Genomic DNA, 461,373 nt, shown 5'->3' with positions numbered 1-461,373 from the left:
ATCCGGTCCAGAGACCCGGAAACCGAATGGAAAAATGAACGACAACGCTGGCAACAATCTTTTGGGGAGAACCGGCGTCCGTCTTTTTGGGTTTCTTTGTGGCGCAGGTCTGTGTTTGCTACTGTGCTGTTTGGATTGGTGTGGGGATTATTTCGCTGGGATGTTCCCTATGCGGTCAATTTGAGAATGTTTATCGCGGATGCCTTAAATAAGGATATGAATTTTGCAGCCGCCGGACGATGGTATGAAACTTATTTTGATGGGACCCCATCCTTTTTACCGATCTTCGGAGAGGAGCCTGAAACACACAAGGTGAACGCAGTCCGCAAGGGCTCTCCGCCAATTCAAGGGAATATAACACAGCCATTTGCGCTTAGCCTCAAAGGAGTGGAAATTGCACCCAAAGCTACTGGTAATGGGGCAATCGCTGTCAAAAGTATAGATGCGGGACGTGTGCTGGACATATTCAATCACCCGGAAAGTGGAATTACAATTACGATTCGTCACACTGGCGGTATCACGGTAACGTACGGACGTCTATCCCGCTCTACCTTAAAGGTGAACGATTGGGTCCAGGAGGGGGACGAGGTCGGTGTGCTACCAGCAGGCCATAGTGGCAGTGAGACGGCGACTATGTTTTTTGCCGTGCAGAGAGGAAATCAGTATATTGATCCGGCGGAAGTGGTGGCCCTTGATTAATGTCGGGGGCGTGACTTTGTCTCTGCATCCACTGTTCGTACTGGTGATGCTAACCTCTGTGTTGACAGGACATTTTATCGAGATCATGACTTTGTTTACGCTGGTGTTCATTCATGAACTGGGGCATGCAACAGCAGCCACGTTGTTTGGGGCGCGGGTGCTGACCATACAGATGCTACCCTTTGGAGGAGTGGCCGTCATTGACGATCAGGGAAAGCTCAACGCGTGGAAGGAGATTGTCATTGCGCTGGCTGGCCCTCTGCAAAACGGAATTATGATTGTCATCCTTCTATTGCTCAGAAATGTGAGCGGGGGGGAGCATGAATATATAAATTATATGATTCAGGGAAATGCCGTCATTGCACTGTTCAATCTGCTCCCGATTTTACCACTGGACGGCGGAAAAATAATGCAGGCGCTGATGAGCTTATCCATCCCATATCACCGTACTCTAGTTTGGACTTTTCGAGCCAGCATCGTGACCAGCCTGCTATTTTGTATCTATGGTATTTCGCCGTTATTAAGGCAAAATGGACCTGTGCATTTAAATCTGCTGGCGGTAGGGATTTTTTTGCTTTATTCTAATATTGTGGATTATCGGAATATCCCTTATCGTTTTATACGTTTTTTGCTGGGTAGGGACGAGCTCTTTTACCGCGAGGCGGCTAAGGGAAGTATTGCCTTGCCAATTGTATCTTTTCCTATGAAACATTTGGAGCCTGTTTTGCGTCTTTTCAAAAGGGACCGATATCATATGGTTTATGTCATGAATGAGCAGGGACGGATTGTAGCGGTATTGCCAGAGCAACGCCTTATTCGCTCTTATTTTGCAGCGCGCCCGCCGGATGGAGGAAAATCCAAACCTAAATAGAGAAGTAGCTTTTTATGAGTTGAGGAAAGAGGCTGTATCCAGAGAGGTTGAAAAACCATGAAGCAAATGATTGTACAATGCCAGCAGCAGATGACCCAAATGGCACTGCTGGAAGAGGGACAATTGGTAGAATATGCAGCTGAATTGCCGCGAAAGCGGGGAATTCTTGGTTCCTTTTTCAAAGCCAGAGTCGTCAATGTACTGCCGGGAATGCAAGCCGCCTTTGTTGACATTGGACAGCGAAAGAATGCCTTTTTATATGTGGATGACGTACTCCACGCCCATTTGGACAAGCAACCTGAGGTGAAGCCCTCCATTTCCGAGCTGTTGAAGGTGGGACAGGAAATTGTAGTGCAGGTGTTGAAAGAGGCCGTGGGTAGCAAAGGGGCCAGAGTAACCACTCATTTTTCACTTCCAGGTCGCTGGATCGTATACATGCCTCGCGCCGATTATGTGGCTGTATCCAAAAAGATCGAGCGTGAGGGAGAACGGGCTCGTCTGAAAGTGATGGGAGAGCAGCTTCGAACAGGTGAAGAAGGAGTCATTATCCGTACAGTTTCGGAGGAAATGAGCAGAGAAGCGATTGAAAATGACCTGAACCAGTTGCGTCAGCAATGGGAAGTCATCCAGCGTAAAGCTGCTGAACACTCAGCTCCATGTGAGCTGCACCGGGATTTGAGCATCGTCCAGCGTCTGATTCGGGATGTGTTCACACCGGAACAGGATGAGCTGATTATTGACAGTGAGGAACAGGCAAAAGAAGCGGAAATATTACTACGTCAGATTAGTCCGGAGAAAGCTCATGTGAGCATATTTCGTGGTGCAGAAGAGACCATATTTAAAGCCTATGGCATTCATGAGCAACTGGAACGTGATTTTGCGCGAAAAGTATGGCTCCAGGGCGGCGGATATATCGTCATTGACCATACTGAGGCACTAACCGTCATTGATGTGAACACAGGGAAATTTACGGGGGGCAGCAATCTGGAAGAGACGGTGACCCGGACTAACATCGAAGCGGCTGAAGAGATTGCCCGACTGGTGCGTGTGCGTGATATCGGGGGCATTATCATCATTGATTTTATTGACATGGAACAAGAGAAGAACCGACGTGAAGTGTCCTCTGTGCTGGAGTCTAGGCTGAAAAAAGACCGAACCAAATCATATGTCGTTGGATGGACACGGCTAGGACTTCTGGAGATGACTCGAAAAAAGGTACGAGAGGAAAAGACGATTTTATAAGGCACTGCGTTTCCAAAATCATTTTAAACTAGAGGTTGAATGTGGACGAAGCTTATGATACAATCTTTTAGTATGTGTCATGCGTAAGTTTGGCTGCACATGCTGTAACCGCTCCAATCAGGTACTGAAGTACAGCATCCCCAGGGAAGTTGTCACCTGCGATTAGGCGAGTCTGAGACATAAGGAGGTGCAAGCAAATGTACGCAATTATTGAAACAGGTGGTAAGCAATACAAAGTTCAAGAGGGCGATGTATTGTTCATCGAGAAGTTGGAAGCTACCGATGGTGAAACTGTAACGTTCAACCGTGTTCTGGCAGTATCTAGCGACAATGGCTTGACTACAGGTACACCGCTTCTTTCCGGAGCTACTGTAACAGCTACAGTTGAGAAACATGGTCAAGGCCAAAAGGTCATTGTATACAAATACAAACCTAAAAAGAACTACCATGTGAAGCAAGGTCATCGTCAACCGTACACGAAAGTGACGATTGGAAAAATCCAAGCGTAAGAGGGTGCGATAAGTGATTATCGTGCGTATTACACGATTGGAGGATGGCAGCATACAGGGATTTTCCATTAAAGGTCATGCGAATTACGCCAAATCTGGCGAGGATATCGTATGTGCTGGCGTATCAGCGGTAACTGTAGGGACGGTCAATTCGATTGGAGCTCTTACAAACGTTGATATGGAATCGGAAATGGAAAACGGCTTTTTGAGCGCGTATCTTCCCCCTGAAATTCATCATGAGGCGAACGCACAGGTACAACTGTTGCTGGAATCCATGGTAATTATGCTGACAAGCATTGCTGAATCATACGGTAAGTATATTCAAATAGAAAATAAACAAAGAAGGAGGTAGACATCATGTTGAAATTGACATTGGATCTTCAATTATTCGCATCGAAAAAAGGTGTTGGTTCCACAAAAAACGGACGTGACAGTCAATCAAAACGTCTTGGCGTGAAACGTGCTGACGGTCAAGCAGTTACCGGCGGTAGCATCCTGGTTCGTCAACGCGGAACGAAAATTCACCCGGGCACGAACGTGGGCATCGGTAAGGACGACACTCTGTTCGCGAAAGTGGACGGCGTTGTGAAGTTCGAACGTTGGGGCCGTGATCGCAAAAAGGTGAGCATCTACCCGATTGACGTTGCTCCAGTAGCAGCTACTGTAGAAGCTTAATAGCGGCTTAGACACGCTGAAAAGCCTCCGGCAATTTTGTCGGGGGCTTTTTTGTATGATGGTAATGAACTGGAAAGTCAGTCTGTGCTATACTGGATTAAGGTTCTTTATTAATCCATTTTAATTATCGCAGAACGGAGAGAAGCTATGTTCCAGCGGATAAGAGCGCCTCATCTGGCGTTGGGTTCCATTCTGATTCCTTTGGTTTTTTCACTGCTCTATCCTGCAGCACTAACGATTATCATATTAGCCGTGTGGTTTGTTATTGCCGCCTGTTTTAGCATGTGGCATATACAGAGACAGGTTGAAGCTGAGCGGAAAGCTGCTTTGCGTTCTTTGGAGCGTACAGCTATCGCAGCTCTCAATCATCACCGGCATGACTGGATGAATGACTTGCAGGTGCTTTATGGCTATATTCGTATGAATAAGCATGATAAATCGGCTGCTTATGTGGAAACAATAAAAGGGCGCGTAGCAGAGGACAGTAAAATATCCAAGCTGGGTATTCCCTCGCTGGTGTTTTATTTGCAGTCTTTTCGCGTGAACGCCGGAAATTTACAGTTGTCGGTTCAGGTTGAGGAGCATTTAAAGTTGGACGCTGTCATGTCTCCCGAAGACGGCGAGTCGCTTGCCTCGGCCGTCATAGAAACGGTACGTGCGTATCAATATGGCGGGGGCCGGTCGTCCTGGGGAGAAGTGCGCAGATTGACACTTTATTTCGGTATGGATCAGAATGATGTTATCGTCCGGTTTGAAGGCAGTGACGTACCTGCTGATTTGAATTTGTTAAAGCAGGTCAGATCCGGACACGGAAGTGAACGCATTCGAACAGAGAAGCTTCCTACGGGTGAAATTCTTCAAATTCGGATGCAGTGTCAGACATAAGGAAGGTGTAACCATGTTTGTAGATAAAGCGAAAATTTTTGTTAAAGGCGGTGACGGTGGAGACGGATTAATTGCGTTTCGCCGTGAGAAATACGTTCCTGAAGGCGGTCCTGGTGGCGGTGACGGAGGTAACGGTGGAGACGTGATTTTCCGCGTCGATGAAGGCTTGCGTACCTTGATGGATTTTCGGTACCAGCGGCATTTTAAAGCTAAACGCGGAGAAAAAGGCCGCAACAAGAGCCAGCATGGAGCCAATGCGGATCATATGATCGTACGCATACCTCCGGGTACAGTCATCATGGATGATGATACCGGTGAAGTGGTAGCAGACATGACACGTCATGGTCAGCAGGTTATCGTGGCCAAAGGCGGACGCGGCGGACGCGGAAATATCCGTTTTGCCACACCAAACAATCCAGCACCTGAGCTGGCTGAGAATGGCGGAGAGGGCCAGGAACGTTATATTACCCTTGAGCTTAAAGTAATGGCCGACGTAGGCCTGGTTGGTTTTCCTAGCGTAGGGAAGTCCACATTGCTGTCGGTAGTATCTTCCGCAAAACCGAAGATTGGTGCCTACCATTTTACTACGATTACGCCTAATTTGGGCGTTGTGGATGTAGGCGACCATCGTAACTTTGTTATGGCCGATCTGCCTGGATTGATTGAAGGAGCTCATGAAGGCATAGGACTGGGACATGAATTCCTGCGGCACATTGAACGGACACGTATCATTATTCACGTCGTGGATATGGCGGGCTCCGAGGGTCGTGATCCGTTTGAAGATTGGACTAAAATCAACGACGAATTAAAGCAATATAACGCGGCATTAGCCGAGCGTCCACAAATTGTGGCGGCGAATAAAATGGATATGCCGGAATCGGAAGAAAATCTGGCTCAATTCAAGGAACAAATCGCTTCTGTTCGTCCAGATCTCGAAATTATGCCCATTTCCTCGTTGACACGCCAAGGCGTAAAGGAACTGCTTTATCGGGCTGCTGATCTGTTGGATCAAATACCGGACGAGCCAGTTGTTGAGGAAGTAGCGGAAGTGAATGAACGTAAGGTGTTTAAGCTGGATAAGGTAGAGGATGAAGGCTTCACCATTGTACGTGAAAACGATACATTCGTGGTGCATAGTGTCAAAATCGAGCGCATGATGAAGCGTATGCAGCTGAATTCGCACGATGCGATTTTAAAGTTAGCAAGAACATTGCGCCACATGGGTGTGGATGCTGAGCTGCGCAAGCGTGGTGCTGTTGATGGAACGCCTGTACGCATTGCCGATTTCGAGTTTGAATTCGTGGAAGGCAGCAGCTATTACTAAAAATGAAATACTTGTCTGAAGTATGGACGGTTACTACGCTATAGGAAACTCTATAGACGGCAGTAGCCGTTTTTTTGTACCGTAAGCTTGCCGATTGTCAGGAGTTTCGATATAATGTCCTCTATATAAAAACATAAGTCTTTGAGGAGAGGACGTTCGTGAAAGAGCGCTATTACTTGGTACGGGAAGATATTTTGCCTGAAGCTATCGTTAAGACGATCCGTGTTAAGCTGCTGCTTGCTTCGGGAGATGTTAAAACCGTGCACGACGCCGTGGAGCAAGTCGGGCTAAGTCGAAGCGCCTTTTATAAATATAAGGACGGCATTCATTTGGTCAACCAGTTGGAGCGTGAGCGAATTGTCAATATCTCTATTGATTTGGAGCATCAATCCGGCATGCTGTCCAGAGTACTTGGCAGGGTGGCAGATTACGGAGGCAATGTGCTAACGATCCAGCAGAGCATTCCGCTGCAAGGCAGAGCTAACGTAGTCATTTCGGTAGAAATGTCCAGACTTAGTGAAGAGCTTGGGGTTCTGCTGGAGGGTCTGGAAACCATCTCCGGTGTGAAGCGCGTTCGCCTGATCGGGCAAGGTTAAAAGCTATAAAGCTCATTAGATATAAGTTAGCAGGAGGGGAATGGATGAAACCGGTCAAAGTAGGATTGTTAGGATTAGGAACGGTAGGAACGGGAGTCGTTCGAATCGTGGAAGGAAATCAGGAAGATTTGAGCAGACAAGTCGGTTCGCCGATCATTATTGAAAAAATAGCTGTTAAAAATATAGAGAAATATCGTTTCATTGAAGTCGATCCCGCCAAGCTTACAGAGGACCCGTGGGAGGTCATCCGTGATCCAGAGATTGATGTTATTATCGAAGTCATGGGTGGCGTGGATCAGACGAAGAAGTACATTCTGGAAGCGCTGGAGCGCGGCAAGCATATCGTAACAGCGAACAAGGACTTAATGGCTCTGCACGGCTCTGAAGTACTGGCGAAGGCGCAGGAAAAGCAGTGTGATATTTTTTATGAAGCAAGTGTAGCGGGCGGTATTCCGATTATTCGTACTTTGATTGAAGGCTTCTCCTCCGATCGCATTACTCGCATTATGGGGATCGTGAACGGCACAACCAATTTCATTTTAACCAAAATGAGTCAGGAGGGGGCTTCTTACGAGGAAGTTCTCAAGGAAGCGCAGGAGCTTGGATACGCGGAATCCGATCCGACTTCAGACGTGGAGGGACTGGATGCTGCCCGTAAAATGGCTATCCTCGGTACGCTCGGCTTCCGTTCGGATGTAGAGCTTAAGGACGTAAGTGTTACTGGTATTACAAAGGTATCCAGTGAAGATATCGCTTTTGCCAAAACACTGGGCTATGAAATGAAGCTGCTTGGCATTGCGGAGCGTCAGGGTGATGAATTTACGATCAATGTTCAGCCGACGATGGTACGCAAGCAGCATCCTTTGGCCTCGGTGAGCGGGGTATTCAACGCAGTTTATGTACACGGTGAAGCCGTGGGTGAAACCATGTTCTACGGTGCGGGTGCAGGAGAAATGCCAACAGCTACATCGGTTGTGGCCGATCTGGTGACTGTAGTGAAGAACCTCAAGCTCGGCGTGAATGGGCTTAAGGCCATCGTACCTTATAATCCTAAAAAAATCAGCAGTGACGAGGACGTGTATTTCAAAAACTTCGTACTTCTGCATGTAGATGATAAGGCCGGAGTATTGGCGCAGATCACACAGGTATTTGCTGAATTCGACGTCAGTCTGGCATCTGTGGTGCAGCAGCCAAATGAGGTCAATCCAGATGCTGAAATTATTATCGTAACCCATTTGGCCAGTAAGGCAAGTATGAAAAAGGTTCTGGAGCATTTTGAATCTCTGGATGTCATTCGGCGCATCAAGAGTGTGTATCGGGTAGAGGGATAGTTCAAAAAAGCAGGGGGAATTGTCTGTATGACCGTTTTGAAAACTGCAAGAGTGCGTGTGCCTGCAAGTACCGCCAATTTAGGCCCCGGTTTTGATACACTGGGCATGGCGTTGTCCTTGTATGCATGGATTGAATTGAAAGAGTCCGGACAGACGGCTTTCCATTTATATGGGGATGAAATGAACGGTATTCCCCAGGATAAAACGAATCTGATTTATAAAGTAGCACAAATGGTTTTTCGGGAGGCTGGAGTATCAGTTCCTGAACTGGATGTTTCGATGTATTCGGATATTCCACTTACCCGCGGTTTAGGCAGTAGTGCTTCAGCCATTGTGGGTGCGCTTGTGGCTGCAAATACGCTGATCGGCTCACCTCTGCCAGACTCCAAGCTGTTTGACATGGCAAGTGCTATTGAAAAGCATCCTGACAATGTGGGGGCCTCCTTGTTTGGCGGCATTATTACAGCGATGTGGGATGGCGAACATGCCAAGCATTTACAGCTTGAACCAGATGCAAATCTGGAGGTTCTGGTAGTCATCCCGGATTTCCAATTGCCTACCTCCAAGGCCAGAGAGGTTCTACCCGCGCATGTATCCTTGAAAGATGCCGTATACAATGTGAGCCATGCTTCGATGCTAGTAGCGGCATTGGCATCAGGCCGAACCGATTTGATCGCCGAGGCGATGCAGGATCGGCTTCACCAGCCTTATCGGGCGGCTCTTGTGCCGGGTATGACAGAGATTTTGCAGGATGCACATCATTACGGTGCTTTGGGGGTGGCTCTCAGCGGAGCTGGACCGACATTGTTGGCATTGGTGGATCGCCGAGAAAACCGGAGAACGGAACTGGAACAGTATTTAACCGAAACGATGAGCAAGGAAGGAATCACTGCATCTGTTTTAAAATTGCGCCCAGAGAGCGAAGGCGTTAAAGTATATACGGATGAGAAAGAGATTCCTTTTATGGACATGATTAAAGGGGAAGTTACGATATGAAACGAATTGCACTTCTTCCGGAGGGGACCGTTTCCCATGAAGCGATTCGGTATTTGATAGGGGATACGCCCTATGAATTGCTGTTTTATAAGTATATAGCAGATGTATTTCAGGCTGTGGACAAGGGGAAGGCTGACTACAGTGTAATTCCGATTGAGAATACAATTGATGGCTCTGTAAGTCTGCATATGGATTGGCTTGTACATGAAGTGGACATTCAGATGCAGGCGGAATGGGTGTACCCTTCTATTCAAAACCTCATTGGATATCGCAGTGAATTTACCAATGACCGGGGCGAGCTGGATTTTAGCAAAGTGGTCAAAATTATGTCTCATCCCGTGGCGCTTCCCCAGTGTAAGGAGTTCATACAGACTACGGCTGCTCAGGCTGAGCTGGAGAGTGCAGGAAGTACGGCGGAAGCCGTCGAAATTGTTAAACATAACCCGGGCAAAGGCTGGACTGCTTTGGGAACCAAGCTTGCAGCTTCCAAGCACGGATTGGATATTTTGGCCAGCAAGGTGACGGATCACGATAATAACTTTACCCGTTTTGTCCTGATCGGCCATCACCCTATCAGTCTCCCGCGTGCACCTGAAGGTCAACGGACCAGTATTTTGGTGACACCACCGCAGGATTTTCCGGGGGCGTTGCATCAGGTATTATCTGCATTTGCGTGGCGCAGGCTGAATCTGTCACGGATTGAATCGCGCCCGACCAAAAAGCAACTGGGGAACTACTATTTTTACATTGAAATTTTGGAATCTCTGGATTCCGTTCTGCTTCCCGCAGCATTTGCAGAGATTGAGGCTTTGGGATGTCGTGTACGTATCCTTGGTTCCTATCCAAGCTACAAGTATGTTGAAGCAGCGATCGAACCTATTTTAGAAGAACAATAATGGGAGGTGCAGTTCTTAATGGCAGAGCAATGGATTTATCTAGATGGACAGCATGTAACTAAGGAAAATGCAAAGGTTTCGGTATATGATCATGGTTTTTTGTACGGGGACGGGATATTTGAAGGCATTCGCATTTACAACGGTAATATTTTTAAATGCAAAGAGCACTTGGACCGCCTGTACGATTCTGCAAAATCAATTCAGTTAAATATTCCGCTGTCTCCTGATGAAATGCTGGAAGCGATGGCGGAAACGATCCGTCTTAACGAGATGCGTAATGGATACATTCGTCTGGTTGTATCGCGTGGTGCTGGAAATCTTGGGCTTGATCCTCTTCGCTGTCCGAAAGCAAGTATTATCATTATCGTGGAGCAACTCGCCATCTACCCCGAGGAAGCTTATCTGACCGGGCTTAAGACGATTTCCGTCTCTCAGCGTCGCAACATTCCAGATGCCTTGAATCCGAAAATCAAATCGTTGAATTACCTCAACAACATCCTGGTGAAGATCCAGTCTAACTATGCTGGTGTGGGCGAGGCTATTATGCTAAATTCTCAAGGATATGTGACGGAAGGTTCCGCGGACAATATTTTTATCGTCAAAAACGGAGTGTTGTATACGCCGCCTTGCTATCTGGGAGCGCTTGAGGGTATCACGCGCAATGCTATTATCGACTTGTGCGCCGAGCTTGGTTATGCGCTCAAGGAACAGCCTTTTACGCTGCATGATGTGTATGTCGCTGATGAGGTGTTTTTTACGGGAACTGCAGCAGAAGTTATTGCTGCTTATGAAGTAGATGGTCGTACGATTGGTTCCGGCGTTGCGGGTCCGGTGACTTTGGAGCTATTGGCCGAGTTCCGCAAGATCGTGGATCAAGACGGCTATAAAGTGTGGCAGGACTAAAAATAGTGGATCCTTTTGACTGGATGCCCGTAAGGGAATTCAGTTGAGAGGATTTTTTTGTTTGTAGGGGGTCATTCGCCCGGGAAGTGCATAGGATGTAATAACAGAAGCCGGGCGTTTACCCATCCTGCCCGAACGAATGTCTAGGAGGTTTGTGACCTGTGAAAATACACATCGTCAAGAAAGGCGACACACTGTACTTGCTTGCCCAGAAATATAATGTGTCACTCGAAAAAGTTATTGCGGCCAATCCCCAATTGGCTGACCCGAATCAGTTAAGTATCGGCCAGAAAATAAAAATTCCGGCAGACCCTGTTGCGATGCAAGAACAGCCATCAACGGTTTATCAGCACAAAGTCAAGCAGGGTGATTCGTTGTGGAAGTTATCCAAGGCATGGGGAGTCCCGCTCAAGCTAATTATTGATGCCAATTCCCAACTTAAAAACCCGAACGCTCTACTGGTTGGAGAAACCGTCAATATTCCTCAATACAAAGGGGAATCATCCAGTCCTGCTACAGACAAAAAAAATACCGGAGTCAAACAAGAGATGACGCAACCAAAGCCCGAGTCACCAGCAGAGCCGTCAAACAAACAACTCACCCAGCCAAAAGAAGAACTCACTCAACCAAAAGAGCAACTAACTCAGCCGAATATGGAAAACGTGCCTAAGCCTAACGAGCAGTGGACGCAGCCTAATGAAACCGTGAATCCTCCCAAGCTTCCCGAATTAAAGCTACCCGAGGTACCTATGCCTGTGGCATCTGTAAATCCTGCTCCACCTCAACCTGCAGCTTACCAACCGGTTCAGCCCAAGCCCCAGTTGCCTGCAAATGTTGAGCTAAAGCCTGTAGCTGAAAAATTTTGCGGTTGCACGATCTCGGAATCAACGACCAATTCCCAATGGTCAGTACAACAGCCGACGCATGATTACAACTCACCAACAAGTATGGGACCAAACTCATGGTACCCGGGCATCGGAGCTGCCCAGCCATGGGAGAATGCTCCAGTAAATACTTCCTTTGTAGAGCAATGGTCTCCTTCCGTAGCCCCTAACCAGGAATATCAGCATGACTGTGAACACCCATGGTGTTGGGGACCTGCACAAACAGCGCCTATAAATGTCCAACCGACACCATATCCTGTTTATCCGGACTGTACGTCCCCGGAGTATCATCCAAGCTATGAAGCGGCTGAGAATGCATCCTATCCTGTCTATCCTCCATTTATCCATCAAGGTTACCCGCAGCATCCTGAGAGTGCAGTTCAAGGTAGTCAGTGGGGGTATGAATGGGGACCCACTCATCACGGTCTGCCTACAGGCGGGTATGTATCCGACTATAGCCAGTTACAAGGACAACAGTCGGCGAATCTACCGGATTATCCGTTCACCCATGAAAATGCACCTGTGTATCCTTTAGAGGGATATACCACCCCTTATATGTTTTTGCCTGACTGTGGCTGCCGGGAGGGGGATGTGGAGTCAGTATCAGCATTCTCGGGAACGCAGGGAGATGGGGAAAATCTGAATATCGGAACTCAAAACGAAGCTAATTCTGCTTCTGCCAAGCATAAAGATAGCAACGTGCGTAAAGGCAAGGGAAAAGACACCTCGGACAGTACGGCCAAAGAAGAGACATCCAAAGTCAAGGTTTCGGGTAAAAATGGTACTGCCAAAAATCAAAAGTCCCGCAAGGCGGCAGCGGCAGCTTCCCATTCTTCGGCCCGCAGTTCCCGCTCTCGCAGAAATCCCTGGATTAAGGACTGACAAAAGGGAATTTAAAAGTAGAGATAACCTTTATGAAGGTGAAATCAGCCTATGATTAACCTAAAAGAGTGAAATGATAAAATAGAGAGACTGTTATTCCTCAGAAACGGAATGACGGTCTTTTTTTCGATTAACAGCAAGCGAATTTGGGTACAGGAAACCAATTTAAAAAAGGTGTTGCAAAGCATAAGCATAATATGATATATTCTTATAGCTGTCTTTTCTGAGATGGTTAGCAACACAAAGCAGAATGAAAATGTTCAAAAAATTCTCTTGAAAAAAAGTGTTGCAAAGCTTTAGAAAACATGATATATTATTTAAGTCGCCGCTGAGATGCGGTGGTGAAACGAAGTAAGGCAAAAGCAAGACAATATGTAGGTTTGATCTTTGAAAACTGAACAACGAGTGAGTAAATGATTTTGTTCGCAAAATCAACCACGAAGATTTTGGTGCATACCGTAAGGTTGTATGAAATCGGAGTGTAAAAGAGATATTTTATCTCGTCAGTTTCAAAATGAGCATATCGCTCTTTCTATAAACCAGCTTCGGTTGGTCTTTAATGGAGAGTTTGATCCTGGCTCAGGACGAACGCTGGCGGCGTGCCTAATACATGCAAGTCGAGCGGGGTTGTTTTAGAAGCTTGCTTCTGAAACAACCTAGCGGCGGACGGGTGAGTAACACGTAGGCAACCTGCCCATGAGACTGGGATAACTACCGGAAACGGTAGCTAATACCGGATACATCCTTTCCCTGCATGGGGAGGGGAGGAAAGACGGAGCAATCTGTCACTGATGGATGGGCCTGCGGCGCATTAGCTAGTTGGTGGGGTAAAGGCCTACCAAGGCGACGATGCGTAGCCGACCTGAGAGGGTGATCGGCCACACTGGGACTGAGACACGGCCCAGACTCCTACGGGAGGCAGCAGTAGGGAATCTTCCGCAATGGGCGAAAGCCTGACGGAGCAACGCCGCGTGAGTGATGAAGGTTTTCGGATCGTAAAGCTCTGTTGCCAGGGAAGAACGTCTTGTAGAGTAACTGCTACAAGAGTGACGGTACCTGAGAAGAAAGCCCCGGCTAACTACGTGCCAGCAGCCGCGGTAATACGTAGGGGGCAAGCGTTGTCCGGAATTATTGGGCGTAAAGCGCGCGCAGGCGGCTCTTTAAGTCTGGTGTTTAATCCCGAGGCTCAACTTCGGGTCGCACTGGAAACTGGGGAGCTTGAGTGCAGAAGAGGAGAGTGGAATTCCACGTGTAGCGGTGAAATGCGTAGATATGTGGAGGAACACCAGTGGCGAAGGCGACTCTCTGGGCTGTAACTGACGCTGAGGCGCGAAAGCGTGGGGAGCAAACAGGATTAGATACCCTGGTAGTCCACGCCGTAAACGATGAATGCTAGGTGTTAGGGGTTTCGATACCCTTGGTGCCGAAGTTAACACATTAAGCATTCCGCCTGGGGAGTACGGTCGCAAGACTGAAACTCAAAGGAATTGACGGGGACCCGCACAAGCAGTGGAGTATGTGGTTTAATTCGAAGCAACGCGAAGAACCTTACCAGGTCTTGACATCCCCCTGATCGGTCTAGAGATAGACCTTTCCTTCGGGACAGGGGAGACAGGTGGTGCATGGTTGTCGTCAGCTCGTGTCGTGAGATGTTGGGTTAAGTCCCGCAACGAGCGCAACCCTTATGCTTAGTTGCCAGCAGGTCAAGCTGGGCACTCTAAGCAGACTGCCGGTGACAAACCGGAGGAAGGTGGGGATGACGTCAAATCATCATGCCCCTTATGACCTGGGCTACACACGTACTACAATGGCCGGTACAACGGGAAGCGAAAGAGCGATCTGGAGCGAATCCTAGAAAAGCCGGTCTCAGTTCGGATTGCAGGCTGCAACTCGCCTGCATGAAGTCGGAATTGCTAGTAATCGCGGATCAGCATGCCGCGGTGAATACGTTCCCGGGTCTTGTACACACCGCCCGTCACACCACGAGAGTTTACAACACCCGAAGTCGGTGGGGTAACCCGCAAGGGAGCCAGCCGCCGAAGGTGGGGTAGATGATTGGGGTGAAGTCGTAACAAGGTAGCCGTATCGGAAGGTGCGGCTGGATCACCTCCTTTCTATGGAGAATCGTTTCCTGCAACGGAAACATTCAAATATGAAGCGTAAGCTTCAAAAACGACTCACTCGTTGCTCAGTTTTGAGAGTTCAAACTCTCAAGTATCGTTTCCAGAATATACTTGTAGTCAAGTGATTCTGAATTTGATATGATCTTCTTCCGGGATTAAAACCGGATGAAATTGCACCTTGAAAACTGGATACCGAAACGAAATTGCGTTTTAGAATATTCCTTTACGCTGATCTTGTGTAAACAAGTGAAATAAAGGTAGCAGGTAAGGGAAGATATTTTGCCTTTGGCAAAAATCACTCTTTATCGAACATCGACATTTTCTTTCTATGAAAGAAAAGTCTAGGTTAAGCTACAAAGAGCACACGGAGGATGCCTAGGCGCCAGGAGCCGACGAAGGACGTGGCGAACAACGATAAAGCCTCGGGGAGCTGTAAGCAAGCTTTGATCCGGGGATGTCCGAATGGGGAAACCCGGCTGTCTTCATCGACAGTCACTTTCTGCTGAATACATAGGCAGAACAGAGGCATACCAGGGGAACTGAAACATCTAAGTACCCTGAGGAAGAGAAAACAATAGTGATTCCGTCAGTAGCGGCGAGCGAACGCGGATTAGCCCAAACCAAGGAGCTTGCTCCTTGGGGTTGTGGGACGTCTCACATGGAGTTACAAAGGAACCGGTTAGATGAAGAGGTCTGGAAAGGCCCGCCAGAGAAGGTAAAAGCCCTGTAATTCAAAACCTGTTCCCTCCGAGACGGATCCCGAGTAGTGCGGGGCACGTGAAACCCCGTATGAATCCGGCAGGACCATCTGCCAAGGCTAAATACTCCCTGGCGACCGATAGTGAAGCAGTACCGTGAGGGAAAGGTGAAAAGCACCCCGGAAGGGGAGTGAAATAGATCCTGAAACCGTGTGCTTACAAGAAGTCAGAGCCCGATCTATGGGTGATGGCGTGCCTTTTGTAGAATGAACCGGCGAGTTACGTTCCCGTGCAAGGTTAAGGTGAAGAGCTGAAGCCGCAGCGAAAGCGAGTCTGAATAGGGCGACTTAGTACGTGGACGTAGACCCGAAACCGGGTGATCTACCCCTGTCCAGGGTGAAGGTGCGGTAACACGCACTGGAGGCCCGAACCCACGCATGTTGAAAAATGCGGGGATGAGGTGGGGGTAGCGGAGAAATTCCAATCGAACCCGGAGATAGCTGGTTCTCCCCGAAATAGCTTTAGGGCTAGCCTCGGAATAAGAGTCGTGGAGGTAGAGCACTGATTGGGTGCGGGGCCCGCAAGGGTTACCAAGCTCAGTCAAACTCCGAATGCCATAGACTTAGTTCCGGGAGTCAGACAGTGAGTGCTAAGATCCATTGTCGAAAGGGAAACAGCCCAGACCATCAGCTAAGGTCCCCAAGTGTGTGTTAAGTGGGAAAGGATGTGGAGTTGCACAGACAACCAGGATGTTGGCTTAGAAGCAGCCACCATTGAAAGAGTGCGTAATAGCTCACTGGTCGAGTGACTCTGCGCCGAAAATGTAACGGGGCTAAACACGCCACCGAAGCTATGGCTTGATACTTAGGTATCAGGGGTAGGGGAGCGTTGAATGCGGGTTGAAGGTGTACCGTAAGGAGCGCTGGACTGCATTCAAGTGAGAATGCCGGTATGAGTAACGAAAAGATCTGTGAGAATCAGATCCGCCGAAAGCCTAAGGGTTCCTGAGGAAGGTTCGTCCGCTCAGGGTAAGTCGGGACCTAAGGCGAGGCCGATAGGCGTAGTCGAAGGACAACAGGTCGAAATTCCTGTACCACCGTAATCCGTTATGAGCAATGGGGTGACGCAGTAGGGTAGTGACGCGGACTGATGGATGTCCGTCTAAGCAGTGAGGCTGATGTGTAGGCAAATCCGCACATCGTAAGGCTGGGCTGTGATGGGGAGCGAAAATTGTAGTAGCGAAGGTCATGATCTCAGACTGCCAAGAAAAGCCTCTAGCCAGGAGAAGGTGCCCGTACCGCAAACCGACACAGGTAGGCGAGAAGAGAATTCTAAGGCGCGCGGAAGAACTCTCGTTAAGGAACTCGGCAAAATGACCCCGTAACTTCGGGAGAAGGGGTGCCTCGGTAGGGTGAATAGCCCGAGGGGGCCGCAGTGAAAAGGCCCAAGCGACTGTTTAGCAAAAACACAGGTCTGTGCGAAGCCGCAAGGCGAAGTATACGGGCTGACGCCTGCCCGGTGCTGGAAGGTTAAGGGGAGTGGTAAGTCCTTCGGGGCGAAGCTATGAACCGAAGCCCCAGTAAACGGCGGCCGTAACTATAACGGTCCTAAGGTAGCGAAATTCCTTGTCAGGTAAATTCTGACCCGCACGAATGGCGTAACGACTTGGGCGCTGTCTCAACGAGAGATCCGGTGAAATTTTAATACCTGTGAAGATGCAGGTTACCCGCGACAAGACGGAAAGACCCCATGGAGCTTTACTGCAGCTTGATATTGAATTTGGGTACGATCTGTACAGGATAGGTGGGAGCCTAAGAGACTTGAGCGCCAGCTTGAGAGGAGGCATCCTTGGGATACCACCCTGATCGTATCTAGGTTCTAACTTGGTACCGTGATCCGGTACGAGGACAGTGTCAGGTGGGCAGTTTGACTGGGGCGGTCGCCTCCTAAAGAGTAACGGAGGCGCCCCAAGGTTCCCTCAGAATGGTTGGAAATCATTCGAAGAGTGCAAAGGCAGAAGGGAGCTTGACTGCGAGACCTACAAGTCGAGCAGGGACGAAAGTCGGGCTTAGTGATCCGGTGGTACCGCATGGAAGGGCCATCGCTCAACGGATAAAAGCTACCCTGGGGATAACAGGCTTATCTCCCCCAAGAGTCCACATCGACGGGGAGGTTTGGCACCTCGATGTCGGCTCATCGCATCCTGGGGCTGAAGTAGGTCCCAAGGGTTGGGCTGTTCGCCCATTAAAGCGGTACGCGAGCTGGGTTCAGAACGTCGTGAGACAGTTCGGTCCCTATCTGTCGTGGGCGTAGGAAATTTGAGAGGAGCTGTCCTTAGTACGAGAGGACCGGGATGGACGTACCGCTGGTGTACCAGTTGTTCCGCCAGGAGCACCGCTGGGTAGCTATGTACGGAAGGGATAAGCGCTGAAAGCATCTAAGCGTGAAGCCCCCCTCAAGATGAGATTTCCCAGTATGTAAGACCCCTTGAAGACGACGAGGTAGATAGGTTGGGGGTGGAAGTGCAGTAATGCATGGAGCTGACCAATACTAATCGGTCGAGGGCTTATCCTAAGAATAGAACGCAATAGAGTTTCGGATCCAGTTTTCAGGGTGTAAGTTTGGTAAGGTATAAGCTCAAGTAGCTTATACTAAACAGAACTAACACACAGCATTTGGTGATGCTGATTCCTGAAAAAAAAGAGTATTTGCTAGTCAAATACATGTTTGGTGGCGATAGCGGAGGGGTTCCACACGTACCCATCCCGAACACGACCGTTAAGCCCTCCAGCGCCGATGGTACTTGGACCGCAGGGTCCTGGGAGAGTAGGACGTCGCCAAGCGAATCTTTATGATTGCTATTCCCTGATAGCTCAGTTGGTAGAGCACTCGACTGTTAATCGAGTTGTCACAGGTTCGAGTCCTGTTCGGGGAGCCATATGGAGAGGTGTCCGAGCTGGTCGAAGGAGCACGATTGGAAATCGTGTAGGCGCCAAAAGCGTCTCGAGGGTTCGAATCCCTCTCTCTCCGCCAGATATTATTTATTGTGTGGCCCGTTGGTCAAGCGGTTAAGACACCTCCCTTTCACGGAGGTAACAGGGGTTCGATTCCCCTACGGGTCATAATATGGAGGCTTAGCTCAGCTGGGAGAGCATCTGCCTTACAAGCAGAGGGTCGGGGGTTCGAGCCCCTCAGCCTCCACCATATTTTTTTATAAAGTATTCCCTAATATTATCGCGGGGTGGAGCAGTTCGGTAGCTCGTCGGGCTCATAACCCGAAGGTCACAGGTTCAAATCCTGTCCCCGCAATTGATTTTCCTTAGGATTATCTATGGAACTGTGGTGTAGAGGCCTAACATGCCTGCCTGTCACGCAGGAGATCGCGGGTTCGAATCCCGTCAGTTCCGCCATTTTTCCAAAGTTATACTACTCTGTTGGGAGCCATTAGCTCAGTTGGTAGAGCACCTGACTTTTAATCAGGGTGTCGAAGGTTCGAGTCCTTCATGGCTCACCATTCATGAACTTATATGTCATGGATATTATTGTATTGCGGACGTGGCTCAGCGGTAGAGCATCGCCTTGCCAAGGCGAGGGTCGCGGGTTCGATTCCCGTCGTCCGCTCCATATTTGCGCCCTTAGCTCAGCTGGATAGAGCGTTTGACTACGAATCAAAAGGCCGGGAGTTCGAATCTCTCAGGGCGCGCCATTTAACTTCATAAGCCGGTGTGGCGGAATTGGCAGACGCGCGCGACTCAAAATCGTGAGGGAAACCGTGGAGGTTCGAGTCCTCTCACCGGCATGTATTTCGGGATGTAGCTCAGCTTGGTAGAGCACCTGGTTTGGGACCAGGGGGTCGCATGTTCAAATCGTGTCATCCCGATTCAAAAGGAAAGTCGCTTGAAGAAGCGGCTTTTTTTGTTGTATTTGTTGTCTTTTTTTGTATAAATCAGTAATCGTCAGGCCACACTAACACAAAAAGTGGGACGGAAGGGATTACTGTGAAGCGATTAAGCTGGAAAAAACAAATTAAACGACGCTGGAAGCAGTGGAGAAGAACGGTGTGGGCCTGTACTATTTTTGGATCGGCTTGTTTGCTGGCAGGTTTCGGTATTCTGTTTTCACGTCATATGCAAACTATGCTGTCACAGCCCCTCGCTACTACCGTTATGGCGGACGTTGATACGAAGGAGCCTTCACACACGAGTTCGGCTGAAGTGCATTCCTCGCAGGTGCAGGTATTGCAAAGTATCCGTGCTTCGGGCATCGGTAGGAAGACTCATTTGTTAACCACCTATGTGTGTGGCACAGAGACGCTTTCCTTGGGAACGTTAAGTTCGCAGCAGTTAGAGAGCTTGCTGAAGCAGCATCCCGATTGGAAGGGACGGTTAAATACCAGAGGCGAGGTGTGGCTGGAGCGTAAGGTGGAGGATTTGTCTGAGTTATGCAAACAGCACGCCTACATGGGTATGAGTATGCATGGACAACTTACTTTGTTTGAAGGGCCGCCTAAAAAAGAAAAAGTAATTCGGACTTTCTTTCAGCTGGATGTGGGATCAATGGAGACGGCTCTGCCCGAGGGAGTGTATGAGCAGCTCCAGCAGGGAATCCGTGTGCAGGATATGAGCGAATACAACAGTGTGATCTCTACTTTTAGTGATTTTGCAGTGGAGCGAACACAGCGGGTATTGAAGCAGCAATATTGATTACATGCAAGAAAGAGGCGTGTAGGCTTTGCCCGGGGGGTGAGGCGTATAACGTCTCTTTTTTGTGCTGAACTTAGAGTTAAACTTTTTACTCTATTAGATGCAAAGTTTTGTTATAATGAAATGAACGACACATATGTTCGCTTTGTTTAGCATTTGGCAATGATTATGGTTTTGATATTAAATCTTTGATGGCTAGTTAACGCCGTATTTTGGCGATAGGGGAGAGATTTTTTTGCGTTTTCTAGGAATTGATCCGGGTATTGCAATTGTGGGCTTTGGATTTGTGGACAAGATCGGCAGTAAGGTGGTTCCTGTTCAATATGGCTGTATCCAGACGGAGGCCCATACACCGGAAGAAGAGCGATTGCTTCATGTATATGAAGGCATGCTGCAATTGATTGATAAATATAAACCTGATGCGGTAGCGCTGGAGAAGCTTTTTTTTAATCGTAATGTAACAACTGCAATGTCTGTGAGTCAGGCGCGTGGTGTGCTGGTGCTGGCTGCGAAACAACGTGGTTTGCCTATAGGGGAATATACGCCTATGCAGGTTAAACAGGCTATTGTAGGGTATGGAAAGGCTGAGAAGAAGCAGGTACAGGAAATGGTAAGAATGTTTCTGAAGCTTCAAGTCGTGCCCAAACCGGATGATGTGGCGGATGCTTTGGCAGTAGCTATTTGTCATGCGCATTCATATGGACTAAATTCAAAATTAAATGAGGTATTGCGAAAATGATAGATTTCTTGCGTGGTTCAGTGGCTCACTTGGAAAATGAATATGTCGTTTTGGATGTGCAAGGGGTCGGGTATCGGGTATTTTGTCCGAACCCTTATGCCTTTGCCAAAACGGAAGGGCCGATTGTCATCTATATTCATCATCATGTAAGGGACGATGCTACTTTACTGTTCGGGTTTGCGACTCGTGAGGAACAACAGTTGTTCCGTAAGCTGATTGATGTATCCGGAATTGGGCCGCGTGTGGCGCTTGGTATTTTGGGAGGCGGTACGCCTACCCATGTGATAACGGCAATCTATCAAGAGAACATCGCGTTTCTCACCAAACTGCCGGGCATCGGTAAAAAGACGGCGCAACGCATGATTCTGGATTTGAAGGACAAGCTGGACGGCATCGGCTCAGTTGGGATTGCGACCGGATTGTTTGCGGAGCCTGTCGTGGAGGAAGGTGAGGGTTCCTATTGGAGCGAGGCACGAGAAGCACTTAAGGCGCTGGGCTACACAGATGCGGAGCTGGATAAGGTATGGAGCAGAATGAAGAAAGACGCGAAACCTGATGAATCTGCCGATATTTTGATGAAAAGAGCTTTGCAACTGTTGTTTGCCGGATAGGACGACGATGTCCATTAAAAGAAGTCTGGTGAAAAGGAGGAGCGATGGAAAATGGATGACCGGATTATTTCCGCCAATTTGATGATGGAAGACGAGACGGCGGAGCTAAGCCTTCGCCCCCGTTATCTGAACGAATATATCGGGCAAAATCAAGTGAAAGAAAATTTGAAAATATATATTGAAGCGGCCAAGATGCGTAAAGAGGCGCTGGATCATGTGCTACTGTACGGTCCGCCCGGATTAGGAAAAACGACGCTCGCGAATATTATCGCCAACGAGCTGGGCGTTAATTTACGCACGACCTCAGGTCCGGCAATTGAAAGACCCGGAGACTTGGCAGCGTTGCTGACAAATCTTCAAGAGGGCGATGTTTTGTTCATTGACGAGATACATCGCCTGCACCGTACGGTGGAAGAAGTCATGTATCCGGCAATGGAGGATTTTGCGCTGGACATTATGATTGGCAAAGGCCCGAGTGCGCGTTCAGTCCGTCTGGATTTGCCGCCCTTTACGCTTATCGGGGCTACTACGCGCGCTGGGCTGCTTTCTGCGCCGTTGCGTGACCGATTTGGTGTCATTAGTCGGTTGGAGTTCTATACGACAGACGAGCTAGCCTACATCGTATCAAGGAACGCGGATATTATGGAGATTGAGATTGTCGGGGATGCAGCCGAAGAAATCGCATTGCGTTCACGGGGGACGCCACGGATTGCGAATCGGCTGTTAAAAAGGGTGCGTGATTTTGCCCAAGTTGCCGGAGACGGTATTATTCATTCAGAGTTGGCCGCAGAGGCGTTAAAGAGACTGCAAATTGATCCGCGCGGACTGGATGAAATTGATCATAAAATGCTTAAGGCGATGATTCATTCATTCCGTGGCGGGCCTGTGGGATTGGATACAATTGCAGCGACCATTGGTGAAGAAAGCCAGACGATCGAGGACGTGTATGAGCCATATTTGTTGCAAATCGGCCTTCTGCAAAGAACGCCACGGGGACGGATGGTGACTCCGGCGGCTTATGCTCACCTCGGAATTCCCATGCCAACGGATTCAAGGTGAGCAGGGAGTGTATATTTTTATCACATGAGAACAGGCAGTAGCGGCTCATACACAGAAAAATGTAGCTGAGATTAGTTCTTAACGTGATTACACGACTATGATAAATATGATATTACAGCACGGATGGTATGGAGAAAGAGAGTGCGTGAATTAAGATTTGAGCGGGTTCAAGTTTAGGCGTATTTCGCCGATGTATTAAAAGGGACAGGTTTGAGTCAAGTCCCCGCCAAATCATGCAGTATGCGTGCTATGACAGCCAGAAATGGGGGAGCCAGAAATGAGTGAAAAAGCGTTGAATCAAAGCACAATTTTCGGCACATGGGCGGGTCGGGCCAAACGGGCAACAGCGGCTATAGTATTAGCTGTAGTTTGCCTGCCTTGGTCTCCGACTGTTCACGCCGCTACTGCCCAAGAGGATATTCGTGTAGTGATCTTTGCGGATCTAGGCAGCAAATATAAAGCGACTGTACCCGCTGTAACCTTGAAATCATCAGGGGGCCTGAGTGTTGGACAAAACAGTGGGGGGAGCTTTCAGTCTTGGACAGGACTTCCAGACAGTACGGCCCGTTTTAGTGTAGACAGCTATCGGGTAAAGGTACTGGAAGGAAATGAAGCGGCTGCGATAAAAGCAGCTCAAGCATTGCAAAAGACGAATGATAAACCGATGGTTTTTATTGGCTCGAAAAACGGTAGCTCTGTCTATCAGGTGTATGCAGGAATATATGCGACTGAACAGGTAGCGCAGGCTGCTGTACAGCGTATTTCTACTGCAACCGGAGCACAGGCCGAAGTTACGGGGAACAAGCATTGGTCTACGGGAAACTACGGAAGCGAACAAGAGGCTAATCTCGTTCGGACGACGATTGCTGCCGCAGGTTTTGATGCTTTTACCGTCATTCAATCGAGAGGTCAATATGCTGTGTGGGTCGGAGAAGAGAGTAATGACAGCAAGTTGTCCGCTTTGAAAACAGAACTGGAAAGCAAGCAACCGCGACTTACGCTCTCTAAAGTCAACGCTACTCAAACCGGACTGATTGTGAGACAGGAAGCAGGAGTAACGACAGGCTCTCAGGTGATGACTCATTATGTGCTGAGTGGTTCTGATAATAGCAAGGTTATGGTCAACGGAGGCAGTGATGGAATTCAAGTGATCGAGAGATCACAGCGTACATATCGTGGCGACATGGAAATTGGCATGACGTCAGGACAACTGGCACTTGTTAACGAAGTGCCGTTGGAGCAGTATTTGTATTCTGTGGTAGGAGCTGAAGTCTATTCCTCGTGGTCGGCTGAAGCGCTCAAGGCTCAAGCGGTGGCGGCTCGCAGCTATGCGCTTGCCCAAGGCAATCGTTTTCAGATCGGGAACGTGGTGGATGGAACGTTAAGCCAGGCTTATAACGGCAAAGGCTCGGAGCATGCGAATGTTAGCGAGGCCGTAGATGCAACCGCTGGTGAAGTGATTAAAAGTGGTGGCAAGGTGGTCGAAGCTGTATTTTCGTCCAATGCGGGCGGTGTTACAGCGGATGCTTCCGAGGTGTGGAACAGTGGCGGTGAATCGTTTGCCAGCGTAGATAGCTCAGGAGATACTTCGGCGCAAAAAGGAGCACAGGAGTGGTATCACGTGCTTCTCTCCAGCGGAAAGACAGGCTATATCCGTGAGGATAACGTTAAGGAACTGGAGGGAGTCACAGAGGCGGGGCTAGACAAAGTTACCGTGACTGCTGAAAATACCAATGTGCGTTCCATTCCTCAAATTCAATCAACCGTGGCAGCAGTAGCCAAGGTACAGCCCGGTGAAGAGATGATTGTATTGGAAAAGGTACCTCAATCCGGAGACTACGCATGGGTACGGGGGCCCTTTACGGCCGCTCAGCTTGTAAAATCCCTGCAAGGGAAAGTAACGGGCACAATACCGTCCTCTATTGACCATCTCGATGTCACCAAACGTGGTCCGTCCGGGCGTGTGCTGGAGGTTGAAGCGAATGGATCGCCTTTAAAGGTGAAATATCCTGATATGTATCGTTCAGCAATGGGCGGATTGCCGAGCACGCTGTTTGATATTGCGAGTACTGGCAGTTATACTGTATTAGGCGCTGATGGGGCTACTACTCATGTAAATGGTGCACAGGGGACTACAATCCTGTCGGCATCAGGGAGCAGCACTTCCAGCGGTAACGGGGTGATCGTCATGAATGAAGATCGTCATGCGCGCGTCATCGACAAAACGCAGAGCTTTATTTTTACAGGCAAAGGGAATGGTCACGGTTTGGGATTGTCACAATGGGGAGCCAACGGTTTGGCTGATCAGGGGTATGATTACAAGAGAATTTTGCAACACTATTATAAAAATGTGGATATAGTTAAGGACTGACCAATATATGAACGTAAACGACTACGATTTTGAATTACCTGAAACATTAATTGCACAGACACCTTTGCTTGATCGAAGTGCTTCGAGATTACTAACACTGAGCAAGGATAGCGGTGAAGTGGGCCATCATACATTTTCAGATGTTGTGCAGTATCTTCAGCCCGGCGATACACTGGTGCTAAATGATACGCGAGTGATTCCTGCACGCTTGTTCGGTATCAAGGAAGACACGGGAGCTAAGGCCGAGGTGTTACTGCTCAAGCAACTGGAGGGTGACCGATGGGAAGCATTGGTAAAACCCGGCAAGAAGTTGAAAAAGGGCGCGGTTATCGTTTTTGGTGATGAGCTGAAGGCGGTCATTGAGGAAGAAGGAGATATGGGCGGAAGAGTGCTCTCATTCTCATATGAAGGTATTTTTCAGGAGATATTGGATCGTCTTGGACAAATGCCGCTTCCACCGTATATCAAGGAGCAACTGGATGACCGTGAGCGTTATCAGACGGTTTATGCCCGGCATGAAGGCTCAGCCGCAGCTCCAACCGCAGGGTTGCATTTTACAGAGGAATTGCTAGATCAAATTAGAGAAAAGGGTGTTTCCATCACCTTTGTCACACTTCATGTCGGTTTAGGAACGTTCAGACCCATGTCTGTGGATACGATTGAAGAGCATGTGATGCATGAAGAATATTACTCATTGTCACAGGAAACGGCAGATGTGCTAAATGAAACCAAAGCGCGTGGCGGAAGAGTCGTGGCGGTGGGGACAACCAGTTGCCGGACGCTGGAGACGGTGGGCAATACATTCGGTGACGGATTATTACAGGCCAGCAGTGGCTGGACGCAGATTTTTATTTATCCAGGTTATGAATTCCGTGTGGTGGATGCGATGATTACAAATTTTCATTTGCCTAAATCCACATTGGTTATGCTGGTCAGTGCACTGGCGGGCAGGGAGAATATTATGCATGCTTACCAGGAGGCGATTGACCGGGAATATCGGTTTTTCAGCTTTGGGGACGCAATGTTCATTTATTAATTAAGGATGGTAGAGAAAATATGGAACCAGCAATAAGATACGAACATATTAAAACCTGCAAGCAGTCGGGAGCCCGCCTTGGGCGTGTGCATACACCTCACGGGGTTATTGAAACACCAACCTTTATGCCTGTAGGGACACAAGCTACAGTTAAAACGATGAGTCCTGAGGAACTGAAGGAAATGGATGCTCAAATTATTTTGAGTAATACGTACCATCTGTTTCTTCGTCCCGGTCATGATATTATTCGTGAAGCGGGTGGGCTGCACAAGTTTATGAACTGGGATCGTCCTATTTTAACGGACAGCGGCGGATTTCAAGTGTTTTCATTGAGTGAAATGCGTAAAATTACGGAGGAGGGCGTTCATTTCCGCTCTCATTTGAATGGAGATAAGCTGTTTCTTTCGCCGGAAGTGGCCATGGAAATTCAAAACTCGCTCGGCTCGGATATTATGATGGCCTTCGATGAATGTCCTCCTTTTCCTGCTGAATATGAGTATGTGAAAAAGTCGTTGGAACGCACCAGCCGTTGGGCTGAGCGCTGTCTGGAGGCACACGCGCGTCCTCATGATCAAGGGTTGTTTGCCATTGTTCAGGGGGGCATGCATGAAGATCTGCGCAAGCAGAGCGCGGCGGATTTGACTTCCATGGATTTCCCGGGGTATGCTATTGGTGGACTGAGCGTAGGTGAACCGAAGCATTTGATGTATGAAGTGCTGGATTATACGCTTCCTCTGCTTCCTACTAACAAGCCACGCTATTTGATGGGCGTAGGTTCACCGGATGCCTTGATTGAAGGCTCTATCCGTGGTGTGGATATGTTTGATTGCGTACTTCCAACACGAATTGCTCGCAATGGGACAACGATGACCAGCCAAGGTCGTCTTGTCGTTCGCAACGCCAAATATGCAAGAGATTTTAGCCCGCTTGATCCGGCTTGTGATTGCTATACCTGTCGTAATTATTCACGTGCTTACTTACGACACTTGATTAAAGCGGATGAAACCTTCGGGCTCCGACTGGCAACGTATCATAATTTGCATTTCTTAATTCAATTGATGCGCAATGTCAGACAAGCGATTATGGATGACAGGCTGCTTGATTTCCGCGATGAATTTTTTGAGCAGTACGGTCTTCATGATAATGATAAAGGCTTTTAAGTTTTAGGGGAGAGTATACGAAGGGGGATTTAACATGTTTCATTTTGCTACAGCTGCTGCAACCGGTGGAACTGGAGGACTTTTTCAAATGATCTGGCCACTGGCGTTGATGTTTGTAATCTTCTATTTCTTGTTGATTCGTCCGAATCAGAAAAAACAGAAGCAGCGTCAAACGATGCTTCAAGCCTTGAAAAAGGGCGATAAAGTCATTACGATCGGAGGTCTTCACGGTACGATTTTGGAGATTACGGATGATGTGGTTGTTTTGCGTGTGAATGATGTTACGAAGCTGACCTTTGATCGCAGCGCGATCAGCAATGCGATTGCAAAAGATACAGCTTCCGAGGAAGTTGTTTCCAAGTCATAGAATATTAGCATAACCATGCAAAAACCGAGCCTTTGAGAAGGGCTCGGTTTTTTGTGTTGTTTTGCCACATGCATTTTGATTATTTGCTCAGGTTAATCCCAAACATCCCGCCCCCTGCTCCAATGATAAAGGCAATTCCCAGATGCAAAAGATCTTTGGCGTTCATGCCTGCATCCAGTGCCAGAAAACCGACCAGCAGCACGATTAGCCCATACAGGATGCCTGTAATACCGCCTTGATACCAGCCTTTGTTCGTGGATCTTTTACCGGCGACGAAGCCGCCGGATACCATGGCGAATGCATGAACGATGTACGTATACAACGATAAATCCTGTTCCTGCATCTGTGTCAGCCACAAGAGTAGCGAAAGGATAAATGCGCCAAGCAGCATCCATGCAAAAGCATAAAACAAGCCGGATAAAATGGGATGGGCCAGACGAAACGAACACCAGCGGCGAATGAGCTCCATTGATAATTCCTCCTGTACCAAGGTTTGAACTATTATAATTCTATGGCCAAGCCTCCCGGCTTAGTACCAAGTCGTAAGCAGTCTTTGTCTTTATTTCAATAATTTAACCTTTTGTTTTCTGTATGGTTGATATGAGGAACGGTCAGAATACGTGTACAATGAACGGCAAATGTCTTGTCGCAAGTACAGGAGAGGAGGCGGACATGTTGGGTCACGATATTTTTGCACTTATATTTCGAACGTTTCTCATGTACTTTATTGTATTTCTGGTTATGCGCTTAATGGGTAAACGGGAGATCGGAAAATTGTCTGTTTTTGACCTCGTGATATCCATTATGATTGCGGAAATCGCTGTATTCAGTTTGGAAGATATAGAGCGTCCGTTGTATGGAGGGCTGATTCCTTTGGGCGTGTTGCTGATTTTGCAGATCGGTATTTCGTATTTCAGTCTAAAAAGTCGACGACTGCGGCTGCTGTTTGATGGTAAGCCCAGTGTGTTGTTTTCCAACGGACAGGTAAATAAGGAAGAAATGCTGAAGCAACGCTACAATTTAGATGATCTGCTGTTACAACTTCGGGAACAAAATATCGAAGGCTTGGACGATGTAGAATATGTTATTTTGGAAACGACAGGCAAGCTCACGGTCATACGTAAAGATGATGACGTTGGAGATAGTGAATCTGAAAAGCAGAAACCAAATTTAGAACAAACGAATTTAATAAACAACGATCAACAGGAGGATAAAGTCCATCCTTCGCCTCAAATCGGCGGGAAGTTTAGATATGAAGGCCTTCCCATTCCGTTGATTATGGATGGCAAGGTGCTGGATCGAAATTTGGAGCGTATGGATATGAACCGTTTTTGGCTTAAAAATCAGATTCAAGCTCAAGGGCATAAAGATTTTAAGGATGTTTTCTTGTGCTCGGTTAACCATAAAGGCGATGTATATATTACGCCGCCTGCCTTTGGGGAATCCTCGGATTAAGCCTGTTATGCCTTAAACCATCTTCTCAGGATGGGGATACGGTTGAGATTGTCCCAGTCAATCATTTTGGTCAGAGTCATCAGAAAAAGGTACAGAATAATGCCCAAGCCTGCGGCAAAAAGAAATTGCAGCGACATTTGATCGAAAACCGTTAGATGTCTGTAAGCATATAAGACCGCAGCTGCCATGATAATCATGCCCACACCGGTTTTCCAGAAATCAAGCAGCCGCACGCGAAACCGAAGCAATCTGCTTACACTGAAGCCATGCAGAAGCGTGACTATGGCACTGTTGATACAAATAGCGATGACTGCTCCATAGATACCGTATTGAGGCTGGGAAGCAAGCCAGACAATAAGCGCGATTTTGATAACGGCTCCGACAAAGGTATTGAATAAGGCACTTCCGGGACGATCCAGTGCCTGAAGTGCTGCCTGAAGCGGGGCCTGAATGTACATAAAAAGAGCAAAGGGAGCCATGAGCTTAAGCATGCCCGCAATGTCGCCATTATTGTAGAGTAGCAGGCACAGAGGCTCTGCCAATACGTACATAATGACGGCAAATGGGGCTCCTGCAACCAAAGCAAGTCGAAGTGATTGATGCAATCGCTTATGAATCGCTGTGATTTGTCCCTTGGCAGCAGCTTCGGATAAGGAAGGGACGAGGGAAACAGCCAGTGAACTGGTGAGAACACCGGGCAGTAATAACACTGGAATGACCATACCCTGCATGGCCCCGTATTGAGCGGTTGCCACTCCGGTGGCAATACCTGCTACGGCCAGACTGCGCATACATAGAATGGATTCAAGCAAATAGGACAACGACCCCACAAGTCTTCCGGCTGTTACGGGAACCGATATAGACAGAAGTCGTGACAACATAGACGGTTGTTTGGAATGAGCTGCTGAAGGTGAAGATACCTCCGGTTGTAGGGGTACATGATCTTTTCGCTGGTTCCATTTGTATTGCCCTAGAAGCACAATCATGCCGATGAGTTCACCCGCCAGTGCACCGAGCATCGCCCCTGCAGCAGCGTAGGCCACGCCATGCGGAAGGAGCAGGTAAGCAAACCAGATGACGCAAAAAATGCGTATGACAGTCTCGGCAATGGAGGAGCTTGCGGACGGAATCATATTTTGTTTCCCCTGAAAATAGCCTCTGTACGCAGAGGAAACAGCAACAATGACAATCATTGGACTCATGCTGACAAATGTATAATATACACGGCTGTCTGTCAGCAGGTGGCTTGTAATCCAAGGGGCAAATAGAAGACAGAGCGCCATGGCAAGCAGGCTGAGTGTAACAGTGAAGCGCAGGCTGGTGTGCAAAATACGCCGTGACATTTCGGGTTGACCCGCAGTTTCAGACTCGGCTACCAGCTTGGCTACGGCAAGCGGTATGCCCCCGGTAATAAGGGTTACCAGCACGATAAAAAAGGGATACCCCTGTTGGTACAAGCCGACTCCTTCGGGACCGATAATACGCGGGAGCGCGATTCGCGGAATAAAACCCAGCAGCCGATTGATAATTCCAGCTGCTAATAAAATAATTGCTCCATGGATGAATGTCTGCTTTTTCAATCGCAACTCCCTCTTCCCCAAAAATGAATTCCGCGTCTATGTGTTACTGTAAAAGATATGCCGGACCTGTCCATGTTCATGACAAGCTTTTCCGACTGAAAGCAGAGGGATCAGGACAACAAGAGGGGGAGTGGTGAATTCTGCTATTGACGATCGAAATGAATGCATATATTGTTGGTTTACGGCTATTTTCGACGAAAAAGAAGGGTTTTCCAGGATCAGGGCAGAAATGTTCTATAAAGCAGTCAATAACCCCGCTAATTGCTGATCTGCGGAACCGGAGTCGCTGGGAGGAGGAACGGCCATCGTGGGTATGGAAGAGCTGGATGAGCAGGATTGGGATGACGCAATTGAGATGCTGTGTCAAAGCAAGGCGGACGAGTTGATTCTCGTAGGCTATGAGCATGTCACAAGCAAGGACGTGTGGAATTGCGTCAGTCATAAATATGAAAAGGAGGGTATTCCTCCGCTGCACAAGCTCGTTAACGATATACTTTCCCTTAAAGCGACGAGCTTTATGAACTATTTGACAATGTCCGCACTACGGGGCTCCACTTTCGAATAGAAGGGGGTCTTTTTTTGCGTTCAAATTGACTGCTTTTTGAGGGGTAGCTATAATAGGAATATTGAGAATGAAAGGGGAACATGGGACGGAATGAAGAGAATTCTAAGTTTCATCGTGGTCGTGCTCATAACCACTGGTGTTATGGTCGGGACAAGCCCGGGCCTGCTGAACAGTTTAAAACTAGGCCTCGATTTAAAGGGAGGCTTTGAAATCTTATATGAAGCCCAGCCTTTGGAAGCCGGGCAGAGTGTAACCAGCCAGTCTCTTATACAAACAGCTCAAAGTCTGGAGAGACGGATAAACGCGCTTGGTACAACTGAGCCGGAAGTAACAACGGAGGGTACCAACCGTATTCGTGTACGGCTTGCTGGTGTCTCCAATGAAGCAGAAGTCCGCTCCATGCTGAAAAAGCCTGCCGAGTTGACCTTCCGCAGTGCAACGGCAGCGGATGCCAAAAAGCCGGGCCAATACAGCAAAATTGAGCTTCGCGGTAATGATTTTGTGGAGAATGGTGCTGTTGTCGGCTTCGACCAGCTGAATCAGCCTGAAATTAGTATCAAAGTAAAAGACAAAGCCAAATTTGCAGAGATTACAAAGCGACTTCTTAATAAAGAATTAGCTATTTTCCTGGATCAGGAATTGCTGTCTGCACCTACTGTACGTGGAGAATTGACGGATGGTAGCGCATCAATCACAGGTAACTACACTCGTGATGAAGCGAACAAGCTGGCGGATACGATTAATCTGGGTGCTCTTCCGCTCAAACTGACGGAAAAATATTCTCAGAGTGTAGGTGCTACGCTGGGTCAACTGTCACTGGATCAAACGATCCGTGCCGGTTTGATTGGTTCGATCATTATTCTGGTATTCATGATTTTGATGTTCCGTGTACCGGGACTGGTTGCCAGCTTCTGTCTCATCGTTCATACCTGGATGGTGCTTGCCATCTTCTACTTAGGCGGGTTTGTACTCACGCTTCCGGGTATCGCAGCGTTCGTGCTGGGGATCGGGATGGCGGTCGATGCCAATATCATTACGTATGAGCGGATTAAAGAAGAGATCAAGACAGGTAAAACGATTCGTTCTTCTGTCATCGCAGGTGGTAAAGCTTCATTCCGTACCGTTATGGATGCCAATGTTACGACTATTATAGCGGCGGCTGTTATGTTCGGTCTGGGAACAGGCTCGGTTAGAGGTTTCGCTCTGGTGCTCATGGTTGATATTGTCACCAGTATTTTGACGAATATCTTCTTCTCCCGTTTCTTGCTCAATCTGCTGGTTAAAGCGGATGTTGTGAAGAAGCCCAAGTATTTTGGTGTGAAGGAGAGTGATATTAGTGCGCTTTAATTGGGACTATAAATATGTCAAAATGAGCAAGTGGTTTTACACGTTCTCGATTATTCTTACGCTGCTAGGCATTTTGAGCTTGTCCATATTCGGTTTGAATTACGGTGTTGACTTCCGTTCCGGTTCCAATGTGGACGTTAATTTGACCAAAGCAGTTACACAGGAACAGATTCAAACTTTGCTGGACAAGAAGGGTATCGGCAAAGAGGTGGATTATACGCCGGGTAAAGAGCGCTTCGGTATTCGTTTTTCGCAGGTGTTGACGGATCAGCAAGTAAATGATTTTAAAACATCTTTTAATAAAGAGCTTGATCCAAAGGCTTCCTTTGAGGTTAATACAGTAGATACGGAAATGGCGCAAGAACTGGAACGGAATGCGTTGTGGGCTATTTTGTTGGCTTCCGTGGCCATTGCTATTTATATCTCGATCCGGTTTGAATGGCGGTTCGCCATTGCAGCCATCGTTTCGCTGTTGCATGATGCGTTTCTCGTTATCAGTATCTTCTCCATTTTCCGTCTTGAGGTGGATTTGACTTTTATTACAGCAATTCTGACGATTGTCGGCTTCTCCATCAATGACACCGTCGTTATTTTTGACCGTATTCGGGAAAATTTACGATTTGCTAAGAAGAAGTCCAGGGACGACCTGGAGCATGTGGTCGATCACAGTATTGCACAGACAATGACTCGTTCACTTGCAACGGTGTTTACTGTGTTTATTGCCTCCTTGTGCTTGTTCATTTTTGGCGGCGAGTCGATTCGGATGTTCTCGCTTGCGATGGTTATCGGTTTGTTGTTTGGTGCTTATTCTTCCATCTTCATTGCCAGCCCGCTGTGGGTGGCCTTGAAAGGAAAACAAAAGTCTCCGGCAGCTGGCGGTGGTGCGGCCAAGACTGCAAAGTCTTAAAATTACGCTTGACATCAGCAGTATGAACTAAAGAGAAAGCCGCGTCTGTATGGGCGCGGTTTTCTAAGGTTTGGAGAATTTGAAATGGAGCATTACCGGGGAATTGTCAGTTCAGGATTGAGGGGGATACGTTGTGAATAGCGAACGCAGCCGATCATTGGAAACTGCGGCGTGGAGCGGGATTGTGGGTAATCTTGCACTGGCTGTTCTAAAGGGAACCGTCGGTTATGCGGCAAACAGCAAGGCGTTGATGGGGGATGCGCTGCACACGGCTGCGGATAGTGCTTCTCGTTTGCAGGAGCTTTTGTTCTCCAAAGGTGCAGCAGAGCATGGTATACTGGCACGATTGCGGAACGGTGAAAAAGTCCGGACGGTCATATCGGTGGTACTGGCTATATTAGTGCTGATGAGTGGTCTTCAGCTGGGCATATTGGCTGTTCGCTCTTTAAGCAGCCCAGAGCCGCAGGCTCCAGGTCTGTATGCGCTCATTACCGCCTTCGCTGCTTTGGTGCTGAGAGAGGCGCTATTTCAGTTTCAATACCGCTACTCCATTAAACACGGTCATAAGGCCGAAGCAGATTTGTACGCTAATCATGAACGGTACTCGCTTTATGCGTCACTGATTGCACTGATCGGTATGATTGGGGCAATGACAGGCGAAGCGATGGAGTGGCCTGCATTATTATATCTTGACCCGACCGCTGCGCTGCTGGTAGCCTGTCTGGTGTTGCGTAAAGGATATCTTATGGTACTGAATACCGCCTATCCGGCTCCTGCACAACCTCTGCGTGAGGAAGACTCACAACGCTTCATGGAGACGATTCAGCGGGTGCATGGTATCGTAACAGTTGAGCATCTGCATGCGCAGGAAGCAGGTCTTTTTATAACTGTGGATGTAACCATTAGCGTGAATCCCCGGATTACGGTGCAAGAAGCGCAGGAAATTGCTGATCGGGCAAAAAATCTGCTACTGGCGCGGTTTCCGCAGGTGACCCATGTACAGATGCAGTTCGTTTCTTATCAAGCCGGGTATCCTTACAAGTCTAATCATGAACTACCGGATAATGATGTGTCGTCCCTGCTGCAATAATGGCAGGACGACTATGAAAGAAAGGTGAATAGGATTGCTTCATTCGCAGTACCGATGGAAGACCTCGGAGGTTAACATGGAAGCGGCTCAGCCGTTGACGGAAGAGCTGGGGATTTCACCATTGTTGTCCCGGCTTTTAGTGAATCGGGGTGTCACTACGGCCGGGGAAGCAAACCGCTTTTTGTACGGAAGCGCAGACGACATACACGACCCTTTTCTGCTCCTGGGCATGAAAGAGGCAGTGCCGAGAATCCGTCAGGCGCTGGAGCGTGGCGAACACATATTAATTTATGGTGATTATGATGCGGACGGGGTATCCAGTACGTCATTGATGATTCAGCTTATGCGCTTCCTGAAAGCTTCGTATGATATTTATATTCCGCACCGATCCAATGAGGGATATGGACTGCACAATCATGCCCTTGATTGGGCTAATCAGCAAGGGGTTACGCTGGTCATTACGGTGGATACGGGAATTAGTGCAGTAGAGCAAATCGCTTATGCGGCAACCCTGGGCATAGATGTTATTGTAACTGACCATCACGAGCCTCCTGCTGTGCTGCCTGAAGCGTATACACTGATCAATCCGAAGCTGCCCGGCTGTCCCTATCCATTTAAGGGCCTTGCTGGTGTTGGTGTGGCTCTAAAGCTGGCACAGGCGCTACTGGGTGAAGTTCCCGAGGAATGGTTTGAAATTGCTGCTATTGGTACGGTAGCCGATCTGATGCCATTACATGGTGAGAACCGGACGATGGTACGTAGAGGGATTCAGTCTATGAGAAGCTCTGCGTTTCCGGGTATCCGGGCGTTGCTTGGTGTAGCGGGCGTGGATATGTCTTCAGTGACCTCTGTCAACATCGCATTTGCCTTGGCTCCGCGGATTAATGCCAGCGGACGCCTGGATCATGCGGGCCGGGCGGTCTCCCTTTTGACGACAGAGCAGGAGGAAGAAGCAGATCAGCTCGCGCATGCGCTGGATTTGCTCAATCGGGAGCGTCAGCAAGTAGTTGAACGTATTGTGGAACAAGCCGAGCAGCAGTTGGCAGCCAAGCTGAATGGAGGCACGCTGCCGTCTGTAATCGTATTGGCTGGTGAAGGCTGGAACGTGGGTGTCGTGGGGATTGTGGCATCCAAGCTGCTGGATCGCTATTATCGTCCAACCATTATTCTTGGCATAGATGCAGAAACAGGTATGTGCAAAGGGTCGGCCCGTTCTATTCCAGCCTTGGACATTTACAGTGCTCTGACAGACAGTCATGATCTCATGGAGCACTTTGGCGGTCATCCTTCGGCTGCGGGTATGACGCTGTCTCGCGACAATCTGGCATCGTTTGAGGAACGGTTAAATCGCTATGCTGCTTCCATTCTGACGCCAGACAATCTCGTTCCTGTAGCCGAGGCAGATATGGTTTGTCGTCTGGACGAGGTATCTGTACAGGTGGTTGAAGAACTGGAGTTACTTCAACCCTTTGGTATGGGGAACCCTTCTCCACGTTTCGTGTTACAGGGTCTTCAATTGCGTGAGGCCCGTAAAATGGGGCGTGAGAAGAATCATGTGAAGTTGCTATTGGAACAGAACGGATTATCGCTGGATGCGATTGCCTTCCGACGTGGCGATCTGGCTGATTTTTTGCAGCAGCAAACCGAGCTTGATCTGCTGGGGGAGCTGTCTATTAATGAATGGAACGGTAAACGCTCCCTCCAGCTGATGATGCAGGATATCCGTGTACAGGCTCCGCAAATTTTTGATTATCGGGGAGTATCGGACCCTTTTGCCGAGCTGGAGCGGGGGCTTAAGATCTTTCATCCTCGTATAGAAGAACGAAAAAATGACGTTGCGGTTGTGATGCATCCGTCGTCCAGGCTTCGTCCGTCTCGTCCAGTGAACGCCGGATCCATATGGGTATATGATAAGGAGGGCGGCGTTACTCCCGGTGATGGCCGAAGGGATGCGCAACACTCTGTAAAGTCACTGTTCGTGTTGGAGCCACCGGCTACACCGGAGCAGTTGCAGGCATTGTGGTCTACGTTTGAAGATGTAGAGAATGTGTTTCTCCTTCATTCGGTCAGTGAACGAGGCGGTCGGCTCGTCAGCCCGGACAGGGAGCTGTTCAAGCGAATTTACGTTGTGCTTTCCCAAATGGGGACGAAGCTTGTAGATGAAAAAGCGATGCTGCCCGCTCTTAGCCGCCAATGCTCCTGCTCAGTGCGGATGCTATCTAAAGTGCTGGATATTTTCGAGGAGCTTGAGTTTATAACGCGTACAGAAGAGCGATTCTGTTTTGTGTCCAATCCGCCCAAGCGGGATTTAACAGCTTCTCCACGTTATCAGGAATTGCATGATATGGCTGAAATGGAGCGTTATTTGCTGGATGCGGATACAACCCAGATGACAAGCTGGATTATGTCGCTTATGAAGGGCGCGTCTTGAGGCATAGCCTCAAAGCTGATGATGTAGGATGGATATACTAATTAGAAGTTACAGTAGGAGGAACTAAGTTGGACTACAAAGAATATATTCGGGTGATTCCCGATTTTCCACAACCAGGGATTAGTTTTAAGGACATTACGACCCTGATGAAAAATGGAGAACTGTACCGCAAGGCAATCAATGATATGAAGGAACTGGTATCGGATTTGAAAATTGATCTGATTGCAGGTCCCGAAGCACGTGGATTCGTTGTAGGTGCGCCTCTAGCTTATGCACTTGGTGTTGGTTTTATTCCCATCCGTAAAAGCGGCAAGCTGCCTGGTGAGACTATCGAGGAAGCATACGGTTTGGAATACGGCAAGGACATGCTGGCTATGCATAAAGATGCAATTGAGCCGGGACAAAAGGTTTTGATTGCGGATGATCTGCTTGCTACAGGCGGAACCATCGCTACATCAGTGAATTTGGTACGTCAGCTTGGTGGAAATGTGGTAGGGGCTGCTTTTCTTATAGAGCTGTCTGATCTAAATGGACGGGTGAAATTGCCTGACGTAGATGTGTTTACGCTGATTACGTACTAAGCGTCTAAAGCCGGGGGGTTTCCCGGGAAATATTTGAGCATGAATAACCTAAATAGCTCGATGGAACTTCTCTTTTCTTAAAGAGTTGCTCCATCGGGCTATTTTTTATTTAGGTATGTTTTTGGTTGGAGATGTAATTCACATGAACTTTCAATTCATTTACGGAAATCGTTATAAATAATTTGAACAAAATGTCGATAAACAGTTGAAAAGGGGCAGTGGTGGTTATATTGCGTACATTTCAATTTAAACCAAGGATGCGTATGAGCCTGATGCGACATATCGATCCAATTATGTGTATAGAGATGGGAACGGTCCGAGCGGCAACTGAAAGCGTTGGAAGGTCTGGATAGCTCAGCCAAGTCGCTTACAGGCGTTTCTGATACGTTCAAGCAGGTGGTATCCCGTTTTCGTGTGTGATATTGTTTGAAAATACAGGCAGTATGATAAAAAAATCGCCGCTCTCCATATGCTGTGGTCAACACGTTTTGCCGTTTGGCAGATTGTGTTCATTCGCAGCACATGGAGTCGGCGATTTTTAATAATGAGACAGGCATCAATCCGGTGTTTTTTCTGTCAAGGGTTCCTGAGTTTTATCATTGGACCAGCCAAGAACTTCAATCAGCTTGAAGAACAGGCTAAGGATAATGCCAATAATCGTAGCGAGTGCCATACCTTTCAGGGTGACAGCACCCCAAGTGAGTGTAGCACCGCTGATTCCAACAACAAGTACGACCGTAGCAAGCAGCATGTTAGTCGGCTTGGCAAAATCAACTTTTTGCTCCACAAAGATTCTTAGACCGGAGGCCGCAATGACACCGAACAGCAGCAAGGATACTCCACCCATGACCGGAGCCGGGATATTGGAAACAATCGCCGAGAAGGTGCCTGAGAAGGACAGCAGGATGGCAATGACAGCCGCTCCGCCAATGACCCATACAGAGTACACTTTCGTTAAAGCCATGACTCCGATATTTTCACCATAGGTTGTATTGGGCGTCGAGCCGACAAAGCCGGAAAAGATAGTGGAGATACCGTTACCCAGCAGCGAACGATGCAGGCCGGGATCTTTGGACAGCTCGCGTCCGACAATGTTGCTGGTCACAAGCAAATGCCCGATATGCTCCACGATAACCACCAGAGCGACTGGAAGAATCGTCAGCATAGCTGAGGTGTTAAATACTGGAGTAGTAATTGCAGGGTGTCCGAAAAAAGGAGCGTCCGCAATCGCTTGCGTATTTACCATGCCCATAAAATAAGCGAGCACATAACCCACCACGATACCGATCAGAATATGAATGATTTTGGCAAAACCGCGAAACAGTACGGCTCCCAGAACAGTGACACCGAGTGTAACAAGGGAAAGGGTAATGGTTTTGGGATCCGGGGTCCAGGCTTTGGTTGGATCGGCATTGATAATGCCTGCCATGCCTGCTGCAACGGGAACCAGCTCCAGACCAATCAGGGCCACGATGGAGCCCATGACAGCCGGTGGGAATACAACGTCCAGCCACCGGGTTCCGGCATATTTGATCACCAGCGCAACGAGGCAGAAAATAATACCTGTAACAATGAAAGCGCCGAGGGCCATGGCATAGCCATTGCCACCAGGGTTATTTTTAAGCACGAGACTAACTGGAGCGATAAAAGCGAAGCTGGAGCCGAGATAGGCGGGAATTTTGCCACGGCAGATCCAGATGTACAGCAATGTGCCAATTCCGTTCATTAGCAAAATCATGCCGGGATCGACACCGAAGATATTCGGTACCAGCACGGTACTGCCAAACATGGCAAACAAATGCTGTACGCTGAGCAGGAACCCGGGTCCTGCCGGAAGCTTTTCATTAACTTGAATTTCGCGTTGCAACGCAGTTCACTCCTTAGTTCTTTCAATTATTCTTATATACATTAATTACTTTTCGTATTTTTTTCAATATAATTCGTTTCATTTTGTCAACAATCCTGATTTCATTGACCTATATGTGTCGGAATGACACGACAATGCCAAACCTGTAATAGTTGACGTGTGACGTGGTAACCGTCATAATTGTAGGAAATCACTTTTAAAAGGGAACCTTTGCGCGACATTGATCGGCGGGTTCCATTTTGCATAGAAAGGACACGGAATAGAGCAGAATGGGGATAGAGCAATTACTTAAAAAGGCTGGGGCCTATACCAGAGAAGCAGATCTTATCCGCATCAGGGAAGCCTACGATTTTGCTGAGCAGGCCCATTCCGGCCAGACTCGCAAGTCCGGTGAACCTTATATTCTGCATCCGCTTGCGGTTGCTGATATCGTCGTTAATATGCAGATGGATACCATCTCCATTATCGCCGCTCTTTTACATGACGTTGTGGAGGATACAACGGTGTCTTTGGCGCAGATTCGTGAGCATTTTGGCGATACATGTGCGATGCTTGTCGATGGTCTGACGAAGCTGGAGCGTATCCAGTTCCGTTCCAAGGAAGAACAACAGAACGAAAATTATCGAAAAATGTTTATTGCCATGGCACAGGACATTCGCGTCATTGTCATCAAGTTGGCGGATCGTCTGCATAACATGCGCACCTTGAAATACCAGTCCGAGGAAAGCCAGCGCCGGATCGCTTATGAAACGCTGGAAATTTTCTGTCCGATCGCGAACAGACTAGGTATTTCCGCGATTAAATGGGAAATGGAAGATATTGCTCTGCGCTATCTGAATCCTCAGCAATATTATCGCATCGCCAATTTGATGCACAAGAAGCGGGCAGAGCGGGAGCAGTTTATTGATAACGTTATAGAACGCATCGCTGAGAAGCTGGTAGAGATGGGCATTCAGGCCGATCTATCCGGGCGTCCCAAGCATATTTACAGTGTGTTTAAAAAAATGACGACGAAAAACAAGCAATTCAATGAAATATATGATTTGCTGGCGATTCGGATCATTGTGGATAACATTAAGGACTGCTATGCCACACTGGGCATTATCCATACATTGTGGAAGCCGATGCCGGGACGGTTTAAAGACTATATCGCCATGCCTAAGGCCAACATGTACCAGTCTCTTCATACGACAGTAGTAGGTCCGAACGGCGAACCAACCGAGGTACAGATTCGCACGGTGGATATGCACCGTACTGCTGAATTCGGGATCGCGGCTCACTGGGCCTACAAAGAAGGCAACGGGTCGAATAATACCAATTTTGAGGATAAAATCACCTTTTTTCGCGAAATTCTGGAGCTGCAAAATGAGGCGAAGGACGCGTCGGAATTTGTGGAATCGCTCAAAATGGACTTTTTCTCTGACCTTGTTTTTGTATTTACGCCAAAAGGTGAGGTTATTGAGCTGCCAGCCGGATCGGTTCCGCTGGACTTTGCTTTCCGCATCCATACTGAAGTCGGGAACCGCACAATTGGCTCCAAGGTAAACGGAAGAATTGTGCCGCTGGACTATCGGCTTAAAACTGGCGATATCGTCGAAATTATGACGTCCAAGCATTCTTATGGACCTAGTCAGGACTGGCTCAAAATTGCTCAGTCCTCTCACGCACGCAGTAAAATCAAGCAATGGTTCAAGAAGGAAAAGCGTGAGGAAAATGTCGAAAAAGGCCGTGAGAATCTGGAACGCGAGCTGAGAAAACGCGATATAGAGCCTTCGGTATGGATGAGCGACGACAAGCTTCAGGAAGTTGCGCAGAAGTTTTCTTTTAACGATATTGAGGATATGCTGTCTGCGATCGGTTTTGGTGGGATTACAGCAGCGCAGATCTGCACACGTCTGACAGAAAAGCTGCGCCGGGAGCAAGAAGAGGCGCGACTGATTGAGTTGACGTCTGAGGTCAAGGAATATAAACCGCAGGGCGAACGGAAAAAAACACCGACCAATGGTGTCAGCGTCAGAGGCGTCGACAATTTGCTCGTACGTTTTGCACGATGTTGTAATCCCGTGCCGGGAGACGACATCATCGGTTATGTAACACGTGGACGCGGGGTATCCGTTCACCGCACGGATTGTCCTAATATCCCTTCGGGTACGGGCGAAGATCAGGCGCGTGTGATTGAGGTTGAGTGGGAAGAAGCCGCAGAAGTAAATTACAGCGTCGATATTGAGATTACGGGTCATGATCGTAACGGCTTGTTGAACGAGGTACTACAGGCTATTTCCGAAAATAAAACCAGCTTCTCAGCCGTTACAGGCCGTACGGACAAAAATAAAATGGCGATGATTCACATTACGATACTCATTCGCAATACGGATCATTTACATTCTGTTGTAGAGCGGATCAAACGGGTGAAAGATGTGTACACCGTTCACCGGATTATGCAATAACCCTTGTGGACGTGAAAATAGGTTTACAGCCTTTGTAACGCAGTTTGGGTATAAAGACCCGTTATGTCGCTAAAAGAGACGTGACCCGCCCGTAGGTGGCTTTTACAGGGCAAGGATAAAGGAGACAGCGGACAGGCGATGAAGATTATTATTCAACGCTGTAAAGACGCTCAGGTAACGGTTAATCAGAAGGTGGTCGGCAAGATCGGAGCCGGATTAATGCTGCTGGTCGGTATTGGTCAGGGAGATACGGCGGCTGATTCCGTTTATTTGGCGGACAAAACAGCGGGATTACGTATATTTGAGGATGCTGAAGGTAAAATGAACGACAGTGTGCTGGATGTCGGCGGGGCCATATTGTCCGTCTCTCAGTTTACGCTGTATGGTGACTGCCGCAAGGGTAGAAGACCGAATTTCATGGGCGCTGCCAAGCCTGAAGAAGCAGAGAAGCTGTACGATTTTTTCAACAGCCAGCTGCGAGCAAAGGGCCTGAAGGTCGAGACGGGGATTTTCGGGGCTATGATGGATGTGTCATTGACGAACTGGGGTCCGGTGACACTGATTCTGGATAGCGAACGGTCGTAGGTGGAGCTAAGTAGCATAAAATGACCGTTCAGGGGGACGATAAGGTCATCTCCGCTGGTGTTTAGCCAGGCGGGTAGCCTTAAGGGTGACAGGAGAGACGAAGCCATGCGTCAAACCCCAAAAGTGGACGGTTATCGAACCGCTGCACTTCTTTTTCCCGGTAGTATTCAGGAGTCAACCAGCCTCACTCGTGAGAGTGACACGTTATTACAGCATGTCGCAGTAGCTATGGACAAGCCGGGTCGTGGTGCTTTGCCGCGCAGGTAGGGAAGGAGCCGAGAGGCTCCTTTTTCTTTTTCACTGCTTCGAATTGTTATAAAACAGATCAAGCGGGTAATAACAAAGCGTGGTAGACAAATGAAAATTTGTCACAAACTTAAATTACAACTCATCTTGAGGATAACCGGAAAGGAGATCTGAACGATTATGAGTAAAATTGCGTTTTTGTTGGCTGATCAATTTGAGGATTCCGAAATGCAAGTGCCTTACGATGAATTAAAGAAAGCCGGGCATGAGGCGGATATTATCGGTCTGAAACAAGGCGAAAAAGTGAATGGCAAGCAAGGCAAGGCAAGCTACACCATTGAAAAGGCCATTGGGGATGTGGAATCAGTTGACTATGATGCTGTTGTTATTCCTGGCGGATCATCCCCGGAAAATCTGCGTCTGGATGCGTATGTTCTCAAATTTGTGACTGAAATTAACGAGGCCAAGAAAACGATTGGGGCGATCTGCCATGGTCCGCAAATTTTAGCGAGCGCTGATTTGTTACAGGGACGAACGATTACAGCTTATCCTCCTTTGAAGGATGACTTGATTAACGCGGGTGCCCATTTTGAGGATCGCGAGGCGGTTGTGGACGATAACTTTATTACGTCCCGTACACCTAAAGATGAGCCTGCTTTTGTGCGTGAGCTCTTGAAGGTGTTGTAATTTTACTGTGAATGCTTCTGTGAATGTATGCCAGTACAATTCCCATTTGAGGAGGATTTAATATGGCAAAGCAGATTCAGGCTTATTTTCGCACGGAGGATGAAGCTGAGGGTGCCAGAGCGTCGCTTCAAGCCTATAGAACGGAACATTTGGAAGTAGGTGCGCTGGATGATGCACTCGGCAGGGACACGCGGGTGTTGATCCCGCTGGTTCCCTATAACAACACTGGTGCTGTGGGCACGTTAGGGGCTGCAGGTGCAGCAATACCCGCCGCTGGCGCTTATGGTGAGAACATTATTCCAGAGGTGGAGAATGGCGAGGCTGACCGTGGCACTGCACGCAGGGATTTGAATGAAGACCGTAGCAGGACGACGGATCACGACACAGGCCTACTTCATGCGACAGACGCCTACATTAACGGTGATCAGGATGAATTGCGGTATGTATTGTCCGCGAAGGTGAACGATGCTGACTACGATGAGGTCGTTCATAAGCTCCGTTCCAATCGCGGTTATATAGCACAATTATTGGATTAAAGCTGAAAAAACCGTCACAAGTTTGTCGATAAATTGAGGAATTCAGAAGTTATAGAACGGCTGTAATACAATTGTAATATTCGAAACATCATTCCTTAATATTCGTTGTTTATAATAACAGCATGACCCCCTTTTAATATATCTTTTGAACCTGCGGACCGTTTCCGCAGGTTATTTTCTTTTTATAGGGACTTATTTGTCTTATTACGGGGGAAAGTCTTGACTTTGTCGAAGCAGTTCATTAAAATCATAAAATAATGAAATTGATTTGATGACGGGACCAAGTACTCCGAACCCACAAGCGCAGAGAGGAATTTCCAGGCTGTAAAAATTCCCTTGATGAGCGGACGAATGACCTCCCCGAGAACGGGCGGCGAACAATTGAGGAATACCTACTGAAAGTACATTGCAACTGTGCCGACAGCGGAGATCCTGCATAATAGCCGTACTGCGCGTTACGGGCGTTATACGTATGAGCGGAGTCAGTGTAATGCTGACGGGCAATGAGTGATTCTTACGCTGGTTGTCTGGGTAACTCCGGAATGTGGGTGGTACCACGGGTGATTCGTAAACGACAATCTCTCGTCCCTGTTAATTTAACAGGGCGGGGGATTTTTTGTTTTATATTGAAAAGTGGAGCAAGAAGAAAGCGCACAATAAGAAATACAACGACGGGGGGATACGTTAATGGCCTTTCAAAAACCGACGGGAACACAGGATTTGCTGCCGGGCAGTGTAGAAAAATGGCAAGTTGTCGAGGAAAAAGCTCGTGAGATTAGCCGCCGCTTTAATTATCGTGAAATCCGTACACCGATGTTTGAGCAAACGAATTTGTTCGTTCGAGGTGTGGGTGAAACGACGGATGTGGTGGAAAAGGAAATGTACACCTTTGAGGATAAAGGGAAGCGCAGTATGACTTTACGTCCGGAAGGGACAGCAGGCGTGGTTCGCTCCTATGTGGAGAACAAGCTATACGGGGAGCCGGATGTAACGAAGCTGTATTATATCGGTCCAATGTTCCGCTATGAGCGTCCACAGGCTGGACGTCAGCGACAGTTCCACCAATTCGGTATTGAGGCTTTTGGTGCGGTAGATCCTGCACTGGACGCAGAGGTTATCGCTTTCGGGTATCAGTTCTGCCGTGAGCTGGGTCTGAAAGGGGTAAAGGTGGAAATTAACTCAGTCGGCAATGCAGCCAGTCGTGCAGCCTACCGCCAGCATCTGGTGGACTTCCTGCTGCCGATCAAGGATACGTTGACCAAGGAGAGCCAAGCGCGTATTGAGCGTAATCCGTTGCGAGTGCTGGATAGCAAGGATGACCAGGACAAATTTGGCGGTGCGCCTTCCATTTTGGATAGCTTGGACGAGGAATCCCGCACACACTTTGAGAAGGTGAAGCAAAATTTAGACGCTATGGGTGTGGAATATACAGTCAACCCGCGCTTGGTACGGGGACTGGATTATTATACGTTGACCGCGTTCGAATTCAAAGCTGAAGGGATTGGAGCCATTGACACCATCGGTGGAGGCGGACGCTATAACGGACTGGTTGGCGATCTGGGCGGACCGGATCAGCCGGGTATTGGCTTCGGTATCGGACTGGAGCGGATTCAGCTAATCTTGGAGCATCAGGGTATCGAATTGAACGAAGCCAGGCCGCTGGATGTATATATGGTGGCATTGGGTGAAACGGCAGAAACGGAAGTGACCAGACAGCTGTTCAAGCTGCGTCAAGCCGGATTTTCCGCAGAGCGAGATTATCTGGGTCGCAAAATGAAGGCACAGATGAAATCAGCAGATCGTTTTAAAGCACGGTATACTGCGATTTTGGGCGAGGATGAGCTGGTACGCGGTGAAATTGCATTGAAAAACATGGAAACTGGCGAGCAGCGTACCGTCAAGCTGGATCAACTGGTGGAAGAGCTGGGATAAACCCAGACCATCTTTTATTATCATCTGTGATGCAGTAAGCACGAGAGACAACAAATATGTATTGAAGTAACCAAGTAACATTCAGTCGGGTGAAACTTCCCTCGGCTGGTCAGATAGCAACAACCACTAAAACATAAACAGGAGTGTGTATTATGAAAAGGAGTCATCAATGCGGCGCATTAACCCATGCGCATATCGGAGAAACAGTTACATTGAACGGTTGGGTACAAACCCGTCGTGACCTGGGGGGCGTACTTTTTATCGACCTGCGTGACCGCAGCGGGATTGTACAAATCGTGTTTAACCCGGCATATTCCGGTGACGCGCTGCAAATTGCGGACCGTGTTCGTAGTGAATACGTACTGGAGGTTACGGGTACAGTGGTCAAGCGTGATGCCGAAACCATTAACGCGAACCTGCCTACAGGTGAAATTGAAGTGCGTATTACGGAAATTGAAGTATTGAATGCAGCCAAAACACCTCCGTTCTTCATTGAAGATGGCGTAGAAGTAGACGAGTCGCTGCGTTTAAAATACCGTTATCTGGACCTGCGCCGTCCGGAAATGCACCAGACGTTGAAACTGCGTTCCAAAGCAGCAAAAGTATTCCGTGACTTCCTGGACGGTGAAGATTTCATCGAGGTAGAAACGCCAATTTTGACGAAAAGTTCTCCGGAGGGTGCACGTGACTATTTGGTGCCAAGCCGTGTGCATGAGGGTGAGTTTTTTGCATTGCCGCAATCGCCACAACTTTACAAGCAATTGTTGATGGTGGGTGGCGTAGAACGCTACTACCAAATTGCACGTTGCTTCCGCGATGAAGACTTGCGTGCCGACCGCCAGCCTGAATTTACACAGATCGACATTGAGACCTCCTTTATGCAACAGGATGACTTGCTGCCCATGATGGAGCAACTGATGGTGAAGCTGTTCAGAGAGACGGTTGGTGTAGAACTGGAAACTCCGTTCCAACGGATTACACATGCCGATGCAATGGACAAGTACGGCTCTGACAAACCGGATCTGCGATTTGGCCTTGAGTTGATTCATGTCAATGATATCGTGGCAAGCAGCGGTGTGAAGGTATTTGCTTCTGTAATTGAAAAAGGCGGCGAGGTTAAGGTCCTCAATGCTAAGGGCTGTGGCACATGGAGCCGCAAGGATATTGACGATCTCGGTCCTTATGCTGCACGTTACGGTGCCAAAGGTTTGGCTTGGATTCAAGTGAAAGAAGGCGAATTCAAGGGGCCTATCGTTAAATTCTTTACACCGGAAGAAATCGAAGCTCTGAGAGAGCGTACGGGAGCCGAAGAAGGCGACTTGCTGCTCTTCTCTGCGGATAATAAAAAAGTAGTCGCTGATGTATTGGGCGCGCTTCGTCTGAAAATTGGCCGTCAACTGGGTCTGATCGACGACAACGTATACAAATTTGCATGGGTTGTAGACTTCCCGCTGCTTGGCTATGATGAAGAACAAAAACGTTATGTAGCAGAACACCATCCGTTCACTCGTCCAAAGGACGAAGACCTTGCCGTCTTGGACACAGACCCAGGTCAAGTTCGCGCCCAGGCCTATGACATCGTACTGAACGGCTACGAAGTGGGCGGCGGCTCGATGCGGATTTACAAACGTGAAGTTCAGGAGAAAATGTTCAAAGCTCTTGGCCTGTCGCCGGAAGTAGCTAATGATAAATTTGGCTATCTGCTGGATGCGTTCGAATATGGTACGCCTCCACATGGTGGTATTGCCTTCGGCTTTGACCGTCTTGTGATGCTGCTTGCGGGTCGTACAAACCTGCGCGAAACCATTGCATTCCCGAAAACAGCCAATGCAACAGATTTGCTGATGGACGCACCGTCCGAAGTGGATCAAGGTCAATTGGAGCAGCTTCATATCCGTCTTGCTCCGAAGCCAGTTACTCCTAAAGCTTAAGACGAACGTTTGCTTTTACAGTTGCCCTACATGGGCTTGTGAATAGTTTATAAAATGCCATGAACCCGTTACCCTCTTATGGATAATGGGTTCGTGGTTTGTATGCATGAAATTCAAGCATAGTGTCTAAATCAGTGAGGGAGGATATATACCATATGCTGCATCAATTTTCACGAACAGAGCTGGCCATCGGCACTGAGGGTCTGGAGGTTATGAAAAATAGCACGGTAGCTGTGCTGGGTATCGGCGGTGTCGGTTCGATTGCAGTGGAAGCGCTGGCGCGGACGGGTGTTGGACGCATCATTTTGATTGATAAAGACGTCGTAGATATTACCAACATTAATCGCCAGATTCATGCGCTGACGACAACGGTAGGTCAAAAAAAGGCCGATCTAATGGTAGAGCGTGTGAAGCTGATTAACCCTGAATGTGAAGCGATTGCACTGAACATGTTTTATACGGAAGAAACGTATGAGGAGCTGTTCAAGTACGATCTGGATTATGTGCTGGATGCCTCGGATACGATTATTTATAAAATTCATTTGATCAAGGAATGTCTGAAACGGGGGATTCCGATGATCTCCAGTATGGGCGCTGCCAATAAAATGGACCCAAGCCGTTTTCAGGTGGCGGATATCTCCCAAACGAAAATGGACCCGATTGCCCGTGTGATCCGTACCAAGCTGCGTAAGGAAGGCATTACAAAAGGTGTCAAGGTCGTATACTCCGATGAGGAGCCGATGAAGCCGCGTGAAGAGATTACGAAAAAAATCGTACCTGCGAACGCACCTGAGATTCGGAAGGCGAAGCAGCCGCCTGCGAGCAATGCTTTTGTACCTCCCGTGGCAGGATTGATCATGGTTAGTGTAGCTGTTAAGGATTTGCTGGAGCGCGCTGGCGTGTAGCCGGGAAGATATAGCGTGACTGTGTACTTGTAGATTTTGTAGTATGAATTTACTTTAAGACCTGTAGTTCTGTGCATCACATTCACCTGTGTCACAGTCAACTGCAGCTCTTTTTGTTTTGGAAAGCGCAGCTTGCTGCAACCAGATTGACAACTTGCTGGAGGGTTTTGGTATGAAGGGTGGACTATGGTCCAGGAGTCTCGGTTTCAAACCCGAGCATCATTGGAAAAAGGAATTGGCCGCTGGTGCCATTTCCTATTTTTCCGTTGTATATATTGTGATGGTCAATGCGACTATTTTGGCAGATGCCGGGATTCCTCTGCAAGGGGCGATGCTGGGGACACTTCTCACGTCCATGATTGGCTGTCTGCTGATGGCTTTTGGAGGGAAATCCCCCATGGTCGTTGTGCCGGGGATGGGGATCAATGCCTTTTTTACGTATACGCTCGTACATTCGATGAAGCTGAGCTGGCAGGAAGCGTTGATGGTGGTCACCATCACAGGAATTTTATTTGCCATTGTAGCATTTACATCTTTGTACAAGCTGATTAGCCAGGCCATTCCTCATAATTTACAGCACGGAATCACGGTGGGAATCGGCTTGTTTTTAACCTTTATTGGATTACAGAAAAGCGGTATCGTGATTGCTCATCAAACGACCTTTGTGGCCATTGGTCATTTTAATGACCCTAAGGTAATCACGGCTTGTGCAACGTTGCTGCTCGCTATTGTGCTGTTTGTCCGTAACGTTCAGGGTGGGCTGCTGATCAGTATTTTGGCAGGAACCGGGCTTGCTTACGTATTGGGAGCTGTTGAGCCGGCAAGCACGGTGCGAACGTCTGAGACGGTGCGGCAGTATGGGCAATTGTTTGGAGAGCTTTCCTTTTCAGGCATTGTCTCGGTAGCCTTCTGGATCGCTGTTTTTCTCCTGCTGCTTATAGTGTTATTCGAAAATATTGGTATGATTACTGCACAGACCAACATGATTGGAAGACCCGATACGTTCAAGAATAGCTTGCGAGTGTTGGCGGTAACCAATATTTTTGCCGGTATTTTAGGGAGCAGTCCGGCGGTAGCGGCTGCGGAATCGACGGCTGGTATTGCAGCAGGAGGTCGCTCAGGGGCGACGCCGCTGGTCACTGCCATTTTGTTCGGGGCAACCTTCTTTTTCATTCCGTTACTAGCTTATATTCCGGATAGTGCCATTGCGCCCGTGCTCATCATCATTGGCGGTCTGATGGTACAAAATGTGCGTGAAATGGATTTTAGTGATTTTACCGAGGCGTTTCCTGCATTTCTGGTCATGGTGATGATGCCCTTTACTTATAGCATTGTAGACGGGATGGCCTTTGGTTTTATTGCATATCCCGTAGCCAAACTGGCAGCAGGGCGTGGCAAGGAAGTGCCTGTCGCATTGTATATCATTTCTGTACTGTTTGTGGCTAACTTTGTGCTTCATTCTCTGGTGTAGTAAACTCAAATTTAGGCTGCACTGTTCATAACCCGCGCACAGCGCGGGTGTTGTTGTTTGGACAAGAATGGTCAGACAGGAAGCGAGGTAAATGGTTTATGGAAAAGGAACATCATCTACAGCAAGATGAACAGCAGGACAGTATGAAGGAAAAGCCGGGTAAAAAACCCGATAGGGCTGGTATGGGCCGGTTTATCAAATTGATTGCAAGCGCACACCCTCCCAAGGCCATTCTCGTTATCGCCTTGATTCTGACCTTGATTCAGACAATTGCCGGTTTAATTGTACCGCTGATGACCAAGGGACTGATCGACGGTTTGACCTTTTCTTCACTGAACCGAATGGTCATTTTGGGTTTGCTTGGTGCTTTTGTGCTTCAAGCAGTGGCATCGGCGGTTTCTATTTATATGCTGAACTATGCCGGGCATAAAATTGTGGCTAATTTACGCAAACGCTTATGGCATAAAATCTTGTCTCTTCCCATTCCGTATTTTGACCGGAATCGTTCAGGGGATACAATGAGTCGTGTCACCAATGATACAAGTCTGATTATGAACCTGATTACGGAGTATCTTGTGAATCTGATTTCTAACGTAATTGCCATTATTGGTGGTATTGCCTTGCTTTTTTATCTAGATTGGGTCATGACATTCATTATTATGGCTATCGTTCCATTAACAGCGCTGATTTTATTTCCCGTGGGCAGGAAAATGTACCGTATATCCAAAAAGCAGCAGGATGAGATGGCTGATCTGACCTCGGTACTGAGTCAGGTTATCGGAGAGATCAGGCTGGTAAAGGCGTACGGGACGGAAAGCAGGGAAGCACAGGCCGGAGAGGATCGGATTTACCGGATGTTCCGTTTTGGCTTGCAGGAATCTCGTATTTTGGCACTGGTAGGTCCCATTTCTACTTTCTTGCTGACCGCTGTACTGGTTATTATTTTGGGTGTAGGTGGTGTTCGAGTCGCATCGGGTGTGCTGACCGCGGGGGATTTGGTAGCTTTTATTTTGCTGCTGTTTCAGGTGATTACACCGATGGCCCAGTTCACGACCTTATATTCACGTCTGCAAAAGGTGGTTGGAGCTACCGAGCGGATTCAGACGATTTTGGATCATGAAGAGGAGCCACTGGAATTAAAGCTGGAAGCAGCAAAAGAAAGCAGGGATATTGTGCTGCGTGATGTTGCTTTTTCCTATACCGAAGGTGAAGAGGTTCTTCATCATGCCAGTTTGGTCATTCCGGCTAACCGAACAACTGCATTTGTTGGACCGAGCGGAAGCGGCAAGTCCACGCTGTTTTCGTTGCTGGAGCGTTTTTATGTACCGGATACGGGAGAGATTCGTTATGGAGATGAACCGATATCGTTGTATACCTTATCCTCCTGGCGCTCCAAAATTGGCTATGTGTCGCAGGAAAGCTCGATGATGACCGGAACGGTCAGAGATAATATCACGTATGGCTTGGGACGGGAGGCTGATCTGGAGGAAGTGAGACAGGCAGCCACGATGGCGTACGCGGATGCGTTTATTATGGATTTACCGCAAGGCTATGAGACTGAGGTGGGTGAGCGGGGAATGAAGCTCTCCGGCGGGCAACGTCAGCGGATTGCCATTGCTCGTGCGCTTTTACGTAGCCCGGATATTCTTATGCTGGACGAGGCTACATCCAGTCTGGACAGTTCATCCGAGCATGAGGTGCAGAAAGCGCTGGCCAATCTGATGGAAGGTCGTACGACGATTGTTATCGCTCACCGTTTGTCTACTGTGGTTCATTCCGATCAAATTATTGTGTTGGACAAGGGTAAGGTAACCGGTGCAGGAACCCACGCGGAGCTGATTGAATCCCATGAGGTATACCGCGAGCTGGCTCAAAAGCAGTTTGTGGAAGTTTGAGGGGGTATGGAGCATTAGAGGCCGCTTCGCGTGTGATTTGATCCTCCGATCGCTGTTGCCTCTGAATTCCTCTGATTGTAATAAGACAGAAGGTTGGAATTCAGAAGCAAAGGCGAACGCTCCGCTTCTTTGGATTCAAATCACCCGCTTCGCTGGTGCCGCAAGGGTCCATACTTTATGTGAAGGGCAGGGGAAGTTCAAGAGCAAAGTTCAAGAGCATAAGAGCAAAATATAAGAGCAGAAACAAAGGAATATTTGTGAATGAAGCTGTATGACATACAACATATAGAGTTGGCTAAAATGATGCTAGACTAAAAAGTGGACACCGAGAAGCAAGAATAAAGTCAATTCATTTAGCAACTTGCTTCCATTAACGCACTAAGAAATAAATGGGATTGAATCCGTATTAATTCATTTATATACAGATATTTAAATATTTGTCATGAATAAAAAAGTGATGTGTTTTTTGTTTTTTTGTATTGTTAAAAAGGGTTTTCGTAAGAGGATTTTTAGAAAGGAATGGGGTCAAGAATGAGCAAACCGAGAGTATTGGTTGTTGATGATGAGAACGCTGTCAGAAAATTGATTAAAACGGTTCTTGAAGGCGATGGAATGGCTGTTCTTCAAGCTGAAAATGGCATGGAAGCCATGCGGATGATTAGCGAGGAGCCATTCGATCTCGTCCTCCTGGACATTATGATGGAAAATATTGATGGCTATGATGTGCTTGGTCAAACGCGCAATATGGGCATCCATACGCCAATCATTTTTCTGAGCGGGAAAAAAGAAGACACAGATCAGATCATTGGACTTGGGCTTGGGGCAGATGCCTATGTTACCAAGCCATTTAGTCCTCCTGTGCTTTGTGCTCAGGTAAAGAACCAGATTAAAAGATATCGCCAGCTTCAGGAATCAAAACAAGAAGCCTCACGCATTGCGTTGGGACCATTTCTATTCAATCATCATACCTATACGTTTCAAAAAAATAATCAGGAAATCGCGTTGTCATCAAAAGAGTTACAGCTCATGAAATTTTTTATGGAGCACCCCAATCAGGTCTTCTCGAAAGAACAGCTATATCAAAACATCTGGAAAGATACGGTTGTCGATAATAATACGATTATGGTCTATATCAGACACCTGCGGACCAAAATTGAGGAAAATCCCACTAATCCGAAATATATCAAAACCGTCTGGGGAATCGGGTATCGTTTTTCCGTTGAAAGATAGATTAACTATATACTTCTATCCAATTGTATACGTTCTCTTGAAAGCGCGCCGATGGACTCGGGGGGCTTTTTTTCTACGGCTGATTATTTCTCTAGTCACCCTTAATTTAGTACTAAAAGGGAATACATAACTTTGGAGGGCGGCATCACAATGCCTCTAATAAAATTGTAGCGACTCTGCCTCAAACATACCTCTATCTCAAAGATATTGCCAAGCCCGGCATCTAGACTGCAACTTAAAACCGGACACAAAATCCCTCGCACCAATAATGACCAGAACGTTTTTTAGTCAAACCAGGACGATGTACCGACGAACCACGGGACGCCGCAGTGGGAATGAACATATTCTCCGCTGCGGTGAGTTTGTCGTGCTCGTCGAGATTCTTTAGCCGGAAGCATATTATGCAAAATGCTGAACAAGTTGTGTTAGTAAATGAGTCAACCCGTAGTTTTTTTCTTTGAAAGCGCTGACATATTTTTGTCACATGATTCTTAAAAACATTTAAGGATTACTCAGAATACTTTAAGATTTTCTTTTTACAATTTAGTTATCTCGAATCATCCAATGAGTGAAATCGTTTTACAACAAAGTCTTGTGAAACCTGGGCTAGCGATTGGTTCGAGGATAAACGCAGATTGATCATCTAGGAGGCGATCAAGTGGTCACTAATAATCTACAAGAAGCCGCAGAGCTTAAGCTACAGCCACGAACAGAGTCCAAATGGCAAAAGGTGTTGAATTACAAGATTGGAGGGGTCATTCCTGTAGGTCTTTACATCCCGTTTATGGCTGTTGTCTACTTGCTGATGAACTCCGGAAAGCTCGGTAATGACATGCCTGGGGCTGTATCTGTCATGGTATTGTATGGCTTTATTCTGGCGGAAATTGGAAAGCGAATTCCTATTCTGAAGGATATCGGAGGAGCTGCCATTATGGCAACGTTTGTTCCTTCTTACATGGTGTATGCTCATCTTCTCCCGCAGTCAGCGACTGATTCCATTACTGACTTTATGGATAATACCAATTTCCTGTATGTGTACATCGCAATCGTTATCGCGGGTAGCATCCTTGGTATGAACCGGGAACTCATGATAAAAGCGGTCGTTAGATTGGCTGTCCCTTTGACGATTGGATCCATTCTCGGAACAGGCGTCGGTTTGCTTACAGGTGTGGCTTTGGGAATCCCTGCGTATGATACCTTGTTTTATATCCTTGCTCCTATCATGGCGGGAGGCGTTGGTGAAGGTGCGATTCCACTCTCTATCGGCTACAGCCAAATTTTAGGTTCGACCCAAGGTGAACAATTTGCCATGATTATTCCTGCGGTCATGTTGGGTAGCTTGTGTGCTATTATCCTGTCCGGCTTGTTGAAACAACTGGGAGATAGAAAACCAGAACTTACTGGTAACGGCACGCTACTCAAAACAGGGGATAGCGATGTTTTGGGACTTGCAGAGGATAAAAACAAAAAACCGCTTGATCTTTACCAAATGGCTGCCGGAGCAATTTTAGCTATCGGATTCTTCATGGTAGGTACCTTAGCCGCTGAGTTTGTTGGTCTGCCTGGTCCGATCGTAATGCTCTTTGCGGCATTCCTGGCAAAATATTTTGGTTGGTTGCCAAAATTCCTTGAAGACGGAGCGCAACAGATGCAACGTTTCTTTGTTATCGCTGTAACGTACCCGCTCCTGCTTGCGGTAGGTGTTGCTAAAACACCATGGGAGGCCCTGATTTCTGTAATTAGCCCTGCTTATTTCATCACCATTTTTGTAACTGTATTAACCGTGGTTGTGAGTGGATATTTTGCTGGTAAGTGGATGAAAATGTATCCGGTTGAAGCTGCGATTATTACTTCTACTCGATGCAGCCAAGGTGGAACAGGGGATGTTGCGATTCTTTCCGCAGCCGATAGAATGGGACTCATGCCATTTGCCCAGGTATCCACACGTCTCGGTGGTGCCGCAACGGTAACACTTGCTATTTTCCTGCTGCGATACCTTACACACTAAGGTAGTGAAATCTTAAAAAAAATTAATAATTTGACAGGATACTTTAAGATCTTGTCATTACAATGAAGTTGTCTTGAGACACCATTTCGTAGACGAACGTGAATAACTGGTATAATTCGGAAGCGAACCAGTCCTAGTACTAGGGCTAGGGACTGATGGGCTACTAGCTCGATGGAGATGGTAAAACAGGATGAGATTTCAACGAGAGATACTGTTTCATTATCGAAGTCATTTTTCATTCATCACTAAGCTAGCGCTTCCGATTTCTTTTCTAGTTCTGCTGTGGATGGCCTATGGCTCGTATATGGACGGAGAACGTACCGTAATTGAACAGCAGCAGCAGCAATTGCTAACGATTGCCAAGTTAAACAGCACGTCTATTGAATCCTTTTTCGACGAACAAATGCACACGCTGCAAATATTGACAGGAAACCGGGAGATGTCGCTCGCCATAGCAAATAAGAATGAAGCTGTGATTGACGAAAACCTATCTGCTTATTATGCCGCCAAAAAAGATAGCATCTATCGGATTAGCCAGGTGAACCTAGAGGGGAGAGTGGTACACACATTTCCCAAGCGCACACGTAGAAATGCGATTAAAGCCTATGAATTAATCAAGGATGATATACAAAGGGTGCTGCGAGAAAAAAAACCGTTCATCGCAAGTGCCAAGCTGGAGAGGCAAGGCAATTATATTGTGCATCTGTTTCAGCCTGTTTATCTCGATGGGAAATTTCAAGGTGCGCTTATCAGTGTGGTAAATCTAAACGCTGTGTATGAGAAGCTGTTGAAGCCGATTCGCGTGGGGACCAAGGGTTATATCCATGTCAAGGATCAGCAAGGCTACTATCTCATGCACCCGAGCGAAGAAAATATCGGGTTATCGCTATCAGCGATTAAGGCTAAATACCCGGGGCTTGATTACCGCGACCTAGAGAAACTTTTCAAAATGCAGCTTACCCAGGAACAAGGCTCGGCTTTCTACCATTCGTACTGGTGGGGTGACGAATTCTATACCAAGACGAAAAAGATCGAGGCATTTTCCCGTGTTCATCTCGGTGACTCATTTTGGGTGGTTGCCGCCGCCATGAACTACGATGATGTGAGAGAACCGATTGCACAAAATCGAATTAAAACCATTGAGATTTTTTCAATGATCGTCCTGACGTTGGCTTGTGCCGTTTATATCATCATGAGGACGAAGAAAAATAAAGAGGCTCTGGAATACGAGACGAGGTATTTGCGGGAACTGAATAACAAAAACGAGCTGTTGAGAAAAAAGGATCTACAATTGCAGCACTCGCAGAAGCTACAGTTGATCGGCACGATATCAGGGGAAATCGCCCACGATTTCAATAATTTGCTAACTCCCATCAGAGGCTATGCAGAAATCATGCTTAGCAGGATAGAACCTGCTGAAGAAATTTATGATTACGTCAGTGAGATTTATGATGCTTCCGAGAAAGCAAGATTGATAATCGAGGAAATCCTGCTATTGAGCCGGCTGGAGAGTGGAAAGGTCAAGAAAAACGCTCCGGTCAAGGTTGAAGAACAGGTCGAAGAGGCACTGGGACTCGTAAAATCCTTCCTCTCGCCCAAAGTGAATGCTGTGTTCAAAAAACGGGTAGATTCAGCCGTTATTTTTGCAAATAAAGTACAGATTCATCAAGTCATTATGAACCTGTGCAACAATGCCTATCAAGCAATGAAAACAATCGGTGGCGAACTAAAAATCATATTGGATACCATTCCCTTGCAAGAGGTAAAAAAAATCCGCGAGAACGTCTTGGAAGTCAGCGATTACGTTACTTTATCTGTCTCGGATACGGGTAAAGGGATGAGTGACGATACCTTGCAGAAAATCTTTGATCCTTTTTTCACAACCAAACCGACAGGAGAGGGTACGGGGCTTGGATTGTATATCGTCCAAAGCATTCTCGAAAAACATCAAGGATTTATTACCGTGGATTCGGAACTGGGCAAGGGTAGCACGTTTACGGTGTATCTGCCGAAAACGGAGTTTGTAGCAAAAGAGACAGAGATAAATAAGAACCCTGTGTTTACTGAACAAATGCGCATTCTTTTGGTCGATGATAAACAACGCGTATTGAAAGCGATGAGAAGAGGACTGGAATCGTATGGTTTCCACGTTGAGACAGAATCAGACAGTGTGGAAGCATTGCAGCGGTTTGAAAAGTCTCCAAACCATTACGATCTGGTCATTACGGATCAGGCAATGCCTTATCTGACGGGTACGGAATTGGCTGAACGTATCAAGGTAATCAACCCAAGTATGAAGATCATCTTGATTACCGGTTATGTCGAGGATCATGTGGTGGCATACAAGGAGAGATTGATCATTGATGAATACATGTGTAAGCCTGTAGCAGGTTCAGATATGGCACAAATGATTTACAAGGTTATGCAATCCTGAAGATGGAGAGTATCTACCATCCAATTGGCAAAAGAGGTGTAGACATTGATTATTCAGCAAGTAGGCATGGCCGGTACACTGGAATCAAGTGATATTACGATTTCCATTGAGCCGAACGGAACGAAAGGTATTGAAATCGAGTTGAAAAGTACCGTAGAGAATCAGTTTGGGAACCAGATTCGCAAAGTGATTCTCGAAACATTACAAGGAATGGGCATTGAGCATGCATATGTCCGCGCGAATGATAAAGGCGCACTGGATTGTGCTATTAAGGCTAGAGTAATGACAGCCGTAAGCAGAGTGGTCGAGGGTGACTGCCGACCATGGGAGGCGGAATAGATGCAGAAACTGAGAAGGACCATGTTGTATGTTCCAGGGAATAACCCAGGGATGATCCGGGACGCCCATATCTATGGGGCAGATTCGATTATGATCGACCTTGAGGATTCCGTTTCCCTATACGAAAAAGATGCGGCGCGTTTGCTGGTTTACCAAGCTTTGAAAACCTTTGATTTCGGGGGCATTGAGGTGCTGGTCAGGGTAAACCCACTCCATACGCCGTATGGCAGAGACGATTTTGAAGCGATTGTACGAGCGAAGCCAACTGCCATTCGATTGCCGAAAACGGAGACCGCCGATGACGTGATTGAGGCGGATGAATTGATTACCAAAATTGAACAAAAGATCGGCATGGAGCATGGGACAATCAAGCTTTTTGCAGCGGTTGAGAGTGGCATGGGCGCATTGAATGCGGCACAAATTGCGGTTGCCAGCAAGCGGCTTATCGGTATCGCCATCGGAGCGGAGGATTTTGTCACAGACCTGAAGACAACGCGCTCGCCAGAAGGCATTGAGCTATTGACAGCACGAAGCCTTATATTATTTGCGGCAAGAGCTGCTGGCATTGCTGCTGTCGATACAGTCTACTCGGATGTAAATAATGAGGAAGGCTTTGCGAACGAGGTGAAGCTGATCAAACAGCTAGGCTTTGATGGCAAATCTATTATTAACCCGCGTCAGATCGAGATTGTAAACCGCATCTATACGCCAACAGAAGCAGAGATCAAAAAATCAAAGCGGATCATTGAGGCCAGTCTCGAAGCGGAGGCAAAAGGCTCAGGTGTGATCAGTCTCGACGGTAAAATGATTGACCGTCCGATTGTAGAACGTGCGCGTAGAGTGCTTGACCTGGCGGAAGCGGCAAAAATAAACGTAGAGTTAGGTGAATGTTATGCTTAACGGTGCTGGGAGAGAAATTCCTTTAGCTATTGAGGGACTTGATGCGATAACTCCCTTTGATCGCAAATCGACTTACGGGCAATTTAAAAATACAGAACGGTTAAAAGAACGCCAGCAAAATCCTGCCAAAAACAAAATCATGGATTCGATGGAGAAAGCCATTGAGGCTACAGGCTTGCGTAATGGGATGACGATCTCGTTCCACCACCATTTCCGCAACGGGGACTTTATCGTGAATATGGTTATGGATAAAATCGCCAAAATGGGTATTCGTGATCTTGTCCTGGTAGCCAGCTCCTTGACGGATATTCATGCGCCGTTGGTAGAGCATGTGCGAAACGGTGTCATCCGCAGAATCGAGACCAGTGGCCTTAGAGGCGAGCTGGCTCAGGCATATTCCTACGGATGGTTTGATATTCCGGTGACGATTAACTCTCACGGTGGTCGCGCAAGAGCGATTGCATCAGGGGAATGCCCGATTGACGTAGCCTTTTTGGGCGCTCCTTCTTGCGATGCATACGGCAATGCAAACGGAACTTCCAGCGCAAACGAAGCTCCATCGGCATGCGGCTCCCTGGGTTATGCCATGGTAGATGCACAATATGCGCGCAATGTTGTGATGATCACTGACCAGTTGGTCTCCTATCCGAACACTCCATTCGCCATTCCTGAAACCCAGGTGGATTATGTGGTCGTCGTGGATCGCATCGGTGATCAGAAGGGGATTGTCTCAGGGGCTACCCGTTACACGAAGAATCCGAAGGAACTGTTAATTGCCAAAAACGCGGCAGATGTGATTGAAGCATCCGGATATTTCGTGGATGGATTCTCATTGCAAACCGGCTCCGGGGGTGCTGCGCTTGCAACTACCAGGTTTCTGCGGGAAAAAATGCTTGCCGCCAATATCAAAGCAAGCTTTGCACTGGGTGGTATTACCCAACAAATCGTTGACCTGCATGAAGAAGGATTGATTGAAAAGCTTTTGGACGTGCAGAGCTTCGACCTGCGTGCCGTAGAATCGCTGAGAAAGAACAAATTCCATCAACAAATTTGTGCGGAATATTACGCAAGTCCTGAAAATATAGGCTGCGCTGCTCACCAACTGGATGTTGTTGTGCTGAGTGCGCTGGAGATTGATCTGAATTTTAATGTGAACGTAATTACCGGGTCCGATGGGGTCATCCGTGGAGCTTCCGGCGGACACTGCGACACTGCCGCAGGTGCTGCAGTATCGATCATCGTCGCTCCGCTGATTCGCGGAAGAATGCCTGCCATTCTTGATCGTGTAAATACCATTATCACACCAGGTCATACGGTTGACGTACTGGTTACCGATCAGGGCATCGCTGTGAACCCTCTCCGCCAGGATCTGCTGGCTAGCTTCAAAGCCGCCAAGCTCTCTGTCTTCACGATCGAAGAGTTGCAAGAGAAGGCTACGCGGATTGTCGGCAAACCAGAGCCGATTCAATGGGAAGATAAAATTGTGGGTGTTATCAAATATCGTGATGGTTCTGTAATTGATGTAATTCGTCAAGTGAAACAAGGACGCTAAAATTATAAACCAGGAGGAGGAAGTATTGAGCAGCTGCTCAGTACAAACAAACTTATGAGTATAAAAGAAGCCGCCTTACAGGCACACCGCGTAAGAAACGGTAAGCTGGAGATTGCAGGGACAGTACCGGTCGTAAGTAAAGAGGATTTAGCGATAGCTTATACACCTGGCGTTGCCGAGCCATGTAAGGAAATCGCCAAAGATAAGAGCAAAGCCTATGAATACACGATTAAAGGGAGCACCGTGGCGATTCTGACGAATGGGACAGCAGTGCTAGGTCTGGGGGATATTGGCCCTGAGGCAGGGCTGCCTGTCATTGAGGGCAAGGCCTTGTTGCTCAAAGAATTTGGTGGGGTGAATGCGTTCCCTATCTGTATCGACAGCACGGATCCAGACGAGTTTGTGCGCACGGTTGAAGTGATAGCCCCAGGTTTTGGAGGCATTCATCTTGAAGACATCAAGGCGCCGGAATGCTTCTATATTGAAGACAAATTAAAAGAAAAACTGAACATTCCGGTTTATCATGATGATCAGCATGGAACGGCAGTTGCTGTGCTTGCAGGGTTATTTAATGCCTTGAAACTTGTGGGCAAAAAAATGGAGGATGTGCGCATCCTCATCAATGGAGCAGGAGCTTCGGGTATTGCCACCGCCAAGCTATTGCTTGTTGCAGGAGCGAAGCGTATCGTTCTCTGCGATATTAATGGTGCCTTGGTCGAAGGCGACACCTCTCTCAATGAACCTCAGCAGCAAATCGCCAAGCTGACGAATCGTGATAAAGAAACAGGCAGCCTTGCAGAAGTCATCAAAGGCAAGGACATCTTTATCGGCTTATCGATTGCAGATGTGATGACAAAAGAAATGGTGCAAACCATGAGCAATGAAAGCATCATTTTTGCCCTTGCCAATCCGATTCCAGAAATTTTGCCGGAGGAAGCACACAAAGGCGGAGCAAGAATTGTTGCGACCGGCAGATCGGATTTTCACAACCAAATCAACAACCTGCTGGCATTCCCCGGTATTTTCAGAGGCGCGTTTGATGCCAAGGCCACGGACATCACGATGGAAATGAAATTAGCGGCAGCCAGAAGCATCGCAGATCTGGTAACAGACGGGGAGCTTGATGATGCCTATATTGTTCCAGATGCGATTGACAAAAGTGTAAGTGCAGCAGTTAGCAAAGCAGTAAAAATCGTCGCAGAACAAAGCGGTGTTGTAAGAAAATAAAGACATTGTTTTTTCAGAATAAATAAACAGGATGCGCATCTTATCCTTTCGCTTGCAGAGTGTGGGATGCGTCATTCTACTTATTCTGACTTCCATGCAGAAAAACGGTGATCATTATGGCTATGTGGATGGAACATTTGCGTGAAGAGATTTTAAATCCAACCTCTGAAGACGCTCAAAGAAAGCTTCGCGATTTCCTCAAGCGCCAAGGTCTTAGAATAGACCATCAAATTGAATATACGATGGAAATTGTAGATGGCAGCGACATTGCCGCTACGGGTTCCTTTTCAGGCAGTGTACTGAAGTGCATTGCTGTGGATGAAGCTTATAAAGACCAGGGGCTATCGGCACAAATTGTTAGCCATTTAGTAAATGAAGAATACAGGCGGGGAAGGGCTCACCTGTTTATGTATACAAAACCAGCAAATAAACAAATTTTCAAGGATCTCGGCTTCTATCCAGTCGTGGAGGAACCCTCCAAGGCTGTCTTGTTGGAAAACCGATGGGATGGTGTCCGGCAGTATCAGCAAGAGCTTTTGCAGGAATCGGGCGATCTCGTGCCTTCGGCTGCGATTGTCATGAACTGTAATCCATTCACACTTGGACATCTGCACTTAATCGAGCATGCAGCGGCGGCTTGGGAAAAGGTGCATCTTTTTGTAGTTTGGGAGGACCGATCCATTTTTCCATCAGATGTCAGATATAGACTAGTGGAAGAAGGCGTGAGACATTTGGCCAATGTGATCGTGCACAAAGGCAAAGACTATATCATCTCGGGCGCAACGTTTCCTTCTTACTTCCTCAAAAATGATGAAGAGGCAGCAAGTACGCATATATCACTAGATTTAAAAATATTTAGCCAGTATATAGCTCCGTTGCTAAATATTCAAAAACGGTATATCGGTCAGGAGCCAAGCTGTGTCTTGACCCGCAGGTACAACACGATCATGAAAAAATTACTGCCTTCCGTTGGAATAGACGTAGAGGAAATACCGCGATTGCTATGGGAAAGGGATGCCATCAGCGCCTCTGCGGTCCGCAAATATATCCGTCTGGGCCAAATGGATAAAGTGAAGCAGCTTGTACCGGACACGACCTATCAGTTTTTATTGTCAGTGGAAGCTGGAGAAATCATCAGGCGGATCAGGGAGATGTCATAACATGTATTCGTATGAGGTTACCCTTGAAGAAATGCTACAGGCACGCGAAAACCGGGCAGATAGACAAAGACAACTGATCCGCAGGTACGCGGTACCTCTGATCAGCATGACGATCAATATCCCAGGACCACAGAAGTCCTCTCCAACAAGTAAATACGTTTTTCAAGAAGGCTATCGTATCTTGCTGAGTCAGCTGGCGGTGAACCCAATGACACCGCTGCACAGTGAAGCGTATGATCTGCTAACAGGCCCAGAAGCATATGTTGCCGTTCAGGCAGACGCGCGAATATTGAAAAAGTTGGTCATTGCGATTGAAGATGGGCATCCACTAGGAAGATTACTGGATCTGGATGTGATTGGACCCAATGGAAGGGCAATCTCCAGAGCTGAACTTGGCTTGGGCAAGCGAAAATGTCTCATGTGCGAGCAGGCTGCGCATGTATGCGGACGGAGTAGAGCACATGCACTTCCCGAATTGCTGGAAGCTATCAAAGCACTGGTGGACAGTTATACGTGAAAGCATCAAGTAGTCAAATGAGCATAATCGTTCATCTTCATTAAAAAATCAGGGAAGAAGGTTGTTGGTATGTATGATTGCAACAAGCTTATTATGTGAAAGCATTGGTCAACAAGCTGTCCTTGCGCTGCTAACAGAGGTCTCCGCCAGCCCAAAGCCGGGACTGGTAGATCGGTTTAATCGGGGTGCTCACAAGGATATGGACTTCTTTACGTTTATGTCTAGTGCGGTCGCACTTTCCGGCTATTTTGAAAGATGTACACAGGCGGGAGGTTCGTTTCATGGAGAGGATCTTCGTATACTATTTGCGAATCTGCGCCCCTTGGGACAGGAAGCCGAACAGGCTATGTTTGCCGCAACAGGCGGGGTGAACACACATAAAGGTCTTATTTTTTCGCTAGGAATTATTTGTGCCGCCGCCGCGTATTGTTGTACGACACGAGCAGCTGCTAGCAGACTGGATGAACAAGTCATTTGTGAGACCATTGCTCAGATGACCAAAGGTTTATGTGCGAGTGAGCTTGCATCCCTGAAAAAATCAACAGGCTTAACGGTCGGCGAACGGTTGTATAAAGAGTGGGGCATGACGGGCATACGTGGCGAGGTGGAAGCAGGCTTTCCTACCGTACGAGAATATGCTCTGCCCGTCTATCGTGAGTTGAAGTCATCGCAACGATACCATGTGAATGATATCTGTGTTCAAACCCTGTTACAACTGATGGTTGTCAACGAAGATACGAATGTCGTTGGTAGACACGATAGGGAGATGCTAACCTATGTCCAGCAATATGCCAAGCAGGTGCTAGAGGCGGGCGGTATCTTGTCAGAGAGAGGTGTCGCCATGATTCATCAAATGAACGATGATTTTGTGCAAAAAAATGTTAGTCCTGGTGGCTCTGCTGATTTACTGGCAGTCACAATCATGCTGGAATATTTATGTCTGGCGCCACCTGCAATATAACGGCAATGTGGTTCATAGCCGATCCATTTTAATGAAGAAGGGCTGTCCCTAAAGTGATATGTTCCCTTTACAACAGACAGGTTCATTCGTAAAACCTACTGCTGTAAGAGGGATTTTTTTTATGAAAAGAAATAATTGTGAATGAAGCTATGTTGATTTACGTGTTTAATAAGAAGTATTTCATATATGAAAACAGGCGTATTAGGAAATAAGATTGGATTTTTGTGGTTAAATATGTTACGCTTACTTTCCTTTTTTTGTGTCGGAGCAAGTGAATGGGATGCAGAAATCGAGACTTGATATTCTTAGGAGGTAACTGAAATGGAGAACGGGTTTCAAAGTGCCTATCAAGAAGAACAGCACAGGCTGTCGCTTGCTATGGAGGAAATTGATCGCAGATTGGAACGGCTTCGCAATACGCCGGTGTACACGGGGCATGATTTTACGGAGCAGGTGCTGGAATCCGGGCGGGAGGAAAAACGCCAGGCTTTGGCAAAAAGCGCACAGGAGCCTTATTTCGGACGTATGGATTTTGACGAACGTGGCAGGGGACAGCGTAAGCCGCTTTACATCGGCAAAATTGGAGTGGAGCGTGAGGAAGCGTCTGCGTATCCGCTTGTGATTGATTGGCGCGCGCCGATTGCCAGCTTGTTTTATTCTTTTACAGGCGGTGAAGAAACCGCGTCCTACGAAGCTCCTGAGGGAACGATTGAGGGCTTGGTGTATCTAAAGCGCAACGTTGTTATTCGTAAAAGAATACTAGAACGGGTAGCTGATACGTACAACCGTGAAAGCGACGAGCCTGCGGTTTCCGATGAATTTCTCGTCTATCGTCTGGGAGAAAATAAGGATAACCGATTGCGGGATATCGTATCTACGATTCAGGCGGAGCAGGATCAAATCATCCGTGCAGCTAAAAATACAGCCCTCGTTATTCAGGGGGTAGCGGGTAGTGGCAAGACGACGGTAGCGCTGCATCGTCTCGCATTTTTGCTGTATCAATACAAGGAGCAAGTAACGGCGGACAAGATGGTTATTTTTGCACCGAACCATATGTTTCTCGATTATATTTCAGATGTACTTCCAGAGCTGGGGGTCGGAAATATTCAGCAAAGTACATTTGCGGACTGGGCGCTTAACCTGTTGGGTCTGGATTTACCTATAGCTGATCCTGCTGAAACGTTAGCTTATTGGTTTGAGAGCGGCAGCCTCAGAACGGAATCCATGGATGAGGCGCCGGGGCGATTCAAGGGTTCGATTCACTTTATGAAGCTGCTTCAAGCTTTTGTGGAACGGCTGGAGCCTGTTTCGGTGCCGGAGGGAGATTTTTCACCATGGGATGGGACGGTGCTTCCGCGAGCCGAGATTTTGAACTGGTTTAATGAGGAATACAGGCCTTATCCGCTTGCAAAGCGAAAAGAACGCGTACTTGCAAGAGTCCATCGCTGGATTGAAATGGAGCTGAAAAAGTCCCCCTCAGCGGCTGCGCTCAAGGAACGTAAGAAAAAAGCGGGACCCCGGGAGAAGGCATATGCTAAAAAATGGCCACAATATGACGCACTGACGCTTTACAAGCAGCTTTTTCAGGCAGCAAAAGGATTACCCGCAGACACGGCTGCGGAGTTGAAGGCTTCTTTGCCTGCTGCTATTTTTAAGACCACACAGTCGGATCTGCGTAAACAGGTTATCCGCGAAGAGGATCTTACTGCGTTGGTATATCTTCATGTGCTGATTCATGAGGTAGAATCATCTCAGCGTTTTGACCATGTGGTCATTGATGAGGCACAGGATTTTTCACCTTTTCATATCGCATTGCTCGATTTGTTCGTAAAAGGGCATTCCTTTACCATACTTGGCGATTTGTCGCAGGGGATTCACGAATACCGTGGTGTACATGCGTGGGAGGAAATGAGTTCTCTTTTTGCGCCGGAACATACGGGGTATTTTGCACTTACGCGGAGCTATAGATCGACCTTGGAAATTATAGAATTTGCAAATACGATTTTGGAGCAGGGGGTTCGCGGCGGCATTACGGCAGTTCCGGTATTCCGTAGCGGCGATCCGGTGCGTACACTGCCATATGGTACATCAGGGCGTGAACAGAGTTTGCTGACCGCTCTGCAAGAGCTTTCTTCCAAGGAATATCGCACTGTATCTGTGCTGACACGTACCTTGAAGGAAGCTGTGGAGCTGCATGAGGCTTTTACGAATGCAGGGTTAGATGTGAATCTGATTGACGGCGGTAAAAAGCAATACGAAGGCGGCTTGTCCGTTCTGCCTGTGTACCTGTCCAAAGGGCTGGAGTTCGACGCAGTCATTGTGGCGGATGCCGACCATGAGCATTATGGAGAACGGGCATGGGATGCCAAGCTGCTGTATGTGGGCTGTACCCGTGCGCTGCATGAGCTGTGGCTGTTACATGAGGGTGCGCTTCCGAGTTATGTACAGGAACAGGTGAAGTAACTGCTTAAGCTACCATAATGGCGAACATCATGGGAGTCATATGTCATATCAGTAATAAGAACAGCCGCGAAATTTATCTTTCGTTCGGCTGTTCTTTCTTTTGCTTGCCAGGTTGCAGGTATGTAAATATATAGCGATGCCGTGACTGTGCTATCTGCAACTTGTCTGTGGGTATGGTAGAATAAAAGGCGGTTCATACCGTTTTTAGGAGGATAGATCGCTTGAATTTTCAGGGTTTTCACCGCATGGGCGAACACGATGTATATGGACCCCGCAGGGGTAGAGTGTTCTCTCATATCACCATAAGGAAGTGAATAAAATGGACTTATTTTCATATTCCCAGGATTCGACGCCAAGCAATCGGCTGCTTGCTGACCGACTGCGTCCGACTTCGCTGGACGAATATATTGGACAGGAGCATGTCGTTGGTCCGGGCAAGCTGCTGCGTAGAGCTATAGAGGCAGATCAGGTTTCTTCCATACTCCTGTATGGGCCGCCGGGATGTGGCAAGACGACGCTGGCGCATATCATTTCACAACACACGCAAGGCGAATTTGTCCGCCTGAATGCAGTGGAAGCGTCAGTGAAGGACGTGAGGGAGGTCATTGACCGCGCACAAACGAATAAATCTATGTACAGCAAAAAGACGATCCTGTTTCTCGATGAGGTACATCGTTTCAACAGCTCGCGTCAGGATGCATTGCTGCCTGCGGTGGAAAAGGGTACGATCGTGTTTATCGGCGCCACCACCGAAAACCCCTTTCACTATGTGAACGGCGCCTTACTGAGCCGTTCTACATTGTTTCAGCTCGAATCGCTGACGCAGGAGCATTCGCTGGCAGCCATGCGCCGCGCCTTGGGCGATGCGGACAAGGGGCTCGGCTATATGCAGCTTCAGGTGGACGAAGCTGCGCTGGATCACATCGCGTCCATGGCGAACGGCGATATCCGCCGCGCCTTGAACGCGCTGGAACTGGCGGCGCTCACGACGCCTCCGCTGGCAGACGGCACGATTCACGTGACGCTGGAAGTCGCGGAGGAATCCATTCGCCGCCCGATTGTCAAGGCAGACGAGTCTACGCAGTATGACGTGCTGTCCGCCTTTCATAAAAGCATTCGCGGCTCCAGCGACGCGGCGCTGTTCTGGTTTCTGTACGCCGTGGAGAAGCTGGGTATGGACCCGATGACCTTTCTTCGCCGCCTCATCGCGGCGAGCAGCGAGGATATTGGCCTGGCAAATCCGCAGGCGATGGTGCAGGCAGTGAGTGCGCTTGAAGCTTATCGCAATAACGGCTGGCCGGAGGCCAAGCTGAACATCGCGCAGGCTATTTTGTTCGCCGTGGAGAGCCCAAAATCGAATGCCGTATATACGGCGATTTCACGGGCAATGTCGGCTATGGACGACATTAAATCTGCTGAGGTGCCGCTGCATTTGCGCGATGCACATTACAAAGGCTCGGAGAAGCTCGGTCATGTCGGCTATCAATATCCGCACAATTATCCGAATCATTATGTGAAACAGCAATATTTGCCTGATTCGATAGCAAACCGGACCTTTTACCAGGCTACAGAGCAGGGGAATGAGTCGAAAATCAGACAAAACCAGCAGTGGCGGGATTCACAGTCGTAAAATATATGCAGCAGACGGATATACGTAGTGTGTAAGATAAGGTTTAGCCACTGTTATGGTTACACTATGAATACTGCAAGAGTGAAGAAGGGGACATAAAGATGAAAGACGTGCTATTCGTCGGGGCAGGAGGAGCGCTCGGAACCTCTGCCCGTTACGGTGTACAAACATTGCTGCCTGCGGCAGGGGCCGATTTTCCACTTGGCGTGCTGTTCATTAATTGGATCGGCTGTCTGTTTCTCGGCTGGTTCTTTACGGTAACTTTGCGGTCGTGGCGGATCAAGCCTCGCTGGCGACTTGCCATCGGAACAGGCTTTACTGGGGGCTTTACAACCTTTTCCACCTTTGCAGTGGATGCCGTGCGTCTGACGGTTCATGATCGTGCGCTTACGGCTGTGTTGTATCTGTTGCTCAGTGTATGTGGAGGTCTGTTTTTGACATGGACAGGTATTCGTCTGGGCACGAAAATGACGCAAGCTGCCCCCAAGGAGGGAAGCTTATGATCTGGTGGGCGGCGGCAGGTGGAATGGTCGGTACATTGGCGAGATACGGGCTTGGCATGTGGGCTGGAAAAAGGTTTGGCACCGCATTTCCTTGGGGAACATGGATCATTAACATCAGCGGTTCATTGCTGCTCGGCTGGCTGTACGGCGAATTTACGCAGCACAATCTGTCTCCTGCACTTTGGATACTGCTAGGGACAGGCTTTTGTGGTGGCTATACCACCTTTTCAACATTCGGGTATGAATCTCTCCAACTGATGGAGCGTAGAGAATATCGGCGTACGGCTGTGTATGTGCTGTCTTCGGTGGTGGTAGGAGTTGTAGCTGCGGCTGTAGGGTATGGGGTTAGTTGACGCAATAAAAGCCTCCAGAATCCCTACCCCCGGCATTTTCAGCCTTAAGTAAGGTTTCGGAAGCTTTTTTATTCGGTGTGTTAATTGAACATATGATGGAGTGCTGTGCCTGCGAAGCTATTTTTTATCCCGTTCTTTATACAGCTCAGGCAAAAGGGATTCCAGTTCCGGTCTTGGTTCAGGATCGGACAGCTTCATTTCCTCCAGCGTTTGGACGGCAATTCGCAGCACGGTATAATCCCTGTACCAACGGTTATCCGAAGGAACAACATACCACGGAGCCTGCTTGGTTGCACTTAATTCGAGTACGTCCTCATAATATTGGGTATATTGCTTCCAAAATTTACGTTCCTGCAAATCACTCGGATCAAGCTTCCAGTTTTTATGCGGCTTTTCAATCCGGTCGATCAGCTTCTCCAGCTGGAATTGCTTTGAAATATGTAAAAAGATTTTGACGACCTTTACACCGCTATCCAGCAACAGTTGTTCAAAATGTTTGATATGTTTAATATTTCGTTTGGCCTGCTTGTCGGATACCTGACCGTGAACACGTGTAATCAGCACATCCTCATAATAAGAACGGTTGAACGCCGCGATATATCCCCGCCCCGGGGTTACGCTGTGGGCACGCCACAGGAAGTCGTGACTTAATTCTTCGGCTGTAGGCGATTTAAAACTGTGGACTGTCACACCCGCCGGATTGAGGTTGGAAAATACCTGCTTGATGACTCCATCTTTTCCGCTGCAATCCATACCTTGGAATACAAACAAAACCGCCTGCTTCTTTTCCGTAAATAATTTGCTTTGTAATACCGCGAAACGTTCCTTCAATTGATCTGTTTCCTGCTGAATTTCTTCTTTATTTCTGATATCCTTCGTATCCTTGGGGTCCCACTCTTTCAAAGAAACCTTCTTACCCGGCGTCAGCATTCCCAATGAATCAGACATAGAGGCACGCTCCTTTTCAATTGAAGTATGATTTCTTGTCTACATCATATACCCAAATGGAGAAAAGAGCATCTTTTCATAAAAAAGACATCCCTCCACAAATAGGAGAGACGCCTTCTTTTTAAATACTTATGCCAACGCGAAACGGGCATTCATTTAAACCGTTTCAGGCTGGAGCTTTTCAACCTTGTCAATGGTTCCGCCGCCCAGACACCGTTCGCCATCGTAAAATACGACAGCTTGTCCGGGCGTAATAGCCTTTTGATGTACGTCGAATACGACGTGTACGGTTCCGTCCTCAAGCCATTGTAAAGTCACTTGTTGATCAGGCTGGCGATAACGGAACTTGGCTGTACAACGAAATTCACCGGAAGGACGCGTATCCATGCCCGCTATCCAGTTTACGTCGGTTGCGATCAGGCTGGTAGAATACAGGCTATGGTGACGGTCACCCTGTACCACATACAAAATATTCTTTTCCAGATCCTTGTCAGCTACGAACCACGGTTCGCCTGAACCGGAGCCGCCAATACCTAAGCCTTGCCGTTGGCCGAGTGTATAGTACATCAGACCATCATGGCGTCCTTTGACTTCACCTGTAGCGATATCCACCATGTCTCCGCCCTTAGCAGGCAGATATCCGCTCAGAAACTCCTTGAAATTACGCTCGCCGATGAAGCATACGCCTGTACTGTCCTTCTTCTTGGCTGTATACAGTCCCGCAGCTTCCGCGATTTTGCGGACTTCCGGCTTCGGCAAATGCCCGATAGGGAACATCGCCCGAGACAATTGCTTTTGGCTCAATGCATTCAGGAAATAGGTCTGATCCTTGTTGCTGTCTACACCGCGAAGCAAGGTAAAACGACCGTCTTCCTCCACAACCCGGGCGTAATGTCCTGTAGCAACATAATCCGCGCCCAAATCCAGCGCTTTATTGAGAAATTCGCCAAATTTAATTTCGCGGTTGCACATGACATCCGGGTTTGGAGTACGTCCAGCCTTATATTCATCAAGAAAATACGAGAATACTTTATCGAAGTATTCTTTTTCAAAATTGACGGTATAGTAAGGAATGTCGATCTGCTCGCAGACACGGCGTACATCCTCCGCATCCTCCTCAGCCGTACAGCGGCCGAATTCATCCGTGTCATCCCAGTTTTTCATGAAGATGCCGATTACGTCATAGCCCTGCTCCTTCAGCAGCAGCGCGGTAACGGATGAGTCGACGCCCCCGGACATGCCGACGACGACACGGGTTTCATGATTGGCTTTAGCCATGGTCATCACCCAATTCTTTCAATATTGTTGTAGAACCCTCCTATTATAGCATAAACGATAATAAGTTACGATGGCTGGATGATCCAACGACACGGAGGACGATGGGAGAAAGCTCCATAAAATGGGCCAAAGCCGTTCCAAATCGCCTGAAAACAACTTTTTTTAAGATTGTTACCGTAAAGTTTCCCTTTACCTGCCCTAATATGTTAACATAAGCTGAGGGTTAAGATCGGAATAGAGAGGTATATAACACCAGTTATTCCGCGTGTTTAACGGAATTGTTACTATAAGTGAGGTGGCACAATTGAAAATATCAACAAAAGGACGTTACGGCCTGACGATTATGATGGAACTTGCAGCCAGGTTTGGTGAAGGTCCGACGTCATTGAAAAGTATTGCCGAGAAAAATCAGCTCTCCGAGCATTATCTGGAGCAGCTTATTGCGCCTTTGCGCAATGCAGGTTTGGTAAAAAGTATCCGTGGTGCTTACGGCGGTTATATTCTGGCGGGTGAACCGGCAGGTGTAACGGCTGGAGACATTATTCGTGTATTGGAAGGTCCGATTTCTCCAGTGGATTTCACTGAAGAGGACGATCCGGCGAAGCGTCAGCTCTGGCTACGGATTCGTGACAGTATTGCAGAAGTGCTGGATTCCACTACGCTCAAGGACTTGATCACATACCAGGAACATGATGAATTGGACAACTACATGTTTTATATTTGAGGTGAATTGACATGAACAGAATTTATCTGGATCATGCCGCATCGACTCCTATGCATCCTGAGGTTGCGCAGACTATGATGGACATCATGACCGGCCAATTCGGCAACGCTTCAAGCGTTCATGCCTTTGGTCGGGATGCCAAGCGCACCGTCAGCGCTGCGCGGGATGCCGTTGCGGCCTCTTTGGGCTGCAAGCCCGAAGAAATCATATTTACAAGCGGAGGGACAGAAAGCAATAATCTGGCCCTGTTCGGGACGGCTACAGCAGATGGCCGCACTTCGGGCCATATCATTACGACTGCCATTGAGCATCATGCGGTACTTCATGCTTGCGCTGAACTCGAAAAAGCGGGTTACGAAGTGACCTATGTGCCAGTCAATAGCCTTGGGCGCGTCAATCCAGCGGATATAGAGGCTGCAATTCGACCGAATACTTTTTTGATCAGCATGATATATGCCAACAATGAGGTAGGCGTAATTCAACCGATCCATGAGGTGGGGCAGATTGCGGGAGAGCATGGCATTGTATTTCACGTGGATGCGGTTCAAGCTTACGGACATATACAGATAGATTGCCAGAGCCTTCCGGTTGACTTGCTTAGCGTATCCGGTCATAAGATTAACGGCCCGCAAGGCGTTGGAGCTTTGTATATCCGTCAGGGTACACGTATCCAGCCTTTGATGCACGGGGGACTACAGGAGAAAAAACGCCGTGCAGGGACGGAAAACATTGCCGGGATTGCAGGCTTGGCTAAAGCAGCTTCTCTTGCCAGCACCTCTATAGAGGAACGTTGGACGCACGATATGAATCTTCGCCAAACGCTACTCAAAGCACTGGAAGACACTTTGGGCCGAGACGCTTTTGTAATCAACGGCGACCCTGAGCATTTTTTACCGAATGTTCTGAATCTCAGCTTCCCGGCTATCGGTACGGAGACCATGCTGATGAATCTGGATATGGAAGGAATTGCAGCAGCCAGCGGTTCAGCTTGTACATCAGGGTCCTTGGAAGTGTCGCATGTATTGCAGGCGATGGTTCTTCCTGAAGATGTTTTGAAATCAGCGATTCGGTTTAGCTTCGGTTTGGGTAATACTACGGAAGAAATGGAATACACGGCCAAGAAAATTGAAACCATATGGAAGCGGCTGCGTACTGAGTACTAGGGATTTCTCCGCACTTTATATAGAAGGGAGGGGCGGTTTTCCATTTCATTGCATGAACGGAACCAAGGTCTGACACGCATGAAGGAAAAGGACCGCACCTCCGTTCGGATTGCAGAATGAGGAGGCACCCTATTATGAAGCTTCAGGATATGATCGGACTTGCCGTTTTTGATGTTGAGGACGGGAAGCAGGTCGGTAAAATACACGATTTTATGGTGACGGCTGATTGGGAAATTACAGGGATCGAGTTGGAGGGCAAGGGCCTTTTTTCTTCTCAAGTGAAAATGGTAGCTTGGGATGACATCGTCGCTTATGGCGAAGATGCGATTATGATTCGCAATCAGCAGGCTGTCCGTAAAACGGAGGCCAATGGTATACAACATACGTATTTGCTTGGACCCGGTAAACTGAAGGATTTATCCGTGCTTACAGAGGAAGGGCTTATGCTCGGACATATTTCGGATGTTTATTTTGACCAGGAAATGGGCAATAACATAATAGGCTTGGAAATCAGCGATGGTTTTGTATCGGATATTATAGAAGGGCGGAAATGGCTGCCCTGCACCGAAGAAATGTCCATCGGGGAGAATGCTGTTATGGTGCCCCCGTTAAGCGAGCAGCGTTTGGAAAAAGCCATATATTCTGTTAATGGATAGGGTGAGTTTATTGAGATGTCCGAATTGTAATTCCAAAGATATCGGCAAAATCGGTTCCCATCAATTTTATTGTTGGGGATGCTTCATCGAACTTCAAGTGAATGGTGAAAAAATGTCCGTCTACCAAGTGGAAGAGGATGGAACGCTCAGTTCGCTGGACGACCTGTTCTTTGGAGATGACATGGCACAGCAGGACCTGCCGCAAATCCATGCTTCTTCCTAAGTTCACTCTGGAGTAGGGACAGGCAGTCCATCTAATGTGGTGTGGACTATACCGTTCGGCAGATGAACGGATAACAGATAGGCCATGCTTGATGAATAACGAAGAGGGTGACTCCCGATGGCTGTAATAGCCTGGGAGTCACCCTCTTTTTCATGTAGATTCCTGTCTAGATGTATAGCATGCTGTTTATCTGTCTTTTAGGTAGAAGTGTTTTACAGCTTAAAGCGTTTAACCTCTTCCAGCAGCAGGTCTGCGTGCGAGTCAAGTTTGGCGGAAAGCTCGGCAATATTGTTCATGGAGTGCCCTTGCTCCTGCACGGAGGAAGCCACCTCCTCGGTGGAAGCTGCGCTTTGCTCAGATACGGCGACTACGCTGGAAATAACATCGGAAATATGTCCGGCGTTTGTACGGAGATGACCAGCCGCAGCGGATACGTCCTCAATCTGGGTAAGCATATGCTGAGAAGCTCCCCGTATGGACTCGAACGCCTGTCTCGTTGCGGTAGCCGCACGCTCCTGTTCTACTGTTACAGCGAGAGCCTTCTTCATTTCCTCTGCGCTCCGCAGTCCCGCAACCTTGATTTCCTCCAGCTTGTGCATGATGCTGTCACTGGAACTTCCTGCTTGTTCAGCCAGCTTGCGCACTTCCCCGGCAACGACGGCAAAGCCGCGTCCGTGTTCCCCGGCGCGGGCTGCTTCAATGGAAGCATTCAGCGCAAGCAGGTTTGTTTGTGTTGCGATATCATGGATGGCCCCCGCCAGCAGTCCAATATCCTGTGTTTTCAACGTGAGCGAGTCTACAGCTTCACCTACAGCGGTTGTGGTTTGTCTGGACTCGACTGCAAGCTTCGCTTGACGCTCCGCTGTTTCGTACCCGGCCAGCACGGCAGAGTCCGTTTCCAGCACGGCGGCTTGGGTTCGCTTGACGCTTTCACCGATCTGGTCGATGGAGCCTGTCATATGCGACAGCTTTTCAGAGCCGGAATATACAGCTTCAGCCTGATCACTTGCTCCTTGGGCAAGCTCCTGAACCGCACTGGATATTTGGGATGCAATGGTTCCGGTATCCTTGGCGTGCTGGTGCATATCATGAGAAGCTGAGCAGACCTCGTCAGCCGTATCTGCCACTTTGCGCAGCAAGTGAGAGAGATTATCCGACATGATATTAAAATCCGTACCCAAGCTGGCAATTTCATCTTTGCCCTTAATATCCACACGTGCTGTCATATCCCCTTCAGCCACCCGCTTGACGTTCGCTTGAAGCCTCCGAATCGGCTTGATAAAGTTGTTCGCCGCCCAGATCGCCAGTACCATAGCAACGACAAAGATAATAGCAACGATAATGAGCAAATAATTACGAGTGGAGTAATACTCCTGAAAAGCAATATCTTTTGAAATAGACAAACCTACAATCCAGCCTGTACTGGGCATTTTCTTAAAATAAAGCTGGCGATCACTGCCATTGTAGTTGTAGTCGGCTTTTCCCGAAGGGGCGCTTAGCAGGGCAGCAGTTGATGACCCCAACTCGGGCGTATCTCTGAGATTTTTACCAGCCAGCTTGTTGTCTGGATGCGCGACCACGACTCCATTTTGGTCAATCAGAAATGCGTAGCCCAATCCGTTCAGGTTTATACTTTTAACCATTTTTGTCATATCGTTGAGCAAAATATCCTCGCTGACTACACCAGTGATGGAGCCATTCGTATCCTTGAGAGGCTTCGCAATCGAGATGGTGAAATCCTTGCTACCTGCATCAATGTACGGTGAGGAATAATATATTTCTCCCTTGGTTTTGGCATCCTTGTACCACGGACGGACGCGAGGATCATAACCCTCTTCAAACCAATCAGAGCCGCCCCAGTATGTTCCATCCTCAAAGCCTACGTAAATGTTGGAAATAGCTTGATCTTTATAATTCTGAAAGGCTGCCTTCAGTGAAGCCACTTTGGCATCTGATGATATATTGCTGGATTGCAGCCCGGCAGCCAGTGTTTCGATAATTTTGGCGTTTCCGTGTATCCATCCGTCGAGCTGGTTGACGGTCTCGGAGGCTTTGCTATTCATAAGCTCTTGGATATCATGGTTAGCCTGATTTTTAATGCTTGTCAGGGCAATCACGGACAAAGGTCCTGCTGAAACGACAACAATGCAGGTAAAAAGGAGAATAAGCTTCATTTTCAAATTCATAAAAATACCCCCGATGATTCAGAAATGTGAAAATTTAAGATAGTTCTTTTTATGTATATCGTCAGACGTAATCACTTTGTTAATCATTTTCAGTCGTTTTCATAATTTTTTTACAATGGTTATTTTTGGGTGCCTTCAGATCTACAGGAAGGATTAAAGTAAAGGTACAGGCATATACTTAAAAGAGGCTAGTCCGGTAAGGGGGCATGGTATGGAGCAATTAACGAAAAGCAGGCTGTTCCGATACGGAATATGGACACTGCTGGGACTCGTCATTCTGTATTTTATCTGGCTGCTGCGGCCTTTGTTTTTGCATCTGTATGATTTTCTGAAAACGATTATTGCGCCATTTGCGGTGGCGATGATTATTTCCTATGTGCTTAATCCTGTAGTCAATATGCTGGGCGGACGCAAGGTACCTCGAAGTGTAGCTGTTCTGCTCATTTATGCCGTATTTTTGGGCAGCCTCGTCGTCATTCTGATGAACCTGATTCCGATGTTTATTGAACAACTGGATGAGCTGAATGAGCACCTGCCCGAGCTGACCATGCATGCACAGGGATTAATGACGAACATGGACGGAAGTATTTTACCCCAAGGGGTACGCTCGGGCATGAATCAGTGGTTTTTTCAACTCGAAAATCGGATGGCTACAGGCATTGCGGCTTTTATGGATAACATCGGCGGGATGATCAATATGTTGTTCAATGTGTTCATTGTGCCGTTTCTCATTTTTTATATTTTAAAGGATTTCGATGTGTTCGAACGGGCCATTGTGTCTTATCTCCCGCGATCCCGCCGCAAGGCCATTGTAACGGTGCTCAAGGAAATTGATCAGGCGCTTGGTAACTATGTGCGTGGACAACTGCTGGTGTGCGTCATTATCGGGGTGATGGCCTATATCGGATATATGCTGATTGGCATGCCTTATGCGCTGCTGCTGGCAGGAGTGGTGGCTGTGTTCAATATCGTGCCGTATTTAGGCCCCTTTTTGGGGGCTGCTCCGGCGGTTGTTATGGCTTCTACGGTTTCCTTTAAAATGGTGCTGCTGGTCGCAGTGGTCAACACCTGTATTCAAGTACTGGAAAGTAACGTCATTTCTCCCCAGGTGGTTGGACGAACCTTGCATTTGCATCCGATTGCCATCATTTTCGCACTGCTGGTGGGCGGGGAAATAGCAGGAATAACCGGGTTAATTTTAGCGGTTCCGGTGATGGCGGTCTTGAAGGTGGCGCTTCAGCATTTTTTTGCTTATTACGTGAAGCGCAAAACGATCTGATTTCGTCCATATACCGTATGTATCTTGTCTGAAATCGCGTTGACATGGCTAAATGACACGGATATACTGAATTGAGTATGTTTAAAAGGTTTAAAAGGTTTTAAATTTGTTTATCCAGTAGGGAAAGCTCATTTCGGAGTGCGGGCTGAACCCGCCGGGATGCTCCCGTTACCAGTGAAAACAAGGCGATCGCTCGTCCGTTAATCAGATGCCTGAGTGTGCAGCTTGCGCATGTAGCATTTCGTACAGAGGGGACGACGATAACCAGGGTGGTACCGCGATACAATCGTCCCTGATCCGTTCAGGGGCGTTTTTCTGTTTTTTATGGCCTGTGCCAAGTACAAGCGACACCATAATTAGGAGGCTACTTAAATGAAAGCTAGTGAAATCCGCTCCAAATGGCTGGAGTTTTTTGAAAGTAAGGGACATGTGATTGAACCAAGCGCACCGCTTGTTCCGCATAAAGATCCTTCCCTGCTGTGGATTAATGCGGGTATGGCGCCGCTTAAACCTTATTTTGACGGACGGGTGAAGCCCGAAAATCCGCGTATCGCCAATTCGCAAAAATGTATTCGCACGAATGACATTGAAAATGTCGGCAAAACGCGCCGTCACCACACCTTTTTCGAGATGCTCGGTAATTTTTCGATTGGCGACTATTTTAAGGAAGAAGCCATTGTGTGGGCGTGGGAGTTTCTGACGGATCCGAAGTGGATCGGCTTTGACCCGGAGCGTCTGGCTGTAACCGTGTATCCTGAGGATGAAGAGGCGTACAAGCTGTGGAACGAAAAGGTGGGGCTTCCTGCTGAACGTATCATCAAACTGGAAGAAAACTTCTGGGATATCGGCGAAGGCCCTTGTGGACCTTGTACGGAAATTTTTTATGATCGCGGCGAAGCTTACGGCAGCGACATGACGGACCCTGAAATGTACCCGGGCGGGGAAAACGAGCGTTATCTGGAAGTATGGAACCTCGTATTCTCACAATTCAACCATAACAAGGATGGCAGCTACACGCCGCTTCCGAACAAAAATATTGATACAGGCGCCGGATTGGAGCGTTTTGCATCCATTTTGCAAAATGTGGATTCCAACTTCGATACGGATATTTTCCAACCGATCATTCAGAAAACAGCCGCTATGGCAGGGGTTAAATATAACGAAAATGTGGACAGCGATGTGGCTCTCAAAGTGATTGCCGACCATATTCGTACCGTAGCTTTTGCGATTGGTGACGGTGTACTGCCTTCCAACGAAGGCCGTGGTTATGTTATCCGTCGTTTGCTACGCCGTGCTGTGCGTTACGGAAAAATGCTGGGCATGAACCGTCCATTTATGTTTGAACTGGTGGAAACGGTGGGGGATGTCATGGGTGTGTACTACCCTGAGGTGGTGGACAAGCGTGATTTCATCATCAAGGTGATCAAAACAGAAGAGGAACGCTTCCACGAAACGCTAACGGACGGATTAGCTATTTTGGCTGATATCAGTGCTCAGGCAAAAGCGGAAGGTCGCGAGGTCATCAGTGGAGCAGACGCTTTTAAACTGTATGATACGTATGGTTTCCCATTCGATCTCACGGAGGATTATGCGGACGAGCAAGGCTTAAAAGTAGACCGTGAAGGCTTTGATGAAGCGATGCAGGAGCAACGGCAACGTGCGCGTGACGCTCATCAGGACAATGCCAGCATGAAGATTCAGGGTGGAGCCTTGTCTGACCTGGCGGTTAAAAGCGATTTTGTTGGATATAATGACCTTGTAACCGAGTCTAAAATTGTGGCTATTGTATATGAAGATGTGCTGGTGGATAGTGTTAGTGAAGGACAGACTTGTCAGGTTGTGCTGGACGTGACTCCTTTTTATGCTGAAAGCGGCGGACAGGTTAGTGACCATGGCTTGCTGCGCGGGGGTACGGTAACGGCGAAGGTCGAAGGACTGTTCAAGGCACCTCAAGGCCAACATGTACATCAGGTCGTCGTCGAAGCCGGTGAGCTGAACGTTGGCGATACGGTGAAAGCGGAAGTAGACCAAGCATCTCGCGGTGAAATTGAAAAAAATCATACCGCTACGCATTTGCTTCACAAAGCGCTTAAGGAAGTACTGGGTGACCATGTCAATCAGGCGGGTTCTTTGGTAGAGCCTGGGCGTCTGCGTTTTGACTTCTCCCATTTTGGAAGCATTACACCAGAAGAGCTGGCGGATATTGAGCTGCGGGTAAACCGTGCCATCTGGAGCCAACTGGATGTTAATATTGAACTGAAACCGATTGATGAAGCCAAGGCTCTTGGAGCGATGGCGCTGTTCGGTGAAAAATATGGAGATATCGTTCGTGTCGTCAAGGTAGGCGATTACAGCATTGAGCTGTGCGGCGGCTGTCATGTGAGCAACACCTCACAAATCGGACTGTTCAAGCTTGTCAGCGAGAGCGGCATCGGATCGGGTGTTCGCCGGATTGAAGCGGTGACCGGACGCGTTGGCTTTGAATATATGGAAAGTCAGTTGGAGCTGCTAAAAGTATCAGCAGGTCTGATGAAGTCCAAGCTGTCCGAGGTGCCAAAACGCATCGAATCCTTGCAGCAGCAAATTAAAGACCTCAGTCGTGAAAATGAATCGCTGCAAAGCAAGCTGAGTGTTATTGAAGCGGGTCAGCTGACCGATCAGGTCGTGCAAGCTGGCGGAGTGCAGCTGTTGGCTGCACGCGTGCAGGCTTCCAGTATGGATGCGCTGCGTGCGATTGCCGATGAGCTGAAAGGCAAGCTTCCGGCTGCTGTGCTGGTGCTCGGGGCTGCGATGGACGACAAAGTCAATTTTGTCGTAGCTGTACCGGCAGAGCATACCAAGGCTGGGCTTCATGCAGGCAAGCTTGTGAAGGAAATCGCTGCGGTATGTGGCGGTGGTGGGGGTGGTCGTCCGGATATGGCGCAAGCCGGAGGCAAGGATGCCAGCAAGCTGGACGAAGCGCTCGTGCGCGCCCGTGAATTGGTAGTGGCGGCTTCTCAAGGATAAAGTTCGATGATTTTTGCGGAATTTTGGAAAAAACCGGACTTAGACATTTCCTTGAAGGGCTCTGCTTATGGTATGATGTATAAGAATAAGCTGGCATAAACATGTACACATGTTTTGTGGAAGCGAGGTGTCAACAGTGGATTCCATGGACAAAACGGTCAAATTTAATGTCAAGGCGGATGAGAAGGAAGCTTCTGCTCAGGAGATTTTGTTGACCGTATATGATGCTTTGGTGGAAAAAGAATACAATCCGATTAATCAGATTGTCGGGTATTTGTTGTCAGGAGATCCGGCTTATGTGCCACGGCATAATAATGCCAGAAGCCTGGTACGCAAAAAAGAACGCGATGAATTGATTGAAGAGCTGGTTCGTTTCTATCTGGCCAAGCACCGTTAGGAGACAGGCATGAAAGTAATGGGATTGGATTACGGGGACCGCCGAATTGGGGTCGCCGTAAGTGATGCCTTCGGCTGGACCGCCCAAGGATTGGAAGTCATAGAACGACGCGGTGACGACAGTGAGTTCGGTAAGATTGCAAATCTGGTCCGTGACAATGAGGTCGGCGAGGTTGTAGTAGGCTTGCCGAAAAACATGAACGGTACCGTGGGTCCACGCGGTGAGATTTGCATAGAGTTTGCTAACCGACTCAAGGAGTTACTGGGTTTACCCGTTCACCTTTGGGATGAACGGCTGACGACGCGTTCGGCAGAGCGCACGCTCCTGGAGGCCGACGTCAGCCGAAAAAAACGCAAGCAGGTGGTAGACAAACTGGCCGCAAGCCTGATCTTGCAAAACTATTTGGACGCACACAGTACAAGGTGAGGGGGATTTCGTAATGGCTGAAAATCAAGTGGGTATGGAAGAAGAGCCGGAAATTATTTACATTGCCGATGACGAGGGCAACGAGGAAGAGTTCGAGGTCATTATGAAGTTTGAGGTAGACGGTTCCGAAGCGAAGTACATGATGGTTGCGCCAGTGGACCCTGAAGCGGACGAGTCCGATGTGTACGCCTTCCGTTACGAGGAAGAAGGCGATGATATTAAATTGTTTGTGATCCAAGACGATGCCGAATGGGAAATCGTTGAAGAGACCTTTAATACATTTGTGGAAGAAGAGGACGAGGAAGACGGGAAATGACGAACTATTCACGTGAAGACCTGAGCTGGACCTCTGATTTGAAGGAAGCGTTCGGCGGCGATGTAGAGCTACAGGATGAACAGGGCCGTGCGGTACGCATGGAACTGGAAGCAGAGTTCAAGGTAGGAGAGCAACGGTACGCCGTATTGCGTAAACCTGGAGCTGCTGAAGGCGAGCATGAGCTGTATCATGTGAGCCCATCCCCGGAAGGTGAAATTTCCATCACCACGATTGAGGATGACGATGAGTGGGAAGATATTTCCGAGCTGTATGATGAATGCACACTGCCGGAAGAGCTGTAAGGTCTGGATAACGAGGAGATCAAACCTGAAAGGGCGGACCAGTCCGCCCTTTTTGGCTGTGAAGGAGTTGGGTGGAATTGAAGCGAAGGACGACGTTAGTTACGTTGCTTCTGTTGATTGTGATCATAGCAGGCGGAGCAACTCTCTATATTTGGAATGCCATGCAGCCTGTCCAGACGAAGACGCAGCCGGTTGCATTTACAGTAGTGAAGGGAACGGGTACATCCGCTATAGCAGATACACTGGAGCAAAAGGGACTCATACGTAATGCGCTCGTGTTTAAGGCTTATCTTAAATTCAAACAGCAAGGCAGCACATTTAAGGCCGGAAAATATGAGGCTCAGCCCGGTGTTACCTTCGATCAGCTGATTGCCAAGCTCTCGGCAGGAGATGTTGTGAAAGAGGAAATGATCCGTTTTACGATACCGGAAGGATTTACGATCAGACAGATGGCTGATAAGCTGCAAATGGAAGGACTGGCAGACCGGCAGCAATTTTTGCAGCTGGCCAACGATCCGTCCGCTTTTGACGTCGCGCTCGTGCGGGACATTCCAAAGCAGGCGGGGCTTCGCTATGCGCTGGAAGGCTATCTTTTCCCGGAAACCTATGAGCTGAAAAAGGGCAGTACGACCAAAGATATTATACAGGCGATGCTGGAACAGACGCAAAAACGTCTGGATACCGTTCCCGATTTGAATGCCAAGCTGAAACAGCGGGGCGAAACACTGCATCAACTGCTGACGGTTGCTTCTCTGGTGGAGCGCGAGGTCGTTGTGGATAATGAACGGCCTGTCGTGGCTGGCGTTATTTATAACCGGCTCAAGCAGGATAAGAAGCTGGAAATTGACGCTACCGTTCAATATATGCTGGACAAGCAAAAGGAACGGCTGTACTACAAGGATTTAGCTGTAGAAAGCCCATATAATACGTATTTGCATCAGGGACTTCCACCGGGGCCGATTGCAAGCCCCAGTCTGAAATCAGTGGTGGCGGCTTTGCAGCCGGATGCTACGGATTATTTATTTTATGTGACCAAAAAAGACGGAACACACGGACATTTGTTTGCCAAGACATATAAAGAACATTTGCATAATATTCAGGTAAGCAACCGTAAGACAAATTAGGAGGTGAGCCTATGGCTTACAAACCCGAACTATTGGTAACTGCCAGCTCTCTGGAGGATGCCCGTCAAATGCTGGAGGCTGGAGCGAGCGCATTACTTATTGGAGATGACCGCTTTGGGATGCGGTTACCGGGACATTTTACACCGAATCAAATCCGTGAGGTTGTGGAAGAGGCTCGGAAGCATGCGGCCCAGGTGTATGTGTCCATGACCAATTTGATGACGAACGAGCTGTTGCCGTTTCTTCCCGAATATGTGCAGACGCTTGCTGAATGCGGCGTAGATGCCATTGAGTTCAATGATCCGGCCGTATTAATGGCGGTGAAGGAATACGCGCCTCATCTGAAGCTGTTCTGGAACGGTGAAATGATTTCCACCAACTTCGCAACCGCCAACTATTGGGGGGAGAAGGGGGCTTCGCGTGTCATTTTGGCCCGTGAGCTCAGTATGGACGAAATTACGGAAATGGTGCCCAAGCTGAACATGGAGGCCCAGGTTCAGGTACATGGCATGACCAATATTTATCATTCCAAGCGCAAGCTTGTACAAAGCTATATGCTGCATCAGGGACGTCCGGTGGAAGGTGATCTGGGCAGAGAGCGCGGCTTGTTTTTGATCGAAGCAGAGCGGCAGGACGAGAAGTTTCCGATTTATGAGGATATCAACGGAACACATATTATGAGCTCGGATGATTTTTGTATTATGGAGGACCTGCATATTTTGATGGAGGCAGGCGTGCACAGCTTTAAGATCGAGGGCTTGTTGAAGCCTACGGCTTATAACGCGGCGGTCGTTCGTGCTTATCGCAAGGCGATGGATACCTTTACAGCCGATTCGGACGCTTACGCTTATGATGAAAGCTGGCTGGATGAGGTTCGCCGTCTTCAAGATCCTGAACGGGAACTGTCCTTCGGATTTTTCTATAAAGAACAGGTTTATTAATTTGAAAATGAGTACACAGAGGGGGGAACGTCATGGGAACGATGACCAAAACGAGAAAGTATATGGGCAAGCGGAATCGTCTGGATAAGCCGGAGCTGCTGGCTCCTGCCGGAAATCTGGAAAAGCTGAAGTTCGCTATTCACTATGGCGCGGATGCCGTGTACATTGGTGGACAAAAATACGGTCTGCGATCCAATGCCGATAATTTCAGCTTTGAGGAAATGCGGGAAGGCGTAGAGTTTGCAAAAAAATATGGTGCCAAAGTTATTGTTGCTACCAACATTTATGCGCACAATGAGGATATTGCGGGGATTGAAGAATACCTGCGTAATTTGCACAAGGCGGGGATTCATGCTGTCATCGTCGCTGATCCTGCGATTGTATCTGTGGCATTGCGTACAGTGCCGGAGCTGGAAGTGCATTTGAGCACCCAGCAATCGACGTTGAACTGGCAGGCGGTAAAGTTCTGGAAGAATGAAGGATTACCGCGTGTGGTATTGGGCCGTGAGACCAGCCTCGAGGAAATTGAAGAAATTAAAAAGCATGTGGACATCGAAATCGAAGCCTTTGTCCATGGTGCGATGTGCTCTTCATTTTCCGGTCGTTGCGTGCTGTCCAATCACTTTACAGACCGGGATTCCAATCGTGGGGGCTGCTGTCAGTCCTGCCGCTGGAAGTACGATCTGTTTGAGGATGTCCGTCAAGACGAGGTGTGGATATCTGAGGAAGAGGCGCAGGATAGTAATGTGCTGAAGCAATTCCAGCTTGGTGTAAATCAGCTTCCATTGTTTGAGGAAAATGATAATGCTTTTTCCATGGGCTCTAAGGACCTTTGCATGATTGAAAATGTCCCTGATCTGATTGATGTCGGTGTGGATAGCTTCAAAGTAGAGGGACGTATGAAGTCCATTCACTATGTGGCTACGGTTGTAAATGTCTATCGTCAAGCGATTGATTCCTATATGGCTGATCCTGAAAATTATGTGCTCAAGCCCGAATGGATTGATGAAATTAACAAGGCGGCCAATCGTCCGCTGAATACAGGATTTTTCTACGATACACCAGATCATGAGGATCATATTTATGAGCCAGAAGAAAAAGCAGTCCCTTATGATTTTGCCGGACTGGTCATGGACTACGATGCTGAGAGTGGTATAGCTACCATTCAACAGCGTAACCATTTTAAACCGGGACATGAAATTGAATTTTTTGGTCCGAACGGAACGTTTTTTAAACAAACAGTCGGAACGATCTGGGATGAAGAAGGCAACGAACTGGATGCTGCCCGTCACCCGCTTCAACGGATTAAAATGCAGGTAGACCAGCCTGTATCTTATTTTGACATGATGCGTAAAAAGAAGTAATTAAGTCTTAAGTCTTGGATAAAAAGATTCAAAAGCCTCTCCTATCGGTTGGAGGGGCTTTTTTTTGAATACTTTTCTAGGAAAAAAGTTTCACAAAATTTAGTGGGAGTTGAAAGGAAAGCTACATTCCTTGTCGAATAGTTCCGATAGATATGATATAGATAATAGATACATAACGGATACGTGGATCAGGAAACTAATTATAGGGTGGTAGGTGAGAGAGATGGGTTTTTTGAAAAAAGAGGGGAATACAACGAAGAAGCAAGCAAAAAAAACGGCTATCATTAAAGGTATCAAGGGCAGCAAGGCGACAACGGCTAAAGGAGACAAAGCAGTGGAGACGTCTTCGAAGGTTGTTCCCTGGTTGGCTAAGGCTACTCGTGTAGGCGCATACAATTTAAAGCGCTTACTCAAGCCGGAAAAGTACAGTAAGGATTTTATGCATTTGGTCAAAAACTATAATCCGGTTCGTTCGGTAGGTATGAAGCTGTTTTTGATCTTTTTTACAGCGATTATGTTGTTTGTGATCAGTCTGGGAATGATTTCATATTATAAAGCCAAAAACACAATTGAACAAAATGCAGCTACCGCATACCAGCAAACGGTTCAACAAACGGCAGAGAAGCTGGATATCATTTTGGAACGCTTTCAAGATACCTCGACACAGGTGTTTTTTGATACTGAATTAAGTGATCAGCTACAAAAGGCGGCAAAGCAGGAGAAAAATTCGTTTGATTCGTTTGTCGCTATGGGTGAAGTAAACAAAAAGTTAACGAATATTGCATTTACAAACAAGGAAATTGATTCGCTTTATCTGTATCCTGAACAGACGGATCTGCCTGCTATGGGCACAGGAACACAAAAGGACGTACGACAGGAGGCATGGTTCAAGGATATTTTAAAAAATAAAGGGATCGTCTGGTTGCCTACACAATTAAATGAAAATGGCAGCAAGACGTTTCGTCTAGCTCGTTCCATGAACAGCATGTCCGGCTTGGGCGGTACTTACGTTCTGGTCATGGATTTGAAGTCGAGTGCCGTGGATGATCAGTTGAAGAGTATTGATCTGGGTGCGGGCAGTATGATTAGCCTTATTACACAGGATGGCGTTTTTATAGGCTCCAACATTGAGGCTCTGGCTGGAGGGAAACAAAAGCTGGATTACGTTTCACAGCTCCAGGGGATTGAAGGAAATCAAATTTTGGAGCAGTCAGCAAATGGGAAAGTGCAAAATGTACTGGCCGTGCATAATACGCTGGGCACCTCCAAATGGATTCTCCTGGGTGTCGTACCTGTATCTGCGCTGGTTAAAGATGCCGAAGGGATTTTAACGACGACCTGGATTTTTGCTACAGTGGCGGCACTGATCGCGTTGTTCATCGGTTTGTTTATGGTGCGCCTTGTGGCTCTCCCTTTAACGCATTTAAAGGATCTGATGCTGGAAGGAGCCAAAGGCAATCTGCAAGTTCGTACCAACTACAACGCGCAGGATGAAATCGGGCAGTTGTCTGTAAGCTTTGATACGATGATGGAGCAGATTACTTTGCTGGTAGATCAGACGAATGTTTCAGCCCAAGAGGTGCTGGATACAGCGACGGAACTCAGTGATGCTTCGAAGAAGACAGCCATCTCAGCCAAGGAAATTGCAGCGGCTACTGAGGAAATTGCTCACGGCTCCGCCAGTTTGGCGACAGAGGCTGAACGTGGCAGCGGACTGACCGGAAACATATCACAGCAAATGGATACGGTTATAGCTTCGAACCATGAAATGAGCAAGGTCGCACAGGAGGTTGAGCAATCCAGTGAACAAGGAACGGTTCAGTTGAAAAACCTTCTGGGTAAGACCAAGGTTACGGAGGAAACAACGCATGCGCTTGTGAGTAAAGTAGACAAGCTGAAGGAGACGACCTCCGATGTCTTCAAGGTGCTGGATGTGCTACAGGATATTGCGAAGCAAACGAATATTTTATCGTTGAATGCTACGATTGAAGCGGCAAGGGCCGGAACGGCAGGTCGCGGATTTATGGTGGTGGCCAATGAGGTTCGTCAGTTGGCTGAACAATCACGTCAAGCCATTCGCACCGCGACGGGAATTATTAATAACATCGTCGGCGAGATGAATGAGACGGTTCAGGCGTTATCGGAGGTATACCCACTGTTCCGACAGCAGATGGGAGCCGTACAGGAGACGACGGACATTTTCCAATCGGTACAGCAGCAAATGGGAGAATTCGCGCTTCGATTGGGCACGGTTACCTCATCTATTCAGGAGCTGAGCGAATCGCAGGCGATCTTGTCGGAGGCGATGACCAGTGTGAGCGCGGTAGCGGAACAGTCCTCCGCCACTTCGCAGGAAGTCGCTTCTCTCAGCATCGAGCAGGCAAATATCGGGAATCAGCTGGTAGGATTGTCTGATAAGCTGGAAGGGGTATCGGTCAATTTGAAGGAGCAGCTTTCACGGTTTACAGTGTAAGGACGTGCGTATCCATAAATTGTAGAGCTTGCTGGCGTTTGAGGATTATCGTGTTATATGAATTTATTGTTTACCCAGAAGCCCTTTCCTTAGCCAAGACCTTGCATAGCCTATACAGTACGTTAAAACAAAGGAGGCGTTCTTGTGGGGGAAATGGAAAGAGGCTTCGGAGGAGTGTGGACATCAATAGCTGCTATCCTGACACTGTTTATTTTGTTAGTGATCGTCTTGAAAACATTTCTCTTATAACATTGTGGGCTCTACTGCGTTGTACTGGTAGAGCCTTATTTGTTTGCCTGAATGCCCTGTCCTTGAGTAATCTTCTACATATGCTGAAGTGTACTACACATCAAAGGAGGGATCGAGCCATGGGTGGATTTGAAGGTGGTTGCGGCATGTGGACTTCTACGGGTGCAATTTTGGTACTCTTTATTCTGTTGGTTATCATCACTAAAGCCTGTTGGGTTTAATTCGTAAAGAATCGTGAAGGCAAGGTCAATAAACAACCACTCGGCTTCTCAAGCTTGAGTGGTTTTTCCTTTTCAACAAAATGATATGCCATATAGTATACAGATTGGAAAAAACAATTACAGGACATACTACTGGAAAAAAGATGAAAGAAGGATGCGTGTGCCGAGGCGTGGCAGCAATTTCATTCGAAAACGTCGAATTGCATATACGGCATTGAGCATTACGGCATTGCTACTCCTTTTGCTATTGCGGCTGGTCTGGATACAGGGGACGGCAGGTATCCACAGGTCCGCTTACGGAGGGCATTCGCTCAAGGAAATGTCTGTACGACAGCGACAGGAGGGAATTGCAATCGACTCGGGGCGGGGGCAATTTACGGATCGGTACGGACGCCCATTAACTGGGAGCGTGGCATGGACACCTGTGCTTTTTCCTGATGTGGACGGTAAAACAGCCCTGCACGGAGAACAGCTTGCCAAGCTGTTGCGGACAAACAAGAAAGAGCTGCTGGCTCGATGGAGGGGGCTGCAATCCCCGTTCTTATGGCGAGACGGGCGTGGAGAACCCCTGCAAATCAAGCCGGATGAAGCGGATAAATTGCTTAGCCTCGCACCTTCTCTGGTAGAGCTTGTCCCGTATTCGACACGCTACAACAATGTACCCAATGGCAAGCAGTGGCTTGGCTTCCTGTATGAACGACCAGACCGACCGGGTCAACTGCCGACCGGGGCAGCCGGGCTGGAAAGAACACTGGAGCCGCTGCTGAGCGGTGTCGGTGAAACGTTCGTTTCCCGGTTTGTGGATGCGCAGCGCCGTCCGCTGGCTCATGTGCCGTTACGGGTCAGTGTGCCATCCAATGATCACTATCCTCTACAGGTCCAGACGACAATTGATCTTCCATTACAGCAGCAGCTTGAAAAGCTGACGGAAACCAATCATCTGGAAGAAGGGGCAGCGGTTGTGCTGGATGCAGGGAACGCTGATGTACTGGCGATGGTGTCTCGTCCCTTTTATAACCCTGGTCGCGTCGATCCGCAGCAGACTACAGGCTGGTCTAATCGCGCCCTCAAGGCGGTGACGCCAGGCTCCATTTTCAAGCTTGTTACGGCGGCTGCTGCGCTTGAATCGGGGGTAGTCCAACCGAAGGAGCAATTCCATTGTCATGGGACCTATGGGAAGTATGGTTTGGCATGCTGGAAAAAAGAAGGACACGGCGCTCTGAACCTGGAGGAAGGGCTCGCCGTATCCTGTAATATTGTGTTCGCTCATCTGGGTGAACGGCTTAGCCCTGCCCAAATTCAGGCCACAGCCTCTGCGCTCGGATTAAGCCGGACCGTCGGCTGGCAGGAGCGGAATCTTGCAGGCATGTCGCAGTTCAGTCCGTTGGATCACGAAGAAAAGGGAGCCGTATTCGGCTCCCTTACAAATGTGACTGATCCGGGTGTGCGCGTCCAGACAGCTATCGGTCAGCGAGACGTGCTGGTCACGCCCCTTCAAGCCGCCAATCTCATCGTGACATTGCTGCATAATGGTCAGGTGCATGCTCCACGGCTGGTGAAGCACATCAGCTATGCGGACGGTGGCACGTTGCTGGATCTGCCAGCTCACGCTTCTCCATCACCCGAAGGGAGCCATCCGATTCACGCTTCCACAGCTCTTACGCTTCGCGAAGCGATGGAAAAGGTTGTAGCCCACGGCACGGGTGCATCCTTGCGTGGCAAGTCGTGGCATCTGGCTGGAAAATCGGGCACAGCTCAGGCTCTAAAGGATGGTCAAGCCGTGAATCACCAATGGTTTATCGGGTATGGCCCGGTGGAGCACCCTCGTTATGCCGTTGCCGTCCTGGTACAAAATGCGCCACAGCATTCTGCGAATCAGGCAACAGCACTGTTCGGTCAAGTGATGGACCTTTTAGCTCAATTTTCCTCGGTCCCACGAGAAGCTACACGATCTTCCTCCTGAATTTTGATGATAAAAGGAGGCTCCTCGAATTCTTCTGTCGGAAATCGAATCCATTGCTGCAAATAGCCTTGCTGCCATAATTCCTTCAGTAAAATGATCAGGATTGGAGACAGGATCAACCCGGCCAATCCGAAGATCGACAACGAGATGATGGCAAAGGAAAGCATCAGATAAGCGGATGAAACGCCGATGGAATTACCGGTGATTTTAGGCTCTGCGAGCTGGCGGACGATTACCGCAACTGCCATGACAATGAGTAGCCCTACAGCCAGGCCGGTGTTGCCCGTGATGAACAAATAGACTGCCCACGGAATAAAAATAACAGGTACACCCAGCAGGGGCAAAATATCAAACAAAGCCGCCACAAGAGCCAACGACAGGGCATTATCCACCTGCAAAATGAGTAAACCTATAAATACGAGAATAAAGGTAATCCCTACCAGCATGGCTTGTGCCTTTAGAAAGGCTGAAATTGCTTTGAGTACATGATTTTTCAGAAAAAGATAAGCGGTTTTAAGCGTCTTGGGTGTTTTACTACGGGCAATGCCCTTCCAGAGATTGATCTCCATACTTAAAAAGAAAGCTAAAATAATGGCAACTGCAAAGTTACCCATAAAGACAGTGAAGGAGCTGAGAAACTGTATGAAAAAGGATAACCCCAATTGTGCCCATTTGGTGGCAATGGCGGTCGCAGTTTCAAAATATTCGTTAACACGTTCGGTAATCCCTGGTGGCAAAGCAGCAATTTTATCTTGGGAAAGATGAAGATACCGCGTGAATTCCGTTTGGATAATTTGGGTATATTGTGGGAGATTTTGCGCCACTTTCGTAAATTGCGTAACGAGAATCAGACCCAATCCAAAAAAAATAGCGAGTAAAAGGATGATAAACAGCAAAACGGAGAGCGCGGAAGCGAAGGGCTTCTTCATACCTTTGCGGTTGAAATAACGGGCCACAGGCTCAATGCACCAAAACACAACGAACGACAGGAACACAGGGGCTGCGAGTTGATACAGCTTACTGGATACGAGCATAATTAAATACACGGTTAATACAATCAGGCCGATATCAAAAACGGTCCGCCAATATTTTTTATACAATGGTAACATATGTATATAACGACTCCTTTAAGATTTTTATCTATTGTACACTAAATTGGATCTCAATGCGCTTGTATAGGTGTGCAAAGTACAGAATCAAGAGCAGCAGTATAACCGCCTAGAGCAGCATCGGGTTAGACCAGTAATTGATTGTTATGCTCAAGAAAGAATGCAGCAAAATCTCGGCACGCTTACGTCTTTGTGATAACATATAAGTAAGTGAGTTTTCCTCAGGAAGCCTGCTTGGTAGTCCAGAAATAGAAAAGTGGGGATAAAACGTGCAGACTTTGCTGTTATGGATGTTTTACATTTCAACTTTTTATGCTTTTATTCCGGCGCTGGTCAGTCGAATGTTTGGATTCCGGGTGTTCCGGCGGGGCAAAAGTGAGCAAGAGTATGCGCTCACCTTCGATGATGGTCCTGATCCGGTGTATACCCCGCAGTTGCTTGATTTGCTGAAACGTTTTGATGCCAAGGCTACTTTTTTTGTTGTAGGCATGCATGCGGAAAAACACCCGGAGCTTTTGAAACGCATGCATGACGAAGGTCACTTGATCGGTATTCATAATTATGTGCACAAATCGAATTGGCTTATGCGGCCCGTCACGGTCAGAAGACAGATTGCCCGGACAGAGGCAGTGATTCGCCGGGTAACCGGGGAGGGAACGACCTTTTACCGCCCACCATGGGGAATTGTGAATTTCTTTGATATTTCCAACTCGAATGGTCTCCGAATCGTATTATGGTCCTCCATGTTCGGGGACTGGAAGGCAAGCATCGAAGCAAAACAGTTGGCTGAGCGGATGCTCAAAAAACTGAGGGGTGGCGAGGTGATGCTGCTCCATGATTGTGGTACAACATTGGGGGCAGACGCAGGTGCTCCGCAAAATATGCTGATTGCGCTGGAGAAGCTGCTGGTGGTTGCCCAAGAACGGAAGCTGCGCAGCGTACGTGTCGATACTTTATTTTGTCGTCAGTCTGCCAGCAGACCTGCTACGACCGAAATATCCAGTACGGGCTGGTTTAAAAGAACGTTGGTATTCGGATGGTTGCTGTATGAGCGGCTATTTCACGCCTTGTTCCGTTTGCGTCCGGTGCGCAAGGAGGATACGATCTTTTACTACCGTCGAAGTATCTATCATGGGCCAAATGTGAATATGGAGAACGGCAGATGGCTGGAAAAAGGGGACGCCATCGTCGAGCTACATTTTGATAATAAAATGCTGTTTCAATTAGGCACAACCGCCAAGTCTATGGTGCATTTGGCTATTCAACTGATTCGGATTGTTAAACGACAGCTTCCTGATCTCGCTTGCCGAATTGCAGATGATCCCAAAATGAACGGTATTAAGGCCATCTATGCAGTGAGTATGATTAACCGGGGACCGGAGAAGCTGGGTTTCCAGATACGAGATCTTCCCAAGGGACTGTTCAGGATAGTGTCAACCCTATATTTAAAACTGTTATTTAGTGTTATGCATCCTTCCGGCCCAGAGCAGTTGAATGAAAAAAGGGACGTTATGGTGCCAAAGATGATTGTGATGCCGATTGATACTCTGTTTGACCGTTTTTGGACAGGAGATTCATACCATACGGGTCAAGGCCAAAGCACAACAGATTCACGGGACGCTGCTCATGTTCTCCACAGCGGAGTGACCGATGAAGCTAGCCCTATTCAGGATACGGTCAGTGCCTCATCAAGTAGCGGATACGAGATCAAATAGTTGAATTAACGCTAAAAAAGCCTCCCAACCCCTGTGATCAGGGTGTTCAGGAGGCTTTTGTTTATTCGTTTTTAAACCATATCATAATAAGGATTAGATTTTCATAATACCGCCGTTGCTTGCATTGGTCACCAGCTTGGAGTAGCGCGCCAGGTAGCCTGTTTTAACCTTCGGTTCGAAGCCTTTCCAGTTTGCGCGACGACGTTCAAATTCTTCATCACTAATTTGCAGTTCAATCGTACGATTGTTCAGATCCAGCTCGATAATATCCCCGTCCTCAACAAAAGCGATAGGGCCACCTTCTGCTGCTTCGGGGGAAATGTGACCGATGGAGATACCACGGGATGCGCCTGAGAAGCGTCCGTCTGTGATCAGACCGACCTTGGCACCAAGTCCCATACCGACGATTTGCGAAGTTGGAGCGAGCATTTCAGGCATACCCGGTCCACCTTTAGGACCTTCATAACGGATAACAACAACGTGACCTTCTGCGATTTTACCGTTTGCGATGCCAGCCAGCGCATCTTCCTGTGAATCAAAGCAGATGGCAGGGCCTTTGTGATAGCCACCAACAGACGGATCAACTGCACCGACTTTAATGATGGAGCCTTGCGGTGCCAGATTACCGAACAATACAGCCAAACCGCCGCGTTCGGAATGAGGGTTGTCCAGCTTGTGGATAACATTGGTATCCAGAATTTCCTGCCCCTCTACATTTTCACGAAGTGTTTTTCCGGTTACGGTAATACAGTCACCATGCAGCGCGCCCGGTTTCTTCAGAAGTTCATTCAACACTGCGCTTACGCCGCCTGCATTATGAACATCCTCGATATGATAGTCGGAAGCAGGTGCTAATTTGGACAAATGAGGTACGCGGTTCGCCACTTCATTAATCCGTTCGATAGGGTAGTCTACTTCAGCTTCATGAGCCAGTGCCAATGTGTGCAATACTGTATTGGTAGAGCCACCCATTGCCATGTCCAGCGCAAATGCGTTGTCAATAGCTTCTTTAGTCACGATATCACGCGGTTTCAGGTCCAGCTTGATCAATTCCATCAATTGACGTGCAGATTGTTTGACGAATTCTTTACGTTCTTCCGCTACTGCGAGAATGGTGCCGTTACCAGGCATAGCCAGACCCATCGCTTCTGCGAGACAGTTCATGGAGTTCGCTGTGAACATACCTGAGCAAGAGCCGCAAGTTGGACAGCCGTATTGTTCTAATTCCAGCAGGCTTTGATCGTCGATTTTACCAGCCTGATATGCACCTACGCCTTCGAAGACGGAGGTCAGGGAGATGGAGCGCCCGTTCTTGTCTTTACCAGCTTTCATGGGGCCGCCGCTGACGAAAATAGTCGGAATGTTCACGCGCAATGCGCCCATCATCATGCCAGGGGTAATTTTATCACAGTTAGGAATACAAACCATGCCGTCAAACCAGTGAGCGGAAACGACAGTTTCCAGAGAGTCGGCAATAATTTCACGGCTCGGCAGAGAATAACGCATACCGATGTGTCCCATGGCAATACCGTCATCTACACCGATGGTGTTAAACTCGAAAGGTACACCGCCTGCCTCACGAATGGCTTGCTTGACAATTTTGCCGAATTCCTGCAAATGGACGTGACCCGGTACGATATCAATATACGAGTTGCATACCGCAATAAACGGTTTGTCAAAATCTTCTTCCTTGACACCCGCTGCGCGCAGCAAGCTGCGGTGAGGAGCGCGGTCAAAGCCTTTTTTAATCATATCGGAACGCATTTTCGTCTTAGCTGTCATGATGCTGGTTTCCCCCCAAAGTATAAAAATAGTATGGCGTTCAATGGACGCCGTAATAGCGCAGATGTTTTCTAAAGAGTCTATCATAGATGTGAGCTTTTTTCTACATATATAGAAAGTAATCGATTGGATTTTTGTGATGTCGGCCAAATATGAAAAAGCCCACTCCGCAATAAGCGGGATGGGCGTGAGCTTGCTTTTAAAGTGATGAAGGGTGTTTTATGTGGTACTGCACATTAATTTCTGCCGCCTTTGCGTCCAATGCCCCTGTAAAAATCTTTGTCATGGGACTCTGCCGTAGCATCGCCGCCGCGTTTACCAATTTCCTGATAAAATTCTTTATCATGGGAGTTAGCAGTGGCTTGACCGCCTTTTTTACCAATCTCCTGGTAAAATTCCTTATTGTGCTTCTTGGATGTAGCTTCTCCACCCATACGACCTGCCTCTTCGCGACTCATTTTACCCTGATCCTGATTACGTGCCATGACAAATCACTCCTTTATGAAAAGTTGTTTTTTGTTGCGCGCATCCTTTACTTACCACATCACGCCTTGATGAAACAGGCCCTTTGCTAAGTAAAGAGGGTCAGGGTCCGCCTGATTTTTCGTCTAATAGTGGATTGTCGCGTGCAGATACTTGAATCAGAATGGACATAAAAAGTTATGCGGATCGTTTAAAAAGGTAAGGAGACGGTTTAAGCATCCAGTCGACCCGTGGCTCAATTAAAGGATGTGTTGCATTCCGCACCCAAGGCAGAGTCAGCAGACAGCACAGACCCGCAGCACACGCTACAATCAGCATCACTTCTATCGGAGTGTCTATATAATCGTAAATTCCCTTGGCAACAGTGGTGCGGACAATCAGACCGTGAAGTAAAAAGACGTATAATGTCCGCCGCCCCATTTCAGTTATACGTCCAGTGACGGCTGGAACAAAGCTCAGAAACGCAATGGCCGCTATGAATTGCACTCCGTAAAGGCCAATGCGGTAAATCCCCGCATACCATTCGGTATGGCCCAGTTCACTATAAGTCATGCTGCCATACAGCCAGCCTGCCGGAATGCCGTAGTATGACGTTCCCGCCAGTACCATAAGCAGAAGGGATACAACGCCTGCGATCACACGAACTGGAGTCGTGAAGAAGCGACGAACATCTGCATAATGCAGATGATACCCTGCTACGAAAAAGGGTAAATAAACAAAGGTTCTGCTTATGCTGAGCCAGATGCCATCCACTGGTAGATACCCGACAAGGATACCCAGCAGCACGGAGATACCTATTTGGACAACAGGCGGCATTCCCTGGAAAGCAAGCATCATCAGTCTCCAGCAAATATGACTGGCAAGGAACCAGAGCAACAAATAAGGTGCAAAAAAAGAATGATGAATATGAGGGACATGGAAGAGTACAGCATCCAATATTGAATAGAGGGTTTGGAAAATAAGATATTGCATACCGATCTGAAGCAAGACTTTCCGGCCTGCGGACCCAACTAACGATGTTTTGGCAAAGTATCCTGTAACGAGCACGAACAACGGCATATGAAACATGAATATCCAGCTAAACCATTGTTGGGCGATGTGAAGCGAGCCGACCAATGGCTCCAGAGCATTGCCTGCAAATACGCATATGATCAGCATAAAGCGCAAATTGAGAAAGAAGCTTTCTCCTTGTATGTCATGGCTTGTCGTCATGTAATTCCCTCCGAACGGCACTCAGCCGAGTAAACTCTGTATAAAATAATCCTTACAAGGAACAAGGTACGATACTCTGAGCCTTATCATTGTGATTTTATTCACAACAGTAAGCGCTATCATGTCCTTAATATGTGGCGGAAGCTTGAACAGGGGGAAAAGACAGGGCTAATGTCTGGAAATGTCTTCTTATTTGACCCTGTGTGCGCAACGATGGTACCCTAACAAGGCTATAGATAAGCTGATTTGCGCAGCAAAAAAATTTCATCCACAAGTCATGAATCACGAGGTAAGAAATACGAAAGGAACATTTAAAATGAGAAGAAGAACGAGAAGATCATACAGCTCATATGGGACACGCGGTCCCCGGAAAATATGGAAAATTCTTTTGGGTATCCTGATTGTCATTGTGCTAATCGCAGGCTGGGGAGCATGGAAGGTATTAACGCCCTATCAGCCTGACAACACGGCCACTGCGGCATTAGCAGAAGCAGCCGATGCTGTAAAGGTGAACGAACAGGAGCATTGGGTTGGTTTTGAGCCTGCAAAAAGAAATGGTGCTGGAGTTATTTTGTATCCGGGTGCGTTGGTGAAGCCCGAAAGTTATGCTCCTTTGGCCCGCCGTCTGGCGGAAAAGGGTCATCATGTGATCATTGCAAAAATGCCGCTGAATCTTGCATTGACTTCCCCGGATTTGGCGGGTGAGGTACTGAAGGCATATCCGAAAGAAGCTTTTGTGATTGGAGGCCATTCGTTAGGTGGTGTTATAGCAGCCCGTTATGCCGCTGCACATCCCGATCAGGTCAAGGGCGTATTTTTCCTTGCTTCCTACCCAGACAATAAGGGTAATTTGAAGGATAAAAATCTGCCGGTCATTTCCCTGCTTGGAAGTGATGATGGAGTTATTAAAATGGAAAGTGTTCAGAGTGGAAGAGCTTATCTACCAGCCAATACGCTGTATTTTACAGTTGAGGGCGGCAATCATGCCCAATTCGGCAGCTACGGAGCCCAAAAGGGGGATAACCCAGCGAAAATTAGCCCAGCCGAGCAATGGAATCAGACGGTTTCAGCCTTGCAGGACTGGATGAAAGAGAGTGTAGATTCAGCTCCAAAAAAACAGTAATGAGGAGGTGGGCTGCATGTCTGAGTTAGTCGTTCAGGGACAGCGGTTTCCATGCCGTGGCATTTTATTGGACAAGGATGGCACACTGCTGGATTTTATTCAGTTGTGGGGTCCCTGGGCCCGTTCTATACTGGAGATGCTGGAACAGTATCTTGCCGTGGCAGGTACAGATTTTACGGTGGAAAAAGGCAGCATTCTGGGTACGATCCACGACCCTGAGGGGCACGTGATCGGCTATGATCCTTCCGGCCCGCTGGCGATGGGGACAGTGGATGAAAGCACGGGCGTACTGGCTTGGCAGCTTTATACTGCCGGTGTACCATGGAATGAAGCAGTAAGGCTGGTTCGGGATTTTAACAAAACGGCGATGGCTGATGTGCGGCGACATCGGGCAGCGAAGGTGTTTCCGGGCTTACGGACGCTACTGGAGCAAAGCCGCCGTGCCGGATTGAAGCTGGCAGTTGTGACCTCTGACAGTACAGAGGCTGCGCAGGAGCACCTGGAGTGGATGGGGCTGACGTCATATTTTGACGAGGTCATCGGACACGACAGGGTTACATACGGTAAGCCGGACCCGGAGATGGCTGAAAAAGCTTGCTCCTTGCTGGGACTGTCACCAGCGGATGTAGTTGTCATCGGAGACAGCAACGGGGATATGCAGATGGGCAAGCGTGCCGGGGTGCGGCGGGCCATCGGATTTGCGCCAGAGCCGGAACGTTCCGGTCATTTGCTGGATGCGGACATCATCGTCCACGGATATGAAGAGCTGGAGGTGCGTGAAACATGGACAAAGTAAAAACGTTGGCTGATTGGATACAGCAATCACAAAACATTGTTTTTTTCGGTGGGGCGGGTACGTCGACGGAGAGCGGTATCCCGGATTTTCGTTCGGCGGCTGGTCTGTATCAGAGTGAGGAAAAATTGCCTTATCCCCCGGAGGTTATGCTTAGCCGTTCCTTTTTTGTGAAGCATCCTGAAGTATTCTTCGGCTTCTACCGGAGCAAAATGCTGCATCCGGATGCAGAGCCGAACGGCTGCCATCGTTTCCTTGCGTCACTGGAACAGCAAGGCCGCCTCAAAGCAGTCGTGACGCAAAACATTGACGGCTTGCATCAGGCCGCAGGCAGTGTAAATGTGCTGGAACTTCACGGCTCGGTGCATCGCAACCATTGTATGGAGTGCGGGCGCTTTTACAGTCTGAACGAAGTGATGGACAGCTCCGAGGTAGTGCCCAAATGTCCGGTAGATGGTGGGATTATCAAACCGGATGTCGTTTTATACGAGGAAGAGCTGGATCAGGATACGCTTGTCCGGTCCATTCAGGCTATCTCGCAGGCCGATCTGCTGTTAATTGGAGGAACCTCGCTGACGGTGCATCCTGCGGCGGGGCTGATTACTTATTTTCACGGTAAACATACGGTGCTGCTCAATACAGACCCCACCTCGTATGATCACAAGGCGGATCTCCTGATGACCGATCCCATCGGCAAGGTTATGGGAGAACTCGGAAATCAATTGGGTTTGTAATCGTTTTCTTGTCAACGACCGGATAAAAGCGCTATGATGATGTTGTAATGGACATAACATTGTTTCGAGAGAGGCTGGGATAGCATGGTTTATTTGGCTGGCGATGATCGTTATGAAAGCATGAAATATAACCGCACAGGGAGATTGGGCCTTAAGCTTCCTGCCATTTCACTGGGCTTGTGGCACAATTTTGGCGGGATTAACAATGCGGAGAACGGTCGTAACATGGTTACCCGCTCCTTTGATCTGGGGATTACGCATTTTGATCTGGCCAATAACTATGGTCCTCCTGCCGGTTCGGCAGAGGAATTTTTCGGACAAGTGATGGCTAGTGATTTGAAGCCGTATCGGGATGAGATGGTCATTTCGACCAAGGCGGGTTACTATATGTGGCCGGGACCTTATGGTGAATGGGGCTCACGCAAGTATGTGATATCCAGTCTGGATCAGAGCTTGAAGCGGCTGGGGCTGGATTATGTCGACATATTCTACTCCCACCGCTTTGATCCTGATACGCCGCTGGAAGAAACAATGCAGGCTCTGGATCATATCGTACGTTCCGGCAAGGCGTTGTATGTGGGCGTGTCTAATTATAGTGCGGAGCAAACGGCAGAAGCCGCTCGTATTTTGAAGGAACTGGGAACACCGATGCTGATTCATCAGCCAAAATATTCTCTGCTCGACCGCTGGATTGAAAACGGCTTGCAGGATGTGCTGGACGAAAATGGGATCGGCAGTATTGCCTTTTGCCCACTGGCTCAGGGATTGCTGACCAATAAATATTTGAACGGAATTCCCGAGGATTCACGGGCGGCGAGTACGTCTGTTTTCTTAAATGAGAACCATGTGACGCCAGAAATGCTCCGTAAGGTGCGCGCCTTGAATCAGATGGCGGCTGCACGCGGACAAAGCTTGGCCCAATTTTCACTTGCCTGGTCTCTGCGCGGCGGTCGCTTAACCTCTGCTCTGATTGGGGCAAGCCGTGTGAGCCAAATTGAGGAAAACGTTGCTGCCTTGTCCAATCTGGACTTTTCACAGGAAGAGCTGGATCGGATTGATTCGATTCTGAATGCCGGGAACGGACAGGACGGCGGCACAGCATAAAGCCCAAAAGCTATTCCATCATCATCGGTATAACGTGCAATTTCTCATACCCAATATACACGCGACAGCCCACATCGTTGAAGGATGCGGGCTGTTTGCCATGTTCCGAACCATACGGATTGGTCGTTGCCTATGCTGCAACTGAGGATTAATCATCAGACGGAGCAGGAAGCGGATATTGCTGAACCTTGCTTCGATACTGGGTTGGCGACTGACCGCAGAAGCGCTTGAATTGACGCGAGAAATACAAAGCGTCGGTCAATCCCACCGAAGCGGCCACCTGCTCCACCGAAAGCTCGGGACGCTCGCGTAGCAGTTGGCGAGACTTGTCAATTCGCAGCTTGAGCAGATAGGTAACAGGGGAGACGCCTGTTTCCTTCTTGAATATGCGTGACAAATACGCACGGTTATAGCCAAGTCCTTCGGACATTTGTTCGATAGAAACGGGATGCGCGTATTGAGTGGACATATATTGAACCATCTGCTTGACCGTCCGCCGAATTTGCGAATCCGCCCCGGTCGGGTCAGACCAGTCGCTTAAATGATTACCCGCTTCCCCCATGATCAGATACAGGTAGCCAAGGGCTGCAAGATGCGAGCTGAATTTTCGGCTGTAAAAGGCTAACTGCATCTGCTCCAAATAGCCGGGGATCAGGCTCTCACTGGAAGCGTGGAAGACAGGCTGATGCACGTGTAGCCCTGCTTCCTGCACCATCTGTTCGGTATGCTGTCCTGTAAACGCAGACCAGCGATACCGCCACGGTTCCTCTTCATCGGAGGTGTAGCTTACAAGCTGGCCGGGATGGATCAGGAAAAAATCGTTTTTTTCAAGCTGATATGCGTGCTGCTCTGTTCGGAAGATGCCTTTTCCCGATTCTACGAAATGGAGTAGATAGTAATCATAGAGCTTCGGCCCGACAGCATGACCGGATTTGGTTTGGCTCTCCCCGGCAAAAAGCACGTGCAGCAGGCTGTTTTCATAAAAGACCGGATTGGAGGCCACGGCATAACTATATGAATGCGTTTGCAAATCTGGTCATCCTTCCTAGATTTGTGAATGGTTTAATAGATGCGGTATACTTACATTGTACATATCCAAGTCACATTTATCCATATCTTTAACACATGGATGCATTACATTGTTTGACGCTTTCATTTATACTGAAATCATAAGAAGTGCCATCCTGATTAAGTTTGTTACAGGGAAGTCAGGGAGCCTTTACTAACGGTGATGAGGTGGATGCGGATATGAACACTACTGAAATAAAGAAACGCTTTATCGACAAATATGGTGAAAGCAGCCATGAGCTGCGGATATTTCATGCTCCCGGGCGTGTCAATTTGATTGGGGAGCATATCGACTACAACGGTGGTTATGTACTCCCGGCTGCACTGGAATTCGGTACAACGCTGATTCTTCGTGCACGAAATGATGATGAAATTCATTTTGCTTCGACAAACCTGTCATATGAAGTGTCCATACCGCGAGGAGAAATAGGTAACAACAAGACGGACGAATGGGTGGACTATCCGGTGGGTGTGCTGGTGGAGCTGGCTGAAAAGGGAGTTTATCCGTCTAGCGGATACGACCTGCTCTATCATGGAGAAATACCGAATGGTGCCGGATTGTCATCATCTGCTTCCATTGAGGTCGTAACAGGCTACGCGCTGCTCACTGCCGAAAAGCAGGCAACAGACACGGTTGAAATTGCGCTGTTGTCCCAGCGGGCAGAAAACAATTATGTAGGCGTCAATTGCGGCATTATGGATCAGTTCGCCGTAGCGAACGGTGCGGCTGATCATGCGATTCTGCTGATGTGCGATACGCTGGAGTACCGCACGGTGCCTTTCCGTACGGGTGTTTATAAGCTGATCATTGGCAATACGAACAAACGTCGTGGGCTGGTAGACTCAGCCTATAACGAGCGTCGCAGCCAATGCGCCGAGGCGTTGTCGATATTGCAGCAGCAGGAGCCGTCGCTGGAATATCTCGCTCAGCTGGATGAAGCCCGCTTCGGTGAGCTCCAGCATTATATTGCGGATGAAACGGTACGCCGCCGGGCACAGCATGTGGTGGAGGAAAACGCTCGTGTTCTGGCTTCTGTCGATGCCCTTGCGGCGAATGATCTTGCAGCCTTTGGACAGTTGATGAACGCTTCACATGATTCGCTACGCGATCTGTATGAGGTCAGCTGTACGGAGCTGGATGTAATGGTGGAAGAAGCAAGACGTATTCCCGGCACGCTGGGCTCGCGTATGACGGGAGCCGGATTTGGGGGCTGTACGGTTTCACTGGTTCATGAGGACGATGTGGAACGGTTTGTGAAGGAAGTCGGCGAAGCTTATCAGACCCGTACAGGGCTGGAAGCCAGCTTTTATGTATGCAAGGCAGGAGACGGAGTTAAAGAACTGAAGGAGGACGAATAACATGGCCATTTTAGTAACAGGCGGAGCCGGATATATCGGTTCACATACCGTAGCAGAACTGTTGGATCGGGGAGAAGAAGTTGTGGTGCTGGACAATTTGCAGACCGGGCACAAGGCAGCACTGCTCGGAGGCAAGCTGTATGAAGGTGATCTGAGAGATAAAGAACTGCTGTCCAGACTGTTCTCCGAAAACAGTATCGATGCAGTTATCCATTTTGCAGCCAACTCGCTGGTTGGGGAAAGTATGCAAAATCCGGGTAAATATTATGACAACAACGTATTCGGCGCGTTGAGCTTGCTGGAGGCCATGAAGGATGCTGGTGTGCGCAGGATCGTATTTTCCTCCACTGCGGCTACCTACGGCGAACCGGAGAAGGTGCCGATTGAAGAGGGAGACCGTACGGAGCCAACGAATGTTTATGGTGAAACGAAGCTGATGATGGAGCGCATGATGTCGTGGTTTGATAAAGTATTGGGCATCAAGTATGTGTCCTTGCGGTACTTTAATGCGGCTGGTGCGCATGAGAGCGGCAAAATCGGTGAGGATCATCGTCCGGAAAGTCATCTGATTCCGCTGGTACTTCAGACAGCACTGAAACAGCGCCCGCACATTGCGGTGTTTGGTGAGGACTATGCTACACCTGACGGAACATGCATCCGGGATTACATTCATGTGAGCGATCTGGCAGATGCCCATGTGCGTGCGGTGAATTATTTGCGCGAAGGCCATGACAGCAACGTGTTTAATCTGGGCAACGGACAGGGCTTCTCGGTGAAGGAAGTTATCGAGACGGCACGCAAGGTCACTGGACTCGACATTCCGGTCGTTACAGAGCCACGTCGCGCGGGTGATCCGGCAGTATTGGTTGCCTCTTCTGACAAGGCACGTTCGGTGCTGGGCTGGAGTCCGGCGCGTACCCAACTGGAGGACATTATCAGCGGAGCTTGGGGCTGGCATCAGTCGCACCCTCAGGGCTACGGCGACGAATAGACGGGAGACGATGACATAATGAGCGAGAGTCAATCCGCAGCTAGAGGCCAAGACCGGGACCATTCCCGGCCAGTGGCCCATGACATCGACGAAACTGTACAGCAATCCGCTCTGTATGCGATTGAGCAGCTGGTTGCATTCGCACAAAACCGGGGATTGATCGGTCCGCAAGACACAGATTACAGTCGTAATCTGCTGCTGGAGCAGTTCGGGTTCTCTGAGCCTTACTCCGGCGGGGAGGCAGGGGGCATCACAGCCCCCGAAGTTCTCCAGCCTGTGCTTAATGTATTGATTGATTATGGCTATACGATTGGACTCATATCGGAAAACACAGCTACGTACCGTGATTTGCTGGATTCCAAAATTATGGGTCTCCTGATGGCAAGACCGTCTGAAGTCATCCGTGACTTTCGCCAAACGGAGGCTGAACGCGGCATAGAGGCGGCGACAAATGCTTTTTATCAACTGTCCATCGACTCGAATTACATCCGAATGGACCGCGTTGCCAGCAATGTGTTCTGGAATCAGCAGACACCGTACGGAGATATGGAAATCACGATTAATCTGTCCAAGCCGGAGAAAAGTCCAAAGGAAATCGCAATGGCGAAGCTTCTTCCGCCGCCCGTTTATCCAAAATGTCAATTATGCCGTGAAAACGTTGGATATGCCGGAAGGGTGAATCATCCGTCCCGTCAAAATTTGCGTATCATTCCGCTGGAATTGAACGGGGAACCGTGGTTCTTCCAATATTCGCCCTATGTGTACTACAACGAGCATTGCATCGTATTCCATCACGATCATGTGCCGATGAAGCTTACGAAGGATACGCTGCGGCGGTTGCTGGCATTTACGAAAGCGTTCCCGCACTATTTTATCGGTTCCAATGCCGATCTGCCGATTGTCGGGGGCTCTATTTTGACTCACGATCATTTTCAAGGTGGACGTCATACGTTCCCCATTGAAAAAGCAGAGGTGGACGTTGTGTACCGCAATGGAGCCTTCCCGCAAGTCACAGCAGGTATTGTGAACTGGCCGATGTCAGTGATCCGCTTTACTTCAACGGATGTCGAAGCGTTGCTGGAGGCGGGGAATGCCGCTTTTGAAGCCTGGAAGGCATACAGCGATCCCGCAGCGGATGTCCTCTCTCATACAGAGCAGGACGGAGAAACGGTGCCTCATAATACGGTGACACCGATTGTACGCAGGGATGCCAAAGGAAAGTATCAGATGGATCTGGTGCTGCGCAACAATCGGACGAGTAGTGAGCACCCGGAAGGTATTTTTCACCCTCATCGGGAGATGCATCATATCAAGAAGGAAAATATCGGCCTGATCGAGGTTATGGGGCTTGCGATTTTGCCGGGGCGGCTTAAGGATGAACTGGATGAAATTGCAGATATTTTGTGTGGGAACGACGAGCTGGCTGTAGCTATGCAGCAGGAAGGGCATCCGCTATTCAAGCATGCGGACTGGATTTACCAGTTAAGCACCCGATTCGGTCGCCTGTCTGACAAGGAGACGGCTGTTCGTACCGTACAAAATGAGGTCGGACTGAAATTCAGTGAAATTTTGGAGCATGCAGGGGTGTACAAGCGCAATTCGGAAGGTCAACAAGCGTTTGGACGTTTTATACAGCAATTGGGTTATACAATAGGTGAATAAAATAAAAGCAGGCAGCACATAATACAGTGTGAGAATCCTCCCAAGATATGACATGGAACCATGCTCCTCAGGAGCGTGGTTTTTTTTTCTGAAAAAGAAGCAAATTTGTTTCCTGTAACTGAAAAGGTTATAATAGAGGAGTTTCTTAACATTAAACTTTAGAAAATATTGGAGGCGAACGTCTGCGATGAAAGCATTCGAATTTTATAATCCTACTCAATTGATCTTCGGTAAAGGCCAATTAGAGGCTCTTAAGCGTGAAGTTCCTAAATACGGTAAACGTGTACTGCTTGTATATGGAGGCGGCAGCATTAAGCGCAGCGGCTTGTATGATAATGTAATAAGTCTGCTTAAAGAGATCGGCGCAGAGGTAACGGAACTGGCTGGTGTAGAACCAAATCCTCGCTTGTCTACAGTACATAAAGGCGTGGAATTGTGTAAAACACATCAAATCGACCTCGTACTGGCTGTTGGCGGTGGTAGTGTGCTGGATTGCTCCAAAGCGATTGCTGTCGGGGCGAAATATGATGGCGACATGTGGGATTTTGCAGAGCGTAAAGCGGCTCCGCAGGCAGCATTGCCTTTAGGTACAGTTCTGACGATGGCCGCCACCGGTTCCGAAATGAACGCAGGTTCTGTCATTACGAACGAAGAAACACAGGAAAAACTGGGATGGGGCAGCGTATTTGCGTTCCCTGCGTTTTCCATTCTTGATCCGGTGAACACATATTCTCTGCCACAAAATCAAACGGTGTACGGAATCGTGGATATGATGTCACATACGCTGGAGCATTACTTCCATTTGGAATCTAACACTCCGGTTCAGCTTGGCTGGTGTGAAACGATTTTGCGTACAGTTATTGATGCGGCTCCGGGCCTGGTCAACAATCTGGAAAACTACGAGCTGCGTGAAACGATGATGTACTGTGGTACGATGGCGCTGAACGGCTTCCTGAACATGGGGCTGACAGGTGACTGGGCAACTCATAATATCGAGCATGCGGTGTCTGCTGTTTATGATATTCCACATGGCGGAGGACTGGCGATTTTGTTCCCGAACTGGATGAAGCACAATCTGCATGTGAAGCCTGAACGCTTCAAGCAACTGGCTGTGAATGTGTTTCATGTGAACCCGGAAGGCAAGAGTGACGAAGAAGTAGGACTGGAAGGTATTCAGGCGTTGCGTGATTTCTGGAACTCGATTGGTGCGCCAAGTCGTCTGGCTGATTACGATATTGATGATTCCAAAATCGACGTTATGGCTGATAAAGCTGTGAAATTCGGTTCTTTTGGTGGTTTTAACAAGCTGAATCGCGAAGATGTAGTGGAAATTTACAAAGCATCTCTGTAATCCAGTCATTTAGTCATTGGATAATTGCAAGCACGTTTGTACGTCTTTAGACGTATGGACGTGCTTTTTTGGGTTTGATTTGGAATTTTGGAGGAAAATTTTGAAACTTTTTAAGGTTGAATACGTAAACATAGTTATAGGCTGGAAACCAGACTGAAAAGGTACATGGAAGGAGGAGCCGCATGGAAACCATATTTTGGTGGTTATTGGCAGGGGGCGCTATCTTTACTGTGGTCAGTGTGTTGATCGGGGATGTACTCGGTGGTTGGCTGGATGGAGTGGAGCTGCCGGGCCTCGATTGGTTCAGACCCGTCATTTTACTTGGAGCGATGACCGCTTTTGGTGGGGCTGGCGTATTGCTGACAAAATATACCGGGCTGAGCACGGGCTGGGTCGTTGTGTTTGCTCTTGCGATTGCATTTGTGATCGGAGTGCTCGTATTTTTTGCGTTTATCAAGCCCATGGCGAACTCGGAGGTGTCCAGCGGCTTCTCGATGCGTGAGCTGACCGGAAGGATCGGTGAGGTCACCGTTCCGGTACCTGAGGTTGGTTACGGGGAGGTTATGATCCGCTTGGGTGCAGGCAACACCATACATACAGCATCGAGCTTTGATCACAAACCGCTAGCTGCGGGAACCCGTATCGTCGTGGTTGAGGTCGCAGAGGGTGTCGTCCGCGTAGCGTATCTGGACACGTAGACGGCGTATTCGCTTAACTTGAAGGGAGCGTGAACGGGAGTGTCAAGTTTGCAGGATATTGTGTTGGTCCCGGGGATTGTCGTCATCGTTATCGTCATATTAGGGATTGCTTTTTGGGCCCGTTACAAAACGGTAGGACCGGATGAAGCAATGATCGTTACGGGTTCATTTTTGGGAAATAAAAATATTTCCGACGATGATTCCGGTCGTAAAATCAAAATTGTGCGCGGCGGGGGTGCCTTTATATGGCCTATTTTTCAGCAGTCCGAATTTATTTCTTTATTGTCCCACAAACTGGATGTAACAACACCGGAAGTGTATACGGAGCAAGGAGTTCCCGTGATTGCGGACGGTGTGGCGATCATCAAGGTCGGTAGCTCCATTGAGGATGTAGCAACAGCAGCGGAGCAGTTCATCGGGAAGCCGCTGGAGGCCCTTAGGGGAGAAGCTCAGGAAGTGCTGGAGGGCCATTTGCGTGCGATCCTCGGCTCGATGACAGTGGAGGAAGTATATCGTAATCGAGATCGGTTTGCGCAGGAAGTACAGGGTGTGGCTGCTCGCGATCTGAAAAAGATGGGTCTGCAAATTGTCTCGTTCACGATTAAAGATGTGCGTGATAAGCACGGATATCTGGATGCGCTTGGTAAGCCGAGAATTGCCGCTGTGAAACGGGATGCGGAAATTGCCGAAGCTGAGGCGGTACGGGATGCCCGGATTCAAAAGGCGCGTGCGGAGCAGGAAGGGCAGAAGGCTGAACTGTTGCGTGATACAAACATTGCCGAGGCAGCCAAGGAGAAGGAACTGAAAGTGGCTTCGTTTAAGAAAGAGCAGGATACGGCCAAGGCGGAAGCCGATCAGGCTTATCACATTCAGGAGGCCCGTGCCAAACAGACTGCCGTCGAGGAGCAGATGAAGGTCGAGCTGGTGCGCAAGGAGCGCGAAATTGATCTTCAAACCAAGGAAATTCAGGTGCGTGAGAAACAATATGATGCGGAAGTGAAGAAGAAGGCAGAAGCGGATCGGTATGCGGTAGAGCAAGCCGCTGAGGCGGATAAATCGCGTAAAATGCGTGAGGCGGAATCGTTGCAATACTCGATTGAGACACAGGCTAAAGCGTCAGCTGAACAAAAAAGGCTGGATGGGCAAGCCGAAGCGGATGCGGAACGCGCCAAAGGTACGGCAGATGCTGATGTCATCCGTTTGCGTGGTCTGGCGGAAGCCGAGGCCAAGGAAAAGCTGGCGGAGGCGTTCCAGAAGTTTGGTGAGGCAGCCGTACTCGATATTATCGTGAAAATGCTGCCTGAACTGGCCGGCCGGATTGCTGAGCCAATTGCGTCCATTGATAAATTAACGGTTGTGGATACAGGCAAGGGAGAAGGAGCAGCGCGTGTCAGCAATTATGTCACAGAGCTAATGGCCACGGCTCCAGAGATGCTCAAGAGTGTGTCCGGTATTGATGTAGAGCAGTTAATTAAGGGGCTGACCACGGGGAAAAAGGGCCTTCATTCCGTATCGTCCTCCGGTGAAACGGATAAGCTGCACATTCATGCCCCGATTGAGGTTGCGCCGCGGGATAAAGAATAGCCGCAGGGCTTACAGGAGCAGATACCCCTTAACAGAAAGAAACGCTTTTCATCACAGCTTTTCCCGGTTATTGTGATGAAAAGCGTTTTCTTTTTATTGACCTTTAGCGGAATATTTGGTACTTTAACGTGGATTCCTCTGAGCTTCATGCTCTAATTCTTAGGATCAAGGTTCAGATAAAAAGAGGTGCGGATGTGAGCAGCCTACAAGTGGCGAAAGCGCTGAATAACAATGTGATTATCGGGATGCATCCCGAGCATGATGAGGTTGTTGTGATTGGAAAAGGAATCGGTTTCAATCGCAAAAACGGCGATCTTATACCGTTGGATTCAGTTGAAAAATTATTTATATTAAAAAGCCATGAGGAGCAGGAGCAATACAAACGATTGCTTCCCGAGCTGGATGAAAAGCTCATTGAAGTCATTGGTGAGGTGCTTCACCATGTTCAGCTTCAAGCGAAGAAGCCTCTGAATGAGCACATATTGATTGCTTTAACCGATCACATCGCCTTTTCCATTAATCGTCAGAAGCAGGGCATTACGATCCATAATCCGTTTTTGTATGAAACGAGAGAAATTTACCCTCAGGAATACAAGATGGCTGAACAGGCAGTCTCTTTGATCAAGGACAAGATGGGTGTGGATCTGGGAACAGATGAAATCGGATTCGTGGCCTTGCATATTTACAGTGCCGTGACGAACCAGCATATTTCCGAGGTCAGGAAGGATTCTCGATTGATTGCTGATATGGTACAGGTAGTAGAGACTACGCTGGATTATCGCATTCCTCTCCAATCCCTGGATTACTCACGTCTGCTGACTCATCTGAGGTTTGCGATTGAACGTGTACGTCGGGGAGAGGTTGTGCAGGAGATCTACCGATTGGACAAGCTTTTGAATGAAGAGTATCCGGAAATGTATATGTTAGCCTGGAAGCTCACGAAGATTATGGAGAAAAGGCTTCGCAAATCCGTATATCCGGCTGAGGTTAGCTATTTGACGATGCATTTACAGCGGTTGTCCCAACGCAAAGAGCAGGGAGACTAACGTTAGAACAGCTAGAATCGAAAAAAGTATTGCCTCACTTTTGGCATAATGCTATACTAAATTTCGTAATGAGCAAGACAACAATTGAATATCTAACGTGTTACTGATTCGATCAGGCATGAGTTGTTTTAAGTTATGATTGTTTACAGCCTACCGGGGTAAGCTATATCCCAAGGTTGTGTTCAAACATACTTAAATCGGCTCATGCCTTTTTTGTTGTTTTGCCTCTGTATTCTAATTTTTAGAGAAGGAAGTGGAACGTATGTTTAAAAAGCTTTTCGGTGTTTTACAGCGTGTCGGCAAAGCTTTAATGCTTCCTGTAGCTATTTTGCCGGCTGCGGGACTTTTATTGGGGATCGGCAACATGTTGGTCAATCCTGATTTTCTCCAGTACATTCCTGCATTAAATGCGGGCTGGGTACAATCGGTAGCGACGATCATGATGAATGCCGGACAAATTGTTTTTGATAATCTGGCACTGTTGTTTGCAGTCGGCGTAGCTGTCGGTCTGGCAGGCGGTGAAGGCGTAGCAGGTTTGGCTGCGATCATCGGTTACCTTGTCATGAACATTACATTGGGTACAGCTGTGGGTGTTACACCGGGGCTGATCGCTCAAAAAATACCGGGCTATGCGAACGTGTTGGGGATTCCAACGCTGCAAACCGGGGTGTTCGGCGGGATTATCATCGGTATACTGGCCGCGGCCATGTACAATCGCTTTTTCAAAATTGAGCTTCCTTCGTATCTGGGCTTTTTCGCGGGTAAGCGCTTCGTTCCGATTGCAACGGCAGTGTCTTCATTGCTAATCGGACTATTGCTGGTCATTGTGTGGCCTCCCGTACAATCTGGACTGAACGTTGTATCTCACTTCATGGTTGATTCCAACCCGACACTGGCCGCTTTCATTTTTGGGGTCATTGAACGCTCACTTATTCCTTTCGGATTGCATCACATTTGGTATTCACCGTTCTGGTTTGAGTTCGGCGAGTATGTGAACAAGGCAGGTCAAACGATTCATGGTGACCAGCAAATCTTCTTTAACCAGCTTCGTGATGGAGTTACATTGACAGCAAGTACGTTCCAAGTGGGTAAATTCCCGTTCATGATGTTCGGTTTGCCAGCCGCAGCGCTTGCAATGTATCATGAAGCAAGACCGGAACACAAAAAATATGTAGCAGGTATTATGGGTTCAGCAGCTTTGACCTCGTTCTTGACAGGGATTACGGAGCCACTGGAATTTTCCTTCCTGTTCGTAGCTCCACTGCTGTTCGCGGTGCATGCTGTGTTTGCAGGGCTGTCGTTTATGACCATGCAAATTTTGAATGTTAAAATCGGTATGACCTTCTCCGGCGGATTTATCGACTTCCTGATCTTCGGGATTATTCCGAATCGTACGTCTTGGTGGTACGTCATCATCGTCGGTCTGATTTTGGCGGTTATTTACTACTTCGGATTCCGATTCATCATACGGAAGTTTAACCTGAAAACACCAGGGCGTGAAGAAGCTACAGAAAATGTTGAAGGAGCCGCAGTCGGTACCACAGACGAGCTTCCAGGCAATATTTTGGCAGCTTTCGGTGGGGCGTCCAATATCAAGCATTTGGATGCTTGTATCACACGTCTTCGTATTGAAGTTAACGAGAAGTCCAACGTTGACAAGACTCGTCTCAAACAGCTTGGCGCAGCGGGTGTACTCGAAGTCGGCAACAACGTACAAGCCATTTTCGGTACACGTTCCGACACGATTAAAACGCAAATGGCTGATATTATGGCGGGACGCACACCTGCTCCTGCTCCGGCCTCGGCTCAACCTGCTCCGCAAGAAGAGAAGGAAGCTGGTGAAGAAAAACAGACCATCATCGTTGAAGATATCGTGATGCCTGTTAACGGAGAATTGGTTGATATTTCGACTGTTCCCGATCCGGTATTTGCAGAACGTATGACAGGAGACGGCTTTGCTGTCGTGCCAAATGATGGAACGATTGTGTCACCTGTATATGGTAAAGTATTCAATGTATTCCCAAGCAAGCATGCCATTGGTATCCAATCTGACGGCGGTAAGGAAGTGCTTGTTCATATCGGGGTGAACACAGTAAAGCTTAAAGGCCAAGGGTTTGACATTTTGGTGAACGAAGGCGATCTTGTGTCGGCCGGTCAACCGATTATGAAAGTAGACCTGGAATACGTGAAGGCAAACGCAAAATCCATCATCTCACCAGTCATTTTTACCAATCTTCCAGAAGGTTCTTCGGTAACTTTGAACAAAACTGGAGTATTGAAGGCTGGCGAAGATGGTATAATTACGATAAAATAAACTCTATGTGTTTCGGATTAGTGATTAGGCGGCTTAGGTCGCCTGACCATCGACCCGGGTTCACTACACGTATACTGCGTGTAAACAAATATTATCCATAGGAAAGTGGGAGGAACAATTATGCAAACAACTTTTAGAATTACTGATGAAGACGGTATCCATGCACGTCCTGCAACTGCTCTGGTAAATACAGCTAATAAATTCAGCGGTGCTGAATCTTTTGCCGAAGCTAACGGTAAAAAAGTAACTTTGAAATCCATTCTGGGTGTATTGTCTCTCGGTCTGGAACAAGGCGATATTATCAACATCATCTGTGAAGGCGCTGAAGCTGCTGACGCTCTGAAAGCTCTCGAAAATGTAATCGTTAACGAAGGGCTGGGCGAAGTTCATGCTTAAAATTTCCGGGATTGCCGCTTCGGCAGGCATCGCCATTGCCCGGGCGTTTATCTTGGAGCATCCGAATTACGCTGTAGAGAGACGCGCGGTTGGTGATGCTGAAGCTGAAATTGCAAGATTGGATGCGGCTTTAGTAAAATCTCAAACCGAATTGGAAGCAATTAAGGAGAAAACTTTACAGGAACTGGGCGAGAAAAAAGCAGAGATTTTTGCTTCTCACCTGTTAATCCTGAATGATCCTGAACTGATCGATCCGGTTAAAGCTAAGATCAGAGACGAGCAGCTTAATGCTGACTATGCACTGAACGAAGTAGCTACACAGTTTATTTCCATGTTCGAAAACATGAAAAGTGCTTATTTGCAAGAACGCGCATCGGACATGCGTGATGTAACCAAGCGGATCCTGAATCACCTGCTTGGTGTTCATTTTGTCAGTCCTGCAGAAATTGCCGAAGAAACGATTGTACTTGCAGAAGATTTGACACCTTCCGACACAGCTCAGCTGAATCGCGAATTTGTTAAAGGTTTTGCAACCAACATCGGCGGACGTACTTCGCACTCGGCTATTATGGCTCGTTCACTTGAAATTCCTGCGGTTGTAGGAACGAAAAATATATTGTCCCAAGCTAAAAGCGGCGATTTGATTATCGTCGATGGTCTGGATGGTCACGTATTTGTGAACCCTTCCGAAGAGATCGTTGCGGAATACCAAGCTAAACAGGTGGCATACGACAAGCAACGCGAAGAGTGGCGCAAGCTGCGCGGCGAAGCTACAGTTTCCGTCGATGGTGTGCATGTCGAGCTGGCAGCCAATATCGGTACGCCTAACGATGTAGCTGGCGTTCTGGATAACGGTGGCGAAGGCGTTGGCCTGTATCGTACTGAATTCTTGTACATGGGACGCGATAAGCTTCCATCCGAAGAAGTACAGTACACAGCATACAAAACCGTTCTGGAAAGAATGGAAGGCAAACCGGTTGTAGTTCGCACGTTGGACATCGGTGGCGACAAAGAGCTTCCTTATCTGGATCTGCCGAAGGAAATGAATCCATTCCTCGGATTCCGTGCTATTCGTCTGTGTCTGGATCGTCAGGATATTTTCCGTACTCAATTGCGCGCTTTGCTGCGGGCAAGTGTACACGGTAACCTGCGGATCATGTTCCCGATGATTGCTACACTGAACGAATTCCGTGAATCCAAAGCTGTGCTGCTGGAGGAAAAGGAAAAGTTGGTAGCCGAGGGTGTAGCCGTATCTGAAGAAATTCAGTTGGGCATCATGGTAGAAATTCCTTCTACAGCGGTATTGGCTGACCAATTCGCAAAAGAAGTTGATTTCTTCAGTATCGGTACGAACGATCTGATTCAATACACAATGGCAGCGGATCGCATGAATGAGCGGGTTTCTTACCTGTATCAACCATATAACCCATCCATTCTGCGTCTGGTGAAAATGGTTATTGATGCAGCTCACCGTGAAGGACGTTGGGCAGGTATGTGCGGCGAAATGGCAGGGGATACAACAGCAATTCCATTGCTGCTGGGTCTGGGACTCGATGAGTTCAGCATGAGTGCTACTTCCATTCTGCCAGCACGCAGTCAAATTTCGAAATTGTCCCGCGCAGACATGGAGAAACTGGCTGCAAAAGCTTTAGACATGCAAACAGCCGAGCAGGTTGTTGAATTGGTTCAAAGTATTGAAGGTTAAGAAAGGGTATTACATTTTCAAAGGTTATATCTTTTTCCAACAAAAATTGCTGTCTACATACAGCGGCCGGTACCTAACAGATACCGGCTTTTTTGTATGCCTAGAGTTGGAGTTTGCTTTTAGCTGCATGAGCAATTCAATATCGGCTTGCGAGCTGCGGTTGCTTCGTCCAGTCGCGTGACCGGAGTGGTATATGGAGCATTTAGCACCAATTCAGGCGTTTCCTCCGCTTCCCGCGAAATTTGAATCATGGTGTCGATGAAGGCATCAAGCGTCTCCTTGCTTTCCGTTTCTGTCGGCTCGATCATGATACATTCCTCTACATTCAGCGGGAAATAAATCGTAGGCGGATGGTAGCCGAAATCGAGCAATCGTTTGGCAACATCAAGCGTACGCACTCCGAATTTCTTCAAGCCGCGCCCGGACATCACAAATTCATGCTTGCAATACCCCGGATAAGGGATGTCAAAATGAGGAGCCAATCGATGCATCATATAATTGGCATTAAGTACGGCACATTCGGATGCTCTCTTCAAGCCGTCAGGGCCGTAGCTGCGGATATAGGCATAGGCACGGACGAGAATGCCGAAGTTGCCGTAAAAGGCTTTGACCCGTCCAATGGAATCTCCCTGCTCCCGGTCCCAGCGGTACATACCCTGCGGATCACGCACGACAAGCGGCTTTGGTAAATACGGAATGAGCCGCTGCTTTACCCCGACAGGTCCCGCGCCGGGACCGCCCCCGCCATGTGGGGTACTCATCGTTTTGTGCAAATTGAGATGCACCACGTCAAAGCCCATATCCCCGGGGCGGGTGATCCCCATAATGGCATTGGAGTTCGCGCCGTCATAGTAGAGCAGGCCACCCGCTTCATGCACAATTGCGGCAATGTCAGCGATTTGCTTCTCGAACAGCCCGAGCGTGTTCGGGTTGGTCAGCATAAGCGCAGCGGTGTCGTTGCCTACGGCTTGACGCAGCGCGTCCAGATCCACCAGCCCCTGCGGTGTGGAGGGGAGGGTGATCGTTTCGAAGCCTGCCACAGCGGCGCTGGCGGGGTTCGTTCCGTGCGAGGAATCCGGCACGAGCACCTTGGTTCGCCGCTCACCACGTGCTTCGTGGTAGGAGCGGATCATCATCAGCCCGGTCCATTCGCCATGGGCGCCCGCAGCGGGCTGAAGGGTGACGGCATCCATGCCGGTTAACGCGGCCAGATCGTTTTGAAGCGTATGGAGTAGCGCCATGGCTCCCTGGATGCTGTCCTCTGGCTGGTACGGATGGATTTTGGCGAAGCCTGCATAACGGGCGACATCCTCGTTTACCTTGGGGTTATATTTCATCGTACAGGAGCCGAGCGGATAAAATCCGTTGTCCACGCCAAAATTGCGCCGTGACAGGGCGGTATAATGTCGAATAACGTCTACTTCGTATACCTCGGGCAATGCCGCAGGCTCGCTGCGCTGCGCATAATCCGGCAAAAGCTCTGCCACCGGACGGCGGGGAACATCGCATTCGGGCAGAGAATAGGCGATACGGCCCGGTCTGCTCAATTCAAAAATGAGCGCCTGATCATGCTCTTTCATCTGGTTTCGACTGGATTCGACTTCTGGATTCGGTGTACCCTGATCTAGTCCGGTAGTGTATGTCATAGCAATCCCCCCAAGGTGTGCACGAATTGGTCGATCTCTTCCTTTGTTCGTTGCTCTGTCACGGCAATCAGCATGTGACCTGCATATTCCTCATAATCCCGCCCTAAATCGTAGCCGCCGATAAATCCGGCAGCAAGCAGTCCGGCTTGCAGTTTATTCATATCGGTACCCTCAGGTAACCGCAGGGCAAACTCGTTAAAGGTGGGTGCAGTAAAGGAGGCAGTCACGCCCTTCAAGCCGAGTAGTTTCTCCAATGCGTAACGGCTTTTGTGCAAGTTTAGCTCGGCTACCTCCGCGATGCCCTGTCGACCCATGACGGACAAATACACAGAGGCGGATAAGGCGAGCAACGCCTGATTGGAGCATATGTTAGAGGTGGCCTTTTCCCGGCGGATATGCTGCTCCCGTGCCTGCAAGGTCAGCACGAAGCCGCGTTTACCGTTGCGATCTGTGGTCTGGCCCACTATACGTCCGGGGATACGGCGCATATGCGCCTGAGAAACGGCAAAGTAACCACAGGTTGGGCCACCGAGGGAGGAGGAGATGCCGAGCGGCTGCGCGTCTCCTACGACAATATCCGCGCCCTGCTTACCGGGCGCTTCCAGCAGGCCCAGCGCCAGCGGATTGGCGCTGACAACCATAAGACCCTTGTGGGCATGGATCAGGTCAGCCATCGGCTTCAGATTTTCCACGGCCCCGAAAAAATTAGGGCTTTGGACCAAAACTGCCGCCGTCTGCTCTGATATGGCCGCCGTTAATGCCTTCACGTCAGTTACACCATCTGCACAGTCGATCTCCACGACATCCAAATCCAGCCCGCGTGCATAGGCCGCCAACACCTGACGTGCCTCCGGATGGACGGTCCGCGATACGATAAGCTGCTTGCGGCGGGTGGCAGCGGCAGCCAATGAGCCTGCTTCTGCCAGCGCAGTCGCTCCGTCGTACATGCTGGCATTGGCTACAGCCATGCCTGTTAATTCGCATATATACGATTGAAATTCGAAGATGGCTTGCAGCTCGCCCTGGCTTACCTCTGGCTGATAGGGGGTGTAGGCTGTATAAAATTCCGAGCGTGAAGTGATATGCTGGATGACGGATGGAATATGATGATCGTAAATCCCTGCGCCGAGAAAGCTGGCGTGCGTGTCTGTATTGGCATTTTGCCCGGCCAGTCCTGATAAGTGGCGGGTTAAGGCTCTTTCGTCTAACTGAGAAGACAGGGGCAGCTCCCCCTTATACCGGATCACCTCAGGAATATCGCTGAATAAATCGTCGATGGACGATGCGCCGACCACGCGCAGCATTTCAGCTTGATCCTGCTCGGTCATAGGAAGATAACGATGCTGTTTCATTGGGTCTGGCTCCTTTCAACCAACAAGATCGTAAAAACGTAAAACGATTAATAAATGATTGCCAACTGGGCAGCGGTTAGTAACGGATCACGATAGTTATAGTAAGACGAGCGTTTAAATCAGTGTGGACGTTTATAAAAGGGTGCTGCTACCACCTCGGCGCGCAGGCGCTTGCCACGAATCTCGACCTCCAGCGACGTGGATAGGGAACTGAAGCGGCTGTCCACCAGAGCCAAACCCAGATTACGTTTTAAGGTGGGCGATTGGGTTCCAGTTGTGACCTCGCCGATTTGCTGTCCTTCCGCGAACACGGGGTAATGAGCACGCGGGATGCCACGGTCAAGCATTTCCAGCCCGATCAGCTTGCGCGGAATGCCTTGTTCTTTCTGGCGTTGCAGAGCCTCTCTGCCGATAAAATCTCCCTTATTCAGCTTGACGAAGAAGCCTAAACCAGCTTCCAGCGGTGAAATCGTGGCGGACAGCTCCTGTCCGTACAGCGGCAGCCGCGCCTCGAAGCGCAGTGTATCCCGGGCTCCAAGTCCAGCGGGAACCAGACCATACGGCTCACCGATGCGAAGCAATCCGTCCCACACTGCCGGTGCATTCGCAGCAGGCACATAAAATTCAAAGCCGTCTTCCCCCGTGTATCCGGTGCGGGAGACGAGCGCTTTTGCTCCGAACAATTGCACATCCTCGCTGAATCGGAAGGAGGCCAGCTTTGTAATGTCCGTGTCTGTCACGGCTGCGGCAATACGCGCAGCCTCAGGTCCTTGCAACGCCAGCAGTGCCACCGCATCTGATACGTTTTCCAGATGAACGGATGCAGGCGCATGGCGAAGCAGCCAATCCCAATCCTTATCGATGTTGGAGGCATTCACAACAAGCATGTAACGCTCCGGCCCTTTGTAGTAGACAAGCAGGTCGTCTACTACACCTCCATCCGGGTAACACAGGAGTGAATATTGGGCCTTGCCCGGCTCCAATTGGCTGACATCGTTCGTCGTCACCTGTTGCAGAAATGCTTCGGCTTCCTGGCCCTCGATCAAGAATTCACCCATATGCGATACATCGAATAATCCCGCACGTTGCCGGACGGCCTCGTGTTCCTTTTGAATGCCACTGAACTGTACAGGCAGCTCCCAGCCGCCAAAATCAATGCAACGAACCCCCGACAGCGTGCTGTAGGATGAATGCAGTGGCGTTTTTCGCAAATTAGTCATTTTTCCACTCCTATCCGGTGTGATCGGCTAAACAAAAAAGACAGGCCGAAAAAAACGTATGAACGGCAGTCCACACACTTTTTTTCAGCTCTGTCCTTGATACCTGAGAGTTACCCCGGCGTGTACCGGGTTTCCCCTTGGGTGATCCGCCTGTATAGCGAATGCTCTCCAGAGATGCGTCCGGCAGAGGTCCTTTTGCCTGAGAGATTCACCTGCGGTGCAGGTTTACTCCTTCGGCGCTGCCTCTGATCAGCTATACGTCATCCGGTCCTGCCGGTAACAGCTTGATCCGACTCGCTTGCTGCCTTGTTTTACAGGTGGCAACAGCGATGCGAGTGTTGGCAGTCTCTCCCTCCACGTTCATCCGCGTTTCCAATTATCGGGTGTTGCCAAAAGCACTTGTTATAACCCATTAATACGCAAATTTATTTGAAATGTCAACAAAAATGTCATGAAAAATATTATTAAAAACATTTTATTCATAAATAAGGATATGTAAGCGTTTGTTATAATCTGTCGTATTTTTAGTTAGAAAGATATATGGAGTAATGAGAAATATTTTTGTTAGTATTATTGACATGATAGTTCTAGTTGTCATAATCTTAACCTGTCATAGACGGGTAGGGAAACGATGTAATCCATATGAAAGCGAGGCGGAGCAGGATGAGTGAAGTGAAGCAGCAATTGTGGTACACGGAAGAACATGAATGGGTTCAGCGTACAAAGGATGGAACGGTACGAATCGGTATTACGGACTTTGCACAGCATCAACTGGGCGATATCGTTTTTGTGGAGCTGCCTGGGGAGGGAGCAGCGATTGAGCAGGGGACGGAAATTGGTACTATTGAATCGGTAAAGACAGTATCCGACTTGTTCGCTCCAGTAACGGGAACGGTGTTGAAGGTGAATGAAGCGTTGGAAAGTACGCCTGAGCTGGTGAACGAATCTCCCTACGAAAAAGGCTGGATGATCGAAGTGAAGATTGGGGAAGATCTGGAGGAAGCACTAAGCAAGCTGCTGTCTGCGGATCAGTACGAGCAGTTGACTGCCAATGAGTAATAATGGGGCAAAGTAGATTAAATAACTGAATAAGGGCGGTGTTTGTCCGCTTGATTTTGTATAAAAATAGTCGCGATGAATTGGCATAGCGGCTATTTTTTGCTGTCTTTTTTGCGAGCGTAATTACGTGTTTTCCTTTTGTTTAGAGGATGGATTTCGTACATAAATTGTACCTATGATGCTCCGCTCCTGCTGCTCGATGAGCCTACCAGCAATTTGGGCTATCCTGATTTTTTGGCGGTTTTTAACATGCATGTGAAGGGATAAAGGGAATTATTTAGGGTGCTTGGAGGGCTGCTGCTGTAGCCTGTTCATAGTTTTGTCATAAAATGGAGTGTGCGTGTGAAATGAAAGCAGCATCCGTATTTGAAATCATCCGACTTTTCAAGCTTGTCTTATTTTGATAGCCTAGTAGGTAAGGATTTCTGTGAAATCCTGAGGTATATTGACAAGTCGTAAACATCATAAATGATGGATGAACAGAGGCTGAAAGCCGATGTACAGAAATGGGTGGTGAACAGGAATGTCTGATTTCAATCAACTCAAGGAGCTTGAGCACACAACATATCCCACATATGAAGGCGATGATTTGGGTCTTACTTATACGCCTGCGGGCAGCATGTTTAAAGTATGGGCACCGACTGCGAAGCAGGTTCATGTAGCGCTGTATGACAACGCTGGATTGTACGATCAGGAAGGTAACGTTCAGGACCATAGCGGTGGCCGGGAATTTCCGATGAGCCGTGATGAGCGTGGTGTATGGTCCGTAGAGCTGGAAGGCGACTGGAACAAGTATTATTACATGTACAGGCTGGAATGGGCAGACCGTACACTTCATTATGCCGCCGACCCTTATGCGACAGCGGTATCAGCTAATGGACAGCGCACGGCAATCGTTGATTTGGCTCAAACCCATCCGGACGGATGGAAAGAGGATACTGGACCCACACTTGCCCGGGCTACGGATGCCATTATATATGAGCTTCATGTGCGTGATTTTTCAATGGATACACATTTTAATACTGGAGAAAAAGGCTTATCTGCCGCACAAGGACAGTTTGCAGCCTTTACGTATACGGGACTAAAAGATTCGGGGGGCAACAGCATCGGACTGGATCATTTGCTGGAGCTGGGCATTACACATGTCCATCTGCTTCCGGTAGCTGATTTCCATACGGTAAATGATTTTGCGGGACAGGGTACGGAATATAACTGGGGCTATGATCCCCAGCACTATAATGTGCCGGAGGGATCTTATTCTTCCAATCCGGCTGACCCGGAGGCACGTATACGGGAGTTGAAGCTGCTGGTGCAATCCCTGCATACTGCTGGCATCGGTGTCATTATGGACGTCGTGTACAACCATACTTTCTCGGTGGAAAAAGGGCCGTTCGACCCTGTTGTACCGGGTTACTATTACCGTACGGATGAGCATGGGAAGCTTTCCAACGGCTCGGGTGTGGGCAATGAGGTGGCCAGCGAACGCCCCATGGTTCGCAAGTATATCAAGGATTCACTGCGCTATTGGGCAGAAGAATATCATATAGACGGCTTCCGTTTTGATCTGATGGCACTGATTGATACGCCGACTGTGGAGCAGCTTACACAGGAGCTTCGCTCTGAGGTTCGTCCCGATCTGCTTATCTATGGAGAGCCTTGGACGGGGGGAGAATCCCCGCAGCCTCTGCTTACGTTAAAAGGAACACAACGGGACAAAGGCTTTGCCGTCTTCAATGACAACTACCGTTCTGCTATTAAGGGTGACAGTGATGGTACCGCAAGTGGCTTTGCCACGGGGGCATGGGATCAGGAGGAACTGGTGCTTAAAGGTGCATTTGGAGCTATTCATGATTTTACGGCTCAACCTTCGGAGACCGTCAATTATGTCACGGCTCACGATAATCTCAATCTGTGGGATAAAATTTTGACAGTGCGGAATTTGCGGGAGCGCTGTGGTTTTCCACAATGGGAGCAGGGTCAGCCGCAGGATGGGAGAACGGCCGAACAAGCCGTGGCGGAAGCAGACCCGTACCGGGACGTGAATGAGCATGAATTGCTGGAGGATGAAACCGTACGCAAATCCTTGCTGGCAAACGGCATGGTGCTGACCTCCCAGGGTATTCCCTTTATCCATGCAGGTGATGAACTGTTGCGCTCCAAATATGGAGACCATAATAGCTACCGTAGTGTGGATGTGGTGAATGCTATTCGCTGGGAGAACAAGGCAAGATTTCGCCCCGTATTTAATTACTATCAGGGGTTAATCGCTTTACGGCGCAGTCATCCGGCATTCCGGATGGATCACCGAGAGCTGGTGGAGCAGCATATGGAAGTGCTGCACAGCAGCGGGCATGTGGTAGCTTTTGCATTGAGGCACCATGCTAACGGCGATGCATGGAATCAGATTGTGGTGATTTATAACGGCTCGGATACGGAGCAGACGATACTGCTGCCTGCGGAATCGGATCGATGGCATGTCGTTGTGGATGCTCACGGGGCTGGAAATGAGATACGGTATGAAGTAGCAGGCCATCGTGTGACCGTTTCGCGCTGGTCGATGATGGTACTGTATGATCAGGAGGAACCCGCTCAGCCATCCTTTTTGACCGGACAGGACCAGACTAGCGAGCTGGCGGAGAACGGATTGGAAGGTTCGGATGAGGGAACAGACCAAGAAATCGCAGGTCACTACGAAGAAGCGGCGTTGTATCGCACCATTGAGTTGATTTACGAGCGTACGGATCGACAATATTCCGGCTGGAATGTATGGGTATGGGGCACTGGATGGCGGGACGGACATGTAGAATTGAGTGAATTGGATGACGGTCGCGCAGTAGCGCGTATTCAAGTGGCTCCTCATGTGCGGCGTATCGGCTACATCGTCCGCCTCAATCAGTGGGATGCCAAGGATATTGAGGCTGATCGGTATATTGATGTAGACCTGAACCGATCTGTGATGCAGGTATTGATTCATAGTGGCAGAGAAGAATATTTGCTGCTGGTCAACGACAACCGAGCAGGATAGCTTTATTTTTCAGAGATAGCATTTTTCGATGATTTCGAGAAATGCTATTTTTTTATGCAAACGTGTGTCAGTTTCAGAAAAAAGGGGTAATATAAAATTATGGACTTGTTTGGTTTTGCCAGCTTGCTGGCTTATACCTTGTAGTACGACTGGTAAACAGGCAAGATTCTTGAGGAATAATCATTTGTAAGGTACCTGAAGGAGGTTGTATATCATGAGTTCTAATGGAGGAAGTATTCAACTGACCGCCCAGCCGAGAACAGAGAAGAAGGGTTCGGCACTTCGTGGATTGAGGTTAAAAGGACGGATTCCAGCTGTGATTTACGGCTCTGAGCTTGAAGGAACCCCTGTACATGTCGATGCCAAGGAATTTAATAAAGTAGTCAGAACCGGACGTTCAGAGGTGTTTAACCTCACCGTAGAGGGTGGAGAAACCATTCCGGTCATCATTAAAGACTATCAGCAGCGTGACAACCAGTGGTTGCATGCCGATTTTCTGAAAATTTCCAAAAACAAACCGCTTCGCGTGCGTGTTTCTATTGACTATCAAGGTACACCTGTAGGTACAAAAACGGGCGGTATTCTGCAAATTCAGGAAACCGAAGTCGAAGTCGAGGGTCTTCCTGCTGACCTGCCATCTACCATTGAGGTGGATGTATCCGCACTGGATGTCGGCGACAAGCTGAGCGCAAGCGACCTGAAACTCCCTAAAGGAGTAACCTTGCACGTTCCTGAGGAAGAGCTGCTTGCATCCATTATTGTTCCGCGTGCGGTTGAGGTGGAAAATGCTGCTGTGGCAGGCGATGCAGCTGCAACAGAAGGTACTGAAGCGGCTTCTGAAAACAAGGAATCCTGATGCTGAAGGTCATCGGATAGATGAGTGCCCGCCTATTGAAGACGGCTATTCAAAGATAAATCTAAAATCGCTCCCTGATTAGGGGGGGCGATTTTTTGCGTTTAAATAACATGCGATTACATCCATCTAGAGATGATTTTATTTTATGATTTGGTAATTAAAGGTGATTTGAATTTTTAGTACGACCATCATTCAATACGCGTTCTGATATGACGATATATAAAGTATGGCGTTTACGTTTTTATTTTATAAATACCTAATATATATCTAAGGAGTGCGTACACAATCATGGACAGAATGACTGAATTGTTGTGGCAAAGAAACAAATTGGTGATCTTTATTTTTTGGATTATGGCCTTGAGTGGCATCGTCCCGGCATTATCTAATCCCTCGATGTGGATATCTAATGGTGTGGGCTTCGCCGTCGCTGTAACTTTGACGATCCTGAATGTAAAAAAGAAAGGTATCCGTGTAATTCCGTGGATTACTACGTTTTTCAGCGTATTTTTTTGTATTTATTTGAACTTATCGAGTGTAGATGTGGTTACCACCATCTTAATCTGCTCCTTGGCTTTGCTTTACCCCTCTTACCGTTATTTTCTGGTAGCTATGTCCTTAAATCTATGTAATATCTTTGTGCAAATTACAATCGGTACGCCGCCAGATCCTCGTGTTACCGGATTATTGCGCTATGTTGATGAGTTTTTTGTTGTTTTATTAATTGGTATACTGCTGTTAGTGGTATCGGTATTGAATCAAAAGCAGTTTCAAAAAAGTGAAGAGCAAAATAAGGATATTAATGCGACAAGGCAACGTATTGAGTTTCTGTTCGAGCAGGTTAGACAAGCTGTGGCTGGATTGTATAGCTTTACCGAGCGTTTTAGAAATCAGGTGGATGCCACCGGCAGTGTGACGAATGAAGTCGCTATCGGTTTTCAGGAGGTCGCCAAAGGTGTAGAAATGCAAGCTTCGAATATCACCGAGGTTACGGATAACTTGTCCCAATCGGATCAGCATATTCGTGATGTCGCAGGTCATTCCAGAGAGCTGAAGCAGCTATCCGAAGATACTAAAAATGCGGGGGGGAAAGGAAGCAGCCAGCTACTCGCATTAACGTCCCAAATTTCCGATTTGGGTCAGGTTATGAGCCGTACCAAGGAAGAATTGGATGAATTTAAAGTACAAAGTGATAACATGTCTTCCATGCTTAACGATATTACTCAAATCTCAAAGCAAACGAATTTGCTCTCCCTAAATGCATCCATTGAGGCCGCCAGAGCAGGGGAGCATGGCAAAGGATTTGCCGTCGTGGCTGGAGAGGTGCGTCATTTGGCTGAAATGGTAGGCAGCACCTCAGTGGCGATGGAGGGCATTTTGACCCAACTGAGAACTCAAATGGATTCGGTTGTAAGTCAATTTGATATCGGCCAGCAAAGATTGCAGCAAAGTATGGAATCGGCACATTCAACCGAGATTGTACTGGAAGACATCCTGCAAAATGCCAATAAAGTGCTGCTTCAGGCCGTGGAAGTGGAGGCCAGTACGACCAGTATGCAGCAATTCTCATCCCAGGTCGTCCAGGAGATGACGGAATTTGCAAGTGTAACGGAACAAGCCAGTGCGGCGTCGGAACAAATCTTGGCTGGTGTGGAGGAGCAACGAAATATAACCTCCAACATGGTGGCTGGCTTCGGTGAGCTGGAGACGCTAATTATCCAATTGAAAGAGCTGGTGCAGGAAAAGAATGAGGACAATAGCCATACCGGAACCAGCAAAAGCAAATAATTGAATAGCTTCATCATCGGGCTAATGAGCCGGGGAATATCGCTATCAAGTGGTAATCCCCGGTTTTTTACTGCTGTATGAAGGAGAGTTGAGAGTGTATTTCTAAAAGCTATAATTTGATGGAAGTTGATGGTATAATTTGTGGCAGTTTAAATGCTTCGTATATAGGGGGAATGACCATGATCATGGGAAAGCAACCGCCCAAACTAAAGGCTGGAGACGAGATACGCATTCTTTCGCCATCCAGAAGTTTGTCTATCGTTTCTGAGGAAAATCGCCTGATCGCCCAGCAAAGGCTGGAGCAACTCGGATTTACGGTGAGCTTTTCACAACATGTGCTGGAAAGCGATGATTTTACATCTTCCTCCATAGAATCCAGAGTAACAGATTTGCACGAAGCTTTTGCCGATCCGAAGGTGAAGGGCATTCTGACTGCCATTGGAGGGTATAATGCTAATCAGCTCCTTGCCCACCTTGACTATGAACTGATTGGAGCTCATCCTAAACGGTTATGTGGTTATTCGGATATTACTGCTTTAAGTCATGCCATATATGCAAAAACAGGGCTTATCAGGAGAAGCACACGGTACGATTGTGGGTGGAAACCTATGTACCCTGAATTTGTTGCAGGGAACGCAGTATATGCCGAGTCTGGAAGGAACGATTTTATTTGTTGAGGATGATTATGAAAGCTCTCCTGCTACGTTTGATCGGGATTTGCAATCATTGCTGCACCAGCCGGGATTCGATCAGGTGAGAGGAATCATCATCGGACGTTTTCAGCAGGCATCTCATATGAGGGAAAAGTTGCTGCGGCAAATCATTAGCTCGAAAAAGGAACTGGCCTCTATTCCGGTGATCGCAGATGCGGATTTCGGACACACCACACCGCAATTTGCATATCCGATTGGCGGGAAGGCGAGTATTCGTGCCCGGAATAACAGGATTGATCTTGAAATATGTGAATAGTGAGAGTGGTACAAGGCTTGATGAATGGGTTTATATTTGGGAGGAACGCATGTGAACGGCTTTTTAGAAATGCTGATGCAGCTATTTGAACGCGCAGCGTTGTTGCTGATTTGTCTATTTTTTATTACCCGTATCCCCCGATTTAAGGAGACCTTGCAAAAGAACAGCCATTCCCCGGCAGAGCTGACGCTACTAACGATTATTTTTTGCATGTTTGCGCTGTTTGGCACGTATACGGGGATCGAAGTGGAAGGATCGCTCGTCAATGTCCGGATTATTGCGATTATGGCGGGTGGCATCTTGTTCGGACCGTGGGTCGGGATTATTACGGGTATTGTATCGGGTATTCACCGTTATCTGATTGATATCGGGGGAGTGACCTCGATTCCGTGTCTGATTACGAGTATTCTGGCAGGTGTGGTATCGGGATATATCGGGCGTCGGGTCGACCGCTCCAAGAGGTGGCTGGTCGGTATTGCCGCCGGGATGATCTGCGAAACATTGACGATGCTGCTCATTCTGGTGATGGCACAACCGTACGAGCTTGGTTTGGACATCGTTTCAAAGATCGGTCTGCCGATGATTATCGGGCAAGTCAGCGTCGGTCTGATCGTTCTGCTGATTCAGAGTGTCGAGGGGGAAAAGGAAAATATCGCGGCCAGACAGGCCAAGCTGGCACTAGATATTGCCAACAAGACGTTGCCTTATTTTCGCTGCATTAATGCCGAATCGCTGCATACCATTTGTTCGATCATTAAGGAGGATATCAAGGCGGATGCAGTGGCGATTACGGATATCAGAGATGTCTTGGCCTACGTTGGTTTTGGCGAGGAACGTTATCATATTGGCGACGAGATCATCAGTGATGTGACCAAATCGACAATACGCAGCGGTAAAATCACCATTCGCAACCATATTGCCGACGATAAAACACCTCAAATCCAGTCTCTGCTCATTATCCCGCTGGAGGAACGGGGAGAGGTGACCGGAACCCTGAAAATTTACTACCGCAAAGCTTATAAAATCACGTATCCGTTGCAAACAATGGCGATTGGCTTGTCCCAAATTATTTCTACATTAATGGAAGTATCGCGTGTGGAGCAAATTAAGGAAGCGGCAAATAAAGCCGAGTTGAAGGCGCTCCAGACTAAAATCAATCCGCATTTTCTGTTCAACGCGCTGAACGCCATTGCCTCTACAACGCGCACCAAGCCGGATAAAGCACGAGAGCTGATCATTAATTTGTCGGGATATCTGCGTTATAATTTGGAGCTGAATGATGATTTGATCGAAATTCATAAGGAGCTTCAGCAGGTGTCTGATTACGTGGAAATTGAAATAGCCCGCTTCGGCAACCGGCTTCAGGTGAAGTATGTGATGGACGAGGTGTCCGTGCGCATTCCAAGCCTTATCATCCAGCCGCTGGTTGAGAATGCGATTAATCATGGAATTCTCAAAAAAAAGGGACTAGGCACAGTTACCATTTCCGTAAAAGATCGAGGGGGAAAAGTACGGATTTCTGTGGCAGATACAGGAGTAGGCATACGGGATGATGTTGTGGATAACCTGTATCATGATCGGGTTCCAGCCAAACAAATTGGCTTGTATAATGTGCATAGACGGCTCAAGCTCATGTATGGAGAAGGGGTTATTATTCTCAAGCATGAGCCAGGCACCGAAGTTTATTTTGACATACCAAAGGAGCAGTCATGAAGGCCATCATTGTAGAAGATGAAATTCCGGCGCGTGAAGAGCTGGAGTATCTTATTCAGACCCACAGCCATATTGAAGTGACGGACAGCTTTGAGGACGGGCTGGACGTATTCCGTTTTTTGCAGGACCATGAGACGGACGCTATTTTTCTCGATATTAACATTCCTTCTCTGGACGGGATGCTGCTGGCGCAGAACATTAGCAAATTTGCCAAAAAGCCTTATATTATTTTTACAACCGCCTATAAAGAGCATGCTGCGCAGGCTTTCGAACTGGAGGCATTTGATTACATTCTCAAGCCGTATGATGAAAAGCGGATCGCCGCCATGCTGCGCAAGCTGGAAAATGCTTATGAGCAACGGAAGGTCCAAGTACAGGAGACTGCCCAGCCTGCGCAGCTCCGACCTGCTAAAACCAGTACGGCTAGCGCTTCGGGCCGTATTAATCTGCTGAAAAGCGACAAAATCATCGTAACGGATGCGAACGATATTTATTATGCGTGCGCACAGGAAAAGGTCACCCGTGTCTTTACAAGACATGAGGAATATACGATGCCGATGAGCATCTCGGAATTTCATGCCCGACTGCCGCAGCAGGACTTTTTCCGCTGTCACCGATCCTATACGGTTAATCTGTCGCAGATCCGTGAAATTGTACCTTGGTTCAATCATACGTATCTCCTGCGCTTGCGTGGTCTGGACGCGGAGATTCCGGTGAGCCGTAGCAAGGCCAAGGAATTTCGGCAAATTATGCGGCTATAAAGGCATTTCATTCCGTTTTAAGTGCATTTCATTCCTCAAACGATCTCTGGCTGACATGCAGGGTTATAATAATCCATGTAGAGAGAATCCTTACCGACTTGCTCCTCCACAGACGCAAAGTGTACTGGATTCCCGGTTATCATGATAACAAATTGACGCTGTAGAGCCGGAATGAAAAGAGGAGATTTATATGAAAACAAACAGCGGAAACCGTTGGCTGGTCGTACTTGGAACGATTATTGTCCAGATGGGATTAGGAACCATTTACACATGGAGTTTATTTAATCAACCGTTGGTGGACCGCTTTGGCTGGAACCTCAGTTCGGTCGCCATTACATTTTCAATTACCAGTTTTGCACTGGCGTTTGCTACGTTATTCGCAGGCAAGCTACAGGATAAATGGGGACTACGTCGTCTGATTTTGTGCGCGGGCATCGTGTTGGGCGCTGGACTCATGCTCAGCTCACAGGTAACGTCCCTGTCCCTGCTGTACATTTTGGCGGGTATTGTCGTAGGATTTGCGGATGGAACGGCTTATATTACATCACTGTCGAATCTGATCAAATGGTTCCCTGAGAAAAAAGGACTTATTTCCGGTATCTCGGTTGGCGCGTACGGAACGGGCAGTCTTATATTTAAGTATATCAATGGTTCGTTAATTCAGTCCGTTGGCGTATCGCAGGCGTTTCTATATTGGGGCATGATCGTGCTGGTCATGATTGTGGGCGGTTCTTTCCTGGTACGGGAAGCAGCAGTCGTGAACAAGCCTTCAGTACAAAATGGAGTTGTGCAGCGTGACTACACCGTTAAAGAAATGCTGCGCACCAAGCAGGTTTATCTGCTATTCGTCATGTTCTTCACAGCTTGTATGAGTGGCTTGTATCTGATTGGAGTTGTAAAAGATATCGGCGTACGGATGGCGGGTCTGGATGTAGCTACAGCTGCCAATGCGGTTGCTATGGTCGCTATTTTCAATACGGCAGGTCGGATCATATTAGGTGCGCTGTCGGATAAAGTCGGTCGTCTGAAAGTGGTAGCGGGTGCGTTGTTAACAACAGCGGTTGCAGTTACAGTGCTGAGTCTGGTACCGCTGAATTACGGTTTATTCTTTGCCTGTGTAGCAGGGATTGCCTTCTGCTTCGGCGGCAACATTACAGTCTTTCCTGCCATCGTGGCTGATTTCTTTGGCCTGAAAAATCAAAGCAAAAACTACGGTATTGTATATCAGGGCTTTGGCCTCGGTGCGCTGGCGGGTTCCTTTATCGCAGCCTTGCTCGGCGGATTCATCCCGACCTTTACGACGATTGCTGTGCTGTGTGTCGTATCGTTCCTGATTGCGCTCACTATCCGTACTCCGGATCAAGGCAATCTGGGCAGCCAACGGGAGAAAAATACCAACAGCATGCGTAGCATGAAGCCTGATACGAAGCTGGGTTAAAAGGAATTGAGAACAAAGTACCAGATGAATGCCAAAAGACCTGTCATCATTTCTCTGAGGGAGATTATGGCAGGTTATTTGTTTTTCCATTATTCGATTTTACGGTATAATGAAAAGATATGTAATAAGCCGATATATACAAAAGACATAAGCTAAGAACCTGACAGGAGGACGAGTCATGATCGTGGATACAAGCGGGAATCTGCTTGCCCGCAATACGAAGCTGCGAAATACATATCAAATTCGAAGCGCCTTGTCCCGCAGTGAGCTGGCCATCGTGTATACGGCAAGGCTGTTGGATAATCGAGAAAAGGTTATTGTTAAGGAGTTTTTTCCGAATGCGCTCGCTTTACGGGGATCGGATCGAAAAACCGTGACCTGTAGTGCATCAATGCAATTCAAATACGTGGAGTTTATGCATTATTTCTTGCGTGAAGGGCAGATGCTCAAGGAATTAAGCCATCCGGGTATTGTCGGTTATATAGATCACTTTGAGGAAAATGGAACTGCTTATCTGGTCATGGAATATTGTGCCGGCAAGACGCTCGACCGGGTGATGAAGGAGGAGGATGCTCCAACGTCCGATCCTGCTTTTTTGTACCATGCGCTGCTGCCTTTAATTGATGCCATGGAATACATTCATGATAAAGGCATTATTCATCGGGATATTAAGCCGGGCAACATTATGATCGGGGAGAATGGCAACATCAAGCTGCTTGATTTTGGATCGGCTGTGCATTTTGAAGGCAAAGAGCATCCGATCTTCACTACGGCGGGCTACTCTCCGCTGGAGTTCTACTCTAATCGCTCGCAGCAGGGACCCGTATCGGATATCTACAGTCTGGCCGCCACGCTGTATTATTGCCGAAAAGGATCACCTCCACCGGATGTGCCGGGCAGATTGTTTGCAGATCAGGCCGACCGGATTCAGATCGAAAATGCAGGTTTTTCCCTGCTGCCGTATGTGATTCGGCGAGGTCTGGAGGTGCAGGCCAATAAGCGTTGCCGCTCGCTCAGATGGTTTAAAGCCGCACTGCGTACGGAATATTGGATAAAAAAAGGGAAGCGCTCCACTCTTACGGTTCGTTAATCGTAAGAGACGGTGCTTCCCTTTTTTTGTTTCCGACGGACGTTATCCATTATCCTGTCGGAGCTTGAATATGATCGGTGTACACGGAGGTATTGGGCTTGATCGCCTTGTACCGCAGCTCGATTTCAGTTACACCGTCCTCGAACGTAATGTACAGCTTGTCGCTGTACTCCAGCACGGCCTTTTTATTGCGGCCAATTCTGACTTTCCCGTGCTGCAAGGCGCAGCGTGTATCATGCTTGACCACTAGAGTCCCTTTTTTACCCGCGGAAAAGATGATCCGCTCCGCTTCCGACAGCGGTTCGTGAACGTCAAGCGTACGGAACAACTCCTGCAAGCTGACCTTCCGTCCCGGAAAGGAGGTAAGCGGCCAGGATTTTACCGGAATCTCCTGTCCACTTGCTGTCGCGAGGAAATATCCTTCGATTCTTCCCGCAAACTGCGGTTTTGGTCGCAAGAACCAGTACAGAAGTGCCGCCACTACGACACTAACAGCTACCGTCCATTTGATAGCTGTATACCGGGACTGTACGGAAACGGTCAACGTAGCGCTGCTGGATGCTCCTTCCGAATCGGTAGCGGTGATTTTCAACTCAGAGTCGCCCGTGTGAAGCCCGGATAACAGCAGATTGGTGCCGTTAATCTCAGCATTAGCCGCATCCCCAGAGGCTCCTGAATCCAGCTTATAGGTGAGCTTGTCATGATTCGGATCAGCAAAAAATTCGCTTAAACTCCGGCGGACATCCCCGTCTTCCTTCACCAGACGAATGGTCAGGTCCTTTAAAGCCTGCGGTGCAGTATTCGCCGCATGGACGGTATGGACCGCTCCCTTGCGATACCATTGCGGGCTGTCCAAAGACAGCTGCCACGTATAATCTCCCGTTAGAGGGAACGCGTATTCGGTCTGAAAGAATCCCGACCTGTAGGTCATAGGTACCTTTTTGCTTGTACCGCCCTTTACGGGTGTAACCATGATATTGGCTTGAAGCGATTTATATACAGCTTCGTCTGTAAGCTTTTGACCATCCGGCAGCAACAACTGAGCTTTGAACGGTATGGCTTGTCCTTTAAGTAGCTGCACGGGCTTGTTTCCACTGGCTTGTGCTTCCTTGTTTCCCGTCATGATAGCCTCGGCTTCCAGTCGATAGCTGCCAAGCAAATTGATTTTGACCAAATCTCCGCGTATGCCCCTCAGTTTCAGCTTGACTTTGCCTGCCTGTGGATGCTCAATTTTTAAAATCGCATATCGACTCGATTTGTACCTGCGGACATTTTCTGAATTGGAATAGAGCTGTGTTTCCTGAAGAGGATGCTCCGACAAAAGCACCAAATTGGCTTCTTCCATACTGGAGTCCGGTATATCAACTGTTAATTCTTGCATTTCGCCGGTGGTCGTAATCGCCGCGATTGGAACGAGCTTGGAACGAATCTGGCTGGCAAAAATACGGTTCAAAATTTCCGGCAGATCCTCGGCGCTGCTCGTTATAAAAGAAGCTCCCCCCGTTTGCGAAGCAATTCGCTCCAGTTCTTGTCGGTTCACCGTGCCGTCATGATTCAGTCCAATCGTATACACAGGGTATCCTTTGGTCTGTGCAGACTTAATGACGGAGGACACGTCATTACTTGAGTCCCCTTTGGATCGGGAACCGGAAGAGGCTCCAAAATCAGTCTCTCCATCGGATAACAGGATTATAAAAGGCTGACGTCCTTTGGAAGTCCCTGCGGCAAGCAGCTCCGAGCCTTTACGCAATCCAAGTCCCAAATCTGTATAACCGGAACGGTTCAGCGTTCTGATTTCCTGCTGAATTTGTGATTTTTGCGCTGCTACCGCAATAGAAGTCAGCGACTTCGAGGCGACTACATGATGGTTGTAAGCGACGAATCCGACGCGTGTACGGTCTGCATCACTCAAATCCATAAACATATTGATAACTTCGGCCGCAATCCCCTCGGGATCGGTATCATTCATGGAATAGCTGGTATCCAATACAAAAACGGCATCATAACCCTCGACCGGAACAGTTCCCAAAGATGCGGCATTGGCCTGATTTACAGTCCAAATGACCCCGTTTGAGCCAATTTGAAAAAATAGTACAAAAGTCATAAAAGCAATGATTCCTAATTTCCTCATTCTGAACATAAGCCCCTCCATCGACGAGGCCAATGCGGGCGCGCCTACTCTCCTAATCCTTGGTATATAAGGGATAAAGGATAAAAACAGACTGTTAACCCTCACATTAGCCATGAATTTGATACTTTTACGCTTAACAGAAAGATCCAATGGATTTCTATCGGCAATTGAGTTCCATTTGTGAATAATTCCCTGAATAAACAGGTCTAACATATCATAAAAATTACGTATTTACGCATAAAATGAGTCAAATGACCCTGTTTCAATCTGGGGCTACAGAAATTGACAAAACTAACGAGTGCTTTGTATGATAGCTCTCGTATCAACGGCAAAAACTGGGATAACAGTAGGATCACGGAATAACAGAATCGAAAATTTCCTTGTTACCTGAACGATTTATTTCCGTTTGTTAAATTTGCCATTAAAAGTTAAACGAACGCTTCGGACTGATTTTCGAGGTTACATGCCTGTACTGCGTATTGCAGTATGAGCCGAATCCTTTGGCCAATTTGAATGTTATGTAGGGGGGAGGAGGCAAAAGAACTAAGCGTGGGAACCCGGCTGCTCTAGATTGGACATCCCGTGTCCGTATGTGGGGCTTTCGACGTATATCCATACTTTAATTCGTTTGCCGACAGCGATGGAAATCATTTATCAAACAAACCGGACAATGCTTTTTGAAGAAATCAACCCGGAAAAGCTGGACCTGATCACAATTGTAGGTGATGTGAAGGGCATTGACAGCTTGAGTGATGAGAAAATCAAGGAAATTAACCAGCACCTTCTGGTGCGCAGCTTCGATGAATTTTTGGATAAATTTTCGCCGACTGTGTATTCGTTTTTTAACGCGGCTAATCAAAAAGTGGTCTATACCCTCAAAAAGCCGGAAGGGATTGATGAGGACAGCATTTCTGAAATTCGAGTCAATCAAAGTAATGATTTTCTAAAAATGTTGTTTACGCTCATTGACACCAAGCGCAGTCAAGGAATCACAAATGTGGATTTCAAGTTTGAAAATCTGCTGGATATGATTTCTCCGAAAAAGGTTATGGACGATATTCGCCAAGTCCGCAAAGAAATTCACTATATGTATGGTGAATATGACAAGCTGGATGATGGCGATCCGAAGAAACTCGACATGGGCGACAAGCTGAATGGAATGTTCGAGGAAGCAAGCCAGAACTATAACAACGTTATGGCGATGCTGCCATTGGCGATTGAGGATATCAAAACTCGCCTTCTGCTTGGTGGCGCCCAGGAGGAAAACTCCGGTGAGCTGATCCAGGTGGGTATGCTTTCCATTGGGGAAAGCGGCGAGCTGAAAATTATTGAAGCACCGAAGAGCGACAGCACCGAGCTGATGCTGCTGGATGAGAACAGCACGGGCGATCTGTCACAGGTGTTCGAGGAAGATTACAACTCCATCACAGATACGCCTTCTGACTATGTGAAGGATTTGGTGGTTCGCACGTTTGTGCCGCTGCCGGCTGTTCAGACCAAGGTTGATACTGCGGTTGAAGTTCAGAACTACAACACGTATCTGGAGTTCTATAAAAATGCCAAGGATGATTTCGTAAAGGCGGTTAAGCCGCTTGTGGAAAAAATCCTCGGTGTCAAAATGTTCTTCGATCAATATGCAACGAAGAGCAAGGGTATGCTGCCAACAATGCTGGTGGCAAACAACAAGCTGGACATGCTGGTGAAAAGCAGCAATATCCCGCGCCTGGAAACATACCTGAACACCGTGAATGCCAAAAATGAATTCAGCGACACGATCTGGTTTGGTATCGTTCCATCCGTCGAGCTGGAAGCAGCCGGTAAGGTGAAGGTTTCACGTGAACGCTTCAAAGGGAACGAGAAGGTCGTTAAGCAGGGCGGAAATTCGATGGAATCGCTCTCGATGCTGCTGCAAGTCGTGAAGAATTACAAAATTCAAATGTTCTTTAATTTTGAATCCGGTGAAGAAACGACTTTCAACAGTATGGCGACAGCAGGCATCGACAAATATGTCGATAAATGCGCCAGTCTCGTTCGCAGAGAATACAGCGAATTTGCGATTCCTTGCGTACCGAACTTCACGATTATTCCGAAGGATAAATCGGGTGTCATTATCGACAGCAAAATGCTACAGACCGAAAGCGGTGTGCAGCTCTCCAAGGAGAAAGAAGATATTCTCAAGCTGTGGATCGAAGGCGTTTATGTGGGCGCAGCCTACGTTGCCGCTGGTTTGGTCGCTTCTTATCAGTGTCCTGAGTACCTGCGTGAGACGTTCAAAACGGTCAACAAAAACTTCCCTGGCGTACGCTTCGACATCGAAGCGGGAGACAACAGTCTGCGCACAGTGACGACGATGGCCAAGGAAATCACCGGGTTTACCAACACGATCAAGGATGCCATCAACCGTAAAAACTTCGGCTTTGTATTCTCATCCGAGAATGCTCAGATTCAGGATAAGGATATCCGCCGGATTACCGTCTACAAGGCGAGAAGCATGGCGATGTCCGAGGACGGCTTTGACTCCATCTACAAGACGCTGGTCAGCACGTACATTGAACGTATTTTGCGCTACCAGACAGGAGACTTCAAGCACGAAAATATCGTCCGCTTCTTCAGTAACAATCCGAGTAGCCAAAAGAGCAAGTGGCTGGGCAGCAGAGGATCTGTGAACTCGATCATTCAGGATGGAGACGATATGAGCTTCATTATTGATGAGAAAAGCAATATGTGCCATATCGATCTGGTCTTCAACGGCAATGTGAAGAACCTGGAAGTCATGATTACTAAAGGAACCAGCTCGGTCAAATCATGATCCGAGCGCTACGAAAGATGTTAGAGGCGTTTCTATCCAGAACCGCCTTTATACATAAATTGCGGAGAAGCCCTGCTTCTCCCGCCATCATATTACCTAATTTCAAGGAGGCAACACACATGGGATTCAGATTGAAAGTTGAAGGACAAGAAACAATTGAGCTGGGCTTGGATAACATCCAAACGGTTATTTATGACACCGATACACCGGACGACTCCAATGCACGCTCCACTGACGTAGGCTCCACGCTGCGCATCAGCGGTAAAATTATCACAGCCGTAGACGGCGACAGCGCGGATGACACGTTGAAACTGGCTTTGTGGTCCCTGGTTCCTGCTGAAAAAGCAGACAGCTACCGTAAAGTAACACTGGAAGTTATCGCAGCTGATCAAGTTGTGCGTAAAATCCACTTCCCGAATGCTTTCGTGGTGGACTACACTGAGCACTTCGGCGACACAGAAGGTGTAGGTGCATTTACACTCTACATCAAACAAAAGAAAGACAAAACCGAGCTGGCTACAATCGACGGCGGATATCCGGTTTAAGCTTAACGTCTTAACGTTAAGCGCAGCTTAAACACACACTCACCCGGCGCACAAGTGCAGGGTGGATAAATATTAAGAGGCCTACGGGTCTCTTAATATTTATTTTTTTCGGAGAGGGGAACATCACACAATGACCAACTACTATGAGCTGCTCGGTGTCAGCCGGGATGCTTCGGAGGCAGAGATTAAGCAGGCTTACCGTAAACTGGCCAAAAAGTATCATCCTGATACCAACCAGGGAAGCGAGGAAGCAACGCGCAAGTTCAAGCTGATTCATGAGGCTTACAATACCTTGCGTGACGAAGCATTGCGGCAGGCATACGATGCCGAGCTCATCCGAAAAACAGAGGGAGCTGGCGGACCGCAGCCAGAGAGAGGAAGAGGGTCAGCATCTTCCGGTGGTGCGCGCAACGCAGCCAAAGGATTTAATCCGGCTGATATAGGAACTGATTTTGAGCAATTTTTCGGTTTTCATCCGAAAACGAAGGAAGGCTCACCGGGGAAAAAAACGAAAAAATCCGGTGATCCGACGGATACCTCGGCGATGTTTAACCAATTTTTCGGTATTCGTAAAAAGTGATGATTTCAGGATAGAAACGGGGGAAGCAAGCAGTGAAAACGGCGCAGAACAGATGGGTTTTCATCATAGATGCTGCCATGTTCGGGCTGATGCTGGCGATCGCCTTTTATATGTTTAGTCGTACAGGCTACAGCGGTTTGAAAACCGTGGTCGTGATAGGTATCGGAATCGGCGTGCTTGTATACATATTGCGTAATCTGGTGTCAGTTGAACGTGTGGCGAAGCCTAAGACACAGCGCAATCGGATTGCCAAGCTGATACTGATGGATGAAGAGGGCGAGTCCATTAAAGAATGGTATATCGAAGGCGAAACCTCGCTCCTGATCGGCAAAACAACGGCTCGCTCCGAGGCGGATATTGATTTGGCAGGTACAGATTATGCATCTCTTATAAGCGTGGAGCATGCGGTGCTCAACCGGGTGAACAGCGACTGGTTTGTGGAGGATGTGGATTCCGGTAACGGTACCGGACTGCGGTCTGCGAACGAAAGTGTAACCAAGAAGCTGGAAAGCGGTGAGCCGTACCGGATTTACACAGGTGATTTATTATATATCGCCAATACGAGACTGCTCGTGAAATAGCTGAAAAGACAATCATGACAATTGGGGGAAGGAACCGATTATGAGTTTGACAAGATGCCCGAACGGACACATGTTCAGTACACGAAAGCACGGAAATACGTGTCCTTATTGTAATACGGTGGTAAATGTAGCCGCACCCAAAAGTGTTGAACCAACGGCAAAAACCAACGGTGCGGGAGACGATGACAGAACGATGCCGTATTTGGGCGAGACCGTGGGGATTCACCCGGTAACCGGATGGCTAGTATGCATCGAAGGAGCGCAGGTGGGTCAGGACTATCGCATTATGGCCGAGAAAAACTTTATTGGACGTGCCGAGGAAATGCATGTCCGTATTATTGGGGACAACACGATTTCCCGCAGAAATCATGCGGTCATTGTGTATGATCCGAAAAAGCGTAATTTCTACTTGCTGCCGGGGGATTCGTCAGGCTTGGCGTATCACAATAATGAGGCAGTATATTCACCAGCAGAGCTGGCTGCTTATGACGTGATTCAGCTGGGACACAGCAAATTTATCTTTATCCCGCTGTGCGGCGCCCATTTTGAGTGGGACAACGAAAACTAGGACGGAAGTGGGTATGGTGCAGGGAGGTAACGAAATGCAGCCTTATTTTGTTGTATGTGGAGCTGCGGTGCTATTCGCTGTTCTTCTCATGATCCGCATGCGGCTGACACGAAGTTCCGGCAGCCGTACCATGGGTGGAATTGAGATCGGAAATGGTCAAACGATCGGGAGCCGAAGCGAGCAGGACGATTATTTTGCAAGTATGACAACACCTGTCGGTACGTTGGCGGTTGTCGCAGACGGCATCAGCGGACTGGCTAATGGACGCATGTCCAGTACATTGGCGGTGACGACCTTTACGAAGGCATTCGCCAAGCTGGAGGATGCGTCGAACCTGAACGGATATTTTGCAGAAGCGGCAACTCAGAGCAATCGCGGTATTTTGCAAAATTTGAATGGGCAGGGCGGAGGGACGACGCTGGCGGCGGTCATCATTTGCGGCTATCAGTTGTATTACGGAGCGGTGGGAGATAGCCTGATTACAATTTACCGTAATGGTCATTTTCAGAGCGTCAATTCCAAGCATACGGCGGAAACCTTGCTGGAGGAACGGGTGCTGGCTGGGCAAATGACCTCGGAAGAGGCCAAAACGAGTCCGGTTCGCAATCAATTGGTCAATTATTTGGGCTATGAGGGCTTTGAGAGCATGGAGCTTGGTGCTGCGCCGATTCGCCTGTACGCAGGCGATCATGTTCTGTTGTGCAGCGATGGAATTCAGGAGGCACTGACGGAGATTGAGCTGGAAGAGATCATGCGCAAGGGTGGAGCACCGCAGGAAATGGCGGAAGCGATGATCGATACGATTAATGATAAAGGCTTTAAAAGTCAGGATAACGCGACAGTGGTTATGTTGGCGATAGGATGAAACAAGAAAGACGGGGATAGCGATGCGCAAGGACAACAGCGATTTTAGTACCGCCTTTGTGTCGGAAGCGGGCTCTTACATAGACAACCGGGACTATTTTGCATTCATGGAGACGGACGACATGGCCTGTTATGTCCTCGCAGACGGTCTGGATTCGGATCAGGAGCTGCGCAGCGCGGAAATGGTTGTCAAAACGGTGCTGGAAAACTTCATGGAGAAGCCTTCCATGTCCAAACGGCGCTTGATGAGAGATCTGCGTGAAGCGCAGGAATGGCTGCAATTTGAAAGCCGTCGTGTGCGGCTCAAAGCCAGTCTGCTGATGGTAGTGACCAACTACAACAAAATGGTGTATGTTTCGTGCGGTAATGTGCGGTTATATCATTTTCGCAATGGACGGCTTAATTTTCGCAGTAAGGATCATAGCCTGGCTCAGTCATTGGCAGATGATGGACGTATTCCCGACGAAGCGACCAGCACGCATGAGGAACGGGGCAATTTGCTGGAATATCTGGGAAATCCGAATGGAGTTCATGCCCATTATGCCAAAAAGACGCAGCTTGCAGATGGAGATGTAATGCTGCTCGCCACATCAGGGATGTGGGAGGACGTCGAGTTGGCGGAAATGCTGGGGGCGCTGGAGGAAGCAAAGGACCCGGTCATGCTGACAGATACGCTGGAAGAGGTTCTGCTGAGCAAGCAGCGCCGAACAGTGAACAACTATACGGCTGCCGCCATCTATGTGAACAAAATTTTTCAGGAAAAGCCTAAGAACCGTCGCAAGCTGATCAAACGGATTTTGATTGCGTTGCTTGCCTTTGTGATTGTAGGCGGGGGAGCGTGGATTACCCTGGCTCGTATGGCTGCGAACAAGGCGGCTGCGCTGGAAGCAATGGTCGAATCGGCTCAGGCCGCGGATGATTACGCCAGGGCAGGTGATTATGCGAAGGCGCTCAAGTCCTACAGTGAAGCGAAAAACGCGGCAGTTAAAATTAACGATAAGCTTCACAAGCGACTGTATACGGCAGAGCAGAAACTATCTCAACTCATGGTTGACGGGAACGGATATGTGGAAAAAGCAGACTTTACCAAAGCCGAAGCCAGCTACGATAAAGCGCGGAAAAGTGCCGGTCTGTACCCGCCGTTTAATGTGAAGGATATTGAGCATAAAATCGACCAACTGGACAGCTATGCCGAGACGGCGAGCTGGATGAAGGACGGAGATTTAAAATTTCAGGGCGGCGACTACACGAATGCGCTTAAGCTGTACAAGAAAGCAAACAAGGCTGCGATGGAATCCGGTTATACGTCCGCGCAAAAAGAGCTGGAGAAGAAGATTACCGAGACCAATGATAAAATGACGGCCATCCAGCAGCAGCTCAAGGAAATTCAGGCTGGCAAGCTACAGGCCAGAGGGGATCGGCTGATGAAGGATCTCGATTATGAAGGAGCCATTGATGCTTATAGCGGGGCACAGGAGATTTATCAGGAGATCGATAAGCTTGAAAGCGTACTGGCACTGGAGCGAAGTATTGCAAAGGCAGAGGAGAAACAGAGCGCGGAGCAGCAGAAAAATGGTCAACTTGCTGCTGGTTTGGGATTGCCTGACGGAGCGTTGAACGACACGGACGCAGGGGACGCAGCGAGCGAAGCTTCATCTTCCGCTGCGGCAACTCCTGCTACAGCATCGCAAACCAAGGCTGCGGCAGCTACGGGTAATGCTGCAACAATGAAATCAGCGGATACAGCAGCCGCGAAGAAGGAAGCTTCTTCAACTGCCAAGAGCGGCAGTACGAGCGATGGGAATGCCTCTTCGACGAAGGCACCCGCCAGCAAGGAGCAAGGAACTGCTGATTCCGCTTCCAAAGAAGCGGGTGTGTCTGATTCAGGCAGTCAGAATCAGGCGGCTGCGAACGGAAGTTAAGGTTTTCATGTTCAATGAATGCTGGAGCCGGAAAGGAGTGAGACGTCGTGAAAGAGCTGGTGCAGGACCGTTTGAGCAAGATGGACGATCTGGAGCAGAGACGTTTGCTGAAAAATATGATGGCGGGGGTGTTTATGAACCTCGTCGAATATCAGGAAGAAATGACCCGCCAGCTGGAACGGCGGGTATTTGAGGAAATTGAGAATACGGAAGAGAAGTTTGACGTGTACGTGTCATTGACATCACGTGAAGACTATGATCCGATTCATGAATTTTTATATCCGGTGTTGCCGTCAGATTCCAAGGACAAGGTCTTGGATATCAGCCGCGTGGCAGAGGTCGTTCGGGAAGGCGGAGCGTTGCCGCTATTTACTCTTTTTCTGGAGATGGAGACCGAGCAGATCACCGCGCTTGTACGCAGCAAACGGGTTTTCGGGGGAACGTTGGTAACGGAAACGGGAAGCTATCCGATTCGTTTTCGTCTGGAGCACAACCGTTCTTATATTTTGGAGATTGAGAAGCTATATCTTATGTTCATGCAAAATGGCATGCCGTGGAAAACGATTAATCACCCGTACGCTTATAAATTTGTCGATTGTGTACTGGTTGGAGGAGAAGGCGAGCCTGCCGTCGATGAAGAAATTCACGAAATTACGATCTCGTTGGAGGAATTCGACGTTTTTAAGAAGGTGGATGTTTTTCCACTTTGGAACATTGAACGACTGTCTCTGAAAAACAGTGGTTTCCCAATACCGGCTATAGATCATGTGAACTATGAGCATGTGCTTCCTTTACGTAAAACAGGATCTGAGCACGGCTACCTGATTGACGGAGTGGAAGGCGATATCCGGTATATCAAGCGCACGGAAGAGGAACTGACGATTGTCACGCCTCGTGATAAGTCCGGTGAATGGAATGTGTTGAAGGTTACGAAGCCCGTCCTGACGCGACTTAGTCGTCAGACCTATCCGGTGTTGTCCAATCGGCGGCAGGACAGCTTTTTGGGCCGCTATGCAGGCAAACAGGCTGTGATCGTCCGGGCCAAAGCGGAAATTACGCGTATTGTACATTCTTTTGAAGCTGCACAGGGATTGGAATTGGAGCGTGTGGACATTTGGGGAGGCACAGGCAGAAATGATGTGAGCAAGCTTTTATCCAAATCCCAGACGTATCCGTTAAATCCGTTTGTCAGTGACAACGTGCGGACGGAGGAAGGCAAGCAGATCATGCGATTGGGGTTCAGACACGGTTCTGCGGAAGCTTCGTCAACATTTCCTGCCTATATTTTATCCGACTTGATGAGCTTTCTGGTGTCGGAAGTGCAAATGTATTTCCCGGAGTACAAGTGTGAAGGAGAATGGCTGTGAATTACGTCTGGGATTTGCTTATGCGCGCAAAGGAACAGGAGTTAGATGTTAACAGCTTCCGGTTTGTACCCGCTGTTAGCTACTCTCCGTATATGGAGCTGAGTCTGACCGAGCTGAATACATCCGAGCTGGAGCAGGTGGTGGAAATTAATCCATACTACCGCTTTTATTCTATTTTTCGGGACCTGTTTCCGCCGGATGCTGAGGAGTACCTGGAGCTGAGAGAATCGCTGTTCGATATTATGATACATTTTCTGGCCGAAATGGATTTGTATCAAGGCATGAATCGGCGGGAGTACCATATCCGGTTTGTTCAGCGTGACATTGGGAACGGCATTTTTGGCCCGAAGGTGAGCGAAAGCTTTGCACAGTTAAACCGTGAGGAGCAGGATGCGATTGCCGAAGGATTGCTGCGGCTGTATGAGACGGGGGAAGCTGTACATCTGCTAAAAGAAACGATGCGCCGCGTATTTCACCGTTCGATCATTTATACCAATTGTGAGGAAAAGGACGAATTGCTCATCTATATCGGTCAGGAGGAAACGCAGTTATCACGGATCAAAGCTGATTTAATTCTGGACCTGTTTCTTCCGGCGCGTTTTACGATTGAGCTGTATTGGACACGTCATTTCGGTATTTTGGAGGCAGACCCGACGATGAAAATAGACGCTATTGCCCTCTATTAAGGCCAAATGGCAGAGAAAGGACATGTGAACGATGAACGGACCCTATACATACAAGCTGCTTGACCCGCTCACCGATCGAAAAGGCATTCGCTTCACGGCGAAATACACGCGGGCGGAGCTAGAGCAAATGACAACCTTTCAGCTACGCGGAATATGTGATAAGGAGCGTCTGGTCGAGGGCTTTGCTAATCGTCTGGCACGTGAGGAGCTGATCCGCGTGATTCTGCGGTTTCGGAGTGCAGAGGAGCATCTGCTCATCACACGGCCCAACCCCGGCGGCTTCGAGCGCATCGAATCGGCACTGCGGCGAAATTGGAATGATCGACGGCAGGAGAGCAACGGTATCCGGGTTCCCGCCAAAATCACGCTGTATCAGGGTGTGCGGACAGGTCGAATGGACAATTACCGGATTGAATCCGACTTGCCTTGGCTGAACGCGTCTAATGTGCTGCTGGTGAATGCGGTGGGGGAATTGTGCGGTGTTTTGAATTTGGTAAAGGACGAGGGACGGACAGGCGTATATTACCTTTCCCGCCATCTCGACGCTGAACTGCGGGAGACGGCCAACCATAATTACAGTCTGTTGTTTTTGCGAAGACAGGAATCGGAATATTTTTATAACCTCTACTATGGAGATAAGCCGATGCTGCCATTGAAGCTTCAAGGTCAACGTATTCCGGTGGCAGAGCTGATCATTCGCGGTACCGAAACGACAGATGCAGTATTGGCGGTTGATTTTGGCACCTCGAACACCACGGCAGGTGCATATCTGGATAGCTCCTACGTTACTGCCCCGGATGCAGGCATGAGCAGCACGGTACGGCTGAACGCGATCAATTATGTGTCCTTCCCCGGCCCGGATGGAGCGAAGGGGGATTGGATCGAAGTGTTGCCGACCGCCATTCGTGTCGCGGACTGCTCTAATCCGGAGCATATCGTATACGTATTCGGAGAGGAAGCACTGCGTGGAACGGATGTAGCGGGCAGCCGGGCGACGGTACTGCGGGGCATCAAGCGCTGGGTCAATGACTATAAGCGAACCGAGGAATTAATGGATTCCGAGGGGAATACGGCGACCGCTTCCCGCAGCGAAATTTTAGCGGCTTTTATCCGCTATGTGATTGCGACAGCCGAACAGCAATTCAAGTGCCGGTTTCGTAACCTGCATTTTTCGGCACCCGTCAAGCTACAGCCGCAGTTTATCGAGATGTTTAGCGATATTTTGCCGGATTACCGGATTGAAGCAGAGGACGCGCTGGATGAAGGGCTGGCTGTGCTGTACAACACGCTGGCAGACCAGATGGAACGAGGGACGTTTGCGGACGGTGAGGAATATCAGGCTCTTGTCATTGATTGCGGTGGAGGTACAACGGATTTGTCTTCCGCCCGATTTCGCATTGAGGATGGACGCATTGCCTATAAGCTTGATATTCACACCACATATGAAAATGGGGATACCAATTTTGGCGGAAACAATCTGACGTATCGGATTATGCAGTTCATGAAAATTGTGTTTGCAGGCTATTATGCTGCGGAAACGCGATTGCCTGACACCGATATTGATGCCTTGATCGGCATTCCTTCAGGGGATTTGTACCGCCATGTGGATGAGTTTGGCGTAGATGCTGTGTATGCGGGACTGGAGGAACGTTATCGAGAGGCAGAGGCCATCTTGCCTACGGCGTTCAAACAGTATGAGCATGCCACACGAGATGAATATCAGCGGGTGCTGAGCAATTTTCATCTGTTGTGGGGCGCGGCGGAAAATATGAAAAAGGAATTTTTCTTACGTACAGGTATCCTGCGCAGCCGCTTCGAGTCCGAGCAGGTATTTTCATCCGAAAGTGACCTGAACATAGCCGTGATGGATCGTTGGCTGGTTTCAGTCATAGAAAATGGACGTTTTCGTGATGAATACGGATTGCCTGATGTGGTGTTCAATATCCGTGAAATACAGCAGCTTCTCAAGGCGGATATCTATAATATTGTACGCAAGTTTCTGGATGATTTTTATCAGGAGGGACGCTTGCAGGACTATTCGATTATCAAGCTGACCGGGCAATCCTGCCGGATTGACGTTTTTCGCGAGGCGCTCAAGGAATTTGTGCCGGGGCGCAGCATTGAGTTCCGTCAGAAGGCGGAAGACCTAAGCCGGGTGCCTGAGCTGAAAATGGCCTGTCTGCGCGGCGCTATCCGTTATCTGAACGCCAAAAAAATGGGCACGATTGAGCCTGTCATTACCAATCATATTCCGGCCATTCCGTACACCGTCAGCGCATGGACGCATACTGGGCGCGAGAAGGAACTGATTGCGAGCTTGGAGAGCAACCGTGTGCGCGGCTCTATTTCCAGGCCATCCCATGCGGCCGAGGTGGAATTTTTCCTGACGGCGAACGGCGGCAAGCTACGTCAGCGCCATGTATACCGCAGTCGGCCAGAAGCCTTTGAGCCGATGCCGTATGAGGAAATCGCCGTGCTGTACGGGCGGGATATTCCGCAGGATGATACCGACTCTATTCGCAACGGCGAGACGAAATATTTTGTTTTTGCAGGCAACAGCCGTTGGGGCTTTTATGTGGTGCCGATTACCCGCCGGGATGAATTGCTGCATCTGGGACCCAAACGATTTTTTGCCTTCGAAAACGATCTCTCCGAGCTGGATTTCTTTGACGGCACGAAGTAAGACAGGCCAACAGAGACAGCACACAGCGCGATACGAAGCACTATGAAGTGCGAAATACCATGAAACGACGTGGAATAAAAATACAATATATGGAGGATGTAGTATGTTATACGCAGGTTTTTGGAAACGGGTTTTGGCGAGTATTATCGACAATCTGCTGTTATGGTTCGTATTTATGATTCTGGGTCTGATCTGGTTTGTGATTCAAGCCATTGGGGACAGGGGGTCTTCTTTGGTGGAAACCTCTTTACTCACAGACGGATCGTCCCCTATTTTTACCATGAAGATGGTCGGACAGACTCTGCTTAATTGGGGCGCGATGTGGCTGTATCACGCGATTATGGAATCTTCCAAATGCAGAGCTTCGGTGGGCAAGCTGGCTCTCGGGATCGTCGTGGTAGATGAGTTTAACCAGAGGCTCAGCTTTGGACGTGCCAGTGCCCGCCATTGGAGTAAGTTTATATCGGCCATCATTTTGTGCATCGGCTTTATCATGACAGCTTTTACGGCCAGAAAACAGGCTCTCCATGATCTGATCGCCCGTACCTACGTCGTGGACAAACGCGAACTGGATTATATACTTCGTGAGCAGGCCGAGCGGGGAGCCGGGATGTAGGGAAGGACAGAATTTCTCGCAGCAGGTCTAATCGGGGAGGACTACCAGAATGTATGCAGGTTTTTGGAAAAGGTTTTCAGCCTATTTGATAGATTTTATTATTTTATATGTCAGTACACGATTTATTTCTATGGTCATGTTGATTATGGTAGGATTCGCCTCGTTCTTTAAAGTGAGAACGATTTTAGATTGGGGATCGGACGGGGACTATAGAAGTGTGGGAATTTTTATGGTTACTTTCTGGATCGTTAGTTTTATAACGCTGGGTTGGCTGTACTCTGCCATCATGGAATCCTGCAAGTGCAAGGCAACGGTTGGCAAGCTATCCCTTGGAATCGTCGTGGTAAACGAGCATAATCAGAAACTCAGTTTTGGCCGTGCCAGCGCCCGCTACTTGAGCGGATATATTAATATCTTTACGGTATTTGTCGGCTTTATCATGACAGCCTTTACGGCCAGAAAACAAGCTCTCCATGATCTGATTGCCCGTACCTACGTTGTGGACAAACGCGAGCTGAATCATATCCTGCGTGAGCAGGCCGAGCGGGGAGCCGGGATGTAAAGGTAGATAAATAGATTCTAAGATTTTAATAAATCGTAGTTTTCAATCAGGGGGAACAGCAGGAATGTACGCAGGCTTTTGGAAAAGGTTTTTCGCCTATTGGCTAGATTATTTTATTTTGTATGTAGGTACGATGATCATTGTAGTGCTTACCACTTTGATAGGGACATTAACTTCTTTTATCCCTGCATGGGGAAGCACTTTGTATCCTTCGGTATATGCCTTCCATGGGGCACGGTTATTTTATGAATTGGAAACTATTTCGAACGTACTTGTTTATTTTTCAATAGGCTGGCTGTACTACGCTATCATGGAATCGTCTAAATGTAGAGGAACCTTAGGTAAGCTCGCTTTGGGGATTATTGTCGTAGATGAATACAATGAAAAAATAACTTTCGGACGTGCGAGTGCCCGCTACTGGAGTAGAATCATTACATTTTTCACTATATTTGTCGGCTACATCATGGCAGCCTTCACTGCAAAAAAGCAGACGCTACATGACAAAATCGCTCGTACCTATGTGGTGAACAAAAATTGGCTGGACTACTCGGAGTATATTAAGCAAAATCCACCGCTGACAGAGGTGCCTGTCCCGGCTCCTGCACCCGGCGTGAATCGGTTGTCTATATCTCTAAATAAAGAAGAGCAGACAAAACAGTAATGACGGTGCAGAGCGAACCGGCTGGCGCATTACGTTGCGGCCGCAATGTCGTTACTGAGGTGCTCGACGACACTTGTGCCGAAATCGGCATGGAGAGGAGGAAAACACATGTTAACCCATATCGTGCCGAAGTTTGAGAAAGGCCGTATTCTCAAAACCGAGATGCTGGAAAATCTGCGGGATTACCCCCGTAGTTTTCTGGATATCCGGTATCAGGATTACTCGGATGGCATCATCACCGGGATGAACGTGACGGTTGGAGAGCATTCGCTGATCATTGGCAGAGGCATCGTGAAGTACAGAGGCAGGCTGTACCTGCTGGAACAGGAGCAGGAAGTGCCGTATGCGGCCACGGGGCGGCTATCGGTGTTGAAGCTGCTCTTTTTGGAACAAACAGATCGCCCGGATTTCACCGCTCATCATGCAGATATTGTGCTGGAGGACGAGACCGAGATCGGATTGGATGAGCTGGAGTTGGGCAGGTTCAAGCTCAAAACCGGAGCTGTGCTTCGCTCGGATTATCAGGACTTTGCTGACATGGCTACCGAATTCAATACATGGAGCGATATCCATGTCCCGTTCGCGGGCTTGCATCAAAGTACATTGCGCCCGGAAACGATGCGTTACTTCGCATCGGAGTTGCTTAAAAGCGGCGCAACCGATCCGATGGATTGTATGTTTGCGCTCATGTGCCTGAACCTGGAGGCTGTGGACAGGGAGTCCATTCAGCATTACATTGCAAACCGCAGCGGTGCGGAATACAGGGAATATTCCCATGTGCAGCTTCACAGACAGCTGGTGCTGATCCTGGAAGGAGCCGGGAGGGGGAAGCGCACAGCAGGCCGCTGGCAGGGCGGCGGAGCCGGGCGGATGATTGTGGATTAGTCAATATGTGGAGGAGGAATAGACAGTGAAATATGAGGATGAAAAGATTTTGGATCGGCTCCATGAGATGGAGAAGCTGAAGATGCCTAAAAATATTTTGGCAGGTCCCGTGATCATTGACGGTCAATCCTATGTGTTTGAAGAACGATTTTTCTTTAAGGATCGGTTGAAAATGCATGTTCCCTCTGTTTTGACCCCTATGCCCAAGCATTTGCAAAAGATTAAGTATCCGCATGAGCAGCGTCCGGAAGTCATTTTAACGAATGAATTGGGCAGTGTGGATGTTACCCTGAACCGGGTGGATCAGGCATTACAAGACGAATGGGTGGAACAGCTCACTGCTGGTATGAAGGCAATGATGAAAAATATGAATCCGGCCCATGTATTTTATGAAGAAAAAGTAGAAGAGATCCATGGCAAGCAGATCGGCTATTTTGACTTTAAAAGCCCGGCGCTGGATCAGCCCATTTACCACAATATGTTCTACTTTGAGCTGGAAGGAAAGACGGTTATGGGAACATTTTGTTGTCCTTATAAGCAGTATGCCGAATGGCAGGATATCGCCCTGCAAATGATTCATACCATTCAAACGGTTGACGAGGCAGAAGAGGAGGGATATGAATGAGTAACCCCATTTACACCACGGCTGATGTTCAGGTTGTCCCTTATCAGTTTCAAAGTGTACTAAGTGTTCATCTCATTAAACAGTTAAACGAGCATGTGAGTTTCAGCATTCGTGGAATTGTTTCGGAGGACAAGCTGGATCAATACGTAGAAAAAGCGGATGAAGATGAGCACATCGAGGTCTTTTTAAAAAGTGAAGGGAAGCAGATCCGTCTCTTTCAGGGAATCGTCACGAATATTGCTGTAAAAGCTGTAAATGGAGTACGCGAGCTCACTATTGAGGCCGGTAGTCAAACTTTATTGATGGATATTCGCCCCAAACGCCGTTCCTTCCAAAAAACAGGGGAGTCTTATAACAACTTATTTTCACATATTACAGGTTCATATTCAGATGCAGAAGTGGTTGATGAGGCTTCTCATGGCGCAGCTATCGGTGAATTATTGGTGCAATACAATGAAACGGACTGGGCCTTTGTTAAAAGAATTGCTTCTCGGCTGCATGCTGCTCTAATTCCAATTACGATGCAACAAGGACTGAAATATGTGATCGGTGTCCCCCATTCCAGTGCCCCTCAACCGCTGAACGAACATAACTATTCCATTAAAAAAGACTTGAAGGAGCACAAGCTCATGTCCCGCAACGGACTGCCGGAATTTGGCGAGTCCAACAGCTTGAGCTATGAAGTGACCAGCAACAAAGTTCTAGAGCTTGGTAGTTCCGTCATTTTTCTTAAAAGAACTCTTTACGTAGCCAAGGCGGAAACGACTACCGAAGGAAATCTGATCGTGAATCGTTACATTTTACGGGATGCACATGGGTTAAAATGCCCAACTCACTACGCGTATGATCTGTCAGGTGCTTCTCTGTTTGGCAAGGTAATTGATATTTCCAAAGAAAAAGTGAAAATCAAGCTGGAAATTGATCAAGGCTCGACTGCATCCGGGGCTATGTGGTTTCCCTATTCTACTGTTTATTCTTCTCCCGATGGCAGCGGCTGGTATGTCATGCCGGAAGCAGGGGATCAAATTCGTCTGTACTTTCCGGATGAACGGGAGCAGCATGCTTTTGCCGCCAGTTCTGTCGATCTTGCCTCCTCTGATCCTGTGAAAAGAAGTGATCCTGCGGTCAAAAGCATCAGCACTAAATACGGCAAACAGGTGGTTTTCAAGCCGGGTGCGGTAGAAATTATCAATAGTGGACAAATGCTGATGCGCCTCACAGATGAAGGCGGTATTGAAATTAACAGTAACAAAAAAATAACCCTGTCTGCTCAGGAGGATATCCAAATTACAGGGGGCACCAAAATTATTATGGAGGGGAAAGAAGGCGTAAGTTTTATTCAATCCGGAGCCAAGCTCGACATTATGGACGATGTGAGATTAACCGGGGGTAAGGTGAACATTGAATGAAGCTCATGGAACGGGATGCAGCGTTGCAGGACTTGCTGGAAAAGCACGTATTTACGGAATGGCTTCATGATCTGGCGCTCATTGAAAACAACTTTCTGACACGGCAGCAAGCTATTGAAGAGGAACTTATAGCGGCTTTAGAATCGCTATGCCAGCTCGCTACCGTTCAGCACGAGCAAGGTCGCAAGGGGGATATTCGATATATTTATATCTCCTTGCTTAGAACCCGTGTGATGGAAAATAGAGCTGTTTACCGGATAGACGCCTATGATGAGAATTGGTTTCTGGATGAGGCTGAATGCGCGGTGGAGTGGTCGGCAGACTTTGTTTTCGAGCCTCTGTTCAATCGCATGGCTAAGCTGGAAAAGCTTAAATCCGACTATGCCCGTAAGATTACGACGATGGATATTGAGCAGATTCAACAAATTGAAGCGGTTAAATACCACCTGCTCACCGTTGAGTTTCTCAAAAGTCAGATGCCAGCCTTTGTCGCTTCCCCTTCGCTAGAAAGGATGCCGAAAGCTGACATATGCACGATATTTGCTGGAGAGTATCGAGATGATAGCGAGATATTGTGCCGTTTTACGCGTAAAGGGGAAGTCGGGGAGCGAGAGGGGGAAGCCTCATGGATTATTTTCTCTTAAAGCAGGATGTGCGGTATACCAACGTTCCTATGCTGCGAAAGGTGTTTGAAACGATTGATCCGTGGAAGCTGTATGATTTGCAGCCGGAGGATATTGTCAAGCCATTGATGTTCAACGTGAGGGCAGATGCAGAAAGTATTTTTATCGATTATCTGGAAGGCCCTATTCTTCTCATATCAGATGCTTTAAAAAGTCTTGTCCAGGCCTATGTGCCGGAGCTGCCTATGAAATTAACGATACTTACTCAGATCGAACAGAAGATGCAGAAGAATTACTATATTCCTTTTGTGAAGCGGCTTACTGCCGTACATCCGGAAAGTGAATGGAATTTGGATCAAAGTGTGCTTAAAAAGCTGGTATTACAGGCAGACGCTATTCGGGGCCACAAGATATTTAGAATTCAGGAGAGTGCCGCCCCGATGATCATCGTCCGTTTGGACGTGGCGGAAAGCATATTGCGGCGCGATTATTCCGGGATCGCTTTGGAACAGGTCCGGGTGAAATAGGGAGGTTGAGATAACATGCCAGACGATGAGTATTATGTCGTACGGGGAGCCTGTATGCGTTGTACTTGCGGGAGCCATCCTCGAAAGATCAATTTGCCGAACAGCCACGGCTCTTTTGTTAATGGTAAACCGATGATGAATGAAGGGGATTATTCTCCTGAAAATGTCCCTCATTTTGGAATTTGTAATAGTCCGGAACAGCCGAGTGCCGAAACCGTTTATCTGATCGCTGAAGATGGCTCTACGATTTCTGGAAAGCCATGCATGCCGATGCTGACGGACAAGTGGAAAAACACAAAAGAGCATACGAAGGTGGAAGGCCAGCCAGCCTTGACGACTTCTTCATTTCAGACTTGTTTATATCATGGATTTATCGAATTTCATACGAATGGCCAGCAGGAGGAATAGCTGGAAGGGAGGTTTGAAAACATGATAGGATATGATCAGATTCGAATAGATTCCCCCTACCCCATTCAGGTCTTAAAGGATGTTCAGATCGAGTGGAAGCCGGGTGAGCATGGGCGTATTACACTCACAGCCATTTGTAAGGAGTCGAGTCATGCCACGGCTGCGCTGGATGCGACTTCAGAGGATCAGCTACATGTGTATGCTCAAAAAGAACAAGAGAAAATCAGCTTGTTTAAGGGTGTCGTCCATACGGTGGAGGTTGAGAACCATAATGGAGTATATACACTTACACTGGAGGGAATCAGTGGCTCATTTGAGCTGGATATTGTCAAAAGAAAGCGGTCTTTTCCTGAGGAAAAACAAACATACAAGCAGTTAGTGAATAAGCTTGCTCAAGGCTATGCACGAAGTGATGTGCTGTATCAAACCGGGGAGCAGTCGGTAGGCGAAGCGATTTTACAATATGATGAAACCGACTGGGAGCTTATGAAACGGATGGCGAGTCGTTTACATACAGTGGTGGTAAGCGACATATGGGAGTCCGCAGCGCCGAAGCTGTATTTCGGCATGCCCACAGGTACCCAACGGACGATTCGGGAGAATACGCCTTATACGGCAAGCAAAGATTTAAAGGGCTATCAACAAGCAGGCGGGACGTCAGCCGGGTTACATGACACCGACTTTTTCAAATACGAGATCGAAAGCGGAGAACGGTATGCTCTCGGAGACGAGGTGCAATTTCGCCAGAAAACGATGATTGTAACTGAATTGCGAAGCCGCATGGAAAAGGGTCATTTGCTATTCAGTTATGTATTGGCCCGCGCGGAGGGGATACGCAGCGATTTCATCCCCAATTTCAAAACGATCGGGATTTCACTGGAAGGAGAGGTTCTCGCGGTTCGGGGAGAGGAAGTAAAGCTACGGTTGGCGATTGATAAGGATGACGGGGTATCCGAGCCGCATTGGTTCCCGTTTGCTCCCCCAACGGGAAGTGCGATGTACAGCATGCCGAAGGTGGGAACACATGCAAGCCTGTATTTTCCGGATGCATCTGGCTCCAGAGCGATGATTTTGGGTGCAGTTCGTACGAACGGAGATGGATGTGCGAAAACGAGTGATCCGAATGACCGATATTTTGGTACGGAGCATGGAAGTGAGCTGAAAATGGCCCCAGGTCGCATCCACATCATGGGTGATCCGGGTGGAACGTTGCAGATGAGTCTGGACGATGCTACGGGGATTGAAATTACAAGTCCGAAGAAGCTGACGCTAGAAGCAGAGCAGGAAATCATTCTGAATACGCCGAAGAAAATTATTATTGACGGGACGAGCCAGGTCATGGCGTACCAGACGGGAGGAAGTACGGGGCTTTCGGTAGAAAACGAATACCATGTGCTGGGAGGAAATGTCTGGGCGGACGGAAGCGACCGAACTGCATACCCGCCGTTTGATGATGAACCGAAGGAAGGCGAGCCACCTCCACCGCCGCCACCTCCTGAGCCGTTTAATTGGGGCAAGCTGGGGATGAATATTTTGGGAGGCTTGGCAGTCGTGGCAGCCGTAGCCGTGGTAGCAGCTATTACGGTAGCGACGCTTGGAGCGGGTACGGTGGTCATTGCGGCGGTAGCCGGAGGAGCGCTGCTGGCGGGTGGCTTGGGTGTAGCAAGCTTGGCCGCATCAGATATCGCCCGAGGGGAAGTGAGCGACTTCAGCGACTATGCCCTGACCGGCTTGAAAGAAGCGGGAATCGGGGCGGTATCTGGAGCGATCTTTGGCCCTCTCGGTGTAGGGGGAACCTTACTGAGGAAAGCAGCGATCGGCGGTGTGACAAATGCGGCAGAAAATCTGGCTAGCCAAGTGCTAAGCGGTGAAAAGATTAACTGGGGCTCGGTAGCAAAAGACGCAGGTTTGGGCTTTGTCACCGTGGGCGTACTGGATTCCAAAGTAGGCAAGGCCATCGGCGGATTCGCGGAAAAGGTAGGCAGCAAGGTCACACCTCAATGGATTGGTAAAGGTGTAGATGCAGTTGGAGCAGGCTTTGGCAAAGCTGTAAACAAGCTGGAACAGACCGGCAGCAAGCTGGGCCAGAAGTTCAATGAGCAACTGAGTAAAATGGCAGACGGCCTCAACACCGGGAAGTTGGCCACAGCCAACGGAGCGCCAGTTCCATCGGTTCCGCACGTTAATAAGATGGACAGCGGACCACTTCCGCAGACAGATGTGCAGAAGAATTACAACAAGGTCATGAAGGAAATGGAAGAGGGAGCAGCGAAGAAGATTGAGGGGACGGGTAATGGTGTAAACTCGACCAATCGAATACTTAGGGAAGCAACTGAAGAAGATAAAAACTTAATTGATGATGTCTATAAAAAATTTCAAGCAAGTTCAAAGAAGAAAAATGCAGCAGTTACCAAAGGCAAGCTAGGTAACGATATAATTGATTTACAATCAATTAGTGGTCAAATAGATCCCAAAAACCCATTCCATAAAGGTAACTTTAATAAGCCAGATGAGAATGCTTATGTTTCAAGAGATCCAGTTGAACAAAGAGTAAACGACTCCGAGCAAAAGATGATCGAATATCTTCGAGAGAAATATAAAGATACGCCTGATATTTCTGGTGAGATTGAAATTATTTCGGATAGAGAAATTTGTAGTAGTTGTAATGATATTATTGATCAATTTCAAGAAGAATTCAAAAATATTATAATTACTAGAGTGCAAATAAAAAAATAGGGATGAGGAGTTTTGTTTTATGAATAATGGAAACAAATATTTGGGAGAAAACAACATCGATTCATTTTTAATGTTTCTAAAGGAAAGCTACAGTAGCAATCTTAAGGCTTGTGATGCAAACGATATGATGCAAATAACACAAATCGCAGAGGGTAGAAAACTACCTGAAGCGTATTTGAAATTTATGGAGTGTGCAGGTAGGGGCTATATTATGTTCAAAGGGTCAGACTATACTATAAAAGATATAGAAATATATAAAGAATTAAAGGAGGGAGCAATAGAAGTATTAGAGGAATGTAACTTTAAAAATAGAATAGGTGACGACCAGTTTGTTTTTATGGGGCATCAAGGATACATGTACTGGTTTTTCGATCTAAACGATGGTAGTAACCCTCCAGTCTATTTTTTTGAAGAAAGCTATGATGAGTCAGTTACTCAAGGTGAGTTTATAAAATTGAGTGATAGTTTTTCAGAGTTTTTGATAAAAAAATATAATGGTGAACTTCCACGCTATTAGAGGTAATTAAACAAGAACTATCTGTCAATGAAAACATATTTCGAGTCTGTCTATAACTTTGTGTAAACATGCGCCACAATGCGAGCTAACCGCCCGTATTGTGGTCTTTTTTAGTTTGTAGACTGGTGCAGCGGCTTCTCAAAAGCTCCCCACCCAGTGCTGAATGAACCCATCATTCAACCAATAACACATCTAACCCATGTAATACCCGTATGAAAGTTTCAGCATTTCGTTTGTACGCACATCAACGCTTTAATTTTATAACCTAAATAACGCTTTTTCGTTACGCGAAGCAGGTCGATAGTGTAGGTGGAAATGGTGGAGGTAGGAGAGTGGAGGAGACAATAGATACTACGTCTCCCAATTCGAAACCAAAAGAGAATCTACCTGAGACTGAGGGGACGGGAAATGGTGGCCCGAAACCTAGTGGGGCTGAGCCGAATTTTAGCCCGAATTTCGATAAAAAATTAAAAAAACATGCTCAAGATATCTATGAAACTTCAAGGGATTTAGGTGTTCCAGTTAAAAAAGGGGATAAAGAAGGGATGAAAGAGTTTGTTTCCTCAATTGTAAATGACTCAAAAAATCTCGCTAATTCGAAACCTTTTGAATAGAATACAATCGAGTCTGTAGATGCTTTTGTTAAGGGGGATGCAGTTGTTTTAGTTAATCGACAAACAAACGAAATATTGACTTTCTTAAATAAAAAAGGAGATCGTTTATCAAGTAAGTTAAAATCCGAATTAGATTTGATTGGAGAGTGAGGACGACTATGAATAACTATATAATATCTTTTACAAAAAAGTTTGATTATTTTTTCGAGCAAAAAGAAATCTCAAATATTATTTATTTACATGATGAGGATGATAATGAGAGATTAGATCATGTCCTTTTCCTTGAGAAAGATGATGGTAATGTTATAGGCTTGTATATAAGAGGCATGAATCCGTTAATCTCAGTGAATAGAATTTACGATTTGGATGATTTTAATTTATTTGCAAGTTATGAAGGATTGGTTGAATCTAAGGAAAATATTAAACTCAGAATAGAGTATATATGTTTGTTTTTTAGCTCTGAATATAACGAACTATTAGGTTTTTATTTATCGAATAACGATGCATCCAGTTCTCTATTTGTATTATTTTTACAAGATGAGATTGATGTGAAAAAGAATTGTAGTAAGTCAGACGCTAGTAAGATACTTAAAAATAAGTATTCGACTGAAGGTTATATAACTTACGAAAAAAAGAGTGAGAGTGACTGGGAAGAAATAAAAATGGAATGTCAACAGTAAACTAAACAAAGTTTTCAAATGTACTAGTCTTGATTTTTTTGGTGGGGCTACCCAGTGCCGAATGAGCCCATCATTCAACCAATAACACATCTAACCCATCTAACCCATGTAATACCTGTATGAATATTTTTCCATTTCTGTTGTACGCACATCAAATGCTTTAATTTTATAACCTAAATATCACTATTCCGTTACATCAAACAGGTTGATTATGGTCAGATACCACCATGATTGACCTGTTTTTTGTTATGTTCGCTTTCTCACAGTTTTTTGAAATCAATCGCAAGGTGGATCAAACCGTTACTCGGATCTAGCTTTTATCGAAAATTTTATGTAATCCCTCGCTAATTCTGAAAAAATTCAAGGTTTGTTCATTGCAATTTCAAAACAATAGGTTTATAATTTCAAACGGATTCAAAGGGGCTTATCCCGGAATCCATGGGAATTTATCCTATCTGAGCTTGCGTGTGCATGCTCAAATAAGAATTAAGCGAGGGATTTACAATGAAAACCTGCTGCACTATCCAGGTAGACGAAGACAGTTTAGTTATTGATTTGCCGGAAGAAGGAACCAGGCTGGACTCCCTGCTCGGTGATATTGAGAGCTGTGGTGGAAGTGAAGAGCCTTGGCTACAACTGATCGACAAGGTAATGGGCAACTCATCTGAGACTATACTGACAGGTCAAGTGACGGATGGCGGCGATACGAAGGAAGATCAGACGATCAAAAAACCTCAGGCAGCCGCTCAGGGGTAATAGGCAGATCATACGTTAATACGATATTTTTAACACGATACGATTCACATACATGATCATGTATAAGACTGCTATACCGGGCCGAAGGGCATGGGGAGCAGTCTTTTTTCTAGGCTTTTTAGAAGTTTTAGCATCTTTTTTCATAGTGGCAAAATTCGTCAAATTTCGCAATTTTCAGGTGGGTCTTTTATCCCGAAACCGTGACTTCCTGTTCATTTTCCACCATAAAGTCGAAATGTAACATAGAACTAACTATAATAGTAGTAACATCCATATACAGGTAAGTGACACCTAATGTTGGACCTGATCCTCTTGCGTATAAAGGAGGGGAGCAAAAAGGCGGAGAACAACGTACTGATAAGCTTATCCACTTTATAAAAAGGAAGGAATGTGTAAATGATGAATGAGCAATGGGTCCTGCCAAGGATCGCAAAAAGAGTAGCAGTGATGTTAACTGCGGTGTTACTGTTGACGTTAACGAACGGATTTAACTGGAATGAGCAGACCGCAGAGGCTGCCGGTACAACTCCTGTGGAGCGTTACGGGCAACTTTCAGTGAAGAACGGCAAACTGGTGGATAAAAACGGGCAGCCTATACAGCTCAAAGGGATTAGCTCTCATGGTGTTCAATGGTTTGGAGATTTGGTGAATGAGGATTCCATGAAATGGCTGCGGGACGACTGGGGCATTTCCTTGTTCCGCGTTGCGTTGTACACCGAGGAAGACGGTTATATTGCCAATCCTTCATTAAAAAATAAAGTGAAGGAAGCAATTGAGGCAGCACAGAAGCTGGGATTGTACGTTATTATTGACTGGCACATTCTCTCGGATGGTGATCCGAACATTCATAAAAATGAAGCCAAGGCTTTCTTTAATGAATTTGCAACTCAGTACGGCAATTTGCCAAACGTGATCTACGAGCTTGCCAACGAACCGAACGGGAACGTGAACTGGAACAACCAAATTCGTCCTTATGCGTTGGAGGTATCCCAGGTTATTCGAGCCAAGGACCCAGACAATATTATTATTGCAGGTACAGGCATGTGGAGTCAGGATGTACACGATGCAGCAGATAACCCACTTCCAGACAAAAATACGCTGTACACCGTGCATTTCTATGCGGGTACGCACGGACAATACCTGCGGGATCGTGTCGATTACGCGCTGAACAAGGGCGTGGGCATATTTGCTACGGAATGGGGAACCAGTGATGCTTCGGGTAACGGGGGGCCGTTCCTGAATGAGTCTAAGGTATGGACAGATTTCCTGGCTAGTCGTGGAATCAGTTGGGCAAACTGGTCGTTGGCCGATAAAAATGAAACCTCTGCTGCGCTTTTACCTGGCGCTAACCGTAAAGGGGGATGGCCTGATTCACAATTGTCGGCTTCCGGTAAATTCGTAAAACAAGCCATTCTGGAAGGCTCCAACAACAATACTGGAGGCGACAATAACGGTGGTGACAGTGGCGAAGATGGTAACAATGGTGGAAACAACGGCGGCGATAACGGCAACGGAGGAAGCACACCAGGCGGGGACGATCAAGGGATTGTGCTTCAATATCGCACCGGAGACACGAATACCAAGGATAACGCAATCCGCCCTGAATTTAATATCAAAAACACAGGGAACACAGCTGTCAAGCTGAGTGATTTGAAAATTCGCTACTATTACACGGATGAAAGCAAACAAAGTCAGCAATTGTTTGTAGACTGGGCCAAGGTTGGAAATGAAAAGGTAAAAGCAACTTTTATAACGTTGCCAGAGCCGAAGGCCAAGGCTGACAAATATGTGGAAATTTCATTTACTGATGGAGCAGGTACTATTCAGCCCGGCGGGGAAAGCGGAGAAATCCAACCCCGCATCCATGCTGCGAATTGGAGCAATTTTGATGAAACCAACGATTATTCATATGGTGCTAATCAAACGGCCTTCGCAAACTGGGACCGTGCAACCGTTTATCAACAGGGCAAGCTGGTATGGGGTATAGAGCCTTAAGAAAGAGTGATTATACCCGGAATGAGTAAATAACACAGGACTTTTGGGTCAACTTTTCAAGATTTGGAGTAGAGAGTATGCGTCTTTGGTATATGGGTATTGGAACTTTAGGAGGCAATACGTGGCTCTTTAGATCCAATGTATATACTACTAAAGTACCATATAATATTCTACTTTCGCGCTGCTTGAACTACTTCCATAGCACAGAGGGTTTGGTCCTAATGGACCGTTCCTCAACAAAGAACCCCCGCTTTTTGCCATAACAGGCAGGCGGGGGTTTTGTGTTCCCAAAGCTTAGCAGCTCCAGGTGGAGCCATGTTTAAGCCAAATCAAATGCTTTGGCAAGCAGACGATAGGACTGAACACGCTTATCAAAGTCATGAATGGAGGAAACAACCAGTAGCTCATCGGTACGATACTGTTCAGCCAAGCGTAGCAATTGCTCCTTACACTGATCGGGTGTACCGACAACGCGCCATGATGCAGACTGACGCAGTCGTTCACGATCAAACTCCGTGTACGGATAGGACAGCGCTGTTTTCACCGATGGCAGTGAAGTCATTTCTTTGCCTTGCATGAGTAACAGGAAAAACAAGCTGGCGCTGGAAGCCAACTGTTCGGCTTCTTCTGTAGTTTCAGCGCATGATACAGTAACTGCCGCCATGGAGCGGGGTTTATCCCCAAGAATGGAAGGCTGGTACTGATCGTGGTAACGTGCGGTAGCTTCCACTCCGCCCGGTGTGCCGAAAAATTGGGCAAAAGCATAGGATGCACCCATCATCGCGGCTAATCTTGCGCTTTCTCCACTGGAACCAAGCAGCCACAGCTCAGGAATGGTCGAAATCGTCGGTGCCGCATGAAGCCCGGCAAACCGATGGTCGGCAGGCACGGAATCATGGAAATAATCAATTAAATCGAGAATCTGTTGTGGATATTGCTCGACGGATTGGTACTTACCTTCCTGCAAGGCACGTGTAGCCAGCGGCAAACCGCCGGGAGCACGTCCCAGCCCCAGATCAATTCGGGCTGGATGAAGCGCCTCCAGCAGCCGGAAATTCTCAGCGACTTTATATGCGCTGTAGTGGGGCAGCATAATACCGCCTGAGCCGACGCGAATACGTGATGTATTTGCAGCCAAATGTGCGATCAGCACCTCAGGACTGGAGTGTGCAAGCATTTTGGAAGCATGATGCTCAGACACCCAATAACGGCTATACCCCAGCTTGTCGGCTTCACGCGCCAAAGCAGTTGTATGGGATAATGCATCCTGAGCAGTACCGCCTTCAGGAATATGAGACTGGTCCAATATACCCAGTTTAAGCATTTTGCAATCACCTCTTACACAACTGTATCAAACACAACTCATTTGGTCAAAACCTGAAGTTGGATGGTTTGCAGTTGTAGTTGAATGGGTTGGAGTTTAGGAACCTTTTCGTTATAATGAAGGAAGTGTAGGGTGAGAGAACATCCTTGCTTTTGGAAAGGGGAACGAATTTGTGTTAAGAACACCTTTGGGGCGTGTCCGACTCATGCTCTGGATTCAAGGTATAGCGTATTTGGCGATATTATTCACCCATCAGCCGCTACAAGCTGCGGGCATGACCCAGACGGTCATGGTGATCGGTAACATATACCGGATCAGCTTTCTGCTGCTCCTTGTCGCTTTGATCTATGGCAAAACAGCGCTGAATTGGTCCCTCCGGCGGCCTTTATTCATTATATTTGCATCCTTCATTCCTTTTGGCCTGATCATTATGGATTGGGTGTGGGTGAAAAAATGGACAGGGGATTCGGCAGCAGAACAGCGAGCCGCATCGTAATTTTTAGTATAGGTCGAGTGAGATTCGAGGATTTGCTCCTTAAGCCTCGCAAGCGAGACTAGCCCCGGTGCAGCAGAGAAGAGAGAGCATTGCGCAGTTTGACGCGTGGTGTTTTTTTTGTGCACCGGAAGCTAATTTAATTGAATGCGTTCACTAAAAATTCAGCAGTTTTACGTCTTTGGAAGCCTTCCACCCAATGTCCCGTAAATGGATAAACTTCAATCGTCGTAGGTGATTCAATGCGATTATAAGCAGCAAAAATCGTCTCTGGCATGCAAACAGTATCCTGGAGTCCGACTGATACCATGACTGGAATACGAATGCGATGAGCAAGATTCATGACGTCAAAATAACTTAATGTATGTAGCACCTGCTCCAAATGCTCCGGGAATCGGTTTGCGAATTCGGCAGCTTCCGTCAGCGAGCTGGTAGAATTCATCATACCAAAATCCATATGGCACATATTAGGAATGTCAGCCACCGTAACAGCAGCTTTATCGCTGAGCGCAGCCACCATTAATGCAAGGCCGCCGCCCTGGCTGGCCCCAGAGATTGCAATTTTGCTCGCATCCACATCCGACTGCTCCGACACCCAATCCACGGCTCTAAGGGCATCTGTCGTTATCGTTTTGTAGTAGCAGGTATCTTTATCCAAAATCCCTTTCGTTACCCAGCCTTTAACCGTACCATGAGGATCGTCCAAACGGTCTCCTGTTTCACCACCCTGACCACGTACATCTACGGCAAATACAGCAAAACCAAGCATCAGCCAGGACGAGTAATCCTCAGGATAGCCCTTGCCACCTGTATAGCCATGGAAAAGGACAATACACGGCAACTTTTGATTTCCGGCAAATTGGGGGCGTATATACCATGCATGCAGCGGCGTATCATCCACACCTTCAAAAGTAACCCGTGAGGCATGAATATGAGGATACGGCGTTTCCACTGGTGTTTTGAACGCACGCACGGGCTTGGCTTGTACCTCTTCCAGCGTTTTGTTCCAAAACAGCTCGATATCCTTCGGGGCGGTCAGATCCGGTTGATACTGCTTCAATTCGGCAATTCTTTTTTCAATGATATTCATAGTAAAAAAATCCTCCTTCATAATAGAACGAATATCTACTCAAGCTTTCCCCGGTAAAGTAGACTCTTCCAGTCCTCTCAGCAGCTCAAATGCTTCTTCGTTTGTGCTTCCGCACGTATCTTCATCAGCATGAAATCCACTGCATACGGCTGGACGCTCAGGTTTGCCAAACAATCGGCAGCGGTAATCCGTAGTGAGCTGTGGGCAAGGGACACCAGCCGGTTTTCCATCGGGCATGCCGGGAATAGGGGATGAAATCGTAATAGCAATACAGCACGCGGCGCATCCGACACGACACTCCAGTTGGGGTCACTCCTTATCATCTGTTATTTTTGCAATGTATGCATGAAGCGACTTCAATGAAGCCATAATGTGAGGATGGCACAAAAAAAGCAGGAACACAAGGCTGACTGTAGTTTATACACACTTTGCACACAAGGGTTATAAATAGGGAGGTAGGCACGTAGGATGGTATCAAGCTCCTAAGTCATTGTTCTGTTCATTAGGTAACATTAACCATTTGTGCTCAACGTGTTCAAAAGGAGTTCGAGTGGTTAATAATAGAACACAACGATAAAAACTTAAACGAGGTGACGCAAAATGAGTTGGTTATGGGCATTGATTGTTGGAGGTATTATTGGTTGGTTAGCAGGAATTATCGCAGGTCGTGATGTTCCGGGTGGCGTGATAGGTAACATCATCGCTGGTTTTATCGGTGCATGGTTGGGTAGCTTGATTCTGGGAGACTGGGGTCCTGAAATCGGATCGTTCTACATCGTTCCTGCATTAATTGGTGCGATTGTGCTGGTCGTGATTGTAAGCTTGATCTTCCGCTCCGTTGGACGGAGCAGGGGCTAACACATAAAATATCGATTCCACTAGTCCTTATAGGGCATAAGGGTATCAAATGAAAAGAAGCAGCTTCAGCAAGGTTCACAAATGAGCCTTGCTGAAGCTGCTTTTTTTATTGAAACCGCCTGATATGAGGCACACATAAAACGCCCAACACGATGCACATGCCAATGGTTGAAAACAGGCCGATGGTGAAGATGCCGCCAAGCTTGTCCGCGATCGCACCCACAGCCAGATAACCTACAGGCAGCAGAGCAAAAGAAAACATCAGATCCAGACTGGCTACACGGCAAAGGATTCGGAGGGCACCATTAAGGCAAGGCCAACGAACAGATACGGCAGTTTCATAGGAAATATTACTAATCTCCATATTGAAATCTATTATACGAGACCTCTGACGTAAAAGGTACAGAAAAAAGTTACTGCGAGGATAGATAAAATGAATAGTCTAACTATGAATGAGCCAACCTAGGATGACTTGGATTCCAGAAGTCATATAGCTTACCTTTTGCATAGGAATTATTGGATAAAAGCATTGACATGTAAAAATGAATGATGTACTATTCAATGAGCCAGCTACGTGCTAGGTTATCAAGAAAAAGGAAAAGAGTGTGGTGGTTAACATGAAAAAATTTAGATTTTTACCAGTCGTACTGATCGTAATGGCTTTGCTGGTTTCGGCCTGCGGCAACAACGACAAAGGGGCTAATTCAAATAATGCTTCTACCGGGGATACCGGATCAAATAATGGAAAAGCAGATACAACCGCTATGGCTACTTTGGAATCTGTAAAAGCGAGCGGCAAGCTGCGAATTGGTACGGAAGGTACCTATGCTCCGTTTACCTACCATGATGCTGCTGGTAAGCTGACAGGCTTCGACGTCGATATTGCGACTGAAGTAAGCAAGCGTCTGGGCGTACAGCCTGAGTTTATCGAGACACAATGGGACGGCATATTCGCAGGATTGAACTCCAAGCGGTTTGACACGGTGTTTAATGAGGTGTCTATTACCGATGAACGTAAGCAAAAATACGATTTCTCCGATCCGTACATCGTGTCCAAAGCGGTTCTGATCGTAAGCGAAGATAATAATGACATCAAAAAGTTTGCTGATCTGAAAGGTAAAAAGGCCGGGCAATCCCTGACCAGTAACCTGACTCGAATCGCGAAGAGCAACGGCGCGGAAATTGTGGCAACGGATGGATTCGATCAGGCGATTGGTCTCCTGACATCCAAAAGGGTCGATGCGACCGTCAATGATGGTTTGTCCTACCTGGATTTGAAAAAGCAAAAGCCTGACGCTCCCATCAAAAAGGTAGATGAATCTTTAGATGCTTCACACAGCGCGGCTGTTTTTAACAAAGGTAGTGAAGACTTGATCAAGGAAGTTAACAAAGCGCTGGCTGACATGAAGGCTGACGGTACGTACCTGAAAATTTCCGAGAAATATTTTGGAGCCGACGTATCCAAATAACACACGAATAACCGGAGTCTCGCCATGTCGAACCGAATTTTCGCAAACTTATCTTTTTAAAGGATGTCTGCACAATGGATGATCGCCAGATACAAATTATTATCGATTCATTACTGCCTCTGCTGAAAGCAGGGGTTTCTTTCACGATTCCGCTCACACTTATCTCTTTTGCTCTGGGCTTGATACTGGCGCTGGTTACGGCGTTGGCTCGACTGTCCAAATGGAAAGTACTCAAGCTGATTTCCGGTTTCTATGTGTGGGTGATTCGGGGAACACCGTTGCTGGTACAATTGTATATTATTTTCTACGGTTTGCCTTCAGTTGGCATTACGCTGGACCCTTTCATTGCTTCAGTGATCGGCTTTACGCTCAGCGTGGGGGCTTATGGCTCCGAAATTATGCGTGCGGCTATCATATCCATTCAGGAAGGTCAATGGGAGGCTGGCTACTCCTTGGGGATGACGCGTTGGCAAGTACTGCGACGTATCGTGCTTCCGCAAGCAGCCCGTGTATCCGTACCGCCGTTAGCTAATTCTTTCATCAGTTTGGTCAAGGATACTTCGCTAGCTGCGACCATCACCTATGTGGAAATGTTCAGAACAGCTAACCAGATTGTAGCCACCACGTATGAGCCGTTATTGGTGTATACCGAGGCGGGGGTTATTTATCTGCTGTTTAGCACCGTATTGACCGTGCTGCAAAATTACTTGGAGAAGCGGCTGAGCCGTTTTTCCGTCAGATAAAGGAGATTGTACCGGTGATCCAAATTCGGAATATACACAAATCGTTCGGCTCGCTGGAAGTGCTGAAGGGTGTTAATGTGACGTTGGATAAAGGGAAGGTGCTGGTGATCATCGGCCCGTCCGGCTCTGGTAAAACAACGTTTTTGCGCTGTCTGAATTTGCTGGAGGTTCCCGATCAGGGTGAGATTCAGGTGGGGGATATTGCACTGAATTTTGCCAAAGGAACGAAGTTGCGGCAGGAAAGCATCTTGGCGCTGCGCAAGCGAACGGGTATGGTGTTTCAATCCTACAACCTGTTCCCGCATATGACAGTAGTTCAAAACGTAATGGAGGGACAAGTCACCGTTCAAAAGAAAAATAAGGACGAGGCACGCAAACGAGCATTGGAGCTGCTTAAAAAGGTGGGACTGGCGGACAAAGCGGAATCCTATCCCCATCAGTTGTCGGGCGGACAGCAGCAACGGGTCGGTATTGCCCGGGCAATGGCGGTGGAGCCTGAGGTGCTGTTATTCGATGAGCCGACCTCTGCGCTTGACCCCGAGCTGGTAGGTGAGGTGCTCAAGGTCATGAAGCAACTGGCTGCCGAAGGCATGACCATGGTCATTGTCACCCATGAAATGAAATTTGCCGCCGAGGTCGCTGACCATGTGATTTTGATGGATCAGGGCGTGATTGTGGAGCAAGGTTCACCTCATGAGGTACTTGAACGCCCCACCAGTCCACGGGCTATTCAGTTTTTGAATCGTCTGAGCGGGGAAACAGAATAAAAAGAAGATGGAAAAAGAAGAACCTCTACATGCGCCATTATGGGCATCAGAGGTTCTTCTTTTTATTACGATTTAGAAGAATCCAACTCGTCCTTCAGCTACATTTTTTAACCAGTCCTGCTTACGGCTCTTATCCAGCTCGCCTCGCATACCTTTAATAATCAGCTCAATATCTGTTTTTCCACTCTCATGCCATTCCAGAGCAGTGCTGACATACAACTCGCCGAGCTGGGCCAGAGAAAAGCCGTCAGTCATCGCCGCCGCCTTCTGCGTACCCGCTTCTCCTGCAAAAATAAGGAAGTTGCGCAGCTTGAGATACGCCAGTCGCAGCGCTTCGTCCGGCAGACTGATCTCATAGGCACGGTCAAAGCGACCCGCCCGGTTCATCAGACCCGGATCAATTTTTTCAGGATAATTGGTCGTTCCGATCAGGAAAATGCCCTCCTTGGAAGTAGCACCATCAAGCGTATTCAGGAAAAAGGAACGAACCTCCTGCGGCATGGAATCAATATCCTCAATGACCAGAACCATAGGCGCCAGACGGGTAGCCGCCTCGAACACCTCTTTGACCGATTCACTGGTCGTATACTCCGTAATTTGCCAGTAGGCGGCCGGACCCGGTACGCTGCTCGCAATTGATTTTACAAGTGTTGTTTTACCGTTGCCTGGATGGCCGTATAGCAGAATACCACGCTTGTAAGGAATGTTATAAGTCTGATAGAAAGAACGATCTGCTTCAAAAAACTGATCGAGTGATCGGAAAATATCCCGCTTGATTTCCGCTTTCAAAATCACGTCATCTCGCGTAATTGCGCGGGTTATCGGCTCCGCCTGCCGGGAAAGTCCACGACTTGTGTCGGTAAAGACGGTGACACGCTTCATATTTTGCTTGCGTTCACGACCGCGTACTCCCGCGAGGAAGCCTTGCAGCTCCTGATCGCCTATCGCAAATACGTAATCTTCATTATATACGCCATTATCACGGAAAAAGGGAACTCGCGCCAGCGCGATGCCCCACTTGGGATAGGCGAATACATTATTACGCATCGACAGGTGCACGCCGTATTCTGGGGTCGGCCCGTCATCATCATACTGGATGGTGCGTTCCTCCAAACGATCGAAGACCCGTGCCACATGCTCCAGATCAGGGCTGGCTGAACGAATATCCTCCTCCAGCAAATCCCAATACTCAATATTGGGATCGTCGCTGGCATACAGCTCATATTTTACACCATAGCGGTTATAGAGTGCTTCACTGATGCCGTCGATCAGACGGGCATAAGCGGCATAACCGGTAATGCGCCCATCTGTACGTTCATCAAATTCGTAAATAGCCGGGATGTCTATACTCAAATTATTTGGCTCCTTTCAGGGCGGCCAGCGGCTTACACTTGGCTACAACTGCTGCGAGTCCTGCCCCGGTAACACTTTCAATAATATCATCTACATTTTTGTAGGCTTGCGGAGATTCGTCGATAATGCTTTCCAGCGATGCCTGATTGACCACAATTTCGTCGTCTGTCCCTACACCCAGCGCCCCTGCAAAATCGTCCACACTGACGAGCCGTTTGGTCGCAGAACGCGAACGAATACGGCCCGCTCCATGGCAAATGGAGTGAAAGTTATCCTGACCGCCTGGTAAACCTACCATAATATAAGAGGCTGTCCCCATAGAGCCGGGGATCAGGGCCGGATGCCCTGTCGCCTGATAAGGCCGAGGATTGTCGGGGTGCCCTGCTGGGAGAGCGCGCGTAGCACCTTTACGATGCACAAACACGTTACCGTGATCCGGGTGAGATTCCTCCCAACCATAATTGTGCATCAGATCGTACAAGGTGCGCAACTCGCATTTTGTACCAAAGACATCACGGAAGGCTTCACGCACGGAATATGCGATCAAATGTCGGTTCACCACCGCATAGTTCAATGCCGAGTACATCATATTGATGTAATGTGCAGCCTCGGGATGATCCAGCGGTGCGAATACCAGTCTCGGGTCGGAGGTACCGAGTCCGAGACGGCTCATCGCCTTGGCAATGGCAGATGAACTGGTCTGGCTGACGGCTCCACCCCAAGCCCGTGATCCGGAATGAATCATCACGGCAACCTGACCGTCGAACATACCCCAAGCTTCAGCTGTTTCGCGGTTTTCTTCCGCGATTTCAATCGCCTGAATTTCGACGAAATGATTGCCTCCACCCAGCGTGCCGAGCTGGCGGTGAGCCCGGTGCCATGTGCGATCTTCGACAAGGTTGAGTACCTCCTCATCAAATGAGAACTTACTGTGTTCTACATGGGTGAGTGAGGTGGATTTTTTAGGCGTGTAGCTGTCCGGAATATATTTATTAGGTAATCCATGCAGGCCCTTGCGTACAATATGCTCCAGCCGGATATCTGAATAATGTCCGCGCTGGTGGGCTTCCATCGGCAAATATTTATCAATGGTCTTGACCAGCTTGCGGCGCAGCTTGGTTTCCTTCAAGGCATCCTTGTGTAAATTCGTCAGGTGTACGCGCATGCCGCAACCGATATCGCTGCCGACGATGGAGGGAGATACATAGCCGTCCTCCATTCCCCATACCGCTGTCGTGCCGATGCAGGTTCCAACGCCTACATGCACATCCGGAGTATAGCCCATATAGCGGATACCGGGAATTTGTAAATTGTTATTAGCCATCTCGAACACTTTGTAATCCAGCGAGGAGAAAAGCTGCTGAGAAGCATATACGGTCAAATCGCCAGCCGGAAGCTTCATAAGATGGCTGTAAGGTCCCTTTTCTAAGAACGAGTCTGTTGTGTGTTGTATATTCATATGGTTGGATAGTTCCCTTCTTCATGTAAGTCTAAAAATACATACAAATTAAGCTCTAAAAAGAAAATAAAAAAAGCCGCAGACTTGTCGTCTACGGCTTCCTGCACCGAAAGTGTCATTACACGTCATGATCTATACATCATTAATACGTAAAATAACCTGTTCTTCCAATAGCATTAGATACAAAAAAGCCTGGTTAATCACGCCGTCAGACAGCGCGATGTCACCCATCATGTCGCCCGAACGGGGCCGATGAGACGAAAATTCAAATATGTGGTTTTGTCATGCTGCCTGTCTGTCACCATCATGTAAAGCTCAGTCATGTCTGTCGGCCCCCTTTTCTTAAAGTTAATTGCAATGTTAATGGAAACCTGTGGAAGCTGTCAACCCCAAAAAGAGGAAGTATGGAAAGATGTGACTTTAATCATAGTGAAGTGTGAGTTAGTTCATAGTTCAAATGAACTAAACCTGTTATTGTCTAAATATTCAAATATTCAGATATTGTTGATGATTTACAGGACAATTTTTGTGAGGGGGACGGAGCAAGCATGGAAGGAGATCTCCAGAAGTTTAAGTCCGACTTTTTCAAAGCATTGGCTCACCCTCTGCGCATCCGCATTCTGGAGGTGTTGAGTGAAGGGGAGCGGAACGTAAATGAGCTACAGACTGCGCTTGGTTCCGAAGGCTCTGCCGTATCGCAGCAATTGGCCGTATTGCGCGCCAAAAATTTGGTGAGCAGCATCAAGGAAGGCACGACAGTTGTTTACTCGTTGCGGGACCCGCTCTTGACGGAACTGCTTGCGGTGGCGCGGCAAATCTTTGACAATCATCTGGTCGAAGCGATCTCGTTGCTGGAGGGTATACGGAACGAGAAGTAATGCTACTACAGAAAAGAAGGGTTACAGGGGATGAAGTGGATGGGAAGGTTCGAGGGATATAACGCAGGAGCTTTGCGAAAGGACCTGATTTCCGGAAGTATCGTGGCAATTGTGGCCATTCCGCTCGGTATGGCGTTTGCCATTGCATCGGGAGTAAAGCCGGAATACGGGCTGTACACGACCATAGTGGCAGGAGTTTTGGTTTCACTGTTAGGAGGGTCCAAATTTCAGATTGGCGGACCTACGGGCGCTTTTATTCCAATTTTGCTGGCTATTGTCATGCAGTACGGTTATGAGAACTTGCTCATAGCCGGTTTCATGGCAGGGATTATGCTCATCTTAATGGGCGTGCTGAGGCTGGGAGCGTTAATTAAGTTTATCCCTAAGCCGGTAACGATTGGCTTTACGGCGGGCATTGCCGTGACGATTTTCAGCGGTCAGATTGCTAACTTTCTTGGCTTGCGCGGAGTAGAGCGGCATGAAACGTTTCTGCCTTCTATGGCAGAGCTGATCCATCGCCTGCCTTCACTGAATGTATACAGTATTCTGACGGCGTGTATCTGTCTTGCCGCCCTCATTCTGGTGCCTAAAAAATGGCCCAAGGTACCCGGTTCACTCGTCGGCCTGCTCTTATCCACGCTGGTGGCAGCCTGGCTTTTTCCGGGTCAGGTGGCAACGATCGGCTCCGCATACGGCGCAATTCCGGCATCTCTGCCAGAGCTGCATGTTCCAGGCGTGACCTGGGACCTAATTGTGAAGCTGCTTCCGCCCGCACTTGTCATCGCAATGCTGGGAGCTATCGAATCCCTGCTTTCGGCGGTGGTTGCTGACGGCATGACGGGAGCCCGGCATGACAGCAATCGTGAGCTGGTCGGACAGGGTATTGCCAACTTGCTCACACCGCTATTTGGCGGCATTCCTGCGACGGGGGCGATTGCGCGCACAGCCACAAATATCCGCAGTGGTGCCGTGTCTCCCATGTCGGGGATTGTACACGGCTTGGTTGTGCTGCTTATTCTGGTGGTTTTTGCTCCGTATGCATCCAATATTCCGTTGGCGAGTATGGCTCCGGTGTTGATGGTGGTCGCCTGGAATATGAGCGAGCGCAAACATTTTGCACACATCCTCAAGACGCGGACAGCGGACTCTATCGTACTGGTTGTCACCTTTTTGCTGACGGTATTTACGACGCTGACCACGGCTGTTGAAGTAGGTCTGATTCTGGCGGTTGTGCTGTTCGTCAAGCGTATGAGCAGTACACTTTCAGTGGATAAGGTGTTACCCGATCCTTCTGTCAAGCATGAAAAAGTCGGCGCGCATATGGTTACAGAGCAGCATGATTGCCCACAGGTGGCGATTTATAGTGTGGAAGGACCTCTATTTTTTGGTGCCGCTTCGGCATTGGAAAATTCGGGGATGGGAGGTCAGGCTGACCTCCAGCAAGGGATTTTGCTGCTGCGTATGGGTAAGGTTCCCTTTATGGATATGACAGGAGAATCTAACTTTACCGCATTGATTCAGAAATATCGAAAATCCGGTGGAACGGTGCTTGTTTCCGGCCTTCAGCCGCAGCCTCTGGCATTACTTCACAAAACCGGATGCTACGACATGATCGGACATGATCATTTTTTCGAGCATACAGGAGAAGCCCTCACGGCAGCCATAACACTGGTGGATCGGGATACATGTCGCGGGTGCAGGCAGATGGCTTTTCGGGAATGTGCCGCCCTATGCGACAGATCGAAAGCACTATCAAAACCATCCATTTCGGATGGAGCTGTTCCGGTTCCCATACCTGTAAACAGCGGTAGATAGCCCTCTCTGAACTCTTCTATTGGAGTGCAGAACGAATGCCGAAAAATCTCTTTTATTTTTACGATTAGCAGTGCACCCTCAGATTAGCACCTGCTCGTAAAAACGGAAGAGGTTTTTTGCTTTTCTAAGAAAAAGGAAAAAAATTCAAAGAAATGCTTGTATATCTGTTTTTATGACATTATACTAGATTCAAAAGATACCATTTGTATCATTCTTTTGTTTTAATTTGGCTTTTAATGCACGGATATTAAACTCCTCGATAACTTCTAGCTTCCTACCCTACTTTTTTCTTCACGTTTTTCTCTTACTTTTTCCAAAGCGATATAAGCTAAATTTTAAAATTTACATGCTGTTTCTTTCGGTCCTGCCCTCTTGGCTGTTCACCACAGAATCATGACCTATGGATTCCATGCCAGAATCTATATTTTTTGAAGGAGGTGAGGGCCAAAGGTTATTTTGTGAGCTTTTCACGCAAATGTCGGCAGGTTGTTCTTGAGAACCACAAAACCAATTAAAAGGAGATGGAAAGTATTGATTAAGTCGAAAAATATCAAAAAGACGTTATCGGCTAGTTTTACTGCTATTCTTGCTTTTTCTCTGATTTCTCCGGTGTACGGAGATGCGAGCACAACCACCGCAGCAGGAGCTTCGACCATTTCCGCCAAGGTTTCAGCCAAGTTGAACCAGCAATTCAGTGACAGCGAGTACGTCACCTATCTGGTTAAATTAAAAGATCAGGTAGATATAGAGTTGGTTGCCAAGCATGCTTTCCAAAAGGCTTCCGCAGACCAGATAGCCCCCGCTGCCGCTAAGCTTTCTGTGCGTACAACGGTTGTGAACTCTCTCATTGATACTGCTGAAAAATCTCAACAGCCTGTGGAAGAATACTTAAAGAAGGAGGTCAATAACGGAGGCGTCAAAAAGTACAAGAGCTACTTTATCGTGAACGCGCTTGCGGTAACGAGTACCAAGGAGGTACTGGACAATCTGGCCACACTTCCTGAGGTAGACAAAATTTTACCAGATGAAACGCGGGAGCTACAAAAGGTTGAAATAGATAAGGATGTCCAGCCAGAAGTCGGGGAACCGGCAACTGAACAGGCGGTAGCCGATCAAGCGGCTGTAGATACGGCTGTAACAGAAGAAAGTGCACAAAAATCCGTGGAGGAATCCGTATATAAGGATGCTGTAACGCCGAGCCGGGTGGAGTGGAATATTTCTAAAATTAAAGCTCCACAGGTTTGGGCCAAAGGCATTAACGGTAAAGGAATAGTTATCGCGAATCTGGATACAGGCGTGGATTATACTCATCCAGCGCTGAAAAGAAAATGGCGTGGTCTGAACGCTTCCGGTAAAGTCGTTAATCCGGAACTGAGCTGGTATGATGCAGTTAACGGAGCATCCCTGCCGACAGATTCCCATGGACATGGTACGCATACGATGGGTACAAGTGTTGGCTCGGATAGCAACGGTACGAATGAAATCGGGGTTGCTCCTGGTGCCAAATGGATTGCCGTTCGAGTATTCAACCCGAACACAACAGATTCCATTCTTCTGGACGGAGGTCAATGGTTGCTGGCTCCAGTAGACAAAAATGGCAAGAAGCATCCTGAGCTTGCACCGGATGTGGTGAATAACTCATGGGGTGGCGGACCTGGGCTGGATGAATGGTATCGTCCTGTCACCAAAGCGTGGAGAGCGGCACAGATTTTCCCTGAGTTCTCTGCAGGTAACACCTCTCTTTCCAATCCGGGCGGACCTGGATCTGTGGCCAATCCGGCAAATCTGCCGGAAGCTTATGCCACTGGAGCGACTGATGTCAACAACAAGCTGGCCAGCTTCTCGTTGCGTGGTCCTTCTCCATATGGCGAAGTGAAGCCTGAAATATCGGCTCCTGGCGTAAACATCCGCTCCTCTGTTCCTGGCGGAGTATATGAGGGGGGCTGGAATGGTACATCTATGGCAGGCCCCCATACGGCCGGATTAGCGGCATTGCTGCTCCAGGCCAAGCCATCCTTGACAGTGGATCAACTGGAGGATGTTATTTCGAAAACAGCGACGCCGCTGACAGACAGCCAATATCCAACTTCACCGAATAACGGCTATGGGTATGGCCTGATCGACGCGTTGGCTGCGGTCAATTCGGTACTTAACTAAGAATGATCTGATCGTGCTTTAGAGAGAATTCGGAAATCCTTTTGAGCGGCTCGTCCAGAGATTGCATACACCTGCTAACCGTGTAATGCAACTATTTACGCAGCCGCTATAAAGGGGTTTTCGTACATAGAAAATACAAAAATTAAAAATTCCAAAGAAATTGCAAAAAAATGACTTGTATATCTGTTTTGATAACTTTATACTATCCATAATATATGTTTATATATCAATTTTTAATATAAAATGTAACGATATAACATGTTCTCTCTTCGAAGTGCTCCTGCTTATTCTCCTTGGTATCTGCTGAATTTCTCACTTGCTATTTTAGATTCGCAAACTCACCTATGAAATAAACTCACCTAAGAAAAATCCAAATCGTTTTATACCTCTATATTCTATGAAGGAGGTGGTTGCCCACCATATCATGTTGTGCAGCCCGTAGGTTTGATGTGCAAGGCATGAGGTCTTACTCTTGTACAGGTTATACCAGAAATATTAAACCTAGTAAAAGGAGTGGAGAAGTAATTGATTAAACCTAAACGATTCAAGAAACCGCTATCTATCGGACTCTCTTTGCTTATGGCCTTTTCATTTGTCCAACCCGCTTTGGCGAATAACACACCGGATGGCTCCAAGCTGGAGCTGAAATCAGCCTCGCACAAGGTCACGACCGCGAAGGTATCCCCGAAACTGACCAAACAGTTTGAGGAGAACAACTATGTAACCTATCTGGTCAAATTAAAAGAACAGGTAGACACAAACAAGGTTTCCAAAAATGCTCTCCAGAAGGCCTCACTTGAGAAAATAACGCCCTCCGCTGCCAAAATGGCTGCGCGCAGCCATGTGATCAGCTCTCTACGTGAAACCGCTTCAAGAACCCAATACGGGCTTGAAAATTATTTGGATAAGCAATCGGAGAGCGGTGGAGTGAAGGAATATAAAAGCTACTTTATTGTCAATGCCCTGGCGGTCACAAGCACCAAGGAGGTGCTGGACCATATTTCACAGTTGCCTGAGGTAGACAAAATTTTGCCGAATGAAACACGTTATCTGCAAAAGGTGACGGTTGACAAGCAGGCAGAGGGAACAGCCGCCAAAGCTGCTGAAACAGCGACAGCGGACACGGCAAAATCTGCAACGGCAGAGAAAGCTGTAGAGCTGGAGAAGGACGATAGTAAAACATCGGCGAAGCCCGGCAATACAGGTAAGAACGCTGTAGACCCGTCTACCGTGGAATGGAATATATCACATATTAATGCACCCCAAGTATGGGAACAAGGAATCGATGGAACTGGAATCGTCGTCGCCAATCTCGATACAGGCGTAGACTACACTCACCCAGCCCTGCATCGCAAATGGCGCGGTCTGGACGCGGCAGGCAATGTCGTGAATCCCGAGCTGAGCTGGTACGATCCGCATAGTCATGCGACGCTTCCAGTCGATCAGGAAGACAGTTCCCATGGTACGCATACGATGGGTACGATGGTTGGCTCCGAGGAAAATGGGACGAACCGAATAGGCGTTGCACCTGGTGCGAAGTGGATTGCGGTTCGGATTTTTAATCCGGAAACAACGGATGCGATTATACTCGATGGCGGTCAATGGTTGCTTGCGCCAAGGGATGCTCAAGGTAACCTTCATCCCGAGCTTGCACCGGACGTGGTGAACAATTCGTGGGGCGGCGGACCCGGCCTCGATGAATGGTTCCGACCTGTGGTTCAAGCATGGCGGGATGCACAGATATTCCCCGAGTTCTCCGCAGGTAACACCTCTCTTTCAAATCCGGGCGGACCTGGATCGGTAGCGAATCCGGCTAACTATCCAGAATCCTTCGCCACTGGAGCAACCGATCTCAATGACAAGCTGGCCAGCTTTTCACTGCTGGGACCGTCGCCATACGGCGAGGTGAAGCCCGAAGTTTCCGCACCGGGGGTAAATATTCGATCATCCGTTGCTGGAGGTGCCTATAAAGGCGGATATAACGGAACTTCCATGGCGGGCCCTCATGTAGCGGGACTTGCGGCTCTGTTGCTGCAAGCGAATCATTCGCTTACCGTGGATCAACTGGAAGAAATTCTGGAAAATACAGCTACACCACGCACGGATAGCACATATCCGACCTCTCCGAACAATGGCTACGGACATGGTGTCATTAATGCGCTGGATGCAGTCGGCTCTGTCGTCCAGGGCTTGGGCTCCGTATCCGGTAAAGTTGTAACAGGTGGAGATGATCTGGAAGCGCCTGTTCTGGAGCATACACCGTCTGCTGCGGCATTCGAGGGCATTGATATACCTCTGACTGCTCATGTAACGGATAATGTCGGCGTGACAGCGGTTGAGGCATTTGCCAGAACAGCGGGTACGTCAAACTATGTATATATTCCGCTGGAACGGACCTCCGGCGACAGCAAAGATGGTACATATCAAGCGTCCATCCCGACTTTCTTGGTGGATAGCGCCGGTCTGGAATACTATATTCGCGTGAATGATTACGGCAATAACGGTTTTGAAACCGAAGTGTACAAGGTTAATGTCTCCAAAGGCGTCAAACCTGGCCACACACAAGACTTTGAAAAAGACATTGCTGGTATTAATATCGGTGGACAGGGCAGTGTTTGGAAATGGGGAACTCCGACAAGCGGCCCTAAAAGCGCACATTCGGGTACAAAGGTCCTCGCGACCAATCTCGAAGGCCAATACCAGACCAATTCCAACAGTTATTTTATGGCTCCTCCAATTGATCTGACCGAAAGCCCGAAAGGGGCACTGGTTAGCTTCAAGCATTGGTACGATCTTGAAAACAATTCTGATTTCGGCAAAGTTTATGTGGCAACCCAAAATAGTCAGAATGCATTTGAGCAGGTATTATCGTTTACGGGCACCAGCAACGGCTGGAAAACACAATATCTCGATCTGCGAGCATTTGCAGGTCAGAAGGTATACCTGCTGTTCAACTTTACAAGTGATAATACGGTTGTAAAAGATGGCTGGTATATCGACGATCTGTCGATTCAGGAGCCGGATACCGTTGCACCTGCCGCGCCAAGCAATCTAACTGCCGATGCAGATACGGTCGGCAACGTCTCGCTGGCCTGGAATGCTCCATCCGATGAAGACGTGAAGCAGTACAAAGTGTATCGCTCCACCCAATCGGGCAAAAATTACACTTCGTTGGGTACAACCTCTGGATTGACATTCACTGATACGATTACGGTCGGCGACTCGACCTATCATTATGCAGTGGCGGCCGAGGATTACAGTGGTAACGAGGGTGCCAAGTCGAACGAGGTTTCTCTGAGAGTAGAAGTGCCGGATACGCTGTATAGCGATCAATTTGACGGCAGCTCGGATAACGGCTGGACTCATTCCGGGACCAAGGATGAATGGGAACGTGGCATCCCCAAAGAAGTGGGACCAGAGAGTGCGGTATCCAAACCAAACGTATGGGCAACCGATCTTGATGGAAGCTATGAGAACGGAGCCGACTTTTCGCTAGTTTCTCCAAAAATGAATTTGAATGGTGTAAGGAACGCAACACTGACCTTCAACCACTGGTTTGAAATTGAGGCAGGCTATGACTACGGTTATGTGGAAGTGTCCAAAAATAATGGCGACACGTGGACAGAGCTGGGTAAATTCTCTCACAACACGAGTGGTAAAAAATGGGCACCGGTTTATTACAATCTGGATAGCTATACCGGCAACGAGGTTCAATTCCGCTTCCGTTTGAAGTCGGATAATAGTGTGAACAAAAACGGTTGGTACATTGACGATTTCCGTGTGCTGGGCATTCCAGCTTCGACAGTGACCAAAGATGTATTACCTGAGTCGAATATCAAGCTGGAAAAAGCGGAAGAACAATTCCCGCTGTACAAGATTACAAGCACTGAAAAGAGCGAATTTCAGGAAAAAGTGAAGCCGACGGAAACAGCGGTGGACAGCGGACGTGTCGGTCTCGACAGTCTTCCAGCCAGCGCCACAGTTACCGTACTGGAAACCGGACGTTCGGTGAAAACAGACCCGACTACGGGCAAATACAGCTTCATTCACGTAGCTGGCGATTATACGCTGAAGGCTGAAGCCTATGGGTATGTGCCGCAAACGAAACAGGTCACTATTGAAAATAATAAAGTGGTGAGAGCGAACTTTAGTCTCCAAGCGGTACCTCATGGTACGATTCACGGAGTCATTACCGATAAGCAATCCGGTGAACCGATCCGAAAAGCGAAAGTGCTTGTACTGGAGGATGCACGCATTGCTCCGGTAGAGACGAATGAGGCTGGAGAATTTACGCTGGATGTGCTGGAAGGGACCTATACATTATCCATTGCAGCGGAAAATTATTACAGCGACAGTGTCACGGTCACAGCACCTCCGAACGGTAGTGTGGAAGCGAACGTAACATTGAAGCCATTTATCGGCTTTCAGGGAGGTATCGCTTATGATGACGGTACCGGGGAAAATGCAAGAGCCTTTAACGCCGCAGGCAACTCCTGGGCAGTCAGAATGACACCTGAGTCAGAGGTGGCTCAAGTGACAGGAGCGTCGCTTCTGTTCTGGAATTCAGCCTTCCCGAATCCGGGAGGAACGGCGTTCAAATACTCCGTATATGATGCCTCTGGTGCGGCAGGCGCACCGGGACGTCTGCTGGCTGGTCCATTCGACGGCACAGCCGTTCGGGATGAAACACAGTGGACGACCGTACAATTCCCTGAACCCGTAACGGTTCAAGGCGACTTCTATATCGTCTATACGCAGCCAAGCGCGGGCACGCAATCTCCGGGTCTTGCTACAGACGAAAGTGGACCCAATGCGCTTCGTAGCTGGCAAGGTGTAAGCGGCGCATGGAGCCAATCACCGGAGGCTGAGGGAAATTACATGATCCGGGCGATTGTCAGATATCCGGTTAATGCGCCAACGATTACAACACCAACGAAGGCAACGTATACGAAGGAAGAGACAATTACCGTTACAGGTACTTCCCCGGCAGACGGGGCGGACATCCAGCTTTTTAACGGTAAAGAACTCGCTGGCACAACCAAGGTGAAGGATCGCCAGTTCAGTCTGGCGGTCGATCTTCAGCCGGGTGCCAATCCGCTGAGTGTTCAGGCGGCGGTATACGGCAAGTTGACGGATCGTTCCGAGCCGGTGGTCGTCATACTTGACCAGACTAAACCGGGTCTGATCCTGACTTCGCCGGATGAAGGAGCTCGTACAAATGCGGGTGTCGTCAGTGTAACCGGTACGGTGTACGACGAGTTCCTCACCGACTTGACGATTAACGGTGAGCCAGCCGAATTTGGAAGTGACGGCAGCTTTAACAAGCGTCTGCTTATCAATGAAGGGGAAAATCAAATTACGGTAACGGCCAAGGATCTTGCCGAGAACGTAACGACGGTTACCCGTTCAGTGTATGTCGATACAGCTCTGCCGAAGCTGGAAAATATCAGTCCTGCTGAGGATGTGCGTATCACTCCAGGGCAACCGGTGCAGGTATCCTTCGACAGTGCGTCCGGATTGGAGGCATCCTTCCATGTGGAATTGCCTTTCAATCTGACCACCTTGGCCCGAAACGAAATTCCGCTAAACGAAACTTCGTCAGGTCATTATGTAGGAACTTACTTCACTTCCTCCTCTCTGAGCCTGGAAGGCGGAGTCATTGTGATCCGGGTAAGGGATGCAGCAGGAAATGAAGTGGAGACGGAAGCACCCGGAAGATTGTATGTAACGAAGGGTGGAGGGCAGGACCCTGATCCGAATCCTCCTACCTCTAACGAGAAACCAGTTGCGATCATTCAGGCGAATGATTCAGCCAAGAAGAATAAGAACGTTCAGTTTAACGGAAAAGCCTCACGGGATGTAGACGGTGAAATCGTCAGCTATAGCTGGAACTTTGGCGATGGCGATACAGCGTCAGGCTCCAAGGTAAAGCATAAATTTACCACAGCCGGAACGTATACCGTAGAGTTGACGGTGACAGATAATAATGGCGCAAGCGGTAAAGCTGCGCATACCATCACGATCCGTTAATCAGGTGCATGGAATGTTTCTTTTAAAATAACAACAGAAGACCCACAGCAAGCTACCATTTATGGAGGCTTGCTGTGGGTCATTTTTGAATTGTGGAACAGGTCTGGAAGCGATACAATGAATAGAAACATACAAAGTGAATGTATTCACAATATTATTTTTTTAGACAGGAGAGAATCATATGATTCATTTGGAAAAAGAAAGCGGACGTATCCGCCTTGTGCTGGATGCCTATTTTATGGGAGAGGACATAGTTGTACTTATTTCCGGCGGTGATCAGCCCCATCTGGGAACGATTACAGCAGGTGCTAGACTGGAGCCGATTCAAACCGTTCAATTGCAAGCCCACAAGGAATTTTATATTACCGAAGAAATTGCCGTTGGTTTGCGAAAAGAGTTTGCGGGCAACTTTGCAATTTGCTGCGGGGCGCATTTGGATCATGCAACCAAGGACGAGATCCGAGTGCTGACAGACATGGCTATACAACTGGGAAAAGAGCTCATTGGAGAACTCAAGCAAGCACGCTTGTAGCAACCTTTTTAAGTGAACTCCCGAATGAGTAGATTGCGATAGGGATACTTACTAAAGGGATACTTAAAAAGTAGTGCAAAGCCATCATCCTCAATTTGCACGGATTTTAACGCAGAGGATGGAATTAAACTACGGACCATTACATTAACTGCACGCTGGTCTTTCCTGTTGATTGCTTTGGCTAAGGCAGAGGCAAAGCATCGATTGCGTGCCAATTCGAGATACAGCGGAAAAACGGCTTTGGCGATGGCACGGTGAACCCTCGGCTCAAATGTAAACTGCACCGTAACGGGTGGAATCGTCGTTCCGTTCGTATAATAGAGCATCGGCGGCTGAGCTAAAAAGGAAATAAAGTAGCCGATGCCATTCGTGCCCAGTCCTTGCTTGGCGGCAAATGGAGCTACCGAGCAAAGGAGGGATTTCATCTGATCCAAATTGCCATGCACCACAGCTCGTGACCATTGGACGGCAAAAGCACGGCGGGTTGCAATGGCCTTGTAAAATGGCAGCATGGCGGCGGATATTTTCCTGAGTGTGTCAGCATTTAAGCGTTTGTGAGGCGAACCCCTTCTGCGGGATGTTGCACGATATACCATAGCTCCGACCTCCTTGGCAGGATGCTCTCATGGAGCGCATTTTTCAGTAATAGGTAAAATACTGTATGCTCGATCACCTCGAAAAGTGCTTATGTATTTGTATTATAGGTTGGCGATTCAGGTGTAGCTAAAAAATTTCGATGCTCGGAAGTAGGTAATTAAATCATTAAAAGAAATAAGTAATCAAGTAAAACGATGATTTTATTAGGATTTATAGGGAATAAATCTAGATAATAGAGGAAAAAGCATGGAAATTATAACTAAATATTTGCCTTTAGTCGGAGCTGGATCTGTAGTCGCACTAGCCATACCAATTTTCAAAGGTATTGCGCTAATTAACTCATCTCCTCTTGAAAAGTTATTGTACAAGAGCAACAAAAAATATATGGTAACGCCACTGTCAATTGCTCTAACTGTCGCTACTACTGCTACACTAATTGTCATCATGGGTTTTTTTACAGGTGATATCAAAAACTATAAAAGATTTGAAGGTGATAATATTAGAATCTTCAATTCTTAGCTTTTTATTAATGCTTAATTATTTATGTGACTTTATATTTTGTAGCAAAGAAGATAGGAAGAGTATATTATAAACGGCACAGATATTCAGCTTTACTTTTTAAAAACTACTGATGAGGGGTATATTTTATTGTCTGATAAACCAGACATTTATTCTAGGGATGGATTTAAGATATTAAAGAAACAAGAAGACATACTTAATAAGCAGATTTTTTCAAAAAGAACCAATTCATAATATTGGAGGGGATAGTTCGATCATGAATCTAAAAAAGCATCACACAATGACCTGCACGTTAAATAGCGGCATTAAGGGAACTGTAAACCTATCCAGCAAACAAATACAGAACTGGATAGAATCTTATCGTGTAGGAAGTAAATATTGTGACGACAGTAGGAAAAGAGCATTTTGGATTGAATCCTGAGCTTGTAGCAGACTTTAAAGTACATAATGAGTTTAGTGAGCAGAGGGAACATGTTGCAGCAATACAACCAACAGCAGAAAGCAAAGCCAGTGAACAGTTATCAGAAGCATACAGCCAGTTTAAAACATTAATTCAGGTAGAATGTAAATGTGGAGCTTCCTATATAGAGGAGTCAGCGTATAAAAGGAGTAAATGGGGCTGTAAAGAATGTAGGGAAATTGTGTTTATGGATAGCAAAAAGGGTATGGTGGATACAGTGAAGGGCAAAGCTTGGTATATGACTAATAGGTATTTTGTTGTGAGATGAGCAACTGACATGTGTCGGTTGCTTTTTTATGCTAACCCAAATAAAGAACTTAAATAAAGAAAAATTGACTAAAACACATTGTATATATGTCTGTTTTTTCTTAGAGATTAACATTTAATGTTTTAAATAGATTTTTATGTTGACAACTAGGGAAAAAGTGGTAGAATTATTTCGTGTAATATTTTCAAAAATTTTCTATTTAGGAGAAAACAAAAATGAAAAAGAAAATGGTATTACCAATTTTATCCGCTGCTATTTTAGTTTTTTCTCCGTTTGCTGGACATATTGCAAACGCAGAAAGCGCAGAAAAAATTTTGGAGGGTACAAATGGGCGAGAAATTGTAATACATAAACCCGATGATATATCTAGTTCAAAAATTAATGAACTTGTAAACCGTTTTAAGAAGGGAATTGAAGAGGACAGAGCTGGCAACCAAAAGATAAGTTTGAATAAAAATGTGTCGGAAAGTGTTTATGATAATGCCATTTATGATTACACTATTATAGGTGAAGATTATGTATACAGATATGAAGAGGCCCCAAACAAAGCTCCAGAACTTACAATTGAAAAGCCGGATGTTAAATATTTACCTGAAGGTAAAAGTGACGGGATCACTACTTCTGCGTATGTCATTAAGGACGGCATTGGTGGTAGACAAAACATAGTCAAATCAGGAAACTATTTATCAACTCTGTTAAGGCTCCCGCTTGACTCGCAAGTTGTCCAAGAGACAGCGGCATATAACTATTCTGGTTTCACTTCAGGCGCTTATGAAGCAGATATGGGTTTAGTCTATGATTCTACTGTTGGCCCTGGTTCTCTTGAAAAAGGTTGGAAACCAACAATGGTTGTAAAAAGAAATGGAGTGGAAAGTCATTCTAGCATTGTTGCAGGATATGGGAATGTACAAGCCGCTAATGCCTATTTATCAAATTCAGATGTTGTTTTATATGTGTGGTATAATAACAATGGAAAAGTAAGAATGAAAATTAGCGGTACAGCAACATGTAGGGATGTTGGTTGTTCAGATGGAACAAACACCAGTTTGATTTCTATTATGGAAACTAATAATAGTCTTAATCTTAATACTCTGGATCATTGGAAACTTTTATCGACTGTTGTTTCAACAGATGACAGAGGTAGAAATAAGGGTACTTACTCAAGTATAAAAGTAAATGATGTGGCGGTTCCGAGCAGTGCTTTTAGCGCTCCTCTTCTAGATCATTCTTCCATTACAAGAGATGGTAATAATACAGTTACAATAATAGCTGATCAAAATTTGCGCTAAGAAGAGAGGAAGTATTATGAAAAAGAATATATTTCTTTTGGTGATTATTCTGTTTGCCAGCTCTATTTTTTCAACAAGTATTTACGCTGCCGGAGAAGCACAAAGGGCTAACATATATGTTAACAATGAAAAACTGGATTTTAATGCGCTTATAGCTTATTCTGGTGTAGCAATGGTTCCTTTTCGTGAAATATTCGAGCAGTATGATATGAAAGTTAGTTGGGATAATTCTAATAAAACAGTGACTGCAAGCAGTCAAGATGGCTCAACTGTCATAAAATTAAGCCAAGATAATAAGACAGCATTTGTAAATGGTAAATCATATTCTTTATCTCAAACACCTTTTTTGGGTGAAAATATTTTATACGTGAACCTTAGGTTCATTAGTGAATCAATAGGTGCAAAAGTGAATTATGATAAACCATCACTTTCTATTCACATAACTCTCCCTAAATCCGCAAAATAATAGAAGCTTTGCCCCGGAAATATTCCGGGGTTATTTTTTTATTTTGAACTAATTTTAAGAAATCAACAGTTACAAACAAATTGCTGGTCAGTCAGTGTTTGAGATTGGACGACGATTGAAGCATGTAAAGGAGAATGATTTGGTGCATGGGCAATTTTCAGAATGGCTTGAAAGCATTGATTTTAACCATAGCACAGCAAGCAAGATGATGAAGCATACGAGCAGTTTGGAAAATCGGAATCGTCTCCGAATTTGGGGACTAGAAAATATTAAACTTCTAAATTTATCCAATTATTATATACCCTGGGATGGTTAAAATCAATAGACCACTTAACTTCTGCGAATATGGACACAGCACTTCCACTCCCCGACTTGGCCTAATTTTTGACTCGATACCATCCCAAATATCGTTAAGGTTGCTTATATGCTACACATCGAATCTAAGGTAAATTCATAGATAAATTACAAATGATTAGGAGTATAACTATTCAATCGCGTAACTTTGTATTGCTTGAGCTGTATTCTGATTTTCCACAATAAACTATACATAAGCAGAATGATGATACCTTTAATCATGAAATGATTACAAACTATCCAAAAAGGTATCTTAAGTAAATATCTGAGAGGTATATGATTTTGTTCCAAAAAATGGTATAATTATGAGCGATAAAGCAATCTATATTACTACTTGTTTCTCAATTACATAATTTATTTAACTATGCATCATATTGTGAGTTCACGCTGAAAGGGTGTTTTATCCATGAAAATTACACCTACGATACGGACAGAAATTCAAACCTACCTGAGACGGAAAGGATTGAGTATGACCAAGTTTGGACACATCGCTGGCATGAATCCGGGTACCGTGAGTGGCATTGTGACAGGCAATCGTTCTATTTCCGTTCACCAACTGGATCGCATTACGTTAGGAATGGATTTACCCGCAGATTATTTCTATGAAAGATATGTTGAAGAGAGAGGTATAGCATCGGGCTTTTGATTTCAACAACAGAATGGCTTAGTGGGCGGTCGGCTAGTCTCCTGAGAAGGAGGTGAGGCCTGTGGAGGTTAAGGATGCTCTGACATTGATGATGATGTTCGGTACGTTGCTAGTTACGCTAATCGGATTAATCGTCACGCTTGTTATTGCATTGAACCAAAACAAAAAGAAATAGACCGCCTACTCTGGTAAGGTAACGGTCCATTTCATGACACAACCTACTGCCGACCGCTCTTCAAAGCGGCGTTGCCAAAGAGTGAGGATGTTAGCGCATCCTTGCTCTTTTTTATTATGAGCTTCTTGACTACATTTTATCATAAGGCCAATAGTATTGATAATAAAGTAAAGGAATATTGCGGTAAAACGTATTGTGAATTTTAATGAATAGTTGCATACGGCTTAAAAGATAACCATCATTTTCAAAATAAGTACTGTCCTGATTTGTAAGATTGTGGTATCCTAGAACGTATATATTGTTATTTTACATATTGGAGTTGAATCAGACAAATGAGTAATTTATACAAAGACCCCCAATCGTCCGATCCTTTTCAGGATACGAGTGGTTATAACGCCCCATTTAATCCGCCCCCACAGCCACCGGCTACGAACAGTAAATCAATTGCGTCTATGGTATTAGGCATTTTGAATCTTATGTTGGTGTTCATGCCTTACATATCGGTTATATTGGGGATAATTGCTATTGTTTTAAGTGCAATCTCGTTCAAAGAAATTCGACGTTATGGTGAAAACGGTAAAGGTATGGCGGTTGCAGGTTTAGTATGTGGCATTGTCGGTACGAGTATCGGCCTTATTATTCTTGCTTTAATTATAGTTTTCATGGTAATAGGAAGAGACTTCAATTCCAATTAGTTTTCCGAAATTTAATGAAATCAGTGAGCTCATACACTTGTACCCTTCACGATTGGGATTCCAGATGCTATGATGAATGGAGTTCAATCAAGGAGAGTGAAAGCTGTATGGCACGTACTCAAACACAAAAAGCGCTAAGCAAGGCGAAGCGCGCCGGAAACTACTGCTCTGTACAGAGCCGCAAAACAAATGGTCATTATGGCGAGATATCGCAGCATGTGCGAATGAAGCCAACCAAGCAGGAACAATTACAAAGAGTCAAGCACAAGAAGCGAATCGTTCAGAGCGACGCTTCTTTTTTTGTCTTCCGTGTGAAAAAAGGACTTGATAATAATTATCATTCTTGTTAGAATGTGAAAAGAAAAAGGAACCCGGTCAGGGGCTCCTTTCCAAGGCACGAATTACTTGGCTTCAAAGGTTTTGCAGTCGGTTTCTTCTGATTTGTGAGTGTGCGCCGGACTGTTGCTTACGATATAAATGGAGCTTGCGCTGCATTTATTGTCTTGAGCCCAGTAAGTACACGAGTTTACTTCACACAAAACGTCTTTTGCCATGTTGTTCATCTCCTTTGATGGATGTATTAGGCTGAGCAAAAAAACTGTCAGGCAAGGTAGGACTTGTCTAACTGTGTTTACCCTCTTGTCGAAAAGAGGGATTTTGCTATGCCTACCTGTACAATATCAAAGGAATTCTTGAATTGCAATGTCTGCTTTTGTTTGCTATGCGAAGCGGACATGTATCTCCTACTATAATTAAAACAAAAGCTGTCCTCCCTGTAGAGCCGAATGTCTCTCTGCCGGAGAACAGCTTTTTGTATTTCCCTTCCTATATAAGGGCACTACAATAATTAGCGAACGGAAGGAATGCTGACGATCGGGTCGATGTCAGCTTCATAATCCACGTCATCGAATTCAAAGCCGAATAGCTGGAAAAATTCGTGGCGATATCCTTCAAGATCGGACAGCTCGTAGATATTGTCTGTCGTCAGCTCGCCCCATATTTTTGCAACCTCTGCCTGTACGTCTTCACGCAATTCCCAATCATCAATGCGAATACGTCCTTCTTCATCTACTGGAGTTTCCGGAGCATACAGACGCTCGGCAAACAGACGGTAGTTCTGCTCCACGCAGCCTTCATGTAGTCCTTTTTCCTTCATCACTTTGTACAAAGCTGAAATATACAGAGGTACGACAGGGATGGCAGAGCTGGATTGGGTAACCAGTCCTTTGGTAACTGCGACGAAGGCGCGTCCGCCTGTGGCTTTCAGCTGATCGTTCAGCTCACGTGCTGTTGCTTCCAGATGATCCTTTGCACTTCCGATACTGCCTTCTCTGTAGACGGCTTGGGTAATATCTGAACCGATATACGAAAAGGAGAAGGTCGTTGCGGAATCAGCCAGTACACCGCCTTCACGCAAGGCGTCAATCCACAATTGCCAGTCCTCGCCGCCCATAACCTCCACAGTCCCATGGACTTCTTCTTCCGTCGCGGGTTCCAGAGTAACGCTGGTGACTTCGCCGGTGTGGAAGTTGACGGTCTTGTTGGTGTAGGGTTTGCCGATGGGTTTAAGCACGGAATTAAACGTTTCACCTGTGCGGGGATTCGTGCGGCGACCGGAAGCGACACTGTAAACCACCAGATCGACTTGTCCCAGCTCTTCGCGAATGACCTTCACCGTTTTGGCTTTGATTTCATCTGAGAAGGCATCACCTGTCACGCTAAAGGATCGGAGCCCTGCTTCCTGAGCAGCTTTTTCAAATGCAGCAGAATTGTACCAGCCTGCCGATGCTGTCCGTGTGGCCGTAGCATTACTAGAACGATATACACCAATTGTATTGGCACGCGCACCGAAGGCGGCAGTAATGCGAGAAGCCAACCCATATCCGGCAGATGCGCCGATCACAAGCACATTACGAGGTCCCTGGATAGCAGGACGGGCCTGTACATAGTCAATTTGCTCCTGAACATGTTGGGCACAGCCCACCGGATGAGCAGTGGTGCAGATAAAGCCACGTGTTCTTGGTTTGATAATCATGTTATTGTAATTCCTCTCTTCTTCTAGCAATCTTCACCCTTACTATTTTAACTTTTAACAATTTTTTTTCAAACGTGGATTTCAGTAAGTATCCATTTTACGAAAAAGTGTATCCTTGCATGGGGTGGCAAGTGCCTAAGGGCCTGCATATGATGCTGTAACGATAAATATGAGAAGGGAGAGAGCTGCTTGAAGAACAAGAGCCGAAAAACCACCAGAAACAAAAAGCCGCTCTATCGTGTAATTGACCCGGACATGAATGAATTAAGTATGATACAGCGCTCGAAGCCACAGCCTGCGGAGAGGGAGACAGAAGCAAGACTTCATCAAGTTGCTTCTCCGCCTCCCCCAATAGTAGAGGAGCCGGAGCTACAGACAGTTGTCGAGCCTGAAGTCCATATCGAGCACGGGACTGAGGTTGAAGATGCGGTTGAAGAAGAGCCTGAGGTTTCGATGGAGGAACCAAAAGAGCCTGAGCCACTGCCTGATCCGATTGACGTCGAGGAAATTTTGAATAATAAAAAAGCGCCGCATGTAAATAATGCTTTCATTTATACAGACGATTTGAGCGATCTGGCTGTAACTGGGGAGAAGATTGCTCCCGGCTCCATAGATTCCAGTAAGATGAAGCCAGAAAGCATCCAAACGGAATACCTGGCAGATTATGCCGTTCATACGATTAAAATAGCCGATGGTGCAGTGACTTCTTCGAAGATTGCCCCGGATTCCATTACGGTGGAGCATCTGTCGGACGCATCGGTGGCAGGCAGCAAATTGCAGGATCGTTCCATTGGTGGTGAAAAACTTCGTGATGGCAGCATCACTCCAGAAAAGCTGGCTGATAAGATTATCAGCGGCGATCATATTGCGAATGGCTCCATTGAGAGCCGTCACTTCAAGCAATGGATTGTATCTCCAGACATGCTTCAAGACCAGGCGGTCACCTCCGATAAAATTCGCAGCGGTACGATTCAATCTAACAATTTGGCTAATGAGGCCGTCGACAGCTCCAAGCTTGGAGACCAGTCTGTCACCACTTCTAAACTACGGGATGGGGCTGTGGATGGTTCTAAAATACAGGCTGGCAGCATTGAGAGCGCACACCTGACCGAGCATGCCGTTAATTCCCGGCATCTGGCCCCTGGTTCGATTAACCGCAAGCAGCTATCCAACGGAATTGTGGGCAAGGAGCAATTGGAGGAAGGTGTTGTCAGCGGGCGTCATCTGGAGCCTGAGGCGGTCACCAGTGCGCATATTCAGGCCGGAGCGATTGAAAGAAAGCATCTGAGTCCTGGCTCCATCGGGGAAGAGCAGCTTGGAACAGGCCAAGTGACAGCCCGCCATCTGGCGGATCGGAGCATTCAGTCCAATAAACTGGCGGATCAGTCTGTAGGCTCGTTGCAAATTGTCGATCAATCCGTCACTTCATCCAAAATATCGGATCAGAGCATTTTACCGCACAAAATTGCCGATGAGGCGGTACTTACCAGACATATTGCTACAGCAGCGATACAAAGCCCTCAGATTTCACCAGAGGCAGTCTCTTCCTTACATCTCCAGTCCGAAGTCATTCGGAAAGATCATATTGCACCGGAGGCGGTTACGGAGCGGCATTTGCAATCCGGGGCTGTGACGAGCGAGAAATTAGGGAAGGGCGCAGTTCTGGATCACCATGTGGCGAATCAGGCTGTCAAGGAAAATCACATTGCTTCGAACGCTATTAAGTCTGACAAAATCGCTGACGAAGCGGTTACGGAAGCCAAAATTGCCGCAGGAGCGGTAACTGGAAATAAAATTGCGCCTCAAGAAATTGCAGATGTACACATTGCACCCAGGGCTATTCGCGAAAACCATCTGGCGGATAACAGTGTGGGTGGAAAGGCATTGCAGGCTCAATCCGTCAGCTCGGCACATTTGGCCTCCAGCTCTGTGCTGAGCGAACATATCGGGAACGGCAGCGTAGGAACCTCGGCCTTGCAAGGGCAGTCCGTTACCGCAGACATATTGGGTGAAGGCGCTGTTCAAACAGGGCATCTGGCGAGTGGAGCGGTATACTCCCATCATTTGCAGGATCATGCCGTCACTTCGCTGAAACTGTCGCCGGAGAGTGTGGCTACGGATAAAATTAATGATTTGGCGATTACAGCGCCTAAATTGGCAGAGGGAAGCGTAACTTCCTCCAAGCTATCCGCACGCTCCGTGCAGCCATGGCACATTACAGATAAAGCAGTACAGAGCAATCATCTGGCTGTTGAAGCAGTGGAAGCGAATCATCTCGCTCCTGAATCCGTCACCTCCAACCATTTGCAATCTGCATCGGTCCAGACCAAGCATCTCGCCCCGGATAGCGTATCCGGTCATGTACTTCAGGCGGAAAGCGTCACCTCGGAGAAGTTGGCGGCTCGGGCCGTGCAAGCGTCCAACCTGGCGGAAAGCAGCGTCGGCCCTGCACATTTGGCTGCGCAAGCGGTACACACCCGGCATTTGGCAGCTGGAGCGGTACAGGAAACTGCGCTGGCCCAGAACGCTGTAAAGTCTACGCATCTTGCGCCCGAATCTATCCAATCGGAGCACTTGCAAAACGGAGTCATTCAAGGAGAGCACATTGCATTGCAGGCTGTGGCTACTCCGGCCTTACAGGATGAAGCGGTCACCTCTGCCAAACTGTCGGAGGGAAGCGTAACTTCTACCAAGCTGTCTGCCCATGCGGTGCAGTCCGGACATATTATGGATGAAGCTGTACAAAGCAACCATTTGGCTGTGGCGGCTGTGGATTCGGCACATCTGGCTGCCGGAGCGGTCACCTCGGTGCATCTTCAGGCTTCCTCGGTGCTCACGAGACATTTGGCCCCGGATAGTGTGTCTGGTCGTGCGCTTCAAGCGGAAAGCATTACCTCCGAAAAGCTGGCGGCGCGCTCGGTACAAGGAATGAACCTCGCGGAAGGCAGCGTCGGTCCTCCGCATCTGTCTGCGCAGGCCGTACACCCCCGGCATCTGGCAGCCGGAGCGGTACAGGATAGAGCGCTGGCAGAGGGAGCAGTGAAGTCCGTGCACATCGCACCGGAGTCCATCCAGCCGCACCATCTGCACATCGGAACGATTCAGGGCGAGCATATCGCATCACAGGCGATATCGACCGGTGCTTTGCAGGATGAGTCTGTTACGTCCGACAAACTGGCAGGTGAGAGCGTGACAGCCGCCAAGCTGTCCGCCCAATCGGTCCAGCCCTGGCACATTACGGACGAAGCTGTGCAAGGAAACCATTTGGCAGAAGAAGCGATCCAATCGAGCCATTTGGCCCCGGAAGCCATCACCTCTGCCCATTTGCAGGCTTCGGCGGTGCTCACGAGCCATCTGGCCCCGGATAGTGTATCCAGTCGTGCGCTTCAAGCGGAAAGCATCACCTCGGAAAAGCTGGCAGCACGCTCGGTGCAAGGAATGAATCTCGCGGAAGGCAGCGTCGGGCCTTCACATCTGTCTGCACAGGCTATACACCCCCGGCATCTGGCAGCTGGAGCGGTACAGGATAGAGCGCTGGCAGAGGGGGCAGTGAAGTCCGTGCATATCGCACCGGAGTCCATCCAGCCGCACCATCTGCACATCGGAACGATTCAGGGCGTGCATATCGCATCACAGGCGATATCAACCGATGCCTTGCAGGATGAGTCTGTTACGTCCGACAAACTGGCGAATGAGAGCGTGACGGCCGCCAAGCTGTCCGCCGAATCGGTCCAGCCGTGGCACATTATGGACGAAGCTGTGCAAGGAAACCATTTGGCAGTTGGAGCGGTCCAAGACAGAGCGCTGGCAGAGGGAGCAGTGAAGTCCGTGCATATCGCACCGGAGTCCATCCAGCCGCACCATCTGCACATCGGAACGATTCAGGGCGTGCATATCGCATCGCAGGCGATATCGACCGATGTTTTGAAGGATGAGTCTGTTACGTCCGACAAACTGGCGGATGAGAGCGTGACGGCCGCCAAGCTGTCCGCCCTCTCGGTCCAGCCGTGGCATATTACGGACGAAGCTGTGCAAGCCAATCATTTGGCAGAAGAGTCCATCCAGTCGAGTCATTTGGCCCCGGAAGCCGTTACCTCTGCCCATTTGCAGGCTTCGACGGTGCTTACGAGACATCTGGCCCCGGATAGCGTATCCGGTCGTGCGCTTCAAGCGGAAAGCATCACCTCGGAAAAGCTGGCAGCACGCTCGGTGCAAGGAATGAATCTCGCGGAAGACAGCGTCGGGCCTTCACATCTGTCTGCGGAGGCGGTACACCCCCAGCATCTGGCAGCTGGAGCGGTACAGGATAGAGCGCTGGCAGAGGGAGCAGTGAAGTCCGTGCACATCGCACCGGAGTCCATCCAGCCGCACCATCTGCACATCGGAACGATTCAGGGCGAGCATATCGCATCACAGGCGATATCGACCGGTGCTTTGCAGGATGAGTCTGTTACGTCCGACAAACTGGCAGGTGAGAGCGTGACAGCCGCCAAGCTGTCCGCCCTCTCGGTCCAGCCGTGGCATATTACGGACGAAGCTGTGCAAGCCAATCATTTGGCAGAAGAGTCCATCCAGTCGAGTCATTTGGCCCCGGAAGCCGTTACCTCTGCCCATTTGCAGGCTTCGACGGTGCTTACGAGACATCTGGCCCCGGATAGCGTATCCAGTCGTGCGCTTCAAGCGGAAAGCATCACCTCGGAAAAGCTGGCAGCACGCTCGGTGCAAGGAATGAATCTCGCGGAAGGCAGCGTCGGGCCTTCACATCTGTCTGCACAGGCTATACACCCCCGGCATCTGGCAGCTGGTGCGGTACAGGACAGAGCGCTGGCAGAGGGAGCAGTGAAGTCCGTGCATATCGCACCGGAGTCCATCCAGCCGCACCATCTGCACATCGGAACGATTCAGGGCGAGCATATCGCATCACAGGCGATATCAACCGATGCCTTGCAGGATGAGTCTGTTACGTCCGACAAACTGGCAGATGAGAGCGTGACAGCCGCCAAGCTGTCTGCCCACTCGGTCCAGCCTTGGCACATTACGGACGAAGCTGTGCAAGGAAACCATCTGGCAGAGGAAGTCATCCATTCGGACCATTTGGCCCCTGAAGCTGTCACCTCTGCCCATTTGCAGGCTTCGGCAGTGCTGACCCGGCATATCGCGCCGGGGAGTGTGTCCGTTCACGCGCTCCAGGCGGGGTGCGTGACCGCAGAGAAGCTTGCACTTCGGGCGGTGCGTGCTTCGAATCTGGCGGAAGCCAGCGTAAGCTCCACACATTTGACCGAGCAAGCCGTACACACCCGGCACCTGGCCGATGGGTCGGTACAGGAATCGGCGCTGGCAGAAGGCGCGGTGCAATCAAGGCATATCGCGCTGGATTCCGTCCAGTCGGAGCATCTGCAAGCAGGTGCCATCCAGCAGCAGCATATTGGCTGGCAGGTGGTGTCGGAAGACGCATTGCAGGAAGAAGCGGTTACGTCTGGCAAGCTTGCAAATGGAGCGGTACAGTCCCGGCATGTGGCAGAGGAAGCCATTGAAGGCCCACACATTGGAGCGGAAGTGATTGACACGCATCACCTGAAGCCAGGCGTGGTGACGATGGCTCAGTTGTCCACAGATATTCATCTGTCGGGACTTTTGCCGGAGGAAGGCGTCAGTGGTGACAGACTTCAGGCGGAGAGTGTATCCCGCCGTCATCTGCAAGTTCAAGCTGTCGACAGTGAGGTGCTGAGCCCCGAAGCCGTGGGACCAGAGCATTTACAAGCCGCTGCAATACAAAGCCATCATTTGGCAGAGCGAAGCATCGAAGGGCATCATCTGGCGGAAGGCTCCGTAGGCTCACGTGAACTGGAGCTGAACGCAGTGAAGCCGGAGCATTTGAGCATCACCCCGGTTCGTACCTGTGCCAATCAGCCCGCATTGCAGCAGTTCGGCAGAGCGCCGTTTCTTTTAAAGGGTAGCGAAGGAGAGACGGAAGTGACCATTATATTCGCAGAGCCTTTTATGAACCCGGACTATACGCTGGTAGCGATGACGAATCATCCTCTCTTTCATGCGACACTGAAATCGCAAACACCGGATGGAGCAGTAATCGTAGTAACCAAGTGGAACGAAACCGCGCATAACTACGGTATTGTTTCCTGGATTGCCATCGGTTAGTGAATATAATTGTGTAAAACTCATAGCGTGCAGACTCATGTATTTTCTGAATACGGGGCTGCACGCTTTTTCATATACTTTTCACACATTTGTTCCACAATTATCCCGAATTCTCCTGATAAGCTAAAGATACTTTAAAGGAGAGGTGATACAATCATGAAAAAATGGACTAAAAATGCAGCAGCCGTATTGACCGTAGTAAGCGTATTGGGAGGAGCAAGCAGCGCATTCGCCGCTACAGCAACTCCAGCCACAACTGCACCAGCAACGAAAGCCCCGGCGGTTACAACCCCGGCTACTAAAGCACCTGCGACAAAAACACCAGTGGTGAAAGCACCTGTTAAAAAAGCTGCAACAGCTCATAAATCAACAACAAAAGCGAAAAAAGCTCCAGTCAAAAAAGCGGTTGCTAAAAAAGTAGCCCACAAAGCAAAAGCAGTAAAAGCGAAGCACCGTACCGTTAAACATCATGTGAAAAAACATCATGTGAAAAAACATCATGCCGTAAAAACAAAAGCAACTGCTCACAAAACTTCTGCACATCATGTTGTAGCTAAAAAAGTGGCTCCTAAAGCTCCTGTTAAAAAAGTTGCTCCAGCAAAAACAGCAGTGAAAACCGCTCCAAAAGCAGCAGCTAAAACAGTAACAACCAAGAAATAAGGTTGGAGAGCAATTCGCTTCCAGCTCGCCTGGCATATACAGCAGCGATTTATGATAAGAAAAGACGGGACCGGGAACGGTATACCCGTCTTTTGTCTATTTTGCTGGGCTTCTGTTAAGCTTATAGAGAGGGTACAATCATCCAGAACAACGGCAAGGGGTTAAGGCCATGACGAAAATAGTAGTCGTAGATGACGACGTGTTCATTTTGCAATTAATATCTGAATATTTGAAAAAGGAATCCTACGAGGTGACTTCCTTTTCCAGTGGCAAAACACTGGTAGAGCATATCCGTTCCGACCGTCCGGATTGCCTCGTTCTCGATATCATGATGCCCGGAGTTGACGGGCTTTCCCTGCTGACTCAGCTGCGCGAATTTACGGAAATGCCGATTATCATGATCTCCGCTCGCGGGGAAGAAAGTGACCGTATTCACGGGCTGGAGCTGGGATGCAGCGATTTTTTAACCAAACCGTTTAATCCTCGGGAGCTGGTTGGCAGAGTCAAAGCGATGCTGCGGCTGACCAAGGCCGGAACCTCTGCACCGGACGATAAGGAGGCGGTAGAGACAGACGGAGATGTATGTCGTGCGGGCAATCTGTGTATTTTCGCTGAATTCCGTAAGGTTACGGTGGACGGTCAAGAGGTGAATCTGACCTCACGTGAATTTGATCTGCTGCTGTTTCTTTCAAATCATCTGGAAAGACCTTTTGGCAGAGAGCATCTGATTCAGCAGGTGTGGAGCTATGATTTTATCGGTGATGTGAGAGTGGTGGATGATCTGGTCAAACGAATTCGCAAAAAGCTGGCGGAATATCACTCCACGCTTGTCATTAACACTGTATGGGGGTTCGGGTATAAAGCAAGGGTACAGGAGCTGTAGCCATGCGTACGATGAGAGCTAAAATATTGCTGTCCCTGTCCCTCGCGATGCTCATTACCGTCTGTATAACGCTATTCCTATTCATCAGGCTCATCGACGACATTCTCGTCAATCAGGCCAAATCCAAGCTTCATGATCAAGCACGCAAAGCGGTCCATATTATGAGCGACGGGGGCTTTGACCGACTGGACAGCGCTGAGTTTAACTATGTCATCAAAGGTGTGCTTTTGTCTGCCGATTACTTTATTTTAAGCACGGATAACCGCATCGTCCATTCCAGCGTCTCCGGAATGGAGGGCAAGAAGATAGAACAATTACTGTTGATCCGGCAGGGATTTTTTGCATCGGTTCATCCGTCTTCTCGCGATCTGGCCTCTACACACGAAGGGGTGGCCGTGCTCCAAGGTAAAAAGATACTGTTTACAAATGAAGAACTGCCCGGGCAGCCTTTTCGCATATTTGTATATTCTCCGTTGTCTTCTTTAAGAGCGCTATATGTGCCGTTAATGAGAACCACGCTGCTATCCATTGTGGCGAGCTTTCTCGTCATTCTCGTCATTGGACTGATGGTCGTTTCACGCTTGGTGCGCCCGCTCAAACGATTGAAAGAGGCCGTAGGCAACTATGAGCCGAATCAACCGCAGGACAGTGATTTTCCACAAGCGGATAAAAGTGAGATTGGCGAGCTGATCGGTACTTTTCATTCGATGTCCACCCGTATCCAGCAGCATCACCACGGTCAAATTGAATTTTTGCAAAATGTATCTCACGAGCTAAAGACACCGTTAATGTCCATTCAGGGCTACGTATACGCCATTCAGGATCAGGTGGTCTCCCAGGACGAAGGGCTGAGTATCATCAAAGTACAGTCACAGCGGTTGATTGACATGGTGGAAAAGCTGCTTCAGCTATCGAGGCTGGAGGCGCTGGATGAAGAATGGCCTGTCTCATTGATTGATCTAAAAAGCATGGCAGAGGATGCCATTCATTTGCTGATGCCAGTGGCTGCGGAACGTTCTGTTTCGCTTCGAGTAGAAGGCGAGGGACTGCATGTGGCTGTTCCGGCTGAACAGTTATTCCGCATGATGCTGAATTTGTTGCAAAATGCGGTTCGACATACCTCTACCGAGGTTGTTATCCATTTGGAGGCGGGAACGATACCGGAGGTCGTATGGGTAATCCATGTGGATGACGACGGAGAAGGATTGACTGAAGAAGAGGCGGAAGAGGTATTTGGGCGATTCTATACCGGCTCGAACGGCGTCACAGGTCTGGGATTGGCTATTTGCCGTCAAATTGCCTCCCGGCTGAACGGGGAACTGATCTGCACACGCTCGCCATTGGGTGGTGCAAGGTTCAGCTATATTCAACGCATGTTATAAATGAGTGCAAGAAATGGTTAAAAATGATCGTTTTTCTGGATAAACATCCCGTGAATGTAACGCAATATGGCAGGTTTTAGGTATTATTGCAGATATAGCTTGACTGGCGGGTACTAAACTGAGTAAAATTAATCGTATATACCTTGACTCTTGAACGTCGTTTTTTTAGATAGTGGTCAATAATAGTGGTTAATAATAAATGAAAGAGTGATGAGATGAACCGCCTTTTGGAAGTGAAGGACTTAACGATATCTTTCAAGACCCGCCAGGGACTAGTGCAGGCCATTCGTGGCGTAAACTTTCATGTCAATAAAGGAGAGACGCTGGCGATCGTGGGCGAATCTGGCTCAGGCAAAAGTGTAACCTCACAGGCTGTGATGAAGCTGATTCCAACCCCTCCCGGTATTTATCAGAAGGGTCAAATTATTTTTGACGGACAAGAGCTGATTCATAAAACGGAAAAGCAGATGCAGAAAATTCGTGGTAAGGAAATCGGACTGATTTCTCAGGACCCGATGACCTCGCTTAACCCGACGATGAAAGTCGGCAAGCAGATCACGGAAGTGCTTTTCAAGCATGAAAAAATATCCAGGGATGCTGCTCACAAACGGGGTATTGAGCTGCTTAATCTGGTAGGTATTCCTCATCCGGAGCAACGTTTTAACCAATATCCGCATGAGTTCAGTGGCGGTATGCGTCAACGTGTCGTTATCGCGATGGCACTGGCTGCCAATCCGAAGCTCCTGATTGCCGATGAGCCGACAACTGCGCTGGACGTAACAATTCAAGCTCAAATTTTGGAGCTGATGAAGGATCTTCAGAAGAAGATTGATACTTCCATCATCTTTATTACCCATGACCTCGGTGTAGTAGCGAAGATGGCAGATCGGGTTGCGGTTATGTATGCCGGACAAATTGTGGAAACAGGTACGGTTAACGAGGTTTTCTATAACCCGAAACATCCATATACATGGGGGCTTCTCGCTTCTATGCCAAGTTTGGACAGCCACGGTCAGAAGCTGGCGGCGATTCCGGGTACACCTCCTGATTTGCTTCATCCGCCTGTAGGAGATGCTTTTGCAGCCCGCAGTGCTTATGCGATGAAGATTGATTTTGAAAAAGAGCCTCCGCTCTTTCAATTATCCGACACGCACTTTGTGAAATCATGGTTGCTGCATCCGGATGCACCTGCGGTTGAGCCGCCAGCAGCGGTAAAGGCCAAGCTTCGCAAGCTGGATAATGCATTTGAAAAGCCGGTTCTGGTGGAACAATACGGCGGTTAGTGTGTAATTTAAAATGATTAGAAAATGAAGAAGGGCTGTTCTCTCCGTGGAAGAATCTACGGTGGGAACAGCTCTTTTGGTGTGAAGCCGCAGGTTGTGGAAGCCTGTGGCTGTTTGTGCTAGCGGGGCAGTTTTTTTACAGCTTGCCGGAACCGGCTTGGGAAGTGACTTCTGCCTTCACGCTGGCGGATGGGGAAATCTTATCGTTCAGCGATGGTTTCCAGCCTACAGAGGAGCTAAGACCCGCGCTGGAGCCTGCATTTACGGCTTGTCCATTCAGGAGAGTGCCTGTGTCGGACAGGGCTGTGCCTCCAAAGACAGTTACGATTTTATCTGCGGACAAGCCATCAACATCGATGACATTGTTTTCAGCAAAAATTTTGGAGGATTTGCCTGCACCCCAGATATACAGTGAAGGATATTCGGAGCGTTTTACATCACCTGTATAGTAATTGTTGTACAGATGGACTTGTCCATACCGTACGCGTGGTGTACGTTGTACTGTGTTTTCATAATAATTGTGATGCAGGGTTACACGTAAAGCCCCTTCATCTGCTTTTTTGCTGTCGCTGTTGCCAATAATCGACGTTTTATCATGATCGTAAAAGTGATTGTAAGAAGCCGTAACCAGATCGCCTTGGTTAATCACATCGAGAAGTCCATCATGATGCTGGTATTCTTGACCGTAAAAGGTACCGTTTCCGCTATCAGGATGAGACCCATCATTGAAGGTATTGTGGTCTACCCATACATGTGTGGCGCCGCTAATTGTAATGGTGTCATATTCCGAATTCCAGTTGCCTGTGCTGCCGTCCGTTGGGTCCCATTGAGGAAAATAATCGTAGGCATCCTGGAATTCAATATTACGGATAATGACGTTGTCTGTCCCACTTTTTAGTTGAAGGTTCGCGCCGTTAATGACGGCATTGCTACCTAGACCAACAATCGTTGTATTGGACGGAATATCAATGACGACACGACTGGCCTGATTTTTCTGTGAAGCTTTACGCGCGTCTTCCAATGTACCGGAAGGAAGCTTTTTCCCCCACTTAGATGGATCATATGCTTTGAGGTATGCGTCAAAATCATATTTAGGGTCCTTGTAATCGTTCAATCCCAATGGTTTGTTATTGTCATCCACGTTGGCGTTGATCGTGCCTTTGACATAAATGATTTTAGGCGTGCTATTGCTGCTTTTGCCCAAAGCATCGACTAATTGCTTGCGATTCGTTACGGTGAAAATATTGGAAGCTGTGGCTGCAGATCCGCCTGTCGTTCCTGTAGAAAAGGCTGCCCATCCGTTCTTGCTGCCGAGCACCTCCTTACCAATATCGCCTGCCGCATGAGCGGGTGTGCCAAGAGGAGCAAGGGTAGTGAACAGCAGAGCTGCTGCAATGCCGAGTGAAAATCTCTTTTTCATAAAGTTACCTCCGTATATGGGGTTAGTGGAGTAGATAAACGAAGGGAGTCCCGGGTGCTCCTGTGGTTTCTACATTTTCTATCATACTTCTTGTTCCAGTATTTGTTAATATAATAAAAGTTACATACTAAAATATTTGTCGAAAATTTTACATAACACAATGCACCCCTACTTTTTTCCATTCATAGCGAAGTTATACTAATGAAAACGTTAACAATCACATGAAATGGGAATTGTATATATGAATATATGGAATTGTTTTTGTATTTTTCACTCGAAAAATCATTATTTTCCGTATTCGGAATCCTCGCTTTCCGTGGAAAAATACTGGGAAGCAAACAAACTTCATGCTATAATGAAAATTGGTAAAAATTACAAATTGTATATGATTGCCTCAACACTAGCAATAGGTCTTACACTAAACAAATGGAGGTGAGCATGGATTAGTTGAGAATGTTAACGATTTCAATCCAAGAGGAGGAATATCAAATATTAAGAAACCGCTCATTTTATCGCAGATTTTGGCTGGCTGCGTTGGCAGTCCTGTTGCTCGTCCCCGCTATGACCGCCTCGGCAGCTTCCTCGTCCACCTCATCGGACAAAATTCATTTTGCCAATAAACAAGTACTATGTATTTAATAATGTGTGGGGGCAAGGACAGCGGATTATACACCAGGCAGCGGGTTACCTGTACGTCTGTGGGATAATAAAAACATGAACGCCAGTGTGAACTATTCCATTAAGGCTAACGGATGAGTAACGCGAAATTCGTTAGCAGCGTGGAATTCGGTACTGAAATTTTCGGCGGTAGCGGCTCTATCAATATCAACAAATGGAATGTTAATGTACAATAAAAATCAAAACAATTCTTATAATGTAGCTGAGGAGGAATGGGCATCATGGCAGAGCACTTAGCAGATATCTTGAAGTTATTGAAGCAAAAAGAGTGGGTGGATTTGTCCCACGCCTTTTATCCTGAAATTCCTCATTTTCCGCTATTCGATAATGTTCAGGTTGACACGCTGTTTACTCATGACGATGGTTTTTTTGTGAAGCAATACTATTTTCCGGGGCAGTATGGCACGCATATTGACGCACCAGTTCATTTTGTGAAGGGCAAACGTTATTTGCATGAGCTTTCCTTGAAGGAGCTGGTTCTGCCGCTGGTCGTTATTGACCGTTCAGCAGCCGTGGCCACTAATCCCGACTATGAGCTTACGGTTGCCGACATTGTGGCTTTTGAGAAGGAGCATGGACGAATTGTCGATCAAGCTTTTGTAGCCTTTCGCAGTGATTGGAGCAAGCGTTGGCCTGATTCGGAAGCCTTTTCGAACAAGGATGCAACGGGAGACGCACACTGCCCGGGCTGGTCGCTGGATGCGCTGCGCTTTTTGGTAGAGGAGCGGAATGTCGCAGCCATCGGACATGAAACGCTGGATACCGATTCCTCCGTTGCTTATCGCAAAGCAGGCAAGCTGGTAGGGGAATATTACATATTGGAACAGGATCGTTATCAGGTTGAGGTGCTGACGAATTTAGACAAGCTGCCTCCGACGGGTGCTGTCATTTATAATATCGTACCGAGCATTCAGGATTCCCCCGGATTTCCGGTGCGTTCGTTTGCTATTTTGCCTTAATCATTTGATACCGGGTTGTTTGAATACGATTATACAATCATCTTGAGCATAAAAGATCGGTTCAGATATATCTGAACCGATCTTTTATGGATTATTCGTGGTAGTGAACAGTGTGCTTGATTGCTCAGTCCAGCTTGAATCTAAATAGTGGAATAGCTTAAGTGATAATAGTGACGGTAGGAGCAGAGATGGTAGGCTGTGTTGTGATGGTGGAGGTCGTACCGCTAAAGTCTGATATTTCTATGACAACTGGAACACCCGGTGTAATATCCACGGAGGCAATGACCAGACTTGCTGTGCTTAGAGTGAATAAGGAACTCTGCTGAATAACTCCGTTAATATAATAATTAGCAGAATCCGTAGCCGTTAATGTCGGCAAAGCAACTACTGGAGCATCAGCGTCATCTACAAAGCTTGCAGCAGGAACGGTTGTTGTTGTAGCTCCGATCATTCCGGCTGTAATCGTTGCAAAAAAACGAGTCACGGCTGGGGTAATGGTCGTGGTTACAGCACCACCGGAGGCTACGGGGGCAGTAGCTACTGCTGTATACACAGGTTTTATGATTGGCATGGGGCTCATCTCCTTTCTTGGATGGTTTGAACCATGCAATGGCTCATAATCAATAAATGAGTGTGATCCAGATTCGGAAACGGCATATTAACCTTTATGTTAATAATCAGGGTGGATGAAGGAAGCCTCATTTTACTGCAAATATAGATGGAAGCGATTCACTAATAACGGACTACTGCAAATGCCCAAAACCCTACAGGGTAATGTGCATACAATATCATAGAGATGAGAAAAGGAGGTGTAAACGGCTGGTATGGGCAAACGCGCTTCATCACGAAGAAGGCATGGAAAGCGAACCGCACTTTGCAGATTCATCAGACGTAAGAAATGTAAAACAAGTTGTAAATTCAGACGGAGAAGAAAGACGAGGTTACATTTCAAAAAACATTCGAAGCTGACTATGCATCGGCAGCATAGTAGCGTTCCTGCCAAACGGCGCAGAAGATTAAACCTGACGGGAAAGCAAGGTATGCCGGGTCCGGTAGGGCAGCAGGGTAAGTCCGGCCCGGCAGGAGGGCAAGGCGTAACCGGCTCGCCGGGTGTGCAAGGTCCACCAGGCATTCCGGGTTTGGCAGGAGCGCAGGGTGTACCCGGAGCAGCGGGAGCACCTGGAACTCCGGGCCCGGTAGGTGCAGGGATATCAGGAGCGACAGGTGCAACGGGCATACAGGGCCCGACAGGAACACAGGGAGTATCCGGCTCAACGGGAGCGCAGGGTGTAACAGGTCCTTCCGGCCCGGCATTCGACATTGCAGATATTGAAATTGTTCCTACCGCTGAACGGTATTTTTATTTTGCCCCCGATGATATTCAATCTTCGGTCACGATCAGGGTGGATCAATTCTCTGTTGATGGAGCCCAAGAGGCTTCTCCGCTATTTAATGTCGGAAGTAACAGCTATGCCAATTTGTATATTAACGGGATGATACAAGAAAGCACTCTGTATAGCCTGACGCCTTCTTCGGTGACGATTCATCTCGACGAAGGAGAAGCGATTCACTCCGGTACCCCTATCATTGTGGAAATCGTTCAATTCAGGGCGCGATACAGTGCGTAATACAGCACGCTATACGATGTACAGTTAGTCAAAACCAAAACTGGTTATATGGCGCAGGCTCTTCCATACGGACACCGAGTTGTTCGGCTGCCTGTCTGGACCAGAATGGATTACGCAGTAGTTCCCGTCCTACCGCCACCAGATCAGCCCGACCGTTACGCAAAATTTCCTCTGCCTGAATCCTGTGAGTGATCAGTCCTACGGCAGCAGTCGGAATATCAGCAGCCTGACGAATGGCCTCCGAGTACGGTACTTGATAGCCCGGATACACGCTCGGCACGTCCGGCAATACACCGCCAGTGCTGACATTGATCAAATCTACACCTTGTGCTTTCATATAGTGGGCATATTGAATGGAATCCTGTAATCCATTGCCTAGTGGGCTATATTCGTCAGCGGAAATCCTCACAAACAACGGGCCGCTCCACACCAAGCGAATCTCATCAATAATCTCCCGCAAAAATTGATAACGTCGCTCTTCCGAGCCACCGTATGCATCTTCCCGTTGATCGGTATACTTGGACAAAAAATCGTTAATCAGATATCCGTGTGCCGCATGTAGCTCAATGACGTCTATTCCAGCTTGCGAAGCCCGCTTGGCGGCTTCCTTGAAGGCAAGCACAAGGTTATGAATTTCTTCAATGGACAGCGCATGGGTCGCCCGTTCGCGGTGAGGCAAACCAGAGGCAGATACAGCTGTTTCCTGAGGAAATGAGCCTTTGCGCCCGACGTGCCAGAGCTGGAGGCCAGCTTTGTAGCCTTGATCATGGATGGCTTGTACGACTTTTTGCAGCGGGGCGATGTGCTTGTCGCTCCATAAGCTGAGGCTACCCGAATCTTTCCCCTGCGGGGTAACCGCATGTACCTCAAGCATGACCAGCCCCACCTGTCCAAGCGCCCGGGCGCCGTAATTCAGCGTATGCCAATCGGTTGCTTTTCCATCTTCTTTAGCTGAAACTGTACCCATGGGTGACATCATAATCCGTTTTTTATTTGGTTACATATCTATTTTAAATTAACCATTTCAACTTATAAAATAATGCTATTTTTGATATTAACAATGAATTTTAAGGTTGGGGTGTGGAGACAGGAAGAGCTGCATAAATATTATTTGCAATTTAGTTAGTTATCACTTACTATATGTTTATGAACAAGAAAACACATGTAGATAGCAAGAAGAAGGATATTATGCAAGCAGCTATGCGCTTATTTGCGACCAAGGGCATCGATGGCATTTCTGTCAAAGAAATCGGGGAGGCTGCCGGTGTGACAGATGCCGCGATTTATAAGCATTTTAAGAGTAAAGATGCGATGGCCTTGGAAGTATTCGGGCAGTATTGCAACAGCTACACTACGTTGATTGACTTCTATTGCAAGCAGAGCGGGAGCTTCATTAGCCGTTTTCATCAATTGGTGGACGAGGTGCTTGTGATGCACGATGAAGATCAGTATGGTCTGCTTCTGTTATCACAGCATCATGAGCTATATGTGGAGGCAAGCCAAAGCTCGAATGTCCGGGAGCCGCTAGAGGCGTTAGTCGAATTTATTGAGCAGGGGATTCGGCACGGAGAACTGCCCAAGCAGGATGCCCAGCTATCCGGTACGCTCATTATTGGAGCCATTACACGCTTGTCCGTGTCCAGTCTGGAGGGTGAATTACCCAAGCAGCTTATTCCGTTTGCAACGGAGGTCAAGGAACGTTTAACCGCTTTATTAAGTCAAGGTCAGTAGTGACCTTTTCTTTTTAAATATAAAGTTAGTGTTTTCTAACTAAAAATAAAATATGAGGGTAGGAAGTGGCTCGAATGTCTAAAAAGATATTGGTTATTCAGGGAAATCCGGTCGTTGGCAGTTATGGAGAAGCGCTGGCTCAATCCTATGTAAAAGGAGCGGAGGCTGCGGGGGCTGAGGTGCGTTTATTGCAGTTATCCGCGTTGGACTTTAATCCTAATCTGTTAGGTGGATATCGCAATAAATTGCCGCTGGAACCGGACTTAATCAAGGCTCAGGAATCCATTAAGTGGGCGGAGCATCTGGTTTTCGTTTTTCCGATCTGGTGGGGGAGCTTGCCTGCATTAATGAAGGGTTTCATTGACCGTACCATTATGCCGGGATTTGCGTTTAAGTATCAAAAAGGGAAATCCATGCCTGACAAGCTCTTAAAAGGCAGAACGGCCCGCCTCATTACTACGATGGACGGACCGGGCTGGTATTACCGATTTTTCCAGGGACAGCCTGGGCATCGGATGATGAAGGATTCCACGCTGCATTTATGCGGTGTCAAACCGGTGCGTTCTACTACAATTGCTCTCATGAATAAATTATCAGATCAGCAGCGCAACGATTGGCTGAGCAAGGTCGAGCAGCTAGGACGAAGCATGAGTTAAGTTTTCATGATGAAGGGATCAGCTTCTGATTTTTGAACTGGGCGAACAGATCGAGAAATACGGTTTCGCTGTCGGCAACTTCGTGAAAACCAAATTGTTTTATTTTTGTCGTATCAGTGATCACATCATATTCACTTCCCCATATTAAATCGCCAAATGGCCAAGCGGCTACTTTTTCATAAGGGGTAGGCTGTAGATCATATTTTTGTACCATAGCATCCCAGGTTTCCTTTTGCAGTGGCATCATGTCAGATAATGAAATGGTTTGCACAGGGGCAGTATCCATTCCGAAACATTCGGCAAATTTGGGCCATATATGTTCCCATCTGAAGACATCCCCAATCAGCATGGCGAGGTTCATCGGATTCCCTATGGACAATCCAGCGACCACATCAGGTCTGAGTATCGTCCAAGACCATCCTTTTCCTTGTTGGTGCGTTCGCAAGAAATCTTCTTGATTATAGTAAAAGTTTGGAGGAAGGTGACGAGGATCACTTTCCTTGGCCGGGGTTTTAAACTTCCCCAGATGAGAACCGTACACCTTGGCTCCTTGCATCAAAATAACTCTTTGCAGAGAACCGGATTTTTCTTCCACGGCTTTTACAACATGCTCTAGCATACTTGTATTTACTTCTATTAGTTCTTTGGAGAGAGCCGGAAAGTTCTGATAGGCTGCATAAAAGATATGAGTTACCTCTGGTATCTCCCTTAATTTTTCCTGAATGTCTACCTCATTTAACAGATCCATACTGACATATCGTTCTGGATGCTGGGCTGGAATCGTTCTGGCAATCCCGATGGCGTCCCAATCCTCCAATTGACTGATATGCTCCAAAATATAACTCCCAATAATCCCAGTCGCTCCTACGACAAGTGCTACTTTTTTGGACAGGATACATGCTCCTTTCTGGATTTCAAACGACGCAGGTTTTCTGTTTCTTCGAGTTCTTATCTTTAACATCCCCATGCCAGCTCCATAGTGTGACGATGAGGCCAAGCAGTGTAACCACAGCGGCTACCTAGGGAAGAGATTGAAGCCCCAATGGACTTTCCAGTACTATCCCGCCAAGCCATGCACCCATCGCACCTCCGAGGTTAAAAGCACCGATATTGAGTGCGGACGCCAGATTGGGAGCAAATTTGGCTTTGTCCAGCACACGCATCTGAAATCCGGGCACGGTGCCAAATGCGGCAAATCCCCAGACAAAAATCGTAATGACGGTTGCCAGGGGCTATGGCTTGTAAATGTAAAGAGTCCCAGTTGTCCAAAGAAAATAAAGTATTGGACTCGTTACGTCCCATAAGCTACTATGAAAGAACGAATTAAACTTTCATACACTGTGGTGCAACGTAGGATGCATGAATGGCTAACGGGCAGTTTAGTGCGAACTTGTTCAGGAAGGAAAACACAGACCCGATCTGGAATTTATTTAAATATTATCTTAGGAGGACTAGGCTTATCTCCTTATAACCAATGTATACAAAACTAGGTGGGTGTTCATATGGAAGATGTGTTCAATGCGCTACCAGTCTTAGAGAGCAATCGACTTAAACTAAGAAAGATAACATTAGAAGATGCAGAGGATATGTATTATTACTGTTCTAATGAGGAAGTACCGAAGTACGCATCTTGGAATCCTTACAAAACAATCACAGAAACAAAAGAGGCGATTGAGCGAGTACTTATCCAGTGGAATAATAAGAGCTTGGTTCATTGGGGTATTGAATATAAAGAAAATAGTAGGTTGATTGGTACAATAGAGTTCGCCACATGGGATAGACAGCATAAAATTGCCGAAATTGGATATGCCTTATCACCGGATTATTGGGGAAAGGGTATCGCAACGGAAGCCGTAAGAAAAGTTATTAAATTCGGTTTTACCAATATGGACTTGGTTCGTATTCAAGCAAAATGCTATTTAGAAAATATCGGTTCTGCACGAGTTATGGAAAAGGCGGAAATGTCATTAGAAGGAATTATTAGAAAGGGGCTCTTCATAAAAGGGAGACATCAGGATTTAAAAATGTACTCCATACTAAAGGATGAGTTTCAATCTATATGCTGAACTAAATTTAGTTTGATACACCCATAAGAACAAGCCAGTCGATCCAACTAACGGGACACGATAGTTCAATGAAACAGCGACAGTCTAGGACTTTATTTTCTTGTCCTTGGATGTCGCTGTTTCAATTTCTAGGATCAGTCTAGTACTTATTATATGGAGTCTGTCGGCTTGGCGATTCGAAAAGCCGCGTGGAATAAAGACATCCAGTCTAATAATGATACCGAAAACAGAATACACACCGGATTTTCTCCCCTGTGCAATGCTTTCCCCAATTATATACATTGTGTCTGCACCAGGAATTAGATTTAGGAGGATTCCAGTAAGCAAAAATACTTCATAATTTATGATTCCAAACATTTTGTGAGCACCACCTCTTCATTATGAAATACATTAAAAAACCGCTTTTCACCCCTCCATAGGTCTGGCATGACCTGATTCCTGAAGGAGGGAAAGCGGCTTTTACAATGAGTATACTACGTAGTTACTCAAAAATTCACGATAATCAGCAAAAAACATGGGCAGTCTGCCAGAAAGCTACACACTCAGCGGCGTAATGGTCTCCAGTAAGTGCTACGGCCAGAAACATCAGCACCGAATCCAATCCTAAATATGTGGTCATTCGTTAACACATGCTTCCGAAATCGTACTGATTTCGACCTCCTGTGTCAAATGCCCAAAGGATGGGCCGTTGTCATACACCCGCGGAGCAGGCGACAGGCTTATTCGGCTGCTGCTTTCGCTTGCTCCGCTGCTACGAAGGTTACAGGCTTCATAATCCGGCTCAGCATATCCTGCTTCGGACGATTCCAGGTAACCCAGTCATCCAGCAGCAGACCGCCTGTGTCGCCGCTATTCGGATTCAGGGACCAGTACGTAAAGTACAGGTTGTTGGCACGAATATAGTCTACGAGTGCATTTTGCCATTTCCCCTCAGTAGTAGACAAATCAACATTGCGACCGCCGAATTCACCGACCAGCACCGGAGCTATGTTTTGCTTGCTGATGTAGCCCCAGGTTTGATCCCAGATCGCTGGCAGGTTGGAAGGGAAGGCCGGGTCGTTGAACCATGGCTGTGGAGACACACCAGGGCCGTAATCATGTGGAGAATATACGACACGGTTTGGTACGTCCAGAACGACAGGATAGTTGGCTACACCTGTCAGGTTGCCACCCCACCAGTATTGGCTATTGTTGCCTTGTACATTGTGGTCCACACCTTCTACGAGAATCAGCCAATTCGGATTCACGGACAGAATGGCATTCCCTGCACGTTGTGCCGCCAGACGCCAGTCTGTGGAGACATTGCCTGTACCCCAGCTTGCCTGACCGTGTGGCTCGTTGTGCAAATCCGCGCCAATGACGGTAGGGTTGTTTTTATATCGTTCAGCTAACATTTTCCAGTCACTAATCCAGCGAGTCTCAGGGTACTGGGACGTGTACCACAGCTCGGATTGTCCACCTGAGCCTGGACGGTGACGGTCAAGGATAATCTGAATACCGCGTTGTCCAGCTTTTTCGATCAGCTTGTCCATAATTTGAATCGGAGTTAATCCGACCAGATCAGGATTTTTGGAATAATCAATACTGTCCGGACGGGAACTGGAATCGAACAACTGGTTGCTGTAAGGCAGACGGATGAGATTGTAGCCTTCTTTCTTCACCTGATCCAGCACGTCGTCCATTGAGCGGCTCCACAGTCCATGCAAGGTGTAATTAGGGGTTTCCAGACCGAACCAGTTCAGGCCGTTAAATGCCGCCTCTTTCCCGGATTCGTCTACAATCTTGTTTCCTTGGGTGTGATAATATCCTTTCACACTGGCTGCATCTGCCGAAGCGGGAGTATAGCCATACAGTGTGAAGCCCATTACGAGGGAGGCAATGACGAAAAATGTTTTTTTCAACCCTTTTTTCTTCATGTTTTTTGCTTCCTCCTTTATTTGAATATATTTGTAACCGATTACAATTTTATTTTATGTTCAAATCTTCCATCAAACAAGTTCATAAAATTCGTATATTTCTAAGATTTCTGTACAAGAAGGTATATAATAAAGTGAAATACACTTTACATACAGGTTGCAGAATATATATATTTGAAATCAACACGCCTGACATGCAGAAAAAGAAAGGAGGGTAACCATGGTAACAACGATGAAGGAAGTTGCAGAACGTGCAGGGGTGTCGAAGAGTACAGTTTCGCAGTTTCTGCATAAGAGATACAACTATATGAGTGAAAACACCAAGAAGAAGATCGAGCAAGCGATTGAGGATCTCAGTTATATACCCAATGAGGTGGCACGTAGTCTCAAGCAGAAGAAGACCTTCATTGTGGGTGTTATTTCTTCAACCATTTTATCGAGATTTACAACAGAAGTCGTGCGTGCAATTGAGGATGAATGCCAACTGGAAAATGTCCAGGTCATTGTCTGCAATACCGATGATGATTCGCTCAAAGAGAAAAAGTATGTCCAGTCGATGATTGCTCGGCAAGTGGATGGACTTATCATTTTCCCGACGGAAGAGAACAAGAAATTATATGTTTCCCTTGTCAAGAATGGCTATCCTTTCGTGTTTGTGGACCGAAAAATTGATGAAATCAGCGTAGACACGGTGCTGCTAAATAATGAAAAGGCCAGCGAGCTTGCGGTTGAAGCACTCATTGAGCATGGTCATAACAACATTGGCATTATCACGTTCCCCTTAGGCAAAAAAGCGATCACCACACGAAGTGAGCGGCTGTCAGGTTATCGAAATACGTTGGGCAAACATGATATACCAGTGAATGAAAACTATATCAAAAGCGGCAGGTTGGATGAAATGCCCAATCTTATTGGACAACTATTCCGCATGAAAAATCCGCCCACCGCAATCATCGCTACGAATGACATGATTTTGGAGCAGGTATTGATTTATGCAAAAAATAACCATCTGACTATACCTAATGACTTTTCCTTGATTGGTATAGATGATGTATCCTTTGCGTCTTTTTATAATCCGCCGATCACAACCGTTTCCCAGCCGAGCTTTGAAATGGGGAAAAGAAGTGCGAGGCTGCTGCTGGAGAAAATTGATCAAAAAGAACAGGATCATGAGGAGCTGTCAGAAATCATCCGATTGAATCCGGTCATTAACCACAGAGAATCTGTCCAAAAATTGAACTGAATGATTTGAATAAGTCTTTTTCATCTTTTTGAAAACGTTTTTATAAATTCTATTGTAAAAAGAAAATAAAGAGCTATAATGATCTTATGATTCGAGTCATGAATACCCTTTCATTTATGTATGTTCCTGATTTTAGTGATGATTTGCGATTTAAGAATAGAGGAGGAATGAAGCTTAAACGAATAATGTATGGAGCGAGTTGTGATTTAATTCACAAAAAGGAATTCTGCTTCTTTTTACATTCCCGGAAGGGAAATTTTTTTCGAGTATTACTAAATCGATTTAGTAAGAATGGAAAATAAATAAAAGAAAGTCGGAGATTACTATGGAAATGTTTATGAGTATTATCAGGGAGCCATCCATCATAATCGCGATTGTGACATTACTCGGCCTTATATTCCAGAGGAAGAAAGTATCAGAAATCATTACGGGAACTACTCTTTCTTTCATGGGCTTCACCATGATCAAGGTCGGCGGTGGAATTTTAGGTGGCGTTCTCACTAACTTCAGCCGAATTTTTTCTTATGCGTTCAACCTTAAAGGTGTCGTACCAAGCAATGAAGCCATTATGGCACTGACCATTGATCAGATCGGGGCGGATGCTGCGCTCATTCTGCTCTTCTCCATGATCCTTAACATCGTGCTTGCACGCCTGACCAAGTTCAAGTACATTTATTTGTCTCTTCACTTGATTTTGTTCATGAGCTTTGCCGCTACAGCCGTTATGAAAGGTCTGGGTCTCAGTTCGCTGACTACGATCATCGTCGGTTCTTTGGTAATCGGGAGCTATATGGCGGTGTTTCCTTACCTGCTCCGGAATGCCAGCAAAAACATTATTAAATCGGATGAATATACGATTGCTCACGCTTCCATGACTTCTTACATTCTAGGTACCTATTTAGGGAAAGTTTTCGGCAACCGTGAAAACGACACCGAAAATGTAAAAATTAATGACCGCATCAGTTTTTTGCGCGACCCCAATGTTGCAACGACCTTGACGATGCTTGTGCTTTTGCTGGTATCCGGACTGGTTGCTGGCTCTGATTATGTCAGCAAATTATCGGATGGCAAAGAATATATCGTCTTCATCCTCGAACAGTCAGCTATTTTTGCTGCCGGCTTGTATATCGCAAAAGCAGGTGTTAAGCTGTTCACAACTGAAATTGTACCCGCTTTCAAAGGGTTCTCCCAAGTGTTCGCACCTGGAGCAATCCCTGGTGTGGATGTTCTGGTACTGTTCGACAAATCACCCAATTCCGCGTTGGTAGGCTTCTTGGTCAGCTTCTTCACAGGCGTTGCCTGCGTCTTTCTTTTCCCGCTTGTCGGATTGCCTGTCATTGTGCCGGGGATCATGGCCTGCTTCCTCGCTGGTGGTGCAGCCGCGATATTCGGCAATTCCAGCGGTGGTTTCAGAGGGGCTGTCATTTCCAGTTGTCTTAATGGATTTTTGCTCTGTCTGCTGCCGGCCCTCACTTTGCCGCTCTTTTCTTTTTTGGGTGCCGAAGGGGTAACGTTCGCCGATCCCGACTTTACTACCCTTTCCGGAGTACTTTGGCTTATTTTCCGCTGGTTTTAAACTAAATCGATTTATGAAGTTTTTAAAAATAACTCATCTCAAAAATTTGTGTTCTAAATGAGGAGGAATTATCCATGTTTTTTAACGACCAAGATATTCAAATTGATATCGTTGACAGTAATACCACCCGGAAAGTGCTGGCCCACAGCGACCAACTTATGTATGTCAAAGTGATGTTTGCTAAAGCCCAAACAGGGGAGATCCCGTTGCATAAGCATGTCCATGAACAAGTCACTTATGTAATAAAGGGAAGTTTTAAGTTCATGATCGATAATGGCGAAACAAAGGAAGTCCAGACCGTCAAAGAAGGAGACAGCATCCATTTTCCATCCGATACTCTTCATGGCTGTATCCCACTGGAGGACGGCGGTATTCTGCTAGATGCATTTACACCAGCACGTGCAGATTTTCTGTAAATTCCCTGGAGGGGTTTACGGATTTCAACGGATGAGGAGAATGTACAGCCGCCTGTGCGCAAAGAGGGTGAGCTTGTTAAGGGCCTGACGAAGATTCTGGTGTGGATTAAAAAAAGCCAGCCAGCCGACCATACCTATAACGATTTTCGCGAGAAGCTGCACAAGATGAGAGTCGATATTTATGACGTCTATGAAGGCGACAAGGGTGCTGAGTTTGATCAGTGGCTGGAGCAAAAATGGGCTTCGTTATCCACAAGATAATGTTTGAACCCTGTTATTGAATGTATTTTTAAGGATTGTTACTGGTGATGCAGACAAAGCCTTAACAAGGATAAGGGATTATCTTTGTTAAGGTTTTTTTTATCTTGTTCCCCTTTAAAACCATGTCCTTCATCTTTATGCCGCTGTATATATACTTCGGCAATATGGTACGATGGGATCGGATTATTTTAGTGTACACATGGGAGGGATCAACATGAGCAAGGCGAGGCTGTGTTTTATCGGGGCTGGCTTTCACGCTTCAACGAATATATATCCTGCTGTCATTGGGGCAGGTGCTGAAATCCAAGCGATTGCGACTAGAGATCTAAGCAGATCGAAGACAGCGCTCCAGAGGTTTGGAAGCAGTGGCACACCTTATGACAATTACAAGGCTATGCTGGAGCAGGAAGACTGTGATGGAGTTGTCGTGATTGCACAAGCGGCAGATCATCCTTCGCTCGTACTGGACTGCATTAAGGCTGGAAAACATGTCTTTGTAGACAAGCCACTGGGCTGGAATGCGGAGGAAGCGGCCCAAATTGCAGATGCGGCGGAAGCGGCGGGTGTTGTACTGATGGTCGGTTTCATGAAGCGCTACGCACCTGTATACTTAAAATTAAAAGAATTGATTGAGGGTGGCTCGCTTGGAGCCGCACGCTCATTTCAGGCGAAATTTCTCGTGGACAGTACCCTGTTTTGTAAAACCGGCGAAGATTTCATGAAGCTGGCGGCGATTCATATGGTCGATCTGGTACGTTATTTGTTCGGGGAAGTGGCGCAGGTTACCGGATTTGCGAACGATAACGGTGAGTGTATTTCCCATACGATTGCCCTAAAATTTGAAAATGGTGTAGTGGGCAGCCTATACTTCGCAGGTATGACAGCATGGACACGCGAGAGTGAAGGCATCACGGTAACCTTTGATCACGGTTTTGCGAACGCGGATGAGGTGAATACACTGATCATTCACAAGTCGGAGAGTCATACAGAGCTTCCTTGGAAATCCCTTGCGGAAAACGATACGGTTCTGACACCGTCAGCCTCCGCGATGTCGGGCGGATACCGTGATTTGTACTTGCGCGGTTTTGTTGGTGAAATCGCACATTTTATGAACTGCTGCCAAGAAGGACGGACGCCTGATTCAAGTGGACGGGATAACGTGAAAACGATGGAGCTGTGCGACCGCATTTTGGCTACGCTCCAATAGGATACCTATTTTATATACAAGCTTCGGAGCCTGGACGGTACCTTAGTTTGGGTGATTTGAAAGAAGCTTCGGTTTAACTGTCAGTAGATGGCTCCTGCATTTGTCGGGAGTCATTTTTTTCGTTTACCCTACGACCTTTCTATTTCATAGCATTCCTGTCCATTTTGATTAATCTCTGCTGATAATACGCCAACAAAGACGAACGATGCGATAGAATAGGAAAAGAGAAAGCGTTATCATCACCCATTTTTCTACGATGGTCCAGGGGGAGAAGGCATATGCGTTCAAGGTTCCAACCATTAAACACGTTGCGTAATCAGATTTTTATCGGCTTTATATTGGTAATGCTCATTATGATGAGTGTGGCGGGGGCGTTCATTTATCTCAATGTGTCTCACCTGTTAAAAGACAGTGCCGAGCGACATATTGGTCAGACTGCGGTACAAGCAAGCGGTAGGCTGGATGCATTAATCGGCCAGATGGACAGCTTGACGGAGCAGGTCGCGAATCACCCGTCTGTTCAGCATATTTTGCTGGAGGAGCGCAATGGGGGCAAGGTGAATTTCGGACAGCGTCAATCACTACTGCAAGTGATGCATAGCTATCAGGCATATATGCCGAGTGTCGGCTCGCTGGAGCTGTATACCGCCGAAGGGAAGATGTTGTTTCCGATTAGAGAGGGTAGTCTGGACGAACGTATCGGACAGGCAGACATCCGGGAAGCGAATCAGATGAAAGGAAGACTGGTCTGGATCGGCATTGATCCCGAGAACCAACGGTCGCTGCTGGCGATTCGGCAGGTGAGCCTGGTAGACCGCTGGTTTTCACGTGGAGGATATCTGATTACCCGTATGGAGCGAAGTTATTTTGGACTGAATGGTACGTCAGCGGTCAATGAAGAAGCGGATGAAACCATGCTGCTTGTAGATCGTCAAGGCCAACTGCTGTCGGGTAAACCTATGAACCAGACGGATTTGTCAGGTGTACTGCATAGCAAGACACAGACGGTTCATATTGGGGAGCGGGAATATGTAAAGGCAGTTCAGCAGTCGGAGCGGACGGGCTGGTCGCTGCTGATCCTGATTCCGGTTAGCGTCGTCACAGACGGAATAACGGTTTTACGGACTACACTTATCATTTCCGCGTCTCTTGGTGCCGTGCTATTCCTGTTCATGTCCTTTATACTGTCTACGTTAATTACAAGACCGATAGGTCACTTGATTCAGGCGATGCGCCGTTCACGGGAAGGGGCATTGGCCCTGAATCCAGAACCGGCAGCAGCCGTCGAACTGCGAGAATTGAACGCAGAGTACAACACGATGATTGTCGATATCAATGAATTGATCCGCGTTATTTGCGAGAAGGAGGTTTTACAAAGCCAGACCGAGCTTAAAGCACTGCAGGCGCAGATCAATCCGCATTTTCTTTTTAATACGCTGGATGCTTTTAACTGGTCGCTACAGGAGAAGGGAGAGGAGGAGCTTGCCGGGCTGATGGTGTCCATGTCGCGGCTGTTTCGTTATGTTATCGAACCGGCTCACCATGACTCTTGGGTGACACTCGGGGAAGAAATGGCACAAATCCGGCGTTATCTGGAACTGATGGAGATGCGTCTGGGTGAACGTCTGAGCTGGCAAATTCATATGCCTTCGGAGGCAGCCCAAATTCCGCTTCCTAAGCTGCTGATCCAGCCTATTCTAGAGAATGCCATTTTGCATGGTGTCGAAAATCGCATCGGCAACGGCCGTGTTGAAATCCGTGTCACTCCATCGGCCAGACCGGGTTGGACCAAGATCGCGGTCACAGATAACGGACCTGGAATGACACCGGAGGAACTTGCGGCTGTGCGGGCAGCGCTGACGGAGGGATCAGCCTGCCAGAGCAAGGGGACCGGTATGGGACTGGTTAATGTGCAGCGCAGGCTTGCTCTCTATTATGACAACGAATCTTATCCAACGGACGGTGTGCTGATACATAGTGCTGAGCAGGAAGGAACTGTGGTCGCTTTTGAAATTCCTGATGAATATGGAGGGCGGTAGGAATGAGTGCTTCATCCAAAACCATTGTCATTGTAGACGATGAACAGCGAACACGTCAGGGGATATACCAGACACTGGAGCAATGGGCTGCCGGGAAATACCGGATTATGACATCGGGTAATGGTCTGGAAGCATTAAATATACTGCGAGCGGAGACGGTTCATCTGCTGATTACGGATGTCCGGTTGCCGGAATTCAGTGGGCTGGATTTAATCCGCTCTCTGGAACGGGATTCACGACGGCCAGCGATCATTGTCATCTCGGGCTATGCGGAGTTTGATTATGTCCAGCAGGCTCTTCGTCTGGGAGCCGTCAATTATTTGCTCAAACCGATTGATAAGCAGGAGCTGCTGAATGCGGTAAATGAAGCGCTTCGGCTGGAAGAGGAGCGGCAGCGGTACGAGAAGCTGGACAAGCTGGCTGACCCTGTTCTGCTGGAGCTTGATCTCCAGGCGGCTACTCTTAGTGATCCGGTACGATATGCCTTCACCTATATGGCGGAGCATCTTCACGAATCCATTACGATGGCGCAGACTGCCGCGCATTCACACCTGAATGCGAGCTATTTTAGTGTTTTGTTCAAGGAGCAAAGTGGTTTGTCCTTCAGCGAATATCTGCACCGGCTGCGGATACAACGGGCCAAGGAGCTGCTGCTGCATACCCAGTTGACAATTGCCCAAATCGGCGAGCGTTCAGGCTACCGGACAGATAAATATTTTATTAAAGTATTCAAAGCGACCGAAGGAGTAAGTCCCAGCCGCTACAGACAGCAGATGCGTAAAGGGTCGGAGGACATCCACTGACAGCATAGCATAGGCAGCCCACAACCCAATAAAAGTGGAATTATACCCAATGAGCGTACCCTGTTGGAAGCAGGGATGGAGTGCTAAACTTACAAATGATATCGGTTACAAAAAATATAATTACAACAAACGGAGGTCTAACGATGTCCAACGAGTATGGTTTGTGTAAGCGCTCACAGCGAAAATGGTTTGCTGGGTTGACCCTGCTGCTGTCATTCATGCTGGTGCTATCCGGTTGCGGTGTTGATAAGGATGGCCAAGGGGGTTCCGATGGAGAAGGGGGAAAGATTACGCTCAAAATGATGCACCTGTGGCCAGAGGGAAGCTCAGCACAGCAGAGCAGGCTTGTGACCCAGATTATAGATCAATACCAAAAGGATCATCCGAATGTTGTCATTCAGCAGGAAGTGCTGGAAAACGAACAATACAAAAACAAACTCAAAGTGCTGTCAGCTTCCAATGAATTGCCGGATATCGGCATCACCTGGGCAGCAGGCTTTATGGAGCCTTACGTTAAAGGTGGATTATTTACGCCGATGGATGACCTGTTGAATGGTTCCAAGCTGAAGGAGAAATTCGTACCGGGAACGACCGAAGCCTATGCACTGAATGGAAAAACGTATGCGCTTCCGATCGAATTGAACATTTCACCGATTTACTACAACAAAGCCATATTCCAAAAATATAATTTGAAGGTACCTGCGACATTTGACGAGTTTAAGCAGGTTGTAAAAATACTTGCGGATCATGGAGTTGCACCGATTGCACTGGGCAATAAGGACCGCTGGACCGGCTCGCTCTGGTATATGTATCTGGCGGACCGCATAGCGGGTAACGATACGCTGAAAAAAGCGATTGACGGCTCAGGCTCGTTCGATGACCCTGGTTTAATTCAGGCGGCCTCCGAAATCCAGACGCTCGTGGATATGAATGCCTTTAACAAAGGATTTAACGGCTTGTCCAATGATGAAGGGAAATCCGAGTTTATGAACGACAAAGCGGCTATGTATTTGATGGGTACTTGGGAATTGCCCAATTTTACGACCAATCCCGCCATCCCGCAAGCATTTAAAGATCAAATTGGCTTCTTTAAATTTCCGATGGTTGCAGGCGGCAAGGGCAACGTGAACAGTTGGGTAGGAGGTCCGGGGGTAGGCTTATTCGTCTCGGAAAATTCCAAGGTGAAAGAAGAGGCCAAAGCGTTCGTTGAATACTTTGTAGTCAAATGGGGAGAGCAATCGGTCACACAGGCGGGCGTTATTCCGGCGACGAAGGTGGACACCTCCAAAGGAAGCTTGCCTAAGCTGTATGTTGATTTGCTAAATGAGCTGAATCAAGCCAGCAGCATTACATTGTTCGCCGATGTACAGATGAAGCCGAATGCGGCGCAGGTGCATTTGAATATGATTCAGGCGTTGTTTGGTAAAGCGGTGACACCACAACAATTTGCCGACCAGCATAAGGCTGCCATCGAGAAAAGAAATTGAAATTGACCACCTAAGGAGGTTCGGCCGTGGAAAAGGTCATGTCCAATAAGCTTGTCATTGCTCTGTATGTATTGCCTTCTCTGCTGCTGTCATTCGCCGTGATATATGTGCCCATAGTACTGACCGGCTATTACGGCCTGAATCAGTGGAATGGAATCGGCCCTATGACTTTCGTGGGGCTGGATAATTATCAACATTTGTTCACAGACAAAGCGTTCTGGCAAAGTGCCTGGCATTCGCTGCTTTTGGCCTTGTTTTCAGGTATCAGTCTGATCGGTTATCTGGTCATTGCGATGATTTTGTCAGGAAAAATCAAGGGGGCGAATCTGCTGCGGAAAATTTATCTGATTCCCATGCTGCTGTCTTCTGTAGCGATCGCACAGCTGTGGCTCAAAATATATCATCCAACGAACGGAGTGCTCAATTCCTTACTGGTGTCGGTCGGAGTTCACAACCCGCCTGAATGGTTAGCTAATCCGTCTCTGGTGCTGGTTGCCTTGTTCATCCCGATTATTTGGCAATATGCAGGCTTTTATATTCTGATCTATTATGCCGGGCTGAAAAACATTCCCGAAACGCTGGTGGAGGCTGCCCGGATCGACGGCGCCAGTGCCTGGCAAATTGCGACTCGTATCAAATTGCCCCTGCTGCGCGAGGTGATTAACGTCACGATCATATTGTCCATTGTCGGCTCGCTCAAATATTTTGACCTCATCTACGTCATGACGGATGGTGGACCGAACGGAGCCAGTGAAGTGATGGCTTCTTACATGTACCACCAGGCATTCCGCAGCTTTGATTTCGGATACGGCAGCGCTACAGCCTTTGCCCTGCTGCTCATCTGTCTGATCGCTACGTGGCTGATCCGCAAGGTTACGGCTTCGAGTGACACCATCCAGTATTCATAATACAGTCATGCAAACAGATGAGGGTAACAAAGGACAGGAAGAGGGAGGAACGGATATGAAAACCCAGGCAGCCGCCAGCTATCCGCTTGGAGTCGCTACCCGCGGCAGAATGTTAACTCGGGTCGGTTATGCCGCTTTGTATACACTTTTGATCATCTTGGCGGTGACGCAGCTTTTACCGCTGGTGTGGCTGATGCTTTTCTCACTTAAAAATAATCAGGAAGTGTTTAACCTTCCGCCGTTTGCACTCCCGTCCCAGCCGCATTGGGAGAACTATATGAATGTGTGGACCAGCGGCAACATCGGGCGGTATTTTTTCAATAGTGTGTGGATTACGGTCATATCCGTGGCGTTGACGGTGCTGCTAGCCAGCTTTGTAACGTTTGCTATCACACGTATGCGGTGGAAAGGAAGTCAGCTGGTTCTCGGACTCTTTATGGTCGGACTGATGATTCCGGTCCATTCCACCTTGATTCCGTTGTTCAGTATGTTTCTCAAACTGCATTTAACAGACACTTCACTCTCCATCATCCTGTCGTATGTTGCTTTTAATCTGCCGACAACGATGATGATCTTGCTGGGCTTCTATTACGCCTTGCCCCGTGAAGTGGAAGAAGCGGCCGTTATGGACGGCTGCTCCGTCAACCGGATGTTCTTCCGGATCGTGCTGCCCATGACAACCCCCGTCATGGCAACGACATCTATTATTAACATGATCTATAACTGGAATGAGTTTATTTTCGTCAATACGTTCATCAGCTCGGACGAAAACAAAACACTGACCGTAGGCGTCCAGAACTTTATTGGACAATATACGACCGACTGGGGAGCGATCGGAGCTACATTGATGATCAGCATTTTGCCCATTTTGCTCGTGTTCCTCATCATGAGCGACCGGATTGTTGAAGGGATCGCAGCCGGGTCGGTTAAGGGGTAAAATAAATTCCTCTGATTGGAAGAGCACCCCCTAGTGTAGACATTGGATCAAACCTCTTGGTTTGTCCGATGAATGCTAGGGGGTGCTTTTTTATGCGAGTCTAGTTTGAGTTGATGGGAAATACATGTGTTAAAAGACATGATTGCTACAACTAGAATGTTGTTGCTCATGGACCTTAGTAAAAAATAAATGGTGAGCAAACAAAAAGGATATAAGACAATGTTAATTTTGAATTGATCCATTCGAGTGAATAGATGCTCATCTTCTGGTAAATTTGTAGCTTGTTGTTCACTGGCTAGTTCTAATTGATAAAATCGCTGGAGTAATATTTCAAAATAAAGTGGTGGTCAAATGAACGGGGGGTTGTACCTTTAAATAGTAAGAACATTGTGAATTACTTACCAGACTTGTATGATTGGAGTCTTACTGAAACCGCAAAAGAGCAACATACTTGCCGACCCATAAACGAACTACCTCCATATAACAATTATAAAAAAAATGTGCTGGAGAGGCTTGAGAGTGGGCTATTAGAGCTCCAAATTCTTTAGGATTTTTATATCCAATGATTAAACTGGGAGTAAAAAAATACTGGATAGAAAAAGGATGTAGTGAAACCCAGTATTGTCAACATTAGACCATGCGGGTAATCCTAAAAAGGAATGTTCCATAAAGTCCCTCCTTGAAGTGTTTTGTCTATGTATTATGATATGAAGTAAAGTCGACAAAATAATCATATCAAAAAGATGTTTTGCTGTATAAAAATAATACTGGTGGCCCTTAAAGATGTGTTAGGAGCCACCAGTAAAAACTAATTTACGATATTGTTACATAATGAGAGCCAGCTATACTTTTACTGTATACTGTCCCAACCCCATGAAGGAATTAAAATAAAGGTGAGCCAATCTTTCGATACACACCTTTATTTTGATTAAGAATTATTGTCCAATTAGTTCTAAGATTTGTGTATAAGCATTCCTATAATGATTGGGGCTAGGATCTTCTCCTATTACTTTGGGTACGTCAAAGTCAGACAGCGTGAAATGGTGTTTGGGTTGAACTTCATGTCTTGCTAAGCAACTCTTGCAACAGGACAAGGGACAACCATCAATTGCAATGATGTCACGTCCCGATTTTGCTGTTCTGACAAGTGGTTTGACATCACCACCAACACCAGCAATGCAGGACATTTCAGCGACTTTTTCTCGATCCATTTTTATAGCGATCATGTTAGCGGTTTGTGCTGCGGAGGAACATCCAGAGCATGAATAAACAAGAGGTAAATCAGTTCTTTTCATCTTTGTACACTTCCCTGTTTTTTTCTTTGTGATCCATCACGGTATTTTTGGTCTTAGATGGAACAAATTAAAATTGTTTGTATTTTAACTTAAATTTACAGGTTAGACCGTGATAATAGTCACGACAACATTTTTTCAAAATCTGTTATAGGGCTAACTGTGTGTATACAAATCAGCCAGATCCCCATGTTTAACTTATTTTTTCTAATAGAGAATTAGCCTTATCTAAATATAAATCTGGAGCGTCATCCTTAATCACCATTAAAATTTCTTTGATTGTCTGTTTAGTCGAACCTTCTAATTTCTCCAAAGCTTTACCGTAAGAAATTAATAAATCCTTTGAATTTAAAAGTGTCCGATGGATTCTATCTGCCCAAAATTCTGCATGGGGCAACATCTTGGAAGTACCCAAAGCCAATTTGAATAAACCCTCTTCTAAATCATTACGTTTTGCAATATAAAATATAGTTTCAATAAGATAATCATTCAGAATATTCTCAAATACCTCTATATTGTCCCCCTCGTTTTCCATAAAACGCATTTTATATAGCAAATTAATTTTCTCATTCATATTCTCTTCCTCTCTATTTAACACTACGCTACTAAAGCCTTCTATTATGTTCAGTAGTAATTTATTTTTGAAACCTTCCTTTAGTCGCTTTAAGTGTTTGTTAAGTTGTTTTGTGTCTAGCTGGACTGTACGATCTTGCTTTTAAAATGTAAACCTAAACAATCTTAGGATAATGCGATCAATAGGTTTAAATTGATTCATTTTGGTGAATAGATGCTCATCTTTTGATGGACATGAATTCTGTTATTCGCTGGCGTAATGCCTCTTGAAACCAATCTGGCCAGTTTGACATCGTGTATTTCCTCTCCCGTTGTTGAAGTGGGTGTATGTTAACTCTGATGGGGAGGGATGGCAGGTCATTGTTTTTGTATGGGGGAAAGACTCACTCCTAACTCATGATTCAAGTTGGAATAAGCCTTAGAAAGTTAATCAAGCGTGTTTGTCATGTTTTTATTTTGTACGATCTTGCTCTCACAGTGTAACTGCCGTGTAACACTACAATAGATTCCTTCCGTTTTCAAAGAAAGTTTTTAGCTCTGCTATTCAACTTATAGGTTGGTAGTGACACATTTCAAAAAGTAACATACAAAATATTTCTTAATCATCTTCATCATCTTCATCATCTAAATGAGGGGTAACCGGGTACCCTGACGGATCAAACATATATTCAACGCACGCTTTTTCATCAGAAAGAACAAGACTTATCATATCACCACCACCAAACGGTGATGGTGGTACTTTTATATCAATAATCCAAGATTATCCTTCAACACCTTCAAATTTCTCATAAAAAGCTATTGACTCGCCAGAATTGGAATTGATTACTCCCTCTAATTGGTACTCGTCATTATAATTTCTAGAAATTTGGAGCAATCTGTCTATGGTTAATTTAGTATATATTTTAGGGAGTTTATTTCTATCAATCCCTAATATAGAATAAGAAATTACCTTTTCTTCATCAGAAATAACCAGAAACTCTTCAAAATCCTTGAAGTCTACTTCAACAACCCAAGCACCACCAGTCAATGCAAAAAATTTATCATAATACTGAACAGATTTGTTTGTGTCACTATCAATTGTCCATTGATTGTAGTTATTGTTACGTTTGTTGATGTACTCTTGTGCAACATTTAACGCTTGCAATGCAGAAAATTTTGGATTACTCATCTAAACACCCCCTAAATATTTTGGAATCTGCAGGTGGCCATCCAAATGGCGCCTTACGTCCATTATTCCTCAATTTATAAATATATCGTTCTGTAGCAAATAATTCAGCTCTTGTAAAATTATTTTTATTCTCCATTATTATTTTGTAGACATGTTCTTCTCTTTCTAAGGTACTTTGTTTTAAATATTTATTTTTACCCAATTCTAACCATTGCTTTGCATGTACGCTTTCATGAAAAGCCGCTATTTGGGATGGCTTCTCTCAAAAATACATGATTATAATCGACACGGGTCCTGTTGTGAAAGTGATGTTACGCTCTGCCAGTTCCATTGTTTTACCGCTGTCATTCACAAACGACTTTACATTCGGATTTCTCATTTTGGGATGGCTTTGCATCTTTTCTCCTGTACCGCGTGTTGCACTGGTGGTAAAGGCATGATTTTCATTAGGGTCGGGAAAATAGAGTTGTACTCTTCCTCCAACTTTCGGCATCGTATACCAAGCGTTATTCCCTTCGTCGGAATACGGAAACCACTGTTGCTTTCCGGTGGACTTTGATCACTCTTCCGTCCAGAGATAACCCTGTCAATAGCGGATTATATTGTTTGGCTGACGTATACTTTGAGGGGAGCCAGTGTATAACGCATACGAATGATCCCCTTGTCAAGTTCAATGACAGATCCAGCAACCACCATTTCCTGCCCCTTGAATCGGACAAGCTGACCCAAAGGCAGCGGTTGTTTGCTCTCCACCTCGTAGGTTATATCTTTCCGAAGATTCTTGCTTGCCCCATACGAGGTCGCACCCAGTTCCATCGGCGGGTCCAGTTTAGGCATACCGAACCAGAAAGCAGGTCGAAGCAAGGTCACATCAGGCACCAGTACAGCCCCGGTATGAGAGGCTAACCGCCTAATAAATTGCCAATCGGTCTCTTCGTACTGGATCAGAAACTTCCCCACCGTTTGGCTGCTATGTGCCATATCAATATAATCACTTCCGGGATAAGGAGCAATCACTTGACGGATGACCTGGTCATAGGTTGTGCTAAGGAGCGGAGAGCCAAGCTGAAAGGGAGCGTGATGGGAGAGAGTAAAAGATACTCCAGTAAATACGCACTGAGCAGTAAAGTGTATTGTGGATGCTGTGGAGCCATTTTTAAACGCCGAACCTAGAACAGCAATAATTCATCCAAAAAAGTGGTATGGCAATGCAAAACGTATGTAAATGAAGGTAAAGTAGCATGTGATGCCAAATCAGTCGATGAACAAGTTTTACATTCCGTGTTTGTACGAGTGTTTAACCGGATGTATGAGAACAAGGAAAGATTCATGAAAACGTTGAAAGCCAATATTGAATCAGCACTTTCCAGCAAAGTAGAGCAAAAATCGTTATTAGACATCGAAGGACAGATGCAACAATTGAAATCCGACCTGAAGGAGTTAGTGAATCTCAAGCTGCGAAATCAGATTGATGAGGCCGTATATGAAGAAGAAACAAACAGGCTTTCCAGTGAACTAAACGAGATGCGACAACAGAAGCTGACACTGGAGGAAGAGAATGAGCAGCAAGCAAAAATCAAGGAGCGTATAGATGAAATTATACAAATTCTAAGCTTGCGGAAAGATATACTGGAACAATTTGATGATAACCTATTTAATGCGTTGGTGGAGAAGATCACGATTCTCTCACCAGCGCATTTTGTTTTTAATTTGAAAAATGGAATGAGCATAAACGAAATATTGGACTAATATAAATAGGGGTTAATGCGATCAATAGGCTAACGAATATTTGTGGAGTGCATGACGGGAAGAATCAATCGAATCCCGTCTTTTACTCCTTCCATATAGATAGATTGCTTGTCCTGACTTAGCTGATAGCTTATGGCTTCTTCCCATTCAGATAACAGACGTTGAAATCCTCGTTTTGGCTAATTTTGAATTGATCCATTTGAGTGAATAAGTTTTTTTCCTCAGATGAACATGAAGCCTGTTGTTCACTGGCGAGTTCTAATTGATAAAATCGTTGGCGTAACGCTTCGAGAAACCATTCTGGCCAATTTGACATGGTATGTTTCCCCTCCCGTGGTTGAAGTGTGTGTATGTTAACTCTGATGGGGAGGGATGGCAGTCATTGTTTTGTGTAATTTAGTTGTTGAGTTTTTAATTAGGGTTGATTATTTGGTCTAATACGTTCTTAATTCGCTTTTGCAAATCCTCTTGTTCCTCTTCTAATAATTGCTCTTGAAGAATATCCTTCATATTAAACTGTTGTAGTTCTTGTCTAATCTTCTGCAGAGCATCTGTCTGTGTTAATTTATGAGATAATAAATTTTCGGCTAGCGTTGTATACACGATTATCTTTTCACTTAATGTATTTTTACAATCACGTTCAAAGCGTTGAAATACACTAATAACAATTTCATCTACAGTTACATTTTCTATGTTTATTTGATTGAAAAATTCATTAACTTCGTCTGTCAATTCAGAATAGTACCAACATACCCTCGGATAATAGTCTAACACCTTATTTTCCAACTCTTGTAATACGAAACTTTTACGATAAAATAAATCATTGTATTGCTCAGGGGTTAATTTTTGTTCTTGCTCAATTAAATTAAAATCTAGTTCAGACAATCTTCTGCTTAAATTGTTTTTAACGGTATACAAAACTCTTGGATGAGTTAATAGAATTTCTCCGTAAACCACATTAATTAAAGCTTTGTCTGTCTCACTTCTATTCATCAATCCTTCAAAATCATATAGTGTTCTTGCAATTGACTCTTTACTACTCATCATTTCATCATTTTTATAGTCTTGATAATTCTCATGGATACTATCAATTAATTCTTCATAACTCCAAACCATTTTGTAACCACCTTATTCAATTATTTGGGGGCTATAGTCCCACTATTATTATGAATAACCTCAATTCTAACTTTAGGATACTCTTTGTCAAATTGTTTGATAATTTCATTACAGCTTCCATATGTATCCTTTTCAGTGAAAAGTCTTATACTTCCTGATGCATTATGATTATCACCTAGTTGATCCGCTATATCATTCAAAATTTTATATTCTGTATCCCCGTCTCTCATGTATATATTTCCATCTGCATCTGGAGCCTCGGTTGCCTTGAATTTTGGATTGTCGGGTTTGAAAGAGAACTCTTCAGTTCCAGGTATTTTTTTAGCAGAGCTATGAATTTTACTATGTGCATAAAAGTCTTGCTTCTCAACTCCTGTCACCTTCACTTCTGCATAAGCAAAATTACCTGTTTCTTTGTATTTGTTAGACAATCGGCCTCTGGCATTCGCAACCTTATCAATTACATGTTGATCCATTGCAGAATCAATTCGACTGGTTGGGAATCTATTTACCGTTTCTTGAGCAGCATTTCCTGCACTCTCAGTTGAGTTCGAAGGGTGGGGTGACTTTGGTTTTTCATTTATGATTTTAGGACCTGAATGAACAGGTTCTTTAACGGGTAATTTTAGTGTAGGTTTGGGTTTGAAAAATGAACTTGCCCCCTCAGTGATCCCCACTACACTAATGATATTGGACCAATGGTCTGGTGACAAAGGATCTTCAGGTGTCACAGCTCCACGTATAGCCTCTGTTATTCCAAATGTACCAAAATTGATAGCGTCACTACCAGAGTTACCTTGATTACGTGCGCGCTCCATATAGGCTTGATACAATCCTTTAGGTATACCAAATGACCAATAATCTAAAAATTCACCAATGGAGTTTAATTGATTTTGATACCTTACGTTATTAGTCTGCTCTATGCCTTTGTATAATTCAACTAGGCTGTTTGCTGATTTTGTAGATGCATGTGCCTGATCCATGGCTATTTGGCCTTTTATCATCTCACCATTACCCGTATGATCTAGATAACGATCCCACAAGGACTTAGGCTCTACGACTTGTGGTTTCGGCTGCTGCTCCATGGAGCTATCGTGCTTGGCCTTCCAGCGTTGTCTCAGATCTATAGGAATCTGCTGATACGCATGAGCCATAGCATTTGACTCTTTCAGCAAGTTCTGAACCAGCTCCAGTGGGCCACCGGAATCCGCCACATGACGTGCACTCGTGTACACTTTCCCCAGTATCCACTTGCTATAGTAGGCTTGTCTAGCTTGCTCGTGTTCATATTGACTAATCAATCCCTGCATGGCTAAACCAGCCAAGTGTTTCAGTGGATGTAAACTGCTACCCTCACTGCTTCCAACCGTTGGCGTTCCTTTACTACGAATAGGGATGGCTCCAGTTGCTTGTAACACCGTTGCCGTCACTTTACCTGCTGGCCCACCAAAAGTATTCAACATCACCTTGGCTACGTTCCCCACTGCTGGAATGGAGCCTAATAGCTTGGACACCGTACCCAACAAAGCATTGGCCTGTTGAAGCGCTGCTGGAGTCGTAACTTTTGCTTTAGGAGTGCTGCTCGATGATGCTTTAGCTGCTGATGGAGCTTGTGCAGCCTCATATGCTTTGATGCTCATTAACGGCGGTTCTGGGACAGGAGGGAGGTCAGCTACAAAAACGGGAGCTTTTACCGTACCTTCCTGATAAATTACCGGGGCTTTGGTATCCGTCTCACCATCCAGCACCATGCTACTTTCTCCACCTTTGAGATACAGCGCCGTTCCAGCTTCCAACGACAGTTCCTCACCTGCATGCAGCTTCACATGACCACCCTGAATCTGTACATCCCCCGGACTGTTGATGGTGATGCCCGTATCCTCGTGCAGTGTAATTGAAAATTCACCGGAGGTGGATAGAGTCAGCTCATGCTCAGACATTTCTACGCCGCTACCTTGCACATGTTGCCATACCTTCACATTCGGCTGTCCATTTGTGTGGCGTTGTTGTCGCAGCGAATCCGTTACATAGGCATCCTGTTCGCGGTGTGTTGGCAGATACAATTCCACCAGTTCTCCTACTTCAGGCATATCGTACCAGCCGCTATGTTCTTCGGCGACATAACGGGTGGCTACCGGAAACCAGCAGGCTTTGGCAGGATCTTGCTTCGGATCAATTTCTAGTTGAAGCTGTACAAAATCCTGCTGTACCTTGAGAACCGTCCCTGTCAGCGAAATCCCGGTGGCCTGATCGTTTTCATAACGGGCATAGCGGATATTCTGTTCGGCTTGAAGATCATAACAGGTACGCAGTAAGCCATCCTCTAACCGTGTCACTGCCCGAACGACGACCAACTCTTTGCCTTGTCCAATGGGTAACGTGATAAGGTCACCTAGAGCGTAGTATTGCAGACTTTCAATCATATAGGTGACATACGAGCCAGCACGTTCTCCCGGCTTTTCGGCATCCAGTTCATGGAACGTTTTCCGTACCCGATAAAATACATCCCGTTCCACTTTATGTTGCTTACCTTCTGGCATCCCGAAGAAAACCTTGGGTGAGGCTGCGGTTACCTCTGGCAGGAGTACGGAGCCAAAGCGAGAAGCAAGACGCTTTAAAAAAGCCCAATCCGTCTCCTCATATTGTAAAACAAAAGTGTCCACTTTGGCATAGTCCGTGACCGTATCAATGGCATCTCCGTACTGATACTTACGCACCATCGTAGTGACCAGATCATCATAAGTGCGGTGAATATCTTGATAGGAACGTTTTTTCACCTTGATGTCCATTTGATAAGAATGGGATGCAGCCTCCAGTTCAAAGGTATATACGCCTCGCACACAGTGTACGGACATACGTGTAACAATTCCATGGAACAGTCTTCTTAGCGATTGTCCTTGATCATCCAACTGACGAATCACAATCGGCTCTTGCTCCATATTTTGTCCGATGCATGCGGCTCCCTGTTCTTCGGAGAGCAACCCACTGATATGTAAAAAGGTATGATCATTAATGGTACGTGTTATTTGAAGTTGTTCAATATGTTGTGGCTGAAAAGGACCATAAAAGCGCAGGCTTTCATAGCCGATTCCATCTGACAATACGCTCAAGTGAGTTCATAACTCCTTTCTAGATGTGATGGCTGTTCCAACCCCTAAACGTTAATCCAGTTCCTGTCCGTCATTTTCGATTTGAATATGCCCGCAATATAGACACTGGTGGGTACAGTTTTGGGTTAGAGCGGGCTGACCTTCGATCCTCATGTCGCTTTTCCCGTTCAGCCAAGGCATAGTAAGGACAGGAATACACGGAGCTTTTTTCACTCCATAAATATCGACCATCTCACTGGCTTGTACAGCCGGATTAAGCGGACTGGAGCAATTTCCAAAAGACTTAATGTTCACTCCAGGCACATAATCCCCAATGTTCATCTGTGCTTTATTTTTAACATACACGCCGTGGCTAAAAGGGCGCTTCAAACGGGTAGGCTGTGTACCATAACTACAGCTTAAAATCGCACCTGCCACCACGTAGCTTTTTTTCGCGCCTGTTCCAGGCTGCACATTAGCTTCTTCCATCCGCATTATTCCTCCTTCGTTGCCATTTCCACTTTTTGCACTCGAACACCTGTGAATGGACGGCGTAGCAGACTTTCCGCCACAGCCAGATTGATATAAATATGAGATTCCATCAGGCCAGCGACTCGAAACATTGGCGATACGATTTTCCTGTGTCTGAGTACCAAATGCTTTAAAGTATGGTCGGGGTACCACTCGGTATGTGAGGAAAGACAGTCCAGCACAGGAGGACGCAACACCCAGTACACATCCTGCCTGGCTTGCTGAAAATTGGTGAGTATGGCTGCTTTCCATTCAAGTCCCGGCATATATTTTTCCAACAATGTTTTCATCGGGTCTGAAACCAGCGGCAAAGGGAACTCAAGGAAATCCGGATATACGGTTCGTGGATCTGTATGTACAGCTAAAAATAGGGGAGTGTCCTCCGCCTGAGTTCTGTGATCCGAGAGGATGTCTTCCACCTGCAATGGAGACAGGGAAGCAGGCTCCACCCGATGCTTTATGCGCTCATCCACCATGAGTCGAAAATATCTCATTGTATCCAGTCCCCTTTACTTACCGCGTTTGTTGCCTGTGTAGCCATAAGCCGAGACTGGGGTAGAGGGGGCACTTCCACAGCAACCAAGCCAATGGATTCGCTTAGTTGGTCATCCGTAAAGCTTACCCCGTTTATCTTTGCCCCTGTAAAATCAGTTCTTACTAAACAGGCATCTGTAAATGAAACGCCAGTAACATCGGCTCCTACAAAACAGGCATCTGTCAGATCCGCTCCGTTGAATGAAGCTCTTTGCAGCGAGGCATCTTGGAAATCAGCCCCTTGAAGCTGCGCATTTTGAAAGCTGGCTCCCGGTAAACTCGCTCTTGTAAAATCCACTCCATCCCATCCTAGTGGCTCCCAATCCAACCAAGCATCTGAACCATAATCGCTATTCCCTAAAACGGAGTCCAGTACAGCCTCCCTCAGGGAACAACCGCTAAAATCAGCTCCGTGAAGCAGGCTGTACGAAAAGTCGGTCTCATCTAGCTGAGCTTCTTGCCACACGGTTCCTACGAGAATGCAGCTATGCAATCGACTATGTTCCATCCCGATCTTCCTAAAAGCCGTATAGCGAAAATCCAAGGAGCTGTAATCTCCACCAGACAGATCGACTTGGGCCAACGCTTGGTAGCTGTAGGCCAATTCTTCTTTTTCTTCCATCCAAGACTTTATTACGTTCGCATCCATTGGTCTGCGATCTTCCCGGTATACGGACACACTGTGATCCATATACTCTCCGACACGAATCTCAAAGACTTCTTCACGATCCAGCGCCTGAAACTCTGGTAAACCAACCGCTTGTTTCATAGCCTGACGAATCAAACTAACGACCATAGTATGAAGATGTCCCGCTGCTTCCAACATAATCTGTTCCAATTCAAGTTCGGAAAGGGTTACCTGCTGTTTCAAGGTTTCAGTCAAAAGTTGTTCTCGTAGATGAGTCCAATAGGAAAAAATCCAACTTGCATCATACTCAAACTGAATGGGTTCAGCATCAAGCATCCATAAGGCATCCGTAGCCTCGACAAGATAAACAGGCTTTTGTTCAAGCCATGTGGTACGTAGCATAGAGTAGGTGATGTAACCGATATTATCTTTAAAACCATCTAGCTGTTTTTGCCGAATCAACTGACAAAAGGTGTGAAAATGTTCCACCATATGCTGTAGTCGTTGTACTTGAGTTGCTTTACATTTTAGCGCCCATTCTTTACGAATAAGAGACCATGCCTGATGAAGATTCGCTTGCTGCTGATCTATCGCATCTGTCTGCTTTTCCACTTGTATTCATCCACCACCTTAATTTGACTTCACTTCGCTGCCTTTCATGTCCGCTGAACCGCTTAATTGAATATGACTGCCGTTACAATCCATACGGAGCTGACTACCTGCGGACAGGCTCATCGTTTTACTCGCAGACAGACTGAGATTGCCCCCTGCCGAAATATTCACTTGCTTATTACTCGTGATATGAATGCCTTCTTTATCGTCCAGTTTGATATAAATAGCGCCGTCCTTGCCTGTAACGACCAATTCATTCGGCCCCAGTCGTATTTCCTTGCCATGCGGGGTACGCCATATTTTCATTTGCGGATTGGAAAAATGGTTATGCGTGCTCTTGCGATCTGCCCGTCTCACTGCACCACCCGCCACGCCATCTTCTTCACGACTGCCGGGGAAATAGAGGGAAACCGAATCGCCTTTTTCCGGCATCACATACCAGCCTGTATGCCCCCCAGCACTATACACGGTGGAGTAGTTGAACCAATGCGCCTTATTCAGGTCCTGTGTTTCATCACAATTCAGATGGATGCGTACCTGATCCTGGCGAACGTCCAGCACGATACCACTTAACGAAGCGCCTGCCAGCTTTTCCTGGTAATAGCTTCTTTGCCGCAATCCCTTGTACGAAGCAAGCACATATTGATGCCGCAGTTGTCCCTGACTCATGTCGGTATAGGCCTCGATTACATAGAGGCTGTGTCCCTGAAAGGTTAATTGAGCGCCCAAATCCAGTACCTCATCCGTGTCCACCTCGTAAAAAATAAAATCATTTTCGTTCAGCTTCGTCTGCTCATTTTCCTGAAAATAACGAAACGGCAGCAATTGCTTGCGTACCGTGTAACGAGTATGATCCAGTACAGCCTGTGCAGGACTATCCTCAATCCCAAAATAAAATTTGGGACTGTCAAAACGGGCTACAGGCATTAAGCTCGTATGATACCTGGAGGCCATGCGTCTTAAAAACGCCCAGTCCGTTTCCTGATACTGGATAGCAATCCGCCCGATGGCTTCTCCGCCAGTAGCTCCATCGATGACATCCAGCCCTTCATAATCCTTTCCGATCTGCTCCAGCATTTGAGGAATTGTCATTTTCGTATATTGAAAAGAACGGGTACGTTGCTTAATGTCCATCCGGTAAGTATGGGAGATAGCTTCGACCTCCAGATAGTAAACCCCGCGCACGATTTTTACCTCGACTGAGAGGGCAATTCCACTGAATAGTGGCTTGTTTGCGCCAGATTCATCCCGTTGGCTTACCTCAATGACGGTGTTTTTTTCTGTCGTTGCCACATAGCTGTCCTGCATGTCCTCAGGAATCACACCTGTAAAATACAACCGTGCATGCTCGTTAATTTTTTTCGTTAAGGTAAGCTGCTGGAGATCAACCAGCTCATAAGGGTGAATTTGAATATTGTCATAGCCGAGAATCATAGCAAAGTCATTCCTTTCTCAAACACAGGATAGGAGGGAGGCGAAAGAACAATGAGCGATTGAGTCAGATGTTCTGCTACAGGCATCCACGCCTCCATATTGGATTCCAGACAATTGAAGGTGCCGACCATGACATGCCCCTTATGGATGAACAGCAGCATTTCATTATATAAATTAGCGTCTATACCTGCTGCTACGAAACGGATCTTCCCGATGGATAACCCGGAACGATTCATGGTGAATTCGGTGCCTTTCCAGTTACGAATCGGCTGTACAGACCGTAAAACGTCTGCCATTTGCTCCATAAACTCCGGGAGTTCGTTCACTTCGAGCGACGTTTCTGTAGGATTAAAGGTCATATTGACCGTCCCCTCCAATGAGGCATAAATCACCTCAGGACGGTGCTCCGAAGGATATTTGAAAGTAGCTTGCTCCGTTGGCATAAGACTAAAAGATTTGGGAATATTGAACCCGATTTGCCCATCCCAAATCGTTCTTGGTACCAACGTGAGATGATCATTTTCAATATGAAGTAGCTCTGTTTCTTCAGACATGGAGCTCATCTGCTCCGATTCCTGAGATTGAACTGGAATGGATTTCACATTATCGTTATTAGCCGTTGCATGATCCATAACTTTAGCATTGAGGCTAAGAATGTGCTCGTCAAGGTAGTTCATAGAAAGCCCCCTTTTCATGAAGTACGTGAGAATGTATTTTAATAATTTTAGATAGGAGGAGATATTTAATCATCAGCCCAGCATATGTATTTATCGGTTGAAAGAGAGATTTATTTTACAGAATGGCCCATTCGTTGGGGGATTTACTATGTGTATTTTTGGAAGCAGGTGATATGGGGGGGAAATGTAGAGTAGAAAAAAGCATATAATAGGTGATAAGAAGGAGTATATCCTTTCCATCGTCTCGACACATGTGGAGTGCGTGGTAGTAATATATCGAGATGAGAAGCATTGATATACATTAAGCAATTTGAATATGTTCCTGCATTCAAAAAAACGCTTAAGGGTTGAGTGCTGTTCATTGTTAGTGCCGAAGGACAATTAATTTGGAAGATGTATGGGGAAATAGTAAAGAGGGGCGGCAAAGGCGAACCCCTCTTTTTGTTGCCTTAAATATGGTAGTTTCTTTAGCCTAACAAGGTTATCTTTTGTGCAATAATTTTAGTCATTGCATGTTTGTGAGGAATGCCTGACGAGTTACAGTCGAAAATAACTTCCGAACTATCTTCAATTAACCAGTCGTGATAATGTGTAAGCAGTTCACCAGAGTACCACTTATACGCATTAGGTTCTTTTTCAGGTGGTGGAGCAATAAACGGCTTGTTTACAAACACATTAAAGATATGCAAGCCGTTTGGATTTGTATACTGCTTATAATTTTCAAATATTTCTTTGCGGAATTCCGGTTTTATGTAGTGTAGGACACCACTTGAAAAGATTACGTCAAAATGCGTATCCAAACGATAATCTAAAATATCTGCCTTGAATACATTAACATGGACACCGATTTTTTCAGCAAGTCTCTTGGTTTTCTCTATACCTGCGTCCGAAACATCAAATGCAGTGACATCATATCCATTTCTAGCAAAAAATACTGCGTCTTTTCCCTCACCACATCCAATATCTAATAATTTTATGTGTTTATTGGGGGGCATAAACTGCAAAACCTGATAACACACTTTATTAGGTTCAGTACCCCAGTAATATTCTTGTGTTTTATATTCTTCCTCGTAAATGGTAATCGGTTTATCCTGTGATACATACCCAAGAAGCTTGTCTATGCTTACTTCTAAAGTTCTTGATAACTGAGGTAATAACGAAATATCAGGCATTGTCTGAGCATTTTCCCACTTGGATATGGCTTGAAATGAAAGTCTAAGTATTTTTGCGAGTTCTTCTTGTGTAAGTCCTCTTTCTTTGCGGTATATGCTTATGTTTCTTGCTAATTTTTCCTTCATAAATCCTCACGCTCCTTCATGTAATCCAATTCTATTGGAGTTTGTTGGTACGAACAATAACTTCATATTTGATTTTTTATAATATTCAACCACCAGTTGAGCAAAAAATTTATAACCAAGTCTATAATTTATTACTGATATGTTATCTACGACTCCTTGTTTTTTTACAGAACACGAATAGTCTCGGTCTTCTCTTAAATTAGAAAATAAATTAGGCCCTTGGTATTATTCAAGGGCTTTTTTTGTTCCATATATCCCCATGAATATGCTATAGTGTAAGAAATAAAGAAGATTTATGCATATTTTAGTAGAATAATGGGCTGGGATATTCCCGTTGGTCGTGGGCATATAGTCCTTATGAAAGCTGAATTATTCCAATGAGGTGAAAGTGATTGGCTAAAACGTATTATGCGGAAGGCAGACAAGTTGCCTATGTTTTGAGAGGATTATTTGTTATAGGTGGGCTTGCTATCTACTTTAATATACCTGGTCTACACGAGGCCACTGAAAAACTACTTGTTTTTAGAAATTCAACATTTTTAGGGGGTCAAATATGATTCCCGGAACGCGAAACGAGCCTTAGAAGCGATTCTAGAGGCTCGTTTTTTGCTCGGATTTTATTGCGGAGACTTTTTTAGTGGCCTCTTATAGGAAGACTCTTGTCTTTGGATGTATAATAACTATTGAAAAGGCACATGTAGGTTATTGACTGGTTTAAAAAGAAAAAGACGATAAAGATTGCTAAAACGACTCCAATTATGATAAAAATGATTTTCTTTTTCGTTAGAGAGACTTTTGCAATCCTTCTTATTTTCTCCTTTACAAATCAATGGATAGATTCAGTTAGTTGGACAGAAAAAATGAGGACTAGTAGAATGGAAGTGCCCTGACCACCCTCATCTAAGATAGCTGAACAAGCAAAGCCAAAATATCATTAAGAATTCCTTTTCTTTTTTAAGATTATAAAAATGGGGAATAATGAAATAATACCGAGAAAAAATAAGATTATTGGAACAATACTCGAAGCCTTCGAAGGCTCATTAAAATCGAATTGACCTGTTCCCATTATAACAGCTTCATCTTTGGTGGCTGGTCCAGATCTTTCCGCCTTCATTTCTTTTATTTTTTGGTCAAATAAAGATTTTGAAATTGTTTTATTTGAGCTAGATTCAATATTGTTAACGTTTTTTCCATTACCACTTAGATCTATTACACGCTCTCTTTCTCCTCCTTCAATAAGTAAAGCATTGATTCCATACCTTTCATCATCAATAAGTTTTACCTTTTCATTTTTTGAAAGAGTGGCTTCCGCTGCTAATAAAGAATTTTCAGAATTAACTCGATTACTAATACTGGATATCTTCCATGATCCAGTATTAGAACTTGCATAAATGGTTGCAACTTCTCGATCATTAGTCTTTAACGTAAAAATATATCCTGCAAAATCTATAGCGCTACTATATACATCATCAGTAACCTTATAAAAGGCAGTACCTGAACTTAATTGTGCATTTTCAAAATTTTCTTCCGCTTTAAGTTTATAATCTGATTTTACAGCATTTAAAGAATCAACATATTTCAGTTTGAAATCACTTTCTATGCTCGCTTTGATTTGAGCATCTGGAGTTGATTCATCAGATTGAGCAATGATTAAATTATTGAAGCTAAATAAAAGTATATTAAACATCAATAAAAACGATAAGATTAGCTTTTTTTTCATTGAATAGAGCCTCCCTGAATATAATTGAACTACTTTATTAACATGCTTTTGAATAAGATCGCATCTCAGACTAAGGCGAAGCCTAAGCTAACAATTCAGTAATATACTATTTGTAAATTAATTCACATATACATCACTCAAAGTATTACGCCAATCCCAAGAACTGTTGCTTACAAACTCGTTATAGTCTCTAACTGTGGCAGAACCATCACCTGGATTAATATAGTACACATTTTGTATAGATCTACTTGTATCTTGGTAGTATCCTTTTATAAGCAGAGCGTGCCCACCACCACTAGTCCAAGCGATTGCTGCATTTAAGTTCATATTTTTGTCAATGTTACTAATTATTTCCCCAAAAGAAACTTTAGAACGTATTGGTGTAGATTCTACTTTCCAATTAGCTAGCGCATTTTTCATATCATAAACAGTGCCTGTATTATTAACAGGAGATCCATAAATTTTAGTGACAATCTGTGATTGAGTTGCATTTGCTCCAAGATAATTAGCAAGCATGCTAGATACTGCTGCCCAACACCAATTTGATTTCTGCTGAACTTGTGCAGATACGGAGTTATTTTTGTAGTGTACATAAGCGAGAGCACTAGAGGCAAACAAGGAAAAAGAGAGTAATAAGCATGGAAGAACTAATAATAATTTTTTTCTGTGATTCATTTTCTTTCCCACCTTCGTTTTATTATTTATTTGGACAACATTGAAATAATATCCTATTATAACAATCGAAGTAAGGGATATCTTGTCGAATGAAAAAATATTGTAAATATCTTGAAATTTTGTTATCTTGATTCTGCAATATACTTCAGTGAAGTTTGTCCAATCGCTGTCTATTAAAGTGAAGGTATAATATCGGAGGCTACACGCATGACCAATTGCGAAAAAATAACCTCACCGAATTTCAAAAGTGAAATATGGATACTAGTTTTGAAAAGTAACATAATGCGTGTGATTATTAAGTATCTGTTAAGCTGTTTTAACAGCTCTTTTTTTATTTTTCTTTTCTCAACTAAATAAATCTGCTTGAACAAATTCAAGCAGAAAAAGTTTTTAACCTTCTCGTATACCGGTGATTAAGTCAAACGGTGATGATACCAAGCGTGATTGACAACGACTATTTTCTCATTTCCGAAAATTGTTTCCTTATATCTTTCATAGTGAAGTATTCCAGGTCACTTCCCATGATCATTTCAATGTTACGTATCCACGTACCACATCTAACATCATCCTTTGCTACACTTTGAATAAAAAGGAGATGATAACTTGGATACTCAACTCAAGATACTAAAGAGCGTGGAACATACAAACCCATCTGAAAATACGGCTGAGCAATACGAGAGCTTGGTACAGCAGGAAGACGAACACATAGAGAGACTTAAAACATGCACAAAGCTCATTTTGGATGCGCTAACTATTATTTCTCAAAAGGCAAGCGTACTGCACATGGAAACCGTCAAAGAAGCAGCAGACCATCTTCATATCATGGAACTGGATTTACGAAGAGAACTGTTTAAAGTTCGTTTGAAAAAAAGTATTTTGGCGAACAAAATGAAGCAAATTCAAGCATAGCTGCGTAGGGGACCGGATCGTTCTGAAGAAGCGGAGCGTTCAGCTGAAAGCTTTCTATGAGAAAGCTGCTTTGTTAGCATAAACCGCCACCGGGTTTTTACGTTAAAATATAATCAAAAAAATCTGGGGCAACAGCGATCGGAAGAATGATTCGTTCACGTAGCGCCTCACATGCACATACGTTTTCAATCCAGCCACTAAATCTTTTTTCAATGAAGAAACCCGACATGACCCTTCACGGTCTAATCGGGTTTTTCTCATTTCAATCCCTCCATCCCCGCCCATAAATCTCCACGCCCCTCCCAACACCGCCACCCAGATAGTTACACCCACTCCCAACATCATGTATAGTAAAGTTATGGGAAATAAACATGAACCCGCAATAATCAAGAACGCTTAACCGTACAATATAAAACATGGCAAAAACAAGGAGGAACGTGATGATACAACCAACACAGATTCAGGATATGTTGCAAGCCGCACTGGAGACGGGCGGAGATTTTGCAGAGGTGTTCGTTGAGGACCGTACCAATGGACAACTGGGCATGACTGGGGGAGTCGTGGATACGGCGTTATCAGGCCGAGATTTTGGGATTGGTATTCGGATCATGAAGGAGCATTTCTCGGTGTATGCCTACACCAGCGATATGAGCGAACAGAGCTTGATCCGACTGGCAAAATCGGCAGCCAAGGCCATTCGCGGAGGTGGAGTGCCAGGTACACACACCATTACACTCCATCCCCATGCTATCCCTAACCAACATCCGATTGCGATCATTCCTGACGGTTCACAGAAACACGCCAAGATCGACATGATGAGACGGGCGCATGAGGCGGCAAGCCAGTACGATCCTTCCATCACGCAAACCTCCATTGGGATTAGCAATTCGATCCAAAACGTGCTGATCGCCAATAGCAACGGGCTGTTGGTGGAGGATAGCCGCACGTATACACGCATGAGAATAAGCGCGATTGCGACCGATGGGGACCATAGACAATCTGGTTTCCGTGGGCCGGGAGCGTATGCAGGGACTGAATTCCTGGAGAATCTGAATATTGAAGAAAATGCGAGACACGCCGCTCGTATTGCGTCCACGATGGTCAAAGCGGGATATGCGCCTAGCGGTAGACTACCCGTCGTGATTGAGAACGGCTTCGGCGGCGTTCTTTTTCACGAGGCGTGTGGACACGGGCTGGAATCTACGGCGGTGGCCCATGGAACCTCCGTGTTTGCCAATAAGATCGGGCAGCAGGTGGCTTCGCCGCTTGTCACGGCTATAGATGATGGAACGATTCAGAACGCGTGGGGCTCGCTCAATATAGATGATGAAGGAGCGCCGACACAGCGCAACGTACTCATCGAGAACGGCATTTTAAAAGGATATCTGATCGACCGCATGGGCTCGCGCCAGATGGGTGTACCTGCGACAGGGTCAGGACGAAGACAATCCTATAAATTCGCGCCTGCATCCCGTATGAACAATACGTTTATTGCGAACGGGGATTCGACCCGTGAAGAAATCATTGCCAATACGGAGTATGGGATCTATGCCAAATCGTTAGGCGGCGGTTCGGTGAATACTTCGACGAGCGAGTTCAATTTTGCAGTCGAAGAGGCGTACATGATTCGCAATGGTAAAATTGCCGAGCCGGTCAAAGGCGCGACGCTGATCGGCAAAGGGATTGAAACCCTGCAAAATATTGATATGGTCGGCAACAATCTGGATCATGGTCAGGGGATGTGCGGCTCGGTCAGCGGAAGTCTTCCGGTCAATTGCGGACAGCCGACAATTCGAGTGTCCGAGATGACCGTCGGCGGACGGAAGGGAGAATAGGCGATGAATATTCAGCAATTTCAGGAAGCGTTGTTCACGAAAGGTCGGGAAATCGGCTACGCGGATATGGAAATCTACTATGTAAATGGACGTTCTACTTCGGTAAAGGTACTGAAGGGAGAAATTGACCAATATACAATCGTCGAAAATGGTGGACTTTCCTTCCGGGGTGTCATTAACGGGAAAATGGGCTATGCCTCCACGGAGAAGCTGGAACCGGACGTGATCGACTTTTTATTGGATGAAGCACGCAGTAACGCGGGCATATTGGAGAGCGAGGAACAGGATGAGCTGTTCGCAGGTTCTGAGAGCTATCCTGAGCAGCCTGCCTATGCCTCAGCGTTGGCCGACACGGCTCCTGAGATTCTTATCGAAGCGGCGCTAGAAATGGAGCGCACAGCGCTTGCCGCAGATCCACGGATTGTGATGGCTCGGCATTGCTCAGTCAGCATTCGTGAAAATGAGGTTCTGATTGTGAATACAAAAGGACTGCACTGCCATCGTCGCAAAAGTCTGGCGACCGCTTATGTGTATGTGATTGCAGCAGACCATGACGAGACCGTTACCGGGGGCTGGCATGATTATTCTCTGCGGAGCGTGGAGGAGATCGATATTGTGGATGTGGCGCATAAAGCCGTAAAAGAGGCTGTTTCCAAGCTGGGTGCGCACACGATCCAATCGGATAACTATCCGGTCATTTTCCGTCATGATGCAGCAGCGCAATTGCTGGCTGCGTATACGTCGGTATTTTCAGCGGAGTCGGTGGATAAAGGCTTTTCGCGATTAGCTGGGAAACTCGGGCAAAAGGTGGCAAGCGAACATATCACGCTGATTGATGATCCGCTGATGGAGAACGTTCCCGCAGGCAGTACATTTGATGCCGAAGGCAGCGCAACGCACCGTAACGAGATCATCAAGGACGGAGAACTACGAACATATTTCCATAATCGCAAGACGGCCCGCAAGGCTGGGGTGCAGAGTACCTCTAATGCTTCAAAGGGCAGTTATAATGGTAAAATTGGTGTGTCGTATCATAATCTGTATGTGGAACCAGGCACCTCTACGTTGGAGGACATGATTCGCAAGACGGATCGCGGGTTGATGATCGTCGAGCTGCAAGGACTGCATGCGGGTACGAATACGGCGTCCGGTAATTTTTCGCTGGCTTGTCTGGGATACTGGATTGAACAGGGGCAAGTGGTCAGAGCAGTCAATCAGATTACCGTATCGGGCAACTTCTTTGATGTGCTGCAGCAGGTAGAGGAAGTTGGCAACGATTTGCGTTTTACGGGAAGCTGCACATCCCCTTCGCTCAAGCTGGCTGCACTCTCGATTTCAGGCTCCTAATCACTGGAGCAGCCTTCTTCTTTCCAGACTCACGGGCTGTTCCTAACGTTCCGATTGCCTAGCGATTACAGATGCCTGATGCATCAGGGTATGGTAAAGTAGGAGAAAGTCTTTGAAATATGAAAAAAAAGGCTTGGTTACAGCACCGCGACAGGGTATTATAGACAATAATATATTCGAAAAAAGGTTCGAATTGAATTTTTATTGGGGGATGTATATGAGATATATAAGCACTAGAGGTCGAGTAGAAGCCAAGGGATTTATTGATACCGTACTCATGGGGTTAGCTGACGATGGAGGTCTGATGGTACCGGAGCAGATTCCGACCGTGTCGGCAGCTACTTTGGAGCAATGGGCAACATTGAGCTACAGAGAGCTGCTGCTGGAAGTTTTTGCGCTGTATATTAATGATGAAATTCCTCGTGAAGATTTGGAGCAGCTGGTGGAGCGCAGTTATGCGAGCTTCCGTCACCCGGAAGTTACGCCAGTGAAGAAGATCGACGATTCCCTGTCTATTTTGGAGCTGTTCCACGGGCCTACGTTTGCGTTCAAGGATGTGGCACTGCAATTTATGGGTGAGTTTTATTCCTACGTGTCCAAAAAGCAGAATGAGATCATTCACATTTTGGGTGCAACCTCAGGCGATACCGGGGCAGCAGCCATTCAGGGCGTGCGTGGCAAGGAAGGCATCAAAATCTGTATTTTGCATCCACACCAAAAAGTGAGCAAGGTACAAGAGCTGCAAATGACGACGGTTGACGATGAGAATGTACTGAACCTGTCCGTAAAGGGGAACTTTGACGATTGCCAAAAAGTTATTAAGGACCTGTTTGCCGATCTGGATTTCAAAGGTAAACATCATTTGCGGGCGATTAACTCGATTAACTTTGTGCGCATTTTGGCGCAAACCGTATATTACTTCTATGCCTATTTCCGGGCGCAGGAGTCAGCGGGTACGAAAAAAATCAACATCAGTGTGCCATCCGGCAACTTTGGCAATATTTTTTCCGGCTTTCTTGCGAAGAAAATGGGCCTGCCGATCCATAAGCTGATCATTGCAACCAATGAAAATAATATTTTGGAGCGCTTCGTGAAGACAGGCGAATACAAGCCGGGTGACTTCAAAAGCACATACAGTCCTTCCATGGACATTCAGGTGGCGAGCAATTTCGAAAGATACCTGTATTACTTCCTTGGAGAAGATGCAGCCAAGGTATCTGAATACATGAATAACCTCAAAACCGAGGGACGGATTGTGATCGGTGCAGAGGATTTGAAGCGCGTCCAGCAGGACTTTGAAGCGCTCGGTGCTTCGAATGAGCAGTGTCTGGAGCTAATCAAAAAATACAAAGCCGAGTACGATTATTTGCTGGACCCGCATACGGCTTGCGGTATTGCCGCGTATGAGGCGTATAATGGCGCGGACGAAGTATGTGTGACCTTTGCGACAGCGCATCCGGCGAAATTTGATGAAGCCATTCGTCTGGTGGACATCAAGCAGGAGTTCCCGGCGCAAATTGAACAATTGTTCTCCAAATCGCAGCATCAGCAGGTGGTAGAGCATGACGAGGCAGAAATTGTGCGTCAGCTTGAAGCCTTTTATGTGTAAAAGATCATCCTGACCACGACGAGTTATACCCTCATAGGATGTGAAAAAGAGGCTACGCCCTGTGCGGAGCCTCTTTTTGCACTTTGGCATTCTTGTCATATTCGTGGATCAGCTACCTAGGAGTCGCTTTCACACATAAAAGCAACGTTTCCGGTTCATGCTATGAAGCGGAATGATGATGACCATTTGGTGTATCTGACCCATGCCGTCGTCCATAAATTCTCATTAAAATCAGGCCAAACACCATCCCAATAAAGGACACGCAGAAATGGAGATAATGGCGAGCTCTTTCCCTGTACGCAACCACCAGAAGCTAAGAGCGAATACCACGATTTCACTGGCCCGGCTGGGTGATGATGGTGATAAAGCCGCCGGTGCCCGTGATCATCCCGATTTGGGCAGGGTTTAATCCTTGCTCGTTCAGATAAACGGGGAGGAAGGGTACAAAAATCGCTAGCAGGGCAAAATATAAAAAATTGTATGCCCGCAAAGGAACGGAAGAATTCATAAACGGCGTGACCTCGCTCTGATTTGAGATATAATTTCATTTTGTTCACATTATTGTACCATGTAGAGTAAGGTATATATATCCTTACTTATCTTGAAAAAAGCCTGTAAATCAAGGGATTTTGGTTTAATAATATGACAAGGAATGATAGATTCATAGAGATATTTGATGAAGGGGCCAAAATTTTTTTATGAGTAAATTTGATGTATTTTTATTAAAAATCATGTATAGTTAACTAAATTTTATGAATACATAAAATCACACTCTCAAGAATACGGAATGAATCCGTTCCGTTCTCTCAATAGAGCAACCAAATATAAAAGGAGTGTTTTAGAAAAGTGACCATTATCCGTTCAGAGCAGAGTCAACAGGCAGCAGCCGAATATGTGCAGTCCGTTTTTGAGAAGGTTATCGCTCGCAATCCTCATGAGAATGAATTTCATCAGGCCGTCAAGGAAATATTGGATTCGCTGGTTCCGGTACTGGCTAAGCATCCCAAGTATATGCAGCAGGGGCTTTTGGAACGGCTTGTGGAGCCGGAACGGGTTATTACCTTCCGTGTGCCTTGGGTAGACGACGCAGGGAACGTACAGGTCAATCGCGGCTTCCGAGTACAATTTAATAGTGCCATCGGTCCTTACAAAGGTGGAATCCGTTTTCATCCGTCTGTGTATCTGGGAATCGTCAAATTTTTGGGTTTTGAGCAAATTTTCAAAAACGCCCTGACAGGTCTTCCGATTGGCGGCGGTAAAGGCGGCTCCGATTTTGATCCCAAAGGGAAATCAGATAACGAAGTCATGCGCTTTACACAAAGCTTCATGACCGAGCTGTATAAATATATTGGCCCGGATACCGACGTTCCGGCAGGAGATATTGGTGTAGGCGGGCGTGAGATCGGTTACATGTTCGGGCAATACAAACGGATTCGCGGGGGACATGAAGGCGGCGTCCTCACAGGTAAAGGAATTCATTACGGGGGCAGTCTTACACGTACAGAAGCGACTGGATACGGTTGCGTGTATTTTGTAAATGAAATGCTGCATGCCCAAGGCTCGTCCTTTGAGGGTAAACGTGTGGTCGTGTCGGGTTCGGGTAACGTATCCATTTATGCGATTGAAAAAGCACAGCAGTTCGGCGCTACAGTCGTTGCCTGTAGTGACTCGAATGGCTACATCTATGATCCGGCCGGCATTGATCTGAATCTGGTGAAGCAGCTTAAAGAAGTGAATCGACTGCGCATTAGCGAGTATACCAAAGAGCGTCCGGGCGCAATATATACGGAGGGCTATTCCGGTATCTGGTCGATTCCATGTGATATCGCACTGCCATGCGCCACACAAAACGAAATTGACGAGCACGCAGCACAATTGCTGGTGAGCAATGGCGTAAAAGCAGTGGGTGAAGGTGCGAATATGCCATCCACGCTACAGGCCATTGAAGTATTTTTGGGCAATGGGGTGCTGTTTGGGCCAGCCAAAGCGGCAAATGCAGGCGGGGTCGCGGTTTCCGCGCTCGAAATGTCACAGAACAGCATGCGCCTGTCATGGACCTTTGAGGAAGTGGATGCCAAGCTGCATGATATTATGAAGAACATCTATGCGAATAGCGTGAAGGCGGCTGAGGAATACGGCGTACCTGGGAATCTGGTTGTAGGGGCGAACATCGCCGGATTTGTTCGTGTGGCAGATGCTATGCTGTCTCACGGCATCATTTAACGGATGGAAAGAGCAAGAGAAGCTGAATAGCGTTGTCTGTATGGCTCTCCAGATCTGCTATTGTATAAGTGGAGTGTATGAGTTATCACATAAGTAAGCTATACAAGAAGAAGCTGAGTGCCCCTTGCGGGGGTGCTCGGCTTTTATTTGATAAGAGTCACTTTATTTTTCACAGGGGCTTGATTTATATTCAAAGAGGATGTATATTACTTGATAGATCAATAATTGATAGATCAAAGGTTGGATCGTCAAGCCCAGTGACATGCTTAAGGGAGGAGAGATTGCAATCACCCAGACATCACCCGAGGCTGACTATATTTTTGACATGCTGTTGCTGTTGAGCAAGCAGATTAGCTCCAAGTTTGAGCGTAGTGCAGGAGTCAGTGCATCCAGATTACAGTTATTGTGCAAGTTGTATCAGGTGGATGAGATCAGCCAGACCTTGCTGCAAAAAGAGGTTGGCATCGACGGTGCAGCCGTAACCCGCCATTTGAAGCAGCTTGAAGCGACAGCGATAGTCACACGACGAACCAAGCCGGAGGACAACAGGGTTACGCTGGTTAGTCTGACCGATTATGGACGTGAGCGTATTATTACTTTTAGACAGGAACGCTCGCAGTTTGTGACCCGGTTGCTCCAAAGCTTCGACGAGGCCCAGCGGCACCAGCTAGCCGATATGCTGCAAGTTATGAATGGTCATATGTCCGATATGGACTGACCCCAATTACATTTTACCCATAGGGTAAACAAGGAGAGATTTGAATGAGTAATACGAACACATCCAATATTGTTAAAACCAATGATTTTAAAGAAATCGCACTGGGCCGTCGTTCTGTAAAAGTATACGATCCGTCCGTGAAGATTAGCCGCGAGGAAATGACAGAGATTTTGACCGAAGCGACACGCGCTCCATCTTCCATCAACCTGCAGCCTTGGCGCTTCCTCGTCATTGACAGCCCGGAAGGTAAAGCAACGTTGGCACCCCTCGCGAGCTTTAATCAACGCCAAGTAGAGACTTCTTCGGCAGTTATTGCCGTGTTCGGGGATTTGAACAACTTTGATAATTTCGAGCAAATTTTCGGAGAAGCTGTTGAATTGGGCTATATGTCAAAAGATGTTAAAGAAATGCAACAGGAACAAGTAGGAGCCCATTTTGCGAAACTGGACCCAGCAATCAACAGGGAAACAGTTTTGATCGACGGTGGTCTGGTTTCCATGCAGTTGATGCTGGTGGCACGCGCTCACGGTTACGATACGAATGCAATCGGTGGATACGACAAGAGCAGAATCGCTGAAGCCTTTGGTCTTGAAAAAGATCGTTATGTGCCTGTGATGCTCATTTCCATGGGTAAAGGAATTAACAATGGTCATCCATCGACTCGTTTGCCCATTGATCAAATTGCACAGTGGAAGTAAAAGAAACGAGTTATTATCTATTCGCAATATAAAAAAACAGGCGGACAAAGGAATGTTCCTTTGCTTCGCCTGTTTTTTGCTGTCGTATCACTATATTAGCTTTCCGATGTATTGGCAGGTTCAGTAGCCTCAGGCAGAGGGCTACGAAGTCGCTTGGGCCATGTAATCCGGTGGGCAGTATGGCTAAGCTTCTCATAAAATAACAGGTCTTTCCTGAACAGGCGTATAACCAGATGGAAAAAGAAGCACCCGTTAATGACCAACAGTATCAGGCTGATCAGAACACTCGCCCATGGAGGGACTTGAGGCCAAAGCACGGGTCCACCCAGCACGTAATTCATCCCGAAATACAACCAGTACAAGAGGCTGTAGCGCTTCATGAGCTCCCACAGGGAAATACGTTTTCCTGCCCCCGCAAGATGTATACGCACCAGCCATTTTCCGGGAGTGCGTCCATTCGTCAGGTAAGGAATTAGCATGAAGTATACTCCACTGGATACCCAGAAGGCGGCGGGCACTTGGAGGTATTCCATAACACCTAGCAGACCTGTCCATATGATGGAATCCACGAAAAAGGCTACACCCCGTCTGGTATAGGACACTCGCTTGGTTGTGATGTCCAAATGCTTGTCCAGATGCTCCAGACGCGGGAGAAAACGCGAAAACCATTCGCCCAAAAGAAAGCCAAGCAAGCCGCCCAATGTATTTGCCATCAGATCGTCCACATCGAACACACGATACGCATGGTCAAAAAATCCGTATAGTCCTGTTAGCTGCGTCATCTCAAAGAAGAGGGAAAGGCCAAAGGACAGGATCAGACACCATCCCCACCGCGCACGGAAATAATAACGTAAGAACATACCGAAAGGCACAGTCATAAGAACGTTAAAAACGACCTGGAGAAAAGCGCGTTCCTTCAGCAAATGCAGATAGCTGGAGGGTTGGGAGGGAGAGACGGAAGTCTCCCTGATAATGTCGTGAATGAACTGCAAGGGCATTAGCTGCAATGCGCCTCCGGTTAACGCCGTATTATGACGCGATGCCGGAAGCGGCAAAATCACCAGAAAGAAAGCATTCATTAAGTATAAAAGCAACAGGTAAAGCAGCAATGCTCTCGTTTTATGGATATAACCATGCCTGCGGTACTGTACGATCAGAAAAGGTAGCGTAAACAGCAATGCGGCAAAGGGAAAGGCGAGAAAGGCATAAGAAACAGGAAACAGATACGCTTGAATCATGAGCTGTTTACGCCTGCTTTCTCCGGAACTTCACCAAAGACCAGATGATCAGAAATGCCATGAAAGCCACGCATACGCTGATACTGATGCGATTTTGCGGATCAAGCAAGAACAGGAATGCAATCACCCACAGGCATCCGACTGTTATCGCTGTGATATAAGGAAATCCCCATATTTTGAAGCTTGGCTCCACCGGATAAGATTTGCGCAGCTTCAACTGGGACAGACAAATACAACTCCAGACGAGCAAAACGACAAAGCCCGGTACGGCCATCAGAATACGGAACAGTCCGTCCTGATCAATATAAGCGACCATCGAACCGACAATCAGGATCACGGCACACCATTTGAGACTGTTCACCGGAACCCCATTCGAGGATACCCGCGCGAGTGATTTAGGACCTTCTCCGTTGACTGCCAGCGAATGCAACATACGTGTAGCCCCGTAAATCCCTGAATTGGCGGCAGACAGTACGGCGGTGATCAAGATAAAGTTCATGACATGGGCCGAGCCTTGGAGTCCTGCCGAAGACAGCACCTGTACGAATGGGCTGGTATTCGCATCCAGTTGATTCCAGGGAATCAAGCCGCAAATGATAAGAATCGGCAGCGTATAGAACAATATAACGCGAAAAATAAAGCTTTTAACCACCTTCGGAAGTACCTTTTCCGGATTTTCTGTTTCTGTTAACGTCAGACCAATCAGCTCCGACCCTCCGTAGGAGAAGGTAACCACCAGCAGCGCCGAGAAAATAGCCAGCCAGCCATTGGGGAGAAATCCGCCGTGCTGGACGTAATTGCTCAGATAAGGCGGGGTTTCAGTTGGGATAATGCCGAACAGGATACACCCACCCAATGCAATAAAGATGATAATCATGGCAATTTTAATACCCGCAAGCCAAAATTCAAGCTCCCCGAAACCGCCGACACTCAGCATGTTGACCACAATAATGAAGGCCGCACTCACTAAACTGAGTACCCATAAGGGAACGTCTGGTAACCAGTATTGAAGGAAGCTTCCCGCTGCAATGACCTCAATGATGCAGACGGCCAGCCACATGAAGCAATACAACCAGCCGATGATAAAGGACAGTCGTTCTCCAAAAGCTTTGCGAATAAAATCCTTCATATTCATGTTGGGGTAGACGGTAGCCATCTCGGCAATTGCGCCCATGACGACCAGGAGCAGGAGTCCAGCGAAGACATAGGATAGAATGACTCCAGGCCCCGCCAGGCTGATCGATTCGGTACTTCCTTTAAAAATACCGGTCCCGATGACTCCACCCATAGCCATAAAGGTAATATGCCTAGGGAGCAGTTTTTTGTGCAAAGTGGCTTCATTTGATTTCAATCTGAAATCCTCCTTCATAAAGTCAATAGCTTCAGCATAGCCCAAACAGGGTTGCTTCAATTAGGTTTATACTACATGAAAATATCCAATTAGGAAATGAAAGAAATAGGATTTGGCAAGGAGTTAACCATATATAATTCTACTATGACTAAAATGGGGGGGGATACCTGAAGAGAAATGTGTAGAAGAGCAGTTAAGAGGCAGAATGATGGCGCTGACGATTGCTCTATCTGCGGTCATTGTGCCTTTTATTGCTCTGCTTGGCGGATATTTAAGTGATCATGTAGGAGTATCGCATTGCGGTGAAGGATTAGCTCCGCAATATTCCTTTAGCCCGCACTTGCTTGAGCCAACCAGGAAACTCATTCAGCAGACGGTCGTACAATTCTGCGTCTGTCACGGAGTCAATGTCATCCAAGGCAAAGAAATCTGCATTATCCACTACGCGACCGCGCAGATTATCCAACTTTTGAAGGACTCCGAAATCAGCATGACCAAGACCAACAAATTGCCAGAAAATCGGAGTTTTCGAGCACTTGATCAGCAACTTTGATATTTTTTTCGTTTCATATACGCCACCGTCACTGAAAAAGATAATGTAGGTCGGGATTGTTTCATTTGGTACCTCTTTTGTATATTTTAAAATAATATCCTCTATCACTTCAGGCTCATTGTTACCAAATCCTATATTTCCGTATCCGATTTCTGGGAAATTTCGTTTTACGTAATTCTCGTAATCCCGTTCTGTGACGCTTGGAGCGCGTTTGGCTTTGTTCGCAAAAAACCATACGTCCATTTCACCGTCATCATCCATGCAGGCCGATACAGCCAGAACACGTTCGAAGGCTTTTTGCACGGTTCCCTTAGAGTACAGTTTCGCCATGGAAGCAGAAGCGTCTAATACAACCGCTACTCGTGCTTTTTCACGGTCTATCTGCTTCTTTTGGAGTGAAATTTGTACCTTCTGTTTAAGCAGATTAATTCTTCCATTCACAGGAGAAGGCCCCTTCACGCCGGCTTGATCAGCTGACGGTGCTGCTGGCGATTCCGTTTCCTCTACGGTGACACCATGAGCCTCGGCAAGCGGTTTCAGTCCTCCATTGAAACCGCGTCCAACTGCGCGGAGCTTGAAGCCAGATGTATGACGATATATTTCAGCGAATACGAGTGACGTTTCTTCGGTGGCCTCGGTAATACTATAGACGATATGTACCTGCATTCCTTGAACGGTCAATGTACAGCCAACCACATTGGCAAAAGTACCTGGACCGTCCAGTGTGGCGGCAAACACACATTTTTCCACTCCAGTTCGTTCCAGTTCTTTGAGCGCTATAGTAAACTCAGTGGTTTTATCATTCGGGCGCTGTAACCGTACATGGCCATGCGGGTCAGCGGGTTGATTGTAAAAAATGAAATAGTCATCTGAGGAAACCTTTCCGTTTGTTCCTACCATAAAACAGCTAACATCCAGTTCGGCTGGCGCATGCTCCCATGTAATTTTTACCCGCACTATCTCTTCTGTGCCTAAAGGAGCATTAGCTCCTGTACTTAATACCATTTTTGAACCACTCATGCTGTCAACCTCCTATGTATTTTAAATCTTGTATTATACAAATTGTACCATGGAAATGATTTATTCGCCTTGTTTCGAGCAGGAATTCGAGCAGGATTATTTGTCTCATGGTAGACGAAGTAGAAGATGATATATAATGAGGTTGGTTTGGAAAAATAGTATGGTATTTATGAGCGGAGGCTTTGACAAGTGAAGCAGGATCGGAAAAAGCAGACAGGTTCCCACACCGGGACGGGCAAGGGGCGTGAGGTTGAAGAGCTGAACAAGCTGTTATCCGTATGGCTCCATTCGTCGATCCGTGTCATGGATGTCCGGCACATTCGACTGGAGTCGGAAGAGCTGCTTCAACCGTATCGTCTTCCAGCGCATGCTTTTGTTTTTGTGCTACAGGGTAGCGTGCAATTGGCTGGTGATTGGAAGGATACGCCACATTCAGGGTACGTACTGCATGGCAGCAAAGGCTTTGAACTGAATATGAAACCCTCGAAATGCGGGATAGAATATATCCTTGTACTATATAAAGCGACTTCTCTATCGGGACACACGGTGTATAATCATCCTTCGCTAGCTCATGGTTTTGTACCGCTCTATCCGGTTATACTGTATCAAAAGCTGCAACTACTGGAGCACGCATGGCAGGATCAAGAGGCGCTATCCAAGATACAGGCTCAGGGTCGGTTCTATGATTTTGCATATGAATGTATGCGGCAATTGCAGGAACCGAAGGCTCGGACTTCCGCGCGGGATATCGTGACACAGGCGATTCGATTTATGCAGGTCCATTATGCGGAGTCCATAACGCTGGAACGTTTGGCCGGATTGTTGGAATGCAGTCCGAGACATCTGACCCGGTTATTTAAAAAACAAACGGATTGTAGCCCGATCATGTACTTGATCCAGCTGCGAATGGACAAGGCAAAGGAGCTTTTGCGGAAGACGGATGCCACTCTACAGGATATCGCTGCCAGTGTGGGGTACCCGGATGTCTATTTCTTTAGCCGGGCATTCAAAAAACATACTGGCGTATCCCCGGTTCATTATCGGAATAGCTTATATTCATCTGCTTTTGTGAGTGATACGCGTCTGGATAATCCATTAAGCATGTCTGAATGTTCCATTGATTCGATAAGTGGCGCCCTGCATACTGTTATTGAGGATAATAATCATTATCAAAATTATAATGAAGGGATTTTACGAATGAATAGAAACGCAAGGCATTCCATGGCATTTATTTTATTGCTTAGTTTTACCCTGTTGCTCAGCGCGTGCTCAGGCACATCCAGTCCTACGGGAACGGATGGCGCTTCGCAAGGGAACAATAATACATCAGCGGAACCAACATCACAGGAAAGGGTGCTGAAAGATGCACTTGGACATGAGGTGAAAGTTCCGGCTCAGCCTCAGCGTGTGATCGCTTCTTATCTGGAGGATCATCTGGTTGCGCTGGGTGTTAAACCCGTAGCCCAATGGTCGGTAGGTAAGAATTCAGTTCAAGGTTACCTGCAAAAAGAACTGAAGGACGTTCCTACCATCGCTTCAGATCTTCCGTTTGAGGCGGTTCTGAACTTCAAGCCTGATTTAATCATTATGGACAGTGCGAGCATGGTGGAAGGCGACAAATATAATCAATACTCTAAAATTGCTCCAACCTACGTGGTAGGCAGTAATATGAACAATGATTGGCGTCAAGAGCTGCTGACCGTGGGTGAGGTGTTGAATAAGAGCAATGAAGCGAAGCAGGCATTGAGCAACTACGACAAAAAAGCAGCAGAGGCTAAAGCCAAGCTGAGTCAGACGGTGGGACAAAAAACTGCGGCGGCATTATGGGTAACGGATAAAAACGTGTATGTCGTAAACCAGAATCTATCCAGCGGTGATGTATTGTATAAGGATTTGGGATTCAAGATTCCACAAGTTGTACAGGAGATTTCAAAAACGGCTAAGGCGAACTGGAGTAATTTATCGCTTGAGAAGCTGGCCGAGCTGGATGCGGATTATATCTTTATCGTGAACAGCAAGAACGTAAGTAAAGAAGATATTGTAAAAGATCCTGTATGGGCGGGAATTCCAGCCGTTAAAGAAGGCCATGTATACGATTTTGGTAAGGATTCCAGCTGGTTGTATACAGGTACAATTGCAAACAGTCAAATGATTGACGATGTTCTGAAAAATGTAACTCAGTAATCCAAACGGTAATCAAAAAACGCTACTCATCTTGACGACAGTATGTCGCAGGAAGGAGAGCGTTTTTTTATAAAGAAGATGCCTGCATAGAGCAGACATCTGAGTTTGCTTTTTAGATTAAGATTGCGGAGATACGAGGATTTTAACCTGATTTTTCTCTTTCAGCAGAGCTTCAAAACCGTGTTCAATCACTTCATCGAGCTTAATACGTTTGGTAACCAGCTTGTCCGCAGGGAAATACCCTTTTTCCATCAGGCTGATGACAGCCGGGAACACATCACGGTAACCGATAATACCGGTCATATTGCGCTCTTTCATAACGATGTTGTTAGGCTTGATTGGAGCTTCTTTTTCGAAAATGCTGACGATCATAATTTGTCCGCTGATTTTGGTGGACTCGATCGCTTGAGTCAGTACAGGAGGTACTCCAGTGACTTCATAGGCTACATCTACGCCGCCGTTAGTCCGTTTGTGCAGCTCTTGCACAACATCATAAGCTTTAGGATCAATAACGATAGCACCCAGCTCTTCAGCTTTAGCTTTACGTTCCTCCGAAAGCTCTACTGCATAAATCTCAGATGCGCCCGAAGCTTTCAAAGCTTCAATAACCAGCAATCCGATAGGACCAGCGCCAAATACTACGGCTTTGCCGCCGACTTTCAGTTGGCTTTGACGGACAGCATACAAAGCAACGGCCGAAGGCTCTACCAATGCGCCTTGCTCGAAAGATACGCTTTCTGGAATTTTGTGAACCATGTGTTCGTCGGCTGCGACATATTCAGAAAATCCACCGCCGCCGCCTGCCAGGCCGAGGAAGCCCATTTTATCGCAAAGATTATATTTGCCTTGTTTACATGCATCACATTCTCCACATGCAAAAATCGGTTCTACGACCACACGGTCGCCAACCTGAATCTTGGTTACACCTTCGCCGATTTCGACCACTTGTCCAGAGAATTCATGTCCCATGACGACAGGAGCCTTTTCACCAGTTAATGGATGAGGAGCATCTTGGGGAATGAAGATCGGTCCTGCCACATATTCATGCAGATCACTTCCGCAAATGCCGCACCATTCTACTTTGATTTTTACTTTTCCTGCCAGAGCAGCGGGCTGCTCAATGTTTTCCAATCTTAAGTCTTTTACTCCATGCCATCTCAATGCTTGCATGTCTGTCATCTCCTTGACGAATATATGATCATGTATTGTTATAAAATCAAATGAATTAGGAAACGTTTCCGAAAATTAATATGTCACAATTTTTACACATTGTCAAACCAATTTCATACAAAAAGCACTTGATTTTTGTGTGAATATAATCACTTGTGACTACGGTGCTATATTTGGCTCGTTACTTTATACAAAGAGATTTTGCGAATTTTTTAGGTGAAGCAGAGACAAGAAGAAAACGACTTCAATTTTTCGACACTCATTCTGTGGTATAATATTAATATTGAGACTTTATTGTGGAAAGTCAGAAAACGATTCCGTTCTTGAAAGGATTTTGGGCGTGACAGATCAAAAGAAAGTAACCATAGAGGATGTAGCCAAGCGGGCAGGAGTCGGTATTGCGACTGTCTCTAGAGCTATTAACGATAGTGAGGGCATCAGCCCAAGGACGAAAGCCTTGATTTTGCAAGTGATTGAAGAGATGGGGTTTTCACCCAACACCTCGGCGCAGAGTCTAAAGGTACGTCAGACACACCAAATTGCGCTGGCCGTACCAGATATCCGTAACGCGATTATTCCCGAGATCGCTTGGTCCGTAGAGCAGGCCGCCAAGCAGCATGGTTACCGTGTCGTGCAAATCAATACCGCCGGGAATGCCAGAATGGAGCTTGAAACGGTTCGTGAAGTTAAGAAGCTGCATGTAGACGGGCTCATCATTATGCCGCTGGCGTATCCCAAAATGTTGGTAGATCTGATTAACAAAGCCAGCGTTCCCGTGTCCATTATTAACTATGGCAAGAAGCTGGGCGAAGATGTTAAAGCGGATATCGTCAGTCTGGCCCGACAAGAGGGAAGACTCGTGATGGAGCATTTGCTTAAAATCGGGAGAACAAGAATTGCCTATGCAGGCGCTGCGAAGGACAAAATCGAGGAGAGATACTTCGCTTATGAGCAGTCTCTCCAGCATGTGGACCCTTCACTCGTTTATTTTGGCGATGATTTCTCCTTTGAGACCGGGCTGCGTGCAGCCGATTACTTTTACAGCTTGAAACATATGCCGGATGCTATTTATGCGGTTAACGATATGGTGGCAATAGGGATCGTCAATCGATTTAAGGATTTGGGTGTAAAAGTGCCGGATGAGGTTGCTGTAGTCGGTATTGATAACAATCTGTGGGCTACAGTAACGACCCCTCAGATCAGCTCAGTTTCTATAATGGGGGAAGAGGTGGCTCGGTTGGCTGCGGAACTGCTGCTCAAGCGGATTCAGGAACAGACACCTGGGGATTATGAGCGTGTGCAATTTGAGCCTCGTCTGATCGTGAGGGAATCGAGCGTCTCCGTGATCCGTAAGCCTACGGTTGGACGTGACGCGTAGAAGTCTAATGGAATCTTCCTATCGTTATAACGATGGATGAACGGTCGCAAGCGTAGTAGGCTATGGGTGGATTTTGGGCAATCATAACTACCATTGTTTGTTCGGATAGGAGAGTGAATTCATGTCAAAAGGTAGCGTGTTCGTTTCTGTAGCTTGTACTGCACTATTGCTGGCTGTAACCGTAGGGTGTACAACCAATCCGGTGGAAAAGCATGCTGACGCTGCGCCGCCGTCTGGAGCAAGTGCCGGGAAGCCCAAGCCAAGTGCAGCCAATACGCAGCATACCCGGCAAAGCAAAGAGGAGCTGGTGCTGTCCTTTTATAAGGATTCCTCCCTCAGTGATGAAGCGAAAGTACATCACATGACGGACCATTTGGCAGGTATCCAATGGGGGAAGCTGAACAAAATCAGTGAACATCTAAGCCTGGAAATCATCGAATATCTGTATAGGCAGCGCGCTTTTATTCCATCGGAAAGTTTTCCAAATGTGATCCGAGCTTCTGACGGATTGGATGGAGCTTTAAGCGAAAGCTATGCTGGTCTTATGGGAGATTTGTTTACAAGAGACAGAACTGCGATGACTCGAGCATTGGCAAATATGGACAAAACCAACCGCACACAAGGTATAGGAAGCATCGGGTATGCTCTCAGCTATAGAGAACTAAAGGAAGTCAAGAAAGAGATTCAACAATGGCAGGCAGGACAAAAGCTTACTACGGCAGAGAAGGAAGTCATTCGAGCCTTGTTCGTAAAGCTGGATAATCCGTATTGACGCTGAATGAGTGATGACCACGTGCATAGAAGTATATAAAATGACAGCTACTTCTCTTACCTGAGAAGCAGCTTTTTTGTGCTGTTTTTACATTCTGCCATTATGATTGGGATAAGAGTTAAGTAGGATCAGTAGTTCATCTAACAACTGGTTCAAATAGTCGGGTGATCTTGATCCATGCGCAAGCGCTTGATATCACTAATGGGAGGCAGGCCGAACAAGCGGGCGTATTCGCGGCTGAATTGTGAGGGACTCTCGTAACCTACCTGAAAACCGACATCTGCCGCATCCGCTGATTCGGATAACAACAGGCGGCGGGACTCTTGTAGACGTAATTGTTTTTGATATTGCATTGGGCTCATAGCCGTAACCTCTTTAAAATGACGATGTAGTGACGAAGGACTCATATTCGCTAGTTTGGACAATTCCTCAATACGTAACGGCTTATCATAATCCTGCTTAATCCGCTTTATGACTTCTGCAATCCGGTTTGAATGGCTGTCGGTCATGACCAGTTGTTTTAAGGATTCCCCCTGATTACCCTGTAAAATCCTATACAGTATCTCACGAATGACTAATGGAGCCAGCACCGGAACATCCTGCGGATTTTCCAAAAGATGCACTAGCCTTACCACGGCATCCAGCAGTAGAGAGTTAGTTTGGCTTACATACAAGCCTCGTCTGGAACCAGGCATTGGGCTTATGGGAAAAGCAGATTCCTTGATCAGTTCCAAAACCTGATGCGGATCAAAATTGAGCCGGAGACATAAATAAGGAGCTTCTGCTGACGCTTGAATGACCTGCCCGGAAATCGGCAAATCCACCGACACAACAAGGTAGTCGGATGTGCCGTAATGGTAACTTTCCCCTGCGAGCATCACGACTTTTCTGCCTTGTGCCACAATACATAAGGCAGGTTCATGGACTTGATGTATCGGAACGGTTGTATTTGAACTTCGGACGAAGTGAAGCGAAGGTATGGCTGTAGCGAGAACTCCGTCCTGATTTGAAAATCGTTCTATAAGCCTTGCCAATTCGGCTTGTTTTTCCATGGTAGAACCCTCTATTTTGGTTGCCTCCATCATGACACATCCCTTCTTTGCAGCGTAGCCCGATTTCATTTTTCAGTAGTTCATTACACTTCAAAATATACTTTGATTCCGACATGGATTTCATTACATATTAAGGGTCTTTGGAGGATTAGGCAATAATTTGCTCTGATTTTTCTACCAGCTCAAAACATTATCGTCTCATAATAAGGGTACAGAAACAATGCCAAATGAACAAGTGAAAAGGAAAAACAGCATACTAGCTGGTTCACTGTCCATGGCGATGGTAGAAAGAACATAATCCAGCCATTTGGATTGTGAAGGCCAATGAAGGTGACACAACAATTATTAAGGAGTGGAATAGTCATGGAGAGCAACAAAGCGGAAAAAAGTAATGTTATATATGGTTTTTCAGTCAATTTTTAAACTAAAGGAGGAATAAGCATGTTGGATATTAAAGGGAAAGTCGTAGCTATTACGGGGGCAAGCAGTGGGATCGGTGAAGCTACTGCCCGTTTACTTGCTCACCATGGGGCTCATGTGATATTAGGGGCCAGACGCACAGAGCGATTGGAGGCTCTGACATCCGAGATTCGTTCTAAAGGTGGATCGGCTGACTATCAGCAACTGGATGTGACTAGGAGGGACCAGATGGAAGCGTTCATTAAGTATGCGGAAAAAACATTTGGGCGTGTGGATGTAATTTTGAACAATGCGGGAGTGATGCCTCTTTCAAAATTAGAAGCCCTGAAGGTAGAGGAATGGGATCGCATGATTGATGTAAATATACGGGGCGTTCTGCATGGGATCGCGGCAGGGCTTCCCATCATGAAAAAGCAAGGATTTGGTCAGTTTATCAATATCGCCTCTATTGGTGCGTATAGTGTAACCCCGACTGCAGCGGTGTATTGCGCTACGAAGTATGCAGTTCGGGCGATTTCTGAAGGATTACGTTTGGAGGTGGGTGGAGATATTCGTGTGACGCTGATATCACCGGGAGTAACCGAATCCGAGCTTGCCGACAGTATTTCTGATGAAGAGGCCCGGCAAGGAATGAAAGAGTACCGTCGTATTTCGATTTCGCCTGATGCCATTGCGCGTTCCATTCTGTATGCCATGGAGCAGCCAGCGGATGTAGATGTTAATGAAATTATTGTCAGACCCACGGCAAGTCCGAATTAACGCCATGGCTTCCATGATTCCCCCTCTCTACTCAGATCATTTTTCCCTCCATCCTTTATGGATGGGGGATTATTTATAGGATGAGAAAGACCATCATTCACACCACAGAGTGTAAAAAAGCTGTACCTTTATAATAAACGGGTTTACTTTTACAAATGTTTGTGATAACTTTATTTCGACAAACATCGAAATTAAGACTGGAACAGAAGGGAGCCGAACAGGGTGAAAGATACGACGGAGATGCAGCAAGCTGTAAAAATATATAAAGCACTTGGAGAACCGACTCGTCTCAAAATAGCACTTTTGTTAAAAGAGGAAAGCCACCAATGCTGCTCCGTGCTGGGGGAGAAGCTGAACAGTGTAGCTATTTCAACGCTATCGCATCACCTGAAGCAAATGGCAGAGTCTGGGCTACTGACGTACCGTAAAGAGGGGACGTTTATTTATTACAGCTTGGATGTGGAAGCAGCGAAGAAATATGCCCCGTTCCTGATGACATAAATTTTTTTAGTCTTAATTTCGATATTTGTAAAAATATAAAAATACTATAAGAAAAGAGGCGTTATTTAAAAATGCAGAGTACGTGGAAAGTGTATATTTTGGCCATTGTTAGTTTTTTGGTAGGCACATCCGAATACATTATCTCAGGCATTTTGGATCAGATTGCGACAACCATGGGGATTACGGTGTCCGCAGCGGGCCAACTGATTACAGTCTTTTCTCTTGCTTACGCGATAGGCACGCCGATTCTGATGGCAGTAACCGCTAAATGGGACAGACGCAAGCTGCTCTTGAGTTCCCTCGGATTATTTGCAGTAGCCAATGTCCTCTCCTATGTTCTGCCAGGTTTTGGAATGTTTATCGCCGCACGTATTCTTATGGCCCTCGGGGCGGGGATGGTCGTGGTTACAGCACTGAGCATTGCTGCGAAAATTGCCCCAGCCGGCAAGCAGGCCAGTTCTATTGCTACGGTTACTATGGGTTTTACAGCCTCGCTGATTATTGGGGTGCCGCTTGGGAGAATGATATCTTCTGCATATGGCTGGAAAACCGTATTTCTCGGTATCGCTTTGACAGGAATTATTGCCCTAATTGTTATTGCTATGACGATTCCCCGCTTGAAAGGAGATCGACCTGTCCCCTTACTACAACAGTTTGCTCTTCTGAAAAAGCCTGAAGTTGCTTTGGGATTAGGCATTACCTTCTTTTGGCTCGGAGGTTATTCACTCGCGTATACTTACATCTCACCGTATTTGCTGAATGTATCAGGTGTAGGAGAGGATATGCTAAGCTCAGTATTGCTCGCCTTCGGAATTGCCAGTCTAATCGGGTCAAAAATTGGTGGGTACAGTGCGGATAAAAAGGGTATACCCTTTACATTATTAGGGGGTATGGTGTTGCACGGTATTTCCTTACTCTTACTTCCTTTTGCCGCTCATTCCCTGATCGCAGTATTTGCTTTATTGATCCTTTGGTCGTTCGCAGCCTGGACAACTGGACCTACTCAACAATATAATCTGGTCACACTTGTGCCTGAATCTTCCGGTGTGATGCTGAGTCTCAATCAGTCTACAATGCAGCTTGCTATGGCGGCCGGAGCCGGAATTGGCGGTGTAGTTGTTGGTCAGGTTTCGCTGTCTTCCATCACCTGGTTTGGAGCAGCAGGGGTCGGTATAGCTATTGTGGCTACGTATTTACTTACACGAAGATCCTCAGTTCAAACACAAGTGGGTGTTACGGAGTAAAGTGTATAGATAAGTGAAGAGGAGGCCCAGTGATGAAGGTGACATTGCGGCCTTCTTTGATTTGAATGAGCAATAATATGCTCTCTTGCAGTAAGAAGGCTTATTCAAACGCAATATCAGTAATTTTGCCGCTTTCCTTAAAACCGATATTTTTATAAACTTGATTGGAAACCGAATTTTTTAAATCTGCATATAGCATGGGTACTAAATGCTTATTTTTCAAAATGGAACATAGTTCGGATACTATTGCGCTGGCAAAACCTTTCTTTCGCAAATTAGGCGGGGTATACACAGCATTAATGCGAGCATGTCTCGGCGAGCGGTGAGCAATATTAGCCATGGACACAGGCATGTTATTTACAATCCAAAGATACAAATTTCCTGTCCCGATGGTCTCCTCCGCAACTGATATTTGACTAACCGGATCAACAGAACTGCCTAAAGCATCTTCTGAAAAACCAGCTAGAAACTGGGCAACTAACTGTACGTCCTCTGGGATGGATTGTCGGATCATTCCCTCAACGCCGGAGGGCTTTGTGGATTTAGGGCAGAAATAAGATTCCATGACCATGTGGGTATGTACCTGAGCAGCGTGACGTTGTGCGTAAGCATTTGTGAACTTCTCGACTATTTTGGCATCACCGCATACACCTGATAGGGTGGTTCCTTTTAGATAACACGTTTTGAGGCATGTTGACCCTTCTGACTCACAAATTCGATGGATCAAATTGTATCGAACTTCATCAGCCAAAAATTGATTTTGATTTAATATATCGTCGTTTGGGACTAGTAGCTCAATCATGACTCTGCCTCCTAAAAATGAGTTATGACCTAAACAAAAGTAGAAATCTATGCAGATTCAGTTTTTATATCTACTAGGATTTAAACTTCCGCGCTATAAGCTTCTTATTTTTTTGTCGCCAAATCCATTTTTCGATAAAGTTTTTTTCTTTTCTTTCCTGAAGTGTTTCCTTCATACCCTTAATAAGAAATTCGGATCTTCGCTTGTCGTTTCTGCTAATTTCCCGTAGTTCCTCAATAAATTTATCGTCCATGTCCGCATCTCCGTTAGTTCAGGATTTTCCAAATTGCTAAGCTAGATTATACAGAACATATGTTCCTTTTTCAAGTCTGCGTCTACTCTACTGCGACATGACGGGTATATTTGCAATCGTCAGCATCCCCATTTTTCTGTCTTTACGGTCAAACAGTAAGGTATTTAATTCGTTTTCCAGCGATTTGATCTGTTTGGAAAGGGAGGACTGGGTAACTCACAATTCAGCGGCTGCCAGTGAAAAACTGTTGTATTTGCGGATGGCAAAATAATATTAGAGCTGTTCTATATGCAATGCTATCGCCGCCTTGTTTTTAGAAGATATCCGTTATTATATCATAAGCAAACTAGCAAATTTCTTTAGTTCCTGGGAGGGGTGAGCTGAGATCAGGTATAATGAATACATAAATTATGAATTTCAAATCTTGATGCATTTTGTTGCCTTTTACAGGAGGAACCTATGAGTCTTACAAAGTTAAATTATTTTGTGTCCGTTGCTGAGCTTTCAAGCTTTACCCAAGCGGCCAAAAAACATTATATATCTCAAACCGCAATCAGTCAGCAGATCGCTTCTTTGGAAAAAGAACTTAATATAAAGCTGTTTGATCGTACCATAAATCCCATTCAACTGACCGAAGCCGGACAAGTTTTTTATAAAGACGTCAAAACGATGTTGAGCCAATATCAAAATGCCATTCAAAAAGCGCAGCATACCTATAAAAATCAAAATCGCATCCTTACAGTAGGATATTCCAGTTTTTTCGAAATTCAGCTCATTTCGGATATTGTTGTAAAATTTCAAGAATTGCACCCGGAGGTCGAAATTACATTTATCAAGAAAAATATTGACGACCTGTTGAGTGCCTTGGGTAATGGAACCTGTGATGTTGCATTCGCCACGGATTACGCCTTTGATGAGAATAACAAAAAAATCAAACAGTATCCAATATTTAAAGGCAGCATGCTCTTGGGCGTGGGGAAAAAGCATCCCAAAGTGAATCAGAAAACGATTGAATCCAAAGAGCTTCAGCATGAAAAAATTATTTTTCTGAGTGAAGAACCTTCCTCTCTGGCTTTGAAAGGGATGATTGAAAATTGCCGTGCTGACGGCTATGAGCCTTGTATTATTGAGAAGGTTTCTACGCTGGAAACGCTGATTTTACTGGTAGAATTGCATAGAGGAGTTGCCTTTTTCCCCAACGTGCCTCAAGTTACTCAGGATGACAGAATCTCATATCTATCCATTACGAACTCCCCGCATCATTTTCAAATCGTGGTGGGATATCCGTCCAAATCTCTGAACACGTTAACGGAAAGCTTCCTATCGTATGTGAAAGAGACCATTGTATAGTAGATTGGCAGATACGTGACGCCTCATAAGTTTAACTTATGAGGCATAATTATTTTATGTTATGCCTAGGTGGAGCTTTAATTTAAAATAAAGATAACAAGTCGAGACTAGATTTGTGAAAATAATTACTAATAGACTGAGAGCAAAACAAAGGAGCTGTTGGACATGGCGAATGTACAGGGAAAAACTATTATTACAGGTGTAGATGGACAATTCGGAAGCAGCGTGGCTAAAGGGATTCTCAAAACGGTAGCACCTGAAAGTCTCATTTTCACAAGCCCTAGTCCGGAGAATTTGGAACAATATAGAAAATTAGGTGTGGATGTCAGAAAAGCAGACTTTAATAGCGTGGAATCTATTAAAGACGCTTTTGAAGGCGGGGAGCAGTTTTTCCTGGTTTCGATGCCGATTATTGGAGAGAAACGGGTACAAATGCATAAAAATGCGGTAGATGGCGCAGTAGCGGCGGGCGTAAAGAAAATCGTGTACACGTCCTTTTTGGGTGCAGGGGATGATGAAAACCCTGCTCTGGTTACCGTAGACCATCGTATTACCGAAAAATATGTTCAACAATCCGGCTTGAAATGGAATTTTATGCGTGACAGTCAATATTTTGAATCGTTGCTTCGCTACGGATTGCCGGATGCCCTGAATAAGGGTGAATGGATTTTCAATTATGGAGAAGGAAAATGCGCGTTTATTTCCCGTGAGGATTGTGCCAAAACGGCTGTTGCACTACTACTCGGCAAGGGTGAAGATAATACGACCTATGATGTTACAGGGCCTGAACTGCTTTCACCCGATGATATTGTGCGCATCACTACTGAGATCACAGGTAGACCGCTTCGTTTTGTAAATAAGACGGATGATGAAATGTATGCACTGTGGGATAGTCTGGGCGTACCGAGAAACACAGATCAAGGGATGAAAAATTCACCGATTCCTTGGTGCAGTGATGATATGGTGACTGGCGGACGCGCCCTTCGTGAAGGTCTGATGGCAGTGCTCAGCGATGATGTAGAAAAATTGACTGGCGAAAAGCGCAAAACCATTCGTGAAATGATACAAGAAGCTTATGATCACGGTGAATTGTAATTATAATAGTTAAGGCATATGAAATTGAACAGAGGCCCCTTTCGAGGAGCTTCTGTTTTTTATACTGCGAAAAAGTACATTTAAAACGCATGGCATATTTCATTAAAATTAAATTTAATTTTTTAATATAGCCTTGAAAAAAAGGAAAGCTAGATCATGAATTGGTCTACCACGTTTCCTTTTTCTGGAGTATGGTAACGCGCATTTGTTCTGGTTTGTGTAGTAGGTATTTTGGATTCAGATTCAGAGATTCGGCCAAAGTGGCTTAATGCCTCAGTGGCTTTACAGACCATAAGTGCAAGAATGAGGACGAAACAAAGATAGCCTCTTGATAAAATGAGTTACATCACATATCAGGAGGCTATATTTATGAACAAAATCCAGCACTTTCATGCACTTCACACATCAGAGGAACTTTTATTTTTAGGTAACGCCTGGGATTTGCTATCTGCGGTGGCTCTGGAGAAAGCAGGCTTTAAGGCGATCGGTACGACGAGCTGGGGAATTGCCAACACGCTTGGATTTTTAGATGGAGAGCTTATTGATTTTGACCAGCATGTAAGCATTATTCGGACGATTACTGAGCATGTTCAGATTCCAGTGTCGGCAGATATTGAGGCAGGATATGGGGAGGACACGGCAACGATTGTTGAGCATATTTTAAGGGTAGCCGATGTGGGAGTTGCAGGGATTAATATTGAAGATTCATTAAAACAGCAGAAGGGACTTCGAGAGGTGGGTTTGCACAGTAACTTGTTGTCCAAAATAAGAGCAGCCTTGGATGCTCGTGGGTTTAAAGAGTTTTTTATAAACGCAAGAACGGATACATATTTGCAGATGGATACCCCACTTTCAGAGACCATAGAGCGGGCCAAAGCGTATGTGGATAGTGGTGCGAGCGGAATTTTTGTTCCAGGCTTAAAGAGTGATGAAGAGATCAGGGAAGCTGTGTTTCATATACATGCTCCGCTTAATATTTTATCCTTGCCGGGTCTGACGAATGTCCACCAGCTTCACCAGTTAGGAGTTAAACGGTTTAGCTTTGGAAATGCATTTTCTGATAAGATAATAGTTGCTTTGCAAAAGAACGCCGAACAGTTGATAGAGCTTCAAGATACATCACATTTATATAGATGAGGATGAACTATAGAAAGGACAGAATATTCGATCATGGCTAACCTTAGTCTTTCTTTTGAAGAAATGTGGGAGAAAATTATAGCGTGTGATCGTAAATATGACGGATTGTTTTTTACCGCTGTGAAAACAACCCGAATATACTGCCGACCTTCCTGTCGATCCAAAAAGCCGAAAAAAATAAATGTGGAGTTTTACTTTGATCTGGACACAGTGGAAAAGGCGGGTTTTCGTGCTTGTAAAAGATGCCAGCCCCATACAGACCATTCGCCGTATATCAGGCTTGTACAGAATGTGGTTACCTTCTTGGTCAATCATTACAAGGAAAAACTTGTATTGCAGGATATTGCGGATCATGTTGGAATAAGCTCTTTTTATTTGGATCGGATCTTTAAACAGGAAACCTCCGAAACCCCGCGTACGTATTTGGAAAAAATAAGAGTGGATAAGGCAGCCTATCTTCTAAAAAGTACAGATCTTACGAATCTTGAGATTTGCTATGAGACGGGCTTCCAAAGTCCCTCCAATTTCTATAAGGCGTTTCGCAGCTTGAAGCAATGTTCTCCTAGTGAGTATAGGAAGTTGAGTAAGGAGTAGTTCAAGGAGGTTGTTATCCATTTATGAGCAAGCAATATGTATTGAATTATGTATCGCCGATTGGAGAGATAGAAATACAGGGCACAAATGAGGCTGTATATTCTATCATGTTCTCTGATCGGGATGTGCCCATAACCAGAATTAAGGAAGAGGCTTCACCTCAGGTTTTAGAGGAATGTGCGAGTCAGCTTGACGAGTATTTTAAAGGTGAGCGCCATGAGTTTACGTTTTCCTATGCCTTTGAAGGTACAGACTTTCAGCAAAGAGTATGGAATGCACTGATGACCGTAGGCTACGGTGAAACGTCAGCTTATAAAGATATTGCCCTCGCTATTGGAAATGAAAAAGCGATCCGAGCCGTAGGCAGTGCTAATGGCAAAAACAAGCTGAGCATTGTGATTCCATGTCACCGAATTATCGGTTCAAATCAGAAACTAACGGGCTATGCAGGGGGTCTGTGGAGAAAAGAATGGTTGCTTCAGCATGAGAAGCGTTTTCAGAGATCATAAGGAGGGTTCATGGATGAGAGACATATATTTGAAAGAGTTTAAGCCGGAGAGCTGGGCCAACACGGTTCAGATCTATCAGGAGCGATATGATCAGGTGGATTCGGCTATAAGAGCAAAAGTGGCCGAGAGTAAAATTCCAAAGGAGATTCAGATTGTGCTGCTGCCCGATATGGGCGAATATTTGCTGACTTGGATGGACCGAAAAGTCCCCGCACTCGGCAACGATACACCGTCGGATTATTTGAAAAGCGAAGAAGGGACTAAAGTTTTGAAGGCGGCCATATTGCGTATGCCACGTTAAACAAACCGACCAAAGGAGATACATATGAACAGAGCGCGAATGATGGCTACGATGAATAAACAGATAACAGAAGTAGCGGAAAGCCGTGTGGCAGCTGATTCATTCTTTGTGGATCGCTTTCATGTGGATCGCTTTCATATAGAGGAATGTTATAAGACGAAATCCGAAGAAGCGGCTTTTTTTATCACTATGGCGTCGGAAGGAATCGCGTCTGATTTTGAAGCTTATGCTCTCAAATTTACAGTTAAAAGGCGCACCCATTCCGGGGACGCCTTTTTTATCATATAACATTTGATGAAATGGACAATCATGAATTTAGGTTGCGGCAAGCTCGCTTTCTGTCACCCATTTGTGGTTTTTAACAGGCTCTCCCCCGGTAGTCGGCGTGTAATCAACCATGTACACTGTTGTTGGCGTTGCTGTATCAATGGTGGCCTTTGTCCCCTTCATTCCTTTCATATGATCAGCCGTCAATGTAACCTCAGTGCCCGGTGAATACGGGTCGCTGCCCGCATCTTGAATTTCTTCTTGAATGACCCATTTGTGATCGGTGACTTTCTCCCCGCCTGTCGTAGGAGTATATGAAACCGTATAAGCAGTGGTGGTATAAGCGCCCGTTATGGTAGCTGTTGCGCCATCCATACCTGGCATGTGATCCGCTTTAATTATGGCCTGACTGCCTACTTTGAAGGTCGGGTTATCAGCTGTTTTTAATCCGTCAGGAACTTCATTGGAAGCGGAATGGTTCATGTCGCTTGCAGTATGTTGCTGACTGTTGTTTGCTGTATGTTCTGGTTCTGTAGTGCTTTCGTTACCGCATCCACTCAACATAAGTATGGCAGCAGCGCCAACGAGTAAAGCCCAATGTTTCTTCATCGTCTACAACTCCTTTAATGTTTTTTTTACCCACTCTAACAATATACCCTAGTGGGGTATATTGCAAACGATAATAAATGACGAAAGTGAGGACAGCGTCCTTCAATTATTTCACTCTTGGAACATATAAAAGCTGAACTCAAAAAAGGTACTTTTTAAGTTCAGCTTTTATAGTAATCAATGCAATGCTTATGATCATATCTGTGATCGTATTGCTGGCAGCAGGCATCGTTGCGGCGGTGGAATATTTACAACCAGAACGACGTTTGCTGCAAGTGCTGGCGAATGCCATGTTTGAATATTGGGTTCCCTCTATCACTTTGCTCAGTGTTGTATTCGTGGGTGTGATCGTTCTTGCCATCATTAGAAATGTTTATGCCAAACAGTTACATACGCGCGTGCTAGATCGGGCCTGGCAGGCCATTTTCAATCATGTGGACAAATGAGGACAGAGAGCAACCGTAGGAGATTGGCATAATAGCTGAAGGAGTGGCAGCAATGAATGACTGGGAATCGGGAATCATTCAGGTCGATGGTGAGCGTGCTATTTACTCATCTTTAACGGAAGATCAGTTGTTAGAGACCACTTGGTATTCGTTGGAGATTTCGCTCCGGGGCGATGAATTTCCAACTTCATGGGATAACTGGTCTGAGGAAGGGGAGAGGAAGCGGCAAAGAGAGCATGATCGTTTGTTACAACAGCATTTGTCCGTAAAGCCAAGTTATCGACAGACGAAGCCTTATCCCTACACAGAATACGAATTGAATTGTGGGAAAATATATTCCTATTTCGATCCCAGATCAGGAAATACAGCAATTGCGTTAAAATATAGAGACGAATAGCGATCTTACATAGAGCACACCTGAACCCTGCTCTTTATGTTGGTTGGTGGGGATGTTTGGACGCATAAGGGAGATGTGTTATGGATAAAAAGGCAAAGAAAATACTTATGAACACCTTCTGGTCTTCCGCCGGCTGGAAACAGCACCAGTGCCCTTTTTCCGGTGAGGATTTTGAATATGCCAAAAGTAAGGGCTTGATGTTCGATCCGATCACCATTACACATAACGAGATTATAAACAGGTTACATGAGCTGCACCAGCAAAAGGCTACAAAAGAGCGAGTGGCAGCAGCGTTTTTGCACAGTCTTTCCACGAAAAAGGTTCATTTACGAAGCGCCTTATCGAGCTGGGCATTAACCGCTGGGCTTCCTTTGCACACCTATGGGGAGCGGCCTGTCGTCCTGCCCAATTACAGTAGCTGTGGGGATTGTAATTTTAATAAAATGATGTCCGATAAGGAATACGTCAATGAAGAATTGAATGTACTGAATTTTGAACGAATCAAATGGGGCGGTGTTCGTCTGAATCACCTTCTTTATTGCTGGATGGACCTTGAATTGTCAGTCAAGAAGAGGATGTTCAGGTTTCCGATGAGGATCTGGCTATACTTCATAACATGCTCGAAGCTGTTCAGAACTGTGATGCTCAAAGCAGTGCACGTCAATTGGAAAAGCGCTGGAAGGATGTGTTTCCATCCAGCAAAAACGAGCGTGATGTAGTCATGGAGGTGTGGGGATATGCCGGACTGCTGGTCCCACAGGACACGCCTCGTAAACGACAGAACGGCAATCATGATTTTTATTCCGTAGCAACTTGGCAAGGAGATGACGGATACTCGCAGGAGGCGTTGGACTATTTCTTCGGTACATTTTTATAGAGAAAGTGAATCGTTACGCCACATCTTGATCATGACGATTCCTCAAACAACAAACGTTCTTCTTCCCGACTATGAATGGCATTGACAACCAGAAGCGTGTGGAACTGCTGAAGAACTTCAGGCGTAAGCCCTTCTTCACGGATCCCGGCTTTGAGCTCTTTTACAATGATTCGGAGCAGATCATGATCCCGTGTAAGTTTGACAACAGCCTCCTGCAGCTCCGGTTTTTTCTCGACCATTTCCTGATAGAATCCTTCCTCTTCTGCATCAGCATGGCTGAGAATGCGGGTTTCCCAATATTCGATCAAGTGGTCGGCAGCCTGGCGCGCCACCTTGAATTCTTTTGCTTCGAGTAATTCCTCTACTTCTCTCGTCTTATCTAGAGCGCCAGATAGCCCGCCTTGATGAATGGCATGATGAGCATGCAGTTGACGTAAAGAAGGTCCTCCCATAACAGTTCATCCTTTCTTTGTTCCCTTTTTTAGTACAGTATAGCATAAGAAAATAGCGCTATTTTTCCGGTTAGGATATTCCCCCCTAAGGAAAAGGGAACTCCCTAATTGGTTCAATTTCATATAATACTTAGAATGAAGTTAGAAGATAAAACTTAATCTTGGGGGAATGGTTGATGAATCGATTAACCGAAATAACAGACATACAAAAGATTGTGAAAAAAGGATCAAGGGTTTGAAGGGGATGAGCAGATACATACCCAATCAACATGGAGCCTGGGCCATGCTCATTCTTCCATTTTTATTCGGTTTAGCTGCTTCTCGAGGGGAACTCATTCATATACCACTATTTGTGTGCTGGTTTTTTATCTACTTATTCAGTTTTCCTGTTCTCCAATGGATCAAGACAGGCAGCAGTGAAAGATACCGCAAACCCGCCGTTGTATACGGAGTGATATTACTTCCTTTGTTAATTTCACTGATATGGATTGAGCCTGCCTTGATCTGGTATGGAGTTCTTCTATTGCTTTTTTTTATGGCTAATATTTATTTTGCAAAAACGAAAAATGAACGTGCTTTACTCAATGATATTGTTGCAATTCTACTCTTTTGTTCTTTTATATACCCCGTTATTTATATGGGGGGAGGAGAGGATTGGAGAGTAGCAACAGAGCTATTCTTGCTTTTGGTGCTTTACTTTATCGGAACTGCTTTCTATGTCAAAACGATCATTCGTGAAAGAAAAAATATACGTTACCATTATGCTTCCGTTATCTATCATTTGGTGATTTTGTTGTTTGCTACTTGGTTAAAGTTACCTCTGTTTGTTCCTTTTTTGATTTTTTTGATACGAGCCATATGGCTTCCTAAACTCGGATTAAAAGCAAAACAAGTTGGCATGGCGGAAATTGGATTTTCAATGATGCTCTATGTTTTTGTGTTGTTTTTATACTTCTAAAAGGAGAGACATCAATGATATCTTTGAAAACGCCGCGTGATTATCATACAGACCCGTTTATAGTCATCTGGGAGGTTACACGAGCTTGTGCTTTAAAGTGCCTTCACTGTAGAGCGGAAGCTCAGTACAAGCCTGATCCTCGCCAACTGACACTAGAAGAAGGTAAGAAGCTTATAGATCAAATCGCTGAAATGAATCATCCGTTGGTTGTATTCACAGGCGGAGATCCTTTAATGCGTCCTGATCTGTTTGAACTGGCTCAATATGCAATTGAAGAGAAAAAGCTGTCGGTTTCAATGACCCCCAGTGCCACCCCTAAAGTGACACGGGCAGCGGTTGAAAAAGCAAAGCAAGTTGGGTTATCGCGGTGGGCGTTTAGTCTCGACGGTTCATGTGCAGACATTCACGATCATTTTCGGGGTACTCCGGGTTCTTACGATACGACCATGCGAGGAATTGGTTATTTAAAGGAACTGAATATCCCTATTCAAGTGAACACTACGGTGTCCCGGTACAATCTTCATGATCTGGAGCAAATTGCAGAAAGGGTAAAGGAAATGCAGGCCGTGTTATGGAGTTTATTTTTCCTTGTTCCAACCGGACGTGGCATGGAGAAAGATATGATTACTCCTGATGAGCATGAAGCCGTAATGAAATGGTTGTATCAAATACAGCAACAGATGCCGTACGGCGTGAAGGCTACAGAAGCTCCTCACTACCGGAGGGTTGTACTGCAGGAAAAGCACAGAGCAGGTGAGAGCAGTGTAGCAGACGGACAAAAGAGGGCAGATGTTTTAGGACGTGCTCCTAAAGGCGTAAATGACGGAGATGGATTTGTTTTTATTAGTCATATCGGTGAAGTATACCCGAGCGGTTTCCTGCCTCTTATATGCGGGAATGTACGAAAGGATAGCCTGGCAGATATTTATCGCAACTCTCCGATCATGATCAATCTTAGAGATAAGTCCCTACTTAAAGGTAAATGTGGAGTCTGTGAATTCAAGGCCGTCTGTGGGGGATCCAGAGCAAGGGCTTTTGCAATAACAGGAGACTATTTGGAGAGTGACCCTTATTGCGCTTATATACCCGGGGTTGGAGAGGAAAAGTGTTTTCATGAAAAAAAGTTCTAAAAAAGTCGTTATTCTCGGTGGAGGAATAAGCGGTTTAAGTGCTGCCTTTTATGTGAAAAAGCTGGCTGAGGATAGGCATCTTGAAGTGGAGATTACATTGGTGGAGAAGAGCGACCGTCTGGGAGGAAGGCTGCAAACTGTTCGCCAAAACGATTTTATGATCGAAAAAGGACCGGATGCTTTCTTGGCCAGAAAGACGGCAATATTGGATCTGACCATGGAGTTGGGGCTGGAAGCAGAGCTGGTATCGACAAACCCGAAAGCCAAATCTGCTTGCATTTTGCATAAGGGCAAACTTCATACGATGCCGATGGGCTTCATTCTGGGCATTCCAACGAAGCTCACCCCTTTCATTCGGACAGGGCTTATTTCTCCGCTGGGAAAAGCACGGGCAGCCCTGGATTTAATCATTCCGGCGAAGAAAGGTGATGCGGACGAATCTTTAGGTGATTTTATCAAACGGCGTCTCGGCAAAGAAGTTCTGGACCAGATTACAGAACCTCTGCTGTCTGGAATTTACGCTGGCGATACACACTCTCTGAGCCTCATGTCAACCTTCCCTCAATTTAAGCACATGGAACAAAAGCATGGAAGTCTGATTAAAGGTATGTCTAAAGGAGCTGGGAGAAAGCCGGCTGTACAAGACAAACTGCCGGATATCGCTAAGAAAAGTATGTTTCTTTCCTATCGACAAGGATTGTCTTCAATCGTGGAGCGGTTAAAGGAAAGGCTCGATACCGTACAATTTGTTATGGGACAAGGTGTAGTTGAAGTAAGGAAAGAAAGCGGTTATCAGGTCATTTTAGAACATGGACAAAAAATAGATGCGGATGCGGTGATCTGCGCTGTTCCAGCTTTTGAAGCGGCTAAATTATTCTCCGGTGTTGCAAGCGCTAGCTGGTTAAACAAGATTAACTATGTTTCCGTAGCCAATATTGCCCTTGCTTATAAAAATACAGATCTTAATCTTGCTTTTGAGGGAACGGGATTTCTGGTACCCCGCAAAGAAGGCAAAATGATTACGGCATGTACATGGTCTTCGACAAAGTGGAGCCATACTGCTCCTGAAGGATATACACTTTTACGGACCTATATTGGACATGCAGGCGCACAGGAGTGGATTCAGATGACAGACGATCAACTTGTGGATGCCGCGCGCAAAGATTTGAAAGATTTAATGGGCCTGAAAGCGGAACCGGAATTCGCCGAAGTCAGCAGGTGTGATCGATCGATGCCGCAATATCCGATTGGACACAAAGAGCATATGGCGAGGGTGAGACAGGACTTCGCACAGTATTTACCGGGTGTTTTTCTATGCGGTGCCGGCTATGGGGGCGTTGGAATTCCAGATTGCATCGCTCAAGGGAAAGAAGCGGCTGAACAATTGCTTTCTGATTTTTTATAATCAGGCTCTTTCGACTAATGAAAGAGGGAACCCCCTGATTGGTTCAGCTTTAAGGGAGACGTAGAATGAAAGTTGAGTATAAAATTGAAGTAAGATGGAGGAATGGACGATGAGCCAGTTAACGGAAGAAACATGGGTAGCGGACATTGTGAAGGAAGTACCAAAAACAGGAGATTTGTTCCGTAAACTGCGGATTGACTTCTGCTGTGGCGGGAAAATATCGCTCCGTGAAGCGGCTGCCGACCGAGGTCTCCATGCTGGTGAACTGCTGGCGCAGGTGCATGAAGTGGAGGAAAGTCAGACACAGCAAAAACAAATGCAGCCTTCTTCACTCGAACCAAAAGAACTAATCGCCTATATCCAGGATGAGTATCATACAAAGCTTCGCGAAGAACTATCGGCGCTCACGCCGTATGTAACCAAACTAACGCGGGTTCACGGCGAACGTTATCCGCATCTAAAGCGAGTTAATGAACTGTTCACCTTGCTTAAACAGGGATTATCGGAACACATTCAAAATGAGGAAAACCTTGTGTTTCCGATGATTCAAGCGTTTTTACAGGAATCGACAGTTGAACGGGCAGAAGCACTAAATCCGTATTTATCCAAGTTGCAAGACGAGCATCAAGCTGTGGTGGAATTACTGAAGGAACTGCGCTTGATCACAAACGGTTTTGAGCCGTTGCAGGAGGCTTGTGGTACGCATCGGCTCGTATTGAAGCGGTTAGAAAATCTGGAAGCAGATATTTTTAATCATATTCTTCTTGAAAATTGTACACTATTCGAACGTACGAGACAGGCACAGCAATAACGAAACCCATCACATAATGATGAACTAAACCATTGAGGAGTCGAACATAATGCAAAAATCAACCCAATCGGGGGGGTTAAAGCTTCAAAACATAGCCGAGATGCTGAAGTATGGATTTTCCATACCGAAGTAAACATGCAAATCATGAATTGGAATGAATATTGGTCTCCAATTCAATTATCGTTGCAGGTGGCGCTGTTATCAAGCGTGTTGGTGATCGTAGCAGGCTTGGTTATAGCATGGTCAATGTCCCGATTAGGATCGTTTAAAGGAAAAACGTTCGTTGAAACCGTATTTATGCTGCCCTTGGTACTCCCTCCGACCGTTGTTGGGTTTTTACTGTTAGTATTACTTGGGCGAAAAAGTGGGTTTGGACGTTTTGTGGAGCAATGGTTTGGTGAACCCATTGTATTCTCGTGGTGGGCTGCGGTGGTCGCGTCGGTCGTTGTGGCTTTCCCTCTTGTCTATCGGACGATGAAGGTGGGATTTGCTTCTGTTGATGAGGAGTTGGAAGAAGCGGGACGTTCGATAGGGGCGAGTGAATGGCAGGTTTTCCGATATATAACTTTTCCCTTAATTTTCCCTTCACTTAAAGCTGCCTTTATACTCGGTTTTGCCCGCAGTCTGGGCGAATTCGGTGCTACGCTGATGATTGCCGGAAATATTCCAGGTAAAACCCAAACCATTCCGACGGCCATTTATGTAGCGGTGGATTCTGGTCATCTTCCTATGGCATGGGCCTGGACATGCTCTTTAATAGTCATTTCCTTTATTATGCTCCTATTAACCGGCCAAAAGAACAATTAATCAAGGCCAAAAAGTGCGATCGCAAAAACGGGTCCGCCTTCATAGAAGCTTCCCTCTATTAGAGGGAGGCTTTTTGTATCTTTTTATAGAACGAGGGATTTCCTGTAGCGCTATAGGACATTCCCTAATGGGAACAAACATGGATGAATTACATAATGAGAGTAAGCGAATGAGTCTTCCTTTGGAACTTGCGTTGGGATGATTCATTCTAAAAAGGAGTGTTGGTCATCGATGAAAAAAAAATACAACCTCAACTTTTTTAAACCGATCGAAAGCTATTCGGGAAATTGGTCAATCCTTGAGGAAAAAAATAGAGAATGGGAAAACGTGTACCGTCAGCGTTGGTCTCACGACAAAGTGGTTCGGACGACGCACGGAGTGAACTGCACCGGTTCCTGTAGTTGGAAGGTTTTTGTGAAAAACGGCATCATTACCTGGGAAAATCAACAGATCGATTATCCTTCCTGCGGTGTTGATATGCCAGAATTTGAACCGCGGGGATGCCCGCGTGGGGCTACATTTTCCTGGTATGAATACAGTCCATTACGCGTGAAATACCCCTATATGCGCGGTAAGTTATTGCGGCTTTGGTTAGCCGCCATTAAGGAGCATACGAATCCAGTGGACGCATGGGCAAGCATCGTAGAAGACCCTGAGAAAGCCAAGCTCTACAAATCAGCTCGCGGAAAAGGCGGTCATGTCCGTGTCGCTTGGGACGATGTCCTGCGTCTGATCTCGGCGCAGCTCATCTATACCATTCGTAAGTATGGTCCCGACCGCATCGCGGGCTTTACGCCAATCCCGGCGATGTCAATGATAAGCTACGCTTCAGGAGCCCGATTCATTTCGCTTCTCGGTGGACAGATGTTGAGTTTCTATGATTGGTATGCCGACCTTCCGCCTTCATCTCCTCAAATTTGGGGTGAGCAGACGGATGTACCGGAATCTTCTGATTGGTACAATGCGGGTTACCTGATCATGTGGGGATCGAACGTACCACTTACCCGGACGCCAGACGCTCATTTTATGACGGAAGTACGTTATAAGGGAACAAAAGTCGTATCAGTGGCTCCCGACTTGGCGGAGAATGTGAAGTTCGCTGACAACTGGCTTGCACCACATCCGGGTACAGATGCTGCCGTAGCCCAGGCTATGACGCATGTTATTCTCGATGAGTTCTACAAAGAGCGCCAAGAACCGATGTTCATTAACTATGCCAAACAATATACGGATATGCCGTTTATGATTCTGCTTGATCCACACGAAGGAGTCTGGAAAGGTGGACGTTTTCTACGGGCGAGTGACCTTGGGGATGTATCGCCGCATGCAGACTGGAAGCCAGTCATATATGACGAAGCGGCGGGGGAAATGCTGGTCCCGAACGGTACGATGGGACAGCGCTGGGAGCAGGATAAGAAATGGAACCTGATTCTGGAACGGGAAGATGGAACAAAGGTTGAGCCCGCGCTCACTGTGGAAGGTCATGGCGAGCAATGGGAAGAAGTCGTATTCCCTTACTTTGATAACGCCGGTAATGGAACGTTCAAACGTGTAATTCCAGCCAAAAAAGTACGCTTGGCAGATGGCTCGGAACGTTACGTAGCAACCGTGTACGATTTGATGATGAGCCAGTACGGTGTCGCACGCAATGACAGCCCTCATAACGCCAAGAATTATTACGACGAAGCTTCGCATTATACCCCTGCCTGGCAGGAGAAGATCACAGGTGTGAAGGCGTCAGTTGTGGTACAGATTGCTCGGGAATTTGCTCAAAATGCTATCGATACTAAAGGGCGCTCCATGATTATTATGGGTGCGGGTATCAATCACTGGTTCAATAGTGACACGATCTATCGATCCATCTTGAATCTGGTCGTGTTGACTGCTTCCCAAGGTGTAAACGGTGGAGGCTGGGCGCATTATGTTGGTCAAGAAAAGCTCCGCCCAATCGAAGGCTGGTCAACGATTGCCTTTGCAAAAGACTGGCAAGGGGCGGCTCGGCAGCAAAATGCGACATCATTTTTCTACTTTGCAACGGAGCAGTGGCGTTATGAAGAAAGTGGAACAGACAGCTTGAAGTCACCGATTGGCGGGGATGTTAGTTACACACATCCAGCAGACTACAACGTGCTCGCAGCGCGCCTGGGGTGGCTGCCTTCTTATCCACAGTTTAATAAAAACAGCCTGCTGTTCGCTGAAGAGGCGGCACAATTAGGCAAGAAGTCCAACGAGGACATCATTAATCATTCTGTAGAAGAGATTAAATCACGTAAGACACGCTTTGCTGTAGAAGATCCTGGGGCAGCCGAAAACTTCCCGCGTTCACTCTTTGTTTGGCGGTCAAATCTGATTTCCAGTTCGGCGAAGGGACAAGAGTATTTCATGAAACATTTACTCGGAGCATCCGATGCCCTGCTTGCTCGGCCGAATGAAGAACAGAAGCCTGAGGAAATCGTTTGGAGAGAAGATGTAGAAGGAAAGCTTGATCTGATGGTTGCACTTGATTTTCGGATGACAACGACCCCATTGTATGCGGACATCGTGCTTCCGGCTGCAACTTGGTACGAAAAAACAGACTTATCGTCAACAGACATGCATCCTTTCGTGCATCCGTTTAACCCGGCTGTTAATCCACTGTGGGAATCCCGCGCGGACTGGGATATTTACCGCCAGCTTTCTGAGGTCTTTTCGGATATGGCAAAAGAGTACCTACCAGGAATATATAAAGACCTTGTGACCGCACCGCTCTTACACGACAGTATAGGCGAGATTTCACAGTCGATGGGTCTTGTAAAGGATTGGACGAAGGGCGAGATTGAAGCAATTCCGGGTAAAACTATGCCGAATTTCAGTATTATTGAACGCGATTATACAAAAATTCATGATAAATTCATCTCACTCGGTCCGAATTTGATTACCGGCAAAGCAGGTGCACATGGCGTCAGCTTCTCCGTGGCGGACGAATATGAGGAAATGAAAAAGTTGAATGGAGTTTATTATGATGAGTCCATTAAAGACGGGCTACCGAAAATTCAGACAGCTCGCCAAGTGGCCAATGCAATTCTTCACCTTTCATCCGCGACTAATGGACGGGTTTCGCAAAAGGCTTATGAGCGGGCAGAAGAGCTTCACGGTGTGGAACTCAAAGATATCTCGGCCGATCGGGCAGCGGAAAGAATCACCTTCCAAAGTATCACGGCACAGCCGCGTGAAGTTATACCGACACCGGTATTCACTGGATCGAATAAGAAGGGACGCCGCTATTCACCATTTACAACGAATATTGAACGTCTCGTTCCGTTTCGTACTTTGACGGGAAGACAGCATTTTTATATTGATCATGAGATTTTCCAACAATTTGGGGAATCATTGCCAATCTACAAACCGACGCTGCCGCCAATGGTGTTTGGCCCTCGCGACCGGGAAATAAAAGGCGGGCAAGATTCACTTGTGCTCCGTTATCTAACACCGCATGGTAAATGGAATATTCACTCCACCTACCAGGACAACCAGCACATGCTTACACTGTTTCGTGGAGGTCCTACCGTGTGGATCAACAACGAAGACGCAGAGGCGCACGGTCTTGCCGACAATGACTGGGTAGAGGTATACAACCGTAACGGCGTCGTGACCGCCCGGACCGTTGTCAGCCACCGGATGCCAAGAGGAACGATGTTCATGTACCATGCTCAGGATAAGCACATTCAAGTGCCAGGCTCCGAAATCACGGATACACGCGGCGGTAGTCATAACGCACCGACAAGAATTCATCTAAAACCAACCCAGATGGTTGGTGGATATGCTCAGCTTAGCTATGGATTCAACTATTATGGTCCGATCGGCAACCAACGTGATGTGTACGTTGCGGTACGTAAAATGAAGGAGGTTAACTGGCTTGAAGATTAAAGCTCAAATTGCCATGGTCATGAACCTGGATAAATGTATCGGCTGCCATACGTGCAGCGTGACATGCAAAACAACCTGGACGAACCGCAAAGGTGCGGAATATATGTGGTTCAACAATGTGGAAACCAAACCTGGTATCGGTTATCCGAAGCGCTGGGAAGACCAGGAACTATATAAAGGGGGCTGGCAGCTCCGCAAAGGAAAACTGGAACTGAAGTCAGGGAACAAGCTGTCCAAGATAGCGCTGGGTAAGATTTTTTACAATCCAGACATGCCGGAAATGAAAGATTATTATGAGCCCTGGACTTACAATTACGAGCATCTGACCAACGCCGGCGAGCAGAAGCATTCACCTGTGGCACGCGCGCATTCTGCGGTAACGGGTGAAAAAATGGATTTGGAGTGGGGTCCAAACTGGGAAGATGACCTAGCGGGTGCGCATGTAACCGGTCCGCTTGATCCCAATATTCAGAAAATTGAAGAAGAGATTAAATTTAACTTTGAGAAATCGTTCATGGTTTATCTCCCACGGCTCTGCGAACATTGTCTAAATCCGAGCTGTGTTGCGTCCTGTCCTTCGGGTGCTATGTACAAACGGGACGAGGACGGAATCGTGCTCGTGGATCAGGAAGCCTGCCGCGGCTGGCGGTATTGCATGACGGGCTGTCCATACAAAAAAGTGTACTTTAACTGGCAGACGAACAAAGCTGAGAAATGTACCTTCTGTTTCCCGCGTGTGGAAGCCGGCCTGCCGACAGTCTGCTCCGAGACATGTACAGGACGAATTCGCTACCTTGGCGTTATGCTGTATGACGCGGATCGGGTGCTCGAGGCCGCCTCTACGCAGGATGAGAAAGAACTTTATAAAGCGCAGTGCGACCTGTTCATGGATCCAAGTGATCCAGCAGTGATTGCTCAGGCGAGAAAAGACGGTATCTCGGAGGACTGGATTGAAGCAGCGCAGAACTCGCCGGTCTACAAGCTTGCCATTGAACACAAGCTGGCATTCCCGCTTCATCCGGAATACCGCACCTTACCTATGGTCTGGTATGTGCCACCACTTAGTCCGATCATGAATTACTTTGAAGGGAAAGACTCGATTGAGAATCCCGATATGATCTTTCCGGCTATCGAAGAGATGCGGACCCCTATTCAGTACCTTGCCAATATGTTGACGGCGGGCGACACGCAAACCGTGAAGGAATCCTTGCAACGGATGGCTATGATGCGCTCCTATATGCGTGCCCAGTCTACAGGACAATCTTTCGATGAAAGCCGTCTTGAGCGCATCGGCATGACACCGCGGCAGACCGAGCATATGTATCGACTTCTGGCGATTGCCAAGTATGAGGATCGTTTCGTCATTCCGACATCGCATAAAGAAGGATATTCGAATCCGTACCGGGCTCAAGGATCTGCGGGTTACGGCGACACCATGGGAGACATGGGTTCGGGCTCTGGATGTGACGGCTGTAGTATGGCAAGTTCAATGGGGATGGAAGAGCCTTTGAAAACTGGCAAAGAAATGTATGAAGAAAACTTCTACGGGGGTATTTGGCGTGATTAATGTAGCGAAGCTGTATGAATGCAAGCCGTCATTCGGGTTTTTCGCCCAGCAACTCATGTACCCGGAAAAGCTGGATTTTCATCCGGCTTTTCTGGAAGCATCATTTGATCCGAACCATCCGGCGTATGCGCATGCGAACACCTACTGGTCCCTTATGCAAGAATTCAGTATGGAAGAGATTCAGGAAATGTATACGGAAACCTTTGATTTTCAAAAAAATTGTGCACTATATATGACTTACTTCAAATTCGAAGATGCAAAAGAACGGGGACAAATGTTGGTCAAGTTAAAGGTGCTATATGAGATGTACGGTCTTGAAATGCCAGATGGAGAGCTGCCAGATTATCTTCCGCTCATGTGTGAATTTCTGTATGCCGCCGAATGGGCGCAAGATCCGAAGACGACAGAAAACTTCCGCATGCCAATCGCGATCCTGGAAGACGGCACATATCATTTGCTTAAAGCGCTGGAAAAAATGGAAAGCCCGTATTTTCATCTGGTGAAGGGACTGCGCGAAACGCTTAAAGCTTGCGTAGAACAGGAGGCAGCCGCGCAATGATGATGCTAGAGCAGTTTTTATGGGTCATTTTCCCTTATATGTGCGTGGTCGTCTTTATAGTAGGGCATATTTTCCGCTATAGAAACGACCAGTTCAATTGGACAGCGAAATCAAGTGAATTTATTGAAAAGAAACAATTGATGATCGGAAGCCTCTTATTCCACCTGGGTATAATCCCGGTTATTTTCGGTCACGTGTCCGGTCTGGGCATACCAAAAACCTGGATGCATGCACTGGGTGTAAACGATCATCTGTATCATATTGGAGCAGTTTATGCTGGTGGAATATTTGGAGCGATGACGTTCCTCGGTATGTTGATTCTTACCTCTCGTCGTTTTACAATACGCAGTGTACGCCGTTTAAGTACAGCGTCTGATTTGATTGTAAACGTATTGCTTTTGGCCATTGTATGCATGGGGATGTTCGCGACTCTCGTAACGAATGCGGTACAGCCGGAATTCGATTATCGGGAGACGATCTCGATCTGGTTCCGCGGTTTATTCATATTCCGTGTTGACCCGACACTGATGAGAGACGTACCGATGTCTTTCAAGCTTCATATACTTATGGGCTTTACGATTTTTGCATTCTGGCCGTTTACCCGGCTTGTACATGTGTGGAGTGTTCCGTTGAATTATGTGCGCAGAAGTTATATCCTTTACAGAAGACATAAATCGAATTAGGAAAGCGGGCTCTGCCTTCTTTCCTAATTCTATTAGGAGAGAGCGATGAATAATAGGATGGATTATCAAAGGGAGCTTGAGCGAATACGCGAACATTTCGGTTATGATTTCATGGCGCTTGCTCTTGTTGAACCGGCCGAATATCAATACGTAATTAAATGGAAAAATGCAGCCGGTAATTTAAATGATCGCTTTAAGCGGATTGTGCTGCAATCCGGTAAGGGCATAGCAGGAATCGTGTTTAAAACCGGGAAATCCGTTTTCATTCCATCTGTTTATCAATATGTGGGGGCAGACAACCTGTTTAACTATCCGATCGTTCAATCCGAGAAGCTCAAGAGTCTCGGGGCTGTTCCCCTATGGAATGATGCGCGCGTCGCGGGCGTACTGCTTGGTGGATTTCGGGAAGAACAGCTGATGACCGAAGCCATGATGCGTGATTTGGAAGCCTTGGCGCATAGGGGAATTGGAGAGTTGAACGGGAAGGAAGTGATATGAATTGACATTGTCTGTAGGGACTGGCTCTTTGAGTGCGCTAATGGTGAAGTTGTTTGAGAACAGTACGGAAGCCATTTTCTTTTTTGATAGGCAAGGGAATACCCTAGCCATGAACCCGGCAGCTGAGGAGATTGTGGGCGATGACGTCCTCATTCAACTCTATGAAGGGAAGGACAGAGCTTTATGTGGAACATGCAGGGGCTATACAAGCGAAACGGAGCCTCGTACCTGCCTTGACTGTTATTTCAATATGCCAGAATCCAAGGATTTCGCTTCTTTTCAGGTGTATCTGGAAACGAAGAGCAACGGAATGGTTCCCTATGCCGCTTCTTTTCACACCATTGATTCTGAACATGGAACAAGGGTGTTGATGTTGAGAGACTTGACTCCGCAATTTCAGACGCAGGAAAAATTGTATCAAAACAAAATGATGAAGCATGTCATTGAAGCGCAGGAAAATGAGCGTAAACGGCTTTCCAGGGAACTGCACGACAGCGTAGCCCAGGAATTGATGAGCGCGGTTGTTGAACTACGGGTGTTAAAATACATGACGAATGATGAACAGCTCATCAAAAACATGAAGCAGACTGAAGCATCCATGACGCGATTGCTGGATGATATCCGCAACTTGTCTGTGGAACTACGCCCCGCCACACTTGATGATTTTGGGCTTGAAGCGGCATTTCGTTCTCACTTTAAGAGGGTTGAACAAAGCTTTGGTCTTGTGGTTGAATTTGTGTCGGATCTTCCCCAAAAGCGATATGGTAGTGAAAAGGAAACGGTCATTTACCGTGTCTGCCAGGAGGCTGTTCTCAATGCCTTGAAGTATGCCCAGGTAGACATGGTTAAAGTTTCTTTGACTGAGCACGATCATATGCTTCGTTTGACTGTAGAGGACGATGGAATTGGCTTTGAAAAGGGGAGCAATCCTATTGGAACGGGACTAGGTTTATATGGTATGCAGGAGCGAGCGGAGCTGGTAGGCGGAAGTTTTGGCGTCCTTTCAAATGTTGGTCAGGGAACCAAAGTCTTTTTACAAATTCCGATTGGCCAAGAGGAGGAATAGAGACTTGATCAAAATTGTGCTAGCGGATGACCATGCGATTGTACGAAGCGGATTTTCCATGATTTTGAACTTCCAATCGGATATGGAGGTTGTCGGAACGGCTGCGGATGGCATTGAAGCGTATACGATGGTAGCTAAATATCGTCCGGATATTCTAATCATGGACCTCAGCATGCCCCCAGGCGAAAGTGGATTGATCGCCACAGGCAAGATTAAAGAGGACCACCCTGATACTAAAATTCTGATTCTGACCATGCATGACGATGAAGAATATCTTTTTCATATTTTAAAGAATGGTGCTTCAGGATACGTTTTGAAAAATGCTCCAGATGAGGAGCTATTGCTTGCTATACGAACCATTCATGGAGGTGGGACTTATATCCATCCTAAAATGGCTACTTCTCTCGTTCGTGAGTTCATCAAGAAAGATACGACGTCACAATCAGAAGATCCGTATGAGATCCTGTCCAAGCGGGAACTAGAGATTCTGCCTCTAGTCGCAAAAGGTTACGGTAACAAGGAAGTTGCCGAAAAGCTGTTCATCTCTGTCAAGACGGTGGAAGCGAACAAAGCGAAAATCATGGAGAAATTGAATTTAAGAAGCCGGCCTGAACTGGTCCAATATGCATTAAAGAAAAAAATGCTGGATTTTTAGCCGATGAATGGAGGAAATCCGCGTGCTGGAAAATGAGAAAATGCGCTTTTCCAAACCCGCCATGCGTATTCTTGAAAATGAGCATCGATATTTAATATATCTGATGGATGAATGGCATGCCATTGTACTGTGGTTTGAGCACAGAATACTAGATTTGGAAGAAGGCCGCAAGCAACTGGAAAAGCTGAGAATGCAGATTATCGATTTTATGGTACCCCTCAAGAAACATACCGAAAAGGAAGAAGAACACTTCTTTTCTCTGCTAGGAACCTACATTGGTTTTGAACAGGGGCCGCTCGTCGGTATACAGGAGGAGCATCGTGAAATAGAAGGCTATATCGGTCATTTCCTTCATCAGACGGAGGGCGATTTGAGTTTGCTCACGCTTGATGAGATTCAGGAGGCAGCCAAGAACGCGGGTGAGGCCTTCGAAGTGCTGACTGTACATTTTATAAAAGAAGAAACCGTACTTTTTCCTATGGCTGAGCAACAGATCAATCGGAATGATCTGACCAAGTTATGTGACAAATTAAATACGCTTATCTCTTGAACAGACCAAGTCGCTTCCTATAGAAGCGGCTTTTTATATTTTCAGGGAGTCCCCTGGCAGGTAAAGGGGACTCCCCTATATTCGAACAGATCGGCTAGCGGCTACAATGGGGACAGAAAATTTAAATAAATAATTCGACAGAAAAAACGTTGAAAAGGTGAGTTAAATGATTAGAAAAATGCAGTTGCCGTTACAAACATTGAACTTGATTCTTGGATTCATGGTATGGGTTATCATTTCTTCTCTTATGCCGTTCATTACGGAGGATATTGCTATTCCACCCGGAAAATTGGCCATGGTCACGGCGATTCCGGTCGTGCTTGGTTCGATTCTGCGCATTCCGCTTGGTTATTATGCCAACATCCTCGGAGCAAGAATCGTTTTTCTCGTTAGCTTTATTTTGCTTTTGTTTCCCGTCTACTATATCAGTGAAGCTTCTACGATGATGGATTTAATTATCGGTGGCTTGTTCCTTGGGATTGGAGGAGCTGTGTTCTCGGTTGGGGTGACTTCGCTGCCGAAGTATTATCCAAAGGAAAAGCATGGGTTTGTAAATGGAATGTATGGTATAGGAAATTTGGGAACAGCCGTCACTACCTTCTCGGCCCCTATTGTGGCTACCCAAATTGGCTGGGCCCCTACTGTGAAGCTGTATCTCATTCTGCTGCTTGTTTTTATCGTTTTGAATTTCTTCTTAGGGGACCGTCATGAAGCTAAAGTAAAGACGCCCATTATGGAACAGATCAAAGGGGTTTACAAAAATGAAAAGCTTTGGTTTTTCTCACTCTTTTATTTTATTACATTTGGCTCATTTGTAGCGTTCACGGTATACTTGCCGAATTTCCTGGTATCGAATTTTGAGCTGACTAAAGTGGATGCAGGGATGCGTACAGCAGGCTTCATTGCGATTGCCACATTCTTCCGCCCCATCGGTGGCTGGCTGGCGGATCGGTTTCAGCCCCTGTTCCTGCTGTTAGGTACGTTTACTGTTTATACGGTCGCTGCGATTCTTTTGGCTTTTTCACCAGGGATCACCCTTTATGCAGTAGGCTGCTTGGCGATTGCTGTGTGTGCTGGAGTGGGGAACGGTGTCATTTTTAAGCTAGTTCCATTTTATTTTAATAAACAGGCAGGCATAGTTAACGGAATTGTATCTATGATGGGCGGTCTCGGCGGCTTTTTCCCTCCGATCTTGTTGTCGACGATTCATGCCGTTACTGGCCAATATTCCATTGGGTTCATGCTACTCTCCCAAGTGGCGCTGGCTAGTATGATCCTCGTCATATGGCTGTATTATCAAGGGACACAATCTAATGAATGAGCGTTATTCCAGACAGATCTTATTTAGACCTATTGGTGGCGAAGGGCAGCGTAATCTATCCGCTGCTGTCGTCACCATTATTGGTTGCGGGGCACTGGGTTCCGCCATTGCCGAAACATTGGTAAGAGCGGGCGTTGGGGAGCTTCATCTTGTCGACAGGGATTATGTAGAGATGTCGAATCTGCAACGTCAGCAGCTGTTTACGGAGCAGGACGCCGCGGAAATGCAGCCTAAGGTCATGGCAGCCGAAAAAAGGCTGAAAGCCATACGAGAAGACGTGCGGTTGTACACATATCTCGATAATTTGGATGCCGAGCTTGTTCAAGAACTTGCCAGCAAAAGTATATTGCTGATGGATGCTACGGACAATTTCGAAACTCGTCTACTTATCAACGATGCTGCACTGAAGGCAGGAATTCCATGGATTTACGGAGCCTGTGTTGGAAGCACAGGCGTTGTTTTTCCATTCGTGCCGGGCGAGTCTGCTTGTTTACGCTGCCTTCTGCCATCGTTGCCTGCGATCAATCAGACCTGCGATACGGCTGGAATCATCTCGCCTGCAGTCCAGGTGACAGCCGCCCTCCAATGTGCAGAAGCCATGAAGTGGCTGAGCGGCAGACATGATAAGATGCGCCGCAAGGTTCATCTATTTGATCTATGGGAGAATACGCAGATGGACATAGGGATTTCCCGCATCCGTAACCAAGATTGTCCAACCTGTGGAGAATATCCTACGTTTCCTGCACTGACGGCATCACGTCGCTCGGCGTATGCTGCTCTGTGCGGACGGGATGTGGTACAGGTTCTTCCAGACCCCCATCGTCCGATCACGCTCGATGATGCAGAGAAAATGGGCAGGCTTATAGCAGATAGCGTAAAAAGAACTCCTTATTTCGTTGAATTTTATGCTTTTAAGCATCGAATGATTTTATTCAAAAACGGAAGGCTTCTCATACATGGTGTACGAAGTGTTGCCAACGGTCAGAAACTATATCATCAGCTGTTCGGTTAAATGCGAGATGTAGATACAAAAAGCAGAGATATTTAAAAGAGCTGTCACCGGAGGGTGGCTTGTCCGGTGGCTGGAAGGTGGAAAAGATGAGTGTATTTGAAATCGTGACGGAGCCCATTCTCCCGCAGGCTTATGCGGATTATGTCCTAAGGCCGGAAGCAGGAGCGGTGACTGTTTTTACAGGGCACGTACGAGAATGGACTCAAGGCGTACGGACCTTATACCTTGCTTATGAGGCCTATGTCCCTATGGCCCAAAAAAAGCTCTCGGAGATTGGCCGCGAAATCGAACAGAAATGGGAAGGGACACGAGTGGCAATCGCGCACCGCATTGGCGAGCTTCAAATCGGCGATATCGCCGTTGTCATCGCCGTTTCTTCACCTCACCGTTCGGATGCGTATGAGGCAAATGAATACGCGATCGAACGAATCAAAGAAATAGTTCCTATTTGGAAACGAGAGATTTGGGAAGATGGAACGCAGTGGGTCGGAGATCAAAAGAAAAAGCCGGGGGAGATCAGTCATGATTAAGCTGTACTACTTTGCGGGACTCCGTGAGGTGACGGGAAAAACAGAAGAATTGGCAGATTTGGCGGGCCAAACGGTAGGCGATTTATCCAATTGGATAACAGATCAATATCCGGATATGCCGATCAAGTCTGTGCGGATTGCGATAAACGAGGAGTATGCGTTGTCTACGGATGTATTACAGGATGGAGACATTGCAGCCTTCATTCCCCCAGTCAGCGGCGGCTAATGATAATGATGCTAAACAACTAGAAAGGAGGGGGCGTATGAATTTTCATCCACTGAAAGACACGTTGCAGCGACCGATTCGTGACCTGCGTATATCGGTTACGGACCGCTGCAATTTTCGCTGTTCCTATTGCATGCCCAAAGAAATTTTCGGTGACGATTACGCCTTTCTTCCCCAAAATGAATGTCTGTCGTTTGAAGAGATTCACCGGCTGACGAAGCTCTTTGTATCCCTGGGTGTAAAAAAGATCCGACTCACGGGCGGCGAACCATTAATGCGCAGGAATCTACCTGACCTTGTCTCCCAAATCCTGTCCATTGACGGAGTGGAAGATGTCGGCTTGACCACCAACGGTGTGCTGCTAGGACAGCAGGCTAAGCCCCTCTATGATGCGGGGCTACGACGTCTTAACGTCAGTCTGGACGCTCTGGACCCCGAGCTGTTTGGGCGGTTGAATGGGCGGGGGATTAAGCCCGATTTTATTTTGAAGCAGATCGAATATGCAAGAGAAATCGGCTTTGAGATCAAGGCCAATATGGTGGTTCAAAAAGGTGTTAATGATTCTGAAATTTTGCCGATGGCCGCTTATTTCAAGGAGCAGGGAATAACTCTTCGTTTTATTGAGTTTATGGATGTAGGTAATGACAACGGGTGGAGCTTCAAAAAGGTACTAACCAAAAAAGAAATCGTTGAACGACTTAAGAATGCGTACGAGCTGGAGCCGATGGATCGGGATTACTTTGGAGAAGTGGCAAAGCGTTATCGTTATAAAGACAGCGACGCACAGATAGGTTTTATTACTTCGGTTTCTGAATCGTTTTGCTCGTCTTGCACACGTGCCCGCTTATCGTGCGATGGCAAGTTTTATACATGTTTGTTTGCTTCAGACGGATTTGATTTACGCCAGATGCTTCGCAACGGGGCGAATGACCAGGAACTACTCGATGTAATTACTTCAGTATGGGAGCAACGCACAGACCGGTATTCCGATGAACGTACGGAGCAGACAGCCAACAACAGAAAAAAAATTAGCATGTCCTACATTGGTGGTTGACATTTTATACCATGTAAGTGTGCTATATTTGATGCGATTGCCCCGAAAAAGAAAGCGCAAACATTTTTGTTGGCAAAACTTAAATTCGATGTTATTATGATCTTGGGATTGTTACTGAAAAGGCAAAACCCGAGGCATGGAATTAGATTTCCATGTGTTGGGTTTTGCCTTTTCTTTTTAGAATACAAGCTTTGCGATATCCTGCATGATATGAATATCTGGCCCAGCCATAACGCAGAAAGGTGAGTGATATAAAGCCTTACAAGTGCTGAACAACAAAGATGATGACGTCGACCAACGAATCGACATCCGAAAAATGATGTCATAGGACGTGGTTAACCGACTATATCCATTTTCAAAACGGAATATCAGATCGGTTTGGGAGCACTCAAGATCATTCAGGGAAAACGTAAGGCTTTTGTCTCTTATTATGAATGCGTTTTCATAACATGAAGTTGTAAATCAATACATTTGAATTTGATTTACGACGAAGGTTTGATCGGCTATTACCGTCTTGTGACCTATCTGAATTTCGCCCAGCATCTAAATTTGATGGGATAGGGGGGCAGTTAGATGATCATAACGAAGATATTTAATAATAACGCCATAATAGCCAAAGATTCAAAAAGAGATGAATTTGTTGTTATGGGTCGTGGTATTGCATTCAAAAAGAGTGCAGGTGAACAAGTAGAAGAGCATCTAATTGAAAAGGTCTTTGTGCTTAAACATAAAGATGCTTCAGAGAAATTTAAGTTATTGCTAGAGGATGTTCCATCAGAATATGTTTCGTTATGCTATGACATCATTGAATATGGAAAAAGCATATTAGAAGCACAATTGAGCGATTATATATATGTTTCACTTACGGATCACATGAACAATGCATTTAAAATGTTTGATGAAGGCCTTAAAAATACAAATCCGTTAATTTGGGAAATCAAAAAATTTTATCCCAAAGAATTTGGGGTTGGATTAAAAGCATTGGAGTTCATTGAAGACGAAACAGGCAAACGATTGTCAGAAGATGAAGCAGGTAATATTGCTCTTCATTTAATAAATGCTCAAGTAAACAGCTCCTACAACAAGGTGGCAGATGTTGCTCAGCAAACTCAAAAAATACACGACATCTTGAATATTATTAAATACTCTTATAATAACACCATAGATGAACACTCAATCAGTTATGAGCGATTTATTACACACTTAAGATTCTTCTTTCAGCGATTAAATAAAAAAGAAAAAGTAGAACTGGAAGACGATTTTTTGTGGAGGCAAGTGAAAGCGAAGTACAAAAAGGCCTATGGCTGCATGCTGAAGATCGAGAAATACTTGGACACGGTATTGTCAGACGAGGAAAAGCTGTATATCACGATTCATATTCAGCGTGTGACCCAAAGACAAAATTGAATAACTCTTGGATTGTTACTGGTAATGCAGGCGAAACCAACCTAGATCGAATTCGATCTATTTGGTTTCGCCTTTTTTTATAAATACAAATAAAGGGGAAGTTACAATGAAGTATGAGACATTAGCAAAAGACATTATCAAAAATGTCGGCGGCAAAGAAAATGTGAATAGTCTAACTCATTGTGTAACACGTTTGCGTTTCAAACTAAAAGATGAAAGTAAAGCCAATACAGAGGCTTTGAAAAATATGGATGGTGTTGTCACTGTGGTAAAGAGCGGTGGGCAATACCAGGTTGTTATAGGTAACCATGTACCTGAGGTTTATGAAGATGTTGCTGCTGTAGGTGGGTTCCAGGCAGGATCTTCAGAAGAAGCATCAGATGAAAAAGTGAGTTTGTTTAATAAATTCATTGATACCATTTCAGGCGTATTTACACCAACGCTTGGTGTCTTGAGTGCCACGGGTATGATTAAGGGATTTACTGCTTTATTCGTAGCTTTGGGCTGGCTCAGCAACACATCAGGTACCTATCAAATTCTTAATGCTTTAGGAGATTGTTTATTTTACTTCTTCCCCATTTTTCTGGGGTATACGTCCGCTAAAAAGTTCAATGCCAACATTTTTATAGGTATGGCCATCGGGGCATCGCTCGTTTATCCAACATTTAATGCGACAATGGCTTCAGGCAAGCCATTATATACTCTGTTTAGCGGTACTATATTTGAGTCACCAGTATATATCACCTTCTTGGGTATTCCGGTCATTCTGATGAATTATGCGTCAACCGTTCTGCCGATTATCATATCTACCTATGTAGGCTCAAAGATAGAAAAGTTCTTTAAAAAAGTAATTCCTAGTGTCGTGAGAACATTTTTGGTTCCGTTTTTCACATTGTTAGTTATTGTACCCTTAGCATTGATTGCGATTGGACCTCTCTCGACTTGGGCAGGTCAACTGCTTGGCGCAGCAACCCTCTTTGTGTATAACTTGAGTCCGATTATTGAAGGCATAATCATGGGTGCTTTCTGGCAAGTATTTGTTATCTTTGGATTACATTGGGGACTTGTTCCCATCGCTATGAACAACTTGGCAGTGCTCAAATTCGACCCGATCCTTGCTGCGACGCTTGGAGCTTCCTTTGCTCAGACGGGTGTTGTGCTGGCGATTCTGCTTAAAACAAAAAATGTAAAGCTAAGATCACTTTCCATTCCAGCTGTCATCTCCGGGATTTTTGGTGTTACAGAACCAGCGATTTACGGGATTACATTGCCACGTAAGAAGCCATTTATTTTAAGTTGTATAGCGGCTGCAGTAGGTGGCGGTATTATAGGAATGATGGGCACTAAAGGGTACATCATTGGCGGATTGGGTATTTTCGCGATTCCGAGCTATATCAGTCCGGCAGGAATAGACAGCGGATTTTATGGGGCTGTTATCAGTATCCTGGTAAGCTTTGTATTAGGCTTCTTGCTTATGTTCTTCAGCGGATTTAAAGATGATGAAGTAAAAGAAGCGAACAAGGAAGACAGCACAACAGGAGCAGCTAAAGGAGAAATTTTAGTTAAACAAGAGATTGTGATGAGTCCGTTAAAAGGTGAAGTGAAACCTTTATCTGAAGTCACGGACGAAGCCTTTTCGACAGGGGCACTGGGCAAAGGGATTGCCATTGAACCTTCGGAAGGTAAGGTCGTTTCACCTGTAGATGGCGTATTAACATCATTATTTTCGTCAGGTCATGCGATCGGAATTACAAGTGATCACGGTGTTGAGGTTCTTATCCATGTAGGCAAGGATACTGTGAAATTAAAAGGTCAACATTTTTATCCTAAAGTAAAACAGGGGGATGCTGTTAAAAAAGGTCAGTTGCTCATGGAGTTTGATATGGAAGCTATAAAAGAGGCTGGCTATGTTCTGACCACACCTGTAATCGTTGCCAATACTGCGAATTACCTGGATGTAATTGAAACAGAGAAGAAGTCGATTGAGTATCAAGAGGATTTATTGACGGTTGTAGTCTAATTCTAATTAAATGTTGAGGAGGAATTAAACAATGAAAAACACAACTAATTTGGAATTTCCACAAGGATTTTTATGGGGAGGGGCTACGGCTGCCAACCAATTGGAAGGTGGATATAACGAAGACGGTAAGGGATTGAGCACTGCCGATGTGATTACAGCCGGGACACATACGACTTCCCGAAGAATTACACCTGCATTAGAAGAAGGTATGAACTATCCAAGTCACGAGGCTATTGATTTCTTCCATCACTATAAAGAGGATATCCGATTATTTGCAGAAATGGGTTTCAAGGTCTTTAGAATGTCCATTGCCTGGTCAAGAATATTTCCTAACGGAGATGATACAGAGCCGAATGAGCAAGGCTTACAGTTCTATGATCGTGTATTTGCAGAATTGAAAAAGTATAACATCGAGCCTTTGGTTACGATCTCACATTACGAAGCGCCGTTTAATCTAACTCAAAAATATAATGGCTGGTCTGACCGCAGAGTGGTAGATTTTTATGTGAGATATTGTGAGGTGCTTTTTAACAGATACAAAGATGTCGTAAAATACTGGTTGACCTTTAATGAAATCAATATTTTAACCTTGTCTTTTGGTGCGTTCATGGCTGGAGCTATGATGCCAGAGGGGAATGGAGAGCTTGCTCATGCTACAGTGAAGGATGAGCAGAGTCTGTACCAAGCTTTGCATCATCAGTTTATTGCCAGTGCAAAGGCAGTAAAGCTGGGCCATGAAATCAACAAGGACTTTAAAATCGGTTGTATGATCGCTTATATGTGTTCGTATCCACTTACATGCAATCCGAACGATGTTTTGTTGGCTCAACAAAAGGATAATTTGAGTAACTTCCTATGCTCAGATGTTCAAGTAAGAGGAGCTTATCCGGGATTTGCCAAACGCTATTTTAGAGATCATAACATTCAGATCAAAATGCAAGACAACGATGAAAACATCTTAAAAGAAGGCTGTGTAGATTTTTATACCTTTAGTTACTATTCATCTGTTTGTGTAAGTGCCGACCCAGACCAGGAGAAAGTGGGCGGAAATTTATCCATGGGATTAAAGAACCCTCATTTGAAAGCAAGCGCCTGGGATTGGCAGATTGATCCACAGGGATTAAGATGGTCCCTCAATAACATTTATAACCGATATGAAATCCCGTTAATGGTTGTGGAAAATGGTCTTGGCGCAGTAGATACGGTGGAAGAAGACGGCTCGATTCACGATGACTACAGAATTGATTACTTGAAGCAACACATTGAGCAAATGAAAGAAGCGATTGCTGATGGAGTAGATTTAATAGGCTATACTCCGTGGGGATGTATTGACCTGGTAAGTGCAGGGACTGGTGAAATGAAGAAGCGCTATGGCTTCATTTACGTCGATAAGGATAATGAAGGCAACGGTACACTTGCCCGATCCAGAAAGAAGAGTTTCTATTGGTATAAGAACGTGATAGAAACGAATGGAGAGCAATTGGATTAAATTTTAGTGCCTGATTTGCGAGTGGAGTAGAGTGAAGACTTACATGAGACAATCTTCAGGTAAAAGCTTAGTTTATGACTTCAAAGCAGGTGACCCTCTCCCTGATGTATACAGAGACTTCAAAATGTTAGTGGGCGGTGAAAAAACCAGAAAGCGTTATGCGGCTGAGGTTTTTGGAATCGCCGCTGATGCATACTTTCACCCGATCAAGAATGAGCAGAATGAGATCGAGGCAGTACTGTGTATCACCTATAGTATGGATAATCAAGATCAGTTGAAGAAGCTGATGAGGCAAGCCGAGGATGTGACAAGCAAGCTAATCGAAGGGATTCAGCATGTGGCGGCACACTCGGAGGAGCTTAGTGCGACAGCCGAAGAAATTTTGAGCAACACGAAAAAGGCAGTCGAGGATTCCAGTAACGTGACTGAGGTGGCAGGCTACATTAAGGAAATTTCGGAGCAAACGAACTTGCTTGGACTAAATGCAGCCATTGAAGCTGCCCGCATGGGTGAAGCAGGAGCTGGTTTTGGAGTTGTCGCTACAGAAATTCGCAAAATATCTACGGGCACCAAGGAAGCAACCGGACGGATTGAACAGTCCTTGCAAGCCGTCAGACAATCGGTATATAACATGGAACAAGAAATCACGCAGATTGCAGTTTCCTCCCAAGAGCAAGCCAAGCTTAGCAGAATAAAGAATGAAAAAGGTCTCGCTCTGTGATTTGTGCATTCCGTAATGGAAATGTAGATCACAGGCCGAGACTTTTTTCTAATAGTGATTCATTACGAGTATTGTTTGTTTAACAGTGCAGTATCATAATATTCTTCGAAAGATTTGATTTTATGGTTTTCTAATATATTTGTGTAGTGAGAGATTTTCCTACTTTGAATAAAATAGGAATTAGACCTAACAGCGCTATTCCCACTGCCAATGTTGATAAAAGCAACGTTTTAAATGTTAATTCATGATTTTGGAAGAATTGATATAGAATTAAACTGTTTATCGGAATATTCAATAAAATCCCAGTTAAAACTCCGGGTGCATATCTTTTTAACATGATACTTGCAAGTAAATGCGGAAAAAGTGCATTAACAATCATAGAACCAAGGAAACCAGTAAGAATATATTTAGCCAAACTGGAATTTGGGAAGAGCAAATAAAAAAAGGTCGAAAGATAAGCCAAAGAAGTAATAATAATTATCGCAAAATAAAATAACTAATTGCTCCCCCAATAATCTCCCCTTCATAGAGTCTATTCATATATTCTGTTAAGTTTCATCAACTTCAACGATACCATTCAAATTGTTCATTTTTCAGTGTTTTTGTGGCTATGCTAGGGCTAATGCTCATTGCTCCGATAATGCCACCCCTTATTCGTGAGTTGGGATTAAGAGAAAGTCATTCCGGGTTAATTATGAGGTCCTTTGTCCTGTTGGATGAAGGGCCTTTGTGCATTTTATACACAGCAATACAATAATATGATAATGCGATGCTGCTTTACTGTAATATTGTTATATTTTTGATTATCTTTATTTATACATAACATTAAAATAACATAATGAGTCATTTTAGTGCGCGAACAACAAATTTCGTCATTATTTTTAGTTGTTCAGGACGTGGAACCTATCTCGCTTCCTTAGTACAAGGATTAAAAATAACAACAAATGAAAATAAACATGACAAGAAGAAAGGAATTAAGAACAAGGGGGGGACAGGCTGTGGTCGTTTACACACTACGTCGATTGATTCAAATGATTCCGGCACTGCTTGGTATTGTCGTCATCACATTCATGATCTCGAGGGTGCTTCCGGGTGATCCTGCCGCGATGCTTGGGGTATCACTCCTGCGCCAATGGGCCGGATTAGCGGTGACATCAATCCTCCCACACACATTACGGGATTTTATGTACTCGATACCGCTAGCTCCATTTTAAGATTCAATATAAGGGGTGGAATTTCAACATCTGTAAATCAAGCATACAACATGCAGGGATACAACATTGCGCACAGTCTATGAAAGCGTTTTAATTTGAGTATAGAAATACAAAAGAAGACCTCAGGGAGGATATAAGAATGCTAAAAGTGAAAGCGCTTAGATGCGAACATTTAAATAATCCGATTGGGCTGGGCTGTCTAAAGCCGCGATTAAGTTGGCAGATCGAATCTGACAAAATATATGTTTCCCAAAAACGGTTCCAATTACAAGTATCCGTTCATCCCACTTTTGAATCGCTGATCTGGAATCATTTTTCCTATTCGGAACAATCCATTCTGTTTCCATATGAAGGCCCTCCGCTGGAATCGGGACAAAGATATTATTATCGGGTAAAAGTATGGGCTCAGGGCGCGGGTGACACCGAACCAGAGGAATCGGAATGGAGTGAGTCCGGCTATTGGGAGATGGGACTGCTCCATGAGCAGGACTGGAAGGCACAATGGATCACAGTGAAGGAGCGGAGCATCCATGAACAGTTTCAGACAAGAGCTCCTTTTGCCACTTCCAAGTGTTTTTCGGTTGAGGGAAAAGTGAAAAAAGCAGTCATTTATGCTACAAGTCTGGGTCTGTATGAACTGGAGTTAAATGGACAAAAAGTGGGCGATGCCTACTTTACCCCGGGATGGACGGATTATAACGATCGTGTTCAGGTGCAAGCTTATGACGTGACTTCTGCCGTGCGAGAACAACATAACCGGATCACGGCAACGGTGGGAGAAGGCTGGTATAGCGGTTATCTGGGCTGGCAGAAGCGCAAGGACACCTACGGGAACACGAATGCATTGCTGCTGCAAATGAAGATTAGCTATGAAGATGGCCGTTCTGAAGTCATTTGCTCTGATTCTTCCTGGGAGGAAGCGAGCTGTGCCATTTTAATGTCGGATATTTATAACGGCGAAATCTATGATGCCCGACTTGAGCAGCAACAGGCAGCCGAACATAGCTCCTTGACCGAACGGAAAATGATGCAGGTCGTTCCGTTCCCGTTAAGTCATCTGATTGCTCAGGAGAACGAGCCTGTCCGTGTGATGAACCGATTGAAGCCTGTTGAACTCATTCGAACCCCCAAAGGTGAGCTGGTGCTTAACTTGGGCCAAAATATGGTAGGCTGGCTGGAATTTAAAGTTGATGCCCCTGAAGGTACGGTTCTGAATCTGGTGCACGGTGAAGTGCTGGATCAGCAAGGGAATTTTTACAGGGATAACATTCGTGATGCAGTGCAGCAGATTACGTACATTTGCAGCGGGAAGGGGACGGAGATATTTAGGCCGCATTTCACTTTTCAAGGCTTTCAATATGTGAAGCTTGAGGGCTTTCCGGATGACGTTGCGATTGAAGATTTTACGGGTGTTGTTCTGCATTCGGACATGGAGACGATCGGGGTGTTTGAGACATCTGATCCAAAGCTGAATCAACTTCAGCACAATATTGTGTGGGGGCAAAAAGGGAACTTTCTGGATGTACCGACCGATTGTCCGCAGCGTGATGAGCGATTAGGCTGGACCGGCGATGCACAGATTTTTGCCAGAACGGCCAGCTTCAATATGAATGCAGCTTCCTTCTTCCGAAAGTGGCTGAAGGATCTGGCTTACAACCAGCTGGAAAATGGGGCAGTGCCTTTTGTAGTGCCGGATGTCCTCAAAGGAACCTTTGCCGATAACATGGACAAAACGACGGCAGCATGGGGAGACGCGGCTGTTATATGTCCATGGACCATTTATCAATGCTATGGAGATAAGCAAATTTTAGCTCAGCAGTATGACAGTATGAAAGCATGGGTGGATTATATCCGCGCCCAGGGGAACGAAGAATATCTTTGGGATACCAGTTTGCAGCTTGGTGACTGGCTGGCGCTGGATAGCGAGGAAGGAAGCTATTTTGGGGCGACGGATGGAACGCTGGTGGCAACTGCCTATTTTGCATATTCGACCCATATTTTGGCGAAGACGGCCAAACTGCTTAATCGTTATACCGATTACAACACATATACAAGCTTGCATGAGGGGATTAAAAGCGCTTTCGCGAACCGCTACTTCGATAACGCTGGCAAGCTGACCTCCAATACCCAGACTGCACAGGTTGTGGCTTTGCATTTCGGGTTGGTACCGGAAAAGTATAAAAAGCAAGTGATCCAAGAGCTCGTACGGCTCATAGAAAAAAACGATATGCATCTGGATACCGGCTTTGTGGGTACACCCTACCTATGCCTGGTTTTATCCGACAATGGCTATACGGATGTAGCTTATCAGATTTTATTTCAAAATGATTATCCTTCATGGCTCTATCAGGTTGAACGGGGGGCGACGACCATGTGGGAGCATTGGGACAGCATCAAAGTGGACGGCTCGTTCTGGAGTGCGGATATGAACTCGTTCAATCACTATTCATACGGTTCGGTCGGAGACTTTATGTACCAAAATATTGCCGGAATCGATTTGCTTGAAGCGGGATATAAAAAATCACGATTAGCTCCTAAGCCGCCTGCCAATCTGACTTCGGCCCACGGGAAACTGGAAACGCCGTATGGTGCATTGGAAGTCCATTGGGAAATCGTGAATGAAGAAATGCAGTTGACGGTTCGAGTCCCACATAATACGACGGCTGAAATTACACTTCCTGGAGTTATGGAGTCGGATGCATTACAGCAGACTATTGCCATGCAATATCCGTCGATTCAGAATCCGCCAGTTTATATACCACAGGAGCTGGCCGGGAGAATGGGAATTGCCGGGGAACAGGAGATATTCCAAAAGAACGGAGAGTATGAGATGACGTTCACGGTCGGTTCTGGACAGTACGCTTTCCAGTACAGATACTACCAGGCTGCCCAGGTTCCTGCACATGCAACCAGAGGCTAAATAACATACACTAGGGGTGAGAACTTGATGAATTTAAAGAACAAAGTTTTGTTTAAAACGGCGCTACTGTCCATTTCCTTAGTCCTGACATCAGCGAGTGCCATTTCGGCCATCATACCGATGATGCTGAACCAATTATCAGGAGTTTCCAGTTCGCTGATTGAAAGCGTAGTTACGATTCCATCCTTCTCTATGATGCTGTTTGTGCTGTTGAGTGGTCCGATCTCTTCCCAATTGGGCAAAAAAAATACAGTCCTGCTAGGACTTCTGCTCGTGGTCATCGGCGGAATACTTCCCATGTTCACGACTAACATTACATGGATTCTCGCATTGCGTTTGCTGTTAGGTGCAGGTCTCGGGATGTTCAATTCGCTGGCTGTTAGCTTAATTAGTGATTTTTTTGAAGGAGACGAACGTGCCCAATTAGTAGGCTTTCAAAGCGCCGTTCAAGGGCTTGGAAGCAGCCTGGCTACCTTTGTGGCAGGACAGCTTGCTTTGATCAACTGGCAGTTTGCCTTTTTATGCTATGCTATCACCATTCCTATCGCATTGTTATTCTTTTTTATCATTCCCGAACCAGAGCGTGGGAAGCCTACAGTGGAGCGTTCGGCAGGAACGGGCCACAAGAGCGGCGGGGTATCCCTACCTGTACTTGGGTTAGGAGTTGTACTTTTCCTGTTTATGACCTTCATCATGATTGTGTATACCAAAACAGGTATTATGATTGCTGAAAAGGATATGCCTAATCCTAGCTTTTTAGGAACCGCGTTAACGCTGTTCTCCTTGTCAACCATGATTGCAGGCTTCTTGTTTGGTAAAATATATAAATGGTTTAGAAATTACGCTCCCTTTATCTCCAGTCTATTAACAGCAACAGGTTTTTTGCTGCTGTGGTTTGCTCAGAATGTTACCATGGTTACCGTTGCCATGCTTATCATTGGCTTTAGCTTTGCGTTGTTTATTCCTTATATTTTTACCATATTAACTAAAATCGTGCCTAAAGGCAGTGAGACTTTATCCATTTCAATTGCCATGGTAGGCTCCAATTTGGGAGCGTTTGCTTCGCCTTATGCCATCAAGTTAATTGGCATGCTGTTTGGAAATGAAAGCGCCTCATTTTCATTTCTCGTTTCTGCAATTGTGTTTACGATGGCTGCACTCATCTGTCTGGGAATCGCTATTAGAGGAAAGGGCAGTAAGGCTCAGACGGCAGTTCACAGTTAAGGGGAGTCGTCAGGTGTAGGCAGTTTTTTAACGGGCGGAGAAACGCCCGTTTTTCCATCCTATAATGAAGGAGGAGTCAGTAGTTATGAACCTTCATGAGTTGGATCAGTTGCTGAGAACCAAAACGGAAATTGAGCTTTTACAGCAACAAAATAATCAGGTGATTAATGATCTCTCCGAAGAAGCGGAGAATGAAAGATACTTTGATATAAATCAGAATATGTATCGTATGCCCGCTTTGTTTTTCTTCGGAGAACATAATATTTATATTAGCAAGCACAATAGATTTGCTCCGATGCTAGAGCACATGCATGAATTTATTGAATTAAACTATGTTTACTCAGGTAAATGCAATCAAATTATAGCAGGCAAGGAAATTCAGCTTTGTGAAGGCCAAGTGTGTGTCCTGGATAAGGATGTGCCGCACAGCATCGCTCCTTTGGGAGAAGACGATATACTTATTAATATCTTGCTGCAAAGAGAAACGATTTCTTCCTTGTTCCTACAGCGGTTATCGAAGAAAAAAAGTCTGATCGGCGAATTTCTCGCCAACTCTGTTCTCCAGCATCAGCACCATAATCACTTTATTATTTTTAAGTCGCAGCATAATGAGAACCTTCAATATATACTGCGCAGAATCCTAATCGAATATTTTTCCAGGCAAGAGGATTCAATGGAATTGGTCAAGGCTTATTTGCAAATTGTTTTTGGAGAATTGGTCCGTGTATTGGAAAGCGAGCATAATATTCACTTAAACCAGCAGGAAAATAATATTACAGCTATTCTGAATTACATGGAAGAGCATTATCAGCATTTAAGCCTGCAGCAGCTATCTTATCATTTTAATTACAATAGTACGTATTTAAGTAATAAGTTAAAAAAAGTAACCGGGCTCACCTACACTCAGCTTATTGCCAACATTAAACTCAATGCAGCTTATTCTCTGGTTGTGAATACCAACCTGCCGTTCGAAATGATATTTAAGCAGGTTGGATATAACAGCATGAGCTTTTTCTATAAAAAATTCAAAAAGGCGTATGGTGCCACCCCGCAGAATATCCGAAACAAGCAGTTGAAGGAATGAAGGATATCAAGGGACATCCAATTTTAATTGGGCGTCTATGTGTTATAATATCTGCAAATTCATAAGCACAAGGCTAATGAATGATAGGTAAGGAGGGAAGGACTTATCGTTTGAGCTGAGGGACTGGTACCGCTTTAAAGCCGGAGAGGGAGATTACCTTCAAATCTGCCAGGGAATTTTTAAATGATGGTGCTTATTCCAGTGTCACTAACGATTGCTTCGGTTCTCTGGAAGCTCATCAACGGGCCAAAACGCTGGATCATCCGTTATATCACGAGGCACGTAAAAAAGCGTTGACCGAGTTCGGATTCGTAGAAGAGGCCTTACGCGTTCGCAATATCTAGATTATGTAGCGAGGACATACAAGTGACAGTAAGGAGAATGAATAGGCATACTTTATCTCCGGCAAAAGGGAGGATGCATCCTTGGAAGCGATACTAAGACGGCACTGGCCGGAGTGGAACGGAACGTTGCAGAAACGAACCGGGGGTTGGAATAATACGACGTATTTTGTTAAGGGTGGTATGCGAAGCGGGGTGCTGCGCGTCTACGATACACACAGAGATAGGGACAAAATTGAATTTGAGCATGCAGTTTTGCAGGCACTGAGTAAGCATTCTCTATCATTCAGGGTACCGATGCCAATTCGAACGGTAATGGGAGAGACACTCGCTCAGCTCGAGAAGGAAAGTGGCAAATATGTCTGTCTGTTCGATTACATAGAAGGCAAATCACCACTGGAGCAGGAATCAAGCTTTGCCTATTCCTTTGGCGAGGCTACGGGTGAATTATCTGCTGTACTTGCGACATTCAATCTTGATATGGCTCCAGTTTACCGACCGTATTACGCCTTGCAGCAATCCTATCCATTGTGTAACCAGGAGATAGTTCGAGAGATTTGCCTGCATCCGCCTGAGCCTCTAAAAACTTTGCATGACGAGCTGCGATTGATAGGAAAAGTATATGAAGAGATTACAGATTCGCTTCATGCATTGGAAGAGTTACCGCATCAGCTTGTACATGGGGACTTGAACGCTTCCAATTTGTTAGTAAAGGATACCGATCATAGCCAAGTGACTGCACTGCTTGATTTTGAGTTTTGTACGTTAGACGTTCGGGTCATGGAACCAGCGGTCATCTTATCAGGATTTTTGGGACAACCGGAGGAGACGCAAGCAGTTCGGGATTTTTGCCAGGGCTTTAGTTGCCAAGTTCATCTTTCCCATGCTGAGATTGATGCGGTGCCTGTATTGATGCTGCTTAGGAAGGTAGATGTATTTCTTCATTTCTTGAGTCGCTTTCTGAAAGGAACTGACCAGCCACATGTGTTACAAGAGCAGATCAAGCAGATCGCTGCCGACTTGCTGCAACTGTCTACCAGAAGTAGCTGGATTCAGGAGGAGTTGATCCTCGCAGGAATGGCGTATGAATGAACTTTATCGCAAGGTGAGGAGGAGGCACATGAAATATCTTAAAGATTGCCCGGAACCAGGCATGGGAACGTGGTATTTTGAAATAGATTCAGATGGTGTAGCGTATCGACAAATTATAATCCAAGATGATGGCACTTATATCGCCTCTAATCGCAAGCACGAGCAATATCATTTCTTACTTGCCGAGAAATCGATTGATGACACGGAGCCCTATTATACTAAAATTACAAAAGAAGAGTTTGAAGAAGCCTGGTCCAATTATCTTCAGACCTTCAACAAGGAATGGCATCAAGTCAAAACCGTACTGCCCGTTGGGACTAAGGTAGAGGGTTATATTGAAGCATTTTTTCCGCAGGGCACGCTGATACATATTTTCCAGCATGATGCGGTCGGATTGGCAGACACTCGTTCATATGGGGAAAAGATACCACCTGAGTGGATGTATCCAAAGCATGAGATCACAGCAATTGTAAAAGGATACGACGAGCTGAATCAGTGGGTGATTTTGGATCAAACACAGGTCTTAAAGACTCAGTATGTGGATTGAAGGTTGAGATTAGGACAATGAGAGGGGAATGAACATGCATACTTTAACGGTTGATGAACTGCTGGATAAGGAAAACCATGCATGGGAAGAGGTTAGAAATATCCTGAAAGAAGGCCAAAATCCAAATAGCATTGTATCGGCAGAATCGGAATCGGCTTCGGGGGATACGCTGTACCGTTTGCAGGTGAGTACGAAATTGTATTTGGGAACGGTTGCCTATGAGACAGGAGGGATCGTGTTTGATCACGGCTGGATCACCTTGCTGGGTGCAGGCGGTTCTGGAATTTATGGCAGCTTGACTTCGTGGAACGGACTTCAAGAGCCGGCAAGCGTGCCCGCGCTTTGGGGAATGCTGATTGTGGCCTACGATGCAGCAGGCGGATTTTTTGGACTGAATACAGGGCGGTTCGGTAATGACGGACAAATTTACTATTTTGCACCGGATACGCTTGCCTGGGAACCTACAGAAAAGGCCTATTCCGGTTTTTTTGGCTGGCTGGCTGAGGGGGATTTGGAGCTGTTCTACCAGACGTTCCGTTGGAAAGGCTGGCAGGACGATGTTCGCAAGCTTCAACCCGGTCAGGTGTTTGCCTATTATCCAACGCTGTGGACAAAGGAAGGCAGTGGAGAAACCAGCCGCAAGGCACCTATAGCTGTGGCAGAAGCTTGGGAGTCGGCAAGCTCGAAATAATATAAGTTAATACATGCGTAGCAGTACATTCTGCTCTTGTTACATCGACTAAGCTTCCCAGGGCATATAAATATTTATCGTGCTGTCCTTTTGCTCCAGAGAATGAATATCAGCCCAATACTCGAAATCAAAAGAGCGAGCAGCACTGATCCCCCTATCACGAATTGAGTCATAGGTTCCATCTATTTGGATTCAGGCCCCTTATGAGTGACCTTCACATATTTTCAAGCTGGTATAGCACTTCTTCCATTGTCATTAATCACACAACCTCCTATTCATAACATTCATAATATAACTAGGTAGCCAGTCAACAGACGGTTTAAAATCGATTATACTTATATAATTCAAATGGTATCAGACCAGTCAGTAAAGGTACATCTGCTTGATGAAGCCAATCAGTGTATTTCGGTAAGCAGCATGATAATTTCGTAACCTCACAGATTCTTTCCCGTATAAAGATAAAAACATGATCCGCCCCATTCCCGTCAGGGAAGAAATGCAAACATGTTTAACAAAAATAGAAGTTGAGGTAATGCATCGTATGAATGAGAAATTTATAAATCATGCCAATACAGGATATCGGCTGGCTGAGCAGAAGGCGGTTCAGTATTTTGCATCACTTTATGCACAGGTCAAAGACAAGACTTATGTAACTACCCTGACAGAAGATATTCAACTGTGGAAAAGGAATCATATTCATCATTCTTCATGGCTATCCTTCTTTTCGAGGGCAAAGAGAAAACCTGATACTCGGGATTATCATAGATACATTCAATGGCTGAATTATACAGGCAAATTGGATGATTACCTGGATCGAAGCGTCTCCTATATTTATATGAGGGATCTAGGCAAAGCTCTGGACTCTCCTGACACACATACCCGGATTCAGCGTGCCATTGCTGACATAAAAAAACACTTGATTCAATCCACCCGTGCAAACGGGGAAGACCAACCAGAATTTATGAATTTGGCCGGGTTGTATCGGTGGGCCCAGAAGGAAGGCATAGAAACCGCCACAATTTGGGTGATCAACAAACTTAGGTCCGTATCCTCCCATATTCCCAAGGAAATGGATGCCGAGCAAGCCCAGCGCAAACTAATTAAGATCATTATCGGGGTTATTCTGCATGTGATGGAAGAGATGGACGATAAAGTGTCACCTGTGGAACGTGCTCGCAGACTGGATGAAGCCATCAGACTTGGTTATTCCTATGGTCTAACCTATCCTTTTATTGACGATCTTCTCGATTCTCAGGTTTTGAACGCTCAAGAGAAAGAACAGTATTCCCGTATGATACGTGCTGCGCTTCTCACTGGATCTGTGCCTGAGTTGGGCGATTGGACCGGAAATAATATGAAGTTAATTCAATACATACATTCGGAGCTCTCGGATGCCTTTGAGTATATTAAGGAACATCAGCGGCCGGATACACAGCAAACATTTTTCGAGCAGTCCTATATCTTTTTTCATTCCCAGGATATCGACCGTGTCAAGGACCTAACGCGTGCTAATTACACCAATGAAGAGCTTTATATACCTGTTATTTTAAAATCTTCTTCTTCCCGATTGATTGTCCGTTCCGTGATTGGTGCTCCCGAGGATGAGGGCTTTGAGCAACGAACATTCTTTTATGGTATCTATAACCAGTTGGCTGATGATTTTGCAGATATGGTTGACGATATGAGAGATGGTGCGGTAACACCCTATACCTACTATTTAAAATATCATGATCAGCGTTCGGATCTTATCAATCCCTTTGAATTATACTGGGCGGTTATTTCTTATTTGATCCATAACGTGTATGATTCCGATGCCATGGCCCGTGAGGTGATATTGGATCGTGCAATGAATGGACTCAAACGTTATAAAGAACGTGTAGGTACTGAAAAGTATAATGAAATGATGGAGATTTTTGCATCTGGAAATCCGGAATTCAATCGTCTCATCCAGCAGATGGTACGAAAGGCGGATGATGTAGATTTCTTCGATAAACTGCTTCGGGACCAGATGATTACCCATCTGAAAAACGATTCGAAGGAAAAGGAAGATTTTTTCAATACGTTCAAAACGATCCGCCATCAGATTAACAACCAATTGAAAATTACCAAACCTCACGGGATTCCGGTGATGAAGGAACAGCTTATCGATGCTGCAAATTACAGCCTTGAAGGGGATGGGAAGCGGATACGGCCTATATTAACTTGGGTGATGGGCGTGAATGAATATGGACTTGACGCATCGGCAATCGTGCCTCTTGTGAGATCATTGGAGTATATGCATACCGCATCCCTGATCTTCGATGATCTGCCTTCTCAGGATAATGCGTCTACCCGTAGAGGGCGTCAGACCTTGCATCAGGTGCACAATAGCGCTACCGCGGAATTAACCGGTCTGTATCTGATCCAGAAGGCGATTGGGGAACAATCGTCACTTGACCAGTTCAATGCCGAAACCGTACTTGCTTTGATACAATACTCGGCCCAAAAGGCAGAAGATATGTGTATGGGACAGGCGATGGATCTGGATTCCAAAGGAAAGCAATTGACACTGGAGCAGTTAAATATGGTGTGCTTTTTCAAAACCGGAGTGGCATTTGAGGCTTGTCTGGTGATGCCTGCCATGCTCGCAGAGGTCAAGGAGTCGGAAATTGCTGCTTTGAAGAAATTCGCGTATCACGCGGGGATTGCTTTTCAGATTAAAGATGATTTGCTTGATGTGGAAGGAGATCTGCTCTTACTCGGAAAACCTGTTGGCAAGGATACTGAGAACAACAATTCGAATTTCGTATCCATCCTGGGTCAGGAAGGTGCCAGTAAAGAGATGTGGGAACACTACTGCCTTGCTATGGAAGCGTTGAAAGAGGTACCCCGCAACATCGCTTTTCTTAAGCATTTAATGAATTATATGGTAACCCGGGACCGTTAAAAAGGGATGTACCCCATTGCTTAATATAAGCGATGGGGTATTTTACAAATTTAAGTGTTACCTTTTACGCTCACTCCACGGAATCCATTCGGGTCCAAAGCTTTTCAACTTTTCATCATATCCATTAAAACTTGATATGCAATGGGTAAGGAAGTAAAGCCGTCACGCTCTAAAAAGTGTCCTCCGTGTTCTACTTCGTGGAAATCAGCTTGGATATCTTTCGCTAGTTTCTTGCTGAATGCAAAGGGGACAATCGTGTCATCCTTTGAAGCAATAACTGCACGCATCTTTACTGAATCCATGATTTGCTCATAATCCAGCTTATCAGTTGTAAACTCATCCAATGACGGCAGGGTTGGCACTGGATCGGTAAAACCGGAGACGAAGACAAGACCACTGAGTTGCTCTGGGATACTTACTTGCTGCAAATATCTTAATATGGAAACACACCCCAAGCTATGACCAACAAAATAGGTATCCTTATGTAGAACCTCAATATTTGATAATAAATGCTGGGTCCACTCATGAAGCTGGGGAGCTTGCGAATTGGGCATATCCAATATAGCTACAGAAACGCCATCCTCCTGTAGCTTGTCTTGTAGCCAAGGAAACCAATGATCGGCAGGTGAAGCAGTATACCCATGGATGATATACACTTGTTTTTGATTTTGTAGGTTTGTCACTATAGGTTCTCTCCTATCATCCTGTATTGTTCTTGATTAGTTGATGATATATGTCCCACTTTGGTATAAAGACTACTATTTTAGTTTAGCAAATTTTCCAAGCTCGTGAGCACCTAAAATAATAATCACATTTGTCTGTCCCAAGTTCACTTTCACGGGACTGATATTCTTTATTTTAGCAGCACTGTTATTATTATTACAATATTAAGCGCTTTCTACCGATATATATATCATCACGGTGTAATCTCTTAATTTTTATTGTTTGGGGGATAGCGTTTATGAGAGCAGCGTGATCTATTATACATAGACGACTGGAGGAGTTTTGATGAGAACAAAACTATCAGACAGCACTAAAAAAGTAAACGGATTTAGAGATTTAAAGGTCACGACAACAATGGTCTCCATGATCATGATCAGCTTGGTGGGCTTGCTCATTGTATCGTTGGTAGGGGTTATCGGTATGTATCAAGCTAAAGAGGGTCAAGGTATTTTGTATATGGATCGCTTTCAGCACCAAACGAATATACTTGAAGTCAAAAGTGATTTCTATAATATGCGGGCAAATTATACAAAAATACTCGATAATAAGGAGTACACAGATAAACAGTATAAGCAGGTACAGAAAGGAAAAGATAGCGTTACAACCGGGCTAAATGAATTCTCACAAAGGAATTTGGATGCTAAGGAACAGAAATTGTACGAGGAACTACGGGGGAGTATAGACACATATTATCAGGATATTGAGCAAATCATGACAGTCAAAAAAAATAGCGGAACGTATGACACGGAAGAGAGAGGCCGGATTAATAAATCCAGTACGGCAATTGTTACGATGCTGACTACGATTTCTGATTATAACAATAAGCAATCCGCCAACTTATATCAAAATACGCAAAATGAGATAAAAATGCGCACGATTGTTTTGATCACGGTTCTGGCACTCGTGCTGGCTGTTCTTATCACCATCTCCTTTGCGGCCATTCGAAATATCCGTTTCCGGATGAGTACAATTACGAAATACTGTGAGGAGATTACCCAAGGAAATTTGACGGCAGCACTTGATCCGACCCTGCTCAAGGGAAATAGCGAAATCGCTGTCATTGCACGTGCCATTCAACAAATGACAGATTCAACCTCAATGGTTATTACGGGGGTTATCAATGAGTCGCGCCAAATTAACCAACTGAGTGATCAGACGAATCATAATATGACAGATCTCAATGAGCGGATTAGAGATGTATCTGCCACGGTCGAACAGCTGTCCGCAGCGATGGAGGAGACTTCGGCATATACAGAAAACATGAATCATTCTGCGGATGAAATGCAGCGGGCGGCAGAGTACATATCGGTCAAAACTCAAGAAAGAGCCCAGTCTGCCAATGATACAAGTGTAAAAGCCGAAACATTGAAGCATGCGGCTAGTGAATCCAATAAAGCGGCCAAGGAAATTTACCGGAAGGCCAATGAAAAGATGAAGGAAGCGCTAGAACGAGCCAAGGCAGTAGACCAAATTCGCATACTCTCCCAGTCTATTCTGGAAATTACGGCACAAACCAATTTGCTGGCTCTAAATGCATCCATCGAAGCGGCTCGTGCCGGTGAGTCAGGTCGGGGATTTGCGGTTGTGGCTAACGAGATTCGCAAGTTGGCAGATGGGTCCAAGCAGGCGGTAGACCAAATTCAGAGTGTTACTCAAGAGGTTGTACAATCTGTAGCCAATCTGACGACTAATGCCGAAGAATTGCTGTACTTCCTGCAAGCTCAGGTGGGCAAGGATTATCAGCTGCTTGAGGATACGGCAGCACAATATTACACTGATGTAGTTGAGCATACGAACACGGTCAATGATTTGAACGCCACCTCTAAGCAGGTGAATGCAATGATCCAAACCATGGTGAGAGCTATCCATGAGATCGCAACAGCCAGCGAACAATCTGCCGTGTCTACCCAGCACATTGCTGAGAATATGGTTTCATCGGCGGAAAAATCTCTTGAAGTGGCACAACAGTCTGATCAGGTGAAGGAAAGCGCTGCCCGATTGAATGAACTGGTCGACGGTTTTACAATTTGACGAAGCTAGTCCGGTGAGGGGTATTCCATATGAGGGTTGACTTCATCAGCTCGATAGCCAGAGTCTAGAGGGAACAATACATCCAAGAATTGCAGTTGGGGAGCCGCAAGAAGGCTCCCTTTTTGATTTTTATCCTCTACGGTTGCTCTCGGATTTGTCTACTAAACGAAAACAAAATGCTTAGGAAGGAGGCTTCCAATCAGGAGTCTAAAGCACGTAACTCTTCCTGCTCAGCCTTTTGCATCAGCTTATAAATCTGGCGGGTCGTGTTCACATTCCGCACCGTCATATGCTGATACAGACTGGAGCCGGCCAGTTTCGTCATCCCGCTTTTTGTGACATGTTCTCTGCTGACAGAAAACAGAACGGCCCCGGACGTATACATTACATGGCCGATTCCCGGCTTCAAAGGGAGCTTGTCCAGAACGGAAATATCGTTAATTTCATCCCACAGAAAAAATACATCACTTTTCATCTGTGCATCATTAGACCATTCCTCTGGCAATGCCTCCATAATGGTCTGTATTTCCCCCATATTGCGGACGATGACCCGGATAGGCAAGCTAAAATCCTCCAGAATTGCCTGCTCCAGTTGGAGCGACAGCTCATCGTTGGATTGAACTTCACTGGAAAAAATGATGTTTCCAGAGTTGATGTAAGTCGTCACATGGCCCATGCCTGCCTTCTCAAACGTCTCCTTGAGCTTTTTCATATTAATCTTGTTGTTGCCACCCACATTAATGCCCCGCAGCAATGCAATATAGATCATATAAGGCCCACCTCTCTTGTACAAAAGTATTTTATTAACACAGGGATAGGTATTCAAATAAATACGTGGTTTGATTTTCGCCCAAAGCTATATAGATACTCAAGCTCAGGGGATACAGGAATCCGACTGTCCCAACAATCTATTAATTTCTCCGTTCGGGGTCGGATGTCGTGGTCGTGGAACAGCCCGTAGGCTTGATATCAGATTTTTTATCGATAAAGCAAGCTTTGCAAATGTGGGGATTGATTTGTATCAATAATATAGGAAACTACCAGTCCTTCCAACTGTTTAGTTACTGACGGACTTGTTGAACGAACAGTATATCCTGAAATACTGCCAAAAATGCAAAAACAGGCTAATGACTAGGAGTTTTGACATCATGAAAAACAGTTCAGTATTGAACGTGCTGCTCCCTCAGATCTGGAAGTCTTAATCGACGACACGCAGCATGAGATGGAGCACAAAAAGCGGTTGCTGCGAGCATCTTTGTCAGCTTTGAATTCAGACTTGTTCTTTCTGATGGCCAAACATAACTGATCTATGGCTGCCGCGTGACAAAACCTATAACGTTACGGTGGAGCATGAGGGGAAAACTGCAAAATCCAAAATCTCCACGTTTGAAAACGACGATACCTGTATTACCACCATGCAATTGGGTTAACTCAATAAATTCAAATCTATATCCGGATTCCTGTGTGCAGGAAAGGGAATGCTTACAAAGCTTTTAACATTCGGAAAATATAACGACACCAGGCACCAACTACCCCGTGGAAGGAGTGCCTGGGTCAGCGCTACGCTGAACCGGAAAGCAAAACATGTCAGTGTTCCCGTTGACCATTCGACACTATCTTTTATCATTGACAAAATTGTATTTCTCCGTCATAATCCAAAAATGATAACGATTATCATTATCTATAAAATGTACATACACAAGGAGAATATGTTCTATGAAAAAAGGTTTGAGCGGGATTGTAATGTTGCTGATTTTTGCGCTTGTTCTGGCAGGCTGCGGAGTTGCAAGCAATACATCGGAAAGCCAGACGGCAACTCCGGACAGCACACCAGCCGAAGCGGCTGGTCCTGTGAAAGTAAAGCATAATCGTGGTGAGATCACACTCGACAGCCCGGCAAAGCGTGTTGTCGTGCTGGAATGGACATTTACGGAGGATATGGTTGCGCTGGGTGTTCAGCCTGTTGGTAATGCGGATAATGCCGGATACAAGCAGTATGTATCTTCGGAGGCGGGGCTGGACAGCAGCGTGACCGATGTAGGAACGCGCAACGAGCCCAATCTGGAGGCGATTGCTGCATTGAAGCCGGATCTGATCATTTCCAATGCTGATGGAAATGCAGCTATCTATGATCAACTGAAAGCCATTGCACCCACAGTCGAATTTAGTCTGAATAGTGGTAAAGGCTACGATTATGACAAAATGGTAGAGATATTCAATAACATCGCGGTCGCTCTTGGAAAAGAAGATAAAGCGAAGCAGGTGCTAAAGGAGTTGGATCAGCATTATGCGGAAGTCAAAGAAAAGCTCGCCACTGCGGGTAAAGCGGACTTCCATTATAGTTTGACACAGGCGTTCACCTATCAAAATGCGGCCAGTCTGCGCATGTTTTCGGATAACTCGGTTGTCGTGGGAACACTGGCGAAGATCGGGCTGATTAACGATTGGAAGCCGGACAAGCTTGAAACGTATGGTTTTTCAACCGTGGGCATTGAAGCGCTGCCTGCCGTTCAGGACAGCAACTTCCTCTATATTGTGCAGCCGGACGATGATGTTTTCGGTGCAGTGCTGAAAAGTAATTCGGTCTGGAACGGCCTGAATTTTGTCAAAGAAAAACGTACCTATGCATTGGACAGCAAGACATGGACGTTTGGCGGTCCTGTCTCGTCAAAAGCGTTGGTTGACAACGTTGTTGCGGCGATTACGAAATGAGCCGGGGCTGAGTATTCTGTCCGGTTTATAACTGGTGCATGGCAAGCATGAATGGGGCGGTCTAACCGCTCTCATCCATGCTTTTTTTATAGGCTTATAGAATGGCTGCTATCTCGTTGCATCTCTATTCGTTGTTTCCCCATTTGGTTCATTCTCCAGTTTATTCTTCACCCGTAGCTACAGGGTTCTCCTTATAGCTAATCCAGTTGCTCGTCGACGGAAATCGAGCCTGGGGACATACGCTGCATCTCCTGTATACTATAGGCATCTAGGTCCCGTGTAATACCTTAATTTGTATATACTAAAAACCTATTAAAACAACTGCAAACTTCCGACATATTATCTAAGAGCTTTTCGCTCAATATTCCTCGGGGGGATGGCAGCATGTCACAAAATTCTAAAAAGCGCGTATTCAGATCATCCAGCATTGCGAACACATTGGCCATGGTGTTGTTAGTCATTATCGTTGTCGTCTTTGCAACCTTGGGGACGTTCATGTTTGCAAGCACGCAAAGCATACTTATCAAGCAGCAAGAGGCCATGCTTCAGACCAAGACGCAGGCCATCGTCAGTCAATTCGATGCGTTGTTTAAGGAAAAGGGATCGCTTGTCAAACAAATGTCAACGAACAACCTTTTTCAGCAATACATAGAAACAACCCCATCGGGAGATATGGTGAAAACTTCTCCATATGCTGCGGAAACAGAAGCGACTCTGGCAGCTATCGTAAAGGCAGAGCCATCTTTTGCCGACGCTTGGATTGCCGGAATATCTGGCAAGGGATTCTGGCTTCAGAATGATGGTGCTGCGTCCAAACTGGATTTCGATATCAATACACGCCCGTACTTTAAACCGGCTGTTGAAGCAGACGGTTTATACTACTCAGATCCGTATGTTGACCTCGCTTCGGGTAGTGTGCTCATGGGTATTTTCTATCCGATCAAAGATAACAGTAATCAGTTAATTGGATTTGCTGTAGCTGATATTGCCTTCAAAGATATCCCTGTCCTTATGCAAAGCTATTCGCTCGGAAGCACAGGTTATTCGATTCTTGCATCCAAAACAGGTGATATTTTGTATCACCCCGATCAGACTAAAGTGTTGAAAGAAAAGATTAACGAAAGCACAGGTGATCTTGGGGAGATCGGAAAGAAAATGATTGCCGGTGAGTCCGGAGTACAGCTGATTAATGATAATGGAGAACGTCGTTATATCGGGTATGCAACCAGTAAAGATACCGGGTGGTCCGTAGGTTTAACCATTTCTGAACAAGAGGTGCTCGCAGAATTAAAAGTCTTCACCTGGCTTACCATTGGCGGTTTTGCCGCAGCCACAATCCTGCTGGTTGTGATTTGTTATATAACGCTCCGTTATCTGTTGAGATCAATACCGAAGTTGCTCGCAAAAATCAAGCTGATTGAAAATGGAGATTTAACCGTTCAGTTTGATACACTTTCCAACAACGAAATCGGGCAAATTTCTCAAGGAGTTCACAATATGGTTCAAAAAATTCAAGGAATGCTCCAAATGGTGGGCGGCTCCGCTCAAGTCTTGAATCAGTCTTCTCACGATTTGCAATCCATTTCTTCCAGAACCGTGATAACGATGAACGATACTGCGACAGCAATCAATGAGATAGCCAATGCGACGAACTATCAGTCCATCGAAACGGATAACATTTTACAAAAAACCGGAGCATTGTCCGGCCAAATTGACGAAATTGCCAATGATGCCAAAGCCATAGAAACGATGGTGCAAATCTCTGCCGAGCAAAGCGGAATGGGGCTAGCTGTAGTTGATCAGTTATCCAAATGGGCGGAAGAGAACCACAATTCCACACAAGCGATGTCGTCTATTATTCAGGAGATTGATCTAAGCCGTCACGAGATTTCGAGCTTCGTGGACACGGTCAACCAAATTGCAACGCAGACCAACCTGCTGGCGCTCAATGCTTCCATTGAAGCTGCACGTGCAGGAGAACAGGGCAAAGGGTTTGCCGTTGTTGCCGGGGAGGTTCGCAAGCTGGCTGAGCAGACGGCACTGGCGACACAGGAAATCTACAAGAAGGTACGTGTGATTGAAGAAAAAACCAGTGTTTCGGTTGAGCATACGGCTCACGGCCTGAAAATTGCAGAAGAAAATGCGAGATCGGTGGAGAACACGAAGCAAGTATTCTTTAGTATTAATAAGGATTTGGAAGATTTGAAATTGCGAATGATCCAGATTAGCAACAACACCTCCAAGGTCCACAAGCACAAAGATGAGATTTTGCAGGCGCTGGAAATCATCTCTTCCACCACGGAGGAGAATTCCGCCTCAACCGAAGAGGTTAGCGCCAGCACGCAGGAACAATTGGATAGCATCGAGCAGGTTGCTGAACTATCCAAACAATTAAGTCAATTGTCCAATAAGCTTCAAGACGAATTAAAACAGTTCAAAGTTGAGTAACAAGTCTATTAGGCATGATTTTGACTAAATATTCAGCAAAGCCCGCGATCAGCGCGGGCTTTTTAGCTTCAACAGCTGTTGTGGGGTAGAGGGCATGGTAGCTGGTGCGGGATACAGATAGATTAAACGTATAAACTGAAATTTAGCGGGGTGAAGATATGAATTGCTTTGAAAAAAATATGGTGTCCGTCTGGTACGGTCACTTTGCCTCTGATGATGAGTTATTTGAATATGTTGAGATCAAATACCCGGAAGATGAGAATGAGAATGTTTTTAGCGATTTTTTAAGCGACCATGAAATAGATGATTTTGACGAAGATTTTGCTGAAGGAGTCTTTCTGGTTGACGGGACAGATGATGGTATAAAAGATGTTTCCTATGTTGATTCTTTTATATCTTCACTATTACATGACCTGGGTAAAATAGATGGTAAATATAATTCGTTGTTCTTTATATATGATTGTAATACAAGCGGTTTGCCTGAAAAAAATGGCGAGAAACTACGCTTTTTAGCCGCATATCCTTATTGTATTAACAAATGAGAAACAAATAATCAGGCTCATCTTTTGTTTATGTGGGGAGTAGAGCGAGTTCCAAAAGGATACCTACTGAACCTGAAGCCGGGGTATTTATTGGAGAAGGTGGCGGAGGTGCTATGGGATGATGTGATGGAGGAACTGGACAAGTAAAGGTAAGGCAGTTTATGATAATGAAAATTGGGCTTAACGGATCAACAATTTGCTCCGAAAGAATCGGGGCCTTAAGATGAATCTCCATCTTAAGGCCCTTTTTTGTGCAAAATTGGATTCCCAATTTTTTGAACGGCTGATATACTAAGGAGGCAAGCGAGATGAAGATTAACCTACTTTATCGGGATGAAAAAACGATCGGCGTATGGTTGGAGCGATACGGAGTCGAGGAGCGAGAAGGAATTCGGTCCATACCGGGCAGGAAATGGGTTCCGAACGAAAAAATCTGGACGATTCCGTACAGCATCGCGGCAGCAGAAAGCCTGTTGGAAGCGTATCGGAGCTGCGAGTTCGAGTGCGACGAGCGTTTGAATAAAGAGCTGCCGTACATCCGGGAATGGCTGGATCGGCGGGGAGCGCAGGCCAATGCGGTTCTCTCTTCTTCGGAACGAGGTGAATGGAATCCGGATCGTTGGAAAGAATTGCGCGATGCATTGGTGGCAAGGGGTTACAGCAGCAAGACGATTAAAGCATACATATCGCAAACGGAACGCTTTTTCGCCGATTTGCAAGGGACCGAAGCAAGTATAAATGATGCGGCGGTGCAAAAATATGCGCTGGCGCTGCTCGAAAGAGGCCTTTCGCACGCTTATGTTAACCAAGCGATCAGCGCGCTGAAATTTTACTTTCGCCATGTGCTAAAGCAGCCAAAATCCGCCGCCTATGTTCGTCCGAAAAAGGAGAGTAAACTGCCAGATGTGCTGTCCCTGAATGAGGTCATGCGTCTGTTGAAAGCAGTGAAAAATTCGAAGCATCGGGCTATTCTGTACCTGACGTATACATCCGGGCTGCGGGTAAGCGAAGTGGTGAGGTTGCGTCCCGAAGACTGCGACCGGGAACGGAAAGTGCTGAAAGTCCGTCAAGGAAAGGGCAGGAAGGACCGGCAATCGCTACTCTCCGAAGCGGCTTTTGCGGTGGTCGAGCAGTACATAGGGGCGGAGCAGCCGGAAGACTGGCTGTTTCCAGGGCAGAGGGAAGGCCGCCACCTGACGGAACGTTCAGCGCAGAAAGTGTTTGAAAAAGCGCTGGCTGAAGCGGGCATTCGCAAACAGGTGAGTATCCATTCGCTGAGGCATTCCTTTGCGACCCACTTGCTGGAGAATGGGATCGATCTTCGCTACATTCAGGAACTGCTGGGGCATCAGAGTGTGCGAACGACGGAGCGGTATACACATGTGAGCAGGCGGGACATTGGGCGGATTCAAAGTCCGTTGGATCGGATGGGCGGGCTGGAGGATTGAAACGCAGAAAGTGCGGGAATAAGGAGAAAAGTGCAGGATTCACGAAGTTCGTGAATATGACGAAGAGTGCATTCTTTCGGAAGTTCGTAAATAAGACGTTATGAGACATCATCGTGATATAATCATTGCAAAGCGTGTTAGGGCAGGAGAGATAAAATCTATGGATGACTTTACGAAGAAGCGGATTAATAAAATCATGGAAAAATATATACAAAATGCAGTGCCAGAACATGTGAAAAACCAGATAAAAATCAGTTATAAGATCAGAGGAAATCATGTTACATTAATTGAAGAAAGACAAGGATTCAAAAGTGATCAATGGGTGCAGTTGCCTGTAGCTCAGTTCAGATTAGATGAAAACGAATGGAAAATATATTGGCAAGACAGCAAGGGGAAATGGCACTTCATAGATGACATCGAACCGGATGAAGATTTTGAAAAACAGTTGAAGATCGTAGATGAAGGGCATAACGGACTGTTTTGGGGATAAATCGAAGAAGCCAATGACATCTCATAACATAATATTCAAGCAGCGGCTCCTTTGGAGCCTGGGTCTGCAGGATGGAATTCGAAGAGGGATTTCAGCAGACAACCCCTGACGGGGTTCATGAATACAAGAACGTTATAAGAAATCCCCCCCCAAAAAATAATATCAAAATATCAAAGAGGTTCTTATGGAGAAAAAAATAATACCATTTAAACAATCGAAAGAAGAAGTTCTTCAACTATGGAACAATCAAGTTAAACAATTTGGTGAAGTTACAAGGATAGACATTGAGGAAGAACTAAGAATTGTATATGAGAATTGTTCAAGTGATACAAATGAATTTCTTGGACCGTGGATTACCATGTTAGATGAGTCTCTGCATTTTATTTTATTGCTATATAAATTTTGCTGGAACTCAAGAAAGACTAATGAAGGAATTCCAGTTACTTTAGCGATGCTTTTAGCAAGATCATGTTCCCATATTGTAGCAATTAGGAAATTAATTACTGAAGGGTTAGAAGATTGTGCTCGCACTGTTAGTAGGTCCTTTGTGGAAACAATTGATCTCATGATAGTTTCATTGTTAGATAAGGATTTTTCCGATCAATACTCTGCAGAAGAATTAGATGAGGATGAATTCTGGAAGAAAAATATTGCATATGGAAGGATATATAAAAAGATAGATACAATCATAGAATCAGCAGGAATTGACGAAGAAGAGCGTGATAGATTTCTCAATCATCGGCGTGAAATAAAGTCAGTGTTATCAAGCGCAGTTCATAGTTCAACGACATCAGCATTTCGTTCGATGTTCATACCTTCTCTGAAACATTCTGGAAAACTAAGCACATCTGTCCTTGGCCATGTAAGTGTTCATTCACCAAGTCATTTAAGATTAATAATAATGAATATTTATTATTTTGGTTCAATTTTTATGAAATTGTTAATATCTGATCAATTGCCAATATTTTCGGAGAGCGTTAAGAATAGCAGCGATTTCCAAAGTATATCAGCATCATTTTTTCTTTTGCAAGATTTGGTTACCGAACATTATGAAGAATATTTATTTATGGAAATAGAATTCCCAGAAGAAGAGTAGCAAGGACTTTACGTGTGATTACTCGAAGAAGGCGGGACATCTTATAACATAATATTCAAGCAGCGGCTCCGTTGGAGCCTTGGTCTGCGAGAAGGATTTCGGGGAGGTATTTCAGCAGACAACCCCTGTCGGGGTTCATGAATACAGGAACGTTATGTGTAATTATTGAAAAGATCATGGAGGGGAAATGTATGAAAAAGAAAGAATATAAAGATAGATTAATTGAATTACTTAATGAAGGAATTGAAGAACTAACAACAGACCAAGTAATCCACAAAACGAAATTATTGATTTTTGAATATGAGAAAAAACAAGCGTATAGTACAGAAAATAAGGGGAGACCTTGGACAGATGAAGAGTTAAGAGTAGTATTATCATTTGCACCAACTAAAGAAAACATACTGAAGTTGGCCAAAGGATTTAAACGTAGCTACGGGAGTATTGAACAAATTTTCAGATGGGCTGTAACCACTGATGAAGAAATTATAAATAAGGGAAGAGAAGATGATAGTTTTATAAAACAGATTAGAAGATTGTATAAAGAGATGGGTTGGAAGGCGTAAATTAGAATGTCAATCAATGGAGTGATAACTACACATAACATAATATTCAAGCTGCGGCTCCTTCGGAGCCTGGGTCTGCGGGATGAATTTCGGAGAGGCATTTCAGCAGACAACCCCTGTCGGGGTTCATGAATACGAGAACGTTATATGAAATCACCTGAAATCCATTACTAATCAAAGGAGAAAATATGCTATGGCAGCATAGATAAATAGTAATTCTAAAAGTAATAATGACAGAGATAAACTTATAATTGAACCTGGCAATAGAATTGGAAAATTAAAATTAAGAATGTAAGGTTATAGTCAGGGTGACAAGAGTTTGGTTGTAGGAGAGAGAGGCAATTAAGTAGGTCGTAGGATGAATTAGTATTAGGGAGTGAAGAGCTAAATGCCAAGGCAACAAACCAATATTGAAGAAATGGTCTCAAACATTATAAAACTTCGTGAAGACCTTTCTCCTTACTTGGTTCATTTAACAAGAGATTTTGAAGGAAATGAAGCCAAAGATAATCTAATTTCCATGCTTAATTCTGCAAAGATAGAAGCAAGAAATGTAGATGCCTACTTCAAATATAGTTTAAAACAAGAATTTAAAAAATACTTTAAAGTACTATCTTTAACAGAAACGCCTTTAAAGCAATTGCATCATTTAACTAAGATTCCTTACAAGCGCAAGATAAATCTCAAACCATACGGTATTGCATTTCCAAAAAGCGATCTTATTAACAAGAATGCTGCTCCAGTCTATTATATTTATAATGAGCAGCAAAAAAACTTCTTTGATCATCTTTTAGAAAACTTTATAGAATCAATGCAAGTAGAAGGAGCACAAATAGAGAATTCTGTATTCTTATCTGTCGGTCCCTTCCTAAAACGGATTTATGAACGAGAAGATTTTCACTGGGAAAGAGAATGGAAAGTAAGGGGAGATCTTCTTTTTGATTTCGATAACATTGTTATTATTGTTCCTAATTTAGCGTTGGCAAAAGAGATTTACGAGAAAACGGGTTATGATCAAAATATAATAAATTTTTATTTGATGGAAGAAAATGAATGGCGATTCTTTATCCGTAGTGAATTTATAGATAGGGATGATGGAACTTTCGTCTATATAGATGAAGTGTACTCAATATATGAAGAGATGGAAATAGAGGTAGAAGGGGAGTCAGAGTTTTCAATGAATACGATTGAGACAGTCTTTATTGAAGAAATCAAAGTTCCCAGAACAGAATTTTATAGTTGGTAAAAAAATACAGGCGATATCATATAAATAATATTCACGTTGCGGGCATATGCCCTTGGTCCGGCATGTACCGGACACCTAACATGCGTTGGGTCGTGAATAAGGGAACGTTATACGACATACTAACGAAGGAGTACAGATAATGAAAATATTAGGGATTGAAACATCGGTAATTATTCTAGCGTTGATCTCGGCTTTCATTGGACATCAATTTAATCATAGAGCAAAGAAGCGTGAGATATTTCTTAAAGAGCTTAATACAAGCTACCACGAGGTATATTCCCCTATGTATAGGAGATTAGAAAGAATTAACTCAGAAGCAAATAGAAGTATAAGGATAGAACTAATTTCGGATTTTATCGGCTTCTATGGACAGGATGAATCAAAGATTAGATATATTGGAACGAGTTTTAATTTGGAAAGGTATCTACAATTAGAGGTATTACATAGAAACTATCTCATGAATTCTGGAAGGCTAATTGAGAATGAGTTACTGAAAGCCTTTGAAGAATTTCATATAAGTATGAAGAACGAATTTTGGACTGCACATGACATTATATATGAAGACCATTTGAAATTTAAAAGTGTATCTAATAGAAATATCTTTCTTGTGATGCTTTCAGAATGTATTGTCCTTTTATACAATGTATCTTCATTCCTATTTTACGCGAGTTTAGTTTTTGTTTATTTTACTTTATGGGATAAATACATCCACAAGATCCCTATATCTGATAAGCCAGAGTGGTTTAATATATCAACTGCTTTTTTGTTATTAATTGCAATTGTAATGGTTCATTTAGTTGTGGTGATGTTCTACGCAATGGTAGCAAATAAAAACAAAAGAAGTAGCACCGTTTTAAAGCGAATATATAAAAATATTAAGAGTATGTTTGGCTTTGAAGGTTAGTACGTCGTATAACATTATATCCACTCATCTGAGCCTTTCGGCTCCTCGGTCCCCTAGAAGCAATCGGCAGGGAAGATGATTCAGCGGACACATCCGCACCCACTAACCGCATCACGGCCGGCTCCCGTTGGGAGCCTTAAGTCGGTGGGACGTCGTGAACACAAAAACGTTAGATGAAATACCTTGAAAGGTGGGAAAAGCATGAATGAACTAGCTCATTACTACTCAAGAGAATTGAGTAGAGAGGAAATGGATATTTTATTCAATAAACTTACAAGAAAATGGGATATTTCAAATCATTATTGGTATCCGTTGTATGATACAAAGGCTTGTCCGGTAATTGCCTTTGACTCAGATGCATTTGAGGAACACTTTGGATTTAACAACTTGCGTATTATTTTAAACAAACTAGACGACGAAGTAATTGAGATAAGAGAATTGAAATCTAAAGGATATATCGTTCGGTTGGATACATTTGAACCGTCTTATGAAGGTGTCGGAGAAGGCTATTGGTTTGATTTCAGTATGGATTGGATTATATATTGCTCTCATGAAGGTTCAATAACCTTTGGGGGGGATTGGATAATTAACAAGGTAAAGGATATGTGGAAAGACTGGGACAGACATTTGTTTATGTGAACTCGAAGAAGCAAGGTACTTCATCTAACATAATATTCACGCTGCGGACATTCGTCCTGGGTCCGGCATTCGCCGGACACCCGACATGCGTCGGGTCGTGAATACAGGAACGTTATCTGTAATCGAATTTTATGGGAGGTTAATCATTGATGATTATTTTAGGGGAAAGTTCTGATGATAGAGGAACTCAACTTGAAGAGCTTACAAAACGTATCTTAGTAAGCAAAGGCTATAACAACATAGTTACAAATCATATAGGTCCAGGTGGTGCAGAGATTGATGTTTCTGCAGATTTTTCAAGACCGGGAATTGTAGGAAATCATACTAATCGTTTGATTTGCGAATGTAAAGCGTACAAGTCAGTAATTGATACAACAAGTTGGATGAAATTTTTAGGAAAAGTTTTTATGGAGGAAGTTAGAAACAAAAGTGAGGTACTGGGATGTTTTATAGCTTTATCAGGTGTAAATGGCAATGTGTCAGGAAATTATGATGAACTATTGAAACATAGAAATAATATAACTTTAATTACTGGAGAGAATCTCTTAGAAACTACTAGAGAACTTTACAGTCTTGCTGATATTGAGAGTATTACTCATATTACTAGCAATTTTACAGATAGACCAATTCGAATGATTGATATTTGTTATTATAGAAATTCTGTTTATTTCGTTATTGCATTCAATAATGATGAATACACATTGCTTGACTCAAATGGTGGGATATTAAAGCCAAGTGACGCTCACATTCTTTCAATGATAGAAGAGTCTCTCTCTACAGGTTCTTATGTGAATATAGAAGAAGAACAAAAAGCAAAAAGAAGATCTATATTTATTCAAAAAGCAATTTTGACAGAACTCATGTTAGAAAACGGAGAAGTGGACAAAGAAAAATTAACAAAAAGTATAAATGATAAGTATGTGCCTTGTGAAGAAACAGAGTTTAATAAAGAGATTCAATTATTAATTGAAAAGAAATTTGTATGTTGTAAGGACGTTTTATTTTACATTAATAAAAATACTGATGATATATTTGTTGAACTATTTCGTTTTTTACTGAATGATATTATAATGACCGGCGCATTAGGTTGTGAATACTATGATGGATTGATAACGCATCAAGTTATTCCAAAAATTGAGGAAATACAAAAAGGACTAAAGATAACTGATGATATATTAGAAATTGTAATGTATTTAATAAGAATTTCTCCTACAGCCTTAATAAAATCTTTATATCCAGAGCCAATGATAGTGTCGCATTATGAACAGCAATTAAAAAGCCAGCAAATTGAGTTATTTGATAGAGAATACTTCGTCCAAATGATTTATGAAGGATTTCTAAGTGATTTCAATAACCCTAAATTAAGCAGGTATTTTAGGGAAATAAGAGGAATTGCAGAAGTTGAAAAAAGTCAAATAATTAAAATTAAGAGCAAAGAAAAGCTTTTGTTTAGTAATGAGTGGGTAGAAAGAAAAGCGATCGGACAAATGACAGATGAATACGGAGGACAATATGTTAACTTGCTAGTTTTAGGTAATCAACCAGAACCATGGGAAGAAACGAATAACTAAAAAGATTAGCAAACTAAACAAATTTATTCGCAAAGAAAATTCGACAACAGATAACATAATATTCACGCTGCGGACATTCGTCCTTGGTCCGGCGTTCGCCGGACACCCGACATACGTCGGGTCGTGAATACAGGAACGTTATACGACAGAATCAAATTGAAAAAGAGCCAGAAGGCTCTCAATCTAAAGGTATATGTAATTCGTTATGCAGGTGAAGAGCGTCCTTAAAACCTTGCAAATAAATTTCACGTTCTAAAATAGCTTGAACAGAAAGCTCAGCATCGTCGTAAAGGAAAAGGGTCTTCTGTATATTCTCTGGTACTCCTTCATGTAACTGCTTGAAATAGAGATTCCGTTCGGATGAGAACTGGTTGTAGCTGGAGTTGTTTTTGTTAAGCTTGCCATATAAAGATTCAATTCGAGTCTGAATCAGTGAATCAAGTAAGACTTCCAAAGAATTATGCATTTTGAACACCATCCAATGTATTTGATTTTATGAATAAAAGTTCAACTTATTAAACATAATTTTATCATATCAAATAATTAAGTCAATACCTGTTGAAGATGTTTTTGATAAAGAAAATATACTTTCATATAATTAAAGAAAAATTCACTCGATGTGTGAAAGGAATATCAGATGATTAGTTATAAACCATTTCAAAAATTATTGATCGACAGGGAGATTAAGAAGCAGGATTTATTGAAAATGACAGGTATTTCGTCTGCTACAATGGCGAAACTCAATACGAACGAATATGTATCATTAGAAGTGATTGATAAATTATGTGCGGCTTTAGGTTGTCAGCCAGGAGATTTATTGGAACATATAGCAGAACAATGAAAGATTAGAATCAAGAATGGATGCTGGTTAATCGAAGAAGTGATTCCATCGTATAACATAATATTCAAGCAGCGGCTCCTTTGGGGCCTTGGTCTGCGAGAAGGATTTCAGGAAGCATTTCAGCAGGCAACCCCTTCGTGGTTCATGGATACAGGAACGTTATGTGAAATCAGCTTAAATAAGAGAGAAAGAGTGAGATAGATGATTCAAAGCAGATATTTATTTGTATCTCGTGCAGGCAAAGTTATAAAGATCGCCCGACCTAAAGATCATAAGCATAAATCTGTTCCTCAATTAGCAGGTGAGGAAGTACTTGAAGTGATCTTATATTACAGGAATAAAGACAGGAAGCCGCATAAACTACTTATGGTGGAATTTGATAGATTCCATTTAGATTCGGACGGAAATTATAAACAGACAGAAGAAGATAGAAAAAGAGCTATTCATAATTTTCTTTCTTTTGGGATGGCTGATTTGCATGAAGAAATAGAAGTAGAAGATAAGCCACTACCTATACCTGTTGCGCCGATAATTCCGACGACTGCTGAGAAAAAATCATTATACGATTACATAAATGAGAAACTACCCAGTTTTTCAGATGATGCTCCTTATGTAGTGGAAAGTAAAATTAAAGCTGCTAAAGAGAAATATGAAGAGTTTAAAAGCATAGCAAAGAAATCAAGCAAGCTGTCTAAGTAGTTCGAAGAAGAAGCAGACATCACATAACATAATATTCACGCTACGGACATTCGTCCTTGGCCCGGCATGCGCCGGACACCCAGCATATGCTGGGTCGTGAATACAGGAACGTTAGGCGAAACTCTCGAAAAACAGGAGGAACTAATGAATACAAATACTGAAACCATTGAACTTACAAAAAACGAAAAGAAGAGTTTTGATTATGGTTATTGGTTTGGTCTACTGCTATTTACACATTCAAAATATTCGATGGTAGATAGTTATTTGAAAGACAAAAAAGCATATCAATTTCATGTTGAAAACCAATGGATTCGAACTAATTCCCAAACGAATGAGTCTAGACCAATTTTATATAGTGATTCGGAGGGGAAGTCTATTATTGAGTCTTTTCAAGAGGATATCAATGAAATGAATAAGTTATTTGCAAATCAGTTTATTGTTTACAACGCTACGTTAGTCGAGTCTTTATTGCAGGAAGCGTTCATCTTTGTATTTTTACAAAAACCTCAGAGGATAAACTACATATATGAACAAATGCCGATTGAAAAAGAAAGACTTGGTTTCTGTTTGAATGAATTTCTCGAATTTGAATCGAAAGAGGTATATTTACAAACTTTGTGCAGTCGTGCAGCTTCAATTTGTATTGGAGGTAAGTTTAAAGATGCTTTAAAACGTTTGGAGAAATTACTTAAAGCTGATATGAACCACGACCACAAAAAAATTATTATTGAACTTACTGTAAAGAGAAACAGTATTGTTCATGAAAATAAAGAATACGAAGTAACTGATAATTATTTCGAGGAAATACAAGAATCGCTACATCATTTATTAGATTTTATTAGAGACAACTTAAAGAGGTTGGGAGTAACTGTGTTTGATCCAATAAATGACTATGGACTCTAATACATCAGCGATAGATTATGTTTGAGCATTCAGAGCAGTCGAGAGAATTGCCTAACAAAGTATTTACGCAACGTCGCCCCCGGCTCCTTGGTCCGGCATGGAAGGAGTTCGGGGAAATGAAGACAGCCGGACACCCAGCATACGCTGGGTCGTGAATACAGGAACGTTATGTGAAACTTAAGAAACGAAGGAGATAGTATAATTGTTCAGCAAAGAAGATATAGTAAAAATGATCAATAGTGAAGAAAATAAAGAAATTGAGTTCAAAGAATCAATTTCAGGCTTAAAAGCAGAAGATATTGTTGCCTTTGCCAATTCTAAAAGCGGCGGAGTAATCCTTATTGGTGTAAGAGATGGAGCTGCTTCTGATGGTAGGCAAATTGGGTCTATTATTGGCTGTAAGGTCAATGACTCTGCAAGACTTACTATTTTAGATAAAGCACAAAGCTGCAGGCCAGCTGTAAATCTTAATATAACTAGTCATGGAATAGACGGAAAAAATATTTATGTGATTGAAATTCCAGGCGGAGAATATAAACCCTATTGTACTGAAGGAGGAACCTATCGTATAAGAGCAGATGGAAGAAAGCGCTCATTGTATCCCAATGAGTTATTATCTTTATTTATGGAAAGTGAAAGAGAAAAATTCATTATGAGTTTTAAAGATGCAACAACTTCAATCGAAACTCAATTAGAAAAAACGAGAACTATAATTGTAGAAGAAACAAGTAAAATGGCATCTACACTCACTAACTTTGAAGAGACAGTTTATCCTACGTTAGATAGCATAGAGAGTAGCGCATCTAGTGCAGAATCGAGTTCAGATAATGTAGAAAATGCTATTACTAGTATTGAAAACAACATTAAAGATATATGGTCAGTTTTATCGCTATCTCTTCATATATTGCCTTCAATTAGATCTAAATTAGATAAAGAGCATAATAAAGATTCTCTTGAATTAATAGTCACTGAAATCACAGAGAAGTATCTGCATAAATATATTGATAATGAAGAGAGTTTAACAGACAAAAAAATAAAAGATCATATTTTCTTTCTTAGAATACTTTTTCCTAGTCTGAGTGAGAAAGTAATTATAGATGTGTGGAATAGGTCTTTGAAGAAAATAATTGGCTCTAGATAACTTGAGGAAGGTTGAAGCATCACATAACAATATATTCACGCATCGGGCATACGCCCGCGGTCCGGCATGGAAGGATTTCGAGGAAGCAGAGTCATCCGGACACCCGGCATTCGCCGGGTCGTGAATACAGGAACGTTATGTGAAAAATGGCGGACAAAACAGGAGGTAACTAATGAACTGGTTAAATGATTTTGTGAGTTCTTACTTTAAAGGGCATAGAGAAGAAGCATATAAGATAAAGAAGGAAAACATTCCAAACAGACTTTTCAAATTTCAACCAATTGAAGATGTAAGAATAAATAGTCTTATACAAAATGAAATTTGGTTCTCAACCCCAAAAGAGCTAAATGATCCGTATGACTGTATGGGTGTTTATTGGGAAGAAGAAGAGTTATCAGATTATTTTAGTGAAACGATTCCCCCTGAGAAACTAGCGAATCTTTCAACCAATGATATTGTGAATAGAACTCTTGATTCCATCCGGGATCATACTAGAATTAGCTGTTTCTCGGAAGAACTTTATAATATGCCAATGTGGGCACATTATGCGAGCAACCATAAAGGAATGTGTGTTGAATACGATTTTAGTTCTTTAGAAGTCGTAGATGACTTTTCTAAGCAATTATTTCCCGTAGGCTATGAGAAAAATCGGTACAATATTACTAATTTAATGAAGTTGAGCTTTCAAAGTCATCCTGACATGAGAATATATTTGTTGTATTTCTTGATGCAACTTAAACATAAAAGTTGGGAGTATGAAAAAGAGTGGAGAATAATGTTAAATGCAGATGACAAGAAAAGTGGTTTGGTAGGATGTCCTGTTCAACCAACTGCTATATATTTTGGACTGAATTGTGAAGGGGCTGAGGCTGTTTCAAAGACAATCAAAAAAGTCTTTAAATGTCCTATGTATAAGATGGTACAAACTAACTCAAAACTCTATCATCTGGAGTTATTAAATCTTTGAAGGCAACACTTCGAAGTCGCTATTCATCACATAACATCATATTCACGCATCGGGCATACGCCCTTGGTCCGGCAGAAGGATTTCGGGGAAGCAGAGGCAGCTGGACACATCCGACTTCGTCGGACGTCGTAAATACAGAGAACGTTATCAGAAAGACTATGAGGAGGGAAATAATGAAGCTATTTCATGGAGAACAAGTCTTAATTAAAGAAAACAATCTATTACAGCCACAAATACATACTCCTCTTGGAATAATTGAATTTTCACTCACAGTTTCTGATAACTTCTATCATCCAGAACAAAGTTATAAACTTAAAAATGGTGGGTCATTATATAAATATTATTATGATTCATTTGATTGTGAGCTAGTTGTCTGTAGACCCAAGCTCAATCTCGCTTTACATCTGACAGTAGAAGAGTGTTGGGGAGCAGTATTTAGAATAAAGCCTTATATGAAAACTCAGATAAGTACGTGCAGCTTTTCTGCTTCTTGGAAAGAGGGTTACAGTTGGACAGATTATGGATCTAATACTGGGGAAGATCTTGAAGCTGTCGAATACGAGAATCAGGTATACCGTTTACACTTGGGGACACAAGACGGGGATATGTTAATGGCAAGAAGAAATCAAGGAGATATGATTCCTAAATCGCTATGTTTGAACTCTGACTTTGAAAAGTACGGTTTTATCTTAAGTTCTGATAAAGGCATTAAAATTCCTATGACACTAATTGATTCTAATGAGATATGCCAAGTACATTTTTTAATTGCTTGGAATAAGAATATCAAAGAGGATGTTTCAACGTGGTTGGCTGTGGACCAGTTCTCAAATGAAATATTAAAGGGAGAAGAAATTTTGTAAGAATCCTCAAAGTTGTCATAGTCCATCTGATAACAAAGTATTCACGCATCGGGCATACGCCCTCGGTCTGGCAGAAGGATTTCGGAGAAGGAGATAGCTGCAGGACACCCCAGCATTCGCTGGGGTCGTGAATACAGTAATGTTATATGAAAGACACACAAATCGATTATTTAGGGAGTGTTCTCAACGATGATTAGGAACATAGAAAGCATAAAACCCATCATCAATAATTTTTCAATCTATAGAATTGAGTGGTTTTCAGACCTTCATTTTCATGTTACTCAAGACCAATATTTTGAGAATATTTCTATACTGCATATAACGTTCTTAATCAAAGAAAATGAGACAACATATGAATTACTTATAAGATTTTCGAACATAGAAGCCTTGCACTTTAAATCTGGAGGAGCACTAACTCGAATAAGTGGCTTTAATATTAAAGATTTAACGAAAAACGGCTATTACCCAATGAAATATGAAGTCGAGGATTACGAGGATGGGATCATCCATTTTTATTGTGCTGATATTGAATTCTTAAGTCTTACTGAGAGCGAATACATTGCTATCTAGAATACAGAAGCTTATTGGATACAGCTCAAGGAAGGAATGTCCTTCATATAACATAATATTCACGCTGCGGGCATACGCCCTGGGTCCGGCATTCGCCGGACACTCAGCATGCGCTGAGTCGTGAATACAGAAACGTTAAGTGAAATTCTATTGAAAGCTATTAGACCAAATAAATGATATAATACAACCAAAAACGTTTGGAGGGATTAACGTGAAGTGGCAAGAAGTACAACAAATCTTTCCGAATCAATTTGTGAAGTTCGAAATTCTTCATTCTGAAGAGAAAGATAATCAAGAATTCATAGATGATGTTGCTGTAATTGGCCCCGTGAGTGATGAAGAAGCAACAAAAGAATTATTGAATAGCAAAGATAGGACCTTGATTTATCATACTTCTAAGGATCGGGTTATTGTGAAAGTTCGGAAGAATGTTGGCTTAAGGAGATATCTATAAATGAAAATTGAATATAGAGATGGATTGTTATTTACTGAAATAACGATTCATTATAATGGGCAAAAGAAAGTAATAAATAATGTGGTTATTGATACAGGAGCAAGTCATACGTTGATTTCACAGGACGAAGTAGATGATATTGGAATTCGAGTTGGCTTAGAAGATGATATTATAACAAGTTATGGAATTGGAGGTAAAGAACACGCGTTTACCAAAACGATAGAAGGGATACAGGTAGGAGAATATATCTTAAGGGATACCCCAATAGACTTTACTTCATTTAGATTTCATAATATTAACGGATTATTAGGGTTAGATATATTAATAAAGGGCAAATTCAATGTTGACCTAGAGCACTTTGAACTCCTACGTTAATGAAGCTGGAAGTTTTTAGTGGGTGTTTCAGGAAGGATAGAACTTCACTTAACATAATATTCAAGCTGCGGCTCCTGACGGAGCCTTGGTCTGCGAGATGGATTTCAGAGAGGCATTTCAGCAGACAACCCCTTCGGGGTTCGTGAATACAGAAACGTTAGGCGAAACCACCAGAAGTAATTCAAGGAAAGGAGAATAATAGAAGAAGATGATAATGAATCATGATTTAGCTGAAACCTTAGAAAGATCTGAAATCAATTATATGATAGATCGGATGATTGCGATTCAAGAACGAGAAGGAAATCCGGAAGGTGTTGAGATAAATAAATTTGGACAATGTACTGCTTTCTATAGTAGAACAATGCCATGGGGATTGTTCAATAATGTGAAGGGATTATTTGAAGAAGCGGTGCTAGACGATGTACTTAGTTTTTATGAGGAACGTGAAAGGAAATTTGAGATTCAGATCATTCCCAGTAAGGTTAATCAAGATGTTTTAAAATTGTTATCCCAGAAAGGTTTTTATCAATCAGGATTTCACACAACACTATATTGTGATTCTTCGGCAATCAATACTAGACAAAACGAAGAAATACATATTAGGGAATTACAAGAAAACGAGTTTGATATATATGCCGAAATCCATTGTTTGGGTACCGGACTCTCATTAGAAGGAAAATCCTATGTAGCTGCAAATAATAAAGTGTTATATGCTCGACGTGGTTGGAAGTATTATATAGGATTTTACAACGATATTCCTGCGGCTGTTGCAGTGATGTATATGGAGGATAATGTTGCTTCTCTTACATTTGCAACGACTCTACCAAATTATAGAAACAAAGGTTTTCAAACACATTTACTTCAGAGGCGAATTAATGATGCTTATAAGAATTCATGTAAATTAGTTGTGAGTCAGACTTCATATTGTTCGTCAAGTCATCGAAATATGGAACGAGTTGGTATGAAGATTGGTTACACTAGATCAACATGGATAAGGGCTTAGTATATGAGGGGGAATTCAGGGTGGCATCGCCTAACATTACATTACCACAGCGGTCGCTACGCTCCCTAGGTCACCAAGAGGGAATTTCGCAGAAGTTTGTTCAGGTGACACATCTAACCGGCTAAGTGGCAGAGCCACCCGGACCTACGGTCCTTAAGCCGATTGGACGTCGGTAATGCGCGAACGTTAGACGAAATAGCCGCAAGACATTAAAACACTTTCATCATAATCACATCTACTCGAGCAAGCAAGCGGAGTAATCCCTTCAGTTATAATTGATCTTTACCACCGAACTATTGGAAGTAGGGGATATAGTTTATTTAAGGTTCTTGAGGCGCATTAGTATTTTATTGTGACGTGAAAATTATTTATATTTTATGGGGGATTAAAATGAAAATTGTTTTTAGAAATTTCGATAATTCTTATTATGATAAAGTTTGTGATTTTTTGATTGAATTATCAAAAGATGACTGTAGACATATAAATTGGAATTGGGCAAGGTGGGAGTGGATGTTTTTCCATCCTGAATTTAATAGAGACTTAATGGATAAGATTGGCTTGTGGTATTGTAATGACGAGTTAGTAGGTATAGCAACCTATGACCACTATTTCGGTGAAGCATTTTTTGCAACTAAACAAGGATTTAGAGAATTAGAAAAAGATATATTAGAATATGCCACTGCTACTTTCAGTAATGAAAATGGCCTTGGGATTGCGGTGAATGACAAGGATACTCACACTCTGGATTTATTGCGCAGTAAGAAATTTATGGAGAATGATCTGACTGAAAACATACTTGAACTTACACTAGAGAATGTTAGCCTTGATTTTATAACTCCTGAAGGCATAATAGTAAAAAATATTGATATAAAAAATGACTTATATAAGCTTCATCATTTGCTATGGAAGGCATTTGACAACGAAGGACCTGTACCTGTTGATGAAGTTACTATGAGTAAGCAAAAAGTAATGTTGTCAGCAACGAATTTGAATTCATTCCTACATATTGTTGCTGAAAATGAAGATGGGGAATATGTTGCATACTGCGGCTTATGGTATAGTCAGAAAACTGATTATGTTTATGTTGAACCTGTATGTACAATTCCGGAGTATAGGCATAAGGGACTTGGAAAAGCAGTGGTTTTAGAAGCCTTGAAAAGAGGCCGCTCCTTAGGTGCTGAAAAAGCATATGTTATTTCTGATAATTCTTTTTATAAGTCATTAGGCTTTCAACAGCATTCACATTATACTTTCTATTGGCATAAAATCTGATATTTCAATCATGGATTTATGGTTGTTCATACCTTTTATATTTAGTACAGTTTAAAAATATTTTTGTCATTTATAGGATACTGTTTGTATGCCCCGACCATATTATATGGTGAGATGCCTAAGACATCCGAGGAAGCATCGTCAACTTAGCTGGAGAATGGTTGGACTATAATCAATTCTTACGCATACGTGTAACGATAGTTTAATATTGAAAGGGTAAATTTGTTGATGATTCAGGGAAGGCGTCTACATCTCATAACAATATATTTCTGCATCGTCGCTAGAGGGATTAGCTGTGAGATAGAATCAAGCGACACATCCAACCGACTAAGTGGCGAAGCCACCCGGACCATTGGTCCTTAAGGCGCTTGGACATCAGAAATACGTAACGTTATGGGAAACCAGCGCTAAAACTATAGTGAAGTGAATATTAAACAATCTATAACCCTATATACTAAAATAATATTGAGGAGAAAATCAGAATGAATAGAAAGTTCATTATTGCTTTAGTCTTTGCCTTTTTAGCGATATTTCCTTTTGTAATGGGACGTCGTGAACACAAGAACGTTATCCGCAACTGCTTAAAATAATGCCAAAACATTTAAGGAATGAAGAAGAATTGGAAGATCTAAATGCTATTTTTAAAATTATCGATGATTGCATTCAGCAGAGAGGCTATAAACTTACAACACCTAAACCTGATTTGAATATTTCTGGAGATACTCTTTATAAATATAGGAGAATTGATCCACCAAGAAAAACTATTTCAACAGTTTGGAATTCAGAAAGAGGATATTTCATGATACAACAAGTATATAGAAGAAGAATAAATGATCGTATGTTCCTAATAAGATTTAAAGAATTGGAAGATGAAGCAGAATTAAATAATGATATGAACAGAATTTTTAGTGACTGGAACGAATAATGATTCAGAAGAATATCTGAAAGTTATTCTTTGGAGAAGCACCTGCGGATAACACAATATTCAAGCTGCGGCTCCTATGGAGCCTAGGTCTGCAAGGTGGATTTCGAAGAGGAAGACAACCCCTGACGGGGTTCATGAATACAGAAACGTTATGAGACATCATCGTGATATAATCAAGGCAAAACGGATTAAGGCAGGAGAGACAGAATCCATGGATGATTTTACGAAGAAGCGGATCAAGAAGATCATGGACAAGTACACCGAAAATGCAGTACCAGACCATGTGAAAAACCAGATTAAAATCACATACAAGATCAGAGGAAATAACGTGACATTGATCGAAGAAAGACAAGGATATAAAAGCGAACAATGGGTGCAAATGCCTGTAGCTCAGTTCAGATTAGATGAAAACCAATGGAAAATATACTGGCAAGACAGTAAAGGGAAATGGCATTTTATAGATGATATAGAACCTCAAGAAGATTTTGAAACACAGTTAAAGATCGTAGATGAAGGGCATAACGGGTTGTTTTGGGGTTAACTCGAAGAGGTCAATGACATCTCATAACATAATATTCAAGCATCGGCTCCTCACGGAATGGATTGTCAACAGTAAATCAAACAACTTTTTTAAGGGCTGCAAGGCGATACTGAATAGGCGTCATATAGCCTAAAGTTCCATGAATGCGATGTTTGTTAAACCAGTTGACATAATCATATAATTCCAGTTCCAGATGACGAAGGCTCTGAAAGTTCATCTGGTTCACGAACTCTGTTTTCATGATTTTATAAGTGGCTTCGGCCACGGCATTGTCATACGGACAGCCTTTCTTACTCAGTGATCGACCGATTTCAAATGTCTCTAAAAGCTCATCCATCTTTTGATTTTTAAACTCGCTCCCACGGTCGGTATGAAACCACTGAATCTGACTCAGATCGCCTTTCACGGTCGCAAAGGCGCGGGAAACCAGTGCTGCATCCTTATGGGGACCAACACTATGGCCAATAATTTCTCGATTGAACAGATCGAGGAGCACACAAATATAGTGCCACTCGTTCCGGACTTTGACATAGGTTAGATCACTGACCACCACACGTTTGCTTTCCGTTTGATTGAACTCGCGGTTCAGTATATTAGCTGGAGCCGCTTCATTACAAGCGGTTTTATGGGGCTTATATTGTGCCACCGTGTAGGTGGAAACGAGCCCTTGCTCTTTCATGATGCGGCCAATGCGACGTCTGGAGACGATCAACCCACGCTCATGGAGCTTCACTTTGATCTTGCGTGTGCCGTAGGCTTTTCGATTCTTGTGAAAGATATCCACAATAGCTTCGGTGACATCGTCTTCAGTGGCTCGTTCTTGGGCGTCATAATAAAATGTACTTCTTGCGATTTGCAGGACGTCACACATTGCTGATACCGAGTATTTATCACGATTATTCTGGATGATAGCTACTTTCGTCCCATGATCAGCGCGGCTTGCTTTAAAATATCCACTTCCATTTTCAGACGCTGGTTCTCTTTTTGCAAAGCGATCAGCTCATTTTCTTCTGATGAGCGATTGTCCTTCTCTTTGAAGGAACCCGTCGCCTGAGCTTGTTTGATCCAGCGATCTAAAGCTGAGGCTGTGAGGCCATATTCCTCCACAAGGGCTGCTCTGGATTTCCCATTTTCATAGAGTCCTACCATTTGTTTTTTGAATTCTGCTGTAAAGGTACGTCGTTGTTGTTTTGGCATTGTAGAGATTCGCTCCTTAACATGATAGGTTTATTCTACAAGCCCTTATTTTTTCTGTCCAACTTAGTGTAGCCGATCCAGGAACTTTGGTATGCGAGGTGGATTTCGGAGAGGCATTTCAGCAGACACATCCGACTACGTCGGACGTCATGAATACAGGAACGTTATCAGAAATCAGTGCTAAGTGTTAGCCAATAAGATATTCAATGAAAAAGAGTGAAATGGGAGGATCTACAATGAAGATTGATTTTGCGATTGAATCAGATTATGAGTATATCTCGTTAAGAGACAAGCACATACATAAGACACTTATAAGACCAAAAATAAAAGAAAATGAAATTCTAATAATTAGAGAATCCAATCAAGAAATAGGTTGGATGAGATACGGATTTTTTTGGGACAACACACCATTTATGAATATGATATGGATAGATGAGGGGTATAGAGGAACAGGTATTGGTAAAAAAGTTGTCCACTATTGGGAAGAATTGATGAAACAAAAAGGATATGAAATGGTTATGACCTCAACACTTTCAAATGAAGAAGCTCAACATTTTTATAGAAAGCTTGGATATAGAGATGCTGGATGTTTAATGCTTGAGAATGAACCTCTGGAAATAATACTGACAAAGGAGTTAACAAAAATTGACGTTGAGTAAATCAAGGAAGGAACTGACATCTGATAACATAATATTCAAGCTGCGGCTCCAATGGAGCCTAGGTCTGCGAGTTGGATTTCGAAGAGGGATTTCAGCAGACAACCCCTTTGGGGTTCATGAATACAGAAACGTTATACGAAATCACAGCTATGAATATATCAATTGAATGTTCTCCTGGGGGCAAATATGAAAACATATATTTACTTTGTTAGACATAGTGAATCATCCAAATCGGAAGGAAATGAAAGAACTCGAGGATTAACTGAAAAAGGAAAGTTTGATTCCCATAGAATAACCGAACTGCTGAAGGATGAAGGAATTAGTGTATTTATTTCAAGTCCATATATTCGAGCAATCCTAACAATTGAAGAGTTGGCACAACAAAGTGATAAAGAGATTTTAGTGTTTGAAGATCTTAAAGAACTTGTATTTTCAAGAGAGGATACGATTATTCCAGACAAAGAAGTATACTCACTCGTAAATAAGATGTTTAAAGACCCGAATTATAAGGAACCTTTTGGTGAGTCCATAAATGACTGTCAAAGACGATCTGTAACAAGATTAAAAGAAATAATAAAGAACTATAAGGGGCAGAAGATAGCAATAGGAACACATGGATTGGTCATGATATTAATGATGAGATACTTCGATGATCAATACGGGTATGAGTTCTTAATGAAAACCTCAAAACCAGATGTATATAGAATGGAGTTCAACGATGAAGAATTAATAGATACTCAAAGAATATATAAAGAAGTGAATTGTGGGTGAATTCGAGGAAGGCTGTGATATCATATAACATTGCATTCAACGCTGCGGGCCGAGGCAAGCTCGACCCTTGGTCCGGAAGAGGCATTTCGGGGGAGTGGATCCACCGGACACATTCAACCGGCTAAGTGGCAGAGCCACCCGAACCTGCGGTCCTTAAGCCGCTTGGACGTCGTGAATGCGAGAACGTTAAGTGAAAGGGATGCAAGACAATAAAAAGATAATAAAAGGAGACAAACACTTGAATCATGCAAGATTAATTCTAGTTGAAGGTATACCAGGATCAGGTAAAACAACCACAGCTCAATATATTAAAGATCTGTTAGATGTAAACGGTATATTCAGCCAATTGTTTCTGGAAGGTGATTTAAATCATCCAGCAGACTACGAATCCGTTGCTTGTATGGATTTAGATGAGTATGAAGCCCTAAAAGACAGGTACCCTGAATTAATTCATGTGATAGATCAATTTACTCTGGTAGTAAAGCAATATAAATTAATTTACTACGGTAAGTTACAACAACAAATATCTATGGAAACACATAAGAATTTAATAGATGAGTTAGCCAGATTTGATGTATACAATGTAACTTTAGATAGATATCAAGAGCTAATAGTTGAGAGATGGCAGGAATTCGTCAGACAAGCTCAACAGACTCACGGAACAGTAATATTAGAATGTTGTTTTATACAGAATCCGCTTACTTTGATGTTTGGACGGTTCAATCTGTCCAGACGGACGCTGACTGATTTTATCAAGAGATTAGAAAAAATAATTCAGCCGTTGAACCCTAAGATAATTTACTTTTACCAAGATGAGATAAGATCGACAATTGATAGAGTTATTCAAGAGCGGACTGATGATTGGCTTAGCCATATTATTTGGTATTACACTGAGCAAGGATACGGCAAAGCAAAGGGATATCAAGGTCTAGATGGACTTTGTAAAGTGTTGAAAGAACGAAAAGAATATGAATTAGACATAATAAATCAATTGAAAATCGATAAATTGACGATTAATAATACTGAATCTAATTGGAATGCTGCATTACAGGAGATAAGAGATTTCTTGAAAGTAACTCAATGAAGGCATCCCTATCATATAACACCGTTTTCCTGCTGCGTCGCTATGCTCCTTGGTCTGCCCGAGGCAATTCGAGGAAGTGGAATCAGGCAGACAACCCTGCGAGGATAAGTGGCGGAGCCACCCGGTCGCATTTGCTCCCTTAATCCTCTCGGGTTCAGGAATACAACAACGTTAGGCGAAAGCCTACTTGTGAAGAATTAGAACAAGAAGAAATGGTTCATTGACAAAATTGAGTATAGAAGAGAGTGCCTTAAATTGAGATCCTCTTCTATATAGATTCTCTTTCAGAAAGCTGGTTGCCTGAACCTCAGGGTAATCGGCTTTATTTGTGAAAAGAGGCAAAGCGCTGGGGAAAGTTATTGCTCTAGCGAATCAGAAATATGGCGTTGGAAAAACGATAGCTGCCTTTAACCCGGGAGCAGGTCCGGCTGCCGCAGGTAAGAAGGTATTTGCTGGTGGATGGGATGCTTAAGGTAATCTTACAGATTCATTGGGCTACCATGAGTCGAATAGTTGTCGTTATCTCTGGCGACATTACTTGTAAAAAGTATGATAGAAGATCGCAGGAAGGCATTTTTCAGCATGATGAGGACGTTGCACTGATGCCAAGAAATATGGAACTGTCGGCAGTTGAAGTGCCACTTGTCAACATGTTGAGCAGGAGATAAATTTTTGCATTTATTTGTATATGGCGCTTGCTTCCATTCCTCTTTAATCGTTTGCTGGCAAGCCACTCAATCTATTGGAAAGTCATTTCAAAAGGAGGGGGCGCTGCTGCTTGAAGGTAGGGAGTGAATACTTATAATACCTTTGTATTATCTTTATGGCTTTTACAATTACTCCGACAGCCTCAGATGAAGTACCGGGCAATCACGATAGTCCTGACGTTTGCGAATTGATATGTAATGGCGTTTGAAGCCTTGTTTGAAGGCAAGAACGTTGAAAGGATGCCTGAATATGCAGAGTGGGAGAATCGGCATATTCTAAGCAAGGGGATACAGAATGAGAGGTTATACTTACAAGGATTACAGGATGGCATTCAGCTCACGGTTTCCTTGCTGAGTCAGTCTATGGGGGCATAAGGCGAAAGCGAAAGGCCGAATGCCCGAATGCCCATAAAGCGTAGCGATCTTAAACTGAACCAAAGCAAGCCGAAGCGACAGAAATACACGCTTCGGCTTGCTTTAATTTGTTTCTTATTTTTATCCCTTACTTCCCACTCACCGACTTAAACCATTCATTCACTTCTTGCGTAATCTGGTCACCGCCATTGGATTTCCAATTGGCTACAAATTGGTCAAAGGCATCGATCGGCAGCTTGCCGTAGATGATTTTGTTGAAGGTTTCCATTTCGGACTGACGAAGCAGGTTCCATTTGGATACCATCGTTGGTGTCGCAGCACCCGTGAAGTAGTTTTGCTTGCGAATGTCTAATTGCGACATGACTACCTTGGCTGCGGCCCAGTTTTCGGGTTTGCGGAACTCGGCCATTTGTTTCTCATAAGGGGTTTCTGGCGTCTTCCCATCAGCCAGTTTAACGAGTGTCTTCATGTACAGATCCGGGATACGTGCCGGGCCAGTCAGGAAAGGGAACTCGTTGGAGAAGTCTTTAATCTTCTCTTTATCACTGGTCGGTTGTCCGTCCACGATGTCCCAATCGTAGCCTTTGGCGAAGCCGTATTCATATTTACTGCCAGCGGCCGGGTTAGCTAGGTTATCGAGTAAATAGTTATAGTACAGAAAAATGGCTTCCGGATGCTTCGCGTCCTTGTTAATCATAATACTGGCGTTGACGCCGGAGTTCTGCCATTTCGTACCGATGAGTCCATCTGGACCTGTTGGAACCGGATAAGCTTTAATTTTCGCTCCAGGTACATTCTTCAACAGATCGGGAGCTGGCCAGTCTGGAATCCAGTTGGCTCCGGGCAGAATGCCTGCGGCGCCTTTCGTCCAGCTCTCCGCAGATTTATTTTCATCCCACAGGGCGGAGTCGGTATGAATATAGCCTTTTTCCATCCATTCACTAAGCTTCGCGAGTGCCTGCTTTGCACCTGGATTAATGGAGCCGTACTCCAGATTGCCATCGGCGTCTTTGTTCCACTGCTCCTGGATCGTGCCGTATGCTCCGAATAACCAATCGAGTGAGCCCATCCAGGTGTTTGTATTATTTTTCAAGGAAATTGCGAGTGGAAAAACTTCATTAGGTGCTAAGCCATCCGGGTTCTCGTTCTTGAATTTATCCATGATATTTTCAAGATCCGCGATGGTTTTGGGAGCTTCCAGATTCAGCTTTTCCATCCAATCTTCCCTGAGCCACAGCAGCGTGTCGTCATTATCTGTGTATTCCAGGATCGGCATATTGTATTTCTTGCCGTCCTTGGTGAAAGGGTACCATAGCTCCGGATGCGCTGCCGCGTGGTCTTTCAGAATTTTATTTGCATACTTGTCGAACAACTCATCGATGGCAATGAATTGACCGGAATCAATAAGTTGATTGGTCAATACCGCATTGGTGGGTACCGAAACGAAATCAGGCAGCTTCTCGCCAGAGGCAATGGCCAACTGAAGCTTTTGTTTGTATTGATCATCATTGGCCGGATACCAGGTATCTTTATGCTTCATGCCCAGCGTTTCCAGCATCCACCGATCGTGAACGTTATTTTCTTTGGTGTCCCCTTGAACGTATTTCTTCGGCATCAACACCGAACTGAACTCAATGGGTGGATCGTATTTCCCTTTTGCAAAAGCAGCTTCTGCTTCGGGTGAACCGACCGCCGCCGGCGTATTATCGCTCGTGGCATTCTCATTGGATGTTTCGCCACTGCCACAGGCTGTAATTGTGATAAGTGCGATGACCATGAGCAGCGACCACCATGCTTTGAATTTGATCATTCTTCAATCCCCCTAAGGTGTATGATCTTTACAAGTGTAACTGTACCAAGTCGGCGGGGATGGCATCTATATGAGTTTTTTAGTTTCGATAGGACTCTATCATGCTATTTATGATGGTCTCTGTACTCCTGCGGCGTGACCCCAAACTGGCGTTTGAACACCTTGATAAAATAAGCAGGGTCCATATATCCAATCTCCATGCTGATTTCATATACCTTTTTGGTGGTCATTTTCAGTTTGTGACAGGCACGATCCATGCGCAGGCGCGAGATATAATCACTTATGCCTTCACCAGTTTCAATCTTATAAATCTTGGACAAATGGGTCGGATGCAGATTGACATGGTCGGCCAGTACACGGAGGGAAACATCCAGATGCAGGTTTTTATCCGTAAAATCCTGAATCTTTCTCACATACTCGGAACGTATGTCTTTGATTTCGTTGGACGTGCCTTCCTTGAGTTTGCCGAGCACACTAAGCGACCATTTTCGCAGTTTACTGATGGTGGAGAAAGCTTTCCCGCTCTGCAGCCACTCAATATCGCTACCCATTAAGGTAGCCAGAGTAAGCCTATTTTGGTGTGCGAGATTGGTGAAAGAAGCCGTAATTAAAAAACCTGCCTCCATACAATGCTCCCACGATTCCGACCATTTCTCATCCAGTTCCTCACAGACGGCTACTATTTTTTCTTCTGCGGCATCCCATTGCCCACTTTCCAACAGATGAATGAAAGAGGGCGGAGTATACAGGACATCCAGGGGGCCTTGCGCTGCGGGCGTTTCCACGTCACTGACCCGCATCACGAATTCGCGCTCATCTCCGACAATTTGCCGGAAATAAGCCGAGGCCCGCCGAAAGCGGTCATATAGCTGTTCTGGAAACGGGAACCACTCGGTGATGACGATGGAGAGGGAACCCTTCAGGAACTGCTTGACCTTAGACTGAAGCTGCACAGAAAGCTTCTCCAGTATAGTTTCTTTTCCAATGTCGGTATCGTTCTCTTTAAGTTGAAGCAGAAACACCAGATATCCATGTTCCTCCTTCACGCCCCAGACTTCCATAAACTCACCCATAATCTCTTCAGCCATATTGATGACTGCATATTCGATCAAGGTTTGATCGTTGTTGTCATAGTGCCTGAATTCTTCTTCCATACGTACAAGCATTAACGCGTAATCTCCGGCGTGGAAGGGCAGATCGTAATTCACAAGTTTCCGTTCCCATTCGCCGGCTGCGAATCGATGTCCCTGTAAGGCTTCAAGGAGCAGTCGACCACGTAAATGGGGCAGATTCTCCCGAAGGGTAAACTGGGTTCGTTTAAGTGAGCTTATGAGCTCCCATTCTGTGTTTAATTGATCAAGGGCCTTTTGAACGGCGCCCATCAATTCATCGTCAGTCGGGGGTTTCAGCAAGTAATCAACGACCTCGTACTGGATGGCTTTTTTGGCGTAATCGAATTCGGAATATCCGGATAAAAGAATACACTTTATTTTTTTGTCACGGACTCTGATCCGTTCGATTAGTTCAATCCCTGTCATTTCGGGCATCTGAATATCCGAGATCACAATATCAATGGGGTGCGTATCGATAATTTGTAGTGCTTCATGTGCTGAGTAAGCTTTATGCACATGTTCAATCCCAAGCGTGTGCCAGGGTTTGGTCATGGAAAGGTTATCTACCCAGTGTGCTTCATCGTCTACGATGATCATCTGCATGTTATTTGTCTCCTTGATGGTTTGTATATATAAGTTGAACGAATGATTTTACACGGGACCACTGCGCGGTCAGAACCATCTTCCAATCGCTGTTATCCCCAGATTTTTTGAATCCCTTACAAAAGGGGAAATCCGGGGATAAGCCTATGCTTCCAATGTAGCTTTCTTTCAGAAAGCTTTTAGGCGAACGCTTCGCTTCTCCAGATTTGTTCTGCCCTCTCCGTTATCGTATAAATGTTTAGTTCAACTTATATCGTTATGATTTTCTTCCTCTGTTGGAATCTCCCAGATGATCTCTGTTCGGAATCCGCCGAGCGGGGACGGCTTGAAAATAAGGCATGACTGATTGCCGAATAGGTGCATGATCCGCTGGTTCGTATTCCAGAGACCACAGCCCATTTCCTCCTGCAGCGACTGCTGCATTTTACGATTTAGAGCTTCCAACTGATCCGGGCTCAGGCCGGGTCCGTCGTCATCAATGTAAATTTTGCAGAAACCGTCCGAGCTTTCCCCGCTAATTCGGATTTCACCAGATGAATACGACTTCGCTACGCCGTGAATGACCGAATTTTCCACAATCGGTTGAAGCATTAAACGTGGAACAGACTGGCTAAGCATATGCTCAGGGATATCGATATGATATTCAATTCTCCCATTGCGCAGCTTTTGGATATCCAAATAGTTGACGAGCAGCTTGATTTCTTCCTTCAAAGAAGACGTTTCTCGTTCCACTCGGGTGGTATAGCGATAGTACGCACTTAAGTTATAAGCCATAGAGATGACCGCTTCTTCATCCTTCATCTGGGCCATATTGATGATATAGCCAAGGCAGTTATACAGAAAATGGGGATTGATCTGCGCCTGCAGCTGCTTCAGCGTAGCTTCCCGGGCTCTGATCTTTTCGTGAAATACATTCTCGATCAGATCTTGAATTTGATGAGACATATCATTAAATCGATGAAACAGAAATGAGAACTCATTCTGATCCTTGCTATGCAGACGTACGGAATAGTCTCCCCACTCCACACGCTGTAAGCCCTGAATCAGCTTTTTGATCGGATATTGAACGTTTCTGTACAGTAGTATTGAAGCGGAAATGCCCACAACAAATAGCAGAATCATAGAGAGATAGAACAGGTTCCGACTGAGTGAAATGGGTTGCAGGATCTGATAGAGTGGGACCACATCTACTAAATGCCAATCCAAATATGAAGACTTTACAGAACTGACCAGATAGTTCTTCCCATTCAGCTTCACGACATCCTGTGTAGTGTCCTCCGAGGAGTGAGTATCCAGATAACGAATGAGTTCTTCGGATAGCTGCTTGTCTGCACTGCGGTTCAGAATGGGCGAATTCCCTTTGTGATAAAAGAAGGGATCGCCTTGTCCACCTTTCTTGTACGTATCCAGCATGTTCTGAATGTTCTCATAACTGAAGCTGGCTTCAATCACCAGGTTGCTTCCCGTCAACATCCCCGGCTGGGCCAAGGAATCGGTAAAGAACCAGTAAAAGGATTGAAGCTCCTCTTGAGATTCCGCACCATGATCACCATATGTCCATTGGCCACTCATATTTCTTTTTAGGTAATTCTCATCATACCCTGATGATCTGTTGTAGTTGGCGATGACATCTTGGTTCTGCTGTGAATACACAGCATATCGGGTGGGCCATATATCGGTGACCCCGGATTGAAGCATCATCTTTTCCTGAATGACATATCGGGTCTGCATCTGGTCATAAAGATCATCCCATATGTTCAAACCATTGAATGCTCTGACATTGGGATCTCTAGAGAGAATAAGACTGAAATCCATCATCTGATTAATGCGGGAATCGATCTGACTGGATAAAAACGTGAGCTGTTTGGTATTGGATATTTGCAGCTCTTTGCTTACGACATTGTAGGTGACATTGTTCGAGTAGGTATACATGATAATAATGGGGATGAACAAAACCACGATTAAGCAGTTTATTTTGGCAAACAGACTAAACCGGGATCGAGCCGTTCCTTGGAATAATATAAAGCGCTTCCATATATTCATAAAAGTCTCCTTCAATCGATATTCCTAACAAAACCATATCCATCCTAACAATGTTATATAGTCAGACCTGAGAATTGCCTGATACTATTTATAGCAGAGATCCTCATTACACACAAAAACTTTTTTTGGGAACAGGAGAGCGCTATGGAGGCTAATATGGAGGCTAACCGGGTGCCGCAGGCGAACATTGGAAGCAAGCCGAATAGAAGAAAAAAGAAAGTCTATAAACAACCATGGATTCTCCACTTGATGGTGTTGCCGGCGGCCATTATGGTTTTTATTTTTTCGTATATTCCGATGTCCGGGATTCTTATGGCATTTCAAGACTATAAACCTGCACTGGGTTTTTTCAATTCTGAATGGGTCGGACTGAAGCATTTCAGGTACATGTGGGAGAATGATTATTTCCTGCAAATAACGTGGAATACGCTGTTTTTTGCCTGCTCCAAAATTGTAATGAACCTGATTATTCCGTTTATCTTCGCCTTATTGTTGAATGAGGTCAGGAAGATGGCGCTCAAAAGAACCATTCAAACATTCGTGTATCTTCCGCACTTTTTGTCTTGGGTTACGCTATCAGGCATTCTGATCGATATTCTGGCCCAGACAGGGATCATCAATCAATTCCTTTCCTCTGTATTCGGCATCAAGCCGATTTTCTTCCTGGGGGATGGCAACTGGTTCCGCTTTACGATCATTGCAAGTGATGTCTGGAAGGAGTTTGGCTTCAACACGATCATTTTCCTGGCGGCACTGTCCGGTATTAATCCGTCACTCTATGAAGCGGCTGAAGTGGATGGGGCGGGGCGCTGGAAGCAGACGATGTATATTACCATCCCGGCGCTTATTCCGATTGGGATCGTGATCGCAACCCTGGCACTAGGCAATGTGCTCAATGCAAACTTCGATCAGATCTTTAACTTATATAGTCCATTAATCTATCAGCAAGCGGATATCATCGATACCTTTGTGTACAGGGAAGGTCTGCTTAGTGGGCAGTTCAGCTTTGCTACCGCCGTGAATTTATTTAAATCGGTTATTAGCTTAATCCTGATCGTGATCTCATACCGACTGGCCTACCGATTCGCGGGGTACAGAATTTTCTAGAAAGGATGACGAGCCGATGTACCATAAAACGATTCCATATCGAGTATTCAGCATATTCAATAATGTGTTCCTGACCATCCTTTCGGTGCTCTGCTTGCTGCCTTTATATCACTTGCTCATGGTATCTCTTAGCGCATCCGCACCTGCCAATGCCGGACTGGTTACGTTCTGGCCGATTGGCTTTACGCTTGAAGCCTATGCCAAGACGTTTGATAATGCCAATTTCCTCTCCTCCTTGTGGGTGTCTGTGGAGCGGACGGTACTTGGAACGGGACTTGCGTTAGTGGTAAATACGATTGCAGCATATGCGCTTTCCAAGGAGACGCGAGTCTTCCGTGCACGCAATATCTACCTTTGGTATTTTGTCATCACCATGTTATTCAGCGGTGGTCTCATTCCGGGCTACATTCTGATTCTGAAGCTTGGACTAATGAATACATTGCTGGCATTGATTTTGCCTGGATTGGTTGCGGTATTTAACATTATTCTGCTGCTTAATTTCTTCCGTACCGTACCCAAGGATCTGGAGGAAGCCGCTTTTATTGATGGGGCAGGGCATTTGCAGACTTTTATCAAAATATATTTGCCCGTCTCCATACCCGTCATTGCCACGGTTTCCCTATTCATGATGGTCGGACATTGGAACTCTTATTTTGACGGGATGATCTATATTCGAGATTCAGAAAAGCTTCCGCTGGCGACATTTATGCAGACGATTATCGTTCAGGCCGACATGTCCAAGCTCGACCCGGAAGCCGTCGCCAATCTGTCCCAGCGAACCATTCGGGCCTCGCAAATCTTTATCAGTGCACTGCCGATCCTGCTCGTGTATCCGTTTCTGCAACGTTATTTTGTGACCGGGATCGTGGTCGGGGCGGTAAAAGAATAATAAATCTACCTATTGAAATAGGGTTTGAAAGGGAGTTACTGAACTAGTCCGAGACTAGGCCATGTAACTTCTTTTTTTGTAACGTAGAGGTGGGGGGAGAGTAAAAACTCAACGCTTAATTTAGTAGTAGTTATAACGCAGCGCTATAAGCATGCCAGCACGAAAAATATCCAGCGTATTCAGAGCCTGCTGGATCACATGGATATGGAAGCTTGAGCACCCTGCTTAATATTCCCTTTTCACCAATTTTTTCTTCGCAAGTGGAACTGAGTGAGTTATCATATATGTAGTTCAGATACTAACTTGAAGGTGCAGTATTTACGAAGTACATAGATTAGATGTTAGTTGAAATACACGCAATGATGAAATGAGGGAATGAGATGCCAGAATATTCTCAAATCCAAACCTATATAAAGTGCGATCAAAGTAATATAAAAGAGATCATGCTTGACTTTATAATCGCATTAAATGACTGTGGGATTAAGGACGCTGAAATAATTTCTGTTTTTAGTGAACTAGAATGGGAGATAGATGAGGATGGCCGTCCTTGGGAAGCGTTAATACAGAACGACTTGGATAATATATGGATGTTTGATGCTGTAATAATAAATAAAGGAAATATGAATTATTATCAAATTATCGACGAGTCAATATTTTTCTCGAATCTCTAGGCGGGATGAATTATTAATTGCTCGGAAAGAAACATGGATTAAAGAACCTTGGTGATTGTATTGCAGGGAGGCGTGTAACTCATATAACATAATATTCACGCTTCGGGCCATTCGGCTCTCGGCCCGGCAGGAGGATTTCGGAGATGTGGAAGCAGCCGTACACGTTGATCTTCCTAAGATAGGAACTATCTAAGGAAGATCAATATCGTGAATACAGAAACGTTATGAGACATCATCGTGATATAATCATTGCAAAGCGTGTTAGGGCAGGAGAGACAAAATCTATGGATGACTTTACGAAGAAGCGGATTAATAAAATCATGGAAAAATATATACAAAATGCAGTGCCAGAACATGTGAAAAACCAGATAAAAATCAGTTATAGGATCAGAGGAAATCATGTGACATTAATTGAAGAAAGACAAGGATTCAAAAGTGATCAATGGGTGCGGTTGCCTGTAGCTCAGTTCAGATTAGATGAAAACGAATGGAAAATATATTGGCAAGACAGCAAGGGGAAATGGCACTTCATAGATGACATCGAACCGGATGAAGATTTTGAAAAACAGTTGAAGATCGTAGATGAAGGGCATAACGGACTGTTTTGGGGATAAATCGAAGAAGCCAATGACATCTCATAACATAATATTCAAGCAGCGGCTCCTTTGGAGCCTGGGTCTGCAGGATGGAATTCGAAGAGGGATTTCAGCAGACAACCCCTGACGGGTTTCATGAATACAGAAACGTCAGCTGAAATTGAACGAAGGGAATAAAAAATGAGGATGCGGGATAAACCGATACTAAGTATTATAGGCATGGGATTATTTAGTCTGACACTAGTGGTGCACATTTGTTTTAAAGCGATAAGAACAATGGATGTAGGGATGGGTATATTATTATCTCTAGTAAATGCCTTATTATTAATCTTTACATTGCTATGGGGGGTATTGGGTGTGATAGAATTTTTAAGAATAAGGAGTTGGATCGAGAAAATAAAGAAAAGAGAAGCGAACGGAGAAATAAATTCAGATGAACACAAGAAAGAAATAAAAATATATCTATTTATAAACGTAAGTTATTTATTACTAGTTATATGTCAATTGGGCTATGTTATTTATAGATGGGATGAGGTGAACGTATAGTATATAGAGCAATGTGATGGCTATCCGAAGGAGAGATAAGCTCCAGCTAACAATGTATTTTTGCACCGGGCTACCGCCCTCGATCTGGCAGAGGAAATTCGGATAAGCAGGAGCAGCTGGACACACCCAGCATTCGCTAGGCGTCGTGAATACAGGAACGTTATAGGAAATCAGCAACATCATAAAAACACATTATAAGTTATTGATCATTTATTACAAAGATGCCTTTCAGCTATCGGACGGTTGAGTTAAAGAACGGGTAGAACTTTGTTTTCTCTTTTTATAGAATTCATATAAAACAAGTGATTGATAATGTGGGAGGCGGTACCATTGAAAACAATCCAAAAGATGTTTGAGCATCTAAATTGGGCTAATCAAAGCATTCTAGAAATATTTCAGAATGTAGAGATTGGGGAGCAGCAGTTAAGTTTATTTACTCATATTCTATATGCTGAACAAATATGGTTAACTAGATTAAAAGGAATGGACAGTTCACAAATGCCTATCTGGTCGGATGGTGATATAACAGTCTGTGCAAAACTTATTAAACAAAATGAAGAAAACTTCAAAACATTTCTCGCTGAAATAGCAAAAACTGACCTGGATAACTTAATAACATACACAAATAGTAGTGGTAAAGAGTTTATGACTTCTATACGAGATATTTTAACTCACGTAGCACTTCATGGTCAGTATCATCGAGGACAGATTAACTCGCGACTTCGAGCAGATGATATTGATCCAGTTAACATTGATTATATTACTTTTGTAAGATAGATGTATCAGATTAAGTAACCCCTTGCTGAAGCACTGTTCTAATTGTTTGCTTGTTGAACTCATGGATAACGTTGCTACGTAAACTTGTAAAATACAATTCAGATATTACGCATTGTTGTTACGCTAAAGAGACACGATATTTAAAAATAACTAAAGTTGGGAAATACAAAGAATACGCTTATATCCTATAACATTACATTTCTGCTTCGTCGCTACCGTTCCTTGGTCGCCAAGTGGGTTTTCGGAGAAGCTTATTCAGACGATACATTCAAACGGCTAAGTCTGACGACCTGATGCTACGCATCTTAAGCCGTTTGAACGTAAGAAATGTGCAACGTTATATGAAATCGGCGGCATATGTTAAAATGATAAAAAGAAGAAATAGGACGAAAAGCTAAGAGGTAGAACACATGAAATGGCAAGAAGTTAGAGAACTGTTCCCTGACCAATTTGTTCTGGTTTCTATAATTAATTATGAGGAAGACAACAAAAAAATAGTAGATGAAGTTGCACCGATTCGCACAATATCAGAAGAAGATGCGAATAAAGAGTTTTTTCAAGTAAAGCCTGGGAACATAGTGTACCATACATCAAATCAAGACTTTGTGATTCACCTCCGCAGAGATCTATTAATGAGAGTGAGACGTAATACTAATGAAAATTAACTATGATGGTCAGTTAATTACAACGTCACTTACCATTACATTTAGAGGAAGAGTATTGTGAATAGATGATGTAATTATAGATACAGGATCTTCACATACTATAATTAGTCCTGATATTTTAGAGGAAATCGGTGTGACTTACGAAACAGGGGATTCAATATATGAAGCATACGGGATCGGAGGAAGTATTCCTTTCTACACAAAAATTATGGACAGGATTGAAATAGGTACAAACAGCATTCAAAATATAGATGTAGATGTAGGCATATTGCCTAAAGATCATAAAGGACTCCTCGGATTGGATATTGATTCGATTAAGTACATACGCCAAATTGTCAGAACGTAAAAAAGTCAGCTTTGGAGTTCTGTAGAAGGTCGCCTCACTCAGCTCAAGTTGATTTTTCCTTGAAGACTGAGTCCCATTAGGAGATCTTTAGTCTGCGACCTGGAGATGTTATAGCTGAGGAGACTAGCACCTAAGGATGAGAAGTTTTCAGTCATTCATATGTGTACTTGTTTTCAACCTTCTCAGGTTGAGTCCTTGTTGACTTCAGCGACCATAATCCAGTGTCTCAACCATACAAGGGCACTATATAAAACACACCAAAAGTCTGCGTGCAAAGCGGGCTTTTGGTGTTGCACGCATGAACGAACGAAACATGATCCGTACCTAAAAGTCGTGAAAAATTCTATGATTCGTGGAATTGCCACTCATCCGTTCAAAGAACCCGGTGACAGTGAAGAGAGGTACACGGAACATTATATCAAACAATTTATGAAAGGCTTCAATAATCTGATATAATAGCTCTTAGTTTAATCCCCCCTTATTATGAAGAAATGGTGAATAATATGCTTTCATTTTCCAGACTAATCAAATGCAAACCCCCAATCCCGTAATTTCTAAGCCAGTCGGTTGAGATTTTTAAATGATATGGGGGATATTGGCTGTGCAAAGAAAAATCTCAAAACATATATCGTTATTATTATTAATCATACTTGTCGGTTTTCCGCAAATTAGCGAAACGATCTATACACCTTCGTTACCGGACATCGCCCGCCATATGGCAGCGAGCAGCAATGCCATTCAACTTACGCTCAGCATATATTTTTTGGGCTTTGCCTTAGGGGTATTTTGCTGGGGCAGGCTGTCAGATTTGATGGGACGCCGCCCGTCGATGCTGTGGGGCATTTTCATCTATGCCATAGGCAGCCTGGGTTGTTATTGGTCTTCATCGGTCGAATGGCTCATGGTATGCCGTTTTATTCAGGCTTTTGGCGCCAGCGCTGGCTCTGCCGTAACCCAAACGATATTGCGCGAAAGTCTGGATGGGGCGAAGCGTCATGCAGCCTTTGCCCAAATCTCGGCCGCACTGGCGTTTACACCTGCAGTTGGGCCGCTTTTGGGCGGATGGGTCGATCAGGCACTCGGCTTTCGAGCGGTGTTCTTCACGCTTGTATTAATGGGCGTGGTCATCTGGCTATATGCTTGGGTACGGTTGCCCGAAACCCGACTGGAGGCGACTCAAAACGTCAGCATGTTGTCCGTGGCAGCGCGGTTGATGAAGGATCGCAGAGTATGGCGCTTCGGCTTGCTCATCGGAGCTGCCAACGGAATTTTGTTCAGCTATTATGCTGAGGCTCCGTTTATTTACATTGATTTTTTCGGTATGAGTGCTGGCACTTTCGGATGTCTGGGTATCTTTGTTGCGCTATCGTCCATTGTGGGGGCAATGCTGTCCAGAAGACTGCTGCCCGCAATTCAAGCGGAACGAATTATTACTCTCGGCTGTGGTGTATCAACTACTGGGGCGCTTAGTCTTGCCTGTCTGGCGCTTTACGGAATCGAAGCCACGCTGATCGACCTTGTGCTCACAGTATCCTGCGTATTCGTCATCCTGCTGGGTATCGGCATGGCCCTTCCAAACTGTCTCAGTATGGCCCTCGTGGATTACCATGACGTCCTAGGGACCTCAGGAGCTATGTTTGGACTCGGCTATTATTTGCTGGTGAGTATAATTACGAGCGGAATGAGTTTGATTCATAACGGCTCGTTACTTACGATGCCTTTATACTTTCTCGTACTTGTTCTGTCCATGCTTTTGGTCAGTTTGATGCGAAGGTCCAAGGAACAACAGGCAGCAACATAGCTAAGCGCTTCTTATGCAGCAAGGAACCATCCGACCAGTCTTCCTTTTGCAATGTGAAGGAAAAACAAAAGCCCGCGTTCAGCGCGGGCTTTTCGTATTTATTCTTCACCAGTAGCCACCGGATTTTCCTCATAGCTAATCCAATCGCTCCAGCTCCCCGGATAGAGTCTCACATTACTAAATCCTGCCTCATTCAAGGCGAGAACATTCGGGCAGGCGGATACGCCTGATCCGCAATATACGATGATCTCAGCGTTCTGATCGAGGTCTGAGAAATGCTGTTTCAACTGCTCTGCGTTTTTAAATGTACCCTTTTCGTCCAAGACCTCTTTCCAGAAGAAATTCACCGCACCGGGGATATGCCCCGCTGCTTGATCTATGGGCTCTTCCAGTCCCAGGTAGCGCGACCGCTCTCTGGAGTCGATCAATATAGGTGAAAAACCTATAGGGGAGCCGACGGGAACCGAACCTTCGGATACACGTCGCACCTCTTGCATACTTGTGAGCATTTGTGGCTGAACGTTCGCTACAAAGGTTGAGGGAATGCGAATCGGCTGGTCTGCCGTGACCGGGAATTTCGCTTCCTTCCATGCACTGTAGCTTTCATCCAGCACATATACCTGCTCATGTCCCAAATAGCGCAGCAGCCACCAGAAGCGGGAAGCCATCATGCCGCCTTGATCATCGTAGGCGATGATGCGTGAAGAGGCGTTGATTCCGGCGCGACTCAGGCGCGCGGCAAGTGTGTCAGCATCCGGCAAAGGATGACGTCCACCATGTTCACCCAGAGGAGCCGTGAGGTCTTCCTCCAGGTCGAAGTGAACAGCCCCCGGAATATGATCCTCATTAAATTGAGCCCGTCCCGCTCCGGCTTGTCCGAGCAGAGAACGGCAGTCTGCGATGATGATATCTGGCTCATATAGTCGAGCTAACAGCCAGCGTTTGGATACGATAGATTTCATAAGGGATTCCGCCTTTCCTTTTTATCATTGAGATCCGTGAATTGAGTATAGTTCATGAAAATGGGTAAATAAGTTAAGAACCTGTCTTAAGTGGGAGCTCGCTGTCGGGCAATTCACTTTGGTGGACGACCTTCTTTTTAAAATCGGTTCCGTATCGGATAAAAATCCATACCCCGAACAGGATGAAGAAGCCTGCGCCAAATTGTAAGGCAGAAAGTTTTTCTCCCAGCAACACCCAGGCTAGCAAGGAAGAAATAACGGGCTCACCGAGTACTGCCATCGACACCGCTGTGGCGTTAATGTATTTGAGCAGCCAGTTAAACAGGTAATGGCCGAACAAAGTGGGCACAATGGCGAGCAACAGGAACAGTCCCCATTCCCGTGGGGCATATCCGGTAAAAGGAATCGCGTTGACTACATTATACAGCGCAAGCGATGTGGCCGCGATGGCGAATACCCAAAAGTTATACACAAAGGCGCTCAAATGCTCGCGCAAATGCTTGCCCATCAGCATATGGATAGAGACGGCCACCATCCCCAGAAAAGATAAGGCATCTCCAAGCAGGGCTTGTCCCGAGGCGTGAAAATCCCCGGCTCCGATCGCCAGCGAGCCAACAAAAGCCAGGCCCATTCCGATGAGCATAGCCCGGTTTGTGCCTGTACGGAAAAACAAAAAAGAACCGAGCATGACAAGGATCGGCTCCAATGTCATAATAACGGTAGAACTTGCAACAGTGGTCAGTCGCAGCGAGCCCATCCAGAGCAAGAAGTGCAGCCCTAGTGCAATACCGGACCAGATGATTAGCATCCATTGCTTGCGAGTCAGGCTAAACAGCTCGGTGCGGTATTTCCAGACCAGAGGCAGCATGACCAGATTGGTCAGGTACAAGCGGTACATAGCGATGACGGACACCTCGGCTTCAGACCATCTTACGAAGATCGAGGAGAACGAAATAGCGATAATACCTACGATGTACAGTAGTTCAAAGGAAAATGACGGTTTGTGCGCTTGATTCATGTGACAGCTCCATCCAGTACGGAGGAAGAATAATACGTGTACGTTTCCTTCCTTCGGTATCTTGAAAATTAGGTTTAATACAGCCCATTATACCGTACCTGACATCTGCGTGGGATATAAAAAGCAGGAGCAGGAAGAAGGATTTTAAGTATGAAGCTGCGTAGAACTTTTGCCGCACAAACTCGTCTATCATAAGTGGAGGTGGATTTTATGAAAAAACGCAACACATTTTCAATCATACTGTTAACTGTAGTGTCAGTGCTGGCTCTGTCAGCCTGTGGAACGAAACCGCAAACCAATAATACCGCAACTCAAGGGGCAGACCAACCGCAGACGCAACAGCCACAAGTTAAACCGGAGCCAATCGCCGAGCCTGAGGTTAAAAAGGGAACAGGTGTATACAACGGAGCCGCTGACCCGCACACGGTTGAAATTGAAACCAATGGTGAAGCCCAGTCTTTCCAACTGGGTGACGGACTGGACACGGTGGTAGCCGGACTTGAGGAAGGCGATTCGGTCGCATTTGAATACAACGAAAAAGCAGTGGAAGGCGACGCGGTTGCCAAGCAACTGATTTTGACGAAAATTGAAAAAACAGAAACTGCAACAGGCAGCACGCAAAACGGCAGCTCCGGTCAAGCAGTAGGCGGTGAACGCCCGAAAACTCAAGCTTTTGAGCTTGGCCTTGAAGGGAAAAAGGAAAAGCAAACCGCTACGTTGGCTGAAGGAGAGGGATATTCACTGTATGTGTTTGACCCCATGTCCCTGTTTCCTGATCAGAACCGCGTAGCCTTGGCTGTAGATGATAACTATTACGCTGAAATTACGAAGCTGCCTTCCGATTTTAATCTGGACGAGCTTCAAAAGGAAGGCGAAAAGGATCTGTCTTCTATGGGCAAAGCGGTGAAAGTAGACAAAGCCAAAGTGCCTCAAGCGCTGACCAGCAGCCGTCTGTTCCTGCAAGCGAACGGTTCGAAGGTCACACGCCAATATATTGTAGTGGAAAATAAAACAGGCGGCTTCATCGTGAAGGTAAACATTCCTAAGGGCGAGCCTGCCGAAGGATTCGAATCCTTCATTTATACATCGCTGGAGAGCCTGCAAGCCAACAAGTAACTCGAATCCGTAATTGCGGGACCTGTACTTTTGTGCTATAAAGGATGAGAGAATAAGATCATTCCGGCTTGCGAAGTCGTATGAAGCGATGAAGGAGTTGTTCGATTTACTATGTCCATCGAAATGAATACACAAGAAGTCATCAACGTGATTAAAAACAGCAAGAAAAAAACACCTGTTAAAGTATATGTAAAAGGGGCTTTGGCTGCCGCATCATTCGGCGAGAATGTTCAAGCTTTTATTTCCGGAGACAGCGGCGTTGTATTTGGCGATTGGGCCGACATCAAGCCTGTACTGGACAGCGTTAACGCTAAAGAAGAAGACTATGTGGTGGAAAACGACCGCCGCAATTCCGCAGTGCCTATGCTCGATCTGAAAGGCATCAATGCCCGCATCGAGCCAGGCGCGTATATTCGTGATATGGTTGGTATCGGTAATAACGCAGTCATTATGATGGGTGCAGTCATTAACATCGGTGTCACCATTGGTGAAGGCACAATGATTGATATGAATGCTGTACTTGGCGGCCGTGTTAAAGTAGGTAACATGTGTCACATCGGTGCAGGCGTGGTCCTAGCGGGTGTTATTGAGCCTCCATCTGCACAGCCTGTTGTGGTAGAAGACGATGTATTGATCGGTGCAAATGCAGTCGTATTGGAAGGCGTACGAATCGGTAAAGGTGCAGTCGTTGCAGCCGGAGCTGTCGTAACCGAAGATGTACCTGAATACTCCGTAGTTGCCGGTACACCTGCACGCGTGATCAAACAGGTCGACGATAAGACCAAATCAAAAACCGAAATCTTGAAAGACCTGCGCGTTCTGTAAGACTGAAAAAAGTTTTTAAATGCACAAAAGGTGAACGATTCCTTGTCAGTGGTATGGACGCATTGACAGCACAATTTAGGGACGAAGCACAACGGACAAGGCTCGGCGGCTGCGCCGGGCTTTTGTCCTTTTGTTCTTTTGTCTGATAAACCTGATAAGTTAGGAAAAGGAGGCGGATCAGCGGAATGAGCACGGTCGATTATCGTTCTTTTATTCAAATACGAAGGGATTTGCATCAAATTCCCGAGCCTGGTTTTGAGGAATTTAAAACGCAGCAATATTTGCTGAATTATTTGGCAACGCTCCCTCAGGAGCATCTGGACATTCGTACATGGCGTACTGCCGTACTGGTGTTGATTCATGGAACGGCTCCTGTGCGCCGTTATGGATATCGCTGCGATATGGATGGTTTGCCAATTGTGGAAGAGACGGGCTATGATTTCCGTTCGACCCATCCCGGCTACATGCATGCTTGCGGTCATGATTTACATATGACGATTGGATTGGGTATTGTTTCTCACTTTGCAAACCACCCGATCAAGGATGACCTGGTCGTACTGTTTCAGCCTGCCGAGGAAGGACCGGGCGGAGCGTTGCCGATGCGGGACAGCGCCGAGCTGGCAGACTGGCTGCCGGATGAAATCGTCGCGCTGCATGTTGCACCGGAGTATCCGGTGGGCACGATTGCAACTCGCCCCGGCATTTTGTTTGCGAATACATCAGAGCTGTTTATCGATCTGAAGGGTACAGGCGGACACGCGGCATATCCACACAAAGCGAATGATATGGTGGTGGCGGCCTGTCAGTTGGTTGGACAATTGCAAACGGTTGTAGCACGTAATGTGAACCCGCTGGATTCAGCGGTCATTACGATTGGCAAGGTCAGCGGCGGTACGAAGCAGAACATTATTGCTGAAACAGCCCGTTTGGAGGGCACCATTCGCACGTTATCCGCCGACACGATGACACTGGTCAAATCGCGGATTGAAGCGCTGGTGCGTGGGATGGAAGCTGGATTCGAATGCCAGGCAGAGATTGATTATGGCTCAAATTACTTGCAAGTGTTCAATGAAGCCAAGGTGACAGAGGAATTTATGAACTGGGTCCGTGAACGGCAGGATGTACAGCTCATTGAATGTGCGGAAGCGATGACCGGAGAGGATTTTGGATATTTTCTGGAGCGAATTCCGGGGCTGATGTTCTGGCTTGGCGTTGATACGCCTTATGGTCTGCATCATGCCAAGCTGGAGCCTGCAGAGGAAGCCATTGGTGTGGCGATTCGTGTATTGACAGACTATTTTACATGGAAATCTCAAAGTTCAATGATAGGCTCTGAGTAAATAGGTTTAATGAAGTGAATGAAATGGAATGAAGTCGAATATTGAGGGAGGGTGTTATGGGAGAGCAAACCATCATCCGATTCGAACGGGTGACCAAGCAATATGACAACGATCCACCGGTGCTGGCTGATGTCAGCTTTGAGATTGAACGTGGCAAATTCTATACGCTGCTGGGGCCCTCCGGCTGCGGTAAAACGACAATTTTGCGTATGATTGCGGGTTTTGCAGAGCCGACGGAAGGCTCGATTTATTTGAATGACAAGCTGATTAATCGTGTTCCAGCCAACGAACGGCAGGTCAATACGGTTTTTCAGGACTATGCCTTATTTCCACATCTGAATGTGTTTGAAAATGTGGCTTTCGGTCTGAGAATCAAAAAGATGAACAAAAAGGCCATTCAGGAGAAGGTTGTGCAGGCATTATCCTTTGTCAATCTGGAGGGCTACGACGAACGGGAAATTTCTGAGATGTCCGGAGGGCAACGCCAGCGTGTTGCTATTGCACGGGCCATTGTCAATGAGCCGGACGTTCTGCTGCTAGATGAGCCGCTGTCTGCACTGGATTTGAAGCTGCGGACAGAAATGCAGTATATTTTGCGTGAAATGCAGCAGCGTCTTGGGATCACCTTTATTTTCGTTACGCATGATCAGGAGGAAGCGCTGGCCATGTCGGACGAAATTTTTGTTATGAACAAAGGGAAGATTGAGCAGAGCGGTACGCCGAATGATATTTATGATGAACCGATCAATCGGTTTGTTGCGGATTTTATCGGGGAATCCAACATTGTACCAGGACGCATGATCGCGGATTATCAGGTGGAGTTTAATGGTCGGCAGTTTGAATGTGTCGATGGAGGATTACGCCCGAATGAACCAATTGAAATTGTCATTCGACCCGAGGATTTGGAGATTACAACCGTTACAGAGGGCAAACTGCGAGTAAAGGTGGATACCCAATTGTTCCGCGGTGTTCACTATGAAATTAGCTGCTATGATGATTCCGGTCAGGAGTGGCTGGTGCATTCTACCAAAAAGGCGGAGCTGGGCAGTGAAATCGGTCTCCATTTTGACCCAGAAGCGATCCACGTGATGCGGTTCGGGGAAACAGAGGAAGAATTTGATCGGCGTCTGGAGGCCTATGAAGAGGTGGAGCAGCATGTCCGGTAATACGAGAGCAGCGTATCTGCTGCCTTACTATTTGTGGATTGTGCTGTTCGTGGCAGCCCCGGTCGTGCTTGTATTTTACTATTCGCTATTTGATGTAGATGGTCATTTCACGTTCAGTAACTATGTACAATTTCTGACCCCTGTCTATTTGAGTATGACGCTTAGCTCGTTTTGGTATGCGTTGTTGATTACGGTATTTTCGCTGTTGGTGGCTTATCCGGCGGCGTATTTGCTGACCCGAACCAAGCATAAGCAGCTGTGGCTGTTGCTCATTATTTTACCGACGTGGATTAACTTACTGCTTAAAACATATGCTTTTATCGGGATTTTTGGTACGTATGGTCCGGTGAATGCTGTGTTGGGCTTGGTCGGACTGGGTGGTCAGCAATTATTGTTTACCAGTTCCAGCTTTGTGTTTGTATCGGTTTATATTTTTGTGCCGTTTATGATCTTGCCCATCTACAACGCGCTGGAAGGACTGAACCCTTCACTGCTGGACGCCGCGCGTGATCTGGGCGCTTCCAAGTGGACGGCGTTTCGCCGAGTTATTTTTCCATTAACGCTATCTGGTGTGCGATCCGGGTGTATGGCGGTATTCATCCCGGCGCTGTCGCTATTTATGATTACCCGTCTGATTGCAGGCAACCGTGTTATTACACTGGGAACGGCGATTGAGCAGCATTTTCTGGTCACACAGGATTGGGGTATGGGCTCTACGGTTGCGGTGTTCCTGATTTTGGCGATGGCGATCATTATGCTGATAACCTCGGGAACGAAACGGAGGGTGCGGCATGGCAAATAAAAACCGGTTCGGGAATATTTATTTGGTGCTCGTCTTTCTTGTGTTGTATGCGCCTATTCTGTACTTGATGTATTATTCGTTCAATAGCGGCGGGACGATGCACCAATTTGAAGGCTTTACGCTCCAATACTACAAAGAGGTGTTTGCCGACACCCGCTTGATTATCATTGTTATAAACACCTTGGTCATTGCGTTGTTGTCCTCTGCGCTGGCTACGATTATTGGCATCATGGGAGCGCTGGCTATTCACCAGATGCAGAACCGTCGGGTCAAAAATACGCTGCTGTCTCTCAACAATGTGCTGATCGTGAACCCGGACGTCATTATTGGCGCATCCTTCCTCATTTTGTTCACGATGGTGGGGATCAAGCTGGGATTTTACTCGGTGTTGTTGTCCCATATTGCATTTAGTGTGCCGATTGCGGTCATTATGATTTTGCCACGGCTTCAGGAAATGAGTCCATCGCTGGTGGATGCGGCCCGGGATTTGGGTGCCAGCCGGATGGATGTGCTGACCAAGGTCATTTTACCTTTTATCAAGCCGGGGATTTACGCGGGCTTCTTTATGGCGCTAACGTACTCGCTGGACGATTTTGCGGTGACCTTTTTTGTGACAGGCAGCGGCTATTCTACCTTATCAGTGGAAATTTACTCGCGTGCCCGCCAAGGGGTTTCCCTGTCTATCAATGCGCTGTCCACGCTCATTTTCCTGTTTACTGTGCTGTTGGTGGTGGGTTACTACTTTATTATGCGCAAGGCGAATCGGAATGGGAAAAAGGAGCCTGCGGCGGAAATGGGGGTACCTAGATGAAGTCGCTTGTGCGCGTGTTTCTGTCGATTTTTATCATCTCGTTCGGTCTGATGGGGGTGGCGGCATGGCTGAACTCCAGTCAAGGCTATTCCGGTGGCAATACGCTGACGGTATACAACTGGGGAGACTATATCGACCCTGAGTTAACGGCAAGGTTCCAGAAGGAGACGGGGATTACCGTCATTTATCAGACGTTCGACTCCAATGAGGCGATGCTGACGAAAATTGAGCAGGGAGGAACATCATTTGATGTAGCGGTTCCTTCGGAGTATGCTCTGGCTAAAATGAAGCAGGAGCACCTTTTGCTCCCGCTGGATCACAGCAAGCTGCCGAATTTGAAGCATGTGGATGCTCATTTTCTGAACCTTTCGTTTGACCCGAAAAACCAATACTCTGTGCCGTATTTTTGGGGTACGGTTGGGATTGTGTTCAACCCGGAGCTAACGAAGGGGATTGATTTTCATAGCTGGGATGGTCTGTGGAATCCGAAGCTGCGTAACAACCTCCTGCTGGTGGATGGTGCGAGGGAGGTTGTGGGTATGTCGCTGAACAGCCTCCACTATTCCTTGAACGATACGAATGAGGCGCATTTGCAGCAGGCTTTAACGAAGCTGGAGAAATTAGCGCCCAATGTCAAAGCGGTTGTCGGTGACGAGATTAAAATGCTGCTGGCAAACGAGGAAGCTGCTGCTGGTGTTGTATGGTCCGGTGATGCGTCCGAAATCATGGACGAGAACGAAAAACTGGATTACATCGTGCCAGATGAAGGCTCGAACCTGTGGTTTGATAACATGGTTATTCCGAAAACCGCCACCCATGTGGACGCGGCCCATAAGTTCATCAATTTCATGATGCAGCCCGATGTAGCCGCTCAAAATGCCGAGTTTGTAGGCTACTCCACACCCAACGAGGATGGAAAGAAGCTGTTGCCCGAAGATATATCCGGTGATGAGCGCTTTTATCCACCATCTGAAATTACGGATAAGCTGGAGGTCTACGACAACCTGGGCAAGCGAATGCTGGCTCATTACAATGAATTGTTCCTGCAATTCAAAATGCATTTAAAGTAAGAGAGTGGCGGGGGCGCGCGGATTCAGGTTTGAGCTTTAAAGGACGCTGCGTGGGCGGATGGTGCTTACCATCGCTGTTAAATTCCGATTTTTTGATTTGAAGTCTAAAGGTGAAAATCGGAATTTAAAGGCGAACGCTTCGCTTGTCCAGCACCATTCCGCCCCCTCCGCTGCGCCGTGCTTAAAGCTTGCACCCATGAATCCCTACGCCGATGGTGAGGGAGTAGTGGAAGAGCGAATAGGCCCTTGAACCACCTGTGCGGGTGGTTCAAGGGCCTATTTTGTTTACTCACCGTGCAAAGCGGTGAGTATTGTTCTTTTCCCCTGCGCCCCACATGCTCAAAGGAATTTGGTGACTTTAAGGTGGGTAGTAGCGAAGCGGGCCATTTGAATCTGAAGAAGCGGTAGCGTTCGCCTTTGCAGGAGGATTCTTACCTCTAAATGTCTTACACAATCCAAGAATCCCCCTGCAACAGCGATCGGAAGATCAAATGGACCGCGTAGCGCCTCCCCCCACCTTAACTCCCCACAATTCCTTTAACAAACCTCTCTATTTTATCCAACCCCTGCTCCAGCACATCTTGTCCGTAAGCATAGGACAACCGAATGTATCCTTCGCCATAGGAGGAAAAGGCATCTCCGGGCACGACAGCCACCCCATGCTCTTCCAGTAGCTTCAGGGTGAAATCCATCGAGCTTAAGCCAAAATGGGCGATGGAAGGGAATAGATAAAAGGCTCCCTCGGGCTTTTCAAGTGGAATGCCCATGTCCGTTAGCCTTCCATGTACATAGTCACGGCGCTTGCGGTATTCCTCGCGCATCGGAAGTGCATCGTCGACACCAACGGTCAAGGCTTCCAGCGCAGCATATTGGCTAATCGAGCTGGCACAGGTCACATTGTACTGATGTACCTTGACCATATGTTGTGTAATTGCAGCAGGTGCAAGCGTAAAACCAATCCGCCAGCCCGTCATGGAGTGCGATTTGGACAGGCCGTTGATGACGATGGTGCGCTCTTGCATACCTGGAAGGGCAGCAATAGACACGTGTGGCGCATCGTAAATCAGTTCGCTGTATATTTCATCTGAAATGATAAACAGCTCGCGGTCTCTCAGCAAATCTGCGACAGCCTCCAGCTCTTCGCGGCTCATCACTCGTCCGGTTGGGTTTGAAGGATATCCGAGGATGACTGCTTTCGTCCGTTCGGTCAAATACGGCTCCAGCACCTCGGCGGTCAGCTTAAAGCCGCTTTTACGGGTGTCAGCCAGCACGGGCACGCCACCTGACAAGCGAATCAATGGCTCGTATCCTGGGTAGATGGGCACAGGCAAAATGACTTCGTCACCGGGTGATAAAATCGTGCGCAGGGCAATATCCAGCGCTTCGCTGGCCCCATTCGTTACGATAACCTCATCCTGTCCACGGTAATTCAGTTCGTATTTATGCGCTACAAACGCCGCTGCCGCTTCCCGTAGCTCGGGCAGTCCCGGATTTGGCGTATAAGAGGTGCGTCCTTCGTTAATCGCCCGGTGGGCGGCTTCCATAATATGCGGAGGGGTAGGGAAATCCGGCTGTCCAATCGTTAAAGACAGGGTTCCGGGTAATGCGGCAACTTTATTGGCAATTTTGCGGATGCCGCTGATTTGAATGTTTTTAACCTGATCGTTAAGCAAGTGCTCCATAGCGTGTGTGCCACCTTTTTCTGTATTAGAACAAGTTTACAATAATTTGATCTCATTATGCTACGGCGGAGCCATTCATTTTACATAATTCAGGTACTGGTTTGACTATTTTATGGTATGTTTAAACATGGAATATATTTTGTAAGCGTGATCATAGCTAAAATTGGGAGGAGCGCGTCTTTTGATGAAACAAGAATACATAGCAGTAACGTTACCCAGGAAATTAAAAAGGTTTGGGGTCGCATGGCTCAGTGTGGCATTGGTGCTGTCGGGTGGAGGGCCGGGGTTACTGTCCGCTGGAAAAGCTTCAGCAGAGCCTGCATCTCTAGTAGAAACGGGGGTACCATCATCACCCACGACTGTAGCAGCCAGTGTATATGCAGATGTCTATGTGCCGGAGAAGCTCCGCATCCATGATATACAGGGAGCAGTCCATCGTTCACCTTATGAGGGGCAAAAGGTAACGGATGTCGAAGGAATTGTGACAATGGTGAAGGGAAGCAGCTTCTTTATGCAGGAGGCAGACGATAAGGTGGATCAGGATGAAAGGACATCCGAAGCTATTCTAGTGTACAAGCCTGGCAGCGGTGTGCAGGTTGGGGATGAGGCACGGGTCAGCGGCTCGGTGAAGGAATATACGGAAAGAACCTACGCCAGCAAGCCGGTAGACCTGACGACCACGGAAATTGTAGCTTCTTCGGTTTCGGTGTTCGCCAAGGACCGTCCACTGCCGACTCCGATTTTGCTTGGAAAAGAGGGGCGTGTCATGCCGACATCTGTTGTAGATAATGACGGAATGACGGTGTTCGATCCGCAGGAGGATGGCTTGGACTTTTTTGAAAGTCTGGAGGCCATGCGTGTAGAGTTGAGAGATGCGCGTGTAATCGGTCCTTATGGTTATGAAATTCCGGTCAGGATTGATAACGGAACGGACACGGGCGAGGTATTGACTGAAGCAGGCGGCTTGATGCTGACCGAAGAAAGTCTGAATCCGCAGCGGATTTTGATCGACGCCAAGCCCGCGGTTCCGTTGAAAACAGGAGATCGTTTTGCGGGTCCCATCACGGGAATTGTGAGCTACAGCTTTAGTAATTTCAAGCTGTTGCCTGAGCGTCTGCCGGATATTGTGTCAGGGGGTCTCCAGCCAGCCAACACACGTCTGGTGCAGGATGATCATAAGCTGACGGTCGCTTCCTTTAACGTGGAAAATTTCGATCCCGGTGACGGAAAACGGATTGATCAGCTCGGACAGGCCATCGCCGAGAATTTGAACCACCCGGATATCGTAGGGCTGTTGGAGGTTCAGGACAATAACGGCGAGAAGGATGACGGCACCACAGATGCTTCGGAAAGCTTTCGGGTGCTGATTGAGGCGATTCGTGCTCATGGAGGGCCGGAGTATGCTTTTACAGATATAGCACCTGAAAATAATAAGGATGGCGGCGCTCCCGGCGGCAATATTCGGGTCGGATTTCTCTACAATCCGCAACGTGTCACGCTGACGGATAAGTCGAAGGGAGATTCGGTTACATCGGTGACCTATGGAGAGCAGGGGCTTTCTCTCAATCCCGGTCGTATTGATCCGCTGAATGCGGCATTTGAATACTCACGCAAGCCGTTGGCTGCTGAATTTGAGTTTGAAGGTCAGCAGGTGATCGTGATCGCGAACCATTTTAATTCCAAAGGGGGCGATCAGGCGCCATTTGGAGGGATTCAGCCACCCGTACGAAGCAGCGAAATACAAAGGGCGAAGATCGCAACGATTGTGAATGGTTTTGTGAAGTCGGTGCTGGCTCAAAATCATCAGGCGAATATCATCGTATTGGGAGATTTAAATGATTTTCAATTTTCCGAAACGCTTGCTTTGGTCCGGGGACAGGAATTGACGAATTTGGTAGATAAGCTGGATGAGAAGGAACGGTATTCGTATATTTATGAGGGGAATTCGCAAACACTGGATCATTTGCTGGTCAGTCCGTCCATAAGTGAATCATCCGTGCTGGATATTGTTCATATCAATGCGGATTTTAGCGCCGCGGACGGGCGGGTAAGTGATCATGATCCATTGGTTGCTCAAATTGGCTTGCCACGCCAAACAGTGGAACCGCCAACAGATGGCGAGAGTGGTCGGAATAAAGATGATGACGATGATCAGCAGGAGAGCAATGGCAGCAACAACACTGGAAACAATAGTAGCGGTAACGCGAGTGGAGCGACGAATAACGGACAGGGTGAGACTGCGAATAGCGGGCAGAATGGTAACGGTTCGTCAGGCGTTAATGTGGTGCAAGCCAAGTCCATAGTAACAGAGCAAAACGGACTGAAAAGAGCAGTCGCACAGGTACCAACCGCTGACATACAAAATGCGATTCGGAACGGGGCGAACGGTACGCTCGTAGTCCGTGCAGGGGAGCAAGCGGATGCTAAGCTATTCGAAGTGAATCTAAACGGAGATGCTTTGGGTGCCGTCTTGAATGACCGTATTCACACCCTGCGAGTAGAAACGCCACAGGGAGGCTATGAAGTAGCAACAGGTCGTTTGTCTGTTCAAAAGCTGGCTGACACCTGGCAGGTGCCTGTAAAACAGATTTCCTTGAGCTTTACGGTTACGCCGAACGAAGGATTGGCTAAACGCACAGATATTCCAGCAGGGCGCAAGCTGGTGCGAGCTGTTGATGTTGTGGCGGAGTTACGAAGCGAAGATGGACGCAAGCAGTCGTTGGCAGGTAGCGATAATTCCGGTAAAGGGTATGAACGTTATCTTCTACGTGTTCCCGCAACGGTAGATGTGGGTCAACTTGCTGTAGTGAAGGTATCCATCAACCAAGCAGGACAGTTGTCCTATCATCCGGTTCCGTTTACCGCTTCTGGTGAGGAACTGACTGTGTATGGACGTTCGGGTGGAACCTATGTCGTGCTGGATGGCGGGGGAGCTAATGTAAGCAGGTCGTTCAGCGATATTTCCGGTCATTGGGCGCAGCAGGACATTACACGCTTGGCTACGCGTCTGATTGTGGCAGGGGCAAATCAGTCAGCGTCCACCGCTAATGAGACTGGTGAGATGGGTTTATCGAACGTACGCTTTGACCCGAATGGTCAGGTACAACGCTCGGAACTGGCTACGATGCTGGTTCGTACGCTTGGACTGGAGCATTCAAATCGCATGGTGACGGGCTTTGACGATGTACAATCGGAATTGTGGTATGCGGATTCGGTGCGTACCGCAGCCGCTGCTGGACTGATCAATGGCTATGCAGACGGCAGCTTCAGACCTGATGCTCCGGTATCGAGGGAGGAGATGGCTGTGATTGTAGAGCGAGTCCTGCGCTTCGCCGGGACTACGGAAGATACAGCGGCAGGAAGTGCCTCAGAGTCATTATCGGATGCACAAGCCATTTCTACATGGGCAGCTCCGGCTGTCAGTACTCTGTCCAGCGTGGGCATTATGAAGGGAGACGGGAAAGGCCGTTTTGCTCCAACTGCATCGGTGACGAGGGCAGAAGCAGCGGCTGTATTATCTCGAACTCTGGATAAGTTGAATTGGGAGCAGTAGTATAATGATTGAAATATCAGATTGATTGACCTTCTGCGGTAGTTAAGTTATCTTTTGTTGGAGAAGCAGCATGAAAAATTTGATTTTATAACTGATGAAGAGGTGAAATGTCGTGAGAGTAACAGCCAAACAAATTTTTGTGAATTTACCGGTTAAAAACCTGCAGCAGTCCATTGATTTTTTCACAGCAATCGGATTTGAATTTAACGCGCAGTTCACCGATGAGCATGCAACCTGTATGATTGTCAGTGAGCAAATATTTGTTATGTTGCTGGTTGAAGAGCGTTTTAAAGCATTCACTACCAAAGAAATTTCGGATGCAACGAAAACAACAGAAGCGATTGTTGCCTTATCGGTGGAGAGTCGAGAAAAGGTGGACGAAATTGTCCACAAGGCTCTGGAAGCCGGCGGAAAACCTTCGAACGAACCTCAGGATCACGGCTTTATGTACGGATGGAGCTTTCAGGATATAGATGGTCATTTGTGGGAGTTCTTTTATATGGCAGAGCAGTAAGGGGACATAAAGCGTATATAGAAACTAAAGTAACACCATGGAAAGTAAGCGATCCTAAAAGGATGGTTTGCTTTCTTTATTGTTATCAAATATCACCGGGGAGGAATCACCATGTCTAATGAAATAGCAGTCTATCCCGTTCAATCTCTGAACGATGCACTGACAGATACACTGACCCGGTTGTTGATCGACGTGGTGGCGGACGGTGCTTCTATTGGATTTTTACCGCCACTGGCTTATCAGGAAGCAGTAGCTTATTGGAAGAGTGTCCTTCAGGATAGTGTAGTCCTGTGGATTGCGGAGAAGGAAGGTGTGCCTGTTGGAACTGTGCAGCTCCATTTGGCTACAAAGGCCAATGCAACTCACCGTGCGGAAATTGCGAAGCTCATGGTGCATCCGTTCGGACGCAGGCTTGGGATTGCGCGTCAACTGATGCAGGCTGCGGAAGAGGAGGCGCTGCGTCAGGGCAGAACGCTGCTGGTGCTGGATACGAGGGTGGGCGATCCTTCCAATAAGCTATACGAATCTATCGGATTTGTGGAAGCAGGCGTGATTCCAGGGTATGCCCAATCGGCTGACGATCAACTGGACGCTACCCGATTTTATTACAAACCACTAAATCCGTATTTGAGCCGCTGCTGATGATTTGGCGAATAACGGTATTATATACAGGTAATAATAGCTTGTTATACGATTTCACATGCTTTTCCGCTTTTATTCGACTGGAAAAGCGAGGGAACGGGAACGTATAATGAAATGAGGACCGTCTAAAGGGTCTCTTTATGTCAATTCGGCAGGTCCGGATTGAAGATCGTAGTATATACAGCGGAGGAATCGAAGAATATGAGGCTGGAGCATGATTTTCTAGGTACCAAGGAAGTGCCGTCAGACGCCTATTACGGTGTACAAACACTGAGGGCAAAAGAGAATTTTCCAATTACCGGCCAACGGCTGCATCCTGAGCTGATTAAAGCCATGGCCATCGTCAAAAAGGCAGCAGCAACGGTAAACATGGAGCTGACCCGCTTGCATCGTCCCAAGGCAGAGGCTATTATTCAGGCAGCTGACGAGGTGATTCAAGGACAATTGCACGACCATTTCATCGTCGATCCGATTCAGGGCGGCGCAGGCACGTCCATTAATATGAATACAAATGAAGTGATTGCGAACCGGGCGCTGGAACTGATCGGCAAGCAGCGTGGAGATTATCAGGAGATTAGTCCCAACAACCATGTCAACATGGCGCAATCGACGAACGACGCTTTTCCGACGGCTGTCCATTTGGCTGTTCTAAGTATGATTGACAAGCTGCTGGTCACCATGAGTGAGCTTCAGGAGGCGTTTTCCCGTAAGGCGAAAGAGTTTGACAGTGTGATTAAAATGGGCCGAACTCACTTGCAGGATGCAGTACCGATCCGGCTGGGACAGGAGTTTCAGGCTTATGCGCGTGTGCTGGGCCGTGATATCGGACGTGTTCGTGCCACGAAGCTGCATTTGCTGACGGTCAATATGGGCGCAACTGCGGTAGGCACCGGCTTGAACGCAGATCGTCGTTATATTCAGCGTGTCGCGGAGGTGCTGGCGGAAGTAAGTGGTTTCCCTGTAGAGGCTGACGAAAATCTCGTCGATGCCACTCAAAACACGGATGCTTATACGGAAGTGTCTGCCGCGTTAAAAATTTGCATGATGAACATGTCCAAGGTGGCAAATGATATTCGCCTGATGGCCTCAGGGCCGCGTGCTGGTCTCGGAGAGCTGAGTCTGCCCGCCCGCCAGCCGGGTTCATCTATTATGCCGGGTAAGGTAAATCCGGTAATGTGTGAGGTCATCAACCAGATTGCTTTTCAGGTCATTGGGAATGATCATACGATCTGTCTCGCTTCCGAGTCTGGTCAGCTAGAATTGAATGTGATGGAGCCTGTGCTTGTCTACAACCTGCTGCAATCGCTGGAAATTATGAAGCAGGGCTTTCATGTCTTCCGCATTCATTGCGTGGACGGAATTGAAGCGAACGTGGAGCGGTGTCGTGAATATGTCGAAAACAGCGTAGGCATTATTACTGCGCTCAATCCCCACCTTGGATATGAGGTCGTATCACGCATCGCCCGTGAGGCGATTACAACTGGCAAATCGGTACGCGAGTTGTGTCTGTTGTATAATGTACTGACTGAGGAAGAGCTGGACATTATTTTGGACCCGTATCAAATGACTCAGCCGGGTATTGCCGGAGAGTCGCTGCTGAATCGGGAATAATATTGCGGAGTTTAGAATGTAGGCAGCTTTGAGGAAAAATGAAGACAGCCCCGTCGAATCCGGCGGGGCTGTCCTTGTGTAGCGAGGGCGTCAACGTGATATGTGGAATGCCCTGCTAAGGAATATACCGCTGCACGCCTATTGTAGAAAAGGGGAAGAGGAATGCTGCTGGAGCAATTATCGGCATATAAGGAATTAGGAATAGGATTCATTGTACTACTACTGTTACTCATACTCATCATCAGGGGACTGGTACGTCGGCGCAGAAATCGGATTTTACGTGATCTGGACCCGCGAAAAATCGGAATTCAGGATATAGATAGGATGGAGGATGGCTCAGAATTTGAGCTTTATCTGCAACGGTTGTTATCTGCGCTCGGCTATAAGGACATCTACAAAACGACCAGTAGCCGGGATTTTGGAGCGGATCTGGTTTTTACAGACCGTGAAGGTGTCAGAGTTGTGATTCAGGCCAAGCGTTATGCTGTACAAAATCCGGTCGGCTTGGGTGCGGTACAGGAAATTTACACCTCCATGCGTTATTATGCGGCAGACAAGCCTGTCGTTATCACTTCCGGACGCTACACGGAATCCTGTAAAACACTCGCTGCTGTTAACGGAGTTAAGCTATTGGACCGCAACGACCTGGTGGACATGATTGATCTGTTCAAGGCTAAACGTCGTGAGGAAGTCATGGATCTCATAGAAAGTAAAGCCGACGTGATTGCCTCCAAATGGAGCAAGAGCAAATGATAAACGGGAAATATTACCTTATGAAAAAAAATGCCTTTATAACCGATATAAAAATGTTGGGGATTTGCAAATTATGCAGAGGTGATATGTCATGAAGAAAAAGGTTCAGTTATTAACATTGAGGTGGGTTCCCATTGTCACTATTTTTGCATTACTGCTGGGAGCATGTGGACAGCCAGTAGCACAAACCAAGGAGCAACCGATTAAGGTAGGAATTGTACTGTCAGATATTGGTCTGGGTGATCAGTCTTACAGCGACGCGGCTTTTCGGGGTTTGGTCAAGGCACGGGACGAGGGAAAAATCGTTTTTGAATATCGGGAAATTTCTGAAACCAAGACATATGATGCTGCTTTTGAACAGCTTGTTCAGGAAAAATCCGATTTGATTATCGGATTGGGGTACATGGTGAAAGAAAGTCTGGAGACCGTTGCAAAAAAATATCCGGATCGCAAATTTGTAATTGTGGATGAAAAATCGGATTTACCTAATGTGGCTTCCATTACTTTTAAAGAAGAAGAGGGCAGCTTTTTGGCAGGGGTCGTTGCAGGAATGGTGAGCCGAACCGATCAGGTGGGTTTTATCGGGGGAGTGGAGTCTCCGCTGTTGAAAAAGTTTGAGGTTGGATATCGGGCAGGAGTTCGCTCCGTTAAGCCTGATGCCAAGGTTACCGCTACGTATGCGGGGGATTTCGGCAAGGCGGAGCTGGGCTCGGAGATCGCGCGCGACATGATAGATCAGGATCGAGTTGATGTGATTTATGCGGCGGCAGGTCTTACAGGTGTGGGTGCGTTACAGGAGGTGCAAAAGCAGCAAAAGTTCGCAATCGGGGTCGACAGCGACCAGTTCTTCATTGCGGAAAAAGCAGTAGTGACCTCAATGATTAAAAATGTGGATGCCGCCATTTACACGGCTGTCAAAAGCTTTGCAGATCATCAAAGAAAATTTACGAACCAGAATATGGTGTTCGGTCTTGCGGAAGAAGGCATCGGTTTGGCGCCTATTCGTGTTTTGACATTGAACCCGGAGCAGCAAAAGCTGCTGGATGACTTGAAGGAACAGGTTAAGTCCGGCAGTCTTACTGTGCCCACCCAATAAATTTTCGTAAAACGGAGGATGATTCCTGATGAAACTGCAAGGTAAACTGGTGCTTAACGCGATGGTTTCCCTGATCGCATGCCTGGCTTTAGTGGCCTATATTATTTTTCAATTAATCCGTATCAACTCGCAAAGTAGTAGTCTCGTTCCAGCCATGCTGAATGTACAGCAGCTCAATGCTTATTTGATTCAGTCAGGACAGGCGCTGCAAAACTACTCTTCTTCTATGACAGAGAGCAACAAAACGGATGTGCAAAATCAACTGGGGCAGGCGGAAAAAACGATTACTTTGCTTTCGCAAGGCATGATGCAGACCGAAGCGCAGCAAAAGCGTCTGAATACCGTTAAAACGAAATTCAGCGAATTGAAGGCTGCGACGGTTAAAGCGATGAGTACGGGAAGCAGTCCTGAATCCAAACGTAATGCGATGCGTGTACAGGGGATCCAGAACGATGTGTTTATGCTGGATATTCTGACGAAAGCACGTTATGACGAATATACAGAGGAATTGACCAAGAGTATTCGTTTTACTTGGCAATTGGCCTTGGCAGGTGCTGTTCTGCTGCTGGTGGCGGTCGGGCTATATAATACATATACATCCAGGCAGCTTGCCCTCAGAACCCGCAAGTTGACGAATGCAGCGAAGCAAATTGCCGATGGAAACTTGACGGTGCAGCTCGCACAAACGAAGGGACGAGATGAGCTGGACGAGCTCAACGAATCGTTCCGGGTCATGATCGGGAACTTGCGTAACATTGTGCTCTCTATTGACCAGGCGGGGAATCGTGTCGATCTGATGGCTCGGGATATTGACCAGCATAATGAGGCCATGAAGGAAATCGTAACACAAGTTAGCACCTCAACAGAGGAACTGGCGATTGGGAGTCAAAAAATTGCCGAGGATCTGTCGACCACCGTTGGCGTTGTGGATGAGATGCAGCAGAAGTTTGAAGCGAATCTGCTGGAGACCACGCAGTCTTCCACCTATAGCGAAGACGCATTACGTGTCATTGAGCAAGGTACACGTGTGATGAGTGATCAGCTGCGCATTGTAGCAGAAAATTGTTCAGCGATGTCCGAGGTGGAGCAGACAGTCAAGGAACTGGAGGCCAATGCAGCCGAGATTACGACGATGACCGGTTATGTATCCGAGATTGCCAGCCAGACGTCGCTGCTGTCCTTGAATGCTTCAATTGAGGCTGCGCGTGCGGGTGAGGCTGGAAAAGGTTTTGCAGTCGTAGCCAACGAAGTGAAAAAGCTGGCAAATCAGTCGGAGTCGGCTGTGAAGCAAATTTATACCGCAGTCGAGGGCATTACGCAGGCTATGAACAAGGTGAAGACCTCTGTGGCGCAAAGTCAGGAGCTATTCCGTGAGCAGGAGAAGGCAACGTCGTCCACCGGGGAATCGTTCACTGAGATAAGCGGCAAAGTACAGCAAATTGCCAGCCAAGTCAGCAAGCTGTCGACGGACATGAATGTATCTCGGGAACTGAGCGTACAGGTACAGCAAGCCATTGAGAACATCAGCGCGATTACCCAGCAATCCGCCGCAGGCAGCGAAGAAATTACCGCCTCTACCGTGGAGCAGAAACGTTCCTTTGAGGAATCGGCTGAGAAGGTGAAAGAGCTTCGTCAGATTCGTGAGGAGATGCAACGGGAGTTGGATCGTTTTCAGGTGGAAAAAACGGGCTAAGCAACACGAATTCAACACATTTTTTGGCTATATGATAGTTACAGGATAAACCCAAAGAAGAAGCCTTACCCATGAAGGGAGGCTTCTTCTTTTTTATTAAAAGTGTCTAATGATTGACAATAATAGCTATCTTTTATTGCTCTTCGTAGAGTTAATAGGCAGGGAATTCCCCATACTGCGTCAAATAGATTTAGGGAGTATATGTTAGCGTGTACGTTGTTGGCAAAGGATGCTGGAAAACGAAGTCCGGAAGGATGAATTTACGGGAATGCTGCGATTAAAGCTTCGATTGATTCTGAAAAATAAACAGACAAGGCTCATTCTGCTACTCACTCTAAGTGTATCACTCATTATTAGTGTGATCGGCTTGCTATCGTATTCGGGATATCGCAAGGGTTTGGATACCGAATTGAACACACCGAACATAGAGCTGCTGCAAATTAATCTGGATGTGACCAACAGGGCATTTCGGGAGTCCGATAATAAGGCGCTGGATGCAGCCTATTCCCCGGATGTTGAGGCATTTGCACGTTTACAAACAGATGGGAAATCACTGTCAAACAACGTTCCCGTCATCAAACGGCTACAGAAATACTTGAAAGCCCTTTCTTCGCATGAAGAGATTCATTCGGCTGAAGTTATTTCTTTGGAAAAGCATGCTCTCGTATCCAGCGAATACGGCTATGTACCCGATTGGGACCAAGCGCCGGATACGACTTGGGTTCCCTGGATTCGGGACATTCAAAAGAAGCCATTACTGATTAAGCGAAGATGGTACGGCACGAATCATGAAAATGGAACGGTAGAACTCCTTTCGCTGGCAAGACCCGTGGTAAAGGATGGGCAGGTCATCGGCGCGGTGCTGATCAATCTGGATTATGATCGCTTTTTCTCCAAGCTGTATATTCATTTATCCAACTCGCAATATGTGTACGATCTGGAGGGTGAGTTGATCTATCCCAAGTTAAAATCGTCTGTACCCCTACACGAAATGGACAAGGTTTTAAAAGAGCTGGATGTGAGTCCCTATGCTTATGTAGAGGTAGGGGGGATGGAGTACATGGCGAACCAGACCTTTTCAGATGTGACGGGCTGGCGTCTGGTATCGCTTGTTCCTATGGACAAGCTGCTGAAGCATGTCAAGCTGGCGCGCAACATGATGTTGTGGTTGGCCCTTATTTCCATATTGGCGGGTTGCTCAGCGGTCTACTATTACAATTATGCGGCGTTTCGTCCTATGAAAAGAATTAATAGCCTGTTGAATTCGGGCTACAAAGGAACGCGCCAAGGCGGATTGTATGATCTGGAGCCGGTAATTGACAAGCTGGTTGGAGAGTTCCATCGCAAATCACTGGTGGTGGAGCGAAGTCTACCGGAGTTGCGTTCCAAATACATGGAAGATGTCATCCAGCGTAGAATGGGCATACAGGAAATGCGTATGAAATGGGAACAGTATTTTTCCGATTGGGACGGCAGCTCTTTGGCTGTGATGATCGTGTCAATCGATCGGTATTCTACCTGGGCAGCAAGCTTTCCAGAGGAGGATAAAATGCTGCTCAAATATGCGTTGAATAATATTTTGCTGGAATGGCTTGAACCTCACTGGAAGGCGGTAAGCGCGCCAGATGAGGAAAGCGGGTTCGTTGTACTACTACAGTTAAGTGAGAGCGAAGATGAAGCTATAACTGGGACTGGGACTGGGGCTGATGCCGATGTCAAAGACAGCATTCTGCTCCGCAAAAGCGCAGACAGGCTGATTCAGGTTGTGGATGAGCATCTTCCCCTGACTATTTCCATAGGAATGGGTCCTGCATTCTCCGATATCCATGAGTTACGTCAGTCATTTGTAAAGGGGAAAGAAGCCCTTGGTTTGCGTTTGTATGAGGGATATGGATGTTCGCATATGAGCACGGACAGCATGGGGATGAACATGGATGTTACAGAGTATTTTAGGCCAGAAGAGCATGCTCATGTTTCATCAGCGGTGGAAAACCGGAATGTGGAAATCATTCGTGCCGTGGAGTCACAGGAAGCCGGGAAAAGTATCGAGCTGATCAGCCAATGGGGAGAAGAACTTCGTCTTCACAGGACCTCCCCATTGCAGGTGTATCTGTCTGTTCATGAACTGATGGAGGAGCTGCTGAAATGGTGCATGACTCATGGTGTGACGCCGCCGGACAAGCTTGTTGATTACCACTGGAATCAGATTCAGACGCTTGATCTTGCAGATATCGAGAAGCAAATGTATTCGATTGTAGCTGATATCGGCGAAAAACTCTCTGGACACAGACAGTCCAAGGAGTTTGTACGTGTACAGGAGATGATCGATTACATGGAGCATCATTTGCATTTAAATATTGGGCTTCAGGAAATTGCAGATCAGGTCCATATGAGCGTGTCATCGGTGAGCAGTATGTTTAAGGAAGAGACAGGTAGCACCGTATACGATTACTTGACTGGTTTGCGAGTGAAAAAAGCGTGTGCATTACTGTGCGAAACACATCTGAAAATTGCAGAGATTGCTGATCAGGTCGGCTACCGGAATGAGAACAGCTTTATCCGTGTATTCCGGAAGCATAAACAGGTGACCCCCGGGAAATTTCGGGAAATCAGCAAATGTTCCAATAGATATGCAGATCCGCCAAAAGGTCGGTATTTTGGGGATTTGGAAGATAAATTCGAAGATTAAGCGATAGCTGTAGCCCCCGCGTTGCGGTACATTGACTTCATGTAAACGCAAATATCATGACCGAAAACGTCTGGGGGTGAAAACGGGTGCACGACTGGCCCAGTACATTTTTTGGAAAAGAGGAAGCGTAATGAAGAACAAGCCATGGCAAAAATATGTGCTGGTTGCGGCGGGAGTGGCTTTTCTTTCTGCCTTGAGTATCAGTGAATATGTGGATCAACACGCTTTGCGTGACCACAGTGGTGCATTTCCTGTGAAGCCCATCACGCTCGTCGTTCCTTATGCGGCGGGCGGCGGTACGGATATCACGGCAAGAGCATTGGCGAAAGCAGCCGAAAAGCATCTCGGTCAGCCGATCATCGTCGTTAACCGGACGGGTGGAGGCGGTTCGGTCGGGCTGATGGAAGGGGCTGAGGCGCAGGCGGACGGTTACACTGTAACGTATCTGGTTGCGGAGCTGACCACACTGCCACATCTGGGACTGCTGCCCCTTACCTATGAGCGCTTTAAACCGCTGGTCCAAACCAATATGGACCCTTCTGCCATCACGGTTAGAGCGGATGCTCCCTGGACGACGGCCGAAGCATTTCTGGAGGACGCTCATGCTCATCCTGGCAAGCTGAAAATGGGCAATGCAGGCACGGGGAGCATCTGGCACCTCGCTGCTGCGATGCTGGAGCAAAAAAGCGGAGTCCGCTTTACCCATATTCCCTATGAGGGAGCTGGGCCAGCCGTTTCAGCGTTGATGAGTGGCTTCGTGGATGCTGTGCCAGTCAGTCCTGCCGAAGTGAAAAAGTATGTAGACCAAGGGAAGCTGCGCATACTGGCGATACAGGCAGACACCATTTCGGAAGCGTTTCCAAATGTGCCGACGTTACAGCAGGCTACTGGGCTGCGTGTACATTTTATCGGGACTTGGAGAGGACTGGCTGTGCCCAAGGATACGCCGGATGAGATTGCTCAAACTCTGGCGGACGCACTGATCAAGGGGACGAAAGATGAGGAATTCAGGGAAGAAATGCGTAAGCATGGATTGGGGCTACGTGTTAAGGATGCAGAAGCATTCGCACGGCAGTTGAAGGAGAGCCATGAAACTTTCGCAAGGTTGATTCCCGAACTAGGCTTGAGCCGCAAGTGATACGGCCTTGTTTTTGCGCTGGCAAAAACGAAAGGGTTGAATGAAGTTATGAAAATCAAGCAAAGCATTGATAAAATTCCGGGCGGCATTATGTTGGTGCCACTGTTTATAGGAGCATTGGTTCATACATTTATACCGTGGGCCGGGGACTACTTTGGATCGTTTACGAAGGGACTAATGACGGGGACGGTACCGATTTTGGCGGTGTGGTTTTTTTGTATGGGCGCTTCCATTGATGTACGAGCTACGGGTACGGTATTACGTAAATCAGGTACGCTCGTATTAACCAAAATCGCAGTTGCTTGGGTAGTGGCTATCATAGCATCCAAATTGCTACCCGTCGGCGGCGTGGAAAGTGGGTTGTTTGCGGGCCTGTCGGTATTGGCGCTGATTTCTTCGATGGATATGACGAACGGTGGGCTATACGCCTCCATTATGCAGCAATACGGTTCCAGGGAAGAGGCGGGGGCATTCGTGCTGATGTCCTTGGAATCTGGTCCGTTAGTGACCATGCTCATTTTGGGCAGTACGGGATTGGCCGTTTTTGAGCCGCAGGCTTTTGTGGGGGCGGTATTGCCGTTTCTGGTCGGGTTCATGCTGGGGAATCTGGATCACGATTTTCGTAAATATTTTGGCAGCGCTACGCATGCGCTTATTCCGTTTTTCGGTTTTGCACTGGGCTGTTCCATCGATCTGAGTGTGATTGTCCAAACCGGCTTACTCGGTATTATATTGGGCATCGGCGTCATTATTATTACAGGCATTCCGCTGATCCTGGCGGACAAATATATCGGCGGTGGCAACGGTACAGCAGGACTTGCAGCCTCCAGTACGGCAGGTGCGGCGGTTGCCAATCCGGTCATTGTTGCGAATATGAAGCCAGAGTTCCTGCCCGTAGCGCAATCCGCAACTGCGTTAGTAGCCGCTTCGGTCATTGTTACCTCTATATTGGTGCCTATTCTAACGGCTTACTGGTCCAATTATGTTAAACGTAAAGGAGAATCGAAGGGAGCAGGCCCTGTAAATCCAGGTGCCAATGTCCCTAAATAAAGTTTGGATGATCCCGGATCGGATGATTCAAGATCATTTCCTGAGTCTCTCCATTACCCGGGAAATGCTTTTGTAGATACATCTTATATTTTCACACCACAAACTTGTCCTAAAACGCTTCCGCAAACATACATATGTAAGCAGAGGAGCGTGATGGAATTGGAAAACAAGGTGCGTCGCTACTATCAGTTAAAGCAGAAGCAAAAAGAAATTGAAGGCGAATTGACTGATTTGCGTAATGACATTACAGCTCATTGTGCGCAGCAGGGAGTGGCAGATTGGGAAATTGGCAGCTACCGGGTCAAAATTGTGCAGCAGCACCGCAAGGAATACGATCATACCAAGCTGTATGATTCACTGCCTGATCCGCAGCTATGGCGCTTGTTTTCCAAACCGGATACTTCGAAGATTACCAGTTTGCTCAAGCTTAACGTCATTGCAGAGGAGCAAATCAAAGATGCTGTTTCTCTCAAAACAGTGACGCTATTGCAGGTGGATAAAAAATAAAAAGTAGAGTAGTAATGTGACCCTATACATGTTGTAGCTGAAAAAGGCTGTTCGGTATACTCCCGGATAGCCTTTTACTGCCGCATCGGTGTGACTTTTTATAAACCAGCCCCATCCAGCCCCAAATAAAATAATGAATACCACAACAGAGAATAGAACGTTTTTGAGCCTTATCCCGTGTATCCTTCTCAGGGTAACCTTTCCTTTAATCCTTGCTTTATGATCTGTTTTACTCTATTAAAATTTGGATCTATAAGAATAATTCGCTATACTACTCAGAGAATATGAGTGAGAGTTAAGAGAGCCATACTTATCCGTACGGAGGAATTAAACTTGGAGACTGCCGTCAGTAAAGTATTTTTATATATATTTTCAATTCTCATTGCGCTAGCTTCCTGTCACGGGTTCATATTGTACTGGATGTGGCAGTTGCCGGAGCTTGAACATGAATCTTCTGATTTGGAAAATGGCTTTGCTCTATTTGCCACAGGTATCGTTTTTGCCTTCATTGCTTTTGCTGTTCACCTGATTCTGCATATCCTGATCTTTGTCCATCTACTTCATCGGAACGACCATCCTATGGATATGAAGAGGTTGCTGTTCCGCAAGAAATCAAGCAACAACGCAATCCTCCGGATCTGTCTGCTGATAATCCTGTTGATTTGGATCGTTTATGCTACCATTGTACATACAATTCCACTGTTTTCGGTCATTAGTTTTACGCTGGTTTTTATCAACTATAGTATTTGGCTGTTGCAATTTTTGACGGAGAGACGAGGCAGGGAGGTTCGGTTGTAGGGGATGTATCAAGGGAACAAGAAAAGAGCTGACTCCCGTTTGTGGTGGGGCCAGCTATAAAAGGGAAGCGCCTCTTTCCTTTTTGCCGAAGCTCCCTGACGATATCCTCTTTCATTTCCGTTGTTGTGATAAGCTCCCCGATCAAAGTCTCCACATAAGGCCAGCAATGCTCCAGCAATAGCTGAAGGCATTCCTGATCGTCCTCCTGCTGATAGCGTCGAATATAATCCTGTAGCTCGATGTCCATCTCCACGCTATATTCAGCTACTTATCGGACAAGCCTTTCCCCAGCCCTTTGAGAAAATGAATGCCAAAACCCATCGCCCGATTTACATCCGGATCATTCATAGCCTTCATGAGATCGCGCAGGCGTGTCTTTTTGTTCTGTTTTAAATGCTCTTCGGCTTCGTTCAGGCCCATAGTAACGCTGCCCACCAGCTTTTTCATCAGCTCAGGGTCGACCTCGGATAGCATGCCGGCTGCTCCCATCAGATTGTTGATGATGTTTGTCACAGGCTTGCGCGTCGCTTGTCCTACAGCGATTTTGGCGATGCTTTCTTTGGCTTTCAGCATAGACTGAGCTGCTTCGAGAAGACCGCTATCGTGCAGCTCACATACAATTTCGAGCGTCTTCTGCAAGGCCGCCCCGTTGTCCGCCAGATCAGCAGTAAGCTGATCCAGCGATTGTTTTTGTCGTTCTTCTTCAGTCAACACACGCTTTCGTACGATTGAAATAGGCTTAGCCATGAGTCCGACCTCCTTATTTTTGATCCACCAGATCGACGTAACCGGGACGATTCCATTTCCGCTCCACTTCAACCCCGTTTTGCGGATGACGCTGTTTATAGCGCGGGTTGATACGTGGCAGCGGATTTTGACCATCTACCTCCAAAATGTGCATCCGCACCTTGTTTTGCTTATAAGCTGGTGTGTTGGTGATTACATCGAATGCTCCGCCAGTTAACAGGTTCACGGCGCTGTCATGGCTGTTGGAGTGCATAGGTACGTAGACATCGGTTCCATGCATCCGGTCGGTGACGAGAACACGCAGCTTTACGGCACCATATGGCGATTCCAGACGAACCAGCGATCCGTCCTTGACTCCGCGTTCCTCCGCCAATTCCGGCGATACCTCCACAAATACACTTGGAAGCTTGAGCTGGATGCCCGGTGATTTGGTCGTCAGATTTCCTTCATGGAATTGTTCGAGCAGTCGACCGTTGTTTAAGGTCAGATCGAACTCAGCCGGGTATTGTTTAGGCGGTACATATTCGAAAAGACCGAGACGTGCCTTTTTATCCGGGAAGTTAAAGCCGTTGGTGTGTAGAAGTGGTGTGCTGCTGCCATCCGGCGATCCCCAGTGAAAGCTGTTCCAGCCTTCCAATACGTCATAATTACATTGGGAGAAAAATGGAGTGAGTGACGCCATTTCCTCAAAAATTTCACTTGGATGACTGTAGTTCCAATCAAATCCCATTTGCTTGGCAAATTGGCTGAAAATCCACCAGTCCGGTTTGCTGTCTCCTACAGGTTTGAGCGCCTCATATAAACGCTGAACACGACGCTCGGTGTTCGTAAAGGTTCCGTCTTTTTCGAGCGAAGGTACGGCTGGCAAAATGACATCCGCGAATTCTGCTGTTTTGCTCAGGAATACATCCTGAACGACGAGGAAATCCAAATTCGCCAGCATTTCCTGTGTGTGGTTGGAGTCCGCATCCACCCACGCCATTTCTTCTCCAGCGATATACATCGCTTTTAGCTCACCTGTTTCAATGGCCTCCAGCATTTGAATATTGTCCAGTCCGCGCTGGCCTGGAATTTGTACCCCGTAGGCCGCTTCGAACTTGGCACGAATGTCATCGTTGGTGACAGGCTGATAGCCTGGGAAAATATCCGGCATCGTGCCCATGTCAGCAGCACCCTGAACATTGTTATGTCCGCGAAGCGGATACGCGCCTGCACCTGGACGCATAAAGTTTCCGGTCACCAGTAGCAGGTTGGCAATCGCAATAGAGGTGTAGGAGCCTGCGATGTTTTGCGTCACACCCATGCCCCAGCAAATGGCAGTGCCGTCGGCTTCGTGAATCATAGTCGCGACCTCAATTAGCGTCTCTTTGGAAATGCCCGTTTCCTGCTCTGCGAATTCCAGGGTGAAACGCTCCAGCAATTTCAAATATTCAGGATAGAAGTTTACATGCTCTTCAATGAATTTTGCATCATGCCAGTTTTGCTCAATGATGTATTTGGCTACAGCGGATAACCATACATAATCTGTACCTTGCTTCGGACGAATGAACAGATCTGCGCGTTCTGCCATTTCATGCTTGCGCAGGTCGACCGAGATCAACTTTTGACCGTGCAGCTTATGCGCACGTTTAATACGGGTAGCCAGCACCGGATGTCCTTCTCCCGGCGCACAGCCGACCAGCATGACCAGACCTGCTCTGGCAATGTCTTTAATCGTACCGCTGTCGCCGCCAATGCCTCCGGTGTGCTGCAGCCCCCATGAGGCGGGGGATTGGCAATACCGCGAACAGTTATCGACGTTATTCGTTTGGAATACCTGACGCGCTAACTTCTGCATCAAATAGTTTTCTTCATTCGTAAATTTGGACGAGGAAATAAAGCCGAGCGCTTTACCGCCATACATTTCTTTAATAGCACCCATTTTGCTGGCCATCAGACTCAGTGCTTCTTCCCAGGTCGCTTCCACAAATTCGTCGCCTTGACGAATTAAGGGGGTAGTCAAACGCTGATCACTGTTCACAAAATCCCAGCCGAATTTCCCTTTTACGCATGTTGAGATGCCGTTAACAGGTCCCTCAGAGGTAGGCTGTACCTTCAAAATTTTGCGGCCTTTGGTCCAAACCTCAAAGCTGCAACCTACACCGCAAAACGTACAGACGGTTTTCGTTTTTTTCGTACGGGTTTCACGCATCGCTGCTTCTGCTTCGGAAATGGCAAAAATACCGCTATAGCCCGGCTCCACTTCCTTGATCAAATCCACCATCGGATTTAATAAGTCTTTATCCATGCCGCTCATAAAGCCTGCTTCACCCAGCATAGATTTCTCCATCAAGGCATTGCATGGGCAGACGGTTACACACTGACCACAGCTAACGCAGGAGGAATCGTTAATTGCGACTCCGTCATCCCATTTGACGCGAGGGCGTTCAGCTTCCCAGTCAAGAGACAGTGTTTCATTGACCTGTAGGTTTTGGCATACTTCTACGCATTGGCCACAGGCAATACATTGATTGGGGTCATATCGGTAGAAGGGATGAGACATATCAACTTCCGTCGGATCAACCTTGGGCTGATATGGATATTTTTGATGTTCAATTTCCATAAGCTCTGCTGTATTATGCAATTTACAATTACCGTTGTTGTTATCGCACACCGTGCAGTAGAGGAGATGATTTTCCAGTAGTCGGTCCATGGCCTCTGTTTGAGCTGCTTTCGCGCGGTCCGAGTGTAAATGAATATTCATGCCATCCGCAGCATGTGTCGAGCAGGAACGCACCAGCTTTCCATCTACTTCGACGATACAGGTGTCACAGGTACGGATCGGATCGACTTCAGGAACGTAACACAGCTGGGGATGGGCGATATTGTTTTCGTTAATCACTTCAAGAATCGTTGCGCTGTTCTTCGTTTTCAGTTCCTGTCCGTTTAATGTAATTTTGATCGTACTATCAGTCACGGTTCAGGCTCCTTTCAGATTTTAAATTTAAAAATTAGGAATAAAAAAACTCCACCATAAACACAAGTGCTCGTGTTCCAGCACTTGTGTTTATGGTGGAGTAGTGACCAAGCTCTAGGTCCTGGAGGCCAATCCGCCATTTGAATATGTATTAATAACAAACAGTACGCACCGTCTGTATATCAATAACTTAGATATGTCATTTTCTGCATGTCATCTCGTGTAACTATAGCGTAAAATTTAAGATAGTTCAACGGTACATTATTATTTTTTTAATTGATAATGATTATCGTTTGAGAAAACGAAAAATCATTGACAAACGTTCCAGGATTGCTAACAATAGGAATGTGATCTATTTCAGAGCAATCGTAAATGGAGTGTACGTGGGAATCGCGTATATTTTATTTGTCGCAGCGCTTGTTAGTTTGATTTTTCTATATCACATGATGTGGGATTCATAAAATCCTGATGTAGATAAATTAACCGGCATTTAGCAGATTCTTCGATATTCATAAGCGAAGAAGTTGTTGTGATGCCGGTTTTTTGGTTCAGTATAAAATGAGTGGAAATGCCGTTCCAATTTAGAGTGTAAAGAGTTTTATTAATGAAGACGGATTGAGGTGAACAGGATGGCGAACCGGAGCGACGATCAATGGAATCGTCCGTTACGGGACTTAAGAATATCCGTCATAGACCGATGTAATTTTCGGTGCCGATATTGTATGCCGGAAGAAATATTTGGCCATGACTATCCGTTTTTGCCAAAAGAAAAAATATTGTCTTTTGAGGAAATTACGCGCCTTTCCCGTATTTTTGTCTCGCTGGGCGTTACGAAGCTGCGTATTACTGGTGGCGAGCCGTTGCTGAGGAAAAATTTGTCCTCGCTTATTCATTCGTTAACTCAACTCGATGGGGTTGAAGATATTGCAATGACGACAAACGGCGTATTTTTGCCTAAATATGCTGCAGCACTGCGAGAGGCGGGACTAAAGAGAGTGACGGTTAGTCTGGATTCGCTCGATGATGATCGATTCCGCCAAATGAACGGGGGCAGAAGCAGCGTAAAGGCGGTGCTGGATGGTATTGAGGCTGCGGCTCAAGCAGGGATGCAGGTGAAAATAAATATGGTCGTGCAAAAGGGCTTTAACGATCAAGATATAGTTCCCATGGCCGACTATTTTCAAAAGAAAAAGCATATTTTACGTTTTGTTGAGTTTATGGATGTAGGCAACACCAATGGCTGGAAATTGGATCAGGTCGTTTCCAAGCAGCAGATCATCGAAGCCATTCACGAGCATATGCCGTTAGAGCCTGTCCCACCCCAGTACAAAGGTGAGGTGGCGACGCGCTACAGGTATCAGGGCAGAGACGGGGAAATTGGCATTATTTCGTCTGTTACGGACGCCTTCTGCTCCACATGTACACGAGCGAGAATTTCTGCTGAAGGCTCCTTGTACACGTGCCTGTTTGCCTCTCAAGGGTACAAGCTTCGCGCGATGCTGCGTTCCGAACAGTCCGATGACGAGATTAGAGCTTACATTGAGCGTGTTTGGAGAGAACGTACCGATCGCTATTCAGAGGAACGGCTGAATCATACACAGCAAGCAACGTCTAAAATTGAAATGTCACACATCGGCGGGTGAGCCGAAGAGCCAGCCTGTCAGAAACAAGGGAGTGGAGCACGTGGAAAAGCCAGCTGAGGTAAAACGTGAGATTCTACGTTATCGTGACGGTCAGATCAAGCGTTTTGAAGACACTGTGGTGACGGAGCATCCTGTGACCATCAAAATCAATCAGCAGGAATTTGCTACCATGGTTTGTACACCGGAGTATGTGGAGGATATGGCAGTAGGTTTTTTGGCCTCTGAAGGCGTCATTCAACGGTACGATGATATCGAAGATATTTGGGTTCAGGAAAAAGAAGGCTTTGTTCATATTAAAACCCGTCGAATAAATGAGTTTTATCAAAACTTCCATTCCAAACGGTACATTACCTCCTGCTGCGGAAAAAGCAGACAGGGCTTTTATTTTATGAATGATGCGAAAGTGGCAAAAAGAATGAATGACACCCATGTTACGCTGTCTTTTGACGATTGCTTCCGCTTGATGAATTTAATGCAAAGCTCGGCACTTACGTTTCAGGAGACCGGTGGTGTTCATAATGCAGCGCTGTGCGACAAAGACGGGATGATCCTGTCCAGAATAGATATCGGCCGACACAATGCGCTGGATAAAATCTATGGGCATTGCCTAAAACATGATATTGTATTACAAGACAAAATCATAGTATTCAGCGGACGCATTTCGTCTGAAATTTTGTTGAAGGTTGCGAAGATCGGCTGTGAAGTTGTTTTGTCCAAGTCAGCTCCCACAGAGCTTGCACTTGAGTTGGCTGAGGATCTGGGAATTACGACCGTCGGCTTTATACGCAGTCGTTCTCTGAATGTATATACGCATACCGAACGGATTGATGAACTGTTTGAATCTAAAATATAATATAAAAATCTTCAATGTACACCGTCATAGTTAACCAGCATGGAATAAAGCCTTTCGGGGTATTAGTTCATGTTGGTTTTTCTTGGTACATATGTGGTGGACATTCACTGTACTGAAAAGGAGGGCATGTTAAATGAACTATCATATTCAAGTATTTGCCGGACTTGCGGAACAGATGGGAGGGCCTATAATTACGGTGCCTACCGTGCAAGAAACGATGACCGTTGCCGCATTAAAAGACTTGCTATCCGAGTGTTTCCCTGAATCAGCAGCTCAGTTGCAGGGTTCTTTTGTTGCCAGAAATCAAGCCTACGCCGCTCCTGAGGACCTCGTGAGTATACATGATGAGATTGCGATTATTCCTCCGGTTTCAGGAGGGTGAATTCTATTAATAGGATAGGTGTATCGATAGAATAGGTGCAAGGGGGCAGATCATATGCAATACCGTATTCAACTATTCGCAGGTATGGCGGAGCAACTTGGTGATGTGATCACGGTAGAACTTTCACAGGGAGCGGTGACCATTGCAGACATTCGAAAAAAGCTGAATGAGCTGTACCCGGAAGTGACTTCACAACTGCCAGGTTCTTTTTTTACCCATCATAAAAAGCTGGCTTCTCCAGATGAACTTGTGCTTCCATCAGATGTAATTGCTCTTCATCAGTCAGCACCCGGGATGGAGACGGTCGTTTCAAAATGTGGTTTATTTGCCATTACGTACGACCCGATTGATGCCGATGAAGTAACCTCAAAGGTGCTCGACCCTTCTCATGGCGCCTCGCTGACCTTTAATGGTACGACTCGGGAATTTACGCAAGGTCAGCGAACGGTGCTGCTTGAATATGAGGCGTATGTCCCGATGGCCATGAACACGATGAAGCAGATTGGTGACGAAATTGCAGAGCGCTGGCCTTCTACACGTACTGCGATTACACATCGGCTTGGCACGGTAAGAATTGGAGAGACGAGTGTGGTGATTGCTGTCTCTGCTGCACACCGCGATACTTGCTACGAAGCCAGCCGCCATGCCATTGAACGGTTAAAGCAAATCGTACCGATTTGGAAAAAGGAAGTGTGGGAGGACGGCTCAGAATGGAAGGGGCATCAGCTGGGTGGCTGGAATCCTCAAAATACCCCAAAGCTTTCGAATAAGGGCGACATTTGAACTTTTAGCTTGTCTGATCAACTTGTAGCTATCAATGGATAAGTATGGAGGCGTAAATCAACGATGTCAGAAATGGACAAAATCCAGAAAATAGAAGTTGCTGCACAAGCACATGCGCATGCGTCTCATGCCCGTTATTCTAGACAGGAATTATTCTCGAAAATTGGACCGACAGGCCAGCAAAATATCCGTAGTAAGCACGTGTTGATGGTGGGGGCCGGCGCATTGGGTACTGCCAATGCGGACATGCTGGTGCGAGCGGGCATCGGACGGCTGACGTTGGTAGACCGTGATTATGTAGATTGGAGTAATTTGCAACGCCAACAGCTCTATGACGAAGCGGATGCCCGTGATCAGATCCCCAAGGCAGTGGCCGCGCAGAAGCGATTGCAGCAAATCAATTCGGACGTGGACATTCGTGCGCTAGTCCGGGACGTCTCGCTGGAGGAAATCGATGATATCGCGGCAGGGGTAGACCTCATCATAGATGCCACCGATAACTTCGATACACGTCTGCTTATGAACGATTACGCGGTCAAGCACCAAATCCCTTGGATTTACGGGGCGTGTGTGGGCAGCTATGGGACAACCTTTACCATCGTGCCAGGACAGACACCGTGCCTGCATTGCCTGCTCGGAACCGTACCGCTCGGCGGTGCGACCTGTGATACGGTCGGTGTGATTAGCCCGGTTGTACAGATGGTGGCGGCTTACCAAAGTGCCGAGGCATTGAAGCTGCTCACTGGGGACGAATCAGCCTTACAGGGGAAGCTGATTTCTTTCGATCTGTGGAACAATCAGCATCAGGCAATCCAAATCAGCGCGATGAAGAAAGCCGATTGTCCAACGTGTGGTGAGCACCCTGTGTATCCTTTTTTACAATCGGAGCATCAGGCTAAAACGGCTGTCTTGTGCGGACGAGATACGGTTCAAATCCGCCCGGCCCCGGGTGCTGTACGTGATCTGAATGAAGCGGCACGTTTGTTATCCCGTCAGGGGGGCAAGGTGGAGCATAATCCATACCTGGTATCCGTTGTTATCGGAACGCATCGAATCGTTCTTTTTCAGGATGGACGCGTCTTAATTCATGGCACGAAGGACATAGCCGAGGCGAGATCGATTTATCACAAATATTTGGGTTGACCCAATAGATTCGACCTGTTATGAGATGTACAATGTTTCCTTATTTTCGCTATCACATTTTCGTCATCTCATTTTGGAATTTATAGGATAGGGGAAGAACAAGATGAAAAAGAAATTTGGGTACATATTCACGTTCGTTGGATTGTTGGCATGGGTTCTGGCTGGATGCTCGTCTCCGGCTGCTGTACAATCGGCACAGTCCGCACCCAAGACAGAACTAGTCGTATCAGCCGCTGCGAGTCTTCAAGATAGTCTGAATACGCTCAAGGGCCAGTATGAGAAACAGCACCCAGATATCAAACTTACCTTTAACTACGCTTCATCTGGTACATTACAAAAACAAATTGAGCAAGGCGCACCCGCTGACGTATTTATTTCGGCAGGCTTGAAGCAAATGAAGGCATTAACCGATGCTTCATTGGTGGAAAAGGATAACGTACTGCTTCAAAATAAACTGGTTGTGGTTGTTCCGCAAGATAAGGCGAAAAGCACAGATAACAAAAGCATTACGCTCAATGATCTGATGGGTCCTTCTTTCCTGAAAGTGGCTGTTGGGGAGCCTACTACCGTTCCCGCCGGACAGTATTCCAAAGAATCGCTGACGAAGGCCGGACTATGGGACAAGCTGGAGCCTAAGATGGTATTCGCCAAGGACGTAAGACAGGTATTGAATTATGTTGAAACAGGCAACGCCGATGCAGGGCTCGTCTATCTGACGGATGCCAAATCATCCGATAAAACGGTCATAGCACTGGAAGTGCCCGAGGAATTGCATGCACCCATCCTGTATCCTGAAGGCATTGTAAAAGCAACCAAACATAGCCAGGAAGCAGGCGAGTTTCTTGATTTTCTGCGGACAGATGAATCTATGAGTGTGTTCAGTAAAGATGGATTTTCAGCCCCTACAGAAATGACGGGAAAATAGAATTCACAGATAAAGGAGGGGGTCCCGTTGGATTGGTCAGCTTTTCTTCCTCCGGTTATCGTATCTGTTAAAGTCGCTGTCGTCGCCAGCATCATCGTCTTTTTATTAGCTACTGTGGTAGCGCGGATGATGGCGAACTGCGCGCCGCGGAGGGGAACCAGCGTGATCGAGACCGTCCTACTTCTTCCGCTCGTTTTGCCTCCCACTGTTGTCGGCTTTATTTTGCTCATATTGCTGGGAAGAAAAAGCTGGATTGGCACTGTCTTCGAAAGCCTATTCCAGCAGACGATTGTATTTACGTGGGGAGCTGCAGTGGTAGCGGCTGTAGTTGTTGCTTTTCCATTGGCTTACCGGACTATCAAAGCAGGCTTTGAAGCCGTAGATCCCGAGGTGGAGCAGATTGCACGTGTGCAAGGTGCCAACGAATGGCAAGTGTTTCGCCACATTACGATGCCCCTTGCCTACCGATCTCTCATTTCAGGATACATTCTCGGATTTGCACGAGGGTTAGGGGAATTTGGCGCTACGCTGATGCTTGCAGGTAATATTCCTGAACAGACTCAAACCCTGCCTACGGCGATTTACACCGCGTCCGAGGTCGGAAATATGACACTCTCTTGGAGCTGGGTAGCGGTCATCGTTTTATTCTCTTTTATCATGTTGATGCTTTCAAATCGACTGGTAAAGGACTAGTCCGTTTGGAGTATGAAACCTATGCAGTCTGCCGATGGGGCAGGCTGTGTTTTATTTTTTCCTGTAATAAAAAATATGTAACAAAGCATGTTCCAAAAATCACTTTCGCTAGTCTCTGTTTTATATGATAGGAATCGGTTATGATGGAAATAGCAATAGGGATTTTAGTAGATTTTAGGAGAGCGGTGCGATATGAGAAGGGAAACGGGTTTTAACGAAATTATTCGAAAAGTACGTAAAGAGCTATTTGGAAAAGGCCCGGAACGCATACATACAACCTTTGTAGATAACATGGCCATCACGATGCTGTATGGAAATTTAACCCCATCCGAAAAGTTTCTGGCGCAAGAGGTTGCCGGGAAAGAGATGGTGCATGCAGCTCGAACCAAAATGGTTCAAAAAATCTATCCCGTACAGTTCAACAAAGAACTGGAGGATTACATGGATTCCCGACTGCTGCACCTCTTTTCGGATATTAAAGTGGAGGAAGATATAGCCATCTCTGTTTTTGTATTTGAGGATACGATTGTTGCAAAATAGGATGAAGGGGAGACAATCTATACGTGATTTCTTCTCCGATATTGATATTGGGACCATTGGTAGAGAATAAAGCATCCGACACAAAAGCCCAGAATAGCCACCAATGCCGCCACAAGCACCATCGCCGAGAACACAAAAGCGACAATACTCCATTGGAACGTAAACCCTACCAGAGCCACCAGCAGAAAAAAGACGGCAAGGAGCTGATTAAATCTTTGCTGTCCGCGGTCTTCCTGCACATATGAGGAAGGGCTTTTCTTTAAAAACAGCTTGGCCACCCGCATCACCGGATTGAAGTTGAAAAGCACACCGAGCAACCCTGCAACAAGTGGAATAGCTAACAACCCATTGGCCCCTGTAATCCAGGTAAAGACGACAGACAGCACAATCACCCATTGATTAGCCCTAACCAACGGACGGGGAATCGAGGCAGGAACCTGATTCATATATATCACTCTTTTCACATCGGAATAAAATAATTGAGATTATTATAACGTAATGGTTGGGGAATAGATAGCTGAAAAATGGTTTGTATGATCATTACTATAGACCCATTACCAAAGACATGGTAGAGTTTTGGTATATATTCGGTAAAGGGGTCAGTTTATGAAAAAGATATTTTTATGGTTGTGTCTAGCAGGGGTCGTTCTATCGGGTTGTACTTCTTCCAAGAGCGGTACCACGAGTACAGAGAGTGCTACAAGTTCAAATGCATCAGGAGGCTCTGCCAGTTCATCTGTACATGAGACGGTAGCAACTGAAAATAAGGGATATCAAGGTAAAATTTCATTTCGCAACGTAGGCTGGGGAATGAGTAAAGAACAAGTAAAGGCATCTGAAGATATGAAGGTTGAGGAAGAAGATCAAGAGTCGATTGCCTATTATTCCAAGATATTGGGACTGGAAAGCGGACTCATGTACTTTTTTGTGGATGATCAATTGGTACGTGCAGCTTACGTAGTGACCGAAAAACATACCATTAAAAATGAGTATATTGAGAATTATAATGACTTAAAAAAGAGCCTAACGGAGAAATACGGCAAGCCTAGCAGTGATGATACCCTTTGGAAGGGAGAGTTATACAAAGATACACCAAGCCAATGGGGAATGGCTGTAGCGACAGGCGAATTGCATTATCAGGCAGTATGGGAGACAGAAGACACAGAAATTTTGCTTGATTTACATGGTGATAATTTCGAACCCGCCCTGAGTCTAGTGTATGACAGCAAGGAACTACAGCATTTGAGTGAGCAGCAAAAGGATCAGGAATTGAAAAAGAATTTATAACAGTGCGAACCCCAAGTACACATGAAATCCCCGGAACATTCGCACCCCGCGCCAGACAAGGGATTCAGCGAATTTAGGGTGTGGTTTTTAACATTTATTGGTGAGTTGAAAAGAGATTCGCGAAAAAGCGTTTACAAAGCCTTGCCGGGTAAGGCTTTGTAACACATGCTGTCGCTCCTTATGTAGGAGCGTGGATTGAAATTTTTAAGGACACCGGACAGTACCAGACAGCTTTATGTCGCTCCTTATGTAGGAGCGTGGATTGAAATCAGACATCCGGAAGTTACGACAGAAATAGGGGGCTGTCGCTCCTTATGTAGGAGCGTGGATTGAAATTGGTAGAACTTCTTTGAGATGAGCGAGGAACAGCGGAAGTCGCTCCTTATGTAGGAGCGTGGATTGAAATAGATCCATTGAACATAGTGGCATAATCATCGCCCTCGTCGCTCCTTATGTAGGAGCGTGGATTGAAATCAGCCAAAAGGAGTTACACCAGCAGATGGAGCGGGTGGGTCGCTCCTTATGTAGGAGCGTGGATTGAAATCCGCAAATGCCCAAAAAGCTTTGATGATATCCGTCAAGGTCGCTCCTTATATAGCAGCATGAATTGAAAACACGTATTCCTCATACCACAGATGAGCACAGCTATGACGTTCCTCATTTTACTTTGAAACATAAAAAAGGTTTGCCTTAGAACTTGGCAAGCCTTTTTTATGTTGGTTATAAAATGCTAATAAACTCAAGATGAACTAACTTTTTTTATAGACGTGGAACTGTTCGGACCACCATTCTAAAAAGTGGAACACAAAAAAGAAGCCCGTTTTAAAACAGACCCCTTAATCTATTCCTGCGTTTAACATGCACAAATCACGCTATTCTGTTTCTTCAAACTGCATTAACACGGAAATGTCCTTGATCTCCAGAGCATGGGCGATCTTTTCAAGCATAAGCAAGTTTACTTCTTGTCGGTCATCACTGCTTAGTTTGGATATCCTTGCCTGTGAAACACCGGATAGTTCTTCTAATTGTTTTTGAGTGATACCTTTTTCTTTGAGAATTTCCTTTAGCTTGATTCTGATTTTTAACATTTGGATTTCCTCCATATATCGTTGACAAAATATGACCATAGGGTTATATTTATTTTATGACCTTAAGGGCATATTCGAGACTGACATACTACAACCCAAAGGGGTGTATCCAACATACCCTTAGCTTTGCTATTGCTATTTTACCAGAATTTCAATGGAGGATGATACCTATGACTGAAAAACGGAAAGCGAATGTGCAAGCGATCAAGGATATTGTACGCATGAATCAGGTGTGGGAGCAGGAAAAGGGAGAGCAAGGAGCAGCAAAGCTACACTATTATCATATTGTGGATGCACTTCATCAGAAATGGCAAACCATCGGTGTCGATGTTTCGGACGCGATTGAGGTTTTTGAAAGAGGGCATAACGATGCATGGACACGGATTATTGAGCCAGCTCCTTGGAACCCTAATTTAACCACTAATGATTTAATTCACCTGCTCAAAATCAGTCCCGAAGCTGTACAGATTCGTCATGCTATGCAAATCATACTGAATACGGTTGAAAGACGCAATGCGTTCATCCGTCGTATCATGAATGTGAATGATCAGGCAATCCAGCATCTGCTCTACCTGATGAAAGACGAATACCTGCGTTATGAGCAACTCTCGAATGAAGCCTTTATGGCGATGTATGCTATGAATCCGGTCGAAGCCTTATCTGTATATTTTCTGGAATCCGTAGATGTGCATATGTACTGGGAATGGTGTGATGCTGGCGGTACAGGCGAACAGGCCATGCAGTATAAGCGTGAGGACCCTCACATGACGCTGATTCAAGCGATTGAAAGAGTAGAAGAGGAAATGTATGCCCGTACATAATAACCCATAGGTGTAGTTGCTACGCTGACGACAAAATGGCTTGGGTGGGCAGTTGGCTAGTCTCCTGCAAAGGATGTGAGGGCTGTGGAGGTTAAAGATGCTTTGACATTAATGATGATGTTCGGTACGCTGCTGGTTGCGTTGATCGGATTAATTGTCACCATCTTAATCGCATTGAACCAACACAACAGAAAGTAGACGGCCCACTTATAGCGAATTTCAAACCCGTTTGTTACAATTCAAGGAAATGGGTATAGACCATACATCATAGAGGAGGACATACATATAAGATGGATATTCAACAAAAGAAAAAAGAGTTGGAGAGAAAATATAGGGGGCAACTATGAGACTACCAATCCCGCAAAGCGTTTTTCCTGAAAAATAACAACATTTATCCTTATTCCTTTTTTGGAGATGCCAGAGAGTCTGTAGAAAAACTCACCCGCGATTTTGAGGAAAAGCAATCCAGCGGCTGGGGACTGAGTTGGCCTGAGGTCAACGGTATTTTGGATGATATCGCATTTCAGTCCGAAGAGGCCCAAAGCTATATAAAGGAATATGGTGAATCTATCGAAGAGATGCTCCAGTTCGAACATACAAACTTGCTTCATGTACCTAAATGTGCCAATGGCGAGACTTTTACCTATATCGGTTCCTTTACCGGATATTATTTTCAAGCGTTTGGGGCAGATTCCGTATATTTATTTTATGATAGAGAATTGGGTAAAGCGGTCATTTGCTTCGAGTATTCCTAAGAGATATAGAAAAAGCTCCCCTGATGGGAGCTTTAAAATTTATTTCTTATTCATCTCCACATCATGCTTTTTGGCAAGTGTGTTGACCTGTTCGCCAAAATCTCGGAATAGCTTTCTACCCTCGCTGAGTTTGGCGTTACTTTCATTGACTAAGCCCATATCCTGTTTTTCCAACGCATCAACCATCATAATGAAGGCTTCCTTTTGAGTACTAGCGGCCTTGATGTAGGTTTCGTGGACGGCTCTTACCTCAGGAGTTTCCGTCTTTACAGCTTCTAGCTTATCAACGAATTTGGTATATTCGGGGATAATGTTGTCTTTTAAAGTATTATATAGTGTTAGATCATCTGTGTATTTATCTCCGGTCACGGATTCATACTTATCAGTTACTGCTTTTTCATCTTGTGCCAAGGGAAGCATTCCATCATTCACATAGGTAATTAAATCTTTTTTTACCGGATCGGTAGAGCAGGCTGCCAAAATGGAAAAGCAACATAATACCAACATAAATACGCTAAGTTTTTTCATCTGTATTCCCCTTTTTATGTATGTTATGGGTAATTCGATGTGACTTGTAGTCAAAAAGAACTATCCATATCATTTTATTATATCGTATAAATAAGAGAATGGTAGGGTTTTTATGGTAAAATAGTGTCGAAACTAAGTTGATTGATCTGTTCATTAAAAATAGGTAACCATATAGAAGCCGATTCGGTGCGAACCCCAAGCGCACATGAAAATCCCGGGTCCTTCGCACCTCGAAACTTGTCGAAAAGTGTTGGATTGGTTATCTATCCGTAAAAGTCAATAGTTGATCCAAGCTTATTGGGCATCAGTTTTTACGGTAATGTGTGGAATTGATATCGTTAGGGTATGAATTACTGCATTTTCGCTGTCGCACTCTATATGAGTGCGTGGATTGAAACCAGTGGACGCTGTTTGATCTCCAAGGGATGGATTACCGTCGCACTCTATATGAGTGCGTGGATTGAAACTTTGACTACAGATGGATATGGAATGGTGTCGCATGTCGCACTCTATATGAGTGCGTGGATTGAAACATAAAAGGGATCGTGGAAAAAATGAAGGCGGATACGAGTCGCACTCTATATGAGTGCGTGGATTGAAACTATCCCCTCTCCTTGGGTAGCTATTAGAGCTTTAGTCGCACTCTATATGAGTGCGTGGATTGAAACATTCCCCGTCTCGCGTAATGATGGAGCTTGGTTTCTTGCCGCACTCTATATGAGTGCGTGGATTGAAATATTCGCCAATTCTTCCTTGCGTTGCTTGTTTAAGTCGCACTCCATATGAGTGCGTGGATTGAAATTTGTGTTTGAGTAGATTATTAATGATATCAGGTGTCGCACTCTATCTGAGTGCGGATTGAAGCACAGCGCACGCTTGAAACTCGAAGGCTCCCTTTTAATTAGGGGAGCCTTTTTCGTCGTGATTTTTAGGGTAGAAAAGTAGACAAGGATTTCCAGTGCTCTGTCCACTGCCTCAGGCATAGTTCCAAAAGCGATGACTTAATTATCACGGATTACAAATAAGAATATTTTAAGAAGTATCTTCCATTAGAACTAAAATTGTTTTATGATAGTGATAGACAGCTTAGAAGTTTTCCAGATGTATCTGGGAATAACGGAAATTTAGTAAAACATTCGAGAGGGGATTTTAGTATGAAAAGGTTCAGAAAGGCAACTTCGGTGTTGCTAAGCACGGTGCTCCTGCTTTCTTTCGGAATGACTGCGAACGCGAGTCAAAGCACAGAGGCTAGAACGGAACAAGCGATTAAAGCGGAGTCCAATGTTCAGCTAACAACTGAAAATGAAAGCGTCATTAAACACTTAACACGGGCAGACAAGCCCGCAAGCATTACAGATTCAGTGTACGCCATTACGGAAAATATCAACTTACAAACACCACAGAAATCTGTTTTGAAAAAGAAAGTTACCCCTTCGCTGAAAGCAAGTCCAAGGTCAGCTAAAGCCGTAGCTACAGCGTCTTCCGCTACATATTCCGGTACGATTACGGAAGAGGGAGGCACACAGTTTTTATATCCGATCTATTTGCAGCCTGGCGAATTGTTGCAGGCCCAGTTGGATGGTCCATTTTCAGCACAGCTTGACTATGACTTACACTTATATGAGTTTGATATGACGACAGGTGACATTAATCCCAATGCTATTGACAATTCCATCTACGGTACTTATTTTAACAATTATGAGCAGGGAGCCGCATCACTTCCCGAAAATGTAGGAACCCGCAACACGACTGGATCTGAAAAGGCTTATGCGATTGCAGTCCATGCCAAGAAGGGGTCAAGTATTAATGATCTTTTCTATCTGACTGTGGATACAAGCTCCAAATATGATGCATATGAGCCGGATGAGAGTGCCTTTCATGCTTACAATTTTACATTTAACAACGCAGGTTCTTCGATTAACTCACGTTCCATCCATTCCGGTATAGATAACGATTGGTATCAAATCACGATCCCTGCGAGCCGCAATTATGATGCATTAAATGTAAAGCTGGATAGCGCTTCGGAAAGCTACGGCTACAAAGCGGAAGTTTATGGGGTGCTCACGGGTAACCAAATGGTGCTTCTTCCGCAAACCAATCACAATGTTTCCTTGAACACGGGAACTTACTATGTGCGAGTGTACACCACAAGTCAGTATTCAGCCGACCATTTGTATACACTAACCATTAAACCGGTACTCAAGGCTGGTAAAATTGAAATTACTGGATATAATTCCAATGGCTATTATGACTATCCAACTTACTCATACGGTCGTCATTATCGTATTAATGGAGGCAGCAGCCTGATCGTGAATGGTGTCGTTAAAACGACGGATGGTCAACTGGTTCCCAATGCTCCTGTCACTGTCGCTTGGCTGGATCAGAACTGGAGCGAGGGCAGCGGTAACCGTACCAGAACGGCTTCTACGTATACGAATAATAACGGGGCATTCAGTGTGACACTTTCCCTTCCACAATCTACAGGAAGAAATGTAGATTATTTGGGTGACATTGGTTCTACGCACTATTATGATCTTACAGGAGTAGCGGCTCAGGTCGACGGCACCTCGATTAGTACAACGGATATTATTTATCTTTTTGCTTACAGTATTAGAAATTAGAAATTAAATCATCTTTTAACGTAGTAGAGTAAAACATAAGAGTCGCTTTTTTTCGCAATGGCTTGCTGAGGCTTTCCATTTTCGAAAAAGGCGGCTCTTTATGTTTTTTTGATTCAGCTACACTACATTACTATATACTCCAATGGTCCTGATATCATATATTACAAATAAAAATATTTAGTACAGTATCTTCCATTAGAACTAGAAGTGTTTTATGATAGAGTCATACAGCCTAGAAGTTACCCTGGTTTATCCGGGGAATAGCGGGAATTCCTTAAACCATTTGAGAGGGGATTTCAGTATGAAGAGGTTCAAAAAGGCTATTGCAGTTATGCTGAGTACGATGCTCCTGTTTGCCTTCGGGATGACTGCGAACGCGAGTCAAAGCACAGAGGGGGTATCGGACCAAGCAATTAAGGCGAAGTCTGATGTTCAGCTAACAACTGTAAATGAAAGCGTCATTAAGCAGCTAACGCGGGCAGACAAGCCGGACAGTATTACTTCTTCGGTGTATGCAATGAAGGAAGATATCAACTTCAAGACACCAGAGACACCCTCATTGAAAAAAGAAACTGTTCCTTCGCTGAAAGCAAGCCCAGCGGCAGCCACAGCTTCTTCTGCTACGTATTCTGGTACGATTACGGAAGAGGGAGGTACACAGTTTTTATACCCAATCTACTTGCAGCCCGGCGAATTGTTGCAAGCTCAGCTGGATGGTCCATTTTCAGCACAGCTTGACTATGATTTATACTTATACGAGTTTGATATGACGACAGGTGACATTAATCCCAATGCTATTGACGCTTCCACCTACGGGACTTATTTTAACAATTATGAACAGGGGGCTGCATCACTTCCCGAAAACGTAGGAGCGCGCAACGCTATCGGATCTGAAAAAGCTTATGCGATTGCAGTTCATGCCAAGAAGGGCTCTACCATTAATGATCCCTTCTATCTAACTGTCGATATAAGTTCCAGCTACGATGCATATGAGCCGGATGAGGGCGCTTTTCATGCTTATAACTTTACCTTTAGTACGGGTGGATCTTCCCTTAACTCACGTTCCATCCATTCAGGCATTGATAACGACTGGTATCAAATCACGATCCCCGCAAGCCGTAATTACGATGCTTTGAATGTAAAGCTCGACAGTGTTTCGGAAAGCTATGGTTACAAAGCGGAAGTTTATGGAGCTCTCAGCGACAACCAAATGGTGCTTCTCCCGCAAACGAATCACAATGTTTCTTTGAATACGGGAAGCTACTATGTGCGAGTGTACACAACAAATCAGTATTCAGCCGACCATTTATATACACTAACACTTAAACCCGTACTTCGGGCTGGAAAAATTGTAATTAACGGTTACGATTCTTCTAAAAATGGCCCTAGTGACTACCCAACCTATTCTTACGGTCGTCATTACCGAGTTACTGGAACCAGTGATTTTACTGTGAAGGGTGTCGTTACTACAACTGATAATTATCCTGTTGCAAATGCGCCTGTTGATGTGACATGGTTGAATCAGAACTGGACTGAAGGCAGCGGCAATCGCACTCGTACAGGCACAGCTTATACGGATCAGAATGGGGCCTTTAGTGTTACCCTTTCCCTGCCACATTCAACTGGAAGTATTCTGGAATATCTGTCTGGAGTAATGAGTTTTATACACTATTACGATCTTTCAGGGGTAGCTGCTCAGGTTACAGGTACTTCGATAATAGACACAGATGTTGTATATCACTTCGCTTACAGTATTTATGTCCGTTGATTAACTGCTTTAATATTTGTTCATTTTTAGGATAAAGCATATATTCATTCCATATGTGCTTTGTCCGATATATATAGAAACAGGGTCACATTACATTATACATACGACTTAGAGTGCCTGTTACCAAATGACAGGAGGAAATAAAATGAATTTTGAGCCCCTTAGAATGCAACAAGCTGTTGTTAACACTAGTAGCTTGCGGATAAATCCGGCAGCAAAGCAAGTCCAATCCCCCCAGCTTTATGAAGGAAAACCCTCTGAGCTCGTTGTTCAAGACTCCGTAGAGATTAGCGAAACCGGTAGGCAGCTGGCTGAAGGAGCTATTGTATCACAGGCTGCTAAGTATTTCGGTACAACCCAGATCAACGATGCATTAAACCGAGTTTTAGAAGGTCAGCCAGAAGAAGTGTCCAATGCGGTGTACAGTATGATTGAATCCAATTTTATCGTCAATGGTACAGTAACAGATGAGAGCCAGCGAACCGTGTTACTGGAGATGGGAGTTTCCCAATCCAAGTATATTGCAGACCACTATATGGAAGGTGATAAGGCCAAAGAGTTCTTGGAAACCATGAACCAGATAGCGGCTATTGCTTTGACACGATCCACTGATCCGGAGACCGGAGATATTAACTACACGACTCCAATAGACCGTCCGTTAGGTGCCCCTGAGGATTATGTCAAACTGTCTGAAGTGATGAAGCAGGCTGATCCCCAAAAATATACTGCGTTCATCAATGACATTAAAGGTGGAGGGAATGGACTGAGTCAGTTGATAGATTTTGCACAAAAGGTTCCTCAAAACCCTAAATGGATTGAGAAATATAAGGAACGCACAGGAGAGATTGCGGAGTTGCTAAATAACACGCGAATAGAGAACCGGTTTGACAAGGCTGATACGACTTCAGCTTCCGCATTTATGAATAGTATGCAAAATATTCTTAAGGAATCTTCCGCTATACAGGACTCTTACAGTCAGAACTTGCGCGGCTTTTTTCGGAACTTGGGCGTTCACGTTAATTAAGGCTTCAAGGCTAATCCCGAGATGTGGAATAATGTGGAATACAAGAATTTATGAATTTTAAATGATGTCGTGCTGTTTACATTACGTTTAGAACGAAGTATAATAACTTCAAAACATACTCGTTGCATTGAGGAAGCACCTCAAACTTAGGCTTAACCGCCTTCGTTTGGGGTGCTTTTTCTATTTTGGCCGAAACGAGTTTGTAAAACTCTTTGAAAATAAAATAAAGCAAGGGAGAAATGTATGTATCCAAGAAATAAGCGAAAGGTAAGGAAGTATAGCAAGTGGGTATATGGATTTTTAGCTGTAATGGTCATGTTAACCGCCCTCCCTATATTTCCAGAGAGGGTATCAGCTGCTACCCAAGAGATCATCGGTGGACCTTTTTGCCAAAATAATTTACCTGGTGGGGGTGACAGTTGGGGGCTATGGTCAGGAAATGGAATAGGAGCAACTGAAGTTTATAGCGGCATGGGCTCGGCAAGATATAAGTGTGAAGGTGTGGTGCAGCCGACAGAACGTTTTGTTGACATTGGAAGATCTATTAAGACATCTGAGTATAAGATTTTTGTTTATATCGAAGGGTCTTACCATACTAATATATATGTATCTAATGCAGCGGCGGGTAACAGTTGGCAGCCTAATGGAACGAATTTATATACATGGACCGATGTCACAAAATTTTATGCCAGTAGCTCTTATCAAGGGAAATGGGTAGAGATCACAGACTCTATTACGTTAAAAGATATTCGGTATTTTAGAGCTATGGGTACTAACCAGCAGACTAGTAATGAAATATCCAAGTTTGGAGTCCGTGTCATTCCCAAATCAGATCTGATGCCTAAACCACCCCAGATTAATGCAGGGGCTGAAGGCCAAGCAAGTACGGGATGGACCAAAGGACCTGTAACGGTTTGGATCAATGGAGATGTGGCACCTGAAGGGCTGAAATACTATGAATACAGCCTAAATGGTGGAGCATTTCAACAGTACACAGGACCCTTTACTATATATGATCATGGTGTAAATACAATCTATGCCCGGACTGTAGACGTGAACAACCAGTACAGTGGTCTTTCCTCCGGGAATGTCAGGATAGACAAAATGCCACCAACGCCACCGATCATAAGTACAGCGGGCAACAGTAATGACTATACCATTTCATTGCAGCCAGGGGCGGACGATTATTCTGGGCTGGCCCATACACAATTTCGCGTGACGGGCGTTATCAATCAAGGTTGGCAAGACTATGGTGGAGCATTCCATGTTAATCAAGATGGCAAAAGCACGGTTTATGCCCGCTCCATAGACAATGTGGGTAATGTGAGCCAAGAAGTAAGCAAGGAAGTCACTATTGATAAAAAGGGACCGACTGCTCCTGCTATCCGAGCTAGCGAGGTGGGTCCAACGATCAACAATGTGAATATTGCTATTGATTCAGGAAGTGATCCTGTTAATGGGATTAAGATGACGCAGTACCGTTTGAGTTCAGCAGGGGAGTGGCAGACATACAATGGCGTTTTTACATTAAACGCGGAAGGGCTGTACGAATTATCAGCACGAACGATCAATAATCTGGACGTGCCTAGTCCAATCGTGACTCAATCGGTCATGATTGACCGGACCAAGCCAACGCCCCCGGAAGTTACGTTTTCCGAGGTGACGATGCCCACCCGATACACCAATAAGCCAGTACAATTTGCTATTTCGGGTGGAACGGATATTTCAGTAGTACATTACGAATATCAAATGGGCTCTGGCAATTATGTTCCTGGTTCATCGGGAGTATTAAATAGTTCTGGCATCGTAAAAGTGACTGCTCAAGCTGTGGATGTAGCTGGAAATCGGAGTGATCCGGTGTCCGCAACATCTTATGTTGATTTGGAACCCCCTACGATCCAACTGACACCGGATTCGCGTGAATGGAAGGATACGAGCATTCAAGTGGGGATACGATATGCGGACCAACATTCGGGGATCGAACCAGCAACGATGCAGTATAAAATCACGAACAGCCCTGATGTACCCGAACATTGGGATACAGCTGCTGATACAGGAATTCAGATTAACCTTTCAAATGAAGGTGAATGGTATGTTCATGCCAAGGTTAAAGATCAGGCGGGTAACATTTCTGAAACGGTCAGCAGAGCACTTCGCATTCAGAAGCAGCCTCAGCCGGCTGAGCTTTCTGCGTCATCCGTGCGAAATACAGAGGTCGATCTGCAATGGACTCTTCCATCGGGCCTTGATGATGGTTACGTCTATACCATCCGAAATTTAACGACGAATGAGATTTGGGATGTTACGCATCCGACAAATTCTTTTACAGACAAAGGGCTACAGGGAGGGCGTCAATACGAATATGAAGTGCGTTCCAGTAATCACGTGGGAGGCAATGCTTATTCCAATCGAGTTCGTGTGTTAACGTTACCTGATGCTCCGGATCAGATCCGATTACGAACCATTTCTCGTAATTCAGCACAAATCATGGCTGATTTTACGCCAGTGCTTTCAGCTGACAGCTATAAGATTACAGCAATAGATGTTAGTACGGGGGAAGTCATATTTAAGGATACTGTTACACAGGATGTGTATAATCCAATTACGGGAATGAAACCAGGCGAATTTTACGATGTTTCTGTATCAGCTATGAATGCCAGCGGAGAGGGTGCAGCCAAGCATGTGTCTTTTTTGAGCCTGCCAGATAGCCCGAGCGGATTCCAAAATGTAACCGTGAAGGACGATGGAATCGACTTGAAATGGAATCGTGTAATTACAGCGGCATACTATGCTCTGGAGCGGGACAAAGCATCTGTTTATAAAGATGTGTATACTGAATTCGCTGATCAGGGACTTCAGGCAGGAACGGAGTATGATTATTCCATTTCAGCTGAAAATGCAACGGGCTTTGGAGATTATGCTCATTTAGGGGTCATCACATTGCCTGATCGGGTAACTACGCTGGCTAGTGTGGAGAATGATGTATATTCCGTCGGTGTAGGTTGGCAAGATGTACAAGGGGCTGACGGATACATCTTGAATGTTAATGATGAGCCAGATGTACGGATTCCCCGAGGAAGCCATGCCTATACTTTTAATGGGTTATCCGCGGGTATGACCGCAAATATTCGAATACGAGCCTACAATCGAAGTGGTAGGGGTGAAGATACGACTATCAACGCATTAACACTACCCACATCGGTTGTACAACTTGTTGCAGTAGATGTTAGGGAACATGATGCTGCCATTGTATGGGACCCAGTCGATGGGGCAACCAAATATAAAGTAACAATTAATAGCCAGGATTATTACAGCACTGAACCACGTGTAGTTGTATCAGGATTAGAAGGTGGACAAAAATACGGTTTTCAGGTGAGCAGCGGTAATAGTGGCGGGTTTAGTCAGCCCGTGCGGGGAGAACTGCTTACGCTTCCACCTCAAGTGCAAAACGTCAAAGTCACAGAGCTAGGGAATGGCCAGATTTTGCTGAACTGGGATGAAACCAAAAATGCTTATCAATATGCTGTAATTCGGAAAGATACTGGTGAAATCTTGGACACTCAGGATACTAGTATTAAGCTCTCAGGTATTCAACCCGGTACGATTTACTCGTTCGGCATTCAAGCTGTTAATACAACGGGCGCAGGAGAGATCACTCCATTTACGTATCGTGCGCTGCCAGGTCAAATACCAGATAATGAGCTGACATTTAAAGATGTAACAGATACCGATCTGTTAGTTACGTGGAAAGAAGCTCCTGGTGCGGATACCTACCATGTATATCAAAATGGTCTGCTTATCGGTCATACAGTCAACTCTAATTTTAAAGTAGATGGCTTGGACAGCTCCACGGTGTATCGTATTACCGTCAAACCAGTTAACACAAGCGGTGAAGGTAAACAGACAGAAGGCGAGGTAGAAACATTACCGTCTCCAGAATTTGCATTTTCGAAAACAGAAACGACCAATAGCGAGTTTATGATCCATTGGGAGTCAGAACACAAAAATGATATTTTCGTGCTCACCAGTGAAGGACAAACAGAATTATATCGTGGTAAGGATCGAAGCTTTATTTGGAGTCAACTTAGAGAGAAACAATCGTATGCAGTTCGGCTTTGGGCAGAAAACAGCCAAGGAGAGCGTACCATTGCTAAACAAGCGAACGGTAAAACAACGGGGAGCACAGAAGCCTCAGCCTCAGGCGGTGGAGCAGGAGGTGGCGGGATCGTCAAGCCAATTCAGCCCGATGTACAGGAGTCGACTGAAACAGCAATCATTCAAGCACCTTCCATCGAAACGAAGCCAAATCACTTTAGTGACATTGAGCGGGCATTTAATAAAGATAAGATTAATGCCCTTGCCGATTTGGGGGTAGTGAAGGGTAGGACCCAAACCCTTTTTGAGCCGAGCAGACCTGTAACACGTATGGAGTTCACTTCGATGCTCGTCCGTTCCCTGAAATTACCGCTCGAAACGGATATGGCTTTAAGCTTCGAGGATATCAATCCATCAGCGTGGTATGTTGATCTATTGAAAACAGCGATTAAAGATCAGGTCGCTCGTGGATTTAGTAACAAGGTATTTGCCCCAGATCGCGTTATTAACCGGGAGCAGGCGGCTAAAATGGTGAACAACGTTATCAAGGCTACGCCACAACAAGAAAGCAATATCTACTCAGATGCCTCTCAAATTGTGGAATGGGCCAGAGAAGATGTACTTGGTCTAACCGAAATTAATTTAGTACAAGGATATCCAGATGGAAGCTTCCGTGCAAAACAGGAAATCACACGCGCCGAAGCGGCTGAAATGATTTATAACATGATTCAAAAAATTCAATAAAAGGAAGGGGGTGGCATTAGCCAGCCCCTCTTTTGTGTATTTACATAAAGGACTTGATGCAGCAAGATTGATTAGGGTTGAGCCCGGAATAGCGATCTTGAGTGGTATAGTATGTTCACATTGATTTTTATTCCGCAATAGCGGGATTTAAATTGGAGTTTCTATAGGCTGGAACGCCATTGATTAAAGCGGTTCTTAACTGAATATAACGTACACCATAATAGGTAGTTGTATTATTCAGTCCAGATGAAAGTACAGTTATTTTATAATATTGAAAAGGAATCTCATTGCTAAATGGGTAAGTCGTTTTTGCAGTAGTTGGCACAGCTTCTACTTCACCTAATCTAAACCAATTTGCTCCGTCGTTTGAACCATGAAGAGAAAACGTAAGAATAAAAGCTTTAAAAGTTGGCTGAGCCAAGAGGATATCATTAATCGTTTTGCCCTCATCTAATTTGAAAATCAATTCTCCACCTTTACCGCTTAAGCTGCTTTCCCAAGAAAGATTATTATCGACTAAAACATTTTTTGGAAAAGTATTTTTGGAATCACCATTTGTCGAAACATTTTCTTCTGCTATAACGACAGGATCAATTGAAAAAGAATAATCGTTTGGGTTCTGACTAAATTTTGTCATGTGGATTTCCTCCATTAGTTTAATTGTTTAATATTGTTGAAATTATCATTTTATATTCATATGAACCTCTCAATAAATGTATTCCCTAATATAAAATACATATCGTAAGTAAGATAAATTCACTCTTGCTTTAAGCCGTAATTTAAGATATATTATTAATTAAATAATCAATCATTTAATTAATGAAAGTTTAGTTTAAAGAGAGGAGAATACATTTGGCAAGACCCGTCAATGAAGAAAAAAGACTGGAGCGGCGTAAACGTATCCTAGAGGAAGCTGTTGTCCTGTTCGCAGAAAGTGGATATTCTAATACCACAACGGCTATCATTGCGCAGAGTGTGGGAGTGACTCCTGGAACCATTTTTCAATATTTCCCTAGCAAAGAAGCTTTATACTACGCTGCTGTCCTTGAGCCGCTTGCTGATATTCAGGCGAAATCGCTTGCTTGTCTACAACAAGAGGGGACGCCGGGCGTATTGATTAAGAACATGGTGGCAGAACAATTCAACCATATCTACTTCTATACAAATGAGTTGCGGCTTGTTCAATCTGTTTTAGGACAACGAATAAGATTCCCTGAACTTACACAGAGGGTCCTTGAAAGTATAAAGGTAATGACAGATGCGATCGAATGCGTCTATGCCAAGGGACAGTTAATGGGAGAATTCAACCAAAGCTTTTCTCCAGCAATGATCTCTCGTGCCTATATCTCTTTCTTAAATGGAGTGGGCTTAACTCTTGGAGAAAGTATTATTCATCATCCCGAGTGGGAAAATCTGAAGGGGCATGCCTTTTATTTGTTCGCACCCATACAACCTAAAGAAAAACTGGAGGAGTCTAAATGAGTCAAACATCATTACAACCCGATCTGACATTTAACGTTCGTGTGAAAAAACGGAAAAAAATTTTATGGAGCCTAGGGATCGTGCTTTTGCTTGTGCTGGCTCTTGTATTTTTTATATCTTATAAAGTAGTAGACACCTTGTTGCACCATCCCAGAGACACTAATGTCAGCTACGGATTGAATATCGATAAAACTCCCTACGAAGAGGTCGAGTTCAAGAGTTTGAAAAATGATAATACAATTAGAGGCTCCTTATTTCCTGCAAGTGGTCTTTCTGGTAAAACAAGTAATAAGACGATTATTGTCGTCCATGGATATACGAGCAATCGCTTAGTCAAAGGGCGGACCCAAAAGTTAGTAGAGCATTTCGTTCCGAAAGGCTACAATGTATTGGCATTTGACCTCAGCTCGCAAGGTAAATCCGATGGTGATTTGATTACACTGGGCCTCAATGAAAAATACGATTTGCTAGGAGCTGTAAGCTATTTAAAATCCAGAGAACATACGGGTGATAACATTGGAGTTATCGGCTTTTCAATGGGTGCTGCTACTTCTTTGCTAGCCGCAAGTGAAAGTGATGACATCAAAGCCGTAATTGCGGATAGTCCTTTTCGTAATGCTGGTCTATTTCTGAGAGAGGGTTTGCCCTTCTTTTCAGGTTTACCTGCGTTTCCATTCAGTTATACATCGACATGGATGGCAAATTGGGTCTTTAAGGTTGATCTTGATTCCATATCTCCTATGGATGCGGTAAAAAAGATGCAGGACAAGCCAGTTATGCTCATTCATGGTACTGGAGATCAGCAAATTAGTTATAAAAATACAGAAATTATTTACGAGTCCTTAAAAGATGACCCTAAAGCAGAAGTGTGGTACCCGCAAAATACGGAGCACATCGATGCCATCAACCATTACCCCACTGAATATTTCAAAAGAGTAGATCGCTTTTTGGATGAGTATGTAGGAAAATAAATTCAATTTAAGAGAGCCAACTAGCGGAGGAACTTGTCCTCACGAAGTAAAAATACCCAATAATATCAAGCATTTTTAGCCTGTAGTGTAGAAAACCACTACAGGCTTTTATTTGCGTGGAATTTGTTTTTTAGATTAGACGGTGATACACCTGAGCTGAGGAAAGCTGCTGAGAAGGCCCTGTTAAGGGCCTCAAGTGGCTTCATATTTCTCCTTATCCATTACCCCTTCTGCTTGTAAAATTCATGGTACAGCTTCATTAATGCGCGCTTTTCAATGCGGGACACATACGAACGCGAAATCCCCAGTTCTCTGGCGATTTCCCGCTGTGTACGTTCTTCTCCTCCGGCTTCAAGGCCAAATCGACCAATAACCACTTCTTTTTCACGCTCATCCAAAATATCCAGGTTACGATAGATTTTACTCTTCTCTATTTTGAGCTGTACCTTATCCACAATATCGTCCGCCTCGGTGCCGAGGATATCAATTAAAGTAATTTCGTTGCCCTCTTTGTCCGTCCCTATAGGATCATGGAGAGATACGTCTTTGCGTGTTTTTTTCAGTGAGCGAAGATGCATCAAAATTTCGTTTTCTATACAACGGGCCGCAAACGTTGCCAATTTGGTGCCTTTCCCGGTCTGAAAGCTTTCAATGGCTTTGATCAGACCGATGGTGCCGATGGATATGAGGTCCTCCAAATCTTCACCGGTGTTATCAAACTTTTTGAAGATGTGAATAAAAAACAAAGTAAAAACAATGAGCAGTTAGCTCTTTATTTCCGGGGGATTTTTGAAATTGAAGAGTTTCCTAAAGGCTCCAATAAACCAAGAAAGCTTGTGCCAAAAGAGGACAAGTTTATTATGATTTAATAGGACAACATCAGATTTGATCGTCATACATCCAGAATGTAAAATATAGGTATCAAATCAAAGGGGACAACTTATACGTGAAATAAGGCAGAGTACACCACAAATAGTTATAGCTGTTATTATGTTCGCAGGTATTGTTTTATTCTTCGAACATTTAGCAGAAGGATCAAATATGTTTGCTAATGTGTCTACAAATTTATTAAGCTCATTAGCAAATAACTTAATGCCTGTGTTTAGTCAGTAATCGCCTTAAGCCATCCAATAAGGATGGTTTTTAATTTATGTTATTTACAAATCACTCCAGTTATCCCGAATCCGAAATAACAGGCTTAAAACGAACGTGTGAGCGTCTCAGAGGTATGTGGATTATATCCCTCCCAATAAAACACCAATTTTACCATCCAGTTGCCCCCATATTGAGGGTGGCTGGATATTTTTGGTTGTCGTGAAACGCGACTTTAGAAGGTATATCCGCAATTATACGGCACTCCATATTTGGAAGTCACAATTCGTTATTGAGCTTTCAGAAGTCGTGTAACCCGAAATCCGAACTCATTTCCAGAACGGGAACCAGTTATGTCAAAGGGGTTCACCAACTTTGGGGAGACTCAAACAGGAATGTCCAAATCTATATTCTCACTCCCTAATTTCGCTGAGTCAGATTTAGAAAAGGGAATTTTTCATTTAACAAATAACGGATGTAAATGTTCCTTCTCATAATGGGATTGTGATAGTTTTTGGGGGACATCTCGATTTTGCGGATCGTGTACAACAAGCTTCAAATGGCATAACCAATAACATGGCATTTGCTGTCGAACCGCCAATTAAGAAAAGGAGCCATTGGATCAGCACGGCTCCTTTTGCTTTAAATTTTATGAATTCATTTGTTTCCTCTTATACATAAAAAAGTAATTGTATACACCACTCCAGCAATGAGGCTTAGTAGAAACGAGGTTGATAATGTTCTGAAAATAAAAGTAGAAGTGGGTACCGTATAAAATTCAAACATACCGTTGACCGAAGAACTCGTTGTTGTTGGCCCTTTAATAAAGGAATAATATATTCCTACAAAAAAACCGTAAGACAAATACTTAATTAGACTTTTTTCAAATTTACTCATTTGTCAGCCTCCAATAATGTTTTTGGAAAAGGAGAATTTTAGTACTATGAAGCCATTCAAAGAACTGTAGGACAAGTCTATAAATATAGCGATCCTAATATCCTTGGAAAGGATGTTTATTGATATTATGTCAATTACGTTAATTTAAATCAAGAAAAAAGAATGCTGATATAATCAGTACCCAATCTTTGATCATTGGCCCTATTGATAAAACCCCTGAAACTCTAGGTTATTGGGTTGATACAAACCATGCAATTCGTGTAAGTACGTATACTGAACCTGCTGTTGCAAAAATTGCAGTGAATACTTCTCTTAAAATGAAAATGGAAGGAGCAATCACAGTAGTGTTAAAGCTGTTTGTAATCATGTCACCAAGTGACACGCCGAAGTTGTGCACAGCGTACAACATTAACATTGCGTTAAATCCAGTCACATCAAGGCTTATGACAGTTTGTCAAAAGCATAAGTAAAAGAGGACTCTATGTAATTTAGAAATCCTCTTTTTTAATCTTCCTGATTCATTCACGTAAAATTGCGTTCAATCGGGGGACGACAAATAAGCCCAAACAGGATCACCTAGGCTCTTTGCTTTGTCTATGCAATAGCATCATACATTTTAAACGAGACGCTATTTCTCTGATTCCTCAAACTGCAACAATACAGATATATCATTACAGGCCTGTTGATTAACCAAAATAAGTAACTTAATTAAACGGACATGAAGTGAAATTTTGAACAATATGCTGAATTTTTACCAACCACTCAACAGGCAGTTTATGAAGAATCAGCAAGCGAGAAAATCGAGCAAAGGAAAGAATGACATGCCTAGGCCACTCCATATGTGCAGCGTCGAACAGCCATTTGAGCAGGACATAGACGATCAAAGCGGAGAATAGTTGACCATAAACAGCATTTTCGGTGGTACCAAACAACGTAGGAATATTGAGGTTTTGCTTAATCCAACGGAAAAATACCTCGATTTGCCAACGTGCTTTGTACATCTGTGCAATTTGTTCAGCGGTGACTTGCATTAAGTCTGTAACCACTCGTATTTCTCGACCCTCAAAGTCCCGGAAAATGACCACGCGGTGGCGTTGCCCAGAACGGCACTGCGGTATCCCTAGCTGGCAGGTGATATCGCGAATAATCGCAGAATCCGGCATCTTTTGGCGACGCAGTGCATGAGGTTTCTCCAAATGAACATTGTCACGAAGCCGAATCACGAAAGATTGTCCATTTGTTTTGTAGTGATCCAGACGCTCCAGTTTTCCATAAGCACGAACCATCACCAAAATGTAATCCGGTTGAGCCAATGCTTCACTTACGGGACCATCATGCTTAGAACCTAACGTTTCAATGACCTGAAGCGGTTGCGCATTTTCAGCCCGTAAAGCCACATGCAGTTTAATCCCTGCTCGCTCTCCATGATAAGGAGCCCAAGGCAAACGCGTTTTTCCCACGGTCATGGTGGTCGAATCAATGAGCAGTAACTCTTTCGGAAAAGGGAGTTTACGGCGTGTTTCCCGGCTACACTTGCGGATAAGTAAATGAAAAAGTCCCTTAAATACGGCAAACGGTACTTCGGCTGCCTTAGTTGAAAAACGGGAATAATGGACGACTGGCAAGCCACTGAAAGCGGCATAATCCACGCCAGAGCGATAGCTATCCCACTGCTCTAAGGCGGCTTGAGTCCAATACCGCAGGAGTTGAAACACCGTGAATTTGCGGGCTGTATCTTCATAGCCTTGTTCCTCAGCTACGGCTTTCACTTTGGATTCGCTAAGGATAGTGGGTAGCAAGTTCTGAAATAAGGTACACTGATTCATGAGGGTCACCTCTTTTCGGAATGGTTGGGTGGTACTTTCCATTACCCGAAAAGGCGACTCTTTTTATCCTATTTTTGGCTAATCAACAGGCCTGGAATATATTCATATCAATGTGGGATTTATGGGTTATTTATAGAAAAAAATGACTAATGTCATATGCATTCCAAAATTTATAATAGTATAATTTCTGGGGAAGGAGATGAATTATGAATTCGAAAGAACTATTAATTAGAAAAGAGTTCTTTGGTTTGCTTTTGTATAGTCAGAAATTGGAAAGATACTTATTGCCGAATAATAAAGAAATAGAGTCAAAACTGATCGATGTGATATTAAAAAGAAGAGAGAACGTTAATTGGGGAGCTGATTTGTCTGAAGAATTGATAGAAGAGTTGAAATACATAGGTATTGAAGGAAGCATAAGAGAATTATTCTCTGAGGAGAATGATCGTTTGATGGCTCCTTTAGAATATTATTTTGATTTCACCAGTAAATGTAATCTTAGGTGTCCTCACTGTTATAATAAAAATCATTTAAACAATGAAACAATGTCAAATGAAGATATAAAAAATATAATTACAGAAATGTATAATTGGGGGGTAATGAGGCTACATCTAGCGGGTGGAGAGCCGACATCTTGCCCGGATGGATTGAATCATTATCTGAAAGTTGCAAGCGATCTAGGCATAGTAACATCAATGGCCACTAATGGTACGCTTATAAATCAGAAAATGGCAGAAATGATAATGCAATATGAACCTTTCGCAGTTAGTGTCAGCGTTGATGGTCCGACAGAAGAATCAAATATGCTGATTAGAGGAAAGGGGAATTACAAAAGAGCATTAGCGGGAATTGAAAACTTGTTAATTGCCCGTAAAAAATTGAACGTTAAAACTGAAATAGCACTTAAACCCACATATACATCTGAAACTTCCTTTGAGACTTTAAAGGAATTCGTTGAACTGGCAATAAATATCGGTGTTGATAAAATCAAGTTTGCTAATCCAGAAAGATCGGTAAATCACCCTTTAGGTCACTATGGTAAAAGAACAGATGGTTACTATCAAGCAGTTGATTATGTCAACGAGTTAGTTAGCTTGTATAAAGGGAAAATGAAAATTACTAATGTTACAAATCCTCAGGTTAATTGTTTCTCTATTGGTATACCTGGTCTTAAAGGTTGCATCGGTGGGCAGGAGTTGCTGACTATCAATCCTGATGGGAGAATTACACCGTGTCTTATGAATGATACTTTATTAGGATATTATCAGGAATGGGATTCTTTAAAAGAATTTTATAATAGATCAGATGAACTAAAACAGTATTTATCCAAAATTCAAAATAATTCAGTATGTAATTTGTGTGCCATATATGAGCAATGCAGAGGCGGATGTCAAGTCAGAAAAATAGTGGAATATGGAGAAATTAGTGGTAGAGATCCCTATTGCCCTAAAAATTTGAAAAGTGAAAGATCGAATGAGATAACCAAAATCAAAGAAATTACCAATTTTTTTAAAACTGTAAACGTATTTCATTCTTTATGATAGAGGAGTACTCCCATGGTAGAATTTCGATTCATATCTTTTTTTCATCGACTTGATGAATATCCTACTTATCTAGCGCTCCCGGCCTTGCGTTTGTCTGCAACGTTACTGAAAAATAAGAATTTGAATGTAAAAAATTTGTCATTTGATTTAAATGAATCACATGAACATATTGCTCATAAAATCTTACAGGAGAACACACAACTCTTGGCATTTACAGGGTATATGTGGACTATTGATAAAGTTAGAACAATTATCGATATGCTTAGGGAAATGAACTTTGAAGGCGAAATAATTGTTGGCGGTCCAGAAGCAAATAATCTCAATTACGATTTATGGGAAGATGTAAGCTTTTGTATTGGTGAAGGGGAAGAATTTCTTCTCCGTTGGTGCGAGGACAGAATCTCCGGTTTTGAACAACAAAAGAAGGTAGCAAGAACTATTCATGACAACCGTAAACATCAATTATTAAAGGAACAGAATATGTTTCATGGGGAACCACTTTTTTCGGGCGAAATGCTTGAAATGTTGGGAGACGATCTCTGTAAAGATTTCTTGTGGTATGAAACTACGAGAGGTTGTCCTTATTCCTGTGGATATTGTGGTCATAAGACCAGAAGTAATTTGGGTTTTTTTGAGGATAGTTTTGTCGAAGAGGAAATAAAGAATATTGGCAAAATTAACTTTAAAGAAGTATTTATAATAGACCCTATTTTAGGTGGTGTACCGAATAGAGGGAAACAAATTCTGAAACTTTTCAAAAAATATGCCCCGGAAACTCAAATTGTTGCATATCTAAGACCAGAATTTATTGACAATGAATATATAAATATTTTATCAACCAGTAATATTAAAGAAATAAGAATTGGGATACAAACGCTTAATCCCGATGTTCCAAAATGGGTAAGAGGGAATGCCATCAACAAAATTTTTGGCGAGCTCCCGAAACTAAGTGATAATTCAATACCTTGGAGAGCTGAATTAATCACAGGCCTACCTGGTGATACCCTAAAAGGTTTGGTTGACTCATTGAAAACTACAATAAATATATTGCAGCCAACCTCTGTTTTTGCATATTCTCTGACGGTTATCCAAGGCACCCCGCTTTATTCAATTGTCGGGCAAACTAATCAGGAAATGTGGATAGACGTTAATGGAGATAATCAAGCCATTTCATCAAGTAGTTATTCGTGTGAGGAAATGGATACTATGCTTGCTCATTCTGATGCTGTTACTAATATTTATAATTATTATTATAGTAAGTTCTCAAAATCAATTAGTTACGAAAAAATTTGCAACATATTGGATGAGAACGTGGAACTTAATGATTATCTCATCTGCGCTTTCAGTGAGAATGAGGAACTTTTAGAAAAATGTAGTGTGTTATTGGAGAATATGGGATGAGTAAATTAATTATTATGAGGCATGGATTATCAGAGGGAAATATAAGCCGCATCATTCAAGGGAGAGGTATTCACTATAAGTTATCAAAAGAAGGATATCATCAAACAAAGCAGATCTGTGGAAATAATAAGGATAAATTCAATAAAGCAGGCATTATAATTAGTAGTCCTACGGTAAGAGCGTTAAATACTTCACTAGTCCTTAACAACATGTTTCATATATCAATTTCTTTAGATGACTCTATTATTGAGTTCGACCCTGGCGTTTTAGGTGAGATTGGTCACAGTGTCGCCGAAAGGGAGTACCCTGAGTATTATAGAATATGGACAAGCCGGGGGGATCTCGATGGTATACCGAAAGCCGAAACAGGTGATGAGCTTCAAGCCAGAGTATTAGTCTTTTTAGAACAATTCATGATGAGCGCTACAACGCAAATTGTTGTTACTCATGCCGGTTTTATAAGATCGATGATTAATACAATTATGAACAGGGACAGAAGGACCGCCGTTGATGTATCACATAGTAAGGTTCATGAAATTTCAAATCCATGGAGCGAAATACCTCACACAAAGATTAAAGAAGATTCGAAAAAAACCATATACTTCATAAGGACCCTCAATAAGCAGTATGTGATGAAAATTTTTTACTCACCTATTAAAGCGTTTGATATATTTCAATATAATCTTTTGAAAAAACAAGAGGATCAAATTGTATTCCCTAAAATGCTCGCTTTATTTCAACGCAAAAATATTGACCATGTCTACACGATCAAAGTGTTTGAATTTCTGGATGGGGAACATTTGTTTGGAGAAGTTGGCGAAGAGATAAAGTGTAAGGTAATTATGGCCACATACGATATGTTTAAATTGTTTAATGGAAAAATGGATTATTCATCTGATAAACTCGTTCCCAACTTATTCGTCAAAATGTACGATGCTTTTAATAACATAGAAGAATCGGAAGTGAAAAATCTAGGTTATTCATTGTTCGGTAATTGTGATTTCATGGAATTTTTAAGTAATGAATGTAATACATTGGTTTATTATGATATTCATAGAAAAAACGTAATTTATGATGGAAAAGTGAGATTCATAGATCTTGAATCGATAGTCCTTTCTCCTAAGGAATTTCAATTGGGAAGTTTAATTACGGCATTCTTTATGCTAGAAAATAGTCAATATCCTTTTGAACGTGTTATGGATATTTGGCCGGAAAAGTATAAATTCATTAAAGTGATCTATATGTCTATCGCTAGATGTTTTTTAGGAGCCGCACATTTCCAAATTAAACTGCAAAATAATACAGGTGATAATTTAGAGAATAAGCAACTCATTTCAAAATACCTGGAAGTTTCAAAAAAATTATCTCTTAAATTGTAATTTTCGGAGGTGGGAATATGATAATTACTTTGTCTGGTTTTGATGGAGTCGGAAAGAGCACTCAAGTAAAACAACTGCTGGATTGGTATAGCCAGCAAGGACACAAATCTTTATCGATTTATTCTTTAAACAACCCAGAAGAGTATGATCAAGATTCTGATTTTGAATATTATTATAATGAATTTGATAAATACGATGTGATTGGGTTACGGTTTTATTTATACTCCAGATTGAATAGAAAGCTTCAAGATAAGGTTTTATTTAATGATGTTTTTAATGACACTGCTCTTATTCAGGAAACAGCCCAAATAGCTAGGGATGATGCTGAGAAATGGATGAAGTATGTTATTAAGCCTCTTCTAAAAAAGGGGAAAACGTTCCTGTTTGACCGGTATTTTTTTGATGAAATAGCATATAGATCTTTATATAACATAGAAGCTGCCTGGATTGAAGCTCTATATAGCGACTTCATAAAGCCTGATTATTCGTTTTTATTGAAGATGAATGTGGAAGATGTAAAAAAAAGAAATGAAGTTCGTGAGGATGCGCGAACGACGCTATTTCAAAATGAAAAAAAATTACATGAGCTCGATGACAATTTGAACTTTATTAAAAACAAATATAACTTGATTGAAATTGATGCTTTACAGAGTATCGAAGAGGTTCAAAAGGTGATTATATCATACATAGTTAGGGGGAGTGTTATTCATGGATAATATGGTTTTTTTGGGAAAAGTTAAACAAAATCTAGATATTGTATTGCAATATATTAATAATATCGAGAATGACAGTTCAATTCTTGTCTATCAGGCAGGCTCGATAATGGAGGGGTTTGGCAACAAATCATCGGACATAGATATTTATGTAATTTGCTCCAATGAATGTCTGAACTCACAAAGCGAGATTAATAGTGAAATGACATCAGAAGTTTCCACGGTGACAAAAGAAGAACAGATTACAAAGAATTTCATACACGAAGGTATCAGGCTAGATTTTGAATTTTGGACATGGGGAAAATTCGAAGACGCACTTTCCAAACTTAATAATCTCAATATGACTACTGAAGAACATTTATCAAGAATACCATCGGATGTAATAGATTTGATCCATAGATATAAATTTGCCAAGCCTCTTCATAATCCGAAAAAATTCAAATTAATCTTTGAATCAATTGATCTTCAAAAGTTGAATTACTATTTAATGACCAAAGGTATGGAATATTACAGCGGATATCTGGAAGATATTGAAGGTTCGTTATCTTCAGGAGATATTGGAACTACATTTTTTCTCGCAAAAAAACTTCTTAACACATCAGTGGATAGTTTTCTAGCTGCCCATGGTGAAACAAACCCTAGTGAGAAATGGCGCTACAGGAAAATAGAAAGATACGAGAAATTTCATCCGGATTATAAAATAATGGATACCTATCTATTATTGCAATCTGAATCTTTCTACAACGTGGATATTGGAAGATATGTACAGAATATACTATCTGTTTGTCAGGAATTGAATATAATTGCTCAAAAAGAACTGAACAAAATCACATCAGTTCCTGTCAAAAAATAAAATCCCTTGTTAATTTTAAAATATTACTGAAAGGAGGTGAATTAAATGTATAAAGCACCGAAATTGAAAAAAGTTAAGCTGATAGCAGGAATGCAAAACTGCTAATGATACTGATGTAACAAAAGAAGGGGAAATGTATTTTCTCCTTCTTATCACTTTAAAGGGGATAGATAATGTGATATATATAAAAAACATGTTTACACAATATAGAATTATTAATAAAAAAATATATTTATCTTTAAATAATGATATATATGAACTTGATGAAGTCTCTGACTTAATTTGGAATCAAATAAATGGTGTGAATACCGCGCACCAGATAGCAAGTATTGTTTCAGAGCATTTCAAAATTGATCTGGATACAGTAATTAATGATACCAATGATTTTTTAACAGAACTTAAGCTGAACAAGCTAGTTGAAATAATAAATGAATAAAATTAAAGGTAAATTATATTTGCTAGTTTCTCTATTACAGCTATATTTTTTGGTTATTGCATCCAATAAATCCAGCACTATAGCTTTATTTATTGGTTTTCAAATCATCTATTTCACAAATTATCTAAGTGGAAAGATTAGCGATTCCTGTTTCAATGGAGCGGACTGGTTAAGAAGAACGATATACTTTATTCCGTACATTATTGGTGTCGTAACATTGTACAATAATCTTGAACAAGAAAAAAACATAATGCCTTATATTTTCCTTGCGCTGCTCCTGAGTTCCTTATTATTATCGGTCAGAATAAAAGAATTGGCCCCTTATTATAATAAGGATTTCATTTCATTGCTTCCTGTGGTCTCTCTGCGAAAAGCTTTAATAGAGATATACAGCTATATTTTTTCGGCTATTTGGCAAGAAATTTTCTACAAATCAGTGGTTATTATCATTTTATCATCATTTATGAATATTTATTTGGCAGTTGTTGTTTCAGCTATGCTATTTACAATTGAGCACTATTTGCACAGGTTTTCCTCTTCACAGAATCAACGATTAGATTATTTATTCCAATTTATGTTGAGTGCAGTATCTGGTTATTTCTATTTGGAATCGGGTAGCTTAATCGTCCCTATTGTGGCTCATTTAGCCTATAACTTACCCATTTCCTTAACCTTTGCTTACCGGTATTTTATAGTGAAAGTGAGATGAAAATTAAATGATTAAATTAGCTATTGCCACAGCCAAAAGAAATTATTTAATAAATAAAAGGGCATTTCCATGGTCTTATATTTTTGGAAGGTTGGTCATGGGAGTTACCATGATTGTATTTCCTTTTTTTGTGTATACTTACGTGTTCCAAGGCTCAGTAAATGAATCCTATTTGGCTTTAGCAAAGCAAGCAGATTATATGACGTTCGTTACCATAGGAACCGCGATTTATACATTTTCAGTTGCCGTTATAATGAATATATCCAGATCGTTGATGACCGAGTTATGGGAAGGAACAATAGAACCGATACTCCAAACCTCTGCTTCCCGATTGGGTTATTTTCTCGGATATTTAATTGAGCAATTGGGAAGATCCATTATGGAGCTATTTGTGATTATATTGGTAGGCATTATACTGGGAGCAAATATAAATGGATTTAACATTCTAGATGCTGCTATTGTTTTTGTGATATCCTTGATGGCATTTTTTTCTATGGGAATCTTCTTTTCATCAGTAATGTTGTATCTAAGAGATACCTATATTACACAGAATACCCTATTTATTTTCATGAGTTTAATTTCTGGGATTTCTTTTCCCATTCAATATTTACCGCTTTGGGTACAAAAAATTTCCGGATTGATTCCTTTAACTTCTTCCATCTCTTTATTTCGGAGTGTTTTAATTTACAAAGAACCACTACAAAGCCATCTTTCAACAGCTGTTTTTCTGATCGTATCAAGCGCAGTTCTCTTTGTTAGTGGGTACATATGGAGTTTATATTTAACTAAAAGAATGTTGGAAAAAATATTTAGCTAGGAGTTATGATATGATAATTGCAAAAAATATAACAAAAGAATATAGCCTGAACAGGGAAAGGAAAATTTTCTCTAGGCAAAAGCCGCGAAAATTGATAGCGCTGAAAGAAGTGGAAATCATCGTAAAACCAGGTCGAGTAGTAGGACTACTCGGAATTAATGGTGCGGGTAAATCCACTTTAATAAAAATATTGTCCTGTATTATTGATCCCACCTACGGGACGGTTAAAATAGATGATATTGATGCAGTAAAGTATCCGAATGAAGCGAAAAAAAAGATCAATATGATATCCGGAGGAGAAAAAAATATTTACTCCAGGCTGACACCTGTCGAAAATTTGGAATACTTTGGATCACTTTATAATTTGCCTTCGAAATTCATAAAAAATTATATTAAAGAAACATTGGAAATGGTCGGTCTTACTGAAAAGGCGCATACTCCAGTAGAACAGTTCTCTAAAGGGATGAAACAGAGGTTACAAATTGCCAGAGGACTAATTAACAATCCGAGCTATATTTTCTTAGACGAACCCACCTTGGGACTGGATATTTCATTTGCGAAGGAACTACGACAATATATAAAGAAATTAGCGAACAATGAAAATAAAGGCATTCTCCTTACTTCTCATTACATAAATGAAGTGGAAGAATTATGTGATTATATCTATATTATTGATAAAGGGGAGATTATTACACATGGAACGAAAAATGATATATTGAAAATGTCTAAAAATAAATTTGAATTATTCATTACAATAAGGCCTATTTCCAAAAGTACGCAAGAATCGTTGCAGAAATGGGCGGAAAATAATAATATTTCGTTAGATGTTGAAAAGAATTCATTTGATTTTAAACTGAAATTATCTATGCAGAGTAATATCACCTATAAAATATTAGAGGAGCTTAACAAATATAAAGTAGATATTTTCGAATTTGGATTAATAGAACCTCATCTAGAAGATGTTTTATTAAATATATTTGAACTCGGGAAATAGGAGGAGTTGTTATTTTTAGAGTAATCATTGCAGAAGTGAAAAAGCAGCATAAAAATACTTTTCATTCAAAGTACCTTTATTTTTCTTTGTTCTTGTGGCCTATTTTAATGTTTTTTCAAGCCTTTTATTCATATAAACCTTTTGATATCTCGAATAATGCATTTACGCAAAAGGGGATTTTGTTATATCTTATTGTAGGATTTTTAGGCTATGTCTGTTTTTGGTCTTTAGTACAAAGTGCTTGGCAAATGAATCAAGAGAGAGTCAACGGCACTTTAGAGATTGTATTTCTCTCTCCAGCCAATAAATTAGCCATTATGTATGGACGTTCGCTGGGTGCATTTATCGAGAATGTTTGGATGTTTTTTTTATTTGCAATGCTTATTGTTACCCTTTTTAAAGGGTTGACCTTAACAACAATATATTTATTACCCTTATGTTATATTATCCTCTTATCCTCAGCGGTAATTTGGGGGGGCTTAATGAACGTAATTTTTCTTTTTTCAAGAGATTCTTCAGTTATATTCAATATACTTGATGAGCCAATGGTCTTTTTTTCAGGAGTTAGGTTTCCGGCCAGTGTCTTTCCTATGTGGGCAGTCTATGTCTCAAATATGTTTCCGCTTACTCATGTATTATATTTATTGCGACAAATTATTATAGGGGTAGAGGAAAGGGACCTCATAACAAATATAACTTATTTTATTATTACAAATTTAGCTTGTATCTTATTAACAGTTTTTTTATTAAAGAAAGCAGAGAAGCAAATAAAAAAAACGGGGAATTACAATTTTTATTAATACATGCAGGGTTCCTTGTTTCATATTACCTGTCGTATCTCTCATATAATAGTCTATTGTATTTTGGATAACTGAATGGATACAAAGCTAGGCTATTGTTTCATTAAAAACTGCTCAAAGTACATTGGCGATATATAGCCTAACGTGCTGTTGGAGCGTTTTTGGTTGACAGATTGTAATATGAAGTACGACACTTACTGGAAATAATTAAACAAAGGGCCCATGGCCGGATTCGTGTAGAATGAAAGTTACTACGTCCCATTCACACAAGGAGAATCCACCATGAGCTACACTCATCTTAGCATAGTTGAACGTAGCAAGCTAGAAATCCTCCATCAGCAGGGAAAAAGTGCCAGAGCTATTGCTAGGAATTAGGCAGACACCATGCCACGATTAGCCGTGAACTCCGTCGAAGCGCTGCACAAGAGCCTTACCAGGCTGAACGATCTCAGGAAAGCTATGTCCAGCGGTCGCAAGGCCTCGGTTCCCATAGGGAAGTGGACAACACAGCTGGCGACAGTCATCGAAGAGAAGCTACAGGCCACCTGGTCTCCCGAGCAGATCGTGGAACGGTTGCGTCAGGAAGGACAGCGTGTGGTGTGCTTCAAAACCATGTATCGCTAGCTGTATACAGGCCTTTTGGTGAAAGGGGCTCTAACCGTACTTAGGCACAAAGGCAAGCGACAGAAACCAGCAGAAACCCGTGGCAAGTTTACCGTTGGCACACCCATTTCAAAGCGCCCCAAAGTAGTCCGTTCTCGGGAAACGTTTGGACATTGGGAATTGGATACCGTTGTCTCAGGCTGTGGAAAAAGTAAAGGCTGCGTAGCCACGTTTCTGGAACGCAAAGTGCGGTTGTTCACCGCGATTCCGATGCCAGGCCGTACCGCTTTGTCCATGGAGATCGCTTTTGGTGTAGCGGCTTCCCCAATACCCTTCGAAAGCATTCCAAATAGCTACGGCTCGCGTGACCGCGGCAAAGAGTTCGCCTGTTATGCGAACCTCGAAGCTATCCATGGTGCGCAGGTCTATTTCGCTGATCCGTTTTCCTCCTGGCAACGGGGCTCCAATGAAAACGCCAATGGCTTGCTGCGAGAGTTCTTCCCCAAGGGAACGGATTTCGCCCAAATTACGGATGAAGCCTTGGAGAAGGTCCTCCACCTGATCAATCACAGACCGCGAAAATGTTTGGGTTGGAAAACCGCTCACGAATCCTTTTCAGAGGAACTGTCGCACTTGGCTTGACAATCCGTCGGTTGTAAAAGAATTCGATATACAGGTACAAAGGGTGATATCCTTCCTGTGCGATTTATTCTATATTGCTGTAAAATGGTTATGATATAATACTTTTGTAATAGGTTTCAACAGCGAAAGTCAGTTTCATTTGTCATGTAAGCGTCCTTAATGCTGTTGTTCATAAGGGATATATAGCAGGAAATTAAGGAGCTTAGAGCCAGAGAGGACATAATATTCAAGCTTGAATTCCTTGTGAGATACTGGAAGAATGTCACTACTGGAATTTTAATTTATAACAAAAGGAGAACAGAATTATGCGACAAAAATTTTATTATACTCCAACTTTAAGAGGTGAGCCTTCTGAAGCGGAAGTGGCAAGTCATCAATTATTGCTGCGTGGAGGTTTTGTTAGGCAGCTTTCTTCTGGGGTGTACACCTTTTTACCTTTAGGATTAAAAGTTTTACACAGAGTTCAAAGGATTATTCGTGAAGAAATGAACTCTAGTGGAGCTCAAGAGATATTGATGCCTGCTCTACAACCAGCAGAACTATGGAGAGAAAGTGGCCGATGGAATGATTATGGTACTGAATTGATCCGTTTATCAGATCGGCATAATCGTGAATTTGTACTTGGTCCAACACATGAAGAGGTAGTTACTAAGTTAATTCAGGAAGTGAATTCATATAAAAAGCTTCCTATTAATTTATATCAAATTCAGACCAAATTTAGAGACGAAAAGCGCCCAAGGTATGGATTACTTCGAGGTCGTGAGTTCATCATGAAAGACTCGTATTCGTTTGATAGAGACCAGACAGGTTTAGAAAATAGTTATAAAAATATGTACGATACGTACCAGCGGATACTTACTCGTTGTGCTTTGAAGTTTAAAGCAGTGGAAGCCGATTCTGGAGCCATTGGAGGTAATGGATCACATGAATTTATGGTTTTAACGGAAATAGGGGAAGATACGATTGCTACGTGTAATAAATGTAGTTATGCTTCAAATGTCGAAAAAGCAGAATATGCTATAAATTCGTTGGAGAATATTTCATCGGAAAATAAAACAATTATAGATTCTATCCCGGATCAGTCTATTAAAAATATAATTAGGGTACAGGCTTTTATGACTGATGATGGTCCTATATTAGTTTTAGTGAGGGAAGGTTATGAAGTTAATGAATTTAAGGTAAAAGGTATTCTTAATTGTGATTTTAGAATGATGAGTAATGAAGAATTAATAAATTTATTGAATTTTTATCCAGTGTTTATTGATCAAAAAGATAAGAAGAATAACGTTAAGGTAATAGGAGACTTAACTACAGCGGGAATACCCTCTGATATTATAAGAATCAATTTAGATAATGCTTTTAATACTCGAATTAGTAAGGATATATATGTTGACGAATATCATGATTTGCGTAATGTAGTTGTAGGTGATGCTTGTCCACATTGCTCGAATGAGATGGATTTGATAAAAGGTATTGAGGTAGGCCATATATTTAAACTTGGGACAAAGTACAGTAATAAACTAGGAGCTACTTTCCTTAATGAACATGGCGTTGAAAATCCAATTGTAATGGGCTGTTATGGTATAGGTATATCACGTATAGTTGCAGCTATAGTAGAGCAACATCATGATGAACATGGCATCATATGGCCATTATCTGTTGCTCCATTTGATATACACATTATTCCGATTCAAGTTAATAATCAAATTCAGATGAATTTAGCAGATAAAATCTATACAAATTTAACAAAACTGGGTTTTGAGGTATTACTTGATGACCGTGATGAGAGAGCAGGAGTTAAGTTTAAAGATGCGGATTTACTCGGTCTACCTTTAAGAATTACTATCGGTAAACGAGCTGAAAATGGAATTGTTGAAATAAGAGAACGTCATAGTAATTTAACAGAAGAAATAGAAGTGGAACATTTAATAAACCTTGTACAGCAGCGATTTGTAACCACGGATGGATATCGTTATAGCTAAGAATAATGTAACGCCTCTTTGCTTTTGGTCTTTCTCTCTTGTCTCATATATGAGCGCTGGGTCGGAGGGGACTGACCCTATAACGTGAGACAAATTAAAACACCTTCAAGAGAATGCCCCCATGTCGTAAGATGTGAGGAGAAACTTTGGAGGTGTTTTTGCTATGGCAACAAGAGTAAGCTATCCACGGGAAGTGAAAATGAAAGCAATAAACATGAGATTAGAAGGTGTCTCGGTGCGAGAAGTCATGGAGCAGCTCAGCATACGAAATAAGACGCAATTAAAAACATGGATGCGGTGGTATCGCAGCGGTGAATTGTATCGCCTGGAACAACCTGTGGGCAAACAATATAGCTACGGAAAAGGACCCGAGTATGGCTCGGAGGTGGAGAATCTACGGGCTGAAAATCGTTTCCTTAAGCAACAAATCGAAGTGCTAAAAAAGTACAAGGAGTTGGAAAGGAGGTGTCACCTGAGATCGTAGTCGCTTGGATGGTGGATTGTCAACACTAAACTGAACAACTATTATGAGGGCACTTTCCTGGCTTCTACAGGTGTGAGGTACCCGAGTGTACCATGAATACGGTGATGGTTAAACCAGTAGACATAGTCGCGCAACTCGACATCAAGCTGCTCCTCTGATTGAAAATGAGTCTGGTTTGCGAACTCCGTTTTAAAGATTTTAAAGGTAGCTTCAGCTACAGCATTATCGTAAGGACAGCCTTTTGCGCTAAGCGAACGGGTGACACCAAATGTTTCTAAGGCCTGCGAGATCAGCTGGTTATCAAACTCCTTCCCTCGATTCGTATGAAACATCTGGATACAATCCAATCGGACAGAAAGGCTGGCAATCGCCTGATACACAAGCGATGCTGTCTTCCGTGGCCCGCTACTAAAACCAATCATCTCACGGTTAAAGAGATCTACAAATAAGCATACGTAGTGCCACTTCCCAGCCACTCGTACATACGTCAGATCGCTCACGACAACCGCGTAGGGCTCTTCTTGCTGGAACTGACGTTGCAGTCGATTCTGGGTTTCAGACTCGTTGGAACCGTTCTTGGAAGGCTTGTACTGAGCCACGGTATAATTGGAGACTAAACCCTGTTTTTTCATCATACGGCCGATTTTACGACGTGGAGTGTGAATGTCTTTTTTCTTTAACTCCACTTTGATTTCGCGTGTTCCGTAGTTATTTCGACTTGCTCTAAAGATGTCCACAACCGCGTTCTCCATCTTTTGTTCGTTTTCGTTAGCAGCTGGTTCAGGTCTGTAGTAATAGGTGCTGCGTGGTAGTTCCAGGACTTTACACAATGCTGATACCGAGTATTTGTGCGCGTTGTTGCGAATCACATTTACTTTCGTCCAATGATCAGCGCGGCTTGCTTTAAAATATCGTTCTCCATTCGTAGTTGTTGAATTTCTTTGCGTAAAGAAAGAAGTTCATGCTCCTCCGGCGTACGATTCGCCTTTTCTGTAAAAGAACCTGAATTTTGACTCTGCGCAATCCAACGATCCAGTGCAGACGCACTCAAGTCGTACTCGCGAACAATGTTCACCCTTGACTTTCCATTCTCATATAACTGCACCATCTGTTTCTTAAATTCTGCCGTAAATGTACGTCTTGGTTTTGGCATCGTAGATCCGCTCCTTCTTCTGATCTGCTTTTTCTACTAGCCCTTATATTTTCTGTCCAACCAAGTGTAGCCGATCCAAAACAGCCTAATCGTATTGTATATGACCGTCCAGTAAATAATGAAGTTGGATATGATAAAGCTATCAATGATTTGATGTTCTTCAAAGAAATATATGACAAGCAGTTTTTTGAACAAGTAGTCAGTGAAGAAAATGGATATATGAACTACATAAAAACGAGGCTCCAACAAGATACATATACAATATTAGATGATACATATGAAAAGGCTGATATTACAGATTACTTGGATACAATTGTAGGTAAACGGTTATACAAGGAAGAACAAGCAGAGTTAATTAAAAAATTGAATTTACGTGATGGAAGAGATAGGAGATTAAAGAGCTACAGGACAATTAATGAATATTTTAATGAAGATAATATGCCTTACAACATTAGAGGTAAAAATAGAGATCAAAGAAGAGTTTTAGAAAATGGAGATATCAATCCAAACTACAATAAAACTTTTTGGCAACTAGCAAAACATCAATGTTTATAAGTGTTTTTTGACTTTCTTTGCAGCATTTTTGTGGAAAAACCCTATAGTATATAATTACGCTAATTTAAAAAAGGCAGTATTTATAAGTGTTTTTAATCATCTTTGCAACATTTTTGTGGAAAGTGCTTACAAACGAAGAAGCTTTCTGATACATATAAAGGTAAGTTTCACAAATTGAGCCGCATAGGGTGAATTGCCGTAGGCAAGAGGGAAACGGCGGCAGGTCGATGAAACGTCTACGAAGCGTAGCGAAGTGTTTTGTCGAGATGGTGAGAGAGTTTCCCTTTCTTTAGGAGCAAACAGCAAGTTCAAAAGAAGCGTCACAAAAAATTGCAAGCAATTATTCCGTTCCGTCATCCAGTCACAAGTGACTGTCTGTAATTTGGATTTTCTTTATTGTTTATAGCTGCATAAGTAGCAAAAAGATGTGGAAGCTGATTTTGATTCCATTGCTTTGTTGTACATGAATATATAGGAAATAAGATGCTTCGTCTTTGTATGGGAGAAGCACAATAACTGTTATTCATAGATAATAGTACAGAGATTAGAGCGTTAAAATTAATTTTGGGATGCATCTTTACGTTTTCCCATGCAGCAGCATAGACTTACCATAGAAGCGGTTTGTAGATTAGATGTAATGAAGTAGCCGACTTCTTTCTATAATGAGGTGTTAATCATGGACGGTAAAAAATTTGTTCTTATGCTTTTATTTTTTTGCTTGTCGTGCATTATAGGACTAATTGCTAAATCTACGGATTCATCTGGTTACTATTCAATGGATAGCTTATAAAATCAACATTTTACATGGAGGCAGATAATTTGAGTAGACAGACAACTCTGCAAGACCTTATAAACGAATATGCTATTGTAGCAGTCAATTGAGTACAGATGGAATACATATAGAGCCAAAAAGATTCATTATGACAGCCATAATGGATGAAGATTATCCATATGAAGTTGTTAGGACGGTTTCTAGACAATTATTACTGCTCAGACGAGCTAGAAGTGATTTTAAAGCGTGTTTACGGTTAGGGAGTAGTTGGAGTAGGTAGCAAGTTGAGAAGGGTTAGAATTGAAATTAGAACGCTTGAATTATACATATAGCAACACATAGTAAGCACTTTGACAAAAATACATAGCTTAGAGGAACGTGATATTATACATCAGATTATTCAAGGATGTAGCCGTGACATAGGGACAATCTCATCGTTCATACACTATCCATGTGAGCTTAAAGACGGGTGGTGTATAACAATGAAGAAGAATGAATTCACCTTTGTCCCTGTTTTTAATCCAGTATCAGACCAATACATAAATAATGATAAACCATTGCAGAATGTCCTAGAAATTATACTTGAACAAATAAGTAATCAATCAACAAAAAGAGAAGACGATGTGTAACAGCATCGTTTTTTTCTTTATTTATATACAGTAATGAGCATAGGATTTATAATGAACACAAAACAAAGTGAGGTGTAGACAATTGAATGCTTACATAACGGCTATTTATCCAAGAGTATCTACAGGAATGCAAGCTTCGGAGGGTACAAGTTTGGAAGGTCAAGTGGAGATCTGTTTTAATAAGGCGCGTAAATTAGGAATTCAGGAAAATACTCTACATGTCTATCAAGAAGAAGGGTTTACAGGAGAGGACATTGATCGTCCTGCTCTTAACCGTTTGATGCAAGACATTAAGCTAGGTAAAATCAAATCGCTAATTGTGACGCATCCCGACAGGCTGACAAGAGATCTGACCGACAAACTCATTATTTGCCGCGAGCTTGAAAAACATGATGTAGAGCTTATTTTCGTAGATACAGAATATAAAAACACACCTGAAGGCCAGTTGTTTTTTAACATGATGTCGTCTATTGCTCAGTATGAGTTATCCCTAATTAAAAAGCGTACTGTGCGTGGTAGGCTCAGAGCAGTTGAAAAAGACAAAAAAATTATGCCAATGCGTGTAGCACCTTATGGATACGACCTTGTTGATGGTCAGCTTATAATCAATGAAGAGGAAGCTAAATTCGTTCAACTTATCTATCATTGGTATGTTCATGATTCCAAAACGATGAAGCAGATTGGTGAGAACTTATATTTGATGGGCGCTGTTCCTAAACGAGCAGAAAGTAAGCAGTGGAGTGCCAGTTCTATTGGTCGCGTCCTGACTTCAGAAATTTATATCGGTAAATATTACTATAACCGCAGATCAACGAAGAAGATTAAAGGTGAAAAAACAGCATCAGGTAAAGCTAAAAAGACTTACACTATAAGGAATAAGGAAGAATGGATAAGTGTAGATGTGCCTCCATTAATAGATTTGGGAACTTTTGAACTTGCCCAGAAAAAGAAGCGAACTAATTTTACACGTACAGGTCGGAATGTTAAGCACCATTATTTGTTAAGATCGTTAATCAAGTGTAGTCACTGTGGACGTGTGTGGGAAGCAACAAGCTATCCGGGTAAAGCTAAAAACGGTGAGAAGAAGAGTTATCCCATTTACAGATGTGCTAACAAATACCCCAAGAGGTATGGTGAAGGGGTAGAAAAGTGCGATATTCCGGTGATCCGAACTGAAATTCTTGATGAGTATATATGGGGAATAATTGTGAAAGTTCTGAACAATCCTGAACACCTAAAAAATGATCTTTCAAAAAAGGATAGCCATGCTACAGATGAACTCATGAATTTAAAAAATATCTTCGAAAAACAGGTAGAAGAGAAGGAAAAGGAAAGAGAGAAAATAAAGTTTATGTTTAGGAAAGGTGTTATTGAGGAGGATGAATTGGAAACTGATATGACCACTTTAAATAAAGAGGTAAAAAGAATTCAAGGAGAACTTGGACGACTTGAGGAAAAAATATCTTTATTGAATCGGCAGTCGATGTCTGAGGATGTCATTAAAGTGATGGTATCTAAATATCAGGAAGTATTAAACAATGAATTAGCACCAGAGATAAAAAGAAGGATTGTGGAAAATCTGATTGATGAAATTATAATCCGATATGACCATGAAAAGAAACAATTTAGCTTATCCTTCTATGGGTTCCTAAACAGAATGGTGGATGGATTTTCAAAAGATAATTACTTTGTTTATGGAACACAACCTGTTCACAATATGAGCCACTAGTCGGAGGTTGTGTTCAATTAGTGTGTTGCGGGATTGCGCGTTGCCTTCGGCAAACAGCTTCAGGTGTCGGGCTTCCTCTTTCTCAGTCAATGGCTGCGGAAAGGCGTTGTTTTTCACGTAAGAGACGAGTAGCGTCAATTCCTTGATGAACAGAGCGATAGCGCCAAATAGTCCGGGCACGGATGACACCTCCTGAGGTAGTTGCGAACTTACCGGTTTATGGTACCTTACCGGGCTTGTGATCTGTTTATTGTATGTGGGCAGGTGCCCATCCGTGCCTGTACTCCGAAAACTGCTCCGTAACAATTTATGGGAATAGAAAGTAAGGGCATCTTTATTTGGAATGATCATCGTAGGAGATGAAATAGTAGTGACTCGGCAAGGAACGGATGTACATGTTGAAAGGGTAACTTGCAAGACTCTATGAGAAAATTTGATTATACTTAAATGACTTAAGTTGTGAAAAGCAATGGACATGAGGTGGAAGCAGATGATTTTGGTAAGTTCGTGTTTGGCAGGGATGAAGGTCCGGTATAACGGGACGGATAGCTTGGACGTACATATTCAGAAGTTGGTAGAGGAAAAGAAGGCTGTAACCATCTGTCCTGAATTGTTGGGGGGCTTTATGACGCCGAGACCGCCTGCTGAAATTGTGGGCGGGACGGGGGAAGATGTACTGAACGGTACAGCCAAGGTGGTTGAGTCCTCGGGCAACGATGTCAGTGAGATGTACATTAAAGGTGCATACGAAGCTTTGAACATAGCTAAGGAGATTAACGCTACGCTTATTGTTTTAAAAGAAAACAGTCCATCCTGCGGATCAGCCGCCATCTATAACGGGTCATTTGAAAACCGGAAAATAGCGGGTAATGGCGTGACCTCGGCTTTGCTGAAAAAGGAAGGCTTCAAGGTGATATCGGAGGAACTAATATCGGAAATTTTCCTGCATGAGGATATGTAGTGGGTTCGGAGACATGAAAGTAGGATAAAATAGGTTTTGAACTCTCACAGTACTCATGAAAGAAAGACACATGGTGTCAGAAGAAAATAAAGTATTAGACTGCCGTGGCCTCATTAAGCTAACGGGCAGGTTAGCGTAACATTTTGGTTGTAGTTATAATGTTTAATAGGGACATTTAATGGCTCCAATTCATCAGGAGTTACCAATGACCTGTGTCGAAATATTCGAAAAGGGGCAAGTTGTGTGAAAAAGACTGAAAAAATTTACAACACTGCAGTTGAGGCAACTTTAGAGGTAATTGGTGGGAAATGGAAACCTGTTATTCTCTTTCATTTGACATTCGGTAAGAAACGTAATAATGAATTTAGGAGCTTGATTCCCGCAATTACTCAAAAGATGTTAACGCAGCACCTTCGGGAGCTTGAAGAAGAGGGCGTCATCTTACGTATTTCCTATAATCAGGTACCACCTAGAGTTGAGTATGAGTTGACAGACTACGGCTGGAGTCTAAAGGAACTCCTACATCTGATGTGTCGTTGGGGGGATTCGCATATAGAGAGAAAGTACGAGGGAAAGGCTACTGTTCTGGCTAATCCAATGCTTACAGACGTAAATAACAGTTAAGAAACCGACCCAATACAAGATCGGCTTTCTTATTTTATACGGTAGTTTACGGGATGACTTTACGCTTGCGGAAGTCGTTGAAGATGTTCATAAACATTGCTTCGGTATCGACGAATTCGTGAAAGCCTAAACGACGAGCCTTAGTTCCGTCGGCAAAAAAATCGTAATCCCATGCAAACACGAAATCGCCGAATAGCCAAGAGGATACGTCTTTATAGGAATTCCGAGCAAGCCCATGCTTCTCAACCATTTTGTTCCAAAGCTGCTCCTTGTCCTCCATGACAACGTCCAGAGACATCTGCAACGGAGGCGCTGTTTCCATACCAAAGTATTGAGCGATCTTCGGCCATAACTCATTCCAACGGAACAGATCGCCGTTCGTAATGTTGAATGCCTGATTCGCACAGCGCTCGTCGGTCGCCGCCCATACTGTTGCCTTTGCGAGAAGCCCAGCGTCTGTCATCTCCAAGAGGCTGTTGTAAGCTCCCGACTTACCTGGAAACCGCAAAGGTATTCCAAGTTCCTTCGAAATTGAAGCGTAAATCGCTATGACCATTGCGAGGTTCATCGGATTTCCAAGCGAGAAGCCGCAGACTACAGAAGGACGGAGTGCAGACCAAGTCCAAGCCTTACCTTTTTGCCGTTGTTCTAAGAAATCTTGCTGATCAATATTGAACTCAGGAGGCATGTGGTTAGCGTCTGTCTCACGAGCAGGAGTTTTGAACGGGCCGAGATGTGCGCCGTATACCTTATATCCCTGCATCAGACTGACATGTTTCAAGCCCGACGCGATTGGTTCGATCACTTCTACGATGTTCACTAACATGGCGAGGTTCGGTGGAACAAGTTCAGCCCAAGTTTGACGGTCTTGGTAAGCAGCATAAAAAATGTGTGTTACCCCAGTTAAATCGCTTAATTTCTCGTGAAGATCGTCTGTATTGAGTAGATCCGCAGCCACATATCGAACATGGTTGCTAGATTCTCCACCGCGACGCGATACGCCGATCACGTCCCAATCAGGAAGAGAGATGAGGTGATCAATGAGGTTGCGACCGATAACACCATTCGCACCTACGACCAAGGCGACTTTGCGTGTTGTTGTAGATTCATTATTCATAGTGTTTCAGCTCCTTCTGTACTATTCTTTGTATAACATTATTTTGCATCAACTAACCATACATAGGAAGTACGCACTTTAAAGTGACATAAGCACTTTAAAGTAATCGAGGTATATTCAGACGAAAAGAAGTCAGTCAACTCTCTCTTTGCTTTCTTAATCATTATGGTAGATGGGTATACTCGGCTCTAGCTTTCAAAGGTAGTTTAAGTTAACGGGAGACGATAGTTCAAATAATATATAAGACTACCGGCATGATTCGGCAGTATATTCAGCTAACGGGCGGGTTAGTTAGTTTCAATATGTTGTAGTGCTGGTGTATAGCTACATCTATTGATTTTCTTAACTTAGGAGGTTATCAAAAATGCCTTATCCGATGGTCCATTTTGCGATAGCTTTTTTATTAAACTAACGGGCAGAATAGTTATAGCAGTTTTCTACCCTTGTTTTCGGTTGGGAAATGTTATAATTGCAATATCGACATAGTATCTCTGGGATATAAAGGAATTGAAGTATATTTAGATGAGACGAGGTTATAACAATCGAAAGCAAAGTGCCTTTATTTATCGTAACAGGTGCAAGTGGGTCTGGGAAGACATATGTCATCAAGGAACTGCGGAGGATGATGCCTAATTTTGATATTTTTGACCCTGATAATCTTGTTGAATTTATTGGGCACGATTGGGAGAAAATGCGAAATATTTGGCTACGAGTTGCGCTAAATATCGCTCAAAGTGGACGCATGACTATAATATGCGGAACAATGATGCCTTGGGATATTGAAAAATGTGCAGACTTTCCTTTTTTTAAGCATGTATATTATCTAAACCTACATTGTGATGAAGAAACTCGCGAAAAACGTCTACGTGAAAGAAATTGGCCAGAGGAAGAGATTCAAAACCACATAAACTTTGCAAAACGATTGCTTGAAATTGCTGATGAGGTCTATAACCCACCTATGCCTACTATTGATACAACAGATACTGATGTAACCGAAGTTGCCTCTCAGATAAAAGAGTGGGTTCACCAATATGCTTTCAAGTAACGGGAAACTTTAGTTAAATAAACCAAAGGGCAGCTTGCGATCTGGCAGCTGCTCTATTTTCTATTTAGCTAAAGGGCAGCATAGTTGTACAGTGATATGGTGAACAGCATCACAAGTAACGGTAAAGTATAACTATAACGATACAAAACAGGACTACTTTTCTAAAAATTATTGTAGTATACTTTTACACTAATAAAAATGAAAATACTATCATGGATTTTCCGTAAAAAGGAGACGCAGCCATGAATGAAAAAAAACCTTTATATTCGTCTAACCTCGTCATTAGAAACGCATTCGACGACGACGTCAATACGCTGCGAGACGTCTTTCGCCGTGCATCGCTGACAAACGGGGGCGTCCAGGAACTGATCGCCATTCATCCTGAGTGGCTCCTGTGGGACGAAGCGATGATGCCGTTCACGCGTGTCGCTGTTGTTGATGGGCGGGTCGTCGGCTTTGCTTCGGTACGTCCTGTCGACGACTTTCTCGAACTCGAGGATCTGTTCACTGATCCTGACTGGATGCGCCAAGGCGTCGCGAGTGCTCTGATCGAAGACATTGGGCGGCGCGGCATGCGTGTAGAGGTGACAGCCAACCCGCACGCGATAGGATTTTACGAATCCGTTGGCTTCGTCGCCAACGGATTCGCCAACACACAAGGTGGGCCAGCGCCGCGGATGCACCTCGATGTCACGCGTGCTAGACCTTGAACTCATTAGAGATTTAGAACTAAGTCAAATCAGATATCAAGAAGCACTTTTATAATCGCTCCCCATTACGCTAACGGGAAACGTTAGTTCAATGGAACAGCGACAGTCTAGGACTTTATTTTCTCGTCCCAGGCTTCCGCTTTTTTATAGTTGGGGCCAGTCTAATACTTATTTCACGAGATTTGACGTTTTTTATAATTTGAAAAGCCGCTGGGACTAGCATATTCAGTCTAATACTTTATTCTCTTCTGACATTTCTCACGACGATAATTAGTTGGGGCCATCGGGTAAACTCCTTTAGGGAGTATGTCCGTTTGAAATCCATCCGTCGTTATCCCTCCATCTCTCCGACGCGTCACATTGTCATCCATCCGTCATTCGACGCAAAGACACGCGGTTCCTGCCGTGAACCCGTTATCAATTTTGATTAATTTGTCTTCTGTTATTAGCACAAGAATTTTTCATCCTCTTAGCATGTGATAGAGCATGAGGGGAGGTGAATCCAATTGGCTAATACACGTCGTTCAGTAGTAAAGAAAATAACGCAATATAACTCTCCTAGACACAGATGTCACGGTAGATGTCGCAAAGCTTGCTGGTATCATGATCACTGGGATCTTTGCGAGGAATGCAGAAGACGCGATAACGGAAACAATAACAGCTCGCGCAAAAGTAGTGGTAAAAGCAGCGTTGTGAAGAAAGTGAAAAAAGCTTGCAAATGTGGAAAACGATAAATAATCAAAAACACCTGTTAGCGCTTAAAAGCCTTCTCTGTTAATACAAGAGAGGGCTTTTAAGGCTATAAAACCACGCTATAAGCTGTGCCTTTTTTTCTTGGATTTTAGCTAACCGCTGAGAAATTAATTTTTTGGATGGAATAATCCACCTGAAAGTGCAAGTCCTTACACATACACTCTTCATAAGGTTGAATTTTCTCGGTCGGTTGGGGATGATTCTAACACAACAAATCCTCCTGGGCATGGTACCAACTGGGAAGGTTGGGGCGAAGGGCACTGCTATGTCTACTATACAAAAGCAGCTAAATAAAGGATTCCGCAATAAAATCGTCAATTTACGCTAACGGGAAACGATAGCACAATTACAAATAGGCTGCCAGCATCAGCGAAGATCGCGAAATAGATCCATTTCTCAAAAATTAATGAAGAACCTAGATAAAATGAAGAGACCATAACTCGTCGCTATGGTCTCTTTCAGCGGTCAGTAAAATTACTAATTACGAAATTCGCCTCACTCACTTCAACTGTCCGTCAACGCCTACCACTGAACCGTTTGATTGCTTCCTCGGTCACCGGCGCGAAGAGGTTAACAAGATTGCCGTCGGGATCGCGAAACAGCACGGCACGGTTCCCCCACGGCATTGTGGTAGGTTCCTTTACCCACTCGTCGACAAACGGCTTCAAGCGCTCGTATTCGGCATCGACATCGTGGACGTGGAACTCGATGATGACAGTGTGATTGTCGGCCGCCACTGCGGAACCAGCGCCGAACAGTTGCACCGTCTGGGAGTGGCCGATCGCCAGGGTGCACGATGGCATAACGAGTTCGGCAAAGACGGGCGCGGGGCGTTCCGCCGAAACACCCGTGATTTTCTCATAGAACTCGACGAGACGATCCACGTCGTCGGTAATGATGCGTACAGAAGCAAAATTCACGAGATACCATCCTTCCTATAATAAGTGATACAATACCGTATCATATCATTTTGGGCCAAAATACTTCGCATTTATCTCCTACTCCTTTACGATTACTTACTCCGATTATACAAAAACACTACTGACAACAGTATGTCAGTAGCGTTTTATGAAGAAACCATAGGGAAAGAGTGATAGGACTGAACTACTATGAAAATTTATTGCACCAAAGTGTGGAAAAAGGCAGCATTAAAGAAGACGCAGCTCGTTCGTTTTTTTTAAAAGGGGAGAGCGCCTGAATAGCTTTTTATTGTAGCTTATATAGATCAGGAGCCTTCTGGTTTAGTGATGGTAATGGAGTAGCCTAGCCCTTCAAGTCTGCGTAAAGCATGTCGCACAATGGACTGTTCCCTTTGCTTATTGAAGTAGTCTTCCCCTAGATCAACATACATTTCTTTACGAGTTAGAAGGTAATAGGAGATTCTCAACATGGCATGAGCGACTACAATTCCTGCTCGTTTCCTTCCTTTTCGCGCTGCTGTACGCCTATACAGTGCGCCAAGGTAATTCTTAGATCCTTTTACGGAATGAGCAGCTTCGGTTAAGCCTGATCTCAAATATTTATTGCCCTTTTTGGTTTTAGCCGATTTCCTTTTGCCCGCACTTTCGTTATGGCCAGGAACAAGTCCTGCCCAGGAACACATATGAGCTGCGCTTGGAAACTGGTTTTTAATATCTGTACCGATTTCAGCCAGGATTTGTTCGGCCATTCGTATTGATATGCCTGGAATTGAGTCTAATCGTTCGATATCTTCTTGGTAAGGATTTACTCGCCGTGCAACTTCTTGATCCAGCATATCAATTTGTTGAGTTAGAAAGTCGATGTGAGTTAGAATGGTTTTTATCATTAGGCGTTGGTGGGGACTTACGTATCCTTGGAGGGCAAGTTCGAGTTCATCTTTTTTTCGTTTTAGTGTTCGAAGGGCCATGTTGGCCAGTTGCCCAGGATCATCTATACCTTCAGCAATCGCATAAAGCATTTTTTTAGAGGAAACTCCCATAATATCTGAGACAACGGAACCAAGCTTAATATTAGCTCCCTCTAATACTTTTTGGATTCGATTATGCTGTCTGGCACGTTCTTCGATGATACTCCGGCGATAACGAACAAGCTCTCTTAACTCACGTTGATTACGGTCTGGAATGAAACTGGCTTTAATCAGTCCGTGGCGAAGGAGTTGGCAAATCCATTCTGCATCTTTAACATCGGTTTTGCGTCCAGGCACAGCTTTCATATGCTGGGCATTAACAACCAGAAATTCGATCTCTTCAGCCTCAATTAAATTTACAATAGGTTTCCAATAAACACTTGTGCTTTCCATGGCGACATGAGTACAGCTGTGCTCCTTAATCCAGTCCACTAACTTAAGAAGAAATACAGTTTTAGTTGAAAATGTTTGAATCTCCTTTCCTTCAGGTGTCATGATGCATGCAGTAATATTGTCTTTATGGACATCCATACCGCACGCCCGTTCAATAATTACATCCATGCCATTCAACCTTCCTACGGCATCATGATTGGAGACTGGTGCAACAACCAGAATAGGATTAATCTACTATGAGTGCTTCCCAGTGGGAGCAACATTCAGTGGTGCACCGTGGTCGTTGGAGTCAGACTAACGGATGGGCTCTAATCGCACCATAGTTCATCGACCTTCCTCTCCCAGCCGTACTTCCAGTATAAAATACCAAGCAAAAATTTTCATTCTCTGTGGTGCAGCGCTGATTTTGCGCTACATGATTGGCTAACGGGGAACAATAGCTCAACCATAAAACGACGGCAGCCAGCCTAGATGATCGTTTACCGTCGTTCTGCTAACGATCAGGTTAGTGGAATAACTCAATCATTTTAATCTAATTTTGGCAAATGCTCCCTCAGAACGGGTTTAAAGTTATATGGCTGGCAGTCCCCCATATTGTAAATAAATCTTCGCTTAACGTACGTTTTTCGCGTTTTGTTAGCGATTTCGCCAAAATAGGGTCAGAATGGATCGACAGCGTATTCAGTAAAACAGGGCGATCAACCTACCGTGTGCGCAACAATCTTCACAACGCAGCGCTTATCAATTCCTCGCTTTTCACCCAAAGCCGCTCGGCTTTGTTAGCGTCGAGCGCATACGACCTTACGCCGTCGGCAAACGGGTTGGGCGAGTCATCGATCGGCGCGATCGCACAATCTTCGAGATAGTGTCCGCCGATTTCGTCTTTGTCAGCCACGACTGCGGCCCAGACCGACGTTGCGGCTGCCTGCGCGATTTCTTTGAGCTCCGCTGGCGGAAGACCCGCTTCGGCGCGAGCTTTGCCAACGTTCTCGAAAAGACCCTGCAAGTCTTCCTGCGAGAAATGGCGCGGGAGATCGGTAAGACTATTCCCGGGCATCACCGAGGCAGCTCGGATGCCACGATTGCGATGCCGCTTATCGAATTCCGCTGCGAAGAGAGTAGTGGCCGTTTTCGATCGACCATAGGCGACAAATGGGTCGTATGCCTGTTGCTCGAAATTCGGATCGTCCAGGTCAACATCGGCCGCGCGATGAGCTTGGGACGACAGCATCACTAAGCGCCCGTTATCGACGAGCAGCGGCTCGATCCGATTGATCAAAGCGAAATGACCAAGATAGTTCGTCCCGAACTGGACTTCGAAGCCGTCGGTCGTCCGACCGAACGGGGTTGCCATGACGCCAGCGTTGGCGATGATGGCATCGAACCGCTGGCCGGTGGCTAATAGTTTATCCGCGCATGCGCGAACGCTTTGCAAGGATGCGAGATCGAGTTCGATCAACGCTAGGCTGCCGCCTCCTTGCGCCGCGGCGTCAAGGACCGATGCAGTGGCCGTCTCGGCTTTGGCGAGGTCCCTGACCGTGCCGACGACGCTGGCGCCGTGAGAGACCAGTGAGCGGGCGGTTTCGAGGCCAATGCCCGATGATGCACCCGTAATGAGAAGTCGCTTTCCCTTGAGATCAACGCCGGAAATCACCTGATCGGCAGTTGACTTTGCACTGAATTTTCTAGTCATATATTGTCTCCTTTAATTGCGTATTTTTTTATTATGAGCTTTGCTCTTTATTGGCCCGATCTTTGACATACCGATCCCGAGCGCTTCGCTGCATCAGATCGGCAGGTTCAAAGATCACAATACGATCCTTGATCGGCGGACTGCGGTCACGACTAGCGCATGTTAGAATGCTTGGCAGGTGCCCATGCATGGGACCTGCTCGGGACGGTCCTAGATTCCGACACCGCCGGCCATATTGATGGTCTCACCGGTGATGTAGCCCCCATGTGGTCCGGCGAGGAAGCAGACGGCCTCTGCCACCTCTTCAAAGGTTGCAAAGCGACGGATCGGATGCATGTCTAGGAAGGTTTCAAGGGGTGGCAAATGATCGGCCACATCCTTGTTCATGTCCGTGGGCATGGCGCCCGGCTGCACGACATTCACAGTGATATTGCGGGGGCCGAGGTCGCGCGCGATGCCCCTCGCATATCCGGCGAGCGCCGCCTTCGTTCCAGCGTAGTCGGCGACCCCTCTAAAGGGTACGTACTCGCCGAGCAGAGAGCCGATAAAAATAATGCGGCCTCCGTCCGCTAGTTGGAGTGCGGCCGCGCGGGTATTGGCAATTGATCCCATGACATTGACTTGCCACTGCCGATTGTATTTTTCTTCGTCCAAGCCGACATCATCTACCATCTGGCCCTGGATCGCGATGCCGGCGTTGTTCACGAGGATATCGAGTTTGCCGAATTCGGCAATCACCGAGTTAATTAGGGGCTTGGCGGAAGAAAGGTCCGCTTGGTCGCTTTTGATTGCTAATGCACGAACACCCTTGCCCTTCAACTTCTCCACGACAGCCTCAGCCTTTTTGGCCGAAGCCGCGTAGCTGATCGCAACATCCGCTCCGTGATCGGCAAACGCTTCCGCCATAGCGGCGCCAAGGCCGCGTGAGCCGCCCGTAATAAGGACGACCTTGTTCTTCAATGATTTCTGCATGAAAAGAACCTCCTTGTGAACAGCGAAATATCATAACGATCGTTACGTTAAATTATGTTATATAATTTGTCACTCACTGTCAAGCGGTCAATTGCAGGGACGTCAGATGGCGTCATGTTAGGATGATGCGTCGCGCTCCGGCAAGATTGTCCATCAGCCCGGGCCGGGTCTGGCGCCTGATGTGTGACACAAGATCCAGACGGCTGACTATTTCGCCGATCGTGCGCTGACGCAGGTCCTTACCCGATGGGCTGGAAGCGATCTGTAACGTGTGTTATGATAACGTACAGTATGAAAATTGGACATAAACCTTTTTAATATCGACCGTTACAAAATAAGGAGAGGTGATCTGACTGATGGGACGTAACCGCGAATTCGATGTGGATCAGGCACTGGACGCGGCACTTTGCGTGTTTTGGCGTAAAGGCTACGAGGGCGTGTCGTACACCGACCTGACGCAGGCCACGGGTGTCGAACGACCCGCGCTCTACTCGGCGTTTGGCAACAAGGAAGAGTTGTTCCGCCGAGTGCTGGCGCGCTATTATGAGGACTACCTGGATTTCTTCCCGGCGGCGCTGGAGCTGCCGACCTCGCGGGAGGTGGCCGCACACATCCTCCGCAGTTCAGCCGAATTGCATACTCGTTACCCGGATCGCAAGGGGTGTCTAGGAGTCCACGGCGCCTTGGCTGGCTCAGACGATGCCGAACCTATTCGACGTACCCTGATCGATGCGCGTGCGGATGGAGAGGCGTCGCTGCGTGAACGCTTGGAACGGGCAAAGCAGGAGGGAGATCTGCCGGAGACTGCTAACTGTGCTGCGCTAGCTGCATTCGTGCTGGCGGTGGTCCACGGTATGGCTGTTCAAGCCAAGGCCGGCTTCAGTCGGGACATGCTAGAGGCTGTTGCTGAGCAAGCGCTCTCCACCTGGCCTACTAGCAGTTCCACACTTTCCGGAAAGTCATCCTAAACCTTAGTGCAGAAGAATATCGTTATGCAAAACGCAAACTTGGCAGTCATGACCCCGAAGTCTCGGCAATCGGCCACGGTGCCATGGGGTTCCATCAGGCATATGGCTCCGCTGACGAGTAGGACTGACTAAAAACCATTCATCGTGCATATAAACTGCTGTTGGCAAAGCGAAACGGCTGCCGCCGTTATGCTAACAAAGAATGATAGCAGAGGAGCTTACATCAATAGAGTTCCTCTATTTTTATTGCGGATTAAACTAACGGGAAACGCTAGTTTAATAAAACAACGGTAGTTTAAGACTATATTTTCTGGTCTAAGGCTGCCGCTGTCTTTTTTGTTGGAGCCAGTCTAACACTTTATTTTCTCAGTCCACTACTTTATTTTCTTTGGACTCATGGTAAAATCAAGCGCCTTGGTAGCATACAGGTTTACACCTGCGGGCTGCCAAGGCGCTTGTTTGTGATGTGTGCCTATACGCTAGATATACGTCACATTATTTAAGCTTCAAAGCAAGAATCCCCAGATACTCCTTGAGGGCTGTTCCAGTAGTAGCCATGGCTCCGGCAGAAGGGGAGAACTTGGCGGCATATAGTGAAAGATTTTCACTTGCCAGATAGTCTGTCGGATAAGGTACAGCCAACATGCCTGCACGCTGAAATTCCAACGCCGCACGTGGCATATGGAAGGCAGAGGTTACCAAAATGGGTTTGGTGAGCTGATGCTGCTTCAAAATTTGGGACGTATACACGGCATTTTGCTGCGTGTTCAGGGAACGGTTTTCGATCAGAATATCTTTTGCGGGAATACCGAGTCCCAGGAGCTGTCTTTGGGCAATATTCGCTTCGTTGCCACTGTCGCCAAATACCTGTCCACCGGAAAACAGAATAGGTAAGCCCGTTGCTTCGTGCAACCGTACCGCAGTGAGTAGCCGATTGGCCGCTGAACCCAGCAGATTACCTTGTCCGTTGATATCAGGTGTTCCCTCTGTAGCTCCGCCGCCAAGCACAACGATAACATCGCCTTGCACGGTATGAGGCTGCGGGTACTGTTTTTCCAGACTGCTGATCAGCAAATCACCGACCCAATTGGTGGAGGAGCCATACAGCAGTAGTGTGACAACGAGTAGAATGAAAGCAGGTTTACGCGCACGCCTCCACAGCCAGATCACAAGCCCAACCATCACGAGGATAAATAAACCGGGAGGCAGCACGAAGCTGTATAAAAATTTGGTGATATAAATCAAGTGAAGACATCCTCCTATCCTTCAATCTCTATTTTTCTTTTTGGTTTGGTATATTGTAACATAGGCAAATGACCGGATTCCTCTGTCTGGAGTTGTGCTTTCCAATACATATTTTTTGTTTGATAAACTCGTCCTATAGGCGTAAAATATAAAGTCTAGTCATTTTTTTGCATAGAGGAGCGAAAGCAGCATGAAAGAGTTAACGACAGCCAAGCGGATCATGATGATCGCGCTGTTGGTTGTATTATGGGGCATATCTTGGCCCATCTATAAAGTAGCGTTGCAGTTTACGCCTCCACTTTTGTTTGCGGGGTTGCGTACGTTGCTCGGAGGTCTGCTGTTAGGAGCGATTTTAGTACCGAGATGGAATCGCATCCGTTGGAAAGAAAATTGGCGTGTCTACGCTATTTCGGGTATTTTTAACGTGGTACTGTTTTACGGTCTGCAAACAGTGGGGCTGATGTACGTACCGTCCGGCCTGTTTTCAGTGCTGGTATATCTCCAGCCTGTACTGGTCGGCATTTTTGCATGGATGTGGCTGGGTGAAGCGATGTCCGGACTTAAGGTGACAGGTTTGGTCATCGGATTTTTGGGCGTTGCAGCTGTCAGTGTCGGAGGATTTTCGGGACATGTGGCTGTGGCAGGTGTAGTGATCGCTATTATTACAGCCGTGAGTTGGGCATTGGGTACCGTCTACGTGAAAAAGGTAAACCAGCGCGTGGATTCATTGTGGCTGGTCGCATTTCAATGCACACTGGGAGGCATCGTGTTGACAGGAGCCGGAGCAGTGACGGAAAGGTGGTCAGACATCGTATGGAATGTTCCTTATGTGTCAGGGCTGGTATTCGGCATTGTGCTGGGAATTTCACTTTCATGGCTGCTGTATTTTACACTGGTTAACTCAGGGGATGCGAGTAAGGTTGCGTCTTATACGTTTTTGGTGCCTGTGATTTCGGTGTTTGTCAGCTCTTTGGTGCTGCGCGAAACGATTACGGCTTTCCTGCTAATCGGTCTGATCTTAATCGGGCTTAGCATTTATTTGGTGAATCGCAGAGCGAGAGTAGTACAGCAAGCTTGAAAATAGGATATCGTACAAGCAAGGACTCTGCGCAGGTAGCAGGGTCCTTTTTTAGAGGATTTTAACCCCTGTCCGGCGAATTTTAGGAAGAATGAAACGGATTCGGCTGAAATGAAATTGATCTTCAGGGAGGGGCTCAAGCATGATCCAGCTTCAAAATAGCAAACGGTACAAGCCTGCCAAGCGGATAATAGTTGCATTTGTTTTATTGGCAAGTGTGGCAATCGGACTGAACGATGGAGAGTTTGCTCAGGCAGCGGGAACTTCTGCATCTGTGAAGCAAGGTCAGGAAACTGCAAGTGTCCGTGTTTATTTTAACGGAAATATAATGTCGTTTCCCAAAGGAGAGCCATTCATGAACAAGGGACAGGTGATGATTCCTATTACAGATGCAGCTCTGCCAGGAATAGCCACGGACTATGACTCCAAAACACAGACGCTTTCACTCACCAATGGTATAGCCAGTCTGGGTTCCGGTCGAATAAAGGCTAACTCCAATATAGGTTTTGTACATAACAGGAAGGTTACTTACGACGTTTCAGCCAGTAGCATTCATGGAACGCTTTATGTTCCTCTGGTATTTATCAGTGATGTGGTCGGAGGCAAACTGGAATGGAAGAAAGACGAACGAATGGCTAGCATAAGCTATCCTCAGTTGGTTGGGGAGTCGGAGGAAAGCAAAGGCTATTTGCTGGATGCAAGCAGCGGAGTATTGTACCGTAAAGAGGATGGCGGCCGTATCCGTGTGCTCAGTCCAACAAATATCAAATTGAAAGAAGATTATTTTGGCATGACGAAAATCATTTCAACCAAGGTTACGGAGGATGCAGATTTGGTTACGGTATGGCAAGCGTATGGCGAGCCCATGATTAATGACGATTTTTATACGCTGTTCGTCCAGAAAGGAAAGGTACTTCGTCAGGCAAAGGCTCATTATTGGAATTTTAATGCAAACAATATTAAGCTTTATAATGGTAAAGCAGTCATGAACGATGGACAGACCGTTCGTCTGATTGACGCTAATGGTTCTGTAAAAGAAACATGGAATATGGGAAAGCTTTCCGGTCGTTTGAAGGACAGTTTTGCGGTGGAAGGCATGGGCGAGGGATTTATTCTTGCCAGATCGAATGATGAGGGCTTTTTAATATTATTTAATCTTAAAACCCACCAGTCATTGTTGGTGTATGAGTTGCTTCAATTAGCTCCTGAGCAACTGAACGGATTCAGGGAAGATGGTATTAAGTTTATCGGTCAGAACAAAAATGACGGTGAACTGCGCTTCGGGCTACATGATAGTGAAGGACAGCCTCAAACGTTCAATTATGCTTTGTAAGTGGGTTTCGGGCGTCTATCAGGCGCCTGATATCACACAATACTTCACAAATATCCGAATTGTTCACCCCCCTGTACACTCCTTTGTTCATGAAGCATGAAAGGCTTCACTTTTCATTTTGAATACGCTTACATAAAATAAAGGCATACGACGGCGGTGCTGCAAACCATGCTGTCGGTAACGTATACAGAGGGGGAGTGACTCACATTGAATCAGCCTGTGCCTAAGAGTTCCGCTATGCTCACGACAGATTCCCGTCTGAACGGGAGGAGGCTGGCAAGCGGCAGGAAAAACGGATTTTTCCATGAACTGATCCGCAATCGGATATTATTTCTCATGTTGCTGCCGACCTTGATCTTTTTCTTCATTAACTCTTACATTCCTATGGTGGGTATCTATTATGCATTTACCCAGTTTGACTTCAATACCAGCTTGTTCGATGCCAAGTTCGTCGGACTCCAGAATTTTCAGTTTTTATGGCAATCCGGCACGCTGACCAAACTGACATTGAATACGATCGGATACAACGCAGCATTTATTTTACTCGGCAATGTGCTGGCGATTGTGTGCGCGATTTTGCTGAATGAGCTGCGTGGCCGTTATTTTAAAAAGGTAGCTCAATCTGTGATGTTCCTGCCTTATTTTGTTTCTTTCGTTATTCTAAGCGTCATCGTGTACAACATATTTAATTATGACAACGGTTTTCTAAACACGCTGCTGCTGCAATTTGGCGGTGAACGCGTGGATGTATACAACAAGCCGTGGGTATGGATTTTCCTGATTATCCTGTTCTACCTGTGGAAAAATCTCGGCTACAGTATGGTGATTTATCTGGCGGCCATTACAGGCATTAGCGACGAGTATTATGAGGCAGCGAAAATGGACGGGGCCAACATTTTTCAGCGGATCTGGTACATTACCGTGCCTATGCTCAAATCGACGTTTGTCGTGCTGCTGCTGTTCGCGCTCGGCAGTATTATGAAGGGACAGTTCGACCTGTTCTATCAATTAATCGGCAATAATGGGGTGCTGTACAATACAACGGATATTTTGGACACTTACGTGTACCGTTCGCTGAAAGTAACCTTTGATGTGGGTATGGCTTCGGCAGCAGGCGTGTATCAGTCCTTGTTCGGCTTCGTGCTGATCATGACCGTGAACTACATCATTCGCAAGTTGAACGACGAATATGCCTTGTTCTAGAAAGGAGGACCCAAACGGATGGCGATCAAAGAGGATGTATACACCCGAATTTTTCAGATTATTTCTTATGCGATAATCATAATTGCTTCTATTGCTTGTTTACTGCCATTTCTACTTATTATTTCGGCATCATTGACCAGTAATGAGTCGATTATCAGAGATGGCTATCATTTTATTCCACAGGAATTTTCGCTGGAAGGATACCGGACGGTGTTCACCTTTCCTGAAGAGGTGCTGAGGGCGTACGGTGTGACCATTTTTACAACCGTAGTAGGTACGACGTTGGGTCTGTTCCTGATGACGATGGCGGGATATGTGCTGGCGCGTAAAGATTTTAAATACCGGAACGCATTCTCATTCTATATTTACTTTACCACGTTGTTTGGGGGCGGCTTGGTACCCTGGTACATTATGTTGACGAAGTATTTAGGACTGCTGGATACGTATACAGTGCTTATTTTCCCGGGGCTGATGACTCCGTTTCTGATCATTTTGATGAAAAATTTCATTCGTTCGTCTATGCCGGAAGAGCTGTTTGAGTCTGCTAAAATTGACGGTGCGGGTGATTTTAAAATCTACTATCGGATTGTGCTGCCTCTATCTACGCCGGGCATCGCCACTGTAGGGCTGTTTTTGGCCCTGGCATATTGGAACGACTGGTTCTCATCCTCACTCTTTATTAATGATCCACATAAATATCAGTTGCAATATTATTTGTATAATGTAATTAACTCGATGCAGTTTATCGCTCAAATGGGGGCAGGTACTGGCGTATCACTATCCAACGACATGCCGACCGAGTCGACCAAAATGGCAATGGCTATTGTGGTTACCGGGCCCATTTTACTGCTGTATCCATTCGTTCAGCGTTATTTTGTCAAGGGCTTGACCATTGGTGCTGTAAAAGGCTAAAGTGGACACTCATTGGTTTAAAGATGGCATGACGTGCTGACGTTGTGCCATTCTTGACAACATACATTGTAAGCGTTTTATTAAACCCAGCAACCACTTCAAAAGGAGGATTCACATGACATTTACAAAGAAAAGAAAGCAACGCATGTCCATCCTGATTGCAGTTATGGTTATCATGGCGTTATTAGCCGGATGTGGAGGCGGTAGCGGAAACAGTGCACAAAAGGCAAGCGGAGAGGACGATAAAACCCAAAAGGTACAACTGCAATTTTATATGCTGGGTGATGCTCCGAAGGATTTACCTGCTATTGAGACTGAAATCAATAAATTGGCGGAAAAAGATTTGAATGCCACCGTCAAATTTAACTATACGACGTGGACGGACTGGGATCAGAAGTATAAGCTGCTGTTGTCTTCCGGCCAGCCGATTGACCTGATCTTTACCGCAGACTGGACGCAGTATCAGGCGTATGCCAAGAAAGGCGCATTCCTGCCACTTGATGATCTGCTGCCGAAGGCGGCACCTGCCTTGCAAAAATTTGTGCCTCAGGAGATGTGGGATGGCGTTAAAATCGGAGGCAAAATCTACACCGTGCCTGGCACATACAAGGAATACGTTACAAACGGATTTGTATGGCGCGAGGATTTACGTGAGAAATACAACTTGCCTAAGCCTACTGATATGAAGAGCTACGAGGCTTATTTGGATGGCATTCGTCAGCATGAGACTAGCATGAAACCCATCTCCCTGAACAGTGATATCAAAGGGAACCTGCATGACCGTTATTCCGAATTGGTGACGAAGAGCGTGGGTGCACTGCCTTACGGCATTGGTATTAAATATGAGAAACCGACAGAGGTTTATAAATATTGGGGTTCAGATGAGCAAAAAGAAGAGCTGAGCACCTACAAACGCTGGGCCGACAAAGGATTTATCCCTAAAAACGTATTGAACGTAAAGGATACGCTTCAGGATCAGGTGACTTCCGGTAAAGCAGCGAGTATTTTCGGTGACAATCCGACCCGTTTTAATGACATGGTGATTAAGCTCAAAGCGTCTCACCCGGACTGGAAGCTGGATTACTATCCGTTCCCGCTGACGACGGGATTTGCAACTCCAGTGCATCCGATTCATAACGGCTTTGCGATTCCCAAAAGCAGTCCTAACCCTGCACGCGCATTAGCCTTTTATGAAAAGCTTGTCACGGACAAACGCTATAACCTGCTCACGCAATACGGTATTGAGGGCAAAAACTATGAAGTCAAAGACGGTTACTATCAAATGATCGGTAGCGGCAGTTCCAACGGATTCTCACGGGAAGGCATGAATAGCTGGGCATGGCGTAACCCGGAATACATGCTGTTTGATTCAGGCTTTGACCGTGTGAAGAAGATTTTCGCAGAGCTGGATAAAATCCAAAAGCCTGACCTGTTTACCGGCTTTGCCGAGGATTACACGACCTATCAGGCTGAAAAAGCCGCTCTGGAGCAAGTAGAAAAGCAATATCTCTATCCGCTTCAGGCTGGACTGATCGACAACGTAGATCAAGGTCTGGAGACCTTCTTGCAGAAGGCGAACCAGGCTGGCCTGGAGAAAATCCAAAGCGAATATACAAAACAATGGGAAGCCTACGTCAAGGAGAAGGGCATCAAGTAATTGGGCAAGGCAAAGAGGTTTTAACAGTTGGATAAAAGGAAAAAGCAAGTCTCCAGGAAGTTGGAGGCTTGCTTTTTTAATGTCAGTCTAGTGTGACATCATGGAAAGCTCCTACATCATGCATTTAATGTTCTATTACAAGGAGTGATAGGTCACGCTAAAATCAGCAACGTTCCGTTCGCGGAGCGGCCGCATACAGTAGCCAGAACTTTTTACGGAAGCTTTTTTCAGTCTACCTTATTGCGCATTTGCTTTAGAACGGCGAAAATCTGTCGGCGTCACGCCCAAGCTACGCTTGAACATACGGTGAAAATAAGAGCTGCTCGCAAATCCGGTTTGTTCTGCCACGTCAGCTACCGACCAGTCGGTTTGCTCCAGCAGCTCGCAGGCCTTGCGAATGCGCAGCTGTTGAATGACATCTACGATGGTAGACATGGTTTGTTGCTTGTATAGCCTACTGACATAAATCCGCGACATATCCAGCTCTTCAGCGATCTGGTTGAGGCAAAAATCCGGATCAGCATAGGCTTGCTCTATTCGCTCATTAACTTGCCGTACCAGCCGCTCTTGTTTCGTGTTTCGTTTTTCCAATAGGCTGGAGCGGACATGATCAAAGAGCAATTGATATTGTTCGATAAGCTCCTGGGCCGTCTCCAGCTGATCCGTGGATGGCAATTCAGGTATAGATTCGGGAGCAAATCCATTACGTTCACTCATATGCTGAATGGCATGATTCACACTCATCATCAGCCGAGATATGGCTACCTGCACGATGGAAAACGAATATTTTTCCATATGCATCAGCAAGTTCTTGAACATGCCATGAGCTTCCTCCGTATGACCAGATAACAGCGTGTCTAGCAATTTTTTCTCCTTATCCGACGGATATACGTAAGCATTTTGAGTATTTGCGTCAATGGTGTTCTGCGCATCAATAATACAGCCATACCCTTGAAAAAATCGGTGCATGGACGATTCCTGTACCTGACGATACAACAGATGTAGTCGTTCCGGCTGGCTTGCGATGGTGCTATAGGTCAGAGATATACTCAGCTTCAAGTATTCAAGGCAAGCTTCGCGTATCTGGCGCAATAAGGTTTCCAGCAGTACGGTATCTGTATGCTCCGCAGGATCAAGAATGTTGAGCATCAATAGGACGCTGTCTTCGTCGATATCAACGACTTCCACCTGGTACGTCTGCCCGCATATTTCAGAAGCGATATTCATCATGGCGAACTTATAGGGCAACAGGTCAGGACCGCGTTCATTTTGCCACCGGGCATATTCATCTATTCGTAGCAGCACCAGTCGATAGTCTTTATCGAACTGGAATGTAATTCCAAGCTCACGCAACCGCTCCGGTTCCTCTCCAGCAGGAAGCAAATGGACCCCCCGAATAATATTCCGTAAAATGTTTTGCCGGATCGTATACATGCTGTTTCGTTTCTCTGATTCGAGTGAATTCATATGGACAACAATCTGCCCAATGGGGGTATAGAGCATTCTGGACAGTAGCCAGGAAGCCACAAACCCTGCCAATGCAATGACAACGGCAATCAGCAGCATCGCATTGCGGATAACACTCGCCATTTTAATAACGCTTTCATATGGGGCGACACTAATATACTGCCAACCCAGTCCGTCCTGGGAGGTATAAGAAATGAGTGATCTTTTACCGTGAAAATTTTCTACAAAATATCCTGTTTCCTGTTTTTTGACTCGGGTATGCAGCCATAGCTGTTCTTTTTCGTTCAAAGATTCGTCTGCCAGTGTCGCGCCGGATAAAAGTCTGCCCTGATCGTCCAAAATATAAGCCGCTCCGCCTGATGCCGGATTCGTGGCCATTTCCTTGTTCATCCAGGTCGCAGATACATTGACGATCACAGCCGAATTCATCGCTTCGTTCGAGTTGATTGCGTCGTAGCATAAATATGTATAGGAGGCAATGTCTGTGCTGGCTTGATCTGCTCCGGCAACGGAGTCAGACGCAGACAGCAGCGGATAGGTGCGTGGAATAGGTGTAAATGGCTTATAATCCTGATAATGGTCCAGCACGCGTATAATATCCGTGTCAGCCAGTTCACTTTTGCTGTATAACCCGTTTTGCCCCCGTAAGGATGCAATGTAGAAGGTGTCGCTTTTCGGATTATACACATAGATGGATTCAATGTACGGCATAGAATTGAGATAATTGTTCAACTCAGACATGGCAGCGGTTACATCATATACATTGGGTTTGGGATAATACAACAACTTGGATAGGGTGCTGCTGCGGTACATTTGGAAGGCCAACGATTGGGCGATGGATGTCATGTTAATGACCTCTCTGCTTCTCAGTGCCAGGCTACTGTGATTAGCTTCGAATGCCTGCTCCTTCTCCACCCGAATATAATAAAAATAATACACCGTGGTAGATACCAGCAACGTCAGCGTAATACATAACGTGATACTGATCAGCAATTTGCTGTGAAGCTTGTGATGCTTTTTGAAATTGCTCATGTGCGCAGGTCTCCTGTCTATGTGCATATAGCCAAAATAAACCCTAATTATGTATTCATTATACGTGCCTTCCTGTGAACAGGACAGTGAACAAACTGATTTTTTATGAAAAATAATGACTTTCTCGTAAAAAGGCCAGGAACCCGACACGCAAAATCGCTTGCGTCGGTTCCCAGCCTGGGGATTACATAAAGCTTGTCCCAAGTGGACAGCATCGGTAGTATGCAGCCATTTGTACCTGACGGGGTTCAAGCTGTAGGGAGATACCTACAATCAGTCAGGGAACTGCACATTACCTTTCACGATATAGGCTCCGCCTGAGCCATCTTCGGGCAAAGCCGGGATTGTATCGTTCAGTACAACCCCGCGAATGTCCGTAATTCGGATTTTTAGAGGCTGTTTTCCTAAATTAGTCCCCAAAAAGTGGTTGTAGTCCTGTTTTTCAAGATTGATCCATTGACTGTTTTGTTGGACCTCCAGCTTCAAAACGGGATATTTATGATTGCGTACCTGAATGGCTGCCCAATATTGACTGCTGCCTTCTTTAATGCGGTAGGAGACGTTGCCAGTAACTGGAGCTTTGACGACTTTCCATGAGATATTGATTTTTCCATCAATTTGGTTGCCAATTTGGTTAAAAGCATTCGGGGACAGGTCGAGCGCACCACTTGGACCTTCAGGATAAATATCGGTTACGTAGACGGTTGTTTTTCCTTTGGGGCCTTGTACTTCCAGATATGCTCCTGCCAATGCGGCTTTGATCCCGTTATAATTCAGTTGTGTAGGGTTAAGAGCCGTAATTTTTGCATCGGAAGGGATGGGATCAAGTAGTAATGCTCCTCCTGAGTAGCCAGATCCGGTAGAGGTGGCGTACCCCGTGTATGTATCATTCCAAGCAGCTGAAGCGGGGAGAGCGAACAAAACAAGACTTAGCAATGATGCCAGACCAACCGTTTTGAACTTGCGAAATGAAGAATTCTTTTGCATAATTATTTCCTCCTTGCTCATTTAATAGATTCATATATTAAATATAAACACTATATTACATAATATTTCAAATAATACAATAGGTCTTTGAGGCAAAAAGAAAATTTTGTAAATGTTTTTCAACATACTTCTAGGCCTTATTGCATGTTTTTATGGGAATTGCTGAACTGTGCTTTTTTTCGCAGATGTCTGCTCGATCTGATGGTAGGATCAGGAAGATGGAGCTTAATATCAGAGAGCAGGGATGACTGGAGAACCAAAAGCACAAAGGAGGGGTTTACGCATGGGAACGAACGTCTTTTATGTACCGCCAGTAAACTTGATGGGGATTGGATGTCTTGGGGATCTGGGACCGATGCTGCAAGAGAAAGGATTTATGAAAGCGCTTATCGTGACAGATAAATGGCTGCGTCGAAATGGGATTACCGACCGGGTTGTTGCTGTTTTGGAGCAGTATGAAGTTCCATATATCGTGTATGACGGAGTACAGCCTAACCCTACATGTGACAATGTTCACGAAGGAGTCAAGGTATTTCAGGATAACGAATGTGATGTTCTCGTCTCGGTAGGCGGTGGGTCGCCTCAGGATGCTGCCAAAGCTATTGGCATCATTGTCACCAACGGAGGACATATTTCAGAATATGAAGGTGTTCACAAATCCAAACGACCGTCCGTTCCAATTGTGGCGGTGAATACAACAGCGGGAACTTCCAGTGAGGTCACCATTAACTATGTCATTACAGATGAGAAGCGTAAGGTTAAAATGGTCATGGTTGATAAAAATAGTCTGGCTTGCATCTCCGTAAATGACCCCGAATTAATGGTGGGTAAGCCGGCTGAATTAACTGCTGCAACAGGTATGGATGCGCTTACTCATGCGATTGAGGCACTGGTTACACCAGGTGCTTATCCGGTGACAGATGCCACTGCCTTGGCCGCTGTCGAGCTGATATTCCGTTATTTGCCAGAAGCTGTGGAGAACGGTCAAAATATCGAAGCAAGAGAAAAGCTTGTATATGCTGTTTTTCTGGGAGGGCTGGCCTTCAACAATGCGGGGTTGGGATATGTACATGCGATGGCACATCAGCTTGGCGGTGTGTATGACCTTCCGCATGGGGTATGTAATGCAATGCTGTTGCCGTATGTGCAGGAGGCCAATGCGCAGCATGTTCCCCGTAAATTCAGACCGATCGCTCAAGCGATCGGATTCTCGGTCAGAGGGCGAACTGACGAGGAGTGCGCTGAATTTGTCGTGGATGCCATCCGCGGACTGGCGCAGGAGGTTGGAATCCCGAAACGCTTGTCTGAGCTGGGGGTAACGGACCCGGATCTTAATCTGTTAGCCGACAATGCGATGAAAGATGCGTGTGCGCCTGGTAATCCGTTTCAGCCGACCAAAGAAGAAGTTATCGCGCTGTTCCAAAAAATACTGTAAGGCGAATTTTTAACCGGGACTTTTGAACGATATCCTTTAAATAGAATAAGCGAACTATTGTTCTCCTTTTGTTTGTCGTATACAATCGAATCATGCTGATTCAAATAGAGTGATGTCGAACTCTGTTGTATGCTGCAACGAAAGGATGTTATGCACCATGATGGGAAGAGCCCATTTGATTATTGGAACCGGGGTCTCCCTGTCGGTATTAGCCTTGAACGGATACGAAGTGACTCCGGCTGCCGTGGCTGCCGCTGTAGTCGGTTCACTGCTGCCGGATATTGACGAGCCTAACTCCATGCTCGTGAGTCGTGCGTTGCCTACCAAAATGCTCAGACTCGTACAGCTCCTGATGCTTGGGGCTGCGGGCTGGGTATTTTTAACCCGTCTGGCTCCGCCGCCATGGAATCTTGTTCTGGCTTTGCTGATGATCAGCGCTTCCTTTATGCCTTCACGGTCGATGCGAAAGGCCATTATCTTTTTAATTGGAATTGGCTTGGCCTGGTATGGAGAAGCCTATGCGCCGTGGAATTACATAGCCGGTTGTCTGCTGATTATCTGTACGCTTGTCCCGCACAGGGGATTGACGCATACGGTGTATGGAACAGTCGCATGGACTGCGTTGCTGTACGGTACAACCCGTCTGCATGGTGACAGCATATGGTTGGCTGGCGGCTTGGCGTATCTGCTGCATTTGTTGGCAGATTCCTTGACGAATAACGGGATTAAGCCTTTGCCACCGTTCAAATGGAAGCTGCGATTTAAGCTGATGAGTACCGGAACGCGCAAAGGGGCGCAGGTGGAGAACATCTGCATTGCCTTGACGGCTTTACTTGTTATTATCGCCTTGCTTCATTATAAGCATTTGATATGAAGTGCTCCAATCGGTAACTCTATTTAACTAAAAAACAGTCAAAGCACGTTATCCGTGTTTTGACTGTTTTTAATAGATTCCAGTTCTCTGGAAAAAGCTTAAGCTCGTTCAATAATTGTATTCAGTGTCGTGCGATCCAGGTTTTGCACCAGCTTGACGATCAGCTCTTTGGCTGCATCGTAATCGTCGGTGTGAATAATGGACGAGGAAGTATGGATGTATCGTCCACAGATGCCTATGACGGTGGATGGCACTCCAATTCCGCTCAAATGGACCTGACCTGCATCGGTTCCACCTGTGGAGATGAAGTATTGATACTTGATCTTGTGCGTCTCAGCCATATCCTGCACGTATTCCACAATCCCGCGATGTGTAATCATACCTGGATCAAATACCCGCAGCAGCGCGCCTTTACCGAGATGTCCGTAAGCGTTCGGATCACCACCCATATCGTTGGCCGCACTGCAATCCAGTGCAAAGAAAACGTCCGGTTGAATCAGGTTGGCTGCCGTGCGTGCACCGCGCAGTCCCACTTCCTCCTGAACGGTAGCCCCCGCATACAGTGTATTTGGCAGTTTGTCCTTTTCCTTATGTAACGCTTCAAGCAGCTCAATAGCGAGGCCTACACCATAGCGGTTATCCCACGCTTTAGCCATAATTTTTTTAGGATTTGCCAGTGGAGTAAAATCACAGATCGGCGCAATGGCTGTTCCCGGCACGATGCCCAGATCCTGCGCTTCCTGTCGGCTGTCCACGCCGATATCCAGATACATATGCTTGATGTCCATAGGCTTGCTGCGTTGCGATTCATCCAGTAAATGGGGGGAGACAGAGCCGACGACACCGATAAATGGGCCTTTTGGAGTCAGCACTTGAAGACGTTGTGACATGATGGCTTGGCTCCACCAGCCTCCAACCGGCTGAAAACGAATCATGCCATTTTCCGTAATACCATTCACGATAAAACCGACTTCATCCAGATGGCCTGCCACCATCACACGCGGTCCGTTCTCTTCACCGCGCAGCACGCCGAAAAGGCTGCCCAAACGATCCTGTACGATTTCGTCCGTATAACCGGATATCCGCTCTTTAACCCATGCCCGCAGCTCTCGCTCATGCCCGGGAATGGAAGGAAACTCCGTTAAAGTTTTAAACAGTTCTAATGTTTTTGATTCCATGATGTTATATCTCACTCCTTATTAATTAACCAGTGGTCGTCATCCATCCAGTATGAATGGATTTGTACGGAATGTCCACGATATCATTTTCCTGACATAACATTTCCCCAAAAAGCTCATAATGATAAAGACCCAAGCAATTCGAACCGCCAAGCGCGAAACTTACAGATAAGGGGTGGTGAATGATGCCAGCTAAATCCGGGCAGCGCGGTTTTCGTACCAATACGTCGCCGCTGTCCATAAATGAGAAGGACTATCAGAGTATTTCACAAAAGCATGAACCTTCGAGAAAAGTATTTGCCAATTGTGTGCGCGCTTTTCTGGTTGGAGGCGTGATCTGTGTGATTGGACAGGCGATTCAGGAGGCTTTTATGGCAGGAATGCACATGTCAGCCAAGGAGGCAGCGCCGCCGACCTCATCCATGATGATCCTGCTGGCGGTCATATTAACCTGCATCGGGGTTTACGATAAGGTTGCCCAATGGGCGGGAGCGGGAACCGCTGTGCCGATTACAGGCTTTGCTAACTCGATGTGTTCGGCTGCGTTGGAATATCGTTCCGAGGGACTGGTGCTCGGTGTGGGCGCGAATATGTTCAAGCTGGCAGGCTCGGTTATCGTATTCGGGGTGGTGGCCGCATTTATCGTAGGCGTTATATACGCCATCCTTGGTGTGGGGGGCAATCATCTATGAGAAGGCAGGGAGGACAAACCTGGAAGTTTGAATCGAGACCGCGCATTATTGGAAGTGCCACCGTTGTTGGCCCGGATGAAGGAGAGGGGCCGTTATCCACAGATTTTGATTATATTTATGACAATATGGAAATTAACGAGAAAACGTGGGAAAAAGCGGAACGTAGATTGATTGAGCATTCTACTGAGCTGGCGCTAATTAATGCCAATTTAAACAAAGAGGAAGTGCAATTTTTTATTAGTGGTGATTTGATGAATCAGATTATCAGCAGCTCCTTCTCGGCTAGCAAGCTGGCCATTCCCTATTTAGGTGTTTTTGGAGCCTGCTCAACATCAATGGAAAGCTTAGCCTTAGCCGCGCTTATTGTGGACTCAGAGGCGGGTGACTACGTGATGGCGGGTACGACCAGTCATAACTGTACTGTGGAAAAGCAGTTCCGTTACCCTACGGAATATGGGTCACAGAAGCCGCCCTCGGCTCAGTATACCGTTACGGGTTCCGGCGCCGCAATTGTGGGACATGCCAAGTCAGGTACGGTGGTGGATTGTGCTACCATTGGACGCGTGATGGATATGGGCATTAAAGACCCCTTTAATATGGGCGGAGCCATGGCTCCAGCGGCGGCGGATACCCTGTTGTCTCATTTTCGAGATACAGGTCGGGACCCTGGTTATTATGACCTCATTGTAACGGGGGATTTAGCCTCAGTGGGGCTGCCGATTGCCAAGGAGCTGCTCAAAAAAGATGGGTACGATATGAATCAGACGGAATTTAATGATTGCGGTTTACTGATTTACGACATCAATAAGCAAAAGAAAGTCATTGCAGGGGGCAGTGGTTGCGGATGCTCGGCTGTGGTAACTTATGGGCATCTGTTGAAGCGGATCGAAAAGGGAGAACTGCAAAAGGTACTAGTCGTGGCGACCGGAGCGTTATTATCTCCTTTGTCCACACAGCAGGGTGAAAGTATTCCCTGTGTTGCACATGCTGTAGCTTTCGAAGCGGGAGGAAAAGTATGATATATCTATGGGCTTTTTTAGTGGGTGGTGCCATTTGTGTCGTGGGCCAGTTGATGATGGATGCGTTTAAAATGACGCCAGCACATACGATGAGTACGTTGGTAGTTGCAGGCGCAATTGCTGATGCCGTTGGGATATACGATCCGCTTATTAAATTTGCAGGGGCGGGTGCAACCATTCCAATTACCAGTTTTGGTAACTCGCTCGTACACGGCGCATTAACTGAATTGGAGAAGGACGGATGGCTGGGTGTCATTACAGGGATCTTTAGTCTGACAAGTGCAGGAATTTCCTCGGCGATTATTTTCTCTTTTCTGGCATGCTTGTTTGTTCGTCCAAAAGGAAGCATATAAAAGCAATGCATTATAGATTAAAACATACAATTGAACAAGCTTAAAAATCAGTCCTTCCGATCTGTATGACGGGAGGGCTTTTTATGTGCCTACATACAAAATGTGCCAAACTGTAGTGCTGGCTCGAACATCTGGACAAGGACTCAAGTGTACTCTGTGCCCACCTTCATGTACAATAATAGGAAACATGTTGCTATCTAGGAGGTTTACAGAGCTATGCCCGTGCGTCAAGAATCTGTGCAGATTGTATCTGCAATCCGTTCTAATCTGGAATCATGTATATTAGGTAAATCCTTTGAAATAAAATTACTGCTAACGACTATGCTGGCGGGTGGGCACATTCTGATCGAGGACGTTCCGGGTACGGGAAAAACGCAAATGATCAAGGCTCTTGCCAAATCCATGCGCGGTGATTACCGCCGTGTTCAATGTAATCCTGATATTCTCCCCAGTGATATTACAGGGGTTTCCATATTTCATCCACGGGATGAGCGCTTTTATTTCCGTCCGGGTCCCGTGATGACCCATATTTTACTGGCAGACGAAATTAACCGGGCCACGACGAAAACCCAATCGGCTTTGCTGGAAGTGATGGAGGAGCGCAGTGTAACCGTGGATGGAGAAACGCATATGCTGCCTCATCCTTTTATGCTGTGTGCTACGCAAAATCCGATTGATTTTGAAGGGACTTATATGCTGCCGGAAGCGCAGCTCGATCGTTTTATGCTCAAAATCAGTCTAGGCTATCCTGATATGGAGACTGAGCGGAATATGCTGCTTCGTCATCAGGAGGGCCAGCCGGCAGATCGGCTGGAGGCGGTAGCCCATATGGAACAGATTGCTGCGATCCAGCAGGAAATCAGAGAAATGTATATGGACGAAGCAATTACGTCCTATTTACTTGATATCGTCCGTGCGACGAGAGAGCATCCTTCGGTACTGCTGGGGGCCAGCCCACGGGCGGCGCTTGCTTTTGTAATGGCGGCCAAGGCGTACGCTTTTCTGGAAAATCGGGATTACGTTCTCCCTGATGATGTGAAAATATTGGCACCCTATGTGCTGGCGCATCGTTTGCTGTTACGTCCCGAGGCGCGTCTCGACAGCTCCAATGCCCAGTCTGTACTTCAGGCTATTCTTCGGCAGGTGAACGTACCCGTACGAATGGAGCGTCCGTAGGGAATGAAGATGGTCAAAAGGAAGCGCAGGCTTCCCCGGCTGTCAGGCCGCATCTGGCTACTGATGGTCATATGGGTGGTATGTCTGCTATATCTGTTGTTTCAGGGTGGCAAGACGTCAGTCATGCTATTGTCCATGGTTACGCTGTTGGGTATTTATTTATGGATCGTCGGGCTGAGCGGGGTACGTCGTGTTCAGGGTTCAAGGCAGCTTTCGCAAGGCTCAGAGTTCGGGGAGCTACTGCATGCGGGAGATCAGGTGCATGTAAAGCTGAGCTTGAGCCTTCCCGGCTTTCTGCCGTTGCCGTATATCATTGTTCGTGAGGTGCTCAAGCGTCATACAGGCGAATCCTGGTCGTTTGAGGACAGTGTTATCCCCAGCATGAAAGGAAGCGGACAGCTTGCTTTTCAGACTCCGGCGTTGGAGCGGGGAAGCTATTATTTTACGGAAACCGAGTGTGTGAGCGAGGATATCTTCGGCCTGTTGGAGCATAAAGGCAGGTTAAACGCACCCAGTGAATTTCGGGTACTGCCCCGCACGGTATTTATTCCCTATTGGCAGTTGAATGACCGTCGCTCGCGGATGTCCGGGCCACAGACCGTCCAGACTCGAACACGGCGCGAAACGACGCAAATTAACGGAGTGCGGGACTATGTATATGGGGACCGTTTTTCACGTATCCATTGGAATGCGACCGCACGTACAGGCAGCTGGAAATCCAAGGAATTTGAGCATGAGACGGTTCCGAAAACGATGCTTGTACTGGACCTACACACAAAACATTATGTAAATGCCGATCAGTTTGAGCTGGCCGTATCCTCCATCGCTTCATTGCTGGAATACGGCGGACGGGAACGGATGGGAGTAGGTCTTTGTACGGCAGGGGAAACGGGCACTGTTTTTCAGCCCAGTGAGCAGATGATGGAACGGCAACGGATGATGCATCATTTGGTAGACATACACACCACTTCCCAAGGCAGTCTTATGGCTGCTGTAGAAAGCGGTGTTCGGCAATTTCCACAAGGCTGCCATTTTGTGCTGATCAGTCCGTTGAAGGATCATCAGGCGTTGGAGCTTCTTCGCTGGGCCGATACCCGGGGGATGACCCCTTGCCATGTCTATATCGGAGAAGGCTCAAGCGAGGGACAGGCTGAAGAATGGATGAGCATGCTTCGTACAAGAGGCATTCAGGGTTATCATGTTCCGGGTCTTGAAGAGCTCCCAACAGTAATGGGGGGAGGGACGCTATGAAAAACTGGCTGAAATCGCTGAAGGGCTCTTGGGCTGTTGCCTTTACATTTTTATGGATTATTATTATTGCCATGCAGTGGGTATCCTTTGCTTCAGACCTATGGCTGAAAGAGACAAGAACGCTGGTATTGGCGACGGTTACGATGCTGGCTTTGGTGAAAATTTTGCTGCCGCTTCGGCCTTGGATTGAATTTATCCTCAAGGCTGCGACGTTATTTTTTATTTTGTACCGGACGCTCGTGTCCTACTCGATCTTTATTCCTTTCGGGGGTTTTACAAACCGTCTGGATCAATTTATATCGAATATGTCTCCGTATATCTGGTTTTCACTGATTGCTTGGCTAGTCATTGAGATGTTACCGCTCATCGTTACGACAAAGCAGCGCATTCTGGTGTTTGTAGGCATTAATATTGCCGCACTGGCAGTGCTTGATTCGTTCACGCCAACCGTGCTGTGGCAAGAAGTCGCATGGATGGTCTTTGCGGGTATGGGGTGGCTGGTGACTCAGCATTTGCAGTATTTTCGGCAGCACTATCCTCAAGGCTGGAAGCACATTCGCCGTTACCCGTATAAAATTGCAGCCAATATTGCGGTGATATTTGCTTTGATTATTATGGCTGGCGTGAATATGCCGGAGATAGGGCCGACCTTAACTGACCCTTACACGGCATGGACCCAGCGAAATAGCTCATCCACCGTGGGTATTAACAATGGAACCGGGGCTGTGAATCAGCGGATGAGTACGGCATCAGGCTATAGTCGGCAGGACAATCGGCTGGGCGGGGGATTCAATTTTGACTATTCTCCGGTAATGACGATCACAACCAATCAGCGAAGCTACTGGCGGGGTGAGACGAAGCGAACGTATTCCGGCACAGGCTGGAGTGATGCAGGCAACGACGACCAGACGCTGAACGATGTGTCGATGACGGCAGAGCTGGAAAATACACAAGAAACACGGCATTCGACCGAGCAGGTCGTTCAGACCGTTACGATGCAAAACGATCAGAGCTATCCGGTTTTGTTCGGCGCCTATTCAGTACATCGTGTTCAATCGGTGGACAGAGACTCGCGGGCAGACGGGTTGCGTTGGAAGCCGGAACAGGCAGAACTGCTTTGGAACCCACCCTCCAGAAGAACGGCTTATCCGAAAACGTATACGCTGGTGTCACATGTGCCTGTGATCCCGGAAAAAGAGCTTCGCACAAAAACGTTTACTGAGCTGTATGGAAAGAACAAGCAGGAAGCCTATTTGCAAATCCCGAATGAGCTGCCGCAGCGAGTGCGTGATTTGGCTCAAAATGTAACGTCGTCGGCGAAGACGCCTTATGAAAAGGTCGGACTGCTCCAGCAATATTTACAGCGAAATTATGCATATACGAACAATCCGGATCTTTCCCGAAAAAAAAGCAAGGATTTTGTGGATGCCTTTCTGTTTGAGATTCGGGAAGGCTATTGCGATTATTACTCCACTTCGCTGGTTATGATGGCTCGTTCCGTTGGAGTTCCGGCGCGGTGGGTCAAAGGTTATGCTCCCGGTCAGCAGACATTTTCGGATGATGCAACGACAGGCGATGATAATGAAAATATGTCTTCCTACTCTATTACCAATGCGGATGCGCATTCCTGGGCAGAGGTATATCTGGGTGAATACGGCTGGGTTCCTGTAGAAGCCACACCGGGTTTTGATATGCCATTGCTTACGGAGCAGGAGGATTCGAAGACACCTGATGCTCCAAAGGTGAAAGATCAGCCTGAACCGGAACAGTCTGCGCAGACACCACAGGCCAATCTGGAGGAAGGCACGAAGATTCATCCGGTAATCATAGCAGCGGCAGTGGCTGTTATTGTACTGTGGGGCGCTTATATCGTATGGCGTAATCGGGCAGATATTCATTTTTATTTGCTGCGTCTGCGTAAAGGAAAGCCGTTGACCCCTGATGAAAAGGTGATCGTCGAAACTGAGCGCTGGCTACGGTATATGCGGAGTAAGGGGTTTGCTCGCACTAGTCACGATACGCTGAGGGAATCGGTCGGCAGATGGTCGGTTGAATCACCGGAACTTGCTTCAATTTTGAATCTGCTGCTGGAGCTGTTTGAACAAGCTCGCTACAGTCCTTCCTCGGTAACTGCCGAGGATTGGCGCAAGGTCCGCCAACAAGCGGCCCTGTTGCATAAGAAAGGTTAGTCCAGACGACAAACTGAACGAAAAGGGCTAAACCATTTTTATTCGGCTCGAATGCTGCCGATTTATAATCTTCTTCATATGCTTTGTAAAAAGCTGTCCGTTTGTTGCGGATAGCTTTTTACTAACCCATATTAATATGGTATAGTTTGTCGTATGAAACTGAGGTGACCGACGTTGTTTGAAATGCTGATGCCCAAATTACGGGTGAATACCGTCTTTGATATTGATCTTGAAGGCTTGTATGCTCAAGGATATCGCGGCATTATTACGGATTTGGATAATACGCTGGTTGGTGCAAAAGCGCCGAATGCGACTCCCGAGCTGGTGGCCTGGTTTGAGAAGGTCAAACAGGCGGGTTTTAAGCTTGTCATCGTGTCTAATAACAATATGGACCGTGTATCCGTGTTTGCTACGCCTTTGGACATTGAATTTATACATGCCGCACGGAAGCCCTCCAACTCGTCTTTTCGTAGAGCCATTCGTATGATGGGGCTTACTTCGGAAGAGACTATTATGGTCGGAGACCAAATGTTGACGGACGTATTGGGCGGTAACCGACTGGGATTGTATACGGTGTTGGTGCTACCGATATCCATTCATGATGAAGGAGTCATGACCCGCTTTAATCGGCGGTTGGAGCGAATCGCGCTCACAAGGTTACGTAAGAAAGGCTTATGGCTTGAGGAGGAAAAGAAGAATGACTGAAAGACCTGACGGCGGAACTGCTGTCAAATGTAGTGGCTGCGGTATCACGATGCAGACCACCAGCCCGGAGCTTCCGGGATATATTCTGGAAAAACTGCTTACACGAGAGCCTGTCATTTGTCAGCGCTGTTTCCGGATTAAAAACTATAATGAAACGTCTTCGGTAGCCGTGGATCAGGATGAGTTCCTGAAACTGCTTAGCCAGATTGGGGACAAGGACGCGCTCGTCATCCACATTGTGGATATTTTTGACTTTGAAGGTAGTCTGATTTCCGGCTTGCAACGTTTTGTAGGCTCTAATCCGGTTGTACTGGCTGTGAACAAGACGGATTTGTTGCCTAAGGTAACGAACTGGAACAAGGTCCTGAACTGGGTACAAAAACAGGCTAAGGAGCAAGGACTTCGTACGGCGGATATCGTTCTGTGCTCGGCAAAAAAAAATCAGGGCTTTGATCGTCTGCTGGATGTAGTATCCGAACTGCGCGGCAATCGGGATGTGTATGTGGTCGGTGCAACAAATGTTGGTAAATCCACGCTCATTAACCGTTTGATCCGTGATCATAGCGATATGGAGCAGGAGTTAACAACATCCCGCTACCCGGGAACGACGCTGGATATGGTGAATATTCCGCTTGACGACGGCAAGCATATTATTGATACACCGGGGATTG

399 protein-coding genes, 11 tRNA genes, 3 rRNA genes, 12 pseudogenes, 2 CRISPR repeat arrays, 2 riboswitches and 1 other annotated feature (2 of these 430 cut by a window edge) are annotated in these 461,373 nt (G+C 45.6%); of the genes and pseudogenes, 337 read left to right on the top strand and 88 right to left on the bottom strand.

The window, feature by feature from the left end; translation table 11 throughout:
- The 36 genes from AC0WRU_RS18735 to yajC all read left to right on the top strand — a co-directional run.
- On the top strand, positions 1-699 hold the 3' portion of the coding sequence (locus AC0WRU_RS18735) for a peptidoglycan DD-metalloendopeptidase family protein (protein WP_476125898.1). Its footprint begins 147 nt before the window's first position; only the last 699 of its 846 coding nucleotides appear in the window; its start codon lies off the left edge, out of view; the stop codon is at positions 697-699.
- Positions 692-1,570, top strand: coding sequence for a M50 family metallopeptidase (locus AC0WRU_RS18730; RefSeq protein ID WP_476125897.1), 879 nt, complete (start codon positions 692-694; stop codon positions 1,568-1,570). Before AC0WRU_RS18735 ends, AC0WRU_RS18730 begins: the two co-directional genes overlap by 8 nt.
- 57 nt (positions 1,571-1,627) lie before the next feature.
- Entirely contained in the window at positions 1,628-2,812 is a 1,185-nt protein-coding gene (locus AC0WRU_RS18725; RefSeq protein ID WP_476125896.1) for an Rne/Rng family ribonuclease, read from the top strand.
- Positions 2,813-2,908: 96 nt separating this feature from the next.
- Positions 2,909-2,996: a sequence feature (ribosomal protein L21 leader region), on the top strand.
- A 13-nt stretch (positions 2,997-3,009) separates the two neighbouring features.
- Entirely contained in the window at positions 3,010-3,321 is a 312-nt protein-coding gene (gene rplU / locus AC0WRU_RS18720) for a 50S ribosomal protein L21 (protein WP_014277583.1), read from the top strand.
- Positions 3,322-3,334: 13 nt separating this feature from the next.
- Positions 3,335-3,673, top strand: coding sequence for a ribosomal-processing cysteine protease Prp (locus AC0WRU_RS18715; protein ID WP_025682922.1), 339 nt, complete (start codon positions 3,335-3,337; stop codon positions 3,671-3,673).
- Positions 3,674-3,678: 5 nt separating this feature from the next.
- Positions 3,679-3,996, top strand: coding sequence for a 50S ribosomal protein L27 (gene rpmA, locus AC0WRU_RS18710; RefSeq protein ID WP_014277581.1), 318 nt, complete (start codon positions 3,679-3,681; stop codon positions 3,994-3,996).
- 147 nt (positions 3,997-4,143) lie between these two features.
- Positions 4,144-4,881 (top strand): Spo0B domain-containing protein, encoded by a 738-nt coding sequence (locus tag AC0WRU_RS18705; protein ID WP_476125895.1) that lies wholly within the window; start codon positions 4,144-4,146, stop codon positions 4,879-4,881.
- A 13-nt stretch (positions 4,882-4,894) separates the two neighbouring features.
- Positions 4,895-6,205 (top strand): GTPase ObgE, encoded by a 1,311-nt coding sequence (obgE, locus tag AC0WRU_RS18700; RefSeq protein ID WP_025682919.1) that lies wholly within the window; start codon positions 4,895-4,897, stop codon positions 6,203-6,205.
- A 158-nt stretch (positions 6,206-6,363) separates the two neighbouring features.
- Entirely contained in the window at positions 6,364-6,801 is a 438-nt protein-coding gene (locus AC0WRU_RS18695) for an ACT domain-containing protein (protein ID WP_025682918.1), read from the top strand.
- A gap of 44 nt (positions 6,802-6,845) precedes the next feature.
- Positions 6,846-8,132 carry a homoserine dehydrogenase gene (locus AC0WRU_RS18690; protein WP_476125894.1) on the top strand — a complete coding sequence of 429 codons (1,287 nt, stop codon included), beginning with the start codon at positions 6,846-6,848 and terminating at the stop codon, positions 8,130-8,132.
- Between the two features lie 27 nt (positions 8,133-8,159).
- Positions 8,160-9,128, top strand: a complete 969-nt coding sequence (thrB, locus tag AC0WRU_RS18685) for a homoserine kinase (protein WP_476125893.1) — start codon at positions 8,160-8,162, stop codon at positions 9,126-9,128.
- Positions 9,125-10,024, top strand: a complete 900-nt coding sequence (pheA, locus tag AC0WRU_RS18680) for a prephenate dehydratase (RefSeq protein ID WP_476125892.1) — start codon at positions 9,125-9,127, stop codon at positions 10,022-10,024. Before thrB ends, pheA begins: the two co-directional genes overlap by 4 nt.
- An 18-nt stretch (positions 10,025-10,042) precedes the next feature.
- Entirely contained in the window at positions 10,043-10,927 is an 885-nt protein-coding gene (gene ilvE, locus AC0WRU_RS18675) for a branched-chain-amino-acid transaminase (RefSeq protein WP_149094823.1), read from the top strand.
- Between the two features lie 161 nt (positions 10,928-11,088).
- On the top strand, positions 11,089-12,693 hold the full coding sequence (locus AC0WRU_RS18670; RefSeq protein WP_476125891.1) for a LysM peptidoglycan-binding domain-containing protein: 1,605 nt from the start codon (positions 11,089-11,091) through the stop codon (positions 12,691-12,693).
- A 556-nt stretch (positions 12,694-13,249) separates the two neighbouring features.
- A 16S ribosomal RNA gene (locus AC0WRU_RS18665) occupies positions 13,250-14,807 on the top strand.
- A 353-nt stretch (positions 14,808-15,160) separates the two neighbouring features.
- A 23S ribosomal RNA gene (locus tag AC0WRU_RS18660) occupies positions 15,161-18,088 on the top strand.
- A gap of 152 nt (positions 18,089-18,240) precedes the next feature.
- Positions 18,241-18,357 (top strand): 5S ribosomal RNA (gene rrf / locus AC0WRU_RS18655).
- Together the 16S, 23S and 5S rRNA genes with 11 tRNA genes alongside form the textbook arrangement of a ribosomal RNA operon.
- A 19-nt stretch (positions 18,358-18,376) precedes the next feature.
- Positions 18,377-18,452: transfer RNA gene (locus tag AC0WRU_RS18650), tRNA-Asn, on the top strand.
- A 3-nt stretch (positions 18,453-18,455) separates the two neighbouring features.
- Positions 18,456-18,547 (top strand) — tRNA-Ser (locus tag AC0WRU_RS18645).
- Between the two features lie 17 nt (positions 18,548-18,564).
- A tRNA-Glu gene (locus tag AC0WRU_RS18640) sits at positions 18,565-18,636 on the top strand.
- A gap of 6 nt (positions 18,637-18,642) precedes the next feature.
- Positions 18,643-18,718 (top strand) — tRNA-Val (locus AC0WRU_RS18635).
- A 31-nt stretch (positions 18,719-18,749) separates the two neighbouring features.
- Positions 18,750-18,823, top strand: a tRNA-Met gene (locus AC0WRU_RS18630).
- A 24-nt stretch (positions 18,824-18,847) separates the two neighbouring features.
- Positions 18,848-18,924: transfer RNA gene (locus tag AC0WRU_RS18625), tRNA-Asp, on the top strand.
- Positions 18,925-18,952: 28 nt separating this feature from the next.
- Positions 18,953-19,028, top strand: a tRNA-Lys gene (locus AC0WRU_RS18620).
- Positions 19,029-19,063: 35 nt separating this feature from the next.
- Positions 19,064-19,138, top strand: a tRNA-Gly gene (locus AC0WRU_RS18615).
- A 5-nt stretch (positions 19,139-19,143) separates the two neighbouring features.
- Positions 19,144-19,220 (top strand) — tRNA-Arg (locus AC0WRU_RS18610).
- A 13-nt stretch (positions 19,221-19,233) separates the two neighbouring features.
- A tRNA-Leu gene (locus tag AC0WRU_RS18605) sits at positions 19,234-19,313 on the top strand.
- Positions 19,314-19,320: 7 nt separating this feature from the next.
- A tRNA-Pro gene (locus AC0WRU_RS18600) sits at positions 19,321-19,394 on the top strand.
- 118 nt (positions 19,395-19,512) lie between these two features.
- On the top strand, positions 19,513-20,217 hold the full coding sequence (locus AC0WRU_RS18595) for a BofC C-terminal domain-containing protein (RefSeq protein ID WP_476125890.1): 705 nt from the start codon (positions 19,513-19,515) through the stop codon (positions 20,215-20,217).
- Between the two features lie 235 nt (positions 20,218-20,452).
- Entirely contained in the window at positions 20,453-20,956 is a 504-nt protein-coding gene (gene ruvC / locus AC0WRU_RS18590) for a crossover junction endodeoxyribonuclease RuvC (protein ID WP_014282985.1), read from the top strand.
- Positions 20,953-21,567, top strand: a complete 615-nt coding sequence (gene ruvA / locus AC0WRU_RS18585; RefSeq protein WP_476125889.1) for a Holliday junction branch migration protein RuvA — start codon at positions 20,953-20,955, stop codon at positions 21,565-21,567. The genes ruvC and ruvA overlap by 4 nt, the downstream gene beginning before the upstream one ends.
- A gap of 51 nt (positions 21,568-21,618) precedes the next feature.
- Complete coding sequence (ruvB, locus tag AC0WRU_RS18580; protein WP_476125888.1) at positions 21,619-22,626, top strand: Holliday junction branch migration DNA helicase RuvB; 1,008 nt, start codon at positions 21,619-21,621, stop codon at positions 22,624-22,626.
- Positions 22,627-22,903: 277 nt separating this feature from the next.
- A complete protein-coding gene (locus AC0WRU_RS18575; protein ID WP_025681893.1) occupies positions 22,904-24,997 on the top strand; it encodes a SpoIID/LytB domain-containing protein in 2,094 nt (697 codons plus the stop codon).
- A gap of 7 nt (positions 24,998-25,004) precedes the next feature.
- Positions 25,005-26,033 (top strand): tRNA preQ1(34) S-adenosylmethionine ribosyltransferase-isomerase QueA, encoded by a 1,029-nt coding sequence (queA, locus tag AC0WRU_RS18570; protein WP_025681894.1) that lies wholly within the window; start codon positions 25,005-25,007, stop codon positions 26,031-26,033.
- Between the two features lie 20 nt (positions 26,034-26,053).
- A complete protein-coding gene (gene tgt / locus AC0WRU_RS18565) occupies positions 26,054-27,193 on the top strand; it encodes a tRNA guanosine(34) transglycosylase Tgt (protein ID WP_025681895.1) in 1,140 nt (379 codons plus the stop codon).
- Between the two features lie 34 nt (positions 27,194-27,227).
- Entirely contained in the window at positions 27,228-27,560 is a 333-nt protein-coding gene (yajC, locus tag AC0WRU_RS18560) for a preprotein translocase subunit YajC (protein ID WP_025681896.1), read from the top strand.
- Positions 27,561-27,639: 79 nt separating this feature from the next.
- Here the strand turns inward: yajC and AC0WRU_RS18555 are convergent, their stop codons facing one another.
- Positions 27,640-28,029 carry a TIGR04086 family membrane protein gene (locus AC0WRU_RS18555; RefSeq protein WP_025681897.1) on the bottom strand — a complete coding sequence of 130 codons (390 nt, stop codon included), beginning with the start codon at positions 28,027-28,029 and terminating at the stop codon, positions 27,640-27,642.
- Positions 28,030-28,235: 206 nt separating this feature from the next.
- Here AC0WRU_RS18555 and AC0WRU_RS18550 point away from each other — a divergent pair, with 206 nt between their 5' ends.
- Complete coding sequence (locus tag AC0WRU_RS18550) at positions 28,236-29,015, top strand: YetF domain-containing protein (protein ID WP_025681898.1); 780 nt, start codon at positions 28,236-28,238, stop codon at positions 29,013-29,015.
- 5 nt (positions 29,016-29,020) lie between these two features.
- Here AC0WRU_RS18550 and spoVB read toward each other — a convergent pair whose 3' ends face one another.
- The gene (gene spoVB / locus AC0WRU_RS18545) at positions 29,021-30,595 is read right to left on the bottom strand and encodes a stage V sporulation protein B (protein WP_476125887.1); all 1,575 of its coding nucleotides are present in this window, start codon (positions 30,593-30,595) and stop codon (positions 29,021-29,023) included.
- 307 nt (positions 30,596-30,902) lie between these two features.
- On the opposite strand from spoVB, the gene AC0WRU_RS18540 reads away from it, so the two are divergent.
- From AC0WRU_RS18540 to AC0WRU_RS18515, 6 genes are all read left to right on the top strand, one after another.
- Entirely contained in the window at positions 30,903-31,160 is a 258-nt protein-coding gene (locus tag AC0WRU_RS18540; protein WP_013311570.1) for a post-transcriptional regulator, read from the top strand.
- 90 nt (positions 31,161-31,250) lie between these two features.
- The gene (gene secD / locus AC0WRU_RS18535; RefSeq protein WP_476125886.1) at positions 31,251-32,507 is read left to right on the top strand and encodes a protein translocase subunit SecD; all 1,257 of its coding nucleotides are present in this window, start codon (positions 31,251-31,253) and stop codon (positions 32,505-32,507) included.
- The gene (secF, locus tag AC0WRU_RS18530) at positions 32,497-33,414 is read left to right on the top strand and encodes a protein translocase subunit SecF (protein ID WP_476125885.1); all 918 of its coding nucleotides are present in this window, start codon (positions 32,497-32,499) and stop codon (positions 33,412-33,414) included. The genes secD and secF overlap by 11 nt, the downstream gene beginning before the upstream one ends.
- 133 nt (positions 33,415-33,547) lie before the next feature.
- Positions 33,548-34,504 carry a cation diffusion facilitator family transporter gene (locus tag AC0WRU_RS18525; protein ID WP_476125884.1) on the top strand — a complete coding sequence of 319 codons (957 nt, stop codon included), beginning with the start codon at positions 33,548-33,550 and terminating at the stop codon, positions 34,502-34,504.
- Positions 34,505-34,538: 34 nt separating this feature from the next.
- A complete protein-coding gene (gene recJ / locus AC0WRU_RS18520) occupies positions 34,539-36,935 on the top strand; it encodes a single-stranded-DNA-specific exonuclease RecJ (protein ID WP_476125883.1) in 2,397 nt (798 codons plus the stop codon).
- Between the two features lie 68 nt (positions 36,936-37,003).
- A complete protein-coding gene (locus AC0WRU_RS18515) occupies positions 37,004-37,516 on the top strand; it encodes an adenine phosphoribosyltransferase (protein ID WP_476125882.1) in 513 nt (170 codons plus the stop codon).
- A 556-nt stretch (positions 37,517-38,072) separates the two neighbouring features.
- Here the strand turns inward: AC0WRU_RS18515 and uraA are convergent.
- Positions 38,073-39,383, bottom strand: coding sequence for a uracil permease (gene uraA / locus AC0WRU_RS18510; RefSeq protein WP_431087326.1), 1,311 nt, complete (start codon positions 39,381-39,383; stop codon positions 38,073-38,075).
- Between the two features lie 269 nt (positions 39,384-39,652).
- Between uraA and AC0WRU_RS18505 the strand changes: the two genes are divergently transcribed.
- The 24 genes from AC0WRU_RS18505 (at position 39,653) to crcB (AC0WRU_RS18390) (ending at position 69,295) form a co-directional block, all read left to right on the top strand.
- The gene (locus AC0WRU_RS18505; protein WP_476125881.1) at positions 39,653-41,830 is read left to right on the top strand and encodes a RelA/SpoT family protein; all 2,178 of its coding nucleotides are present in this window, start codon (positions 39,653-39,655) and stop codon (positions 41,828-41,830) included.
- 138 nt (positions 41,831-41,968) lie between these two features.
- Positions 41,969-42,415, top strand: coding sequence for a D-aminoacyl-tRNA deacylase (gene dtd, locus AC0WRU_RS18500; protein ID WP_476125880.1), 447 nt, complete (start codon positions 41,969-41,971; stop codon positions 42,413-42,415).
- 105 nt (positions 42,416-42,520) lie between these two features.
- Positions 42,521-42,682, top strand: a complete 162-nt coding sequence (locus AC0WRU_RS18495; RefSeq protein ID WP_162833900.1) for a hypothetical protein — start codon at positions 42,521-42,523, stop codon at positions 42,680-42,682.
- A gap of 159 nt (positions 42,683-42,841) precedes the next feature.
- Positions 42,842-43,348, top strand: a complete 507-nt coding sequence (locus AC0WRU_RS18490; protein WP_476125879.1) for a type 1 glutamine amidotransferase domain-containing protein — start codon at positions 42,842-42,844, stop codon at positions 43,346-43,348.
- Positions 43,349-43,410: 62 nt separating this feature from the next.
- Complete coding sequence (locus AC0WRU_RS18485) at positions 43,411-43,884, top strand: hypothetical protein (RefSeq protein ID WP_134913065.1); 474 nt, start codon at positions 43,411-43,413, stop codon at positions 43,882-43,884.
- A gap of 687 nt (positions 43,885-44,571) precedes the next feature.
- Complete coding sequence (gene hisS / locus AC0WRU_RS18480; RefSeq protein WP_025682630.1) at positions 44,572-45,816, top strand: histidine--tRNA ligase; 1,245 nt, start codon at positions 44,572-44,574, stop codon at positions 45,814-45,816.
- A gap of 152 nt (positions 45,817-45,968) precedes the next feature.
- On the top strand, positions 45,969-47,747 hold the full coding sequence (gene aspS / locus AC0WRU_RS18475) for an aspartate--tRNA ligase (protein ID WP_476125878.1): 1,779 nt from the start codon (positions 45,969-45,971) through the stop codon (positions 47,745-47,747).
- Between the two features lie 155 nt (positions 47,748-47,902).
- Positions 47,903-48,652, top strand: a complete 750-nt coding sequence (locus AC0WRU_RS18470; RefSeq protein WP_025682632.1) for a tRNA threonylcarbamoyladenosine dehydratase — start codon at positions 47,903-47,905, stop codon at positions 48,650-48,652.
- A 172-nt stretch (positions 48,653-48,824) separates the two neighbouring features.
- Entirely contained in the window at positions 48,825-50,123 is a 1,299-nt protein-coding gene (locus AC0WRU_RS18465) for an NCS2 family permease (protein WP_476125877.1), read from the top strand.
- A 143-nt stretch (positions 50,124-50,266) separates the two neighbouring features.
- The gene (locus AC0WRU_RS18460) at positions 50,267-52,018 is read left to right on the top strand and encodes an ABC transporter ATP-binding protein (protein WP_476128676.1); all 1,752 of its coding nucleotides are present in this window, start codon (positions 50,267-50,269) and stop codon (positions 52,016-52,018) included.
- A gap of 549 nt (positions 52,019-52,567) precedes the next feature.
- The gene (locus AC0WRU_RS18455; RefSeq protein WP_476125876.1) at positions 52,568-53,248 is read left to right on the top strand and encodes a response regulator transcription factor; all 681 of its coding nucleotides are present in this window, start codon (positions 52,568-52,570) and stop codon (positions 53,246-53,248) included.
- A gap of 658 nt (positions 53,249-53,906) precedes the next feature.
- Positions 53,907-55,256, top strand: a complete 1,350-nt coding sequence (locus AC0WRU_RS18450; protein WP_476125875.1) for a 2-hydroxycarboxylate transporter family protein — start codon at positions 53,907-53,909, stop codon at positions 55,254-55,256.
- 190 nt (positions 55,257-55,446) lie between these two features.
- The gene (locus AC0WRU_RS18445) at positions 55,447-57,690 is read left to right on the top strand and encodes an ATP-binding protein (protein WP_476125874.1); all 2,244 of its coding nucleotides are present in this window, start codon (positions 55,447-55,449) and stop codon (positions 57,688-57,690) included.
- Between the two features lie 45 nt (positions 57,691-57,735).
- Complete coding sequence (gene citD / locus AC0WRU_RS18440; RefSeq protein WP_025682173.1) at positions 57,736-58,029, top strand: citrate lyase acyl carrier protein; 294 nt, start codon at positions 57,736-57,738, stop codon at positions 58,027-58,029.
- A complete protein-coding gene (gene citE, locus AC0WRU_RS18435; protein ID WP_476125873.1) occupies positions 58,030-58,929 on the top strand; it encodes a citrate (pro-3S)-lyase subunit beta in 900 nt (299 codons plus the stop codon).
- On the top strand, positions 58,922-60,481 hold the full coding sequence (gene citF / locus AC0WRU_RS18430; RefSeq protein ID WP_476125872.1) for a citrate lyase subunit alpha: 1,560 nt from the start codon (positions 58,922-58,924) through the stop codon (positions 60,479-60,481). Before citE ends, citF begins: the two co-directional genes overlap by 8 nt.
- A gap of 54 nt (positions 60,482-60,535) precedes the next feature.
- The gene (locus AC0WRU_RS18425; protein ID WP_476125871.1) at positions 60,536-61,708 is read left to right on the top strand and encodes an NAD(P)-dependent malic enzyme; all 1,173 of its coding nucleotides are present in this window, start codon (positions 60,536-60,538) and stop codon (positions 61,706-61,708) included.
- Between the two features lie 116 nt (positions 61,709-61,824).
- Positions 61,825-62,868: a [citrate (pro-3S)-lyase] ligase gene (citC, locus tag AC0WRU_RS18420; RefSeq protein WP_476125870.1), complete on the top strand. Its 1,044-nt coding sequence runs from the start codon at positions 61,825-61,827 to the stop codon at positions 62,866-62,868.
- A gap of 1 nt (position 62,869) precedes the next feature.
- Entirely contained in the window at positions 62,870-63,385 is a 516-nt protein-coding gene (citX, locus tag AC0WRU_RS18415) for a citrate lyase holo-[acyl-carrier protein] synthase (RefSeq protein ID WP_476125869.1), read from the top strand.
- Between the two features lie 73 nt (positions 63,386-63,458).
- Positions 63,459-64,346 carry a triphosphoribosyl-dephospho-CoA synthase CitG gene (citG, locus tag AC0WRU_RS18410; protein ID WP_476125868.1) on the top strand — a complete coding sequence of 296 codons (888 nt, stop codon included), beginning with the start codon at positions 63,459-63,461 and terminating at the stop codon, positions 64,344-64,346.
- A 321-nt stretch (positions 64,347-64,667) separates the two neighbouring features.
- On the top strand, positions 64,668-66,809 hold the full coding sequence (locus AC0WRU_RS18405) for a HelD family protein (RefSeq protein WP_476125867.1): 2,142 nt from the start codon (positions 64,668-64,670) through the stop codon (positions 66,807-66,809).
- 319 nt (positions 66,810-67,128) lie between these two features.
- Positions 67,129-68,439, top strand: a complete 1,311-nt coding sequence (locus tag AC0WRU_RS18400) for a replication-associated recombination protein A (protein WP_476125866.1) — start codon at positions 67,129-67,131, stop codon at positions 68,437-68,439.
- A 101-nt stretch (positions 68,440-68,540) separates the two neighbouring features.
- Positions 68,541-68,942, top strand: a complete 402-nt coding sequence (crcB, locus tag AC0WRU_RS18395; protein ID WP_025682181.1) for a fluoride efflux transporter CrcB — start codon at positions 68,541-68,543, stop codon at positions 68,940-68,942.
- A complete protein-coding gene (crcB, locus tag AC0WRU_RS18390) occupies positions 68,939-69,295 on the top strand; it encodes a fluoride efflux transporter CrcB (protein ID WP_476125865.1) in 357 nt (118 codons plus the stop codon). Before crcB (AC0WRU_RS18395) ends, crcB (AC0WRU_RS18390) begins: the two co-directional genes overlap by 4 nt.
- Positions 69,296-69,412: 117 nt before the next feature.
- Here crcB (AC0WRU_RS18390) and AC0WRU_RS18385 read toward each other — a convergent pair whose 3' ends face one another.
- Positions 69,413-70,243 (bottom strand): PPK2 family polyphosphate kinase, encoded by an 831-nt coding sequence (locus AC0WRU_RS18385; protein ID WP_476125864.1) that lies wholly within the window; start codon positions 70,241-70,243, stop codon positions 69,413-69,415.
- A gap of 156 nt (positions 70,244-70,399) precedes the next feature.
- The gene (gene mnmA, locus AC0WRU_RS18380; protein ID WP_476125863.1) at positions 70,400-71,521 is read right to left on the bottom strand and encodes a tRNA 2-thiouridine(34) synthase MnmA; all 1,122 of its coding nucleotides are present in this window, start codon (positions 71,519-71,521) and stop codon (positions 70,400-70,402) included.
- Positions 71,522-71,825: 304 nt separating this feature from the next.
- On the opposite strand from mnmA, the gene cymR reads away from it, so the two are divergent.
- The 4 genes from cymR (at position 71,826) to AC0WRU_RS18360 (ending at position 74,287) form a co-directional block, all read left to right on the top strand.
- A complete protein-coding gene (cymR, locus tag AC0WRU_RS18375; protein ID WP_014282941.1) occupies positions 71,826-72,245 on the top strand; it encodes a cysteine metabolism transcriptional regulator CymR in 420 nt (139 codons plus the stop codon).
- Between the two features lie 11 nt (positions 72,246-72,256).
- Positions 72,257-73,408 (top strand): cysteine desulfurase family protein, encoded by a 1,152-nt coding sequence (locus AC0WRU_RS18370; protein ID WP_476125862.1) that lies wholly within the window; start codon positions 72,257-72,259, stop codon positions 73,406-73,408.
- A gap of 134 nt (positions 73,409-73,542) precedes the next feature.
- On the top strand, positions 73,543-74,064 hold the full coding sequence (locus AC0WRU_RS18365; RefSeq protein ID WP_476125861.1) for a PRC-barrel domain-containing protein: 522 nt from the start codon (positions 73,543-73,545) through the stop codon (positions 74,062-74,064).
- Positions 74,065-74,074: 10 nt separating this feature from the next.
- On the top strand, positions 74,075-74,287 hold the full coding sequence (locus tag AC0WRU_RS18360; protein WP_025682187.1) for a hypothetical protein: 213 nt from the start codon (positions 74,075-74,077) through the stop codon (positions 74,285-74,287).
- A 212-nt stretch (positions 74,288-74,499) separates the two neighbouring features.
- Here the strand turns inward: AC0WRU_RS18360 and AC0WRU_RS18355 are convergent, their stop codons facing one another.
- Entirely contained in the window at positions 74,500-76,473 is a 1,974-nt protein-coding gene (locus AC0WRU_RS18355) for a methyl-accepting chemotaxis protein (protein WP_476125860.1), read from the bottom strand.
- A 211-nt stretch (positions 76,474-76,684) separates the two neighbouring features.
- On the opposite strand from AC0WRU_RS18355, the gene AC0WRU_RS18350 reads away from it, so the two are divergent.
- From AC0WRU_RS18350 to AC0WRU_RS18295, 12 genes are all read left to right on the top strand, one after another.
- Positions 76,685-77,752: an AI-2E family transporter gene (locus tag AC0WRU_RS18350; RefSeq protein ID WP_476125859.1), complete on the top strand. Its 1,068-nt coding sequence runs from the start codon at positions 76,685-76,687 to the stop codon at positions 77,750-77,752.
- Positions 77,753-78,124: 372 nt separating this feature from the next.
- A complete protein-coding gene (gene alaS / locus AC0WRU_RS18345) occupies positions 78,125-80,758 on the top strand; it encodes an alanine--tRNA ligase (protein ID WP_476125858.1) in 2,634 nt (877 codons plus the stop codon).
- A 136-nt stretch (positions 80,759-80,894) separates the two neighbouring features.
- On the top strand, positions 80,895-81,155 hold the full coding sequence (locus tag AC0WRU_RS18340; RefSeq protein WP_007431624.1) for an IreB family regulatory phosphoprotein: 261 nt from the start codon (positions 80,895-80,897) through the stop codon (positions 81,153-81,155).
- A 9-nt stretch (positions 81,156-81,164) separates the two neighbouring features.
- Positions 81,165-81,581 carry a Holliday junction resolvase RuvX gene (ruvX, locus tag AC0WRU_RS18335; protein ID WP_014282932.1) on the top strand — a complete coding sequence of 139 codons (417 nt, stop codon included), beginning with the start codon at positions 81,165-81,167 and terminating at the stop codon, positions 81,579-81,581.
- 13 nt (positions 81,582-81,594) lie between these two features.
- Positions 81,595-81,897, top strand: a complete 303-nt coding sequence (locus AC0WRU_RS18330) for a DUF1292 domain-containing protein (RefSeq protein WP_025682191.1) — start codon at positions 81,595-81,597, stop codon at positions 81,895-81,897.
- Positions 81,894-82,199 (top strand): DUF1292 domain-containing protein, encoded by a 306-nt coding sequence (locus AC0WRU_RS18325; RefSeq protein ID WP_025682192.1) that lies wholly within the window; start codon positions 81,894-81,896, stop codon positions 82,197-82,199. Before AC0WRU_RS18330 ends, AC0WRU_RS18325 begins: the two co-directional genes overlap by 4 nt.
- Before the next feature lie 77 nt (positions 82,200-82,276).
- The gene (mltG, locus tag AC0WRU_RS18320; RefSeq protein WP_476125857.1) at positions 82,277-83,323 is read left to right on the top strand and encodes an endolytic transglycosylase MltG; all 1,047 of its coding nucleotides are present in this window, start codon (positions 82,277-82,279) and stop codon (positions 83,321-83,323) included.
- 11 nt (positions 83,324-83,334) lie between these two features.
- On the top strand, positions 83,335-84,264 hold the full coding sequence (locus AC0WRU_RS18315) for a peptidase U32 family protein (protein WP_476125856.1): 930 nt from the start codon (positions 83,335-83,337) through the stop codon (positions 84,262-84,264).
- Between the two features lie 32 nt (positions 84,265-84,296).
- Positions 84,297-85,628, top strand: a complete 1,332-nt coding sequence (locus AC0WRU_RS18310; protein ID WP_476125855.1) for a peptidase U32 family protein — start codon at positions 84,297-84,299, stop codon at positions 85,626-85,628.
- Between the two features lie 223 nt (positions 85,629-85,851).
- On the top strand, positions 85,852-88,101 hold the full coding sequence (locus tag AC0WRU_RS18305; RefSeq protein WP_476125854.1) for a methyl-accepting chemotaxis protein: 2,250 nt from the start codon (positions 85,852-85,854) through the stop codon (positions 88,099-88,101).
- Between the two features lie 368 nt (positions 88,102-88,469).
- The gene (locus AC0WRU_RS18300) at positions 88,470-88,571 is read left to right on the top strand and encodes a YjcZ family sporulation protein (protein ID WP_476125853.1); all 102 of its coding nucleotides are present in this window, start codon (positions 88,470-88,472) and stop codon (positions 88,569-88,571) included.
- Between the two features lie 154 nt (positions 88,572-88,725).
- Positions 88,726-90,534: a peptidoglycan D,D-transpeptidase FtsI family protein gene (locus AC0WRU_RS18295; protein ID WP_476125852.1), complete on the top strand. Its 1,809-nt coding sequence runs from the start codon at positions 88,726-88,728 to the stop codon at positions 90,532-90,534.
- Here AC0WRU_RS18295 and AC0WRU_RS18290 read toward each other — a convergent pair.
- Positions 90,489-91,643, bottom strand: coding sequence for an AI-2E family transporter (locus AC0WRU_RS18290; RefSeq protein WP_476125851.1), 1,155 nt, complete (start codon positions 91,641-91,643; stop codon positions 90,489-90,491). The genes AC0WRU_RS18295 and AC0WRU_RS18290 overlap by 46 nt on opposite strands.
- Positions 91,644-91,912: 269 nt before the next feature.
- Here AC0WRU_RS18290 and AC0WRU_RS18285 point away from each other — a divergent pair, with 269 nt between their 5' ends.
- Positions 91,913-93,358, top strand: coding sequence for a polysaccharide deacetylase family protein (locus AC0WRU_RS18285; RefSeq protein ID WP_476125850.1), 1,446 nt, complete (start codon positions 91,913-91,915; stop codon positions 93,356-93,358).
- A 93-nt stretch (positions 93,359-93,451) separates the two neighbouring features.
- On the opposite strand, the gene ilvD is transcribed toward AC0WRU_RS18285, so the two are convergent.
- The 3 genes from ilvD to AC0WRU_RS18270 form a co-directional block, all read right to left on the bottom strand.
- On the bottom strand, positions 93,452-95,140 hold the full coding sequence (gene ilvD / locus AC0WRU_RS18280) for a dihydroxy-acid dehydratase (protein WP_476125849.1): 1,689 nt from the start codon (positions 95,138-95,140) through the stop codon (positions 93,452-93,454).
- A gap of 236 nt (positions 95,141-95,376) precedes the next feature.
- The gene (locus AC0WRU_RS18275) at positions 95,377-95,625 is read right to left on the bottom strand and encodes a KGG domain-containing protein (protein ID WP_476125848.1); all 249 of its coding nucleotides are present in this window, start codon (positions 95,623-95,625) and stop codon (positions 95,377-95,379) included.
- 175 nt (positions 95,626-95,800) lie between these two features.
- Complete coding sequence (locus AC0WRU_RS18270; protein ID WP_476125847.1) at positions 95,801-96,835, bottom strand: acyltransferase family protein; 1,035 nt, start codon at positions 96,833-96,835, stop codon at positions 95,801-95,803.
- 316 nt (positions 96,836-97,151) lie between these two features.
- On the opposite strand from AC0WRU_RS18270, the gene AC0WRU_RS18265 reads away from it, so the two are divergent.
- The 4 genes from AC0WRU_RS18265 to mgrA all read left to right on the top strand — a co-directional run bounded on the left by AC0WRU_RS18265 (position 97,152) and on the right by mgrA (position 100,589).
- On the top strand, positions 97,152-97,958 hold the full coding sequence (locus AC0WRU_RS18265) for an alpha/beta fold hydrolase (protein WP_476125846.1): 807 nt from the start codon (positions 97,152-97,154) through the stop codon (positions 97,956-97,958).
- Positions 97,959-97,974: 16 nt separating this feature from the next.
- Complete coding sequence (locus AC0WRU_RS18260; RefSeq protein WP_476125845.1) at positions 97,975-98,754, top strand: HAD family hydrolase; 780 nt, start codon at positions 97,975-97,977, stop codon at positions 98,752-98,754.
- Positions 98,742-99,485 carry an NAD-dependent protein deacylase gene (locus AC0WRU_RS18255; protein WP_476125844.1) on the top strand — a complete coding sequence of 248 codons (744 nt, stop codon included), beginning with the start codon at positions 98,742-98,744 and terminating at the stop codon, positions 99,483-99,485. Before AC0WRU_RS18260 ends, AC0WRU_RS18255 begins: the two co-directional genes overlap by 13 nt.
- Before the next feature lie 84 nt (positions 99,486-99,569).
- On the top strand, positions 99,570-100,589 hold the full coding sequence (gene mgrA / locus AC0WRU_RS18250; protein WP_476125843.1) for an L-glyceraldehyde 3-phosphate reductase: 1,020 nt from the start codon (positions 99,570-99,572) through the stop codon (positions 100,587-100,589).
- A 148-nt stretch (positions 100,590-100,737) separates the two neighbouring features.
- Here mgrA and AC0WRU_RS18245 read toward each other — a convergent pair whose 3' ends face one another.
- A complete protein-coding gene (locus tag AC0WRU_RS18245; RefSeq protein ID WP_476125842.1) occupies positions 100,738-101,619 on the bottom strand; it encodes a helix-turn-helix domain-containing protein in 882 nt (293 codons plus the stop codon).
- Positions 101,620-101,837: 218 nt separating this feature from the next.
- Between AC0WRU_RS18245 and AC0WRU_RS18240 the strand changes: the two genes are divergently transcribed.
- The 10 genes from AC0WRU_RS18240 (at position 101,838) to ptsP (ending at position 114,763) form a co-directional block, all read left to right on the top strand.
- On the top strand, positions 101,838-103,016 hold the full coding sequence (locus AC0WRU_RS18240; RefSeq protein ID WP_476125841.1) for a galactokinase: 1,179 nt from the start codon (positions 101,838-101,840) through the stop codon (positions 103,014-103,016).
- Between the two features lies 1 nt (position 103,017).
- Positions 103,018-104,007 carry a UDP-glucose 4-epimerase GalE gene (galE, locus tag AC0WRU_RS18235; RefSeq protein ID WP_149093717.1) on the top strand — a complete coding sequence of 330 codons (990 nt, stop codon included), beginning with the start codon at positions 103,018-103,020 and terminating at the stop codon, positions 104,005-104,007.
- 18 nt (positions 104,008-104,025) lie between these two features.
- Entirely contained in the window at positions 104,026-105,669 is a 1,644-nt protein-coding gene (locus AC0WRU_RS18230) for a UDP-glucose--hexose-1-phosphate uridylyltransferase (RefSeq protein ID WP_476125840.1), read from the top strand.
- A gap of 187 nt (positions 105,670-105,856) precedes the next feature.
- Entirely contained in the window at positions 105,857-107,020 is a 1,164-nt protein-coding gene (locus tag AC0WRU_RS18225; RefSeq protein WP_476125839.1) for an iron-containing alcohol dehydrogenase, read from the top strand.
- Positions 107,021-107,202: 182 nt separating this feature from the next.
- Entirely contained in the window at positions 107,203-107,718 is a 516-nt protein-coding gene (locus AC0WRU_RS18220; protein ID WP_476125838.1) for an NfeD family membrane protein, read from the top strand.
- A 48-nt stretch (positions 107,719-107,766) separates the two neighbouring features.
- Positions 107,767-109,302 (top strand): flotillin family protein, encoded by a 1,536-nt coding sequence (locus AC0WRU_RS18215; RefSeq protein WP_476128675.1) that lies wholly within the window; start codon positions 107,767-107,769, stop codon positions 109,300-109,302.
- 194 nt (positions 109,303-109,496) lie between these two features.
- Entirely contained in the window at positions 109,497-110,348 is an 852-nt protein-coding gene (gene glcT / locus AC0WRU_RS18210) for a glucose PTS transporter transcription antiterminator GlcT (RefSeq protein WP_476125837.1), read from the top strand.
- A gap of 262 nt (positions 110,349-110,610) precedes the next feature.
- On the top strand, positions 110,611-112,662 hold the full coding sequence (ptsG, locus tag AC0WRU_RS18205; RefSeq protein ID WP_476125836.1) for a glucose-specific PTS transporter subunit IIBC: 2,052 nt from the start codon (positions 110,611-110,613) through the stop codon (positions 112,660-112,662).
- 120 nt (positions 112,663-112,782) lie between these two features.
- Positions 112,783-113,058 (top strand): HPr family phosphocarrier protein, encoded by a 276-nt coding sequence (locus tag AC0WRU_RS18200; RefSeq protein WP_025682214.1) that lies wholly within the window; start codon positions 112,783-112,785, stop codon positions 113,056-113,058.
- A complete protein-coding gene (gene ptsP / locus AC0WRU_RS18195) occupies positions 113,051-114,763 on the top strand; it encodes a phosphoenolpyruvate--protein phosphotransferase (protein ID WP_431087406.1) in 1,713 nt (570 codons plus the stop codon). The genes AC0WRU_RS18200 and ptsP overlap by 8 nt, the downstream gene beginning before the upstream one ends.
- Before the next feature lie 119 nt (positions 114,764-114,882).
- Here ptsP and gcvPB read toward each other — a convergent pair whose 3' ends face one another.
- The 3 genes from gcvPB to gcvT form a co-directional block, all read right to left on the bottom strand.
- Positions 114,883-116,343, bottom strand: coding sequence for an aminomethyl-transferring glycine dehydrogenase subunit GcvPB (gcvPB, locus tag AC0WRU_RS18190; protein ID WP_476128674.1), 1,461 nt, complete (start codon positions 116,341-116,343; stop codon positions 114,883-114,885).
- Positions 116,344-116,405: 62 nt separating this feature from the next.
- The gene (gene gcvPA, locus AC0WRU_RS18185; protein WP_476125835.1) at positions 116,406-117,761 is read right to left on the bottom strand and encodes an aminomethyl-transferring glycine dehydrogenase subunit GcvPA; all 1,356 of its coding nucleotides are present in this window, start codon (positions 117,759-117,761) and stop codon (positions 116,406-116,408) included.
- Between the two features lie 119 nt (positions 117,762-117,880).
- On the bottom strand, positions 117,881-118,981 hold the full coding sequence (gene gcvT / locus AC0WRU_RS18180; protein ID WP_476125834.1) for a glycine cleavage system aminomethyltransferase GcvT: 1,101 nt from the start codon (positions 118,979-118,981) through the stop codon (positions 117,881-117,883).
- A gap of 80 nt (positions 118,982-119,061) precedes the next feature.
- Positions 119,062-119,158, bottom strand: a riboswitch (glycine riboswitch).
- A riboswitch (glycine riboswitch) is annotated at positions 119,159-119,345 on the bottom strand. It abuts the riboswitch before it with no gap.
- A 299-nt stretch (positions 119,346-119,644) separates the two neighbouring features.
- Here gcvT and gcvH point away from each other — a divergent pair.
- The 9 genes and pseudogenes from gcvH to AC0WRU_RS18135 all read left to right on the top strand — a co-directional run bounded on the left by gcvH (position 119,645) and on the right by AC0WRU_RS18135 (position 131,677).
- Entirely contained in the window at positions 119,645-120,040 is a 396-nt protein-coding gene (gene gcvH, locus AC0WRU_RS18175; protein WP_476125833.1) for a glycine cleavage system protein GcvH, read from the top strand.
- A 523-nt stretch (positions 120,041-120,563) separates the two neighbouring features.
- Entirely contained in the window at positions 120,564-123,065 is a 2,502-nt protein-coding gene (gene pulA, locus AC0WRU_RS18170; protein ID WP_476125832.1) for a type I pullulanase, read from the top strand.
- 214 nt (positions 123,066-123,279) lie between these two features.
- On the top strand, positions 123,280-123,921 hold the full coding sequence (locus AC0WRU_RS18165; RefSeq protein WP_476125831.1) for a 50S ribosomal protein L25: 642 nt from the start codon (positions 123,280-123,282) through the stop codon (positions 123,919-123,921).
- 288 nt (positions 123,922-124,209) lie between these two features.
- Positions 124,210-125,706 (top strand): methyl-accepting chemotaxis protein, encoded by a 1,497-nt coding sequence (locus AC0WRU_RS18160; RefSeq protein ID WP_476125830.1) that lies wholly within the window; start codon positions 124,210-124,212, stop codon positions 125,704-125,706.
- A 179-nt stretch (positions 125,707-125,885) separates the two neighbouring features.
- Positions 125,886-126,675 (top strand): annotated as a pseudogene (locus AC0WRU_RS18155) (S66 peptidase family protein).
- A gap of 51 nt (positions 126,676-126,726) precedes the next feature.
- Entirely contained in the window at positions 126,727-128,388 is a 1,662-nt protein-coding gene (locus AC0WRU_RS18150) for a LytS/YhcK type 5TM receptor domain-containing protein (RefSeq protein WP_476125829.1), read from the top strand.
- Complete coding sequence (locus tag AC0WRU_RS18145) at positions 128,385-129,149, top strand: LytR/AlgR family response regulator transcription factor (RefSeq protein WP_476125828.1); 765 nt, start codon at positions 128,385-128,387, stop codon at positions 129,147-129,149. The genes AC0WRU_RS18150 and AC0WRU_RS18145 overlap by 4 nt, the downstream gene beginning before the upstream one ends.
- 190 nt (positions 129,150-129,339) lie before the next feature.
- On the top strand, positions 129,340-130,587 hold the full coding sequence (locus AC0WRU_RS18140) for an L-lactate MFS transporter (RefSeq protein WP_476125827.1): 1,248 nt from the start codon (positions 129,340-129,342) through the stop codon (positions 130,585-130,587).
- Positions 130,588-130,765: 178 nt separating this feature from the next.
- Positions 130,766-131,677, top strand: coding sequence for a serine/threonine protein kinase (locus AC0WRU_RS18135; RefSeq protein WP_476125826.1), 912 nt, complete (start codon positions 130,766-130,768; stop codon positions 131,675-131,677).
- 49 nt (positions 131,678-131,726) lie between these two features.
- On the opposite strand, the gene AC0WRU_RS18130 is transcribed toward AC0WRU_RS18135, so the two are convergent.
- Entirely contained in the window at positions 131,727-133,817 is a 2,091-nt protein-coding gene (locus AC0WRU_RS18130) for a VWA domain-containing protein (RefSeq protein WP_476125825.1), read from the bottom strand.
- A 631-nt stretch (positions 133,818-134,448) separates the two neighbouring features.
- Between AC0WRU_RS18130 and AC0WRU_RS18125 the strand changes: the two genes are divergently transcribed.
- The 25 genes from AC0WRU_RS18125 (at position 134,449) to AC0WRU_RS18005 (ending at position 160,027) form a co-directional block, all read left to right on the top strand.
- Entirely contained in the window at positions 134,449-136,617 is a 2,169-nt protein-coding gene (locus tag AC0WRU_RS18125; RefSeq protein ID WP_476128673.1) for a transcriptional regulator, read from the top strand.
- Between the two features lie 119 nt (positions 136,618-136,736).
- Positions 136,737-137,162 (top strand): hypothetical protein, encoded by a 426-nt coding sequence (locus AC0WRU_RS18120; RefSeq protein ID WP_025685506.1) that lies wholly within the window; start codon positions 136,737-136,739, stop codon positions 137,160-137,162.
- A 130-nt stretch (positions 137,163-137,292) separates the two neighbouring features.
- Positions 137,293-137,742, top strand: a complete 450-nt coding sequence (locus tag AC0WRU_RS18115) for a J domain-containing protein (protein WP_476125824.1) — start codon at positions 137,293-137,295, stop codon at positions 137,740-137,742.
- Positions 137,743-137,774: 32 nt separating this feature from the next.
- Positions 137,775-138,323, top strand: coding sequence for an FHA domain-containing protein (locus tag AC0WRU_RS18110; protein ID WP_476125823.1), 549 nt, complete (start codon positions 137,775-137,777; stop codon positions 138,321-138,323).
- Between the two features lie 40 nt (positions 138,324-138,363).
- Positions 138,364-138,891 (top strand): FHA domain-containing protein, encoded by a 528-nt coding sequence (locus tag AC0WRU_RS18105; protein ID WP_014282882.1) that lies wholly within the window; start codon positions 138,364-138,366, stop codon positions 138,889-138,891.
- A 34-nt stretch (positions 138,892-138,925) separates the two neighbouring features.
- Positions 138,926-139,756, top strand: coding sequence for a PP2C family protein-serine/threonine phosphatase (locus AC0WRU_RS18100; protein ID WP_476125822.1), 831 nt, complete (start codon positions 138,926-138,928; stop codon positions 139,754-139,756).
- Positions 139,757-139,778: 22 nt separating this feature from the next.
- Positions 139,779-141,677: a serine/threonine protein phosphatase gene (locus AC0WRU_RS18095; RefSeq protein ID WP_476125821.1), complete on the top strand. Its 1,899-nt coding sequence runs from the start codon at positions 139,779-139,781 to the stop codon at positions 141,675-141,677.
- Between the two features lie 47 nt (positions 141,678-141,724).
- On the top strand, positions 141,725-143,044 hold the full coding sequence (locus AC0WRU_RS18090; RefSeq protein ID WP_476125820.1) for a normocyte-binding protein: 1,320 nt from the start codon (positions 141,725-141,727) through the stop codon (positions 143,042-143,044).
- Complete coding sequence (locus AC0WRU_RS18085) at positions 143,041-143,730, top strand: iron-dependent peroxidase (RefSeq protein WP_476125819.1); 690 nt, start codon at positions 143,041-143,043, stop codon at positions 143,728-143,730. Before AC0WRU_RS18090 ends, AC0WRU_RS18085 begins: the two co-directional genes overlap by 4 nt.
- 31 nt (positions 143,731-143,761) lie before the next feature.
- Positions 143,762-146,413 (top strand): Hsp70 family protein, encoded by a 2,652-nt coding sequence (locus AC0WRU_RS18080; protein ID WP_476125818.1) that lies wholly within the window; start codon positions 143,762-143,764, stop codon positions 146,411-146,413.
- A gap of 103 nt (positions 146,414-146,516) precedes the next feature.
- The gene (locus AC0WRU_RS18075) at positions 146,517-147,029 is read left to right on the top strand and encodes an RDD family protein (protein ID WP_476125817.1); all 513 of its coding nucleotides are present in this window, start codon (positions 146,517-146,519) and stop codon (positions 147,027-147,029) included.
- Positions 147,030-147,078: 49 nt separating this feature from the next.
- Positions 147,079-147,591 (top strand): RDD family protein, encoded by a 513-nt coding sequence (locus AC0WRU_RS18070; RefSeq protein ID WP_476125816.1) that lies wholly within the window; start codon positions 147,079-147,081, stop codon positions 147,589-147,591.
- Between the two features lie 64 nt (positions 147,592-147,655).
- Positions 147,656-148,252, top strand: coding sequence for an RDD family protein (locus AC0WRU_RS18065; RefSeq protein WP_476125815.1), 597 nt, complete (start codon positions 147,656-147,658; stop codon positions 148,250-148,252).
- A gap of 108 nt (positions 148,253-148,360) precedes the next feature.
- Positions 148,361-149,137: a DNA and RNA helicase gene (locus AC0WRU_RS18060; protein ID WP_476125814.1), complete on the top strand. Its 777-nt coding sequence runs from the start codon at positions 148,361-148,363 to the stop codon at positions 149,135-149,137.
- A gap of 25 nt (positions 149,138-149,162) precedes the next feature.
- Positions 149,163-149,762, top strand: coding sequence for a hypothetical protein (locus AC0WRU_RS18055; RefSeq protein WP_476125813.1), 600 nt, complete (start codon positions 149,163-149,165; stop codon positions 149,760-149,762).
- Complete coding sequence (locus tag AC0WRU_RS18050) at positions 149,759-151,171, top strand: phage tail protein (protein WP_476125812.1); 1,413 nt, start codon at positions 149,759-149,761, stop codon at positions 151,169-151,171. Before AC0WRU_RS18055 ends, AC0WRU_RS18050 begins: the two co-directional genes overlap by 4 nt.
- On the top strand, positions 151,168-151,815 hold the full coding sequence (locus AC0WRU_RS18045; RefSeq protein WP_476125811.1) for a hypothetical protein: 648 nt from the start codon (positions 151,168-151,170) through the stop codon (positions 151,813-151,815). The genes AC0WRU_RS18050 and AC0WRU_RS18045 overlap by 4 nt, the downstream gene beginning before the upstream one ends.
- The gene (locus AC0WRU_RS18040; RefSeq protein ID WP_476125810.1) at positions 151,797-152,321 is read left to right on the top strand and encodes a hypothetical protein; all 525 of its coding nucleotides are present in this window, start codon (positions 151,797-151,799) and stop codon (positions 152,319-152,321) included. Before AC0WRU_RS18045 ends, AC0WRU_RS18040 begins: the two co-directional genes overlap by 19 nt.
- Positions 152,322-152,336: 15 nt before the next feature.
- The gene (locus AC0WRU_RS18035; protein WP_476125809.1) at positions 152,337-152,729 is read left to right on the top strand and encodes a DUF4280 domain-containing protein; all 393 of its coding nucleotides are present in this window, start codon (positions 152,337-152,339) and stop codon (positions 152,727-152,729) included.
- Positions 152,730-152,750: 21 nt separating this feature from the next.
- Positions 152,751-155,465, top strand: coding sequence for a deaminase domain-containing protein (locus AC0WRU_RS18030; RefSeq protein WP_476125808.1), 2,715 nt, complete (start codon positions 152,751-152,753; stop codon positions 155,463-155,465).
- 19 nt (positions 155,466-155,484) lie between these two features.
- Entirely contained in the window at positions 155,485-155,982 is a 498-nt protein-coding gene (locus tag AC0WRU_RS18025) for an SMI1/KNR4 family protein (RefSeq protein ID WP_476125807.1), read from the top strand.
- A gap of 332 nt (positions 155,983-156,314) precedes the next feature.
- The gene (locus AC0WRU_RS18020) at positions 156,315-156,596 is read left to right on the top strand and encodes a hypothetical protein (protein WP_476125806.1); all 282 of its coding nucleotides are present in this window, start codon (positions 156,315-156,317) and stop codon (positions 156,594-156,596) included.
- A gap of 158 nt (positions 156,597-156,754) precedes the next feature.
- On the top strand, positions 156,755-157,276 hold the full coding sequence (locus AC0WRU_RS18015) for a hypothetical protein (protein ID WP_322156646.1): 522 nt from the start codon (positions 156,755-156,757) through the stop codon (positions 157,274-157,276).
- A 504-nt stretch (positions 157,277-157,780) separates the two neighbouring features.
- Complete coding sequence (locus tag AC0WRU_RS18010) at positions 157,781-158,032, top strand: hypothetical protein (RefSeq protein WP_025686362.1); 252 nt, start codon at positions 157,781-157,783, stop codon at positions 158,030-158,032.
- Positions 158,033-158,428: 396 nt separating this feature from the next.
- Entirely contained in the window at positions 158,429-160,027 is a 1,599-nt protein-coding gene (locus AC0WRU_RS18005; protein WP_476125805.1) for a cellulase family glycosylhydrolase, read from the top strand.
- Between the two features lie 319 nt (positions 160,028-160,346).
- Here the strand turns inward: AC0WRU_RS18005 and AC0WRU_RS18000 are convergent, their stop codons facing one another.
- Positions 160,347-161,351, bottom strand: coding sequence for an LLM class flavin-dependent oxidoreductase (locus AC0WRU_RS18000; RefSeq protein ID WP_476125804.1), 1,005 nt, complete (start codon positions 161,349-161,351; stop codon positions 160,347-160,349).
- Positions 161,352-161,523: 172 nt separating this feature from the next.
- Between AC0WRU_RS18000 and AC0WRU_RS17995 the strand changes: the two genes are divergently transcribed.
- On the top strand, positions 161,524-161,847 hold the full coding sequence (locus tag AC0WRU_RS17995; RefSeq protein ID WP_025686365.1) for a DUF3817 domain-containing protein: 324 nt from the start codon (positions 161,524-161,526) through the stop codon (positions 161,845-161,847).
- Positions 161,848-161,983: 136 nt separating this feature from the next.
- Here the strand turns inward: AC0WRU_RS17995 and AC0WRU_RS17990 are convergent, their stop codons facing one another.
- The gene (locus AC0WRU_RS17990) at positions 161,984-162,934 is read right to left on the bottom strand and encodes an acetylxylan esterase (protein ID WP_476125803.1); all 951 of its coding nucleotides are present in this window, start codon (positions 162,932-162,934) and stop codon (positions 161,984-161,986) included.
- Positions 162,935-162,973: 39 nt separating this feature from the next.
- On the bottom strand, positions 162,974-163,237 hold the full coding sequence (locus AC0WRU_RS17985) for a YkgJ family cysteine cluster protein (RefSeq protein ID WP_245233456.1): 264 nt from the start codon (positions 163,235-163,237) through the stop codon (positions 162,974-162,976).
- A gap of 297 nt (positions 163,238-163,534) precedes the next feature.
- Here AC0WRU_RS17985 and AC0WRU_RS17980 point away from each other — a divergent pair, with 297 nt between their 5' ends.
- Positions 163,535-163,792, top strand: coding sequence for a GlsB/YeaQ/YmgE family stress response membrane protein (locus AC0WRU_RS17980; RefSeq protein ID WP_025686368.1), 258 nt, complete (start codon positions 163,535-163,537; stop codon positions 163,790-163,792).
- A gap of 106 nt (positions 163,793-163,898) precedes the next feature.
- On the opposite strand, the pseudogene AC0WRU_RS17975 reads toward AC0WRU_RS17980, so the two are convergent.
- Positions 163,899-164,098, bottom strand: a pseudogene (locus AC0WRU_RS17975) (MFS transporter); the annotation flags it as partial.
- A 311-nt stretch (positions 164,099-164,409) separates the two neighbouring features.
- Here AC0WRU_RS17975 and AC0WRU_RS17970 point away from each other — a divergent pair.
- The 3 genes from AC0WRU_RS17970 (at position 164,410) to AC0WRU_RS17960 (ending at position 166,771) form a co-directional block, all read left to right on the top strand.
- Positions 164,410-165,261: an amino acid ABC transporter substrate-binding protein gene (locus AC0WRU_RS17970; protein ID WP_476125802.1), complete on the top strand. Its 852-nt coding sequence runs from the start codon at positions 164,410-164,412 to the stop codon at positions 165,259-165,261.
- Positions 165,262-165,335: 74 nt separating this feature from the next.
- Entirely contained in the window at positions 165,336-166,004 is a 669-nt protein-coding gene (locus tag AC0WRU_RS17965; protein WP_283652894.1) for an amino acid ABC transporter permease, read from the top strand.
- Positions 166,005-166,018: 14 nt separating this feature from the next.
- The gene (locus AC0WRU_RS17960; protein ID WP_476125801.1) at positions 166,019-166,771 is read left to right on the top strand and encodes an amino acid ABC transporter ATP-binding protein; all 753 of its coding nucleotides are present in this window, start codon (positions 166,019-166,021) and stop codon (positions 166,769-166,771) included.
- A 72-nt stretch (positions 166,772-166,843) separates the two neighbouring features.
- Here the strand turns inward: AC0WRU_RS17960 and AC0WRU_RS17955 are convergent, their stop codons facing one another.
- Both AC0WRU_RS17955 and AC0WRU_RS17950 read right to left on the bottom strand, forming a co-directional pair.
- Positions 166,844-168,124 carry an AAA family ATPase gene (locus tag AC0WRU_RS17955; RefSeq protein ID WP_025686373.1) on the bottom strand — a complete coding sequence of 427 codons (1,281 nt, stop codon included), beginning with the start codon at positions 168,122-168,124 and terminating at the stop codon, positions 166,844-166,846.
- A 1-nt stretch (position 168,125) separates the two neighbouring features.
- Positions 168,126-169,583 carry an RtcB family protein gene (locus tag AC0WRU_RS17950; RefSeq protein WP_476125800.1) on the bottom strand — a complete coding sequence of 486 codons (1,458 nt, stop codon included), beginning with the start codon at positions 169,581-169,583 and terminating at the stop codon, positions 168,126-168,128.
- Positions 169,584-170,131: 548 nt separating this feature from the next.
- Here AC0WRU_RS17950 and AC0WRU_RS17945 point away from each other — a divergent pair.
- The 5 genes from AC0WRU_RS17945 to lpdD all read left to right on the top strand — a co-directional run bounded on the left by AC0WRU_RS17945 (position 170,132) and on the right by lpdD (position 180,995).
- Entirely contained in the window at positions 170,132-170,461 is a 330-nt protein-coding gene (locus AC0WRU_RS17945; protein ID WP_476125799.1) for an ArsR/SmtB family transcription factor, read from the top strand.
- 30 nt (positions 170,462-170,491) lie between these two features.
- Entirely contained in the window at positions 170,492-172,276 is a 1,785-nt protein-coding gene (locus AC0WRU_RS17940; protein WP_476125798.1) for a SulP family inorganic anion transporter, read from the top strand.
- 531 nt (positions 172,277-172,807) lie between these two features.
- Positions 172,808-174,433, top strand: a complete 1,626-nt coding sequence (locus AC0WRU_RS17935) for a S8 family serine peptidase (RefSeq protein WP_476125797.1) — start codon at positions 172,808-172,810, stop codon at positions 174,431-174,433.
- 525 nt (positions 174,434-174,958) lie between these two features.
- Positions 174,959-180,463 carry a S8 family serine peptidase gene (locus tag AC0WRU_RS17930; RefSeq protein ID WP_476125796.1) on the top strand — a complete coding sequence of 1,835 codons (5,505 nt, stop codon included), beginning with the start codon at positions 174,959-174,961 and terminating at the stop codon, positions 180,461-180,463.
- 181 nt (positions 180,464-180,644) lie between these two features.
- Positions 180,645-180,995: a prenylated flavin chaperone LpdD gene (lpdD, locus tag AC0WRU_RS17925; RefSeq protein WP_476125795.1), complete on the top strand. Its 351-nt coding sequence runs from the start codon at positions 180,645-180,647 to the stop codon at positions 180,993-180,995.
- Between the two features lie 8 nt (positions 180,996-181,003).
- On the opposite strand, the gene AC0WRU_RS17920 is transcribed toward lpdD, so the two are convergent.
- Entirely contained in the window at positions 181,004-181,591 is a 588-nt protein-coding gene (locus AC0WRU_RS17920; RefSeq protein ID WP_476125794.1) for a hypothetical protein, read from the bottom strand.
- Between the two features lie 247 nt (positions 181,592-181,838).
- Here AC0WRU_RS17920 and AC0WRU_RS17915 point away from each other — a divergent pair, with 247 nt between their 5' ends.
- From AC0WRU_RS17915 to AC0WRU_RS17875, 9 genes and pseudogenes are all read left to right on the top strand, one after another.
- Positions 181,839-182,111: a hypothetical protein gene (locus tag AC0WRU_RS17915; protein ID WP_476125793.1), complete on the top strand. Its 273-nt coding sequence runs from the start codon at positions 181,839-181,841 to the stop codon at positions 182,109-182,111.
- 256 nt (positions 182,112-182,367) lie between these two features.
- Positions 182,368-182,839: pseudogene (locus AC0WRU_RS17910) on the top strand (hypothetical protein).
- A 215-nt stretch (positions 182,840-183,054) separates the two neighbouring features.
- Entirely contained in the window at positions 183,055-184,128 is a 1,074-nt protein-coding gene (locus AC0WRU_RS17905; protein WP_476125792.1) for a YrpD family protein, read from the top strand.
- A 16-nt stretch (positions 184,129-184,144) separates the two neighbouring features.
- Entirely contained in the window at positions 184,145-184,594 is a 450-nt protein-coding gene (locus tag AC0WRU_RS17900; RefSeq protein ID WP_476125791.1) for a copper amine oxidase N-terminal domain-containing protein, read from the top strand.
- A gap of 94 nt (positions 184,595-184,688) precedes the next feature.
- Positions 184,689-184,910 (top strand): DUF3102 domain-containing protein, encoded by a 222-nt coding sequence (locus AC0WRU_RS17895; protein ID WP_476125790.1) that lies wholly within the window; start codon positions 184,689-184,691, stop codon positions 184,908-184,910.
- 444 nt (positions 184,911-185,354) lie between these two features.
- A pseudogene (locus tag AC0WRU_RS17890) lies at positions 185,355-185,570 on the top strand (helix-turn-helix domain-containing protein); the annotation flags it as partial.
- An 85-nt stretch (positions 185,571-185,655) separates the two neighbouring features.
- Positions 185,656-185,769: a putative holin-like toxin gene (locus tag AC0WRU_RS17885; RefSeq protein ID WP_235332289.1), complete on the top strand. Its 114-nt coding sequence runs from the start codon at positions 185,656-185,658 to the stop codon at positions 185,767-185,769.
- A gap of 332 nt (positions 185,770-186,101) precedes the next feature.
- Positions 186,102-186,464, top strand: a complete 363-nt coding sequence (locus AC0WRU_RS17880; protein ID WP_476125789.1) for a DUF4190 domain-containing protein — start codon at positions 186,102-186,104, stop codon at positions 186,462-186,464.
- 107 nt (positions 186,465-186,571) lie between these two features.
- Positions 186,572-186,814 carry a hypothetical protein gene (locus AC0WRU_RS17875; protein ID WP_476125788.1) on the top strand — a complete coding sequence of 81 codons (243 nt, stop codon included), beginning with the start codon at positions 186,572-186,574 and terminating at the stop codon, positions 186,812-186,814.
- Positions 186,815-186,865: 51 nt separating this feature from the next.
- On the opposite strand, the gene AC0WRU_RS17870 is transcribed toward AC0WRU_RS17875, so the two are convergent.
- Positions 186,866-187,018 carry a DUF1540 domain-containing protein gene (locus AC0WRU_RS17870; protein WP_134913222.1) on the bottom strand — a complete coding sequence of 51 codons (153 nt, stop codon included), beginning with the start codon at positions 187,016-187,018 and terminating at the stop codon, positions 186,866-186,868.
- Between the two features lie 293 nt (positions 187,019-187,311).
- Positions 187,312-188,499, bottom strand: coding sequence for an enoyl-ACP reductase FabV (gene fabV / locus AC0WRU_RS17865; RefSeq protein WP_476125787.1), 1,188 nt, complete (start codon positions 188,497-188,499; stop codon positions 187,312-187,314).
- A 189-nt stretch (positions 188,500-188,688) separates the two neighbouring features.
- Between fabV and AC0WRU_RS17860 the strand changes: the two genes are divergently transcribed.
- From AC0WRU_RS17860 to AC0WRU_RS17840, 5 genes are all read left to right on the top strand, one after another.
- Positions 188,689-194,655: a WIAG-tail domain gene (locus AC0WRU_RS17860; RefSeq protein WP_476125786.1), complete on the top strand. Its 5,967-nt coding sequence runs from the start codon at positions 188,689-188,691 to the stop codon at positions 194,653-194,655.
- Positions 194,656-194,811: 156 nt separating this feature from the next.
- On the top strand, positions 194,812-195,315 hold the full coding sequence (locus tag AC0WRU_RS17855) for a hypothetical protein (protein WP_476125785.1): 504 nt from the start codon (positions 194,812-194,814) through the stop codon (positions 195,313-195,315).
- Positions 195,316-195,484: 169 nt separating this feature from the next.
- Positions 195,485-196,198: a response regulator transcription factor gene (locus AC0WRU_RS17850; protein ID WP_476125784.1), complete on the top strand. Its 714-nt coding sequence runs from the start codon at positions 195,485-195,487 to the stop codon at positions 196,196-196,198.
- A gap of 2 nt (positions 196,199-196,200) precedes the next feature.
- Positions 196,201-197,580 (top strand): sensor histidine kinase, encoded by a 1,380-nt coding sequence (locus tag AC0WRU_RS17845; protein WP_476125783.1) that lies wholly within the window; start codon positions 196,201-196,203, stop codon positions 197,578-197,580.
- A 215-nt stretch (positions 197,581-197,795) separates the two neighbouring features.
- Complete coding sequence (locus tag AC0WRU_RS17840; RefSeq protein ID WP_476125782.1) at positions 197,796-198,863, top strand: ABC transporter ATP-binding protein; 1,068 nt, start codon at positions 197,796-197,798, stop codon at positions 198,861-198,863.
- Positions 198,864-198,999: 136 nt separating this feature from the next.
- Here AC0WRU_RS17840 and AC0WRU_RS17835 read toward each other — a convergent pair whose 3' ends face one another.
- Positions 199,000-200,283, bottom strand: a complete 1,284-nt coding sequence (locus tag AC0WRU_RS17835) for a pectate lyase family protein (RefSeq protein WP_476125781.1) — start codon at positions 200,281-200,283, stop codon at positions 199,000-199,002.
- A gap of 899 nt (positions 200,284-201,182) precedes the next feature.
- On the opposite strand from AC0WRU_RS17835, the gene AC0WRU_RS17830 reads away from it, so the two are divergent.
- On the top strand, positions 201,183-201,920 hold the full coding sequence (locus AC0WRU_RS17830) for a cyclase family protein (protein ID WP_476125780.1): 738 nt from the start codon (positions 201,183-201,185) through the stop codon (positions 201,918-201,920).
- Between the two features lie 157 nt (positions 201,921-202,077).
- Here AC0WRU_RS17830 and AC0WRU_RS17825 read toward each other — a convergent pair whose 3' ends face one another.
- Positions 202,078-202,491 carry a DUF4183 domain-containing protein gene (locus AC0WRU_RS17825; RefSeq protein ID WP_025683512.1) on the bottom strand — a complete coding sequence of 138 codons (414 nt, stop codon included), beginning with the start codon at positions 202,489-202,491 and terminating at the stop codon, positions 202,078-202,080.
- A gap of 400 nt (positions 202,492-202,891) precedes the next feature.
- Here AC0WRU_RS17825 and AC0WRU_RS17820 point away from each other — a divergent pair, with 400 nt between their 5' ends.
- Positions 202,892-203,548: a DUF4183 domain-containing protein gene (locus AC0WRU_RS17820; protein WP_476125779.1), complete on the top strand. Its 657-nt coding sequence runs from the start codon at positions 202,892-202,894 to the stop codon at positions 203,546-203,548.
- 28 nt (positions 203,549-203,576) lie between these two features.
- Here AC0WRU_RS17820 and AC0WRU_RS17815 read toward each other — a convergent pair whose 3' ends face one another.
- Positions 203,577-204,527, bottom strand: a complete 951-nt coding sequence (locus tag AC0WRU_RS17815; protein WP_476125778.1) for an oxidoreductase — start codon at positions 204,525-204,527, stop codon at positions 203,577-203,579.
- A gap of 167 nt (positions 204,528-204,694) precedes the next feature.
- Between AC0WRU_RS17815 and AC0WRU_RS17810 the strand changes: the two genes are divergently transcribed.
- On the top strand, positions 204,695-205,279 hold the full coding sequence (locus AC0WRU_RS17810) for a TetR/AcrR family transcriptional regulator (protein ID WP_476128672.1): 585 nt from the start codon (positions 204,695-204,697) through the stop codon (positions 205,277-205,279).
- 74 nt (positions 205,280-205,353) lie between these two features.
- Positions 205,354-205,935, top strand: a complete 582-nt coding sequence (locus AC0WRU_RS17805) for an NAD(P)H-dependent oxidoreductase (protein ID WP_025683516.1) — start codon at positions 205,354-205,356, stop codon at positions 205,933-205,935.
- Between the two features lie 4 nt (positions 205,936-205,939).
- On the opposite strand, the gene AC0WRU_RS17800 is transcribed toward AC0WRU_RS17805, so the two are convergent.
- Positions 205,940-206,896, bottom strand: a complete 957-nt coding sequence (locus AC0WRU_RS17800) for an NAD-dependent epimerase/dehydratase family protein (RefSeq protein WP_476125777.1) — start codon at positions 206,894-206,896, stop codon at positions 205,940-205,942.
- A 541-nt stretch (positions 206,897-207,437) separates the two neighbouring features.
- Between AC0WRU_RS17800 and AC0WRU_RS17795 the strand changes: the two genes are divergently transcribed.
- Positions 207,438-208,001 carry a GNAT family N-acetyltransferase gene (locus AC0WRU_RS17795; RefSeq protein WP_476125776.1) on the top strand — a complete coding sequence of 188 codons (564 nt, stop codon included), beginning with the start codon at positions 207,438-207,440 and terminating at the stop codon, positions 207,999-208,001.
- Positions 208,002-208,214: 213 nt separating this feature from the next.
- Here the strand turns inward: AC0WRU_RS17795 and AC0WRU_RS17790 are convergent.
- Both AC0WRU_RS17790 and AC0WRU_RS17785 read right to left on the bottom strand, forming a co-directional pair.
- A pseudogene (locus tag AC0WRU_RS17790) lies at positions 208,215-208,358 on the bottom strand (LysE family translocator); the annotation flags it as partial.
- A 362-nt stretch (positions 208,359-208,720) separates the two neighbouring features.
- A complete protein-coding gene (locus tag AC0WRU_RS17785; RefSeq protein ID WP_476125775.1) occupies positions 208,721-209,917 on the bottom strand; it encodes a glycoside hydrolase family 5 protein in 1,197 nt (398 codons plus the stop codon).
- Between the two features lie 220 nt (positions 209,918-210,137).
- Between AC0WRU_RS17785 and AC0WRU_RS17780 the strand changes: the two genes are divergently transcribed.
- From AC0WRU_RS17780 to AC0WRU_RS17735, 10 genes and pseudogenes are all read left to right on the top strand, one after another.
- Positions 210,138-211,160: a substrate-binding domain-containing protein gene (locus tag AC0WRU_RS17780; RefSeq protein ID WP_476125774.1), complete on the top strand. Its 1,023-nt coding sequence runs from the start codon at positions 210,138-210,140 to the stop codon at positions 211,158-211,160.
- Between the two features lie 331 nt (positions 211,161-211,491).
- A complete protein-coding gene (locus AC0WRU_RS17775; RefSeq protein ID WP_476125773.1) occupies positions 211,492-212,736 on the top strand; it encodes a PTS ascorbate transporter subunit IIC in 1,245 nt (414 codons plus the stop codon).
- Between the two features lie 74 nt (positions 212,737-212,810).
- Positions 212,811-213,152 (top strand): cupin domain-containing protein, encoded by a 342-nt coding sequence (locus AC0WRU_RS17770; RefSeq protein ID WP_149093768.1) that lies wholly within the window; start codon positions 212,811-212,813, stop codon positions 213,150-213,152.
- 36 nt (positions 213,153-213,188) lie between these two features.
- Positions 213,189-213,413: pseudogene (locus AC0WRU_RS17765) on the top strand (HEAT repeat domain-containing protein); the annotation flags it as partial.
- A gap of 214 nt (positions 213,414-213,627) precedes the next feature.
- Positions 213,628-214,620 carry a Gfo/Idh/MocA family protein gene (locus AC0WRU_RS17760; RefSeq protein ID WP_476125772.1) on the top strand — a complete coding sequence of 331 codons (993 nt, stop codon included), beginning with the start codon at positions 213,628-213,630 and terminating at the stop codon, positions 214,618-214,620.
- 278 nt (positions 214,621-214,898) lie between these two features.
- Positions 214,899-216,659 (top strand): cache domain-containing sensor histidine kinase, encoded by a 1,761-nt coding sequence (locus AC0WRU_RS17755; RefSeq protein WP_476125771.1) that lies wholly within the window; start codon positions 214,899-214,901, stop codon positions 216,657-216,659.
- A gap of 2 nt (positions 216,660-216,661) precedes the next feature.
- Positions 216,662-217,462 carry a response regulator transcription factor gene (locus AC0WRU_RS17750; RefSeq protein ID WP_476125770.1) on the top strand — a complete coding sequence of 267 codons (801 nt, stop codon included), beginning with the start codon at positions 216,662-216,664 and terminating at the stop codon, positions 217,460-217,462.
- Positions 217,463-217,605: 143 nt separating this feature from the next.
- On the top strand, positions 217,606-218,949 hold the full coding sequence (locus tag AC0WRU_RS17745) for an extracellular solute-binding protein (RefSeq protein WP_476125769.1): 1,344 nt from the start codon (positions 217,606-217,608) through the stop codon (positions 218,947-218,949).
- Positions 218,950-218,975: 26 nt separating this feature from the next.
- Entirely contained in the window at positions 218,976-219,857 is an 882-nt protein-coding gene (locus AC0WRU_RS17740) for a carbohydrate ABC transporter permease (RefSeq protein WP_476125768.1), read from the top strand.
- A gap of 55 nt (positions 219,858-219,912) precedes the next feature.
- Entirely contained in the window at positions 219,913-220,794 is an 882-nt protein-coding gene (locus AC0WRU_RS17735) for a carbohydrate ABC transporter permease (protein WP_476125767.1), read from the top strand.
- A gap of 935 nt (positions 220,795-221,729) precedes the next feature.
- Here the strand turns inward: AC0WRU_RS17735 and AC0WRU_RS17730 are convergent.
- The 5 genes from AC0WRU_RS17730 to AC0WRU_RS17710 all read right to left on the bottom strand — a co-directional run bounded on the left by AC0WRU_RS17730 (position 221,730) and on the right by AC0WRU_RS17710 (position 224,808).
- Complete coding sequence (locus AC0WRU_RS17730; RefSeq protein WP_476125766.1) at positions 221,730-222,089, bottom strand: putative zinc-binding protein; 360 nt, start codon at positions 222,087-222,089, stop codon at positions 221,730-221,732.
- Between the two features lie 190 nt (positions 222,090-222,279).
- Positions 222,280-222,660: an Imm30 family immunity protein gene (locus AC0WRU_RS17725; RefSeq protein WP_476125765.1), complete on the bottom strand. Its 381-nt coding sequence runs from the start codon at positions 222,658-222,660 to the stop codon at positions 222,280-222,282.
- Between the two features lie 759 nt (positions 222,661-223,419).
- A complete protein-coding gene (locus AC0WRU_RS17720; RefSeq protein WP_476125764.1) occupies positions 223,420-223,827 on the bottom strand; it encodes a hypothetical protein in 408 nt (135 codons plus the stop codon).
- Positions 223,820-224,074: a zincin-like metallopeptidase toxin domain-containing protein gene (locus AC0WRU_RS17715; RefSeq protein WP_476128671.1), complete on the bottom strand. Its 255-nt coding sequence runs from the start codon at positions 224,072-224,074 to the stop codon at positions 223,820-223,822. The genes AC0WRU_RS17720 and AC0WRU_RS17715 overlap by 8 nt, the downstream gene beginning before the upstream one ends.
- A 350-nt stretch (positions 224,075-224,424) precedes the next feature.
- Positions 224,425-224,808, bottom strand: a complete 384-nt coding sequence (locus tag AC0WRU_RS17710) for a hypothetical protein (RefSeq protein WP_476125763.1) — start codon at positions 224,806-224,808, stop codon at positions 224,425-224,427.
- Between the two features lie 348 nt (positions 224,809-225,156).
- Between AC0WRU_RS17710 and AC0WRU_RS17705 the strand changes: the two genes are divergently transcribed.
- Positions 225,157-225,576 (top strand): hypothetical protein, encoded by a 420-nt coding sequence (locus AC0WRU_RS17705; RefSeq protein ID WP_476125762.1) that lies wholly within the window; start codon positions 225,157-225,159, stop codon positions 225,574-225,576.
- Positions 225,577-225,706: 130 nt separating this feature from the next.
- On the opposite strand, the gene AC0WRU_RS17700 is transcribed toward AC0WRU_RS17705, so the two are convergent.
- The 11 genes from AC0WRU_RS17700 to AC0WRU_RS17650 all read right to left on the bottom strand — a co-directional run bounded on the left by AC0WRU_RS17700 (position 225,707) and on the right by AC0WRU_RS17650 (position 237,890).
- Positions 225,707-225,892 carry a hypothetical protein gene (locus tag AC0WRU_RS17700; protein WP_476125761.1) on the bottom strand — a complete coding sequence of 62 codons (186 nt, stop codon included), beginning with the start codon at positions 225,890-225,892 and terminating at the stop codon, positions 225,707-225,709.
- A gap of 95 nt (positions 225,893-225,987) precedes the next feature.
- A complete protein-coding gene (locus AC0WRU_RS17695) occupies positions 225,988-226,692 on the bottom strand; it encodes an Imm3 family immunity protein (RefSeq protein WP_476125760.1) in 705 nt (234 codons plus the stop codon).
- 20 nt (positions 226,693-226,712) lie between these two features.
- Positions 226,713-229,802 carry a deaminase domain-containing protein gene (locus AC0WRU_RS17690; RefSeq protein WP_476125759.1) on the bottom strand — a complete coding sequence of 1,030 codons (3,090 nt, stop codon included), beginning with the start codon at positions 229,800-229,802 and terminating at the stop codon, positions 226,713-226,715.
- Positions 229,803-229,853: 51 nt separating this feature from the next.
- Entirely contained in the window at positions 229,854-230,270 is a 417-nt protein-coding gene (locus AC0WRU_RS17685; protein ID WP_025684793.1) for a DUF4280 domain-containing protein, read from the bottom strand.
- Between the two features lie 5 nt (positions 230,271-230,275).
- Positions 230,276-230,806 (bottom strand): hypothetical protein, encoded by a 531-nt coding sequence (locus AC0WRU_RS17680; protein ID WP_476125758.1) that lies wholly within the window; start codon positions 230,804-230,806, stop codon positions 230,276-230,278.
- On the bottom strand, positions 230,803-232,086 hold the full coding sequence (locus AC0WRU_RS17675; protein ID WP_476125757.1) for a pentapeptide repeat-containing protein: 1,284 nt from the start codon (positions 232,084-232,086) through the stop codon (positions 230,803-230,805). Before AC0WRU_RS17675 ends, AC0WRU_RS17680 begins: the two co-directional genes overlap by 4 nt.
- Positions 232,087-232,104: 18 nt before the next feature.
- Positions 232,105-233,520 (bottom strand): phage baseplate assembly protein V, encoded by a 1,416-nt coding sequence (locus AC0WRU_RS17670; protein ID WP_476125756.1) that lies wholly within the window; start codon positions 233,518-233,520, stop codon positions 232,105-232,107.
- On the bottom strand, positions 233,517-234,197 hold the full coding sequence (locus AC0WRU_RS17665; protein ID WP_476125755.1) for a hypothetical protein: 681 nt from the start codon (positions 234,195-234,197) through the stop codon (positions 233,517-233,519). The genes AC0WRU_RS17670 and AC0WRU_RS17665 overlap by 4 nt, the downstream gene beginning before the upstream one ends.
- 467 nt (positions 234,198-234,664) lie before the next feature.
- Positions 234,665-235,495, bottom strand: a complete 831-nt coding sequence (locus AC0WRU_RS17660; protein WP_476125754.1) for a methyltransferase domain-containing protein — start codon at positions 235,493-235,495, stop codon at positions 234,665-234,667.
- A 934-nt stretch (positions 235,496-236,429) separates the two neighbouring features.
- Positions 236,430-237,215, bottom strand: a complete 786-nt coding sequence (locus tag AC0WRU_RS17655) for a hypothetical protein (protein ID WP_476125753.1) — start codon at positions 237,213-237,215, stop codon at positions 236,430-236,432.
- Between the two features lie 117 nt (positions 237,216-237,332).
- Positions 237,333-237,890, bottom strand: a complete 558-nt coding sequence (locus AC0WRU_RS17650) for a papain-like cysteine protease family protein (RefSeq protein ID WP_476125752.1) — start codon at positions 237,888-237,890, stop codon at positions 237,333-237,335.
- A gap of 603 nt (positions 237,891-238,493) precedes the next feature.
- Here AC0WRU_RS17650 and AC0WRU_RS17645 point away from each other — a divergent pair.
- From AC0WRU_RS17645 to thrC, 4 genes are all read left to right on the top strand, one after another.
- Positions 238,494-238,799, top strand: coding sequence for a hypothetical protein (locus AC0WRU_RS17645; protein ID WP_476125751.1), 306 nt, complete (start codon positions 238,494-238,496; stop codon positions 238,797-238,799).
- A 440-nt stretch (positions 238,800-239,239) separates the two neighbouring features.
- Positions 239,240-240,634, top strand: coding sequence for a TldD/PmbA family protein (locus AC0WRU_RS17640; protein WP_476125750.1), 1,395 nt, complete (start codon positions 239,240-239,242; stop codon positions 240,632-240,634).
- Between the two features lie 3 nt (positions 240,635-240,637).
- Positions 240,638-241,981: a TldD/PmbA family protein gene (locus AC0WRU_RS17635; protein WP_476125749.1), complete on the top strand. Its 1,344-nt coding sequence runs from the start codon at positions 240,638-240,640 to the stop codon at positions 241,979-241,981.
- Positions 241,982-242,198: 217 nt separating this feature from the next.
- The gene (gene thrC, locus AC0WRU_RS17630) at positions 242,199-243,590 is read left to right on the top strand and encodes a threonine synthase (RefSeq protein WP_476125748.1); all 1,392 of its coding nucleotides are present in this window, start codon (positions 242,199-242,201) and stop codon (positions 243,588-243,590) included.
- Positions 243,591-243,924: 334 nt separating this feature from the next.
- Here the strand turns inward: thrC and AC0WRU_RS17625 are convergent, their stop codons facing one another.
- Complete coding sequence (locus AC0WRU_RS17625) at positions 243,925-244,098, bottom strand: MFS transporter (RefSeq protein WP_476125747.1); 174 nt, start codon at positions 244,096-244,098, stop codon at positions 243,925-243,927.
- A gap of 338 nt (positions 244,099-244,436) precedes the next feature.
- Between AC0WRU_RS17625 and gdhA the strand changes: the two genes are divergently transcribed.
- From gdhA to AC0WRU_RS17610, 3 genes are all read left to right on the top strand, one after another.
- Positions 244,437-245,813 carry an NADP-specific glutamate dehydrogenase gene (gdhA, locus tag AC0WRU_RS17620; RefSeq protein ID WP_476125746.1) on the top strand — a complete coding sequence of 459 codons (1,377 nt, stop codon included), beginning with the start codon at positions 244,437-244,439 and terminating at the stop codon, positions 245,811-245,813.
- A 325-nt stretch (positions 245,814-246,138) separates the two neighbouring features.
- Complete coding sequence (locus AC0WRU_RS17615; RefSeq protein ID WP_476128670.1) at positions 246,139-246,531, top strand: MarR family winged helix-turn-helix transcriptional regulator; 393 nt, start codon at positions 246,139-246,141, stop codon at positions 246,529-246,531.
- Between the two features lie 44 nt (positions 246,532-246,575).
- Positions 246,576-247,229: a nitroreductase family protein gene (locus AC0WRU_RS17610; protein ID WP_476125745.1), complete on the top strand. Its 654-nt coding sequence runs from the start codon at positions 246,576-246,578 to the stop codon at positions 247,227-247,229.
- Positions 247,230-247,324: 95 nt separating this feature from the next.
- Here AC0WRU_RS17610 and AC0WRU_RS17605 read toward each other — a convergent pair whose 3' ends face one another.
- The 3 genes from AC0WRU_RS17605 to AC0WRU_RS17595 all read right to left on the bottom strand — a co-directional run bounded on the left by AC0WRU_RS17605 (position 247,325) and on the right by AC0WRU_RS17595 (position 251,391).
- Positions 247,325-248,467 (bottom strand): VanZ family protein, encoded by a 1,143-nt coding sequence (locus tag AC0WRU_RS17605; RefSeq protein ID WP_476125744.1) that lies wholly within the window; start codon positions 248,465-248,467, stop codon positions 247,325-247,327.
- Between the two features lie 7 nt (positions 248,468-248,474).
- Complete coding sequence (locus tag AC0WRU_RS17600) at positions 248,475-249,818, bottom strand: amino acid permease (protein WP_476125743.1); 1,344 nt, start codon at positions 249,816-249,818, stop codon at positions 248,475-248,477.
- 310 nt (positions 249,819-250,128) lie between these two features.
- A complete protein-coding gene (locus tag AC0WRU_RS17595; protein WP_476125742.1) occupies positions 250,129-251,391 on the bottom strand; it encodes a VWA domain-containing protein in 1,263 nt (420 codons plus the stop codon).
- Between the two features lie 189 nt (positions 251,392-251,580).
- On the opposite strand from AC0WRU_RS17595, the gene AC0WRU_RS17590 reads away from it, so the two are divergent.
- Positions 251,581-253,575, top strand: a complete 1,995-nt coding sequence (locus tag AC0WRU_RS17590) for an ABC transporter substrate-binding protein (RefSeq protein WP_476125741.1) — start codon at positions 251,581-251,583, stop codon at positions 253,573-253,575.
- A gap of 117 nt (positions 253,576-253,692) precedes the next feature.
- Here the strand turns inward: AC0WRU_RS17590 and AC0WRU_RS17585 are convergent, their stop codons facing one another.
- Complete coding sequence (locus AC0WRU_RS17585; protein ID WP_476125740.1) at positions 253,693-254,745, bottom strand: 2,3-butanediol dehydrogenase; 1,053 nt, start codon at positions 254,743-254,745, stop codon at positions 253,693-253,695.
- 340 nt (positions 254,746-255,085) lie between these two features.
- Here AC0WRU_RS17585 and AC0WRU_RS17580 point away from each other — a divergent pair, with 340 nt between their 5' ends.
- Positions 255,086-256,123, top strand: coding sequence for a LacI family DNA-binding transcriptional regulator (locus tag AC0WRU_RS17580; protein WP_025682849.1), 1,038 nt, complete (start codon positions 255,086-255,088; stop codon positions 256,121-256,123).
- Between the two features lie 121 nt (positions 256,124-256,244).
- Positions 256,245-256,895, top strand: a complete 651-nt coding sequence (locus AC0WRU_RS17575) for a hypothetical protein (protein ID WP_476125739.1) — start codon at positions 256,245-256,247, stop codon at positions 256,893-256,895.
- Positions 256,896-257,047: 152 nt separating this feature from the next.
- On the opposite strand, the gene AC0WRU_RS17570 is transcribed toward AC0WRU_RS17575, so the two are convergent.
- The gene (locus tag AC0WRU_RS17570; protein WP_476128669.1) at positions 257,048-257,977 is read right to left on the bottom strand and encodes an AraC family transcriptional regulator; all 930 of its coding nucleotides are present in this window, start codon (positions 257,975-257,977) and stop codon (positions 257,048-257,050) included.
- Positions 257,978-258,388: 411 nt separating this feature from the next.
- Here AC0WRU_RS17570 and AC0WRU_RS17565 point away from each other — a divergent pair, with 411 nt between their 5' ends.
- From AC0WRU_RS17565 to AC0WRU_RS17555, 3 genes are all read left to right on the top strand, one after another.
- The gene (locus tag AC0WRU_RS17565) at positions 258,389-259,126 is read left to right on the top strand and encodes an SDR family oxidoreductase (RefSeq protein ID WP_444956465.1); all 738 of its coding nucleotides are present in this window, start codon (positions 258,389-258,391) and stop codon (positions 259,124-259,126) included.
- 222 nt (positions 259,127-259,348) lie between these two features.
- The gene (locus tag AC0WRU_RS17560; RefSeq protein ID WP_025682845.1) at positions 259,349-259,627 is read left to right on the top strand and encodes an ArsR/SmtB family transcription factor; all 279 of its coding nucleotides are present in this window, start codon (positions 259,349-259,351) and stop codon (positions 259,625-259,627) included.
- A gap of 71 nt (positions 259,628-259,698) precedes the next feature.
- A complete protein-coding gene (locus AC0WRU_RS17555) occupies positions 259,699-260,871 on the top strand; it encodes an MFS transporter (RefSeq protein WP_476125738.1) in 1,173 nt (390 codons plus the stop codon).
- Positions 260,872-260,971: 100 nt separating this feature from the next.
- On the opposite strand, the gene AC0WRU_RS17550 is transcribed toward AC0WRU_RS17555, so the two are convergent.
- Positions 260,972-261,673: a GNAT family N-acetyltransferase gene (locus AC0WRU_RS17550; RefSeq protein ID WP_476125737.1), complete on the bottom strand. Its 702-nt coding sequence runs from the start codon at positions 261,671-261,673 to the stop codon at positions 260,972-260,974.
- Between the two features lie 340 nt (positions 261,674-262,013).
- Positions 262,014-262,130 (bottom strand): annotated as a pseudogene (locus AC0WRU_RS17545) (helix-turn-helix domain-containing protein); the annotation flags it as partial.
- A 255-nt stretch (positions 262,131-262,385) separates the two neighbouring features.
- Here AC0WRU_RS17545 and AC0WRU_RS17540 point away from each other — a divergent pair.
- The 7 genes from AC0WRU_RS17540 to AC0WRU_RS17510 all read left to right on the top strand — a co-directional run bounded on the left by AC0WRU_RS17540 (position 262,386) and on the right by AC0WRU_RS17510 (position 267,200).
- The gene (locus AC0WRU_RS17540; protein ID WP_476125736.1) at positions 262,386-263,276 is read left to right on the top strand and encodes a LysR family transcriptional regulator; all 891 of its coding nucleotides are present in this window, start codon (positions 262,386-262,388) and stop codon (positions 263,274-263,276) included.
- A gap of 165 nt (positions 263,277-263,441) precedes the next feature.
- A complete protein-coding gene (locus tag AC0WRU_RS17535; RefSeq protein WP_476125735.1) occupies positions 263,442-264,371 on the top strand; it encodes an SDR family oxidoreductase in 930 nt (309 codons plus the stop codon).
- Between the two features lie 369 nt (positions 264,372-264,740).
- On the top strand, positions 264,741-265,508 hold the full coding sequence (locus AC0WRU_RS17530) for an isocitrate lyase/PEP mutase family protein (RefSeq protein WP_476125734.1): 768 nt from the start codon (positions 264,741-264,743) through the stop codon (positions 265,506-265,508).
- A gap of 33 nt (positions 265,509-265,541) precedes the next feature.
- Positions 265,542-266,102 carry a bifunctional transcriptional activator/DNA repair enzyme AdaA gene (locus AC0WRU_RS17525; RefSeq protein WP_476125733.1) on the top strand — a complete coding sequence of 187 codons (561 nt, stop codon included), beginning with the start codon at positions 265,542-265,544 and terminating at the stop codon, positions 266,100-266,102.
- 23 nt (positions 266,103-266,125) lie between these two features.
- A complete protein-coding gene (locus AC0WRU_RS17520) occupies positions 266,126-266,611 on the top strand; it encodes a methylated-DNA--[protein]-cysteine S-methyltransferase (RefSeq protein ID WP_476125732.1) in 486 nt (161 codons plus the stop codon).
- A 13-nt stretch (positions 266,612-266,624) separates the two neighbouring features.
- Positions 266,625-266,912 (top strand): hypothetical protein, encoded by a 288-nt coding sequence (locus tag AC0WRU_RS17515; RefSeq protein ID WP_476125731.1) that lies wholly within the window; start codon positions 266,625-266,627, stop codon positions 266,910-266,912.
- Positions 266,913-266,936: 24 nt separating this feature from the next.
- Complete coding sequence (locus AC0WRU_RS17510; RefSeq protein ID WP_476125730.1) at positions 266,937-267,200, top strand: hypothetical protein; 264 nt, start codon at positions 266,937-266,939, stop codon at positions 267,198-267,200.
- A 27-nt stretch (positions 267,201-267,227) separates the two neighbouring features.
- Here AC0WRU_RS17510 and AC0WRU_RS17505 read toward each other — a convergent pair whose 3' ends face one another.
- Positions 267,228-267,788: a DUF1541 domain-containing protein gene (locus AC0WRU_RS17505; protein WP_476125729.1), complete on the bottom strand. Its 561-nt coding sequence runs from the start codon at positions 267,786-267,788 to the stop codon at positions 267,228-267,230.
- Between the two features lie 185 nt (positions 267,789-267,973).
- On the opposite strand from AC0WRU_RS17505, the gene AC0WRU_RS17500 reads away from it, so the two are divergent.
- From AC0WRU_RS17500 to AC0WRU_RS17490, 3 genes and pseudogenes are all read left to right on the top strand, one after another.
- A complete protein-coding gene (locus AC0WRU_RS17500; RefSeq protein WP_476125728.1) occupies positions 267,974-268,234 on the top strand; it encodes a hypothetical protein in 261 nt (86 codons plus the stop codon).
- Between the two features lie 52 nt (positions 268,235-268,286).
- Positions 268,287-268,631 (top strand): hypothetical protein, encoded by a 345-nt coding sequence (locus AC0WRU_RS17495; RefSeq protein WP_476125727.1) that lies wholly within the window; start codon positions 268,287-268,289, stop codon positions 268,629-268,631.
- An 80-nt stretch (positions 268,632-268,711) separates the two neighbouring features.
- Positions 268,712-269,508 (top strand): annotated as a pseudogene (locus AC0WRU_RS17490) (hypothetical protein).
- Between the two features lie 29 nt (positions 269,509-269,537).
- Here AC0WRU_RS17490 and AC0WRU_RS17485 read toward each other — a convergent pair.
- Complete coding sequence (locus tag AC0WRU_RS17485) at positions 269,538-269,960, bottom strand: hemerythrin domain-containing protein (protein WP_476125726.1); 423 nt, start codon at positions 269,958-269,960, stop codon at positions 269,538-269,540.
- 169 nt (positions 269,961-270,129) lie between these two features.
- On the opposite strand from AC0WRU_RS17485, the gene AC0WRU_RS17480 reads away from it, so the two are divergent.
- The 22 genes from AC0WRU_RS17480 (at position 270,130) to AC0WRU_RS17375 (ending at position 294,335) form a co-directional block, all read left to right on the top strand.
- On the top strand, positions 270,130-270,918 hold the full coding sequence (locus AC0WRU_RS17480; protein ID WP_476125725.1) for a YwiC-like family protein: 789 nt from the start codon (positions 270,130-270,132) through the stop codon (positions 270,916-270,918).
- Between the two features lie 14 nt (positions 270,919-270,932).
- Positions 270,933-272,048: a TIGR04053 family radical SAM/SPASM domain-containing protein gene (locus AC0WRU_RS17475; protein ID WP_476125724.1), complete on the top strand. Its 1,116-nt coding sequence runs from the start codon at positions 270,933-270,935 to the stop codon at positions 272,046-272,048.
- Entirely contained in the window at positions 272,032-273,453 is a 1,422-nt protein-coding gene (gene hemG / locus AC0WRU_RS17470) for a protoporphyrinogen oxidase (RefSeq protein ID WP_476125723.1), read from the top strand. Before AC0WRU_RS17475 ends, hemG begins: the two co-directional genes overlap by 17 nt.
- 109 nt (positions 273,454-273,562) lie before the next feature.
- Positions 273,563-274,264, top strand: coding sequence for an iron-sulfur cluster repair di-iron protein (ric, locus tag AC0WRU_RS17465; protein ID WP_476125722.1), 702 nt, complete (start codon positions 273,563-273,565; stop codon positions 274,262-274,264).
- Positions 274,265-274,399: 135 nt separating this feature from the next.
- Complete coding sequence (modB, locus tag AC0WRU_RS17460; protein WP_476125721.1) at positions 274,400-275,071, top strand: molybdate ABC transporter permease subunit; 672 nt, start codon at positions 274,400-274,402, stop codon at positions 275,069-275,071.
- A gap of 231 nt (positions 275,072-275,302) precedes the next feature.
- A complete protein-coding gene (locus AC0WRU_RS17455) occupies positions 275,303-278,977 on the top strand; it encodes a nitrate reductase subunit alpha (protein WP_476125720.1) in 3,675 nt (1,224 codons plus the stop codon).
- Positions 278,967-280,544, top strand: a complete 1,578-nt coding sequence (gene narH, locus AC0WRU_RS17450) for a nitrate reductase subunit beta (protein WP_476125719.1) — start codon at positions 278,967-278,969, stop codon at positions 280,542-280,544. The genes AC0WRU_RS17455 and narH overlap by 11 nt, the downstream gene beginning before the upstream one ends.
- Positions 280,537-281,103 (top strand): nitrate reductase molybdenum cofactor assembly chaperone, encoded by a 567-nt coding sequence (gene narJ / locus AC0WRU_RS17445; RefSeq protein ID WP_476125718.1) that lies wholly within the window; start codon positions 280,537-280,539, stop codon positions 281,101-281,103. The genes narH and narJ overlap by 8 nt, the downstream gene beginning before the upstream one ends.
- Positions 281,103-281,786, top strand: a complete 684-nt coding sequence (gene narI, locus AC0WRU_RS17440; protein ID WP_476128668.1) for a respiratory nitrate reductase subunit gamma — start codon at positions 281,103-281,105, stop codon at positions 281,784-281,786. Before narJ ends, narI begins: the two co-directional genes overlap by 1 nt.
- Positions 281,787-281,831: 45 nt before the next feature.
- The gene (locus tag AC0WRU_RS17435) at positions 281,832-282,284 is read left to right on the top strand and encodes a GAF domain-containing protein (protein ID WP_476125717.1); all 453 of its coding nucleotides are present in this window, start codon (positions 281,832-281,834) and stop codon (positions 282,282-282,284) included.
- Position 282,285: 1 nt separating this feature from the next.
- Positions 282,286-283,350 (top strand): ATP-binding protein, encoded by a 1,065-nt coding sequence (locus AC0WRU_RS17430; RefSeq protein WP_476125716.1) that lies wholly within the window; start codon positions 282,286-282,288, stop codon positions 283,348-283,350.
- Between the two features lie 7 nt (positions 283,351-283,357).
- A complete protein-coding gene (locus AC0WRU_RS17425) occupies positions 283,358-284,005 on the top strand; it encodes a response regulator transcription factor (protein ID WP_023989699.1) in 648 nt (215 codons plus the stop codon).
- A 22-nt stretch (positions 284,006-284,027) separates the two neighbouring features.
- The gene (locus AC0WRU_RS17420; protein WP_476125715.1) at positions 284,028-284,555 is read left to right on the top strand and encodes a hemerythrin domain-containing protein; all 528 of its coding nucleotides are present in this window, start codon (positions 284,028-284,030) and stop codon (positions 284,553-284,555) included.
- Positions 284,556-284,721: 166 nt separating this feature from the next.
- Positions 284,722-285,876 (top strand): nitrate/nitrite transporter, encoded by a 1,155-nt coding sequence (locus AC0WRU_RS17415; protein ID WP_476125714.1) that lies wholly within the window; start codon positions 284,722-284,724, stop codon positions 285,874-285,876.
- Complete coding sequence (locus AC0WRU_RS17410) at positions 285,869-286,888, top strand: ThiF family adenylyltransferase (RefSeq protein WP_134913295.1); 1,020 nt, start codon at positions 285,869-285,871, stop codon at positions 286,886-286,888. Before AC0WRU_RS17415 ends, AC0WRU_RS17410 begins: the two co-directional genes overlap by 8 nt.
- A gap of 86 nt (positions 286,889-286,974) precedes the next feature.
- Positions 286,975-287,418 (top strand): molybdenum cofactor biosynthesis protein MoaE, encoded by a 444-nt coding sequence (locus AC0WRU_RS17405; RefSeq protein ID WP_476125713.1) that lies wholly within the window; start codon positions 286,975-286,977, stop codon positions 287,416-287,418.
- Positions 287,411-287,644: a MoaD/ThiS family protein gene (locus tag AC0WRU_RS17400; RefSeq protein ID WP_283652727.1), complete on the top strand. Its 234-nt coding sequence runs from the start codon at positions 287,411-287,413 to the stop codon at positions 287,642-287,644. The genes AC0WRU_RS17405 and AC0WRU_RS17400 overlap by 8 nt, the downstream gene beginning before the upstream one ends.
- 37 nt (positions 287,645-287,681) lie before the next feature.
- Positions 287,682-288,698, top strand: coding sequence for a GTP 3',8-cyclase MoaA (moaA, locus tag AC0WRU_RS17395; RefSeq protein WP_476125712.1), 1,017 nt, complete (start codon positions 287,682-287,684; stop codon positions 288,696-288,698).
- Between the two features lie 573 nt (positions 288,699-289,271).
- On the top strand, positions 289,272-290,105 hold the full coding sequence (licT, locus tag AC0WRU_RS17390) for a BglG family transcription antiterminator LicT (protein WP_476125711.1): 834 nt from the start codon (positions 289,272-289,274) through the stop codon (positions 290,103-290,105).
- Positions 290,106-290,211: 106 nt separating this feature from the next.
- Positions 290,212-292,125, top strand: coding sequence for a beta-glucoside-specific PTS transporter subunit IIABC (locus AC0WRU_RS17385; RefSeq protein WP_476125710.1), 1,914 nt, complete (start codon positions 290,212-290,214; stop codon positions 292,123-292,125).
- 31 nt (positions 292,126-292,156) lie between these two features.
- Positions 292,157-293,614: a glycoside hydrolase family 1 protein gene (locus tag AC0WRU_RS17380; protein ID WP_476125709.1), complete on the top strand. Its 1,458-nt coding sequence runs from the start codon at positions 292,157-292,159 to the stop codon at positions 293,612-293,614.
- 43 nt (positions 293,615-293,657) lie between these two features.
- Positions 293,658-294,335, top strand: a complete 678-nt coding sequence (locus tag AC0WRU_RS17375) for a methyl-accepting chemotaxis protein (protein ID WP_476125708.1) — start codon at positions 293,658-293,660, stop codon at positions 294,333-294,335.
- 130 nt (positions 294,336-294,465) lie between these two features.
- Here AC0WRU_RS17375 and AC0WRU_RS17370 read toward each other — a convergent pair whose 3' ends face one another.
- Positions 294,466-294,816 (bottom strand): HXXEE domain-containing protein, encoded by a 351-nt coding sequence (locus tag AC0WRU_RS17370; protein ID WP_476128667.1) that lies wholly within the window; start codon positions 294,814-294,816, stop codon positions 294,466-294,468.
- Between the two features lie 517 nt (positions 294,817-295,333).
- Between AC0WRU_RS17370 and AC0WRU_RS17365 the strand changes: the two genes are divergently transcribed.
- From AC0WRU_RS17365 to AC0WRU_RS17330, 8 genes are all read left to right on the top strand, one after another.
- On the top strand, positions 295,334-295,549 hold the full coding sequence (locus AC0WRU_RS17365) for a hypothetical protein (protein WP_476125707.1): 216 nt from the start codon (positions 295,334-295,336) through the stop codon (positions 295,547-295,549).
- Positions 295,550-295,688: 139 nt separating this feature from the next.
- Positions 295,689-298,469, top strand: a complete 2,781-nt coding sequence (locus tag AC0WRU_RS17360; RefSeq protein WP_476125706.1) for a family 78 glycoside hydrolase catalytic domain — start codon at positions 295,689-295,691, stop codon at positions 298,467-298,469.
- Between the two features lie 27 nt (positions 298,470-298,496).
- On the top strand, positions 298,497-299,693 hold the full coding sequence (locus AC0WRU_RS17355; RefSeq protein ID WP_476125705.1) for an MFS transporter: 1,197 nt from the start codon (positions 298,497-298,499) through the stop codon (positions 299,691-299,693).
- Between the two features lie 85 nt (positions 299,694-299,778).
- Entirely contained in the window at positions 299,779-300,777 is a 999-nt protein-coding gene (locus AC0WRU_RS17350; protein WP_476125704.1) for an AraC family transcriptional regulator, read from the top strand.
- Positions 300,778-301,202: 425 nt separating this feature from the next.
- The gene (locus tag AC0WRU_RS17345; RefSeq protein ID WP_476125703.1) at positions 301,203-302,210 is read left to right on the top strand and encodes a phosphotransferase; all 1,008 of its coding nucleotides are present in this window, start codon (positions 301,203-301,205) and stop codon (positions 302,208-302,210) included.
- Positions 302,211-302,238: 28 nt separating this feature from the next.
- The gene (locus AC0WRU_RS17340) at positions 302,239-302,757 is read left to right on the top strand and encodes a hypothetical protein (protein WP_476125702.1); all 519 of its coding nucleotides are present in this window, start codon (positions 302,239-302,241) and stop codon (positions 302,755-302,757) included.
- A 34-nt stretch (positions 302,758-302,791) separates the two neighbouring features.
- Positions 302,792-303,448, top strand: a complete 657-nt coding sequence (locus AC0WRU_RS17335; protein WP_476125701.1) for a DUF2625 family protein — start codon at positions 302,792-302,794, stop codon at positions 303,446-303,448.
- Positions 303,449-303,980: 532 nt separating this feature from the next.
- Complete coding sequence (locus AC0WRU_RS17330) at positions 303,981-306,374, top strand: polyprenyl synthetase family protein (RefSeq protein WP_476125700.1); 2,394 nt, start codon at positions 303,981-303,983, stop codon at positions 306,372-306,374.
- 104 nt (positions 306,375-306,478) lie between these two features.
- Here AC0WRU_RS17330 and AC0WRU_RS17325 read toward each other — a convergent pair whose 3' ends face one another.
- Positions 306,479-307,057, bottom strand: coding sequence for an RBBP9/YdeN family alpha/beta hydrolase (locus tag AC0WRU_RS17325; RefSeq protein WP_476125699.1), 579 nt, complete (start codon positions 307,055-307,057; stop codon positions 306,479-306,481).
- Positions 307,058-307,382: 325 nt separating this feature from the next.
- Between AC0WRU_RS17325 and AC0WRU_RS17320 the strand changes: the two genes are divergently transcribed.
- Positions 307,383-309,128 carry a methyl-accepting chemotaxis protein gene (locus AC0WRU_RS17320; protein WP_025682801.1) on the top strand — a complete coding sequence of 582 codons (1,746 nt, stop codon included), beginning with the start codon at positions 307,383-307,385 and terminating at the stop codon, positions 309,126-309,128.
- A 199-nt stretch (positions 309,129-309,327) separates the two neighbouring features.
- On the opposite strand, the gene AC0WRU_RS17315 is transcribed toward AC0WRU_RS17320, so the two are convergent.
- Positions 309,328-309,897 (bottom strand): DUF1697 domain-containing protein, encoded by a 570-nt coding sequence (locus AC0WRU_RS17315; RefSeq protein ID WP_476125698.1) that lies wholly within the window; start codon positions 309,895-309,897, stop codon positions 309,328-309,330.
- A gap of 535 nt (positions 309,898-310,432) precedes the next feature.
- Here AC0WRU_RS17315 and AC0WRU_RS17310 point away from each other — a divergent pair.
- From AC0WRU_RS17310 to AC0WRU_RS17250, 13 genes and pseudogenes are all read left to right on the top strand, one after another.
- Positions 310,433-310,558, top strand: a pseudogene (locus tag AC0WRU_RS17310) (CueP family metal-binding protein); the annotation flags it as partial.
- Positions 310,559-310,844: 286 nt separating this feature from the next.
- Positions 310,845-311,840, top strand: coding sequence for an ABC transporter substrate-binding protein (locus tag AC0WRU_RS17305; protein WP_476125697.1), 996 nt, complete (start codon positions 310,845-310,847; stop codon positions 311,838-311,840).
- A 384-nt stretch (positions 311,841-312,224) separates the two neighbouring features.
- Positions 312,225-314,288, top strand: coding sequence for a methyl-accepting chemotaxis protein (locus AC0WRU_RS17300; protein ID WP_476125696.1), 2,064 nt, complete (start codon positions 312,225-312,227; stop codon positions 314,286-314,288).
- 158 nt (positions 314,289-314,446) lie between these two features.
- On the top strand, positions 314,447-314,830 hold the full coding sequence (locus AC0WRU_RS17295; protein ID WP_476125695.1) for an immunity 22 family protein: 384 nt from the start codon (positions 314,447-314,449) through the stop codon (positions 314,828-314,830).
- A gap of 24 nt (positions 314,831-314,854) precedes the next feature.
- Complete coding sequence (locus tag AC0WRU_RS17290; RefSeq protein WP_280740289.1) at positions 314,855-314,977, top strand: hypothetical protein; 123 nt, start codon at positions 314,855-314,857, stop codon at positions 314,975-314,977.
- A gap of 161 nt (positions 314,978-315,138) precedes the next feature.
- Complete coding sequence (gene xerA, locus AC0WRU_RS17285) at positions 315,139-316,278, top strand: site-specific tyrosine recombinase/integron integrase (RefSeq protein ID WP_476125694.1); 1,140 nt, start codon at positions 315,139-315,141, stop codon at positions 316,276-316,278.
- A gap of 160 nt (positions 316,279-316,438) precedes the next feature.
- Entirely contained in the window at positions 316,439-316,768 is a 330-nt protein-coding gene (locus AC0WRU_RS17280; protein ID WP_476125693.1) for a DUF3024 domain-containing protein, read from the top strand.
- A gap of 184 nt (positions 316,769-316,952) precedes the next feature.
- Positions 316,953-317,864: a hypothetical protein gene (locus AC0WRU_RS17275; RefSeq protein ID WP_476125692.1), complete on the top strand. Its 912-nt coding sequence runs from the start codon at positions 316,953-316,955 to the stop codon at positions 317,862-317,864.
- A gap of 191 nt (positions 317,865-318,055) precedes the next feature.
- Positions 318,056-318,427 (top strand): hypothetical protein, encoded by a 372-nt coding sequence (locus AC0WRU_RS17270; RefSeq protein WP_023989607.1) that lies wholly within the window; start codon positions 318,056-318,058, stop codon positions 318,425-318,427.
- Between the two features lie 388 nt (positions 318,428-318,815).
- Positions 318,816-319,673 carry a hypothetical protein gene (locus AC0WRU_RS17265; RefSeq protein ID WP_476125691.1) on the top strand — a complete coding sequence of 286 codons (858 nt, stop codon included), beginning with the start codon at positions 318,816-318,818 and terminating at the stop codon, positions 319,671-319,673.
- A gap of 139 nt (positions 319,674-319,812) precedes the next feature.
- Positions 319,813-320,577, top strand: coding sequence for a hypothetical protein (locus tag AC0WRU_RS17260; protein ID WP_476125690.1), 765 nt, complete (start codon positions 319,813-319,815; stop codon positions 320,575-320,577).
- A gap of 201 nt (positions 320,578-320,778) precedes the next feature.
- Positions 320,779-321,216, top strand: a complete 438-nt coding sequence (locus tag AC0WRU_RS17255) for a hypothetical protein (RefSeq protein WP_476125689.1) — start codon at positions 320,779-320,781, stop codon at positions 321,214-321,216.
- A gap of 149 nt (positions 321,217-321,365) precedes the next feature.
- A complete protein-coding gene (locus AC0WRU_RS17250; RefSeq protein WP_340982141.1) occupies positions 321,366-322,787 on the top strand; it encodes a restriction endonuclease in 1,422 nt (473 codons plus the stop codon).
- A 178-nt stretch (positions 322,788-322,965) separates the two neighbouring features.
- Here the strand turns inward: AC0WRU_RS17250 and AC0WRU_RS17245 are convergent, their stop codons facing one another.
- Positions 322,966-323,253 carry a hypothetical protein gene (locus AC0WRU_RS17245; RefSeq protein WP_040103230.1) on the bottom strand — a complete coding sequence of 96 codons (288 nt, stop codon included), beginning with the start codon at positions 323,251-323,253 and terminating at the stop codon, positions 322,966-322,968.
- A 171-nt stretch (positions 323,254-323,424) separates the two neighbouring features.
- Between AC0WRU_RS17245 and AC0WRU_RS17240 the strand changes: the two genes are divergently transcribed.
- From AC0WRU_RS17240 to AC0WRU_RS17180, 13 genes are all read left to right on the top strand, one after another.
- Positions 323,425-323,628, top strand: coding sequence for a helix-turn-helix domain-containing protein (locus AC0WRU_RS17240; protein ID WP_010345194.1), 204 nt, complete (start codon positions 323,425-323,427; stop codon positions 323,626-323,628).
- Between the two features lie 201 nt (positions 323,629-323,829).
- Positions 323,830-324,327, top strand: a complete 498-nt coding sequence (locus AC0WRU_RS17235) for a hypothetical protein (protein ID WP_476125688.1) — start codon at positions 323,830-323,832, stop codon at positions 324,325-324,327.
- Between the two features lie 144 nt (positions 324,328-324,471).
- Entirely contained in the window at positions 324,472-325,230 is a 759-nt protein-coding gene (locus tag AC0WRU_RS17230) for a hypothetical protein (RefSeq protein ID WP_476125687.1), read from the top strand.
- 202 nt (positions 325,231-325,432) lie between these two features.
- A complete protein-coding gene (locus AC0WRU_RS17225; RefSeq protein ID WP_052833380.1) occupies positions 325,433-326,371 on the top strand; it encodes an AlbA family DNA-binding domain-containing protein in 939 nt (312 codons plus the stop codon).
- A 172-nt stretch (positions 326,372-326,543) separates the two neighbouring features.
- Entirely contained in the window at positions 326,544-327,338 is a 795-nt protein-coding gene (locus AC0WRU_RS17220; protein ID WP_476125686.1) for a DUF2971 domain-containing protein, read from the top strand.
- A 173-nt stretch (positions 327,339-327,511) separates the two neighbouring features.
- Positions 327,512-328,198: a hypothetical protein gene (locus AC0WRU_RS17215; protein ID WP_476125685.1), complete on the top strand. Its 687-nt coding sequence runs from the start codon at positions 327,512-327,514 to the stop codon at positions 328,196-328,198.
- Positions 328,199-328,387: 189 nt separating this feature from the next.
- Positions 328,388-328,768, top strand: a complete 381-nt coding sequence (locus tag AC0WRU_RS17210; protein ID WP_025685682.1) for a hypothetical protein — start codon at positions 328,388-328,390, stop codon at positions 328,766-328,768.
- Positions 328,769-328,979: 211 nt separating this feature from the next.
- Complete coding sequence (locus AC0WRU_RS17205) at positions 328,980-329,222, top strand: hypothetical protein (protein WP_025685681.1); 243 nt, start codon at positions 328,980-328,982, stop codon at positions 329,220-329,222.
- Positions 329,223-329,597: a retropepsin-like aspartic protease gene (locus tag AC0WRU_RS17200; RefSeq protein WP_014282627.1), complete on the top strand. Its 375-nt coding sequence runs from the start codon at positions 329,223-329,225 to the stop codon at positions 329,595-329,597.
- Between the two features lie 214 nt (positions 329,598-329,811).
- A complete protein-coding gene (locus AC0WRU_RS17195; RefSeq protein WP_476125684.1) occupies positions 329,812-330,600 on the top strand; it encodes a GNAT family N-acetyltransferase in 789 nt (262 codons plus the stop codon).
- A 390-nt stretch (positions 330,601-330,990) separates the two neighbouring features.
- Complete coding sequence (locus AC0WRU_RS17190; RefSeq protein ID WP_476125683.1) at positions 330,991-331,872, top strand: GNAT family N-acetyltransferase; 882 nt, start codon at positions 330,991-330,993, stop codon at positions 331,870-331,872.
- A gap of 619 nt (positions 331,873-332,491) precedes the next feature.
- Positions 332,492-332,797, top strand: a complete 306-nt coding sequence (locus tag AC0WRU_RS17185; RefSeq protein WP_476125682.1) for a hypothetical protein — start codon at positions 332,492-332,494, stop codon at positions 332,795-332,797.
- A gap of 211 nt (positions 332,798-333,008) precedes the next feature.
- A complete protein-coding gene (locus AC0WRU_RS17180; RefSeq protein ID WP_322154026.1) occupies positions 333,009-333,338 on the top strand; it encodes a DUF3024 domain-containing protein in 330 nt (109 codons plus the stop codon).
- Between the two features lie 76 nt (positions 333,339-333,414).
- On the opposite strand, the gene AC0WRU_RS17175 is transcribed toward AC0WRU_RS17180, so the two are convergent.
- Positions 333,415-334,535 (bottom strand): IS3 family transposase gene (locus AC0WRU_RS17175; protein ID WP_476125681.1). Its coding sequence is split into 2 segments (ribosomal slippage): positions 333,415-334,286 and positions 334,286-334,535, totalling 1,122 coding nucleotides; the frame shifts between segments, so codons are not numbered across the junction.
- A 236-nt stretch (positions 334,536-334,771) separates the two neighbouring features.
- Here AC0WRU_RS17175 and AC0WRU_RS17170 point away from each other — a divergent pair.
- The 4 genes from AC0WRU_RS17170 to AC0WRU_RS17155 all read left to right on the top strand — a co-directional run bounded on the left by AC0WRU_RS17170 (position 334,772) and on the right by AC0WRU_RS17155 (position 337,521).
- Positions 334,772-335,194, top strand: coding sequence for a GNAT family N-acetyltransferase (locus AC0WRU_RS17170; protein ID WP_476125680.1), 423 nt, complete (start codon positions 334,772-334,774; stop codon positions 335,192-335,194).
- Positions 335,195-335,380: 186 nt separating this feature from the next.
- Positions 335,381-335,965 carry a histidine phosphatase family protein gene (locus AC0WRU_RS17165; RefSeq protein ID WP_476125679.1) on the top strand — a complete coding sequence of 195 codons (585 nt, stop codon included), beginning with the start codon at positions 335,381-335,383 and terminating at the stop codon, positions 335,963-335,965.
- A 238-nt stretch (positions 335,966-336,203) separates the two neighbouring features.
- The gene (locus tag AC0WRU_RS17160) at positions 336,204-337,049 is read left to right on the top strand and encodes a P-loop NTPase family protein (protein ID WP_476125678.1); all 846 of its coding nucleotides are present in this window, start codon (positions 336,204-336,206) and stop codon (positions 337,047-337,049) included.
- 328 nt (positions 337,050-337,377) lie between these two features.
- Complete coding sequence (locus tag AC0WRU_RS17155) at positions 337,378-337,521, top strand: hypothetical protein (RefSeq protein ID WP_476125677.1); 144 nt, start codon at positions 337,378-337,380, stop codon at positions 337,519-337,521.
- 737 nt (positions 337,522-338,258) lie between these two features.
- Here the strand turns inward: AC0WRU_RS17155 and AC0WRU_RS17150 are convergent.
- The 3 genes from AC0WRU_RS17150 to AC0WRU_RS17140 all read right to left on the bottom strand — a co-directional run bounded on the left by AC0WRU_RS17150 (position 338,259) and on the right by AC0WRU_RS17140 (position 343,699).
- Positions 338,259-339,941: a type 2 periplasmic-binding domain-containing protein gene (locus AC0WRU_RS17150; protein WP_476125676.1), complete on the bottom strand. Its 1,683-nt coding sequence runs from the start codon at positions 339,939-339,941 to the stop codon at positions 338,259-338,261.
- Positions 339,942-340,045: 104 nt separating this feature from the next.
- Complete coding sequence (locus AC0WRU_RS17145; RefSeq protein WP_476125675.1) at positions 340,046-341,656, bottom strand: response regulator transcription factor; 1,611 nt, start codon at positions 341,654-341,656, stop codon at positions 340,046-340,048.
- Between the two features lie 243 nt (positions 341,657-341,899).
- Positions 341,900-343,699 (bottom strand): cache domain-containing sensor histidine kinase, encoded by a 1,800-nt coding sequence (locus tag AC0WRU_RS17140; protein WP_476125674.1) that lies wholly within the window; start codon positions 343,697-343,699, stop codon positions 341,900-341,902.
- A 156-nt stretch (positions 343,700-343,855) separates the two neighbouring features.
- Here AC0WRU_RS17140 and AC0WRU_RS17135 point away from each other — a divergent pair, with 156 nt between their 5' ends.
- From AC0WRU_RS17135 to AC0WRU_RS17100, 8 genes are all read left to right on the top strand, one after another.
- Complete coding sequence (locus tag AC0WRU_RS17135; protein ID WP_476128665.1) at positions 343,856-344,806, top strand: ABC transporter permease; 951 nt, start codon at positions 343,856-343,858, stop codon at positions 344,804-344,806.
- A gap of 16 nt (positions 344,807-344,822) precedes the next feature.
- The gene (locus tag AC0WRU_RS17130) at positions 344,823-345,695 is read left to right on the top strand and encodes a carbohydrate ABC transporter permease (protein ID WP_025685669.1); all 873 of its coding nucleotides are present in this window, start codon (positions 344,823-344,825) and stop codon (positions 345,693-345,695) included.
- Between the two features lie 380 nt (positions 345,696-346,075).
- Positions 346,076-346,366, top strand: a complete 291-nt coding sequence (locus AC0WRU_RS17125) for a hypothetical protein (RefSeq protein WP_476125673.1) — start codon at positions 346,076-346,078, stop codon at positions 346,364-346,366.
- 284 nt (positions 346,367-346,650) lie between these two features.
- Positions 346,651-346,980, top strand: coding sequence for a DUF3024 domain-containing protein (locus tag AC0WRU_RS17120; RefSeq protein ID WP_476125672.1), 330 nt, complete (start codon positions 346,651-346,653; stop codon positions 346,978-346,980).
- An 858-nt stretch (positions 346,981-347,838) separates the two neighbouring features.
- On the top strand, positions 347,839-348,285 hold the full coding sequence (locus tag AC0WRU_RS17115) for a DinB family protein (RefSeq protein ID WP_025685664.1): 447 nt from the start codon (positions 347,839-347,841) through the stop codon (positions 348,283-348,285).
- A gap of 410 nt (positions 348,286-348,695) precedes the next feature.
- A complete protein-coding gene (locus AC0WRU_RS17110; RefSeq protein ID WP_476125671.1) occupies positions 348,696-348,950 on the top strand; it encodes a hypothetical protein in 255 nt (84 codons plus the stop codon).
- A gap of 61 nt (positions 348,951-349,011) precedes the next feature.
- Positions 349,012-349,296 (top strand): retropepsin-like aspartic protease, encoded by a 285-nt coding sequence (locus AC0WRU_RS17105; protein WP_342447952.1) that lies wholly within the window; start codon positions 349,012-349,014, stop codon positions 349,294-349,296.
- A gap of 601 nt (positions 349,297-349,897) precedes the next feature.
- The gene (locus AC0WRU_RS17100; protein WP_476125670.1) at positions 349,898-351,097 is read left to right on the top strand and encodes a multidrug effflux MFS transporter; all 1,200 of its coding nucleotides are present in this window, start codon (positions 349,898-349,900) and stop codon (positions 351,095-351,097) included.
- A gap of 98 nt (positions 351,098-351,195) precedes the next feature.
- On the opposite strand, the gene AC0WRU_RS17095 is transcribed toward AC0WRU_RS17100, so the two are convergent.
- Both AC0WRU_RS17095 and AC0WRU_RS17090 read right to left on the bottom strand, forming a co-directional pair.
- Positions 351,196-352,059: a sulfurtransferase gene (locus AC0WRU_RS17095; protein WP_476125669.1), complete on the bottom strand. Its 864-nt coding sequence runs from the start codon at positions 352,057-352,059 to the stop codon at positions 351,196-351,198.
- 73 nt (positions 352,060-352,132) lie between these two features.
- Entirely contained in the window at positions 352,133-353,077 is a 945-nt protein-coding gene (locus AC0WRU_RS17090) for a DMT family transporter (protein ID WP_476125668.1), read from the bottom strand.
- 210 nt (positions 353,078-353,287) lie between these two features.
- Here AC0WRU_RS17090 and AC0WRU_RS17085 point away from each other — a divergent pair, with 210 nt between their 5' ends.
- The 7 genes from AC0WRU_RS17085 to AC0WRU_RS17055 all read left to right on the top strand — a co-directional run bounded on the left by AC0WRU_RS17085 (position 353,288) and on the right by AC0WRU_RS17055 (position 360,207).
- The gene (locus AC0WRU_RS17085) at positions 353,288-354,193 is read left to right on the top strand and encodes a hypothetical protein (protein ID WP_476125667.1); all 906 of its coding nucleotides are present in this window, start codon (positions 353,288-353,290) and stop codon (positions 354,191-354,193) included.
- A gap of 111 nt (positions 354,194-354,304) precedes the next feature.
- Positions 354,305-355,018, top strand: a complete 714-nt coding sequence (gene dapD / locus AC0WRU_RS17080; RefSeq protein WP_476125666.1) for a 2,3,4,5-tetrahydropyridine-2,6-dicarboxylate N-acetyltransferase — start codon at positions 354,305-354,307, stop codon at positions 355,016-355,018.
- A 185-nt stretch (positions 355,019-355,203) separates the two neighbouring features.
- Positions 355,204-356,358, top strand: coding sequence for an N-acetyldiaminopimelate deacetylase (locus AC0WRU_RS17075; protein ID WP_476125665.1), 1,155 nt, complete (start codon positions 355,204-355,206; stop codon positions 356,356-356,358).
- A gap of 56 nt (positions 356,359-356,414) precedes the next feature.
- Positions 356,415-357,524, top strand: a complete 1,110-nt coding sequence (locus tag AC0WRU_RS17070; RefSeq protein WP_476125664.1) for an ABC transporter ATP-binding protein — start codon at positions 356,415-356,417, stop codon at positions 357,522-357,524.
- A complete protein-coding gene (locus AC0WRU_RS17065; RefSeq protein WP_025685656.1) occupies positions 357,514-358,326 on the top strand; it encodes an ABC transporter permease in 813 nt (270 codons plus the stop codon). The genes AC0WRU_RS17070 and AC0WRU_RS17065 overlap by 11 nt, the downstream gene beginning before the upstream one ends.
- Positions 358,316-359,137 carry an ABC transporter permease gene (locus AC0WRU_RS17060; protein ID WP_025685655.1) on the top strand — a complete coding sequence of 274 codons (822 nt, stop codon included), beginning with the start codon at positions 358,316-358,318 and terminating at the stop codon, positions 359,135-359,137. Before AC0WRU_RS17065 ends, AC0WRU_RS17060 begins: the two co-directional genes overlap by 11 nt.
- Entirely contained in the window at positions 359,134-360,207 is a 1,074-nt protein-coding gene (locus AC0WRU_RS17055; RefSeq protein WP_476125663.1) for an ABC transporter substrate-binding protein, read from the top strand. Before AC0WRU_RS17060 ends, AC0WRU_RS17055 begins: the two co-directional genes overlap by 4 nt.
- 518 nt (positions 360,208-360,725) lie before the next feature.
- Here the strand turns inward: AC0WRU_RS17055 and AC0WRU_RS17050 are convergent.
- Complete coding sequence (locus AC0WRU_RS17050) at positions 360,726-361,889, bottom strand: aminotransferase A (RefSeq protein ID WP_476125662.1); 1,164 nt, start codon at positions 361,887-361,889, stop codon at positions 360,726-360,728.
- A 184-nt stretch (positions 361,890-362,073) separates the two neighbouring features.
- Here AC0WRU_RS17050 and AC0WRU_RS17045 point away from each other — a divergent pair, with 184 nt between their 5' ends.
- From AC0WRU_RS17045 to AC0WRU_RS16990, 12 genes are all read left to right on the top strand, one after another.
- The gene (locus tag AC0WRU_RS17045) at positions 362,074-365,442 is read left to right on the top strand and encodes an S-layer homology domain-containing protein (protein ID WP_476128664.1); all 3,369 of its coding nucleotides are present in this window, start codon (positions 362,074-362,076) and stop codon (positions 365,440-365,442) included.
- Between the two features lie 112 nt (positions 365,443-365,554).
- A complete protein-coding gene (locus AC0WRU_RS17040; RefSeq protein WP_476125661.1) occupies positions 365,555-365,956 on the top strand; it encodes a VOC family protein in 402 nt (133 codons plus the stop codon).
- A gap of 111 nt (positions 365,957-366,067) precedes the next feature.
- On the top strand, positions 366,068-366,598 hold the full coding sequence (locus AC0WRU_RS17035; RefSeq protein ID WP_476125660.1) for an N-acetyltransferase family protein: 531 nt from the start codon (positions 366,068-366,070) through the stop codon (positions 366,596-366,598).
- Positions 366,599-366,799: 201 nt separating this feature from the next.
- Positions 366,800-368,209: an aspartate ammonia-lyase gene (aspA, locus tag AC0WRU_RS17030; RefSeq protein ID WP_025685648.1), complete on the top strand. Its 1,410-nt coding sequence runs from the start codon at positions 366,800-366,802 to the stop codon at positions 368,207-368,209.
- Positions 368,210-368,371: 162 nt separating this feature from the next.
- Positions 368,372-368,962: a restriction endonuclease gene (locus tag AC0WRU_RS17025; RefSeq protein ID WP_476125659.1), complete on the top strand. Its 591-nt coding sequence runs from the start codon at positions 368,372-368,374 to the stop codon at positions 368,960-368,962.
- Between the two features lie 91 nt (positions 368,963-369,053).
- Positions 369,054-370,058, top strand: coding sequence for a BMP family lipoprotein (locus tag AC0WRU_RS17020; RefSeq protein WP_476125658.1), 1,005 nt, complete (start codon positions 369,054-369,056; stop codon positions 370,056-370,058).
- 28 nt (positions 370,059-370,086) lie between these two features.
- Positions 370,087-371,751 carry a methyl-accepting chemotaxis protein gene (locus tag AC0WRU_RS17015; protein ID WP_476125657.1) on the top strand — a complete coding sequence of 555 codons (1,665 nt, stop codon included), beginning with the start codon at positions 370,087-370,089 and terminating at the stop codon, positions 371,749-371,751.
- A gap of 232 nt (positions 371,752-371,983) precedes the next feature.
- Entirely contained in the window at positions 371,984-374,440 is a 2,457-nt protein-coding gene (locus AC0WRU_RS17010) for an AraC family transcriptional regulator (RefSeq protein ID WP_476128663.1), read from the top strand.
- A 130-nt stretch (positions 374,441-374,570) separates the two neighbouring features.
- Positions 374,571-375,578 carry a tripartite tricarboxylate transporter substrate binding protein gene (locus tag AC0WRU_RS17005; RefSeq protein ID WP_476125656.1) on the top strand — a complete coding sequence of 336 codons (1,008 nt, stop codon included), beginning with the start codon at positions 374,571-374,573 and terminating at the stop codon, positions 375,576-375,578.
- Positions 375,579-375,626: 48 nt separating this feature from the next.
- Positions 375,627-376,628, top strand: coding sequence for a 2-keto-3-deoxygluconate transporter (kdgT, locus tag AC0WRU_RS17000; RefSeq protein WP_476125655.1), 1,002 nt, complete (start codon positions 375,627-375,629; stop codon positions 376,626-376,628).
- Positions 376,629-376,781: 153 nt separating this feature from the next.
- Positions 376,782-377,135 (top strand): hypothetical protein, encoded by a 354-nt coding sequence (locus tag AC0WRU_RS16995; RefSeq protein WP_025685641.1) that lies wholly within the window; start codon positions 376,782-376,784, stop codon positions 377,133-377,135.
- A gap of 333 nt (positions 377,136-377,468) precedes the next feature.
- Positions 377,469-377,933, top strand: a complete 465-nt coding sequence (locus tag AC0WRU_RS16990; RefSeq protein ID WP_476125654.1) for a hypothetical protein — start codon at positions 377,469-377,471, stop codon at positions 377,931-377,933.
- A gap of 8 nt (positions 377,934-377,941) precedes the next feature.
- Here AC0WRU_RS16990 and AC0WRU_RS16985 read toward each other — a convergent pair whose 3' ends face one another.
- The 3 genes from AC0WRU_RS16985 to fdhF form a co-directional block, all read right to left on the bottom strand.
- The gene (locus tag AC0WRU_RS16985) at positions 377,942-378,124 is read right to left on the bottom strand and encodes a hypothetical protein (protein ID WP_476125653.1); all 183 of its coding nucleotides are present in this window, start codon (positions 378,122-378,124) and stop codon (positions 377,942-377,944) included.
- Positions 378,125-378,197: 73 nt separating this feature from the next.
- Entirely contained in the window at positions 378,198-378,680 is a 483-nt protein-coding gene (locus AC0WRU_RS16980; protein ID WP_476125652.1) for a helical membrane plugin domain-containing protein, read from the bottom strand.
- 13 nt (positions 378,681-378,693) lie between these two features.
- A complete protein-coding gene (gene fdhF / locus AC0WRU_RS16975; protein ID WP_476125651.1) occupies positions 378,694-381,636 on the bottom strand; it encodes a formate dehydrogenase subunit alpha in 2,943 nt (980 codons plus the stop codon).
- Between the two features lie 629 nt (positions 381,637-382,265).
- Between fdhF and moaA (AC0WRU_RS16970) the strand changes: the two genes are divergently transcribed.
- The 8 genes from moaA (AC0WRU_RS16970) (at position 382,266) to AC0WRU_RS16935 (ending at position 388,598) form a co-directional block, all read left to right on the top strand.
- A complete protein-coding gene (gene moaA, locus AC0WRU_RS16970) occupies positions 382,266-383,279 on the top strand; it encodes a GTP 3',8-cyclase MoaA (protein WP_025685637.1) in 1,014 nt (337 codons plus the stop codon).
- Positions 383,280-383,319: 40 nt separating this feature from the next.
- Positions 383,320-384,132, top strand: a complete 813-nt coding sequence (fdhD, locus tag AC0WRU_RS16965) for a formate dehydrogenase accessory sulfurtransferase FdhD (RefSeq protein ID WP_476125650.1) — start codon at positions 383,320-383,322, stop codon at positions 384,130-384,132.
- A 133-nt stretch (positions 384,133-384,265) separates the two neighbouring features.
- Positions 384,266-384,514 (top strand): MoaD/ThiS family protein, encoded by a 249-nt coding sequence (locus tag AC0WRU_RS16960; RefSeq protein WP_476125649.1) that lies wholly within the window; start codon positions 384,266-384,268, stop codon positions 384,512-384,514.
- 54 nt (positions 384,515-384,568) lie between these two features.
- Complete coding sequence (locus AC0WRU_RS16955; RefSeq protein ID WP_273041977.1) at positions 384,569-385,297, top strand: molybdenum cofactor biosynthesis protein; 729 nt, start codon at positions 384,569-384,571, stop codon at positions 385,295-385,297.
- Positions 385,298-385,360: 63 nt separating this feature from the next.
- On the top strand, positions 385,361-386,440 hold the full coding sequence (locus AC0WRU_RS16950; RefSeq protein ID WP_476125648.1) for a thiazole biosynthesis adenylyltransferase ThiF: 1,080 nt from the start codon (positions 385,361-385,363) through the stop codon (positions 386,438-386,440).
- A gap of 103 nt (positions 386,441-386,543) precedes the next feature.
- Positions 386,544-387,365, top strand: coding sequence for a molybdate ABC transporter substrate-binding protein (modA, locus tag AC0WRU_RS16945; RefSeq protein WP_476125647.1), 822 nt, complete (start codon positions 386,544-386,546; stop codon positions 387,363-387,365).
- 27 nt (positions 387,366-387,392) lie between these two features.
- Positions 387,393-388,058: a molybdate ABC transporter permease subunit gene (gene modB / locus AC0WRU_RS16940; RefSeq protein WP_476125646.1), complete on the top strand. Its 666-nt coding sequence runs from the start codon at positions 387,393-387,395 to the stop codon at positions 388,056-388,058.
- 192 nt (positions 388,059-388,250) lie between these two features.
- Positions 388,251-388,598 carry a Na-translocating system protein MpsC family protein gene (locus AC0WRU_RS16935; protein ID WP_025685630.1) on the top strand — a complete coding sequence of 116 codons (348 nt, stop codon included), beginning with the start codon at positions 388,251-388,253 and terminating at the stop codon, positions 388,596-388,598.
- A gap of 17 nt (positions 388,599-388,615) precedes the next feature.
- Here AC0WRU_RS16935 and AC0WRU_RS16930 read toward each other — a convergent pair whose 3' ends face one another.
- Positions 388,616-389,044 (bottom strand): DUF4395 domain-containing protein, encoded by a 429-nt coding sequence (locus AC0WRU_RS16930; RefSeq protein WP_476125645.1) that lies wholly within the window; start codon positions 389,042-389,044, stop codon positions 388,616-388,618.
- A gap of 160 nt (positions 389,045-389,204) precedes the next feature.
- On the opposite strand from AC0WRU_RS16930, the gene AC0WRU_RS16925 reads away from it, so the two are divergent.
- Positions 389,205-389,885, top strand: a complete 681-nt coding sequence (locus AC0WRU_RS16925) for a hypothetical protein (protein WP_476125644.1) — start codon at positions 389,205-389,207, stop codon at positions 389,883-389,885.
- 170 nt (positions 389,886-390,055) lie between these two features.
- A CRISPR array of direct repeats spans positions 390,056-390,499; the repeat unit is 32 nt; unit sequence GTCGCTCCTTATGTAGGAGCGTGGATTGAAAT.
- A 258-nt stretch (positions 390,500-390,757) separates the two neighbouring features.
- Here the strand turns inward: AC0WRU_RS16925 and AC0WRU_RS16920 are convergent.
- Complete coding sequence (locus AC0WRU_RS16920; RefSeq protein WP_025685628.1) at positions 390,758-390,973, bottom strand: helix-turn-helix domain-containing protein; 216 nt, start codon at positions 390,971-390,973, stop codon at positions 390,758-390,760.
- A gap of 170 nt (positions 390,974-391,143) precedes the next feature.
- On the opposite strand from AC0WRU_RS16920, the gene AC0WRU_RS16915 reads away from it, so the two are divergent.
- The 3 genes from AC0WRU_RS16915 to AC0WRU_RS16905 all read left to right on the top strand — a co-directional run bounded on the left by AC0WRU_RS16915 (position 391,144) and on the right by AC0WRU_RS16905 (position 392,549).
- Positions 391,144-391,794 (top strand): hypothetical protein, encoded by a 651-nt coding sequence (locus tag AC0WRU_RS16915; protein ID WP_476125643.1) that lies wholly within the window; start codon positions 391,144-391,146, stop codon positions 391,792-391,794.
- 84 nt (positions 391,795-391,878) lie between these two features.
- Positions 391,879-391,992, top strand: a complete 114-nt coding sequence (locus AC0WRU_RS16910; protein ID WP_223264084.1) for a putative holin-like toxin — start codon at positions 391,879-391,881, stop codon at positions 391,990-391,992.
- A 308-nt stretch (positions 391,993-392,300) separates the two neighbouring features.
- The gene (locus tag AC0WRU_RS16905; RefSeq protein ID WP_476125642.1) at positions 392,301-392,549 is read left to right on the top strand and encodes a hypothetical protein; all 249 of its coding nucleotides are present in this window, start codon (positions 392,301-392,303) and stop codon (positions 392,547-392,549) included.
- 39 nt (positions 392,550-392,588) lie between these two features.
- On the opposite strand, the gene AC0WRU_RS16900 is transcribed toward AC0WRU_RS16905, so the two are convergent.
- A complete protein-coding gene (locus tag AC0WRU_RS16900) occupies positions 392,589-393,077 on the bottom strand; it encodes a hypothetical protein (protein ID WP_431087728.1) in 489 nt (162 codons plus the stop codon).
- A 366-nt stretch (positions 393,078-393,443) separates the two neighbouring features.
- Positions 393,444-393,879: a CRISPR direct-repeat array (repeat unit 32 nt; unit sequence GTCGCACTCTATATGAGTGCGTGGATTGAAAC).
- Between the two features lie 352 nt (positions 393,880-394,231).
- Between AC0WRU_RS16900 and AC0WRU_RS16895 the strand changes: the two genes are divergently transcribed.
- The 4 genes from AC0WRU_RS16895 (at position 394,232) to AC0WRU_RS16880 (ending at position 403,329) form a co-directional block, all read left to right on the top strand.
- Positions 394,232-395,698 (top strand): hypothetical protein, encoded by a 1,467-nt coding sequence (locus AC0WRU_RS16895; RefSeq protein ID WP_476125641.1) that lies wholly within the window; start codon positions 394,232-394,234, stop codon positions 395,696-395,698.
- A gap of 301 nt (positions 395,699-395,999) precedes the next feature.
- Positions 396,000-397,466, top strand: a complete 1,467-nt coding sequence (locus AC0WRU_RS16890) for a peptidase associated/transthyretin-like domain-containing protein (protein ID WP_476125640.1) — start codon at positions 396,000-396,002, stop codon at positions 397,464-397,466.
- A gap of 145 nt (positions 397,467-397,611) precedes the next feature.
- Positions 397,612-398,490: a hypothetical protein gene (locus tag AC0WRU_RS16885; RefSeq protein ID WP_476125639.1), complete on the top strand. Its 879-nt coding sequence runs from the start codon at positions 397,612-397,614 to the stop codon at positions 398,488-398,490.
- Positions 398,491-398,733: 243 nt separating this feature from the next.
- Complete coding sequence (locus AC0WRU_RS16880; RefSeq protein WP_476125638.1) at positions 398,734-403,329, top strand: fibronectin type III domain-containing protein; 4,596 nt, start codon at positions 398,734-398,736, stop codon at positions 403,327-403,329.
- A 127-nt stretch (positions 403,330-403,456) separates the two neighbouring features.
- Here AC0WRU_RS16880 and AC0WRU_RS16875 read toward each other — a convergent pair whose 3' ends face one another.
- On the bottom strand, positions 403,457-403,966 hold the full coding sequence (locus AC0WRU_RS16875) for a discoidin domain-containing protein (RefSeq protein WP_476125637.1): 510 nt from the start codon (positions 403,964-403,966) through the stop codon (positions 403,457-403,459).
- Positions 403,967-404,181: 215 nt separating this feature from the next.
- On the opposite strand from AC0WRU_RS16875, the gene AC0WRU_RS16870 reads away from it, so the two are divergent.
- Both AC0WRU_RS16870 and AC0WRU_RS16865 read left to right on the top strand, forming a co-directional pair.
- The gene (locus AC0WRU_RS16870; protein WP_025683636.1) at positions 404,182-404,811 is read left to right on the top strand and encodes a TetR/AcrR family transcriptional regulator; all 630 of its coding nucleotides are present in this window, start codon (positions 404,182-404,184) and stop codon (positions 404,809-404,811) included.
- Positions 404,808-405,782 carry an alpha/beta hydrolase gene (locus AC0WRU_RS16865; RefSeq protein ID WP_476125636.1) on the top strand — a complete coding sequence of 325 codons (975 nt, stop codon included), beginning with the start codon at positions 404,808-404,810 and terminating at the stop codon, positions 405,780-405,782. Before AC0WRU_RS16870 ends, AC0WRU_RS16865 begins: the two co-directional genes overlap by 4 nt.
- Positions 405,783-406,003: 221 nt before the next feature.
- Here AC0WRU_RS16865 and sigK read toward each other — a convergent pair whose 3' ends face one another.
- Complete coding sequence (sigK, locus tag AC0WRU_RS16860) at positions 406,004-406,546, bottom strand: RNA polymerase sporulation sigma factor SigK (protein ID WP_476128662.1); 543 nt, start codon at positions 406,544-406,546, stop codon at positions 406,004-406,006.
- A 1,929-nt stretch (positions 406,547-408,475) separates the two neighbouring features.
- Positions 408,476-409,597: an IS4 family transposase gene (locus tag AC0WRU_RS16855; protein WP_476125635.1), complete on the bottom strand. Its 1,122-nt coding sequence runs from the start codon at positions 409,595-409,597 to the stop codon at positions 408,476-408,478.
- Positions 409,598-409,803: 206 nt separating this feature from the next.
- Between AC0WRU_RS16855 and AC0WRU_RS16850 the strand changes: the two genes are divergently transcribed.
- From AC0WRU_RS16850 to AC0WRU_RS16790, 13 genes and pseudogenes are all read left to right on the top strand, one after another.
- A complete protein-coding gene (locus AC0WRU_RS16850; protein WP_476125634.1) occupies positions 409,804-411,138 on the top strand; it encodes a radical SAM/SPASM domain-containing protein in 1,335 nt (444 codons plus the stop codon).
- 15 nt (positions 411,139-411,153) lie between these two features.
- Entirely contained in the window at positions 411,154-412,542 is a 1,389-nt protein-coding gene (locus AC0WRU_RS16845; protein ID WP_476125633.1) for a B12-binding domain-containing radical SAM protein, read from the top strand.
- A complete protein-coding gene (locus AC0WRU_RS16840; protein WP_476125632.1) occupies positions 412,539-413,921 on the top strand; it encodes a histidine phosphatase family protein in 1,383 nt (460 codons plus the stop codon). Before AC0WRU_RS16845 ends, AC0WRU_RS16840 begins: the two co-directional genes overlap by 4 nt.
- A 17-nt stretch (positions 413,922-413,938) precedes the next feature.
- Positions 413,939-414,637, top strand: coding sequence for a dTMP kinase (locus AC0WRU_RS16835; RefSeq protein ID WP_476125631.1), 699 nt, complete (start codon positions 413,939-413,941; stop codon positions 414,635-414,637).
- Complete coding sequence (locus AC0WRU_RS16830; protein WP_476125630.1) at positions 414,630-415,487, top strand: nucleotidyltransferase family protein; 858 nt, start codon at positions 414,630-414,632, stop codon at positions 415,485-415,487. The genes AC0WRU_RS16835 and AC0WRU_RS16830 overlap by 8 nt, the downstream gene beginning before the upstream one ends.
- Positions 415,488-415,662: 175 nt before the next feature.
- The gene (locus AC0WRU_RS16825) at positions 415,663-415,923 is read left to right on the top strand and encodes a PqqD family protein (protein WP_476125629.1); all 261 of its coding nucleotides are present in this window, start codon (positions 415,663-415,665) and stop codon (positions 415,921-415,923) included.
- Positions 415,916-416,632 (top strand): CPBP family intramembrane glutamic endopeptidase, encoded by a 717-nt coding sequence (locus tag AC0WRU_RS16820; RefSeq protein WP_476125628.1) that lies wholly within the window; start codon positions 415,916-415,918, stop codon positions 416,630-416,632. The genes AC0WRU_RS16825 and AC0WRU_RS16820 overlap by 8 nt, the downstream gene beginning before the upstream one ends.
- A 7-nt stretch (positions 416,633-416,639) precedes the next feature.
- Positions 416,640-417,449, top strand: coding sequence for an ABC transporter permease (locus AC0WRU_RS16815; RefSeq protein ID WP_476125627.1), 810 nt, complete (start codon positions 416,640-416,642; stop codon positions 417,447-417,449).
- A gap of 10 nt (positions 417,450-417,459) precedes the next feature.
- A complete protein-coding gene (locus AC0WRU_RS16810) occupies positions 417,460-418,443 on the top strand; it encodes an ABC transporter ATP-binding protein (protein ID WP_476125626.1) in 984 nt (327 codons plus the stop codon).
- Between the two features lie 35 nt (positions 418,444-418,478).
- On the top strand, positions 418,479-419,243 hold the full coding sequence (locus tag AC0WRU_RS16805) for an ABC transporter permease (protein WP_476125625.1): 765 nt from the start codon (positions 418,479-418,481) through the stop codon (positions 419,241-419,243).
- 282 nt (positions 419,244-419,525) lie between these two features.
- Positions 419,526-420,488, top strand: a pseudogene (locus tag AC0WRU_RS16800) (IS30 family transposase).
- A 305-nt stretch (positions 420,489-420,793) separates the two neighbouring features.
- Complete coding sequence (locus AC0WRU_RS16795) at positions 420,794-422,470, top strand: proline--tRNA ligase (RefSeq protein WP_476125624.1); 1,677 nt, start codon at positions 420,794-420,796, stop codon at positions 422,468-422,470.
- A 163-nt stretch (positions 422,471-422,633) separates the two neighbouring features.
- Positions 422,634-422,956 (top strand): annotated as a pseudogene (locus AC0WRU_RS16790) (IS3 family transposase); the annotation flags it as partial.
- 39 nt (positions 422,957-422,995) lie between these two features.
- Here AC0WRU_RS16790 and AC0WRU_RS16785 read toward each other — a convergent pair.
- Positions 422,996-424,107 (bottom strand): IS3 family transposase gene (locus AC0WRU_RS16785; protein ID WP_476125623.1). Its coding sequence is split into 2 segments (ribosomal slippage): positions 422,996-423,861 and positions 423,861-424,107, totalling 1,113 coding nucleotides; the frame shifts between segments, so codons are not numbered across the junction.
- A gap of 219 nt (positions 424,108-424,326) precedes the next feature.
- Between AC0WRU_RS16785 and AC0WRU_RS16780 the strand changes: the two genes are divergently transcribed.
- The 3 genes from AC0WRU_RS16780 (at position 424,327) to AC0WRU_RS16770 (ending at position 427,792) form a co-directional block, all read left to right on the top strand.
- The gene (locus AC0WRU_RS16780; RefSeq protein WP_476125622.1) at positions 424,327-424,662 is read left to right on the top strand and encodes a hypothetical protein; all 336 of its coding nucleotides are present in this window, start codon (positions 424,327-424,329) and stop codon (positions 424,660-424,662) included.
- Between the two features lie 1,254 nt (positions 424,663-425,916).
- On the top strand, positions 425,917-426,063 hold the full coding sequence (locus tag AC0WRU_RS16775) for a hypothetical protein (protein WP_155766947.1): 147 nt from the start codon (positions 425,917-425,919) through the stop codon (positions 426,061-426,063).
- Positions 426,064-426,130: 67 nt separating this feature from the next.
- Entirely contained in the window at positions 426,131-427,792 is a 1,662-nt protein-coding gene (locus AC0WRU_RS16770) for a recombinase family protein (protein ID WP_476125621.1), read from the top strand.
- Here AC0WRU_RS16770 and AC0WRU_RS16765 read toward each other — a convergent pair.
- Positions 427,769-427,972, bottom strand: a pseudogene (locus tag AC0WRU_RS16765) (RNA polymerase subunit sigma-70); the annotation flags it as partial. The gene AC0WRU_RS16770 and the pseudogene AC0WRU_RS16765 overlap by 24 nt on opposite strands.
- Before the next feature lie 310 nt (positions 427,973-428,282).
- Between AC0WRU_RS16765 and AC0WRU_RS16760 the strand changes: the two are divergent.
- Both AC0WRU_RS16760 and AC0WRU_RS16755 read left to right on the top strand, forming a co-directional pair.
- Positions 428,283-428,753, top strand: a complete 471-nt coding sequence (locus AC0WRU_RS16760; RefSeq protein WP_476125620.1) for a 2-thiouracil desulfurase family protein — start codon at positions 428,283-428,285, stop codon at positions 428,751-428,753.
- Positions 428,754-428,996: 243 nt separating this feature from the next.
- Positions 428,997-429,377, top strand: a complete 381-nt coding sequence (locus AC0WRU_RS16755; RefSeq protein ID WP_476125619.1) for a winged helix-turn-helix transcriptional regulator — start codon at positions 428,997-428,999, stop codon at positions 429,375-429,377.
- 46 nt (positions 429,378-429,423) lie between these two features.
- Here AC0WRU_RS16755 and AC0WRU_RS16750 read toward each other — a convergent pair whose 3' ends face one another.
- The gene (locus AC0WRU_RS16750) at positions 429,424-430,494 is read right to left on the bottom strand and encodes an SDR family oxidoreductase (protein ID WP_476125618.1); all 1,071 of its coding nucleotides are present in this window, start codon (positions 430,492-430,494) and stop codon (positions 429,424-429,426) included.
- Between the two features lie 553 nt (positions 430,495-431,047).
- Between AC0WRU_RS16750 and AC0WRU_RS16745 the strand changes: the two genes are divergently transcribed.
- Positions 431,048-431,539: an AAA family ATPase gene (locus AC0WRU_RS16745; RefSeq protein WP_476125617.1), complete on the top strand. Its 492-nt coding sequence runs from the start codon at positions 431,048-431,050 to the stop codon at positions 431,537-431,539.
- A 242-nt stretch (positions 431,540-431,781) separates the two neighbouring features.
- The gene (locus tag AC0WRU_RS16740) at positions 431,782-432,249 is read left to right on the top strand and encodes a GNAT family N-acetyltransferase (protein ID WP_476125616.1); all 468 of its coding nucleotides are present in this window, start codon (positions 431,782-431,784) and stop codon (positions 432,247-432,249) included.
- Positions 432,250-433,517: 1,268 nt separating this feature from the next.
- Here AC0WRU_RS16740 and AC0WRU_RS16735 read toward each other — a convergent pair.
- The 5 genes from AC0WRU_RS16735 to AC0WRU_RS16715 all read right to left on the bottom strand — a co-directional run bounded on the left by AC0WRU_RS16735 (position 433,518) and on the right by AC0WRU_RS16715 (position 437,948).
- Positions 433,518-433,922 (bottom strand): VOC family protein, encoded by a 405-nt coding sequence (locus AC0WRU_RS16735; RefSeq protein WP_476125615.1) that lies wholly within the window; start codon positions 433,920-433,922, stop codon positions 433,518-433,520.
- A 305-nt stretch (positions 433,923-434,227) separates the two neighbouring features.
- Positions 434,228-435,451 carry an IS110 family RNA-guided transposase gene (locus AC0WRU_RS16730; RefSeq protein ID WP_025684813.1) on the bottom strand — a complete coding sequence of 408 codons (1,224 nt, stop codon included), beginning with the start codon at positions 435,449-435,451 and terminating at the stop codon, positions 434,228-434,230.
- Positions 435,452-436,007: 556 nt separating this feature from the next.
- Positions 436,008-436,976 (bottom strand): SDR family NAD(P)-dependent oxidoreductase, encoded by a 969-nt coding sequence (locus AC0WRU_RS16725; RefSeq protein ID WP_476125614.1) that lies wholly within the window; start codon positions 436,974-436,976, stop codon positions 436,008-436,010.
- Between the two features lie 31 nt (positions 436,977-437,007).
- Positions 437,008-437,166 carry a hypothetical protein gene (locus AC0WRU_RS16720; RefSeq protein ID WP_476125613.1) on the bottom strand — a complete coding sequence of 53 codons (159 nt, stop codon included), beginning with the start codon at positions 437,164-437,166 and terminating at the stop codon, positions 437,008-437,010.
- A 20-nt stretch (positions 437,167-437,186) separates the two neighbouring features.
- Positions 437,187-437,948 (bottom strand): SDR family NAD(P)-dependent oxidoreductase, encoded by a 762-nt coding sequence (locus tag AC0WRU_RS16715; protein ID WP_476125612.1) that lies wholly within the window; start codon positions 437,946-437,948, stop codon positions 437,187-437,189.
- Between the two features lie 356 nt (positions 437,949-438,304).
- On the opposite strand from AC0WRU_RS16715, the gene AC0WRU_RS16710 reads away from it, so the two are divergent.
- A complete protein-coding gene (locus tag AC0WRU_RS16710; RefSeq protein ID WP_476125611.1) occupies positions 438,305-438,916 on the top strand; it encodes a TetR/AcrR family transcriptional regulator in 612 nt (203 codons plus the stop codon).
- Positions 438,917-439,411: 495 nt separating this feature from the next.
- On the opposite strand, the gene AC0WRU_RS16705 is transcribed toward AC0WRU_RS16710, so the two are convergent.
- The gene (locus AC0WRU_RS16705; RefSeq protein ID WP_476125610.1) at positions 439,412-440,161 is read right to left on the bottom strand and encodes a YdcF family protein; all 750 of its coding nucleotides are present in this window, start codon (positions 440,159-440,161) and stop codon (positions 439,412-439,414) included.
- Between the two features lie 190 nt (positions 440,162-440,351).
- On the opposite strand from AC0WRU_RS16705, the gene AC0WRU_RS16700 reads away from it, so the two are divergent.
- The 5 genes from AC0WRU_RS16700 (at position 440,352) to AC0WRU_RS16680 (ending at position 446,344) form a co-directional block, all read left to right on the top strand.
- Positions 440,352-441,239 (top strand): DMT family transporter, encoded by an 888-nt coding sequence (locus tag AC0WRU_RS16700; protein ID WP_476125609.1) that lies wholly within the window; start codon positions 440,352-440,354, stop codon positions 441,237-441,239.
- Between the two features lie 142 nt (positions 441,240-441,381).
- A complete protein-coding gene (locus AC0WRU_RS16695; protein WP_476125608.1) occupies positions 441,382-442,572 on the top strand; it encodes a stalk domain-containing protein in 1,191 nt (396 codons plus the stop codon).
- Positions 442,573-442,779: 207 nt separating this feature from the next.
- Positions 442,780-443,775, top strand: a complete 996-nt coding sequence (locus AC0WRU_RS16690) for an ABC transporter permease (RefSeq protein ID WP_476125607.1) — start codon at positions 442,780-442,782, stop codon at positions 443,773-443,775.
- Positions 443,776-443,793: 18 nt separating this feature from the next.
- Entirely contained in the window at positions 443,794-444,687 is an 894-nt protein-coding gene (locus AC0WRU_RS16685; protein WP_476125606.1) for a carbohydrate ABC transporter permease, read from the top strand.
- A 115-nt stretch (positions 444,688-444,802) separates the two neighbouring features.
- Positions 444,803-446,344 (top strand): extracellular solute-binding protein, encoded by a 1,542-nt coding sequence (locus AC0WRU_RS16680; RefSeq protein ID WP_476125605.1) that lies wholly within the window; start codon positions 444,803-444,805, stop codon positions 446,342-446,344.
- Between the two features lie 237 nt (positions 446,345-446,581).
- Here the strand turns inward: AC0WRU_RS16680 and AC0WRU_RS16675 are convergent, their stop codons facing one another.
- Both AC0WRU_RS16675 and exlX read right to left on the bottom strand, forming a co-directional pair.
- Positions 446,582-448,843, bottom strand: a complete 2,262-nt coding sequence (locus tag AC0WRU_RS16675; protein ID WP_476125604.1) for a helix-turn-helix domain-containing protein — start codon at positions 448,841-448,843, stop codon at positions 446,582-446,584.
- Positions 448,844-449,116: 273 nt separating this feature from the next.
- Positions 449,117-449,830, bottom strand: coding sequence for an expansin ExlX (exlX, locus tag AC0WRU_RS16670; protein WP_476125603.1), 714 nt, complete (start codon positions 449,828-449,830; stop codon positions 449,117-449,119).
- A gap of 283 nt (positions 449,831-450,113) precedes the next feature.
- Between exlX and AC0WRU_RS16665 the strand changes: the two genes are divergently transcribed.
- Together AC0WRU_RS16665 and AC0WRU_RS16660 are read left to right on the top strand one after the other, a co-directional pair.
- The gene (locus tag AC0WRU_RS16665) at positions 450,114-451,265 is read left to right on the top strand and encodes an iron-containing alcohol dehydrogenase (protein ID WP_476125602.1); all 1,152 of its coding nucleotides are present in this window, start codon (positions 450,114-450,116) and stop codon (positions 451,263-451,265) included.
- A gap of 157 nt (positions 451,266-451,422) precedes the next feature.
- On the top strand, positions 451,423-452,139 hold the full coding sequence (locus tag AC0WRU_RS16660; protein WP_476125601.1) for a metal-dependent hydrolase: 717 nt from the start codon (positions 451,423-451,425) through the stop codon (positions 452,137-452,139).
- Positions 452,140-452,237: 98 nt separating this feature from the next.
- Here the strand turns inward: AC0WRU_RS16660 and AC0WRU_RS16655 are convergent, their stop codons facing one another.
- Entirely contained in the window at positions 452,238-453,317 is a 1,080-nt protein-coding gene (locus AC0WRU_RS16655; protein WP_476125600.1) for a M42 family metallopeptidase, read from the bottom strand.
- Positions 453,318-453,502: 185 nt separating this feature from the next.
- Here AC0WRU_RS16655 and spoVAC point away from each other — a divergent pair, with 185 nt between their 5' ends.
- The 8 genes from spoVAC to yqeH all read left to right on the top strand — a co-directional run.
- The gene (gene spoVAC, locus AC0WRU_RS16650; RefSeq protein WP_025682027.1) at positions 453,503-454,009 is read left to right on the top strand and encodes a stage V sporulation protein AC; all 507 of its coding nucleotides are present in this window, start codon (positions 453,503-453,505) and stop codon (positions 454,007-454,009) included.
- Complete coding sequence (gene spoVAD / locus AC0WRU_RS16645) at positions 454,006-455,028, top strand: stage V sporulation protein AD (protein WP_476125599.1); 1,023 nt, start codon at positions 454,006-454,008, stop codon at positions 455,026-455,028. Before spoVAC ends, spoVAD begins: the two co-directional genes overlap by 4 nt.
- Entirely contained in the window at positions 455,025-455,381 is a 357-nt protein-coding gene (gene spoVAE, locus AC0WRU_RS16640; protein ID WP_025682025.1) for a stage V sporulation protein AE, read from the top strand. The genes spoVAD and spoVAE overlap by 4 nt, the downstream gene beginning before the upstream one ends.
- 216 nt (positions 455,382-455,597) lie before the next feature.
- Positions 455,598-456,557: an AAA family ATPase gene (locus tag AC0WRU_RS16635; protein WP_476125598.1), complete on the top strand. Its 960-nt coding sequence runs from the start codon at positions 455,598-455,600 to the stop codon at positions 456,555-456,557.
- Positions 456,558-456,560: 3 nt separating this feature from the next.
- Entirely contained in the window at positions 456,561-457,808 is a 1,248-nt protein-coding gene (locus AC0WRU_RS16630) for a DUF58 domain-containing protein (RefSeq protein WP_476125597.1), read from the top strand.
- Complete coding sequence (locus AC0WRU_RS16625) at positions 457,805-459,997, top strand: transglutaminase TgpA family protein (RefSeq protein ID WP_476125596.1); 2,193 nt, start codon at positions 457,805-457,807, stop codon at positions 459,995-459,997. The genes AC0WRU_RS16630 and AC0WRU_RS16625 overlap by 4 nt, the downstream gene beginning before the upstream one ends.
- 174 nt (positions 459,998-460,171) lie before the next feature.
- Positions 460,172-460,702: a YqeG family HAD IIIA-type phosphatase gene (locus tag AC0WRU_RS16620; protein WP_444955219.1), complete on the top strand. Its 531-nt coding sequence runs from the start codon at positions 460,172-460,174 to the stop codon at positions 460,700-460,702.
- A protein-coding gene (yqeH, locus tag AC0WRU_RS16615) for a ribosome biogenesis GTPase YqeH (RefSeq protein WP_476125595.1) crosses the window boundary here: on the top strand, positions 460,695-461,373 show its 5' portion. 449 nt of this gene lie beyond the right edge of the window; 679 of the gene's 1,128 nt are visible here — the first part of the coding sequence; it begins with the start codon at positions 460,695-460,697; its stop codon lies off the right edge, out of view. The genes AC0WRU_RS16620 and yqeH overlap by 8 nt, the downstream gene beginning before the upstream one ends.

The organism is Paenibacillus sp. 1-8 (genome assembly GCF_056316205.1).
Note: the sequence above shows the minus strand (reverse complement) of the source record. Positions and strands in the feature narration are given on the sequence as shown.

Coding starts and splice junctions, on each gene's coding strand:
- AC0WRU_RS18725 (WP_476125896.1), top strand. CDS start 1,628: ATGAAGCAAATGATTGTACAATGCCAGCAGCAGATGACCCAAATGGCA.
- rplU (WP_014277583.1), top strand. CDS start 3,010: ATGTACGCAATTATTGAAACAGGTGGTAAGCAATACAAAGTTCAAGAG.
- rpmA (WP_014277581.1), top strand. CDS start 3,679: ATGTTGAAATTGACATTGGATCTTCAATTATTCGCATCGAAAAAAGGT.
- AC0WRU_RS18705 (WP_476125895.1), top strand. CDS start 4,144: ATGTTCCAGCGGATAAGAGCGCCTCATCTGGCGTTGGGTTCCATTCTG.
- obgE (WP_025682919.1), top strand. CDS start 4,895: ATGTTTGTAGATAAAGCGAAAATTTTTGTTAAAGGCGGTGACGGTGGA.
- AC0WRU_RS18690 (WP_476125894.1), top strand. CDS start 6,846: ATGAAACCGGTCAAAGTAGGATTGTTAGGATTAGGAACGGTAGGAACG.
- thrB (WP_476125893.1), top strand. CDS start 8,160: ATGACCGTTTTGAAAACTGCAAGAGTGCGTGTGCCTGCAAGTACCGCC.
- pheA (WP_476125892.1), top strand. CDS start 9,125: ATGAAACGAATTGCACTTCTTCCGGAGGGGACCGTTTCCCATGAAGCG.
- ilvE (WP_149094823.1), top strand. CDS start 10,043: ATGGCAGAGCAATGGATTTATCTAGATGGACAGCATGTAACTAAGGAA.
- ruvA (WP_476125889.1), top strand. CDS start 20,953: ATGATAGATTTCTTGCGTGGTTCAGTGGCTCACTTGGAAAATGAATAT.
- ruvB (WP_476125888.1), top strand. CDS start 21,619: ATGGATGACCGGATTATTTCCGCCAATTTGATGATGGAAGACGAGACG.
- AC0WRU_RS18575 (WP_025681893.1), top strand. CDS start 22,904: ATGAGTGAAAAAGCGTTGAATCAAAGCACAATTTTCGGCACATGGGCG.
- queA (WP_025681894.1), top strand. CDS start 25,005: ATGAACGTAAACGACTACGATTTTGAATTACCTGAAACATTAATTGCA.
- tgt (WP_025681895.1), top strand. CDS start 26,054: ATGGAACCAGCAATAAGATACGAACATATTAAAACCTGCAAGCAGTCG.
- yajC (WP_025681896.1), top strand. CDS start 27,228: ATGTTTCATTTTGCTACAGCTGCTGCAACCGGTGGAACTGGAGGACTT.
- AC0WRU_RS18555 (WP_025681897.1), bottom strand. CDS start 28,029: ATGGAGCTCATTCGCCGCTGGTGTTCGTTTCGTCTGGCCCATCCCATT.
- secD (WP_476125886.1), top strand. CDS start 31,251: ATGAAGAGAATTCTAAGTTTCATCGTGGTCGTGCTCATAACCACTGGT.
- AC0WRU_RS18505 (WP_476125881.1), top strand. CDS start 39,653: ATGGGGATAGAGCAATTACTTAAAAAGGCTGGGGCCTATACCAGAGAA.
- dtd (WP_476125880.1), top strand. CDS start 41,969: ATGAAGATTATTATTCAACGCTGTAAAGACGCTCAGGTAACGGTTAAT.
- AC0WRU_RS18495 (WP_162833900.1), top strand. CDS start 42,521: ATGCGTCAAACCCCAAAAGTGGACGGTTATCGAACCGCTGCACTTCTT.
- AC0WRU_RS18490 (WP_476125879.1), top strand. CDS start 42,842: ATGAGTAAAATTGCGTTTTTGTTGGCTGATCAATTTGAGGATTCCGAA.
- AC0WRU_RS18485 (WP_134913065.1), top strand. CDS start 43,411: ATGGCAAAGCAGATTCAGGCTTATTTTCGCACGGAGGATGAAGCTGAG.
- hisS (WP_025682630.1), top strand. CDS start 44,572: ATGGCCTTTCAAAAACCGACGGGAACACAGGATTTGCTGCCGGGCAGT.
- aspS (WP_476125878.1), top strand. CDS start 45,969: ATGAAAAGGAGTCATCAATGCGGCGCATTAACCCATGCGCATATCGGA.
- AC0WRU_RS18470 (WP_025682632.1), top strand. CDS start 47,903: ATGCTGCATCAATTTTCACGAACAGAGCTGGCCATCGGCACTGAGGGT.
- AC0WRU_RS18465 (WP_476125877.1), top strand. CDS start 48,825: ATGAAGGGTGGACTATGGTCCAGGAGTCTCGGTTTCAAACCCGAGCAT.
- AC0WRU_RS18460 (WP_476128676.1), top strand. CDS start 50,267: ATGAAGGAAAAGCCGGGTAAAAAACCCGATAGGGCTGGTATGGGCCGG.
- AC0WRU_RS18445 (WP_476125874.1), top strand. CDS start 55,447: ATGAGATTTCAACGAGAGATACTGTTTCATTATCGAAGTCATTTTTCA.
- citE (WP_476125873.1), top strand. CDS start 58,030: ATGCAGAAACTGAGAAGGACCATGTTGTATGTTCCAGGGAATAACCCA.
- citF (WP_476125872.1), top strand. CDS start 58,922: ATGCTTAACGGTGCTGGGAGAGAAATTCCTTTAGCTATTGAGGGACTT.
- AC0WRU_RS18425 (WP_476125871.1), top strand. CDS start 60,536: ATGAGTATAAAAGAAGCCGCCTTACAGGCACACCGCGTAAGAAACGGT.
- citC (WP_476125870.1), top strand. CDS start 61,825: ATGGCTATGTGGATGGAACATTTGCGTGAAGAGATTTTAAATCCAACC.
- citX (WP_476125869.1), top strand. CDS start 62,870: ATGTATTCGTATGAGGTTACCCTTGAAGAAATGCTACAGGCACGCGAA.
- citG (WP_476125868.1), top strand. CDS start 63,459: ATGATTGCAACAAGCTTATTATGTGAAAGCATTGGTCAACAAGCTGTC.
- AC0WRU_RS18405 (WP_476125867.1), top strand. CDS start 64,668: ATGGAGAACGGGTTTCAAAGTGCCTATCAAGAAGAACAGCACAGGCTG.
- AC0WRU_RS18400 (WP_476125866.1), top strand. CDS start 67,129: ATGGACTTATTTTCATATTCCCAGGATTCGACGCCAAGCAATCGGCTG.
- crcB (WP_025682181.1), top strand. CDS start 68,541: ATGAAAGACGTGCTATTCGTCGGGGCAGGAGGAGCGCTCGGAACCTCT.
- crcB (WP_476125865.1), top strand. CDS start 68,939: ATGATCTGGTGGGCGGCGGCAGGTGGAATGGTCGGTACATTGGCGAGA.
- AC0WRU_RS18385 (WP_476125864.1), bottom strand. CDS start 70,243: ATGTCTGATTCATTGGGAATGCTGACGCCGGGTAAGAAGGTTTCTTTG.
- mnmA (WP_476125863.1), bottom strand. CDS start 71,521: ATGGCTAAAGCCAATCATGAAACCCGTGTCGTCGTCGGCATGTCCGGG.
- AC0WRU_RS18370 (WP_476125862.1), top strand. CDS start 72,257: ATGAACAGAATTTATCTGGATCATGCCGCATCGACTCCTATGCATCCT.
- AC0WRU_RS18365 (WP_476125861.1), top strand. CDS start 73,543: ATGAAGCTTCAGGATATGATCGGACTTGCCGTTTTTGATGTTGAGGAC.
- AC0WRU_RS18355 (WP_476125860.1), bottom strand. CDS start 76,473: ATGAATTTGAAAATGAAGCTTATTCTCCTTTTTACCTGCATTGTTGTC.
- AC0WRU_RS18350 (WP_476125859.1), top strand. CDS start 76,685: ATGGAGCAATTAACGAAAAGCAGGCTGTTCCGATACGGAATATGGACA.
- alaS (WP_476125858.1), top strand. CDS start 78,125: ATGAAAGCTAGTGAAATCCGCTCCAAATGGCTGGAGTTTTTTGAAAGT.
- ruvX (WP_014282932.1), top strand. CDS start 81,165: ATGAAAGTAATGGGATTGGATTACGGGGACCGCCGAATTGGGGTCGCC.
- AC0WRU_RS18330 (WP_025682191.1), top strand. CDS start 81,595: ATGGCTGAAAATCAAGTGGGTATGGAAGAAGAGCCGGAAATTATTTAC.
- AC0WRU_RS18325 (WP_025682192.1), top strand. CDS start 81,894: ATGACGAACTATTCACGTGAAGACCTGAGCTGGACCTCTGATTTGAAG.
- AC0WRU_RS18315 (WP_476125856.1), top strand. CDS start 83,335: ATGGCTTACAAACCCGAACTATTGGTAACTGCCAGCTCTCTGGAGGAT.
- AC0WRU_RS18310 (WP_476125855.1), top strand. CDS start 84,297: ATGGGAACGATGACCAAAACGAGAAAGTATATGGGCAAGCGGAATCGT.
- AC0WRU_RS18305 (WP_476125854.1), top strand. CDS start 85,852: ATGGGTTTTTTGAAAAAAGAGGGGAATACAACGAAGAAGCAAGCAAAA.
- AC0WRU_RS18300 (WP_476125853.1), top strand. CDS start 88,470: ATGGGTGGATTTGAAGGTGGTTGCGGCATGTGGACTTCTACGGGTGCA.
- AC0WRU_RS18295 (WP_476125852.1), top strand. CDS start 88,726: ATGCGTGTGCCGAGGCGTGGCAGCAATTTCATTCGAAAACGTCGAATT.
- AC0WRU_RS18290 (WP_476125851.1), bottom strand. CDS start 91,643: ATGTTACCATTGTATAAAAAATATTGGCGGACCGTTTTTGATATCGGC.
- ilvD (WP_476125849.1), bottom strand. CDS start 95,140: ATGACAGCTAAGACGAAAATGCGTTCCGATATGATTAAAAAAGGCTTT.
- AC0WRU_RS18275 (WP_476125848.1), bottom strand. CDS start 95,625: ATGGCACGTAATCAGGATCAGGGTAAAATGAGTCGCGAAGAGGCAGGT.
- AC0WRU_RS18270 (WP_476125847.1), bottom strand. CDS start 96,835: ATGACGACAAGCCATGACATACAAGGAGAAAGCTTCTTTCTCAATTTG.
- AC0WRU_RS18265 (WP_476125846.1), top strand. CDS start 97,152: ATGAGAAGAAGAACGAGAAGATCATACAGCTCATATGGGACACGCGGT.
- AC0WRU_RS18260 (WP_476125845.1), top strand. CDS start 97,975: ATGTCTGAGTTAGTCGTTCAGGGACAGCGGTTTCCATGCCGTGGCATT.
- AC0WRU_RS18255 (WP_476125844.1), top strand. CDS start 98,742: ATGGACAAAGTAAAAACGTTGGCTGATTGGATACAGCAATCACAAAAC.
- mgrA (WP_476125843.1), top strand. CDS start 99,570: ATGGTTTATTTGGCTGGCGATGATCGTTATGAAAGCATGAAATATAAC.
- AC0WRU_RS18240 (WP_476125841.1), top strand. CDS start 101,838: ATGAACACTACTGAAATAAAGAAACGCTTTATCGACAAATATGGTGAA.
- galE (WP_149093717.1), top strand. CDS start 103,018: ATGGCCATTTTAGTAACAGGCGGAGCCGGATATATCGGTTCACATACC.
- AC0WRU_RS18230 (WP_476125840.1), top strand. CDS start 104,026: ATGAGCGAGAGTCAATCCGCAGCTAGAGGCCAAGACCGGGACCATTCC.
- AC0WRU_RS18225 (WP_476125839.1), top strand. CDS start 105,857: ATGAAAGCATTCGAATTTTATAATCCTACTCAATTGATCTTCGGTAAA.
- AC0WRU_RS18220 (WP_476125838.1), top strand. CDS start 107,203: ATGGAAACCATATTTTGGTGGTTATTGGCAGGGGGCGCTATCTTTACT.
- ptsG (WP_476125836.1), top strand. CDS start 110,611: ATGTTTAAAAAGCTTTTCGGTGTTTTACAGCGTGTCGGCAAAGCTTTA.
- AC0WRU_RS18200 (WP_025682214.1), top strand. CDS start 112,783: ATGCAAACAACTTTTAGAATTACTGATGAAGACGGTATCCATGCACGT.
- ptsP (WP_431087406.1), top strand. CDS start 113,051: ATGCTTAAAATTTCCGGGATTGCCGCTTCGGCAGGCATCGCCATTGCC.
- gcvPB (WP_476128674.1), bottom strand. CDS start 116,343: ATGAAAGAGCATGATCAGGCGCTCATTTTTGAATTGAGCAGACCGGGC.
- gcvPA (WP_476125835.1), bottom strand. CDS start 117,761: ATGAAACAGCATCGTTATCTTCCTATGACCGAGCAGGATCAAGCTGAA.
- gcvT (WP_476125834.1), bottom strand. CDS start 118,981: ATGACTAATTTGCGAAAAACGCCACTGCATTCATCCTACAGCACGCTG.
- gcvH (WP_476125833.1), top strand. CDS start 119,645: ATGAGTGAAGTGAAGCAGCAATTGTGGTACACGGAAGAACATGAATGG.
- pulA (WP_476125832.1), top strand. CDS start 120,564: ATGTCTGATTTCAATCAACTCAAGGAGCTTGAGCACACAACATATCCC.
- AC0WRU_RS18165 (WP_476125831.1), top strand. CDS start 123,280: ATGAGTTCTAATGGAGGAAGTATTCAACTGACCGCCCAGCCGAGAACA.
- AC0WRU_RS18160 (WP_476125830.1), top strand. CDS start 124,210: ATGGACAGAATGACTGAATTGTTGTGGCAAAGAAACAAATTGGTGATC.
- AC0WRU_RS18145 (WP_476125828.1), top strand. CDS start 128,385: ATGAAGGCCATCATTGTAGAAGATGAAATTCCGGCGCGTGAAGAGCTG.
- AC0WRU_RS18140 (WP_476125827.1), top strand. CDS start 129,340: ATGAAAACAAACAGCGGAAACCGTTGGCTGGTCGTACTTGGAACGATT.
- AC0WRU_RS18135 (WP_476125826.1), top strand. CDS start 130,766: ATGATCGTGGATACAAGCGGGAATCTGCTTGCCCGCAATACGAAGCTG.
- AC0WRU_RS18130 (WP_476125825.1), bottom strand. CDS start 133,817: ATGTTCAGAATGAGGAAATTAGGAATCATTGCTTTTATGACTTTTGTA.
- AC0WRU_RS18125 (WP_476128673.1), top strand. CDS start 134,449: ATGGAAATCATTTATCAAACAAACCGGACAATGCTTTTTGAAGAAATC.
- AC0WRU_RS18120 (WP_025685506.1), top strand. CDS start 136,737: ATGGGATTCAGATTGAAAGTTGAAGGACAAGAAACAATTGAGCTGGGC.
- AC0WRU_RS18115 (WP_476125824.1), top strand. CDS start 137,293: ATGACCAACTACTATGAGCTGCTCGGTGTCAGCCGGGATGCTTCGGAG.
- AC0WRU_RS18105 (WP_014282882.1), top strand. CDS start 138,364: ATGAGTTTGACAAGATGCCCGAACGGACACATGTTCAGTACACGAAAG.
- AC0WRU_RS18100 (WP_476125822.1), top strand. CDS start 138,926: ATGCAGCCTTATTTTGTTGTATGTGGAGCTGCGGTGCTATTCGCTGTT.
- AC0WRU_RS18095 (WP_476125821.1), top strand. CDS start 139,779: ATGCGCAAGGACAACAGCGATTTTAGTACCGCCTTTGTGTCGGAAGCG.
- AC0WRU_RS18080 (WP_476125818.1), top strand. CDS start 143,762: ATGAACGGACCCTATACATACAAGCTGCTTGACCCGCTCACCGATCGA.
- AC0WRU_RS18075 (WP_476125817.1), top strand. CDS start 146,517: ATGTTATACGCAGGTTTTTGGAAACGGGTTTTGGCGAGTATTATCGAC.
- AC0WRU_RS18070 (WP_476125816.1), top strand. CDS start 147,079: ATGTATGCAGGTTTTTGGAAAAGGTTTTCAGCCTATTTGATAGATTTT.
- AC0WRU_RS18065 (WP_476125815.1), top strand. CDS start 147,656: ATGTACGCAGGCTTTTGGAAAAGGTTTTTCGCCTATTGGCTAGATTAT.
- AC0WRU_RS18060 (WP_476125814.1), top strand. CDS start 148,361: ATGTTAACCCATATCGTGCCGAAGTTTGAGAAAGGCCGTATTCTCAAA.
- AC0WRU_RS18050 (WP_476125812.1), top strand. CDS start 149,759: ATGAGTAACCCCATTTACACCACGGCTGATGTTCAGGTTGTCCCTTAT.
- AC0WRU_RS18045 (WP_476125811.1), top strand. CDS start 151,168: ATGAAGCTCATGGAACGGGATGCAGCGTTGCAGGACTTGCTGGAAAAG.
- AC0WRU_RS18040 (WP_476125810.1), top strand. CDS start 151,797: ATGGATTATTTTCTCTTAAAGCAGGATGTGCGGTATACCAACGTTCCT.
- AC0WRU_RS18035 (WP_476125809.1), top strand. CDS start 152,337: ATGCCAGACGATGAGTATTATGTCGTACGGGGAGCCTGTATGCGTTGT.
- AC0WRU_RS18030 (WP_476125808.1), top strand. CDS start 152,751: ATGATAGGATATGATCAGATTCGAATAGATTCCCCCTACCCCATTCAG.
- AC0WRU_RS18025 (WP_476125807.1), top strand. CDS start 155,485: ATGAATAATGGAAACAAATATTTGGGAGAAAACAACATCGATTCATTT.
- AC0WRU_RS18015 (WP_322156646.1), top strand. CDS start 156,755: ATGAATAACTATATAATATCTTTTACAAAAAAGTTTGATTATTTTTTC.
- AC0WRU_RS18010 (WP_025686362.1), top strand. CDS start 157,781: ATGAAAACCTGCTGCACTATCCAGGTAGACGAAGACAGTTTAGTTATT.
- AC0WRU_RS18005 (WP_476125805.1), top strand. CDS start 158,429: ATGATGAATGAGCAATGGGTCCTGCCAAGGATCGCAAAAAGAGTAGCA.
- AC0WRU_RS18000 (WP_476125804.1), bottom strand. CDS start 161,351: ATGCTTAAACTGGGTATATTGGACCAGTCTCATATTCCTGAAGGCGGT.
- AC0WRU_RS17990 (WP_476125803.1), bottom strand. CDS start 162,934: ATGAATATCATTGAAAAAAGAATTGCCGAATTGAAGCAGTATCAACCG.
- AC0WRU_RS17980 (WP_025686368.1), top strand. CDS start 163,535: ATGAGTTGGTTATGGGCATTGATTGTTGGAGGTATTATTGGTTGGTTA.
- AC0WRU_RS17970 (WP_476125802.1), top strand. CDS start 164,410: ATGAAAAAATTTAGATTTTTACCAGTCGTACTGATCGTAATGGCTTTG.
- AC0WRU_RS17965 (WP_283652894.1), top strand. CDS start 165,336: ATGGATGATCGCCAGATACAAATTATTATCGATTCATTACTGCCTCTG.
- AC0WRU_RS17950 (WP_476125800.1), bottom strand. CDS start 169,583: ATGAATATACAACACACAACAGACTCGTTCTTAGAAAAGGGACCTTAC.
- AC0WRU_RS17945 (WP_476125799.1), top strand. CDS start 170,132: ATGGAAGGAGATCTCCAGAAGTTTAAGTCCGACTTTTTCAAAGCATTG.
- AC0WRU_RS17940 (WP_476125798.1), top strand. CDS start 170,492: ATGAAGTGGATGGGAAGGTTCGAGGGATATAACGCAGGAGCTTTGCGA.
- lpdD (WP_476125795.1), top strand. CDS start 180,645: ATGATTCATTTGGAAAAAGAAAGCGGACGTATCCGCCTTGTGCTGGAT.
- AC0WRU_RS17920 (WP_476125794.1), bottom strand. CDS start 181,591: ATGGTATATCGTGCAACATCCCGCAGAAGGGGTTCGCCTCACAAACGC.
- AC0WRU_RS17915 (WP_476125793.1), top strand. CDS start 181,839: ATGGAAATTATAACTAAATATTTGCCTTTAGTCGGAGCTGGATCTGTA.
- AC0WRU_RS17905 (WP_476125792.1), top strand. CDS start 183,055: ATGAAAAAGAAAATGGTATTACCAATTTTATCCGCTGCTATTTTAGTT.
- AC0WRU_RS17900 (WP_476125791.1), top strand. CDS start 184,145: ATGAAAAAGAATATATTTCTTTTGGTGATTATTCTGTTTGCCAGCTCT.
- AC0WRU_RS17880 (WP_476125789.1), top strand. CDS start 186,102: ATGAGTAATTTATACAAAGACCCCCAATCGTCCGATCCTTTTCAGGAT.
- AC0WRU_RS17875 (WP_476125788.1), top strand. CDS start 186,572: ATGGCACGTACTCAAACACAAAAAGCGCTAAGCAAGGCGAAGCGCGCC.
- AC0WRU_RS17870 (WP_134913222.1), bottom strand. CDS start 187,018: ATGGCAAAAGACGTTTTGTGTGAAGTAAACTCGTGTACTTACTGGGCT.
- fabV (WP_476125787.1), bottom strand. CDS start 188,499: ATGATTATCAAACCAAGAACACGTGGCTTTATCTGCACCACTGCTCAT.
- AC0WRU_RS17855 (WP_476125785.1), top strand. CDS start 194,812: ATGAAAAAATGGACTAAAAATGCAGCAGCCGTATTGACCGTAGTAAGC.
- AC0WRU_RS17850 (WP_476125784.1), top strand. CDS start 195,485: ATGACGAAAATAGTAGTCGTAGATGACGACGTGTTCATTTTGCAATTA.
- AC0WRU_RS17845 (WP_476125783.1), top strand. CDS start 196,201: ATGCGTACGATGAGAGCTAAAATATTGCTGTCCCTGTCCCTCGCGATG.
- AC0WRU_RS17840 (WP_476125782.1), top strand. CDS start 197,796: ATGAACCGCCTTTTGGAAGTGAAGGACTTAACGATATCTTTCAAGACC.
- AC0WRU_RS17835 (WP_476125781.1), bottom strand. CDS start 200,283: ATGAAAAAGAGATTTTCACTCGGCATTGCAGCAGCTCTGCTGTTCACT.
- AC0WRU_RS17830 (WP_476125780.1), top strand. CDS start 201,183: ATGGCAGAGCACTTAGCAGATATCTTGAAGTTATTGAAGCAAAAAGAG.
- AC0WRU_RS17825 (WP_025683512.1), bottom strand. CDS start 202,491: ATGCCAATCATAAAACCTGTGTATACAGCAGTAGCTACTGCCCCCGTA.
- AC0WRU_RS17820 (WP_476125779.1), top strand. CDS start 202,892: ATGCATCGGCAGCATAGTAGCGTTCCTGCCAAACGGCGCAGAAGATTA.
- AC0WRU_RS17815 (WP_476125778.1), bottom strand. CDS start 204,527: ATGATGTCACCCATGGGTACAGTTTCAGCTAAAGAAGATGGAAAAGCA.
- AC0WRU_RS17810 (WP_476128672.1), top strand. CDS start 204,695: ATGAACAAGAAAACACATGTAGATAGCAAGAAGAAGGATATTATGCAA.
- AC0WRU_RS17805 (WP_025683516.1), top strand. CDS start 205,354: ATGTCTAAAAAGATATTGGTTATTCAGGGAAATCCGGTCGTTGGCAGT.
- AC0WRU_RS17800 (WP_476125777.1), bottom strand. CDS start 206,896: ATGTTAAAGATAAGAACTCGAAGAAACAGAAAACCTGCGTCGTTTGAA.
- AC0WRU_RS17795 (WP_476125776.1), top strand. CDS start 207,438: ATGGAAGATGTGTTCAATGCGCTACCAGTCTTAGAGAGCAATCGACTT.
- AC0WRU_RS17785 (WP_476125775.1), bottom strand. CDS start 209,917: ATGAAGAAAAAAGGGTTGAAAAAAACATTTTTCGTCATTGCCTCCCTC.
- AC0WRU_RS17780 (WP_476125774.1), top strand. CDS start 210,138: ATGGTAACAACGATGAAGGAAGTTGCAGAACGTGCAGGGGTGTCGAAG.
- AC0WRU_RS17775 (WP_476125773.1), top strand. CDS start 211,492: ATGTTTATGAGTATTATCAGGGAGCCATCCATCATAATCGCGATTGTG.
- AC0WRU_RS17770 (WP_149093768.1), top strand. CDS start 212,811: ATGTTTTTTAACGACCAAGATATTCAAATTGATATCGTTGACAGTAAT.
- AC0WRU_RS17760 (WP_476125772.1), top strand. CDS start 213,628: ATGAGCAAGGCGAGGCTGTGTTTTATCGGGGCTGGCTTTCACGCTTCA.
- AC0WRU_RS17755 (WP_476125771.1), top strand. CDS start 214,899: ATGCGTTCAAGGTTCCAACCATTAAACACGTTGCGTAATCAGATTTTT.
- AC0WRU_RS17750 (WP_476125770.1), top strand. CDS start 216,662: ATGAGTGCTTCATCCAAAACCATTGTCATTGTAGACGATGAACAGCGA.
- AC0WRU_RS17745 (WP_476125769.1), top strand. CDS start 217,606: ATGTCCAACGAGTATGGTTTGTGTAAGCGCTCACAGCGAAAATGGTTT.
- AC0WRU_RS17735 (WP_476125767.1), top strand. CDS start 219,913: ATGAAAACCCAGGCAGCCGCCAGCTATCCGCTTGGAGTCGCTACCCGC.
- AC0WRU_RS17730 (WP_476125766.1), bottom strand. CDS start 222,089: ATGAAAAGAACTGATTTACCTCTTGTTTATTCATGCTCTGGATGTTCC.
- AC0WRU_RS17725 (WP_476125765.1), bottom strand. CDS start 222,660: ATGAATGAGAAAATTAATTTGCTATATAAAATGCGTTTTATGGAAAAC.
- AC0WRU_RS17720 (WP_476125764.1), bottom strand. CDS start 223,827: ATGAGTAATCCAAAATTTTCTGCATTGCAAGCGTTAAATGTTGCACAA.
- AC0WRU_RS17710 (WP_476125763.1), bottom strand. CDS start 224,808: ATGGCACATAGCAGCCAAACGGTGGGGAAGTTTCTGATCCAGTACGAA.
- AC0WRU_RS17705 (WP_476125762.1), top strand. CDS start 225,157: ATGAAAACGTTGAAAGCCAATATTGAATCAGCACTTTCCAGCAAAGTA.
- AC0WRU_RS17700 (WP_476125761.1), bottom strand. CDS start 225,892: ATGTCAAATTGGCCAGAATGGTTTCTCGAAGCGTTACGCCAACGATTT.
- AC0WRU_RS17695 (WP_476125760.1), bottom strand. CDS start 226,692: ATGGTTTGGAGTTATGAAGAATTAATTGATAGTATCCATGAGAATTAT.
- AC0WRU_RS17685 (WP_025684793.1), bottom strand. CDS start 230,270: ATGGAAGAAGCTAATGTGCAGCCTGGAACAGGCGCGAAAAAAAGCTAC.
- AC0WRU_RS17680 (WP_476125758.1), bottom strand. CDS start 230,806: ATGAGATATTTTCGACTCATGGTGGATGAGCGCATAAAGCATCGGGTG.
- AC0WRU_RS17670 (WP_476125756.1), bottom strand. CDS start 233,520: ATGATTCTCGGCTATGACAATATTCAAATTCACCCTTATGAGCTGGTT.
- AC0WRU_RS17665 (WP_476125755.1), bottom strand. CDS start 234,197: ATGAACTACCTTGACGAGCACATTCTTAGCCTCAATGCTAAAGTTATG.
- AC0WRU_RS17660 (WP_476125754.1), bottom strand. CDS start 235,495: ATGAAGGAAAAATTAGCAAGAAACATAAGCATATACCGCAAAGAAAGA.
- AC0WRU_RS17655 (WP_476125753.1), bottom strand. CDS start 237,215: ATGAAAAAAAAGCTAATCTTATCGTTTTTATTGATGTTTAATATACTT.
- AC0WRU_RS17650 (WP_476125752.1), bottom strand. CDS start 237,890: ATGAATCACAGAAAAAAATTATTATTAGTTCTTCCATGCTTATTACTC.
- AC0WRU_RS17640 (WP_476125750.1), top strand. CDS start 239,240: ATGATACAACCAACACAGATTCAGGATATGTTGCAAGCCGCACTGGAG.
- AC0WRU_RS17635 (WP_476125749.1), top strand. CDS start 240,638: ATGAATATTCAGCAATTTCAGGAAGCGTTGTTCACGAAAGGTCGGGAA.
- thrC (WP_476125748.1), top strand. CDS start 242,199: ATGAGATATATAAGCACTAGAGGTCGAGTAGAAGCCAAGGGATTTATT.
- AC0WRU_RS17625 (WP_476125747.1), bottom strand. CDS start 244,098: ATGAATTCTTCCGTTCCTTTGCGGGCATACAATTTTTTATATTTTGCC.
- AC0WRU_RS17615 (WP_476128670.1), top strand. CDS start 246,139: ATGCTGTTGCTGTTGAGCAAGCAGATTAGCTCCAAGTTTGAGCGTAGT.
- AC0WRU_RS17610 (WP_476125745.1), top strand. CDS start 246,576: ATGAGTAATACGAACACATCCAATATTGTTAAAACCAATGATTTTAAA.
- AC0WRU_RS17605 (WP_476125744.1), bottom strand. CDS start 248,467: ATGATTCAAGCGTATCTGTTTCCTGTTTCTTATGCCTTTCTCGCCTTT.
- AC0WRU_RS17595 (WP_476125742.1), bottom strand. CDS start 251,391: ATGAGTGGTTCAAAAATGGTATTAAGTACAGGAGCTAATGCTCCTTTA.
- AC0WRU_RS17585 (WP_476125740.1), bottom strand. CDS start 254,745: ATGCAAGCATTGAGATGGCATGGAGTAAAAGACTTAAGATTGGAAAAC.
- AC0WRU_RS17575 (WP_476125739.1), top strand. CDS start 256,245: ATGTCAAAAGGTAGCGTGTTCGTTTCTGTAGCTTGTACTGCACTATTG.
- AC0WRU_RS17570 (WP_476128669.1), bottom strand. CDS start 257,977: ATGGAGGCAACCAAAATAGAGGGTTCTACCATGGAAAAACAAGCCGAA.
- AC0WRU_RS17565 (WP_444956465.1), top strand. CDS start 258,389: ATGTTGGATATTAAAGGGAAAGTCGTAGCTATTACGGGGGCAAGCAGT.
- AC0WRU_RS17555 (WP_476125738.1), top strand. CDS start 259,699: ATGCAGAGTACGTGGAAAGTGTATATTTTGGCCATTGTTAGTTTTTTG.
- AC0WRU_RS17550 (WP_476125737.1), bottom strand. CDS start 261,673: ATGATTGAGCTACTAGTCCCAAACGACGATATATTAAATCAAAATCAA.
- AC0WRU_RS17540 (WP_476125736.1), top strand. CDS start 262,386: ATGAGTCTTACAAAGTTAAATTATTTTGTGTCCGTTGCTGAGCTTTCA.
- AC0WRU_RS17535 (WP_476125735.1), top strand. CDS start 263,442: ATGGCGAATGTACAGGGAAAAACTATTATTACAGGTGTAGATGGACAA.
- AC0WRU_RS17530 (WP_476125734.1), top strand. CDS start 264,741: ATGAACAAAATCCAGCACTTTCATGCACTTCACACATCAGAGGAACTT.
- AC0WRU_RS17525 (WP_476125733.1), top strand. CDS start 265,542: ATGGCTAACCTTAGTCTTTCTTTTGAAGAAATGTGGGAGAAAATTATA.
- AC0WRU_RS17520 (WP_476125732.1), top strand. CDS start 266,126: ATGAGCAAGCAATATGTATTGAATTATGTATCGCCGATTGGAGAGATA.
- AC0WRU_RS17515 (WP_476125731.1), top strand. CDS start 266,625: ATGAGAGACATATATTTGAAAGAGTTTAAGCCGGAGAGCTGGGCCAAC.
- AC0WRU_RS17510 (WP_476125730.1), top strand. CDS start 266,937: ATGAACAGAGCGCGAATGATGGCTACGATGAATAAACAGATAACAGAA.
- AC0WRU_RS17505 (WP_476125729.1), bottom strand. CDS start 267,788: ATGAAGAAACATTGGGCTTTACTCGTTGGCGCTGCTGCCATACTTATG.
- AC0WRU_RS17500 (WP_476125728.1), top strand. CDS start 267,974: ATGCTTATGATCATATCTGTGATCGTATTGCTGGCAGCAGGCATCGTT.
- AC0WRU_RS17495 (WP_476125727.1), top strand. CDS start 268,287: ATGAATGACTGGGAATCGGGAATCATTCAGGTCGATGGTGAGCGTGCT.
- AC0WRU_RS17485 (WP_476125726.1), bottom strand. CDS start 269,960: ATGGGAGGACCTTCTTTACGTCAACTGCATGCTCATCATGCCATTCAT.
- AC0WRU_RS17480 (WP_476125725.1), top strand. CDS start 270,130: ATGGTTGATGAATCGATTAACCGAAATAACAGACATACAAAAGATTGT.
- AC0WRU_RS17475 (WP_476125724.1), top strand. CDS start 270,933: ATGATATCTTTGAAAACGCCGCGTGATTATCATACAGACCCGTTTATA.
- hemG (WP_476125723.1), top strand. CDS start 272,032: ATGAAAAAAAGTTCTAAAAAAGTCGTTATTCTCGGTGGAGGAATAAGC.
- ric (WP_476125722.1), top strand. CDS start 273,563: ATGAGCCAGTTAACGGAAGAAACATGGGTAGCGGACATTGTGAAGGAA.
- modB (WP_476125721.1), top strand. CDS start 274,400: ATGCAAATCATGAATTGGAATGAATATTGGTCTCCAATTCAATTATCG.
- AC0WRU_RS17455 (WP_476125720.1), top strand. CDS start 275,303: ATGAAAAAAAAATACAACCTCAACTTTTTTAAACCGATCGAAAGCTAT.
- narI (WP_476128668.1), top strand. CDS start 281,103: ATGATGCTAGAGCAGTTTTTATGGGTCATTTTCCCTTATATGTGCGTG.
- AC0WRU_RS17435 (WP_476125717.1), top strand. CDS start 281,832: ATGAATAATAGGATGGATTATCAAAGGGAGCTTGAGCGAATACGCGAA.
- AC0WRU_RS17415 (WP_476125714.1), top strand. CDS start 284,722: ATGATTAGAAAAATGCAGTTGCCGTTACAAACATTGAACTTGATTCTT.
- AC0WRU_RS17410 (WP_134913295.1), top strand. CDS start 285,869: ATGAATGAGCGTTATTCCAGACAGATCTTATTTAGACCTATTGGTGGC.
- AC0WRU_RS17405 (WP_476125713.1), top strand. CDS start 286,975: ATGAGTGTATTTGAAATCGTGACGGAGCCCATTCTCCCGCAGGCTTAT.
- AC0WRU_RS17400 (WP_283652727.1), top strand. CDS start 287,411: ATGATTAAGCTGTACTACTTTGCGGGACTCCGTGAGGTGACGGGAAAA.
- moaA (WP_476125712.1), top strand. CDS start 287,682: ATGAATTTTCATCCACTGAAAGACACGTTGCAGCGACCGATTCGTGAC.
- licT (WP_476125711.1), top strand. CDS start 289,272: ATGATCATAACGAAGATATTTAATAATAACGCCATAATAGCCAAAGAT.
- AC0WRU_RS17385 (WP_476125710.1), top strand. CDS start 290,212: ATGAAGTATGAGACATTAGCAAAAGACATTATCAAAAATGTCGGCGGC.
- AC0WRU_RS17380 (WP_476125709.1), top strand. CDS start 292,157: ATGAAAAACACAACTAATTTGGAATTTCCACAAGGATTTTTATGGGGA.
- AC0WRU_RS17375 (WP_476125708.1), top strand. CDS start 293,658: ATGAGACAATCTTCAGGTAAAAGCTTAGTTTATGACTTCAAAGCAGGT.
- AC0WRU_RS17360 (WP_476125706.1), top strand. CDS start 295,689: ATGCTAAAAGTGAAAGCGCTTAGATGCGAACATTTAAATAATCCGATT.
- AC0WRU_RS17355 (WP_476125705.1), top strand. CDS start 298,497: ATGAATTTAAAGAACAAAGTTTTGTTTAAAACGGCGCTACTGTCCATT.
- AC0WRU_RS17350 (WP_476125704.1), top strand. CDS start 299,779: ATGAACCTTCATGAGTTGGATCAGTTGCTGAGAACCAAAACGGAAATT.
- AC0WRU_RS17340 (WP_476125702.1), top strand. CDS start 302,239: ATGAAATATCTTAAAGATTGCCCGGAACCAGGCATGGGAACGTGGTAT.
- AC0WRU_RS17335 (WP_476125701.1), top strand. CDS start 302,792: ATGCATACTTTAACGGTTGATGAACTGCTGGATAAGGAAAACCATGCA.
- AC0WRU_RS17330 (WP_476125700.1), top strand. CDS start 303,981: ATGCATCGTATGAATGAGAAATTTATAAATCATGCCAATACAGGATAT.
- AC0WRU_RS17320 (WP_025682801.1), top strand. CDS start 307,383: ATGAGAACAAAACTATCAGACAGCACTAAAAAAGTAAACGGATTTAGA.
- AC0WRU_RS17315 (WP_476125698.1), bottom strand. CDS start 309,897: ATGATCTATATTGCATTGCTGCGGGGCATTAATGTGGGTGGCAACAAC.
- AC0WRU_RS17305 (WP_476125697.1), top strand. CDS start 310,845: ATGAAAAAAGGTTTGAGCGGGATTGTAATGTTGCTGATTTTTGCGCTT.
- AC0WRU_RS17300 (WP_476125696.1), top strand. CDS start 312,225: ATGTCACAAAATTCTAAAAAGCGCGTATTCAGATCATCCAGCATTGCG.
- AC0WRU_RS17295 (WP_476125695.1), top strand. CDS start 314,447: ATGAATTGCTTTGAAAAAAATATGGTGTCCGTCTGGTACGGTCACTTT.
- xerA (WP_476125694.1), top strand. CDS start 315,139: ATGAAGATTAACCTACTTTATCGGGATGAAAAAACGATCGGCGTATGG.
- AC0WRU_RS17280 (WP_476125693.1), top strand. CDS start 316,439: ATGGATGACTTTACGAAGAAGCGGATTAATAAAATCATGGAAAAATAT.
- AC0WRU_RS17275 (WP_476125692.1), top strand. CDS start 316,953: ATGGAGAAAAAAATAATACCATTTAAACAATCGAAAGAAGAAGTTCTT.
- AC0WRU_RS17270 (WP_023989607.1), top strand. CDS start 318,056: ATGAAAAAGAAAGAATATAAAGATAGATTAATTGAATTACTTAATGAA.
- AC0WRU_RS17265 (WP_476125691.1), top strand. CDS start 318,816: ATGCCAAGGCAACAAACCAATATTGAAGAAATGGTCTCAAACATTATA.
- AC0WRU_RS17260 (WP_476125690.1), top strand. CDS start 319,813: ATGAAAATATTAGGGATTGAAACATCGGTAATTATTCTAGCGTTGATC.
- AC0WRU_RS17255 (WP_476125689.1), top strand. CDS start 320,779: ATGAATGAACTAGCTCATTACTACTCAAGAGAATTGAGTAGAGAGGAA.
- AC0WRU_RS17250 (WP_340982141.1), top strand. CDS start 321,366: ATGATTATTTTAGGGGAAAGTTCTGATGATAGAGGAACTCAACTTGAA.
- AC0WRU_RS17245 (WP_040103230.1), bottom strand. CDS start 323,253: ATGCATAATTCTTTGGAAGTCTTACTTGATTCACTGATTCAGACTCGA.
- AC0WRU_RS17240 (WP_010345194.1), top strand. CDS start 323,425: ATGATTAGTTATAAACCATTTCAAAAATTATTGATCGACAGGGAGATT.
- AC0WRU_RS17235 (WP_476125688.1), top strand. CDS start 323,830: ATGATTCAAAGCAGATATTTATTTGTATCTCGTGCAGGCAAAGTTATA.
- AC0WRU_RS17230 (WP_476125687.1), top strand. CDS start 324,472: ATGAATACAAATACTGAAACCATTGAACTTACAAAAAACGAAAAGAAG.
- AC0WRU_RS17220 (WP_476125686.1), top strand. CDS start 326,544: ATGAACTGGTTAAATGATTTTGTGAGTTCTTACTTTAAAGGGCATAGA.
- AC0WRU_RS17215 (WP_476125685.1), top strand. CDS start 327,512: ATGAAGCTATTTCATGGAGAACAAGTCTTAATTAAAGAAAACAATCTA.
- AC0WRU_RS17210 (WP_025685682.1), top strand. CDS start 328,388: ATGATTAGGAACATAGAAAGCATAAAACCCATCATCAATAATTTTTCA.
- AC0WRU_RS17200 (WP_014282627.1), top strand. CDS start 329,223: ATGAAAATTGAATATAGAGATGGATTGTTATTTACTGAAATAACGATT.
- AC0WRU_RS17195 (WP_476125684.1), top strand. CDS start 329,812: ATGAATCATGATTTAGCTGAAACCTTAGAAAGATCTGAAATCAATTAT.
- AC0WRU_RS17190 (WP_476125683.1), top strand. CDS start 330,991: ATGAAAATTGTTTTTAGAAATTTCGATAATTCTTATTATGATAAAGTT.
- AC0WRU_RS17180 (WP_322154026.1), top strand. CDS start 333,009: ATGGATGATTTTACGAAGAAGCGGATCAAGAAGATCATGGACAAGTAC.
- AC0WRU_RS17170 (WP_476125680.1), top strand. CDS start 334,772: ATGAAGATTGATTTTGCGATTGAATCAGATTATGAGTATATCTCGTTA.
- AC0WRU_RS17165 (WP_476125679.1), top strand. CDS start 335,381: ATGAAAACATATATTTACTTTGTTAGACATAGTGAATCATCCAAATCG.
- AC0WRU_RS17150 (WP_476125676.1), bottom strand. CDS start 339,941: ATGATCAAATTCAAAGCATGGTGGTCGCTGCTCATGGTCATCGCACTT.
- AC0WRU_RS17145 (WP_476125675.1), bottom strand. CDS start 341,656: ATGCAGATGATCATCGTAGACGATGAAGCACACTGGGTAGATAACCTT.
- AC0WRU_RS17140 (WP_476125674.1), bottom strand. CDS start 343,699: ATGAATATATGGAAGCGCTTTATATTATTCCAAGGAACGGCTCGATCC.
- AC0WRU_RS17135 (WP_476128665.1), top strand. CDS start 343,856: ATGGAGGCTAACCGGGTGCCGCAGGCGAACATTGGAAGCAAGCCGAAT.
- AC0WRU_RS17130 (WP_025685669.1), top strand. CDS start 344,823: ATGTACCATAAAACGATTCCATATCGAGTATTCAGCATATTCAATAAT.
- AC0WRU_RS17125 (WP_476125673.1), top strand. CDS start 346,076: ATGCCAGAATATTCTCAAATCCAAACCTATATAAAGTGCGATCAAAGT.
- AC0WRU_RS17120 (WP_476125672.1), top strand. CDS start 346,651: ATGGATGACTTTACGAAGAAGCGGATTAATAAAATCATGGAAAAATAT.
- AC0WRU_RS17110 (WP_476125671.1), top strand. CDS start 348,696: ATGAAATGGCAAGAAGTTAGAGAACTGTTCCCTGACCAATTTGTTCTG.
- AC0WRU_RS17095 (WP_476125669.1), bottom strand. CDS start 352,059: ATGAAATCTATCGTATCCAAACGCTGGCTGTTAGCTCGACTATATGAG.
- AC0WRU_RS17090 (WP_476125668.1), bottom strand. CDS start 353,077: ATGAATCAAGCGCACAAACCGTCATTTTCCTTTGAACTACTGTACATC.
- AC0WRU_RS17085 (WP_476125667.1), top strand. CDS start 353,288: ATGAAAAAACGCAACACATTTTCAATCATACTGTTAACTGTAGTGTCA.
- dapD (WP_476125666.1), top strand. CDS start 354,305: ATGTCCATCGAAATGAATACACAAGAAGTCATCAACGTGATTAAAAAC.
- AC0WRU_RS17075 (WP_476125665.1), top strand. CDS start 355,204: ATGAGCACGGTCGATTATCGTTCTTTTATTCAAATACGAAGGGATTTG.
- AC0WRU_RS17070 (WP_476125664.1), top strand. CDS start 356,415: ATGGGAGAGCAAACCATCATCCGATTCGAACGGGTGACCAAGCAATAT.
- AC0WRU_RS17065 (WP_025685656.1), top strand. CDS start 357,514: ATGTCCGGTAATACGAGAGCAGCGTATCTGCTGCCTTACTATTTGTGG.
- AC0WRU_RS17060 (WP_025685655.1), top strand. CDS start 358,316: ATGGCAAATAAAAACCGGTTCGGGAATATTTATTTGGTGCTCGTCTTT.
- AC0WRU_RS17055 (WP_476125663.1), top strand. CDS start 359,134: ATGAAGTCGCTTGTGCGCGTGTTTCTGTCGATTTTTATCATCTCGTTC.
- AC0WRU_RS17050 (WP_476125662.1), bottom strand. CDS start 361,889: ATGGAGCACTTGCTTAACGATCAGGTTAAAAACATTCAAATCAGCGGC.
- AC0WRU_RS17045 (WP_476128664.1), top strand. CDS start 362,074: ATGAAACAAGAATACATAGCAGTAACGTTACCCAGGAAATTAAAAAGG.
- AC0WRU_RS17035 (WP_476125660.1), top strand. CDS start 366,068: ATGTCTAATGAAATAGCAGTCTATCCCGTTCAATCTCTGAACGATGCA.
- aspA (WP_025685648.1), top strand. CDS start 366,800: ATGAGGCTGGAGCATGATTTTCTAGGTACCAAGGAAGTGCCGTCAGAC.
- AC0WRU_RS17025 (WP_476125659.1), top strand. CDS start 368,372: ATGCTGCTGGAGCAATTATCGGCATATAAGGAATTAGGAATAGGATTC.
- AC0WRU_RS17020 (WP_476125658.1), top strand. CDS start 369,054: ATGAAGAAAAAGGTTCAGTTATTAACATTGAGGTGGGTTCCCATTGTC.
- AC0WRU_RS17015 (WP_476125657.1), top strand. CDS start 370,087: ATGAAACTGCAAGGTAAACTGGTGCTTAACGCGATGGTTTCCCTGATC.
- AC0WRU_RS17005 (WP_476125656.1), top strand. CDS start 374,571: ATGAAGAACAAGCCATGGCAAAAATATGTGCTGGTTGCGGCGGGAGTG.
- kdgT (WP_476125655.1), top strand. CDS start 375,627: ATGAAAATCAAGCAAAGCATTGATAAAATTCCGGGCGGCATTATGTTG.
- AC0WRU_RS16995 (WP_025685641.1), top strand. CDS start 376,782: ATGGAATTGGAAAACAAGGTGCGTCGCTACTATCAGTTAAAGCAGAAG.
- AC0WRU_RS16985 (WP_476125653.1), bottom strand. CDS start 378,124: ATGCCTTCAGCTATTGCTGGAGCATTGCTGGCCTTATGTGGAGACTTT.
- AC0WRU_RS16980 (WP_476125652.1), bottom strand. CDS start 378,680: ATGGCTAAGCCTATTTCAATCGTACGAAAGCGTGTGTTGACTGAAGAA.
- moaA (WP_025685637.1), top strand. CDS start 382,266: ATGGCGAACCGGAGCGACGATCAATGGAATCGTCCGTTACGGGACTTA.
- AC0WRU_RS16960 (WP_476125649.1), top strand. CDS start 384,266: ATGAACTATCATATTCAAGTATTTGCCGGACTTGCGGAACAGATGGGA.
- AC0WRU_RS16955 (WP_273041977.1), top strand. CDS start 384,569: ATGCAATACCGTATTCAACTATTCGCAGGTATGGCGGAGCAACTTGGT.
- AC0WRU_RS16950 (WP_476125648.1), top strand. CDS start 385,361: ATGTCAGAAATGGACAAAATCCAGAAAATAGAAGTTGCTGCACAAGCA.
- modA (WP_476125647.1), top strand. CDS start 386,544: ATGAAAAAGAAATTTGGGTACATATTCACGTTCGTTGGATTGTTGGCA.
- AC0WRU_RS16935 (WP_025685630.1), top strand. CDS start 388,251: ATGAGAAGGGAAACGGGTTTTAACGAAATTATTCGAAAAGTACGTAAA.
- AC0WRU_RS16930 (WP_476125645.1), bottom strand. CDS start 389,044: ATGAATCAGGTTCCTGCCTCGATTCCCCGTCCGTTGGTTAGGGCTAAT.
- AC0WRU_RS16925 (WP_476125644.1), top strand. CDS start 389,205: ATGAAAAAGATATTTTTATGGTTGTGTCTAGCAGGGGTCGTTCTATCG.
- AC0WRU_RS16920 (WP_025685628.1), bottom strand. CDS start 390,973: ATGTTAAAAATCAGAATCAAGCTAAAGGAAATTCTCAAAGAAAAAGGT.
- AC0WRU_RS16915 (WP_476125643.1), top strand. CDS start 391,144: ATGACTGAAAAACGGAAAGCGAATGTGCAAGCGATCAAGGATATTGTA.
- AC0WRU_RS16900 (WP_431087728.1), bottom strand. CDS start 393,077: ATGAAAAAACTTAGCGTATTTATGTTGGTATTATGTTGCTTTTCCATT.
- AC0WRU_RS16895 (WP_476125641.1), top strand. CDS start 394,232: ATGAAAAGGTTCAGAAAGGCAACTTCGGTGTTGCTAAGCACGGTGCTC.
- AC0WRU_RS16890 (WP_476125640.1), top strand. CDS start 396,000: ATGAAGAGGTTCAAAAAGGCTATTGCAGTTATGCTGAGTACGATGCTC.
- AC0WRU_RS16885 (WP_476125639.1), top strand. CDS start 397,612: ATGAATTTTGAGCCCCTTAGAATGCAACAAGCTGTTGTTAACACTAGT.
- AC0WRU_RS16880 (WP_476125638.1), top strand. CDS start 398,734: ATGTATCCAAGAAATAAGCGAAAGGTAAGGAAGTATAGCAAGTGGGTA.
- AC0WRU_RS16875 (WP_476125637.1), bottom strand. CDS start 403,966: ATGACAAAATTTAGTCAGAACCCAAACGATTATTCTTTTTCAATTGAT.
- AC0WRU_RS16865 (WP_476125636.1), top strand. CDS start 404,808: ATGAGTCAAACATCATTACAACCCGATCTGACATTTAACGTTCGTGTG.
- AC0WRU_RS16855 (WP_476125635.1), bottom strand. CDS start 409,597: ATGAATCAGTGTACCTTATTTCAGAACTTGCTACCCACTATCCTTAGC.
- AC0WRU_RS16850 (WP_476125634.1), top strand. CDS start 409,804: ATGAATTCGAAAGAACTATTAATTAGAAAAGAGTTCTTTGGTTTGCTT.
- AC0WRU_RS16845 (WP_476125633.1), top strand. CDS start 411,154: ATGGTAGAATTTCGATTCATATCTTTTTTTCATCGACTTGATGAATAT.
- AC0WRU_RS16840 (WP_476125632.1), top strand. CDS start 412,539: ATGAGTAAATTAATTATTATGAGGCATGGATTATCAGAGGGAAATATA.
- AC0WRU_RS16835 (WP_476125631.1), top strand. CDS start 413,939: ATGATAATTACTTTGTCTGGTTTTGATGGAGTCGGAAAGAGCACTCAA.
- AC0WRU_RS16830 (WP_476125630.1), top strand. CDS start 414,630: ATGGATAATATGGTTTTTTTGGGAAAAGTTAAACAAAATCTAGATATT.
- AC0WRU_RS16820 (WP_476125628.1), top strand. CDS start 415,916: ATGAATAAAATTAAAGGTAAATTATATTTGCTAGTTTCTCTATTACAG.
- AC0WRU_RS16815 (WP_476125627.1), top strand. CDS start 416,640: ATGATTAAATTAGCTATTGCCACAGCCAAAAGAAATTATTTAATAAAT.
- AC0WRU_RS16810 (WP_476125626.1), top strand. CDS start 417,460: ATGATAATTGCAAAAAATATAACAAAAGAATATAGCCTGAACAGGGAA.
- AC0WRU_RS16795 (WP_476125624.1), top strand. CDS start 420,794: ATGCGACAAAAATTTTATTATACTCCAACTTTAAGAGGTGAGCCTTCT.
- AC0WRU_RS16780 (WP_476125622.1), top strand. CDS start 424,327: ATGAACTACATAAAAACGAGGCTCCAACAAGATACATATACAATATTA.
- AC0WRU_RS16775 (WP_155766947.1), top strand. CDS start 425,917: ATGAAGAAGAATGAATTCACCTTTGTCCCTGTTTTTAATCCAGTATCA.
- AC0WRU_RS16760 (WP_476125620.1), top strand. CDS start 428,283: ATGATTTTGGTAAGTTCGTGTTTGGCAGGGATGAAGGTCCGGTATAAC.
- AC0WRU_RS16750 (WP_476125618.1), bottom strand. CDS start 430,494: ATGAATAATGAATCTACAACAACACGCAAAGTCGCCTTGGTCGTAGGT.
- AC0WRU_RS16740 (WP_476125616.1), top strand. CDS start 431,782: ATGAATGAAAAAAAACCTTTATATTCGTCTAACCTCGTCATTAGAAAC.
- AC0WRU_RS16730 (WP_025684813.1), bottom strand. CDS start 435,451: ATGGATGTAATTATTGAACGGGCGTGCGGTATGGATGTCCATAAAGAC.
- AC0WRU_RS16725 (WP_476125614.1), bottom strand. CDS start 436,976: ATGACTAGAAAATTCAGTGCAAAGTCAACTGCCGATCAGGTGATTTCC.
- AC0WRU_RS16720 (WP_476125613.1), bottom strand. CDS start 437,166: ATGCATGGGCACCTGCCAAGCATTCTAACATGCGCTAGTCGTGACCGC.
- AC0WRU_RS16715 (WP_476125612.1), bottom strand. CDS start 437,948: ATGCAGAAATCATTGAAGAACAAGGTCGTCCTTATTACGGGCGGCTCA.
- AC0WRU_RS16710 (WP_476125611.1), top strand. CDS start 438,305: ATGGGACGTAACCGCGAATTCGATGTGGATCAGGCACTGGACGCGGCA.
- AC0WRU_RS16700 (WP_476125609.1), top strand. CDS start 440,352: ATGAAAGAGTTAACGACAGCCAAGCGGATCATGATGATCGCGCTGTTG.
- AC0WRU_RS16695 (WP_476125608.1), top strand. CDS start 441,382: ATGATCCAGCTTCAAAATAGCAAACGGTACAAGCCTGCCAAGCGGATA.
- AC0WRU_RS16685 (WP_476125606.1), top strand. CDS start 443,794: ATGGCGATCAAAGAGGATGTATACACCCGAATTTTTCAGATTATTTCT.
- AC0WRU_RS16680 (WP_476125605.1), top strand. CDS start 444,803: ATGACATTTACAAAGAAAAGAAAGCAACGCATGTCCATCCTGATTGCA.
- AC0WRU_RS16675 (WP_476125604.1), bottom strand. CDS start 448,843: ATGAGCAATTTCAAAAAGCATCACAAGCTTCACAGCAAATTGCTGATC.
- exlX (WP_476125603.1), bottom strand. CDS start 449,830: ATGCAAAAGAATTCTTCATTTCGCAAGTTCAAAACGGTTGGTCTGGCA.
- AC0WRU_RS16665 (WP_476125602.1), top strand. CDS start 450,114: ATGGGAACGAACGTCTTTTATGTACCGCCAGTAAACTTGATGGGGATT.
- AC0WRU_RS16660 (WP_476125601.1), top strand. CDS start 451,423: ATGATGGGAAGAGCCCATTTGATTATTGGAACCGGGGTCTCCCTGTCG.
- AC0WRU_RS16655 (WP_476125600.1), bottom strand. CDS start 453,317: ATGGAATCAAAAACATTAGAACTGTTTAAAACTTTAACGGAGTTTCCT.
- spoVAC (WP_025682027.1), top strand. CDS start 453,503: ATGCCAGCTAAATCCGGGCAGCGCGGTTTTCGTACCAATACGTCGCCG.
- spoVAD (WP_476125599.1), top strand. CDS start 454,006: ATGAGAAGGCAGGGAGGACAAACCTGGAAGTTTGAATCGAGACCGCGC.
- spoVAE (WP_025682025.1), top strand. CDS start 455,025: ATGATATATCTATGGGCTTTTTTAGTGGGTGGTGCCATTTGTGTCGTG.
- AC0WRU_RS16635 (WP_476125598.1), top strand. CDS start 455,598: ATGCCCGTGCGTCAAGAATCTGTGCAGATTGTATCTGCAATCCGTTCT.
- AC0WRU_RS16630 (WP_476125597.1), top strand. CDS start 456,561: ATGAAGATGGTCAAAAGGAAGCGCAGGCTTCCCCGGCTGTCAGGCCGC.
- AC0WRU_RS16625 (WP_476125596.1), top strand. CDS start 457,805: ATGAAAAACTGGCTGAAATCGCTGAAGGGCTCTTGGGCTGTTGCCTTT.